At 67.1% G+C, this 457,622-nt stretch carries 396 protein-coding genes, 1 other RNA gene and 5 pseudogenes (2 of these 402 running past the window's edge); 180 read left to right on the top strand and 222 right to left on the bottom strand.

From position 1 onward, the window contains the following. From F0U60_RS15890 to F0U60_RS15875, 4 genes are all read left to right on the top strand, one after another. Window positions 1-454 carry the 3' portion of a hypothetical protein gene (locus tag F0U60_RS15890; protein WP_395820254.1) on the top strand. It extends 614 nt beyond the left edge of the window, so the window shows 454 of its 1,068 coding nt (coding positions 615-1,068); its start codon lies beyond the left edge, outside the window; its stop codon occupies window positions 452-454. A 95-nt stretch (window positions 455-549) separates the two neighbouring features. After that, on the top strand, window positions 550-1,038 hold the full coding sequence (locus tag F0U60_RS15885) for a hypothetical protein (protein WP_395820251.1): 489 nt from the start codon (window positions 550-552) through the stop codon (window positions 1,036-1,038). A 70-nt stretch (window positions 1,039-1,108) separates the two neighbouring features. Next, complete coding sequence (locus F0U60_RS15880) at window positions 1,109-2,221, top strand: isopenicillin N synthase family dioxygenase (RefSeq protein ID WP_395820248.1); 1,113 nt, start codon at window positions 1,109-1,111, stop codon at window positions 2,219-2,221. Window positions 2,222-2,285: 64 nt separating this feature from the next. Further along, window positions 2,286-3,476, top strand: coding sequence for a BMP family protein (locus tag F0U60_RS15875; RefSeq protein WP_395820245.1), 1,191 nt, complete (start codon window positions 2,286-2,288; stop codon window positions 3,474-3,476). Window positions 3,477-3,489: 13 nt separating this feature from the next. Here F0U60_RS15875 and F0U60_RS15870 read toward each other — a convergent pair whose 3' ends face one another. Then, the gene (locus tag F0U60_RS15870; RefSeq protein ID WP_395820242.1) at window positions 3,490-4,356 is read right to left on the bottom strand and encodes an SEL1-like repeat protein; all 867 of its coding nucleotides are present in this window, start codon (window positions 4,354-4,356) and stop codon (window positions 3,490-3,492) included. 83 nt (window positions 4,357-4,439) lie between these two features. Beyond that, the gene (locus F0U60_RS15865; protein WP_395820239.1) at window positions 4,440-4,934 is read right to left on the bottom strand and encodes a MarR family winged helix-turn-helix transcriptional regulator; all 495 of its coding nucleotides are present in this window, start codon (window positions 4,932-4,934) and stop codon (window positions 4,440-4,442) included. Between the two features lie 80 nt (window positions 4,935-5,014). Here F0U60_RS15865 and F0U60_RS15860 point away from each other — a divergent pair, with 80 nt between their 5' ends. Both F0U60_RS15860 and F0U60_RS15855 read left to right on the top strand, forming a co-directional pair. Further along, window positions 5,015-5,413 (top strand): nuclear transport factor 2 family protein, encoded by a 399-nt coding sequence (locus F0U60_RS15860; RefSeq protein ID WP_395820237.1) that lies wholly within the window; start codon window positions 5,015-5,017, stop codon window positions 5,411-5,413. Window positions 5,414-5,553: 140 nt separating this feature from the next. Further along, on the top strand, window positions 5,554-6,399 hold the full coding sequence (locus F0U60_RS15855) for a hypothetical protein (protein WP_395820234.1): 846 nt from the start codon (window positions 5,554-5,556) through the stop codon (window positions 6,397-6,399). Window positions 6,400-6,460: 61 nt separating this feature from the next. Here F0U60_RS15855 and F0U60_RS15850 read toward each other — a convergent pair whose 3' ends face one another. The 5 genes from F0U60_RS15850 to F0U60_RS15830 all read right to left on the bottom strand — a co-directional run bounded on the left by F0U60_RS15850 (window position 6,461) and on the right by F0U60_RS15830 (window position 11,578). Beyond that, entirely contained in the window at window positions 6,461-6,646 is a 186-nt protein-coding gene (locus F0U60_RS15850) for a YbdD/YjiX family protein (protein ID WP_395825267.1), read from the bottom strand. 19 nt (window positions 6,647-6,665) lie between these two features. Continuing rightward, window positions 6,666-8,729 carry a carbon starvation CstA family protein gene (locus F0U60_RS15845; RefSeq protein WP_395820232.1) on the bottom strand — a complete coding sequence of 688 codons (2,064 nt, stop codon included), beginning with the start codon at window positions 8,727-8,729 and terminating at the stop codon, window positions 6,666-6,668. 145 nt (window positions 8,730-8,874) lie between these two features. After that, window positions 8,875-10,116, bottom strand: a complete 1,242-nt coding sequence (locus F0U60_RS15840) for a type IV pilus twitching motility protein PilT (protein ID WP_395820229.1) — start codon at window positions 10,114-10,116, stop codon at window positions 8,875-8,877. Window positions 10,117-10,249: 133 nt separating this feature from the next. Further along, window positions 10,250-10,879 carry a DUF2267 domain-containing protein gene (locus tag F0U60_RS15835; protein WP_395820226.1) on the bottom strand — a complete coding sequence of 210 codons (630 nt, stop codon included), beginning with the start codon at window positions 10,877-10,879 and terminating at the stop codon, window positions 10,250-10,252. A gap of 87 nt (window positions 10,880-10,966) precedes the next feature. Further along, window positions 10,967-11,578: a TIGR02265 family protein gene (locus F0U60_RS15830; protein WP_395820224.1), complete on the bottom strand. Its 612-nt coding sequence runs from the start codon at window positions 11,576-11,578 to the stop codon at window positions 10,967-10,969. 243 nt (window positions 11,579-11,821) lie between these two features. Between F0U60_RS15830 and pheA the strand changes: the two genes are divergently transcribed. The 7 genes from pheA to F0U60_RS15795 all read left to right on the top strand — a co-directional run bounded on the left by pheA (window position 11,822) and on the right by F0U60_RS15795 (window position 21,053). Continuing rightward, a complete protein-coding gene (gene pheA, locus F0U60_RS15825) occupies window positions 11,822-12,691 on the top strand; it encodes a prephenate dehydratase (protein WP_395820221.1) in 870 nt (289 codons plus the stop codon). Next, the gene (locus F0U60_RS15820) at window positions 12,688-13,659 is read left to right on the top strand and encodes a pirin family protein (protein WP_395820218.1); all 972 of its coding nucleotides are present in this window, start codon (window positions 12,688-12,690) and stop codon (window positions 13,657-13,659) included. The genes pheA and F0U60_RS15820 overlap by 4 nt, the downstream gene beginning before the upstream one ends. Before the next feature lie 73 nt (window positions 13,660-13,732). Further along, window positions 13,733-15,325, top strand: a complete 1,593-nt coding sequence (locus F0U60_RS15815; RefSeq protein ID WP_395820216.1) for an LVIVD repeat-containing protein — start codon at window positions 13,733-13,735, stop codon at window positions 15,323-15,325. 146 nt (window positions 15,326-15,471) lie between these two features. After that, a complete protein-coding gene (locus tag F0U60_RS15810) occupies window positions 15,472-16,647 on the top strand; it encodes a glycerophosphodiester phosphodiesterase (protein WP_395820213.1) in 1,176 nt (391 codons plus the stop codon). A gap of 198 nt (window positions 16,648-16,845) precedes the next feature. After that, window positions 16,846-19,092, top strand: a complete 2,247-nt coding sequence (locus tag F0U60_RS15805) for a DUF1565 domain-containing protein (RefSeq protein WP_395820210.1) — start codon at window positions 16,846-16,848, stop codon at window positions 19,090-19,092. A 150-nt stretch (window positions 19,093-19,242) separates the two neighbouring features. After that, window positions 19,243-20,352 (top strand): BTAD domain-containing putative transcriptional regulator, encoded by a 1,110-nt coding sequence (locus F0U60_RS15800; RefSeq protein WP_395820207.1) that lies wholly within the window; start codon window positions 19,243-19,245, stop codon window positions 20,350-20,352. Window positions 20,353-20,396: 44 nt separating this feature from the next. After that, a complete protein-coding gene (locus tag F0U60_RS15795) occupies window positions 20,397-21,053 on the top strand; it encodes a hypothetical protein (RefSeq protein WP_395820204.1) in 657 nt (218 codons plus the stop codon). A gap of 76 nt (window positions 21,054-21,129) precedes the next feature. Here F0U60_RS15795 and F0U60_RS15790 read toward each other — a convergent pair. Beyond that, window positions 21,130-21,390: pseudogene (locus F0U60_RS15790) on the bottom strand (M24 family metallopeptidase); the annotation flags it as partial. Window positions 21,391-21,492: 102 nt separating this feature from the next. Between F0U60_RS15790 and F0U60_RS15785 the strand changes: the two are divergent. Beyond that, window positions 21,493-21,804: a LysR family transcriptional regulator gene (locus tag F0U60_RS15785; protein ID WP_395825264.1), complete on the top strand. Its 312-nt coding sequence runs from the start codon at window positions 21,493-21,495 to the stop codon at window positions 21,802-21,804. On the opposite strand, the gene F0U60_RS15780 is transcribed toward F0U60_RS15785, so the two are convergent. The 3 genes from F0U60_RS15780 to F0U60_RS15770 form a co-directional block, all read right to left on the bottom strand. Beyond that, window positions 21,769-23,964, bottom strand: coding sequence for a S41 family peptidase (locus F0U60_RS15780; protein WP_395820202.1), 2,196 nt, complete (start codon window positions 23,962-23,964; stop codon window positions 21,769-21,771). The two genes, F0U60_RS15785 and F0U60_RS15780, sit on opposite strands and share 36 nt — an antisense overlap. Before the next feature lie 99 nt (window positions 23,965-24,063). Next, window positions 24,064-26,304 (bottom strand): ATP-binding protein, encoded by a 2,241-nt coding sequence (locus F0U60_RS15775; RefSeq protein ID WP_395820199.1) that lies wholly within the window; start codon window positions 26,302-26,304, stop codon window positions 24,064-24,066. A gap of 193 nt (window positions 26,305-26,497) precedes the next feature. Further along, a complete protein-coding gene (locus F0U60_RS15770) occupies window positions 26,498-27,532 on the bottom strand; it encodes a prenyltransferase (protein ID WP_395820196.1) in 1,035 nt (344 codons plus the stop codon). A 365-nt stretch (window positions 27,533-27,897) separates the two neighbouring features. Between F0U60_RS15770 and F0U60_RS15765 the strand changes: the two genes are divergently transcribed. Then, on the top strand, window positions 27,898-29,169 hold the full coding sequence (locus F0U60_RS15765; protein WP_395820194.1) for an RNA polymerase sigma factor: 1,272 nt from the start codon (window positions 27,898-27,900) through the stop codon (window positions 29,167-29,169). Between the two features lie 73 nt (window positions 29,170-29,242). Continuing rightward, on the top strand, window positions 29,243-29,737 hold the full coding sequence (locus F0U60_RS15760) for a DUF1772 domain-containing protein (protein WP_395820191.1): 495 nt from the start codon (window positions 29,243-29,245) through the stop codon (window positions 29,735-29,737). 15 nt (window positions 29,738-29,752) lie between these two features. Here F0U60_RS15760 and F0U60_RS15755 read toward each other — a convergent pair whose 3' ends face one another. From F0U60_RS15755 to F0U60_RS15740, 4 genes are all read right to left on the bottom strand, one after another. Further along, window positions 29,753-30,004, bottom strand: a complete 252-nt coding sequence (locus F0U60_RS15755) for a hypothetical protein (protein WP_395820188.1) — start codon at window positions 30,002-30,004, stop codon at window positions 29,753-29,755. Between the two features lie 120 nt (window positions 30,005-30,124). Then, entirely contained in the window at window positions 30,125-30,970 is an 846-nt protein-coding gene (locus F0U60_RS15750; protein ID WP_395820186.1) for a hypothetical protein, read from the bottom strand. A gap of 42 nt (window positions 30,971-31,012) precedes the next feature. Beyond that, complete coding sequence (locus F0U60_RS15745) at window positions 31,013-32,725, bottom strand: serine/threonine-protein kinase (protein WP_395820183.1); 1,713 nt, start codon at window positions 32,723-32,725, stop codon at window positions 31,013-31,015. A gap of 85 nt (window positions 32,726-32,810) precedes the next feature. Further along, window positions 32,811-33,611 carry a CheR family methyltransferase gene (locus F0U60_RS15740; protein ID WP_395820180.1) on the bottom strand — a complete coding sequence of 267 codons (801 nt, stop codon included), beginning with the start codon at window positions 33,609-33,611 and terminating at the stop codon, window positions 32,811-32,813. A 136-nt stretch (window positions 33,612-33,747) separates the two neighbouring features. Between F0U60_RS15740 and F0U60_RS15735 the strand changes: the two genes are divergently transcribed. Next, window positions 33,748-33,924, top strand: coding sequence for a helix-turn-helix domain-containing protein (locus F0U60_RS15735; RefSeq protein ID WP_395820177.1), 177 nt, complete (start codon window positions 33,748-33,750; stop codon window positions 33,922-33,924). A 128-nt stretch (window positions 33,925-34,052) separates the two neighbouring features. Further along, window positions 34,053-35,069 carry a hypothetical protein gene (locus tag F0U60_RS15730; RefSeq protein WP_395820175.1) on the top strand — a complete coding sequence of 339 codons (1,017 nt, stop codon included), beginning with the start codon at window positions 34,053-34,055 and terminating at the stop codon, window positions 35,067-35,069. An 84-nt stretch (window positions 35,070-35,153) separates the two neighbouring features. Here F0U60_RS15730 and F0U60_RS15725 read toward each other — a convergent pair whose 3' ends face one another. Together F0U60_RS15725 and F0U60_RS15720 are read right to left on the bottom strand one after the other, a co-directional pair. Beyond that, window positions 35,154-35,924, bottom strand: coding sequence for a hypothetical protein (locus tag F0U60_RS15725; protein ID WP_395820172.1), 771 nt, complete (start codon window positions 35,922-35,924; stop codon window positions 35,154-35,156). Window positions 35,925-36,073: 149 nt separating this feature from the next. Beyond that, complete coding sequence (locus tag F0U60_RS15720) at window positions 36,074-36,325, bottom strand: hypothetical protein (protein ID WP_395820169.1); 252 nt, start codon at window positions 36,323-36,325, stop codon at window positions 36,074-36,076. 490 nt (window positions 36,326-36,815) lie between these two features. On the opposite strand from F0U60_RS15720, the gene F0U60_RS15715 reads away from it, so the two are divergent. Beyond that, window positions 36,816-37,634 carry a slipin family protein gene (locus tag F0U60_RS15715; protein WP_395820166.1) on the top strand — a complete coding sequence of 273 codons (819 nt, stop codon included), beginning with the start codon at window positions 36,816-36,818 and terminating at the stop codon, window positions 37,632-37,634. Between the two features lie 11 nt (window positions 37,635-37,645). Here the strand turns inward: F0U60_RS15715 and F0U60_RS15710 are convergent, their stop codons facing one another. From F0U60_RS15710 to F0U60_RS15690, 5 genes are all read right to left on the bottom strand, one after another. Beyond that, window positions 37,646-38,041: a hypothetical protein gene (locus F0U60_RS15710; protein WP_395820163.1), complete on the bottom strand. Its 396-nt coding sequence runs from the start codon at window positions 38,039-38,041 to the stop codon at window positions 37,646-37,648. A gap of 57 nt (window positions 38,042-38,098) precedes the next feature. Beyond that, window positions 38,099-39,127, bottom strand: a complete 1,029-nt coding sequence (locus F0U60_RS15705) for an Rpn family recombination-promoting nuclease/putative transposase (RefSeq protein WP_395820160.1) — start codon at window positions 39,125-39,127, stop codon at window positions 38,099-38,101. Between the two features lie 79 nt (window positions 39,128-39,206). Next, window positions 39,207-39,875: a hypothetical protein gene (locus tag F0U60_RS15700; protein WP_395820157.1), complete on the bottom strand. Its 669-nt coding sequence runs from the start codon at window positions 39,873-39,875 to the stop codon at window positions 39,207-39,209. A 66-nt stretch (window positions 39,876-39,941) separates the two neighbouring features. After that, the gene (locus F0U60_RS15695) at window positions 39,942-40,241 is read right to left on the bottom strand and encodes a hypothetical protein (protein ID WP_395820154.1); all 300 of its coding nucleotides are present in this window, start codon (window positions 40,239-40,241) and stop codon (window positions 39,942-39,944) included. A gap of 112 nt (window positions 40,242-40,353) precedes the next feature. Further along, window positions 40,354-41,358, bottom strand: a complete 1,005-nt coding sequence (locus F0U60_RS15690) for an AraC family transcriptional regulator (RefSeq protein WP_395820151.1) — start codon at window positions 41,356-41,358, stop codon at window positions 40,354-40,356. 232 nt (window positions 41,359-41,590) lie between these two features. Here F0U60_RS15690 and F0U60_RS15685 point away from each other — a divergent pair, with 232 nt between their 5' ends. Continuing rightward, the gene (locus F0U60_RS15685; RefSeq protein ID WP_395820148.1) at window positions 41,591-42,274 is read left to right on the top strand and encodes a hypothetical protein; all 684 of its coding nucleotides are present in this window, start codon (window positions 41,591-41,593) and stop codon (window positions 42,272-42,274) included. A gap of 35 nt (window positions 42,275-42,309) precedes the next feature. Here the strand turns inward: F0U60_RS15685 and F0U60_RS15680 are convergent, their stop codons facing one another. The 4 genes from F0U60_RS15680 to F0U60_RS15665 all read right to left on the bottom strand — a co-directional run bounded on the left by F0U60_RS15680 (window position 42,310) and on the right by F0U60_RS15665 (window position 46,900). Beyond that, entirely contained in the window at window positions 42,310-42,627 is a 318-nt protein-coding gene (locus tag F0U60_RS15680) for a DUF6959 family protein (protein ID WP_395820145.1), read from the bottom strand. 83 nt (window positions 42,628-42,710) lie between these two features. Next, window positions 42,711-45,095, bottom strand: a complete 2,385-nt coding sequence (locus tag F0U60_RS15675) for a glycosyl hydrolase family 18 protein (protein WP_395820142.1) — start codon at window positions 45,093-45,095, stop codon at window positions 42,711-42,713. Between the two features lie 177 nt (window positions 45,096-45,272). Then, complete coding sequence (locus F0U60_RS15670; protein ID WP_395820139.1) at window positions 45,273-46,775, bottom strand: multicopper oxidase family protein; 1,503 nt, start codon at window positions 46,773-46,775, stop codon at window positions 45,273-45,275. Beyond that, window positions 46,772-46,900, bottom strand: a complete 129-nt coding sequence (locus F0U60_RS15665) for a hypothetical protein (protein ID WP_395820135.1) — start codon at window positions 46,898-46,900, stop codon at window positions 46,772-46,774. The genes F0U60_RS15670 and F0U60_RS15665 overlap by 4 nt, the downstream gene beginning before the upstream one ends. 361 nt (window positions 46,901-47,261) lie before the next feature. On the opposite strand from F0U60_RS15665, the gene F0U60_RS15660 reads away from it, so the two are divergent. The 5 genes from F0U60_RS15660 to F0U60_RS15640 all read left to right on the top strand — a co-directional run bounded on the left by F0U60_RS15660 (window position 47,262) and on the right by F0U60_RS15640 (window position 55,269). Continuing rightward, on the top strand, window positions 47,262-48,239 hold the full coding sequence (locus tag F0U60_RS15660; RefSeq protein WP_395820132.1) for a lytic transglycosylase domain-containing protein: 978 nt from the start codon (window positions 47,262-47,264) through the stop codon (window positions 48,237-48,239). 181 nt (window positions 48,240-48,420) lie between these two features. After that, window positions 48,421-49,335, top strand: coding sequence for a glycoside hydrolase family 19 protein (locus F0U60_RS15655; RefSeq protein ID WP_395820129.1), 915 nt, complete (start codon window positions 48,421-48,423; stop codon window positions 49,333-49,335). Window positions 49,336-49,816: 481 nt separating this feature from the next. After that, window positions 49,817-50,953 (top strand): hypothetical protein, encoded by a 1,137-nt coding sequence (locus F0U60_RS15650; protein ID WP_395820126.1) that lies wholly within the window; start codon window positions 49,817-49,819, stop codon window positions 50,951-50,953. Window positions 50,954-51,191: 238 nt separating this feature from the next. Continuing rightward, window positions 51,192-54,329: a tetratricopeptide repeat protein gene (locus tag F0U60_RS15645; RefSeq protein WP_395820123.1), complete on the top strand. Its 3,138-nt coding sequence runs from the start codon at window positions 51,192-51,194 to the stop codon at window positions 54,327-54,329. Window positions 54,330-54,387: 58 nt separating this feature from the next. Continuing rightward, complete coding sequence (locus F0U60_RS15640; RefSeq protein WP_395820121.1) at window positions 54,388-55,269, top strand: sigma factor-like helix-turn-helix DNA-binding protein; 882 nt, start codon at window positions 54,388-54,390, stop codon at window positions 55,267-55,269. A gap of 41 nt (window positions 55,270-55,310) precedes the next feature. Here F0U60_RS15640 and F0U60_RS15635 read toward each other — a convergent pair whose 3' ends face one another. The 7 genes from F0U60_RS15635 to F0U60_RS15605 all read right to left on the bottom strand — a co-directional run bounded on the left by F0U60_RS15635 (window position 55,311) and on the right by F0U60_RS15605 (window position 61,081). Continuing rightward, window positions 55,311-57,992, bottom strand: coding sequence for a PQQ-dependent sugar dehydrogenase (locus F0U60_RS15635; RefSeq protein WP_395820118.1), 2,682 nt, complete (start codon window positions 57,990-57,992; stop codon window positions 55,311-55,313). 92 nt (window positions 57,993-58,084) lie between these two features. Continuing rightward, window positions 58,085-59,062, bottom strand: a complete 978-nt coding sequence (locus F0U60_RS15630) for an NAD(P)-dependent alcohol dehydrogenase (protein ID WP_395820115.1) — start codon at window positions 59,060-59,062, stop codon at window positions 58,085-58,087. Beyond that, a complete protein-coding gene (locus F0U60_RS15625; RefSeq protein ID WP_395820113.1) occupies window positions 59,059-59,292 on the bottom strand; it encodes a helix-turn-helix transcriptional regulator in 234 nt (77 codons plus the stop codon). The genes F0U60_RS15630 and F0U60_RS15625 overlap by 4 nt, the downstream gene beginning before the upstream one ends. Continuing rightward, window positions 59,286-59,714, bottom strand: a complete 429-nt coding sequence (locus F0U60_RS15620; protein WP_395820110.1) for a hypothetical protein — start codon at window positions 59,712-59,714, stop codon at window positions 59,286-59,288. The genes F0U60_RS15625 and F0U60_RS15620 overlap by 7 nt, the downstream gene beginning before the upstream one ends. A gap of 209 nt (window positions 59,715-59,923) precedes the next feature. Further along, on the bottom strand, window positions 59,924-60,352 hold the full coding sequence (locus tag F0U60_RS15615) for a hypothetical protein (RefSeq protein WP_395820107.1): 429 nt from the start codon (window positions 60,350-60,352) through the stop codon (window positions 59,924-59,926). Between the two features lie 95 nt (window positions 60,353-60,447). After that, complete coding sequence (locus F0U60_RS15610) at window positions 60,448-60,810, bottom strand: hypothetical protein (RefSeq protein WP_395820105.1); 363 nt, start codon at window positions 60,808-60,810, stop codon at window positions 60,448-60,450. 13 nt (window positions 60,811-60,823) lie between these two features. Beyond that, a complete protein-coding gene (locus F0U60_RS15605) occupies window positions 60,824-61,081 on the bottom strand; it encodes a hypothetical protein (RefSeq protein WP_395820102.1) in 258 nt (85 codons plus the stop codon). 177 nt (window positions 61,082-61,258) lie between these two features. On the opposite strand from F0U60_RS15605, the gene F0U60_RS15600 reads away from it, so the two are divergent. Next, window positions 61,259-62,230 carry an alpha/beta hydrolase gene (locus F0U60_RS15600; RefSeq protein ID WP_395820099.1) on the top strand — a complete coding sequence of 324 codons (972 nt, stop codon included), beginning with the start codon at window positions 61,259-61,261 and terminating at the stop codon, window positions 62,228-62,230. Between the two features lie 34 nt (window positions 62,231-62,264). On the opposite strand, the gene F0U60_RS15595 is transcribed toward F0U60_RS15600, so the two are convergent. Genes F0U60_RS15595 through F0U60_RS15585 form a run of 3 tightly spaced genes read right to left on the bottom strand, consistent with a single transcriptional unit; the run spans window position 62,265 to window position 64,634 of the window. Then, window positions 62,265-62,762: a hypothetical protein gene (locus tag F0U60_RS15595; RefSeq protein ID WP_395820097.1), complete on the bottom strand. Its 498-nt coding sequence runs from the start codon at window positions 62,760-62,762 to the stop codon at window positions 62,265-62,267. A 40-nt stretch (window positions 62,763-62,802) separates the two neighbouring features. After that, window positions 62,803-64,059: an MFS transporter gene (locus tag F0U60_RS15590; protein WP_395820095.1), complete on the bottom strand. Its 1,257-nt coding sequence runs from the start codon at window positions 64,057-64,059 to the stop codon at window positions 62,803-62,805. Then, window positions 64,056-64,634: a TetR/AcrR family transcriptional regulator gene (locus tag F0U60_RS15585; RefSeq protein WP_395820093.1), complete on the bottom strand. Its 579-nt coding sequence runs from the start codon at window positions 64,632-64,634 to the stop codon at window positions 64,056-64,058. The genes F0U60_RS15590 and F0U60_RS15585 overlap by 4 nt, the downstream gene beginning before the upstream one ends. 157 nt (window positions 64,635-64,791) lie before the next feature. Between F0U60_RS15585 and F0U60_RS15580 the strand changes: the two genes are divergently transcribed. Continuing rightward, window positions 64,792-65,835: an acyl-CoA desaturase gene (locus tag F0U60_RS15580; protein ID WP_395820089.1), complete on the top strand. Its 1,044-nt coding sequence runs from the start codon at window positions 64,792-64,794 to the stop codon at window positions 65,833-65,835. Between the two features lie 69 nt (window positions 65,836-65,904). Next, on the top strand, window positions 65,905-66,165 hold the full coding sequence (locus F0U60_RS15575; protein WP_395820086.1) for an amphi-Trp domain-containing protein: 261 nt from the start codon (window positions 65,905-65,907) through the stop codon (window positions 66,163-66,165). Window positions 66,166-66,213: 48 nt separating this feature from the next. Here the strand turns inward: F0U60_RS15575 and F0U60_RS15570 are convergent, their stop codons facing one another. Beyond that, window positions 66,214-69,093 (bottom strand): YncE family protein, encoded by a 2,880-nt coding sequence (locus tag F0U60_RS15570; RefSeq protein ID WP_395820083.1) that lies wholly within the window; start codon window positions 69,091-69,093, stop codon window positions 66,214-66,216. Between the two features lie 302 nt (window positions 69,094-69,395). Here F0U60_RS15570 and F0U60_RS15565 point away from each other — a divergent pair, with 302 nt between their 5' ends. Next, a complete protein-coding gene (locus F0U60_RS15565; RefSeq protein ID WP_395820080.1) occupies window positions 69,396-72,176 on the top strand; it encodes a LuxR C-terminal-related transcriptional regulator in 2,781 nt (926 codons plus the stop codon). A 121-nt stretch (window positions 72,177-72,297) separates the two neighbouring features. Here F0U60_RS15565 and F0U60_RS15560 read toward each other — a convergent pair whose 3' ends face one another. Further along, window positions 72,298-72,927, bottom strand: coding sequence for a hypothetical protein (locus F0U60_RS15560; protein WP_395820077.1), 630 nt, complete (start codon window positions 72,925-72,927; stop codon window positions 72,298-72,300). Between the two features lie 184 nt (window positions 72,928-73,111). Between F0U60_RS15560 and F0U60_RS15555 the strand changes: the two genes are divergently transcribed. From F0U60_RS15555 to F0U60_RS15545, 3 genes are all read left to right on the top strand, one after another. Further along, window positions 73,112-73,834: a glycoside hydrolase family 97 N-terminal domain-containing protein gene (locus tag F0U60_RS15555; RefSeq protein ID WP_395820074.1), complete on the top strand. Its 723-nt coding sequence runs from the start codon at window positions 73,112-73,114 to the stop codon at window positions 73,832-73,834. 138 nt (window positions 73,835-73,972) lie between these two features. Further along, window positions 73,973-74,323, top strand: coding sequence for a DUF1428 domain-containing protein (locus F0U60_RS15550; RefSeq protein ID WP_395820071.1), 351 nt, complete (start codon window positions 73,973-73,975; stop codon window positions 74,321-74,323). A 348-nt stretch (window positions 74,324-74,671) separates the two neighbouring features. Continuing rightward, the gene (locus tag F0U60_RS15545) at window positions 74,672-75,496 is read left to right on the top strand and encodes a helix-turn-helix domain-containing protein (RefSeq protein WP_395820068.1); all 825 of its coding nucleotides are present in this window, start codon (window positions 74,672-74,674) and stop codon (window positions 75,494-75,496) included. Here the strand turns inward: F0U60_RS15545 and F0U60_RS15540 are convergent. Further along, on the bottom strand, window positions 75,475-76,065 hold the full coding sequence (locus F0U60_RS15540; protein WP_395820065.1) for a LysE family translocator: 591 nt from the start codon (window positions 76,063-76,065) through the stop codon (window positions 75,475-75,477). The genes F0U60_RS15545 and F0U60_RS15540 overlap by 22 nt on opposite strands. A gap of 231 nt (window positions 76,066-76,296) precedes the next feature. Here F0U60_RS15540 and F0U60_RS15535 point away from each other — a divergent pair, with 231 nt between their 5' ends. Next, on the top strand, window positions 76,297-78,474 hold the full coding sequence (locus F0U60_RS15535) for a hypothetical protein (protein WP_395820062.1): 2,178 nt from the start codon (window positions 76,297-76,299) through the stop codon (window positions 78,472-78,474). Window positions 78,475-78,582: 108 nt separating this feature from the next. Further along, a complete protein-coding gene (locus F0U60_RS15530; protein ID WP_395820059.1) occupies window positions 78,583-78,891 on the top strand; it encodes a hypothetical protein in 309 nt (102 codons plus the stop codon). A 54-nt stretch (window positions 78,892-78,945) separates the two neighbouring features. Here the strand turns inward: F0U60_RS15530 and F0U60_RS15525 are convergent, their stop codons facing one another. The 5 genes from F0U60_RS15525 to F0U60_RS15505 all read right to left on the bottom strand — a co-directional run bounded on the left by F0U60_RS15525 (window position 78,946) and on the right by F0U60_RS15505 (window position 89,582). Then, window positions 78,946-80,847: a putative metal-binding motif-containing protein gene (locus tag F0U60_RS15525; RefSeq protein ID WP_395820056.1), complete on the bottom strand. Its 1,902-nt coding sequence runs from the start codon at window positions 80,845-80,847 to the stop codon at window positions 78,946-78,948. A 107-nt stretch (window positions 80,848-80,954) separates the two neighbouring features. Next, window positions 80,955-81,746 (bottom strand): hypothetical protein, encoded by a 792-nt coding sequence (locus F0U60_RS15520; protein WP_395820053.1) that lies wholly within the window; start codon window positions 81,744-81,746, stop codon window positions 80,955-80,957. 149 nt (window positions 81,747-81,895) lie between these two features. Continuing rightward, complete coding sequence (locus F0U60_RS15515) at window positions 81,896-85,366, bottom strand: hypothetical protein (RefSeq protein WP_395820051.1); 3,471 nt, start codon at window positions 85,364-85,366, stop codon at window positions 81,896-81,898. After that, window positions 85,360-85,899 carry a DUF1318 domain-containing protein gene (locus tag F0U60_RS15510; RefSeq protein ID WP_395820048.1) on the bottom strand — a complete coding sequence of 180 codons (540 nt, stop codon included), beginning with the start codon at window positions 85,897-85,899 and terminating at the stop codon, window positions 85,360-85,362. Before F0U60_RS15510 ends, F0U60_RS15515 begins: the two co-directional genes overlap by 7 nt. Further along, on the bottom strand, window positions 85,896-89,582 hold the full coding sequence (locus tag F0U60_RS15505) for a hypothetical protein (protein ID WP_395820045.1): 3,687 nt from the start codon (window positions 89,580-89,582) through the stop codon (window positions 85,896-85,898). The genes F0U60_RS15510 and F0U60_RS15505 overlap by 4 nt, the downstream gene beginning before the upstream one ends. Before the next feature lie 199 nt (window positions 89,583-89,781). Between F0U60_RS15505 and F0U60_RS15500 the strand changes: the two genes are divergently transcribed. The 5 genes from F0U60_RS15500 to F0U60_RS15480 all read left to right on the top strand — a co-directional run bounded on the left by F0U60_RS15500 (window position 89,782) and on the right by F0U60_RS15480 (window position 97,462). Beyond that, complete coding sequence (locus tag F0U60_RS15500; RefSeq protein ID WP_395820043.1) at window positions 89,782-90,363, top strand: hypothetical protein; 582 nt, start codon at window positions 89,782-89,784, stop codon at window positions 90,361-90,363. A 108-nt stretch (window positions 90,364-90,471) separates the two neighbouring features. Beyond that, window positions 90,472-91,908: an amidase gene (locus F0U60_RS15495; protein WP_395820040.1), complete on the top strand. Its 1,437-nt coding sequence runs from the start codon at window positions 90,472-90,474 to the stop codon at window positions 91,906-91,908. Window positions 91,909-92,119: 211 nt separating this feature from the next. Continuing rightward, a complete protein-coding gene (locus tag F0U60_RS15490; RefSeq protein WP_395820037.1) occupies window positions 92,120-93,859 on the top strand; it encodes a pyridoxal phosphate-dependent decarboxylase family protein in 1,740 nt (579 codons plus the stop codon). Between the two features lie 551 nt (window positions 93,860-94,410). Next, window positions 94,411-95,481, top strand: coding sequence for a glycoside hydrolase family 5 protein (locus F0U60_RS15485; protein ID WP_395820034.1), 1,071 nt, complete (start codon window positions 94,411-94,413; stop codon window positions 95,479-95,481). A 133-nt stretch (window positions 95,482-95,614) separates the two neighbouring features. After that, window positions 95,615-97,462, top strand: coding sequence for a DUF885 domain-containing protein (locus tag F0U60_RS15480; protein ID WP_395820032.1), 1,848 nt, complete (start codon window positions 95,615-95,617; stop codon window positions 97,460-97,462). A gap of 145 nt (window positions 97,463-97,607) precedes the next feature. Here F0U60_RS15480 and F0U60_RS15475 read toward each other — a convergent pair whose 3' ends face one another. Both F0U60_RS15475 and F0U60_RS15470 read right to left on the bottom strand, forming a co-directional pair. Continuing rightward, window positions 97,608-98,711 (bottom strand): hypothetical protein, encoded by a 1,104-nt coding sequence (locus F0U60_RS15475; RefSeq protein ID WP_395820029.1) that lies wholly within the window; start codon window positions 98,709-98,711, stop codon window positions 97,608-97,610. Window positions 98,712-98,726: 15 nt separating this feature from the next. Beyond that, on the bottom strand, window positions 98,727-99,662 hold the full coding sequence (locus tag F0U60_RS15470; protein WP_395820027.1) for a DUF2167 domain-containing protein: 936 nt from the start codon (window positions 99,660-99,662) through the stop codon (window positions 98,727-98,729). Between the two features lie 154 nt (window positions 99,663-99,816). Between F0U60_RS15470 and F0U60_RS15465 the strand changes: the two are divergent. Beyond that, window positions 99,817-100,047, top strand: a pseudogene (locus F0U60_RS15465) (IS66 family transposase); the annotation flags it as partial. Window positions 100,048-100,059: 12 nt separating this feature from the next. On the opposite strand, the gene F0U60_RS15460 reads toward F0U60_RS15465, so the two are convergent. The 5 genes from F0U60_RS15460 to F0U60_RS15440 form a co-directional block, all read right to left on the bottom strand. After that, window positions 100,060-102,447: an arylsulfatase gene (locus tag F0U60_RS15460; RefSeq protein ID WP_395820024.1), complete on the bottom strand. Its 2,388-nt coding sequence runs from the start codon at window positions 102,445-102,447 to the stop codon at window positions 100,060-100,062. Between the two features lie 259 nt (window positions 102,448-102,706). After that, complete coding sequence (locus tag F0U60_RS15455; protein WP_395820022.1) at window positions 102,707-104,188, bottom strand: kelch repeat-containing protein; 1,482 nt, start codon at window positions 104,186-104,188, stop codon at window positions 102,707-102,709. Between the two features lie 272 nt (window positions 104,189-104,460). Then, window positions 104,461-105,075, bottom strand: a complete 615-nt coding sequence (locus F0U60_RS15450) for a response regulator transcription factor (RefSeq protein WP_395820019.1) — start codon at window positions 105,073-105,075, stop codon at window positions 104,461-104,463. Then, window positions 105,072-106,982: an ATP-binding protein gene (locus F0U60_RS15445; protein WP_395820016.1), complete on the bottom strand. Its 1,911-nt coding sequence runs from the start codon at window positions 106,980-106,982 to the stop codon at window positions 105,072-105,074. The genes F0U60_RS15450 and F0U60_RS15445 overlap by 4 nt, the downstream gene beginning before the upstream one ends. 125 nt (window positions 106,983-107,107) lie before the next feature. Further along, entirely contained in the window at window positions 107,108-107,602 is a 495-nt protein-coding gene (locus F0U60_RS15440; RefSeq protein WP_395820013.1) for a MarR family winged helix-turn-helix transcriptional regulator, read from the bottom strand. 130 nt (window positions 107,603-107,732) lie between these two features. Between F0U60_RS15440 and F0U60_RS15435 the strand changes: the two genes are divergently transcribed. The 4 genes from F0U60_RS15435 to F0U60_RS15420 all read left to right on the top strand — a co-directional run bounded on the left by F0U60_RS15435 (window position 107,733) and on the right by F0U60_RS15420 (window position 111,711). Further along, window positions 107,733-108,653, top strand: a complete 921-nt coding sequence (locus F0U60_RS15435; RefSeq protein WP_395820010.1) for an alpha/beta fold hydrolase — start codon at window positions 107,733-107,735, stop codon at window positions 108,651-108,653. A 64-nt stretch (window positions 108,654-108,717) separates the two neighbouring features. Then, window positions 108,718-109,863, top strand: coding sequence for a DUF3089 domain-containing protein (locus F0U60_RS15430; RefSeq protein WP_395820006.1), 1,146 nt, complete (start codon window positions 108,718-108,720; stop codon window positions 109,861-109,863). A 306-nt stretch (window positions 109,864-110,169) separates the two neighbouring features. After that, window positions 110,170-110,937 carry a zinc-dependent metalloprotease gene (locus F0U60_RS15425; protein WP_395820003.1) on the top strand — a complete coding sequence of 256 codons (768 nt, stop codon included), beginning with the start codon at window positions 110,170-110,172 and terminating at the stop codon, window positions 110,935-110,937. A gap of 3 nt (window positions 110,938-110,940) precedes the next feature. Beyond that, window positions 110,941-111,711, top strand: coding sequence for a trypsin-like serine peptidase (locus tag F0U60_RS15420; RefSeq protein WP_395820000.1), 771 nt, complete (start codon window positions 110,941-110,943; stop codon window positions 111,709-111,711). Between the two features lie 51 nt (window positions 111,712-111,762). On the opposite strand, the gene F0U60_RS15415 is transcribed toward F0U60_RS15420, so the two are convergent. Then, window positions 111,763-113,097 carry a hypothetical protein gene (locus F0U60_RS15415; RefSeq protein WP_395819997.1) on the bottom strand — a complete coding sequence of 445 codons (1,335 nt, stop codon included), beginning with the start codon at window positions 113,095-113,097 and terminating at the stop codon, window positions 111,763-111,765. A gap of 454 nt (window positions 113,098-113,551) precedes the next feature. Next, window positions 113,552-113,797, bottom strand: coding sequence for a hypothetical protein (locus tag F0U60_RS15410; RefSeq protein ID WP_395819991.1), 246 nt, complete (start codon window positions 113,795-113,797; stop codon window positions 113,552-113,554). A 343-nt stretch (window positions 113,798-114,140) separates the two neighbouring features. On the opposite strand from F0U60_RS15410, the gene F0U60_RS15405 reads away from it, so the two are divergent. Continuing rightward, window positions 114,141-115,352, top strand: a complete 1,212-nt coding sequence (locus F0U60_RS15405; protein WP_395819988.1) for a JmjC domain-containing protein — start codon at window positions 114,141-114,143, stop codon at window positions 115,350-115,352. A gap of 16 nt (window positions 115,353-115,368) precedes the next feature. On the opposite strand, the gene F0U60_RS15400 is transcribed toward F0U60_RS15405, so the two are convergent. The 5 genes from F0U60_RS15400 to F0U60_RS15380 form a co-directional block, all read right to left on the bottom strand. After that, entirely contained in the window at window positions 115,369-117,105 is a 1,737-nt protein-coding gene (locus F0U60_RS15400) for a DUF4135 domain-containing protein (RefSeq protein WP_395819985.1), read from the bottom strand. 182 nt (window positions 117,106-117,287) lie between these two features. Continuing rightward, a complete protein-coding gene (locus F0U60_RS15395) occupies window positions 117,288-117,443 on the bottom strand; it encodes a hypothetical protein (RefSeq protein ID WP_395819982.1) in 156 nt (51 codons plus the stop codon). A gap of 77 nt (window positions 117,444-117,520) precedes the next feature. Further along, a complete protein-coding gene (locus F0U60_RS15390) occupies window positions 117,521-118,867 on the bottom strand; it encodes a JmjC domain-containing protein (protein ID WP_395819979.1) in 1,347 nt (448 codons plus the stop codon). A 3-nt stretch (window positions 118,868-118,870) separates the two neighbouring features. After that, complete coding sequence (locus F0U60_RS15385; RefSeq protein WP_395819976.1) at window positions 118,871-120,112, bottom strand: JmjC domain-containing protein; 1,242 nt, start codon at window positions 120,110-120,112, stop codon at window positions 118,871-118,873. Then, window positions 120,109-120,711: a DUF6624 domain-containing protein gene (locus F0U60_RS15380; protein ID WP_395819973.1), complete on the bottom strand. Its 603-nt coding sequence runs from the start codon at window positions 120,709-120,711 to the stop codon at window positions 120,109-120,111. Before F0U60_RS15380 ends, F0U60_RS15385 begins: the two co-directional genes overlap by 4 nt. A gap of 256 nt (window positions 120,712-120,967) precedes the next feature. On the opposite strand from F0U60_RS15380, the gene F0U60_RS15375 reads away from it, so the two are divergent. The 7 genes from F0U60_RS15375 (at window position 120,968) to F0U60_RS15345 (ending at window position 126,683) form a co-directional block, all read left to right on the top strand. Next, a complete protein-coding gene (locus F0U60_RS15375; RefSeq protein ID WP_395819970.1) occupies window positions 120,968-121,204 on the top strand; it encodes a bacterioferritin-associated ferredoxin in 237 nt (78 codons plus the stop codon). Continuing rightward, complete coding sequence (gene bfr / locus F0U60_RS15370) at window positions 121,201-121,677, top strand: bacterioferritin (protein WP_395819967.1); 477 nt, start codon at window positions 121,201-121,203, stop codon at window positions 121,675-121,677. The genes F0U60_RS15375 and bfr overlap by 4 nt, the downstream gene beginning before the upstream one ends. Window positions 121,678-121,999: 322 nt before the next feature. Further along, complete coding sequence (locus F0U60_RS15365) at window positions 122,000-122,815, top strand: siderophore-interacting protein (protein WP_395819964.1); 816 nt, start codon at window positions 122,000-122,002, stop codon at window positions 122,813-122,815. Window positions 122,816-122,905: 90 nt separating this feature from the next. Further along, complete coding sequence (locus tag F0U60_RS15360) at window positions 122,906-123,385, top strand: GNAT family N-acetyltransferase (protein WP_395819961.1); 480 nt, start codon at window positions 122,906-122,908, stop codon at window positions 123,383-123,385. A gap of 376 nt (window positions 123,386-123,761) precedes the next feature. Continuing rightward, window positions 123,762-124,520, top strand: a complete 759-nt coding sequence (locus tag F0U60_RS15355) for an SDR family NAD(P)-dependent oxidoreductase (RefSeq protein WP_395819958.1) — start codon at window positions 123,762-123,764, stop codon at window positions 124,518-124,520. Window positions 124,521-124,946: 426 nt separating this feature from the next. Then, a complete protein-coding gene (locus F0U60_RS15350; RefSeq protein ID WP_395819955.1) occupies window positions 124,947-125,117 on the top strand; it encodes a hypothetical protein in 171 nt (56 codons plus the stop codon). A gap of 357 nt (window positions 125,118-125,474) precedes the next feature. Continuing rightward, window positions 125,475-126,683, top strand: a complete 1,209-nt coding sequence (locus F0U60_RS15345; RefSeq protein WP_395819952.1) for a M57 family metalloprotease — start codon at window positions 125,475-125,477, stop codon at window positions 126,681-126,683. 49 nt (window positions 126,684-126,732) lie between these two features. On the opposite strand, the gene F0U60_RS15340 is transcribed toward F0U60_RS15345, so the two are convergent. The 6 genes from F0U60_RS15340 to F0U60_RS15315 all read right to left on the bottom strand — a co-directional run bounded on the left by F0U60_RS15340 (window position 126,733) and on the right by F0U60_RS15315 (window position 133,199). Further along, a complete protein-coding gene (locus tag F0U60_RS15340) occupies window positions 126,733-128,013 on the bottom strand; it encodes a HupE/UreJ family protein (RefSeq protein WP_395819949.1) in 1,281 nt (426 codons plus the stop codon). Further along, window positions 128,010-129,221 carry a DUF3500 domain-containing protein gene (locus F0U60_RS15335; RefSeq protein WP_395819946.1) on the bottom strand — a complete coding sequence of 404 codons (1,212 nt, stop codon included), beginning with the start codon at window positions 129,219-129,221 and terminating at the stop codon, window positions 128,010-128,012. The genes F0U60_RS15340 and F0U60_RS15335 overlap by 4 nt, the downstream gene beginning before the upstream one ends. A gap of 166 nt (window positions 129,222-129,387) precedes the next feature. Beyond that, window positions 129,388-131,256 (bottom strand): TolB family protein, encoded by a 1,869-nt coding sequence (locus F0U60_RS15330; protein ID WP_395819943.1) that lies wholly within the window; start codon window positions 131,254-131,256, stop codon window positions 129,388-129,390. Window positions 131,257-131,559: 303 nt separating this feature from the next. Further along, a complete protein-coding gene (locus F0U60_RS15325) occupies window positions 131,560-131,895 on the bottom strand; it encodes a DUF4180 domain-containing protein (RefSeq protein ID WP_395819940.1) in 336 nt (111 codons plus the stop codon). 120 nt (window positions 131,896-132,015) lie between these two features. Further along, window positions 132,016-132,663, bottom strand: coding sequence for a cupin domain-containing protein (locus tag F0U60_RS15320; RefSeq protein WP_395819937.1), 648 nt, complete (start codon window positions 132,661-132,663; stop codon window positions 132,016-132,018). Continuing rightward, a complete protein-coding gene (locus tag F0U60_RS15315) occupies window positions 132,660-133,199 on the bottom strand; it encodes an RNA polymerase sigma factor (protein ID WP_395819934.1) in 540 nt (179 codons plus the stop codon). The genes F0U60_RS15320 and F0U60_RS15315 overlap by 4 nt, the downstream gene beginning before the upstream one ends. 502 nt (window positions 133,200-133,701) lie before the next feature. Between F0U60_RS15315 and F0U60_RS15310 the strand changes: the two genes are divergently transcribed. Then, a complete protein-coding gene (locus tag F0U60_RS15310) occupies window positions 133,702-134,511 on the top strand; it encodes a hypothetical protein (RefSeq protein ID WP_395819932.1) in 810 nt (269 codons plus the stop codon). A gap of 61 nt (window positions 134,512-134,572) precedes the next feature. Here F0U60_RS15310 and F0U60_RS15305 read toward each other — a convergent pair whose 3' ends face one another. Then, window positions 134,573-135,793, bottom strand: coding sequence for an MFS transporter (locus F0U60_RS15305; RefSeq protein ID WP_395819929.1), 1,221 nt, complete (start codon window positions 135,791-135,793; stop codon window positions 134,573-134,575). Window positions 135,794-136,445: 652 nt separating this feature from the next. Between F0U60_RS15305 and F0U60_RS15300 the strand changes: the two genes are divergently transcribed. Continuing rightward, on the top strand, window positions 136,446-137,102 hold the full coding sequence (locus F0U60_RS15300; protein WP_395819927.1) for a DsbA family protein: 657 nt from the start codon (window positions 136,446-136,448) through the stop codon (window positions 137,100-137,102). A gap of 297 nt (window positions 137,103-137,399) precedes the next feature. Here the strand turns inward: F0U60_RS15300 and F0U60_RS15295 are convergent, their stop codons facing one another. Next, entirely contained in the window at window positions 137,400-138,059 is a 660-nt protein-coding gene (locus tag F0U60_RS15295) for a glutathione S-transferase family protein (protein WP_395819924.1), read from the bottom strand. A gap of 215 nt (window positions 138,060-138,274) precedes the next feature. Between F0U60_RS15295 and F0U60_RS15290 the strand changes: the two genes are divergently transcribed. The 4 genes from F0U60_RS15290 to F0U60_RS15275 all read left to right on the top strand — a co-directional run bounded on the left by F0U60_RS15290 (window position 138,275) and on the right by F0U60_RS15275 (window position 142,069). After that, on the top strand, window positions 138,275-138,733 hold the full coding sequence (locus tag F0U60_RS15290) for a carboxymuconolactone decarboxylase family protein (protein WP_395819921.1): 459 nt from the start codon (window positions 138,275-138,277) through the stop codon (window positions 138,731-138,733). Beyond that, complete coding sequence (locus F0U60_RS15285; RefSeq protein ID WP_395819918.1) at window positions 138,733-139,614, top strand: sigma-70 family RNA polymerase sigma factor; 882 nt, start codon at window positions 138,733-138,735, stop codon at window positions 139,612-139,614. Before F0U60_RS15290 ends, F0U60_RS15285 begins: the two co-directional genes overlap by 1 nt. 379 nt (window positions 139,615-139,993) lie before the next feature. Then, on the top strand, window positions 139,994-141,361 hold the full coding sequence (locus F0U60_RS15280) for a right-handed parallel beta-helix repeat-containing protein (RefSeq protein ID WP_395819915.1): 1,368 nt from the start codon (window positions 139,994-139,996) through the stop codon (window positions 141,359-141,361). Window positions 141,362-141,493: 132 nt separating this feature from the next. After that, a complete protein-coding gene (locus F0U60_RS15275; RefSeq protein WP_395819912.1) occupies window positions 141,494-142,069 on the top strand; it encodes a hypothetical protein in 576 nt (191 codons plus the stop codon). Window positions 142,070-142,451: 382 nt separating this feature from the next. Here the strand turns inward: F0U60_RS15275 and F0U60_RS15270 are convergent, their stop codons facing one another. From F0U60_RS15270 to F0U60_RS15240, 7 genes are all read right to left on the bottom strand, one after another. After that, complete coding sequence (locus F0U60_RS15270) at window positions 142,452-142,619, bottom strand: hypothetical protein (RefSeq protein ID WP_395819909.1); 168 nt, start codon at window positions 142,617-142,619, stop codon at window positions 142,452-142,454. 383 nt (window positions 142,620-143,002) lie between these two features. Further along, a complete protein-coding gene (istB, locus tag F0U60_RS15265; RefSeq protein WP_395817573.1) occupies window positions 143,003-143,830 on the bottom strand; it encodes an IS21-like element helper ATPase IstB in 828 nt (275 codons plus the stop codon). Beyond that, window positions 143,827-145,314 (bottom strand): IS21 family transposase, encoded by a 1,488-nt coding sequence (gene istA, locus F0U60_RS15260; protein ID WP_395804709.1) that lies wholly within the window; start codon window positions 145,312-145,314, stop codon window positions 143,827-143,829. Before istA (F0U60_RS15260) ends, istB (F0U60_RS15265) begins: the two co-directional genes overlap by 4 nt. Continuing rightward, the gene (locus tag F0U60_RS15255) at window positions 145,311-145,895 is read right to left on the bottom strand and encodes a hypothetical protein (protein WP_395819906.1); all 585 of its coding nucleotides are present in this window, start codon (window positions 145,893-145,895) and stop codon (window positions 145,311-145,313) included. Before F0U60_RS15255 ends, istA (F0U60_RS15260) begins: the two co-directional genes overlap by 4 nt. Window positions 145,896-145,899: 4 nt before the next feature. Then, window positions 145,900-146,346, bottom strand: a complete 447-nt coding sequence (locus F0U60_RS15250) for a hypothetical protein (protein WP_395819904.1) — start codon at window positions 146,344-146,346, stop codon at window positions 145,900-145,902. Window positions 146,347-146,951: 605 nt separating this feature from the next. Further along, on the bottom strand, window positions 146,952-147,149 hold the full coding sequence (locus F0U60_RS15245) for a hypothetical protein (protein WP_395819901.1): 198 nt from the start codon (window positions 147,147-147,149) through the stop codon (window positions 146,952-146,954). A 421-nt stretch (window positions 147,150-147,570) separates the two neighbouring features. Beyond that, the gene (locus F0U60_RS15240; RefSeq protein ID WP_395819898.1) at window positions 147,571-149,649 is read right to left on the bottom strand and encodes a sodium-translocating pyrophosphatase; all 2,079 of its coding nucleotides are present in this window, start codon (window positions 149,647-149,649) and stop codon (window positions 147,571-147,573) included. A 452-nt stretch (window positions 149,650-150,101) separates the two neighbouring features. On the opposite strand from F0U60_RS15240, the gene F0U60_RS15235 reads away from it, so the two are divergent. Beyond that, window positions 150,102-151,334, top strand: a complete 1,233-nt coding sequence (locus F0U60_RS15235; RefSeq protein WP_395819895.1) for a cytochrome P450 — start codon at window positions 150,102-150,104, stop codon at window positions 151,332-151,334. 29 nt (window positions 151,335-151,363) lie between these two features. Here the strand turns inward: F0U60_RS15235 and F0U60_RS15230 are convergent, their stop codons facing one another. Beyond that, window positions 151,364-152,743, bottom strand: a complete 1,380-nt coding sequence (locus F0U60_RS15230) for a cytochrome P450 (RefSeq protein WP_395819892.1) — start codon at window positions 152,741-152,743, stop codon at window positions 151,364-151,366. Between the two features lie 212 nt (window positions 152,744-152,955). Here F0U60_RS15230 and F0U60_RS15225 point away from each other — a divergent pair, with 212 nt between their 5' ends. From F0U60_RS15225 to F0U60_RS15195, 7 genes are all read left to right on the top strand, one after another. After that, window positions 152,956-155,418: an acylase gene (locus tag F0U60_RS15225; RefSeq protein WP_395819889.1), complete on the top strand. Its 2,463-nt coding sequence runs from the start codon at window positions 152,956-152,958 to the stop codon at window positions 155,416-155,418. A 205-nt stretch (window positions 155,419-155,623) separates the two neighbouring features. Beyond that, window positions 155,624-156,793, top strand: coding sequence for a hypothetical protein (locus F0U60_RS15220; protein ID WP_395819886.1), 1,170 nt, complete (start codon window positions 155,624-155,626; stop codon window positions 156,791-156,793). 101 nt (window positions 156,794-156,894) lie between these two features. Next, window positions 156,895-157,467, top strand: coding sequence for a hypothetical protein (locus F0U60_RS15215; protein WP_395819883.1), 573 nt, complete (start codon window positions 156,895-156,897; stop codon window positions 157,465-157,467). Further along, entirely contained in the window at window positions 157,464-158,513 is a 1,050-nt protein-coding gene (locus tag F0U60_RS15210; protein WP_395819880.1) for an AI-2E family transporter, read from the top strand. The genes F0U60_RS15215 and F0U60_RS15210 overlap by 4 nt, the downstream gene beginning before the upstream one ends. 313 nt (window positions 158,514-158,826) lie before the next feature. Then, entirely contained in the window at window positions 158,827-159,522 is a 696-nt protein-coding gene (locus F0U60_RS15205) for a dihydrofolate reductase family protein (RefSeq protein ID WP_395819877.1), read from the top strand. A 335-nt stretch (window positions 159,523-159,857) separates the two neighbouring features. Next, window positions 159,858-160,229, top strand: coding sequence for a hypothetical protein (locus F0U60_RS15200; protein ID WP_395819873.1), 372 nt, complete (start codon window positions 159,858-159,860; stop codon window positions 160,227-160,229). Beyond that, window positions 160,226-162,460, top strand: coding sequence for an IPT/TIG domain-containing protein (locus F0U60_RS15195; RefSeq protein ID WP_395819871.1), 2,235 nt, complete (start codon window positions 160,226-160,228; stop codon window positions 162,458-162,460). Before F0U60_RS15200 ends, F0U60_RS15195 begins: the two co-directional genes overlap by 4 nt. A 64-nt stretch (window positions 162,461-162,524) precedes the next feature. Here the strand turns inward: F0U60_RS15195 and F0U60_RS15190 are convergent, their stop codons facing one another. Beyond that, window positions 162,525-163,130, bottom strand: a complete 606-nt coding sequence (locus F0U60_RS15190) for a malonic semialdehyde reductase (RefSeq protein WP_395819868.1) — start codon at window positions 163,128-163,130, stop codon at window positions 162,525-162,527. 79 nt (window positions 163,131-163,209) lie between these two features. Here F0U60_RS15190 and F0U60_RS15185 point away from each other — a divergent pair, with 79 nt between their 5' ends. Beyond that, a complete protein-coding gene (locus F0U60_RS15185; protein WP_395819865.1) occupies window positions 163,210-164,118 on the top strand; it encodes a LysR family transcriptional regulator in 909 nt (302 codons plus the stop codon). Between the two features lie 120 nt (window positions 164,119-164,238). Here F0U60_RS15185 and F0U60_RS15180 read toward each other — a convergent pair whose 3' ends face one another. Genes F0U60_RS15180 through F0U60_RS15170 form a run of 3 tightly spaced genes read right to left on the bottom strand, consistent with a single transcriptional unit; the run spans window position 164,239 to window position 168,791 of the window. After that, window positions 164,239-165,831, bottom strand: a complete 1,593-nt coding sequence (locus F0U60_RS15180; protein ID WP_395819862.1) for a DUF1501 domain-containing protein — start codon at window positions 165,829-165,831, stop codon at window positions 164,239-164,241. Window positions 165,832-165,838: 7 nt separating this feature from the next. Next, window positions 165,839-166,858: a hypothetical protein gene (locus F0U60_RS15175; protein WP_395819859.1), complete on the bottom strand. Its 1,020-nt coding sequence runs from the start codon at window positions 166,856-166,858 to the stop codon at window positions 165,839-165,841. Window position 166,859: 1 nt separating this feature from the next. Next, window positions 166,860-168,791: a hypothetical protein gene (locus tag F0U60_RS15170; protein ID WP_395819856.1), complete on the bottom strand. Its 1,932-nt coding sequence runs from the start codon at window positions 168,789-168,791 to the stop codon at window positions 166,860-166,862. Between the two features lie 61 nt (window positions 168,792-168,852). Here F0U60_RS15170 and F0U60_RS15165 point away from each other — a divergent pair. The 4 genes and pseudogenes from F0U60_RS15165 to F0U60_RS15150 all read left to right on the top strand — a co-directional run. After that, window positions 168,853-169,488 (top strand): annotated as a pseudogene (locus F0U60_RS15165) (fibronectin type III domain-containing protein); the annotation flags it as partial. Window positions 169,489-171,693: 2,205 nt separating this feature from the next. Next, window positions 171,694-172,596, top strand: coding sequence for an RluA family pseudouridine synthase (locus F0U60_RS15160; RefSeq protein ID WP_395819852.1), 903 nt, complete (start codon window positions 171,694-171,696; stop codon window positions 172,594-172,596). Then, window positions 172,584-172,934: a hypothetical protein gene (locus F0U60_RS15155; protein WP_395819849.1), complete on the top strand. Its 351-nt coding sequence runs from the start codon at window positions 172,584-172,586 to the stop codon at window positions 172,932-172,934. The genes F0U60_RS15160 and F0U60_RS15155 overlap by 13 nt, the downstream gene beginning before the upstream one ends. A gap of 247 nt (window positions 172,935-173,181) precedes the next feature. Beyond that, window positions 173,182-173,943: a hypothetical protein gene (locus F0U60_RS15150; protein ID WP_395819846.1), complete on the top strand. Its 762-nt coding sequence runs from the start codon at window positions 173,182-173,184 to the stop codon at window positions 173,941-173,943. A gap of 315 nt (window positions 173,944-174,258) precedes the next feature. Here the strand turns inward: F0U60_RS15150 and F0U60_RS15145 are convergent, their stop codons facing one another. Then, a complete protein-coding gene (locus F0U60_RS15145; RefSeq protein ID WP_395819843.1) occupies window positions 174,259-174,897 on the bottom strand; it encodes a glutathione S-transferase family protein in 639 nt (212 codons plus the stop codon). Window positions 174,898-174,914: 17 nt separating this feature from the next. On the opposite strand from F0U60_RS15145, the gene F0U60_RS15140 reads away from it, so the two are divergent. Next, a complete protein-coding gene (locus F0U60_RS15140; RefSeq protein ID WP_395819840.1) occupies window positions 174,915-175,133 on the top strand; it encodes a hypothetical protein in 219 nt (72 codons plus the stop codon). A 52-nt stretch (window positions 175,134-175,185) separates the two neighbouring features. On the opposite strand, the gene F0U60_RS15135 is transcribed toward F0U60_RS15140, so the two are convergent. Further along, window positions 175,186-176,064, bottom strand: coding sequence for an RNA polymerase sigma factor (locus F0U60_RS15135; protein WP_395819838.1), 879 nt, complete (start codon window positions 176,062-176,064; stop codon window positions 175,186-175,188). Beyond that, the gene (locus tag F0U60_RS15130; protein ID WP_395819835.1) at window positions 176,061-176,810 is read right to left on the bottom strand and encodes an SDR family NAD(P)-dependent oxidoreductase; all 750 of its coding nucleotides are present in this window, start codon (window positions 176,808-176,810) and stop codon (window positions 176,061-176,063) included. Before F0U60_RS15130 ends, F0U60_RS15135 begins: the two co-directional genes overlap by 4 nt. Window positions 176,811-177,081: 271 nt before the next feature. On the opposite strand from F0U60_RS15130, the pseudogene F0U60_RS15125 reads away from it, so the two are divergent. Continuing rightward, window positions 177,082-178,234, top strand: a pseudogene (locus tag F0U60_RS15125) (IS4 family transposase). Between the two features lie 789 nt (window positions 178,235-179,023). Here F0U60_RS15125 and F0U60_RS15120 read toward each other — a convergent pair. Continuing rightward, a complete protein-coding gene (locus tag F0U60_RS15120) occupies window positions 179,024-179,818 on the bottom strand; it encodes a hypothetical protein (RefSeq protein WP_395819832.1) in 795 nt (264 codons plus the stop codon). Between the two features lie 310 nt (window positions 179,819-180,128). Between F0U60_RS15120 and istA (F0U60_RS15115) the strand changes: the two genes are divergently transcribed. The 3 genes and pseudogenes from istA (F0U60_RS15115) to F0U60_RS15105 all read left to right on the top strand — a co-directional run. Then, on the top strand, window positions 180,129-181,616 hold the full coding sequence (gene istA, locus F0U60_RS15115) for an IS21 family transposase (RefSeq protein ID WP_395804709.1): 1,488 nt from the start codon (window positions 180,129-180,131) through the stop codon (window positions 181,614-181,616). Window positions 181,617-181,764: 148 nt separating this feature from the next. Further along, window positions 181,765-182,439, top strand: coding sequence for an IS21-like element helper ATPase IstB (istB, locus tag F0U60_RS15110; RefSeq protein WP_395819829.1), 675 nt, complete (start codon window positions 181,765-181,767; stop codon window positions 182,437-182,439). 594 nt (window positions 182,440-183,033) lie between these two features. After that, window positions 183,034-183,195: pseudogene (locus F0U60_RS15105) on the top strand (SitI3 family protein); the annotation flags it as partial. Window positions 183,196-183,255: 60 nt separating this feature from the next. Here the strand turns inward: F0U60_RS15105 and F0U60_RS15100 are convergent. The 5 genes from F0U60_RS15100 to F0U60_RS15080 form a co-directional block, all read right to left on the bottom strand. Continuing rightward, entirely contained in the window at window positions 183,256-183,897 is a 642-nt protein-coding gene (locus F0U60_RS15100) for an RNA polymerase sigma factor (RefSeq protein WP_395819825.1), read from the bottom strand. 210 nt (window positions 183,898-184,107) lie between these two features. Further along, window positions 184,108-185,340, bottom strand: a complete 1,233-nt coding sequence (locus F0U60_RS15095; protein WP_395819822.1) for a Kelch repeat-containing protein — start codon at window positions 185,338-185,340, stop codon at window positions 184,108-184,110. Next, complete coding sequence (locus F0U60_RS15090; protein ID WP_395819819.1) at window positions 185,337-186,146, bottom strand: hypothetical protein; 810 nt, start codon at window positions 186,144-186,146, stop codon at window positions 185,337-185,339. The genes F0U60_RS15095 and F0U60_RS15090 overlap by 4 nt, the downstream gene beginning before the upstream one ends. Window positions 186,147-186,503: 357 nt before the next feature. After that, window positions 186,504-186,632 (bottom strand): hypothetical protein, encoded by a 129-nt coding sequence (locus tag F0U60_RS15085; RefSeq protein WP_395819817.1) that lies wholly within the window; start codon window positions 186,630-186,632, stop codon window positions 186,504-186,506. A gap of 385 nt (window positions 186,633-187,017) precedes the next feature. Continuing rightward, window positions 187,018-188,835 (bottom strand): protein kinase, encoded by a 1,818-nt coding sequence (locus tag F0U60_RS15080; RefSeq protein WP_395819813.1) that lies wholly within the window; start codon window positions 188,833-188,835, stop codon window positions 187,018-187,020. 680 nt (window positions 188,836-189,515) lie between these two features. On the opposite strand from F0U60_RS15080, the gene F0U60_RS15075 reads away from it, so the two are divergent. From F0U60_RS15075 to F0U60_RS15065, 3 genes are all read left to right on the top strand, one after another. After that, window positions 189,516-189,716 carry a hypothetical protein gene (locus F0U60_RS15075; RefSeq protein ID WP_395819811.1) on the top strand — a complete coding sequence of 67 codons (201 nt, stop codon included), beginning with the start codon at window positions 189,516-189,518 and terminating at the stop codon, window positions 189,714-189,716. Between the two features lie 180 nt (window positions 189,717-189,896). Next, window positions 189,897-191,264, top strand: a complete 1,368-nt coding sequence (locus F0U60_RS15070) for a hypothetical protein (RefSeq protein WP_395819807.1) — start codon at window positions 189,897-189,899, stop codon at window positions 191,262-191,264. A 9-nt stretch (window positions 191,265-191,273) separates the two neighbouring features. Continuing rightward, window positions 191,274-192,362: a peptidylprolyl isomerase gene (locus F0U60_RS15065; protein WP_395819804.1), complete on the top strand. Its 1,089-nt coding sequence runs from the start codon at window positions 191,274-191,276 to the stop codon at window positions 192,360-192,362. A 150-nt stretch (window positions 192,363-192,512) separates the two neighbouring features. Here the strand turns inward: F0U60_RS15065 and F0U60_RS15060 are convergent, their stop codons facing one another. Together F0U60_RS15060 and F0U60_RS15055 are read right to left on the bottom strand one after the other, a co-directional pair. Next, window positions 192,513-193,820, bottom strand: a complete 1,308-nt coding sequence (locus F0U60_RS15060; RefSeq protein WP_395819801.1) for a tetratricopeptide repeat protein — start codon at window positions 193,818-193,820, stop codon at window positions 192,513-192,515. A gap of 15 nt (window positions 193,821-193,835) precedes the next feature. Continuing rightward, window positions 193,836-194,279, bottom strand: a complete 444-nt coding sequence (locus tag F0U60_RS15055) for a hypothetical protein (RefSeq protein ID WP_395819797.1) — start codon at window positions 194,277-194,279, stop codon at window positions 193,836-193,838. Between the two features lie 292 nt (window positions 194,280-194,571). Between F0U60_RS15055 and F0U60_RS15050 the strand changes: the two genes are divergently transcribed. The 3 genes from F0U60_RS15050 to F0U60_RS15040 all read left to right on the top strand — a co-directional run bounded on the left by F0U60_RS15050 (window position 194,572) and on the right by F0U60_RS15040 (window position 197,453). Next, entirely contained in the window at window positions 194,572-195,447 is an 876-nt protein-coding gene (locus F0U60_RS15050; protein WP_395819794.1) for an HD domain-containing protein, read from the top strand. A gap of 363 nt (window positions 195,448-195,810) precedes the next feature. Beyond that, a complete protein-coding gene (locus tag F0U60_RS15045; protein ID WP_395819791.1) occupies window positions 195,811-196,683 on the top strand; it encodes a trypsin-like serine peptidase in 873 nt (290 codons plus the stop codon). Window positions 196,684-196,742: 59 nt separating this feature from the next. Further along, the gene (locus F0U60_RS15040) at window positions 196,743-197,453 is read left to right on the top strand and encodes a DUF4157 domain-containing protein (protein WP_395819789.1); all 711 of its coding nucleotides are present in this window, start codon (window positions 196,743-196,745) and stop codon (window positions 197,451-197,453) included. Between the two features lie 561 nt (window positions 197,454-198,014). On the opposite strand, the gene F0U60_RS15035 is transcribed toward F0U60_RS15040, so the two are convergent. Together F0U60_RS15035 and F0U60_RS15030 are read right to left on the bottom strand one after the other, a co-directional pair. After that, complete coding sequence (locus F0U60_RS15035; protein WP_395819787.1) at window positions 198,015-198,374, bottom strand: hypothetical protein; 360 nt, start codon at window positions 198,372-198,374, stop codon at window positions 198,015-198,017. Between the two features lie 301 nt (window positions 198,375-198,675). Continuing rightward, the gene (locus tag F0U60_RS15030; RefSeq protein WP_395819784.1) at window positions 198,676-199,755 is read right to left on the bottom strand and encodes an alcohol dehydrogenase catalytic domain-containing protein; all 1,080 of its coding nucleotides are present in this window, start codon (window positions 199,753-199,755) and stop codon (window positions 198,676-198,678) included. 113 nt (window positions 199,756-199,868) lie between these two features. Between F0U60_RS15030 and F0U60_RS15025 the strand changes: the two genes are divergently transcribed. Both F0U60_RS15025 and F0U60_RS15020 read left to right on the top strand, forming a co-directional pair. Further along, window positions 199,869-200,645: a helix-turn-helix transcriptional regulator gene (locus tag F0U60_RS15025; RefSeq protein ID WP_395819781.1), complete on the top strand. Its 777-nt coding sequence runs from the start codon at window positions 199,869-199,871 to the stop codon at window positions 200,643-200,645. A gap of 1,291 nt (window positions 200,646-201,936) precedes the next feature. Continuing rightward, entirely contained in the window at window positions 201,937-202,143 is a 207-nt protein-coding gene (locus F0U60_RS15020; RefSeq protein WP_395819778.1) for a hypothetical protein, read from the top strand. Window positions 202,144-202,248: 105 nt separating this feature from the next. On the opposite strand, the gene F0U60_RS15015 is transcribed toward F0U60_RS15020, so the two are convergent. Together F0U60_RS15015 and F0U60_RS15010 are read right to left on the bottom strand one after the other, a co-directional pair. Further along, window positions 202,249-202,782: a carbohydrate-binding protein gene (locus F0U60_RS15015; protein ID WP_395819775.1), complete on the bottom strand. Its 534-nt coding sequence runs from the start codon at window positions 202,780-202,782 to the stop codon at window positions 202,249-202,251. A 162-nt stretch (window positions 202,783-202,944) separates the two neighbouring features. Further along, entirely contained in the window at window positions 202,945-203,526 is a 582-nt protein-coding gene (locus F0U60_RS15010) for a TetR/AcrR family transcriptional regulator (RefSeq protein ID WP_395819772.1), read from the bottom strand. Between the two features lie 76 nt (window positions 203,527-203,602). Between F0U60_RS15010 and F0U60_RS15005 the strand changes: the two genes are divergently transcribed. Then, complete coding sequence (locus F0U60_RS15005) at window positions 203,603-204,586, top strand: aldo/keto reductase (RefSeq protein WP_395819769.1); 984 nt, start codon at window positions 203,603-203,605, stop codon at window positions 204,584-204,586. Further along, window positions 204,583-205,578 (top strand): quinone oxidoreductase family protein, encoded by a 996-nt coding sequence (locus F0U60_RS15000; RefSeq protein ID WP_395819766.1) that lies wholly within the window; start codon window positions 204,583-204,585, stop codon window positions 205,576-205,578. Before F0U60_RS15005 ends, F0U60_RS15000 begins: the two co-directional genes overlap by 4 nt. A 260-nt stretch (window positions 205,579-205,838) precedes the next feature. On the opposite strand, the gene F0U60_RS14995 is transcribed toward F0U60_RS15000, so the two are convergent. Beyond that, window positions 205,839-207,338 (bottom strand): IS1182 family transposase, encoded by a 1,500-nt coding sequence (locus F0U60_RS14995; RefSeq protein WP_395819763.1) that lies wholly within the window; start codon window positions 207,336-207,338, stop codon window positions 205,839-205,841. Window positions 207,339-207,885: 547 nt separating this feature from the next. Between F0U60_RS14995 and F0U60_RS14990 the strand changes: the two genes are divergently transcribed. After that, entirely contained in the window at window positions 207,886-209,772 is a 1,887-nt protein-coding gene (locus F0U60_RS14990) for a CHAT domain-containing protein (protein WP_395819760.1), read from the top strand. A gap of 486 nt (window positions 209,773-210,258) precedes the next feature. On the opposite strand, the gene F0U60_RS14985 is transcribed toward F0U60_RS14990, so the two are convergent. From F0U60_RS14985 to F0U60_RS14975, 3 genes are read right to left on the bottom strand one after another with little or no spacing between them, the layout of a single operon-like run. Next, window positions 210,259-212,175 (bottom strand): GrpB family protein, encoded by a 1,917-nt coding sequence (locus F0U60_RS14985; RefSeq protein ID WP_395819756.1) that lies wholly within the window; start codon window positions 212,173-212,175, stop codon window positions 210,259-210,261. Beyond that, window positions 212,172-217,328 (bottom strand): hypothetical protein, encoded by a 5,157-nt coding sequence (locus tag F0U60_RS14980; protein WP_395819753.1) that lies wholly within the window; start codon window positions 217,326-217,328, stop codon window positions 212,172-212,174. The genes F0U60_RS14985 and F0U60_RS14980 overlap by 4 nt, the downstream gene beginning before the upstream one ends. 12 nt (window positions 217,329-217,340) lie before the next feature. Beyond that, entirely contained in the window at window positions 217,341-219,431 is a 2,091-nt protein-coding gene (locus tag F0U60_RS14975) for a CHAT domain-containing protein (RefSeq protein WP_395819750.1), read from the bottom strand. A 103-nt stretch (window positions 219,432-219,534) separates the two neighbouring features. Between F0U60_RS14975 and F0U60_RS14970 the strand changes: the two genes are divergently transcribed. Further along, window positions 219,535-222,624 (top strand): CHAT domain-containing protein, encoded by a 3,090-nt coding sequence (locus F0U60_RS14970; protein WP_395819748.1) that lies wholly within the window; start codon window positions 219,535-219,537, stop codon window positions 222,622-222,624. Between the two features lie 4 nt (window positions 222,625-222,628). On the opposite strand, the gene F0U60_RS14965 is transcribed toward F0U60_RS14970, so the two are convergent. Then, entirely contained in the window at window positions 222,629-222,802 is a 174-nt protein-coding gene (locus tag F0U60_RS14965; RefSeq protein WP_395819746.1) for a hypothetical protein, read from the bottom strand. Between the two features lie 146 nt (window positions 222,803-222,948). On the opposite strand from F0U60_RS14965, the gene F0U60_RS14960 reads away from it, so the two are divergent. From F0U60_RS14960 to F0U60_RS14950, 3 genes are read left to right on the top strand one after another with little or no spacing between them, the layout of a single operon-like run. Continuing rightward, complete coding sequence (locus F0U60_RS14960; RefSeq protein ID WP_395819743.1) at window positions 222,949-223,500, top strand: helix-turn-helix domain-containing protein; 552 nt, start codon at window positions 222,949-222,951, stop codon at window positions 223,498-223,500. Then, window positions 223,392-224,000: an IS630 family transposase gene (locus tag F0U60_RS14955; protein ID WP_395819740.1), complete on the top strand. Its 609-nt coding sequence runs from the start codon at window positions 223,392-223,394 to the stop codon at window positions 223,998-224,000. The genes F0U60_RS14960 and F0U60_RS14955 overlap by 109 nt, the downstream gene beginning before the upstream one ends. A gap of 9 nt (window positions 224,001-224,009) precedes the next feature. Further along, on the top strand, window positions 224,010-226,334 hold the full coding sequence (locus F0U60_RS14950; RefSeq protein ID WP_395819737.1) for a tyrosine-type recombinase/integrase: 2,325 nt from the start codon (window positions 224,010-224,012) through the stop codon (window positions 226,332-226,334). A 351-nt stretch (window positions 226,335-226,685) separates the two neighbouring features. On the opposite strand, the gene F0U60_RS14945 is transcribed toward F0U60_RS14950, so the two are convergent. Continuing rightward, complete coding sequence (locus tag F0U60_RS14945) at window positions 226,686-228,911, bottom strand: S8 family peptidase (RefSeq protein WP_395819734.1); 2,226 nt, start codon at window positions 228,909-228,911, stop codon at window positions 226,686-226,688. Window positions 228,912-228,926: 15 nt separating this feature from the next. Further along, complete coding sequence (locus tag F0U60_RS14940) at window positions 228,927-230,024, bottom strand: AAA family ATPase (RefSeq protein ID WP_395825261.1); 1,098 nt, start codon at window positions 230,022-230,024, stop codon at window positions 228,927-228,929. A gap of 890 nt (window positions 230,025-230,914) precedes the next feature. Between F0U60_RS14940 and F0U60_RS14935 the strand changes: the two genes are divergently transcribed. The 6 genes from F0U60_RS14935 (at window position 230,915) to F0U60_RS14910 (ending at window position 235,540) form a co-directional block, all read left to right on the top strand. Then, window positions 230,915-231,859, top strand: a complete 945-nt coding sequence (locus F0U60_RS14935) for a DUF2169 domain-containing protein (protein WP_395819731.1) — start codon at window positions 230,915-230,917, stop codon at window positions 231,857-231,859. Then, complete coding sequence (locus F0U60_RS14930; RefSeq protein ID WP_395819729.1) at window positions 231,856-232,905, top strand: hypothetical protein; 1,050 nt, start codon at window positions 231,856-231,858, stop codon at window positions 232,903-232,905. Before F0U60_RS14935 ends, F0U60_RS14930 begins: the two co-directional genes overlap by 4 nt. Before the next feature lie 28 nt (window positions 232,906-232,933). After that, entirely contained in the window at window positions 232,934-234,088 is a 1,155-nt protein-coding gene (locus tag F0U60_RS14925; protein WP_395819726.1) for a PAAR-like domain-containing protein, read from the top strand. Further along, a complete protein-coding gene (locus F0U60_RS14920) occupies window positions 234,073-234,828 on the top strand; it encodes an SMI1/KNR4 family protein (RefSeq protein WP_395819723.1) in 756 nt (251 codons plus the stop codon). Before F0U60_RS14925 ends, F0U60_RS14920 begins: the two co-directional genes overlap by 16 nt. 27 nt (window positions 234,829-234,855) lie before the next feature. Next, window positions 234,856-235,110 carry a hypothetical protein gene (locus F0U60_RS14915; RefSeq protein WP_395819721.1) on the top strand — a complete coding sequence of 85 codons (255 nt, stop codon included), beginning with the start codon at window positions 234,856-234,858 and terminating at the stop codon, window positions 235,108-235,110. A gap of 193 nt (window positions 235,111-235,303) precedes the next feature. Next, a complete protein-coding gene (locus F0U60_RS14910) occupies window positions 235,304-235,540 on the top strand; it encodes a hypothetical protein (protein WP_395819718.1) in 237 nt (78 codons plus the stop codon). Between the two features lie 17 nt (window positions 235,541-235,557). Here F0U60_RS14910 and F0U60_RS14905 read toward each other — a convergent pair whose 3' ends face one another. The 12 genes from F0U60_RS14905 to ssrA form a co-directional block, all read right to left on the bottom strand. Beyond that, on the bottom strand, window positions 235,558-235,770 hold the full coding sequence (locus F0U60_RS14905) for a hypothetical protein (protein ID WP_395819716.1): 213 nt from the start codon (window positions 235,768-235,770) through the stop codon (window positions 235,558-235,560). 111 nt (window positions 235,771-235,881) lie between these two features. After that, complete coding sequence (locus F0U60_RS14900) at window positions 235,882-236,805, bottom strand: hypothetical protein (protein WP_395819713.1); 924 nt, start codon at window positions 236,803-236,805, stop codon at window positions 235,882-235,884. Beyond that, complete coding sequence (locus F0U60_RS14895; protein WP_203405130.1) at window positions 236,792-237,010, bottom strand: hypothetical protein; 219 nt, start codon at window positions 237,008-237,010, stop codon at window positions 236,792-236,794. The genes F0U60_RS14900 and F0U60_RS14895 overlap by 14 nt, the downstream gene beginning before the upstream one ends. A 328-nt stretch (window positions 237,011-237,338) precedes the next feature. Beyond that, a complete protein-coding gene (locus F0U60_RS14890) occupies window positions 237,339-238,508 on the bottom strand; it encodes a hypothetical protein (protein WP_395819709.1) in 1,170 nt (389 codons plus the stop codon). A gap of 87 nt (window positions 238,509-238,595) precedes the next feature. Beyond that, window positions 238,596-239,111, bottom strand: a complete 516-nt coding sequence (locus tag F0U60_RS14885) for a hypothetical protein (RefSeq protein WP_395819706.1) — start codon at window positions 239,109-239,111, stop codon at window positions 238,596-238,598. Beyond that, window positions 239,108-239,632 (bottom strand): hypothetical protein, encoded by a 525-nt coding sequence (locus tag F0U60_RS14880; protein WP_395819704.1) that lies wholly within the window; start codon window positions 239,630-239,632, stop codon window positions 239,108-239,110. The genes F0U60_RS14885 and F0U60_RS14880 overlap by 4 nt, the downstream gene beginning before the upstream one ends. A gap of 434 nt (window positions 239,633-240,066) precedes the next feature. After that, on the bottom strand, window positions 240,067-242,481 hold the full coding sequence (locus F0U60_RS14875; protein WP_395819701.1) for a bifunctional DNA primase/polymerase: 2,415 nt from the start codon (window positions 242,479-242,481) through the stop codon (window positions 240,067-240,069). Window positions 242,482-242,608: 127 nt separating this feature from the next. Beyond that, entirely contained in the window at window positions 242,609-242,860 is a 252-nt protein-coding gene (locus tag F0U60_RS14870; protein WP_203405135.1) for a hypothetical protein, read from the bottom strand. Next, the gene (locus F0U60_RS14865; protein WP_203405136.1) at window positions 242,857-243,048 is read right to left on the bottom strand and encodes an AlpA family transcriptional regulator; all 192 of its coding nucleotides are present in this window, start codon (window positions 243,046-243,048) and stop codon (window positions 242,857-242,859) included. Before F0U60_RS14865 ends, F0U60_RS14870 begins: the two co-directional genes overlap by 4 nt. A 93-nt stretch (window positions 243,049-243,141) precedes the next feature. After that, window positions 243,142-243,693 (bottom strand): hypothetical protein, encoded by a 552-nt coding sequence (locus F0U60_RS14860; protein ID WP_395819698.1) that lies wholly within the window; start codon window positions 243,691-243,693, stop codon window positions 243,142-243,144. Next, entirely contained in the window at window positions 243,690-244,943 is a 1,254-nt protein-coding gene (locus tag F0U60_RS14855) for a tyrosine-type recombinase/integrase (protein ID WP_395819695.1), read from the bottom strand. The genes F0U60_RS14860 and F0U60_RS14855 overlap by 4 nt, the downstream gene beginning before the upstream one ends. A gap of 171 nt (window positions 244,944-245,114) precedes the next feature. Beyond that, window positions 245,115-245,478, bottom strand: a transfer-messenger RNA (tmRNA) gene (gene ssrA / locus F0U60_RS14850). 203 nt (window positions 245,479-245,681) lie between these two features. On the opposite strand from ssrA, the gene F0U60_RS14845 reads away from it, so the two are divergent. The 6 genes from F0U60_RS14845 to F0U60_RS14820 all read left to right on the top strand — a co-directional run bounded on the left by F0U60_RS14845 (window position 245,682) and on the right by F0U60_RS14820 (window position 254,488). After that, window positions 245,682-247,040 (top strand): M16 family metallopeptidase, encoded by a 1,359-nt coding sequence (locus F0U60_RS14845; RefSeq protein WP_395819692.1) that lies wholly within the window; start codon window positions 245,682-245,684, stop codon window positions 247,038-247,040. Further along, on the top strand, window positions 247,040-248,662 hold the full coding sequence (locus F0U60_RS14840) for a M16 family metallopeptidase (RefSeq protein WP_395825258.1): 1,623 nt from the start codon (window positions 247,040-247,042) through the stop codon (window positions 248,660-248,662). The genes F0U60_RS14845 and F0U60_RS14840 overlap by 1 nt, the downstream gene beginning before the upstream one ends. A gap of 145 nt (window positions 248,663-248,807) precedes the next feature. Then, entirely contained in the window at window positions 248,808-250,577 is a 1,770-nt protein-coding gene (locus tag F0U60_RS14835; protein WP_395825255.1) for an OmpA family protein, read from the top strand. A 91-nt stretch (window positions 250,578-250,668) separates the two neighbouring features. Further along, window positions 250,669-251,991 (top strand): pyridoxal phosphate-dependent decarboxylase family protein, encoded by a 1,323-nt coding sequence (locus F0U60_RS14830; RefSeq protein ID WP_395819689.1) that lies wholly within the window; start codon window positions 250,669-250,671, stop codon window positions 251,989-251,991. Then, the gene (locus tag F0U60_RS14825; protein WP_395819686.1) at window positions 251,991-253,118 is read left to right on the top strand and encodes a DUF819 family protein; all 1,128 of its coding nucleotides are present in this window, start codon (window positions 251,991-251,993) and stop codon (window positions 253,116-253,118) included. The genes F0U60_RS14830 and F0U60_RS14825 overlap by 1 nt, the downstream gene beginning before the upstream one ends. A gap of 17 nt (window positions 253,119-253,135) precedes the next feature. Continuing rightward, the gene (locus F0U60_RS14820; RefSeq protein ID WP_395819684.1) at window positions 253,136-254,488 is read left to right on the top strand and encodes a BamA/TamA family outer membrane protein; all 1,353 of its coding nucleotides are present in this window, start codon (window positions 253,136-253,138) and stop codon (window positions 254,486-254,488) included. A gap of 7 nt (window positions 254,489-254,495) precedes the next feature. Here the strand turns inward: F0U60_RS14820 and F0U60_RS14815 are convergent, their stop codons facing one another. Both F0U60_RS14815 and F0U60_RS14810 read right to left on the bottom strand, forming a co-directional pair. Further along, window positions 254,496-255,110 (bottom strand): TlpA family protein disulfide reductase, encoded by a 615-nt coding sequence (locus F0U60_RS14815; RefSeq protein WP_395819681.1) that lies wholly within the window; start codon window positions 255,108-255,110, stop codon window positions 254,496-254,498. Then, on the bottom strand, window positions 255,107-256,129 hold the full coding sequence (locus F0U60_RS14810) for a CFI-box-CTERM domain-containing protein (RefSeq protein ID WP_395819679.1): 1,023 nt from the start codon (window positions 256,127-256,129) through the stop codon (window positions 255,107-255,109). Before F0U60_RS14810 ends, F0U60_RS14815 begins: the two co-directional genes overlap by 4 nt. Before the next feature lie 161 nt (window positions 256,130-256,290). Here F0U60_RS14810 and F0U60_RS14805 point away from each other — a divergent pair, with 161 nt between their 5' ends. The 3 genes from F0U60_RS14805 (at window position 256,291) to F0U60_RS14795 (ending at window position 258,338) form a co-directional block, all read left to right on the top strand. After that, window positions 256,291-256,620, top strand: coding sequence for a hypothetical protein (locus F0U60_RS14805; protein WP_395819676.1), 330 nt, complete (start codon window positions 256,291-256,293; stop codon window positions 256,618-256,620). 91 nt (window positions 256,621-256,711) lie between these two features. After that, a complete protein-coding gene (locus F0U60_RS14800; protein ID WP_395819673.1) occupies window positions 256,712-257,929 on the top strand; it encodes a S1C family serine protease in 1,218 nt (405 codons plus the stop codon). Between the two features lie 142 nt (window positions 257,930-258,071). After that, window positions 258,072-258,338 carry a vegetative protein gene (locus F0U60_RS14795; protein WP_395819670.1) on the top strand — a complete coding sequence of 89 codons (267 nt, stop codon included), beginning with the start codon at window positions 258,072-258,074 and terminating at the stop codon, window positions 258,336-258,338. Here F0U60_RS14795 and F0U60_RS14790 read toward each other — a convergent pair. Beyond that, entirely contained in the window at window positions 258,335-259,120 is a 786-nt protein-coding gene (locus tag F0U60_RS14790; RefSeq protein WP_395819668.1) for an RNA methyltransferase, read from the bottom strand. The two genes, F0U60_RS14795 and F0U60_RS14790, sit on opposite strands and share 4 nt — an antisense overlap. 51 nt (window positions 259,121-259,171) lie before the next feature. Between F0U60_RS14790 and F0U60_RS14785 the strand changes: the two genes are divergently transcribed. After that, window positions 259,172-259,759 (top strand): hypothetical protein, encoded by a 588-nt coding sequence (locus F0U60_RS14785; protein WP_395819665.1) that lies wholly within the window; start codon window positions 259,172-259,174, stop codon window positions 259,757-259,759. Window positions 259,760-259,805: 46 nt separating this feature from the next. Further along, complete coding sequence (locus tag F0U60_RS14780) at window positions 259,806-260,762, top strand: phosphoribosylaminoimidazolesuccinocarboxamide synthase (RefSeq protein ID WP_395819663.1); 957 nt, start codon at window positions 259,806-259,808, stop codon at window positions 260,760-260,762. A 131-nt stretch (window positions 260,763-260,893) separates the two neighbouring features. Here F0U60_RS14780 and purB read toward each other — a convergent pair whose 3' ends face one another. The 14 genes from purB to rimP form a co-directional block, all read right to left on the bottom strand. After that, a complete protein-coding gene (purB, locus tag F0U60_RS14775; RefSeq protein ID WP_395819661.1) occupies window positions 260,894-262,207 on the bottom strand; it encodes an adenylosuccinate lyase in 1,314 nt (437 codons plus the stop codon). Beyond that, window positions 262,204-263,148, bottom strand: a complete 945-nt coding sequence (locus F0U60_RS14770) for an ABC transporter substrate-binding protein (protein ID WP_395819658.1) — start codon at window positions 263,146-263,148, stop codon at window positions 262,204-262,206. Before F0U60_RS14770 ends, purB begins: the two co-directional genes overlap by 4 nt. Then, on the bottom strand, window positions 263,145-264,692 hold the full coding sequence (locus F0U60_RS14765; protein WP_395819656.1) for a serine/threonine protein kinase: 1,548 nt from the start codon (window positions 264,690-264,692) through the stop codon (window positions 263,145-263,147). The genes F0U60_RS14770 and F0U60_RS14765 overlap by 4 nt, the downstream gene beginning before the upstream one ends. A gap of 218 nt (window positions 264,693-264,910) precedes the next feature. Further along, the gene (gene dut / locus F0U60_RS14760; RefSeq protein WP_395819653.1) at window positions 264,911-265,366 is read right to left on the bottom strand and encodes a dUTP diphosphatase; all 456 of its coding nucleotides are present in this window, start codon (window positions 265,364-265,366) and stop codon (window positions 264,911-264,913) included. A gap of 156 nt (window positions 265,367-265,522) precedes the next feature. After that, the gene (gene pnp, locus F0U60_RS14755; protein ID WP_395819650.1) at window positions 265,523-267,703 is read right to left on the bottom strand and encodes a polyribonucleotide nucleotidyltransferase; all 2,181 of its coding nucleotides are present in this window, start codon (window positions 267,701-267,703) and stop codon (window positions 265,523-265,525) included. Window positions 267,704-268,091: 388 nt separating this feature from the next. After that, complete coding sequence (rpsO, locus tag F0U60_RS14750; RefSeq protein WP_043390443.1) at window positions 268,092-268,364, bottom strand: 30S ribosomal protein S15; 273 nt, start codon at window positions 268,362-268,364, stop codon at window positions 268,092-268,094. A gap of 133 nt (window positions 268,365-268,497) precedes the next feature. After that, a complete protein-coding gene (locus F0U60_RS14745) occupies window positions 268,498-268,818 on the bottom strand; it encodes a hypothetical protein (RefSeq protein ID WP_395819647.1) in 321 nt (106 codons plus the stop codon). A gap of 9 nt (window positions 268,819-268,827) precedes the next feature. Next, a complete protein-coding gene (gene truB / locus F0U60_RS14740) occupies window positions 268,828-269,697 on the bottom strand; it encodes a tRNA pseudouridine(55) synthase TruB (protein WP_395819644.1) in 870 nt (289 codons plus the stop codon). 5 nt (window positions 269,698-269,702) lie between these two features. Next, window positions 269,703-270,062 (bottom strand): 30S ribosome-binding factor RbfA, encoded by a 360-nt coding sequence (gene rbfA, locus F0U60_RS14735; protein ID WP_203402679.1) that lies wholly within the window; start codon window positions 270,060-270,062, stop codon window positions 269,703-269,705. Beyond that, window positions 270,059-270,661, bottom strand: a complete 603-nt coding sequence (locus F0U60_RS14730; protein ID WP_395819641.1) for a DUF503 domain-containing protein — start codon at window positions 270,659-270,661, stop codon at window positions 270,059-270,061. The genes rbfA and F0U60_RS14730 overlap by 4 nt, the downstream gene beginning before the upstream one ends. An 87-nt stretch (window positions 270,662-270,748) precedes the next feature. Then, window positions 270,749-274,051, bottom strand: a complete 3,303-nt coding sequence (infB, locus tag F0U60_RS14725) for a translation initiation factor IF-2 (RefSeq protein ID WP_395819639.1) — start codon at window positions 274,049-274,051, stop codon at window positions 270,749-270,751. A 71-nt stretch (window positions 274,052-274,122) separates the two neighbouring features. Next, on the bottom strand, window positions 274,123-274,464 hold the full coding sequence (locus F0U60_RS14720; protein WP_395819636.1) for a DUF448 domain-containing protein: 342 nt from the start codon (window positions 274,462-274,464) through the stop codon (window positions 274,123-274,125). A gap of 44 nt (window positions 274,465-274,508) precedes the next feature. Then, window positions 274,509-276,194 carry a transcription termination factor NusA gene (nusA, locus tag F0U60_RS14715; protein WP_395825252.1) on the bottom strand — a complete coding sequence of 562 codons (1,686 nt, stop codon included), beginning with the start codon at window positions 276,192-276,194 and terminating at the stop codon, window positions 274,509-274,511. Between the two features lie 61 nt (window positions 276,195-276,255). Continuing rightward, window positions 276,256-276,738, bottom strand: coding sequence for a ribosome maturation factor RimP (rimP, locus tag F0U60_RS14710; RefSeq protein ID WP_395819634.1), 483 nt, complete (start codon window positions 276,736-276,738; stop codon window positions 276,256-276,258). 215 nt (window positions 276,739-276,953) lie between these two features. Here rimP and F0U60_RS14705 point away from each other — a divergent pair, with 215 nt between their 5' ends. The 6 genes from F0U60_RS14705 to F0U60_RS14680 all read left to right on the top strand — a co-directional run bounded on the left by F0U60_RS14705 (window position 276,954) and on the right by F0U60_RS14680 (window position 283,093). Beyond that, complete coding sequence (locus F0U60_RS14705; protein ID WP_395819631.1) at window positions 276,954-277,757, top strand: carbon-nitrogen hydrolase family protein; 804 nt, start codon at window positions 276,954-276,956, stop codon at window positions 277,755-277,757. 97 nt (window positions 277,758-277,854) lie between these two features. Then, the gene (locus F0U60_RS14700; protein ID WP_395825249.1) at window positions 277,855-278,304 is read left to right on the top strand and encodes a FecR domain-containing protein; all 450 of its coding nucleotides are present in this window, start codon (window positions 277,855-277,857) and stop codon (window positions 278,302-278,304) included. Beyond that, on the top strand, window positions 278,301-279,188 hold the full coding sequence (locus tag F0U60_RS14695) for a LysM peptidoglycan-binding domain-containing protein (RefSeq protein WP_395819629.1): 888 nt from the start codon (window positions 278,301-278,303) through the stop codon (window positions 279,186-279,188). Before F0U60_RS14700 ends, F0U60_RS14695 begins: the two co-directional genes overlap by 4 nt. Before the next feature lie 18 nt (window positions 279,189-279,206). After that, window positions 279,207-280,907 carry an HD domain-containing phosphohydrolase gene (locus tag F0U60_RS14690; RefSeq protein ID WP_395819626.1) on the top strand — a complete coding sequence of 567 codons (1,701 nt, stop codon included), beginning with the start codon at window positions 279,207-279,209 and terminating at the stop codon, window positions 280,905-280,907. A gap of 82 nt (window positions 280,908-280,989) precedes the next feature. After that, the gene (locus tag F0U60_RS14685) at window positions 280,990-281,328 is read left to right on the top strand and encodes a DUF971 domain-containing protein (RefSeq protein ID WP_395819623.1); all 339 of its coding nucleotides are present in this window, start codon (window positions 280,990-280,992) and stop codon (window positions 281,326-281,328) included. 16 nt (window positions 281,329-281,344) lie between these two features. After that, the gene (locus tag F0U60_RS14680; protein WP_395819620.1) at window positions 281,345-283,093 is read left to right on the top strand and encodes a serine/threonine-protein kinase; all 1,749 of its coding nucleotides are present in this window, start codon (window positions 281,345-281,347) and stop codon (window positions 283,091-283,093) included. Window positions 283,094-283,111: 18 nt separating this feature from the next. Here F0U60_RS14680 and F0U60_RS14675 read toward each other — a convergent pair whose 3' ends face one another. The 5 genes from F0U60_RS14675 to F0U60_RS14655 all read right to left on the bottom strand — a co-directional run bounded on the left by F0U60_RS14675 (window position 283,112) and on the right by F0U60_RS14655 (window position 286,748). After that, window positions 283,112-283,648, bottom strand: a complete 537-nt coding sequence (locus tag F0U60_RS14675; protein WP_395819617.1) for a ClpXP protease specificity-enhancing factor SspB — start codon at window positions 283,646-283,648, stop codon at window positions 283,112-283,114. A 31-nt stretch (window positions 283,649-283,679) separates the two neighbouring features. Beyond that, a complete protein-coding gene (gene smpB / locus F0U60_RS14670; RefSeq protein WP_395819614.1) occupies window positions 283,680-284,162 on the bottom strand; it encodes an SsrA-binding protein SmpB in 483 nt (160 codons plus the stop codon). Between the two features lie 13 nt (window positions 284,163-284,175). After that, window positions 284,176-285,030, bottom strand: coding sequence for a pantoate--beta-alanine ligase (panC, locus tag F0U60_RS14665; RefSeq protein ID WP_395819611.1), 855 nt, complete (start codon window positions 285,028-285,030; stop codon window positions 284,176-284,178). A 3-nt stretch (window positions 285,031-285,033) separates the two neighbouring features. After that, window positions 285,034-285,936, bottom strand: coding sequence for a 3-methyl-2-oxobutanoate hydroxymethyltransferase (panB, locus tag F0U60_RS14660; protein WP_395819609.1), 903 nt, complete (start codon window positions 285,934-285,936; stop codon window positions 285,034-285,036). A gap of 167 nt (window positions 285,937-286,103) precedes the next feature. Further along, on the bottom strand, window positions 286,104-286,748 hold the full coding sequence (locus tag F0U60_RS14655; RefSeq protein ID WP_395819606.1) for a deoxynucleoside kinase: 645 nt from the start codon (window positions 286,746-286,748) through the stop codon (window positions 286,104-286,106). Between the two features lie 205 nt (window positions 286,749-286,953). On the opposite strand from F0U60_RS14655, the gene F0U60_RS14650 reads away from it, so the two are divergent. Next, entirely contained in the window at window positions 286,954-287,235 is a 282-nt protein-coding gene (locus F0U60_RS14650; protein ID WP_395819604.1) for a hypothetical protein, read from the top strand. Window positions 287,236-287,239: 4 nt separating this feature from the next. Here the strand turns inward: F0U60_RS14650 and F0U60_RS14645 are convergent, their stop codons facing one another. From F0U60_RS14645 to F0U60_RS14620, 6 genes are all read right to left on the bottom strand, one after another. Beyond that, window positions 287,240-287,638, bottom strand: a complete 399-nt coding sequence (locus tag F0U60_RS14645) for a hypothetical protein (protein WP_395819601.1) — start codon at window positions 287,636-287,638, stop codon at window positions 287,240-287,242. Window positions 287,639-287,697: 59 nt separating this feature from the next. Further along, the gene (gene rsmA, locus F0U60_RS14640; protein ID WP_395819598.1) at window positions 287,698-288,528 is read right to left on the bottom strand and encodes a 16S rRNA (adenine(1518)-N(6)/adenine(1519)-N(6))-dimethyltransferase RsmA; all 831 of its coding nucleotides are present in this window, start codon (window positions 288,526-288,528) and stop codon (window positions 287,698-287,700) included. Window positions 288,529-288,540: 12 nt separating this feature from the next. Continuing rightward, complete coding sequence (gene tsaD / locus F0U60_RS14635) at window positions 288,541-289,545, bottom strand: tRNA (adenosine(37)-N6)-threonylcarbamoyltransferase complex transferase subunit TsaD (protein WP_395819596.1); 1,005 nt, start codon at window positions 289,543-289,545, stop codon at window positions 288,541-288,543. A gap of 28 nt (window positions 289,546-289,573) precedes the next feature. Then, window positions 289,574-292,195 (bottom strand): DUF4388 domain-containing protein, encoded by a 2,622-nt coding sequence (locus F0U60_RS14630; protein ID WP_395819593.1) that lies wholly within the window; start codon window positions 292,193-292,195, stop codon window positions 289,574-289,576. Window positions 292,196-292,516: 321 nt separating this feature from the next. Beyond that, window positions 292,517-297,439, bottom strand: a complete 4,923-nt coding sequence (locus F0U60_RS14625) for a DnaJ domain-containing protein (RefSeq protein WP_395819590.1) — start codon at window positions 297,437-297,439, stop codon at window positions 292,517-292,519. Between the two features lie 33 nt (window positions 297,440-297,472). Then, on the bottom strand, window positions 297,473-297,976 hold the full coding sequence (locus F0U60_RS14620) for a tRNA (cytidine(34)-2'-O)-methyltransferase (RefSeq protein WP_395819587.1): 504 nt from the start codon (window positions 297,974-297,976) through the stop codon (window positions 297,473-297,475). 18 nt (window positions 297,977-297,994) lie between these two features. On the opposite strand from F0U60_RS14620, the gene F0U60_RS14615 reads away from it, so the two are divergent. Both F0U60_RS14615 and F0U60_RS14610 read left to right on the top strand, forming a co-directional pair. Continuing rightward, a complete protein-coding gene (locus tag F0U60_RS14615) occupies window positions 297,995-298,351 on the top strand; it encodes a DUF192 domain-containing protein (protein ID WP_395819584.1) in 357 nt (118 codons plus the stop codon). 125 nt (window positions 298,352-298,476) lie between these two features. Further along, window positions 298,477-299,241, top strand: coding sequence for a Stp1/IreP family PP2C-type Ser/Thr phosphatase (locus tag F0U60_RS14610; protein ID WP_395819581.1), 765 nt, complete (start codon window positions 298,477-298,479; stop codon window positions 299,239-299,241). A 3-nt stretch (window positions 299,242-299,244) separates the two neighbouring features. Here F0U60_RS14610 and F0U60_RS14605 read toward each other — a convergent pair whose 3' ends face one another. Together F0U60_RS14605 and F0U60_RS14600 are read right to left on the bottom strand one after the other, a co-directional pair. Beyond that, entirely contained in the window at window positions 299,245-300,273 is a 1,029-nt protein-coding gene (locus F0U60_RS14605) for a sugar phosphate nucleotidyltransferase (RefSeq protein ID WP_395819578.1), read from the bottom strand. A 22-nt stretch (window positions 300,274-300,295) separates the two neighbouring features. Next, on the bottom strand, window positions 300,296-301,333 hold the full coding sequence (locus F0U60_RS14600) for an aminoglycoside phosphotransferase family protein (RefSeq protein ID WP_395819575.1): 1,038 nt from the start codon (window positions 301,331-301,333) through the stop codon (window positions 300,296-300,298). A 302-nt stretch (window positions 301,334-301,635) separates the two neighbouring features. Here F0U60_RS14600 and F0U60_RS14595 point away from each other — a divergent pair, with 302 nt between their 5' ends. From F0U60_RS14595 to F0U60_RS14585, 3 genes are all read left to right on the top strand, one after another. Beyond that, window positions 301,636-303,000, top strand: a complete 1,365-nt coding sequence (locus F0U60_RS14595; protein WP_395819572.1) for a pyridoxal-phosphate dependent enzyme — start codon at window positions 301,636-301,638, stop codon at window positions 302,998-303,000. Between the two features lie 112 nt (window positions 303,001-303,112). Continuing rightward, the gene (locus F0U60_RS14590) at window positions 303,113-303,709 is read left to right on the top strand and encodes a manganese efflux pump MntP family protein (protein ID WP_395819570.1); all 597 of its coding nucleotides are present in this window, start codon (window positions 303,113-303,115) and stop codon (window positions 303,707-303,709) included. Window positions 303,710-303,842: 133 nt separating this feature from the next. Continuing rightward, the gene (locus F0U60_RS14585; RefSeq protein WP_395819567.1) at window positions 303,843-305,384 is read left to right on the top strand and encodes a DUF4403 family protein; all 1,542 of its coding nucleotides are present in this window, start codon (window positions 303,843-303,845) and stop codon (window positions 305,382-305,384) included. 10 nt (window positions 305,385-305,394) lie between these two features. Here F0U60_RS14585 and F0U60_RS14580 read toward each other — a convergent pair whose 3' ends face one another. The 4 genes from F0U60_RS14580 to F0U60_RS14565 form a co-directional block, all read right to left on the bottom strand. Then, on the bottom strand, window positions 305,395-306,954 hold the full coding sequence (locus F0U60_RS14580; RefSeq protein ID WP_395819564.1) for a CARDB domain-containing protein: 1,560 nt from the start codon (window positions 306,952-306,954) through the stop codon (window positions 305,395-305,397). A 250-nt stretch (window positions 306,955-307,204) separates the two neighbouring features. Further along, window positions 307,205-308,209: a hypothetical protein gene (locus tag F0U60_RS14575; RefSeq protein WP_395819561.1), complete on the bottom strand. Its 1,005-nt coding sequence runs from the start codon at window positions 308,207-308,209 to the stop codon at window positions 307,205-307,207. 57 nt (window positions 308,210-308,266) lie between these two features. Continuing rightward, window positions 308,267-308,722 (bottom strand): VOC family protein, encoded by a 456-nt coding sequence (locus tag F0U60_RS14570; RefSeq protein ID WP_395819558.1) that lies wholly within the window; start codon window positions 308,720-308,722, stop codon window positions 308,267-308,269. A 90-nt stretch (window positions 308,723-308,812) separates the two neighbouring features. Then, window positions 308,813-309,955, bottom strand: coding sequence for a cystathionine gamma-synthase (locus F0U60_RS14565; protein ID WP_395819555.1), 1,143 nt, complete (start codon window positions 309,953-309,955; stop codon window positions 308,813-308,815). 135 nt (window positions 309,956-310,090) lie between these two features. Here F0U60_RS14565 and F0U60_RS14560 point away from each other — a divergent pair, with 135 nt between their 5' ends. Continuing rightward, window positions 310,091-311,077, top strand: coding sequence for a class I SAM-dependent methyltransferase (locus F0U60_RS14560; protein WP_395819553.1), 987 nt, complete (start codon window positions 310,091-310,093; stop codon window positions 311,075-311,077). A 24-nt stretch (window positions 311,078-311,101) separates the two neighbouring features. Here the strand turns inward: F0U60_RS14560 and F0U60_RS14555 are convergent, their stop codons facing one another. Together F0U60_RS14555 and F0U60_RS14550 are read right to left on the bottom strand one after the other, a co-directional pair. Next, on the bottom strand, window positions 311,102-312,643 hold the full coding sequence (locus F0U60_RS14555) for an IMP dehydrogenase (RefSeq protein ID WP_395819549.1): 1,542 nt from the start codon (window positions 312,641-312,643) through the stop codon (window positions 311,102-311,104). Between the two features lie 65 nt (window positions 312,644-312,708). Then, window positions 312,709-313,692 (bottom strand): lysostaphin resistance A-like protein, encoded by a 984-nt coding sequence (locus tag F0U60_RS14550; protein WP_395819547.1) that lies wholly within the window; start codon window positions 313,690-313,692, stop codon window positions 312,709-312,711. 721 nt (window positions 313,693-314,413) lie between these two features. Between F0U60_RS14550 and F0U60_RS14545 the strand changes: the two genes are divergently transcribed. The 3 genes from F0U60_RS14545 (at window position 314,414) to F0U60_RS14535 (ending at window position 316,876) form a co-directional block, all read left to right on the top strand. Next, a complete protein-coding gene (locus F0U60_RS14545; RefSeq protein WP_395819544.1) occupies window positions 314,414-315,121 on the top strand; it encodes a hypothetical protein in 708 nt (235 codons plus the stop codon). 91 nt (window positions 315,122-315,212) lie between these two features. Beyond that, window positions 315,213-316,277, top strand: coding sequence for a GlxA family transcriptional regulator (locus tag F0U60_RS14540; protein WP_395819541.1), 1,065 nt, complete (start codon window positions 315,213-315,215; stop codon window positions 316,275-316,277). Further along, entirely contained in the window at window positions 316,274-316,876 is a 603-nt protein-coding gene (locus F0U60_RS14535) for a DJ-1/PfpI family protein (protein WP_395819539.1), read from the top strand. Before F0U60_RS14540 ends, F0U60_RS14535 begins: the two co-directional genes overlap by 4 nt. 2 nt (window positions 316,877-316,878) lie before the next feature. Here F0U60_RS14535 and F0U60_RS14530 read toward each other — a convergent pair whose 3' ends face one another. Then, window positions 316,879-317,379: an FxsA family protein gene (locus F0U60_RS14530; protein ID WP_395819535.1), complete on the bottom strand. Its 501-nt coding sequence runs from the start codon at window positions 317,377-317,379 to the stop codon at window positions 316,879-316,881. Between the two features lie 77 nt (window positions 317,380-317,456). After that, complete coding sequence (locus F0U60_RS14525) at window positions 317,457-317,897, bottom strand: hypothetical protein (protein ID WP_395819532.1); 441 nt, start codon at window positions 317,895-317,897, stop codon at window positions 317,457-317,459. Between the two features lie 100 nt (window positions 317,898-317,997). Between F0U60_RS14525 and F0U60_RS14520 the strand changes: the two genes are divergently transcribed. The 6 genes from F0U60_RS14520 to F0U60_RS14495 all read left to right on the top strand — a co-directional run bounded on the left by F0U60_RS14520 (window position 317,998) and on the right by F0U60_RS14495 (window position 323,275). Further along, window positions 317,998-319,287, top strand: a complete 1,290-nt coding sequence (locus tag F0U60_RS14520; RefSeq protein WP_395819529.1) for a class I SAM-dependent rRNA methyltransferase — start codon at window positions 317,998-318,000, stop codon at window positions 319,285-319,287. Between the two features lie 99 nt (window positions 319,288-319,386). Continuing rightward, complete coding sequence (locus F0U60_RS14515; protein ID WP_395819526.1) at window positions 319,387-319,869, top strand: YkgJ family cysteine cluster protein; 483 nt, start codon at window positions 319,387-319,389, stop codon at window positions 319,867-319,869. Next, a complete protein-coding gene (locus F0U60_RS14510; protein ID WP_395819523.1) occupies window positions 319,866-320,231 on the top strand; it encodes a hypothetical protein in 366 nt (121 codons plus the stop codon). The genes F0U60_RS14515 and F0U60_RS14510 overlap by 4 nt, the downstream gene beginning before the upstream one ends. Further along, window positions 320,228-321,328: a glycerate kinase gene (locus F0U60_RS14505; RefSeq protein WP_395819520.1), complete on the top strand. Its 1,101-nt coding sequence runs from the start codon at window positions 320,228-320,230 to the stop codon at window positions 321,326-321,328. The genes F0U60_RS14510 and F0U60_RS14505 overlap by 4 nt, the downstream gene beginning before the upstream one ends. Window positions 321,329-321,481: 153 nt before the next feature. Continuing rightward, the gene (locus F0U60_RS14500) at window positions 321,482-322,366 is read left to right on the top strand and encodes an alpha/beta hydrolase (protein WP_395819518.1); all 885 of its coding nucleotides are present in this window, start codon (window positions 321,482-321,484) and stop codon (window positions 322,364-322,366) included. A gap of 459 nt (window positions 322,367-322,825) precedes the next feature. After that, complete coding sequence (locus tag F0U60_RS14495; RefSeq protein WP_395819514.1) at window positions 322,826-323,275, top strand: hypothetical protein; 450 nt, start codon at window positions 322,826-322,828, stop codon at window positions 323,273-323,275. A gap of 95 nt (window positions 323,276-323,370) precedes the next feature. Here F0U60_RS14495 and F0U60_RS14490 read toward each other — a convergent pair whose 3' ends face one another. Further along, entirely contained in the window at window positions 323,371-324,621 is a 1,251-nt protein-coding gene (locus F0U60_RS14490; protein ID WP_395819512.1) for an NAD(P)/FAD-dependent oxidoreductase, read from the bottom strand. 219 nt (window positions 324,622-324,840) lie between these two features. Then, window positions 324,841-324,978, bottom strand: a complete 138-nt coding sequence (locus F0U60_RS14485; protein ID WP_395819509.1) for a hypothetical protein — start codon at window positions 324,976-324,978, stop codon at window positions 324,841-324,843. A 99-nt stretch (window positions 324,979-325,077) separates the two neighbouring features. Here F0U60_RS14485 and F0U60_RS14480 point away from each other — a divergent pair, with 99 nt between their 5' ends. Continuing rightward, a complete protein-coding gene (locus F0U60_RS14480; protein ID WP_395819506.1) occupies window positions 325,078-325,554 on the top strand; it encodes a DUF1801 domain-containing protein in 477 nt (158 codons plus the stop codon). 135 nt (window positions 325,555-325,689) lie between these two features. Here the strand turns inward: F0U60_RS14480 and F0U60_RS14475 are convergent, their stop codons facing one another. The 5 genes from F0U60_RS14475 to F0U60_RS14455 form a co-directional block, all read right to left on the bottom strand. Further along, window positions 325,690-326,070 carry a cytochrome P450 gene (locus F0U60_RS14475; protein WP_395819504.1) on the bottom strand — a complete coding sequence of 127 codons (381 nt, stop codon included), beginning with the start codon at window positions 326,068-326,070 and terminating at the stop codon, window positions 325,690-325,692. A gap of 148 nt (window positions 326,071-326,218) precedes the next feature. Further along, on the bottom strand, window positions 326,219-327,046 hold the full coding sequence (istB, locus tag F0U60_RS14470; protein ID WP_395817573.1) for an IS21-like element helper ATPase IstB: 828 nt from the start codon (window positions 327,044-327,046) through the stop codon (window positions 326,219-326,221). After that, window positions 327,043-328,530 carry an IS21 family transposase gene (istA, locus tag F0U60_RS14465; protein ID WP_395804709.1) on the bottom strand — a complete coding sequence of 496 codons (1,488 nt, stop codon included), beginning with the start codon at window positions 328,528-328,530 and terminating at the stop codon, window positions 327,043-327,045. The genes istB (F0U60_RS14470) and istA (F0U60_RS14465) overlap by 4 nt, the downstream gene beginning before the upstream one ends. After that, complete coding sequence (locus F0U60_RS14460; RefSeq protein WP_395819501.1) at window positions 328,527-329,510, bottom strand: cytochrome P450; 984 nt, start codon at window positions 329,508-329,510, stop codon at window positions 328,527-328,529. Before F0U60_RS14460 ends, istA (F0U60_RS14465) begins: the two co-directional genes overlap by 4 nt. A 174-nt stretch (window positions 329,511-329,684) precedes the next feature. Next, window positions 329,685-330,122 carry a hypothetical protein gene (locus F0U60_RS14455; RefSeq protein ID WP_395819498.1) on the bottom strand — a complete coding sequence of 146 codons (438 nt, stop codon included), beginning with the start codon at window positions 330,120-330,122 and terminating at the stop codon, window positions 329,685-329,687. 296 nt (window positions 330,123-330,418) lie between these two features. On the opposite strand from F0U60_RS14455, the gene F0U60_RS14450 reads away from it, so the two are divergent. Next, a complete protein-coding gene (locus tag F0U60_RS14450) occupies window positions 330,419-331,105 on the top strand; it encodes a Coq4 family protein (RefSeq protein WP_395819495.1) in 687 nt (228 codons plus the stop codon). Between the two features lie 52 nt (window positions 331,106-331,157). On the opposite strand, the gene F0U60_RS14445 is transcribed toward F0U60_RS14450, so the two are convergent. The 6 genes from F0U60_RS14445 to F0U60_RS14420 all read right to left on the bottom strand — a co-directional run bounded on the left by F0U60_RS14445 (window position 331,158) and on the right by F0U60_RS14420 (window position 337,405). Further along, window positions 331,158-331,586 carry an SAF domain-containing protein gene (locus F0U60_RS14445; RefSeq protein WP_395819492.1) on the bottom strand — a complete coding sequence of 143 codons (429 nt, stop codon included), beginning with the start codon at window positions 331,584-331,586 and terminating at the stop codon, window positions 331,158-331,160. A gap of 1 nt (window position 331,587) precedes the next feature. Next, a complete protein-coding gene (locus F0U60_RS14440; RefSeq protein ID WP_395819489.1) occupies window positions 331,588-332,403 on the bottom strand; it encodes an SAF domain-containing protein in 816 nt (271 codons plus the stop codon). Continuing rightward, the gene (locus F0U60_RS14435) at window positions 332,400-332,897 is read right to left on the bottom strand and encodes an SAF domain-containing protein (RefSeq protein ID WP_395819487.1); all 498 of its coding nucleotides are present in this window, start codon (window positions 332,895-332,897) and stop codon (window positions 332,400-332,402) included. Before F0U60_RS14435 ends, F0U60_RS14440 begins: the two co-directional genes overlap by 4 nt. A 111-nt stretch (window positions 332,898-333,008) precedes the next feature. Further along, window positions 333,009-333,923 carry a hypothetical protein gene (locus tag F0U60_RS14430; RefSeq protein ID WP_395819485.1) on the bottom strand — a complete coding sequence of 305 codons (915 nt, stop codon included), beginning with the start codon at window positions 333,921-333,923 and terminating at the stop codon, window positions 333,009-333,011. Window positions 333,924-333,926: 3 nt separating this feature from the next. Then, the gene (locus F0U60_RS14425) at window positions 333,927-336,584 is read right to left on the bottom strand and encodes a TonB family protein (RefSeq protein WP_395819481.1); all 2,658 of its coding nucleotides are present in this window, start codon (window positions 336,582-336,584) and stop codon (window positions 333,927-333,929) included. Between the two features lie 14 nt (window positions 336,585-336,598). After that, on the bottom strand, window positions 336,599-337,405 hold the full coding sequence (locus F0U60_RS14420) for a methylase (protein ID WP_395819479.1): 807 nt from the start codon (window positions 337,403-337,405) through the stop codon (window positions 336,599-336,601). Between the two features lie 31 nt (window positions 337,406-337,436). On the opposite strand from F0U60_RS14420, the gene F0U60_RS14415 reads away from it, so the two are divergent. From F0U60_RS14415 to F0U60_RS14400, 4 genes are all read left to right on the top strand, one after another. Then, on the top strand, window positions 337,437-338,261 hold the full coding sequence (locus F0U60_RS14415) for a helix-turn-helix domain-containing protein (protein WP_395819476.1): 825 nt from the start codon (window positions 337,437-337,439) through the stop codon (window positions 338,259-338,261). Then, on the top strand, window positions 338,258-339,325 hold the full coding sequence (locus tag F0U60_RS14410; RefSeq protein ID WP_395819473.1) for a C45 family autoproteolytic acyltransferase/hydolase: 1,068 nt from the start codon (window positions 338,258-338,260) through the stop codon (window positions 339,323-339,325). Before F0U60_RS14415 ends, F0U60_RS14410 begins: the two co-directional genes overlap by 4 nt. 203 nt (window positions 339,326-339,528) lie before the next feature. Beyond that, window positions 339,529-341,793, top strand: coding sequence for a type VI secretion system Vgr family protein (locus F0U60_RS14405; protein ID WP_395819471.1), 2,265 nt, complete (start codon window positions 339,529-339,531; stop codon window positions 341,791-341,793). 17 nt (window positions 341,794-341,810) lie between these two features. Next, the gene (locus F0U60_RS14400) at window positions 341,811-342,344 is read left to right on the top strand and encodes a DUF6484 domain-containing protein (protein ID WP_395819469.1); all 534 of its coding nucleotides are present in this window, start codon (window positions 341,811-341,813) and stop codon (window positions 342,342-342,344) included. On the opposite strand, the gene F0U60_RS14395 is transcribed toward F0U60_RS14400, so the two are convergent. The 3 genes from F0U60_RS14395 to F0U60_RS14385 are packed head-to-tail and all read right to left on the bottom strand — an operon-like array spanning window position 342,337 to window position 345,509. Then, entirely contained in the window at window positions 342,337-343,071 is a 735-nt protein-coding gene (locus F0U60_RS14395) for an NUDIX domain-containing protein (RefSeq protein WP_395819465.1), read from the bottom strand. The two genes, F0U60_RS14400 and F0U60_RS14395, sit on opposite strands and share 8 nt — an antisense overlap. Next, window positions 343,068-344,039, bottom strand: a complete 972-nt coding sequence (locus F0U60_RS14390) for a nicotinamidase (protein ID WP_395819462.1) — start codon at window positions 344,037-344,039, stop codon at window positions 343,068-343,070. The genes F0U60_RS14395 and F0U60_RS14390 overlap by 4 nt, the downstream gene beginning before the upstream one ends. An 18-nt stretch (window positions 344,040-344,057) precedes the next feature. Then, entirely contained in the window at window positions 344,058-345,509 is a 1,452-nt protein-coding gene (locus F0U60_RS14385; RefSeq protein ID WP_395819459.1) for a nicotinate phosphoribosyltransferase, read from the bottom strand. Window positions 345,510-345,613: 104 nt separating this feature from the next. Between F0U60_RS14385 and F0U60_RS14380 the strand changes: the two genes are divergently transcribed. Continuing rightward, entirely contained in the window at window positions 345,614-346,774 is a 1,161-nt protein-coding gene (locus F0U60_RS14380; RefSeq protein ID WP_395819457.1) for an energy transducer TonB, read from the top strand. On the opposite strand, the gene F0U60_RS14375 is transcribed toward F0U60_RS14380, so the two are convergent. Both F0U60_RS14375 and epmA read right to left on the bottom strand, forming a co-directional pair. Then, complete coding sequence (locus F0U60_RS14375; RefSeq protein WP_395819454.1) at window positions 346,771-347,436, bottom strand: inorganic pyrophosphatase; 666 nt, start codon at window positions 347,434-347,436, stop codon at window positions 346,771-346,773. The genes F0U60_RS14380 and F0U60_RS14375 overlap by 4 nt on opposite strands. Before the next feature lie 45 nt (window positions 347,437-347,481). Beyond that, the gene (epmA, locus tag F0U60_RS14370; protein WP_395819451.1) at window positions 347,482-348,468 is read right to left on the bottom strand and encodes an EF-P lysine aminoacylase EpmA; all 987 of its coding nucleotides are present in this window, start codon (window positions 348,466-348,468) and stop codon (window positions 347,482-347,484) included. 30 nt (window positions 348,469-348,498) lie between these two features. On the opposite strand from epmA, the gene F0U60_RS14365 reads away from it, so the two are divergent. Then, on the top strand, window positions 348,499-350,448 hold the full coding sequence (locus tag F0U60_RS14365) for a chromosome segregation protein SMC (RefSeq protein WP_395819448.1): 1,950 nt from the start codon (window positions 348,499-348,501) through the stop codon (window positions 350,446-350,448). A gap of 126 nt (window positions 350,449-350,574) precedes the next feature. Here F0U60_RS14365 and F0U60_RS14360 read toward each other — a convergent pair whose 3' ends face one another. The 4 genes from F0U60_RS14360 to F0U60_RS14345 form a co-directional block, all read right to left on the bottom strand. Then, a complete protein-coding gene (locus tag F0U60_RS14360) occupies window positions 350,575-351,630 on the bottom strand; it encodes an SPFH domain-containing protein (protein ID WP_395819446.1) in 1,056 nt (351 codons plus the stop codon). A gap of 186 nt (window positions 351,631-351,816) precedes the next feature. Further along, entirely contained in the window at window positions 351,817-352,617 is an 801-nt protein-coding gene (locus tag F0U60_RS14355; protein ID WP_395819442.1) for an ABC transporter permease subunit, read from the bottom strand. Window positions 352,618-352,619: 2 nt separating this feature from the next. Beyond that, on the bottom strand, window positions 352,620-353,537 hold the full coding sequence (locus F0U60_RS14350; protein ID WP_395819439.1) for an ABC transporter ATP-binding protein: 918 nt from the start codon (window positions 353,535-353,537) through the stop codon (window positions 352,620-352,622). After that, a complete protein-coding gene (locus F0U60_RS14345) occupies window positions 353,534-355,819 on the bottom strand; it encodes an ArnT family glycosyltransferase (protein WP_395825247.1) in 2,286 nt (761 codons plus the stop codon). The genes F0U60_RS14350 and F0U60_RS14345 overlap by 4 nt, the downstream gene beginning before the upstream one ends. 252 nt (window positions 355,820-356,071) lie before the next feature. On the opposite strand from F0U60_RS14345, the gene F0U60_RS14340 reads away from it, so the two are divergent. The 4 genes from F0U60_RS14340 to F0U60_RS14325 all read left to right on the top strand — a co-directional run bounded on the left by F0U60_RS14340 (window position 356,072) and on the right by F0U60_RS14325 (window position 360,947). Continuing rightward, complete coding sequence (locus tag F0U60_RS14340; protein WP_395819437.1) at window positions 356,072-357,313, top strand: hypothetical protein; 1,242 nt, start codon at window positions 356,072-356,074, stop codon at window positions 357,311-357,313. Window positions 357,314-357,324: 11 nt separating this feature from the next. Beyond that, window positions 357,325-358,197: a hypothetical protein gene (locus F0U60_RS14335; RefSeq protein WP_395819435.1), complete on the top strand. Its 873-nt coding sequence runs from the start codon at window positions 357,325-357,327 to the stop codon at window positions 358,195-358,197. 290 nt (window positions 358,198-358,487) lie between these two features. Beyond that, a complete protein-coding gene (locus F0U60_RS14330; RefSeq protein ID WP_395819432.1) occupies window positions 358,488-360,266 on the top strand; it encodes an FHA domain-containing protein in 1,779 nt (592 codons plus the stop codon). An 87-nt stretch (window positions 360,267-360,353) separates the two neighbouring features. Next, complete coding sequence (locus tag F0U60_RS14325; RefSeq protein ID WP_108074968.1) at window positions 360,354-360,947, top strand: response regulator; 594 nt, start codon at window positions 360,354-360,356, stop codon at window positions 360,945-360,947. A 21-nt stretch (window positions 360,948-360,968) separates the two neighbouring features. Here the strand turns inward: F0U60_RS14325 and F0U60_RS14320 are convergent, their stop codons facing one another. Genes F0U60_RS14320 through F0U60_RS14310 form a run of 3 tightly spaced genes read right to left on the bottom strand, consistent with a single transcriptional unit; the run spans window position 360,969 to window position 363,362 of the window. Next, complete coding sequence (locus F0U60_RS14320) at window positions 360,969-361,742, bottom strand: enoyl-CoA hydratase/isomerase family protein (protein ID WP_395819429.1); 774 nt, start codon at window positions 361,740-361,742, stop codon at window positions 360,969-360,971. Window positions 361,743-361,757: 15 nt separating this feature from the next. After that, window positions 361,758-361,970 carry a biotin/lipoyl-binding carrier protein gene (locus F0U60_RS14315; RefSeq protein WP_395819425.1) on the bottom strand — a complete coding sequence of 71 codons (213 nt, stop codon included), beginning with the start codon at window positions 361,968-361,970 and terminating at the stop codon, window positions 361,758-361,760. A 42-nt stretch (window positions 361,971-362,012) separates the two neighbouring features. Further along, window positions 362,013-363,362, bottom strand: a complete 1,350-nt coding sequence (locus F0U60_RS14310; RefSeq protein ID WP_395819423.1) for an acetyl/propionyl/methylcrotonyl-CoA carboxylase subunit alpha — start codon at window positions 363,360-363,362, stop codon at window positions 362,013-362,015. 125 nt (window positions 363,363-363,487) lie between these two features. On the opposite strand from F0U60_RS14310, the gene F0U60_RS14305 reads away from it, so the two are divergent. Next, window positions 363,488-363,865 carry a hypothetical protein gene (locus F0U60_RS14305; protein ID WP_395825244.1) on the top strand — a complete coding sequence of 126 codons (378 nt, stop codon included), beginning with the start codon at window positions 363,488-363,490 and terminating at the stop codon, window positions 363,863-363,865. 40 nt (window positions 363,866-363,905) lie between these two features. Here F0U60_RS14305 and ftsZ read toward each other — a convergent pair whose 3' ends face one another. Then, window positions 363,906-365,120 (bottom strand): cell division protein FtsZ, encoded by a 1,215-nt coding sequence (ftsZ, locus tag F0U60_RS14300; protein WP_395819420.1) that lies wholly within the window; start codon window positions 365,118-365,120, stop codon window positions 363,906-363,908. 280 nt (window positions 365,121-365,400) lie between these two features. After that, complete coding sequence (locus tag F0U60_RS14295; RefSeq protein WP_395819417.1) at window positions 365,401-366,714, bottom strand: xylosidase; 1,314 nt, start codon at window positions 366,712-366,714, stop codon at window positions 365,401-365,403. Window positions 366,715-366,966: 252 nt separating this feature from the next. Here F0U60_RS14295 and F0U60_RS14290 point away from each other — a divergent pair, with 252 nt between their 5' ends. After that, on the top strand, window positions 366,967-368,364 hold the full coding sequence (locus F0U60_RS14290; RefSeq protein WP_395819414.1) for an amidohydrolase family protein: 1,398 nt from the start codon (window positions 366,967-366,969) through the stop codon (window positions 368,362-368,364). On the opposite strand, the gene F0U60_RS14285 is transcribed toward F0U60_RS14290, so the two are convergent. Continuing rightward, complete coding sequence (locus F0U60_RS14285) at window positions 368,354-369,367, bottom strand: NAD(P)-dependent alcohol dehydrogenase (RefSeq protein ID WP_395819412.1); 1,014 nt, start codon at window positions 369,365-369,367, stop codon at window positions 368,354-368,356. The two genes, F0U60_RS14290 and F0U60_RS14285, sit on opposite strands and share 11 nt — an antisense overlap. Window positions 369,368-369,723: 356 nt before the next feature. Here F0U60_RS14285 and F0U60_RS14280 point away from each other — a divergent pair, with 356 nt between their 5' ends. Genes F0U60_RS14280 through F0U60_RS14270 form a run of 3 tightly spaced genes read left to right on the top strand, consistent with a single transcriptional unit; the run spans window position 369,724 to window position 373,752 of the window. Next, complete coding sequence (locus tag F0U60_RS14280; protein ID WP_395819409.1) at window positions 369,724-370,440, top strand: response regulator; 717 nt, start codon at window positions 369,724-369,726, stop codon at window positions 370,438-370,440. 5 nt (window positions 370,441-370,445) lie between these two features. Next, the gene (gene kaiC, locus F0U60_RS14275) at window positions 370,446-371,876 is read left to right on the top strand and encodes a circadian clock protein KaiC (RefSeq protein WP_395819406.1); all 1,431 of its coding nucleotides are present in this window, start codon (window positions 370,446-370,448) and stop codon (window positions 371,874-371,876) included. 52 nt (window positions 371,877-371,928) lie between these two features. After that, the gene (locus F0U60_RS14270; protein WP_395819403.1) at window positions 371,929-373,752 is read left to right on the top strand and encodes a bifunctional metallophosphatase/5'-nucleotidase; all 1,824 of its coding nucleotides are present in this window, start codon (window positions 371,929-371,931) and stop codon (window positions 373,750-373,752) included. A gap of 44 nt (window positions 373,753-373,796) precedes the next feature. Here F0U60_RS14270 and F0U60_RS14265 read toward each other — a convergent pair whose 3' ends face one another. The 4 genes from F0U60_RS14265 to F0U60_RS14250 form a co-directional block, all read right to left on the bottom strand. Beyond that, complete coding sequence (locus F0U60_RS14265) at window positions 373,797-374,354, bottom strand: hypothetical protein (protein WP_395819400.1); 558 nt, start codon at window positions 374,352-374,354, stop codon at window positions 373,797-373,799. A gap of 89 nt (window positions 374,355-374,443) precedes the next feature. After that, window positions 374,444-375,238 carry a ceramidase gene (locus F0U60_RS14260; protein WP_395819397.1) on the bottom strand — a complete coding sequence of 265 codons (795 nt, stop codon included), beginning with the start codon at window positions 375,236-375,238 and terminating at the stop codon, window positions 374,444-374,446. Between the two features lie 16 nt (window positions 375,239-375,254). Next, a complete protein-coding gene (locus F0U60_RS14255; RefSeq protein WP_395819394.1) occupies window positions 375,255-375,629 on the bottom strand; it encodes a hypothetical protein in 375 nt (124 codons plus the stop codon). Between the two features lie 183 nt (window positions 375,630-375,812). Beyond that, entirely contained in the window at window positions 375,813-377,147 is a 1,335-nt protein-coding gene (locus tag F0U60_RS14250) for a replication-associated recombination protein A (protein WP_395819391.1), read from the bottom strand. A gap of 135 nt (window positions 377,148-377,282) precedes the next feature. Between F0U60_RS14250 and F0U60_RS14245 the strand changes: the two genes are divergently transcribed. The 3 genes from F0U60_RS14245 to F0U60_RS14235 all read left to right on the top strand — a co-directional run bounded on the left by F0U60_RS14245 (window position 377,283) and on the right by F0U60_RS14235 (window position 379,655). After that, complete coding sequence (locus tag F0U60_RS14245) at window positions 377,283-378,335, top strand: serine hydrolase domain-containing protein (protein ID WP_395819388.1); 1,053 nt, start codon at window positions 377,283-377,285, stop codon at window positions 378,333-378,335. Continuing rightward, the gene (locus F0U60_RS14240) at window positions 378,332-378,958 is read left to right on the top strand and encodes a DUF1349 domain-containing protein (RefSeq protein ID WP_395819386.1); all 627 of its coding nucleotides are present in this window, start codon (window positions 378,332-378,334) and stop codon (window positions 378,956-378,958) included. The genes F0U60_RS14245 and F0U60_RS14240 overlap by 4 nt, the downstream gene beginning before the upstream one ends. Window positions 378,959-379,112: 154 nt before the next feature. Continuing rightward, window positions 379,113-379,655: a DUF2378 family protein gene (locus tag F0U60_RS14235; protein ID WP_395819384.1), complete on the top strand. Its 543-nt coding sequence runs from the start codon at window positions 379,113-379,115 to the stop codon at window positions 379,653-379,655. A 42-nt stretch (window positions 379,656-379,697) separates the two neighbouring features. Here the strand turns inward: F0U60_RS14235 and F0U60_RS14230 are convergent, their stop codons facing one another. From F0U60_RS14230 to F0U60_RS14220, 3 genes are all read right to left on the bottom strand, one after another. Continuing rightward, entirely contained in the window at window positions 379,698-380,174 is a 477-nt protein-coding gene (locus F0U60_RS14230) for a hemerythrin domain-containing protein (protein WP_395819381.1), read from the bottom strand. Between the two features lie 98 nt (window positions 380,175-380,272). Beyond that, window positions 380,273-380,734 (bottom strand): SRPBCC family protein, encoded by a 462-nt coding sequence (locus F0U60_RS14225; protein ID WP_395819378.1) that lies wholly within the window; start codon window positions 380,732-380,734, stop codon window positions 380,273-380,275. Next, window positions 380,721-381,038, bottom strand: a complete 318-nt coding sequence (locus F0U60_RS14220) for an ArsR/SmtB family transcription factor (protein ID WP_395819375.1) — start codon at window positions 381,036-381,038, stop codon at window positions 380,721-380,723. Before F0U60_RS14220 ends, F0U60_RS14225 begins: the two co-directional genes overlap by 14 nt. A gap of 171 nt (window positions 381,039-381,209) precedes the next feature. Between F0U60_RS14220 and F0U60_RS14215 the strand changes: the two genes are divergently transcribed. From F0U60_RS14215 to F0U60_RS14180, 8 genes are all read left to right on the top strand, one after another. Continuing rightward, complete coding sequence (locus F0U60_RS14215) at window positions 381,210-385,184, top strand: serine/threonine-protein kinase PknK (protein ID WP_395819372.1); 3,975 nt, start codon at window positions 381,210-381,212, stop codon at window positions 385,182-385,184. A gap of 632 nt (window positions 385,185-385,816) precedes the next feature. Continuing rightward, on the top strand, window positions 385,817-386,071 hold the full coding sequence (locus F0U60_RS14210; protein ID WP_395819369.1) for a hypothetical protein: 255 nt from the start codon (window positions 385,817-385,819) through the stop codon (window positions 386,069-386,071). Window positions 386,072-386,145: 74 nt separating this feature from the next. Further along, window positions 386,146-386,754 carry a Uma2 family endonuclease gene (locus F0U60_RS14205; protein WP_395819367.1) on the top strand — a complete coding sequence of 203 codons (609 nt, stop codon included), beginning with the start codon at window positions 386,146-386,148 and terminating at the stop codon, window positions 386,752-386,754. A gap of 379 nt (window positions 386,755-387,133) precedes the next feature. Then, window positions 387,134-387,778, top strand: a complete 645-nt coding sequence (locus F0U60_RS14200) for a hypothetical protein (RefSeq protein WP_395819364.1) — start codon at window positions 387,134-387,136, stop codon at window positions 387,776-387,778. Between the two features lie 66 nt (window positions 387,779-387,844). Then, window positions 387,845-389,083, top strand: a complete 1,239-nt coding sequence (locus F0U60_RS14195; protein WP_395819361.1) for a hypothetical protein — start codon at window positions 387,845-387,847, stop codon at window positions 389,081-389,083. Window positions 389,084-389,104: 21 nt separating this feature from the next. Further along, window positions 389,105-389,584: a hypothetical protein gene (locus tag F0U60_RS14190; protein ID WP_395819359.1), complete on the top strand. Its 480-nt coding sequence runs from the start codon at window positions 389,105-389,107 to the stop codon at window positions 389,582-389,584. A 14-nt stretch (window positions 389,585-389,598) separates the two neighbouring features. Continuing rightward, complete coding sequence (locus F0U60_RS14185) at window positions 389,599-389,997, top strand: hypothetical protein (RefSeq protein WP_395819355.1); 399 nt, start codon at window positions 389,599-389,601, stop codon at window positions 389,995-389,997. 85 nt (window positions 389,998-390,082) lie between these two features. After that, a complete protein-coding gene (locus F0U60_RS14180; protein WP_395819352.1) occupies window positions 390,083-391,090 on the top strand; it encodes a type VI immunity family protein in 1,008 nt (335 codons plus the stop codon). Window positions 391,091-391,475: 385 nt separating this feature from the next. Here F0U60_RS14180 and F0U60_RS14175 read toward each other — a convergent pair whose 3' ends face one another. Beyond that, on the bottom strand, window positions 391,476-392,276 hold the full coding sequence (locus F0U60_RS14175) for a hypothetical protein (protein WP_395819349.1): 801 nt from the start codon (window positions 392,274-392,276) through the stop codon (window positions 391,476-391,478). A gap of 773 nt (window positions 392,277-393,049) precedes the next feature. Between F0U60_RS14175 and F0U60_RS14170 the strand changes: the two genes are divergently transcribed. The 3 genes from F0U60_RS14170 to F0U60_RS14160 all read left to right on the top strand — a co-directional run bounded on the left by F0U60_RS14170 (window position 393,050) and on the right by F0U60_RS14160 (window position 401,056). Further along, the gene (locus F0U60_RS14170) at window positions 393,050-393,955 is read left to right on the top strand and encodes a hypothetical protein (RefSeq protein ID WP_395819346.1); all 906 of its coding nucleotides are present in this window, start codon (window positions 393,050-393,052) and stop codon (window positions 393,953-393,955) included. A 368-nt stretch (window positions 393,956-394,323) separates the two neighbouring features. Next, a complete protein-coding gene (locus tag F0U60_RS14165) occupies window positions 394,324-399,744 on the top strand; it encodes an AAA family ATPase (protein WP_395819343.1) in 5,421 nt (1,806 codons plus the stop codon). Between the two features lie 76 nt (window positions 399,745-399,820). Continuing rightward, complete coding sequence (locus F0U60_RS14160; RefSeq protein WP_395819340.1) at window positions 399,821-401,056, top strand: MFS transporter; 1,236 nt, start codon at window positions 399,821-399,823, stop codon at window positions 401,054-401,056. A gap of 119 nt (window positions 401,057-401,175) precedes the next feature. On the opposite strand, the gene ftsA is transcribed toward F0U60_RS14160, so the two are convergent. The 16 genes from ftsA to mraZ form a co-directional block, all read right to left on the bottom strand. Continuing rightward, window positions 401,176-402,408 (bottom strand): cell division protein FtsA, encoded by a 1,233-nt coding sequence (ftsA, locus tag F0U60_RS14155; protein ID WP_203402574.1) that lies wholly within the window; start codon window positions 402,406-402,408, stop codon window positions 401,176-401,178. 44 nt (window positions 402,409-402,452) lie between these two features. Continuing rightward, window positions 402,453-403,304, bottom strand: coding sequence for a cell division protein FtsQ/DivIB (locus F0U60_RS14150; RefSeq protein WP_395819336.1), 852 nt, complete (start codon window positions 403,302-403,304; stop codon window positions 402,453-402,455). A gap of 128 nt (window positions 403,305-403,432) precedes the next feature. Then, complete coding sequence (locus F0U60_RS14145) at window positions 403,433-404,377, bottom strand: D-alanine--D-alanine ligase (protein WP_395819333.1); 945 nt, start codon at window positions 404,375-404,377, stop codon at window positions 403,433-403,435. Next, window positions 404,374-405,306 (bottom strand): UDP-N-acetylmuramate dehydrogenase, encoded by a 933-nt coding sequence (gene murB, locus F0U60_RS14140; RefSeq protein WP_395819330.1) that lies wholly within the window; start codon window positions 405,304-405,306, stop codon window positions 404,374-404,376. The genes F0U60_RS14145 and murB overlap by 4 nt, the downstream gene beginning before the upstream one ends. 4 nt (window positions 405,307-405,310) lie before the next feature. Beyond that, window positions 405,311-406,741: a UDP-N-acetylmuramate--L-alanine ligase gene (gene murC, locus F0U60_RS14135; protein ID WP_395819325.1), complete on the bottom strand. Its 1,431-nt coding sequence runs from the start codon at window positions 406,739-406,741 to the stop codon at window positions 405,311-405,313. A 14-nt stretch (window positions 406,742-406,755) separates the two neighbouring features. Continuing rightward, a complete protein-coding gene (gene murG / locus F0U60_RS14130; RefSeq protein ID WP_395819323.1) occupies window positions 406,756-407,979 on the bottom strand; it encodes an undecaprenyldiphospho-muramoylpentapeptide beta-N-acetylglucosaminyltransferase in 1,224 nt (407 codons plus the stop codon). After that, the gene (gene ftsW, locus F0U60_RS14125; protein WP_395819321.1) at window positions 407,976-409,145 is read right to left on the bottom strand and encodes a putative lipid II flippase FtsW; all 1,170 of its coding nucleotides are present in this window, start codon (window positions 409,143-409,145) and stop codon (window positions 407,976-407,978) included. The genes murG and ftsW overlap by 4 nt, the downstream gene beginning before the upstream one ends. 4 nt (window positions 409,146-409,149) lie before the next feature. Continuing rightward, the gene (gene murD, locus F0U60_RS14120) at window positions 409,150-410,526 is read right to left on the bottom strand and encodes a UDP-N-acetylmuramoyl-L-alanine--D-glutamate ligase (protein WP_395819318.1); all 1,377 of its coding nucleotides are present in this window, start codon (window positions 410,524-410,526) and stop codon (window positions 409,150-409,152) included. 19 nt (window positions 410,527-410,545) lie between these two features. Then, on the bottom strand, window positions 410,546-411,727 hold the full coding sequence (gene mraY, locus F0U60_RS14115) for a phospho-N-acetylmuramoyl-pentapeptide-transferase (RefSeq protein WP_395819316.1): 1,182 nt from the start codon (window positions 411,725-411,727) through the stop codon (window positions 410,546-410,548). Continuing rightward, the gene (murF, locus tag F0U60_RS14110) at window positions 411,728-413,128 is read right to left on the bottom strand and encodes a UDP-N-acetylmuramoyl-tripeptide--D-alanyl-D-alanine ligase (RefSeq protein WP_395819313.1); all 1,401 of its coding nucleotides are present in this window, start codon (window positions 413,126-413,128) and stop codon (window positions 411,728-411,730) included. 20 nt (window positions 413,129-413,148) lie between these two features. Continuing rightward, on the bottom strand, window positions 413,149-414,666 hold the full coding sequence (locus tag F0U60_RS14105) for a UDP-N-acetylmuramoyl-L-alanyl-D-glutamate--2,6-diaminopimelate ligase (protein WP_395819310.1): 1,518 nt from the start codon (window positions 414,664-414,666) through the stop codon (window positions 413,149-413,151). A gap of 52 nt (window positions 414,667-414,718) precedes the next feature. After that, window positions 414,719-416,722, bottom strand: a complete 2,004-nt coding sequence (locus F0U60_RS14100; RefSeq protein ID WP_395819307.1) for a penicillin-binding protein — start codon at window positions 416,720-416,722, stop codon at window positions 414,719-414,721. A 12-nt stretch (window positions 416,723-416,734) separates the two neighbouring features. Beyond that, on the bottom strand, window positions 416,735-417,145 hold the full coding sequence (ftsL, locus tag F0U60_RS14095; RefSeq protein ID WP_395819305.1) for a cell division protein FtsL: 411 nt from the start codon (window positions 417,143-417,145) through the stop codon (window positions 416,735-416,737). Further along, complete coding sequence (gene rsmH, locus F0U60_RS14090) at window positions 417,142-418,050, bottom strand: 16S rRNA (cytosine(1402)-N(4))-methyltransferase RsmH (RefSeq protein WP_395819302.1); 909 nt, start codon at window positions 418,048-418,050, stop codon at window positions 417,142-417,144. Before rsmH ends, ftsL begins: the two co-directional genes overlap by 4 nt. Before the next feature lie 12 nt (window positions 418,051-418,062). Further along, the gene (locus F0U60_RS14085) at window positions 418,063-418,440 is read right to left on the bottom strand and encodes an STAS domain-containing protein (RefSeq protein ID WP_395819299.1); all 378 of its coding nucleotides are present in this window, start codon (window positions 418,438-418,440) and stop codon (window positions 418,063-418,065) included. Window positions 418,441-418,487: 47 nt separating this feature from the next. Further along, window positions 418,488-418,937 (bottom strand): division/cell wall cluster transcriptional repressor MraZ, encoded by a 450-nt coding sequence (gene mraZ / locus F0U60_RS14080; RefSeq protein WP_395819296.1) that lies wholly within the window; start codon window positions 418,935-418,937, stop codon window positions 418,488-418,490. Between the two features lie 312 nt (window positions 418,938-419,249). On the opposite strand from mraZ, the gene F0U60_RS14075 reads away from it, so the two are divergent. The 3 genes from F0U60_RS14075 to F0U60_RS14065 all read left to right on the top strand — a co-directional run bounded on the left by F0U60_RS14075 (window position 419,250) and on the right by F0U60_RS14065 (window position 421,151). After that, complete coding sequence (locus F0U60_RS14075) at window positions 419,250-419,852, top strand: hypothetical protein (protein ID WP_395819293.1); 603 nt, start codon at window positions 419,250-419,252, stop codon at window positions 419,850-419,852. Between the two features lie 108 nt (window positions 419,853-419,960). Next, complete coding sequence (locus F0U60_RS14070; RefSeq protein ID WP_395819289.1) at window positions 419,961-420,683, top strand: PilZ domain-containing protein; 723 nt, start codon at window positions 419,961-419,963, stop codon at window positions 420,681-420,683. Window positions 420,684-420,809: 126 nt separating this feature from the next. Then, window positions 420,810-421,151: a hypothetical protein gene (locus F0U60_RS14065; protein ID WP_395819287.1), complete on the top strand. Its 342-nt coding sequence runs from the start codon at window positions 420,810-420,812 to the stop codon at window positions 421,149-421,151. A 9-nt stretch (window positions 421,152-421,160) separates the two neighbouring features. Here F0U60_RS14065 and F0U60_RS14060 read toward each other — a convergent pair whose 3' ends face one another. Beyond that, a complete protein-coding gene (locus F0U60_RS14060; protein WP_395819284.1) occupies window positions 421,161-421,985 on the bottom strand; it encodes a hypothetical protein in 825 nt (274 codons plus the stop codon). A 234-nt stretch (window positions 421,986-422,219) separates the two neighbouring features. Here F0U60_RS14060 and F0U60_RS14055 point away from each other — a divergent pair, with 234 nt between their 5' ends. The 5 genes from F0U60_RS14055 (at window position 422,220) to F0U60_RS14035 (ending at window position 427,319) form a co-directional block, all read left to right on the top strand. After that, entirely contained in the window at window positions 422,220-423,254 is a 1,035-nt protein-coding gene (locus F0U60_RS14055) for a CarD family transcriptional regulator (protein WP_395819282.1), read from the top strand. A 25-nt stretch (window positions 423,255-423,279) separates the two neighbouring features. Next, window positions 423,280-423,792, top strand: a complete 513-nt coding sequence (locus tag F0U60_RS14050; RefSeq protein WP_395819279.1) for a hypothetical protein — start codon at window positions 423,280-423,282, stop codon at window positions 423,790-423,792. Continuing rightward, a complete protein-coding gene (locus tag F0U60_RS14045) occupies window positions 423,779-424,741 on the top strand; it encodes a hypothetical protein (RefSeq protein ID WP_395819277.1) in 963 nt (320 codons plus the stop codon). The genes F0U60_RS14050 and F0U60_RS14045 overlap by 14 nt, the downstream gene beginning before the upstream one ends. Further along, window positions 424,738-426,570 (top strand): ArnT family glycosyltransferase, encoded by a 1,833-nt coding sequence (locus tag F0U60_RS14040; RefSeq protein ID WP_395819274.1) that lies wholly within the window; start codon window positions 424,738-424,740, stop codon window positions 426,568-426,570. The genes F0U60_RS14045 and F0U60_RS14040 overlap by 4 nt, the downstream gene beginning before the upstream one ends. Before the next feature lie 131 nt (window positions 426,571-426,701). Beyond that, window positions 426,702-427,319, top strand: a complete 618-nt coding sequence (locus tag F0U60_RS14035; protein ID WP_395819271.1) for a hypothetical protein — start codon at window positions 426,702-426,704, stop codon at window positions 427,317-427,319. A gap of 75 nt (window positions 427,320-427,394) precedes the next feature. Here the strand turns inward: F0U60_RS14035 and F0U60_RS14030 are convergent, their stop codons facing one another. The 3 genes from F0U60_RS14030 to F0U60_RS14020 all read right to left on the bottom strand — a co-directional run bounded on the left by F0U60_RS14030 (window position 427,395) and on the right by F0U60_RS14020 (window position 432,400). Next, window positions 427,395-429,623 (bottom strand): ATP-binding protein, encoded by a 2,229-nt coding sequence (locus F0U60_RS14030; RefSeq protein ID WP_395819268.1) that lies wholly within the window; start codon window positions 429,621-429,623, stop codon window positions 427,395-427,397. 122 nt (window positions 429,624-429,745) lie between these two features. Then, entirely contained in the window at window positions 429,746-430,930 is a 1,185-nt protein-coding gene (locus F0U60_RS14025) for an iron-containing alcohol dehydrogenase (RefSeq protein WP_395819263.1), read from the bottom strand. A 9-nt stretch (window positions 430,931-430,939) separates the two neighbouring features. Further along, window positions 430,940-432,400 (bottom strand): glutamine synthetase family protein, encoded by a 1,461-nt coding sequence (locus F0U60_RS14020; RefSeq protein ID WP_395819259.1) that lies wholly within the window; start codon window positions 432,398-432,400, stop codon window positions 430,940-430,942. 244 nt (window positions 432,401-432,644) lie between these two features. Here F0U60_RS14020 and F0U60_RS14015 point away from each other — a divergent pair, with 244 nt between their 5' ends. The 3 genes from F0U60_RS14015 to F0U60_RS14005 are packed head-to-tail and all read left to right on the top strand — an operon-like array spanning window position 432,645 to window position 435,083. After that, the gene (locus tag F0U60_RS14015) at window positions 432,645-433,382 is read left to right on the top strand and encodes a glutamine amidotransferase (protein ID WP_395819256.1); all 738 of its coding nucleotides are present in this window, start codon (window positions 432,645-432,647) and stop codon (window positions 433,380-433,382) included. A gap of 25 nt (window positions 433,383-433,407) precedes the next feature. Continuing rightward, complete coding sequence (locus F0U60_RS14010; protein WP_395819253.1) at window positions 433,408-433,866, top strand: hypothetical protein; 459 nt, start codon at window positions 433,408-433,410, stop codon at window positions 433,864-433,866. Between the two features lie 32 nt (window positions 433,867-433,898). Next, window positions 433,899-435,083 (top strand): AI-2E family transporter, encoded by a 1,185-nt coding sequence (locus F0U60_RS14005; RefSeq protein ID WP_395819251.1) that lies wholly within the window; start codon window positions 433,899-433,901, stop codon window positions 435,081-435,083. Between the two features lie 24 nt (window positions 435,084-435,107). Here F0U60_RS14005 and F0U60_RS14000 read toward each other — a convergent pair whose 3' ends face one another. Further along, a complete protein-coding gene (locus tag F0U60_RS14000) occupies window positions 435,108-435,422 on the bottom strand; it encodes a hypothetical protein (protein ID WP_395819248.1) in 315 nt (104 codons plus the stop codon). A gap of 22 nt (window positions 435,423-435,444) precedes the next feature. Then, window positions 435,445-437,070: a transcription termination factor Rho gene (gene rho / locus F0U60_RS13995; protein ID WP_395819245.1), complete on the bottom strand. Its 1,626-nt coding sequence runs from the start codon at window positions 437,068-437,070 to the stop codon at window positions 435,445-435,447. 308 nt (window positions 437,071-437,378) lie between these two features. On the opposite strand from rho, the gene ligA reads away from it, so the two are divergent. From ligA to F0U60_RS13965, 6 genes are all read left to right on the top strand, one after another. Continuing rightward, window positions 437,379-439,406 (top strand): NAD-dependent DNA ligase LigA, encoded by a 2,028-nt coding sequence (ligA, locus tag F0U60_RS13990; RefSeq protein WP_395819242.1) that lies wholly within the window; start codon window positions 437,379-437,381, stop codon window positions 439,404-439,406. A gap of 16 nt (window positions 439,407-439,422) precedes the next feature. Then, window positions 439,423-439,707 carry an acylphosphatase gene (locus F0U60_RS13985; RefSeq protein ID WP_203402542.1) on the top strand — a complete coding sequence of 95 codons (285 nt, stop codon included), beginning with the start codon at window positions 439,423-439,425 and terminating at the stop codon, window positions 439,705-439,707. Next, window positions 439,704-440,153, top strand: a complete 450-nt coding sequence (locus F0U60_RS13980; RefSeq protein ID WP_203402541.1) for a DUF3052 family protein — start codon at window positions 439,704-439,706, stop codon at window positions 440,151-440,153. The genes F0U60_RS13985 and F0U60_RS13980 overlap by 4 nt, the downstream gene beginning before the upstream one ends. Before the next feature lie 542 nt (window positions 440,154-440,695). Further along, a complete protein-coding gene (locus tag F0U60_RS13975; protein ID WP_395819238.1) occupies window positions 440,696-443,380 on the top strand; it encodes an Rne/Rng family ribonuclease in 2,685 nt (894 codons plus the stop codon). 136 nt (window positions 443,381-443,516) lie between these two features. Then, the gene (locus F0U60_RS13970; protein ID WP_395819235.1) at window positions 443,517-444,935 is read left to right on the top strand and encodes a YhjD/YihY/BrkB family envelope integrity protein; all 1,419 of its coding nucleotides are present in this window, start codon (window positions 443,517-443,519) and stop codon (window positions 444,933-444,935) included. Window positions 444,936-445,059: 124 nt separating this feature from the next. After that, on the top strand, window positions 445,060-445,401 hold the full coding sequence (locus F0U60_RS13965; protein ID WP_203402539.1) for an HU family DNA-binding protein: 342 nt from the start codon (window positions 445,060-445,062) through the stop codon (window positions 445,399-445,401). 7 nt (window positions 445,402-445,408) lie between these two features. On the opposite strand, the gene sctV is transcribed toward F0U60_RS13965, so the two are convergent. The 11 genes from sctV to F0U60_RS13910 form a co-directional block, all read right to left on the bottom strand. Next, window positions 445,409-447,496 carry a type III secretion system export apparatus subunit SctV gene (gene sctV / locus F0U60_RS13960; RefSeq protein ID WP_395819232.1) on the bottom strand — a complete coding sequence of 696 codons (2,088 nt, stop codon included), beginning with the start codon at window positions 447,494-447,496 and terminating at the stop codon, window positions 445,409-445,411. Continuing rightward, the gene (locus F0U60_RS13955) at window positions 447,493-448,539 is read right to left on the bottom strand and encodes a flagellar biosynthesis protein FlhB (protein ID WP_395819228.1); all 1,047 of its coding nucleotides are present in this window, start codon (window positions 448,537-448,539) and stop codon (window positions 447,493-447,495) included. Before F0U60_RS13955 ends, sctV begins: the two co-directional genes overlap by 4 nt. Next, window positions 448,536-449,330 carry an EscT/YscT/HrcT family type III secretion system export apparatus protein gene (locus tag F0U60_RS13950; RefSeq protein WP_395819225.1) on the bottom strand — a complete coding sequence of 265 codons (795 nt, stop codon included), beginning with the start codon at window positions 449,328-449,330 and terminating at the stop codon, window positions 448,536-448,538. Before F0U60_RS13950 ends, F0U60_RS13955 begins: the two co-directional genes overlap by 4 nt. After that, the gene (locus F0U60_RS13945) at window positions 449,327-449,596 is read right to left on the bottom strand and encodes a flagellar biosynthetic protein FliQ (protein ID WP_395819222.1); all 270 of its coding nucleotides are present in this window, start codon (window positions 449,594-449,596) and stop codon (window positions 449,327-449,329) included. The genes F0U60_RS13950 and F0U60_RS13945 overlap by 4 nt, the downstream gene beginning before the upstream one ends. A 4-nt stretch (window positions 449,597-449,600) precedes the next feature. Continuing rightward, entirely contained in the window at window positions 449,601-450,326 is a 726-nt protein-coding gene (gene sctR, locus F0U60_RS13940; protein ID WP_395819220.1) for a type III secretion system export apparatus subunit SctR, read from the bottom strand. Continuing rightward, window positions 450,323-450,688 (bottom strand): flagellar biosynthetic protein FliO, encoded by a 366-nt coding sequence (locus F0U60_RS13935; RefSeq protein ID WP_395819217.1) that lies wholly within the window; start codon window positions 450,686-450,688, stop codon window positions 450,323-450,325. The genes sctR and F0U60_RS13935 overlap by 4 nt, the downstream gene beginning before the upstream one ends. 8 nt (window positions 450,689-450,696) lie before the next feature. Beyond that, window positions 450,697-451,851 (bottom strand): FliM/FliN family flagellar motor switch protein, encoded by a 1,155-nt coding sequence (locus F0U60_RS13930; RefSeq protein ID WP_395819215.1) that lies wholly within the window; start codon window positions 451,849-451,851, stop codon window positions 450,697-450,699. A gap of 112 nt (window positions 451,852-451,963) precedes the next feature. Further along, window positions 451,964-452,479 carry a hypothetical protein gene (locus F0U60_RS13925; RefSeq protein ID WP_395819212.1) on the bottom strand — a complete coding sequence of 172 codons (516 nt, stop codon included), beginning with the start codon at window positions 452,477-452,479 and terminating at the stop codon, window positions 451,964-451,966. Window positions 452,480-452,499: 20 nt separating this feature from the next. Beyond that, entirely contained in the window at window positions 452,500-453,294 is a 795-nt protein-coding gene (locus tag F0U60_RS13920) for a flagellar M-ring protein FliF (protein ID WP_395819209.1), read from the bottom strand. A gap of 10 nt (window positions 453,295-453,304) precedes the next feature. Then, a complete protein-coding gene (locus tag F0U60_RS13915) occupies window positions 453,305-453,802 on the bottom strand; it encodes an ATP-dependent helicase HrpB (RefSeq protein ID WP_395819206.1) in 498 nt (165 codons plus the stop codon). A 12-nt stretch (window positions 453,803-453,814) separates the two neighbouring features. Next, window positions 453,815-454,270, bottom strand: coding sequence for a hypothetical protein (locus F0U60_RS13910; RefSeq protein ID WP_395819204.1), 456 nt, complete (start codon window positions 454,268-454,270; stop codon window positions 453,815-453,817). A 231-nt stretch (window positions 454,271-454,501) separates the two neighbouring features. Here F0U60_RS13910 and F0U60_RS13905 point away from each other — a divergent pair, with 231 nt between their 5' ends. Then, on the top strand, window positions 454,502-454,828 hold the full coding sequence (locus F0U60_RS13905) for a PilZ domain-containing protein (protein ID WP_395819201.1): 327 nt from the start codon (window positions 454,502-454,504) through the stop codon (window positions 454,826-454,828). A 15-nt stretch (window positions 454,829-454,843) separates the two neighbouring features. Here F0U60_RS13905 and F0U60_RS13900 read toward each other — a convergent pair whose 3' ends face one another. Both F0U60_RS13900 and F0U60_RS13895 read right to left on the bottom strand, forming a co-directional pair. Continuing rightward, window positions 454,844-455,233 (bottom strand): response regulator, encoded by a 390-nt coding sequence (locus F0U60_RS13900; RefSeq protein WP_203402528.1) that lies wholly within the window; start codon window positions 455,231-455,233, stop codon window positions 454,844-454,846. An 11-nt stretch (window positions 455,234-455,244) separates the two neighbouring features. Then, window positions 455,245-455,589 carry a hypothetical protein gene (locus tag F0U60_RS13895; RefSeq protein WP_395819198.1) on the bottom strand — a complete coding sequence of 115 codons (345 nt, stop codon included), beginning with the start codon at window positions 455,587-455,589 and terminating at the stop codon, window positions 455,245-455,247. 99 nt (window positions 455,590-455,688) lie between these two features. On the opposite strand from F0U60_RS13895, the gene F0U60_RS13890 reads away from it, so the two are divergent. Beyond that, window positions 455,689-457,404, top strand: a complete 1,716-nt coding sequence (locus tag F0U60_RS13890; RefSeq protein ID WP_395819196.1) for a DUF885 domain-containing protein — start codon at window positions 455,689-455,691, stop codon at window positions 457,402-457,404. Here F0U60_RS13890 and F0U60_RS13885 read toward each other — a convergent pair. Next, on the bottom strand, window positions 457,385-457,622 hold the 3' portion of the coding sequence (locus F0U60_RS13885; RefSeq protein WP_395819194.1) for an inorganic diphosphatase. 167 nt of this gene lie beyond the right edge of the window; 238 of the gene's 405 nt are visible here — the last part of the coding sequence; the start codon falls outside the window, past its right edge — the gene reads right to left on this strand; its stop codon occupies window positions 457,385-457,387. The genes F0U60_RS13890 and F0U60_RS13885 overlap by 20 nt on opposite strands.

Genomic DNA, 457,622 nt, shown 5'->3' with positions numbered 1-457,622 from the left:
GGACGTGAAGGCGACCACCGAAAGCTCCGGCACCGGCGTCCTCGCACTCCGCAAGGAGCTGGGTGAACGCTCGAGCCGCACGTTGGATCCGCGCTTCGCGCCCGAGGAAATTGAAGACGATGCGGTGCTCGACCAGCTGTATGCGTTCACCCCGGAGCAACCTGACGGCGAGTGGGTCCGGCTCGAGCGCGGCGGCCACACACTGGCGCTCTGGGGCACGCCCTTCGGCGATGAGCTGCTGGCGACGGGCCTGCTCCGGCGGGTGGAGAAAGGCAGGGCGATGCCACTCCCCAGCCTCGCCTTCCGCGAAAACGACCTGGTCAGCATTCAATCCCGAGGGCCGTTCCTGCTCATCTCGCTCGCCGACTCTGGCGGGCATGCGCGCATGTACCGAGGCAGGAAGCTCGTCTGGAGCTCGGAGAGCGCACGAGCGGTGACGTTCTGGCCCAAGTGAAGAACCCTCTCGAATGAGAGGGCCTCCACTCGCGTATTCCCCAGGAAGCGCATGGCTCTGGAGGAGGGACCGAGCGCTTCTCGGAGGCCCTCCCCGTGGATAGATCAATCCAGGGAGCAGAGGCGGACATGCGCAAGAGCATCCAGACAGCCACGATCGCAGCGGTGGTATGGGGAGCGGCGGGGACGGCCAGTGCCCAGCTGGGCGACTATTACCTCGAGCAGCCGCCCCTCGGCAGCTATCAGCTCCAGCAACCGCCTCTTGGCAGCTATCAGCTTCAACAGCCGCCTCTTGGCAGCTATCAACTCCAGCAGCCGCCCCTCGGCAGCTATCAGCTTCAACAGCCGCCCCTTGGCAGCTATCAGCTTCAACGGCCACTCACTCGCCGCTACGACATCCTGACGGATCCTCCTCGCGGCTATTACTTCGAGCAGACGCCGCTCGGCGGCTACTACCTCCAGCAGTTGCCCTATCGCGGCTATTACTTCGAGCAGACGCCGCTCGGCGGCTACTACCTCCACCAGACGCCTCTGGGCAGCTATTACCTCCCGCATCCGCCCGGCGGATACGACTACCTCCGATAACCCAACAGGGGTGTTCTCCACTGACAGCGTATTCCTCGGAGGAACGAGGCGCGATACACCTGGGGTCTCCATGGCAGAGACTCCGATGAACATCCCCACCGTCGACCTCACCGACCTCTCGTCGAACGACCCGGCCCGCGTCGAGCGCGCAGCAGCGGCCCTCCGGGAGGCCTTTGGTGTCTTCGGCCTCGTGTACGTGAAGAACCACGGCGTCGATGCCCAGGCACTCGCCCGCTTCTACGACGCGTTCGGCGAGTTCGTTGCCCGTCCGACGGAGGCCAAGCGGCCCTACGGCCGAGCGGACATCTGGTACCAGCGCGGCTGGACGCCTCCGAACACCGAGGTGGCCGTGGCGAGCAACGGGCAACCGGACTTCAAGGAGTGCTACTTCGCCGCGCCCTACCCGTCCGATGAGAGCTCGGCGCTCGAGTTCCCGAAGCTCTACCCCGAGAACGTATGGCCCCCCGATGCCCCGCCTTACTTCCAGGAGGGCCTCCTCTCGCTCGGCCGGTCGCTCCATGAGGCGGGACTCGCGCTCCTGCGAGGTGCCGCGGTGGCGCTCGGGCTGTCGGAGAGCACGTTCACGGACGTCTGCCAGCGGGCCCCCCACGTCACGCGCGCGCTGCAGTACCTGCCGCTCAGTGCCTCGCAGGTGAACACGGGCATCCTCTGGGGTGAGGAGCACACGGACTTCAATCTGCTCACGCTCCTGCCCGGTGGACGGTTCTTGGATCCGAAGGGACAGCCGGCCCAGGGGCCCGATGACAAGAGCGGCCTCTACCTCCGCACCCGCGCGACGCCTGAGGAGCCCAAGGGGCGCCTGGTGCGTGGGACTGCGCCGGCGGGGTGCATCGTCGCGCAGGTGGGCCAGCAGCTGGAGATCCTCACGGGCGGCACGTTCCTCGCGACCCCGCACGTCATCACCGCTCCCGGCGTGCCCGGCTGGCAGCGTCAGTCCGCCGCCCACTTCATGCACGTGCACACGAGCACGGTGCTCTTCCCGCTCTCGAAGTTCCGCACACCCGAGGCCATCCAGAACTACGCGCCTCCGGTGCTCGCGGGCACGTATGACATCAAGACCCTGGTCGACATCGGCCTGGCCCCCCCGAGCGCGCTCGACCAGCTCGGCTACCGCCACTACGACCGGCTCAACCGCATGCGCGCGGGGAGCTCGGAAGCGTAGAGAGGCCAGGCGCGTCCGGCCGGGCGCATGACCAAACCAGTAGGGCCGTGCTAGGACTTGGAGTATGCGCCCGAGCCCCCTCTCCCTGCTCCTCGCTCTGTCCCTGCTGACTGCCTGCAAGAGCCACAAGGAAGAGCCCGCTGCCACGCCCGCTCCGTCCAACGCCCCGAAGACGAAGATTGGACTCGTCCTGGGACTCGGGGGACGCGGGGACCAGTCCTTCAACGACTCAGCCCTGCGCGGGCTGGAGGTGTGGGCCTCGGGCGTGAAGTACGAGGAAGGCGGGTACAAGGACGTTCCCGCCCGCGAGCGCCAGGCCTCCATCCAGGAGTCGCTCGGACAGGACATGGCGCGGAGGAACCTCCAGGTGACGCCGCTCGGCATCACCCCCGTCGTCCTGCAGAGCCGAGTGGCCGAGGACTACGAGCCCAACCTGCAACTGCTGGTGGACCAGGGCGTGTCCCTGTCGCTCGCTGTGGGCTTCATGCTGGAGAACGCGGTGGAGGCGGCGGCGAAGCGCAACCCGGGCATGCGCTTCCTCCTCGTCGACAGCCCGCTGCTGTCCGCCCAGAACGAGCCGTACTCGCTGCCCAACGTTCGCACCGTCGTCTTCCGCGAGGAGGAGGGCTGCTACCTGGTGGGCGCACTGGCCGGGCTCGTGACGAAGACGGGCAAGGTGGGCTTCGTGGGCGGCATGGAGATTCCGCTCGTGAAGCGGTACGAGGCCGGCTTCCGCGCGGGCGTGGCCGCCACCAACCCCAAGGCCACCGTGGTGGTCAACTACACCGGCGGCTTCACCAACTTCGCCCTCGGCAAGCAGGTGGGGCAGGATCTGCTGACGAAGGACGCGGATGTCCTCTTCGCCGCCGCCGGAGTGGACGGCCTGGGTGCCATCCAGGCGGTGAAGGAGGCCCGCGATGAGGGCAAGTCCGTCTACGTCATCGGCGTGGATTCGGACCCGTCCCATCTGGCGCCCAAGGCGGTGCTGTCCGCCGTGGTGAAGCGCGTGGACCTGGTGGTGTACGAGGCCATTCGCGACCAGGTCCAGGGCCGCTTCCAGGGAGGAAACCTCTCCCTGGGCCTGCGCGAGGGCGGCATCACCTACGCCCCGGTGCGACTGGACTTCCCCGGCAAGGACGAAGCGGTGCGCAAGCTGGAGGAGCTGAAGGCGAAGGTCATCTCCGGCGACATCAAGGTGCCCACCCACCCGGATCAGCTCCGGGCAGCGGGCGAGACCACCGGCACCACCCCTTGAGCCACGCCCCTGCTCAGGGAGCCTTGGGTGCGGTCCCGAGCGCCTGACAGGCGGGAGCGAGCCCGAGCCCACACGCCTTCTGGATGAGCTCCCGGGAGCGCTCGGGGTTCTTCGTCACCCCGTTCCCCTGCTTGTGGGCGATGCCGAGGTTGAGACAGCCCCCCGCCACGTTCGCGTCGCAGGCCTTCTCGAAGAGAGCAACGGCCCGCTTCATGTCCCGCGTCACGCCGTTGCCCGCCATATAGGACACGCCGACGCTGTTGCAGGAGGCCATGTTCCCAGCGTCGCAGGCCTGCGAGAGGAGCGTCGCGGCGCGTGCCGGATCCTTGTTCACCCCGTTGCCGTTCGCGTAGGCGATACCCAGGCTGAAGCAGCCATCGGCGTGACCCCGGCCGCAGGCCTTCTCGAAGGCGGTGACGGCCCGTGCCGGATCCTTCTCCACCCCAAGGCCCGACGCATAGGCCTGGCCGGCGTTGAAGCAGCCCTTCGCGTCATCCGCCTTGCAGCTCTTCTCGAAGAGGGTGAGGGCCTGCTTCGGATCCTTCTTCACCCCCACGCCTTGCGCGTAGGCGATGCCGAGGTTGTTGCAGGCATCCAGGTAATCCTTGTCGCACGCCTTCTTGAAGAAGGTGGCCGCGCGAGCTTCGTCCCTGGCCACGCCCACGCCCTGCGCGTAGGCCAGACCCAGGTTGAAGCACTCCATGGGGTTACCCTTCTTGCAGCCCGTCTCGTGGAGCTTGAATTGACGGACCAACTCCTCATGGCCGAAGAACGCCTCCGCCTTCTCAGCCTCCTTCGTCGGAGCCGCCTGCTTCGGCGCTTCATGCGCGACCCCCGGCGCTCCCAACAAGGTGAGGGATAGGACGAGCGAGCGAAACATGTGGAAGACCTCCCGGGCACGAAGGCCCATCATGGGAGGTGGGTATACCCAGGATCGCCACGCTCGCGAAGAGGCCAGGCGCCTCAGCGCGGCAACCGGACCTTCCGGGCCCGCACGGCCTCTGTGCCCCCCAGGGAGTCGAGCACATCCGCCAGGAGCTTGCGCGTCTCCTCCAACGCGCGGCTCCCATGGCTCCGCCTGAGGCGCTCCTCGAGCCCGGCCCGCACCGCGCGACTCTTGTCGACGGCAGCCTGTCCACGCGCGGAGAGCCGCACCCGCCGGACGCGCGCGTCATCGGACCGCGTCTCCTCCACGTAGCCCAGCCTCTCCAGCTCGGCGACCGTCTTCGATGCAGCCTGCTGCGTCACCTCGAGCAGCCCCGCCAGCTCGCTGATCGACCGAGGGCCGCCCAGCAGGTGCTGGAAGACAAACCCGTGCGCGTAGCGCAGGCCCGTGAAGCCCGCCGCATGAATCTCCTCCAGCACGACGTCGTTCACCCTCATCCCCACGAAGAGGGCGAGGTGTCCCAGGTCCAGGGACTCGGGCTGTACGGAGGTGTCTTCCTTCCGACGCGGCATCCAGGGAATCTTGCATCCACAACTCAGGTTGTGCAACATGAGTTGTACAACCGAGGTTGTGAATCAGACGGGAGCAAGCCATGTCCACGACGAATCTCGAGTTCGTGCGCCGTTACTTCCGAGCCATCGAAGAGGGAGCGACTGGAGAAGCGCTGCGCGCCTTCTTCCACCCTGAGGTGACGCAGCGGGAATACCCCAACCGGCTCGTCCCCTCCGGGGCAACGAGAGACTTGAAGGCCCTGCTCGAAGGCGCGGCGCGCGGCCAGAAGGTGATGTCCGCCCAACGCTATGACATACGGAACGCGGTGTCCGAGGGCGACCAGGTGGCGCTCGAGGTCGAATGGACCGGAACACTCGCAGTGGCGGTGGGCACACTCCCCGTAGGAGGCATGATGCGCGCCTCGTTCGGCGTGTTCCTCACCTTCCGCGACGGCCGCATCTTCTCTCAGCACAACTACGACTGCTTCGAACCGTTCTAGGCGGCTCCAACAATTGAAGCCTCAATCAGGCGCCTCCCGCGGCGAACGAATGCACGAAGCATTGTCATAATTCCACTTTCCACTTATATTGGTTGTACCTGGAATTCATTCCTCTCCCCACTTTCCAGGGCAACCTCATCATGTCTATTTCAGCTTCGCTTCGTTCCCGCCTGCTTCTCGCGGCGGTGTCCCTGGGCGTTTGTGCGCAGAGCCTCCCCACGACTGCGCACGCCGCCGCCTCTGAGGCGTGCACCAACGGAGGGTTCACCCTCACCCTGCCAGATGGCCGGGTGCTGTCCGGCCAGAGTGGCTACAAGATTTCCCGCTCGGCGCTGCAAGCCAACAGCCTGATCCACGTGAAGGGCCGCTACATCGAGTTCGACCTGAACGTGTCCACGTTCGCGGTCTACAACTACACGCTGACGGGCGCGGCCAACCCGCTGGACATCACGGGCGGGGTGCGCACGGTGCTCTTCACGCGCAAGGAGCCGGCGCTGGGCACTCAGACGTTGAACTCGGGTGATCTCGAGATTCAGCTCTCCGCGCCGGACCTGCAGTTCCGCCGCCAGGGCTCCACGCTCAAGATGAAGATCCAGGCCAAGGACTGCGCCCAGGGAGGCATCTTCCAGATGGAGCCTGAGACCGACAACGACGCGGATGTCGTCGTCACCCACACGCTGGCCTCGCCCGGCATCTTCTATTTCACCAACCCGTACACCGGGAAGGTGAACTTCGGGAACGCGAACTTCATCCGCGGCAAGGACAGCCCGCAGATGGCTGCGAAGCTCTTCCAGAGCGAGACCGAGACGGTGTGGACCGTCAAGTCCGGCGGCCGCATGGGTGGCGTGCTCGGAGAGGACGCAGTGGAGGACTCCCCCGCGGCCTCGGCGTGCGTCCAAGATTGCCAGGCGCAGAACCAGATCCGCGGCAGCGTGCCCGTGCTCGACCCGATTTATGAGGGCAGCGACGGCGGCGACGACGACTGAGTCGCCGCTCCCAGTGACTCCAGGAGGCGCGGTACAGGAGCGCCCTCCTGGAGTCAGCTGTTCAGCAGCAGCGCCCGCCGCCTCCGCGGTAGCGGGCCTGCATGCGCTCGTTGAAGAACTGCTCGTAGCTCATCACGGCCCGCTCCGGATGGTGCAGGCGCATGTGCGCGACGTAGGTGTCGTAGTCGGGCACGCCGATGAGCAGACGGGCGGTCTGCACCGCCCGGCTCCAGAACCGCTTCAGCATGTCGCTCCAGGCGTGCATGTCACTGGCTCACGGTTGCCACGGGAACATGGGGCGTCTCCTGTGCAGTCGGAGCCGCCGAGCGACGGGCTGCCAACGCAGCGCGGACGCCGAACGCGAGGGTCGCCACGACCAGCAGCATGAACAGGGCAGTGAGGGTGGCATCCACGTAGTCGTTGGTGATGACCCGCTGCATCTCCTCCAGGGACTTCGCCGGAGCCAGCACCTTGCCCTGCTCGGCCGCCGCCGTGAATGCGCGCGCGTGGGCGACGAAGCTGACCCGGACGTCGCTGCTGAACACCTTCTGCCAGCCGGCCGTCAGCGTGCAGATGACCAGCCACACCGTTGGAATCGCGGGGATCCACAGGTAGCGCTCGCGCTTCATCTTCACGAGCACCACGCAGGACAACGTCAGCGCGATGGCGGCCAGCATCTGGTTGGCGATGCCGAACAGCGGCCACAGCGTGTTGATACCGCCCAGCGGATCCACCACACCCTGGTAGAGGAAGTAGCCCCAGCCCGACACGCAGATGGCCGTCGCGATCAGGTTGGCACCCCAGGACTCGGTCTTCTTCAGCGGCGCGTACACCAGGCCGGCCAGCTCCTGAATCATGAAGCGGCCCACGCGCGTGCCCGCGTCCACCGTGGTGAGGATGAACAGCGCCTCGAACAGGATGGCGTAGTGGTACCAGAAGGCCATCATTCCCTCCCCGCCCACCAGGCCGTGGAGGATCTGCGCCATGCCCACCGCCAGGGTCGGCGCGCCACCGGCTCGCGACAGGATGGACGTCTCGCCAATCTCCCGGGCGGTCTGGGTGAGCACCTCGGGGGTGATCACAAAGCCCCACTCGCTGATCGTCCGCGCCGCCTGCTCGGCGGTGGTGCCAATCAGTCCCGGCGGGGAGTTCATGGCGAAGTACACGCCCGGATCCAGCACCGTGGCGGCAATCAGCGCCATGATGGCGACGAAGGATTCCATCAACATCGCGCCGTAGCCCACCATGAGGGCCTCGCGCTCGTTGGCCAGCATCTTCGGTGTGGTGCCGGAGGAAATCAGCGAGTGCCAGCCGGACACCGCTCCGCAAGCGATGGTGATGAACAGGAACGGGAACAGGTTGCCGGAGAACACCGGACCGGTGCCGTCGACGAACCGGGTCACCGCCGGCATCTTCAACTCCGGCGCGGCCAGGACGATGCCCACCGCCAGCACCACGATGGTGCCAATCTTCAAGAAGGTCGACAGGTAGTCGCGCGGCGCCAGCAGCAGCCACACGGGCAGCACCGAGGCGCAGAAGCCGTAGGCGATCAGCATCCAGGCCAGCGCCTTGCTGTCATAGGTGAACAGCGGCGCGAGCGACGGCATGTCGGCGACCTTGCCACCCATCCAGATCGACAGCATCAGCAGCACGAAGCCGAGGATGGACACCTCGAGCACGCGGCCGGGACGGATGTAGCGGAGGTAGAGCCCCATCAGCAGCGCGATGGGAATGGTCATGGCGACCGTGAAGGTGCCCCAGGGGCTGCCAGTCAGTGCCTTGACCACCACCAGGGCCAGCACCGCGAGGATGATCATCATGATCATCAGCACGCCAATCATCGCCACCACACCGGCGGCCGGGCCCATCTCCATGCGAACCATGTCGCCCAGGGACTTGCCGTCGCGGCGCACGGACAGGAAGAGGATCATGAAGTCCTGCACCGCGCCGCCCACCACCACGCCGAAGAGAATCCACATCGTGCCCGGCAGGTAACCCATCTGCGCCGCGAGCACCGGGCCCACCAGCGGACCGGCACCAGCGATGGCCGCGAAGTGGTGGCCGAACAGCACCCACTTGTCGGTGGGCACGTAGTCCAGGCCATCATTGCGGCGCTGCGCCGGCGAGGCGCGAGTCGGGTCCAACCTCAAGGCCTTGTCGGCGATGAACCGGCCGTAGAAGCGGTAGCCGATCATGTAGACGGCGACGGATGCCACCACCAGCCAGGTGGCGTTGATCGTCTCTCCTCTGTGCAGGGCCACCGTCCCCAGACAGAACGCACCGACGACGGCGAGCAGTGCCCACCCTAGCTTGCTGACAACATGACCCATGTACCCCTCCACTCGGCTGATCCCGGCAACGTTCGCGCCGAGGCCGGGCTGGGTCAATGCTCGCGAGCAGCCCCCTGTCTTCCACAACCCCAAGGAACCTCATGCACCGCTTAACTCCGCGCGGCCTCGCCCTCGCGCTGGCGTCCTACCCCTTGGTTCCGGGGCCACCGCGCTCGAGCTGGCGGAGGATGTCCGAGAGATCGTCCTGCTCTTCCTGGATGACGAAGACACCTTCCTCGGCGGGCGCGGGACTGGGCGGAGCGTCCTCCTGCGCGACACGCTTCGGCCTGGACGAAGGCGGCCGGGGAAGGGGCTCGGGTCTTGCCGGCGGGGGGACGCGGAGTGAAGGAACAGGTACGGGAGGAAGCTCGGCAGGAGCCTCCTCGTTGGGGGACGGCAGATGCCAGTCCGTCTTCCGGTTCAACCACTCCGCGTAGCGGGTGAACGTCCAGGAGCCATCGGCGGCGCCCGTCTCGATGGCGGAGGGGAGCTTGAAGAAGAACCCCTGCCGCACAAGGCTTCTCACGGGAGTGCTCGCCATGAGCACCTCGCATTCGGGCACGCGGATGCCCAGGTCCGGGCGGTGGCGCAACCGCTGGCACACCACCCCGACGAGGCAATCCGCGAGCTGGGCCCACACCGCGCCCTGGCTCTCCGGAGGAAAGGCGGACACCAGGCGCTGGAGTGCCTCGGTGGTGCTCGCGGAGTGCACGGTCGCAAACACGAGGTGCCCCGTCTCCGCGGCGTTCAGCGTCAGCCGCATCACCTCTGGATCACGCATCTCTCCCACCATGAGGACGTCCGGGTCCTCCCGGAGTGCATCCATGAGCGCTTGGGCAAACGAAGGTGTGTCTCGGCCCACCTCGCGCTGGCGGATGAAGGACTGGCGCGGCACCAACGCATATTCGATGGGGCTCTCCACCGTGATGATGTGCCGCGCCTCACTGAGGTTGATCTCCTGCAGCAACGCCGCGAGCGTGGACGTCTTGCCGGAGCCCGTGGGGCCACTCACCAGGACGAGCCCATTTCCCGGCTCAATCAGGCGGCGCAGGTCGGGGTGGAGGTTGAGCCGCTTCAGCGTGGCCTGCGTGGAGGCCAGGAGGCGGATGGCAAACCCCACGCCGCGCGCGCTCCGCAGGATGTTGATGCGACAACGCAGGCCCTCCACCGTGCGCGAGACATCATACGAGCAGCGCTCGATGAACCCGGACCAGTCGGCGTCGCCGATGACGTCGCGCGCCATCGCGGTGAGCGTCGAGGCCGGTATCGCCTCGCCAACGAGCCGCAGCGCTCCTCGCACCCGGAGCGCCATGGGCATCTCCCCTTCAAGGTGGATGTCACTCGCCCCCTGCTCCCGAGCGAGCCGGACGAAGGTCTCGATTCCCATGCGTTCCCCTCCTGCCAGGGGCCTCTCCAGCAACCGTCATGCCGCGACCCGCGCGAGGGTTCACGGAAGGCGAGAACCCCACGGGAGTGCCGAGATGTCCGGGCGTGCTCGGACCCCGCGACACATTGTCCGCTCAGCCTTCCCCTTCACTCAGGGGGCGACTCGAGCCCGGATGCCCGGCCGCGAGCGTGTCCTGCTCCCGCTCCTGGGTGAACCCGATGGAGCTCGAGAGCTTCGTGTCCTCGTGCGGGTTGTCCGCGCGCAGCACGGAGTGCGTGTGTGCCCGCTCGGGCCGGGCCTCCGACAAGGGGTGATAGCTTCCTGACCGCCCCTCCGCGAGCGTGCGACGATGGGGGTCGACGTGGACATGCTCGAAGGGCTCGTCGGGCTCTCGCGGCGTGAAGAGGACGCTCATCGGCTCGGGCAGGGCCTCGCGGAGCCGGTGCAACGAGCCAGGGGTCAGGGCCTCCGCGAGAACCTGGCAGACGACGCCCGTGTGCTCCACGGCGAGCCCGAGCCGAACCTGCGTCCGCTCCGCGACACGCGCGTGGAGCTCCGCGAGGTTGAAGACCTGGTTGGGAGTCACGTCGCGCAAGCTGGCGGCCAGTGGGCTGGGAAGGTCATCCACCAACGCCTGGATGACGGGCCAGCTCAACCGCTCGCCCAGGACCTCGAGCACCGCGCGAACGACACGCTCCGCTGCTTCCACACCGGGCAACCCGCCGCGCTCGGCGACGTGGGACAAGAGCTCTTCACGGGTCATCGTCGTCCTCCTCACCAGTCTTCTGAGGAGGAAGATGTGTGTCCGGCACGAGGGCGGCCACCGGACGGGCCGACCCCGATAGGGGCTTCACGACCAGGAGAAGTCGTACTCGCTGTCGAGCGATCCCAGCACCCGGCCCTGGACTCGTGGGAGCTGCGCGCCCAGCCGCGTGAGGATCTCCAGCATGGCGCCCTCGTGGTACGGCATGGGCAGGAAGCTGCGCCGCATGGTGAGGATGCCTCGCTTGGGGCCCAACCACTGCACCGAGCGCTCTCCGTAGTTGGACGTCACCTTGTAGATGGCCTGGATGCTGGAGGAGATGTGCTCGTCGCCCGTGCCCGTCCGCGTGTGCATCGCGGTGCCCACCGTGGAGGACATGAGGCCCACCGCCGCCTTCTGCCCCAGAAGGTGCAGCACCTGCTCCGGGCCTCCGTGCCGGGCACTCAATTCCCGCACCGCGGTGAGGGTCAACTGGATGAGCAGGGTGACGGGATAATTGACGAAGTCCAGGAGCCGTTGCTGGCCGAGCACCTCCTGACAGCGCTTCAGGGCCGCCTCGTCTCCGAGCGAGCGGACCGTCTCCAAGGTCCGGTTGAGGAACATCCCGCGCGCCGTGTCCTGAGGTGTCGCCAGTTCCATCAGGTGCTCCATTGCCCGCCCCCAATCCATCTGCATTGCGTTGTCCCAGCTCGTCCTCATGTCCTCCCTACCCACCCCTCCCGTCCCGTCTTCCTCTCTGACCATTTTCTGACAATAAGACCCCGTAACAAGGAATAGGGCCACACCCGGATTTCTCCGCCAGCCAGGACGAGTGACACCAGAACGGACCGTACGAGAGGTTCGTACGAGGAGTCCGGGCCCAAGGAGTCCGGTCCACGAATCCCCGCGGCTCCGGGTGATGCGCTACCTTGCCCTCTGGCGGAGAAGGAGCCGCGCCCACCCATGAAGACAATTGCCTATCTCGGTCCCCCCGGCACCTTCAGCGAGGAAGCCGCGCTCGGCTGGGGAGGCCCTGAGGATCAGCTCCTCCCACTCGCCAGCATCCCGGCCGTTGTCACGGCCGTGGAGACCGGCGCCGCGACTTTCGGTGTCCTCCCGCTCGAGAACTCACTGGAGGGCTCCGTTACCACCACGCTGGATCTGCTCATCCGGGAGACGTCCCTTCGGGTCAGCAGTGAGCTCGTCCTGCCCGTGCGCCACATGCTCGCGACCCGCCCGGGGCTGCAGCTCCACCAGGTGCAGGTGCTCCATGCCCACCCCCAGGCGCTCGGCCAGAGCCGCCGCTTCGTCGAACGCTGCCTGCCTGGCGCCGCCACCGTCGCGGCCCTCAGCAACTCCGCCGCCCTCACGGATGCACTGAGCGACTCGCGCCCCGCGGCCGCCATCACGACCCGTCGCGCCATCGAGCTCCAGTCCGCCGCCACCCTCGCCCACGACATCCAGGACCATCCCAACAACCAGACACGGTTCATCCTGCTCGGCGCCGAGGACGCAGCACCCACCGGCCAGGATCGCACCTCGCTGTGCTTCGCCATGCCCGAGAACCAGGCGGGCTCCCTGCTCAACGCCCTGCAGGTCCTCGCCCAGGCCCGCATCAACCTGACCCGGCTCGAGTCCCGCCCCGCCAAGGAGATGCTGGGCGACTACATCTTCCTGGCCGACATTGAAGGCCATCGCCTGGAGCCGCACGTGGCCGCTGCCCTCCAGCGGCTGCAAGAGCAGACCACCTTCTTCAAGGTCTTCGGCTCCTACCCACGCTACCGCCCGCCCACACCGGACGCACCGGCTCGACTATCATCCTCCCCCTCATGAGAACGACGACGCGTCGGCAGTTCCTGATCGACTCGATGCTGGCGACGGTGGCCGTGGCGGCGGGATGCCGCTCCGGGACCGAAGCCGCCTCGCAGGCTCCCGCGTACATCCCCACGTCCGACCGGAGCGTGGTGCGGACCTTGCCAGGCCTTCCGACGACGGACGGCGCGGGCGTGCGGCTGACGCGCGTCATCGGGCAGCCCACGCTGCGCAATCTCGATCCGTTCCTGATGCTCGATCGCTTCCACTCGGACGACCCGAACGCCTACATCGCCGGCTTCCCCTCCCATCCGCACCGCGGCTTCGAGACGGTGACGGTGATGCTCGACGGGTACATGCGGCATCGCGACAGCCGGGGGAACTCGGGACTCATCCGAGGTGGCGGCTCGCAATGGATGACCGCTGGACGCGGCATCATCCACTCCGAAATGCCGGAACAGGAAGCAGGGCTGATGTCTGGCTTCCAGCTGTGGATCAACCTGCCGGCGAAAGAAAAGATGTGCCCCGCGTACTACCAGGACCTGGGGCCGGAGCAGCTCGTCGAAGCGAAGCTCTCCTCCGCGGGGAGCAAGATGCGGGTCATCGCTGGTAGCCCGAACGATCTCGCGGGTCCCGTGCGCGAGCGTCCGACACAGCCGACCCTCCTGACCCTGACGCTGGAGGATGACCAGCCCTTCGAGCTCGAGCTGCCGGAGGCGCACACCGCCTTCGCGTTCGTCTACTCGGGAGAGGTCGACTTCGGTCCGGAGGCGAAGAGGAAGACGGTGCGAGCGGGAAACCTCGCCCTCCTCGGTACCGGCAAGCGGCTTCGCCTTCGTGCGACGAACCAACGAAGCGCAGTGCTCGTCGCCGCGGCGAAGCCTCTCGGAGAGCGCATCGTCCAGCATGGCCCGTTCGTGATGAACTCCGAGGCGGAGATTCATCAGGCCATCCAGGACTATCGCAACGGAGTGCTGGACAAGGCGTGAGCCTTGGCTGCCGATATGCCCAAAGCGCTCCGACGTTTCGCTGCCCAGAGCACATCCTTCCGAGGTGAAACGTATGCGGCACTGGCTGCGAGGCGCGGCTGGAGTGATTCTTGCGACAAGTCTGTCCCTGATGGGTTGTAACGAGCCGTTGGAGAAAGACGAGCGGAGCCCCGAGCCCGAGCCTCAATCCCTGAAGGAGGTAGGAGACTGGGAGCCGGGCCTGCTCGCGCAGTGCCCCATCATCACGGACGGCAGCTCCGAGGCCGAGTGCGGCACCCTGGAGTCCTTCGACCTGTCCGCCTGTGACGCCGAGAGCTTCGAGGCACTGGACGCGCAGGGCGCCTTCACGATGCATGTCGTCTCCAACGACGATCCCGATAACTTCAACGAGACCAGCACCCTCAAGTTCCTGCCAGATGGGCGCGTCGCCTACGGCACCAACTTCATCATGAAGGAGACCCGGGTGGATTCCCGGACCTTCTATCTCTCCACCTCGGGCACGATGCAGGACGGCCGCAAGGTGAGACAGACCCTGGTGGGCTGTAAGGCACAGGGCCCAAACCGGGTGACGGGGTGCCGCGTGACCTGCCTCGGCGGAAAACCCACCTACCAGCTCACCTTCGAAGCGGAAAAGGTGGTGCGGCGTCCCGGCGAGAGCGAATCCTCCGGGCTGTCGCTGATCGGCGAGGCTCGCGTGACGCACGGCGATGCCGTGGACGTCTACGTCACGAAGGGTCATGCCTTCGTCGTTGCGATCACCCATGTCACGGGCCCCGGCGGACTCTTCGTCTATGACCTGAGCGATCGCACCTCGCCCCGGCTCGTGAAGAGCATCACCTTCCCGGGAGACAGCTACTGGAACGGCGTGTGGGCCAAGGACGACGCCCTCTACGTGGCCAGCGCCGCCAAGGGTGTCATCGTCTTCGACATCTCCAACCCGGCGGACCCCCAGTTCCTCCACTCGCTGCCCGGCAACGGGGCCATCAACGTGCATACCGTCTTCGTGGATGGCAACCGGCTCTACGCCATGTCGCCCTCGCCCGGCACGGAGACGCTCATCTTCGATGTGACGAACGCGAAGCAGCCCGTGCTGCTCAATCGCTACCAGGTGCCCGGAGTCGACCCCAGCATCGCCACCTTCCCGCACGACGCCTTCGCGCAGGGGGACCGGCTCTACCTCAACCACTGGCGCTTCGGCTTCCTGATCCTCGACGTGAGCGACCCGACGAACGTGGTGAAGCTGGGCGAGTACACCTACCCACGCGCCACCAGCCACACCAACCGCGTGGGCCGGTTCGGAGACCGCGTCATCGCCTTCGAGGGCGGAGAGGATTGGGGTGCCCACCTGCGCGTGCTCGACATCACGAATCCGGCCCAGGTGAAGCTCATCGGTGAGTATCGCCTCCGTCCGGGCGCCTCCATCCACAACATGGAGCTCGCGGGAGACCGGCTCTACCTGGCGCATTACCAGGACGGCGTGCGGGTGCTGGACGTGTCCCGGCCCGAGCACCCACGGGAAGTGGCGTACTACAACACCTGGAGAGAAACGGATCCGTACCGAGGGCTCAGCTTCTTCGACGGTGCCATTGGCATCCGCCGGCCCGGTGACGGCTACCTCTACGCCATCGACCTCTCTCGCGGCCTGCTCATCTTCCCCGAGCCGTAGAGGTCGCCAGGCGACGCCCGAGCCGCGTCTCCTGGGAGCGCGGCTTGACGGCGTATTCCCGCTTTGTTCACCGTTCTGTCACCTGCTGGTGCTACGTCCGCCCGGTTTCTCAGAACGTACGCACCTCACAACCCCAGGAGACACACTTGCACCCGCACACCCCGCGTCGCCATCTGCTTCGCACCTCGCTTCGTCTGTCCGCCGTGCTGCCGTTCGCGGCGGCGTGCGCCCTCGCACTGACCGGCTGCCCGGACGATGGCGGCGACGGTGGCAATCCTCCGCCTCCCCCCGCCGCCACCAAGGCGCTCGTGGTCGGCCACCGTGGCGCCAGCGCGCTGCGGCCGGAGCACACGCTCGAGGCCTACCGCAAGGCGGTTGAGGACGGAGCGGACATCATCGAGCCGGATCTCGTGTCCACGAAGGATGGCGTGCTCGTGGCCCGTCACGAGAACGAGATCTCCGGCACCACGAACGTGTCGACCGTGGCCAGGTTCGCGGACCGGAAGACCACGAAGACGATCGACGGCGTGGAGCTCACCGGCTGGTTCACCGAGGACTTCACGCTGGACGAGCTCAAGGAGCTGCGTGCGCGTGAGCGGATTCCGCAGTTCCGCCCGGCCAATACGCAGTACGACGATAAGTACGAGGTCCCCACGCTCGCCGAGGTGATCGCCCTGGCCAAGAAGCTGTCGGCCGAGACCGGGCGCACCATCCACCTGTACCCGGAGACCAAGCACCCGACCTACTTCCAGTCCATTGGCCTCGCCATGGAGGATCGGCTGATCGCCGAGCTGAAGAAGGACGCGTTCACCGCGAGCACCGCCACGGTCTACATCCAGTCCTTCGAGGTGGCGAACCTGAAGGAGCTCCGCACGAAGCTCGGAACGTCGCAGCCGAACTGGAAGCTGGTGCAATTGATGGAGGAAGGGAACCGTCAGCCCTATGACTTCGTCAAGGCGGGCGACCCGCGCACCTACAACGACCTGATGACCGAGGCGGGCATGAAGGAGATCGCCACCTATGCCAACGGCGTCGGGCCCTACAAGCTGAGCATCATCAACGTGGACAGCGCGGGCAACTTCCAGGAGCCGAGCACGCTCGTGCGCAACGCCCACGCGGCGAACCTGGTGGTGTTCCCGTACACCTTCCGCCCGGAGAACAACTTCCTGCCCGCCCCGCTCAAGGCGGAGGGTGCTGCCAGCACGCGCAGCGAGGAGGGCTCCATCAAGGAGATCCACGCGTATCTCAAGGCCGGCATCGATGGCTTCTTCACCGACGACCCCGCGGTGGGCCGCAAGGCCGTGGAGTCCTACAAGCCTTGAGCTGAAGGCTGAGGCACCGTAGGACTCTCTTTCTTGAAAGAGAAGAAGCTCGCCCGGTCCATGTTTTTCCGGGCGAGCCTGTTCTTCCTGGAAGCCAGTCATCTTCCAGTCACGCTCCGAGTGCTACCCATTCACCGCCTCGAACATGAAGGCGCGATGCCATGGGAGCAGGTCATCCGTCTCTCGGAGTGGAACAAAATGAAAAGAATTGCCGCACTTCTGGCCTCGGTCGGAGTCCTGTCTGCTTGTGGCGTTCCAGCCGATACCGGCGCGAACGGAGCGGAAAACCCCCAAACTGACAGCCTCGCCCGGGAAGCCACCCAGACGGAGTCCTTCTACAAGGGAATCAACTTCGCCGGGGACGCGGTCACCCTCGAGGGAAAGGGGTTCACCTCCTTTGCCCAGGCGCAGACGCAGGGCTTGAGCATTCCTTCCGGCTACATGGAGGCCCACTCGAGCCTGACGCCCTCTCCGCAGGTGGATGCCGCGACGAGCGCGCTGCTCAACAACGGCATCTGGCAGGGCGGCACCCTGAAGCTCGCCCAGGCCCTGCCCTCCGCCCGCTACAACGTCTATCTCTACATCCTCGAGAACTACGACAACAACTACCGCTCGCTGACCCTCTCGCTGGAGGGCCAGCAGGTTGCCCAGGGATTGGGCGTGCTGCAGAAGGCCGCGTGGAAGAAGTATGGCCCCTACACCGTGCAGGTCGCTGACGGCACCCTCAACCTGGACCTGAGTGCCACGGCCGGCGATCCGCACCTGATGGGCCTGGCCCTCTACACGCTCGACTCCGTCACGCCGCCCTCAGGAGGCAACACCTACTACGTGAGCCTGAACGGCAACGACGCCACCGGGGATGGCTCGCAGGCGAAGCCCTTCCGCACGATCGCCAAGGCCGCCGCCGTGGTGCCCGCCAACGCGGGCCACACCATCCAGGTGGGCGCCGGAACGTTCGACGAGTCCGCGCAGATCCGCCTGAAGGAGAAGGTGAACCTCATCGGCGCGGGCGTGGATGCCACCCTCATCCGCGGCGGACGCTTCGAGTGGAACGCCCACGGCCTCATCCAGCTCGAGTCCCGCGTGTTGCACCCCAGCGGCGAGAAGATCCCCTCCTTCGTGCATACGGACGGCAAGACCTACGGGCCGTTCGACCGCTACGTCTCCGTCGATTCTCCGCAGGAGCTGGCCCACTTCTCGATGGAGGGCCAGAACCTGGCCTCTTCGGGCATCAAGATCATCAACCGCGACAACGTGAAGATCCACCACGTGAACATCAAGAACTACACGTGGGCCGGAATCCTCAGCGAGGCCGCGGGCTACGCCGAGGTGAAGAACCTCCAGATCTCCGACTTCTTCATCGCGGAGTCCTCGCAGGAAGACGCGAACGGCTCGTGGGGAAACATCACCCTGCGTGGCACGCACGAAGGGCTCCGCATCGAGAACGGACGCATCGAGCACCTGACCAACCCGACGCGTCCCGAGGGCTACCTCAAGGGCTCTGGCTATGGCATCAAGGCCTTCCGCTCCTGGGAGGACACCAACCGGAAGCAGGATGAGCTCCGCAACGCCAAGCTCCTCAACATCGTGCAGCGCGGCAAGGACAGCGCGCCCTGGAACAACTACGCGGCCCCCAACATCGGCTTCGAGTTCTGGAATATCGGCGCGGATGGGGTGGAGATTGCCCATTGCGACCTCAACGCCTCGCTGTCGCTCGAGTTCAACGCGCCGATCGACCAGCACCCCTACAGCTTCTATGTCCACCACAACCGCATGAAGGTTGGGAAGGCAGGCTTCGTGGAGCTGGCCGACAGCAACATCATCGTCGAGCACAACTCCTTCGACATGAGCGGCAACACCAACCCCTGGAACACGATGGGTGAGTTCAACAACGGCGTGCCTTCCACCCAGGGACCGGTCCTCAAGAACATCCGGGTGAACAACAACGTGTTCAACCTGGCCTCGTTCAGCCCCGCCATGTTCGTGTTCACCACGCGGGTTGAGAACTTCAAGTTCTACAACAACACGGTGATCAGCACGGGCACCCCGACCCTGTTCGAGTTCCGCCGCCCCAGCTCCCAGGGCAGCGGCGCGATCGAGCTCCGCAACAACATCTTCGAGACGGGCGCCTCGATGAAGCTGTTCACGTACACGGAGAACAACAATGGAACGGCGCCCTCGAGCGTGGCCTACACGAACAACCTGCACAAGGCGGCCCCCTCGAACCTGCCGGCGACCACCCTCCAGTCGGGCAACATCCTGGGCACCGCGCAGCTCACCCGCTCGGGAGCCATGCCCTTCCCCTACTTCGACGCCGCCAGCGCGAGCGCGAACGTCGTGGACCGGGGCGTGAACGTGGGCCTGCCGTTCGCGGGCTCCGCCCCAGACATCGGCGCCTCCGAGTACGGCCTGCCGGCCGGTATCATCGGCGTTCCGGCACTGTGATGAGCGCGGGGCCCCAAAGGCCCTGACGTGGCCAGCCACCCGCGTGAGGCGGGGACGTACACACCTCCTCACCGGGGTGCTGGAAGGCTGAGGCAGGAAGGCAACACCTGCCGCTGGACTCGGCTTGGACTCGTTGCTACTCGTTATCGCTTGGACGATTGGCGCATCGAGCTTCTGGGCGGTGCTCGGCTCAACAGCGGGCGCAATGGCTCACGGCCGCTGGAGCGGAAGACGGCGGCCTTGCTCGCCTATGTCGCGCTGGAAGGCGAGACAGCGCGAGGGAAACTGGCGGGCCTGCTCTGGCCAGAGTCCCGAGAAGCCACGGCACGCAACAACCTGTCTCAGCTGCTGCGACGCCTGCGCGAGCTGTTGGGCGAGTCCGCCGTGGAGGGCCGCGACACCGTGCGGCTTCGCGAGGACCTGGTGGTGGACGTGAGGGCGCTCGTACGCGGCGAGCCCACATGGATGGACAGCCCGGGTGGCGAGCTGCTCGCGGAGCTGAGCTACGACGGGTGCGAAGCACTGGAGGACTGGCTGCGCGCCACCCGCCTGCGGGTGATGGACCTGCAACAGAAGTCCCTGGAGGCGCGGCTCCAACTCGAGGAAGGCGAGGGGCGGCTGCCCACGGCTCTGGAGGCAGCGCAACGAATGCTCCAGCTGGAACCCACCTCCGAGGAGGCGTTTCAGCACCTCATGCGCCTTCATCACCAGCTCGGGAACCGGCGTGCCGCGTTGCAGGCCTGGTCCCAGTGTGAAGAAGTCCTGCAGCGGGAGCTGGGAACCCGGCCCTCGGCCGCGACACGCCAGCTCGCCAACGACATCCAGAAGGAGCCCATCCCGCATCCCAACAGCCCTCCGGCGCGGCGGGCGCTGCCGCTCGCCGTGGTGCGCCCTCCCCTCCTCGCGGGCCGCGAGCGCGAGTGGGCGCGGATGGAGGAGGCCTGGGCCGCGCGCCGACCGATGTTCGTGATGGGGCCACCGGGCGTGGGCAAGTCTCGGCTGCTCATGGACTTCGCCCGCTCCCGAGGCCGCTGGCTGCTGCTGACAGCGCGGCCAGGGGACTTCGACGTGCCCTACGCCACGCACGTGCGCGGCATGCGCGAGGTGTTGCGACGCAACCCGGGCCTGGTGCTGGAGGACTGGGTACGGCGCGAGCTGTCGCGGCTGCTCCCGGAGCTGAGCGGGGAAGCCCTGCCCCCCCACTCCATCCGGAGGAGAAGACCCTCTTCTTCGCCGCCGTCGCCCAACTGGCGAGCCTGACGCTGCGCGAGTTCGACATCATCGCCTTCGACGATGCCCAGTACATGGACAGAGGCAGCAGCGAGCTGAGCCTCTACCTCCTCGCGCAGCTCCAGGACGACATGTCCACCGGGCGTTCCCCGCTGATCATCCTCAGCCAGCGCACCGACGAGACCATCTGGAGTGGTGAGCGGATCCGCCAGGTGGCGGATGCCGGGCTGGGAGAGTTGATCCAACTCGATTCACTCGCGCCGCAGGAGGTGCGCACCCTGCTGCGGAGCATGGAGGTCCCCGCGCTGGAGCGGATGTCGGAAGACATCGCCCGCTACACCGGGGGCAATCCGCTGTTCGTCGTGGAGACGGCCAGACACCTCGTTGAGTCCAACACGCTCGAAGGGGAGTTCCCCGCGGGACTGCCCCCTCCCGGGCGGGCTCGCTCCATCATCCAGAAGCGATTGGCCCGCTTGTCCCCCGAAGCGTTCCGGCTGGCACAGGTGCTCGCGGTGGCCGGGGTGGACCTCTCTCTGGAGCAGGCGGCGGCGGTGTTGGAGACCTCCGCGGAGCGCCTGGTGTCGGCCTGGCGGGAGATGGAGGAGGCCGCGCTCGTTCGAGGCGCGTGGTTCAGCCATGACCTGGTGGGAGAGGCCCTTCTGGCCGAGCTGTCTCCCTCCATCCGGGGGCTGCTCTCCGCGCGGCTGGCCCGGCGCCCCACCCAGGCGTGAGCACCTCGAAGCCCTCACACGTCACCAGGATGGTGTGCTCGATCTGGCGGCCAATGCCATGTCCCCCGAACTGCGCGAGCCGCTCGCTCGCGCGGGGAATGCCGTGGCAGACCACGTGGTTGCGGCTGGTGCATACCGCCGCCGGAAAGTCGTGAGAGCCCAGTTGGCTTGGCGTGCCACCACGCCGCGCGGTGTCCTCCCGTACCCAGGCGTCGATGTCCGCCGTCGTGACTCCAGGCGCGAGCCGCGCCGCGACATAGGCCAGCGTTCCCGCCGCCGCCTGTCCCGCCAAACGCAGGCGCTCGACCTCGGTCCCCTTCAGCAGTGGAATTCCCATGGCGGGCAAGGTGGCACCCGCCCGAGCACAACGTCCAATGCTGTCTTGGTATGAGGACCGCCCGTGTACCAACCCCCGGCACTCGCGTTGACCTCTCCTCCCGTGAGCCTCACACACATCCAGTCCTTCGTCGCAGTGGCCGAGGAAGGCCACGTGGGCCGAGCCGCCCGCCGGCTCCACCTCACGCAGCCCCCGCGCAGCCGACACATCCTCGCACTCGAGGATGAGTTCGGCGCCCGGCTGTTCGAGCGCACGCCCCAGGGCATGCGCCTGCTCCCCGCGGGCGAGGCGTTCCTGCAACACGCCCGGCGCATCCTCGCCGAGGTGGATGCGGCGGTGCACACCGTGCGGAATGTCGGAGCGGCTCGCCCAGTGACGCTACCGGCCCGTGCTCAAGAACTGGATGGCGCGTAGCAGCTCCGGGTCCCGGTTCTCGGCGAGGTCCGCCGCGGTGGGCGCCACCTCGATGTCCGGGACAATGCCCACACCGTGGAAGCGTGAGCCGTCCGGGAAGAGCACCTCCATGCCGGTGAACATCACCTGCATGAGTCCCGGGAGAACGAGCCGCGTCACGTTGCCGTTGGTGCCCGCGCTGCGTCGGCCCACCACCGTCACCCGGTGCGCCCCCGTGAGCATCATGGAGAAGTTCTCCGCGGCGGACACCGCGCCGGGCCCTGTCAGCAACACAATGGGCCCCGCGTACGAGGGCTCCGACAGGGGCTCAAACGGGTACACGGACTCGTAGACATCGAACGCATCCGGCCCCGCCCAGCGCGGCACGCGGAAGATGGGAGAGAGGAAGTTCGTGGGAATGAGCCGCTGCGCGACCTCGTAATGGCTGATGCCCGGGTAGCCGCGCATGTCCAGGACGAGCCCTCTGGCGTCATTGGCCTCCGCAAGGGCCTGGTTGAAGGCCTCCAGCGACGTGAGCACCCGATCCGACAGGTTGATGTAGTAGAGCGAGGGCGCCCCCAGGTCCGCGAGCCATCCCGCCGGGCGCAGGGAAGGAGCCAGGCCCAACTGGTCGCGGACAGCAGCCGGCTGGGGCTGAACCTCCACGGAGCGCACCGAGCCGTCCACTCCTCGGAGCCCGAACACGGTAGGTCCGGTCAGGGGGATCAACCTCCGCGCGGCGACGTTGTGCAGGTACTCAGGCGTGGCCGCTGAGGCACGAGCGGACTCCTCCGCGAGCCACTCGCTCATGGGCCGGCCCGCGATGCTGATGAGCGTGTCTCCCGGGAGGACGCCAGGCGCAGCCGAGCGACGGACGACCGGCTCCAAAGCGACCTGCTCCAAGTAGACGGGGAAGACCCCGGCGGACGGCGCCTGAGGGCCCAGGAGGTTGACGAAACCGTGCCCGTCCCGGAGCACTTCATTGAACCGAAGGAGGAGTTGCTGCTGGCGCACCCGGTCCGTGACGGGGCTGGCATCCACCGACGCGAGCGTCTCCAGCAACCGCCCATCGATACCGTCTCCCACGACGGGGAAGTAGGAGAAGAACAACCGCGTGGCGCCATGGACAATGAGGAGATCCGCGCGAGCAATCCCATTGGAGGCACCGGCCGGCAGTGGCGGCGGATCCTGGCTGGGATCGCGAGGCTTCAGGACGGGGCGCTGAGCGGGAGTGCCCCGGTCCACGGGCGGAGGCCGGCCCAGGGAGGTGAGCCCCTGGAGCTTCCCCTCCTCCAGGTCAGCGGGGAGGAGGTCCGGCAGCACCCCTTGCGCATCCTCGAGCTGTGCGGTCCGCACCACCAGTCCTCGAGAGCCGATGGGCATCCACCGGGACTCCGCCACGGCGGTGGAGACGGGCGCACCGAGCAGCCACGCCCGCTGAGCCAGCCGCAGGTCCACGGCAAACCGGGCCGCCGCGGGCGCCAACGTGGGGCCTGTCAGGAGCGCGACGGGGAGCTCTGTCCGACCCGTGGGCGCGTAGGGAGGCTGCTCCCGCAGCTCGGCGTCATTCGAGTAGACGTTGTAGGGATTGAGCTCGTCCGTCATTCCCGTATGGACACGGACGCGCTGGGAGACGCGAGGGACAGGCGTGGCGCTGGCGACTCCAATGGCATTCGCCAGGGCCTGCTCCAGCCCGGGGGCCGCGGGAAGTCCTCTCAGGTCAATGACAACGACCCGGGTCGCGCGTGGCAGGGTGAGCTCGCCCGTGCCCGGGCGGACGAGAGCCACAGGGCCGAGCGAAACCACGCGGGCAACCGGTAGCCGCTGGGGAGTGACGTCCAGGGCACATACCGACTCGAGCTCCGCTGCATAGGCGAGCGCCGCCGCGTCCCAGTCCACGGTGGTGCCTTCCAGCGCCCTGGCCAGCGCCAGATCTCCCTCCGCGTAATGAGGGCCCGTGCCAAAGAAGCGCACCTGGGCGTGTGCCGCGGACAGAGCGAGCGCCCCCGAGCTGGCGCCTCTCGGCCCTGGAGCCACCCGATGGCACCAGTCATCGGCCTGCTGAGCAGCGGCTCCACCTGCCGTCAGGAAGAAGAAACAGGCCGCAGCCGAAGCCATACCTCGGGAGAAAGCGCCCCGCGGCTTCGTGCCGTACGGGAGCGCCTGGGCTCGAGTCGCCATCCGTGTGAACCTCCAGGTGTCGCCATGCGGAGACATGGCGGACACGGGAACGCACGGAAAGCAGGTGCATATCGATAAGGGCAGGCTGGGGGTTGCTGCTTACGCCGCCGCCTGGGCCGGGTGGTAGGGCAACTCCAGGGTGAACGTGGCTCCGCGCCCGAGCCCATCGCTGTGGACAGTCAAGGACCCACCCATCTCCTGAGCCGCTAAGGCACTGGAGTGCAACCCAAAGCCGTGCCCCTCCTCTCGGGTGGTAAAGCCATACTGGAAGATGCGGGTGAGCATCTCTGGCGCGATCCCCATCCCGTTGTCATGGATGTTGATGAAAACGCGGTCGGCGGCATGCTCCAGCTTCACCGTCAGGAGCCGTTCGCTCGGTGTCACCCCGTCCATGGCGTATTTGGCATTGCTGACCAGGTTGACGAGGATCATCAGCGTCTTGTGCTTGTCCGTCATCACGGGAGGCAGGGACGCCAGGTGCCGCACCACCTTCACCTGGTGCCGGGTGAGCCCGGCCGAGTTGATGCGAATGGCGTCCTCCACCAACTCCGACAATGAAACCTGCTCGTGCAACCGAGGCGTGCGGGCGTAGTTCTGCTGAACCTTGACGATGTCACCGATGTGCTCGGTATAGCGGCCCACGTCTTCCAGCAGCGAAATGATCTCCTCGCGATCCTCCACCAGGTTCTTCCCCAGCTTGTCCAGGAAGGGCATCAGGTGCCGCCCGCGCTCGTCCTGGGTGAGGAAGGTGGTGAGGTCCGGCTGGCGCTCCTCGAGCATGTGGGCTACCCGGCGCACGTGCTCCAAGCGCATCTCGCCCACCCGCTCCTTGGCGACCTGGGCCGAGGTGTAGACGCTGTTGAGCACATTGCCCACGTTGTGCAGCACGTTGGTGGCGATCTCCGCCATGCCCGCTCGCCGGGCCGTCTGCAGCCACTGCGCGTGGAGCTCCTTCAGCTCACGGGTGCGCTCCTCCACCCGGTGCTCCAACCCTTCATTGGCCAGGCGCAAGGCATCCTCGCGACGCTGAACCTCGTCAGCCATGAGCTGGAAGGCGCTGGCCAGTTGTCCCAACTCATCGTGGCGTGAGGTGTCCAACGCCACCTTGAAGTCACCCGCCGCCACCTTGTCGGTGGCCTGGGTCAGGGCCTCCAAGGGACGGGAGATCTGCTGTTGGAGCACCTGGTACATGATGGCCAGCTCCACCAGCAGCGACAGGATGCCCAGCAGCAAGACGTAGCGTGCCGCGACAAAGGCGGGCTGGGACACCACACTCTTGGGCAACACCGTGGCGAGGTACCAGCCGGGGCCCCGCAGTTGCGTCACGGCGACGAACTCACCGTACTCCGGGAGCTCCAGGACGGTGTCCGAGGGCTCGCGGTTCTTCACCCGATCAAAGATGCCGCGCAGATGGGCTGCGTTCTCCTTCGAACCGAGGCGACTGACCGCGAGGTCGGGCTGCTCGGCGGCGCTCAGGATGTTGTAGGGGGTGGTGGCGCCCTCCACCTTCAGTTCGGGATGGGCGATGACCTGGCCATCGTCGCGGAAGAGGATGTTGTAGGCACCGGGCAGGCGGTCGTTGATGGTGCGGCTCATCAACTCTCCGAGCAGGACATCGTGCCCGACCGACGCGACATAGCGGCCGTCCAGATCCAACGGCGTCGAGACCGAGACCATCCAGACATTCGAGACGGTCTCCAAGAAGATGCCGGTCCAGGTGGTCAGCCTTCGTGGGTTGTTCTCGGGCAGGCTGAGGGGATAGTCCTCGTAGGCGGCGATCGAGAAGCTCGCATCGAGCTGCTGGGTCCAGGTGGGAGCCCACGGCCAGAAGCCCACGATCGCCCCCTCTGCCAGGGTGATGTAGGTCGTCTTGAAGCGAAGATTGAGGACGGGCCCGTTCCAGGAGAGCACGTCATGCGCGGCCATGAACCGGGCAAGGAATCCGGCATCGAGGGCCACGTTCGGGGGAATGAAGCCCTGCACCTCCTTCGTCCCATCGAGGAGCTCAGGCCTGTTGCGAACCGTGCCATCAGGCAGCCGTACGAACAGGCGGTCGAAGCGGGCGCGGACGTCCTCCCGCTCGAGGGCTCGGATCCTCTCCGCCAGGGCCTTCTTGAGGAAGGCCTGGTTGTCCTCCGCCAACACGAAGATGGCCTGCTCCCGCTGGCTCCGCTCCGAGACATGATGCTGCAACTGCGAGAGCGCCTCTCCTCGCAGGGCGTAGAGCATGTGGAGGTAACTGAAGAGGGTGGACAGGGCGATGATGATCCCAATCCGCACTCCCATCTTCAGGAGGGTCGATCGGGCCAGCAGGGCTCGGGGACTGGAGGATGGAGGCATGGTGACTCGCGGATCAGGCCTCGCAGGTCATGGACAGCAGACCAACCACGACCTGCGAATACCGAAACACGACCGGCGAGAGACACGCTGTGTCGCGCAGAGACACGAACCCCGCGGTAAGAATTCCCTTCGATGAGCCTGCAAGGGATTGCCCGCCACATTGGAGGGAGGGCAGCCGGGTCTCCAGCCTCCATCAAGTCGTCATATCGAGAGGCGTGGCGCTGGCTTGCTTCCGCTTACGGCGGGCCAGCGTGCTCAGGAGGATGAAGCCTCCCAGATAGAGGTACAGAGGGAAGAGCTCGAGGGCGAACAACGAGAAGCCAGGCTTGAGAAGAATCATCCCAATCAGAGCGGCGGAGCCCCCCAACCCATTATGGGTGGAAGCCACGTAGGGGATGATCCACATCGTCTCCTTCTTCTTCCAAGCCCCCTGCTGGAGCTGCCAGGCGTAGCGCAACCCCATGAACGCCGTGGTGGCCACGGCGAGAAGGACGACCCCCGGTACACCCACCAGGTAGAGCGGAATGAGCGAGAGGTACGCCGCGACCATTCCGATTCCGTGAATCTTCACGGCGCGCTCGATTCCGATGCGCACCACCAGGGTCTTCTTCCAGGTCGTCGCGTCGCTCTCCCAGTCGGCCATGTTCATGACCATCATCCGGATGTACTCGATGATGCCGAGCGGGATGAGCACCAGCAGCAGGATGTGGGGTTGCAGCCCGCCGCTCTGGAGGCAATAGCCGAGCAACGGAACGAGGGTGTTGAGAACCAAGGTGACGGTGAACTCACCCAGGCCCAGGGCCTCTAGCTTGAGCGGCGGTGCACTGTACTCCCAGGAGAAGAAGATGGCGCCCAGGCAGAGGAGGCGGGCGCTCGGGGTTGGCATGAGCAGGGCGAGCACCAGGGACACCGCGGCCAGCCCGTACGCGATGCGCAGGGAGCTCCTCGGCTCCATCAGCCCTTTCACGAGGACTCGGCTACCGCCAGTCCAGGGCGAGGGCGAGGCGTTGGCCCGGTCTGGCTCCAGGTCGTAGTACTCATTGCAGTAATGCGTCATCAGGTGGGTGATCCACGTGAAGAGCACACCGTGAATGAAGCGAGAGGCGTCGATGGCGCCGCCCGACACGGTGGGGATGATGGCGCCCACTGTGTAGAGAATGGGGCTGTACAGCAGGAACTTGACGCGGCCGAGGGCCAGGAGGTGCTTGAACGGTGATGGTGTAGTCATGGCGTGCCCACATATAACACGCTGCGTCACACACGCATCGTGAAAACCATCATTCCTGGAAATCCTAGTACTTTCAGAAGCTTGGAAGCACCGCCCCCAAAAACGAGCCGACGTGTCGATCTCGTGAGCCCTCGTTCGACGTGAAGGTAGAGCCGGGATTCCGGCCTCCCACCCGAAGAAGAGACGGCGATGAAACTCATTGTGATGCTCAAGGCCGACAAGACGGAGGACGACTTCGATCCCGCGCACACTCCGAGCTCAGGGAGGCAGAGGAGCGCCTGCGCGCACAGGTGGCTGCGAAGCACGAGTCAGATGCCGAGCCTAGGCCTTGCACTGGGGACGGATGATGCGCTTGATCTGCCGCCGTGACGGCTTCCGCTACCCATCGCGCGATCCAAGCGGTCTGGAGAATCGAATCGGCCAGGCTCATCGCCGGCCTCACGCGGCTCGTGCGCGACGTCGGTCTTGCCGAGGAGCTCGCACAGGACGCGCTCGTCGCCGCGCTCGAGCAGTGGCCAGAGTCAGGGGTCCCAAACAACCCGGGTGCCTGGCTCATGGCCAGCGCCAAGCATCGTGCGATCGATCTCTTTCGCCGCAACAAGCGGCTCGAGCACAAGCACGAGGAGCTCGGTCACGAGCTCGAGGCCGAGCGGGAGAGTGCCATGCCGGATCTCGACGCGGCGATTGACAATGACGTGGGCGACGATCTCCTGCGCCTCATGCTCATCGCCTGCCATCCGGTTCTCTCCACCGAGGCGCGCGTTGCGCTCACACTCCGCCTGCTCGGAGGTCTGACGACCGAGGAGATCGCACGTGCGTTCCTCGTGGCGGAGCCGACCGTCGCCCAGCGCATCGTCCGGGCCAAGCGCACCCTCTCCGAGGCACGCGTCCCCTTCGAGGTTCCACGCGGGGACGAGCTCGTCGCTCGGCTGTCCTCTGTGCTGGAGGTCATCTACCTCATCTTCAACGAGGGCTACTCGGCGACCGCCGGTGACGACTGGGTCCGGCCCGGGCTCTGTGAGGACGCGCTTCGTCTGGGCCGCATCTTGGCCGAGCTCGTGCCCACGGAGCCAGAGGTCCACGGCCTCGTCGCGCTGATGGAGCTCCAGGCGTCACGGTTGAGAGCACGGGTCGGCCCCACGGGCGAGCCCATCCTGTTGCTCGATCAGAACCGCGCACTCTGGGATCGTGTCCTCATCCATCGGGGTCTCGCGGCGATCGAGCGCGCCAAGGCGCTCGGCGGCGAGCGAGGCCCCTACATGTTGCAGGCGGAGATCGCCGCCTGTCACGCACGAGCGCTGACGGCGGTGGAGACGGACTGGGCGCGAATCGCGGCGCTCTACGAGGAGCTCGCCCAGCTCACGCCCTCCCCTGTCGTCGAGCTGAACCGTGCAGTCGCACTCGCGATGGCCTTCGGTCCCGCTGCGGGCCTCGAGCTCGTCGATCAGCTCACCTCGGAACCCTCGCTCAAGAACTACCACCTGTTGCCGAGCGTGCGCGGCGACTTCCTGGCGAAGCTCGGACGCTTCAATGAAGCCCGTGCCGAGTTCGAGCGCGCGGCCTCACTCACGCGCAACGCGCGCGAGCAGCACCTGTTGCTCGAGCGCGCCGCGGAGTGCGCCCGCTCCGCGCGTTGACGCGGGGCAACGAGGTGGCTGGGTCCAGAAGCGCGGCATTGCGGGCCCCGCGCTCGCGAGGCATGTTGGGCGGATGCTCCAGGACAAGCTCTCCGCCCTGACCCTCCTCTCAGCGCTCGGCGCGGGCCTCGTGGCCGGCATCTTCTTCGCGTTCTCCGCGTTCGTGATGAAGGCCCTCGCCCGCCTCCCGCCAGCGCAGGGCATGCTCGCGATGCAGTCCATCAACATCACGGTGCTGACCCCCGCCTTTCTGGGAGTGTTCTTCGGAACGGCCGTGGCCGCGGTCGTCGCGGTGGGCGTCGCGCTGTTCTCGCGGGAGAGGCCTGGCGCGTTCTACCTGCTGCTGGGCAGCGCGCTCTATGTGTTCGGAGTCATCGGTGTCACCGGAGCGTTCAACGTTCCTCGGAACAACGCGCTCGCGGCCGTGGAACCGACCCATGCGGAAGCCGCCAGCCTGTGGGCGCGCTACGTGTCGGAATGGACGGTGTGGAATCACGTGCGAACGGCCGCCGCACTCGGGGCGGCGGTCTCGTTCATCCTCGCGCTCCGCGCATCCACCCAGCACTGACGTTACACGCGGAGCCTACTGCGCGGGGACATGCTCCGCGTTGTCGACGATGGAGCGGGCTCCTTCGGCGTGGGCGCAATGGGCACTGCAGTAGAAGGTACCGTTGGCCTCGATGCCATGGCCCACCACCTTGCAACCGCAGTGGTCGCAGATGGGCGCCAGCTTGTGAATGGCACACTCGAAGCTGTCGAAGGTGTGGGTGACGCCCGCGGTGATGACCTGGAAGGCCAGGTAGTACTCGTTGCCGCAAACCTCGCACTTGGCCATGGAATCCTCCTGGGGAAACAGTGGATCCTCACGCGCCACGAAGCGAGCCACGTGCCCCACGGTCCGAGCCGCTCGTGTCTGCTTCTGGCCCTCCCCCAGGCCTCCAGCCAAGCGCCTGCCCTACTTCGCCGGCGAGGGCTCCCATGGCAGGACGAAGCTCGTGGCGAACAGCGCGCCCGAAACTCCGGCGAAGACCCCCGAGAGCGCGAACCGGGTATTGGCACTGCTGCGGAGCCTCATCGCCTCCTCGTGGGTCCAGGCGGAGACACCCGGTGCCCGCTCCTCCTGAAGCCGCGAGGCCTGGACCAACCCCAGGACCAGGAAGGTGACGGCCGTCACGGCGGCAGCCCCAGCTCCTATCCGGGTGATGGTCACGGGCAGTGGCGTGGGCTGGGAGAACGCGGCCAGGTCAGAAGCCGGGTAGGCCGGGGGAGACAGGTTCGGCGCCCGGGGCGCATCCGACGAACGGAGCGCCTCCGCGATGGAGGTGTCCTCGCTCTCCGAAAGGGTCTTCGCGAGATCCTGGCTGGCACGCTGAAAGGCCGAATCCACCTCCATGGGCCGCAGGGCGGACGCGGTATAGCTGCGCTTGAAGAGGACCCGGCCCTCCTGCGTTTCCATCACGGTGATGCGCATGGGCAGGTCGTCGAAGACCTTGCTCGAGTCGATGGTCACCACCGCCGCCACCCCGAGCTCGCGCCCGAGCCTCGCGAAGCACTCGGGCTTTCCCTGACAGGACTCCGGCGTGCGCCGCTCACCGAGCCGGGAGAGCGCGTCGACGGGCTCCACCGCCACCGACAACCTCGCTTCCCACAGGGCTCTCGAGAGCCGATCCGCCAGGGCGACGGACTCGATGGGCGTGAGACCCTCGCTGCGGGACACCATCACCACCAGCCCCTTCGCATCGCTCCTTTCGGCGGGAACGGGGTTCTGCGCGACGAGCAACGCCAACACCAGGGAGAACATGGAGGCGCATGCTGGCACACGCCAGGCCCTGGGGCGAGGACGTCATTTCCCCAGGTACTGGCGTTCCCAAATGTCAAGGTTGAGATTCACTTGCTTGCGCTCGTCGGCGGTCGACGCGCGCTCCGCCCGGACACGCGCCTTGCGCAGCAGGCGGCGCGCGCTCTCCTTCTCGTCCGAGGACAGCGCGCTTGCGCGCAGCTTCCGCTCCAGGCGCTCAATGCGCGCGAGCAGGAGCGGCTTGCGGTCGGTGTTCACCTTGGACGGCTCGCTCGCGCGAGGCCCCCCAGCCTGGACAACAGCCGAAGCCGGAACGGGGTTGGCGGCCAGCTCGGGGGTGGGCGGAGGCGTAGGCGCGGGCGCGGTGACGGGCTCGGCCACGGGAGGCTTCGCCGGGGTCTCGGCCACGGGAACAGCGATGGGGGCGGCCACTGGTGGCGGAGCGGGCTTGCGCAGCCAGAACACCGCCACGCCCGAGGCGAGCAAGAGCAACCCGGCGGCCACGCCCATGGCCACGAGGGCGTGAGACCGCGGCAGCGTACCAGGCGGGCCAATGCTCACCGCGGGCGACGCTTCCTGCACAGGGGCTGGCGGCACCTCCGCGACGAGCATCGCGAGGCTCCGCATCTCCCGCGAGGGGCGAGGCCCTTCTGGGAGAGGGAGAGAATCCGCGACCTCCTGGAGCCCGGCACGCACCTCATCCGCGGAGGGGCGTGCCTCCGGCGCCTTCTCCAGCAGCTTCAGCACGAGCTGCGCGAGCGCGGGGGGAAGATCCGGCCGCAGCTCGAGCGGCGAGGGCGGCGCGTGCTCCAAGTGGTGGACCAGGTACTCCGCCGGGACCCGAGCCGAGAAGGGAAGCTGACCCGTCAGCAGTTGGAAGAGGATGATTCCGAACGCGTAGAGGTCCGTCCGGGCACTCACCGGATCTCCCCGCACCTGCTCGGGCGCCATGTACTCCGGCGTCCCGATGATGAGCCCGTTGAGCGTCTGCTGCGGGAGTGCCTGGCCGCTCGTCATCTGCTTGGCCAGCCCGAAGTCCAGCACCTTCACGTAGGAGCCGCCGCCGGGCTGCCGCACCAGGAAGATGTTGCTGGGCTTGAGATCTCGGTGAATGACGCCCGCCCGATGCGCGGCGGAGAGTGCGTCCAGCAGCTCATCGGCGAGTCGGAGGGCCTCCTGCACGGTGAGGGCCCCCTTGCGGCTGAGCCACGTGTCGAGCGGGGTACCCTCCAGGTACTCCATGACGAAGTACTGTCGACCATCCGGCATCTGGTCGAAGCTGAAGATGTCGATGATGCCCCGGTGGCGGATGGCGTTGACCGCGCGGGCCTCCGCCAGCAGCCGCTCCACGTACAGGGACTGATCGCCCACCTCCGGCCGCAGGACCTTGATGGCCACCTGCTTGCCAATCAGCGGCTGCTCGCCCCGGTAGACGATGCCCATGCCGCCGATGCCGATCTGCTCCTGGATGACGTACTCGCCCAGCTGCACCCCGATGAGCGGGTCCGTGGGAGGCGTGCCCCGAGCCGCTCCGGCTGCCTGGAGGGCCGCGATATTGTTGAGAGACGGACGTGTGGGCGCCTGGCTCTCCACCACGACCCCGGGCGGAGCGCCCACGGGGCCCGGCTGGGGCCTCAACTGCGGGCGCTTGGAGGCGTCGTCACCCCCGAGCACCGTGCCGTCGTGAGGGCACTTCTCGGTGCCCTGGGGAACGAGCAGTCCACAGGTGGGACACTCTGGAGAAGGGGGCGAGGCCATCGAAACAGGCCGGGACCTTACCAGAGAACCCACTCCGTGGCGGCGGAGACATGGGCCCTCCTGCCTGCCTGGCGACCTGCCTCCCTCAGCACCTGGGGCGTGACGGCGGGCAGCCTGCATCCACGCCCGCGTCCCGACTGCCTCCAGCATCGGATTGCCCGGATACATCGCAAAAGCCCCCGTCCCCGCAGACGTAAGGCTCTCCTCCGGGGCCTCGCAGCCCCGAGCACTCCTCATTCGTCGAGCAGGAGAAGGACTTGTCGGGAAGCTCGACGCAGTGCAGGGACGACAGCGCCCCCACGGTGAAGAGCAGCAAGGGCCTCCAGCGCCAGCGCACCATGAATTCGTTCCCCACGGGGACGAACCAGCGGGCCAGGCGCTCCTTGGAGACGTTCTCGAGCTGCTCGGCGGCGTAGATGCCGCGGCGAGCGGCGGAGATGGCGCCCTCGTCCACATCGGTGCCGAACACCTTCAGCTCTGGCCCGGGGTAGCCCGGCCCCAGGGCCTCCGCGGCGGCGATGGCGATGGAGTAGGCCTCCTCGCCTGTGGCGCAACCAGCGCTCCAGATGCGCACCTCCTGGTCGGGCCGCCGCCGCCGCACCAGCTCGCGTAGCACCCTCTCGAGCGCCTGCCATACCTCGATGTCGCGGAAGAAGGTGGTGAGCTTGATGAGCATGGAGGAGACGAGCGTGTTGACCTCGGTGGGGTCCCGCTCCAACAGCGCCAGGTACGCCGCGCGCGTGCGGCAGCGCGTGGCGGCCATGCGCCGCTCGATGCGCCGCTGCAGCGTGGCCCGCTTGTAGTTGCGGAAGTCGAAGTTCCGCACCTGCCGTACCTTCTCCAGGATGGCCTCGAGTTCGTGGTCGCGGGGGGCCTTGGTCGCCATATGCTCGGGCTGTAACCCAGCCGTCGCGACGCGGCAAGGTCGGCGGATCCATTAGGGGAGCCATCTGCCCTGCGGGGAGACACTGCCCCTCGCCCACTCCCCCAGCACGGGGAGCATCATCCGGGCCTGCAACCGCTTGCACTCCATCGAGGAGCGGTGCGCGCGCTGGCTGCTGATGACCCAGGATCGCGTGGGCGCCAGCGAGTTCCCCTTCACCCAACAATTCCTCTCACAGCTGCTGGGGGTGCGCCGCGCGGGCGTCTCAAGCCTCGACGCAAGGCGCGCACCTGAGCGCTCCGTCACGGATGTGTGACGGCATTTCCATCCTCCCGCATTTCAATCCTCCCATTGACGTAATCAGAGCAAGCCCACCGCCGGCTGGATCTGGTGTATGAGCCGCCTGCCGTTGCGGTAATCCCCCCCATACCGAGGAGTTCCCGGATGCGTCGTCTTGGCCAAGCCCTTCTCGCCGTAAGTCTGTTCGCCGGTTGCGGTGGTAGCGGAATCGAGCAGTCCTCTCCTTCCCTCGAGCAGCAGCAGGCACCGCTCACCACCACGAACGTGGACGTGGCACCGGAGTGCCAGGGCATCCTCCGCTTCGTGAACACGGCGTCGTTCCAGACGCTGGACAAGTACCTGCCGAGCGACGTCGCCACCAACCTCGTCACCCGGCGCACGACGTCGCAGTTCGTGTCCCTGGCGGATGTCTCCTCGGTCCGGCTGGTCGGTGAGACCCGGCTCAAGCAGATTGAGGGCGGCGCCCGGACCGAGGGCTTCATCGGCTCCACCTGCGTCGGCATCATGGACGGGCTCGCGGTTTCCACCGATGACGCCGCCGCGATCGTGTCGCTGGTGAACACCATCAGCGACTCCGAGCTGCATGACGTGCTGCCGAACGCGTGGAATGGCGCCACGAACCTCCTCAACCTGCGCCCGTTCACGTCGGCCCAGGCCATCGCCGATGTCGCGGGGATCAGCGACGTGAGCCTGCGCAACATCCGCAACGCGGCCACGCTGAGCCGGCCCCTCGAGGCGCTCATCAACGCGGTGAACACGGCGCAGGGCGGCGGAACCTACGGCGCGAGCATGGCCCGCCACTTCGACTGGTGGGAGGTCGTGACGACGTCCGGCCGGTACAACTACGGTGGGCTGGAGTGCTTCGGGCTCGAGCCGAGCAGCGTCCCGAATGATGCGACCGTCCGGCCGTACCTGGCCGACGCCGCCGAGGTGCGTGACGCGGTCGAGTACGCGGTGTCCGTCGCCAACCGGAACAATCAGCTCCCCAGCAGCGTGGTCTCCGCCGGCCTGGCGAACCTCGACGCGCTGACCGCGGGCCGCTCGTTCAAGGGTTGCACCTTCGGCTACGCGGACGACCCCTGGAGCGGGCACACCGTCCACATCTTCGTCGACACCGTGAACGGCTTCAGCGTGATGACCGACACCTACTGGGCGGAGTAAGCCCATCCCGCTCCGGGGCGAGGTGACCTCCCTCCCCCGGAGTCCGGTGGTCCGGAGTGAAGCACTGTCACTCCGGACAAAGCCTCACGGGTCGAGGGACTGGGGCAAGCGCGGCTTCGCGGACACCGGCAGGTAGCACTTGCCCTGGTACTCGGCCTGTTCCTTGTGGCACGGCGGACGGCGCTCGAGCGCGACCCAGCATCCACCGTTGATCACGACCTCGTCTCGCTCGGTGTCGCACGGGGGTCTGGCCTGGCCCTGGAGTGGCTTGTCTGGAAGACGATAGGCGATTCCCGCCGGGCCCCGCGTCCCCCCGGCGGTCAGGAACGAGGACTGGAGCCCCGCCTCCGCTGGGCTCGCAACGCCAGGAGCCGAAGGCGCCGGTGCTGAGGAATCCATCGGGCGGCTCGTGGAACCCCACCAGAAGCCCCCACCCAGCACGAGCAAGGCGACAGCCGCGGCGGCCAGTCCCCACAGGACAGACAACCTCCTGGGCCGATCCATTCGTTCGCGAGTCAGGTGGCCGCGCACCCGAGCGCTGTGCCCCACCGCATCGAGGCCCGCGAGCAACAGCAGCAGCATGTCGGTCAGCTCCGACAACCTGCCCGAGACAGGAGCCCGCTCCACCTCCAGTGCAACGAAGGGAGGCGTGGCCTGAACGTAGACACGCACCTGCCAGTCCCTCTTGAGCCGCCCCAAGGACCGCGATCCTGGCGTCAACACCAGCACCGGATCGCCCGTCCGAACATTGTGGGCCTCGTGAATGGGTCCCAGCTCCACCGCCGCGTGCTTGCATCTTCTGCCGAGTTGGAAGGGGCCGAACCGCCTGCTCTTCCTGCTCGTCGTGTCACTCATGCGCTGCCTCCTGCCGGGTTCGCCGCGACCTATACCACGGCACGCGTCATCTCACAGCAGGCAACTTGAGAGGTCAGGTCCGCGAGGCCGAGCACTCGAGCCGCGGGGTGTTCTTGCCGTGCCTGTGTCAGGCAGCGGCGCAAGCCCCCCTACTGCGAGCGGTCGACAAACACATCGGAGAGGGAAGTCGCGTTCAGGGCCCGATCGAACCAGAGGTCGAGGGCTGCCATATCCGTGCAAGTGAGGATGCGCAGTCGGGCCTCCTCGTCAACGTGTACGCCCCGCGCGGTGAGAATTCGCAGGATGTCCTCGGTACGTCCTCGGATCAGCCCCTCCTGCCGGCCCCGAGCCAGACCCTGTTGAAGTCCCTGCTCAATAAGTTGCTCGCCATAGCTGCGCATCAGCTCCTCCGCTCGTTGCCCATCCAGCACCAAGTGTAACACCCGCCTGGCCGCTTCACGGACGGTCTCGTCCCCTATCCACAACAGATAACGGATGACGACGACCAGATGCTCGGTGCCCTCGGGGCCCGCCTGCACCTGAGTCGAAGCGCGGTACCCAACAGCGCCCCAAGCATGCCGTGGGCCAGCGGGGTGTCCTAGCGCCCTAGCGCGGCTCCACCGCTGTGACGTGTCAGGCTGCCGGAACAGGCGCGTCCTGTGCGGTGGGAAGTCCTTTCAGCGCCCGCGGACATCGGTCCGGGGGTGTCCTGGAATCGAGGATTCCCCTTCCAGGTAGCCTTCATAGGCCGGGGTTCAAATCCCCTACGAAAGCTCCGGGAGCCAGCGCCCTCGAGGCGCACCGCGCGGAACGACCCTGAGGGTGAAAAACCCCCGTCGCGCCGCCGGGGCTCCCGGAGCTGACGTCTTTCGCTGAACGAGGTGGAGAACGGTGGACACGTTCCAATTCTTCTTGCTGCTGGGGATGGCACTCGCGTTGGGCGTGGTGGCCTACAGGCTGCTCGTGCACAAGGTGGTGGTCCCCGAGGGCTTCACTACTCTGCTCTACCGCCAAGGCCGCTTCGTGCGAGTACTGGCACCTGGAGCGCACTGGGTGTTGCGCCCGGGCTACGGGACGCAGCAGGTGGACATGCGCCAGCGCTATCTCACCGTGCCCGGCCAGGAGGTACTCAGCCAGGAGCAGGTGGGCCTCAAGGTGAGCCTCGCCGTGCGCTTCGCAGTAGCCGAGCCCGAGCCGGCCCTGCACCGCGTGCAGAACTACACGGAGGCGCTCTACCTGGCCGTGCAGCTCGTCCTGCGCGAAGAGGTGGGACGCCACCCACTGGAGGAGCTGGTGTCAGGGCGGATCAGCCTGGGCCAGCGGATGCGCGAGCGCGTGGCCGACGCGGTGCGCGCCTTTGGGCTTTCGGTGGAGGAGGTGGAGGTGAAGGACGTGATGCTGCCGCCGGAGCTGCGCCGGGCTTTCGCCGAGTCGCTCAAGGCGAAGAAAGAGGCGCAGGCCGCGCTGGAGAAGGCACGCGGCGAGTCGGCGGCCCTGCGCAACCTGGCCAATGCGTCGAGGCTGGTGGAGCAGCACCCCTCACTGCTCGACCTGCGCATGCTGCAGACGCTCAGCGGCGCGAGCACCACGCCCGGCAACACCTTCGTCCTGGGCGTGGGTGCGGAGCTGTCACCCCGCCTGCGCAAGCGCCCGGCCGCAGGTGGAGAGCCCATTCCTCCCTCCGAGGAGGACAAGCCAGAAACCACCTGAGCACCTCGAGCTCACGCACTCGGGCGTTGCTCAAGCGCGACCACGCCACGAATCGCGCCCGCTGCGTCAAGCACGAGCAGGCGGGCCGACACGGCGTGGCCATGCTGCTCCGGATTCAGCACGAGTCGCAGCGAGGGCATATCGGCGTCCCGCGGCTCGAGTGCGAACAGCTGTCTGCCGTCGCGCTCCTCGAGCAACGTGAGCGTCGCCTCGAACGTGAACGTGCCGATCCTCGTGCAGATCGTCGTGTCGCCGAAGGAATCGAGGCTGCAGCTGTTCGGATCCAGCGTCACCTGCGCCGCGCCCATGTCGGTGACAATCGAGATACGACGGGCAGAGTACCCGTTCGAGAGCTGAAGTGCTGTGACCTGGTACGGAGTCTCAAGATCCAGACGGGAATGGTTCATGGTGGAGTCCTTTCTGTATAGACAGACAGAAGGACCCAGCCGGAAATGTGATGCCCCCTACTGTGAGCGGTCGACAAACACATCGGAGAGGGAAGTCGCGTTCAGGGCCCGATCGAACCAGAGGTCGAGGGCTGCCATATCCGTGCAAGTGAGAATGCGCTGTTGGGCCTCCTCATCGACGTGTACGCCCCGCGCAGTGAGAATTCGCAGCACTCCCTCGGCACGTCCTCGGATCAGACCCTGTTGCAGCCCCTCTTCCCGGCCCCGCGCCAGGCCCTGTTGAAGTCCCTGCTCAATAAGTTGCTCGCCATAGCTGCGCATCAGCTCCTCCGCTCGTTGCCCATCCAGCACCGAGTGTAACACCCGCCTGGCCGCTTCACGGACGGTCTCGTCCCCTATCCACAACAGATAACGGATGACGATGACCAGATGCTCGATGCCCTCGGGGCCTGCCTGCACCTGAGCGAAGAGCCCCACCCAGTCCGGCAACTTCCGAGCCAGTTCTCCGGTGCGCCCATAACGCAGGATCAGCCAGGCCAGCCGCGCCAGAGGCGGGCCAGCGCGTGCACTCAGCGCCTCCTCCCGCCCGGCCGTCAAGTCATCGAGCAGGTACTCGAAGCGCGGTACCAACGCTCGCCAGCGCTCCCGCGGCTCCTCCCCTTCCGGCAAGTCGAAGAGCTCCTCCACCTGGCGCGGCGCCGTCCAGGAGCCGTCCGGCCCGTGATACATCACCAGCGGGATGATGAGCGGGAGCCGCTCGCCCTCCGGGTGCTCCTGACGCCAGCGCTCCACCTGACGCACCACGTAGCGCAGCATGCGCAGCGCCATCCACCGATCCACGGAGGACTGATGTTCCAGCAGCACATACAGCAGCAGCGGGTGGCCCGTGCGCAGCTGAGCCGTGAAGAGCAGGTCGCTCTCCGTCTCCCGCAGCTCTGGGTCCACCACGCTGCCGGGCTCTCGCCGCAGAGACGACCAATCCACCTCGGAGACGACATGCGCGGGCAGCACGGCGCGCAGCTCAGCGGCGGCCCGCTCGGGATAGCCGAAGGTGTAGCGGGCGAAGAGGTCATGCGGTCCAGACATGGCAACAGCGCCCCAAGCATGCCGCGGGCCAGGGGCGCATCGCCTGTCCTCCTCGTGCCCAGCGGAGTGCCTCCTCCGCTCACGCCACGGAGGGCGCGCCGGACTGGACACGAACCTGGCCGCTCGTGGCGCCCACCGGGGCCGCCATCACCACGAGATCCAGGAAGCTGTCGTTACTCAGACCATTGCCCGAGTTGTCGTTCATCACCAGGCTGGGATTGAAGATGATGGTCCAGGAGTAGCTGTCGCCCGTGGTGTCCTTGACGCTCGACAAGGACAGCGTGGAGTTGCCGGCATCAACCGAGATCGTCTGGACGTGGTGGTCCGTCCTCTTGCCGTAGTTGAGCTCGAAGCCCTTGATGAAGACCCAGGCGTTGTCCATGGGCACGGGCTGCTTGTCGATCGTCACCTTGACCTCGCTGTCGCCGGGCTTCCAGGTCTGCTGCTTGAATTGGCAGCCGTCGTCCTTCGTCCGGCCCATTCCCATGATGTAGAGCGTCCCACCGCCATTGTGGCCGCTGTCATCCGTGATGCTCACGGTGGCGGTGACCTCGAGCGTCGACGACGGAAGGTTGTTGTTCAGCGGGAAGTCCACCGCGGCCTTGAGGCTCTTCACCTCGTGGTCGTCACTTCCAAAGCTGGCGTCGAAGCCCGCCAGGACGGCATACCGCTCCATCACGTTCTGCTCGAAGTTGAGGGTGGTCTTCTGCCCGTTCTTTGCCTGCGAATTCGTGAAGATCAGCGACATGGTGATGGCTCCAGAAAGATTCGTTCGTCGAAGGGTTCGTGTTCTTGGACTCGACTGGACCGCGCCTCAGCCAAACTGAACCGGGAAGGCGGCCGTGAACGCGACACTCGCCTTGTTATTGGACGTGTCGATCATGCCCCCGGTCACCAGGCCCGAGCCCGTGGACCCGTTCTGCGAGATGCCCTTCACGTAGCCCTGCACGAACCGCACGTGGTGATCCTCGCCCTTGCCGAAGCTGGCGAAGAAAGAGCTCATCGCGGCCCCATAGGACTGGATACGGCCCTCGCTGGAAGAAAACGAGACCTTGGTCGTAACATCCTCGAAGCCGTTGCCGGTGGTGGTGGTGATCCTGACGTCGTTGCTCATGTGCGGGACTCCCTTGTGAGTTGTTCCCGCGCAAAGAAGTAGCCGCACTCGCTCGTCGCGACGGTATCCGCCCGCGCCAATTCGATTGACCGGGCGCGCCACCCCGAATGCCTTACGGCAAGGCTTGCCGGTACTCCCCAGGTGTCGAGCCCGTCCAACGCTTGAAGGCGCGGTGGAACGCGCTCACCTCGGAGAAGCCGAGGAGGAAGGCAACCTCGGCGATGGACTCCTTCGAATCACTCAGGTGGCGCAACGCCAGCTCGCGGCGGACCTCGTCGAGGAGCTGTTGCAGCGACGTGCCCTCCTGCTTGAGGCGGCGCTGCAGGGTTCGCTTGCTCAGGCGCAGGCGCTCGGACAGGGCCTCCAGCGAGGGCTCTCCGCGACGCAGCTCCTCCAGCAGCACACCGCGCACGCGCACCAGGAACGTCTCCTCGGGCGGAAGCTCCTGGAGCAGCCGGCGCAGATGGCGCTCCATGAACTCCGCCATCGAGGGATCCGCACCACGTTGAGGCAGCGCAAGGACGCGGCGCGACAGGACCAGCTCGGAGTGAGGCTGGCTAAACGCGAGCGCGTCACCAAAGGCACGGCTGTGCGCCGAGAGCTCCGCCGGAGCCGCATGCTGGAACGACACGGAGAGCGGCCAGACCGTCGCCCCGGTCAACTTGCGAGTGAAGCGCAGCACAGCGAAGAGCACGCATTCGACCGGGTGCCGCACCATGTCGGGCGGGATGTTCTCCTCGGTGAGGAAGCGGACCCGCACGAGGTCTCCCTCCTCGAGGAGCGCGAGCGTGGCGCGCTGATTCACGAGCCGGAAGAACGTGACCAGCCGGCGCAGCCCCTCTCCCAAGGTGGCGCTGCTGTGCATGGCATAGCCGAGCGCCCCATAGCTGCCTGCCTGGATGTGCTCCGCCGCCGCAATTCCGAAGGCGGGATCCGCGCACCGCTCGGCCGCGACGTGCCACAGACGGAGCGCGGACCAGGCCGGAACCCGCCCCTCGGGCGCCAGGAGCGCATGAGGCTCCAGCTCCGCCTCGGCCAAGAGCATGCCGGGAGACAGGCCGCGCGCGACCGCGGCGGCCAGGACGAGCCGAACGTTCTCGACTGCGGCAGTACCCATCGCGGGGCCGAGAGACTAGCGCACCCCTGAAACCAGGGGAGAGCCGTCCGCAGGCTTCACGTCGCGGAGTCGCGGCACCTACCAGGTCGCAGAATGTAGGCGCAACTCGGGCAACGGGGTGACCCACGCGGGTGGATCTTCCAGCGTCCTCGGGCCCCGCACCCGAGCCGGAGATGTCAGACCCGACCGGTAGTGTTGCTTCATGTCCAACACCGGCAAGGAAGGGGCTTCCGTGACTGACTCCCGCGAGAATCCGTGCGTCTCGGTCAACAAGCTGGGCCAGTACCTCACCGCGCGTCCTGCGCTGCGCAAGCGCATCATCCACGCCCAGAAGCACCCGTGTGATCCCAAGTACCTGCGCTACCCGGAGGCCGCCCAGGCCATTGTCGAGTACCTCTGCAACGGCCGAGACGAGGCCATCCTGCGCTACCACCAGCACCGGCTGCTCAACGCCATCCCCGAGTCGGACTTTGATGCTCACCGGCTGGCGCTGTGCGCCGAGGCCCTCCACCACTTCCTCCGGGCCTCGAACGAGCTGGCGCTGACCCACGCGGTGGCGAGCCCCATGGACGAGGAGCTGCCGCCGCTGGCGTTGTCGGGGGTGGCCATCAACGTGCGGCCGGAGCTCCTCCTGCGCAGCGTGGATCGCCACGGGGTGATGCGCTCGGGGCTGCTCAAGCTCTACTTCTCCAAGCACACGCCGCTGGACGAGGCCTCTGGGCAGTACATCGCCACGGTGCTCCAGCTGTTCGCCGAGCAGCACCTGAAGCAGCAGGGCGAGGTAGACCACCGGCTGGTGCGCGTCTTCGACGTGTTCGCCGGCAAGGTGTTCGTGGCGCCCAAGGCCCAGCAGCGACGGCTGGGAGATGTGCACCTGGCGTGTGAGGAGATCGCCGCGCGCTGGGACATGAACTGAGCGTCGGGGGGGTGCGCTGCCCTTGGGCGACCCCTTTACTCAGGCGCCTCTTCCTCCCCCGCTTCCGGCTCCGGGGGCGGCGGGCGGTTGAAGGGGAGAGAGATTCCCTCCGCATCGAGCACGTTCACGTAGTGCCGGAGCCGTCCGTCCAAGAGATCGAAAAGCTCTTGCGCCGTATCGCGCAGGTCCTCGTCAGGGTGCTCCCGGAGTCTGTTCCTCAAGTCATTCGCGAGCCCGCGCAGGATGCTGAGCGAATCGCCCTGGATGACAGAGCCGGGAAACCTCCTCCCAGGCATGCGAACGATGGCGACGTTGCTCGCTTCTGAGAACACCTCGAGTTCCTTCTTCTGCATCTCTCACTTCCGGCAAGGGCGATGAGCTACCAGGGGCACACCCCATTAGAGTGTGCCCCTGGTCAGCGCAGCAAGCGCGGTCGCTACTTGATGCTCTGGTTGAGCTGCGCGCACTCCGCGGCGGTCACGTTCTCACCGCAGACCGCAATCTGGTCCTGAGGCCTCGCGTCCGACTGGCTACTCACCAGCGCATTGCCGAGCACATGGTTGAGCGCGTTGAGGTTGTAGCCGTTGTCCTGCTCCATCTGCCACCCGAACACCCCGGCCAGGCCGTTGGCCTTCGCGTAGGAGGCCTTCAGCGCCACGGTGCGCGGCGTCTCGAGGGTGATGAACGAGCCGATCGGGTTGACCAGGTAGTCCGCGTTGGACGCCTTGTCCGTGTAGAGGCGGTAGCCGTTCTTGGGCTTCAGGTCCTTGTCGAGGAAGTTCTGGTAGAGATCATAGCCCTCCACCACACCGGCCTCCCACGAGCCCACGCCAGCAATACCCAGGACGAGCCCGACGCCGGTGGCGCTCAGGTTGCCGAAGGTGGAGCTCCCCTTCAGGCCGTTCGTGTACTCGGTGATGTCACTGAGGTTGATGGCCTTGGCGCGGTGGTAGTTGGCAATGCCAATCATGATCTTGTTCGCCGGCGCGCCCTCCGCCCTCAGCGTCCGGACCGCCGCGTCCACGGAGAAGGGCGCGGTGTTCCCCTGCGCATCCTTGAAGTTGGGGTTGGTGAGGAGCGGCGAGTGGTGGGTGAACGGGCGCTCCCAGGCACCGGAGAAGTCATACGTCATCAAGTACAGGCGGTTGAGGTACTTGCTCGCCTCGGCCCAGTTGATGAGCTGCAGCTTGCTCGGGACCGCCGAGATGGCGCTGGAGAGGCGGTACTGCTTCCCGGTCCTCTTGCTCAGCCAGTCCAGACCGGCGCGCAGGTCCTTCAGCAGCTGCAGGTAGTTCTGCGGGTCGTCCGGGCGGGACATGCCAGGCACCGCACCATCCGTGCCCGGGTACTCCCAGTCGATGTCGACGCCATCGAAGTCGAACTGCTCCAGGAAGCGGACCACCGAGTCCACGAACGCCTTGCGCCGCGTCGGGTCGTGCGCCATCCACGGGAAGCCCTCGCTCAGGGTCCACCCGCCGACCGACAGGTCCAGCTTCAGGTGCGGGTTCTCCTGACGCAGCTTGTAGAGGACGCCGAACACGCCCGCCACGTCCTTCGGGTCCAGGTCATACATGGGCTCGGTGCCAGTCACCTTGCCCCCGGTCTGGCCTGGCAGGACGCGCACGAAGGCCGCCTCGAAGTCCGCGACAGCCATCGCTCCGTCCGGCAGGTGGCTCTGCTTGCACGTCCGATTGACCGCCGCAGGCGCTGTGGTGGGGAAGCCTGGGTCCTGCGTGTCCTTCGCGGCCGGGTAGCAGATGCCCGCGAACCCGTAGACGAGCCGGTGCACGTTCTTCACCGGCAGCTTGTTGAAGTCGAAGCGGCGGCCATAGATGGCCCAGTCCCCGAGGTACTCGACAATCTCCTGCCCAGAGCTCAGCTGGTACACGTTGTGTTGGAGTGGCAGCGTCCCGGGAGGAAGCTTGGAGACGCGCCCGCCCGTGTCCGCGTCGAAGCCGGGGTGATTGCCTCCCGGGTCCTTCGAGGGATCAATACCGCCCCGAATGCCGCCACTCCCAGTGCCGGAGACCGGGTGGGCCGCACTGATGGGCCCTGAAGGCGAAGTGCTGCCCGCGCGCTCGTTGCCCGTCGCCACCGACGGCTGGCCATAGTCGATGGTGTTGGGAATGGACACCGGGCACAGGTTGGCGTCCGGAACGCCAACGTGCTCCCACATGTTGTAGACAGTGTCGTCAGGCCTGATTCCGTGCACGTCGGCCAGCGCGCGGTAGGCCTTGCTGTTGTATCCGACGACCTTCCCCTTCGAATAAATCTTGGTGGCCACCCACGCAGGTGCACAGAACGGCGTCGTGGGACCGCCACCTCCGCCCGTGTCGTTCGGCGCCACCTTCCACAGCGTGGGAGCACTGGACGGCTCCCAGCCTGGCGCAGAGGTGTGGGCGAAGATGCACTGGTACTTCACGCCATTGTAGGAGACGACGTCGCCCACCGCGTACTGCGTGTTGGCGGCCCAGGGCGCGGCCGTGCCGGTGCCAGCATCCGTCCCGCCATCCACACCTCCGTCGGAGCCGCCTCCACCGCCGTCGCAGCTCCCTCCTGGCTGCCAGAGTGAAGGCGTCGCCTGCGGGTTCCAATGGGTCCCGGGCAGTGCGGTGTGGGCCACCCGAGCGGTGTAGGTCGCTCCCAGGTAGGTCACCACCTGGCCAACCGTGTAGCTCGCCCCTTCGGCCCACTCGGTGCAGGCTGCGGCCAGCGAGCTCTTGCTCTCCGCCAGCAGGGGGGCGTCACGCTCACCGCAGGCAGCTCCGAAAAAGAGGACGGCCGCCACCGTGGCGGACAGCCCGTACGCACGACGTCGCATAACGCCTCCGAAATGCACGAGGAGCAGGGGACGGGAGGATTTCTCCACGTCCCCTGGATGTCTGGTCGAGCGGGCCTCACAGGCCAGGCCGCCAGGTTCATGCAGGCGTTATGGAGACCGGTGGCACATTTTTCGGGTCATCGTGCCATCGATCAACACAGCTCCAGAGGTTCCGAGTCAGTGCGTGTGGTGCCCCCCACCGCCATGGCCCATGTCACCCGGCAGCACGACCTCCATCGCCTCCATCATCCCGAAGTCTCCATGGTCCAGGATGTGGCAGTGGACCATGAACACCCCGATGTAGCGCTCGTAACGGGTGCACAGGTGCATGGTCTCACCGAGCTCCACGAAGATCGTATCCTTCCAGACGCGCTTCTTCTTCTCCCCGTCCATTCCTTTGAGCTTGATCGTGCACTGGAAGGGATTGACGTGGATATGGAAGGGATGGCCCTCCGGGGCGAAACGCGGGTCGTTGGGATGCGCTGGGGACGAGACCTCCCAGTGATCCACCCCGCCCAGCAAGAGCTTGCGTGGCGGAGCATTGGGATCGAACGTCTTGCCATTGATCAGGCCCACAGGAGGCACCGAGTCGATTCGGAGCTCGAACGCCGCCTTCTGATGCCCGGTGATTTCGCTGTCCTGGATGTCCGCGAGAGGGGCCAGGGGAGCCAGTTCCTTCTCCTTGGGCAACGCCATTGCGACGGCAGTGCCCTTCACCACGATGCGAGCCAGATCCCTGCTCACGGACTTCGTGTCCTGGGTCGCATCCACAAGCCAGTAGGTGCCCTCCGGCAGGGCCTTGCCCGCCTTGTCGGTCGCGCGCACCAGCACGTCCGCGCGGTACGCGGGGTGCATCTCGACCTCCGCCAACGCATCGAGGCTGCCCGTCGTGATCCCATCCAGCGCAATCAGATACTGAGGCAGGGTCTCCTCAACGCCCGTCTTGGGGTCGCGCCGCACCAGCTTGAGCTCGAGCTTCGCGCGGAAGCCCGCGTGGATGAACCGCCAACGCTGGACCTCTCCCGGCTTCATCTGAATGGTCGGCTGGACCTCGCCATTGAGGGTGAAGTACCGCTTCATCCTCTCCCAGATGCCGGGGACGAAGACGGGAACGCCTTCAAACAGGTCACCTGGCTCCACCTGGCCGAGCTTCGTCTGAGCGTTGATGACGTAAGGAATCTGCTGGATGACGAAGATCTTCTCCTGGGCAGCCTTGATGGCGGGAACCTTGTCGATGTCACCGCGGATGATCAAGGCACCGGCCATGCCGCTGGAGACCTGGATGGCAGTCGAGCCGTGGATGTGGGAGTGATACCAGTAGGTCCCCGCGGGATGATCCTTTGGGATTTTGATCTCGTAATGAAACTGCTGGCCGGGGACCAAACCGATCATCACGTTGTCCGAGTTGCCGACAGGTGAGACGTGCAACCCGTGAACGTGGAGGTTGGTGGTGTTGAAGCTGGGTGGCATGCCGTGGGGGTCCGTTCCCGGCGGCCGAGGCTCCACGGGGAGTTGGTTGTCCAGGAGGATGTTCAGCGTGTCACCCGGGCGGGCCTCAATGACGGGTCCCACCAGCTTCCCGTTGTAGGAGCGCAGCTTGACCGAGTCGAAATTCTGAGCCTTCCCATCTACCAGGACGCTGGGAATCTTGTTGATGGCGTACTTGACCTCCAACTTCACGTCCACCTCGCCCGGAACCGGGTGAGGATGTGCATGTTGATGCGGATGTTGATGCGGATGTTGGTGTGGATGTTTCGGGTGCTTGTCGTGCCCCGCATGCGGGGAGGCATTTGGAGACTGCGCACCCGTGCCGCTCTTCATCAATCCCATGGTTCTCTCCCTCGTGGCCCTGCCCTCGGAGGCCGAGCCTTTCTCCGCGCTCAGCCGTCCGTGGGAGAGAGAGAGACCTGGAGCGAAATGTGACGGTCGATCCTGAGGGCCTGGCGCAGCAGCCCTAGAGCCCCTGGTGACTGGAGTCACCAGTGAGAACTGCAGTCACCAGTCTCCCGGGTGTCGCCCGTCACGCGAATGAGGGGTGAACACCCCTCCCCTAGAGCCGTTTTCGAGGAAAAACAGCCCTTTTTGGGCACTCGGGGAGCCGAGGAGCCGTTGGCACGCTCCCTGCTCAAGTCATGGGCATCTCCACTGCCTCAATGGACCCCGACCATGACCTCGCCCATCTCCTCTCGTGACCTCGCCGTTCGCCTCCCCACCCAGGACATCTCCACCACCCGCGTGGGCGGCGTGCAGACAGCCAAGCAGCCCGTGGCCCCGACCGAGACCGGCGCCAAGCGCGCTGGCTCGCTGGACCTGCAGAAGGACAGCTTCAGTGCGGGTCCGGCGAACGGCGCGCAGTGGACCCAGTTCCTGCAAGGGCTGCAGGGCCTCGACCCGAGCAAGCAGCAGGAGCAGATCATCCAGGCCCATCAGCAGTTGGTGCAGGCCCAGGTGCAGCAGCAGCAGCAGCAGCTCCAGCAGATGATTCAGCAGCAGCAGCAGATGATCCAGGGCGCCGCCGGGGCCACCCCGCCGGCCGGCGGCATTCAGCCGACCGGTGGAGCCAGCGCCGCTCCCGCTGCTCCCGCTGCTCCGGCCGCTCCGCAGGCGCCCGTGGAGTCTCCCCCCTCCACCTCCAAGAGCTCCGCCTCCGTCAGCGCTTCGGGTGATGCCAAGCTGGGTTCCGGTTTTCCCCCGGCCCTGAACCAGTACAAGAACGCCATCGAGTCGGCCGCCGCCAAGGCCGGAGTGCCGGCGTCCATGTTGGCTGCGCAGATCTGGCAGGAGTCGCGCGGCAACCTCGCCGCCGTCACCATCAATGGAGGCAATGGCCTGACCGACACCGGCCTGATGCAGGTGAACCCCAACACCTACCAGGAGCTCCAGGCCAAGCACCCCGAGCTCCAGGGCAAGAACCTCGCGGACCCCGAGACCAACATCCTCGCGGGCGCCTTCTACATGAAGGACATGAAGGCGCAGTTCGGCAATTGGGACCTCGCGCTGCGCGCCTACAACTCGGGCCCCAACGGTGTCGATCGCAGCAACCCGGATGCCATCCCCGCTGGCACGGGTGACGCCACCTACGTCCAGAAGGTGAAGAAGTTCTGGGACACCATCTCCACCGGGAACGGCACCCTGCCCGCGTAGGCCCTCCAGGGCGCTGGGAAAGCGTCTCCAGGGGTTCGGGTCGAAAGCGCCATTAAACCCGAAAAAATAAGGGAGCTACTCCATAGGCGGCGTAGCTCCCTTATCGGGTTCAGGCAGACCCACCGTTCACCCGCCGTCCCGGGTGGCGCCCCAACACTCAGCGACAGAGGAGAGGCTGGACATGCGTCAGGGATTTAGTGCCATCTCGAAGAAGTTCTTGTTCGCAGCGCTGCTGTTCTCTTCCACGACGATGGTACTTGTTCCGCAGGCGGCGGAGGCGGCGTGTCGAGGCGCCTGGACCGAGGGAACGGCTTACAGCGCGGGCGATGTCGTCACCTACGGCGGTGCGAGCTATACGGCCCTCGTCGCTCATACCCCTTGCGCGGGCTGCGGCTGGAATCCCGTCGCGGCGCCCTCGCTGTGGTCGACGGGCGGTCACTGCGATGGCAGCGGCGGTGGCGGTGGCGCCAGCCCAGGAGTGGGTGGGGTCCTCAGCCCTGCCATGTTCTACAACATGTTCCCCAACCGGAACCTGTTCTACTCGTTCGAGTCTTTTTTCGCCGCGGCCTCGACCTTCCCCACGTTCGCCACCACGGGCGACGTCGACACCCGCAAGCGTGAGGTGGCAGCCTTCCTCGCCAACGTCGCGCACGAGACCGGCCACCTCGTTTACATCGAGGAGCTCAACCAGAGCGTCATGTGCGACCCCAGCTGGGGCCCCCCGGGCTGCGGCTGTGCGACGGGTAAGAAGTACTACGGACGGGGTCCCCTCCAGCTCTCGTGGAACGGCAACTACTGCGCCGCTGGCAACGCGCTCGGGTTGGATCTCATGAACGACCCGGACCTGCTCTCGCGGGATGCGGTCGCCGCCTGGCGCAGCGCCCTCTGGTTCTGGATGACGCAGACGGGCGCGGGCTCCAGGACGGGGCACGACGCCATCGTCAGCGGGGCCGGTTTTGGTGAGACCATTCGCACCATCAACGGGGCCCTGGAGTGCAACGGCCGCAACCCCGCCCAGGTGCAGAGCCGCGTGAACAACTACCTGAAGTTCACGAGCATGCTCGGCGTGAGCCCCGGCGCCAACACCGGCTGCTGAGCCGAAAAAAAAAGGCCCCAGGTTCCAGAGAACCTGGGGCCCTGCACAGGCAACGGATTTAGAGGAGGCCACTGAAACCACACTGCCGTGAGTGCAAGTGATTGACGGTACTTTGCAAGGTTTGTACGGTGACGGACAACCCCTTGGACATAGGAGTCAAACATGAAGCGCTCCCTGCTCGTCCTCGCAACGCTTGCCTTTTCCGTTATCGTGGGCTGTGGAGGAACGGAGCTCGAACAAGGTGAGGAGTCCCTGGCGCAAAGCGAGAGTGCCCTCTGCGCTCCGAGCGACTCGTGCTCGTATCTCCATGGGCAGGATTGCACGCAACCAGGCATCCAGCGAACCTGCTGTGTGAGTGATTCTTCCCAGGGGAAATGCACGTGCATCGCCTCCACGAGGAAGTGGGCGTGCCTCTAAGGGGCTGAGCGGCCCCGTACGAGCCTCTGGAAAGGAGCGCGCGCCGCGGACAGACTGCTCCGCGATGGAGACACCTACCCTGGAGAAGCTTCTGCGCGAGGCCGCCCGCGATGCGGCACTCTCCCCTTCCTCCCACAACGCTCAGCCCTGTGAGTTGGCGCTCCTCACGAGCGACGAAGCCCACCGTGCCCTCGCCGAAGCCGGTGCTCCGCTCGGCGAGGGCGTGTACGCAGCGGTGGCCCTGGACCCCGCTCGATGCCTGTGCGCGCTGCCGGCCCACCGCACCGAGATGCTGGTGAGCGGTGGCATCTACGTGGAAGCCCTCTCCATCGCCCTGGCGGCACGCGGCGTCCGGGCCGACCTCCGCTGGCGGCTCGGCGGTGTGCCTCCCGAGCTGGTGCGCCTGCTGGCCCCCTGGGAGCCGCTCGCGGTGCTGCACCTGACGCCCGCGCCAGCGGACACCGAGGCGAAGGCACTGCTGCCGCTGCTGGCGGCGCGCAGGACGAATCGCTCCCCCTACCGGTCCGAACCGCTCGACTCCACGGTCGTGGAGTCAGTCCGCGCGGCCAGGTCCCGGGCCTTTCCGGAGTCGAGCGAGGTATGTGGGCTCGTGACCCTCACGGAGCCGGACGTCCTGGCGCGGGCGGGCGACCTGGTGAGGCGGTACGGCGCCCTCGAGTTCACCCACGCAGCGGCGTGGCACGAGACATACGCCCACATGCGCTTCGGTCCCGAGGTCATCCGCCAGGCCGAGACCGGTCTGCCCATCACTCACCTCCTGGCGAAGCCGCTTCCCGGGTGGCAGCAGGCCCTGCTGCGGGCAGTGCTGTCGCCCCCGTCCATGCGGGTGCTCCGGCCGCTCGGGCTGGCGCGGTCCATGGCGCAGCAGTCCGGCACGCTCCTCGAGCGCTCGGGGATGCTGTTGTACCTCCACTTCCATGAGGAGAACCCCTCCGAGGCCATCCAGGTGGCGGCCGGTGGGCGGTTGCTGGCCCTGTGGCTCGCACTCGCGGCCCGCGGCGGGGGCTTGCATCCGGTGAGCGTCATGGTCCAGCACCCGGAGCCCCGCCAGCGGCTCATCACGGAGCTGGGACTGCCACCGGGCAGGGGCTTCTTCTTCGCTCGCGTCGGCGTGCCGACCGCGGAGCTGCCTCCCGCCCCCAGACGGCGCAATGCCGCGGAGCGCGTGCGCACGGTCTAAAGGCGGGCCCCGCCCAAAGCGAGACAACTGACAAAGCTCCCTTGCGTCTCCTTCAATACGGGGCGGCTTCTTTCCTTTCTTGCCACGACGCGCCAATCCCTAGCGGCGCGCGGCCTTGCTGAGCCCGGCAGCCGCCCTTCGCTGCCTCCTTGCACCCCCGCCGGCCCGCCTTCCGGATTTCAGCCGGGTCTTCCGGTGATGTATATTTACGGATTTATACGGCCTTGCGGTTGTTCTCATGACTCCATGTCCTGACGAGAACGAACTACTGGAGTGGGAGCAGGGGCGCCTGTCCGCGAACGCCGTGGCCCGGCTCGAGGCCCACCTGGATGGATGCGCGGCCTGCTGCGCGGTGGTGGCAGGACTCAAAGGAGAGGAGGCGCTGCCCGCGGAGAGCCGAGAGCCGCCGGCGCCGCTCGGGCTGGGCAGTACGCCGGGGCCCGGGGCACGCGTGGGGCGCTACGTGCTGCTGCGCCGCGTAGGCGAGGGAGGCATGGGGATCGTCTTCGCCGCGTATGATCCAAACCTGGACCGGGAGGTGGCGCTCAAGCTGCTCAAGCCCGGGGCAGTGGCGGACGCGGAGGCGCGTGGGCGGCTGATGCGCGAGGCCCAAGCGCTGGCCCGGCTGTCCCACCCGAACGTCGTCATCGTGCATGACGTGGGCCAGGATGACGACACCGTCTTCCTCGCCATGGAGCTGGTGCGGGGGCGAACGCTGCGCCACTGGCTGACGGAGGCGCCGCGGCCGTGGCGTGAGGTGCTCTCGCGCTTTCTTCAGGCAGGCCAGGGGCTGGCCGCAGCGCACGCGGTGGGGCTGGTGCACCGCGACTTCAAGCCGGACAACGTGCTGCTGGGGGACGACGGCCAGGTGCGCGTCACCGACTTCGGCCTCGCGCGCGCTGGGCCCTCGCCCCTGGCCCCCCCGGAGCTGTCGACCGGGGAGGATCCTGCCCAAGAGGCCCGCCCCCCGCCGCGGGGAGGCGACACCCGCACCGGCGTCCGGCTGGGCACGCCCGCCTACATGTCCCCGGAGCAGTGGCAGGGCCTGCGAGCGGACGCGCGCAGCGACCAGTTCAGCTTCTGCGTCGCGCTGTACGAGGCCCTCTTCGGCCAGCGCCCCTTCGCAGGTGGCACGGCGGAAGAGCGCAGCCAGGCCCTGCGCGAGGGACGGGTGACGCCGCCGCCCCGGAGCTCGCGCGTGCCCAGCGCCGTGCGTGATGCGGTGCTGCGGGGCCTGGCCACCGAGCCGGCCTCGCGCCACCCTTCCCTAGACGCGCTCCTCTCCCGGCTCGAGGCAGGCTCGCACGCGCGGCGCTGGCGCTGGACGGCGGCAGCACTGGCCACGGGAGTGGCGGTCAGCGCCGCCGCGGGCTTCGGCCTGGCATGGGGTGACGCCGCGCAGGTGTGCACCGGCTTCGAGGCACGGTTGGAGGGCACCTGGGACGCGGCGCGCCGGGCGCAGCTGGAGCAGCGCTTCCGTCAGGGCGCGCTGCCGGTCTCGGGGGACGCCTTCGAGTCCACCGCGCGGGCGCTGGACGCCTATGCCCAAGCGCTGGTGGCGCAGGAGCGGCAGTCCTGCGAGGACACGCGGGTGCGGCAAGCACAGTCCGAGCGGCTGATGGACCTGCGCGCCGCGTGCCTGGATGGCCGGCGCCAGGCGCTGCACGCCTTGGTGGAGCTGCTGGAGGGAGGCGAGCGGGAGACGCTCACGCGGGCGTCCGAAGCCGCGCGGCAGCTCCCCTCCCTGGCCGCGTGCGCGGATAGGGACGCGCTCGCCCGCGTGGACCCGCTGCCGGAAGCCCCAGAGGCCCGGCGGGAGCTGGCAGCGCTGCGCCGGGAGCTGGACGGGCTGCGCGTGCAGGGCTCGGCCGGATTCCATGCGCGCGTGCTGCCCCGGCTGGAAGAGGTGGTGGCGGCACTGCGGGGGTTGGGACACCGCCCCACGCTGGCGTGGGCTCTGCTCCTGTTAGGCGAGCTGCGGGGCACCGCCGGGAGCTTCGCCGAGGCGCGCGAGGTGCTGGAGGAGGCGGTGCGCGTAGCGGAGGCCGGGCACGACGACGAGACGGCCGCGCGCGCATGGAACCGCCTCCTTTATACGGAAGTCCAGGGCATGGGCATGGTGAAGGAAGCCCAGCGCACCGCGCGCATGGCGGAGGCGGCCCTGGAACGACTGGGGCCCGAGGCCTCCCTGGAGGTGGCCGCGGAGCTGCGCCGCGTCCGCAGCAGCCTCAGCTACCGGCAAGGCGAGTACGCGCGTGCACTCACGGACGCCAGCGAGGCCCTGTCTCTCCTAGAGCGGGCGCGCGGGCCCCAGGACGTGGCACTCGCGGATGTGCTGACCGGGATGGGCATGGCGCTCAACGCGCTGGGGCGCTACGCGGAGGCGGAGCGACACCATGCGCGCGCGCTGGCGCTGGTAGAGGCGGTGTACGGCCTTGAGCACCCGCTGTGCGCGGCACACCTCAACAACGTCGCCACCGCGCTGCGGCTCCAGGGAAAGGTGGCCGAGGCGGTGAAACGCTACGGCGAGGCGCTCGCGCTGGCCGAGCGCCACCTCGGGGCGGAGCACTCCAGCACCAGCATGATCCGGGTGAATCTGGGCGACGCGCTCTTGAGACAGGGCCAACTGACGGAGGCGCTACCCCATTACGAGCGAGCCCTGGCCAGCCTGCGCAAGGGAGGGGACGGCGAGCAGCTGCGGGTGGCCAACGTGCTGCTGAGCCTGGGCAATGTACGGGTGGACCTGGGACAGCTTCCGCAGGCGGAGGCGGCCTACCGCGAGGCGCTCGCGCTCCAGGAGGCGGAGCTCGGCCCCCGGCACCCGGACGTGGCCCTGTCGCGCAACAACCTGGGCTGGGTGGCAATGGACGCGGGCCGCCTGTACGACGCGCGCGCCCACTTCGAGGCGGCGCGTGCGCTGTGGGAGGCCACGCTCGGCCCCAAACACCCGAAGGTGGCCAGCGCCCTGTACAACCTGGGACATGTGGAGCTGCGCCTGCGCAGGGTGCGCCCGGCGCTCGTCCACCTGCGGCGGGCATTGGAGGTGCGCGAGCAGTCGCTCGGGGTGGAGCACCCCCGGGTGGCGCAAACGCTCGCACTGCTGGGCGAGGCGCTGGTGGAGGGCGGCCAGCTGCGCGAGGCCCGCGAGCCGCTGGAGCGAGCAGTGGCGCTCTCCAAGCGGGTAGAGCTGGCCCCCCCTGAGCTGGCCCGGGCGTACTTCGCGCTCGCCCGCGTCCTCTGGCAGTCGCACGAGGAGCGGCCTCGGGCGCTCGCCCTGGCACGGGAGGCCCAGGAGGCCTACGCACGGAGCGCCCCCGCCTACACGCCCCGTGCGCGCGAGGTGCAGTCCTGGTTGTCCACCCACGGCCCCTCCTGAGCCGGGGCGCAATGGCTCATTCCCGCCCGCGTGGCAGGCTTGTCGGTGGAGGTGATGCGTGACGTCCGAGCAGACCGAGTCCTTCCTGTCGCGGGCGCCGCACGCGCTCGTCCCTGCGCTGCGGGCGCTTCCCGGCCTGGCTGAAGCACTCGCGAGGCTGGTGCGGGAGGCGCGCGAGGCATGGCCGGAGGTGGGCATGGACGAGGGGGCCTTCCTGGCGCACGTGGCGGAACGGCTGCCCTCCACAGGCGAGGCCCGCGAGGTGCTTGAGAGCCTGCGCGCGGAGGATTTCTTCCTCGCCTTCGCCTGCGTGCGGGGGGAAGCGCGGGCGCTTGAGGCGCTCGACGCACACGTGCTGTCCCAGGTGGGGATGTGGCTGCCGCGCGAGCAGCCCGCCCTCGTAGACGAGCTGCGTCAACTGTTGCGTCAGCGGCTGCTGGTCCCGGCGGAGGGAGCACCGCCGAAGCTGGCCTCCTACTCCGGGCGCGGTCCACTGGGGCAGTGGGTGCGGGCGGTGGCGCTGCGGCTCCATATTGACCGGCAGCGCGCCGCGCCGCGCGAGCTGCCCATCGAGGAGGCCCCGGTGGCGCTGGCGGAGCGGCTGGGCGCGGACCCCGAGCTGGCCTTCATCCGCGAGCGGCACCAGGAGGACTTCCGCGTGGCCTTCCGCGCCGCGCTGGGCCGGCTGGAGGCCCGAGAGCGGAACCTGCTGCGGCTGCACCACGTGCACGGCCTGTCCATGGACGCGGTGAGCGCCACCTACCAGGCGCCCCGCTCCACCGTCGCGCGCTGGATTGCCCGCGCCCGCGAGCGGCTGCTGGCGCTCACCCGCGAGGAGCTGACGGTGCGGCTGGGGCTGACGCCCAACGAGCTGGACAGCCTGCTGCGCCTGGTGCGCAGCCAGCTCGACGTCAGCCTGCGCCAGCTCATGGCGGACTGATTTTTTCGGCTCTGCGTGGGACGCGCGCCACCTTTCCGGTCTCAGGGCGCCCGAGCCCCCTCGCGACGGCGGCGCAGCGCGAGCAGCGCAAGCCCCAGCCACGCGAGCGACCCCACCGGAGCCACGCCACAGCTGCACCCCCCCGCCTCTACGCCGCCATCGGGCACCACCGGGTCGCAGGGTCCCTCGCCCACGCACACCGCCACCTCGGCCTCGCCCGTCTGCCCCGCGGTATCCTCCACCACGAAGCGCACCACGTGCCGGCCCGGCGTCAGCCCCGTGGTGTCCCAGCGGCTGGGCTCACCACCGAAGAAGAAAGGGTTGTCCGAGCGCACGTCCGTGTACGCCAGCACCCCGTCCACGTAGAACAGCGCGCGCGTGCAGCCCACCTCGTCCACGCAGTCACCAAAGAACTCGGCCGTCGTCCCCGACACGCGCTCGCCTTCCGTGGGACGGGTGAGTACGGCCCGCGGCGGCGCGTCCTCCTTCACGGTGAGGAGGAAGTCCTGCCGTGCATCCGGCGTCACGCCATTGGCCACCTGCACGGCCACCTCCACCGTGCCCGGCGCCGACGGAGTCCAGGTCATGACGCCCGTAGCCGCATCGATGGCCATGCCCGGCACGGAGCTCAGCAGGGAGAACGTGGCCGCGGGCCGGGCACGGACCTCCACCTCGTACCGATAGGGCACGCCCACCACGGCCGAGGTCTCCGGCGAAGAGGTGATGAGGGGTGCCAGTGGCTCGTCGTCCCCTTCCGTCACCGTGACAGCGCGCGCGTCCAGACCCGGCGCGGCCACGGTGAAGGTGGCCGTGCCGTCCTCGCTGTCCGCGTCCTGCTCGGCCGCCAGCGTCACCGTCTGCGGCACGCTCCAGTTGGCCGGCGTGAAGGTGACCGAGGCCCCACTCGTAGCGACCAGGTCCGTGTCCCCCGCCGTGCGCGCCACCGTGACGATGACTGAGGAAGTGGGCCTCTGAGAGAGCGCCACGGTGAAGGTGCCACGGGAGCCCTCGGGCACGGACAACGTCGTCGTGGAGAGCACCAGCCGCGCGCCGTTGCTGTCGATGGTGGTAGCCGTGACGGCCTCCGAGCCCAGCCCCGACGAGGACACGGTGAAGGTGGCGCTGTCCGAGCTCGAGTCCGCGTCCGTCGCCGCCGCGAGCACCACCGCCCGCGGCACGCTCCAGTTCGTCGGCGTAAAGGTGAGCGAGTCCTCGCCCACGACAGTCAGGTCCATGTCACCCTCCGTGCGCGCCACGCGGACGGTGACGTCGGCCGTGGGGGCCTGGGCCAGGCGCACGGTGAAGGCGGCCTGCCCCCCCTCGAAGACGCGCACGTTGAGTCCGGACACCACCAGCTTCTGCCCGGTGGCCTGAGGGGTGATGCGGCGAAGCGTGCCGCCGGTGTGGCTCATGCTGTAGAGCGCACCATCCGGCCCCAGGGCCACGTCCACCGCGGAGACATACCCGGAGCCCCACGCGTCCACCGCCTCCACCGAGTTGTCCCCCGCCAGCCGCACCCGCGTCAGCTGGCCGGAGTTGAAGTCCCCGAAGATGAAGTTTCCGCGGTACTCGGGCGGGAAGAGCGTGGCGTCGTAGAAGGTGCCGCCGGTGATGGAGCCGCCCAGGGCCTGCGTCGTCGCCGAGCCCCCGCTCCGCGTCACGTCCGGGCCCGGAAGCGGAACCTCGAACACGGTGTCACTCACGACGCGCGAGACGTAGAAGCTGCCCTTGAAGCTCGGGTCGAGCACCCCCTCATCGTCGTGCACCCCGTCAAGGGTGAGCTTCTCCCCCTTGCGGAAGCCATGGTGTCGCGTCGTGGTGAACGTGGCCACGCCGCCCGCGCGCACCGCGCCGCGAGGGGCGATGGGGTGCGAGTCCGTGCCATTGGTGCGGTACTTCACGACCGGGCTGAGGAAGCCCGCCGGCTGGTTGTTCTCGTAGTTGTTGTAGCCACCGTGGTCGCCCTTGCGGATGACGAACACCTGCTCGTAGTTGTCGCCCACGGTGTTGCTCCACAGCAGCCCGGTGGCGGGCTGGAAGGTGAGCGAGAAGGGGTTGCGCAGCCCGCGTGCCCACACGTACTCGTTATTGGGCCCCACGCCATCGTAGAAGGGGTTGTCATTGGCGGGCGTGCCGTCCAGGTTGGCCCGCCCCACCTTGGCCGCCAGCGACGTGAGGTCCGCGTTCACGCCCGTGCCGTTGCCCAGGTCGCCGATGGACCAGTACAGCTTGCCGTCCGGCCCGAACCCGATGCCCCCGCCGTTATGGTTCGCCCCGCGCGTGGGCAGGCCCCGCACCAGTTCCGTGCGCGCCGTACCCGTGCTGCCCGTATCCGTGTAGCGGACAATGCGCTGCTCGGAGGCGGAGACGGTGACGAAGAAGTAGACGTAGCGGTTGAGCACGTAGTTCGGATCGAACGCGATGCCGATGAGCCCGCACTCGCTGGCGGTGACAGCGGGCTCCGTGGCGAAGAGCTGCGTCACCGGCTGCGTGGGCTTCCCCGGCTGTGTGGCGATGGCGCCGTTCTCCAGCCGCACCACGCGCACCTGGCCGTTCTTGAGGGTGATGAAGAGCCGGCCCGAGCCATCCGGCGCCCACGCCATGCCGGTGGCGGACGACAGCTCGCTCGACACATACACCGTGTCCTCGAAGCCGGCCGGGGGATCCGCCAGCACGGGTGACGCCAGAAACACCAGCAAGAGCGCAGTGAGGGATTCACGCATAGGCAGGCAAGACTACAGACATGCGCCCGCCAAGACAGGGCCTCGGATTTTTCCCATGCCAGTGCACGGGCCCCAGGCAACGAGCGCGCCTCTCACGCTGCCGCGCTGGTGACGACGATCTTCCCCCGTGCGCGACCTTCTTCGAGGTAACGCATGGCGCCACGGCCATCACTGAGCGGGAACGTCCTGTCGATGACCGGCATGACCTTGCCAGCCTCGATGAGTTCCTTCAGGACCTCCAGATCCTCCTTGCGAGTCACCGCGGCAAACATTCGAAGCCTGTGGCTCACGAACGGTGAGAGCATGGCCGCCCGGAGTTGACGGTCGATACCACCGAACCACCGTCCTCCACCCTCTCCGCCAACGATCACGAGGGTCCCTTTGGGAGTGAGCACACGCCGGAGGCGAGACACCTCCCGGTTCCCCGCGGTGTCGAGGATAAGGTCGTAGCGCTGCTCCAGCTCCACGAAGTCCTGGCGCGTGTAGTCAATGACGTCGTCCGCGCCAATCGAGCGGACCAGCTCCACCTTCGTGGTGCTGCACACGCCGGTGACGTGCGCTCCGAACGCCTTGGCCAACTGCACCGCGAACAAGCCCACGCCGCCGGCCGCCCCGATGATCAAGACCTTCTGCCCCGGTCGTACCTGCCCCTGGTCGCGCAGCGCCTGCAGGGCGGTGGCGGCGGAGGTGGGGACGGCCGAGGCCTGCTCGAACGTGAGGTTGGACGGCTTGTGCAGGAGCCTGTCTTCCCGAGCACACGCGTACTCGGCGAGAGCGCCGTCGCAGGTGCCGAACACCTCATCGCCCGGCTGGAACCGTGTCACGCCTTTGCCGACCGCCTCGACGCGCCCCGCGACGTCCATCCCGCGAACGGACGTTTTCGGGCCGCGCAGTCCAAAGCCGAGGCGCAGCAGGTACGGCATGCCGGTCATCAGGTGCCAGTCACCCATGTGGAGAGAGGTCGCGTGGACGCGCAGAAGCACCTGGCCCTCCCCGACCACGGGTTTGTCGATGTCTCGAAGGTGCAGGACATCAGACGAGCCATACGTGTCTTGGACGATTGCCTTCATGGTTCCTGCCCTTCACTGTCGGAGTACTGGAACACTTTTTCGAGCGGGACCTTGAAGACCCGCGCAATTTGGAACGCCATCTCGAGCGAAGGCGAGTAGCGACCTTGTTCGATGGCGATGATGGTCTGCCGGGTGACGCCGATGCGCTGCGCCAGGTCGGCCTGGGTCATCTCTCCGTTGGCGAATCGGAGCGCGCGGATGGCATTCGTGATGCGGGTTTGCTTCACCACGGATGAAATCCCAGGCGGTAGGCCACGATCTTCGTCGCGGACCCGAGGAGCGCTGACAGGACAAACGCCAGGTAGATCACATTGGCGATCCAAAAGTGATTCAGCTCGGCCATCGCCATGGCGAGTGCCACCACTCCGCCGATGATGACAAAGGATTGGCCGACGTACTCGCCGAACCGATTGATTTCCCTGTCGCGCTGGTCCTTCTGGCCCGCCTCCTTCGGGGAGACGATCGTGACCGCGATGTGAAGCACGATCGACGCCACGATCGCAGAGCCAATGCTCCACAGTAACGTCGAGACGTACGCGACCTCAGTGAGCGGAGTGTTCTCGGAGCGCCCCAAGATGATGAAGACGTAGGCCGAGTACGCAATAGGCGTGACCACCGCCATGACCCACGCGCGCTTCTCTTCGGATGTCATGCCCGCCCCCGTGCAGAAGAAATCCACTGGGCCAGCATGTAATGCATCCTTTACATGACGTCAAGAATCTTTGACTCAGACACGGGCAGGCTAGAGCGCGGTCCAGATCGCCGCGATGCCTTCGCTCTCGGTGGCTCCGCCCGCTCCGCACGCCTTAGAGCCGTGCATCTCCAACGCCACCAGCCGAAGCCAGGTGGTGCACAGGGCCGTCAACGGATGGTGATGTCGAAGCGCTTGGGAAGCTCGTTCTCATCGAGAACCTGTGCCCGTAGGAACTCGATAGAGATCCGTGCTCCCGGCTGCCAGTAGGGCTCGTCCTGCTCGTTCACCCATAGGCAGCCCTGCATCTTCTCGAGCTGGAGGAGCCGGAACTCAAGATGATCGTAGCCTTTGTCCGAGGTGAGGTTGCCGTCGATCTCCACGGAAAGCTCGGACTGATAGGGACCGAGGTAGACGGCTGTCAGCGTCCGGTTGGAGTAGATGGCGAAGAGCGATTCGCCCACCACCGCGGGACTCAGGTTGAACTGAAACTGCACGGAGGTGCGCCCTTTGTCACTCAGGACATACCGATGGAGCTGGTCGAACTGGGTGAGCGCCGCATCGAGCTGCTGCTGAGTGAGTTTCTGACATTGCATCATGTAGGAAGCCTCGAGTCCGTACTTGACCGCAAAAACTCCTGCCGCCGCGAGAGTGAACCCAACAGCCACGAACGAGTATTTGGGGAGCTTTGGCATCAGGAGGGCGACGATTTGGGGGTGAACACGTGCATGCCGGCGCTGAGACCCTCGGGCGTCTGTCCGGTGCTGGGGAGCTCGATACCGCCTGCCTTGCGCCAGAGCGCGTATCCACTCGTGCCTTCCCTGACAGCACCCGAAAAGAGTCCATCGGCAAGGCCGGGGTGCGGAAGGGCCTGGTGCTCGGGCGGAAGCTCGATCACCTGCCCCTCCTGTGTTTTGCGAGCTTCCTTCAACGCCTCGGAAATGGCGGAAGAGGTGCTCTTCTCTCGCAGCACGTTTCCATAAAAGCTCCGCCTGAGGAAGGCATGAACCTCGACCTTGTAATGGTCGGCCATCTTCTGGGCCAGACTGTTCTCCATGCCAGCTTCTGAATCACTGGAGAAGCTTTTCGAGCGAATGGAGATGGCGGTCCGGCTTGCCGCCCTCCATGCTCTCGGGGCGTGTGTTGATGAGCTTCACGATGTCGTCAGAGCTGACCAGTGAAGGCGAGAACCCGGCCAGATGGTCGAGCATCTTGTCTTCGAAGCTCCGCCTCGCCACTTCGCCCAATGCATCCAGCTGAGATTTGCGGATGATCAACACGTCGGGATTTCCATTCCAGCCTGATACGTAGGGGAAGGACGTGCTCACCTGTGCTCATCTGCCCGCGAACGCCTCCCCCTTCCGCCGCAGGCCGCGAAAGGCTAGGTGCTCGTCTCCTTGCTGTCCAGCCGTACGCCAGGTGCTCTCAGGCCACACCGATTGAGTGGGATGAAGCGTTGCTTTCCATGGAAGCCTGGCGAGCCCACACAAGCGAGGTTCATGACAATGAGCAACACGAAGACAGGACCAACGCCGCCCCCGTTCGAGCCCGAACTCGCCGCAATCCTTCCGGCGTTCGCCGCATTCGTCCCCATCAACATGACCGCCGAGCAGATCGAAAAATATCGCGCCATGCCCATGCCTTCGATCGCCGAGCAGATCGGCGACCAGCCGGTCCAGTGCGTCGACTTCACCATCCCCGGCTACCAGGGGGTGGACATGGTCGTCTCGGTGATCTCACGGAAGGACCATGCCAGGCCGGGGCCCGGCATCTATCACATCCACGGCGGCGGAATGGTCATGGCCAACCGTTTCGCAGGCGCCGTCGACCTGGTGGCATGGGCGATGAAGTTCGACGCTGTGTGCGTCACGGTCGAATACCGACGGGCCCCCGAGAGCCCCGATCCGATCCCGGTCGAGGACTGTTACGCGGGACTCGAGTGGATGGCCGCGCACGCGGAGGAGCTGTTGGTTGATCCGGAGCGGATCATCATCTTCGGCGGAAGCGCCGGGGGCGGCCTGTCCGCTGGCACCACCCTGTTGGCGCGCGACCGCAAGGGACCGAAGCTGTTCGGACAACTCCTCCAGTGCCCGATGATCGACGATCGGAACGAAACCGTCTCGTCGTACCAGATGCAGGGGATCGGCATCTGGGATCGCGTCAGCAACCAGACCGGCTGGACGGCCCTGCTCGGTGACCGGCGCGGAACGGACAACGTGTCGATCTATGCGGCCCCCGCTCGAGCGACCGATCTGAGTGGCCTGCCGCCCACTTTCATAGACGTGGGGTCGGCTGAAGTCTTCCGCGACGAAGCCGTTGCCTACGCGAGTGCCATCTGGGCGGCCGGTGGCGACGCGGAGCTCCACGTCTGGGGCGGCGCGTTCCACGGCTTCAACCAATTGGCACCGGATGCCGCCATCTCCCGAGCATCGAACGCGGCTCGCGAGGCCTGGCTCGAGCGGCTGCTGTCTCGATAACGGCCAGGCACCTTCTCGGTGCTTCTACCAAGCCCTACCGCCCCGGGTGCATACGCCGCCAGTGCTCCACCTGCGCCACCTGCTCAAGATCTCTCGGCCTGCCGCGCTCCCGTTTGAGCGCGAGCAGCGTGTCCAGGTCCATCACCGGCAGACCGTGACTCATCCGGGCCCCGGACACCAGAGCGCCCGGCTCCAGGGTGTCGTGTTCGTAGGTGCCATCGAGCACCAGGGGGCCCTTTCTCGCCCGGACATAGTACTTGCCACGAAGGGTCTCGAGGTTGAGGGGGACACCCAGGGGCTCGCTCCAGACGGTCAGGGCCCAGCCCTCCTCCACGAGGAGCGCCGCCCACCGCTGGAGGTTGTCGGCAGAGGGCTCGAGGAAGACATCGCAGTCCGGCACGGGCTCGCCCTCCAGCGCGTCCATGAGCAGGCGCAGCGCGAAGGAGCCAGAGAGGGCGAAGCCCACCCCTCGCGACTGGAGCCGGTGCAGCAGCTCCAGGTAGGCGAGGTGCTCAAAAGGCAGGGCGCTCATGCCGCCATCCTCGCAGAGGTTGCCATGGGCGAGGAGCGGCTCAGCCTTGGTGACCGCCAGCCGGGGCGCGTGCGGCCGACAGCACCCCCGACAGCACCAGCACGAGCGTGCCCGCGAACGGCACCACGAGGAGCCCTACGCGCAAGCCCACGGCGTCCGCGACGAGCCCGACGACAGGGGGCGACACGAGGAACCCAAGGCGCATCAGCCAGCTGAGGACGGTGAGGCCGGTACCGGCTCTCAGGCCGGGCAGCTCGTCGGCGCCGTGCATCGCGGCGGGCACCAGCGTCGCGACGCCGAAGCCGGCGAGTGCGAAGCCCGCGATGGTGCCCAGCACCGAGGGGAACAGCAGCGCCGCGGCCATCCCCGCTGCCGTGATCGCGCCTCCTGTCCGGGCGACCGCGCGCTGGCCGAACCTGTCGACGAAGCCGTCGCCGAGCAGCCGCCCTACAAACTGCGCGCCCACCAGCGCGATGTAGCCGAACGAGGCGATGGCGACGTCGGCACCGAGCGTGCCTGAAAGGTAGACGGCCGCCCAGGTACTGCCGGCGTCTTCGACGAGCGTGCCGCCAATGGCAATCAGCACAAGCGCTGCCATCATGAACACGATGCGAAGGCGGCCCGTCGACCCGCGTGGCGCCGGGGCACCGTCCGCCTGAGCGCCTCCTTCAGAACGCTCGCCGGGCTCGATGGGCTCTGGGCCGGGGAGCGTGTAGCGCAGTGCCGTCAGCGCGACGATCGCGAAGAGCAGGGCCGAGCTGCCCAGATGCACGCCACGTGGCAAATCGAGGCCCGCGGCAAAACCACCCATGAGGCCGCCGATCACCGCGCCGATGCTCCAGATGGCGTGGAACGAGTTGAGGATGGACCGGCGGTAGAGCCGCTGCACGCGCAAGCCGTGCGAGTTCTGCGCCACGTCGGTAATGGCGTCCATGCAGCCAGCGAAGAAGAGCGCCCCAGCGAGCACTCCCCATGAGGGAGCGAGCCCCGCGAGCAGCACGCCCATGCTCGTGAGCAGCGTGCCCGCGACGGCGACCCGTGACGACCGGAAGCGGCGGATGAGTGCTGCGGCGGCAAGCCCGGCCATCAGGGCTCCGCAGGGGAACGATGCGACGGCGAGTCCATACTCGGCATTGCTGAGCCCGAGGTCGGCTTTGATCTGCGGATAGCGCGGCAGCAGGTTGGCGAAGATCGCACCGTTCGTGAGGAACAGCGCCCCGACGGCGACGCGGGCCGCCCGGAGCTGGCGGGGCTCCAGGGAAGCATGCGTGGTGGTGGTAGTGGTGATGGTGGTCATGAGGGTCCGTTCAGAGAGAGGATGCGGCGCACGGCGTCACGCGTGACGTCGCGGCTGCGCGGGATCGGGTCGAGGCTGATGTGGATGAGCAGGCCCTCGATGAGGGCATCGAGCTCTTGCGCCGTCCTGGCGTCGACGAGTCGCTCGAGCGCATCGCGGCTCCGGCGCATCCAGTCGTGGGTGATCTGCCGGAAGACGGGCTGGCGTGCGGCGAGCGTATAGAGCTCGAGGGAGAGCACGAGGTCGTCTGGACCCGCCGTGAGGACATCGTGCACGAGGTGGACGATCGCCTCGACCAGGCCATCGAGGTCGGCCACCGCCTCGATGCGCGCGGCGAAGCGCTCACTGAGGCGCGTGGCGAAGCGGGTGAACGCCTCACGCAGCAACTCGTCCATGTTCGTGAAGTGGTAGGTCATCGATCCAAGCGGCACCCCGGCGCGGTCGGCGACACGACGGTGCGAGGTGCCAGCAACGCCGCCCTCGGCGATGACAGCGAGTGCTGCGTCGATGATGCGGTCGCGTCGATCAGGGTCGTGCCGGCGGGTCGCCACTCGCGTCTCCTGGTTCTCGGGCATGAGGGGGGCGCGCCCGTGAAACAAGTCTCGATGTGTACGAACGTACATATCATGTGTACGAACGTACATATCGCCTGAGGTCAGAGCAAGACCTTGTGCAGGTGCGGCGGTTGCTCGCTGCTGCGCCGGGCAGCCGACGCAGCATCAGGAGTGTCGCGTGGTGGTTCTCGGCTCCGACAAGCGCCCAGGCGTGCTCTCGCGGCAGGAAGCTGCGGGAGAGCCCCGCAACCGCCGCCACCTCTTCCGGTACTCCCGGGTGGAGGTGGTCATGTCTGGTGGAAACACGGTGCGCCCGGGCGACGGGCGAGTGCGGTGGAACGTGGGGAAATCGCTCTGGTTCGGGCTCGTGACGCTGGTGGCGTTGATGGGGGCGGTGCCCACTTTCACCCCGTCGGCCTTCGTGCTGTTCGCGGTGAGTACGACACTGACGCTGTGCGCGGGACACTCGGTGGGCATACACCGGGGCCTCATCCACCGCTCCTACCGGGTTCCCATGTGGCTCGAGTACACGCTCACCTACCTGGGCGTGCTGGTAGGGCTGGACGGGCCGCGCGCCCTGGTGCGCATGCACAACACGCGGGACTTCCAGCAGAACGAACCCACGTGTCACGACTACTTCGCGCACCGGCAGCCCGCCTGGCGCGACTACTTCTGGAACCTGCACTGCCGCTTCGAGTTCACCCTCCCCTTCGAGCCCCGACTGGACGCGCGGGTGGAGGCGGATGCCTTCTACGGCTTCCTCCAGCGCACCTGGATGTTGCAGCAGCTACCCTGGGCGGTGTTGTTCCTGATCCTGGGAGGACTGCCCTGGCTGGTGTGGGGCATCTTCGTGCGCGTGGCGGTCAGCACCACGGGCCACTGGTTCGTGGGCTACGTAGCGCACCGGCACGGCTACCGGGGCTGGCACAACGAGGGCGCGGCGGTGCAAGGCTTCAACAGCCTGCTCCTGGGCGCGCTGAGCATGGGCGAGGGATGGCACAACAACCATCACACATTTCCGCGCTCGGCTCGGCTGGGAATCCGCTGGTGGGAGCTGGACCTGGGGTGGGCGTTCCTCGCGCTGCTGCACTCGCTGGGGCTGGTCACCGACATCCTCCAGCCGGGTGAGCACTCGCGCGCCCACCACGCCCGGCCGATTCCCGCGGAGGCACCGGTGCCAGGACGACTCGGAGTGCACGAGGTGTCGCGACGAAGCCTTTGAAAGCTGTACCCCGAGCACGATTCCCGGCAGCCTCTGCTCCGCACCACGAACGAACCAGGTGGAGAGGAAATGCCAAAGCGCCCGAAGCGTGACATCGAGAAGCGTTATCCGAGGAAGGAGTTCGTCGCCAAGCTGAGGAGGTTGGCGGATGCCATCGAGGCCGGTGAGGCCTTCAGCATCCAGGTTGCCGGCGAGCGCTTGCGCATCCCCGCGGATGCGCTCTTCAACATCGAGCACGAACGCGAGGGGGGCGTGGATGAGCTCGAGTTCCAGTTGCGTTGGAAGCACTCGGGGGAGGCCGCATCACAGAAAAAACCCCGCCCCCGGTAGGACCGAGAGCGGGGCGTGACGGGCAGGGAGGCCTGCCTCACTCGCCGGCTACTGGCCGTCGAGCTTGCCGTCCAGGTTGCGGTCGATCGCGATGCGCACGCCAGAGCCCGGCGGAACCGCGGTGAAGGTCACCTCCTGGCCCGCCTTGCTCGCCAGCGCGCGCAGGGCCGTGGTGGTGATGTTCGCGCTGCCGTCGTCGGGCTTCCACGTCCCCGCGTTCCGGTCAAAGAGGAAGCCCTTCTGCTTGCCGCCCACGACCGCCTTCGCCACCAGGTCGGCCTCGTAGGTGGAGCCGCCCAGGATCTTCGACACGAACGGCGCCTTGGCGCGCGCGATGAGCAGGTCGATGCGCGAGCCGACAGCAGCGGCGTTCGTCGACGTGAGCGTCACCTGCTGGCCCACGATGGGCGCCAGGTCGCTGTCCACCGCCAACATGAAGGCCTCCACGTTGCGGCGGTCGTTGTCGCCCGGGAAGCCCACGAGCGGCCCACCGACGCTGGTGTTGGAGAACACGATGGCGCTGAAGAAGCGGAACAGCGTGTCCACCGCGCCGTCATGCGTGAAGCCGAAGCCGCGGATCTGGTCTCCCAGCTGCCCCGTCTCCGGGTGCTGGAAGAAGCTGCTGTCCGGGAAGCCGAACATACCGACCTTCGTGTACATGTTCCGCACGTGGGGAATCTTCATGATCTGGCTGATTCCCTCGAAGCTCGATTTGCCGTCGGTGCCGTAGAAGCCCTGCGAGGCGTCAATGGTGTGGCAGCCGTTGCAGTTGAAGCCGGTGTCCGAGCCAATCGCGAGGCCGTCCACGCGACGGCTGCCAAAGTAGAAGTCGCGGCCGGCCTTCTCGGCGGTGGTGAGCGAATTGTCCAACTTGCGGATGGGGTTCGGCGGCAGCTGCACCTGGAGCTGGAAGGCCGTGAACTTGTTCATCTCCTCCTCGGTCGGCATCGAGGCGCGGCCAAGCAGCCCCTCGTACGCCACGATGAAGTTCTTGAACGACACGTCCTCCGCGTCCGAGTTGATGCCGAAGAAGCCGTTCGAGCGGTCACCTCGCCAGTGCATGGCGCCCGAGTTCGCCATGCCGCGCAGGGTCTGCGTCGTCATGGGTCCCTTCATCGGGTGGAACTGGTTCTGGTCGCCGGTGCCGTTGATAGGCGAGCCCGGGTGACCGGTGAGCAGGTTGAACGCGCCAATCGCCAGATCGCTCGCGAGACGCTTGTCGATGGGGTTGGAGGACACCTCGTCGTCCGGGTTGCCCAGGTCCCAGGCGAGCTCGTCCTTGTCGCCGAAGATGTGGCAGCTGGCGCAGGACGCCTCGCCGTTGGCGGAGGAGAAGTTCGCGTCGTACAGGAAGGGACGGCCCTCCACGACGGTGGCGGGCTCCGGATTGTAGAGGGCAGCCGAGGACACCTGCTTCTTGGTGGCGAGGTCGATGACCTTCACCGCGTTGTCGAAGCGGGTCATCACGTAGAGGCGGTTGCGCGCCTCATCCAGCACCAGGCCGCTGGGGCCGCCACCGCTCACCGGGATGTAGTTGGCGCTCGCGGTCTTCGGGTTGAAGGTGTCGGCCTCCAGCGCCGCGGTATCGAAGACACCGACCTTGCTCGAGCTGAACGCGGCCACGTACAGCTTCGAGCCGTCGCTCGAGATCGCCATCTCCGTCGGGGTGGAGAGCGTGTGATTCTTGGCCGTGGGGTCGAACCCGGGGGAGTTCGCCAGCTTCGAGTAGTCGATGTGCTTGTTGAGGTGGCGGGGGTAGATCGAGCCCCCGGAGATGACGGTGATGCGCATCTTCGCGATGTTGCCCTGCACCGTGCTGCCGCCGAAGACGCCGGGGCCCTCGAAGCGCGTGAGGTTGTTGGCCTCGCTGTTGGACGCGTACACCACGCCCGTCTTCGGGTTGGTGGCCAGGTTGAAGATGGTCGTGCCCACGCCCGTGTAGAAGGCCTTCTCCTGCAGGCTGTCCGCGTCGATGGCGAAGACATCCTTGTCAGGCAGGTTCAGGCGCACACCGTTGTTCCAGTTGCGGCCGAGCGTGTCCTCCCACTGGCCGGTGGTGCTGTTCCACTTGACGATCAAGCCGGTCTCGGGAGCCTTCGCGCCCGCGACGTTCGTCCGCGGACCGGGCAGACCACCCGGAAGGAGGTTGTTCCCCCACGGCCACGTGTCGGGGAAGACGAGACACATGCTCGAATCAAATCCGTCGCACACGCTGTCCATGTTGACGGTCGTCGTCTGGTTGCCGGATTGGGCAATGGCCGCATAGACCGTCTTCTTGTCCGGGCTGACGGCGAGGCCACGCGGCGTGTCGCCGAAGAGCGTCACGATGCGCACGGGCGTGCCGCCCAGCGTCGTTCCCAGGGAGGCCGGGTTGAAGACCCAGACGTCCGCGCGGCCCACGCCAGGCGTGGTGAGCTGCGGGTCGCCCGCGCCGGGAACAGAGGCGATGGACGGATCCGTGCGGTGCTGGCCGCGGTGCGCGGTGGTGACGAACGCATAGCCGTTGGAGCCAGCGAACACGATGTCGCGCGGCTCATCGCCGACGAGCAGCGTGCGCACCACGCGCGGAGTCCCTTGCAGGCTCACCACGCTGATGCTGTCCGAGAGGTGGTTGACCACCCACACCTCGGAGTTGTTGCGCACGGCGACGGAGACCGGCTCGAGACCAACCGGCACCTCGGCGATGAGCGAGAGGCCGGAGGCGGTGACCGAGAAGACCTCCAGGCGATTGTCGGGCGTGTTGACTGCGAACAGCCGCGTCCCGTCTGGCGAGAGGGCCATCGGACGTACGTGCGCGCTATCGAACTCGATGAACGATGGCGTCTGGGCGGTGGCGTTGACCGAAACCAACATCGATACGGCGGCGCACAACGAAGCAACTCGAGCGCGCCATCGGCTCAGGCTCGCGCCCACTTGCTGGGTACCCATGGTTGGACCTCCTCGGCGGGGTAAGGCGTTGCAGTTCGAACCGCAACGGACGGGGAGTACCAAGCGAGGCCGCGACATCGCCCCCACCGAAGGGAGGGGAACACCCCCAACCGGCTCGCGAAAAACCGCATTGACGCAATGCGTCTTGGGCAGGACGACCCCTCGCGTGACGCATTACATCACGAGGGCTGTAAAACTCTATCTCCACGGAATAAACGCAAAAAGCAGGAATACGTGCTCTAATTGACCCTAAAATCAATCGGCGACAGGGGGATGTGCCAATGCCGAGCCTTCGAACCGCAATGAGAAGTCGTCGTGCGTCATCGCCTTTCCTGATGAACGTCGCGGAGCATGCGGCACCATTCGGCGAACATCTCTCGCATCTGCTGCCGACGAAGCTCTCTCCACCGCAGACGACCTCCGTGCTGGTGGCACGGAGCGCGCCGCTGCAGAAGCTGGACCGCGGTGCCGGTGGAAAGCTGGTGTTGGTGACCGCGCCGCTCGGCTGGGGCAAGACGACACTGCTGACGCAGTGGTACCGAGAGGCGTGCGCGCAGCGGCTGTTCGCGTGGCTGTCGCTCGACGAGCTGGACAACGCGCCCGAGCGGTTCTTCTCGTATCTGGTGGGGGCGATTCGCCGGGCCGCTCCAGACTTCGACGCGTACATCGCGAGCCAGCTCGACGCGCAGGTGGAGCTTCCGCTCGACCACGCCATGTCCGTCGTGCTGCGGAGCCTGTGGAAGCTGGGACGCGAGCTGGTGGTGGTGCTCGACGACTTCCACGTGCTGCGCGAGCCCGCGCTGGTGCGGGCCTTCTCATATCTGCTCGAGCACTCGCCGCCGCACGTCCACTGGGTCGTCTCGTCCCGCAACCTGCCGGAGCTGGACCTGGCGAAGCTGAAGCTCACCGATCAACTGGTGACGCTCGACAGCCGCGACCTGAGCCTGGATGGCGAGGCCATCCGCGAGCTGGGACAGCGCCTGTGTGACGCCGAGCTCGCCCCCGATGACGTCGAGTACCTGCGCTCCCGCACCGAGGGATGGGTCGCCGGCGTGAAGCTGGCGCTGCTGTCGGCGGGCGAGCACACGAACGTGGGTGATGCGCTGCGCAAGGCCATCGGCTCCAACCGCGACGTGGCGCGGTATCTCGCGGACGCGGTGCTGCGCGAGCAGACCCAGGAGGTGCAGGAGTTCCTGGTGCTGAGCTCGGTGGTGGACCAGCTCAACGGGGACCTCTGCAACGCACTCCTGGGCATCACCCATGGACCGGCGTTGCTGGCGAACCTCGAGCGGGCGCAGCTCTTCATCCAGCCGCTCGACCTCCAGCGTCAGTGGTACCGCTACCACGCCCTGTTCCTCGACTTCCTGAGGGCCCAGCTCGCGTGCGACTTCGGCGACCGCATCCCCTGGCTGCATCGGGCGGCGAGCGCGTGGTTCGCCGAGCACCAGCGGCCGGACGAGGCGCTGAAGCACGCGTTCGCCTCCGGAGACCGGAGCTGGTGCCTCGAGCTCACGGCGCGCTGCGCGGAGGCGTGGATGCGCGAGGGGGAGATCGCCTCCGTGCTCCACTGGACGGAGAAGCTGACGGCGGAGGAGATCATCCGCTCGCCGGCGATCTGCGTGGCGCACATCGCGTGCCTCATCCTGTCCCGGCGCTACGCGCAGGCCCTATCGGCGCTGCAGGATGCCCAGAACCGCCTCGCGACCGCGCACACCACGTCCGAGCCGGAGCGCGAGCGGCTGTTGAAGCAGCTCGAGCGCCTCACCCTGCTCCACTCCATCCTGTCCGGCTCGGCCCCGGGCTCCAGCATCGAGCTGGACACCTGGTCGAGCCATGAGGACCCGGACGTCTTCATGGCGAGCGTGCTGCTGGCGGCGAAGGCCTACCAGGCACTCCGGATGAACAGGTTCGATGCGATGCGCCGGCTGGCACTGAGCGCGCGAGAGACCCTGCAGGGGCTCAACAGCCCCTTCATCACCGGCTACACGGACGTCCTCATCGCGCTGGCGGACAAGGCGCAGGGGAACATGAAGGACGCGGCGGAGCGGTGCGAAGCGGCGTTCGCGCAGGCGAACCGCGGCCGGCGCAACCCGGTGTGGATGAACGCGGCGACGGCACTGGCCACCACCCGCTACGAGCAGAACCGGCTCGACGAGGCCGAGGCGCTCTGCACCGAGGTGCTGCCGCTGCTGCAGCATGCGCCCGCGTTCGAGACCTTCGCGATGGCCTACCTCGTGCTGGTCCGAATCAAGTCCATCCGCGGGAAGTACACGGAAGCCTGGCAGCTCCTGGACTACCTCCACAGCGTCTTCGAGTGCGGTCACCAGGCGCGCTTCCTCGCCCATGTCTGCGGCGAGAAGATCCGGCTCAGCCTGATGGAGCAGGCGCCGGAGCGCATGAGGGTGGTGGCGCAGGAGTTCAGCCTGGGCGAGCGCATGCGGCGCGGAGAGTGGAGCGAGCGGCGCTTCTACAACGAAACCTGGGAGCGACTCGGGCTCGCGCAGGCGTGGGTGCTGATAGCGCGCGGGCGGTACAGCAAGGCGCACGCGCTGCTGGAGACGCTGCGTGCCAGCGCCCATGATGTGGGCTACGTGTCCCGGGAGAGCGCGCTGCTCGCGGCGATCGCGGTGTGTCACTGGCGTGCCGGAGACTCAGCGGCGGCGTTCGCCGCGCTCAACCGCGGCATCGCGCTGGTGCAGCGGTTCGGCTTCAACCGCAGCGTGTTCGACGAGACGCCGGGGCTGCAGGAGGTCATCGCCGCGGCCGCCACCCAGCGGAAGCTGAGCCACGTGCTGCCCTCCCGGTACACCGAGCGGTTCCAGGATGTGCTCTCGGCGGGGAGGAGTGAGCCGCATGAGTTCGCGCCCCCCCCCTGCGCGCCGCTCGAGCCGCTCACCGAGAAAGAGCTCCAGATGCTCAAGCTGCTCGCGCAGGGGCTGAGCAATCAGGAGATCAGCGAGCGCTCCAACGTGGCGCTCTCCACCACGAAGTGGCACCTGCGCAACGTGTTCGCCAAGCTCGAGGTGACCACCCGCACGGCGGCCATCGTGAAGGCGCAGGAGCGGCTCCACCGGAACCTGTGAGGTGGCAGCGCCCTGCTGGCAGGGCGCTCATGCGCGGGTTGAGGCGGCCTGGAGACCTGGAGACCTGGCGAAGAACAGTTGGCAGGTCATGCGTCCCGGCGAGCGCAGGAGCTGGATGGATCTACGGACAGAGCTGGTTTACCAGCTCCTCTTTCGCCCGCGGACCCAGCAGTACCAATGCCGCGAGCTTCTGAATTCTACCTGCTTTGGAACAGTCATCCGGCTCAGTGAGCGCCTGGTCCAGCAGAGAATCAAGCTTGTCCGTGAGACCCTCCGCTTTCTTCTTGATGCAGCGGATCGAATCGCCGTTGTGGAAATAATAACGAACCTGCGTCGCACGGTCTCGGGTCGCTGGTTTCTCTGGAGTGCCGCCACTGATGAACGCCCAGGTCCTCATGTCATACAGAGCGAAGACGACCTCCCGTTGATCATAGAAGAACTGGTACGAGTCTTCGCCGTGCCCTGGTGGAATGAACTCTAGTTCTGCTTTTTGAACCGCCCCGTTCTTCTCGAACAGCCGGACCCTGCCGCGGCCCTCGCCACCTTTGCACGCCAGGTCGAATTCGCTCTTCTTCAGGCCCTGATCCGCCTGAACTTGTTGATACCTCGCGCGAATCCCCTCGATCCGCGGATCTTCCAGCGCGGTGTTCCCAGACCCAAGCGTTTTCGAGGGCGACTTGTCAGGTGATTGTTGACAACCCAAGCCCGCGAAGATCGCTAACATCACAGAGGCGCGCAGCACCTGGTGCATTGAGAATTCCTTCCTGGATGAACCCAACCGCACACTCATCTGTCCATGCCTTGCTCGTCAAGCCCTGCGATCGTGCGGAAACGCGTCCCTTGACACCTTCACAGCTCGACACCCAAGGAACTTCTCTCCAGGATCTCACGGCTTTTCCTGGAAATCTTACCGTCGAGCCTTGGAGAACAAGTTGATGACCGAGACGCGACTTGCCTTCGCGAACGCCAGCGGTGCGCGTCTGGATCTGCTCGTTCGGGTCTCCGCGGATGGAGTCGCCTACCGCTACGAGGTTCCCAACTCGACTGGTGTCACGGTGACGAGCGAGGCGTCCGCGTTCTCGGTGCCGGCCACCTCCACCGCGTGGCTCCTGCCCTACAACGCGCAGTACGAACAGGCCCGGCTCGAGAAGACGGCGGGCGCCGCGCCGGCCCGTGACTACGGCTACCCCTCCCTGTTCAAGGTCGGCGACAGCTTCGTGCTGCTCACCGAGGCCGATGTGGACGGCCGCTATGCCGGCAGCCGGCTCGTGCACAAGGGCTCCGGCGCCTACCAGGTCGTGCTGGCCGACGCGCAGGTCCACGCCTCGGGAGCGCTGCGCACCCCCTGGCGCACCGCAATCATCGGCGACCTGGCCACGGTGACCGAGTCGACCCTGGTGGATGACCTCGCCTCCCCCGCCCGGATCACCGACACCTTGACGGCGGGGTGCTGTACGACAGCGGCGTCATCCGGAGCAAAGGGCCCGCCAGGTCGAACTTCGACCGCGCCGACTGGGCGAACGCCCGGTTGTCGTGTGACGAGTCCTAGCTGGGCAAGCTCATGGGCCCCGAGGAGAGCCCCTACTTGCCGGCCGGGAGCTCAAGGCAACTCCCGAACCATTGCGGACGTAGGCCGCCAGACTGAAGGTATCGGTTGAATGACTCCGCTCTGATACCCCTGAGCTGGTGAGGCTCGAGGCGCTGTCGGAGGGACAGGCGGGCGAGGCATGGCTCGCTGGGCTCGCGGACGGCGCCGAAGAGGCGAGAAGTGGACCCAACGAAGAAGGAGAAACACCATGAGCTACATCGATGGATTCGTTGTCCCAGTGCCCGTCGCCAACAAGGATGCCTACCGAGCGATGGCCGCCAAGGCCCTGCCGCTGTTCAAGGAATATGGTGCGACCCGCGTCGTCGAGTGCTGGGGCGACGATGTGCCTGACGGAAAGGTCACCGATTTCAAGGGGGCGGTGAAGGCGCAAAACGGCGAGACGGTGGTCTTCTCGTGGATTGAATGGCCGTCAAAGGCCGCCCGCGACGAGGGCAACAAGAAGATGATGGAAGATCCACGCATGAAGGAGATGCAGGGCATGCCTTTCGACGGTCAGCGCATGATCTTCGGCGGATTCTCAGTCCTGCTCGACTCCTGAACCGAACCCCTCGAGTGGGGCCGGAGCCGAAGCCGCGACAAGCGAGCCAGCCGGCAGGGGCAGGGGTTGTACGACCTCTCCCCCCTTCGACCCCTCGGCTCCAGCCCCCCTCAACACGGCCCACGTCCCACCCACACGCCACCGACGGGACGTTCAACCGGCGGAGCCCTTCGATGTGTCTGTATTCGCGCTGCGCCGCGCTACACATTGGCCTTCATCCACGAGGATGACAGCCCCCTCGTTCCAGCTGCGTCAGGTCCATGCTCGACGTTGTTGTATACGCAGCCCATGCTTCCATGAAAAACGGGGCGCGGCTAAGCTTGAGAGCCACTGGAAAAGGAGTTTGTCATGGCTCTCACCAGCTCGTCGCGATTCTGGCGCGACCCACAATTGCCCTGGCTCGAAGCCCGGGTCGTGACCGATGGCCGCGACTTCTGCCACGCCGCCCATGCGCACGAGACTTTTTCGATTGGCGCCATCATGAGCGGGCGTAGCACCTACCGCAACGGGCGCTGGCAGGACGTGGTCGGGGCGGGTAGCACGGTCATCATGAACCCGGGCGACGTGCATGCCTGCAATCCCATTGGCGACGCCCCCTGGGCGTATCTGATGCTTTACATCGATGTGGCATGGCTTGGCGCCCGCCAGGCGGAGCTGGGACTGGGGGCCAATGATGACTTCCGCCCTTTCTCGGCGAAACAAAACCAGGCGCCCGAGCTGCACCGGCAGATCCTCGGCCTCTATCAGATACTGGCCAACGAAGCACAGGACCCACTGGCCAGGGAGCAGGCGATGGTCACGTTCGCCGGTCAATTGCACACGGCCCTGTCATCGGTGGGGGCCGAAGTGTCGGCCTGCGACCCCCGACTGCGGCGGGCCGAGCAGTACATCCGCGCTCATTGTCTGCAGCCGATTTCCCTCGACGACATCTGCACCGCGGCAGGGTTGTCGGCGTCGCACCTGATCCGCACATTCAAGCGCCGCTACGGGTTGACGCCGCACGAGTTCGTGGTCAATGGCCGCATCCAGTACGCCCGTCGTGAGCTGCGCCAGGGCAGACCGATCGCCGAAGTGGCCCAAGCCGCCGGGTTCGCGGATCAGGCCCATCTGCAACGCACCTTCAAGCGCTACCTGGCCGCGACTCCCGGGCACTACCAGGCCAGTAGCAGATAGAAGGCGCAGCCCGCGAGCAGCAGGGCCATGGCCCTGTTGAAACGGCGCAAATGCGCAGGGCTGTCGACCCAGTGCCGGATGGAGCTGCCCACTGCGGCCCAGCAGGCGATGGACAGGTAGCACACCACGAAGTAGATGGCGGCGAAGTACCCGATCAGCGCGACCTCCCCGCCCGCGGCAAAGGCGCCCATGCCGGCCACGCAGGCCAGCCAGGCCTTCGGATTGAGCCACTGCATCAAGGCCCCGCTCCAGTAGCCAGGCAAGGTGTCGTCGTCGGCGCCCCCCAGCTCGCCGTCGTCACACCAGAGCTTCCAGGTCAGGTACAGCAAGTAAACAACTCCCGCCAGGCGCAGGGTACTGACGAGCCACGGCCAGGCCATGAAAGCTTCGTGCAGGCCCAGGCCGATGGCCAGCAGCAAGAGGGTGAAGCCCAGGGTCGCACCGAACACATGGCGCAGGCTGACGCGCAAACCATGGCGGGCACCCGTGCTCAGAGCGACCACATTGACAGGTCCAGGGGAAATGGAAAGGGCCAGCGCGAATGCGGCCATGGACAGGGTCAGACTCATCTCGACCTTTGAAGACAGAGGTTTCGAAGGCAAGAATAGGGAGACGGGCAGGCCGGGGTATTGAACAAAATGCTCCTGCTGGAGCGGCCAGAAACTGCTAGATACATCTTCCAAAACCAGGCATCTCACAGCCCTTGGCTGCTTCTACGCAGCTATTCCCAGCAGGTTCAGAACATGTCCTATCAAGACCCAACACCATCTGTCGTGTTGCGTACGACCCTCCTTATATTCATGGCCCTGGCCACGAGTGCAGGGAGCCCTCCCGCACCGCTGGCCGACTCACCCGCCTCGTCGCTCGGAGTCACACTCCCCATCGAGGTCATCGGAGAGAACGGAACCGAGAGGTCCATCACCCTACCGCTCACGGAGCAGGATCGCCAATCCGTCCTCAAGCTCTGGCTCCAGGTCCACAGCCTGAGCTACGAAAACAAGGCGAGCATCCGCTTCAACAATGGAGCATGGATCGACCTCAACAACTCGACCGCCTTCGTCGAGGGGCTCGGGAGGAACTACGGTGGGATTGGTGGAGCCTTCGCCACGCTCCCATTGCGAATCGATGTTCCGGCCGGTGCCCTCGTGGCCGGGAACAACATCCTCCACTTCAAATTCAACCAATCCGATGGACGGTCCATCGGCTTCCGGGTGTTGAAGCTCAACTTCATCCGGCCCGATGGAAGCCGGGTCTTCGCGGATGGCCAATTCACGCAGGAGGATCCGAACACCTGGCAACCGCCCATCTCCACTGAGAACGCCATCGCGGAAGGTGAGTTGCTGTGGCGTAGCGGTGCCCTGATTCAATCCCAGAAGAACCCGGTCTCCATCCACGCGCACTGCATGGATTGTCACACCCAGGACGGCAGGGATCTCAAGTACTTCAACTATTCGAACCATGCCATCATCGAGCGTTCGAAGTTCCACGGGCTGACCGCGGAACAAGGCATGAAGATCGCGTCCTATATCCGAACCCTCTCAGGCGTTCCCAACCCCGGTCGGCCCTGGAATCCGCCGTACCAACCGGGCCCTCGCGTCGGACTCCAGCCCGTCGAACACTGGGCAGCGGGAGCGGGCATCGAGCAGGTCCTGGAGAAGGACCGGGACATCCTCCCGCACATCTTCCCCAGATTCCCCAACATCCAGCAGGGAGACGTGCTCACCACGGGCTCTCTCAATACCCGCACCACGCCCATCCCCCTGCAACTCCCGGATTGGAATCACTGGCTGCCCACCATCCACCCCAAGGACGCCTGGGGGAGCGACTTCACCCACAGCGACGCCTACAAGTGCTACAACGGAGAGAACGGGGGCTGCTCCACCATGGGCCCTGATTACAAGAGCATGCGCGCGCGGGCGGCGCTCGTCAAAGACAGCGCCTACACGAACTACTTCGAGAATCTGCATTACCAGAGCCAGTCGTGGAAGCGCGCTCTCTACGAGTTCCTCTGCCCGAGGTACCCCAGCGCGCAAAGATGCTACAAGTTCCCCGAAGGCAAGGAGAGGATCCCCGACGAGCTCATCGGCCATGACGAGGCGTACGCCCAGAAGCTCTACTCCACCACCCTCTGGGCCATGGTGAAGACGTGGGAGATCATGCAGGAGTTCGGTCTGGAGGGACACCAGAAGCAGCTGTACAAGAGCTCCCGGGAAGATTGGGGGTGGATGATTAATTACAGCTTCGACACGTCCCCCAACATGCTCCAGCTCCATCGGGACAGGACAGGAATCAACAACAACTCCCCCTTGATGTTCGTCTACTTCTCCGCGGCGTGGTACCAGCTCGCGTTCACCCTCTACAATGGCAACCACTCCGATGGGATGTATCGAGACGGACAGCGCCCCATCGACTGGCCCTACGCCTATGCCTTCATCGCGGAGCTCCAGAACAGCCCCACCCCGAACGTCCCCTTGAATGGCCTGCTGACCCTCTGGCTGCTGAAGGCAATGCAGGTGGCGGACAACACCATCGGGCCTGATTCACGGGTCAGCGGCTATCATAATCCTTCCCCTGGCTGGGCTCCGAGAACCGTCGCGGATCTCAGCAAGCTCGTAGCGCCAGGGTTCATGAAGGGATGGTCCGACATTACGGAGGAGGAGCGACAAGACATCCTGGAAGCCATGCTCTACGCGTGGTGGACGAAATCCAACGACTATGACAAAACTGTCTGGTGGAAGGATAGCGAAGTCGCCAGTACCACGGAAGTCATCAATGGTAACTACGAGGGCTCCGTGGGAAACAAGCTGTGGTATGTGCTTTCGCACTTCAAACACCACGGCGTCAGCCCGGGACTCGTGAATAGCGTAGCGACCTGGGCTCAGGGTATCTGGCCGCAGAGGGACTGGAGCGAAGTCACAAGGGCCAGCTGCCGCCCTCAACTGCATTATTACATCTGCGACACAGAATCCTTCCGCTAGTTCCTACTCCTCCAGCCCGATCCTCCCCACATTGGTTTCTCTGATGTGCAGGCGAGGCCACTCACTTACGCAGTGTCCTCGCCTGCACGCTCAATTGGCGGAGGTGACGTGGTCCACGCACGCCCAGCCATTGCCCACGGCCACCACGCGCAGGACGTGGCTGCCGGAGGACAGGCCCGTCTTCGTGAAGACAGCCTGCTGATACTTCTAGCCTTGGGCGTCGTAGAAGCTCACGCGACCCTGGAGCACGTCATCCAGATACACGTCGGCCTCGCCTCCCCAGGTGTGGCGGTCGGCGAAGAGTGTCACCGAGGTGCCGGTGCTGGGAGGGGTGGAGCGATGAGCATGAAGAGCCGGGTGGCGGTGCTCGCGCTGCGCCGGAAGGAGCCGGCCGGGACCGTGGATGCCGCGAGGTGACGAAGGCGGCCAATGGGCACGGCGGCCCACTGGCGGCACAGCGCGCGGGACTGCCTACAGCGGACAATTCTCGTTCGTCGCTGGGCTGATGACGCTGGCGTTGTTGATGGAGCAGGGCCTCACGGACCTCAGCCGGATGTGGCCCGCGGCTCCTCCGCCTCCTCCGCCGCTTCCCTTGGCACCGGAGACCGGAGTGCCATCGGAACCAGAGCCAGGCGTCGTACTCAGAGCCCCTCCGTTGCCGCCCTCTCCACCCGCCTGGGAATTCCCACTTCCGCCAGCAGCCTGACCCTCCGAATCCGTGGGGCCATCTGAACCCGCCTCGCCATTGGCCTGGGTGCTGGAGAGATAGCCGCTGCCCTCCCCACCACCTCCTCCATTCGCGGTCAGTCGGCTCGAACTGCCGAGATTCAGTTGGTGGGCCTCGAGCAACACCTGGCCACCACTGCCTCCTCCCCCGCCCCCTCCTACCTGACCACCGTTGGAAGTGCTGTACTTCCCTTCGCGCCCGCCACCTGCGCTAGCGGAGACTCGTTGGTTGACCGTGAGGGTGCCCGCTACGGACAGTTGCACGGCGCCGCCTCCCGATCCCCCCTGTCCTCCCTGGGCCTCATCTCCTCCGCCCCCTCCTCCGCTCCCTCCCGAACAACCTCCTACAAGAGGGACGAAGGACGACCCCCCCGCGCTCCCTCCATCGCCACGCACCGAGCCAGCCGCCGTCCCATTACCTCCAGGAGCGCCCGCGGTCTCCCCTCCAGCGCCTCCGCCACCGCTTCCCACCAAGTCACTGAACACGCCCCCCCTGCCACGTCGCTCCGTGCAGGCCGACGCCAGACTGCCACCCGCGCCGGGCACCGTGCCCTCCGCATCGGCGAAGATGCCGTGGTTCAGCGTGGCATCTCCGTATACAGCGAAGATGACGGGGCGCTCGCCCACCAGCCGCAGATTCCCGCCCAGATTCAGCTCCGACAAGGCGAACAGCACCATCCTGGTGCCTCCTTGCGTCAACTCGATGGGGGTGGGTGGCGGCTTGCTGAAACAGGCGGTGGAATTCCAACTCAGCGTCGTCGAGTCGAAGGTGACACCACACGTCGTGGTTGTGGTTAGCGACTGGAGGCTCTCCGTGGGGATGGCATCAGGATCGAAGTTGCTCGGAATGTAGGGGAAGCGGCTGCACTTGCCGTCGGAGGCACGGCACACCCCGGACCCGGCGCCACCCGCGAGCGTGCACGAGGCATTCACCTTGGCGGGGTCCGGCTCCTCGGTACAATTGTTGAGCGCCGCACAACCTCCCGTCACGAGGAAGCAGGTGCTGGAGGGAGTGCACGGGGTCGGGGTCCCCTGACAAACTTGCATTGCGCTACACGCATCGCCCAGGGTGCAGGCGTCGCCATCGTCACACAGCGTCTGCTGGCACTTGGAGTCCTGACAGCCCTTGAAGCCGTTGCAGTCGTAGTCCACCGCAACGCTGCACCGCTCGGCGGCCCCCGGAAACACCTCGGCGCTCTTGTCGTCGCAGTCCTGCCCCTCCACCCCCTCTTCGCGCGCGATGAAGGTGTCCCCGTCATCGTCCTTCGCCTGCAGCGTCATCTCAACGGAGGCGAAGTCCCCCAGGGGCACCGGGATGGGCTGCGAGAAACGCTGCTCCACCTGAGAACCGGAGCACCCCTCCTCCGTGGAGCCATCGAAGGAAGACACCTCCAGCGACAGTTCCCGCCCCCACTCGGGCTTGCGGAACACCGCGACGAGAATCTTCCTCGCGTCCGGATCCTTGAACTGGCTCTGGAGGATGTCCGTCTGGCCCTGTTGCCCCTGGGCGTCCCTGGCCACTACGCGCAGACACGCCGGTCGGTAGGAGCCGTAGTTCACCGTGACCCGCACGGCGCCTTCGGGAGGCCCCTTCTCGCTGCACGCAACGCACATCCACAGCAGTCCCACTATCCAGAGTCGACGCATGCCCTGAGTTTACCGCTCCTGGGCGCACGTGGTTCACCGAAGTGGACGGATTCCCGAGTGGTGCGTGCTGGGCTTCGGCGAGGGACGGACTGAAGCGTCGAAAGGGCCTAGTCAGTCTTCCGCTTCTTGGTCTGGGGCTCCTCCGCATCGGGCTTGGAATCGCCGTCCTTGAAGGTCTGCGGGCCCCACTTCTGGGTGGTCACGACGATGGCGTCCTTTCCGTAGCCCTCCGCGGTGCCAAAGCGAGCCTTGAAAGAATCCTCCTTGTCACCCACCCGGTACATGTCCATGGTCGGGTAGGTATTTCGAGCCGTGGCATCCGTGGTACCCGCCGTCTGCTCCGCGGTGATGGTCTGCTTCCCATCCTTGGCCACGACGGGCGCGAAGTGGAACGGTGACTGATTCTCGCCCGGCTCCTGCTGCCGGATGATTCCATAGGCCTCGCCAGGCTCTGGATTCGCGTGATGATTGACAGCACCTGGCTTCTTCTGCTTGGCGCTCTGGGACACCGCGATGTTGTCGTCGTTGGAATAGCCAAACACCTCACCCGTCACCTTCTCCTTGCTGGCGAGGGTGTACTCGTTGGGCTTGTGTTTGGTGGGCAGTGGCCCGCCGTGCAGGAACTCCTCGGCGTTGTGCACGCAGTCCTTCACGCCCTTCTGGAACTGATAGCGCTCGAAGGAATCCGTTCCGTGGGTGTAGGTCGTGGGGCTCTTGGCCTCATTCCCGAGACCCACGAATTTATCGTCCTTGACCTTGGTGTTGACGAAGAGCGAGGCCTGCGCCTCTTTGCCCAGCTTCTTGCCATCTACCTTGGCGTCCTCCGGATAAATGCCATACTTCTTGTTGTCCGTGAGCTTGACGATGGACGGCAAGGGCTTGCTGATGCCTTTGGGCATGGTCTTGTCTCGTTTTCTGGTCCCAGAAAGGCAACCGGTCGTTCTATCGAGAGGCGAGGATAGAGGGTCACACCTCGGAAGAAAACACTCGGAAGCCCAGGAGAAGACTCCCCCAAAAGAGGGAGGGAGCACGCCCCCTGCCATGCAAGTCAGGGCTGTGCGGGTAGCAGCAGTGCGTCCCGGACCTCTGCTGGCGGGTTCGCGCTGAGCGCCAGATAGATCTCGAACCACGCCAGATAGGAGCGCCAGGAAGGATCTCCCTGGTCGAGGAGGGAGCGTCGCGCCTGATTCAGACGCTTGGGCACGTCGAAAGGCACCTGCGTGTTCCCATCCGCGTGCAACTGCGCCGCGAACCAGAGCACGTCGAGCTGACCGACATCGACCGGTGCGTGGGTGCGCTCGATCAGGGTGTCGGCATGCTCGAGCGCCTTGCCCAACCAGCGGGCCGCCTGCGCCGTGTCTTGTCGATCCACGGCATTCTCGGCCAGCCGCATCTCCGCCAGCGTCACCGCGCGGATATCCTCATCGCGATCCGACTCGGCGAACTGTTCCAGGAACAGCGCGCGCCGCTGTTCGAGTGCGTGGGCGGCGGCGTCCAGGTGCCCGAGTCGGGTCTCCGCATTGGCGCGCAGTCCCGCGGCGATGATGCGATAGGAGCGCAGAACGTGCCGGGGTGTGGCGTGTGCCCAGTTCAGCGTCGCTTGCACGGCGGGGGTAGCCAGGTCGCGATCAACTCGGTCCAGGTCCTCCAATGCCCGCTGGGGCTGACCCGCCCCCAGCTCCGCGGCGCAGCGAGCCAGCCGCACCACCAACCGGTTGCGCAGGCCCTCCGCGTCGCTGGGGCCCGATTCCACGGTGGGCAGCTCGCGATCGTAGAGCGCCAACGCCCGCTCGAATCGACCCGCGGCAAGGTTGTAGAGCGCCGCACGATCCAGCGCCAGGGTGGCGAACCTGGCCAGCTTCGGTGTGGCGTCCACCATGGCCAAGGCCTGATCCGCCGCCTGCGCGGACTCTACGTCGCGGCCAACGTGCAAGAGCGCCCGGGCACGAGCAAGGGACACCGCCAGCCCCGCCGCGTTGTCCACGTAGGGCAACTTGTCTCGCTGCTCGAGGTAACCCAGGGCGATGTGGAAGTTGCCCACCTGGGTGTGCAGCATCCCCAACGCGCCGAGGATCATCGCCCGGTAGCGGACGTTGTTGCGCACCAGGTCCAGGGCGATCATGTAGTGCCGGTTGGCGCGCTCTGCGGCGGAAGGAGAGCGGCCCCGGAGGAAGTCCTCGTGATGAATGGCGCCATAGAGGGCATGCACCTCGCGCTGGTTCTTGAGCTCCTGCCACGATGCGCGCAGCTCCTTCACGGCCGCCGCCACCGCCTGGGCGTGGGCCTGGTCATCCTCCAGCTTGGGTAACTGGCGCGCCGTGAGGTAGGCCTTCACGAAGTGCGCGAGCGGCTTGGCCATCTTCGCGGAGGAGGTGGTGACTTCCTTTTCCACCACCTCGGGGCTGACGCCGGCACGCAACCGCAGGCTCATGGACTCGATGGCACTTTCCAGTGAGCCCGTCCGTTGAGTCACGAGGTCGAAGTCGGCACGGGCGTCGTCCAGGCGCTGCCTCCCCAACCGGCGATAGGCGCGGCCCATCATCGCGCGGCGAAACAACCGTTCGGCCCGGCGGCGTTCCTCGGTCCCGGGCGGGGCGTCGTCGACGTAGACCGTCGCCAATGCCTCCAGCACGCCGTCGGCGCCAAGACCCGCCGCGCGCTCGACGGCGTCTTGCACCAGGACGCGTCGGCGAAGGGGATCCTTTTGCTGGCGGTAGAAGGCGATCAACGCATCCCGGACAGGGCGAGGGGGACGCTCGTCGTGCAAAGCGTTGACGTGACGGCCCAGCTCCAAGGCAAACGCATACGCCGAGCCGGCGGGCGCCGATGCGAGTGCCTGAGCCATGGCGGCATCCGCCTCCTCATAGGGGCGCCCCCGGTACAGGGCACGGACGGCGGCGCGAGCGAAGTCGAGCTGGTCGTCGTCACGAAACACTTTGTTCATGGAGAGCCGACGGCCGGCTTCGACCAGGGCCTCCCGATCGTCGAGCTTGCGGTACAGCGCATCCGCTTGCTCGAAATAGGCTTCCAGCACCGCGCGCGGCGTGGTGTCGGTCACCTGGGCGGACTCCAGCTCCTGGCGCGCCAGCGTGAAGTCGCCAGCGGCTTCCGCCAGTTCACTGCGCACCACGTGTTGAAAGACGGCGGAGGGCGGGCTGGGCGCCGCGGCGGGATCCAACGCGGCCATGCGTTGCCGTTCGGCGTCGATCGGCTCGTCCACCATGCGGCCGCGCTCGCGCTCCTTCATGGCGCGCCGGTGGTCGATGAGGAGCAGCAGCGGCTCCGCCAGTCCCGCGGTGGCGGGATCGTTCACCGAACGCATGTGGCGGGCGTAGAACTCCGCTGCCTCGAAGTCCTCGAAAGCCAGGTGGAGCAGGCTCAGGCGCATCATCAGCAGACGGCGGGGTTTGGGCCGGGCTTCGAGCAGCAGACGTTGGCGATAGAGCAGGAGTTGATCCGCGCGCCTGCCGACCATTCTCAATTCCTCGTTGAGACGAGGAACGTCCCAGTTGCTGGGAACCTGGCCATCCAGCGGCAGCTGATACACATCCAGCGATTGCTCGCGCGAGCAGGTCGCGATGAGTGACGCGGCCGCGGGCGCCGGGTACTCGCAGCTCCAGGACACACTGGTGAGCTGGTCCGGACTGGAGGCGGCGGCCAACTCGGGCGCGTCCTCGCGCTCAGAAGCGAAAGGCACCCGGAACAGCACGCCTCTGTCGCTGGCGTCGATCACCCCGTCCGCATTGGAGTCGGTGAAGAACTGCACCACGTACAGCGAGCGCCCATCGAGCGCGAACACCGGCTGTCCGGTCTGTCCCGGAAGATCGAGCGCCAGCGGTACGGGGACAGCGCCGGGGCGATCCAGCCGGAGAGCCTCCAGATGGGGCGAGGCGCGCGCGGCGAAGCCGGGGCCCACCTGCTGCACGGAGCGCTCGACCGGGACGTACACCAGCCAGCGCCCATCGGGTGAGACGGTGGGACTGGTCAGATTGCGCTCGAGCAGGGGACGACTCACGCTCAACTCGCGCTCCACCACGACCCGCGACAATCGCAGATCACCCTGGATGGTCGCCCGGCTCACCAGCGCGATATGCGAGGCATCGATCCATTCCGCCTGCAGCGCGCTGGTCTCTTCCTCAAGGCAGCGGCGACCTTCCCCACCGGACAGCTCTCGCACACACAACTGGCCGCTGGCCTGGTTTCGGAACGAGATGTAGAGCAGGTGTTTGCCGTCGGGACTGATCCGCGGCCAGGTCACGTCGGCACCTTCGTCAAAGAGGCGGCGCTCGCGGCCCTGTTCCAGATCCTGAATGTAGATTTCGGTCGCGATGTTGCGATTGGACACGAAGATCAGCGTGTTCCCATCGGGCGCCAACTGCCCCAGGAATTGATCTCCCATGCCCACGGTGAGCAGTGAGGGCCTGCGCAAGCCTCCGTCGTTCTCATCGTCCTGTGCCCAGACGCTGCCCGCGATGAAAACAACCAGGGCCAGGAGGAACCGGCCAGGGAGCGTCAGCACTTCTTTTCTCCCCAGGTGCCGTCATCGGCTTCAACCCAGCCGCCGCAGATCACCCCCTCCGCGTGCACCTGTTTCCAGCTCCGGCGTAGCGACTCTTCGGGCACGCTGGGGCGGACCGTCCGCATCCATTGCCACAGCTGCCGCCGAGCCTGGTTCACCCGTTCCACCAGGGCGACGTCATCCGCGGACAAGCGTCCGGCCCGGCAGCGGCTCCGGGTGTCCACCAGCAACCCGTCCCGCCCTTCTCCCACACAGTGGCGCCGCAGCAACTCGTCGACACGGTCCGCGTGTGTCTTGCCGAGGTTCTCGACCAGCGGCGTAGGCTGGATGCCCAAGTCCTCCAGTTGGTTGGGCGTGAGCGGCACCGGCGTCGGACTCATGCCCGCGCGAGCGAGACGCCGTTCCACGTCCTTGAACGAACCCGAAGCCTGTTCCTCGAGCGCCGTCGCGCGATCGACCATGACGATCTCCGGGGCGCGAATGCATCCAGAGAAGGCGAAGGCGGCAAGAAGCAGCAACCCGCGGCGTTTCATGGCAGGGCCTCCGGAGGAGACAAGGAGTCAATAACCCGGTCGACGATGGGGCCCATGGGAATGCCCCGGATCTCGTCGATGCTGATCAGCCTGGCCAGGCCGCCCATGGTGATGCTCAGGCGACCGAAGCCGTGGTTGAAGCTCACCCGCACGTGCTCCGGGTAACCCAATCCCAACGCGTAGCGGACGCGGTTGGTGGCGGGATCCGTATGGTGCGGATCCTCGAGGTCGAGCAGATCAAGCAGGTGGCGGTTGCCGATGCGCAGGATCTCCGCGCGCCCAGTGACGCTGCGATCCTTGCCGGAGATGACGACGGCGGCATTTCCGTCAAAGGGCTCGCCCCGGGACGATTTCACGCCGGTCGCCCGCACGCGAGCCTCCAGGGTGGAGTGCTTTCCCCGCCAGTCCAACACGCACTGTCCGGTGATACGCCCACCGCGGACGCCCATCTCCAGCTGACTCAAGGAAACCATATTCTGGTTGATGGACAGGTTTCCGGCCAAGGGCGCGATAGAAATGAGAGGCGTGGTGATGCTGCCCACCGACACGAAGCCGTTGCGTGAAAGCAAGGGGTGTTGGTCGGCGAAGCGAAGCATCGAGTACGGGTTCACGTCGATGTCGCTCAGCAGCCGCATCTGTCCTTCGTAGAACGCCACGTTTTCGGTCAGCGGCACGTTGCCATCGAGCATTTCGATTGCAATCCCCGATTCGGGCAGCCGCAGGTTGACGTTCTGGAGGAGAAGGTCGGAGAGGGTTTGGAAGACCACCAGGTTGGGCGAAGCCACCCGGAAATCAACCGTGACCTTGCCGCTGCTCTCGAGGAAGCCTGGCCGCGCAAGTTTGGACAAGTCCTGCGCCAGCTCACCCCGGACCGACAGGCGGCGCCGGTCGTCGCTGAGCTCGAGCCGACCTTTGGCTTTCAGCTGGGTACTTGTCCCCCCATTGGACAGCTGCAGGTCGGGGATGTGAATGACACCATTGGGCTCACGGAGAGCGGAGAAAGACCATTCCAGCTCCTGAACCGGATAGGGCAGCGCGGGCCGCTGTTCGAGAGAGCGAACCTTCAAGTGTTGTTTCAGCTCGATTTCGCCCGCTTCCCTCTTCTCCGTGAAGGTGGCGGTGGTGTCGCTGGACACGTCGGCGAATGACAGCCGGCGATCGCTCATGCGCACGGCGAGTTTTTCCACCGTCAGATTGCTGTGGACGATTCGCCGTGGCCCATCAGCGAGCGACTCGAGCTGCCAATGCAGAGCGGGGAGGTTGATCGACTGGGCTTCCTGTCTCCAGCGGATGCCGCGCACGTCCACCACCGCCTTCCCGTCGAAGCTGGCAGTACGCAGAGGGGCGGGGGCCAGGCTCGGGGTTCCGTCGGAGGCGATGTTCGTGATCACCCCGAGCAGCGTGCCATGCAGCTCGACGTTCAGCGCGAGCTGCGAGGGATCCAGTTCCGCGGGCACCTGAGCCTTGGCCAAGAGAGGAGCCAGCGCACCGATGGGCGGAATATCGCCCTTCACATCACAGCGAAGCGCACGGGCTTTTCGGTCGAACGCCAGTGCGGCATCGAGTGCGATCTTCAGCCCTGCCTGGCTGGTGAGCCCCAACCGGAGCGACGGCTTTCGGCGATCAAGGTCCAGCGTCAAGGTCTGGTGCTGAGAACCCACGTCGTTTTCACCAACGCGCAGCCCTTCGATTTGAAGATCCACTTCGCCCTTGTGCCGCCAGGAATCTCCTCGCGAATGCATCACGACGGCGAGGTTGCTGGCCGACACGTCGTCCCATCCTGGCCGCTGAAGGCGCAGCTCCGTTCGGTGCTCCAGCCGTGGCGAGGAGGAAAAGAGCGCCGCCAGCTTGCCCGTGGAGGCCAGGTTCACGGCCAGGTGCTTCCAGGGAATGCGTGCGGCGACTGACTCGGGGATGAAAGGCCGAGCGGCGACCAGGTCCGGGGTCTGGACAGCCAAGGTGTACGCCACATCGTCGGTCCCTTTGGTGGCATCCATCGACGCGTGCATCGTGCCAACGTCGAGCTCCAGCCGAGCGCGGGCCCGGCTCAGCCGCGGCTCGTCCAACTGAGGGAACACCTCCGACGCGTTGAGCGTCATGTGCACGGGGCCATTCAGCACCTCGCGTCCATCCGCCGTAACCACCTGGAGCGCCCCCACGGGCACGTCCGCTTTCAGAGCGAAGGGCGGCTCACCCGCCAAGGGGGCATGGAGCTGAAAGCCCAAACGCTCAGCAGTCGCACGGGTTCCGGATGCACGGACGTCCAATGCATCCACCATTCCAGACAGGGCAGCATCCCCCGCGACCTTGATGGGCGATGAGGGGTCTGGCCGCAGCTGGTGCCCCTTCAGTTCGCCGGAGGCCTTCGGAACACGAAGCGTGGTGGGCCCCCTGACATCGAGTCCCTGGAGCGCAAATGCGAGCTGAGCGGTCAGCCCCTTTTGGGGATCAGGGGTCGCCACCAAGGAGACACGCCCACCGCCGAGCGCCACCCGAAGCTCGTCTTGAACGAGCTGGAGCGCCGCGACGTCGGCGTCCAACCCCAGTTTGCCTTGGGCTCCCAACTGCGGCATGGCGCTGAGCGTGACCTCTTGGGCGTCCAGATGCACCTTGCCGCGCTCGATGGAGAACGGACGCCAATCAGCGGGGACCTGTTGCAGCAGCCGTCCGAGCTCAACATCCGCCAGAGCCCGCGTCACGACTGGCGGAACATCCGCTGCATCTGGAAGCACCAACTGGGCTTGCACTTCGGCGCTGTCGGTCAGCTGGGTACGGTCCAGCTCGATGGCGATGTGCTGCTTCTCGCTATCAAACTTCGCAGAGGCCGAGCCGTGCAGCAGTGTGCGGACCGTGAACTGCGGATCGAACGTCTGTCGCGCGACATCGAGGTCCACCCGCGCGCGAGCGCCCGACGCCCCTGCCTCCGCCGAGAGAGTCAGTTCCAACCGGGCTGAGGCCGACGGAATGGCTGGGCCTTCACGGCTCAACTCCAGCGGAAGCGGCGTACCGGTCTGGCCGATTTCCGCGAAGACCTTCCATCCATCGTCTTGATGCTTCGTTTCGACCGCGGCGGCGAGCCCACGCAAGGACCAGTGCTCGAGCACTTCACCCTTCCGAACGCGGACGTAACCCAACAACACGCCCGACACGTCGACCTTCCCGACGGGAGGTGCGGAGGCCAGGAGGGCAGCGACCTGCTGAGAGGCCCCGAGCGGCGCTTCGATGGGCGGCGGTTCAGGGGCTTCCGGCCCCATCAATCCCGTGAGAGACGTGGGCCCAGCATCGTCGGCCACCAGGGTCAAGGCCACGTCACGCACCGCCACCCGCTCAACCAGGGTCGTCCCGCTTAGCAGGGAGCCGGGTGACCATTGCGCCTCCAGCGTGCCGACGCGAAGCAGCTCGGGCGCGACGCTTTGGAACGGCGACGGGGTACGAACCACCAGCCCTTCCAGTCGCAGCCCCGAGAGCAAGACGACCTGGACTGTTTGGTAGTCCAGCTGCAGGCCCGTGGCCGCTTCCACCCTGGAGACGATGCGCTGCTTCAGCCAGGGACGGTCGAGGAGGTGCAGAGCAGCCACCGCCGTGACCAGCACCAGCGCGAGGGTCGCAACGGGAAGCAGGAGCACGCCTGCGATGATTCGAGCCAACCGCCGACGAAGTCGTCCAGCTCCTGGGGATTCCATGATTTTCGGTCGGGAGCGAGCGGCCCCCTCCGTCCTACCATGCGACGGAAGGGGGTTTCAATCGCGCCGGAGCCCCGGAACATTGGCTGCATCCAAGGGAGGCGGCGGGGGAGGCTGACGGGAGCGTGTGCTCTGGCGAGGTGTGGCTGGGGGGAGGGGCAGCACGGGACCGGCAACTGACGTTCCAGGAAAGGTGTTCATGAAGAAGCTCCGCATTCCCATGAAGGACGTTGAAGCAGCAGCGCAGCTCAGCTCCATCGCCCTGATTCTGGGGTGGTCGCTGGAGTCGGTGACGGAGGCGACGTCCACCCGGCCCTACCAGATCATCTGGGTCACCGATGAAGACGAAGCGGGTAGCCGGAGCATCGTGCGCTTCATCGACGACTTCATGATTGAAGTGCCGTACATCTACATTGAGAGCGAGGCTCCCGAGCACCTTGCCCCCGGGCTCCCGGAGTTCGTGGACGTCTACACGAATGACGAAATCCGGAAACTGGCGGACTCGGCGGCGACGGCGGAGCAGCTCCATCTGGCCGTGCGCCTCATGGCGCTCATCGCTCCGCCCGAGTTCGACGCGTCTTTCTTCGAGTTCTTCCGCAAGAGCCTGACGTTCCCGGACCCCACGGTGCAGCGCAAGGCCATCCTCGCCATGGGATACGTGGGCTGGAAAGAACTCCTTCCCGTGCTGGAGCAGCTCGCCAAGGAGGCCCTCCTCGCCTCCTCCGCTCCAGCCCTCCCCCTCAACATGGCTTTTATCCCACCTATACGTCCTTTGCTGTAGGTGCGGCTTGTTTCGACCCCTTTGACAGAAACGTGCACCTTCACACATGCAGACTCTTTTCACATAGCGTGCGGGTCTCGGGTTCGAGACAATGGCGAGGGGGCAAACATGACCAATCCCATCGAGCTCAATGCCCATGAGCTGTCCGCGTTGATTCACCAACGCAAGGTCTCCTACCGGGAGGTCATGCAGGCCTGTTTGGAAAGAATCGCCGAGGTGAACCCGGCCCACAACGCCATTGTCAGCCTCCAAGACGCAGAGGAACTCTATCGCCAAGCGGATGAGAGGGACACCCAACTGGCTCGCGGCGAGTCGCTAGGCTGGATGCACGGAATTCCGCAGGCCATCAAGGATCTCAGCGCGACTCGGGGAATCCGTACCACGATGGGGTCACCCCTGTTGCGCGACAATGTCCCAACGCACGACTGCATCATGGTGGAACGAATGAAGGGTGCGGGCGCCCTCATCATCGGAAAAACCAATACCCCCGAATTTGGTCTTGGCTCACACACCTTCAACAATGTCTTTGGAATCACCGGCAATGCGTGGGAGGTCTCCCGCTGCGCGGGCGGCTCCAGCGGAGGCACGGCCGTGGCTCTTGCCTTGCGAATGCTGCCGGTCGCCGACGGCAGCGACATGATGGGATCCCTTCGTAATCCCGCCGCCTACAACAACATCTTCGGCCTTCGGCCGTCGCAGGGTCGTGTTCCCTATGGTCCGGCACGGGACCAGTACGTGGCCCAACTGGGGACGGAGGGGCCCATGGGTCGCTGCGTGCGTGATGTGGCGTTGCTGCTGTCGACCCAGGCGGGCTGGGACCCTCGTGTCCCGCTTTCAATCGCCCAGGACGGCTCCGTCTTTGCCGAGCCACTCGACACCGAGGTGGCGGGGCTCCGCATCGGCTGGCTGGGAGATCTCCAGGGATATCTCCCGATAGAGCCCGGCATCCTCGAGGTCTGCGGCCAGGGACTGATGCGACTGGAGTCCCTGGGGTGTGTCGTCGAACCCGCCGCGCTGGGCTATCCGCCGGAGCAGGTGTGGCAGACGTGGCTGAGTTGGCGACATTGGCTGGTGGCAGGCAACCTGGCCGCATTTTATGCGAACCCCTCCGACCGGGAGCAGCTCAAGCCTGAGGCGCAATGGGAGGTCGAACAGGGCCTGCGTCTGTCCGGTGGCGATACCCACGCGGCGAGCGAGGGCCGGACCGGGTTCTACCAGCATCTGCTCACGCTGTTCGGACGCTATGATTTCCTGGCCCTCCCCACCGCTCAGGTGTGGCCTTTCGATGCCCATCTGCACTGGCCCAAGGTGATCAACGGGCAGGAGATGGACACGTACCATCGCTGGATGGAGGTCACCATCTACGCCACGCTGGGCGGGCTGCCCGCCATCAGTGTGCCGGTCGGCTTCAATGAGGCGGGCCTTCCCATGGGCATGCAGTTGATCGGCCGTCCCCAAGACGACCTCTCTGTCCTGCGGATTGCAGCTGCCTATGAACAGACCATCAGCGACCTGCTGGCACGCCGGCCTCCTGTCTTGGAATGACTAGACCACTTTCTCAGACTTGCCTGTGTTGGTCTCACTGTCGATAACGCGAGGGGAAAAAATGAAAGCCCATGATTTTGCAAGATACGTGGATGTGGCGCGTCAACCCCGGACCGAGGCGCCGCGGTGGTTCAAGGTCCGCAGCGACATCAACTCCGCCTTCCCCTCACCCTTCCGTTCAGAGACGGAGGAGGATCCTCTCTCGCAAGGAATGAAACAGGCACTGAGCCTGCTCAACGCGCTCAAGCCCGAGCCGCAGGGCCCCGCCTACCTCGGCACGAACCCCGCGGTGCCGGACTACTCGGACAGTGCCAATGCTCAGCTCGGGCAGACCGGTCTGCCATTGGGAGACGTGGTCACCCAATCAGCAGGGCTCTTCGAGGGCATGCCGCATTGGAACCATCCGCAGACCATGCCCAACGTCATCCCTCCCGCCAACCTGGCGGGCATCATCTCCGCGATGATGACGCAAGTCTTCAGCCCCAACATCATCGAGGGCGAGTACTCCTGGAACGTGGAGCGCTCCGAGCTGGAGTCTGCCGCCATGCTGGCCCGGCTGATTGGCTGGGATAACCCAAACAACCTGGATGGTACGACCGAGCCAGCGCCGGGAGGGCTCTACACGTTTGGAGGCTCGGGCTGCTACTTCTATGGCATGAAGTACGCACTGACACGCGTCCTCGGCAAGGAATCTCGTTCCAGGGGAATCCGCACGGACGCGAAGATTCTCGTTTCACAACAGGGTCACTATTGTAAGGAGAACTCGAGCGACTGGACCGGCCTGGGCATGGACAACGTCGTGCAGATCCGGACGGATCCGCAGACCAATGCCATGGACCTGAATCACCTGGAACAGGTCATGCTCGCGCTCAACGAGGCGCAAGTTCCCATCGCCGCCGTCGTCTGCACCATGGGCACCACGGATGCCTTCGCCGTGGATGACGTGAAGGCGGTTCGGGCGCTGGTGGAGAAGTACCCCAACCCGGCCCCCTACGGTAAAACCTTCATTTACTGCGACGCGGTAATTGGCTGGGCCTGGTTGACCTTCAGCACCTATGACTTCAGTAGCAACCCCCTGGGCTTCTCTCCCGCGGTACTGGAGCAGGTCCGCAAGAACTACGAGGCGCTCCAGCACATGCGCGAGGCGGACGCCGTAGGCTGCGATTTCCACAAGGTGGGCTGGGCTCCCTACAACTGCAGCTTCATCGCCATGCGCGACTTCACGGAGTTCCAGAACCTGATGCGGCGAGGTGAGTCCGCCTACCTGCAAGCGAGGACGAGGTACAACCCGGGCCTGTATACCCTGGAGGTCTCACGTACGGGGGCCTATTCCATGGCGGGCTGGGCCACGCTGAGGTTCCTGGGACGGGAGGGCTTTCAGTCCATCCTCGGCGGCGTACTCGAGGTGCAGGAGGCGCTGCGCGGGCTGATCCAGGAGCACCCCGAGCTGGTGTGCGTCAACACGGCGGACACGGGCTTCGTGACCCTCTTCCGCGTCTATCCCCCAGGCACCAACGCCCAGCAGCAGTACGAACGCGAGCTCAACAATCCTGACGCCCTCCCGGAACTCAAGAGGCACAACGAGCTGCAAGAGAAGGTCACGGACAAGGTGTGGGAGTGGTTCCGGAGCGGGCAACTCCACGATGGCGCCTACGCTCCTTACATCAGCTACACAAGCGGTTTCCGGCCCACCGCATACAACCCTGATACGACGATGGATGGGGCCGTCATCTACGCCATCAAGTCCTACCCCATGAACCTCAACGTCGGCCTGGACTCCATGCAGGTGCTGCTCAAGATCGTGCTGGCGGCCCGGGACGAGGTACTGAGGGAGGAGGCGGCGGGCCACGCCCCCACCCCCAGGAAGCCGGTGGCTCGCCGGGCGATTCCGCGGTGGGGAACGGTGGAGGATTTGCTCAGCGGGGTCACGCGCCGCACGCACCGCGGGTAGGCACCACGAAGGGCCCCGTGAGCCCTTGTGCCGCGAGATGCAAGACTTCGACAGGAGCCGGGGCAATAAAACCGCCAGACGAGGGGCGTCAACGCACGCACTCGCGGCACCTTCCGGGCCTCGCGCGAGGCAACGAGCCACCCGTCCTCCAGAGGCTGCTCCACCTCCAGGAGGACGGGCCGCAGCTCCGGGTGGAGACTGGCCAGCGCGCAAGGTAGCGCCGCGTCGAAGCCCACCAACTCATGCCCCGCCAGGTCTTCCGGTGAGCGCGGAGGCGCGGCGCGCTCCAGGTAGCGTGAGCTGGCATAGAGCCGCCAGGCGAGCTGCCCCACCTTGGTCGGTAACGGGACTGCCGCGCCGAAGTGGCAGGTACCCGACGCGGTCAATCCCACCATAAACATTGAAAGAGGCTGGAACCAGGCTGGCTTGCACTTCTCTCCTCCCACCGCTTAGACTACATATCACTGATAGTACTGACTTTCTGAATTTGCTTGAACTCGTCTGAGATTGAGCACACATTGCCCATCCCACAATTTGGAGGAAAACCACATATGAAGAACACCCGACTGATGGGATGGCTCACCCTGGGGGCATTCCTCTGGGGTTGCGGTGGACCGCTCGAGGAGCAGTCCGGGACCCAGGAGCCGGAGACTCGCGCGAATGAGGTCACGCTGGCCGGACCCCTGCCGTACCGTGGGATCAACCTCGCAGGTGCCGAGTTCGGCTCGGCGATTCCGGGCACGCACGGCAAAGACTATGTCTATCCGGATCCCGCCTACGCGAACTACACCACGGCGGATTACTACATCACCAAGGGCATGACGACGTTCCGCCTGCCTTTCATGTGGGAGCGGCTGCAACGGACGCGGAATGCCGCGTTCGACGCCACGGAACTGAGCCGGTTGAAGACGACGGTGAACCGGCTCACCGGCAAGGGTGCGACCGTCATCCTGGATCCGCACAACTACGCTCGCTACAACGGTGCCCTCATCGGCTCGGGTATTCCCAACGCCGATTTCGCCGACTTCTGGACGCGGCTGGCCAACGAGTTCAAGGGCAATGCGAAGGTCGTCTTCGGCCTCATGAACGAGCCCCACAGCATGCCCACGGAGCAGTGGTTGGCGGCGGCCAACGCCGCCATCCAGGCCATTCGCAACACCGGAGCCACCCAGCTCATCCTCGTGCCGGGCAACGCGTGGACGGGTGCCCACTCGTGGACGAGCAACTGGTACGGCACGCCCAACGCCACGGTGATGCTGCAGGTCAAGGATCCCCGCAACAACTACGCCTTCGAGGTCCACCAGTACCTGGACAGCGACTCCTCGGGCACCCAGGCCTCCTGTGTGAGCACGACCATCGGCGCGCAGCGGATGCAGTCCTTCACGAACTGGCTGCGCGCGAATGGCAAGAAGGGCTTCCTGGGCGAGGTGGCCGGCGGAACGGACTCGGTCTGCCTGAGCGCCCTCGACAACATCCTGGACCACCTGGAGGCGAACTCGGATGTCTACCTCGGGTGGACGTACTGGGCCGGTGGACCCTGGTGGGGCAGCTACTTCTTCTCGCTCGAGCCGGCGAGCGGCGTGGACAAGCCCCAGATGAGCGCGCTGAGCAGCCACCTCTGACGGAGCCTCCCCCGCCGGACATCGTCCTGGCCTCTTCCATGAGCTGGATAGGCCACGAGCCTTCCTCGCGCGGTTTTCGCACCGCGCGCCGCGCGCTATAGACGGGCCCTTCCCTCCTCGCAAAGGAATGCCCGTGCCGTCCTCCCGATTTCTCGCGCCGCTGCTGCTCGTGCTGTCACTCGGTGCGTGCGCGACCCCTTCCGCCACGGTCTCGTCCCCGCCCCCCGCGTCGGACGCGAAGACCGGCGACAGCGATCAACGCCTGCTGGCCTTCCTGGACGCGGCCTACGAGGAGCGCCTCGCGCTCAGCCCCGAGGGCCTCACCTACCAGGGCTCGAAGCAGTCCTATGATCGGCTCGATGACTACACCGAGGCGGGGGCGCGCAAGCAGCAGGAGCTCGCCGAGCAGCAGCTCGCCCGGATGAAGCGGGAGTTCGATGAGCGCGCCTTGAGCCCCGCTTCGCGCCTGTCCTACCGGCTCTTCGAGGACCTGGTCGTCCGGGACCGGGGGCAGCTGCGGTGGTTCTCGCACGCCTTTCCCGTCACCAACAGCTCGAGCCCGACCGGGAACATCCCGGTGTTCCTCATCAACGCGCACAGGGTGGGCTCGGTGAGCGACGCCCAGGCGTACGTGTCGCGCCTGCGCGAAGTGCCGCGGGTCATGAAGGAGATCTCCGAGCGGATGCGGGCGCAGGCGGCCCGGGGAATCGTCCCGCCGAAGTTCGTCTTCGCACCGGTCGAGGCCGATGCCCGCCGGGTGATCTCCGGCGCGCCGTTCGACACGGGAGCGGACAGCGCGGTGTGGGCGGACTTCCAGAAGAAGGTGGGCGCGCTCGAGGCCCCCGCAGAGGTGAAGGCCCGGCTGCTCGATGAGGCGCGCGAGGCCCTGAAGGGTCCGTTCAAGAGCGGCTACGAGACCCTCCTCGCGACGATCGCCGAGGTGGACCGGCAGGCGAAGGGCAATCACGGAGCGTGGAGCCTGCCCGACGGCGCGGCCTACTACGCCGACCAGCTGCGCTTCTACACGACCACGGAGATGACGCCGGAGGAGATCCACGCGGCGGGGCTGGCGGAGGTGGAGCGCATCCACCGTGAGATGGAGGCCGTCCAGAAGCAGGTGGGCTTCCAGGGCTCGCTCCAGGACTTCTTCGCCCACGTGAAGGCGGATGCGCGCTCGCACTACCCGAACACCGAGGAGGGCAAGCAGGCCTATCTGGAGGACGCGCGGCGGTTCATCGCCCAGGCCATGAGGGAAGCACCCCGCCTGTTCCACCGTCTGCCCCGAGCGGCGCTCGAGGTGCGCGCGGTCGAGCCCTGGCGGCAGGAGACGGCGCCGGTGGCCTTCTACAACCTGCCGGCTCCGGATGGCTCCCGGCCCGGCATCTACTACGTCAACCTCGCGGACATGAATCAGGTGCTCAAGCCGCAGATCGAGGGCATCACCTACCATGAGGCGGCACCCGGCCATCACTTCCAGGTCGCCTTCGCGCAGGAGCTCGAGGGCCTGCCGAAGTTCCGTCGCTTCGGCTTCTACGGCGCCTATGTCGAGGGATGGGGCCTGTATGCCGAGAAGCTCGGGCGGGAGCTGGGCTTCTACGCGGATCCCTATTCCCGCTTCGGCCAGCTGTCGCTGGAGCTGTGGCGGGCGACCCGGCTCGTCACGGACTCCGGCATGCATGCCATGCGCTGGTCGCGCGAGCAGGCCATCGAGTACTTCAAGAAGAACACGCTGCTGAGCGACCGGGACATCGTCAAGGAAGTGGAGCGCTACCTCGTGTGGCCCGGGCAGGCAACGAGCTACAAGGTGGGCGAGCTGCGCATCCTGGCGTTGCGCGCCAGGGCCCAGGAGGCGCTCGGGCCAGGCTTCGACGTGCGGGACTTCCACCAGGTCGTCCTCGGCGACGGCTCGCTGCCGCTCGACGTCCTGAGCGAGCAGGTGGAGGCGTACATCGCGGCGAAGCGCGCCCCACCGGCCCACTGAGCCTCACGGCTGGCTTTACTCAGCCGCATGTGCGGAGTGGGCCCCCAAGAACCCATCATCAGAGCGTCTTCCACTGAAGTTCGTGCGCGCCTGGTGACGGCCGCCAGTGGGGCCCGGGCTCCGAGGCACACCCGGGGCCGACCCCTTATACCGGCCGATGGAGCACCAGCTCGACGCCGCAGTCCGAGCACTTCGCGAAGCCCGCGCGATACTCGGTGACACACAGGGGGCACCAGGCGGCGACCTCCTGAGAGTGCGGTGGAGCCAGCACCTCCCGCTCGCTCGTCCCGGCGGCCACCAGCAGCCGCTTCAACGCGTTCCGCCTCGCGTCCCAGAAGGGTGCGAGCCCCAGGTGCCGGGTGGCTTCGCGGCTCTCGTCCGTCCGCACCAGTTCCCGCCGGGCGTAGCGCAGGAAGTCGGCGCGGGGCAAGACCACCGCGGCCACGGCCAGCGGCTCGAAGCTGGCCAGCACGTCGCGCAGTGCGTGGATGCCCGCGCGCGCGGCGTACGGCGGGAAGATGAGCAGCGTGCCGAGCGCGGAGGTCATGTCCCCGGCGCTCGCGCCGGAGCGGGCCAGCGCCCATGCGGCGCCGGTGATGGCGTACAGGTGGCTCAACGCCAGCAGGGAGAACACCCGCTCCCAGCCCAGCACGTCGGCGCCGGGAAGGAAGGCCAGCGCGGGCACGGCGCCGAACAGAACGAGCGCCTCCACCGTGCCGAATGTCGCGGCGAAGAAGGCCGGCAGTCGCACGCGCTTCCAGCGGGCACGCGCCGCCTCCACGTCGCAGCGCGCCTCCAGCCAGCGCTTGATTTCAGCCTCGCGCGAGCCCTCGGCCACGCCCTGCAACACCGCGAGCTCCGCCGCGAGCGCACGTGCGGCCCTGGGCGAGCGCGCCCGGAACAGCACGCGGCTGCCGCCCTTCACCGCCATGGCCTCCGCCTGGACGGTGCCCAGCGAGGCCCACGGGATGAAGGAGACGGCGTCCGCGAGGATGACGGGCGGCGCGTGGCGCGCGTCGGGGTCGAAGACCCAGACCCCTTCGCGCGTGGGCAGGAAAGGCAGCTCATAGGCGATCAGCGCGGCCCCGAAGGGCAGTGCCCCCGCCAGGTGGAGCCCCGAGCTCAGGAGCTTGTACTGCTCGAGCCCGGTGCGGGCAAAGACGACCTGCCCGCGGCGCAGCTGCACGACGGCATCAAGGATGAAAAATGCAATCAGCCAGGGGAGGACATCCTCCAAGAGGGCAACCATCGCGACCGGATCCGTTTACGGCTGCTGAGGCCCGGAATCGGACTCCGAGGACTTGCCGCGGATGGAGCCCCACACCTTGCTGATGGCCGCGAAGATGGCCACCACACCGGCGACGAGCGCCTTGCCACCCTTGGCGAAGAGCTTGGCGAGGAAGCCGAAGAAGCCGAGCTTCGCCGCGGTGGCACCAGCGCCGGCGGCGACCAGGGCGGTCAGGCCGTACTCGGCCACCTTGTCGCCCTGCTGCCACTCCGAGTACATGCTGCCGGGCTTGAACGAGAACTTGTCCATCGCGGCATAGGCGAAGGGCTTCGACTTCGCGAGGAGCTCCGGGTCCTCGACGAGGACGGCGGACACGAGGCCGCGGCGGCCCAGCAGGCGCATGTTGTAGTTGACACTCTTGCCGCCCCCCTCGCTCTCCGCGATGGTGGCCCAGACGAGGTTGTTGGTGCGCTCGTCATAGCGCGGCGGCTCGGCCCAGCCGGTGACGTGCAGCGCGGGGATGTTGTTCTCCTTGCGCCAGCTGTTGCCGTCCTCGGTGGCCTCCTGGATGTTCTCCAGCAGGGCGTCGGCGTCGATCTTGTCCTTCTCGTCGTCCTTCACGTAGCCGACGGCCTGCCACGAGAAGACCATGAACCAGTCCTGGTCCTCGGCATTGGGGACGAGGAGGCCGAGCTCGCTGCCCGAGGGGCGGTTGCCCATGCTCCGGAGGATGTTGCGCGCGTCCTCGGGGCCCACGAAGGAGTAGCCCTCCGGGAGTTCGATCTGCGCGATGTCTCTGCCGAGCTCCACGTGCGCGGGGCCCCGGGTCCAGTTCACCTGGGGGCCCGTCTCTTCGGTTCCTGCATTGTGAGCCGCGGGGGCTTCGCCACCCGCTCCACTCTGTGCGAATGCGACCGGCGCCCCCAGCAGGAACGTCGTCAGCATCGCAGCAACCCAGGTCTGGATCTTCATTGATTCCCCCTCACAGCGCGAATCACGCGCATGAGGACGGACTTCTATTCCATCCACAGTCCCTTTCGCAATGCACCCCCGGGCTGCGGCGTGGCACCCCAGGCAGTGGTCAGCAGGGAGTCAGTGCCAGCGCTCTTGGCGAAACCGGTGACCGTGCTCTTGGCAAGCCCCTTCTGGCATCGCGGCGAAGATTCTCCAGCTCGAGGAGGCCATGTGGGCTTTCGTCCACGTGGAGCGGATTCTGACAGCCGTGACGACACTCGACCTGCAACAACGCAACGTGCTGGAGTACCTCGCCGAACGCCTCCGCGCGCATCGGCGAGGGCTGCCTCTGCCTTCCCTCCTCCCATTCACGACCAGAGCTCAGGCTGCGCTCTCTGCCTGAGCCGGTGAACGGTTACTCGATCGCCATCAGCGCGTGCACGCGCTGTTCGGGGCTCTTGACGCCGGGTGCTCCCGTTATCTTGATCTCCGCCCACTCCACCGTGCCGGTGAAGCGGTTGTTCCCTTCGAGGTCCTCGCACAAGGGGCCACCAGTCTTGTTGCCGACCATCAGGAAGGCGTCCACGTTGAAGACAACCGGATTCGTCTTTGGGATGACGCCCTGGCCGAGTTGGACGTCGCTCTCCCCGTCTTTTCGGAAGAGTTTCACCGTGCCGCCCTGACCGGTCTCCTCGCCGCCGTCGTACGTGAACTCCATGCGGACCTGGTACGTGCCCGACGGCAGCAAAGTCGCGTTATCATCCTGACGGACGTAGAAGATCTCGAGCCCCAGGTAGTTGTAGACGTAAGTGAGAATTCCATTTTTGGCATAGAGGCCAAAGCCGCCAAAATTGTTGCCACGGGCGAGGATCACGCCTTGCACTGGCCCAGATAGATCGGCTGGCACGCTGATCTCTGCGGTGATATTGAAAGAGCGGTTGAAGTTGTCGATCACGACCGGGTCGGCAACGAAACTACCGTCGACGTACCTTTGGCGGTGGACGCCATCCGCGGGGGGCAGGCGCTCTATCTTTCGGTCGTCGAGGGGGAAGACGTTGTAACGGGCCGCCTCGATCTGAAAAAGGTTCTTCAGCTCCTCTAGCTTGTCGGGGTAAATTGCGGCGAGGTCTTTTGCCTGGGTCCAGTCCTGCTTAGACACGTCCTCCGGCTTCTCGGCATACGTGAAGTAGAGCTCCCATTTATCGTCTGCGTAGTCCGGTAGGTTGTAGAAGTCCCAGGGCTTCGAGTGGAGGGTGACGGCAGTCCAGCCTTCATGGTAGATGCCACGATTGCCAAACATCTCGAAGTACTGGGTCCTGTGGCGCTCAACCGCGTGGATGTCATTGAACGTATAGAAGAAGCTCTGACCCTCGATGGGTTTCTGCAGCACTCCGTCGACGCTTAACGGCTCCGGCAGCCCGATCGCTTCGAGGATCGTCGGAAGCACATCGGTCACGTAAGTGAACTGTTGTCGCAAGCCGCGCCCCTTAATGACCTTTGGCCAATGGACGACCATGCCGTTGCGCGTGCCTCCGAAGTGGCTGGCGACTTGCTTGGTCCACTGATACGGCGTGCACATGGCCTGGGCCCAGCCGACGGCATAGTGATTATACGCTTTCTTGGTGCCGAAATCTTCTATGTGCTTATTGATGATATCTATCTGTTCCTGCTCCGTCATCTCGATGCCGTTGAAGCCGATCATCTCGTTGAAAGTGCCGAGAAACGTGCCTTCGGCGGACGCTCCGTTGTCGCCGAGGATGTAGATGATGAGCGTGTTCTCGAAGATCTTGAGGGTCTTGAGCGTCTCGATCATCCTGCCGATCTGGTAGTCGGTATGTTCGAGGAAGCCGGCGTAGATTTCCATCTCGCGCTTCAGGGAATCTTGGACCTCGGGCGCCATTGCGTCCCAGGCTGGAACATCTTCGTTGGGAGGTGTCAGTTTCGCGCCCGGCGGGATGACGTGCAGTTCTTTTTGGCGCTCGAACGTGGCCTCGCGCAGTTTGTCCCAGCCTTCGTCGAATTTTCCTCTGTACTTGTTACTCCACTCTTCCGGGACCTGGTGGGGGGCATGGGTCGCGCCTGGAGCGAAATACATGAAGAAGGGCTTGTCCGGCGCAAGGGAATTCTGAGTCTCAATCCACTTGATGGCCTGATCAGCTAAATCTGTGGTCAGGTGGTAGTTCCCACGTTCTGGCATTTCGATGTAAGTCGTTCCATCGTAGAGCGTAGGGTAGTACTGGTTGGTTTCGCCGCCCACAAAGCCATAGAACTTCTCGAACCCCATGTAGGTGGGCCAGTGGTCGAAGGGCCCCGTGGTGCCAGTTTCCCAGGTGGGCACCTCGTGGCACTTACCGAACTGAGCCGTCGAGTAGCCGTTGTACCTGAGTATCTTGGCGATCGAGGCGGCGCTGTTGGGGATCATCGAGGTGGCGCCGGGCGCCGAGGTCGCCATCTCGGTGATGCAACCCATGCCGACGGAGTGGGGGTTGCGGCCAGTCAGTAAGGCGGCGCGCGTCGGACTGCACAGGGCTGACGTATGGAAACGGTTGAACTTGATGCCCCCCTTGGCGAGCGCCGTGGCTGTCGGAGTCGCGATGGGCCCCCCGAAGGTTTCAGAGGCGCCGAACCCCACATCGTCGATCAGGATGACGATGACGTTGGGGGCGCCCTTGGGCGGGCGGATCGGTAAGAGGGGAGGAAATTCAGGCTGCGGGTCCGCGGCATTGTACTTCGTCGGGCCGACATAGGGACGGTCGGGGATCGGCAAGATTTCGCGTTTGGGAAGGTCTCGATCTAACGGCATTGATGACTCCTGATTTGGGCTCTACACTTGGCTTACAGCGTCTCAGCAAAGGCTCGCATTCACGTGCCGGAGTGAGCCTGCCCCTGTTTTGTGGCTCTCCCGCAGTTTGTGTCATCGACGCGCTCACGCGGCGAGCAGCACGCTCAAAAAGCTTGAGCTCTGGAGTACTGCCTTCTCGGATTTTCGATCCGGCCTCTGAAGGGCAGGCGATGAATCACTCGCCTGCGGGTTCGATGCAACCATCAGAGAGGCTTTGCGCTCAGGGCACGTACACTTCCGCCGTGGCAAGTGGGCGGGTGCCATCTTCGCCACCCACGACGAGAACCCTGCCTGAGGGAAGCAGCGTCGCGGTGTGAGCTCCGCGGGACGCGGCCATGGAGGCGGTTGCGGACCAGGAAGAGGTGGCTGGGTTGTACAACTCCGCGGTGTTGTAATAGCTGCTGCCGTCGCCCCCCGTGACGAGCACCTGGCCCGAAGCAAGCAGCGTGGCGGTGTGGCGGGAGCGGCCTTCGACCATGGAGCCAGCCGCCGACCAGCTGTTGGTGTCTGGATCATACAGCTCAGAGGAAGAGGGCTCGGTGAGCGATTGCCCCCCTGAGATGAGCACCTTGCCAGAGGAGAGAAGCGTGGCCGCGTGAAGGCTATGGCTCGTCACCATGGTGGCCGCTGGAGCCCACGAATCTGTGGCCGGGTCGTACACCTCGGCGCTGCTCAAGCTCCCGGAGCCATTGGACCCCCCTGAGACGAGGACCTTGCCCGAGGGGAGCAATGTGGCCGTGTGGTGGAAGCGGGCGGTGCTCATGGGGCTGGCCTTATCCCAGCGGTTGACGAGCGGATCGTACACCTCCGCGGTGGCCAAAGCGTTGGTGCCATCGGTGCCGCCGGTGACGAGCACGTTACCCGAGGGAAGCAACGTGATGGTGTGATCGTAGCGGCCCGTGAAGAAGTAACCGGCGTTGAACCAGGAGTCGGTCGCTTCATCGTACACCTCCGCAGCGCGCAGGGGGGTCGTCCCATCGGTCCCCCCGGTGACGAGCACGTACCCAAAGGGGAGCAATAGGGCGGCGTGACCGAAGCGGCCGTTAGCCATTGCACGGACTGGAGACCAGGAGTTGGTCGCTGGATCGTACGACTCCACACTGCTCAGGGTGGTCGTCCCATTGCGCCCCCCTGCGATGAGCACCCGGCCCGAGTCGGTCCGCGTGGCGGTGTGGTTGTAGCGGCTCGTGGAGATGGACCCTGAGGACGTCCACCCGGTGACGCTGAGTTGAGCCGTGCCGCTCACGTCACCCAGGGTGGCGGTGATGGTGACGGGCCCACCCCCGGCCACGCCGGTGCCCAGGCCCGTGCTGCTCACGGTGGCAATGGCGGTGTTGCTCGTCGTCCACGTCGCACTGCTCGTCACATCGGCCGTGGTGCCGTCGCTGTAGCTGCCTTGAGCGGTGAACTGCTGTGTCGAGCCCTGGAGCACCGAAGCCGTGGCGGGGGTGAGCGTGATGGAGGTGAGCACGGGCGGCGGAGGGGTGATCTCGAGGGTTGCCTCGCCCGAGGCTTCGTCCGCGTTGACTGTGATGAGGGCGCTACCGGGCTGGAGAGCCGTCACTTTGACGGTGCCGTCCGGTTGCGGTTCGACGGAGGCCACTTGAGGAGCGGACGATGTCCATTGCGGTGAATTGGAGGCGTCGAGGTCGACGACGCGGCCATCGTCATAGACCCGCTGGGCCTTCGCGGTGGTCTTCATCCCCGCGGAGATGCGGGTCTCCGCGAGGACGACACGGAGCGAGAAATCGTCTGATGGAGATGGAGAGCATTGGCAGCCAGTGACTGCCAGCGCCAAGCAGAAGGCAAGAAGGGAGAACGGTAGGTTTTTCATGCGAAGTGGCCCTGGGTTCATGGTGGGGAAAGGCCCAGACGGCCAGCGGCCTGAGGAGGTGCCGGGTCATGTCTGCACGACCACCTCTACTCAGAGTTTCAGGTCATGGATATTGGACCTAGTGCTTACACAGCGAGGGCTCAGCCCTGGCCCAGCCGGTCCACGAACCGCACCAGCTCCGCCACCGAGTCCACGTCCAGCTTCTGCATGACGCGGGCGCGGTGCACCTTGATGGTCTTCTCGGTGGTGCCCAGCCGCTGGGCGACCTCCTTGTTGGTCAGCCCCTGGGCCACCAGCGCGCATACCTCGCGCTCGCGGGGAGTGAGGACGGCATGATGGGCATGCAGCGCGGCTGTCTCGGCGCGGCCAGCGCGGGCCGCCGCGTCCTTGAGCAAGGCCTCGGAGATGGCTCCCAGCAGTTGTTGCTCATCAAAGGGCTTCAGGAGGAAGTCCACGGCGCCGGCCTTCATGGCCCTGACGCTGGCCGGCACATCCCCGTGGCCGGAGATGAAGATGACAGGCAGGTGGCAGTTCTTGGACTCCATGGCCTGCTGCAACTCCAGCCCGTTCAGCCCCGGCATCCGCAGGTCCAGCACGGCGCAGCCCGGCGTGTCCCCGGACAGCTGCGCGAGGAACTCGGAGGGCGAGGCGAAGGGCTTCGTGGCATAGCCGGCGGCCCGCAGCAGCCGCCCCAACCCCCGCAGCACGGACTCATCGTCGTCCACGAGGAAGATGGTGGCGGGGGCTTGTGTCATGGCGAGGACTCCGGGTGCGCCGCGGGAAGCACGCACCGTAACAGAGCCCCCTGCCCCGGAGGGCTCTCGGCTTGCAAGCGGCCGCCGTGCGCCTCGACGATGGAGCGGCTGATGGACAGCCCCATGCCCAGCCCCTGCTCCTTGGTGGAGTAGAAGGGCTCGAAGATGAGGGCCAGCCGCGACGGCTCGATCCCTCCTCCCGAGTCCTGCACGCTCAGCTCCACCTGCCCCGGGCCTGGCGAGGCGGTGCGGACCTGCAGCTGGCGCTGGCCCTCGGGGACATCGGCCATGGCATCCAGGGCGTTGATGAGCAGGTTGAGCACCACCTGTTGGAGCTGGATTCCGTCCCCCTGGACGGCGGGCAACGACGGGGCCAGCGCCAGCTGCAGGGTCGCGCCGCGCAGGTGCATGTCGTTGGCCAGCAGGCGCGCCACCTCGCGCACCAGGTCATTGAGCGAGTGGAGCTCCTGCCGGGGCTCCCCCCGCTTGAGCAGCGCGCGCATGCGGTGAATGACTTCGCCCGCGCGCTTGTCGTCGGAGATGATGTCTCCGAGGGCCTCGCGCACCTCGTCCAGCTCCGCGGGGTTGGCGTTCAACAGGCGGCGTGCGGCCTGGGCGTTGCTGAGGATGGCGGCCAGGGGCTGGTTGAGCTCATGAGCCAGTGAGGCGGCCAGCTCGCCCAGGGCGGCCACCCGGCTCACGTGGGCCAGCTGCTCCAGGGTTCGACGCGCCTCCATCTCCGCGAGCTTCTCCAGGCGTTGGCGCTCGAGGAGCTCGGCCTGGGCACGCATGCGGCGGCGGCGCTCCACCACGAGCCCTCCGGCCACCAGCGCCTGCAGGCCGCTGATCGTCAGGGCCCCCAGGACCCACCAGCGGTAGCGCTCCCAGAGCGTGGGCTCGTCGAAGGCGAGCCGCACCCCGGGAGGCACCCGATCGCGGGGGATGCCCCAGCGCCGCAGCGCGCGGGCATCGACCGTCAGCGTGTCCACGGGTGCCGGCTTCAGGGGCGCGAGGAATTCCTCCTGCTCTCCGCGCAACACGCGGGAGGTGAGCATGCCCAGCTGTTGGCCCACGGCCTCGTAGCTGACGAGCGCTCCGCCGACGAACCCCAGACCCAGGACGGCGTCGTGGAGGGCGAAGCAGGGCCGGTTGCTGGCGGAGAGCAACATGCGTGCGATCTCGCGCCCCACGAAGGGTCTCCCGCTGGAATCGGTCATGAAGGTGAAGGTGAGGACAGTGGTGTCGTCCGGCAGGGTCCTCGCGCGTTCGAGCAGCTCGGCCAGCGGCAGGTTGCTCAGGTCGATGAACTCCAGCCCCCGCTGCGCCAGCAGCGGTTGCAGCTCTCGCACCATCTGCTCCTGCTGAGCGCGCTCCCAGGGACTGGAGCCGTTGACGAGCGCCAGCCTCCGTGTGCTGGGCAGCAGCTGCAGGGCCAGCTCCGCGGTGGCCCGCATGTCATAATGCAGCCAGAGGCCCGCCACCCGCTCCGGACGAGGCTGCTGCTCCCAGAGCCGCTCGTCCTCGGAGAGGACGATGACCGGGATGTCCGGCCACAGCTCCTGGCGCAGGTCCAGGGTCAGCTGGATGGCGTCGGTGCGGAAGGTGATGAGTGCATCCGGCCGGCGCCCCCGGTACTTGGTCAGATACCAGGTACGCAGGGCTCGTGTGTGTTCAGGCCCGCTCGCCCAGCCCAGATCCAGGCTCTCGACATCCACGGTGATCGGACCGCCCCCGGTTTCCCACAAGGAAGAGCGGAGACTCGCGACGAGCATCGCCATGGCGGGCAGCGCCGTGTCCTCGGGGAGGAGCAGGAGCACGGACTTTCCAGCCGGACGCGCCTCCTGGGCCACTGCCTGGGGGGACAGCAGCGATAGGATGCAGAAGACAAAGACCATGCGCCAGGACATGGTGGACACGTTGAACCGCATGAGGGGTATCAGGAGACTCCAACGAAGGACGGCGAGGAGCGGTTCCTCGTGGGGGCGCGTTAGAGGGTGTTGAAAAGAGGTAAGCAGGCCGGCCCGAAGACGCCCTACTCCTCGGTCCCTGGAGCCTCCTCGCGCTCCAGTTGCTCCAAGGCCTCGAGCAGCTCGCCCAATGTCTCGTGCAACGCGCGCATGCGCTGTGCACCCACCTTGCGTGACAGCTCGGTCTCGAGCTGATGCAGCACCTCGAGCCCGTGGGCGATGGCCGCCATCCCCTTGGGGGTGAAGCGCACCCGCCGCGCCCGCTTGTCCTCGGGGTCGGGCGCCAGCTCCAGCGTCCCCTGCTGCACCAGCTCCTCCACGAGCTGCCCCACCGCCTGTTTCGTCACTCCTATGCGCCGAGCCAGCTCGGTGAGCCGCGTGCCCTCCACGTCAATGTGCGCCACCAGCCGCGTGTGCGCCGGCCTCAGCCGCGCCTGCGCTTCGCCCTCCTGGTTCACCCGCGCCACCGCCCGCTCATCCCACAACCGTGCGCACTTGAGCAGCAACTGCCCCACGCTGGCACGCTTGGCCGCCTCGAGCTGCTCCCAACCTTCCTTCACTCGTTTTCCCACCCACACCATTCTTCCCAAGACAATTGGTCAAGTCCACTTGACCAATTAGACAAGGGAGCTTTACTATTTGAAAGGGTGGAGGCGCACCTCGCCCTCCCCTTCTCGCAGGAGGTGCACCATGCAGGCCCTGACCGTCTCTTCCCCCGCAGCCCCGGGGACACTGGCTCCGCAGGCCGTCCCCTCGTGGCTGGACACCGTGAGCTACCCGTTCGCCCACCGGAACCTGGAGCTCCCACAGGGCCGCATGCATTACGTGGACGAGGGCCGAGGCCCCACGGTGCTGTTCATCCACGGCACCCCCACCTGGTCCTTCGAGTGGCGGCACCTGATCCGAGCGCTCTCCGCGACCCACCGGTGCATTGCCCCGGACCTGCTGGGGTTTGGGCTTTCCGAGCGGCCCGAGCATTTCGACTACAGCCCCGAAGCCCACGCCCAGGCGCTGGCGGCCTTCGTGGACAGGCTGGGGCTCGAGGACTTCACCCTGGTCGTGCATGACTATGGCGGCCCTATCGCGCTGCCGCTCGCCCTCGAGCACACCGAGCGGGTGCGACGGCTGGTCATCCTCAACTCGTGGATGTGGAGCTTCGAGCAGAACCCGGACATGGTGCGCCGGGCGCGGCTGGTGAGTGGCGCGCTGGGGCGCTTCCTCTACCGCCACCTCAACTTCTCACTGCGGGTGCTGATGCCTTCGGCCTACGGCGATCGGCGCAAGCTCACCCCGAGCATCCACCGCCAATACCTGGCGCCCTTTCAGGACAAGCACGCGCGCGGCCAGGTGCTCTGGGCGCTGGCGCGCGCGCTCACGGGCTCGAGTGCCTTCTACGCCAGCCAATGGGAGCGCCGGCGGCAACTCCAGGGCAAGCCCGCGCTCATCCTCTGGGGCATGAGGGACACCGCCTTCCAGCCCCCCATGCTCGAGCGCTGGAAGCAGGCCCTGCCCGAGGCTCGGGTGGTGAAGCTCGCGGACGCCGGTCACTGGCCGCACGAGGAGACTCCCGAGGCCGTGCTCCAAGCGCTGCGTGCCTTTCTCCAGGCATAGCGGGAGTTGTTGGAACAAGGTGGCTGCGTTGACAGGTTCCGCCCGGCCTCCCTATCGTCCCGCGATGCGGAACAAGCTCAGGCACATCACTGTCGCCACGCTCTTGGTGAGCACCCTGCTGGGGGTGCTGCTGGTGATGAACTTCGCGTCCATCTTCCTGTGGTCGGTCACCCCCAGGACTCCGTTCAGCAAGGCGCGTGCTCCCACTCCGCCCGACTACACCCAGCCCTCCGCCTGGAGCGCACTTCCCGAGCTCCACGACCTGGCGGACCAGGTGCCGCCGTCAAGCCCGGGCGTCGATCAATCCCAGGCGCCCGTGGATGTCTTCTACATCCACCCCACCACGTATGTCGGCGGCGAGTGGAATGGGCCTACCGATGACGCCGCCCTCAACGCGGCGACGGACCGGGTGGCGACACTCATTCAGGCGAGTGCCTTCAACGTCTGTTGCGCGATCTACGCGCCTCGCTACCGGCAGGCGAACCTGACCGCCTTCACCGGGCAGGATGAAGAGGGACTGGCCGCGGTGGACCTTGCCTACCAGGACATCGCCGCGGCGTTCCGCATCTGGCGAGAGAAATACAATCAAGGGCGGCCCTTCATCCTCGCGGCACACAGCCAGGGGACCGTGCATGCCAGACGTCTCCTGCGCGAAGCCGTGAGTGGGACTCCGGTCCGGCAGCAACTCGTCGCCGCGTATCTCATTGGGATTCCGATACCGGAGGAGACTCTCCGGCAAACCCTCCCCGACATTCCCATCTGCGCTTCGCCGGAGCAGACCGGGTGCATCCTCGGCTGGAACGCACGCGGCGCCGGCCATTCCGAGCGAATCCAGGTGCGAGAGCCCGTCATGGGCACGGCGCCCGCGTCAGGTCCCGCCCTCTGCGTGAACCCTCTGACCTGGAGGCACGACCTGGAACCGGCCCCGCGGGAACGCAACGAAGGCGCTGTGTTCCTCGAGGTGGTGCCACCTCAGGTGATTCCGGGCCTCACCGGTGCGCAATGCAAGGACGGAAAGCTAGAGGTCCTCGTCGACAGAGAGCTACCGCGCGACTTCATGAGCCGGCTCCTCGACCACACGCTCGGTGCGGGCAACTACCACCCCGTGGAGTTCCAGCTCTTCTACATGAACATCCGCCGCAATGCGGCCGAGCGGGTGGCTGCGTTCCTCCGCACGAGCGCCACCGCAGACACACGGAGTGAACCGTAATCGTCCAAGTGGGCCCGCTGTCCGATTGCTGAGCACACCGTCCGAGACTCGGACAATCCGGGTGTCGCGCGCGCAAATCGTTGAACCAACAAAGAATTCACCAGGGAACGTCAGGACTCTTTACAAGAAGTCCCAGGAAGGCGGGTGTACCCGTGCTCCAGGGCTCATGGGGGGTGATCGGCCAAGTCCCTGTTTTCCGATGTGCCCGGGTGTTGGCCCGAGGGTTGCTCAGGGGAAGGAGCGCGCCGTCGCGGCTGGACCCCCCAGGCGACAGCGTCTAACCCCCCGTCTAGAGGCAAAACGAACATGTTCAAGAAGACGGCAGTCCTCGTGGTGAGCTGTGGCGCGATGCTGGCTGGCTGCGGTACCGACCCTCAGGCCGAGAACCAGGAGATCGTCTCCAACCTGATCGAGGCCGGGTTCCCCGCCGACGACATCATGGTTGTTGAGGATGCCGTGTACGTGGGCCGCGACGCTCACGTGACCCTCGAGGCCTCCCGCGAGATGCTCCAGCACGGCCATGAGAGCGCGGAGCAGTACCGGACGACCAATCTCGTCGGCACCAGCGTGACGAAGATCTGCGTCAACCCCACCTCCTCGTTCAACAGCTACACCCGGCTCAGCCAGGGCCTCGATCAGGCAATTGCCAACTACAACAGCCTGGGGCTCCGCATCACCTTTGCGCGCGGCCCGACCACCGGCTGCACCGCGAACATCACCGCGACGACCATGTCCGGCGCTGGCGGCTCCGCTGGATTCCCCTCGGGCGGCAAGCCCTACGGGACCATCAACATCGGCACCGGGCTGAACAGCTACAGCCTTGATGTGAACGAGCACGTCATCACCCACGAGCTTGGCCACGCGATCGGTTTCCGCCACTCGGACTACTACAACCGGAACATCAGCTGCGGCAGCGGCGGCAACGAAGGAACCGCTGGCGTGGGCGCCATCCTCATCCCCGGGACGCCGAGCACGGCCACCGTGGGCGGATCGATCATGAACTCCTGCTTCCGGTCGACCGAGACCGGCGAGTGGACCAGCTCTGACAAGACCGCGCTGAACTACCTGTACTGAGAAATGAAGCGACAGCCCCCTGGTCCGTTCATGACTCTGTGGGGCCCGCTCCTCGCGGGCACCGTCCTCCTGGGCGTTACTGCCTGTGGAAAGGAGGTGCCCGCGGCTCCTCTGGTCTGCGAGGAGCCAAAGACGCCGGAGGTGAGCAGCCTCTGGCAGTGCGGTCCTACCCTCGACTTCACCCCCATCAACAGCTACCAGGGCGAGTTCGCGGACGTCGTCCAGGACAAGGAAGACGCTGTCGTCCTGATCGACGGGCGCTGCACTGGAACGCTGATTGAAGCGAGCGCGGGGCCGGTGGTGGTGACCGCGGGGCACTGTGTCGGGGTCGGGGACCGAGCGCTGCTGGTCTTCAACTTCGAGGACGAGGCCGACGGCGACCCGCTGATAACCGAAGGCACGGTCATCGAGCAATCGCTCGAACCCGACTACGCGCTCATCCAGCTTGACGTGCTTCCTGCGATCACGCCCGTCTTGCTGTCGACCCGAGCCAGCGAACGGTTGGCAATCATCCAGCATCCCCGGGGCCGGCCCAAGGTCATCGCCGAAGGCAGCTTCCTGGACTCATGTAACCAGCTTGTCTACTACACGGACCTGGACACCCTGGTCGGAAGCTCCGGCGCTGGCGTGCTCAATCGTCAAGGCCACTTGATGGGCATCCACACCGACGGCGATTGCGACGAAGATGGCCGCGGCGCCAACAGGGGTTGGACCGTGGAAGCGATTGTCGAGGCGTCCCCGTACCTGCAGAGCGCCGACATCGTCGAGCGCTGAGGCTTCCTGTCCAGCGGGTCGGAGTCAAATCTCATCTTCCATCCGGATGGCTCAGCTTCTCGCGCCACCTGCGTTGACACTCACCGCGCGCCCGAGCCGACGGCGCCGTATCCACGCCGATCGCGGCTCAGGTCGCGCATCGAGCTCGATCGGTTGGGGAGACACCTTCTTCTTTCTGGATGGGCAGCAGCCATTCTGGAGACAGGCCAACAGGTCGACCAGGCTGCTCCCCTGCAGGGTGGCGCCGATGTGCTGGAGTGTCTCTATCGACAGCTTGCTTTTGTTGGCCAGTTCCTGGAGCACCTTGAGGGACCGCTCGCTCCGGGCCTCCTGAAGACGGGCCTCCTCCGGGCTGAAGCCAGACGCGCCCGCGCGCTGGAGCTGCCGGTAGATCGCCCGCATGTCGATGGCCCCACGAATACCTACTTCCCGCGAATGGAGGATCTCCTCCCGCAGGTAGGTGATGAGGAGGGCCTGGTCCATCCAGTCGATGATGCGCGACAGGGGGTACAGGGTGCGCAGCGCCAGCCACCCAGGCTCCACCCGAGCCAGGTGCTGGATGTCGAAGACGCCCAGTTCCTCAAGCCGCTCGGCGACCTGCTCCGTGATGCCATCCACGTAGCTGAGCGGCAGGGGCTCGGTGCCGGGTGCATCCGGTGTGAGGGCCTGCCGGAGCCGCTGGTTGAGCGCCTTCATTCCCACAGAGGGAAACAACCCGAGGGAGAAATACAGGAAGGCCGCCGACACGCTCTCAGTCGGACGGAAGAAGCCGATGGAGCCCAGCACATAGCCCAGCACCATGAGGATGAGCGCCCGGAGGGCGGAGGACATGACGAACTCGGCGGAGAGGGCCGCCGTCCGGATGCGGAAGATGGCGAGCCCCAGGGTGTAGACGTAGATGCCGCAGCCGGCCAGCTCCAATCCCCGCAGTCCGTCCGGGTTCATGCCATCGATTCCCTTGGTGACCAACAGCAGGGCCAGGCAGAAGAAGGGCACGGCGAGCAGCAGCACCCCGAGGATGAACTGCCGGAGATAGCCCTGCTGCGCGAGCACCTCACCACTCAGCTCCCGGTTGAAGATGGGGGGCAAGGTGCCATTGGTCCGCTTTTCCGCATACGCGGACAGGAAGGACTGGTAACTCCTCACCTCCTCGCGCCGCACACCGAAGATGCGCTGGGCGCTCAGCAGCCGATAGCCCAGCAGGAGGAGGCTCGGCATCAGCGACCCCATGAGCGCCAGAACAAGGTGTCGCCCGTTCACCTCCATCTCCAGCCACAGCAACCCCAGAGCAAACACGATGGCCGCGCTCAACAGCAGCAGCAGCAACACACTCCAGCGATCGCTCGTTGTGCGTGACGAGCCCGGTGAAGGGTTCGCCCCAGCCACGACTGCAGGTTCCTGACGTCCTGTCTCACGTTGATGCCGCACGTTCGCCCCCTTCAGAGAGGAGAGCCGGCGTCATGCCGTTTGTGACACCTCTTCTGACCCTCCCGGGGCCTCACCCGTTCCAGCTGGCTTCCTCGCGAGCACACACAGGTCCACGGCCCTGCCGCGAACCTCTTGGGAGGGCAGCCTACCCCTCGGCTCCAGCCCTCGCCTCCAACCGTCCTCGCATTGGGTGTTTCTCTCTTAGGCTTCAACCCGAGGAGGCGCTCGTCTGCCCTTCCCCACAGCACCCTTTGGCATGAAGCCCACGAGAAGCTGGCTCGGTCGTGCTGCGCGTTGTCGCTGGAAGCTTCGCGCTGGGTGGCCCCTGGCGTCTCCTGCCACCAGGGGCCCCGCGCATGACGTCCCAGGTCACGGCGGCTCCCGAGCCCCCTTCATCCTCAGGGGCTCGGAATCACCATTCGACTCCGCACTCAAGGCAGAGCGTCAGGGTCGAACAATAGCCCGGAGTCAAATCGTAATCCTTGCAGAGCCGGTCGGCCCTCTCGCACTGGAACGGGGTCGGACAGCCCAGGGCCTCCGCGCTGGGAGTCGCCTCCACGTGCTGCGCCGGAGCCCCGTTTGCCGCCATGGCCGCGCCCGCGATCACGCCAGCCGCCAGGGCCAGAGACAGCGTTCCCATCTTCCAAAGCTTCTTCATCTTTCCTCCTGGAGTGATGTTCTTTCAAGCCAGCGGACTCCAACAGCTCCGCTGCTCCACCTGCGCGGGATTGCGAGGTGTTGTGAACTGTCTACCGGGCCAGCGTGATGAGAGCGTGACGGGCGAACAAGTGGGCATGGCCATCCAAACATGGGGAGAGCGACCTGCCCCTTCGCGCTCCCCTCGCCTTCAACCGTCCTCCCATTTTATGTTCCTCTCATATGCTCAAACCCTGGAGGCTCTGCTGATCCAACGGACCGCTTCGCATGCGACCCGCTTCGCTGTCTCGGAGACCTTCTGGGATGGCTATCTCCGCGCCCACCCGCTGAGCAGACCCGCGGTGGTGCGGCGTCCGTTTTCCGAGCCCCTCACGACACCGGAGGAGCTCTTCCAGGGCATCACCCTGGCCGCGACGGATGCACGCGCGGGGAGACCGAATGAGCTCCGGCTCTACCTCGGGGACCCGAAGATGGTCTATCGGCACACCGCCGAGTACCTGGGGGACAGGTATTGGGAGCTGCTGCCCCGGGCGGAGGATGGCTCGCTCGGAGGGTACGCCGAGCGGCTCCGCGCACGGCATGGCTACACCTGCTTCGCGCTGATGCTCAACAACTGCCAGACGGTTGTGCCGAGGCTCTGGTTCCGCCTGCGGGACTTCTACAGTGGCCTCTTCGAGCGCACCGGCTTCCTCCGGGGGGGCACAGACTGCAACCTGTTCGCGGGGAACTACCGAGCGACGCCGTTCGGTGCCCACACGGACGACCAGGATGTCTTCACGGTCATCATCGAAGGGCGAAAGAGGCTCCTGGCATGGCCGCCGAAGGTCTTCCAGGAGATGGAGCAGCCGCTGAGCGAGAACCCTCACGACTACCAGCGCTACCGCTCGCGCGCCCGTGTCCTGGAGGGGAAGGCGGGAGACCTCCTCTACTGGCCCCGAGAGTACGGCCACGTCGCGGAGTCGGTGGATGAGGGGCTGGTGACGACGCTCTCCCTGGGGCTGGACCGCGGCTCGACGGCAACCTCCTGGGTGGAGGCAGCCCTGTCCGAAGTCATCGGCGAGGCCCTGTCCGAGGAGAAACAGGCCGCACCGCTGCCCTTCCGGAAAAGCAATCGCCCCAGGGCCGCGCGATCGCTCCCACGCGACTTCACCGTGGCGCTCAAGGCGGCCCAGAGCCCCAAGGCGGCACCCCGGCTCGAGCGTGCGCTCCGCCTGCGCTGGCTGGGATGGGTGACGGGCCTGGGGCTGAAGCCGCCGCCTGAAGTTCCCGTCCCGAAGCTCGCGAAGAGCGACCATGTACAGGCGGACGCTGGCTACCCCATCCTCTGCGTCCCGTGGCGCGACGAGCTGCACATCGCCGCCAACGGGTTCTCGGTGGCATTCCCCGGCGCGAAGGGGCACGCAGCGCTGATCCGCGCACTGAACCGAGGCAAGCCGCTCACCGTGGGGAATGCGCTCGAGCAATTCTCGGAGCGCTCGACGCGCGCGAGCACGCGTCTGCTCCTGAGCAAGCTGATAGCCTTTCGCGCCCTCGAGAAGCTGACCGCCGAGAAATGAGCGCGCGAGCCGTCGCTCAATCCGTGGCGTGAGCCTCCAGCGGCTCCATGCTCACGCGGAGCGCCCGGCCGCGCCAGGAGTACGTCAGGCGCTGGCCCACCTCCCTCCAGTTGAAGGACACCGCTCCGCGCTGCGCGTCCCGCAGCTCCATGCGGACGCCCCTGCGCGAATCCTCCGCGACGCGCTGGCGAACATCGTGGAGGACAAAGGTGACAGCGTCGCGGACAGCCACGCCGAGGTTCCCCAGGGTGATCTGCCCCCCGTCCAGCACACGCCTCGATGGGGGAGGATGGGGCTCGAGGATCTGCTGCCGTCCCGCTCGCTTCTGCGCGAACGGCTCGGGAGGAGGTGCCAGGTGGAGCAAGGGCCCCCCCTGCGCCTGCCGGAAGAAATACGGCACGTCGAACCGGTGGAGTTGCTCCCACTCCTCTCGACTGAAAAGGCTCCGGCCTCGTGGACGCACAGCCGGCGAGTGCCGAGAAGACAGGAACAGCCGATCCAACGCCTCGACGTACAGGGCCGTAGGCTTGACCAGGACGCGGACGAAGCGCCGCTGTGAGGCACGCTTCAGGAACCGGACAACCTTCGACTGCTCGAGCAGCAGCAGCGTCCAGAGATCGAACATGCCGCGGAGGAATGGGAGGAGATAGGCGCCATAGCCAATGTTTCCCTCCGTATCGGCCACGACGGAGCGAGCCTCCTCACGGGCCCAGGGCTGTGTCCGTCGTTGCAGGCACAGCCCGCCATCAGGCGACGGGAAGAAGCACGCCAGCGGGCCTCCGACGGTGCACCACCGCGCCAGACGCTCGAACCCCACATGGTGGTTCCCACGCTCTCGCGCGTCTGAGATCAGCCCCGTCTCCGTGAGCCTGCCAATCGGAGCGAAGAAGAGCTCCATGTCCACCGGGTAGGGCAAAGGCTGCCGCGTCCCGCGCCGAGTGCCCACCAGAACGTTGCCCGCGAAGAGATCCGCGGCGCCCAAGGCGAAGCACGCGGCCGTGAGTGAGCCGGCGTGGTGCCAGAAGCGCTCGGCTTCGGGAGGCGTAAGCCGGCAGCCCTCGAGCCGAACGCTCCCGGACTGCCGGAGGACCCCCCACTGGCGGGGCCGGGGAATCCACTCCTGCCAGCTGTAGGCCGCTCGGTCGCGGCCCCGGCCCTCGAGGATGCACATCGTGGGAAGACGCACGGTGCCGGACGCAGCAGGCAGACGGTTGAGCCACTCGAAGAGCGAGCGCGCGACTCGACCCCGCCCTTCCTGCAGGAAGAGGGCTTCCCCGCCGGCGGGGCGAGGCTTGTAGGCCAGTGCGCCTCCCTTGCGAAAGCGCAGCTGCAACACGCTCTGCCGCCCGTTGTGCGTCTCCTCGGGATGAGCCCACAGGCCGACAATGGGCCCGTGGAAGCCTTCCTGACGAAACACTCCCGCGCGCTCGTCGCGGGCGAGCCGCTCGAGGAAGAGCGAGAAGAACGCCTGGAATCCCTCCAGCAACGTTCGCAGGCCCGGATGAGGACGGCCTTCGTCGGCCGCAGCGCACAAGGTGAAGGCGTCCGAGATCAGCGGACCAAACAGCGCCCCGTTGGTGATGGTGAGCAGGCGCGGAGCAAGGAGCTCCGGGTGCCGTCGCGCCGTGCTCCGACACCAGCCGCCAAGTTCCTCCAGGAACTCCTGCAGCGGACGAAAGCGGGGCAGTGCTAGCGCGGAGCGGAGGAGCCGGGCGTCCTCTTCACCCTGAAGGGGCCTCGCGGCTCGAAGCACACCCTCCGGACCGAGTTGGGCCACAGGAGGGAACAAGGAAGAAGCACGGCCCTTTCTCACAGCCTCCACCAGACGGCGGGATTGCGGAGGCAGAGAAGGGGCCGGCCCTGAATGCGACGTCGGAAGCTCCAGCAGCAGGTCAGCCTTCCGGGCTATCGCGCGGCGTGGAGCCAGAACCCGTGTCAGATGCAGTAGATCCGAGCGCAGGACCCACGGACGGTCTTGGACGAAGGCTGCTTCGTCGTCGTTTTCTCCAGATCGCGCATCATCGCAACGAGCTTCTGCTTGGCCTGCTTCGACGACCGGGTGGTCTTTACCTTCGCATGTGCCTTGGGCATGACGGCCTCCGCGAGACTGCAGGTTGGAGCACCAATCATGTTCCCCTGCGTACAACCCCGTCAAGCCGGGTAGGCCACTAAAGCAAGGAGCCCCGTCCGAGTCGGGTCAGCGCCCGAAACCCTTGAAGCCTCTCCAGCACGGCTCTCATGTCATCGCGTGTCGAAACTTTCACGCTCCCTGCTCCTCGTGCCCTCTCCGCACGAGAACGAAACGGGCGCAGAAGCTCTCCGACACGAACCTCGTGTCCCGAATTCAACATCTCGAACAGCCGCGCCACGGCCTTCGCGCTTCCCGCTCCGAGCAGCGCATGCCCATTCCCGGAGCAGATCCAATGCCTTGCATCCACCTGCTCGAAGAGGATCGGAAACCGCGGGTCCACACAGATGCGGTCCTCATCCGCCAGCCGCCCCCTGCGTGCTGGGGGCGGCACGGGCTCGAAGCCGCCTGCGGTGAGGCGCTTGAGCCAGGTGACCTGGATGTGCCTCAGCGTCTCCCGGCGTCGGCTCACGTCACGAAACGCGTCCACAGCCTCGAGGAGCGCGCGGGGCAACTCGGGAGAGAGGGGCCCTCTGCGTGTGAGCACGCCACGCGCCAGGGGCGAGGCGCTCACCGTCGCCAGGCGGGTGTTCCGCCACTCCTGCTCCGAAAGCGAGGGCTCATCGATGGTGCCACGCAGCAGGTCATCGACGTAGTAGACCGTGTGGTGCTCCGTGCGAGGGATTCCAACGTTCACGCTGGTGGCCACCTCCTCTCCCGCACTCTCCCCCACGTGGTAGTAGCTCGAGGGCCAATACAGGATGTCCCCGGGCTCCACCTCGGCGACGAACGACTCCTTCAGGTATGGCGCGTAGTCCAGGATCGTGCTCACCGGCTCGCTCCAGGGCTTCTTCGGCCAGAACCGCATCCGCTTGCGCCCCTTCAGCGCGAAGAGAAAGGTCGTGAAGCGGTCCAGGTGGACGCCCACCGGGCTGTGCTCATAGTTGCCGTGGAAGAGCGTTGTGATGGCACCGGACAGCGGCACGCCGACGCGCCGCCACAGCTCTGAGAAGAAGGCCCGCTCCTTGGACCAGAGGCTAAATCCAGAGGAGTACAGGCTCGCAATGATGAGGGCGTACTTGCGCGAGCCCAATCGCCCCAGGATGCGGGCCTCATAGGACTCCAGGGAGCCGTCAGACTCGTGCGGGAGCCATGGCTTGAGGAAGAGCTGCTGCTCCCGATCGATGGTGAACTGGAGGTTCGAGCGAGAATCCGTGGAGTAGCTCTGCTTCAAGTAGCTCCGGGTTGCACCGGCTGCCGCGTCGAAGACATCCGCAACCTCGAAAGGTGACGCGGACGTCCCCTTGTAGAGCACCGGGCGCTTGTTCCAGTAACGCCGCACGAAGGTATCCCAGTCGAACCTCTTCGCGACCTCGATCCGCGGCATCCGTCAGGCCCCTCTCTCGGACACAAGCTCGATCCCGCGCAGCGCGAGGAGCGTCTCCAGAAGCTCGCGGAGCTCTGTGCGCCGGGCCCCTCGCCGCGCCACCCGGCAGAGCTCACCTACCCGCAGCGCAGCTCCAGACTCCAGCGACTCGAGAACCTGGGCGGCCTCGGGGCTGTCCGAGCCGGGGAACACGTGGCCGTTGACGGCCCAGATCCATTGCCCTGAGCTGTCCAGCATCCGCACGATGTGGCTGCGCGGCGCTCCTCGAACGAGGGAGGAGTCGTCCAGGGGCAGGACCTCCCGGGGAGGCGGAGCCGGCTCGAGCCCACAGGCACTGACGCGCCGGGCCCAGATGATGCGCAGCGCTTGCTGAAGCTCTGGGCTCCGCGCCACCTCTTCGAACGCACCCGCCGCACGTACCAGAGGCTCGACAGGGGCACGGGCCCCCTTCCGGCGGCGCCCCGGGTATTCGAGATAGGGAACCGTGTGATCATGCGGGAGCCGGTGGTCCATGAACTTCGTGAGAAGCTCCTTGACCACATGGGTCGGGCGGCTGCCCTGCGCGGGAATCCACAGCCGCAAGGCCATGCACTGCTCCCTGCACTCCTCGAGGTGGAAGGAGCGCGAGGGCACGTACAGGATGTCTCCCGCCTGAGCCTCCAGCGTCGTCGCTTCGGAGAGGTGACGGTCGAAGTCGACGGTCTCGTTCGGCGGATCACCCCAGAGCTTCTTCCAAACATGGATCCGCATCCGACCGTGGAGGACCAGGATGAAGACCGAGTGATGGAGTCGCTTCGCGACGCCTTGCGGTGAGCGGGCGAAGTTGCCCACGAACAAGTCACTGACGATGGGGAGCACGGGGACACCGACGCGCTCCAGCAGGCCCCGAACAAAGCCCCGGACGTCATTCCAGAGGGAGAAGTCGAGCAGGAGCGACTGCTCGACGAGCAGCTGGAACCCCTTCTGCCCCAGCAGGGCGGAGGCTCGGCGGATGTAGCTGTCCACATCCCGCTCCCGGGCACCGGGGAGGAGCTTGCCAGGGGAGCGCAGCTGCGCGTTCTCGACGAAGAACCGCACGTCAGGCAGGGCCCTGAAACGCGTGCCGAACCGGAACGGCTCGCTCGCCGTGATGATGCTCTGGAAGGCCTGCGCTGGCGGGACGATGGGACGGCCGAAGGGGACGTGCGCGGGAGCCTTCTCCCAATGGCGCCGCACGAACTTCTCCCAATCGGGTCCGCTTCTCATCGCTGCCTCGTTGGCGATAGCAGGTAGGTGCGTTGAAGCCGGCGAGCGTAAGCGCGCAGAGGCTCGAGTTCCATCTGTTTGCGTCGCTCGTCGACCTCGGACTCCCTCTCAATGGGATACGGGACGAGCCTGCCCTTCTCCTTGCGGAACTTCGTCCCGAAGAGCTGCTTTCTCCCTGTCCGCATGCGCAGCACGTCGGTGAGATAGGCCACGTGCCGCAAGGGAACATCACCTCTCGCCGCGGCCTCCTTAAGCAGACGCAGACACCGTTGCTGGAAGGCCAGGGAGCAGTCGGCGTGCTGGATGAGCCGGCTCGCGGCATCCGCCGCTGCACTCCCCACCAGACCCCGCCCAGGCCACCCGTGGAGAGCGATCACCTCGCGCAGCCAGTCGATCGCCGTGGTGTTCAGCGCCACGAGCTTGCGCTCGAGCGCGCGATCCTTGAAGCCGGTCGCGACCCAGCGGGAACGGAGGACGCTGTCGATGCGGTCGAGCCGCAGCAACTGAGCACGCACCTCGCGGTTCAGTCCGCTGTCCTCCTTGCGTGGCGTCCTGGCACGTCCCGGCGTTCGGTGCCGTTTCGCTGCAGCGCTGCGCATCGGGTGGGACTCCTCTGTCATCACCGCTGAACCGGAGGAGGATAGCCTACGGGTCCCACCGCACGGTGCGACTTCCGCACACATGCACGGAAGGCCGCCTGCCCTCCAACCAGCCAGACCCCGCGAACTCCCCAGCTCGAAGCTCTCGCCCAGAGCCCTACCCGGGCGCACCTTGACCGGCGCGTTTTTGAAACTTATTATCATTCTCATTTGAATGACCGCCATGTGCCGCGGTCGGTCGTGAGTCGAGCCCTGTATGATCGTGTGCCTCTGCTATGTCGTGTCGGATAGGACCATTCGAGCCCGGATCTCCGAGGGCGTGGAGACGGTGGATGATCTGGGACGCGCCTGTGGAGCAGGGACCGGGTGTGGTGGGTGCAAAAGTCAACTGGCGCAGCTGCTTATGGAGGCCCGTCAGGGCACTTGTGGGCGATCCACCTCTCGCGAGGGTTGTACGGGTATCCCCCTGCCATTAGTGTCGGCCGCCCTATGAAGGGCCATCCCCAGATCATCGACCTTCTCAACGACATCCTGACCACCGAGCTGACGGCGATCAACGAGTACTTCCTGCACGCGCGCATCGCGAGCAACTGGGGGTATGAGCGGCTCGGAAAGAAGATCTACGAGGAGTCCATCGGCGAGATGAAGCACGCCGACCGGCTCGTCCACCGCATCCTGTTCCTCGAGGGCCTGCCAAACCTGCAGCGCCTGGGCAAGGTGAACGTGGGCGAGAACATCCCGGAGATGCTCCGCCTGGATCTGGACCTGGAGCTCGGCTCGCAGAAGCGCCTCAACGAGGGCATCGAGATGTGCCGCTCGCTGGCGGACAACGGCAGCCGCGAGGTGCTGGAGAGAATCCTCGAGGACACCGAGGAGCACATCGATTGGCTCGAAGCCCAGCTCGAGCTGATGAAGCAGGTGGGCGAGACGAACTACCTCGCCCAGCAGATCAAGAAGGAAAGCTGACGGGGTCGGTCTTTGAACGGGCGAGTCGTTCAATTCGACCGGCACGCCCGAGGCATGCCCTTTCAAACACCGCGTGGGTAGAGCGTGGCGGAATCGCCATAGCCCGGCGTTGATCCCCCCTGCTCTACCGCCTCATCAAATACCGGTCATGCGCCTCTGGGGACGTCGACGGAGTTGAAAGACAGAGGCTCGCCCCGAGCCAGGACAGGCGCAGAAGAAGAAGAAGAATGAAGAGGCCCTCGCAGCAAGACTCGGCGTCGCCATTCCGGCGAATGGCCGACAGCCAGCACCCGGCGATGCCGCTCAGTTAGATTCAGCCCCAATGACTACACGTGAACGCGTTGTGCGAAAGGGACCTTTCCCCATCAAGGTCCGTATCCTCGAAGTGCTCCGGACCACCCGCCTGACTCCAAACATGGTGCGGGTGACACTCGGAGGAAAAGACCTGGAGGGGTTCCGGAGCGAGGGCGCGGACGACCATGTCCGGTTGTTCTTCCCGGCCGAGGGTGAGCGGATGCCCGTCGTTCCAACTGGGATGGGGCCTCGGGGCCTGGAGTTTCCGCCGGACAAGCCGCGGCCGGCGCTGCGCGATTACACGCCCCGGCGACATGATCCGGCTGCGGGGGAACTGGACATCGACTTCGTCATCCACGGCTCGGGACCAGGCTCCACGTGGGCGGCCCAGGCGAAGCCGGGTGACATGCTGGGTGTCGCCGGTCCACGTGGCTCGATGGTGGTCACCTACGACTTCGACTGGTACCTCTTCTTCGGAGATGAGACCGCGCTTCCCGCCCTTGTCCGCCGACTCGAGGAGTTGCCCGCGGGGGCTCGTGCCATCGCCTTCGTTGAGGTCGCCGACGCCTCCGCGCGGGTGCCGATCCAGACCCAGGCCCACCTGGACTTGACCTGGCTGTACCGGGAGGGAGCTAAACCCGGCTCGACGAACCTCCTGGAGAAGGCCGTTCGTGAACTGTCCTTTCCTCCGGGGGACTACTTCGCCTGGGGCGCGGGGGAGTCCACCATCATGCGCACGTTGCGCCTGCACCTGCTCAACGAGCGGGGCCTGAACAAGGCGTGGATGAGCGTCACGGGGTACTGGAAGCGGGGCGTGTCGGACCACGATCACGACGAGGAGTGAGCACCCTACCGGCTCATCCGCAGCGTCCCTGAATTGAGCTGACGTCGCGAGCCTTCGTAAGCGCGCGACGTCAGCGTTAGGCTTCGCGTCATGAGACAGACCTCAGCCGCTATCGTCGTGCGTGACTACCGCCCCGAAGATGTGGACGCGCTGATGGACCTGTTCCGCACCGCTGTGCTCCAGGTGGCGCGGCGCGACTACACCGAAGCCCAGGTGCGGGCCTGGGCCGGGCGGATGGACCGGGAGCACTGGCTCAAGCGCCTGGCCGCCAAGCCCACCTTCATCGCCGAGGTGAGCGGACAGATCGCCGGCTTCAGCGACCTGGAGCCCGACGGCCACATCGATATGCTGTTCGTGCACGCGGACCATCAAGGTCGGGGCGTCGCCGCAGCGCTGTTCGACCACATCCTGGCCCGTGCGAAGGCGGCGGGCCTCGGGCGCCTCTACACCGAGGCCAGCCTCACCGCCCGGCCGTTCTTCGAGCGCCGTGGCTTCACGCTCATCGCGGCGCAGGACGTGCCCGTCGCCGGGGAGGTGCTGCGCAACTTCCGGATGGAGCTGGCTCTTTAGCCGCACGCGCTGAACACCTCGACACTCTCCCTTTTCGTGGTACGGACGAAGAGTCGGGTCCACCGGAGCGGATCCTGGCTTCTTCCTGTATCTGCCACGGCAACGGCACCGCTCGCGGGCACTGCAGGCCTTCGTCGAGCACCTGCTCCGCCGGTTTGGCCGGCGCTCCTAGCCTCGCCCGGTGGGCACTCGACCGTCCTGGGGCATGACGGGTCATTGAGAGGCTCCGACAGGCTGCCAGGCGGGACGCCCCCGGATTGTGCCTTCGTGGCTTAACAAGCCATCCGCATCGTGGCGCATTATCGCCACGGTGGCGGCGACTACCTTCCGATGCGAGGTCACGAATGAGCGTGACCGCCGTGAGGAAGGAAAAGCCATGACGCTCAACGCAAACCCCGTGAAGGAGTTGGAAGGCAAGGTCGCCATCGTCACCGGCGCTGCTGGTGGCATCGGCCGCGCGACCGCGATGCTGCTGCGCGAACGCGGTGCCCTCGTGGTCGCCGAGGACATCAAGCCCGAGGTGGAGCAGCTCGCGTCGCTGGACGGCATCGCTCCGTTGGTGGGCGACGTGTCGAAAGAAGAGACCGCCCGGCGCGCGGTGGCTCTCGCCATCGAACGCTTCGGCAAAGTCGACATCCTCGTGAACAACGCCGCTCGGATCCTGAACAAACTCGCGGTCGACATGACCGTCGAGGAGTGGGATTCGATCATGGCGGTCAACGCGCGTGGGATGTTCGTCCATGCGCGCGAGGCGCTGCGGGTGATGATCCCCAAGAGAGGCGGGTCGATCGTGAACGTCGGCTCCTACGCCTGCTACTACGCCCTGCCGACGATCGCCGCCTACGCGGCGTCGAAGGGCGCCGTCGCTCAACTGACCAAGGTACTCGCCATTGAAAATGCCACCCACGGCGTGCGGGTGAACGCGGTCGCGCCGGGCGACGTGGAGACCGGGATCTTGGACGACGTCCGGTCTGATGGCCGCCAGTTCCTGGTCGAGCATGGGAAAGGCGCGCCCATCGGCCGCGTCGCCCAGCCGGCGGAGATCGCCGAGGTGATCGCCTTCCTAGCCTCTGACCGGGCGAGCTTCGTCACAGGCTCCGTCGTGATGGCCGATGGCGGCTACACCGCGGTCTGAGTGGTACCGACCCTGGCGGGCCCCTTCCTGGGCCCGTCATCCTACAACCCATGCCCATGCGAACCACACAAGCCCGACGTGTGGTTTGTCTATTTAGTCACTGGCGTGCCAATAACTAACGTCCTTATCGACCCGAATGGCACGTACCGCAGCTTCTGAGTGTGCGGCAATGACAGTCGCATCTACGAGTGCCGGGACTCGGTCTGGTTCTTTATCAACACCCTCTGAAAAAAGTCCTCGGATGGGTCAAAAGGCGGCGCGGGATTCGACCTTGAGGTGAGGACTCGCTTCCACTCGCTGGCGTCAGACCAGCGCCTCGATAAGGGTTTCCACCAGGGTCATAACATACCCACAGACTGTGCGAACATGCGCGTGTTCGTGCTTTTTGTTGCGAAATCACCTGCGTTTTTGCTACTTCATCGAGCCATGACAGAGCATGCGCCGCTGAGGTTGCTCGTGGCCGGTCACCACCGGTCCGAGACGAGGGATGAGCCCGCGAAGATCGCCGCGAACGTGCGGGCGATGAATGAGGTCGCGCTCGACGTCTTCCGCGCGAAACACCTGCCGGTGACGGAGAGGCGCTGGCCCTTCCGTTGATCGAGCTCGGGGGGTTCGAGCTCCTCGGCACGGCACTGACGCATCTGACAACCGGGCCAGGCGTCCCCAAGGAGATGCCCCAGCCTTTCGTCGAGCTCAGCAGTCCTATCGTCCAGAGTGGGCGCCTCTACCCACGTCATCTCCACCGCGATAGCCAGTCCATCAACTCCGGCAACCCCTTTCATATTCTGCCCTGAATGGCGGAATGCCCTGTCCTGCCTGAATCACCGTTGCTGTAGCTTTCACCACCTCAACACCAACAGAGAAAACACACACATGCGTAAGCCTATGAATTCCGTGGCCAGGGGACCGGCCCGCGGTGAACAAACACGCTCAAACATGAAAGAGGATGGTTGGATGTTTTTCAAGATTACCAAAACATTGAACATTCCGAAGGCAGCACTCCTCGGGCTCCTGTCCCTCTCCCCTCTGGCTTGTGATGTCAACGGCCATGAGCAGAGCCAGGACCCGGAGCCGATCGGCCATTCCGAGCCGATGTCGTTCGAAGAGTTCCTCTCCGGCGTATACAAAGAGCCGTGGGAGGGCGGCGTCTATATTTATGACGGCGACACTCCCGCGCATTCGCTCGAGGAACTCAAGAAGGCCTACTCCCGAATGACCACCCAGCAGCAGGGGCTCGTGGTCAACCTGGAGAGCGGGATGGAAGACATTTGGACCACCGAGCAGAAGCGCAACCTTCGGTACTGCATCAGCGACACCTTCGGAACTCGCAAGTCCGCCGTGGTGAGCGCGCTGGAGGCAGCGACGTCTGAATGGGAGGCGTACGCGGACGTCAACTTCATCTACGCGGCCGATCAGGACAGCACCTGCACCACCACTAACAACAACGTCGTGTTCGACGTGCGTCCGGTGTCTGGGACGGGTTACGTGGCCCGGGCCTTCTTCCCCAGCTCCCCTCGGTCCAGCCGGAACATCCTCATCGACAGCTCGGCCTTCGTCTCCAGCGTTCCGCTGAGGGGCGTCCTGTTGCACGAGTTGGGTCACACGCTCGGCTTCCGGCACGAGCACACGCGCCCCGAGGCGGGACGGTGCTTCGAGGATAAGTCCTGGCGCGACCTGACCCCCTACGATCGCTCCTCAGTGATGCACTACCCGCAGTGCGGTGGCACCAACGACAACCTCGACTTCCTGTCCGACTACGACAAGGAAGGGGCCGCGGTGCTCTACGGCAGCAAGACTTTCGCCGCGCCCATTCCGCCTCCGGGATGCGGCTGGCTCCCTGTCGACTACGGCCTGCGCCTCGAAGACGAGCTGTACTCCTGCGACGGACGCTTCCGGCTCCGCATGCAAGGGGATGGCAACCTGGTGCTCTACCAGGGTGATACCGCGCTCTGGGCCTCGAACACCCGGGGAAAGCCCGCGTACGGCGCCTACATGCAGTGGGATGGCAACCTGGTGATCTATTCCGGCCTGCCTCGACCCATCTGGGGCTCGGAGACCGATGACCACCCCGGCGCACAGCTCGCGCTCCAGGATGACGGCAACGCGGTCATCTACACCCCCGATTTCCAACCTATCTGGGCGACGAATACCTGCTGCCACTGAGCTGAAGCACCCGCCCCCATCTTCCGCGATGGGGGCGGTACGCGGCAGGCTACCCGAGGGCCGCCCTCCGGCTGCGCCTGGACATCGTCAGCGCCACGCCCGCGAGGACGACGAGCCCCACCCAGGCATGCCCCGAGGCGGCCTCGACCCACGGCCCGAGCGGCGTGCTCACGTCCAGCGCTCGCTCAAGCACCCAGCCGCACGCGGCGGCGCCTCCCACGGCCGCGCCGCCGATGCGCAGCACGGTGAAGCCGGGCGCACGGCTCCACAACAGGAGCCAAGGCAGGACGAGCAGCACCACCGCGGCCTGCATGACCTCGATGCCCAGGTTGAAGCCCAGGATGCTCATCGCCAGAGCGCCTGAGTCGAACCCCATACCCGCGAGCACCGTGGCGAACGCGAGCCCATGCACGAGTCCGAACCCAACCGCCACGAGGTGCTCCCGGCCTGGGAAGAGCGGGCGCACCGCGTGCACGGCGGACACGAGGATGCTCACCGCGATGAGCACCTCCACGGGCTGGCTCGGCAAGCGCAGCACCCCCACGGCGGCGGCGGCCAACGTGAGCGAGTGGCCCACGGTAAAGGCCGTCACCACGCCGAGGACGCGCTTGAGGCTCGCGCCCAGCCGGTCCGGCTCCCGCCATCGGCCCCCGTGCGCGAGCAGCGGCGCGGGGAGTAGCAGCACAAGCAGGAACAGCAGGTGGTCCGTCCCCTCGGCGATGTGGTGCAGGCCGAGGCGGAAGACGGCCCGGAAGCCCGTCCACCACGACCCGTGCGTCCGGTCGATGAGGAGCGACGGCGTCTGCGCGCTCGCCGCCCCCACCATCTCCTGGCTCTCGCCGAAGAGGCCTGTGTGGAAGTCGCGCCGGACCGACACGAGGGCTCGGTGGTTCATCACCTGGTGCAGCACCAGCGTGTCGGTGAGCGTGAAGGCGCGCGCCGAGGCTCCCGGAGGCGCCCGCAGCGTGACGTGCGCCACGAGGCAGTCCCCATCCTCCACGCGCTGCACACCCACAGTGCCAACCTCGACCTCAAAGGGCCGGCCGTCGGGCGTGCTCGCCTTCAGGTGCTCCCGGACGTAGGCCGGAAGCTCCGCGGCCCGCTCGCGGATGACGTCGGCGGGCACCGCGTCGAACGACTGCGTCAGCGCGAGCGCGAGCTGGTCCAGGGGCATCTGGACCTCGGCCTCCACGGAGCGCTCCCCAATGTCGAGGAGCACGGCCGTGTTGCGCGCGAGGTGCGCGCGGGCGGACACCCCCGCCAGGAGCACGGCGAGGCCCAGCGCCCATGCCCTACCCTTCGTCGTCCTCTTGGCAGAGACGGTGCTCATGGGGTCAGCTGGTTCCCGTAGTCCGTCTGCTTGTCACGGTAGATGGTGTGGTAGTGCGTCTGGTCCCTGATGACGACGCCCTGCTGGCATGCGACTTCGATCCAGACGCGGGGCCCGTCGATGCGCATGTACGTGCCGTTGACGTCCACGTTGACGCCCGCGGACTTCGTACCGCCCCAGGCCACGTAGGTGTGGGCGTAGGCTTCCGGCGAGGTGTACGCCGCCACGAGCGGTTCGGAGACCGCGGGCGCGAAGTCGCTCACCCACTTCTTGATGGCCGCCGTCACCAGCGCCTGCTGGCTCTCCGAGAGCGTGGAGACAAGCACGCCGGCCTGGGCCGGGAAGACGACTTTCGAATAGCTGCCGGTCCCGAACTCCACGGGCCCGAGCACAACGTCGGAGAAGGTCCCCGGCAGGTAGGCGGCGTCGAGCTGCTCGGCGCTCAAGGATTTGTAGAGGGCAACCATCGCGTCGCCCTCGTCTGCGACCGGCGCGTAGGTGACGCCGTTGAGGGTGAAGGCCGACTTGGGCTCGGCGGCGATGTGGTTGGGCGTCGGGTAGCCCGTGCCGTTGAGGTACGTCACGTTGTAGGCCATGTGGTGGCCGCCAATCTGGAGCATCCAGCTCCCCGTCGTGGACGGCGCCCCGATGAACGCGATGATGTAATTGTCCGACGAGTAGTCGAGCACGATGCCGCCCATGCCCCCGTCACGAGGACCGCCCATGCCCCCGTCACTGCCAGGCGGAGGGCCGCCGAAGCCACCATCACCCCCGGTGCCACCGCCCAGCGAGTCGAGGTAGTCATCCGCCGCGAACACGCCCGTCATGTCCGCGTACCCCTCGGGGGTGAGGACCAAGGCGGCGAGCTTCAGCGCGGCCTCCTTGCTCTCGGCGCTCAGCGTGCCCCACTTCAGGCCATTGCGCGTGACGCCGGGCAGGTTGGACCAGTACGTCTTCGCCACCTGGTCCGTCCAGGCGTAGAGGACCGAGGCTTTCTGGGCCTCCGTCAGCGTGGCGAGGAAGGCATTGGACGCGCAGACCACCTGCTCGACGTGCGTCGTGGCGGTCGAGCAGTCCACCGTGGCGCTCCCTCCATCATCCGTGCCGGCATCCGTGGTGCCCGGGTCCGAGTCTCCGTTGCAGGCGCCGAGCGCCAGGATGGAGCAACTCACACCGAGACACAGCCATTTGATGGCAAATCGTTGCATTCACTACCCCTAGGGCAAAGTCTCTCAGGGTGCTTGTAGCTGTGAGATCTTAAGAGAGCCTGAAGACCGTGCGGCTCGAAAGCAGAGACTTCACGGGGGCCCGTCATTCACTCAATGGAGCCCCCGTTGTCCTTCGCTTGGGTAAGGCCTCAGCGAGCCGCTTCGCTCAGGGTGCCCTTGTCGGGAGGTAGAGCGGCATGGAGTCCTCCCAAAGGCTGTCGGTGATGATGCGCTTGCCGCTGCCGTCCGCGTTCATGATGAAGATCTGGCCATAGGGCTGGAAGGTATTGTCGTAGAGCGCGGCCTCGTCGCGGAAGCCGTACCTTCCGCTGCTCCACATGATCCTTCCGTCCGCGGTCCAGACGGCGTGGCCGTCATTCGCGCCATGCGTTGTGAGCTGCCGAAGGTCGGTTCCGTCCGGCCGGATCGTGAAGATGTCGAAGTTCACTGCATCCACCTTGCGCGTGAACACGATGCGGCGGCCATCGGGCGACCAGCCAGGCAGGTTGTCGTACTCGTTGGTCAGCACTCGAATGCTGCGGTCCTCGAGATTGAGGATACGCAGGCCCTTCTGGTCCTCGCCCCAAACACGGAACACGATCTGCTTGCCGTCGGCCGAGTAGCTTGGAAAACCCGAATGCGCCGTGCCGTCGGTGAGCGGCTCCCAGAACGTGCCGTCCCGGCGCACGCGCATCAGCGTCGCCTTGCCGTGACGGCGCTCCTGGAACCAGGTGCCGATGCCAAACGCGATCCACTGGCCGTCCGGCGACCAGGCAGGCTGGAAGGCGCCAGCGAGCCCCTTCCTCACCAGCTCTGGGTCGAGGCCCTTCCCTTCGACGTCGAACACGACCCGGCGGTTGGAGCCGTCCGGATTCATGATCACGATCGAGGAATTGCCGAGCTGCTTTTCGGTGATCGCCAACGTGCCGTCGCGCGAAAGGATCGGGAACACGTCGGTGTGGCGATAGTCCCAGTCCTTGTCCCAGCTGTAGAGCACTTTGTTCTGCGGACGCGCTGTGAAAATGACCTTCTCGTAGATGACCGTCGTGCCGTCCGGAGACCAGTTGGGCGACCGCAACGCGCGCTTAACGGCAGGTCTGCCGGACGTGTAGGCCAACCCCTCCTCTGGGCCGCCCTTGATGTGATAGCCGATCTCTTGCGTGCTCAGGAACTGCGGGAACAGTTTGAAACCGGGGCCCGTCGTGTGTTCGACCCGTTCGCCCGTCGCAACGTCAATCGAGACGATCTGCGATTCGACCCGGCCGATCCACTCGGGGCGATGCGCGCCCCACGTGCCTTCCGTGGTGATTTCGTAGAAGACGATCCGGCGACCGTCGGGTGACCATTTCGGTGAGCCCAGGCAGTATTCCGGCTTTGAAGCGACGCGGCGGAAACCCTCGCCATCGGCGCGAATCACGTAGATGCTGAGCTCCTGGGTGTGTTCCCAGCCACGGCCTTGGTCATGGCCGCGCCAGGGCGTGTTGCGGTCGCTGGAGAAGGCGAGCCATTTCCCGTCGGGAGACCAGGAGGGCCGGAAGAAGCCGTGCGGGCCATTCAAGTCGCCTTGGGTACTCTTGCCGCCCGTCAGATTGAGCATGCGCCCGGTCTTGAGATTCAGCACCCAGACATTCGCGAGGTAGCCATCGCGGGTCGAAACAAACGCCAGGCGGGTTCCGTCAGGCGAAAGCACCGCGGCATCGTCCACGGAAGCGCCGGTGACCCAAGGCTGGATGCCCGTCCCATCCGGGCGGCAGCGGAAGATGTCCGATTGGCCATCACCGTTGCGCTCGGAAGTGAAGAGCACCGATCTTCCATCCGGTGCCCAAGAGGCGTGATAGTCGAAGCTCGAAGTTTGCAGGAATTGGCGCTCGCCGGTTCCGTCGGCATTGGCGATGAAAAGCGCCGAGGCCGACGGGCCGATCCGGTTCATGAGCATGACGCCCTTCTTGCCGGTCGGGACTAGCGCGCCGGCGATTGCCTGACGGCCCAACAGGGCCGCTGCCGGGAGGGCGAAAAGAAACTCACGACGATTCATTACACACTCTCTCCTGGTTCGCGCCCTGCCGGATCCAACCGATCGGCTCTCGTATCGTGAAGCGACTGCCGACTTTAAAATGGGCCGGCATTGCTACGGATGAGGGGGCCACCTGTGCTCCGAGAGGGTGAGCTCAATCTAAGGAATCTGGGCATTCATAGGCAACCCGCACTTCGCCGTGAAACAAAAGAAAATAAAAGAAAATGAATGCGTAATACGCCTGGGAAGGCGTCAGACTCGACTTTCGCTGTTTTTAAATCTCCGAGACGAGATGATGTCGACCCCCTCTCCGGGATGAACGCGTCAAGTACGGAGCCAGGCTTCGGCTTCTGCCCGGGAAGGAACGAATCGCACCAGGGGGTGCGAGCGATGTTCGTAGGCAAGCTCCTTGAAGCGCTCTCCATGGACTTCCGGGTGGGGCACGACGATCGCCACGCGCAGCCGGTAGTTCACGAACTTCTGAAGAAACTCGCCTGCCAACCCACTGCGAAGGTTGAAGAACTCCGGAGCCAGGTCCTCCTCGGTGAAGAGGATTCCCTCCGCCCCGAAGCATGCGCCGATGGCATCAGTCACGTCCCGGACGGCTCGGATGGAGATGCCTGCTTCGGAGGCAACGAGGGCTCCGCGTTTTTCACTCATGATTTCTCCTCTCGGCCAAGGGCCTGGAGCAAGGACTGATATGGGAGGATGCTCCAAAAAGCGCTTCACGTCCAAGTGCTTCCCGAGAAGGTGTCAGCTCGAAACGTGCCGCTTCTGTTGTTACAACCCGCGCTCCATCACCCACTGGAGCATCCCTCGCCAGCCAGCCAGCCGAAGGCCCCGGCCCTCCAACCGCGACAGCGTCCAGCAGCCCTCGTGCGCATCCGCCCGCGCCTCGTGCTCCACGCCCGGGGACGTGTGGTCCCAATCACCGGCCTCCAACAACCGTCCGCCCAGGCGAACGCCTCCGGTCAGCACCAGCGAGTCCTCGTCTCCGAGGTGAACATGAAAGGGGAAGCGCCCGTCCGGAGGAAGATGCACCAGGAAGAGAGAGCTCCCGCTGGACTCGTCCCTCAGCAGGCGCGCCACACGGCAGCCTCCGCTGAACGTCGTCCGCCAGCGCCAGCTCCGCGGGGGAGGCAGGTCCGCCAGCAGGGCCGCTGGGAGAGGAATCCCCGCCACCGCCTCTGGCTGCCGTCGTGCCACCTGGACCCAGATGCGGTCCAGCAGGTCTGGAGGAGGAGTCTGCTCGGGCCAGGCCTCCAGCACCCGTCCTCCCGGGGCGCTCAGGCAAGCCACCTGCCGGGTGCAAACGGAGCAGTTGGACAGATGGGCTTCCATCATCAGACGCAGGGGCAGGTCCGCGTGACCAGTGGCATACGCCAGCAGTCGGCGTGCCTCGGGGTGGTAGGTGGGCGCGAGCATCATGTCTCTTCCCTCGTCAGCAGGAGGCGCATGCGGCCCAGCGCCTGGCGGATGCGCGACTTCAAGGTGCCCAGGGGAACATCGAGCATGGCCGCGGCCTCCTCGTGCGAGTAGCCTCGCAGGCAGGTCAGCTCCACCGCCCGCTGCTGGTCTGGGCTGAGTCCGGCCATCGAGTGCTCCAGGTCCAGTGCCAGCTCGGAGGGTGGCTGAGGGCCTTGCTCCGGCACCTGCTGCGCGGCTTCATCCACGCGCAACCGGCGGCGCCAATGGTCCACCAGTTTGTTGTGAGCAATCCTATATATCCAGGCCGCGGGTGCACCCTGCTCCGGCCGATAGGAAGAGGCCTTGAGCCAGACGGTCGTGAAGACTTCCTGCACCACGTCCTCGGCGAGCGACTGATCTCGCGTCACCTTGAGTGCGTAGCCCAGCAGCCGCCCGGCATACCGTTGATAGAGGCGCACAAAGGCATCCCGACTGCCACGAGCGACTTCTCCGATCAGGCTCGGGTCATCCCCACCTGGATTGACTTGCTCCTTCATCACTCCCCTCCAGCCTGGCCGCGCCATCCGCCTCAGGAGGTGGAAATCGAGCAGGCCGCGCTTGACCCGACCTGGCCTCGAAGAGAGAGAAGGGAGGACCTGGGAGTCACCGGTTGGATGGATCTCCCAGGGGAAGGATGTGACCAACCAAGAAGGTGGGCAGGCTGGTGGACTGGAGCGGCAGCTTCTGGGAGCGGCGTTACTCGGCCGAGCCAGTGCTGGACGACGCGGCGCTGGTGGGCCGGCTGCACTACGTGCTTGCCCATGGCGTGAAAGAGGGGCTCGTGGAGAAGAGCGCCGAGTGGCCGGGCCTCACGTGTCTGCCGCAGTTGCTGGGGCCTGCTCGGCGACTGTTCCAATGGTTCAATTGGACAAAACGCTGGAGCAAGAGGGGGAGCAAAGACATGGCAGGAGCGCCCTCTCGGCGACACCCTCTCGGATCTGTTCATGGCCAACAGTGGTGACATGACCCGCGGTGAGTGACTGCAAGATGATGCGATGCATGCGCATGTCCGCCCTGCTCGTGTCGGTGCTGTCCGTGTTGCTGCTGGGTGCACCGGCCCATGCCGAAGCATCTCCGCCGCAGGACGTCGAGGAGCTCTTCCTCACCGAGACCGCGGACTCCCAGGAGCAGTTCGAGCTGCAAGCAACGCTCGGCATCCAGGGAGCGCGGAGGAACACCTGGGAGACAATGGAGCTCTCGTTACTCACGGAGCTGGGTCTGACGGATCGGCTCCAGGTGGAGGCGAGCGTGCCCGTGCAGTGGGCCCTAGGTGGAAAGGGCCGCGGCCCTTCAGGGTCGAACCTCGAGACCGGGCTGCGCTATGCGCTCGTGTCCCGGGCGGACCTGGGACTGGTCGTCTCTCCCGGACTCGAGCTGGAGCTGCCGCTGCCCTTCTCGCGAGCCAATGAGCCGGGGCCAGGGCTGGAGCTCACCCCGTCCGTCAGCGTGGCGCAGGCGCTGGGAGCCGTACGTCTGCACCTGAACCTCGCGCTCGGGGTACAGGTTCCAGATGGGGAACAACGGGAGCTCGAGCTGGAGCCCGCCGTGAACGTCGCGATCACCGTGACGCGCGGCGCGCTGATCCCCTTGCTGGAGCTTGGGTTCACCAGGGAGGAGGAGGCACACGTGTGGCTCGCTCCAGGGCTCGTCTGGCGCGCCGCCTCCTGGTTCCAACTGGGCCTGGGAGTGCCCGCGCGCCTGGAGTCCGGAGGAGTGGCCGAGGTGAGGCCCACGCTGCTCCTCACCGGCGAGCTCGAACTGGCCGAAGAGGAGGAACCGGGCTCGAGAAGGGTGTCTGACGATTTGTAGGGACAAATCGGAGAGCGCGAAGTGTCGCAATGAATTCTTTGACACCTTCTCAGACACCTTCTCAGCGCGGCGCGGTGCGCCAGGCAACCCAGGCGCCGAGGGCGCTCAGGACCGAGCCGCAGAGGATGGTGATCCCCGCCCAGGCCGGGCTTCGGTTGCCACCGATCGCCCAGGCGTAGAGGGACGTGAAGACGAGCGGGGCGACGACGCTCGTCGCACTCGCGATCGAGGAGACGATGCCTTGCAGGCGCCCCTGCTTATCGGCGCCCACGGCCTCTGACATCAGGGTCTGCAGCGCCGGCCGGACGATGGCGCCCAGGACGGCGACGAGGGCTCCTGGCCAGAACAGGACGGTCACGGGCGCAAGCCCCATCGCCAGCATGCCGAAGCCTTGGGTCGTGGAGCCCAGGATGAGGGCCCAACGCTCGCCCAGACGGCGGGCGGCTGCGCCGGCGACGAAGCTCTGGACGAGGATTCCGAGCGCCGCCTCCACGGCCACGAAGACGCCGAACTGCATCGTGCTCCAGCCGTAGCGGTGGGCGGTGTAGAGCACAACCATGTTGTCGCTGCTCTGGAAGGAGAGCCACGACAGGAGCAGCACGACCGCCAGAGGGCGAAGGGCGGGGTGGGTTCCAAGCAGCCGAAACGCCTCCCCGAGCCTGGCCCGCGGCTCATGAGGCGACGTGCGATGCGCTCGGGCAAGCGGCTCGGGCAGGAGGCTCACCACGTAGAGCGCGCCCACGACGGCGACGGCGGCGCCGACATAGAACGGCGAGCGAAGGTCGGCCTCCGCCAGCCAGCCACCAAGCAGGGGGCCTGCGAGAATGCCAGCGTAGAGGGCGCCATTGACGAAGCCGTAAGAGCGGGCGCGCTCGTCTGGCGGCGCAGTGTCGGCCACGCCCGCCATGACCGCGGCCTGGGCTCCGAAGGAGAGGCCGCAGACGATCCGCCCCGCAAGCAGCCACCAGAGGTTCGGTGCCAGGGCGTCGAGGAGGAGTTCGAGCCCGATGCCTCCCATTGACAGAAGCATGAGCGGCCGGCGACCGAACCGGTCGGACAAGGCGCCCAGGAGCGGGGCCATGACAATCTGGGGCAGCGCCCAGGCCACCTCCAGCCAGCCGACCCAGAGGGCCGTCATGCCGGGATTGTTGTCGAGGAACGAGCCCACCAGGCGCGGAAGCACCGGGAAGCTCACCGATTGCGCCAGACCATCCAGGAAGATCAGCAGGGAGAGGCGCGCGACCATGCCCCGCGCGGTGGGCGTGTAGAGACGGGAATTCATCGGCAATTCGATCACAGTGGGCCGCAGGTGGTGGCCGCTTCAAGGGATCGGAGCAAGTCCGGATGGAGCACTGCGCGGAGGCCCGCGCGGGACGGACTTTAGGCTCGAGTCTTGCCGGTGCAGATCATGGGGCAAGCCTGGATACGACGCGGCCCATGGGCAAGCCGACGCGGAAACAACAAGCTCGGCCGTGGATTGACGGAGGAGGTTGGCGGCGTGCACGGCAGGAAGGTCCCCTTCGAGAGTTGGCGAGCATCACCCTGCACGCCCGGATGCGAAAGTTTGAGGTAAGGCTTCTCCAATCCCTTTCAGCCTAAGCCGAGCTCCTCCTGCAATGACGACAATGGGACGTGGGTGGACGTGGGCTCCAGCCAAAGCTACAGCCAGGATATCTGTGGCTCGACGGATCTTCGCGTGACGGTCACCTCGGCAGGCCTCTTCGCCACGGACGACATCCACCTCTGGGTGGATTGAATTATCCGCTCCAGCAGTACGCCCCCTGCCTGGTCCAATCGCGGCGTCCGCTTCGTGTGGACGGATCGCTGAAACTCGCGCGCGCCTCGTGTCACTCCTGAGGGCGCGGCGAGAATGGAGCCGCGCCGCCGGCTCCGTTCCTGGAGCGGCGACTCTCATTGCGCTCACGAGGTTCACCATGAAGTCGTTCCTGTCCGCTGGCGCGGCTGTCGTCGCGCTGCTGGGGATGTCCATGCATGCCGTCGCCAGCACGCCTCCCCCCACGAATCCTCCCGAAGACTGCAAGCGTCCGCGCGCGGAGGCCGTGGAGACGCAGGCGCTCGCCGCCACGCCGCGCACGGATGCCCCCGCAGTTGGACGCGCGGACGCGCCGGTAACGGTGGAGGTGTGGTCTGACTTCCAGTGCTCGTTCTGCGCTCGCGGGGCCGACACGGTCAAGGCCCTGCGCGAGAAGTACGGGCAGCAGGTGCGCATCGTCTTCCGGCAGAAGCCGCTGCCCTCTCACCCGAACGCACGGCTGGCGGCCATCGCCTCAATGGCCGCGCATGAGCAGGGCAAATTCTGGGAGTTCCACGATGCGCTCTTCGCCCATCAAGACGCGCTGGACCGGGCCTCGCTGGAGGCCCTTGCCGGCAAGCTAAACCTGGATGTGGAGCGCTTCCGGCGTGCGCTGGACTCGAGCACCTGGAACAACTACGTGGACATGGAGCTGGTGGAGAGCCAGCGTCGCAAGGTCAACGCCACCCCCACCTTTTTCGTCAACGGCCAGATCATCGCCGGGGCGCAGCCGCTGAACGTCTTCACGCGGACCATTGACGCGGCGCTCGCGCGCTGACAGGCACCGCACGAGGGCCGGGTCCCCCGCTCGGCCCCCGTGGCCCGAAAACACCTGACCGAAAAGCCTTACCTCACGAGCGGATGCAGGGCTTCGGCGCGACTGGATGAACATCGACTGGGAGCGTGGAGCCCGCGCACAGTGCTCACAGGGAGTCAGGCGGGAATAGAGGCTAAACAAACTACCGCGGGCGATGCTGCGCTTTGTGCCAGGCAGCACCATCACCCTTGATCGGTTCTACTTCGGCTTCAAGTTGCCGCAAGACGTACCTGGTCTTTGGGCGGGTCCGCTTTCGCCCTACTTCAACTGATCGAGCGCGAGCACATCGGGCCGGTTGCGGTGCTGATCGGCCCAGCGGGAGAGCTCCGGAGGCAGGCGCCAACCCAGCGAGACCATCTGCGCAAGCACGGGGAACTTGGGCGCACGCTGGGGCAACGTGGCGAGCCAGTGCTCCGCAGTGACGAGCCACATGTCCGCCGCCGACCAGCCGCTCCGGGCGACGGTGGGGCGCGAGAGCACCGACACGCGCTGGCCCAGTGCGTCCAGCGCGCGCTGGACGCGCTCCATCGCCTCCGTCTTCACGGCCCCCCAGGCCTCGGAGGAGTGAAGCGCGTAGTACCGGGCGCCAATATCCGCGACGGTGTTCAGGGCGACGTCAACGAGCGAGGCGATCTCGAAGACAGCGAGCGCATCATCGGGCTCCGACGGCCAGAGCTTCGGAGCCGAGGGGTAGGCCCGATCGAGGTAGTGGGAGATCGCGGTCGAGTCCCCGAGGACACGCCCATCCTCCTCGACGAGAACGGGGGTCGTCTTGAGCGGGGAGAGGCGGCGCGACTCCTCGAGAAACTCCGGGTGGGCACGCACGTTACGCAGCTCGACGGTGAGCCCTTTGTGCGCGAGTGCGAGGCGGGTACGGCGGGCGAAGGGTGAGGTCTGGATGTGGAAGAGGAGACGCATCGTCAGCGAACGGCGAGAGGGTCGACGGTGAAGGAGGGCTGCCGGTCGCAAGCATACGCGGCGAACAGCGGTTCGAGCGCGGCCAGAATGGGGAGGCCACTGCCCCCAACCCCCTGTAATTACAGAGGAGATACCTGGCCGGGCTTGCCCATGTCACATTCGGCGAGAGGCCTCGTCTTGAGCTCGGAAGTCATCCACTCACGAGGAAAACGCTCATGACCCCGAGACTGAACCCCTTCGCCGCCTCCAGCCTGATGAAGCCCCTGATCGACTTCGGGACCACGGTGGTCCAGAACGGCCTGGAGCCCAGCCTGATGGAGCTGGTGAAAATCCGCGCCTCGCAGCTCAACGGCTGCGCCATCTGCCTGCACATGCACACCCTGGAGGCCCGCAGGCAGGGTGAAACGGAGGAGCGCCTCTACCTGCTCGACGCATGGAGGGAGTCGCCGCTCTACAGCGAGCGTGAGCGCGCGGCGCTCGGCTGGACGGACGCCCTGACCCTGGTGGCCGAGACCCACGCGCCCGATGAGGCCTACCAGGCGCTCCAGGCGCAGTTCACAGAGGAAGAGCAGGTGAAGCTCACCTTGCTGATCACCGTCATCAACAGCTTCAATCGGATCGGCGTCGGCTTCCGCCTGAGCCATCCGGTTCGCGCCGAGAGGTCGGTGGCCTGATGACCCCCCCATCCGAAAAGGACGCCGCGGCCACCTTCGACCCCTTGCGGCCCAAGCTGGTCCGCATCGCCTATCGGATGCTGGGGTCGGTGGCAGACGCCGAGGATGTGGTGCAGGAGGCCTTCATCCGCTGGCTCGCGATCGATCGCAGCGCGGTGCGCGAGCCGGAAGGCTTCCTGTGCCGCGTCGTGACGCGGCTTTGCCTGGACCTCCTGAAGTCGGCTCGGAGGCAGCGGGAAACCTATGTTGGGCCGTGGCTGCCCGAACCGGTGGTCGAGGCGGATGGTCACGAGGAGATCGACGACGTCACCCTGCCGCTGATGATGGCGCTGGAACGTCTGTCGCCCTTGGAGCGCGCCGCCTTCCTCCTGCACGACGTGTTCGGCGTAGGCTTCGAAGAGCTCGCAGAGACCCTCGGGCGTGAACCAGCGGCCTGCCGCCAGCTCGCGAGCCGCGCCCGAACCCACGTGCACGCCGCGCGCCCGCGTTTCCAGATGCCCAAGGAGCAGGGCCTGGAGATCGCCTCGGCCTTCTTCGCGGCGTCGCGCAGCGGCGACCTGCGGACGCTGCAATCCCTGCTGGCCGCCGATGTGATCGTCCACGCGGACGGCGGCGGCAAGAAGCCAGCGGCGATGGCGCCGATCATCGGCATCGACAAGGTCATGGCCCTGCATGCCGAGCTCGCGCGCATCCTGGCGAAGCAAGGCTCACGGCTCGTGCGCTACGGCTACATCAACGGCCTGCCCGGGTTCGTCACCATCGAGCCCGGAGACACCCTGCAGACCACCGCCCTGCAGCTCGAGGACGGCAAGATCGCCGCGATCTTCGTGGTGCGCAATCCGGACAAGCTGCGCCACCTGGCCGGTGACGTCGTCCACTGACTGAGAGGGGCGCCTCCACCACGCCAGCTCGGAGCAGCTGGCGTGGTGTTGAGCGCCAGGCCGCAGTGGCCCACAAGCCCAAGAAAACACCCGGGGAGTGGGCACTCCGGCACCTGGCGCACAGACGCTGGACGTATTCGCCTGTTTGAGGTGTGGAGGCCGGCGGGGTGCGCTCTATTTCCTCATACTTCAGGAGCGGGGAAACCTTGACCCCATATACGCACTCATTACACGACTCCCCAGCCGAGCGCGCGTAAGCGTTCGGATTTGCTAGTGTCGGACAATACCGATTATGCAGACTACGCTTTCCTGTAAGGCTTTACCTCTTGCTCCACCTGGTCAGCCGTGATTCGATACCGTAAAAACAGGAGGTTTTTTGATGTATAATAAATTTATACACCACGCACTGTTCAGCCTGGTCATCGCGGGATGCGTCCTCGGGGGATGTGGGCCAGAGGAGTCTGAGACGCTCTCGCACAACGAGCCTGCGGCTTTGACAGAGATTCCGGCAGTCGACGCGGCGAGCCTGGGCATTGACAGCGATAGATCGGACGCTGCTTCGGCGTCGGCTACCACTGCGGTCGCGGCCAAGACCTATTATGTTTCGCCCACCGGAAAGTCGACCAATACCGGTGCCAGTTTCAACAGTGCCTGGGATTTCAAAACCGCTCTCGCCGCGGCCGTGGCCGGAGACACCATTTTGCTTCAGGGCGGGACGTACTCGATTCCCTATACTCCTGGAGCGAAGAACACGCTTGCGTTCACCAAGTCCGGGCAACCAGGCAAACCCATCACCGTTTCGTCTTACAACAACGCCCGAGCCGTGTTTGATTTCTCCTTTCCTGCCCAAGCCTGGGTCCAGGATTCCTACGGCTTTTACGTTACCGGCAGCTATTGGATCTTCAAGGGTATCGATATTACCCGAGCTGGGTACCAGGGCGCCTACGTTACCGGCTCCTACAACACTTTCGAGAACTGCCGCTTCTACGACAACCGCAACACCGGCCTGGAGATCAACAAGGGGGGCAACCATACCACGGTGCTCAACTGCGATGCTTTTCGGAACTACGACCCGAAGAAGCTCGGCAGCATGGCCGACGGCTTCGGACCCAAACAAACCATGGGTCCCGGGAACGTCTTCATCGGCTGCCGGGCCTGGGAAAACTCCGATGACGGCTACGACGCCTTCGATAGCCCTGAAAAGGTTATCTTCAAGGACTCTTGGGCCTTCCGAAATGGGGTCGACGTTTGGGGATACGGTGGCTTCACCGGCAATGGCAACGGCTTCAAGATCGGTGGCAACGCCAAGCAGGCCAATCACCAACTGACCAACTGCGTGGCCTTCGGCCAGCCCAAGAAAGGTTTCGACCAGAACAACAATTCCGGCGGGGTGACCATCTACAACTCGATCGCTTACAAAAACGGCACCAACTTCGGGCTCGGAAACCCGCTCAACGCGGGCCAGAAGCACATCCTCAAGAACAATATCTCGCTCGGTGCCTCGAACAGCATCGCCAATTCCACCGAGCAAAAGAACTCTTGGAACACTGGCTTCTCGGTGTCGTCGGCCGATTTCCAAAGCCTGGACACCAGCCTGGCAACTGTCGCCCGCAACCCAGACGGGAGCCTGCCTGCCACGACCCTGTTCCGCCTCAAGTCGACGAGTGCCCTCGTCAACGCTGGGGTTGACGTCGGTTTGCCCTACAACGGCTCGGCGCCCGACTTGGGAGCCTTCGAGACCCCGTAGTAGCATCAGCTCGACAGGCGCGGGGCTCCGCCCTACAAGCGGGCCGAGCCCAGCACATCTCGTCGAATAAGACTGTGCGTACCCTGGCTGCCTTGCAGGGTACAGTCGAAAGGGCTTCCCAGGAGAATCATCATGTTAAAGGGATTGATCCTCATTGTAAGTGCAGTGTTGCTGGCCGCTTGCGGCGGAACCGGAGATGAGCTGTCGCAAGTCGACGAGGAACTGCTCGCTCAGGCGGAGAATGCGCTCTGTAATACTTGCGGCGAGGGAACGCACATCCAGGGCTATTACTGCGATACCACCTGCGGTCAATGTACCGACACCACCCGCAACGCCGCCATCTGCGCGCCCAACACCGCCGAGGGGTACTGGCGGTGTGGAGGGACCCTCAGTGGAGGGTGCCCCGAGGGCTGGCATAGCACCGGCATGAAGTGCATCCACGACTGCTCGACGACTGGCGAGTGCGCCAGGAGTTGTTCGACTGATGGAACGTGCAAGTACACGGCCAACGCCATCCGCTGTGAGCCCAATACGGAGGGCTTCTGGCAATGCGCGCTCAACAACGGCTGCAAGTCAAGCCACTCCGCATGCAAAGTCCTCGCGACCAATTCGAACTACCCGGACTGCCCACCGCTGAGCTCGGTCGACTCGAGGAACGTGATTTACTGCGCGGTCCCCGGCACCACCTCGTGCCCCACGGCGCCGTGAGGTCTGTCTCAAAGGCATGCCGGTAGCCTCCTCCACGTTCGGAAGGAGCATCGTGGAGCCCCCCAGGACGAAGGGTGTTACCGAGCACGCTGGATGAGGGAGAAGTGGGCCCGGGTGAGCGAACTGGTTGATGGGCAGGCTCCCCGTGAGCAGGGGTAGCCCATCACCGAGGCTGGAAAGGGGAGGCACGTTGGCTGATGGGATGGCCGGGAGCCCGCGGGTTGGGCGAGCCACACCCTTCCCCGCCGGTCCGGGTACTCGGGGTGTGCCGGGAGTAGAGCGGCCAGCAGGAGAGCGGAGCCGAGCGGCAAGAGGCCACCTGGTGCTTCTGGGAAGAGGACGGGAAGAAGACGGCCCGTGACGTGCGGCAACACGCCACGGGCTACGAATAGGACAGCCGCGCCCTGCTCAGCCTCGTCCTCGTCGGCCTGCCCGAGCTCGAGGACCGGCTCTGCCTGAGCACGCACAAGTCGCTGCTCTCCAGGCTCCACACCCGCTTGCGCTTGGAGCCGGTGAGCGCCGACGACTCCGCCGACGCGTCAACACCCATCTTCACACTCGTGTCAATGTGCACGCCCGCCCCTGGGGTGGGCGATCGTGTTGCCTACACAGCCACGTTTTCAGGATCAGTCGCGAAGAGCGCATGAAAGAGCGTGGTATCAGGCGGCTCCAGTAGATCCACGATGAGCGGGATTCGAGTCTCGGCGATCTCGCGAGGAAGGGCCTCGGCCCCGTGCCCAGCGTCAATTACTTTTTCCCCTTGGCGACAATTACACTTCCCCATCGGGTTGATGCCCTGACTGCGTTCACTTCGTCGTCGCCGTAGTCGTCGTCACGTCCATCGAAGCCTCTGGGTCGGTCACCTCCTGTGCTGTGGGCAGGGCTGTGGATGAGGGGGGCCCGGGGGGAGACTCAAAACCTGTGGACAGGCTGTTACTCGTCCCCGGGCGCCTTGCGCGGGGCCTTGTCGGCCGTCTCCCGGCTCCTGGCCTTCTCGCTGCGGTAGCTCTCCCCGGTGAGCTCCAGAATCAGCGCGTGGTGCACCACCCGGTCAATCGCCGCCGCCGTCGTCATCGCGTCCTTGAAGATTCGGTCCCACTGCGAAAACACCAGGTTGCTCGTAATCAGGACGCTCCTGCGCTCGTAGCGCTGGGCCAGGAAGGTAAACAGCACCTCCATCTCCTCCCTGTCCTGCTGGATGTAGCCGATGTCGTCGATGATGACCGCGTCGTACCCGTCCAGCCGCCGCAGCTCCTTCTCCAGCAAGAGGCTCTTCTTGGCCGAGAGCAGTCGCTGCACCAGCAGCACCGCCGGGATGAAGAGCACCTCGTAACCGCGCTGCACCAGCTCGTGGCCTATGGCGCTCACCACGTGCGTCTTGCCGCGGCCCGGCAGCCCGAAGGCCAGCACGTTCTCCGCGCGCTCGACGAAGCCGCCCTCGCACAGGGCCGGTAGCTGGCGGCGCACCTTGGCCGGCAGCTTCTCCTGCTCGAGCGTGGCGAGCGTCTTGTCCGTGGACAGCCCCGAGGCCTTGAGCAGTCGCTCTATCCGCCGGCCCCGGCGCTCGCTCAGCTCCAGCTCCACCAGTTGGCGCAGGTAGTGCGGGCACGTCCATCCCTCCTGCCCGGCGCGCCTGGCCAGCTCCTCGTGGTGGGCTGCAAACGCAGGCAGCTTCAGCGCTCGCAGCAGCATGGCCAGCGTCTGCTGCTGCTCGTCGGCGGCGCTCGCCGCTGCTCGCAGGGACGTGGAGGTGGTGCTCATGAGGCCACCTCCCGCTGCGCCACCAGCAGCGCGTCATAGCTGCTCAGGTCCACCTCGGGCTGTGCCAGCTCGGGCACCTCGGGCCTGGCTGGCGCCACCAGCGCCTTCACCTGCTCGGCACCGCGCAGTCCGCCCTCGGCCAGCAGTCGCGTCAGCACCTGCTCCACCTGGGACTCCAGCGTGGAGGCCGAAAGGTGAAGAATCCGCAGGTACTCCACATCCGCGGCTCTCCCCTCGTGCACCCGCTGCAGCTCGTCATACGCCTGGCGGAATACCAGCGAGGGGAAGAGGTCCTCCCGGTAGCGGTACTGCGCGAAGGCCCCTGGCTTCTGCACCAGCGACCAGATGATGTGCCGGTAGTTGATGCGGTGTCCGTTGCGGCCCACCAGCCTGTCCACCACCAGCTGCGGCTTTCCCGCGTGCAGCACCTCCAGCCTGTCGTCGTACACGCGCACCCGCACGCGCTGGCCCACCAGCCGCGAGGGTACCGAGTACGTGTTGTGCTGCACCCGGATGGTGCTCCATGCCGTGACGACTACCTCCAGCTCGCTGTACTCCACCAGCCGCTGCACCGACAGCGGCCTCATCGCCGCGAGCTCCTCCTCCACCTTCGCGCCGCGCAGCCGGTTGGCCTTCTCCAGCACGCTCTGCACCCAGCTCTCGTACGCCGCGGCGCTCTCGAAATCCCGGCTGCCGCGCATCAGCAGGTGCTGCAATAGCCGGCGTTTGAGCGCGCCGTTGAGCGCCTCCACGTCCCCGTTCTGCTCCTTCTTCCCCACTTCAATGGTGCGCGGCTCCATGCCCAGGTGCTTCATGAGCGCGAGGTACTCGGCGTTGAAGCCCCGCTTGCCGTTGCGCAGGTCGTGCGTGGCGCTGGTGGAGTTGTCCGTCTGGTGGTAGCGCGGCACCTTCCCCAGCCGGAAGACGGCCGCCTGCACTCCTCGCTTGATGGCCGCCATGGACTCCGAGTGGCACACCGTCGCCCATTCCCAGTTGGAGTAGGGCAGCACCGGGTGGCACAGCAGGTGCGCGAAGGGCTCGCCTCCCACCGTCACCTCCAACTCCTTGGCCCAGGTGAAGTCCGTCTGCATCGCTTCCCCGGGCCGATGCTCCTGGGCGAAGAACACCTGCTTCTCCGGTCCCTGCTGCGCTCTCCACTGGCGCACTCGCCGCTGCAACGTGCGCAGCTGCCCCGGCTTGTAGCGGCCCGGCTCGCGAGCACACAGCTCCTCGAAGAGCGTCTTGGCCTCCAGCTCCGGCGCCTCCTTCAGCCGCTCGGCCAGGCTGTCCCACTGCTCCTCGAACGGGTCCTCCCGTGTCCTCCAGGTGCGCTCCTGCTTGAGCTCCGAGGGGAACTTCCCCTCCTTCACGTACTTGCGTGCCGTCTTGCGGTCCATCCCCGCCCGGGCCGACGCCAGCCCGAGGCGACCGTGCTTCGCCATCTCTTCCATCAGCTTCCTCACCTGGGCATCCGTCGTCCTCACCCGTCCATCCGAACCTCCGGAGTCACCGGGTTTCTACCGACGGCTGCCGTCACTCTGGATGGGGAGGTGTAATTGTCGTTGATGGGGAGGTGTAGTTGTCGCTGAGCAGCCCCGAACATCGCCTCGATCTTCCTGCCAACGACCTCCGCGAGCGCATGCATCTCGGGCGGAAGCGGATCGAAAAAGACCTTGGCGGCGATCACGTCTTTACCTTTGTAGTCGTACTGCAGGCCATATACTGTATAGATAGGCGCCAGGATGCTGAGGCATCCAACAACCCCCCAGCGGCGCTCCCGCAGCCCATCCTCATGACTCGCCTCCACGGGCTGCCGATCTGTAAACACAGTACAGCGGAAACAGGAAGAAGAGGTGGCCGTAGCATGTCCGATCTCGAATTGCGGAAGCGCCGCCCTGAGCTCGCGCATGAGCTCGCGCCATTGATCCAGCTTCCTGCGCTCTTGCTTCCACAAAGCCTGGAACCTCTTTAGCTCGGGGCTCCTTTCCAGCTTGCCATCGAACTCATGGTCCGAACGCCAGTATTTCCGAACGATAGAAAGCAACTCTTCCGCTGAAATTGGCATGGGCTTAGAAGTCAACTCGGATGGGCTTTGTTTCCTCTTCACACCAAGCTGTTACTCTTGAGCCAAGCACGGCGCGATTCAAAACGACGTTGAAGGTGCTCGTGAGTTGCCTAGAGACGAGGCCAGGAAGTGGAGATACCGGGGAGGCGATCACCTCCCTCAAAGCCTCGTTGGCACAATCGGCGGCGATTCGCTGAGCAAGCGGCTCGGACATCAATCCAAACTTTTCGGTCGCGATGGGCATTCCCACGCCGAACTTGCAGAAATAAGGTTCCAAGGTCGACTTATTTACTACGGTTGCATGGATACACGCGGCACGCCAGCCATCTGCTCCTGCTTCGGTTTTTTCGACAATGGTGGAGAATTGGAAGTGGCTGGGCTGGTACTGATTGATGCTGCATCCTGAGAGAGCTGGCAGAAATACCCTCAGCAACCGCAGGAGCGCGGACATCCGCGCGAGTTGCCTTGAAATGCCCACGGTACCGCCACAAACCTGGAAGTGCATGAGGAGAAAGTGGTGGCGCCTAAACTGCCTGTTTACCGGTCGAAGGCGAGGATTGGCCCGCCGAGCCAGGAGCTTGTCAAAGTATCGCCAAAAAACGACTCCTACATATCAACCGTAGCGGTGCGCTCAACTCGCACTACCCGATATGTAGTGGGGTCGTTGAGATATTTCGACAGGCACCGAGTGGAGGCGGCGGGACTCGAAGCCGCCGCCGGAGGCGTCCGGTGAGAGCGCTACAGAGCGGTCGAGAATGGGTTTCTTGGGACTTCCGGCCGCAGCACGGGCCTGCTGTAGACCTGACGGCACCCGACGGGGTGCTCGCCCTTCTGGAGTACCTGGCGCTGCCCTCGCAGCCTCCGAAGCGGCTCCCAGCGCAGGAGCCACTCCAGCGCGCGTGGTGTTGAGTCCAGCGCAACTGCCGGCTTCAGCCCCTCCCCTCCCCTGCCTGGAATGGTGGCCTGGGCCAAGGAGGGCCACCCAGGGTGCGTCCCGCCAGACACCGCTGCGTCGCCCCGACCCAACCCCCTCGCCTCGAAATGGCGAGAATCGAGTCAGAGGGACGGCTGCTCCCGCTGCATCAGGGCTTCCACCTGGCGCCTGAGGGCCTGCAACTGGTGGAGCTTCTCCCTGAGTTCCCCGCGCATCTCGTGCTGGTCGGTGTGGAGGACCTCGTCGTGCAGATCCTCAATGCTTTCGGCCAGGCAGCCGTGGAGGAGGTCGAACTGCTGCTGGGAGAGCTCCAGGACCATGGGACACCTCTCTGTCAGCGCAACAACAATTGCAGCGATAGCATTCCTCCCTCACACCCGAGGGAGCGGGTGCGAGCGCACGCGCGTCAGGCCCGCAGGGGCTGATGCTGCTGCTCCTGTTGCCTGGCGCACAGGCGGTCGCGGAACACAATGAAGCGTAACACGCGCTCGCCCACCGCGGAGGGGCCCGGTCCAAGATCTCCTGGCGAGGTGTTCGGTGTCCTACGTCAGCGGCTCGAGCTGCTGCCGGGGGATCGTGCGGCCGTCCGGCGCCTACCTCTACCGGACTGGTCCGTCCGACCCGCTCCCGTCTCCAACCGGTACTCCGAGGCACCGCGCGGCCTCCTGCGGAGGACGCATGGTGCGAGATGCCAATTGCGGTGCGGCGCCTCGACCTCAAGGCGCCGCACGGAAGCGCTGGCTACCTGAGCGCGATGAGGGACGCCACGAGCAGCGACACGACGCTCATGACCTTGATGAGGATGGCAACGCCCGGGCCCGAGGTGTCCTTGAACGGGTCACCCACCATGTCGCCGACGACGGCGGCCTTGTGGACGTGCGAGCCCTTCGCGTGGCCCGGCAGCTTGCCTTTCTCGATGTACTTCTTGGCGTTGTCCCACGCGCCGCCCGCGTTGGCCATGTAGAGCGCCATCGTGGCGCCGACGACGAGCGCGCCGGCCAGGAGGCCCGCCAGCGCCCCAGGCCCCAGCAGGAAGCCCACCAGCGGCGGGGCGACGACGGCGATGAGGCCCGGGAAGATCATCTCGCGCAGGGCGCTCTTGGTCGAGATGTCGACGATCTTCTTGGGGTCCGGATCGGCCTTGAGCTCCATCAGCCCCGGAATCTCGCGGAACTGGCGGCCGATCTCCTCGACGATAGCGCCCGCCGCGCGGCCCACGGCGAGCATCGTCGAGGCGCCCACCAGGAACGGGAGGATGGAGCCCAGCAGCAGGCCCACGATGACGTTCGGGTTGGTCAGCAGCAGGCTCATCTCCGGCATGCCGGCGGCGACGCGCGTGTGATTGACCTCGAGGTTGAACGCCGAGAAGAGCGCGATGACGGTCAGCGTCGCCGAGCCAATGGCGAAGCCCTTGCCGATGGCCGCCGTGGTGTTACCCACCGCGTCCAGCTCGTCGGTGATGGCGCGCACTTCGGGGCCGAGCCCCGACATCTCGGAGATGCCACCCGCGTTGTCCGAGATGGGGCCGTAGGCGTCCACCGTCATCACGACAGCCGTGCCACCCAGCATGCCCACGGCCGACAGCGCGATGCCGTACAGGCCGAGCGCCCGGTCCGCGATGTAGGCCACCAAGGCGATGGTGGCCATCGAGATGCCTACGCTCTCCATACCGACGGAGAGGCCGCGGATGAGGTTGGTGCCCGCCCCCGTGACGGAGGCCTCCGCGATGCGCTGCACCGGCGTGGACGAGGTGTAGTAGTCCGTGGCAAGGCCGATGATGGCACCGCCGAAGGCGCCCGCGGCCAGCGCCACCGTGATGGACTGGGAGAGGCCGAACAGCTGCATCATCACGAACGACAGCGCCACCAGGATGACAGGGGGCATGATGAGGGCACTGCGCAGGACCTGCGCGGGGTTCATGTGCTTGAAGGCGCGCGCGATGAAGATGCTCAGCACGCTGACCACCAGGCCCACCGCGGACAGCACGAGCGGGAGCACCACGCCCGCCACCTTCGCGCTCCCCGTCGCCGAGGCGTCCACCACGAGGCGGGAGAGCTCCGTCGCATTGGCGGTCAGCGCTATCGCCATCGCGGCGACGATGGCGGCCACCATGGACTCGTAGATGTCAGCGCCCATGCCGGCCACGTCGCCCACGTTGTCGCCCACGTTGTCGGCGATGACGCCGGGGTTGCGCGGGTCGTCCTCGGGGATGTTCTCGATGACCTTGCCGGCGATGTCGGAGCCTACGTCAGCGGCCTTGGTGTAAATGCCGCCGCCCACACGCGCGAAAAGCGCGATGGAGCTCGCCCCCACGGCAAAGGAGTGGAGGATGGGGGAGAGGTGCTCACTCCCCTTGAACGCGTAGTAGACGCCGCCCATCCCGATCAGGCCCAGGCCGGCGACGGCGAGCCCCATCACGGCGCCGCCGTCGAGGGCGACCAGGAGCGCGTTCGGCTTCGAGCCGGTGCGCGCGGCCTGCGCGGTGCGCACGTTCGCGTAGGTCGCGGCCTTCATGCCGATGTAGCCCGCGAGCAGCGAGAGGAACGCGCCCAGCACGAAGCTCGCGCTCGCCACCCAACCCAGCGCCAGGCCGATGAGCACCGCGATGACCACGCAGTACACCGCGAGCACCTTGTACTCGCGGACGAGGAACGCCATCGCGCCTTCGCGGATGTAGCCCGCGATGCGGTTCATCGTCGCGTCACCCTCTGGGAGCGACTTGACGCGGAAGTAGAAGAACGCTGCAAAGAGCAGCCCCACGGCGCCGATGACGCCCGGTGCGACTGCCCAGAAATTCGACTCGAGACTCGACAACTCCATCGATCCTCCAGAGCAGTACCGGGGACAAGCCCTCCGGGTCGCTCGTATGCCGCAAAATTTGTACGGAGGGCGTATACGGGATTTCAGAGCAAGAGCGTAGGAGGAACAGGCGGCCTTTTCGTGCACCTCCCCCGCAACTCGTTGCGAACCCGGCCGCACTCGGGGTATGAGCTGGGCGCCGCACGTCCCTTCCCCGTCTTCTCACCTCCGGGAGGGACTCCTCCGCTTGCGGTGGCCCCTGCGCGGAAGTGGCGACCCACCGAGCCCTACATGGCAGCGGCGCGGACGTGACCGCCGGAGTGGGGGAAAAGGGGCGATGGAGTACATCGGCGAGGAGGCCGCTCCTCCAGGCTGGATGCCCTGGAAGAAGGCTTTTGGGGAGAGAATCGGCAGGGCCCGCCGCTTCATCCAGAGGCGCCGGTGACTACTTGCACGAGGAACCCCTGATGGGCATGCCGATGGAAGTTGCCGACCCCTACGGGCTGCTGAGCCCCGAGCGAAGGCAGAACCCCTACCCCTTCTACGCCCGGCTGCAGCGTGAGGCGCCCGTGCACTTCAGCGAGCCGTGGGGGGCCTGGGTGGTGACGCGCTACGCCGATGTGAATGCGGGCTTCCGCGACATGCGCTTGTCATCGATCCGGACGGGCATGTTCTCCCAGGGGATGCCCGAGGAGGTCCTCCGGAAGCTGGAACCGATGAGCCGCAACATGGCCTCCTGGCTGCTCTTCCATGATGCGCCCTCGCACACACGCCTGCGCTCGCTCATCAACAAGGCCTTCACGCCGCGCATGATGGAGGCGCTGCGTCCTCGTATCCAGGCGCTGGTGGGGGAGCTGCTGGACGCGGTGAGGGGTAAGGCGCAGATGGAGGTCATCTCCGAGCTGGCCAACCCGCTGCCCGTCATCGTCATCGGCGAGATGTTGGGGCTGCCGCGGGAGGACCGGTACCGGCTCAAGCAGTGGTCGGACAAGCTGGCGACCCTCATCGGCACGGGCCGTCCGACGCTGGCGGAGGTGGAGGGGGCGTTGGGGGCCATCCTCGAATTCGAGGACTACTTCCGGCCGCTCCTCGCCCAGCGGCGCACCCAGCCGGGCAATGACCTGTTGAGCGCGCTGGTGCAGGCGGAGGAGCAGGGCAACCTGCTGAGTGAACAGGAGGTGCTGTCCACCTGCACCCTGGTGCTCTTCGCGGGGCATGAGACGACCACGAACCTGATTGGCAACGGGCTGCTGGCGCTGCTGCGCCACCCGGAGCAGTGGGAGCTGCTGCGGGGCGCGCCCGAGCTGCTGCCGGACGCGGTGGAGGAGCTGCTGCGCTACGACTCGCCGGTGCAGTTCACCAACCGCGTGGCGGCGGTGGACCTGGAGTTCGGAGGCCAGACCCTCCGAAAGGGGGACCGGGTGATTCTGATGATCGCGGCGGCGAACCGGGATCCGGCGCAGTTCTCGGAGCCGGACCGGCTGGACGTGCGGCGCAAGGAGGTGCGTCACCAGGGCTTCGGCATGGGCCCGCACTACTGCGTGGGCGCGGCGCTGGCACGAGTGGAGGCACAGGAGACCTTCGCCGCGCTGCTGCGCCGCTTCCCACGAATGCAGGTGGCGCCAGGGGCCTTGCCCGAGTGGGTGGACAACGTGGGCTTCCGCGGGCTCCAGTCGCTGCCGGTGGTCCTCGAGCCCACGGCCTGAGCGGGGACTGCACACCCGGGCGGAGGGCTTCAGCGCGCGGAGAGGGTGACGGGGAGCTCTCCCTTGGGACGCAGGGTGAGGAGGGTTTCGGGCGTGGGGGTGTAGCCCTCCACCATGCGAGGGCGGTGGCGCTGGGCGAGCGTGGCCAGGATGAGGGTGCCCTCCATCAGCGCGAAGTTGTTGCCGATGCACTGCCGGGGCCCGCCAAGAAAGGGGAAGTAGGCGTACCGGGGCCGCACGGCGACCTGCTCGGGGGTGAAGCGGTCCGGGTCGAAGCGCTCGGGGTCGGGCCAGAACTCGGGCAGGCGGTGCGTGGCGTAGGGGCTCAGATAGAGCGAGGAGCCCCCGCGCACCTGGTAGCCGCAGACCACGTCGTCCGCCACCACCTTGCGGGTGAGGGAGTAGATGGGGGGGTAGATGCGCAGCGTCTCGTCCAGCACCCTGCGCGTGTAGACGAGCTTCGGGACATCCTCCGCGGTGGGCAGGCGGCCCCCGAGCACCTCATCCAGCTCCGCGTGCAGCTTGCGCTCGGCGTCCGGGTTCTGGTGCAGCAGCACCCAGGTCCACGAGAGCAGGTTGGCGGTGGTCTCATGGCCCGCCAGCAACATGGTCAGCACCTCGTCGCGCAGCTGCTCATCATCCATCTGCTCGCCCGTCTCCTCGTCCTTGGCGAGCATGAACATGGAGAGCAGGTCGCCATGGTCCTCCAGGCGCTGGCGGCGCAGGCTGATGATGCGGGCCACCACCTCGTACAGGGTGCGCCTGGCCTCGCGGAAGGTCCGGTCATAGGCGGTGGGCAGGATGGGAGGCAGGAGGCGCAAGGTGCGAAAGCGCTCCACGGTCTGCTCGTTGAGGGTGTTGAAGGAGTCGGCCACGGCCCGGATCTCCTCGCGCATGTCGGTGCCAAGCAGGGCCTCTCCGACGATGCGCAGCGTGAGCGACATCATGTCGTTCACCGCGAGGCGGCGCTCCCCCGAGCGCTGGGCCGCGGCCCAGTGCTCCGACAGCTCGTCCGCCGCCTTCACCATCTGCGCCCCCATGGCGGAGATGCGCGCCCGGTGGAAGGCGGGCTGCGCGAGCCTGCGCTGGCGGAGCCACGTCGCGCCTTCACTCGTGAAGATGCCATTGCCGGCGATGCGGCGGATGATGGCGTAGCCGAAGTGGTCCTTCGTGTAGTTCTTCACGTGGTCCTGCAGCACGTGCTTGAGGCCATCCGGGTGCGTCACGAGGTAGGAGCGCAGGGGGCCGAAGCGGTACTGAACCACGGGCCCGTACTCCATCGCCGTCCGCAGGTTCCAGCCCAGCACATCCTTCTGGACGTCGAGCGCCACGCCGAGCAGGGGCAGCCCGCGAGGGCCTGGGGGGATGCGGGGCGGAGTGGAGGCGGGGACCGCGGTAGTGGCATCCATGAGGAGGCTCCAGGCTCGAATGGGTGCACGCGAGCATAAAGCCAGAGCTGGGCTCCTGGTGTGTGCCGCTCGGCCGACAATTTTCCGGCGTCCTCGCGGCGAAGTTCGGGAAGAGCCGCTCGACCTGGCGGTATGAGCGTGGACGCCACTGTCCCGCGTCAGGCCCATGGGCTATCAGAGCCATGGCCGTCCCCTCCACACTCTCATCGGACATGACCCCACTACTCGACTCCCAGCCCTTCCGCCTCTCCCTGAGACCCACCCTGCTGGCGCTCGCACTGGCCGCCACCGCCACCGGTTGCGATGAGCCGAAGCCGGAGCCGGATCCGGATCCGCCCCCCACGGCCCGCTACCAGGCCACCATCCGCCGCACCGGCTTCGGCGTGCCCCACATCACCGCCAAGGACCTGGGCTCCGCGGGCTATGGCCAGGGCTATGCCTTCGCCCAGGACAACGCCTGCACCCTGCTCGACCAGATCCTCAAGGTGCGTGGTGAGCGGGCCCGATACCTCGGCGCCGGTCCCAACAGTCTCAACGTGGCCACGGACTTCGCCTTCCGAGTGCTGGACCTGCCCCGGCGCGCCGAGGAGTCCTGGTCGCGCGAGCCCGCGGACGTGCGCGAGCTCATCTCCGGATACGTGGCCGGCTTCAATCACTTCCTCTCGCTGCCGCTCGCCGAGCGCCTGCCCTGCGCGGGCCAGCCGTGGGTGAAGCCCATCACCGAGGTGGACCTGACGGCCTACCACCGCGCGCTGGGGCTGCTGCTCAGCGGCAACCGACTGCTGGGCGCCATCGCCGCCGCGCAGCCTCCTGGCACGGGCGCGACCCTCCAGCCCGAGAACCTCCCGCTGCTGCGCGAGGTGGACGTGACGAAGATTGGGAGCAATGGCTGGGCCCTGGGCGCGGAGCGCTCGGAGAGCGGGCGCGGCATGCTGGTGGCCAACCCCCACTTCCCCTGGGAGGGTGAGCTCCGACTGTGGGAGAGCCACCTCACCGTGCCGGGCAAGCTCAACGTGTACGGCGTGGGCCTCCTCGGCGTCCCCGGCGTGCTCATCGGATTCAACGAGCACGTGGCGTGGACGCACACCGTGTCGATCGGCGCGCGCTTCACGGCCTACACGCTGCCGCTCGTGCCCGGCAAGCCCACCTCCTACTACTACGACGGCCAGGTGCGGGACATGACGGCGCGTCCCATCACCCTCCAGGTGCAGCAGCCGGACGGCTCGCTGAGCGAAGTGACGCGCACCTACTACAGCAGCCACCACGGCCCCATCATCTCGCTCGCGGGCATCGGCTGGAGCAACCAGCTCACCCTCAGCTACCGCGACGCCAACCTGGACAACGAGTCCCTCATCACCCAGTTCCTGGGGATGAGCCGGGCCAACAGCTTGGAGGAGTTCCAGCAGGTGTTCGCCAACGTGGGAGGCATCCCCTGGGTGCACACGATGGCGACGACGCCGGAGGGCAACGTCTGGTACGCGGACGCGGCGGCCACGCCCAACCTGCGCCCGGCGACGCTCCAGGCCTGGGCAACGGCGGTGGCCAACCCCGACTCGCCGCAGGCACGGCTGCTCAGGTCGAACGTCGTGCTGCTGGACGGCAGCACCTCCCGCGACGAGTGGTTGGAGGAGCCCGGCGCGCGCAGCCCGGGCCTGATTCCCTTCGCCCGAGCCCCGCAGCTCCAGCGCCGGGACTTCGTCTTCAACTCCAATGACAGCCACTGGCTGGCCAACCCGGCGCAGCCCCTGACGGGCTTCTCGCCCATCCATGGCCAGGAGGGCACGCCGCGCACGCCGCGCACGCGCATGAACGCCCAGCTGCTCACCGAGGTGCGCGCGGACGGTGCCTCCGGCGCGGACGGGCGCTTCTCGCTCGAGGAGCTGCAGAACGCCATCCTCTCCAACCGCAGCTCCACCGCCGAGCTGCTGCTCGCGGACGTGGTGCAGCGCTGCAAGGCTTCGCCCACGGGCACCGCCGAAGGGCAGACGGTGGACCTGACGCAGGCCTGCGACGTGCTGGCGGCCTGGAACGGACGCTACGACGTCGACAGCGTGGGCGCCGCCCTGTGGCGCCAGCTCATGAGCGCGTACACCTACAGCGCCCTCCTCAACGCCGGCCCCCTGTTCGCCACGCCCTTCTCGCCGAGCGCGCCGCTGACCACGCCCAACACCCTGAAGCCCCGCCCGGAGACGGGGGCGGATCCGCTGGCGGACAAGCTGGCCGCCGCCGTGCTGAAGCTGAAGGCCGCGGGCCTCGAGGTGAGCACCCCGCTGGGCCAGACCCAATACGCCCTGCGTGGCACCGAGCGCGTCGCCCTGCACGGCGGCGGCGACGTGGACGGCGTGACGAACATCTGCGGCTACGACGCCAGCAGCAACACCTCGCTGGAGCCGACCACCCCGCGCGGCACCGTGCTTGATAGCTCGACCGGGCTCACCCAGGACGGCTACGTCATCAACTCGGGCACCAGCTTCCTGATGGCGCTGGAGTACACCGACAACGGCCCCCGCGCCCGCGCCTTCCTCACCTACGGGCAGAGCGCGGACCCGGCGTCGGACCTGTACCGCAACCAGCTCAAGCGCTTCTCCGAGAAGCAGTGGCGTCCCATCGCCTTCGCGGAGCAGGACATCGCTGCGGATCCGTCGCTCGGGACGACGACGCTCGAGGGGAACTGACTCCATCGCGCGCCAAAGAAGGTGTCAAAGGACTCGTCTCGACATCCCGCCCCCTACGAGTCGTCTGCCCCCCTGTCTGCGCATGCGGCGGGGCAAGGGCGTCGGAACGACGAATCCTTTGACACCTTCCCGGTGAGGCGTCCCCCCTTCCCGGAGGGGGGCTTGTTCCGCGCCCGCCCTGTCCCATAAGCAACCGTCTCAAGCCATGCGCGCTCTCCTCCTCACCCTGACCCTGCTGCTCTCCGCTCCCGTCTCCTCCGCGCTCGCCGCCGAGGACTCCACCTGGAGCGCCACCTTCTCCGCCGAGTCCCTGGCCACCTGGCTCGACGCGCCCCCCGCCCGCTACCTGCTGGTGCCCGCGGGCGCCGAGTCCCCGGCACTCACCCAGGCAGAACAGGCGCTCGCGACGGCGCTGCGCGCCAGCGGCAAGGCGTCATTGGTGATGGATGCCCAGGCACTCGGCCCGGTGACGCGCTCGGATGATGCCACCATCGTCCAGCGCGGCGCGGGCTTCCCCGTGGACCGCGTCCTGGTGCTGCGGCTCTTCCCGGACGCCTCCGGCGAGCAGACCCAGGCCGTGGTGACCGTCTATGACACCACGGGCCAGACGCGCGGCGCCTTCTCCGCGACTCGGGGAACCGCGCTCGAGCCTAGGACCCAGGCAGCTCCCGAGCCCGCTCCCTCCAAGCCCGTTCCTTCCATGCCCACGCCCTCCAAGCCCGTGCCGCCTTCCGCTCCCTCGATGGACCCCGTGGAGCAGTACGAGCAGCAGTACATCGGCTTCGACGAGTTCATCGCGGTGAACGCCGGAACGCACGCCGTGGTGTCCCAGCACACCGTGCCGTACGAGGGCAAGTTCAAGAAACCGCTCCGGGGGGACACCTTCTACCAGAAGGTGGGCCGAGCGGACCTGGTGGAGGCCTACCAAGGCAAGATGACCCTCAAGACGGTCCTGGGAGTCGTGGGTGTGGGGGCCATCGCGGGAGGAATCGTCGCCGGCGTCACCGGCGCCAATGCCAACCAATCAGAGGACTGCTTCGCAGACCGCGGCTACTTCGAGGACACCAGCGCTTGCTTCGATCGCAACTGGGAGCGGGCGGATCGGCGACGGGAGGCGTTCCTGACAGGCTTCGGGATTTCCGCGGCGGGCATCGGCGTGCTGATAGCGGCCATCTTCATCAACCCCCACCCCGTGACGCCCAGTGAGGCACGCGAGCTGGCCGACGGATACAACAAGAAGCTCCGATCGGACCTGGGGCTCTCCGATGATGGCAAGCCCGTCACCCCCGCCAGGGCTCCCTCGTCCATCCAGGCCCGCTTCTCCCCCGTGTTCCGCGCCGACGGCGGCGGCCTGCTGCTCAGCGGCACGTTCTGAGTCCAAGCCCGAGCCCCCCTGCCGTGTTGGAAAGGACTGGGGAGGATCGGGCGAGCAGGCACGCGCTACCCATGGTGCGCCAGTGAACCCACCGTATGCGCATGTCGAAGGTTCCCTCCACCATTCGCAATCCGGCCCTCTCCCTCTGGCAGTCCTGTCTCCATCGGGTGCTCTCTCGGAAGTCGGAAGCGCATGAAGCGGGGGGCCTGGAGTCCTCCGTGGAGCACCCGGCCATGCAGGACGCGAGTGCCGCCGTGAGGGAGCATGGGGACTCGCACGAGGTGGAGCACCCTCCCTCCCCGCGCCAGCGAGCCAGCATCTGCGCGCGGCTATGCGCCCGTCTGGCCCTCGCTCGCTTCCACGGAGACCATGAGGAGGTGCAGCGGCTGACGAGCAAGCTGCGCTTCACCTCGTGCGACCCGCTCTGGGTGGAGTCGGTGCTGGAGTACGAGCACGCGCTCCTCCTCCACCGCGAGCCCTTCTACCGGCGCCATGCCTCCCTGGAGGACTTCATCCTGCCGGACCTCCCGGACGAGACCACGGTGGCCCTGCTCGCGGGCTGGGGCACTGGCATGCCGGATGCGCGGGCACTGCCGGGCTACTTCTGCCTGCGCAACCGGTACTGGCAGCTGCTCGGCATGGACACCGGCCTGCCCTCCTCGGGCTCGCCATGAGCCAGGCTCGCGGTGTTCCGCCGCTCAGTGACAGGACGGTGTGGAGGGTGGGCCTCAACACCGTGGCCCTGGTGTCGCTGGTGCTGCTGGTACGCGCGGCATGGCAGGTCATCACCTGGATACTGGTGGCCCTGTTCCTCGCGTTGGCGCTCGAGCCCCTGGTCTCCTGGCTCCAGCGGCGAGGGCTGCGACGCGGCCTGGCGGTGCTCACGGTCTGCCTCTCCTTTGTGGCACTGCTCGTGGTGCTGTTGCGGAGCGTCGTTCCGCTGTGCCTGCATCAGCTCCGCCTGCTCCTGGAAGAGGCCCCCCTCCTCTTCGGCAAGCTTCGCCGGACCGGCGCCTTCGCATGGCTGGACAGTCACCTCGAGTTGGGGGCGCTCATCCATGAGCGGCTGCGCCAGGGCGGCAGCGGCTCCCTGCACTCCATGGTGGAGTTGGCCCGGCGGGTGTTCATCGGAGTGGGCGCGGCGATCGCCGTCTCCTTCCTCTCACTCTTCATGCTGCTCTTCGGACGAGACGTGGTGGACTCTCTGCTGGGCTGGTTCGAGCCGGACAAGCGGGAGCGCCTCCTCGGGCTGGCACAGCGGATGAGCCACCGCGTGGGTGGCTACGTGGGAGGAGCCCTCCTGCTCGCCGCCATGGAGGGCACGGTGGTGGGAATCGTCCTGCTCTCCGTGGGAGTGCCCTATTTCCTTCCGCTCGCGCTGTTGGTGGCGTTGCTGGCCATCGTCCCCTTGATGGGGAGCGCCCTCTCCGCCGTCCTCCTCGGGGTCACCACGCTGGCCTCCACCGGCATGCACGCGGCGCTCGTGGTCCTGGGCGTCTACCTCGCCTACGCGCAGCTGGACGCCCATGTGCTGCGCCCACTCGTGCAGCGACACACCATCCAGATGAACCCGCTGCTCATCACCGTGGTGGTGCTCCTGGGCGCCGGGATCGCGGGCCTGCTCGGCACGCTGCTGGCTCTGCCCGTCGCCGCCGCCGTCCAGGTGCTGCTGCAGGACGTGCGGGCACGCCGTGAGGCCCTCCGACGCTCGAGCGCGTGAGCCGATGTCCCGCATCCAGGCACGACCCCGTCACGCATGGAGCTATTCCGTAACCCACTCTGCCATCTCATCCGCGCGCTCCCAGGCGAACAGGGGTCCCTACCCTCGAGCACTCGCATCCGGGCCCGGGGCAGCAATTGCTCGAGACGACGGCCGACTGCCTGAAGGCTCGACAACGACAAGGCCTGGGCTGTGCCTGGATGGTCAAGGACATCGGGCCCGGCGATGGACCACGAGAAAATCTTCGCGGCCATGTCGATCCCCGCCGGGACCATTCGTCGTAGGACTGAACCCCTTTCGAAGGAGCAGTTCCATGCGAAGAGTCGTGGCCGGAGTTTTCGTCAGTCTCGATGGCGTGATGCAGGCGCCGGGTGGTCCGGAGGAGGATCCAACAGGTGGCTTCAAGTTCGGCGGCTGGACGACGCCGTATTGGGATGACGCCATTGGTGCGTCGCTCGGCGAAGGCTTTTCGCAGCCCTTCGACCTTCTTCTCGGTCGGCGCACCTACGACATCTTCGCGGCGCATTGGCCCTACATCGAGACCGATTCCACGAAAAGTACCTTCGACGCGGTGAACGCGCAGGTCGCGGAGACGTTCAACCGCGCGACCAAGTACGTGGCCACCCACTCTCCCGAGACGTTCACCTGGAAGAACACGCAGTGGCTCGGCGAGGACGTCGCGGACGCGGTGCGCGCGCTCAAGAAGCAGGAGGGTCCGGTGTTGCTCGTTCAGGGCAGCAGCGAGCTGCTCCAGACGTTGCTCGCGAATCAGCTCGTCGATGAGCTGCGTCTCCTCATCTACCCGGTGCTGCTCGGCGGGGGGAAACGGCTGTTCGGGCCCGGCATCGCGCCCGGTGCCCTGAAGCTCACGAAGTCCGCTGTCTCACCGACTGGCGTCGTCATCGCGACGTACGAACGCGCCGGAGCGGTGAAGACCGGGTCGTTCGCGTTGGACAAGCCGACCGAAGCGGAGCTTGCTCGGCGCAAGAAGCTCGCTTCCGGCGGGTAGCGCGTCTGGCCGCGCCCGCAGCTCCATCGGCAGCGGGCACGTGAACAGCTCCCAGGCCAGAGGCATGCGCTGAAGGGGGCCGGCCGAGTGGTGCGCCAGGCCGGAGGAGAGGCAGCGCGGTCCCCGTGGGGTACACACCTGCCCAGGCAGCCGTCTCATGAGGTGCGCGGCAGGGCCCTGGGCCTCTTGTGGCTGGTGCCTCTGGCCGTAGGCGCGGAGCACCGTCGCCGCGATGTCCCCGGGAAAGGTCTCAGACTCGGATTTCGCCATGGAGGCCCGGGCGGGATGGCTGTCGGCTTGACTCTCGCACCGGGGGTCGTTGCAATACCCTGACCATGCTCACCATCCGTGATGCCCAGATTGCCACGTTCGAGGGAGCGGTCCACCAGCGCTTCATCGAGCAGCTCACCGAGATCATGGCGAGCGACTTCGCCGACCACGAGAGGGCGCTGGGCCGGCCCGCCTTCGAAACGGTCGTTCGCAATGCCATCGAGCAGGCGGAGGGCTTCGGCCTGCGGACTTCGGCCGAGATCACCGACTACGTCTGCACCGTGCTCTGCTGCGGCGAGCGCTTCCACGAGAAGTCCGAGCTCGCGTGGGCAGGCGCGCTGCTGCGCTCCAAGGACCCGGAGCGGGCGCGGAAGGTGTTGGATCAGGTGCTCGCCTCGCTGGGAGCGCGCGCGGCGCAGAACGGGCCGCGCTCGTGATCCCTCCCACGCTGGTCATTGGCTTCGCTGGTACCGCCATCGCGGTGACCGCTTCGACGCTCTATCTCTGCTGCACCCGCGCACGCGGGAGGGGCGCGCAGCTCAACAACGGCGCCGTGCAGAACTGCGCACCGCCCGTGGTGCCTCAGACGCTCGTACCGGCGAACAACCCGGTGGTGCTGCCCCAGGCTCCGCCACAGCAACTCGTGCAGCCCGTGGCCGTGGTGCAGCCCCCGCCGACCATCACCGCCATCCAGAACACCCAGGGAACCACCGGCGGTGGGACGCGGGTGATCATCACGGGCGTGAACTTCACCGCCAACGTGACGGTGCTCTTCGACAACGTCGCCGCCACCGTGGTCAACGCCACCGCCGTGCAGCTCGACGTCGACACACCGGTCCACGCCGCGGGCGCGGTCGACGTGCGGGTGACCAACAGCGATGGTCAATCCGCCACCACCGTGCGCGCGTTCACGTACATGAACCCCGAGGTGCAGGCGATCACGCCTCGGGAGGGGCCGCTCCTGGCCGGCAATCGGGTGCGGATCACCGGCAATTACTTCGGTCCCAACGTGAGCGTGCTGATCGCCGGACGGCAGGCCCTCAACGTGCAGCGAATCAACGAGCAGACGGTCGACGCCGACGTCCCGGCCCGCCAGGCGCCGACGCCAATTGGCCAGGGACTCAACGTCGACGTCGTGAACGGGCACGACCATGCCCGCGGCCGCTTCAACGCCGGCTACACCTATGAGCCGCTGCAACTCACCTCGGTGAACCCCAGCACCGACACCTCCGCGGGCGGCCTCCCGCTCACGCTCAAGGGCAAGGGCTTCGACGCCGGAACCACCGTCACCATCGGAGGATTCCCCGTCGGAAACCTCGTAGTCGTGTCCCCCACGCAGATCGACTGCACCGCGCCCGCGCTCCCGGCGCATGGCGGCGTCCTCTGCGACGTCGTGGCGGTGAGCGGAGGCGGCGGCGCCCAGACCGCCACGCTCGCGGACGGCTTCACGTACACCGCGCCCGTGACCCTCGTCGCGGTGGCGCCAGCGCGCGGAGACCGCAACGGCAACACGCAGGTGAGACTGCTCGGCATGGGCTTTTCCACCCAGTCGATGGTGGCCTTCTTCGGCGGCCAGCAGGTGAACACGGTGTTCGTGGACGAAACGGAGCGGCTCGTCCAGACGCCGAACGTGGTCCACCCCAACGGGAACGCCCATGCCTTGGACGTCATGGTGCGCGATCAGCAGAACAACACCTCGCAGCTCGCCAACGGTTACACCTACGAGGCCGCCGAACCGGCGATGCATGTGGTGCTCTACCCCGCCGGCCACGATTTCGACTCCATCCTGGCCAACGGAGGGAACGATCCGAACCTGGCTGGACAGCTCCGGCAGATGCACAACACCGGCGCGCTCGACGCGCGCGACGGCGGCGCCGCGGTACAGGTACCGAACCAGACGTACCACAACCACATCGCGGGAGGCGCAGGCGGGCTCCTGTTCTGCCGGCACACCCACCCGCCGCACACCATCTACCAGGTGCTGGACGTCACGCTGCACCGGCCCGACAACAACTACACGAGGAACCTGCTGGCGCACAACACGCCGAACGGAATGTGGCACCCCAACCGGGGCGCCGACCTCAAGACCATCGAGAAACACGACACCGCCATGGCGCAGAACTTCGCCAACGTCATCGCCGTGCAGACCGCGATCAACAACACCTTCACGCTGTTCGCCGTGGAGCCGAACACGGGAGCGCTCGCCAACTGCGATCAGGTCACCATCCGGGGGCGGAACATCCCAGACAACATCGCCGTGACCTTCGGCGGCGTGGCCGCGGTCTGCAACAGCGTCGACGACACCACGGTCACAGCCACGCCGCCCAACCATGCCGCGGGCGCGGTGGACGTGCGGATCACCGAGACGCTCCACGGCCGCAACATCTTCGTGGAGCTCCCGAACGCCTTCACCCACCAGAACTTCGCCCTGGCGGCGCTCACGCCCGCGATCGGCGCGCACGATGGCGGCAACAACGTAGTCATCACCGGCACGGGCTTCAACGCGACCGCGACCGTCTTCTTCGACGCCACCGCGGCGACCGACGTCACGGTCCACAGCTCCACCGTCATCTCCGCGCGCGCCCCCGCCCATGCGGCGGGCGTGGTGAACGTGACCGTCACCGTCAACGGCGCCGCACAGGTGCTCCCGTATCGGTACGTGCAGTGAGCGAAGAAAGTGTCAAAGAAATCGTTACAACCATCAAGGAGAGCCGTCGGCTTCCGCGCGGCGCTCAAACAATCGTGCAAACTTCCTCGAAAGACAGGCGCGGTCCCCGCGGGTAGAGCTTCGAACTGTCACCATACCCGATCGTGCAGATGAAGTTCGATTTGAGGTTCGTGCCCGCGAAGAAGACCTTGTCCACCTCCGCATTGTAAAAGCCTGACATGGGGCAGACATCCAAGCCCAGGGCGCGGGCCGCGAAAATCAAGTAGGCTCCCTGGAGGGAGCTGTTGCGAAAGGCCGTGTCGTAGCTGAACCTGGGATCATTGACAAAGAAATGCCTTGCATCATAGCTCGGAAAGAGCCGGGGCAGGTCTTCGTAGAACTTCTCATTGTAGGCAATGATTGCCGTCACGGGGGCCGATTTCACCTGCTCGATGTTGGACCCCATCAAGGCTGGATAGAGCCTGGCCTTCTCCGATTCACTCCGCACGAACACGATCCTCGCCGGTGCGGAGTTCACCGATGTGGGTCCCCACTTCATCAGCTCGTAGAGTTCCCGCAGGGTCTGCTCCGAGACGGGCTTGTTCTGCCAGAAATGATGGGTGCGGGCTTCTGTAAAGAGCTGCTGGATGGATTCCTTCGCAATGGTCCTGGTCATCGGGGTCTCGTTCATTTGATACCCCCATTCTTGGCCCGACAGACCACATTGAGAAGAGCGAAGAATCCCAATATATTTTCCGGATAGGCGAAAGATGAATCCGGACTTGAATGCAGCGATGATCTTCGTGAACGTGGTGAGGGCGGGAAGCTTCAGCAAGGCGGCTCGGAGCCTCGGTCTCTCCGTCTCCACCGTGAGTGACCGGGTGGTTGGCCTGGAAAAGGCCCTGGGGGTGAGCCTCCTGACCCGAACCACCCGGAAGTTGAAACTGACGGACGAGGGTGCCGCCTTTTTCAAGGAATCCGAAGCCGCGCTCCAGACCCTGCTGGGTGCCTTCGAAGGAGCCACGGCGGCCCGGCAGCAACCCACCGGTACCTTGAGGATCTCCGCGCCCGCGGATCTTCCGCCCTCGGAGATATCCGCTGCCGTCATCGAGTTTCGGGAGAAGTATCCTCAGGTCAAGGTGGAGACCCACATCAGCAATCGCTACGTAGACCTCATCACCGAGGGATTCGATATCGCCATCCGGGGAGGGAACCTGGAGGATTCCGGCCTGCGCTCCAAGCGCCTCGGGGTGGGAAACCTGGTCGTGGTGGCGAGCTCTCGCTATCTCCAGGGAGCCTCGGCCATTCAGCACCCACGAGACCTCACGGCGCATCCGTGCATCGGCTTTGTGAGCAAAGAGGGAAACAAGGGCAGCATGCTGTGGCACCTTCGCTCGGCGAGCGGAGAGGCCGTCCGGTTGAAGCCTGATTTCGTGGTCTCGTCTACGTCCTTCGCCTGGATCCTGAGCCTCGTGAGACGCGGGGCGGGATTGGCCCTGGTGCCCCAAGCGTTGCTGAAGGAAGACTTCGCCAGGAAGAGGCTCGTCCGGGTACTTCCGGATTGGGCCACGGAGTATGCGCCGGTGAACCTTGTCTACCCTCCTCAACGCCTTTCTTCGCCCAAGGTGAGGGAAATGATCCCCATCCTGGAGAGGCACTTGCGCGAACTGTTTGCGTAGAGCCGCTCGGCCGCCCTGCTGAGGTGGGGCGCGGCCTGCCTTGGTACGAGGAGCGGGACTTCGCCATGCTCCTGGAGTGCGGACGCGGGCGTCATGCGGACGCCCGCGTCACAACTTCGCTCAGGTCCTCACGACGCCATCGAAGACGCCGTAGCCCCCCGGGATGAAGAAGTCCTTGCCGGGCACCAGTCCATAGGCGCGCAGCACCGTCGCCGCGATGTCCTGCGAGTTCGGCGTCCGCGTGACGATGTCCCCGGACTCCTCGACGAGCCTCACCGGAATGCCCATGGGCGAGCCCTCCATCCTCTCGTCGTATCCGCCGATCATCTGGTTCCCCTGGATGCCGCCCCCCACCAGCAGCGCACACGTCGCGGGGTGGTGGTCGCTGCCCACCTTGGGAAACGTCCGCCCGAAGTCGCTGTAGACGTAGACGAGCGTCTCATCCAGCAGCGAGCGGGACGGGTCCGAGCGGCTCGGAGTCAGGCTCATCTCCAGGCACATGCGCCCCACCATCTCGAACGCGATGCGCAGGTACTGGGCATGCACGATCTGCCCGTTGACGAAGTGGGAGTCGAAGGTGAAGCCCTCGATGCTCGTCCCCCGCAGGGTGACGGTCGACACCAGGTCGGACTTCAGCAACTGGAGCGCGAACGCATAGTCCCCCATCGACTGCATCATGCCGCAGGCATCCGCATAGCCGGTGCAGGCCATCCAGTCCTCGGGATAGGCGGGGTCGGCCTTGAGCTTCTCCCAGGCGGGCGTCTTCTCGAGCACCGACAGCATGTCCCGGCGAATCGTGCGGCTGGCGCCCTTGTACGTGTCGTAGAGCTGCTCCAGGTACGCATCCGTGCCAGCGGTGGAGGTGCCGCGCTCGCGCCGCACTGCCTTGAGCAGGGCCGAGTCCACCGCCGTCGCGGGCACCGTGCCGGACATCGGCGTGCCATCGAAGGCGAGATTCGGCTCATCCTTGCGCGCTCGCAGGCCGTTCCACGTGCCGTCACGCCGGTCGGAAAGCGTGGGCTCCACCGTCGCGCTGGAGGAGAGCAGCGTCGGGTTCGCCAGCGCGGGCAGCCCGAGCGCCATCGGCAGTGGCCCACCCAGGGCGACATTGGGCAGGGCCCGGTCCGGGAAGCGTGACGCCATGGCGTTGGCGACAACGGCCTGCACCGACGGGGCCCGGAAGGTGGAGCCGGCGACACCGCACATGCTCGCGATGAGGCCGCTGGCGTGCGCGGCCGTCCCCTGGTCCGCCCCCACCAACAGCACCGCCTTCTCGTAGAGCTTGTACTTCGGGTTGGCCCACACGTACCCATCCGGGCGGTAGGTCTGGGCGTTGCCGACGACGGGATTGCGCCCGCTCCTGTCCGCCGGGTTGGCCCAGTTCCAGTAGACGGGCATGCGCAGCTTGCGCACGGGCCCGGGAGCCAGCAGGTCCACCGGAGAGCGGTCCAGGTGCTCCACCTGCTCGGGGTTGTACCCGTAGGCGTTTTCGTATCCCTGCGCGGGAGGAATGAACTTCTGGATGCCCGCGCGAGTCATCGGCGCGAAGAAGGACTCCCAATGGATTCCGCCCACCAGCCAGATGGCCAGCATCTTCGTGGGCCGGCCCGACGCCGACTGAGCCATCGTCGTCGGCAGCCCATACCGCGCCAGCAGCCCGACCTGCGCGGCCCCGAAGGCCGCTTGAAAGAGATTGCGACGAGAGAGTTTCATGGGGGCCTCAGTAGAAGATCCAGTGCGGGTGGCGGATGAAGTACGAGCAGACCCCCACGTAGGCGGGCTCGGTGTCGGTCGGAGTCGCGAGCGGCACGAAGACGTCCGCGTACAGCTCGTCCACTTGCGCGTCGGTGAAGCGCTCCCCCAGGAAGTGGAGGGACCAGCGCTTCAGCGTGGCCTTGACGTCGGCCGGGTTCGCCGTGCGCGCCGCGCCCTTCGGGAACAGCGCCGTGTTGTCCGGCTTGGCGAGGGCCCGCCGGCACCAGCGCTGGGAGACCTGCGTCAGCGTCAGGGCGAAGGTGGGCGCGGGGGTCCGGTCCGCGGAGACCTGGTTCATCACCGAGCCTCCGCCCAGCCCGTGGTAGCGCTCGCCGGAGATGTACTGCCGGGGTGCGGGGATGGCGTCCGGCGACTGGAGCGGGAGGTGGTCCTCGCCCCGGGACTCCGCCATGTCGAAACCGAACTCCTTGGCATTGACGAAGAAGTCGTCGTACCCCAGCCCGAGCTGCTGGTAGAGCGCGCGCTGAACCTGGTCGGCGCTCATGCGGGTGATGCGCGGGGCGTCGGGGTTCGGCCGGGAATCGCGCTGCTGCGCGCCGAGCCCCTGAATCCATGCGCGCACCGCCTGCACGGAGAGCGTCGCGGAGCCTTCCGAGACGAGCTGCGCGTAGGATTTCTGGCCGATGGGCATCTGCTTGAAGGCGCCGGTGCCCCGGCCCTCCAGGAGCCTCACCAGCTCGCTGTCATCGGGGCTGCCCGCCTTCACCAGCCGGGAGTCCGAGACGAGCAGGCTCTGGAAGGCCGCCACCGAGGCGAAGTAGCCGCGCGTGCCCTGCGCGTGACACCCCTCGCAGTGCGGCTTGAGGCCCTCCATGACGCGCTGGGTTTCGGTGGTGGCGGGCGTGCCGCAGGTGGTGGGCGGGGGCTGGGACTGGGGGGACCGGGACTGGGGTGAGATCGCGGTGCCCTCGCAGCCGGACAGGAGCACCAGGGGGAGGACGAGGAGGAATGCGAAGCGGTTCATGTCAGAGCCCCCTCTGGAACAAGCTCGACTGGGTGAGTGATTTGACGAAGGGCCGGACCTTGCGTCCTCCCTCGATGAAGCGCGCCACCTGGTCCTCCAGGTAGCCCGCCTCCTTCGCCGGGTCGATGTCCCGCCCCATCACCTGCGCGTGCAGGTGGCGCACGACACACCGGTCGAACGAGCCCGAGGCGACGATGAGCTTGGCGAAGCCCAGCGGCCCCACCGTCCCGTCACTCACCTGGCCCAGCAGGTTCTGCTCCGGCGGGAGGAAGTCGATGAAGACGGCCTCCGGGTTCGCCTCGGCCTGGGCCTGCGTGATGGGCGTCAGGAGCGTGTCGGGCATGTACCAGCGGTTCCAATGGATGAACGGGTCGGTGTGATAGGGGTACTCGCTGGTGCGCCACCGCGCGGGCCAGTGCCACACCGTGCCCACGCCCGGCATCGGGTAGGTCGCGCCATGGCCCTCGAACCCGTGCCCTATCTTCGCGTAGCGCTTGAAGTGGATGGCCGCCGGATCCACCCGGCGGTGGCAGTGCTGGCAGGGCCCCTCCGTCCCCGGGTCTCTCCGGTACTCGTTGAACTCCTGTCCCTGCGGCGGGGAGAGCTCCTCGCACGCCAGCATCTCCAGCGCCCGCGCGCCGCGCACGCGCTCGCGGGTGAAGGCGCTGAGGAAGCCGAGGCTGGTGAGCATGCCCGCGGCGGGGATGCCCCTCATGGCCGTGGACTGCGTGCGCGGGTCGTACCGGTAGTCTCGCTCCTCCAGGAAGAAGGGGTTGCGCGCCGGGACGGAGTACTCGCGCCAGGCGGTCGGATCACCCTGGGAGTGCTCGGGGTCGACCGGCGCGTTGGCGAAGCGCGACGGCCTCCACCAGGAATCGTCGTCGAGCAGGTACGTCAACTCGCCGGCGAGCCCCTGCATCACGTAGGCGGCCTGCAGGCGCGTGGGCCCCACGGAGTAGCTGCCGAGGATGAGGTCCGTCATCGGCCGGTCGTGCCAGCCGAGGTGCGCGAACAGCCGGGCGGGTTCCTCGGCGACGAGCCGCCGCTGCCCCTGCGGGTTGTGGAGCCCGTAATCCTCCCAGCCCGGATAGCTTCCCGTGTCGGCGTGGCAGCGCACGGCAGCGGGCCCGCAGCCACAGTTCGCGATCGGGCCCGCGGTGGCGCAGGTCACCGTCACCGGGAAGCCGCTCGCGTCGTAGGTCTGCCCCGTGGCCGCCACGCTCGCCGCGTAACCGACCAGCACCGCCGTCGTGCCCGGCGCCCACCAGGGCTCGAGGGAGCGCTCCTCCGCGGGCGTTCCATCCGGCTTCTGGCCCTGACAGGCCTTCTCGTCGCCGCGGAAGTACTTCCAGGCCCCGGCCTTCGGGGTGCCGTCCGCGCACCGGACAATGGAGCGCTGCTGCTGCAAGCCATACTCCGGCGGATCCGCTGACGGCCCCACGGGCGGAATGTTGAACCAGTCGCGCGCCGTCTCGAACAGCGTCCGGTAGAACGCGGGCTGCTGGAGCGTCTGGTCCACGAAGGCCGAGACGTAGGCGCGCTGCGCGGCCTCGTCCCCGGCGGCCTCCTGCGCGGCGTACTCCTCGTCCGTCGGAGGCGTTCCCCTCAGCGCCAGCGCGGCGCGCCGCAACTGGCGGCTGGGGGAGAGCACGTCGGCCGGCACACCCGCGTCGGAGCCGCCCTCGGACGGGGGCTCGACGCAGCCGGCGTCCTGGCCACCGGGATTGTCATGGGGGGCCGTAGTGCTGCCGGTGGAGCATCCCAGCCAGAACAGCACGGGAAGGACCCACAGCAGGGAGTGCGCGCATCGCGCGGCTGCCAGCCATGGAGGGGGGAGCTTTCGGTTGGAGATGGAAGAAGTTGAGTAACCGCTCATGGGTTCCCGGCACAGCATCCCCAGGATGGCGAACTGGCACGTGTTCTCTCTGGCCACGGTGACCTCCTGTCCCTTATATATCAGTCTGATACAAATGAGCCAAGAGGGATGACACCCCATGGAGCCACCCGGTTGTTGCGCGAGGCAGGCACTGGCTGGCGTTGCAGGCCTGTGCATGCTCCACAGGTCGCAGCGGGCGCCTGATGACCGCCGTACTACAGAAGTCACACTGAGACTGCAGATGACCCACGAAAACAGAGACGCTCGCTCACGAAAACTATCGAGGATGGAAGAGAGCACCGTAGGACTGCACACGCGCATGCTGCTTCGACCGCTCGTTCGAACCCTTGTCGTCAGTGTGTTGGTTCTGGCCTCAGCCGGCTGCACCGGCTCGGACAATGGAACAGATGACGGCGGAGTTGTCGGGCGAGCTGACGCAGGGGCTGATGCGGGAGCCGACGCCGGCGCTGACGCGGGGTTCGACGCTGGTGTCAGTGCGTGCGATCCGAAGCCGGCGCGCCCCGCCTCGCCGACGAAGCTCGCCGCGGCAAGCGTCTCCTCCTTCGAAGTCTCACTGGCGTGGGAGCCGTCGCCGGATGCCTCGGTCAAGCGCTACCGCGTGCTGCTGGGCGCGGCGCAGGTCGGACAGGTCGATCGGTCGTCCTTCACCCACCGCCCGGCCGTCCCGGGCGAGACGTACACGTACACCGTCACCGCGCTCACCGACGACGGGGGAGAGAGTGCCCCGTCGAACCCGGTGACGGTGACCATCCCGAATCCCCAGCCGGATGCACTCTCCGGGCTGGCGGCGGGACACTGGTACGAGTTCCCGGCTTCGAACCTGCGGGCCGCGGCCCTGAAGCCGACGCCCGATAAGTATCCGTGGCTCGCCTGGGGCGAGGGCATCAGCGGAATCATGAACGACTGGTCGAGCGGTGCCTTGGACACCCAGCGCGACCGGCTCTACATCACCGGCGGCGGCCACAACGGCTACTTCGGCAACGAAATCTACGGCTTTGATCTGCGCACGGGCGCGTGGCTGCGCCTGACCGACCCGGACCCCGTCAAAGAGGGAGATGAGTGTCCCTCCCGGTCGTTGGGGGTCAACTGCGCCACCCACACCTACGATGGGCTCGAGTACCTGCCTCTGCCCTTCGACCGGTTCCTCGCGGTCGGCTGGGAGGGCTGGCCGCAGACGGCGCTCAACCTCGACACGAACCGCTGGGAGAATCACCCCGACCTTCCCCAGCTCGGAATGCGCACCGGCGCCAACTGTGCCTACGATCCCGGCACCCGCGTCCTCTGGTACCACGCCGGCGGAGGGGCGATGTCGTTCTGGGACCCGGCCACCGGCAAGTGGACCCTCCGCGGTGAGACGGATAACTTTGGCTATTACCGGAACGCGGTCGTCGACCCCCGGCGCAAGCTGTACGTCGCGGTGGGTCAGGGCTTCACCGAGACCTGGAGCATCGACGCGCTGGGGAAGTTCGTTCCGAAGCACGTGCGGCTCGCGACGACGGGCGCCAGGGAGATTGAAGACGGTGGCAATCCCGGCGTCGACTACGACCCGGTGAGCGATCGCATCGTGGCGTGGAAGGGAGGCGGGGACATCTACACGCTGGACATCGACACCCGCGTCTGGACGAAGCATCCGGCACGGGGCACGGTGGTGCCCGGACCGGCCAACATGAACGGGACCTTCGGGCGGTTCCGCTACGTGCCAGGTCTGAACGTCTTCGTGGTGGTCAATACCGTCGACACGAATGTCTTCGTCTACCGGCTCGATTCGAGACCCCCTCGCCTGTTGCGGCGCATCGACGTGAAGACGCCCAAGGCCTCGGTCGAGACGAACACGACCGGCAAGCTGCAGGTGACGGCGGTGTTCCAGGACGGAAGCTCGTTCGTCGCCACGTCGGGGGTCACGTTCAGCTCGCTCGACCCGGAGGTGGCGACCGTGGACGAGGGTGGCACCTTCCGGGCCATCAACCCGGGCCGGGCCCGGCTGCAGGCGAGCTACACCGACCCGCTCACCCGGCGCGGGCTGGTCGGAGCCCTGGAGCTCGAAGTGGTGCCGATGGCCGGTGACGTCGTCCTCGACGCGCTGAAGATTCAGCCAGCAACGGCGCTCAAGGCGCTCCGCGGAATGCCGGCGCGCTACACGGCCGTCGGCTCCTTCCACCGCGGCGCCGACGTCTTCACCCGCGACGTCACCTGCGAGGCCACCTGGAGCTCCGACAGTCCGTCCATTGCCACGGTGACCAACGGCACGGTGCAGGGACTCTCGGAGGGAGGCACGACGCTCCACGCGAAGATCGGGCAGGTTGACGCCCAGGCAGCCCTCGAGGTCATTCCGAACGCGACCCGGGAGCTCTTCGCCCTGAACTTCCAGCCTCCGGGACCGCCGGCGGTGGCGGGCTGGGCGGTGGCCGACGACTCCGCCTTCGACGCGGCCCGTGGTTGGGGCTGGCAGGGCACGGCCGGTCTTCTGACCCGAGGCGACCGCAACGGCACCAAGGATCCGCGCCTCGCCAGCTTCGTGCAGACGACCGGAGGGAAGTTCCGGCTCCAGGTTCCCGATGGCCGGTACCACGTGGCGGCGTCCGTGGGAGACAACACCTTCGGCGTGGGCCTCGCGAGCGTGGAGCTCGCGGGCGCAGGCATCGTCTACGGCGTCGGCACGGGCAACACGGCGGGAGCAGGCATTGTCGAAGCCACCGGAGGCAAGGGCCTCGTCTTCGACGTCGTGGGGCCCATCAACTGGCTCGCGGTGATGCCGGTCAACGGCCTGGATTTCGACCAGGCGCTCGCCGCGGCGAAGACCTGGTAGAGGGCAAGCGCTTCCACGGAGTGAGCTCGAAAGAGACGTTCAGACCTGGGTCCATGAGCGACATCACGCACGGTCCGCGCGAGAAGCGCGTCCCTCGGGAGTTCTTCCCCCTCTTCGAGGGGGCGTAGCGGCATGGCACTCAACACGGGCTATGCCTACCGCGAACAGCTGGGCGTCCGGGCACGAGGACAGAGCACGCTCTCCTATCTGGTCGCCGCCTACCGGCACTCCCCGATGGAGGTGTGGCGGGAGCGGCTCTCCCGGGGAGAGGTCCTGTTGGATGGCATCCCCGCGACGGGCGAGGAGCGTCTGAAATCCGGCCAGTGGCTCGTCTGGAACCGGCCCCCCTGGGAGGAGAAGGAGACGCCGCGCGACTACTCGCTCGTGCACGAGGACGAGGCGCTCCTGGCGGTCATCAAGCCGGGCGGCCTGCCCACGACGCCGGGTGGAGGCTTCCTCGTGAACACCCTGCTCCACCTCGTGCGGGAGCGCTTTCCAGAGGCGAGTCCCCTGCATCGGCTGGGACGTGGCACCTCGGGCCTGGTGCTCTTCGCGCGCACGCACGACGCGGCGGCGAAGCTGTCCCGCGCCTGGCGCGAGCACGAGGTGGAGAAGCGTTACCGGGCCCTGTCGAGTGGCGTGGCCACCCAGGATCGCTACGACATCACCGCGCCCATCGGCGAGGCGATGCATCCGAGCATGGGGATGGTCCCCATGGCGATGCCTGGCGGGAAGGCGTCCCGGAGCCTGGCGCGCGTGCTCCAGCGGCGCGCGGCGAGCACCCTCTTCGAGGTGGATATCCAGACGGGCCGCTCCCAGCAGATCCGCATCCATCTGGCCTTCATCGGGCATCCGCTCGAGGAAGATCCCGTCTACGCGGTGGGAGGCGTGCCGCGCGCCGAGCATCCGGGACTGCTCGGGGATACCGGCTACCTGCTGCACGCGGAGCGGCTGTGCTTTGTGCATCCGCTCACGGGCGAGCGCCTGGAACTCCACGCCTCCATTCCGCGCGAACTCGAGGTGTGGTCGAGCTGATCAAACGCCTTGCGGCACTGACCATCGGTCAACCCCTGACGGAGCCCACGCCCGCGGTGGTTTCCGCGGCGGCGCTCCAGGCGCTCGTCTGGCGCCATCGCAGCGGGGACGCCTTGCGCACGATTCGCCTGCAGGACGGTCACCTCTACAGCGTGCTCGGGGAGGGGCCGCCCGGCCTCATCCAGCCCCTGTCCCCGACGGAGCTCTTCTTCCCGGACAACTCCGACCTGCACCTGCGCTTCACCCTGGAGGCCGGACGGGCCGTCGCCGTCACGCGTCTGTCGGATGGGGGCTCGCCACAGGTCATCCTCCGTGAGCCTGCGGAGTCGACGCCGTAGGCCTGGAGGCCAGGGGGAGCCCTCCAAGCATCATCCGCCGAATCGTTTGACACTTTTTTGGGTCGGTATGAGCACTCTTGCTGCATGGGCTCGAGCCCGTTCACAGTCACGAAAAGCCTGTTCACTGCACCGAAGGAGCGACTCACGGAATGCCTCCTGTGTGCGCTCGTGCCGCGCTGTACTGTGGTGTGACGCCCCTTGCGGAGCGTTTGTTCCAAGCGCAGAGGGGAAAAGACAGGTAATGCACATGCGAAATCATATTGCTTCCGCGGTATTGAGCCTCGGCTTGATGGCAGGGTTTGGTTGTGGCCCCCTGGAGATGGAGCCCACGGAGCCCTCGGCGGACGCCGTTCTGTCTGGAGCAGAGGCCGTCATGGATGAGGCCGCTCCGAAGCAGGGAGCGGACGTCTCCGCCCTGGCCTCGCGGCCGTACCTCATTACCTGGAGTGATTTCTCCCGGACGGCGCCGGTCCATCAGATCTGCACCTCGTACCACTTCATGAGCTGCCGGGATTGTTACTTGTACAATAACAACGCATACTATCTATCCCGTTGCGTCTCTCCGACTGATATCTATCCGTTCGGCTGTAGTTACTGCAATAGTTACGCGACAACGGATCGTGTTCTGCTCCCCGATGGAGATTTGATTGACGTGTCCATCGAGCACAACGCCACTTCCGTGGAGGGCATCGAGTTCCGGCTGGAGTCCGCCCCCAATGTGAGGTGGTGGAAGCAGGTGGCGCTCACCGGTGTGGCGGATAACTGGACCGTGTGGAACGAGAACGGCCAATCCTGGTGCAACTGGCCCCAGCCGCGGACGGCTGGATGCAATACCAACTCGCAGTGGACCGAAACCACGCTGAACCCGGGCTCGATGTTCATCTTCTCCAAGGTCCAGCCCTTCGGGAATCGCACCGAATCGTACGTGCTCTATAATCTCGCCGAGCGGCTCACCGGTGGAGATCGCGTGACCTTCCGCTGGGTGGAGGACGTGTGGGATCAGAACTAAGCCAGTTCGAGTAGGTCTTGTGGGGGGGTTCTGCCCGGATTTTCCCTGCTGTGGTGAAATGGAATATGAGAAATACATTCGGGCTGAAGCACCTCGACCGGCCAACGAGATGCGGACCCGCCCCGCGGTCTTCTTCCCGGAGGGTGGGATCATCGCCTGGGGCGAGGGTTCCGGCACCGTGGGCTTGTGGGGCGTGATGGCCGCTGTACAGGGACACGCACCACGTCAGCAGCCGCGCCGCACGCGACGCGGCGTTGATGTTCGAATGACGGAAAAAAAGGAAAGCCCCCAACCAGGTCGTCAGCCGGCTGGTGGCTAGCCGGCGTTAATCGCCAATTGGGCGGCGAACGCCCGCTTGTATGCGGGCCGCGCTTCGCCGCGGGCGACATAGGCAGCCAGCTTCGGGAATTCGTCCAGAATGCCCGATGATTTCAGCCTGAGCAGCACCGACACCATCATCAGGTCGCCCGCGCTGAACGCACCATCGAGCCAGTCGGCATCGCCCAGGCGAGCAGAAAGTTGGCCCAGCCGATTGCGGACGCGCTCCTCGACCAGAGGCAGGCGCTCCTTACTCCAGGGCTTATCGCCCTCCAGAATCGTGGCGGTTGCGAGTTCAAGGATCGCCGGCTCCACGGTGTTGAGCGCGGCAAACATCCAGGTGATCGCACGCGCCCGGGCATTGGCATCGTCCGGCAACAGCCCCGCATGGCGCGCGGCGATATGGAAGACGATCGCGCCTGTCTCGAACAGGGCGAGATCGCCTTCCTCATAGGTTGGAATCTGGCCGAACGGATGAAGGCGCAGATGCGCGGGTTCCTTCATCGCACGGAACGAAACAAGGCGAACCTCGTAGGGTTGGCCCACTTCTTCAAGCGCCCAGCGAACGCGCATATCACGCGCTAGTCCCTTGCCGCCATCGGGCGACCGTTCAAAGGCGGTAATGATGATGGTCATCGTGAGGCTGGCTCCTCTTGGCGAAAATCACCGGCTGTGGGGCTGGCAAGCTGTATAGCCATAGTCGACAGTACCGGCTGGCCAAGGACATGCTCAATTCCTTCATCGGGAAATTGTTCAAGCACGAGCGGGGCGGCGGGCTGCTAAGCGCCCGGACATTAATTCTGTACACCTGCGGCGTGGCGCTGCTGCAATTCGCCCTACGCCGTATCCACCAAGGGCTGCGGCGTAGGTGATCAACATCTATGTCCGGGCGCTTAGCGAGGCGACCTGGTTGCGGTACTCGGTTCAGATGCTGAAGAACGTGCGGAGGGTGTCGTTGCGGAGGATTTCGTCGACCACCTTCGAGCGGCTGACCTGGAGCGGGTGCTCCAGGAAGACCCGCTGGTGGAGCTGCTCGACGGTGTCGATGACCTCCGACGACCCGCTGCGCGTGAGGGCCTCGATCCTGTCGACGTAGTCGGTGTTGAACACGAGGTGCTTCGGGTCCACCGCGCCGCTGCGCACATAGCCCCGGGTCTTCTTGTCGCACCGACACGGGTTGGCCGCGTTGACGAGCCCGCAGCGCTGGTTCATCCAGCTGTACAGGTCCTTGCGCGCCCGGGAGAGCCGAACGCGGAAATTCCCCGGAGAGATCTCCAGCAGCTCGCCGCCGAGCTGATGGTCCACCCCGAAAAGCTCGCCGAGCACGTAGGTGATTCGCTGCTCACGGTCCAGGCACATCAACATGCCCGTCGTGCACCGAATCCGCAGCTCTTCGACCGTACCGGCGGCGTCCCGCAGCTCCTGTGGAGTCATCGCCTCGTCCGGAACCGCTGCGATCCGGGCGAAGTAGGTCTGGAAGTCGTCGACCAGCACCTCCATCCCGCGCCGGCGGCTCTTGAGGAGGTGATTGACGGTGAGCCGGTAGAGCCAGGTCCGGAACGCACTCTCCGCCCGGAAGGTGCGCAGAGAGGTGATGACCTTCACGAAGACCTCCTGGGTGAGGTCCTCGGCGTCCTCCCGCCGCCCGCACATCTTCAGCGACAGGTTGTAGACGAAGGGCTGGTGCCGGGCGACGAGCTCGCGCAGCGCGTCCTTGCTGCCGTCGACCGCGCGCGCCACGAGGCCGTGGTCGCCGTCGGTGTCGTAGCCGGGGTGGAAGGGATTCTCTTCAAGCGACGTCATACCTGGCGCAGGCCTCCGTCGACCGCGAGCTCCGTGCCCGTGACATACGACGAATCCGGTGCCGCGAGGAACAGCACGGCGCGGGCAATCTCCTCGGGGCGGCCCCAGCGCTTCACCGGAATCTGCGCGGTGATGCTCGCCCCCGCGGCCTCGAGCTGCTCGGCGGGGAGTCCCAGCTTCCCCCACAGCGGGGTCTCGATGGCGCCGGGGCACACCGCGTTGACGCGAATCCCTCGCGGTGCCAGCTCGGCGGCGGCCACGCGGACGAGCGAACGGAGCGCCGCCTTCGTCATGCTCAGCACGCTCGAACCCTCGAAGCCGATGCGGTTGAGCCACGACGTCGTCACCACCACCGACGCGCCGTCATTCAGGTGTGGGATGGCCTGCCGCAGCGTATTGAACGTCCCCTTCATGTTCACCGTGACGAGCTCGTCGAACAGCGCCTCGGTGGTGTCGGCCAGGGGCATCAGCTTCACCACCGCCGCGTTCGCGAACAGGATGTCGATTCCGCCGAAGCGCTGGCGCGTCTCCTGGAACAGGCGCTCCAGGTCGGCCCCGCGCGTCACATCCCCCCGCACCGCATGTGCGTTCGGGCCGAGCGACTTCACCGTCTCCGCCAGGTCCTCCTCCGAGCGCGCGAAGACAACGACCTTCGCCCCTTCCTCCGCGAGCAGCCGCGCAGTGGCGAGTCCGATTCCGCTGGTGCCCCCGGTGATGACCGCGACCTTCTGAGCGAACCCCTTCATGTGCAACCTCCCGTGTTCGAGTTGGAGGTTGGACCCACGGGCCGCCAGGGTGTTACAGCCGGAGGAGTTGGCGGCCCACGCGCTTCGAAGAATCGTGAGTGAATCCAGGCACTTCAAGTCCAGCGAGGCGTGCGGGACTGGCACCTGCCGCCACTTGGACCTTGGATTTGAGAGCGCGGCCCTGAGGCATCCCCTCATTTAGCAAGCTGGCGAGGAGGGGGTCGGTAGGCTGTTTAGTTCGAGCAGTAGGGTCATGGACGTTACCGGAGAAGTGGGTACTTCAGCTATCAACGAGCAGCAGGTCCATGAATTCCTCTCCAGCCTCTTCGCCGAGGACGTCCACGCCAAGCGGGTGCTGTCACTGTCGCTGGCGACGCTGGGGGTCATCCACGCCGCGAGTTTGTCGGTGTACGCCATCGGGCAGGCCGTGGCGGTGGCGCGAGGCACCAAGGGCAAGCACGGGGTGAAGCAGGTAGACAGGTTGCTGTCCAATGCGGGCTTGAACGTGTGGCACCTGTTCAGTCTGTGGGTGCCGTACATGCTGGCCCAGCGCACCGAGGCCGTCATCGCCTTGGACTGGACGGACTTCGACGATGATGACCACACCACCCTGGTGGCTTCGCTGCTGACGAAGCACGGCCGCCCTACGCCCCTGGTGTGGCTGACAGTGCACAAGTCCACCCTCAAGGGCCAGCGCAACGACGTGGAGGACACCGTCCTGCTACGCCTGCGCGAACTGATTCCGGGCGAGGTGAAGGTGACGGTACTGGCCGACCGGGGCTTCGCTGATCAGGCACTGTATGCGCTGCTGGCGCAGTTGGGCTTCTCGTACGTGGTGCGCTTCCGCAAATCCATCACGGTGACGAACACAGACGGGGAGCGCAAACCCGCGGGGGAGTGGGTGCCGAAGTCGGGCCACCTGCGCACGCTCAAAGGAGCGCGAGTCACGGCGGACGAGACAGAAGTGGCTGCCGTGGTGTGCCTGAAGAAGAAGGGCATGAAGGATGCCTGGTGTCTGGCCACCAACCTGGTGGATGCCTCCGGTGCCGAGGTCGTCGCGCTCTACCGCCGCCGTTTCACCATCGAAGAGGGTTTCAGGGATGTGAAGGACTTGCGCTTCGGTATGGGCCTGTCTTCGGTGCGCATCGCCGAGACGGACAGGCGAGACAGGTTGCTGCTGGTCAGTGCCCTGGCGTGCGCGCTGCTGACGCTGCTGGGGGCCGCGGGCGAGAGTCTCGGCATGGAGCGCTACCTCAAGGCCAACACCTCCAAGAAGCGCACCTACTCCCTCTTCCGTCAGGGATGGTATGTACTACAAGGCCCTGCCCATGATGCGAGAAGCCGAGTTGCGTCCGCTCATGGAGCGCTTCGCCCAACTCGTCCGTGAGCAGCTCGTTTTCCGCGAAGCTTTCGGTCTCATCTAAAATGAGGGGATGGCTCAGGGATGCCTGGCATTCCAGGCAGGGGTCAGCAAGGAGTCGAAGAAGGAGAGGACGCCACGAGTGGACTGGGCGGAGTTGCTGAGGAGAACGTTCGCGTGGGACGTGTTCGTCTGCGTGAGGTGTGGAGGCAGGCGTCGGGTGCTGGCGTACGTGAAGGGAGGGGGTGGAGTGCGAGCGATTCTAGAGCACCTGGGCCTGGCCACGGCAGGTGCGGGGCTGGCCCCGGCGCGAGGGCCCCCACAAACCCCGTGGTGTTGAGGCTCAAGCCGCCCCAGCCAAGAGAGCCAGTCCCCTGCCGCGCACCTCATGGGAAGGCGGCCTGGGCCGACGTGTATCCCAAGGGGCTGCGCGGCTTCTCCACCCGCCTGGCGTACTGCTCCGGCGGCCCCGTCAGCGGCCCTCCTCGGCTCCTGCGCTCCTGCCCTCACCCTCAACATGGCCTCTATCCCGCCTATACGCCTCATTGCATGTATTGACAGTCACGGGAGACATTCCGGACGGGGGCATGGGGCGGACGTGAACCAGGGATGCCTTAACGGTGTTCGACATGACGCATTCCTCCTTCAAGAGAGACTGTGTGGGATTGGGATGTATTTATTTTCGTGCCTGCACTCAAAGAGTTGCATGCACTCGCTGCTTTTTATTTGAAGCAAGACAACAACCCCAGAAGACCGACCTGTCTTTCAATGGGGTTCGTGCGGCAGCACCGTCACATGCGACCGCCTGGCACGACCAGAACGAGTCCGAGGCGGCCTCGCATCCAGTTCGGGACTACGAGCCGTAGACCTGGTCGAACGGCTGGCGCTTGGGCAGGTACGGGTCGGCGAACGAGTGAAGCCCCGGGATGAAGCTGCTGAAGGCGAGGACCTTCGCGCCTCGACCCGGCTGCGCCCCGGACGGAGTGAGGCCCTGTGCCTGAAGGCCCGCTCCCCTGACAATGGGGTCAAGCAAGTTCACGTAGTGGACGTACTTGGGACCATCCGGGTAGCTCTGCGCCGCGCCACCGAACGTCTCCACCTTGACTCGAGAGAGCGCCTTCTCCGCGTCGGCCTCCTTCAGGCCATCCTTGATGAGGCGGTCTCGGACCTCACTCAGGGCGTTGGACGTGATGAGGGCCCCCTGGCTATGGGCCACCACATGCGGGCTTCGCCCGGCCTGGAGCTCCTTGTAGAGCCCACTGGCCAGCGTCTTCGTCGTGGGGTTGTCCTTCGCACCCAGCTTGTCCCTGCTCACCTGGGAGAGATCCTCGACGGTACCATCCGAGGCGTTGTAGATACCCACCACCTCGGAGCCCGTCCGATTGGCCAGACTCTGAAGACTCGCACGATGGTCCGCGACGGTGTTCCACACACCATTGACGAAGTACAGCTTCCCCTCCTTGCCGTAGGTTCGGGGATCCACGTTGGTCGGAGGCTTCGCTCCCGGCTGCGGCAGAGTCCCCTTGACGTCATTCAGGGTGGTGCCTCCCCCGTGGACCCGCCCATCCCCGCCGAAAATCTTTCCATCGAACGGGTGCTGGCTCTTCGCTCGCGGGGGCAGGGAGTCCGACAGGCTGGGAGAACGCATGGGCCTCGGCTGAGGCTGCCCCGCCTGCTGGGTGGGCCGCGTGTAGGAGCTCTGGGACGCCAGCGGGGGCGCCGGCGGGGGCGCCTGGGGCGAGGGCGAAGACGTGGGCCGCGAGTCGGCGCCCGAAGGCGCCTGGGGCGCGGGCGAAGGCGTAGGCACGACACCACCGGGCGTACGGGGAGCCACGCCGGAGCCGCTCAGCTGCTCAGCGACAACTACACCTCCCCATCAACGACAATTACACCTCCCCATCCAGAGTGACGGCAGCCGTCGGTAGAAACCCGGTGACTCCGGAGGTTCGGATGGACGGGTGAGGACGACGGATGCCCAGGTGAGGAAGCTGATGGAAGAGATGGCGAAGCACGGTCGCCTCGGGCTGGCGTCGGCCCGGGCGGGGATGGACCGCAAGACGGCACGCAAGTACGTGAAGGAGGGGAAGTTCCCCTCGGAGCTCAAGCAGGAGCGCACCTGGAGGACACGGGAGGACCCGTTCGAGGAGCAGTGGGACAGCCTGGCCGAGCGGCTGAAGGAGGCGCCGGAGCTGGAGGCCAAGACGCTCTTCGAGGAGCTGTGTGCTCGCGAGCCGGGCCGCTACAAGCCGGGGCAGCTGCGCACGTTGCAGCGGCGAGTGCGCCAGTGGAGAGCGCAGCAGGGACCGGAGAAGCAGGTGTTCTTCGCCCAGGAGCATCGGCCCGGGGAAGCGATGCAGACGGACTTCACCTGGGCCAAGGAGTTGGAGGTGACGGTGGGAGGCGAGCCCTTCGCGCACCTGCTGTGCCACCCGGTGCTGCCCTACTCCAACTGGGAATGGGCGACGGTGTGCCACTCGGAGTCCATGGCGGCCATCAAGCGAGGAGTGCAGGCGGCCGTCTTCCGGCTGGGGAAGGTGCCGCGCTACCACCAGACGGACAACTCCACCAGCGCCACGCACGACCTGCGCAACGGCAAGCGGGGCTTCAACGCCGAGTACCTCGCGCTCATGAAGCACCTGGGCATGGAGCCGCGCACCATTGAAGTGGGGAAGAAGGAGCAGAACGGGGACGTGGAGGCGCTCAACGGCGCGCTCAAACGCCGGCTATTGCAGCACCTGCTGATGCGCGGCAGCCGGGATTTCGAGAGCGCCGCGGCGTACGAGAGCTGGGTGCAGAGCGTGCTGGAGAAGGCCAACCGGCTGCGCGGCGCGAAGGTGGAGGAGGAGCTCGCGGCGATGAGGCCGCTGTCGGTGCAGCGGCTGGTGGAGTACAGCGAGCTGGAGGTAGTCGTCACGGCATGGAGCACCATCCGGGTGCAGCACAACACGTACTCGGTACCCTCGCGGCTGGTGGGCCAGCGCGTGCGGGTGCGCGTGTACGACGACAGGCTGGAGGTGCTGCACGCGGGAAAGCCGCAGCTGGTGGTGGACAGGCTGGTGGGCCGCAACGGACACCGCATCAACTACCGGCACATCATCTGGTCGCTGGTGCAGAAGCCAGGGGCCTTCGCGCAGTACCGCTACCGGGAGGACCTCTTCCCCTCGCTGGTATTCCGCCAGGCGTATGACGAGCTGCAGCGGGTGCACGAGGGGAGAGCCGCGGATGTGGAGTACCTGCGGATTCTTCACCTTTCGGCCTCCACGCTGGAGTCCCAGGTGGAGCAGGTGCTGACGCGACTGCTGGCCGAGGGCGGACTGCGCGGTGCCGAGCAGGTGAAGGCGCTGGTGGCGCCAGCCAGGCCCGAGGTGCCCGAGCTGGCACAGCCCGAGGTGGACCTGAGCAGCTATGACGCGCTGCTGGTGGCGCAGCGGGAGGTGGCCTCATGAGCACCACCTCCACGTCCCTGCGAGCAGCGGCGAGCGCCGCCGACGAGCAGCAGCAGACGCTGGCCATGCTGCTGCGAGCGCTGAAGCTGCCTGCGTTTGCAGCCCACCACGAGGAGCTGGCCAGGCGCGCCGGGCAGGAGGGATGGACGTGCCCGCACTACCTGCGCCAACTGGTGGAGCTGGAGCTGAGCGAGCGCCGGGGCCGGCGGATAGAGCGACTGCTCAAGGCCTCGGGCTGTCCACGGACAAGACGCTCGCCACGCTCGAGCAGGAGAAGCTGCCGGCCAAGGTGCGCCGCCAGCTACCGGCCCTGTGCGAGGGCGGCTTCGTCGAGCGCGCGGAGAACGTGCTGGCCTTCGGGCTGCCGGGCCGCGGCAAGACGCACGTGGTGAGCGCCATAGGCCACGAGCTGGTGCAGCGCGGTTACGAGGTGCTCTTCATCCCGGCGGTGCTGCTGGTGCAGCGACTGCTCTCGGCCAAGAAGAGCCTCTTGCTGGAGAAGGAGCTGCGGCGGCTGGACGGGTACGACGCGGTCATCATCGACGACATCGGCTACATCCAGCAGGACAGGGAGGAGATGGAGGTGCTGTTTACCTTCCTGGCCCAGCGCTACGAGCGCAGGAGCGTCCTGATTACGAGCAACCTGGTGTTTTCGCAGTGGGACCGAATCTTCAAGGACGCGATGACGACGGCGGCGGCGATTGACCGGGTGGTGCACCACGCGCTGATTCTGGAGCTCACCGGGGAGAGCTACCGCAGCGAGAAGGCCAGGAGCCGGGAGACGGCCGACAAGGCCCCGCGCAAGGCGCCCGGGGACGAGTAACAGCCTGTCCACAGGTTTTGAGTCTCCCCCCGGGCCCCCCTCATCCACAGCCCTGCCCACAGCACAGGAGGTGACCGACCCAGAGGCTTCGATGGACGTGACGACGACTACGGCGACGACGAAGTGAACGCAGTCAGGGCATCAACCCGATGGGGAAGTGTAATTGTCGCCAAGGGGAAAAAGTAATTGACGCTGGGCAGCTCAGCCGCGAGTAATCGCGCGCTGGGGGTTGGAAGGCGTCCCGGTGGTGCTGCGAGGCGGGAGGAGCCGCGGTGTTGGGAGCCGGCGCATTCTGCGCGGACGGCTGCGGCGACGGCTTCGGCGACGGCTTCGGCGTTGGGGGCGTCACTCGGGCGGGGCTGGAGGATGGGGGCTGAACAAGTGCCATGGTCGATACTCCGGGAGATGTGTGATTGTGACTCCCCCCGTACGCCCCAAAGCCTCCAGTGGTTACATGCGGCTACATTTTCCGATGATCGTGCTCGGAGTGACGCGGGCACGGACGCCTCGGAGTGACGCGGGTACGGACGCCTCGGACGGAGGCGGGGGCGGCGGCACGGGAGGTGCGCCGGCCGGCATGGCCGAGGCGTTCGGCTGGACTACAACAGTGAGCTGCTGTTCGAGGAAGCACGGCAGCTCATGCTTCGAGCAGCCATGTTGCTCCTTGAGAATGGGCGGGACGGCGTCCTGCTCCGCAATGGGGAGGGCATCATCCCGCAGCGGCTCGGGGGCAGGTTGACGCTCAATGCCGACCTCCGCTGGTGGATGGGTGAACCCCGCCTCGAGCAGGCAATCACGCCTCCCACGAGCCCCCTGCTATCGGTCCTCCAGCCAGCTGGAGCGGAGCTCGTCCTCGTCTCGCGACATCGTCAACAACTCGCGCAGCCGCACATAACCCCGGTGGGCCCGGACCTTCACCGCGCCCTCCGTGAGGCCCATGGCCATGGCGATTTCCGCGAAGCTGAGCCCCTGGAAGCGGTGCATGACAATGGGAACGCGCTGCCCTTCCGGAAGCTTCGCCAGGGCTTCCTGAACCCTTCGCTTCATGCCCAGGTGATGTGTCGGCGAGTCTTCCAACTCCGCCACCCGCGGCAGACTCTCCGTGAGCGCCTCCTGCCTCCGCTGACGCCGTATCCAGTTCCGGGCCACATTGGTTCCAATGGCATACAGCCAGGGTTTGAAGCGCGCGTCCGCCCGGAATCGTCCTCGGGCTCGCACCACGGAGAGAAACGTGAGCTGGACCAGGTCATCGGCCGCGCTGGCCTGTCCTGAGAGCCGGAGGAGATACGCCCTCATGGCCCGCGCATAGCGCTGGAAAAGGGTGTTGAAGGCTGTCGTGTCCCCTTGGATGAACAGCAGCATCAGCTCTTCGTCGGACAGACCGGCCGTGGCCACTGGGCCTGCCAGTCCTTCCTCCTTCGAGAGCAAAGCGGACAGGGTCGGAAGCGTGAGAACCATGGACATCCCCAAGGTGTGCTCTACACTTCCTTTATCCGACATTCGTCCACAGAGTTGCGTGGGCCATTTCTGGCGCATTTGCCGGATCCATGCAGCGCAACACGGCGCTGCCCCGGAAGAGCCGGCCGTGCATACGGCCGTCCTGGCCCCTTCGAGGCCACCGTCCCTCCACCATGGATGGGATTTCACGGTGGAGGGACCTGGGCTGTGTTACGGGATGTAGACCTCGACAGTGTTCGTAGGGGAGCCATTGCTCAGGCCGCCCGTGATCAGGACTTCGCCCGACTTCAGAGGGGTTGCAACGTGGTAGGCCCGAGCGCGCCGCATGGGGGGAGCGGCTTCCCATTTGTCTGTTCCCGGGTCATACACCTCGGCTACGGATAGAGACGGCCCTGACGGCGAGCTCGAGCCCGCCACCAGCACCTTCCCCGAAGGCAGAAGCGCGGCAATGTGACCCGCGTGGTCATTGAGCATGGGGTTGGCCGAAGCCCATGACCGGGTGCTCGGGTCATAGATGTCGACGCTATTTCCCGGGGCTTCGTTCCTGCTCGTGCCCGCGACGAGGATGCGGCCCGAGGGAAGCAACGTGGCCGTGTGGTCTTCTCGGGGCGTCGGTGATTGCTTCCCGGAGGTGGTCCAATGCCCCGTGGACTCACTGTATTCCTCCACCGTGAACACAGGCCCACTCAGTTTGAAGCCCCCAATGACAACCACCGTGCCTCCATCCAGCCAGGTGGCCGTAGGTGCATTGTGGGCCACGGGCATGCTCTCCGCCTCACTCCATGTCCCAGAACCCGGGTCATACAGCTCCGCGGAGTTAAGTCCGCCATCGCCATCGATTCCTCCCCCCACCACCAGCACCTTCCCCGATGACAACAAGACAGCCGCATGGACGGCCCGCGCGCCCGTCATCGGACCCACATACGTCCAGGTCCCAGAACCCGGGTCATACAGCTCGGAGGTGGCGGTGGCCTCATCGTTCGCGTTCCGCCCGCCCGCCACGAGCACCGTGCCATCGCGCAGGAGTGTCGCCGTGTGGTCGGCACGCACCTGCTTCATGGAGCCCACCAACGTCCAGGTGTTCTTCTCCGGGTCGTACACCTCGGCTGTCGCCACGACCGTGGACTGGTTGAATCCACCCGCGACCAATACCTTTCCGTCAGAAAGCAGCGTGGCGGTGTGCCCCTTCCTGGCCGAGTGCATCAGGTCGCGCTCTTCCCATCGTCCGGGTTCTGGCTCCGGCTGTCCTCCGTCCGTCCCGCTGTCCGGCTTCCCGCCATCACCTGTCCCGCCCGTATCCCCTCCATCAGACTGCTCGCCACAGAGGGGGGGGTTCCTCTTGCAAACGTTCCCCACTTCCGTGGGGAAGTCGATGCATCCGGCCACACAGGCCGCCAGCCCCAGCATCATGGAGACCAGGACGAAACGAACCGGCGTTCTCATGGCCACCTCCCGGACACGAAGGCGGACGTTCCATCCGTGCCCAGCCGCAGGGACATGGACTCGCCTGGCGCACCGAGCAGGTACATCCCCGTGGCGACGCCCAGGCCCACCACGCCCGCGGCCAACATTCCCACGCCCAACGTCTGGTACGTCCTCCCGCGCGAGGCCACCTCATCCACCTCCTCACGCGAACGGAAGGGGCTGTCAGGGTCGCGCAGCTTCGACTTCTGGCCGTGTGCCAGAGCCCACGAGACGCCGCCCGCTACCACGAGCGCGCCCCCCGAGATGGCGGGAATGAGGGCTCGGCTGCGCAGGCCGACGCCACGAGACGACACCTCGGTCGCGGGCTGAGCGAGGAGCGGCTGCGCGGGGCTCTGCGGCGACGGCGCCACCGTCGACGGAACAACCCTGGATGTCGGAGGCTCCTCCTTGTTCTTCTCGGTCAGCTCACGCTGGACCTGCTTGCGCACCTGTTCGAAGCGTCTCTTCAGCTTCGGGGACACCTGGAGTGGCAGTGTGGCATCGGGATCGAGGAAGAGCGCTGCCTTGAAGGCGGCGTTGGACTCATCCTGCTTGCCTCGGCCGAGCTCCGCGAGCACGATGCCCTCATAGAGCGACAGGGCCACGTCATCATCCGGCCCTTGCGCCACCTTCTTCGCGCGGTTGATTTGCTCGAGCGCTCGCTCGTACTCGAGGTCTTCGATCAACCGGCTCGTGGAGAGGAGGTATGTCCGGACGCTCTTGGAAATCTCTCCGCGCGCTGTCGCGGGGAGGATGAGGACGAGCCCCAGCAGCACCGCTTTCATTCCTCGGATGATCGTTTCATCCAGTGTGCCTGGACTCAATGATACTCCGAGTCCTGGCCTGGCCATTTCCTCGGATCGTACAAGCATGTCGGATGACATCCTGATGTGCATGAACTCCTCCCCGGACCGAATCCATGAGTGATTTCGAGGACTGACACAAGAAGGAAACCCGCTCTTCCCGGAAGGCCCCCGCGACCCCTGGCCAGGCCAGTGTGCGCCCTGCTGCGATGCGGAGCTCGTCGACTCCTGCGTGACCGATGCGGTCTCGCTCCGCAATGGCCCAGAGCCCCAGGGCGAGCCGTAGCCGCCGCTCGAGCTCGAGCCGGGTGGACGCATCCTTCAGCCAGCCCTCGAACGCTAGTCGTTGGCAGCCCGGTACGTTCCTTCCCTCACGCTCTTGATGCGACCGTTGCCAGCCTGGCGGAGGTTCTCGAGCCCCTTCGGCGCCTCCTCGTCACCGGGCAGCGGAGTCTTGACGTTCGTCATCCTTGTGCCGGGGGAGTCCGGCTCCAGGCGGCGTCTTCGCGTTGGTGGCGCCAGCGATTGCGGACCCGAAGGAGTCCTTCGGGGGGTCGTCGACGGGTTCGGCACCATATGGGCTCCAGTGGGCACATGTGGCGAGAAAAGACCCCACCACACACAGCATTATCCATTTACCCACCTCAAAGTTTCGTCCTGGGCCACATTTGCCGACATTTCGCACATCCTCCACATGTGCAGGGCGTGTGCTGGCAAGGCCGATGCGTGGAGTCCGACGCATCCGGCCCAGGCGCTCGAGCCTTCGCCAGGCACTCCTCAAAGCGTTCGAAGCAGTCTCACCGCCGCGAGGAGCCCGTCCTCAACGAGGTTCCGGATTCCGCCTGTCGATTCATCACTCCGCGCGCAGGTTGTACTTGAAGACGAAGGTTTCGCCGGCCCGAACCTCGATCTGCTGTGTGACGTTCTTTCCAAGCTCCTCGTTGAGGAGCTTCACCGTGTGTCTTCCCGCGGAAAGATCGACGGGGGCGAGCGGCGTCTCCCCCAGGCGCTTCCCATCGAGCCACACCGTGGCATAGGGCCAGATGCGGAACTCCACGGTGCCCATACGCACGGATGTCTCCGGAGGCGTGGCGCGGGCCCTCGAACCTCGCGAAGGCTTCGGACGCTCGGGCGCTGAGGCTTCCGGAGACATCTGCGCGACCACCGGAGGTTCCGAGGACTCCGGCACGGGAGTCTTGTCAGTGGGCTCGGGCGGTGGCTCGTCCCGAGCAGGCGCGGGAGACTCGGAGGGCGCGGGCCCTCCCACCTCCTTGGGAACCGGAGCCTCCGAGAGCGGAACCGGCGTGGTCGGACCGGTCACCTCGGGCCTCGCGTTCGCGGGGGCTTCGTCGCGCATGACGATACCTACTGCGAGGGCGATCAGTACCGCGGCGCCCACTCCCGCGGCGATGCGGCCCGTCCAGGACCCACGCCTCCCGGTTTGTGCATTCCCTACCGGACGGATCTCGAGCGTGGGCTTCGCGGGGCGCGCGGGGGTCGTCGTCTCCGGTATTGCCGTCTCCGGGGTCGTCGTCTCCGGGGTCGTCCTCTCCGGTATTGCCGTCTCCGGGGTCGTCGTCTCCGGGGTCGTCCTCTCCGGTATTGCCGTCTCCGGGGTCGTCGTCTCCGGGGTCGTCCTCTCCGGTATTGCCGTCTCCGGAGTCTTCCTCGCGGGTGTTGTCTTCTCCGGAGTCTTCCTCGCGGGTGTTGTCTTCTCCGGCTCGTTTGCGGAGACGAGCTTTGCCTCCGGGCTCGCGGAGGTCGCCATCACACGCGCCACGAGCTGCGCGAGGTTCCATGCGCCGACGGGCTCGCCGGCCGACAGGATGAAGCCCTCGAGATCTGCCTGGAGGGTCCGGCAGTCTGGGTAGCGTTGCTCACGATCCTTGGCCAAGGCCCGCTCCAGGATGCGCCCCATCGCCGCAGGGAGATCCGGCCGCCGCTCCACGGCGGGAACGAACGGCTCATGGAGGATGGCATGTACGATGCTGGCCTCGGAGGTGGTGTCGAACGGCTTGTATCCCGTGAGCAGCTCGTAGAGCACGATACCGAGCGCATACACGTCGACCCGGCGATCCAGCGCCATGTTCCGGAGTTGCTCCGGAGTCATGTAGGCGATCTTCCCCTTGAGGACGCCCGACTCGGTCCTGTGCCCCTGGCCCGCGGCCTTGGCGATGCCGAAGTCCACCACCTTCACCGCGCCCTGGCGCGACAGGAGGATGTTGTCCGGGCTGATGTCGCGGTGGATGAGCCCCAGCGGTGCGCCCGTGATGGCGTCCTTGCTGTCGTGCGCGAAGGCCAGACCATCGCACGCATGGGCGATGATTCTCGCGCAGTACGAGGGAGGCAGGAGCATGCCCGTGATCTTCGCGTGCCGCGCCAGGACGCGCAGGTTCAGCCCGTCGATGAACTCCATCGCCAGGTACCAGGTGCCGTCCACCTCCCCGAAGTCGAAGATTTGAACGATGTGGGGATGGTCGAGCTGCGCGGCGAGCCGGGCCTCGGAGATGAACATCTCCACGAACTGGGGGTCCTCCGCCAGGTGCGGCAGGATGCGCTTGACCACCAGGGACTTCGCGAAGCCCATGGGGCCCTCGGCCCTGGCGAGATACACCTCCGCCATGCCTCCGGAGGCGAGCTTGCTGACCAGCTGATACTTGCCGAGCATCATCGAGACAGAACCCCTGCAGCGCGCTCATGTGCTCTCGCCGCGTGTTCCGGCCATCGTACCCTCGCGCTTCCATCACCTGGAAGAAGAGCGTGGGGGGCTACTGCCGCTCGCCTGGCTTCGGGGACCCTCTCGACCATCAGCGTTGGCTCGCCTTTGTACGTGCCACGTGTGAACTCGCCGGACCCGCACTCGTGCGGCCAGACCTGCTTTCCGACCACCTCCGCCTCAAGCAGGGGTGGAGGAGGGGCCGGAGGAGGAGGGGCAGTCCTTGGCCGCGATGGTGGAGGAGCCGAGGAAAGGGAGCAGGCCTCAGCTGGGAGCAGAGCCGAAGTCTGAAGAAGCGAGCGGGCAGGCGTGGCAGCAGCGTGGGAGGAGCCGACGAAGGAGCGCACGCCGCGAGTGGGTTGGACCGGGCTGCCGCGCCATACTTTCGCGCTGGACGAGGCCTCGTGGTCCTCGGACAACCGCAGTTCCGCGTATGGCGGGATGGGGGCCCTGTTGAGGGATCGGCCGCAAGCTCTCCGGTGAGCTGTCTCGGGCTGAGATCTCGACCACGCTGGGCCTGACGGAGGACCCCTCCCGCGCCGAGTCCGCGGCCCGGAAGTTGGATCGGCTCCGCACGAAAGAAGAAGCCTGGTTCGCCAAGGCCTTGGGGCGCCCTCCACCGTGTCTCTTTTGTGATGGGGGATGCTCCACTGCGCGAGCGCATGGGACTGAGGGCACGCGAGGTGGCCCGGGAGCACGGCTGGGCGCAGATGGCCGCCCAGCGCATGACCCGCTCGAGCACGTCGCGCACTCGCCCGGCCAGCACCGCGTCGTTCGTGTTCAGCAAGCTGTCGGAGTGGGCGGGTGTTCCGGTGAGGGAGCCCTCTTCGAGTTGAGGTTGTCCGATCGGACCCTGAAAGGGCCCGGTGAGCCCGCAGGACGCGGCTGCTGGACAAACCCAGGTGTGGGACAAGTCAAGAAATGTGGATGTCGAGGCGCAACTGTGTGGCTGGGCCTTTCGAGAATCATGTGTGTCGAGGGAGTTTTTCCCGCGACACACGCCCACAGGAGCACATATGGACCCCTATCGTATTTCGAACCAGCAGAAGCCGCCCCCGCCCCCGCCCCCCGCCCAGGCCAAGCAGAAGAAGCAGGCCCCGGCCACCGGCCAGAACACGTCCCCCGGCATGCAGGCGCCGAAGAAGAACCAGACGACGACCCAGTTGCAGCCGGTGGACACCTTCGGGCCCCGGGCGCCGGGTGCGAGCACGCAGGGCCCTGCGGCCCCCGGCACCGGCGGCGCCAACGGCACGAAGAAGCAGATGGGGCCCTACGTCCCCGGGCACGAGCCCAAGATCGAGGTCCAGAACCCGGGGACGCAGCCGGCATCGGCGGGACAGCAGCCCGCGCAGACCGGGAAGGAGGAGGAGAAGGAGAAGGAGAAGGAGAACCCGCTCACGAAGGGCCTGGATACGTCGGTGACCGTCAACCAGAACTACCAGGACGGCAAGGAGCGGGCCGCGACCTGGAAGGCCAACCGCGAGGCCGGCAACAGCCGCACCAAGAGCCTGGGCCTGGGCATCAAGGACAACTTCACCCAGTCCATCGCGGACGGGAAGAACCCCAAGGACCTGGACACCCGCATGGGGTGGGCGGGCAAGGTCAACAACCTCATCAAGCTCGGGACGGGCGTGTCGGGCCTCGCCATGGGCAAGGAGGGGGTCGGGGATGGGAAGCTTGCCAAGGCCTGGGATGCGGCCACGGGTGGCCTGACCAACGGAACCGCGGAGGAGCGGAACGCGGCGCTGAATGATCTGGGCGACTTCGGCAAGACCGTAACGGAGACCGCCAAGGCCGGGCTCGAGACCGGGCGTGACCTCCAGAAGTACGCGAGTGCATACCGGGCCGCCAGCAATTCCCTCAAGGCCGATGCCCCCGGCCTGAACGACACGGGACGGCGTAGTCTTGCCCACAACATCGCCAAGACAACCTTCAACAAGGTGGATGCGGGGGACGAGCTCAATGGCAAGAAATTCAATGACCTCTACCTGGAGAACCGAACCGCCGCGAAGAACATTGGCTCCACGGCGCATCAGCATAGCGCCAACCAGACCAGGAAAGTGCTCGGCATGGGGGCCGACAAGGGATTCAAGGCCGCCGACAATGCGCTGAAGGCTGGCATCCATGCTGGTGCCAAGGCCGCGGGCTCCGGTCTCGCCAAGGCCGCGGGACGCTTCGTGCCCGGCGCGAACGTGGCCATCGCCGCCTTCGACACCGCCAAGGCCATCTCGACGTGGAACAGTAAGAGCTCCAACCCGGGCGAGATAATCACCGCGGGGATTACCGCCCTCGGGTCCATCGCCGCGGCCACGAACATCCCCGTGGTGAGCCAGGTCGGCGCGGCCGTCTCTTCCGTCTCGGACTTCGTTGGCAGCTTCTTCTAGGAGGAACCCATGCACTCCCCTACCGACACTGAGAACAAGGGCCCGCCACTCTCGATGGGGGAGCTGCAGGGCATGGGGCTCCTGTACAGGGCGCCGGGGGCGCTGGCCTTCCGCGACATGGCCCCCCCCCGGCTCCCCACCCTCCGCGAGGCGCCCTCGCTGGAGGGGCTCCAGGTGAAGATGCCGGCGCTCCCGGCCATCTCGCCCGAGGCCCTCATCGAGCGCTTCGATGCGCTGTGCCGCGCGGCGGCGCCTCGTAGGGAGCGCGAGCCGGGCGAGGCCGTAGCGCCAGGAGATGACGTGCTCCTGGACGTCATCGGCTTCGCGAACGGAAGGCTCATTCCGTTCTCCGCCCGCGCGGACTGGTGGACGGAGGCCACGCCGGACCCGCTGTTCCCCGGCTTCTTCGAGTCCCTGGTGGGAGTCCGGGTGGGCGAGGGCGTCGCGGTGAACCTCGTCCTTCCCGACGACTACGCGGTGGAGTCACTCCGGGGCGTCCCCGTGCGGTTCGGCGTGGAGCTCAAGGCGGCCCGCGAGGTGACGCCGCTGGGCGAGGAGTCTCCGGAGCTCTTCGAAGCGCTCGGCCGGGGCTCCACGCTCGACGAGGTGATGGAGCACATCGCCGGGGAGCTCGTCGCCGAGCGGAACGCGGCGTACGAGTTGGACTTCCAGACGCGCGTGCTGAAGGAGGTGGCGCGGCGCACACGGGTGGACGTGCCCCGGAGCCTCGTGGACGAGGAGATTCGCCAGCGCTGGGCGGAGGGTGAGCATCCGGTGCTGGTCCAGCTGGGAGTTCCTCCCGAGCGGCTCCGGGAGGCGCTCGATGGCTGGCTGGCGGATGTCTCCACCCGGCTCGAGGTGGAGTACCGGCTGCGGCTCGCCCTGGGGCTCCGGGCCATCGCCGAGAAGGCCCGCATCCAGCCCGAGCGCGAGGAGGTGGAGGCGCTGTTCGACAGCCTCGCGGAGGGGATGGGCATGGACCGCGAGGTCCTGGGACGGCAGCTCCGGGTCGACAAGGCGCTGGGACGGAAGTTCGAAACCCTGGCGGTGCACGTGGCCGTCGTCAGCCACGTCCTGTCGAAGGCCACCGCCGCTTGAATGGCCATGACGGCCTTCCCTGATACCCATCAGCAGGCACGCCCGGTTCGCCAGCTGTGCGTTCAATTCGTGCAGCTGGCGTGGATGGTGCTCTGGATACGAATCGTCTGACACCCTTCCGGGTGGTATGTCCACAAAATCAGGTCAGGCTCACAACGCAGAGAGAGGCTGAAGCCCTCCCGCCTGCTCCAGGCGCGTCAGACGATACGTCAGCCCATCGGAGCCGATTCCGTAGGGATTGCCCGCCTGCATCCCCTGGAGTTGGATCCGATGGATGAAGGGAAGCCCAGAGACCATTCCCTGGAGATGAAGCAGTTGCTGCCGTGGCTCGAAGGCCCAGTGACCGCTGAAGCCCACCTGGAGATTCCAGGGAGGGGCCTGATACGTCCCCTGCATCGTCCCTCCGGCGAGGAGCCTGACGTACAGGGTACGCCCGGTCGAGCTCTGGATGAGCCAGCTTCCCACGGGTTGGAAGACGGGAAGCTCCCGGGAAGTGTGGCGTGACGTCAGCAGGAGCTCACATTGATGAACCCAGTCGCTCCGGCCAAGCTGAGCGAACATGCCACGCGCGCTGCGCACCAGATCTGGATCCACCCACTCCCCCCTGGTCGCCATGAGGAATTGGGCCTGCGCCAGCTGAAAGCGGTCACGGTCGTTGCGCGGAGGATCCAACAAGCGCTGCACCCGGGTCAGCAAGCTGACGACCTCTGGTGAATCCTCGTCCAGATCCTCGAGCACCTGGGCCAGGTGGAGCAGCACCTCGGTGTTCGTTGGCTCCAGCCGGTTGGCTTCTCGGAGGAGCGCCTCGGCCTCCCGGTACCTGGCTCGGGACTTCGAGCGGTAGGCCTCCAGATCGAATCCCTCCATGAAGTCGGCGAGATCCACCTCGGTCCTCCCTCCCTGCACGTCCGCTCTCCGCTTGAGCTGCTCGATCTTGTCCTTCTGCTTCGAGAGGTGCTCGAAAAACATCTCCCACGCCTCATCCTTGGCGAGGATCGCCTGCTTCACCAGCAGCTCGACGCGCGAGACCTCGACCGGACCAGCCTGGATCCTCTCCACCTGGATTCCCCTCGCCTCGGCGGCGTGGACACGATCCAGGATGCTCCGCATGTCCTCCTCCACCCGAGCCAGGCGCTCCTCGTCAATGGGCGAGAGACCCTTCCCCTTGGAGGATCTCGGCTTCACCTCGGTTGGGAGATGCTGCATCCAGGCGAAACGCTCGAGCACCTCGGGCGATGGGTCGTTGAGCTGGATCACATTGCCCTGCACGACCATCACGCTTCCCTGGAGATGGCCGACCTCGAGACCCGTCACCTTGCCCTTCTCGACATAACCGACACGTTGGTCGATGGTGACTCGCGCACCGGTTGTCCGCGGGATCTCCGCAGGCACGCTCTTGCACACGGGACAACGCTCCGCACCGGCCGGCAGCTCGTGTCCGCAGTTCCAGCACTTCATCTCCACGCCCCCCGCTCAACCGATCCGATCGATCTTCGCTCCGATCAATTTCGTCCCTCTGCGGACGTCCTGCTCGATGCCGATCCTCCCCGAGCGCAACTCGCGGGACTCCAAGCCGGTGCCATCCTCGAGCTCCTCCGCCTTCATCAAGATCTGGAGCGAGGGCCCCAGCTCCTCGACCATCTGGCGCAGTTCCCCGGCGAGCGAGCCGTCTTGTGACAGCTTCTCCCCCAGGACATCTTGCAGCACCAGCTGATAGCGATCCGGCTTGTGCTGGAAACCTTCCAGCGCTCGCGACGCTTCCTGGTCACCCGTCCACCTGTCCTTGAGCTTCGCGAAGATCGACTTCGCCTTGGAATAGGCCACCTCCCCCGCAGTACTGATGAAGTCGCTAGCGGTCTTCGACACGTAGGGCATCAGAATACCGATGATGCTGGTGGCAAGGCTGGACGGATCCATGAGCTCCCTCCCGAGTTCATCAGGCGGAGTCAAGGCGCGGGAACTGTGACGTGAGGGTTGTCTCCCGCGCAGCCGGCCGACGTTGAGGACGGGGCATTGAGCGAGTAGCCCCCGTGCCTGCGTCTGGCGCGGCATCCAGCCGCCCGTCTCCCCCGGGAGCATGAGCGCGCCGGGATGGTATCCAGGATGGCGTCAGACGGGGTGAGCTGGCTGGAATTGATGCCGGTTCGTCCGTCCCGGTGCGCCGACGGGCGGCAGCATGGGGGCATTCCTCTCACAGAAGGGAAACCCCATGCACAAGGAAGTCGCCGGCGTCCGCATCCCCGACAGCAAGCTCGCGCGTGAGGCGACGGAGCTGGTACGGGACGTCTCCAGCCCGCTCGTCTACCACCATGCGCTGCGCTCCTATGTCTTCGCGGAGCTCATCGGCCGCGCCCGAGGGCTCACGTACGACTCGGAAGTGCTGTACCTGGGCACGGTGCTGCACGACCTCGGCCTCACCGAGCGCTTCGAGGGGGCCCTGCGCTTCGAGGTGGACGGCGCCAATGCCGCACGGGACTTCCTCGTCCAGCGCGGTGCCCCACGGCAGACGGTCTCCCGGGTGTGGGATGCCGTCGCGCTCCACACCTCGGTGGGCATCGCGGAGCACAAGGAGCCAGAGGTCGCGCTGACCCACCTGGGCATCAGCGTCAACGTGGTGGGCAAGGGCGCCGAGCTCGTCGGACACGAGCGCCTCGCGGGCGTCGTCGCGGCCTTCCCGCGCCTGGCTTTCAAGCGGGACTTCGTCCAGGTGCTCTGCGGCCTCATCCAGCGCAAGCCCACACCACCTTCGGCAACTTCCTCTCCGACGTCGGCCAGCGTCACCTCCCCGGCTTCCGCCCCCTGGACTTCTGCGAAGCGCTCGAAGGGGCCCCCTTCACGGAGTGACGGTACTCCGCGGGACCGGTGCCGTGCTGCCGGACCATGGCGCCTGCAGCGAGGGGCCTCCCGGCGTGTCCACTCGAGCACCTCGGAGTCCTTGATGACCGGGGGGATGCCGGGACTGCCGGCGATGAGCAGGGTGTCCATCCTCCCGAGGTCCTCCGAGATGACACCCGCGGGATGCAGCGCCATGTTCGAAACGGTCGGGATGGGCCCGGGCTTCGTGCCAAGGAGCACGAGCTCATAGCCACCCCGGAGAGCCGGGCCGAGGCAGCGAAGACCTCCGCCGGGCCGGTGACATCGAGGGCCGCGACTCCGGGATAGGCGAGAAGGGCGACGCGCATGACTCCCTTGCACTGTGCGACCCACTCCCGCTCCTGTCGAGGGGAACCGCCGCGTGCGAGCGCCGCCATCGCTTGGAATGCGGAGACGAATGGCCGCAGTTTCGCGCCTGGAGCGCAGACGCCGTGAAACCTCGTGAGGTTTGCCCAAGACGGAGGCACCAGGGACGCCACACGCCGCGCTGCTGGACGACGCGAACATCCCCGCGCCCCTGATTTCACGGCAGGGACCTCCCACGCGTCTGTAGGAGCGAGAAACGGGAGGTCTCATGCCCTTCTATGGCACCACCGGCCCCATCGGGTTCGGCCAGCTGCAAGACATCGTCAGGGATACGAGCGGTCTGTACAGCCGCTGGCAGGACTCGGTCGGAATCGTCGTCAACGCCCGGGCCCAGCTCACCGGCCCCTCCGGTGGACTCAAGCTGCGGAGCTTCGAGTACTATGGGGAGGCCGGCTACTACGGCCACGTCCCGGCCTTCTGCGAGGGATTGGGCGCCGAGCCCTCGCTGATGGTCACCGGCACCGCCTTCGTGGTCGACAGCCGCACCGTCGCCACCGCCGCCCACGTCATCGATGGCGTGCTGGAAGAGGTGAACGGCGGCACGCTGGCCGACCTGCGCATCGCCTTCGGCTACCGGTTCAAGCCCTCGGGCACCATCGGGCTGCCCGATCCGAAGGCGGACATCTATCGGGTCAAGCGCGTCTACCGCAACACCGCGGAGGACTGGGCCCTGCTCGAGGTCGACGGCAGTCTCGGCCGGACCTCGCTGCCGCTGGCCACGGGCCTGGAGTTGGGCGGCCTGCGCGTCGGCAACCCGCTGTACATGATTGGCCATCCGCTCGGGATGCCCCTCAAGTACACCACCGGCGGACAGGTCTTCGCCCTCCCCGGCGGCACCCGGTTCCACACCCAGCTCGACGGCCTGGCCGGTAACTCCGGCTCGCCTGTGTTCTCCGGCAGGTTGGACAAGGTGGTGGGCATGTTCGTCAGCTCGACGGTCACCGCTGACGTGGCGAAGCACCCCGACCACGACTGCACCTGGTTCCACCGAGTCGACCCTGCCTCCGGTGAGCACGACGAAGCGGTGCTCATCAACCTCATCGACAGGAGCCGGGGGAGCCGCACGGACGTCAGCGATTGAGGACGCCGGGGCGCCGTCACCCGAAGGCATACGTTTCAGGAGGAACCATGGTTCTCAGGATGAAAGCGTCACAGGGTCTCACCCGGGCCGAAAGGCCGCACGTGCACCGGGGTCCGCGGTCGGGCCAATCACTGCCGGAGGAGGTCCTCCGGGGGGCCGAGGAGCTGTTCGGAGAGGACTTCTCGGACGTTCGCGTCTACGTGAGCGCGGAGGCGCGACGGCGGGGCGTGCGCGCGTTCACCATCGGCTCCGACATCTATTTCGCGCCGGGCCAGTACGAGCCGACCTCGGAGCAGGGTCTGCGCCTGCTGGGCCACGAGCTGGCGCACGTGGTGCAACAACGGGCCGGCAAGGCGCACAACCCCTATGGCTATGGGCTCGCGGCGGTGCGGGACCCGGCCCTGGAGCAGCAGGCGGACCGGATGGGAGGACGGATGGTGATGCAGCTCGCCGTCGCGCAGCCCTCCAGCAGCAGCGAGCGCAAGGCCATCGAGGAGGAGATCTCCGAGCAGGGGATCAAGGCGCCCGAATCGAAGACCTACTTCGAGCTGAGGGAGCGTGGCTTCTCGCGGGGCCAGATCGACTGGGCGGGGTCCGGCACGGCGAATGCGGACTTCTACGCGGCGGACGGGACGCGCATCTGGATCGTCGAGGTGAAGGGACAGAACAACTGGATGAGCATCTCCAACATCCAGAAGTCGGGCAACGTCCCGGCGAAGCAGCTGGGAGCTCCCTCAAGCAGGTGCGGAGGAGGCAAGCGCGAGGCTTGAGGTAGCGGCCAGGAAGGAGCCGATGAAGGAGAAGTCGCCGCGAGTGGACTGGGCAGAGTTGCTCAAGAGGACGTTCGACTTCGACGTGTTGAAGACGCAAACGACAAAAACCCCATCCGCTTCTCGCTCCACCGCCGGGTCCTCAGGCCGTCCAGGCGCCCGTCGGCTTCGCGCGTAGCCAATCCGCCAGGCGACCCCAGCCCTCATCGGCAGAGGGCGTCAGGCGAGGTGGATGGGCAAGCGTGTTTGGAGAGAGTCGGACCTCCCGGCCACCAACGCTCGGCGGAACGAGGGGTGGGGAGCGGTCCGTCCACTCGAGCGGCAGCCTCATATACTGTCCGGGAGGGTGCTCCACATCAACGTAGCGCCTGCCGTCCTGGCTGCGGATGAACCGAGCGATTGGCAGTTCCCTGCCCTTGAGAGGATGAACCGGCAGCGTGACGGTCACGCTCTCAATCAAGGGTGGAGGACCTGTGGCAGTGTGTCGATGTCGTCGTGAAGGGAGGGGAAGGGCCTTGAACACACTCGAAGGACTCGCACCTTCCAAGATGGGCCCAAACATCACTCCGCCCTCCCGAATATCACCACGACCTGCCCGCTACCTTCATTCACGGTTTCCACTCGTGGGAAACCAAGCTCTTGCGCCAGGGTTCCCGGTCGCCATGAAGCCAGGCGCGAGGCGCTCCCGCTCTTGTCTCCATCGACGGTCCACACCAGGAACGCCTTGCCGGGGTAGCGCTGCGCGAGCGCATCGGCGAGGCCCGCGTTATCGAGCGGGCGGGGCTGGAAGTCGTCGAGGGGAGAGCGCCGGAGCAGGTGGCCGTTGCCGATGATGACGAGCGCGCGCCGTCCCTGGGAGAGCACCTCCTTGTCGAGCAGCCGGAACGTTTCCGGACGAGCATCTGGGTCGTGTCGCGCCACGCGAGCCGCAGTTCCTCGGCCGGGACGGACTCACCGGCGAGGTAGCGATCCATGACGCCCTGGTCCTCATGGACGGTGGAAGGCTTCTCGGCGGGCTTCTCCGGCGGCGCCGACAGCAGGACACCGAGCGCGAAGGTCATCGCGGTGAGCATGGAAGCTCCAGAGCAACGAAGGTGGAAGGGTCAGCTTGTCCGAGTCGAGCCGCATGGAGGCGGTGAGCCGGACATTTCCGGTAGAAGCCAACAGTCTACCCCCGCGAGCAGGTGCCCGGTATCAGCGCCGGGTGAGCGGACGTGACTGCTCACGGCCGCAGCACCGTCAGCTTGAAGGGGCCGCCGTGGGCGGCCGCGTGCGTGACGGCCTCGTTCGCGTCGTCCAGGGCGAAGGTCGTGACGTCGAACTCCTCCAGCCGCAGGAGCCCGGAGCGGACGAGGCTGGCCATGCGGAGGACGGCCTCGGGTGGGCACATCCACTGCCCGTGGAGGGTGATGCAGTTGCGCATGATCCACGGGTAGGGCAGCTCCAGGCCCGCCCCCCCCAGCATCCCCACGCCCCCCATGAGCACGGCCCGTCCGTAGGGCCGCACCGTCATGAGGGCAGCGCGCACCGGAAGGGTGCTGGCCGAGGGGGGCAGCAGATCCATCACGCAGTCGATCGGGCCGGGTGCCGCCCGCCGCATCCGCTCCCGGTCCTCCTCCTCCTGGCCCCCGAGCTTCACGGTTCGGACGCGAGGCCCGAAACGGCGCTTCAAGTCCTCGAGCACCGTCTCGTTGCGGCCCGGCGCGATGACGCAGCCCGCGCCCATCGCCAGGGCGACCGCGACGGCCGCGCTGCCGAAGTTCCCCGTGGCGCCACTGATGAGGACCGTCTCCCCCGCCCGGAGCTCCGCCTTGAGGAAACCGCCATACGGCACGAGCAGCGTGACCAGGGCGCACCACCGCGCCGCCTCCGCGTCGTCCAGCGGGCCCAATGCAAAGGCGTTCTCCGTCGGGACCCGGATGCGCTCGGCGAAGGAGCCATGGTGGAAATGCTTCTGCAGGCGCTGGCCCCCCTCGCCCCGGGCGCTCCAGCCCTGGAGCGTGATGTCGGGAGACAGCCCCCCGTCACGCGACCGCACGGTGGGATCGCAGAAGACCCAGTCCCCGGGGGCGAGCCGGGTCGCGTCCGGTCCGACGGCGCGCACGCGGCCCACCGCCCCGCACCCCGGCGCCACCGGCAGCGGCAGCAGATACCGCCGCTCGCCACTGAAGACCTCGTTCGCGTAGGGCAGCACCGGGGCCGCCACGACATCCACGATCACCTCTCCGGTCCCCAGGAGGGGCTCGGGAAGTGTCTCGATGGCCAGAGGGGCTCCAAAGGACTTCAGGATCGCGGCTTTCATGGTGGGTCCTTCCTCGGGGAATGGACCTCTACTATTCGAGGGCCTCGCGCTCGCGAGAAGGCCTGGCGCCATCCTAGGATTGGCGAGTACCTCCCTCACGGAAAGCGAAGGCCATGGCGGGCTCGAGCCGAACCGAACTCGGCGACTTCCTCCGATCGCGACGAGAACGATTGCACCCCGAGACCGTGGGTCTGCCCGGGGGGCGCAAGCGCCGCACGCCGGGCTTGAAACGGGAGGAGGTCGCCCAGCTCGCGGGCATCAGCATCGACTGGTACGTCCGGCTGGAACAGGGCCGGACCGTCAGTCCCTCTGTCGCCACGATCGATGCGCTGGCCCGCGCGTTGCGCCTCGACAAGGCCGAGCACGCCCACTTGAGGGAGTTGGCGCGCAACGCCGACCACCGCGCGTTCTCCCGAGAGACCGTCCCCGACGTCATCCACCGCATGATCCAGGGACTCGAGCATCCCGCCTACGTCACCGGCCGCCGGTGGGACGTCCTGGCGTGGAATGCCGCCGCGGCCGACCTCTTCATGGACTTCGGCCGGCTGGCCGAGGCGGATCGCAACGTCCTCGTCTACGTGCTGACCGATCCGGGCGCCCGGCGCATCTTCGGCGCGTCCTGGGCCGACGAGGCGAAGCGCATGGTGGCCCAATTCCGGGCGACGCATGACCTCTGGGCCGACGATCCCGCGTTCCTCGAGCTGCTGGAGCGTCTGCGGAGCAAGAGCCCCGAGTTCGCGCTCTGGTGGGAGGCACACGACATCCGCCAGGTCGCGGCCGGCCAGAAGCTGCTGAACCATCCCCAGAAGGGCGCGCTGCGCTTCGAGTACGCGAGCTTTCAATCCAATGACAATCCCGCACTGAAGCTGGTCATCTACACGCCGGGGTGAGGCGGCTGTGCGCCGCCTCGGCCCCACCGCGCCCGGTGTCCGCCCCTGCAGAAGTGCCCCCAAGCTGGAGCGAAGGAGACAAACGTGTTCGCCTGCTCCCGGACAGCTCGAACACACACGTCAACCAGGATGGAGGCGGCGGGAATCAAAGCCGCCAAGGGCGGATCCGCCTCCACTCGGGACCAGAGACACATCACTGACCAAGACGCCGGGGACGGTTCTCGAACGGCCACGGCTAGGCAAGGTGTCAGAGGAGTCGTAGGAGACGATGTGCTGGGCGCACGGGCTGATGGGGGGTGGACCATGATCGATAACTCACCAGGGGCACAGTGGATAGGCCTGCTGCTCGCCACGGCCCTGCTGTCCACCAGTTGTGCATCGCTGACGTCACCGCCCAGCCATGGGATGAATTCGCGCCACATGACACACGAGGTCGCGGTGCCTCCTTTGCCCCAAAGGCCGAACGAGGAGTTTCCACTCGCCCGCTCCTCTCCCCCACCCTCCCTTCGCGAGCCCAAGGCACCGGCGCGGCTGCAACGTCGCCAGGACTCACGAGAAGCCATGGCGGCGGCGGGCCCTGGCAGCGTACATGGCAGAGCGCCCTCGCGGCCCATCTGGCCTTTCGCAGTGCCGTCGGCGACGTGTCCGGCTCCACACGTCGGCTCTCCGGCGAACTCTCCAGACTCGAGGCCAGCACCCCTGGCATCGCCGGCAGGGCCTCCGGCCTCTTCGTCCGCTACGTGGACCATGGTGTCCTGCAACTGCGCTGGATGGATGCCGAACTCGCATTCGCGGCGACGCGTGAGGCCATGCGCGCGGGGGCGGAGAAGCTCCAGAAGATTCTGGTTCTCAAGGAGTCCATCGAAGCGATCACCCTGCTCTCGGCGTTGAAGTTCTCGCTGCCCTCTCTTCCACCGTCCGCTCCCGCCCTGCTCGGCATGAGTCTGACAGTGGGTGGCGACGGCGTGATGATGGGCACTCGCCTCGTCGTGTCCGCCGAGTGGGTGGAGATGATGCGCCACTTGGTGCCCGGAGATGGTGTCAAAGGATTCGAAACAAGGGGCCTGAGCGAGAACGAGCTCCCCCAAGCGGGAGCGGAGGAGGCGAGCGTGGAGCCCCAGGCAGCGGCCAGCAAGGAGCCGATGAAGGAGAAGTCGCCGCGAGTGGACTGGGCAGAGTTGCTCAAGAGGACGTTCGACTTCGACGTGTTCGTCTGCGTGAGGTGTGGAGGCAGGCGTCGGGTGCTGGCGTACGTGAAGGGAGGGGGCGGGAGAGTCCCTCGCGGGCCATCGTGCTCGCCCCCGAGGAAGAGGTGCCCTCGCAGGCCGCGCGGCTGCGCTGTGAGTGCGGTGCCAGTGGCGCGGCCGGGCCCCACCCTCCTCGCACCGAGGAGCTCATCCTGGGCGAGCAGCCCCTCGTCGTGGCGAAGTGGACGTGCGTCCGGTGTGGCCGCGCACGCCATGCCTACTTCGCGAAGCCGGGCTCGCGCGCGGCCTGAGCCCTGCGTCCGCCCGGCTCCTCCAACTCCGGGGCGATGTGCTGCTCGCCCCGAGCGGGTATGGCCGCGTCGTCGAGGCGCCTACGAAAGCCTCGGTTACTTCCATCAAATCTTGGTGATGCGGAACCAGTTGAAGTTCCAGCCACCCGCCTGGGCGTAGATGCCAACGTTGTAGGAGCCAGCCGTCACGGTGACGGTATGGGAGATGGTGGTCCAGTTCTGCCAGTCACCCATCGCCGGAATGTCCAGCGTCCCGAGGACCGTGGCGCCCGCGTTCAGGTCCAGAGACATCTGCCCTCCGGACGGGCTGGCGACGCGGTACTCGACTCTGTACGTGCCCGAGGACGGGAACTGGATGCCGTTGTACGCCATCCAGTCCGCCGTATCGATGTAGCTCACGTTCGTGCCCCTGTCCGAGTCGGAGTTGGCCTCGGTGCTGACGCCACTCATCGTGCTGTAGTTCTCCGCCTGGATGAGGTTCCCGGGAGTGGACGTCCCCGACGCGCTCACGATGAGAGAGGACACCCGGTCGTTCCAACCGTCGTCGACGAACGACGCATCGTCCGCCGTCTTGGCGCCACGTGCATCAACCAGCCGCACGCCGTCCCCTCGCTGCACGAGGGCAAGCGCGGCACACACGACCTCGCGCTCATGACCGACTTGACCATCTTCTGCCCGCTCGGCCGCTTCGACGCGGAGCGTGTGGGGATGCTGGTGCATGTGCTCGAGCACGCGACCGAGGAGCAGCGCCGCGCGTGGGGGCTGGCGTGAGCTGGGTGCTCCTGCTCATCGGCGAAGAGGTCATTTCGCGGCGGCGAGCCCGCGCAGCAGCGTCTGCAGCACCCGCTTGAGTTCGGGCTCGCGATTCTTCTCTGCGGTCTCGAGGATCAAGCGCGGATGGAAGAACCCCGCCGTGCCGTCGAGGAGCACTTCGGCGTGGCGCTGCGGTGATGGGTCTCCGGCTTCCTCGAGCAGACCGACGAGCTGCCTGGTCCGCTGCTCGAGGTACGCCTGCACGAACGGCTTCTTCACCGCGGTGGCCGTCTCGAACGCTGCATAGGTCTCGCGATCGTTCAGCGCCCGGTCTCGCTTCATCGCGTACTGGGCGACGAACCACTGTTCGAGCTTCTGCGACGCCTTTCGATTCGACGCGCAGACCTTCTCGAGCTCAGAGGTCGTCTCCCCCAGCCACCGCTCGAGCACCGCGTCGAGGAGCGCCTCCTTGCTCTCGAAGTACGCGTAGAGCGCGACGTGACTGATCCCCAGCTCGCGGGCGATGTCGGTCAGCCGAACCTTCTCGAACCCCTGGGTGCGGATGCGCTCGAGCGCGACGTCGATGGCGCGGGTCTTGAGCTCAGCGGGGGACGATCCGGTTCGAGGCATGGAGCTGCGATTCCCTTGACGATGGCGTGGTTACAGCTTACAAATATTGTAATCAGTAACAGCGAGGATACCATCGATGGCGGATTCGAGAAAGCTGGGCAACGGCGGACCGGTGGTCTTTCCCATCGCGCTCGGCTCGGAGGCGCTCGCCCACGGTGACGGCGTGCGGGTGCTCCACGAGGCGATCGAGCGCGGAGTCGAGCTGCTCGACACCGCCGATTTCTACGGCGCGGGGGGTGACGAGCAGCTGATCGGCAGGGCGATCGAGGGCCGTCGCGACAAGGTGAAGCTGTCGGTGAAGTTCGGGGGGCTTCGGTCTCCCGACGGGACGTTCGTCGGTCTCGATGCGCGGCCGACGTCGGTGAAGAACTTCCTCTCGTATTCACTCAAGCGGCTGGGCGTCGATCACATCGACGTCTATCGCCCGGCTCGGCTCGATCCGGTGGTGCCCATCGAAGACACCATCGGTGCCATCGCCGACCTGGTGAAGGCCGGGTACGTGCGGCACATCGGACTGTCCGAGATGGGCGCGGACACCATCCGCCGTGCGCACGCCGTGCATCCGATCAGCGACCTGCAGATCGAATACTCGCTGTTCAGTCGCAAGCCCGAGCAGAGCGTCTTTCCCGTGTTGAGCGAGCTCGGCATCGGGGTGACGGCGTACGGCGTGCTCGCGCACGGCCTCCTGAGCGGCAAGGCGAGACCAGCGGACCGGACAGGGCATCGAGCGCACCTGCCGTGGTTCCACCCGGGGAACTTCGAGCAGAACGTGAAGCTCGTCGACGCGCTGGCGAGGATCGCGGCCGAGAAGGCGGTCGCCACGTCGCAGCTGGCGATCGCCTGGGCGCTGGCGCGGCGGAAGGACCTGGTGCCAGTCGTCGGCGCGCGGACCGTGGCCCAGCTCTCGGAGACCCTGGCGGCGCTGAGCATCGAGCTCAGTGCGGAAGACCTTGCGAGGATTGAGGCCGCCGTTCCGCAAGAGGCAGTCGCCGGAACGCGGTACCTGCCACGGTTGATGGAGCTGCTCGACAGCGAACGTGAGCCGCGAGGTCTCCGATGAAGGCGATCCGAGTGGAGACCAACGGTGGCCCGGAAGTCCTCACGCTGAGATCGATCGACCTGCCTTCGGAGCCCGGTCCCGGCCAGGTTCTGGTGCGGGTCGTGGTGGCCGGAGTCAACTTCATGGACGTCGGGCAGCGGCGCGGGACCTCCCCTCGCGTCGTGCCGTTCACGCCCGGGGTCGAGGGTTCGGGAGTCGTCGAGGCGGTGGGAGAGGGCGTCACCCACCTGGAGGTGAAAGACCGGGTCGCGTTCGTCGCGTTCACGAGCCAGCCGGGCGCCTACTCTGAGTACACCGTCGTCGATGCGAGCCGAGTCATCCCTCTTCCCGATGACTTCACTTTCGAGCAGGGAGCGGCGTTTCCGCTTCAGGGAATCACCGCCCAATACCTCATCAACGAATTCCGCCAGCCGACGCGTGGCGACTTCGTTCTCGTTCATGCGGCGGCCGGCGGTGTGGGGGCGCTCCTCGTGCAGTGGGCCAGGCACCTGGGCGCCACGGTCATCGGAACGGTGTCGAGCCGGGCGAAGGCGCAGGAGGCGCGAGCGCTCGGTGCTCACCACGTCATCCTCTACACCGAGCACGACTTCGCCGCGGAGACGAAGGAGCTCACCGGCGGACATGGCGCGGATCTCGTCCTCGACGGCGTCGGTGGGACCACCTGCATGGGCAACCTCGATGCGGTCGCCGTCCGCGGGTCCATCGTCTACTTCGGAGCCTCGAGCGGCCTTCCGAAACCGATCGACGTCTTCCCACTTCTCGTGCAGCGATCGATCTCCGTCAGCGGCGCCAGCCTGGCGCAACTGCGTACGTCCGAGGAGCTTCACCGCCGCGCGAACGAGGTCATCGCGGGACTTCGTGAGGGCTGGCTCGAGCTGACCGTCGGAGGCGTCTTCCCACTCGCGCAGTCGGAGCAGGCACATCGGGCGATCGAGAGCCGAACGTCGACAGGGAAGCTGCTGTTGGCGGTGGCCGAGCAGTCATCGCGGTAGGCGCTGGGTGCCCGCGCCGGGCCCTGATGTGACAGCCACCCACCGGTGCGGATAGCGGCGGCAGCGCGCTGGGCGGTGGTGGCGGCGCTCTTCGCAGCGGCGGCCCCGGGGGAGGAGGAGGAACCAGCTTCAGATGAGGCATCCCAAGGGGCTGCTTGTCGGCGAATCGGCCAGAGGTGCGGTAGCGCGTAGCGGGCGTCATATGGCGCCACGGGCTCCGATGCCGTGGAGCCGTGGCGGCCTCGCTGAGACCTTCTCCGCTACGCCGCCTGCGCGGCCAGGCTGGGAAGCTCCCAACCCAGCTTCCACAACTTCTTGAGGTTGTGGACGGCACACGCCAGCGAGAATTCCCCTTGCACCTTGGTGAGGCCCCGCAACGAGAAGCGCGGCAGCACTCCGTTCTTCACCTGCCCAATCACCGGCTCGGCTGTCACCTTGCGGCGCGCGTACGCCTTGCGTCCCCGCTTCGTCAAAAGCTTGCGCTTCATGCTCTGCTTGAAGCTCAGTCCAGCCGGCGGGCGTCCTCGAGGCGCTGGCGGAGCCTCCTCCCCGTGCTTGCTGCGCCCGGTGGCCACAAAGCACTCCACCCCCTTGTCCTCCACCTTCTCGATGTCTTCCTCGCACAGGTAGCCCGAGTCCGCGCTCAGCTCCCTGGGCACCAGTCCCGTGTTGGTTTCCACCTGCTCCACCATGGGGGCCAGCTGGCGTGCATCGCTGGCGCTCTGCCCCACCTCTTGGGCCACTATCAGTTGCGTGTCCGCGTCCGCCGCCACCTGCGCGTTGTAGGACTGCTGGAAGGTGCCTGCCCGGGGCATGAGTCTCGATTCCGGGTCGGTGAAATTGCGCTGCGCCTTCTCCGAGGGCTTCGCCTCCTCGGGGTTTTCGCCCCTGGCCTCGGCCTTCTCCCTGGCCTCCTTCTCCAGGTCTTCCTTGGCCTTTTGAATCTTCTCCCGGCGCTTCTCCTTCTCCACCGCCAGCTCCAACTTCTTCTCCGCCTCCAGCTGGCGTGCCGCCTCCCGCAGTCGCTCGGCGCGCTTCTTTGGATTCTTCAGCTCCTCGGGCAGCTCATCCCCGCGCCGGCCCTTGCCGTAGCGCTTGTCCTCCTCGGCATCCAGTGCCGCGGCCTCTTCCAGCAGCTTGTCAATCTGCTCGTCCAACTTCTTCATGGACTCCTCCATGCGTCCGTAGCTCATGGCCTTGTGCTTGCTGGCGTTGGCCTTCCATTTCGAGCCGTCCACCGCCAGGTGCCCCAGCTTCTTGAGCCCCGAGCTGCGCGCCAGCCTCAGCGTGTCCACGAAGAGCGCTCGGAATGCTTCCAGGTGCCTCACCCGGAAGGTGCACACCGTGTCGTGGTCCGGCCTCTCGCCTCCCGTCAGGTAACGGAAGGCGATGTCCGTCTCACACCGCCTCTCAATCTCCCGGCTGCTCGTAATGCCTCTCGCGTACGCGTACATGAGCAGCAGCGCCATCATCACCGGGTGGTAGGGCGGCTGCCCGCACTCCTTCGTGTACGCACCCAGTATGGGGCTGAAGTCGAGCGCCTTGTGCAGGTCGACGAAGAAACTCGCCAGGTGCCCCTCTCCCAACACCTCTCGGGCGTACTGCGGCAGCAACTGCCCCTGCTCCGGCTCCCACTCCCGGAACGGCCTTGGCGAGGTGAAGCGGGCCGAGCTCTTCGCCTCCTCCCGCTCTGGCTTCTCGCTGGCGGCTACTTCCAACAGGGCGGCCTGCTCCGGCTTCTTCGTCGAGGTGGTGCTCATTCTCCACCTTCAACCAGAACTCTCCTCCCCTCTGAAGGACCACCTGGGGCGTCTCCCCTCTGGCCCACCCTCTACGGTGGGGTTCTCCGACAAGCTCCTAGCGTCGGTGGACGCTGTCCTTTCCGCACCGGGTGTGGTGTGGGCTTGCCCCAGTTACGTGGCTCCCCCACAGTTTGTGTGAACCCTGCGCTCATGCAACTGGATGAACGAGGGAAGCTCGCCTGCCCGCCACTGCGGAACCACATAAAGTGCGGGAGAGCCACGAAACCGGGGCAGGCGCACCTCACCACTCTTGGCCAGAATGCACACTTGGCTCTCCCCCCTTGTGCACGTCGATGCCGATGTAGTCCTTCGCCTACATCCCCACTCCGGCGGTCACGTCCGCGCCGCCGCAATATAAGGCTCGGTGGGCCTCTACGTCCGTGGCTACCCGGCCGCTTCATCACCCTAGGCGTAGCGGCCCATTGTCTTTCCTATGCACTTCTAGGTAAGTCAGGCTGCACCGGGCGGTGGCCGATGGGGGCAACGCAGTCAAGTTGAGGCGTCCATGCACGTTGTTGACGTTGAATCCATGGAGGCGGACCGGCTCATCGACCTGCTACTCAATGGCGGGGCGCTGCATGAGCTCGTGGGCGAGCACGGCGCTGCATGCTTCGCGCTGCCAGGCCCGCTTCATGCTCAGGCGTTCTACGAGGCGCTGATTGAGCACTCTGCGGACATCGACGCAACAACGAGGCAGCACGTCGCCTTCATCCTCTTCTACGGGAAAGCCTCCACCCGCGTTCGCGATAGGAGGTACGGGTACACCCTGATGCGGGGGCTGTCGACTTCGACGAACTCAACCGAGATGCCGCCGAGGGGGTGGAGGACGCCGGAGGAGGTCTTCCCCGAGAGCCTTGGAGATCACTTCCGCTACCGGCCTCAGGACATCGACAGAGTTCAGTTCCGCCAGGAGATGACGAGCTGCACTCGGGCACTCCTCGACCGCTTTACCCTCCCCCACAGCGTAGAGCCCTGCGTCCTGTTCGTTAACCCTGTTTTTCCCGAGAGGCACTTCACCGTCGCGCTCGACAAGCGAGATCCCGTGCGGTCGCTTTTCGAGGACCTTCTCAATCCTCTGTCGGATGCGTTCCGACTGCTGTCCTCGCGGGTCCTTCGAGAGCATGAGGAGGCAAGCAGGCTGGTAGAACAGCGGGCGAAGCTCGTTTCTGAGATTCGGCAGTTGGAACTCCGCGTAGCCCACGTTGAGGATGATGCTCGGTCGGCCACATGGACCGCGCTGCGTGAGGCCTTCCGCGGTGACTGGAAGAACGCTGACCACGTGCTCAGCGTCACTGGCATCGAAGGGCTGGTGAGTGGTGACGAGGTGCGGGCGCTCAAAGAATCTCGACAACGCTGCGCTGAGTTGACCCATAAGCTGGAGGCTCTCTCCGCAGAGGATGGCTCCGACGCTCTAGATGAGGAACGTCGCAGTCTGCGGTCCGCCATCGCCAAATCGGCCAACTGGAGAGTCAACAAGCTTGCTGTACTTCGCGCAAAGCTCCAGAGGCGCCCTGAGTTTGACGAGGGATGCCGGCGAGCGGTACACGCACACCTCGCGCGGGCGCGGGGCGAACTCCCGAAGAAAGAGGAAGATGCCCGAAGGGCAGAGGAGCGCCTTGTGAAACTTGAGGCCTCCAGGCTTGAGATGCAGGAACCGGTCGACATCCAGCGGTCGAAACTGCAGAGGCTCGGGCTCCGCCCAGACATGCTTCAGGTCGACGGTCCCCAAGCATTCTACGTTGTCAAGGCCATGCAGAGCGCCGGAAGCATTGGGGCGAAGGCGCGGATTGAACAGGGAGGACACATGGTCAGCGTTCTCGTCTTGGCGGCGAACCCGCATGTCTACGAGCGCCCGCTCGACCTTGAGCGTGAGCTTCGGGACTTGAAAGAGGTCCTTCACGGAGTGCGGTATCGAGATGCCGTCACCGTTGAGGTAGGCCACGCAGTGCGGGTGGACGACCTGGTTCATCTACTTCGGGAACACAAGCCGGATATCGTCCACTTCTGCGGCCACGGATCACCCAATGGGGTGCAGCTACGCGCAGAGGATGGTCGAGACGCCACGGAGGTATCTGGAGACTCCCTCGCCCGCGTGTTCCAAGACCGCGGCGTGACGCTGCTTGTCCTCAATGCATGCTTCAGCGGCCACCAAGCATCGGTCCTCAGCAAGGTCGTTCAATGCGTGGTTGGGACGACGGATGCGGTGGGCGACGATGACTCCCGACGCTTCTCCAAGACCTTCTTCAAAACTCTGGGAAACGGACACACGGTGGAAGAGGCGTTTCGGGATGGGCGTGACGTCGTGGACGCCTCTGGTGGCATCGACGTCTTCCGCTCCTTCGGTAACCTCGACCGAGTCCTCTTCGGTCCGAGCGTGGCGCGAAGTGGCTGAGCCACATGGATTGGACAGTGGCTGTTGAGCCGGAGTGTTTCAAGCCCGAGGTGTGGTGAAAAGGAGCGCCCCAGGCGCGCCACCTGTTTACGGAAAACGACGCTGGACGAGTTCGCCTGCTTGAGGCGTGGAGGCAGACAGCGAATCCTGGCTTACGTGAAGGAAGCGGGAGGGGGGCGCGCGATTTTGGAACACCTGGGAGTGTCTACGGCATGTGCGAGCCTGTCCCCGACACGAGGGCCAGCTCAGGCCGCGTGGTGTTGAGGCTCAAGACAGCCAAGAGGCCCAGGCCCCTGCCGCGCACCTCATGGGAGGGCGGCTTGGGCAGGCGTGTACCCCAAGGGGGCTGCGCGGCCTCGCCACCGGCCGGGCGCACAGCTCGGGTGGCCCCCGTCAGCGGCCCTCCTCGGCCCCTCCGCTCCGGCCCTCACCGCCCCCTGACACAGGGGGTCACCATCAATCGGCCTCCCATCTTTCTTATGCTTTCTACCGGGAGCCCTTCAGGATGCGCTCGATGACCGTGCCCTTCGCCTCCGCGTAATCCCCGCTGTTGGTGATGCCCTGGGCGAGGAGTTCCCGTTTGCGCGCCACATAGGCCTCGCGCTTCGCCGGGTCCCCTCGCAGCTGGTCGCGGAAGCGGCGCTGGGTCTCCACCTCCGGCGAGTCCGCAGGAATCACGTGCACGTGCAGGTTGTAGCGCGTGCCCTCGTGCTCCAGGCTGCCCTGGCGCATCGGCCGGTCCTCGGGCCATGGCTCGTGCCCCGCCGGCGGCACCTGCTTCTGGAAGCCGAGCGCGTCCAGCACCGCCTTCACCGGCTCCAGTTGCCCGGGCATCACGGGAATCATCAGGTCCACCACGCCCTTGCCCTCGCAGCCCTGTACCGAGGTGCTGCCGATGTGCTCCACCGTGACGCCGGGCAGGTGGTGACGCACGGCCTCGCCCACGCGCCGCGCGACCTCCGCCGAGCGCGGGTCGTGCGGACGGCAGACCACGGGCTCGTGCACGTAGGGACCGATGCGGAGCGTGAGCCATCCGAAGAGCCGCGCCCCCGCCTCGCGGTCCGCGGCTTCCAGCGCCTTTGCCTCCTTCGCTCCCGCGCCCGTGGGGCTGTTGCGCGGTCCGCTCTCACGGTCCTTCTCGATCTTCTGGAGGACCAGCGCCTCGACCCCCCCCGCCACATAAGCCCCCGGGTCCTTCTCATAGGCCAGCCGGGCCGCCGCGAGGAGGACCCGGACGTTGCTCGAGCCAGGCTTCTCCGCACGCAGCAACCGGGTCACCTCCGACGCGGCATTCCGCTGGTCCACAGCGGAGAAGCACAGGACATCACACAGGGAGACTTTTCCAAGCTCGGGGATGGGCCCCGTCAGCAGCGCGTCCACCACCCGGGGGATGTCCTCCTCGAACTCCTGTCCCATGGCGTGCCGGGGGTAGAGGGCGAGCCACTCCTTCCGGTACGCGTCGGCCTTCTCCTGGAACCCCATCACCTCCAGGACGCGCAGGCCGAGCAGGATGCGCAGGAAGTCGGTCGGGTAGTCCCCCCAGCCGGAGGAGTCCGGGCGCTGCGCCATGATGTCCTGCGGGTCCATGGCCAGGAAGTCCATGAGCGCGCCAACGAACGCGGGGCCAAGCGACAGGCAGCCATAGACGTCCGCGAAGACCTCTCCGAGCCAGGAGGCCCACGCGGCGTGGCGCTCGCCGGGCACTCCGGCCGTCCCCAACAGTTGATGGAGCGTGGAGGTGAGGCCGAAGTCGTGCTCGACGACGTGGCCGGCCTCGTGGGCGAGCAGGAGCGTGTCCGACAGGTGCCGGGCCTGGAACCAGGGCACCCCGATGACGGGGATGGGAAGGGACTTGATGAGGGGGAGGTGCTGCGCTTTGACCGCCCACCGCCTGCGGTTCTCGTCCGGCTCCTCATACGGGATGAACCGGGAGCGGGCATACGGCGTCGACCACGCGTCGAAGAAGACCAGCGGCGGCTCCTTGAGCTGCTGGGCCTGGGCACTCGCCGCGTGGGCCCTGCTCCGGGCGGGCTCGTAGCATTTCCAGGCGAGCTCATCCGCGGGAACCAGGTAGCACGCGTAGAACGGCACCGCCCGCAGGGCGAGCTTGGCGCGGAAGAAATCCCAGACGCTGTGCAGATCCAGGATGCACACCTCCAGATCACGGCAGAAGGCCAGGAGCGTGCCCATCCGGGCGTGATGCTGGATGGCCTTCCGGATGGCGTCCTGGGCCCCCTCGAGCTGGGAAGAGATGCGCCGGAGCTGCGAGTGGTGCTTCTCGAAGGGCTTCGGCTCCTCGGGGGGCTTCGAAGCCTCACTCAGGTCGCGCCATTTCTGGAGCTCGCTCACGAGGCTGTCCAGCTTGCGCTCCAGCTCGATGGCCTTGCGCTGTTCCAGGGTCATGAGCCCCTCCTCATTTCGCTGACTTTCTTCGCTGACTTTCTCGCCCGCGGGGGCAGAGGCACCCAGTCCGGGTCATCGGTGAAGAGCGCCGTCCCGAGCGGACCGATGACCTCCAGGAGCGTCAGACCACGCAGCACGTCGTAGGGCGACCGGCCTTCCCTGCCGAAGCGAGCCAGCAGCGTGCTCCTCAACCGGCGAGCCATCTCGCCAACACTCGCACCTTCCAGAAGCGCCTGGATCAACGCGCTGTCGAGCCCATCCTGGAACTGCTCGAGCCCCGTGCCGAGCACGGCCGCCACGCTCCCCAGGGAGAACAGCTCCGCGGCGAAGGCATTGCGTAGAAAGAGTTGAGTGGCCCGCTCCGTCTCGCCCGGGCGGCTCACCACGTCGAGCACCACGAGCACCGGATGAGGTGGCTGATGGAACCGCTTCAACATCCGATCGAGCCTCGACGGAGTGAGCAGGTGAGAAGTTCCGAAGTTGAAGAAGATCCCACCGACAGAGGGCGACTCCTCGAGGTCCGCGCGGATGTGGAGCACCGCGGGGAGACTGTCCAGCTCGTCCAGACCTCCCTCGAAGACCACCGGCCTGAAACCGTTGCTCGCGTAGGCCATGCTCAATTCCCGAAGGCTCAGACCCAGGTGGTCCCGCGTGGAATTTCCGCCCACGAGGAGCACCTCCATCTCGGCATCGGCATCCCTCTTCCTCGGACCAGGCCGTGAGCGCGGTGGAGCCTGATGCGAAGAAGGGGCCAGAGGGCCGCGATAGAAGAAATGGGTCCAGTCCGAGAGACTCAGCAGGTGCCGCGCCCCACCGGATGCCACCAGGAACTCCCAGGGCACGGGAGCCAGTCCGAGCTCCTCCACTTCCATCCGGACATCGCGCACCTCGGACGCCCGCTCCAACGCGCGGACACTCGCCCGCGGCAGCAGCGCGGCTCCGAGCTGCTCTCCCATCTGGCACCAGTCCGATACGAACCGCTTCAGGAGCGCGTAGGAGAACACCCGTCCCCTCGACTCGAGCTGCTCCCTCAGCTCGGGTACCTCCGGATCCATGGCCCGCGGTCCATCCTCAAGCTCGTCCCCGGTCCTGACCAGCAGGCGTCTCTCGTGCCTGCCCTCCCACGGCTCTTCGACCTCGAGCTTGATACCAAAGACGTTCCGGCGCTCCGAACCGCCGCGGGGCTCGTCCGGCACGGAGTCGCTCTCCAGGTTCTCGCCAGGAGGGAGCGAATCATCAGGCCGGGACATGGTGCGCAACGAGGGCTCCAACCGGAGCAACCACTTGGGCGGCACATCCCTGAGGTGCCGCAGCCGCTTGTTGGCCTCACTCCACAACCAGGAGGGCTCGAGGATCTCGGAACGCATCCCGAGGAAACGCTTCCCCCTCCCGCTGGTGATCATGCCCACCCGTTCGGACTGTTCGAGCAGCAAGGCCGCGCAGAGCGTCGGGTAGTTTCCGTGCTCCTGGAGGAATGGGTCGATCTCCCGCAGAATCTCGAATGGCGCCCCGGCCCTCCACCCGAGCCGATCCTCGGCCAGCAACACCTCACGCAGCGCGAAGCGTCTGCCAGCGGTCATCCAACCGATCCCCGTCTCACGAAGGAGCGACTCCGCCTGCTCTTCCAATCCGCAGAGCCGAAGGATCTCCACCCGCATCGAGTCTTGCAGCAGCGTATCCAGGTACGGCTGGGACGCGGCGGCCTCCGAGCCCTCCGGCGCCACCAGGTCCACCCACCGTTTCGAGAGCGGGCGCTCCAGGGAGATGTCCCGCAGCGGCTCGAGCAGCGCGAGCCGGGCCGCCACGGTGGGGATGCGCTCGAGCTGGCGCCTCAACTCATCGGTGAAGTCATTGGCCATGGTCCTCGGCACATGCTTCAGTGCGAGCCCCTGGAGCAGAATCCTCACAATGACAGCCGGTGGCCAGGTGGGCTCACGTGCCAGCAGCGAGTTGACAATCTCGCGTGCGTGCCCTCGGCGCCCCAGTCTGTCCTCCAACTCGGCTTCGACCAGCCTCAGCGCGAGCCAACCCTCCCCCTGTACACCCGAGTCCGAGCGTGACACCTCCCGGAAGTGCTGCTGAACGGCGCGCTCGTCATCGAGCTCCACGAGTTGGAGATGGGCGGAGCGGGCCCGGCACCGGAGCACCCCATCCATTTCCCCCAGGCCCCTCCACTCCTCCTCCGCCGCGAACAACTCCTCGATGGCCTCGACGGGTTCCAGGAGCGCCACCAGCGCATCCGCACGAAGCTCCCGCGCCATCGCCACCATCTCGGTGCGCTTGGATGCCTCCATTCTCCGGGTGGACAGGCGCACCCCCTGTACGAACCGCTGGAGCTCCGTCCCCATCCCTACCGCGTCAGCCGGGGACCGCAGCGCGAGGTGCGCGCGCCCTCTCAGCAACATCGCTTGCGCCTGGAAGTCCCAGGACGCCCATTCCACCCCCTCGTTCGCCTCGAATATCTGGAGTGCCTTCGCCGGTTCTCCCGCTTGCAGGCCGAGCTCGACGAGCTGGAGGATCATCCGTTGATCGGCCTCTCCCCACACAGACTCGCGCGCCATCGAGCGGCCGTCCCCGAGCACTTCCGTGGCCTCCTGGAACCGGCCAGCGCGCGCGGCGACCCGGGCGAAACGTTCCTGCACCTCAACGAGGGCGCGACGCTCCTCGGGCTCCACTCTGGACAACAGCGGCAGGATGACCCGGTAGTGCTCCAGGGCCTCCTCCAAGCGCTGGGACTCCGCGAGCACGTCCGCCAGGTGCAACTCCGCATCGAGCCGCTCCTCAGCGGAGAGAGCGGAGCGCTTGGCCTCCGCGAGGAGCCGGATCGCCTCCTCGGGAGAGCTCCGGACGGCCAGAACACCTCGGAGCGCCTGCACCCGCGACTTCGAGACGAACGACATACCGTCCGCCCTGGCCTGGAGCCGCTCCACCGTGTCGAGATAGCGCCTGCTCTGGTCCAACAGGCGCTCGCGCTCCTGGCGAGAAGCGCTCCTGGCGAGCCCAATGCCAGCACGCGCCAGCTCGTAGTTCGCCAGGACGAGCGTCTCCTGCGAAAGCATGGGTGACCCATCGTCGCGAAGCCGGGGACGGCGGTCCTCGTCCAGATAGTCGGAACCGAGAACCTCATCCGCCACTTCCTGGACCCACCCCAGGTGGCCCGAGGCCCGGGCGCGCTCCAGCACCGTCCGCCAGTAGTTTCCAGCAAGCGCCCCCTCCAGCTGGAAGCGGTGGTAGAGCGCTTCGCGGATGAAGACCGCCCAGCGCTCCGGCTCCTGCTCCGCCCTGCGCTCGAAGTACGCGACCGCGTCCCGATGCAGCAGATAGAAGACATTCTGCCGCTGCAGCAGGCGGCGCATCGGGTGGAGGACGTCCCCGTGGAAGACCAGGGTCTGCTCACCGGCCGGGTACACCCAGGAGAACGGGCTGGCGTACCGGTTGAGTTCCACCCATAGCGCCCGGAAGTCCACCGTCTCCTCGGGAGAGCGGAGCAGGTTCGTCGGAAAGACCTCGCCCCGCTCCACCGGCAGCGCATCCTTCACGGGCTCGTCGAGCGTCGAGGCTCCGGACATGGCCGCGAGCAAATGCCGGGCCATCACCTCCTCGAGGAACGGGTACGTCAGCCGGCGCGGCACCACCCCGTAGCGCAGCAGCCACCGGACCCGCCGGTCGTCGATGCGATCCACCACCCGCTCGATGAGGTAGAGCAGGTCCACCTCGGGCCACGAGGCGATCTCCTCTCGCGACAGGTGCGGGCTCGACTGGAGCAGATCCGCGAAGAGCGCCAGCTTGAAGGGCGAGCCCTGGGACTTCTCGACGACGACCTCCAGGCGCGGATCCCTACCCAGCCCGCGTTTCTCGCTCAGGTAGGCGCGTGCCTCGTCCTCCGTGAAGGGAAGAATGCGCTGGACGTCCATCCGCGGACCCAGCTTCCTGGCGAGCGCTGGCAATCGCTCCGTCAGGTCATAGCGTCCCGCGAGAATCAATCGGAGCTGCGAATAGAGCCGGAACATCGGCATGAACAGCCTGACGATGCGCTCGAGATCGGCGCCCGGACGCAGCAGGGCCTCCTCCACCGTGTCGAGGATGAGCAGGACCGGGCCCACATGCCGCGTCTCCCGCAGGACGGAGATGAAGCGGTCCTGTGCTTCCTCGCCCGTCAACCGCCCCAGATGCCCGGCCCGGGACGAGCCCGCCTCCACGGTTTCCAGCGCGCCCTCGAAATTGATGCGGCTGGAGGAGACATAGTCCGTGAGCCAGCCGATGAACCCCTGGAAGGGGGCGCCCTGGAGCTGGACATCGAGCTGCCGCGCGAGTTCCAGCAGGATCAGCCACGGCTGACGGGTGCTGGTCACCGGGTCCAGGACATCGAAGTCGATCCGGGCACAGGGGATGTGGGACGGGACACACCATCGGGCAATCGCCCACCGCAGGAACATGCTCTTGCCCATGCCCCCCGGTGCATGCAGGTGAAGGATCCAGTGCGGCCCACCCCGCAACTGGGCCTCCACATCCATCATGGCCTCCAGACGTGACCGCAGGTGCTGGCGCTCGTAGAAGCGCGCTGTCCGTGTGTACTCGTCCGCCCAGAAGCTGCGCGTCCGCAGATGGCGCCGCCACTCCTCCCTCCGCGTCCGGAGCTCTGGCTCCAATACAGCCTCGCGCTCATCCAAGATGGCGAGCAGATCCTGGCACCGTGCTAGATCGAAGCTCCGATTGGCGTTCTCCCAGAAGAACGCGGCCTGGATTCTCGTCTCCAGCGGCGGGCCACCCACCAGCGAGTGGTAGAGCCCCTCCAGCTCCCAGCCCTCGCCCTTGCCCTGGAAGTAGCTGGCCAGGGCGGCGTTGAGGGCGCGGAAGTCCGCCTCCCTCTTGCTCCACGCGCTCAGGAGATGGTTCCGCTCCGCCTCACGCAGCCGGTAGCGCCCCTCGGACCGGGGGACACGCTCCACCATGGGGTTGCGCACTAGGCGCTCGAACGGCACCCGGCCCTCCGGGTCCAGCACCACCGACACCAGATCCCGATCGAAGCCGTGGACCAGCGCGCACCGTTGGAGCAACTCCTGCTCTTCCGCCAGAAGACGGGACCAGAGCAGCTCGGCCGGGTCCTCGCCCTTCTCGAGCCGCTGAATGAGTTCCTGGATCGACGTCGTCATCACACCCCCCGGTTACGCCTCGATGAGGGAAAGCAAGGTCTTCAGGAGGCTGGGCTTCCAGACATACTGACCCTGTCCCCTGAATTTCATCTTGTGGAGCGTCCGGACGATCACTTCCCGCTCCTGTGCGTCCGGATAACGACGCCGGAGGAAGTCCGAAACGAACTTGTGGAAGTCCCCGCTCGAGAAGGGGGACAACGTGACACGCCGGTGGGGCGGCAGGGGTTTCATGGGGGGCAGCACGCGCTCCCCCAACCCCAGCTCCGGGGCCTCCGTGTCCCGGACCGCGAGCACCAACCGGATTGGCGCCAGCTCTCCCCGGGCGATGGGGTCGATCAACCACGGGCGGAGGTAGCGCTTGAAGTCCTCCACGAAGACGCCCCGGAGGTTGTCGAGAACCAGGACCAGGGGTGGCCGTTGCCCGGCGTCCTTCAGCGCGGCCCGGAAGGACTCGAAGATGCGCCGGGGGGCGTTCTCGGGCACGTTGTCCGCCTTGAACGGCAGCCCCTCGTCCTCCACGTGCCCCTCGGGTTTCGTGTCCGGCGGCTGCTGGCCCCGGAGCAGGAAGTTGAGGTCCCGGTTGAACGTGGAGAACGCCTCGGGCGGAAGCGGCTGCTTGATGGGGGAGGGGTCTCCCGGGTCCCCATCCCGGATGGCCCGCAGCACCTCCAGGAAGCCCGTGGTCACGCCGCCCTTGAGGTCCACATAGGCCAGGCGCCGCTCGTGGTGCGCGCAGCCCTCCAGGCCCCAGTAGATGAGCGCCGTCTTGCCCACCTCACTGGGCCCGGTGACGACCAGCAGATGGGAGGCGGAGATCGACGGGATGACGGCGGCGGGCTCCACGGAGCCCATGACCTGCCGCCGCTCCTGTTTGCGATCCACGAAGTCGGAGAGGAGGAAGTGCTTGTACTCGTCCGACTCGCGGAACTCCGTGAGCAGCCTGGAGCCGCTGACCAGGGAAGGGAACACCTCCTCGGGCAGCACTCCGAACCAGGCGGCCGGAAGGGCCCAGTCCCGTTTGCCGGGTCCGGGCTGGACGCTCGTCTCGGTGCGCGCCTTCTGCACGGCCCTGTCGAGCGTGGCCCCCGCCGCCAGGGCCTTGTACAGCTCCGCCGAGAAGGTGGCGGCGGCGGGGCCCGGAACCTCGCCGCGCATCCCCACCACCGCGGCCGTTCCGAACTGGCGGAAGGCCTGGGCCAGGGACCAGAGCCGCTCGGCCTCCGGCATGTCCGCGGAGTAGCACGCGTTGAGGATCGCCAGACGCGGGGGCGCCTGCGACAGGTCGGTCGTGATGAGGTCCACGGTCCACGGCGGCTCCCCCTTCAGCAGGTGCAGGCCGATCCGTCCCGTCCCCACATCCTCGAGCCCATGGCCGATGAAATGGAAGACGTGGGGGCGATAGCCCTCATAGGCCTTCCGGAGCGCCGTGCGGGACGGGGTGTGCAGCACCTCGTGGTCCACCATGTGCCGCATCTCGTGGAAGGCCGCCTCGAGGGCCTCCAGCTCCCAGCTGGCCTCGATGCGCTTGTCACCAGCCTCGTCCCCCACGACGACCAGCACGCGCAGCGGCCACTCCGGCTTCGGGGCCGGCCCGCGCCGTGACGGGTCCACGGACCCGCGCACCGCGACGAGCGTGGGGTCCAGGAAGAGCCTCCGGGGCCCATCCCCCGTCAGCAGTTCCCACGGCAACTGCTCGAGCTCCCGGGAGCGGATGTCCAGGATGAGCCGCAGCCCCTCGCTGTGCGGTGGATCCTCGCGGGGATACGCCGCCCGCAGCCGGTTCCATTCCGCCAGCACCTGGCCCTGGAACATCAGGTGGAAGAGGTACTGGCCGATCACCTCCAGCGTGGGGGACTCATCCTCGAGCGCCAGGAGGCGCTCCAGGGCCAGCCGCCCGGTCAGCGGCTCGCCCGAGTCCGGGTCCTTGAAGAACCCGCTGGACCCCGGATCCACCAGGGGCGCCGTGAAGTCCGGGTGCTCAGCAATGACAGCCTCCGCCCGGGGCGTCTCGAACCACCTCGGATCTGTTCCTTCGTTCACGAAGAGGGCTACCGGATGGCCGGCCTCCCTCTTCGGCCCGATGTGGAGGATGAGTGTCTTCATGCCCGCTCCATCCATAACCCACCACCCCCCGCACACTCCAATTGAAGACTCCGGGCCAGCATGCTCTCGTCACCTCACAACGCTGACGGACAGGGGGAACGAGATGGCCGAGCCCATGCGGGATATCGTCGTCGTGCTGCCGGGCATCATGGGCAGTGTGCTCGAGCGCAATGGGAAGGAAGTCTGGGCACTCTCGGTGGGAGCGCTCGCCCGGGCCGTGACCAGCCTCGGCGGCAGTGTCGAGAAGCTCGCACTGACGGAGGACTCGGGGGCCCTGGACGCGGCGGGGGACGGAGTCGTCGCCACGAAGCTCCTGCCCGACACGCGCATCATCCCCGGCTTCTGGAAGGTGGACGGCTATTCCCGCATCGTCGAGGAGCTGAAGCGCCGATTCGACCTCAAGGACGGCAAGAACTTCTTCACCTTCCCCTATGACTGGCGCCGCGACAACCGCCTCCACGCCCGCCGGCTCCAGCAGCAGAGCGCCCAATGGCTCGCGAGCTGGCGTCAGGAGTCGGGCAACAAGGACGCGAAGCTCATCCTCATCGCCCACTCCATGGGCGGGCTCGTCTCGCGCTACTTCACCGAGGTGCTCGAGGGCTGGAAGGACACCCGGGTCCTCATCACCATCGCCACGCCCCACCGCGGCTCGCCCCAAGCGCTCGGCACGCTCGCCCATGGCGTCTCCAAGAAGCTCGGGCCCCTCACCATGTTCGACATCTCGGAGGCCGTCCGCACCTTCCCCTCGCTGTACCAGTTGCTGCCCATCTACCCGTGTTGTGATCTCGGCCAGGGCACCCTGGCGCGCGTCACCGAGGTGCCCGGCATCCGCAACCTCGCCCTCCCCCAGGCCACCCGCGCGCTCGAGTTCCACCTGGAAATCGAGCGCGCCGTGACCCACCACCTCAACGACGACGCCTACCGCGACTCGGGCTACCAACTCTTCCCCGTGGTGGGCATCCACCAGCCCAGCTTCCAGTCCGCGCGCGTCGTCAACGGCCTGGTGGAGTTGCTGCAGGAGTACCAGGGGCGGGATTTGAGCGGAGATGGGACCGTCCCCCGCTTCTCCGCCACGCCCGTGGAGCTCAGCGACGAGCACCGCGAGGTGTACGTGGCCCAGCGCCACGCCTCGCTGCAGAACCTGGACACCGTGTTGGATCAGCTCGAGGGCGTGCTCACCGGGCTCGACCTGGATCTGCGGCGCTTCCGCGGGGTGCGCCCGGTGCGGCTGGGGCTGGACCTCGAGGATGCGTACCTCACCGAGGAGCCCGTGCTCGTCCGGGCCCGTCCCGAGCGCGAGCCCGTCCAGCTCCAGGCCATCATCCACAACCTCGACACGGGCAAGGAGCAGAGCCGCGGGGCCCTGCGCCCGCGCAGCGATGGCTGGCACACCCATGCCTTCAAGCCCCTGCCGCCGGGCGTGTACCGGCTGACGGTGTCGGGCCAGCGGGCAGGGATGGTGAGTCCCATCTCGGATGTCTTCATGGTGCCGGCCGCTCCCGCCCCCTCCGTGTCCCTGGGCACCCCGGTGAGCGACTCCCCGCTCCGCTCGGGGATGCGGAGCGGCGTGCGCGGAGCCCGCGATGACTCGAGAACGCCGCTCGACATCCCGCTCCCGTTCGGCGCTCCCCTGTCCGCCCCCCCCACGGCAAACACGCCCAAGGAGCAGGCCATCTACTACCCCACCATCGAGGGCCAGGGAGAGGTGGCGCCCCGCGCGGAGCTGAAGCTCACCATCGACCTGCTGCTCCAGCCCCATGCCGAGACCCAGTCGGAGCCCTTCCTGCTGCGCAACCTGCCCGCCGACTGGACGCGGGAGGAGGTCGAGGTCCAACTCGCCTCGGTGGACCTAGAGATCCCCAAGGATGCGCAAGGCAACGAGCAGGACCAAGGAGTCATCGTCCTCCATCGGGGCCAGCCCTCGGAGCCGTTCACGGTGACGTGTACCGTATCGCCCCAAGCCCAGCCCCAGCACGGGGTGGAAGTGGTGGCCACGTTCTTCCACCAGCGCCGCTTCTGCGGCAGCGCGCGGCGGACCTTCTTCGCGCCTTCCTCCGCCCAACCGATGCCAACCGGGCCCGCCGAGCCAGCAGAACCCAGGACCCAGGGCGGTTTCGCCCTCGAGGTGGGCGCGGAGGCTCCGACGCTGACGGTGCAGATCCATCAACCTCCGGGGGTGGGCCCGGGTGCCCTGTACTGGGTCCTCAAGCCCGCCCGCCGCGACCTACCGGGCATGCCCTCGCGCCTCAATGGGACGAGCAACATCGGCGTGCATCCCTTCGAGTTCGTCCAGGGACTGTTCTCCGCTTGCTCCGTCCGCACGCGGGGCCGGCACATGACCCTGCTGGAGGGCATTGGCGATCGGCTCTTCCAGCAGACCCCCAGCAGCTTCCAGGACACGTACTGGGCCTTGCGCGAGAAGTACGGCCCCCACTTCCCCATCCAGTTCATCGTCGACGAGCCCTACATCCCCTGGGAACTCATGCGTCCCTCGACGCGAACGGGGACAACGGCGAAGCTGCTCGCAGTGGACCACCCCGTGGCCCGCTGGTCGCTCAACTACGAGGGATCCATGTCGAGCCAGCTTCCCCGGGGGAACCTGGTGGCCATGGCGCCGCGTTATGATAGCCGCACCGATGTGGACCCCCTGCGTTACGCCCAGGACGAGTTGAAGATGCTCGTCAACACCTTCGGCGCCACGGCCGTGGAGGGCACTCGCGTCAGCCTCCTATCGCTCCTGGAGGACAGGGGACGCATGCCCATCGGCATCTTCCACTTCGCAGGGCACGGCCAGTTCAAGACGAACGCCGATCTGTCCTGCATCCTGCTCGACCGCGAGCAGGATGACGTGGTGGCGGCCGAGGTCTCCCGCCGTGAGACGATGCTCGGCGAGCGCTACCGGACGCTGGTGGTGATGAATGCCTGCGAGGTCGGCGCCACCGGCACCGTGCTCGGCTCGATTGGCGGCTGGGCCGAGGCCTTCATGAACCGGCGGTTCGGCGGCTTCGTCGCCCCGTTGTGGGCGGTGTTCGACAGCGACGCGCACCGGGTCATCACCGAGTTCTACCAGTTCATCCAAGGGGGCGTCCGCGTGGCGGACGCGCTCCAGACCATCCGCAAGCAGTACGGCCAGGACTCCCCCACGTTCCTCTCGTACCTGTTCTACGGGGACGTGATGGCGAGGTTCGTGTGACGGACTACGGCTCCGGCTGGATGTTGCTTCGGCGGAAGATGTTCATGGCGCAGCCCAGCCGCTTACCGGGGAAAGGATTGCCCACCAGCACCGGAGACAGCACCACCACAGAGTCCGCGCCCACCAAGTCGTACTCGGCGAAGGCGTTGCCGGAGAGGAACGCGACGCGATTCCCCACCAGCCTTGGAAGCCCGAGCCGAGCGACTCCACCACGCCCCAGCCCTCATGGCCCGGAGCGCCCGGGGCCATAAGGTACTTGAACTACTCGCGGCCTTCCCAAGTGGGCAGGTGGTGGCCCCACGAGCCCCTGGCATTTTTGACCTCATGGTGCAATCGCGCAGCTACCACTTGTTGTACACCTCCGGCATGGAGCCGCTGGAGGTAGATGAGGAGGGGCGTGCGCGGCTGAGGGAACTGGGCCGCGCACCTACAGCGAGCTGGTGGGTGCGCGACAGGGTAGAGATGGTGCTGCTGGCCGCAGAGGGCTGGAGCGCACCGCGCATCGCCCAGCATCTGGAAGTGAGTGCCTCGACGGTGCGCCGGGTCGTGCGGGCCTTTCGCCAGCACGGCACGGATGCTCTCGAGCGCAAGCTGCCGGGGCCACCGCCCGACTTGCAGCACCAACGGCGGGTGCAACATGCCCTGGCCGCGCTGCTAGAGCAGCCACGCACCTGGACCTCCAGCCAGTTGTCACAGGCACTGGCTGAACATGGCCTCCAGCTCGGACCCCGGCAAGTGCGCCGCTACCTCAACGCCATGGGTGCGAGTTGGCGGCGCACCAAGATGAGCCTGACGCACAGGCAGCATGCCGACGCGGTGACGCACGCCAGGCGTCGGCTGGCCACACTCAAAAAAAGGCCCGTGCGTCGAGGATAGACCTCTTCTTCCTGGACGAGTGTGGCTTCTCCCCAACTCAGCCCACCGGCTACAGCTGGAGCCCTCACGGTCAACGTCGACTCGTTGCCTATGAAGCGCCCAAAGGTCGACGCGTCAATGCTATCGCGGCCTACCGGCCTTCAGGCGACGCGCCTACGCTGCGCTTCCAGGTGTACCCACGCACTCTGACTTCTGGTGACGTCGTTGCCTTCCTCGCGACGCTCCCATCCGGCGAACGCCCGTGCGTTGTCGTCCTCGATAATGCCGGCATCCACATCAGCAAGCAGGTGCGCCGAGCACTGCCCTCGCTTCATCGCCTCGGGCTCTCGCTCTTCTACCTGCCCGCCTACGCACCTGAACTCAACGATGTGGAGGCGGTTTTTGGCGTCATCAAGGGCTACGAGTTGCCCGAGCGCAGCTATGTCACTCTTCAAGGATTGTTGGTGGCGGTACGGCACGCCTTCCTCCGCTACCGCCGCCGACTCAACCGAAAGAGGTGATCAACATCTATGTCCGGGGGCTTAGAGGACCGGCTCGCCGCCAACGTGGAGTTCGGAGAGCCCGAGAAAGGCCCAATCACCCTGGCCCGCTACACCCAGCGCTGGCTGGAACAGCGCAAGGGTCTCATCGCGGACTTGAGGACGGATGAGTCTCGCCTCCGGCTCCATGTCCTCCCGTACATCGGAGAGATGGCGCTGGAGGACATCCGCCCCCGGCACCTCGTCGAGCTCTTCCGCCAGCTCCGGGTCCAGGGCTCCATCGCGCCGAAGACCGTCCACAACATCTACGGGGTGCTCAAGGCGCTCTTCCGCGATGCTCACCTCGCGGACCTCGTGACGACCTCGCCCTGCATCCTCACCCGGCACCAGCTCGGCGAGAACGTGGACAAGGACCCGACCTGGCGCGCCACTGCGGTCTTCACCCGCGACGAGCTGGAAATGCTCATCTCCGATTCGCGAGTCCCGCCCGACCGGCAGGTGCTCTACGCCCTCCAGGGCATCGCGGCGCTCCGGCACGGGGAGGCCGCCGGTCTTCGCTGGAAGCACTACGATCCGAACACCCCCATGCTGGGGCGGCTCGTCATCGCCACCTCCTACGACAAGGGGCACACCAAGACGAAGCGGACGCGGTACATGCCCGTGCATCCGACGCTGGCGGCCCTGCTGGCGGAGTGGAAGCTCAGGGGGTGGCCCGAGATGATGGGCCGCGCACCGACGCCCGAAGACCTCGTGGTGCCCATGCCCCGGCCAACCAACCGAGGCCCACGCGTGGAGTTCGGCGGAATGCGGACGGACCACCACTCCTACAAGCGGCTGGTGAAGGACATGGAGGCTCTCGGCCTGCGGCACCGGCGGGGCCACGATCTGCGCCGGACCATGATCTCCCTGGCCCGCTCGGATGGCGCCCGGAAGGACATCCTCGAGCTCTGCACGCACACCCGGCGCAAGAGCGGCAACACCATCGACCTCTACACCACGTTCCCGTGGGAGGCCCTCTGCGCCGAGGTGGCGAAGCTCAAGGTCCAGGGCCACGAGCGCGGCCAGCTCGCCCGGCTGGCGCTGGCGGCTTCGGCGGAAAAAGAAAACCCCGGCTCGCCTGAGGGCGACCGGGGCGTTGCTACATCCCTTGCTACAGCTTCCCGGAAAGCTGAGTCCTTTCCGGGAGATACAGAGTGGAGGCGGCGGGAATCGAACCGGAGAAATTCCGCCATGATTCCAGGCACTTCGGAAGCATCATCCCACCCACCGCGAGCCGGATACCCCTTCCGTACCCCCACAGCGTCTCAGTGGACGATCCTCGGCGCCACGCTGCACCCCACCCGCTGCACTGGAGGCACCACCATGTTCCATCCCCCGAAGCGCGCCCTCGTGGCGCTCGTGCTGTCGTCCCTCACTGGTTGCGGCACCCTCCCAGCTCCAGATTATTTCGGCGCAACCCCGACGCGCACCATGCTGGAGGTACCCCGCCCCCGGTTCGCCATCACAGCTGCAGGCCCTGGGGACATCTTCGCCCAGACCGTGGACGCCGTTGTCCTGCCGGCGCTGAAGCTGGTGGACGCGGTAACGGCGAACACGGAGCCCGAGCTCAAAGGCGATGTCGCGGAGTGGCGCACGGTGCCCGGCGCGTCGGAGGCATTCCTCTACCGCCTCGTCGTGGAGAACGTGTCGGGGGACTGGAGCGGAGCCGCTCTCTTCGGGACGCCGGTGAAGCCCGCCCAGTCCTGGCGGTATCGATTGGAGGCGAAGCCGAAGATGCGCGGAGACGATGCCTTCCGCGTCGTGCTCTCCGGCACCCGTGAGACGCCCGAGGGTGACGATGCGGCGGAGCAGGGCACCGGCACATTGCGCGTGGACTGGCGCGCGGCCTGCGAATGGCTCGACGCCGCGACCTGCAAGGAGCTACCGCGCGGGGCCTCAGCAGACGTGCGCTTCTCCTTGGACGTGGATCAGAACTCGTTGGATGCGGACGTTGAGGAGGTGACGCACACCCCCGCTGGGGAGATCCACCGGTTCCTGTCGGTGAGCGGCGCCATGGGCGCGAGCGGTGCGGGCACTCTCCAGATTTCGCAGCGCCACGAGTTCCCCACCCCCAGCATCTGGAACACCTCCAGCACGCAGACCATGGTGTGGGTGTCCTCGGGTGCTGGACGGAACGAATACACAGCGCCCTGGAGCAGCTCCGATGGCACGTCGGGCGTAGCGCTGGGCGTGACGTGCTGGGGAGCGGACGCGCTCACCACCTACTCTCGCGAGGACGGCGGTCCGGGAGGTCCCCAGGAGACAGGCAGCCGCGCAGCGTGCCCCGCCGACGTCGTCATCACGTCCCTGCCCTGACGCGCCACCACACGTCTGCCGCGGGGAAAGAGTAGCCCCAGTGGATGATGCACGAGGGCCCACGGCACAGCGCATCGTGCCGGGGCCCCTGCTCGTTACAGGTAAGTGCAGATCTTCGTGCAGCTGTAGCCGATTCGAACGCCGTGCACCTGCAGGCCGCCCCTCGCGCCCCTCAGGGGAGCGGCCTGTGCCCGCGTGAGCCCAAGGGGGCTGCACGGCCTCTCCACCGGCCCGGTGCACAGCCCCAGCGGCCCTCCTCGGCCCCTCTGCACCTGCCCACCACCCTCAGCAGGGCCCTCATCCCTCTCCTACACCGTGCATGGCGAGGCCCCCACCGCACTCACGTCTTTGCTACGTCCGCACGGGGACCTGAACGGTGACAGGCGTGAGCGCCTGAAGCTGACCGCGGTAGCGCTGGACGATGAGGTCGTAGAGGTTCGGCAGGTCGACGCACCGGATGGTTACGACGAGCGCGTACGGCAAGGAGCCTGCGGTCGTCGTGGCCTGGCCCGCGGCTCGCGCGTTGTAGTGGACGTCGAAGACCGGGTCGAGGAGGTCCGCCTGCCGGAAGCGCCGCACGGCGTGGCGGGTCGTATCCCACTTGTGCGACTCGAGGAGCTCCTGCTCGGTCTTGTAGACCTTCGGCTTCTTGAAAAAGCCGTCGGTCTCCGCCTCCTGGGCATCGGGCCGGTCCGCGCTCCGACCGTCCTTGTTGGGACGGAAGTAGATGTCGAGGCCGGCTCGCGTGTACGCCAGCGGATCCTGCGGGTCGGTGAGCGTCGCGAAGCAGAACGTCGCCGACAGCTCGACCTTGCCCTGCAGCCCCGCCGCGGGAATGGGAATCGGGAGGCGCATGTACCCCCCCGGCTCAAGGTGCCCCTGGAAGAGCACACGCGCCTCGCCAGGACCGGACGTCAGCAGCTGCTCCATCTCCGTCTCGAAGCGCCCCCAGCCGACCTCGGCCACGTCGCGCCGCCCGAGCTCCGCGCAGTGCACCATGAGCGCCTTGAGCGCCAGGGGCTGGAGAACGTCGCCAAGCGTCGCTCGCATCCCCAGTGCCACCCGAAGGGCGTACGGCGCCGCGAAGCTCGTCCCGGTGGTCCCGGAGGCCATCCCCGGCTTCATCGAGGAGACGAGGAACGGGTCCTGGTCGGTCCCCCCGAAGATGACGCCGTCCGGCTTGATGATGCCAGGGGTCCGCCCGGGACCGAACGAGCTGTACGGAGCGCGGGCCCACTTCTTGGAGTTGTCGCAGGCCCCCACCGTGAGTGCATTCACGCAGTCGGCGGGCGGCTGGACGCGAGCGTTCCCCGACTCCACGTCCCCCTCCCCACCATTGCCCGAAGCCACCGTGGCCAGCACGGTGCCCGAGGCGAGCAACTCGTCGATGGTGGCCGTCCACGCATCCACCACCTCGTCGATGACGGGCGTCTCCGGCCCCAGGCTCAGGTTGACAAATCGGTAGTCCGGGCGCTGCTGGAGCACGGTGCGGATCCGATCGAGCACGCCGTAAACGTCCTGGTCAGCGAGCGCCTTCTGGTCGAACACGCCGTAGTGGTCCACCGCGGCGTACGGCAGGGGCGCCATCGCGCCCGCTGTGAGCGGCCCGAAAAGCACGGCGGAGCTCACCTCGAGCCCGTGCTTCACCCAGTTCGGGTGCAACGGTCCGCTGACGCCCGGGACCTTGATGTCGTTGACCCACGGGGTGAGCGGCGACTTCGCCGGAAGTCCGCCGTCGAAGACGGCGACCTTCAGCAGCGGGTCCACAGGCCCCCCCGTGGGGAGCTGAAACGGAACCTGGACCGCCTTGGAGGTCTTCCCCTTGGGCCACGCTTGCCGCAGCTGCGGCATCGGTCGCACCGCGCGCAGGAAGGAATAGCCGGCAATGTTCGTCACGAGCTTGCGCGCGGCACGCAGGGCCACGTAGGTGAGGCCGCCGACCTGCACCTTGCGGCCGAGCTCGAACTTCATCTCCAGTGCCTTCAGGTACTTCGCGAAGCCGTCGACCACCCCCGGGTTCGTAGCGGAGCTCCCGTGCAGCACCACCTCCATGAGGATGTCGCCCTGGAGGTCGTCGGTGAAGTGGCGGACCTTGTCGGCCAGCCCCGGCAAGCGGATGTTCTCGATGCGCTCCAGCTCCGCCTGTCCGCGCGCGCCTCCCCACCCGGGCAGCGCTGCCGCCCAACGAAGGAAGACCTCACGCGGAGCCGCTACGTACAGCTCGGAGGTGACCAGTTCCTTGGACGTCGCGCGCTTGGGGAGCACTTCCGGCTTCGTCACGGCGGGTTTGCTGCCCACGAGCTGGAGGTTGACCTCACGCAAGAGCCCACCCGGAAAGTACGACTTGGCCAAGAAGGTGGGGTGCAGCGTGAGCAGGGCGACCGCTTGGTCATTGGGGAATGCGTCCTCCGGCATGTCCGAGAGCTCCTGCGCCACGCGCGCCACGCGGGGGCTCAGGCGTGTCTTCGCCCTCAGGAAGTCGTACGGCTTCCACTTCGGACCACCACCATGCGGCGGGCTCACCTCGACCTGCAGGCGCTCGCCATACCCCAGCAGGAAGTTTCTCTTCTCGGCCATGCTCACCTCCAATCGTTAGTTCTTCACCGCGCCCTTGCGCTGGACCTTCCGCAAGGTGTCCCGACTCATCCCGGTCCACTCGTGGACCTGCCGCTGCGACAGCCCCATCTGCACGAGCGCGAGGCCGACTTGGCGTCGCTGCTCGAGCCTCAGCTCCCCCACGCGCTCGCGGACCATTCCCATGAGCGCCTCCTCCACCCTCTGCCCGTTGACCAGCGCAATCCGGCGCGCGCGCATCAGGTCGCGGGTGATGACCGCGTGAGACTGTCCGCGCATCACCGCAGTCAACACGGCGAGCAAGGCGTTGTCCGTGGCCAGTTCCTCACCGAGCAACTGCCGGAGAAGTTGGGCAACGACAGCATCATCGGGGAGGGGAAACTCGACCACCGCGTCGAAACGCCTCCACACCGCCGGGTCGAGTAGGTCCGGATGGTTCGTCGCCGCCAGGAGCAAACCCGTCTGCGGCCAGTCGTCAATCTCCTGCAGCAACACCGTGACCAGCCGCTTGAGCTCGCCGATCTCCCCCATGTCGTCCCGACGCTTGGCGATGGCGTCGAGCTCGTCCAGCAGCAGAACGCTCTGGACGCCCTTCGCGTAGTCGAGCACGTGGCGGACGTTCGTCCCCGTCTTGCCGAGATAGCTGCTCATCACCGCCGAGAGGTCCAGGGTGAGAAGGGGCCATCCGAGCTGCTGCGCGAGCCATCGCGCGGCAAGCGTCTTCCCCACCCCAGGCGCTCCGGTGAAGAGCATCGAGCGCGTCGGGGCTACCCCCATCTCGCGCAACTCGTCCGCACGGCGGCGCTCGGCAACAACCTGCTCAAGAGGGGCGCGGATGGCCTCCGACCAAGTGGGAGCCGAATCCAGCATCACAGGCCACTCCTGCCGAAGCAGGCTGAGTCGCGAGTCGGCATCAACCGGCACCGCCGCCACCGATGCGCTCCGCAGAGGCATGGCCTGCGAGGGCGACTCCCGCAGGAGTTCGGCGAGCTTGGCCGAGGCAGCCGGGTCCTCCTTGTGGAGCAGGCGCTCGAGCTTGCGGATGTACGTGAGGATGTCCTGCCTCCGGCCCGCGAGGGCCAGCCGCGCAAGCTGGACAATCCACTCCGATTTCATCTCCACCTAGTCCACCCTTGACCGCCATAACCCAGCGGAATTACTGGGAACAAGATCGACGGTGGACTAGTTTTATTCCCTTCTTCAAATTTAGTCCACCCCTTTCGCCCCGAAAGGGTGAACACCCGACCAGTGCCCGTCGCGCCCACCTGGAGGGCGTAGTCCGACGGACGATGCACGAGGGCCCACGGCACAGCGCATCGTGCCGGGGCCCCTGCTCGTTACAGGTAAGTGCAGATCTTCGTGCAGCTGTAGCCGATTCGAACGCCGTGCACCTGCAGGCCGCAGCCTACGTGCTGAAGACGCGGGGCCTGCGGGTGCGGCCGGGGAGGAGCCCGGGGTGCGGCGCAGCAATCCATCCGGTGGGAGGGGGCGTGGTGCTGCACGGGCACGGCAAGAGAAGCCGGCAGGTGCTGGGCCCGAGGAGCCAGGGGGTACCCCCAGGCAGCAGGAGGTGCAGGTGCGGCGCTACCGCTGCCAGGCGTGCGGGGCCACGTGCACGGTGGCGCCGCAGCTGCGCTCGGCGGCCGAGGCAGGCCCAGAGGACGTCGCGGGCGCCGTCGCCAGAGGTGTTCGGCGAGGTGGCCAAGCCCGGCCGAAGCTCAAGCCGGGCCATCGGATGGCGCTGCGGGCGGTGAAGCTGGACGAGACGACCCCACGGGAAGTGCTCAACCTGCTGGCGAAGCTGCAGCGCGAGCTGCAGAAGGCGGAGGGTTTCCGGACGTGCCGCATTGGGTCTCGCTCGTGCTCGCGTGAGGTCTCGTTTGGGGGAGCGCGACCTCTCTGTTTGACACATTCGTCTGGAGTTTCTTAACGTTGAGCAAATGTGGGGGCTGAGGAACCGCACGGCTTACGCTGCGGAACGAAACTGGACGCGCGACAAAGACGGGGTGCACTGGTGGCTCGTCGCGGTCAGGGCAACGTTCGACATCGCTCCCGGGGGACGGCTCATCCTGGCGGACGAGCAACTACCCCCGGTGCTGGCGCCAGAGTATTTCGGCGAACCAGGCCGGTCGAGCTTGCGCTGCGACTCCGATCTCCTCGCGGCGAAGCCTGGCACGGACGTGCTGGTTCTCGCGCACGCGCATGCGCCCCATGGGAAGCCCGCTCCGACAGTGCCGGTCTCGCTCCGCATCGAACGGCTCCACAAGGAACTGCTCATACACGGGGAACGCCTCTATGACTCGGGGTGGCGAGGTGTGACGGTGACCCGGCCGCAGCCGTTCACTACACGCCCGATTCGATACGAATTCGCCTTCGGTGGCAGCGATCTGTCCGACCCTGATTCCCAGAAGCATCGTATCGATGAGCGGAACCCGATCGGGCGCGGCTTCGCGCGGCGGGCTGCTCACGTCGTTGGAAAGCTGGCCCACACCATCGAGTATCCAAGTGGCGCTCCAGCGGAGATGGGGCCGGCGGGGTTCGGCCCGATCGATTCTTCATGGATGCCTCGGCGTAGGCTCGCCGGAACATACGACGCGCGGTGGGAGCAATCGAAGAAGCCGTTGCTGCCAGATGACTACGAGCCCGCCTTCGCACTGAGTGCCCCCACGGACCAGCGGACAGAGAAGCCCCTCGTCGGCGGAGAGCGTGTCGAGCTCCTGAACATGACCCCCGAGGGTGTCCTGCGCTTCGAGCTCCCGCGCATCTCTCTCGGATTCACCACGCGCATCGGCACACGGCGCGAGCAGCACGGCGCATGCCTGGTGACGGTGCTCGTGGAGCCTGAAGAAAAGCGCCTGTCCTTGGTATGGCAGAGCGTGCTGCGCGTTCGAGCCACCGAGGCGGACTATCTCGACGAGACGGAAATCGTCGAACGAGGGAGCACGACGTGAACGCCCAGGTCGAGGTGGTGGCTGTCGCCGCGCGGACCCCTATTGGCCTCACCGCCGAGAGCAGCGCGGCCTCCGTGCGCGCGGGCATCTGCCGGTACGCCGAGTATCCCTTCATCGACCCACGCGGCGAACCGGTCGTGGTCTCCGCCGACCGGCTGCTCGAGCCCAAGCTTGAGGGACGAGACCGTATGGTGCCCCTGGCCGAGAGTGTTCTCGAGGAGATCGAGGCGAAAATCGATCAAAAGATCCTCTACGGGGGCAAGCTCAGCGTGTTGCTCGCGCTTCCGGAAACCCGCCCGGGGTTCTCCGAAGAAGACGCAGCCTGGGTGGCGGAATCCCTGGCTGCGCGCTTCCGAGCGAAGACGTCCAGCGCGCGCGTCGAGATTGCCGGACGTGGACACGCCGGGGCGATTCGGGCAGTCGAGCAGGTGAAGCGGGAGTGCTCCGAAAGCAGGGACAATCTCTTCCTGGTGGTTGGCGTTGACAGCTACCACCACGCGAACACGTTCATGTGGTTGGAGCGAAGCCGCCGGTTCGCGCAGCCGGGGATTCGCAGCGGGTTCATCCCGGGCGAGGGAGCTGGATGCCTCGCACTGATGAGTGCGGGACTGCGCCGTCGCCTGCGCCTCCCCCAACTGGCTGTCGTGCGAGGGGCATGCACGGCTCAGGAGCGGCTCCTTCGCGACAGTGACACAGGCTCGTTCGGTGTTGGAATGACGCAGGCCGTGCAAGGCACCGTCGCCGGGCCCGACCTTCCGCGCGAGAGCGTCGATGATCTGTACACGGATATCAATGGCGAGCGTTACCGCAGCGAGGAGTGGGGCTTCGTCGCGCTGCGGGCGCCGTCGGTCTGGAGATCAGCCAAGTACAAGGCCCCGAGCGACTGCTGGGGGGACGTGGGCGCCGCGTTTGGGGCCCTCGGGGGAGTGCTGGCGGTCCGGGCCTTCGCGAGGGGCTACGCGCGAGGCCCGCGGGCGCTGGTGATGGCAGGCTCTGATTCCGGGCTGCGGGGTGCGATGCTCCTGCAGGCTCCGCAGATTCCATGAGAGGGAAGTCCCAATGGGGAAAGTATCAGTGAATACACCAAAGACCCCGGTGACCGAGGGGAGCAACGGGGTTGCCGCGGCGACGTTACCCAACGTGTGCAAGATGCCGGGGCCGCCGGCGCCGTTCGTTCCGACGCCGTTGCCCAACATCGGTAAGAGCGGAACGGACCCGAAGGGCTACTCCAAGAGCGTCACGATTGAAGGGAAAAAGGTGGCGATCCGGGGGGCCACCTTCGGCTCCATGGGCGACGTGGCCAGCAAGGGGACAGGCGGCGGAATCGTCTCCGCCAACGTGGAGGGCCCGACGAGCTTCGTGGGCCCCGGGTCCATGAACGTGAAGATCGAGGGGAAGAGCGTCCAGCTGCTCGGCGACCCGATGCTCAACAACTGCGGACCGAGCGGGAGCCCGGCCAACGCGGCGACGATGCTGGGCGTAATCCAGGTGAGTGGATACGTCACGGTCGTCGACGGAAAGGACGCGTGCCCCATCTGCAGGAAGACCCATGGCGCACTGGAAGAGACCCCCACGACGACCCTCGACGCCGCGCAACTGGCGCGGAAGCTCGAACAGAAGGTGCGGGACAGTGGCTACAAGTTCCCTTCGACCATGCTCGGCGTGGTTCAGTGCAAGTGCGGCAAGAAACAGAAGTACGCCGACCAGTCGGGCGGTACGCACTGGCCGCTCTACGACAGTGTGAAGGAACTCGGCTGGGGCGCACCTGACAAGGATTCCGTGATCGATCCCGTGACTGAAAAGCCTGCAAAGAGCCAGAAGGACCGGGTTCTCAATTTTTTCCTGGAACGGCACAGGAGCCAGGAGAAGGTGGTGCGGAACGCATGGGCCAAGGCCAAGGTGCGCTTCGAGAAATACAACAAGGGCGTCGTGTCGAACGCCTCCTATCCTCCGGGTGTCTGTGCCGCCCCCAAGGCGCTCGTGCTCGTGTTACAGGACAATGCCCATCCCGGGGCCATCACCGAGCGATGGTTCCACCCCGAGAAGCTGCAAACAGGCGGGAAGGACCCGAACGAGGGGAAGATCAAGTATTTGGATGCGAAGAGCGATAAGACGAACGAGCGGAAGTTTGCCCATGGGGAGACCGTCCCCCCGTGTGGAGCGTGCGAACTCATCATTCCCCTGATGCTCTGTCCTGGAGATGAGAAAGAGCAATGTCAGCACAAGTGAACGAGTCCGAGCTGGAAACGCTGCTCCTGAGGATCGTGCCTGGACTCGCCGAGCAGTGGAAGGGCGCCACGCCCGACGAAATCGCGCGAATCGAGCGGATTGCGGGCCGCCCCCTGCCTCCGTTCTATCGGTGGTTCCTGAGCTGCATGGGGCAGAGCATGGGGCGCTTGGCATATCCGGCCCTGGACTTCTCGGCGCAGCGGGTGCTCGCCTATCATGCGGAGAAGCTGGTTGCGCCCGAGCCACGGTTCCTCCTCATCGGGTACAGCTCCGACGAGGTGATGCCCCTGCATGCCTTCTATGACCTCGAGGCGCCAGCGCGCGCGGATGCGCTGGTGACGGCACGGGACGCTCTGGGCAATGAGCAGCACGATAGATTCGAGACCCTGCGCGAGATGCTGGCGTGGGGCGCCTTCCTGCAGTTCCGGGTCGGCATCATGCCGCAACAGTGTGAAGGCATGATCACCGGAGAGCCCTCTGGGCTCCTCTCGCGGCTCGACCCCGTGATGAGCCGCCTCGGCTTCACGCAGCCGGTGCCCACCGGGCCCTATTGCAGGCTGTATGAGCGGCCTGATGCCGCCATGGTCTGCAGCAGCCCCCCGAGCGCGGACTTCGAGGGAAACCAGGTCTTCACGCTCGGCGGCGGCGATGCGGGGGCGCTCCGGAGGATCCTGGGCGAGATAGCCACCGAGTCCTCTCTGGAGGTCGAAGTCGACGAATGGACGCCGCCGCTCCAGTGATTCCTGGAAGCGAGGATTCGGTGCCACATGCGGGGCTTCGGGGAGCAGCTGGCCTCGGACCTGAGCCCCTTACTGGATTTCGAGGCTCAGCCGGTGATGCACCAGGAGGCGGGCTTCCCCCAGTCGTTCTCGGGCTTCACGGGAGCGGGGGCGGAGCCGAAGCAGCAAGAGGCGAGCCCGCCGCCTGAGGCTCAGCCAGAACGGAACACGCGTGACAACAACTCAACCAGCCACGACTTCACGGCCTGGACCAACAGCGTCGGATCGAGGCCACCTGCCTGACGTGCCCACCACCACGCACAGGGACCATGACGTGCTCGGGGTCGCCCGGCAGCAACTCGGCAGCACGCACGGAAGCGCAGTCGGCCCCGCGTAGCTGCGCACCGCTTGGCGGCATAGAGTTCGTCTCAAGACTGCTGCACGAGGGGGGCGACAACTTTCGGCGTCAGGCCCCTCTCGCATCCAGGTGTCCAGCGTGACATACGGGCGGGCGCTGCGCATCGTGTGGCTGCCCTCGGGTGCCTGGCGGAACGACTACACGACTCCCTGGAGAAGCTGCGATGGCACGTCCAGCGTAGTGCTGGGCGTGACGTGCTGGGGAGCGGACGCGAGCACCACCTACTCCCGCGAGGACGGCGGTCCGGGAGGTCCCCAAGAGACAGGCAACGCGGCTATGTGCCCCGCCGACGTAGCGCTCTCATCCCTGCCCTGACGCGCCTACCTGGAGAGCTACGCCTTCGCTGTGGGCACGAATTCGACGTCCTCCCAGAGGAAGCACGTCGTAGCGCATGGAGCGTCAGGGAAGACCACAGTCAACGCCCAGCTACCGTCGGCGTATCGCTGCCGGTCGAGCACGGTGCCGACTTCACCCGGCTCCGCGAACACGCGATCTTCATCGATGATTTGTTCGGTGGCTCGGACACTGCTGAGATAGGTCGTCATGTTCTATGCCTCGTGGGAGTACAGCGACAAAGTGTTGGGTGGTAATGCTGTGCACGAGGAGCCCAGTGCAGGAAGGTGTCGGGCCCCTCTCGCTTCCAGGGGGGTCGCAGGTCACACGGATGGGCGCACTGCGGTCATGGTGTAGCCCACGCGGACACCGCGCACCTGGAGACCGGCTCCCGCACCGTTGATGCTCGGGGGCAACGTCAACGCGACGTGCAGGTAGCCGCTCGTAGGCATGATGAACGGGCCCGGTGCCAGGGGCATCTGGTACCACGCGAACCCCGAGCTGCCCGCGACCGTGAACGTGGAGCCCGGGGAACCCGACAGGTGAATCTGCGCCTGGGTCTCGGTGTTCGTTGCCACGCTCTGGCTCACCAACCAGCCGTTGGGATAGACCGTCTGCGTCTGCGTGCCGCTCATGGACGCGATGTGCCAGCGGATCTCGGTAATGGTCGCGCCTTCCGGCAGGCGAACCACGGTGGCGATCTCCGCGGACGTCGAGTCACCAGCTCGCCAGTACGGCCGGCCGTTGCCGGAGTTGATGACCATCACCGGGCCACCCGTCGCGCCGGTGGAGACCGTGCACGCGAACGCCGTTGCAGGCGTGTAGATCGCGTGCGCCTTAGCCGTCGAGAAGCCGTAATCCTCCCCGGTCCCGGTGATGCGCGGGCCCTTCGCGAACGACGCGCTTCCGCCCGCGGTGAACGCGCCATCCACCTGGAGATCGTTCTCCGCCAGAACCTTCCCCGAGAAGTCGGCACCGCCCTGGACGGTGATGCCTTTCGCGAAGGTTTGCAGCTCCGCCCAGGTGTTCGCAGTGGCGAGGCGCCCAAACAGCACCTTCAGCGCCTGGAGCAACTGCGTGTTGTCGTTCTTGTCGAGCGGGATTCCCGCAGCCTCGATGGGGCTGATGATCTCCTCTTGAAAAGCATTCAAGTGGTCCGGGCTGATGACCGTGGCGGGGGTGGGCGTGATGGGATCCCCGCCATAGTACATCCCATTGACGTTATCGGGTGCGTCAGTCCTGAACATCGTTCACCTCTTCGGTCTGCGCGGTGTGCTGCGCAGGGCTCGAGCCATCCAGGAAGTCACCCGCGCGGAACCCGACGCGGAGAATGCCTTTCACCAGCGGGTGAATCGGCCTTCCAACCTGGCCGACACTCCCGGTTCGCGGGCGCGGCTGATCGGCGTTGGCAGTCGTCTCGGTTGCTTCGGTCGTCTTGGTCTGAGAGGTCATATGCATCCCTGCCGAAAGAAAAGGTGTGGCGGCGCCTCCATCCCTGATGCACCTGGGGAGCAATCCAGGCCGGGGACGGGATAGAAGGCTCGAAAGGGCGCCGCCACGCGCCCCCTACGGAGTGTCCCCGCTCGAAAATCATTGGAGCCCGCCAGGGGTTCGCGGGCTCTTGGGGCTCAGCTCGCCGAGCCCGAGAGGAGGACCGCGCCAGTGGGTGCGGCGCTCGCCGCCGCCTGGATCGCCCAGCCGATCCGGGCGTTGCTTCTGGTCACGGCCCCAGCTGCGTCACGGATTGCCCGGGTTCTTGCTTGAGGCGTGCCGCCGTAAGTCAGGCGCCCGCATTCGTGACAGCGGCGCGGTGGTCAATGAAGGCGACACCATAATCCAGGACGACGCGCCAGCTGATGCCGTCGACCTCGAAGCCCTTCCGCATGTCGAGCCGCGGTTCCGAGCCGCTCTCCTCCAGGAATGCGACCTCGATTGCCGCGGCGATGTTCGGATCCGCGAACAGGTAGCGGCGCGTGCCCTCTAGGCGCGGCGTGTCGACGATGTCGCGGAACAGACCGCGAACACTGTTGGGCTTCTGGAACGTGTTCGCGGTCGTGTCGTACTGCGCGTCATTGATGACGCGGGCATCACCCCCCAGACCGATGGGGATCACGAGAACGGCGGGGCGCAGGTCGATGAACTCGTTCCCGCTCGGGTCCTTCTGCTGTGCCATCACCACGCGATCCGCGTTGATGCCGGCCACGCTCAGCCCGGAGCTCGTCGCGTTGATGTTGCTCCTGGAGGCATGAAAGAACGGGTTCCCATCGGGCTGCGTCGGGCCCAACCCGCTGTTCTTCCGCAGCTCCCTGTAGACGTGCTCCTCGATGGTCAGCGCGGCGGCGCGGCCGAACTTCGTTGCCAGGTCCTGAAAGACGCCCATGTCGTCGTTGATGAGAGCGACGCGCGAGATCGAAATGATGTTGCCCTTCGTGCCGATGCTGATCTCGACCTTCTCGCCGTCGGGAATCGCCTTGTTCTTGATCTCGCCGCTCTCTCCGACGTCGTCCAGCACGCCGAACGATCCCGTGCGGTAGCGGCCGGACGCGCGGAAGTCCTTGACGGTGCCCTGCCGACAGAACCGTTTCCAGGTGTCCGCAGTCAGCGCGTACGCACCGAGGAGCAGCTTGTGCAGCGCGTTCTCCAGGACGAGCGCGAAGTCGCTGGACGTCTGGTAGCCGGTACGAAGGTTGAGAGCCCGACTGAACAGCTCGGACCTTTGCATCCGGCGGGCGTCGACGCCGCGCCGCTCGAGGCACTCGCGCGCCAGGTCGGCCAGCGTCATGCCACGGAACTCACCGGGATCGAGCTCGATTCCCGCGGACCCGTAGGCGCCCAGCTTCGCGGCGCGCTCGACCTCGGAAGCGTGCCCGGAACGGCGAATGAGCCATGCGCCCGTTCCGCGGATGAACTTATCCTGCGCGTCGTCGGTTACTTCGATATGCGAATACATGCTTGTGCCTCGCGTGCTGTTTGACTGTGACTGCCGTTCTCGCACGGTCCCCCTAATGACACGCAAGTAGGGGGACGATGACACTGGCTACGGTTGTCGGCTCAGGATACGAAGCAGCTGCCGCCGGCCGGGCAGACGCCCATTCGGGCCAAAACTGATAGCCTCGTGCACCAGCAGCCCGACGCGGTTCGTGGCATCGGGCTGTCGGCCATTCCTCTGCGCTGAGAGCTCGGCGTGAATGCGGAGCATCTTCGCCCAGGTCGTTCCGCCCGCAGCCTCAGCGGCCTCGACCAGCAGGAGATCCCGGGCCCTGAAGCGCTCGGGCGGAGTGGCACGGCTGATGACGAACGAGAGCAGTGCACCTCCGAAATCGCGACTGATTCCTCCCGAGGCCATCATGTCCCGGAGCTGCATCACGGTCGTGATGAAGTCCACCGGACCAGGGGACAGCCCCGCATGGGGAACACTATTACCCGTGACAGCCTCTCGCGGCGGCGGGCGTAGTTCCTGCAGGGCATTGCGAATCAGCCGGTCCAGCAGCGCGGCTCGGTCCCGGGCAATTTCCGCTTCGACACGGGCAAACTCTGCTTCAAGGTCACTCACTTCACACCTCCTTTTATTCCCATAGGGTTTGTGCTCGCCCGTTCCCCGGCCAATTCCTCTAATGCTTCTCGCACCAGGTTCTCAAGCGTGCCCACATCCTTCGCCGTGAGGTGCGGCAAGACTTGCCGCGCGCGGGTGGGGATTCCAAGAAGCCTTATTCGGCACCGCGTGATCATGTCCTGAATCTCCGCAGCGACACCGACCACCTCGACCAGCTCACCCTTTCGCTCCTGGAGCTCGAGTTCTTTCAAGTCTGCGTCAGCAATCGCTCGCCGACGCAGAGCCTCCGCTCGGCTCTCGCCTTCGGGGGCCTCCAACGCGGCTCTGCGTTCCGCCAAGGGAGCAGGGCCATACTCGGAGCGGGTGTTCCGAATCCATTCCGCTCGCGCGGTCTCGACATCAGCGATTTTGCCGTCGGGGGTCGTCGTCACCCGCCCACTGGCGATTGCTGCTTGGAGCGAGGATAGCGAGACACCGAGCTGTCGCGCCACGCTCCGTAGCGACGGGGGTTTCGTATTCATACAGCACGACCTTTCAAGCATGACCTAATATTTTTGGACCTTTGTCTGGTTGAACGTCGCGATCTGCGCACCCTCACGCACCCCTCCCTCCCGGAAGGACCCACACGCGGGGGGGGGGGCATGTAGGACACTGACCAGCCCTCACAGGTCGCTCTCGAGCAGCTCACCAGCGAGCCGATCGATGCGAGCGGCCGTTCTGGAGACCAGGGCTCCAATCCGGTCAGGGGGCACGCACCCCGTGTCTCGCGCCTGGCGCAGTTGAAGTAGGAGACCCACCTCTGCCGTGAATTCAGCCTGCACAACCTTTCGGCTCCGAGTGCGACGGGTAGCGGTTACTGCGGTATCTGCGGTTGATTTCTGCCCGTTGTTTTTCGATGACACCTTCATTTGACCCTTTCTCCGAGAATGACCCTCTTTAGAAAAAACTTTGATCGCTACAGTCTGCGTTCAGAATCAACCGCACTAACCGCATCAACCGCAGTTCCGTGCCGTTCAACCCACCACCGTGCCGCGTGACCGTGGGCATCCGCCTCCCCTTCCAGACGAAAGCCGGCGACGATCCGTCCCTTGTGTCGGGACAGCCATTTGCCGAAGGTGCGCGCATCCGGACGCCCCCGATTACTGGCCACCGCCAGGACGGCTTCCTTGAGTGCCGGGAACGTGTCCGCAGCGTCGAACCCCTCGGCGATGCGCAGCACGTCGGCGGCAGTCCTCGCCGTCGCGCGTCCCGTTCCGAAGTGAGACGCCCAGCTGCCGAGCGCCGCGCGCAGCAAGGCCATCAGCGGGTCTTCAGCCCGGGCAGCCTCCATGGTGGCGACCGGGTCCGCGCAGCCCAGCCAGATCAACGAGCTCCGGACGGTGTCGCTCCACCCCTCGAAGCTCGCGAGCCTCGGTGCCCGGCCCGGACTCCCGGCGGCCACGAAGGCGCGTACCACTGTCAGAGCAGCGGCCACGTACCGCCCGCGGTCGGCGAGCACCGTGGCGACCGGGTTGCTCTTGAACTGCCGGAGCTCGGGGCGCTCCATGTTCGCATCTAGCCGGACGAGCAGGACACGGCGGGTCGCGTCGCCGAGGATCTGCAGGTTGTTCCCCGTGACGAAGACGGTCGCCCGAGACTCCACGCGGGCGAGCTCAGAGCGACCGAGAATCCGCACGTCCACGACGGGGCGCTCTATAACCTGGCAGAAGGCATCGCCACCGATTCCGCCGTTCACGTTGTCGAGAGCGACGACGGGCTGCCCGGCTATGACCGCCGCCCCCAGCCGCTTCTCGGACTCCTCCTCGGTGCGTCCGGCCGCCATGACGGGCATCGGCTGGCCGGTGCAGATCGCCGCCGAGGTGTCCCACAGGAAGCTCTTGCCGGTGCCCGGCGTGCTGGCGCTGGCAGCGTGCCCCGGCGCGACGGAGAACGCGCCGCGGACCACAGGGGTGATCAGCCCGCTCAGGGCAACACTCCGGCACGCGTCGTCGACGAACGGGAACTCCTCCAGGAGCGCCGACAGGAGCCTGAGCGCCTGCTCTGCGTCTCGACGGGTTGGGGCGTTCGGGATCGCGGGCATCGGGGGCGGCGCCATCAGGACGAGCCGCGTGGCAGGGTCGAACCCCGGCTGGTCGAGGATCGTCCCGTCCGGCCGCATCGTCTGCGTGGTGATGACCCCCGCGAGCGGGTGGAACCGCCACTCGCCGACGCGCGAGAGAATGGTCTGCGCGACGACCTGCGGCGGATCGGCCGTGAGCCACTCGCCCGACTTCGCGTTGAACCGCTGGAAGCAGACATGCCGCGACAGCAGATCGCACGTGTACGTCGCATCAAGCTTCGCCAGGCGCGCGACCTTGGTGCGCCGACCATGGGCCGCGTCCACCTCTTCCACCACGGGGCGCACGAGAGCTCCGCCGCGCGAGAACACCGGAACGCCCGCGCCGACCAGGGCCAGCTCCGCTTGCGTAGCGATCTCTGAGAGCTTGCCGGCCACCAGATTGATTGCGGGCTTGCGCCGGCAGCCGTACTCCGCCTTGCCGTACTTGCCCCCGCCCCGGAGCTTCGCGCGTAGGTCCGTCTCGTCCCACGGCGGGACGCACGTCTCGTTCCACTCGAACAGAAGCGGCCAGGCTTCGTCGTCCGTGAGAGCGAAGTCGTGCGTCAGGATTGCCGCGGCCATGAACGTATGCGTGTCGCCCCCCTGGCCCACGATGGCCGGGCCGTGCTGCGCCAGGGCCTCGCGGGCCTGCTCGAGCACTTCGGGCGAAGCGGGCGGGAAGTAGCCGCGCCGGAGGTCAGCGTCTGGAGCTTGAGCCGGGGCCATGCGCCGTAGTCGCTCGAGCAACCAGACCGGAGCGTCGGCCGGCGGCGTCTCCCATGGCGGGCGCACCCACCGGTAGCGCCCCGCCGTCGTCTGCGAGGGCGCGACGACGAACTGTCCGCCCTCGGCGCGGATGTCCAGGCCGGGGCCCAGCTTGCCCGCGCTGTTCGTGAGGCCCGGGACGGCCTTGAACACGTAGTGGAAACCGCCCGAGGGCGTCGCCTGTAGTGCAGTAAGCGGCAGAGGCCCATGCTCCGCTTCGAGCGCGGCGAGCGACTCGCGCCCGCCGCTGCGGGGGTCCACATCCAGGACAAAGACTCCCGACTGCGAGCCGGTCACCACACCCACGTTGGCGTCAGGCCATATCCGCCACCACGCAGCGATCTGCTCGGGGTCCGTCGTGGCCTCTGTCGTCCAGTCCTTCAGGCGCGGATGCTTGCCGGCGCTCCGGCAGTCGTCCCCCTTGGGGCAGGAGCACGCGCCACCAGATTGCACGAAGTGCAGCGGCACGACGCGCCAACCGAGCTTGCTTGCGTAGATGACTGCCACGCGCCCGAGCTTGGAAATGGCGGTTGCGTTTGCGTCTGGGTTTGCGGTAGATTGGTGTTGCATTCGTTGACCGGGAATCGCGAGTGCAAGAGGGCGCTGCTCCATCGGGGTCGGCGCCCTTCGTTATTCAGAGCTCGATGTCTGCGATCGAGCCGCCAGCGCGCCGCTGCCGCTTCGGAACGCTCGGGGCTCCGGAAGCAGCCGGCACCTCTCCGCGGCGCGCAAGCTCCTCGAGCTGCTCGCGGGGGATGTACTGCCGCCCCAGGATGGTGACCGGTCGCAGGAGGCCCCGGCGGCTCAGCTCGAGGAGTGCCTTGTTCCGTCCCAGGCCGATCGTCCGGGCGGCTTCTCTGAATCTGCAGAGAAGCGGGCCACTCATGACTGGCCCTCACAGGCCTTCAGATAGCGTTCGAGTTCCTCGCGGGAGACGAAGGACCGGCGACCATCCTTCGTAAGCCTGATCAGCCCCTTCTGGACACGATCGTAGAAGGTCGAGCGGCTGTACCCGAAAACACGACAGGCTGCGGGAACCGAGTAGCGGGCTGGTTCGGGGAGTTGGTCTTTCATGGGCGTCTCCAAGCGTTGACACCCACTGTTGTACAGCTCGCCACGATGACGGTCAGGTGGCGCAAATCCACGCGTCGCGCTGAATTACGCCACCTAGCGGCGAGTGAGAGCAGAGATCACCGCCAGGTGCACGTCTTCAACGGGTGCCCCAAGGAACCGGAGCAGCATTTCGATGGTGCGCTCGAAGTGCCCGTCCCGCGTCTTCTTCCGGTGCTCGGCGGGGTAGGCGTTCCAGACGACCGTGATCAGCTCGTCACGCCACGCCTGTTTACGCGGGCGACCGCGGCGCCTAGCCGGTTGCTGCTTGGCCCAGAACGTGGCGCTCTTGTGGAGATCCGCCAGCATGGCGTCGAACTTCCCCCACCCGAAGGTCTCCACTCCATCGTCATCTTCCCCCATAAATGGGCGTGCCTTGTCGAGCGCGGCTTGTAGTGCCTTCGCGGCGCGCGCCACCCTGGCCATGTCGCGCCGCTCATCGTCCAAGTGCACCTCGACAAAACCCACCGACGGCAACTGTTCCTCGATGGCAACCATCAGCGGACGAATCTCCGCGAGTTGCAGCCCATCGCTCAAGTGCTCCATCAGCTCCTTGCGCTGATGCGGCCCCAGCCCTCTCGCCTTCGGCCGCTTCGGTTCGCGCCTCACAGCCCCCTCCGCTCTGCCTTCAACAACTGGTCGTCCCACCAGTTCGCCAGCTTGAGCCGCCCCTCAAGCCGCTCGCCGCGGTCGTAGGCGCGCACGACCTCGTTGTCGTGGATGTGATCGAGTGCGAGCTCAACCACATCCCGCTCGAAGCCTCCTTCCCGAGCGAGCGTGGAGAACGCCGCGCGCCAGCCATGAGGCGAGTGCTTGTCCTTGAGGCCCAGCGTCACCCGGTATGCCTTCTCGATGGACTCGTGTGTGATGTGCTGACCGCCTCCCGACACCGAGGGGAACAGGTAGCCTTTGGAGCCCATCTGCGAACGCCACGTGCGGAGCTCACCCGCGATGGAGGGCCCGAGAATGATCTTGTGGTCGTGGTGCCGGTCCTGCGCTTTCATCTTCGCTCGCGGGATGACCCACAGGGGGACTTCGGCGTCCAGGTCGAACTCGGACCACTCCGCCCGGATGATGTTCCCCATGCGCGCCGCAGTAAACGCGCAGAGCCGATGCGCCATCCGGACTGCAGGCGACAGCCGCGCCACGTTGGCCTGGCGCAGAACGTCGCCGAGTTGGGACCACTCAAGGAACGCGGGCCGCCTCCCGGCCTGCTTCTTCCGGGGAAGCACCTCACGCACTGGCACTGCAGGGTTCTCGCGACACAGACCCCGGGCCTGCGCGAGCCGGAAGATGCTCTCGACGTTCCAGAGCACCTTGCCCGCGGTGTCGATGGCCTCACGCGGCGGTTTGAAGATCTCCTCGATCACCTTCGCGACCATGGCCGGAGTGATGTCGGCAACGGGAAGAGGCCCCAGGAGGGGGAGCACGTCCCGCTCAATGGCCCGGCTCGTCGTGTCGAAGTGGATCTGGCTCCAGCCCTGGCGCTTCTTCTCAAGCCAATCCCGAGCGACGATCGCGAAGGTGTTGCCCGAAGACGCGACGACCGCTGCTCGGTTCAGCTTGCGCGCCTGCACCGGGTCACTACCCGCCCGCAGGCGGTCCTTCACGGCCGCGCGTTCTGCCCGTGCCGCCTTGAGTCCGATCTCTGGGTACGAGCCGACAGCGAAGAGGCGCTCTTTCCCCCCAAGCCGGTACTTCACTCGCCAGACCGGCGTGCCAGCTGGGGTGCGCATCAAGAACAGCCCACCGCCGTCGGAGAGCTTCTTCGTCGCTGCGTTCGAGCCGGCCTTGAGCCAGGCCTTGATCTCCAGGTCGGTGAGCCTGTCCGTCCCTCGGGCGGCGATACCCCCAGCCATGCATGCGTCTCCGGTTCGATTTGGGCGGAAAACCCCAATCGTACCCCCACCGTAACCGGATGCAGCCGGACAGGACAAGATGCCCCCGGACGCCTAAACCCCTGAAATAAAAAGAAAACGGCACCCTTGCGGATGCCGTTGTATACTGCGGGACGCCCGTGGACGTCCTTCATGTGGAGGCGGCGGGAATCGAACCCGCGTCCGAAAGCCTTCCGTCCTTTGACCCTACGTGCGTAGTCCGCGGTTTGTTACGTCCCCCAGACTCCCACGGACGGGATTCTGTGAGCCGGTCCTGGATGATCTCACCGCCGAGAGTCCAGGCACCCTCGACGGCCAGCCCGCATTATGACGGTCCTACCCCACCCCACGGGCCGAGAGCGGGAGGACCGCGCACTAGGAAACTGCTAGTTAGGCAGCCAGCGCGAGCTCAACGTTGTCGTTGGCTTTTGTGTCTTTGTCGGCGGTTTTACGAGCAACCAACAAGCTCGGCACGCGTCTCGAACTTCCATGCCCCCGTCGAAACCAGGTCGCCCCCTTCGGGCACTTCTACTTCGCTCACTTCCTCGTTACTTCATCCACCATAACCGCTGACGACGCCCGGTCAATCCTTCTGACACTTCGGGGCGTCGTCCCCCAACACCCCCGCCACAACGCCCGCCTGCTCGTGGGAATAGCAGGTAGCTTGCGTGGTTCTCGCGCCCCCCACCTCGTGGGTGCTTCAGCGACATGAGGACACGCATGCAACGAAGGTTCATCCCCCTCCTGCTCCTCCTGCTGGGAGCGGCCCTCCCCGCGGCAGCCGCCGAGCAGGCCGCCTCCCCCTTCTTCCCCTACCCCATGAAGGTCGATCGCCTGCCCAACGGGCTCACGGTCTTCCGCGTGCCCTTCAACTCGCCGGGCCTCATCGCCTACCAGACCGTGGTGCGCGTGGGCTCGCGCAACGAGGTGGAGCCGGGCAAGACGGGCTTCGCCCACTTCTTCGAGCACATGATGTTCAAGGGCACGAAGAACTTCCCCGAGGGTGAGCGCGAGAAGGTCATCAGCACCTACGGCTACGACGACAACGCCTTCACCTCCGACGACGTCACCGTCTACCACTCGTACGGCCCCACCGCCGGCCTGGAGAAGCTGGTGGAGATTGAGGCCGACCGCTTCCGCAACCTCGAGTACTCGGAGCCCTCGTTCCAGACCGAGGCCCTCGCCGTGCTCGGCGAGTACCACAAGAACGCCGCCCAGCCCTTCCTGAAGATCGAGGAGGAGCTCGCCCGCACCGTCTTCACGAAGCACACGTACGGGCACACCACGCTCGGCTACTACGACGACATCAAGGCCATGCCCCAGGCCTACCAGTACAGCCGCACCTTCTTCGAGCGCTGGTACACCCCCGACAACGTCCTCCTCGTCATCGTCGGCGACTTCAACGACGACACGCTGATGCAGGCCGTGCGCAAGCACTACGGCCCGTGGAGCAGCAAGAGCGCCACCGTCAACGTGCCCACCGAGCCGCCCCAGAAGCAGGAGCGCTCCGTCCACATCGACTGGCCCCAGAGCACCCAGCCCCGCCACATCTACGCCTGGCGCACTCCGGCCGCGCGGCTCGACACCGCCAACGCCGCCATCCAAGCCGTGCTCGCCGACTACCTCGTCGGCACCACCAGTCCGCTCTACAAGCAGCTCGTGCTGGACAAGCAGTTCGCGCAGGAGATCTACAGCGACTTCACCATCCACCGCGACCCGCACCTCTTCAGCCTCGTCGCCGTCCTCCAGGAGGAGGGTCATCGCGACGCCGTCCGCTCCGCCTTCAACGCCGCCGTGCGGGAGCTCGCCACCGGCAAGGTGGACGCCGCCCGCGTCGAGGCCATCAAGAGCAACACCCGCTACGGGCTCCTCATGGGCATGGAGACCGCCAAGTCCGTGGCCACCCAGCTCTCCTGGTACGCCGGCATCTACGGCACGCCGGACGCGCTCGCCCAGCACTACCAGAAGGTCTCCGAGGTGAAGCCGGCCGATCTGATCGCCTTCACCCGCAAGTACCTCACCGCCGCCAACCGCACCCAGCTCTCCCTCACTCCCAAGAAGGCCGGAGGTCAGAAGTGATGCGCTCCTTCGTGTCCCGCTCCCTCGCCCTCTCCGCCGCGCTGTGCCTCGGCGGCTGCGCCACCACCTCCCAGACCGCCCCCGCGCCTGCGCCCGAGCAGCCCACGCCCCAGGCCGAACAGCAGGCGCAGGCTCCCGCTCCCGCCGAGCCCCAGGCTCCGACCACCGTGCCCGCGGTGCCCCTGAAGCGGCCCGCGCCCATGCAGGTCGTCGTCCAGGCCAACCCGGCCAGCCCGATCGTCAGCTTCCGGCTCGTGTTCCACTCGGGCTCGGTGGATGACCCGAAGGGCAAGGAGGGCATCACCGCCCTCGCGGCCGATCTCCTGTCCGAGGGAGGCACGCGGAGCCTCACCTCCGCCCAGCTCCTCGAGGCCCTCTTCCCCATGGCCGCCGAGCTGAGCGCCTCCACCGACAAGGAGTTCACCGTCTTCTCCGGCCGCGTCCACAAGGACTTCCTGCCGCGCTTCCTCGACATCTTCACCGACGTGCTCCTCGCGCCCCGCCTATCGCCGCAGGAGTTCGAGCGGCTGCGCGCCCGCGCCCTCAGTGACGTGCGCAACGGGCTGCGCAGCGAGAACGATGAGCTGCTCGGCAAGGTCGCGCTCGATGCGCTCCTCTACGAGGGCCACCCCTACGCGCACTTCGTGGGCGGCACCGAGAAGGGGCTCGAGTCCATCACCCTTGAGGATGTGAAGGCCCATGCCGCTCGCATCTTCACGCAGGACCGGCTCGTCATCGGCCTGGCCGGCCCCGTGGATGACGCGCTCCGGAAGACCGTCGTCTCGCGCCTATCCGCGCTCCCCGCCACCGGCGCCCCGCGCGTGGAGCTGCCGCCCGTGCCCGCCACCGGGGGCCGTGCGCTCGTGGTGCAGAAGCCCACCCTCTCCACTGCCGTCTCCCTGGGCTACGTCACGCCGATGCGCCGGGGGGACCCGGACTTCTTCCCCGTGGCCTTCGCCCTCTCGTACCTCGGCGAGCACCGTCAGTCCTCTGGCGTCCTCTTCACCGAGCTGCGCGAGAAGCGAGGCCTCAACTACGGCGACTACGCCTACGCCGAGCACTTCATCGAGCAGCCGGGTTCCACCTACAACCGCACCAACGTGGCGCGCACCCAGCAGGACATCACCCTCTGGATTCGCCCCGTGGTGCCCGTCAACGGGATGTTCGCCACCCGCGGCACCCTCTACTTCCTCGACCGGCTGGTGAAGCAGGGGATTCCTCAGGACAAGTTCGAGCTCAGCCGCGGCTTCCTCCTGGGCTACACCCGCCTGTGGGAGCAGACGGATCAGCGCCGGCTCGGGTACGCCATCGACTCGCTCTTCTACGGCACGCCCAACTTCCTGGAGCAGTACCGCACCGCGCTCGCGAAGATGACCCCCGAGTCCGTGCACGCCGCCATCCGCCGGCAGCTGCGCCCCGAGGCCCTCAACTTCGCCTTTGTTACCCAGGAGGCCCAGGAGCTCGCGAAGATGCTCGAGGAGCAGCCGCCCTCGCCCATCTCCTACGCCTCGCCCAAGTCGGCCGAGCTTCTGGAGGAGGACAAGGCCATCATCTCCCAGCCTCTGCCCATCCGGCCTGACGCCATTCAGATCGTTCCCGCTCAGTCATTCATGGAGAAGTAGCGCACGGCTGTAGCGGGCGGACACTTCCGTAGGGGTTTTCTTCCACCCCTCGGAAGTGGATGGTATGGACCCAGCCCAAGGCCCGAATTTCCGGGCCTCTCCCTGGGAGCGGTCCTTGCGAAGCGCAGCAACCCGACTCGCAGTGATGTGCCTGCTGCTGGCCGGCGCCGCTGCGTCAGCACAGCCGGACGCCTTCACGCGCGGCTTTGATGCCGTGCCCCTGAAGGCCACCCCTTCCTTGAAGAGTGGTATCGCCCTCGAGGGCGCCTCGCCGGAGCCCGCCGGAAGTTTCCGGGGGGCGCTGCTCTTCGACTACAACCAAGGCATCCTCGCCCTCAAGCTCGGTGACGAGAAGCTGGGCGACCTCATCCCCTACCGGCTCGATGCCCACGCGCTCTTCGCCTGGCAGCTCCACCGCCGGCTGGAGCTCGCCGCGGACGTGCCCTTCACCCTCGTGCAGGGGGACCGGTTCCAGCTCTTGCGTGACGCGCTCGCGGCCCCGGACTTCCCCGGCGCTGCCGGCGTGAGCGCCCAGGGCTTCGGCGACGTGCGGCTCCAGCCTCGCGTCTTCCTCCTGCTGCCCGAGGAGTTCCCCGTGGGCGTCGCGCTCTCCGCCGAGGTGCGCCTGCCCACCGGTGATGGCAACAGCTTCCTCGGCGAGCGGGGTGTGCTCGTGGCCCCGCGGCTCGCTGTGGAGCGCGCCTTCGGTCCGGTGCGCGTGCTCGGCAACGTGGGCCTGCGCCTGCGCCCCCAGCCCGGTCAGTACCTCAACCTCTACGTGGGCAACGAGGTGACCTTCGGTGGCGGCGCGGTGGTGGACCTGCCCAACATTGGCCGCCTCACCGACGTGCAGGCCATCGCGGAAATGCACCTGGCCACGCCCACCACCGCCCCCTTCAACTTCAGCCAGGCCGACTCCCTCAAGACGCCCTGGGAGGTGCTCGGTGGCGTGCGTGCCCGCATCTTCGGGGGCTGGGGCCTGGAGCTGGACGTGGGCCGGGGCGTGACGCTCGGCAGCGGCTACGGCCGCGAGGCGCTGCGCGTCATGCTCGCCCTGCGCTACGACGAGACGTTCCTCGACTCGGATGGCGATGGTGTCCGCGACTCGCTCGACAAGTGCCCCACCGAGGCCGAGGACTCGGACGGATTCATGGACTCCGACGGCTGCCCCGAGCCGGACAACGATGGCGATGGCGTCGTCGATGGCGAGGACAAGTGCCCCAACTCCGTGGGCGACAAGTCCCAGGGTGGCTGTGGTGACTCCGATGGCGACGGCGTGCCCGATGGGCAGGACCTGTGCCCTGACCAGCCCGGACCCGCGGGTTATGACGGCTGCCCGGACAGTGACGGCGACGAGGTGCCCGACAACGTCGACAAGTGCCCCGACCAGTCCGGCGCCGCCGAGGCCGATGGCTGCCCCATCGACAACCCGCCGCTCGTGGTCATCGAGTCCGACCGCATCCGCATCAAGGGCAACATCCTCTTCGAGACGGGCTCCGCCACCATCCAGAAGCAGTCCCTGAAGCTGCTCGACGAAGTGGCCATCGTGCTCGAGCGCAACCCCGAGCTCGGGCCCGTCCTCATCGAGGGTCACACCGACAACGTCGGCTCCGAGTCGCTCAACCTCAACCTGTCCCAGCGGCGGGCCCAGTCCGTGTTGGACTATCTCGTCTCCAAGAACATCGAGGCCCACCGCCTGCGCGCCAAGGGCTTCGGTGAGTCCAGTCCCATCGCGACCAACGCCACCCCGCTCGGACGCGCCAAGAATCGTCGCGTCGACTTCCGCCTCATCAAGTCCGAGATTGAGACGCCCGCGCGCACCGTTCCGGCGGAGAAGAAGGGCAACGGCGACAGCAAGGGTAACGGCGACAGCAAGAGCAACGGCGACAACAAGGGCGGCAACGGGAAGAAGTGAGGCGTCCCAAGGAGTGACAGGCCCCCCTGGAGCGGACGCCGGGGGCTTTCACCTATAGTGCCGGGAGCAACCTTCTGCTCCCGGAGATGAGATGTCGAAGAGCCCCCGCCTGTCTTCCCAGGGTCTGAGCCACCAGGACGTGCTCGCGAGGATGCGCGAGATGCGCACCGAGGATGCACACTGGAAGGAGGGGCGCACGTGGAGCCTCGTCTACAACGCGGGCGAAGATGTGCGCCGCGTCGCCGCCGAGGCCTACACCGAGTTCATGTCGGAGAACGGCCTCAGTCCCCTGGCCTTCCCCAGCTTGAGGCGCTTCGAGTCCGAGGTGCTCGCCATCGGGGCGGAGCTCTTCCACGGCGACACCGCCACCGGCACGATGACGTCCGGAGGCACCGAGTCCATCCTCATGGCCGTCAAGACGGCCCGCGACTTCGCGCTCGCCGAGCGGGGCATCTCCGAGCCGGAGATGGTGATGCCCGCCTCCGTCCACCCGGCCTTCCAGAAGGCCGCCCACTACTTCGGGGTGAAGCCCATCAACGTCCCCGTCGGGCCGGACTTCCGCGCGGACGTAGCGGCCATGCGCGCCGCCATCAACCCTCGCACGGTGCTCGTCGTCGGCTCGGCGCCCTCCTACCCGCAGGGGGTGATTGATCCCATCTCCGAGCTCGCCGCGCAGGCCCAGGAGAAGGGCGTCCTCTTCCACGTGGATGCCTGCCTCGGTGGGTTCCTCCTGCCCTTCGCGAAGCGGCTCGGTTACGACATCCCCGACTTCGACTTCGCCGTGCCCGGCGTCACCAGCCTTTCGGCGGACCTCCACAAGTACGGCTACGCCGCCAAGGGCGCCTCCCTCATCCTCTACCGCTCGCCCGAGCTGCGCCGGTACCAGTTCTTCACCTATACGGGCTGGAGCGGCGGCATCTACGCCTCGCCCTCCATGGCGGGCACCCGTCCTGGTGGGGCCATCGCCGCGGCCTGGGCCGTCCTCAAGTACCTTGGCGAGGAGGGCTACCTGCGACTGGCCCGCGCCGTGCTCGACACCGCGAAGCTGCTGCGCGAGGGCATCGCCGCCATCCCCGGACTCAAGCTCCTGGGCAAACCGTCGCTCAGCGTCTTCGCCTTCTCCTCGGACACCCTGGACATCTACGCGCTGGGCGATGCCATGGAGGCACGTGGCTGGAAGTTGGATCGGCAGATGATGCCCCCCGCGCTGCACCTGATGGTGACGCCCGCCCACGCGGCGGTGGTGGAGCCCTTCCTCGCGGATCTGCGCGCGTGCGCCGCCAGCCTCGCCTCCGGAGAGCCCGCCCCGGATGGGAGCGCGGCCATGTACGGCATGCTGGGCGCCCTCCCCGACCCGAAGGAGGCCGAGGGCTTCATCCTCCAGTTCATGGACTCCCTGTACGGAAACGAGTGATGGGGCTGCTCCAGGTCCTCCTCCTGGTGGGCTTCCCAGGGCTCGCCCTGCTCGCCGCGCGGCACCTCAAGCCGGTGGCGGTGGTGGGCCCCGTGGTCGTCTGCTACGCCGTCGGCATCCTCCTGGGCAACGTGCCGGGACTGGCTCCGCCGGAGCGGCTGAGCCTCTCGGTGAGCGAGGTTGCCGTGCCCCTCGCCATTCCCCTGCTCCTCTTCACCACGGACGTGCCCCGGTGGTTGAGGTTGGCCCGGCCCACGCTGCTGTCCTTCGTCCTCGCGTGTCTGTCCGCCATGGTGAGCGCCGCCGTCGTAGGCCTGGCTTGTGCGGACCGCTCGGACGAGTGGTGGAAGATGTCCGGCATGTTGGTGGGCGTCTACACGGGCGGCACCGCCAACATGAACGCCATTGGGCTGGCGCTCCGGGTGCGCGAGGAGACGCTCATCCTCCTCAACACCGCGGACATCGTCGTTGGCGCCGTCTATCTCCTCTTCTTGGTGACGGTGGCGCAGCGGCTCGCGCTCCTCTTCCTTCCGCGCTTCCCGAATCCCACTGTTTGGGACGAGGCGGAGGGTGAGACGGCGCGCAACGCTCCCGTCCTCACCTGGAGCCGGACACGGGGCATGGCGCTGGCCTTCCTCCTGGCCGCGCTCATCGTCGGCGTGTCCGTGGGAGGTAGCCACCTGGTGTTCGGCGGACTGGAGCCGCCGGTGGTGCTGCTGCTCATCACCTCGCTGAGCCTGGCCGCGTCCTTCCTGCCCGCCGTGCGCGGCCTGCCAGGAAGCTATGCGATGGGGGACTACGCGCTGCTCGTCTTCTGCGTGGCGGTCGGCACGCTCGCGGACGCGAGCCGCCTGCGTGAGACGGGCCTCTTCGTCTTCGCCTTCTGCGCCGGCGTGGTGGTGCTCTCCGTGGGCCTCCACTTCGCCCTCGCCGCCCTCTTCCGCATCGACGCGGACACCGCCCTCATCACCTCCACCGCCACCATCTTCGGCCCGCCCTTCATCGGCCCGGTGGCGCGCGCGCTGCGCAACCGCGAGCTCATGGTGTCCGGGCTCACCACCGGCATCATGGGGTACGCCGTAGGCACCTACCTGGGACTGGCCGTGGCCTGGCTGCTGCGACCCTGAAGCACCTGGAGGATTCCATGCATCCGATTCGGACGACGTGGGCAGTGGTGCTGACCGCCGTGCTGACCTCGGCTCCGGGGTGGGCGGAGCAGCCCCCATCCGAGGCCCTCGAGCCACCCGCGGCCCACGTGACGCCACCGCCCACCGAAGCGCCTCGGACGGGATGGCGCGTGATGGGCCTGCCTCTGGTCAGCTTCAACAGCGACGAGGGCTTTGGCTACGGCGCGCGGCTCATGTTGGTGGACGCGGGCGATGGCACCCAGCGGCCCTACCGGCACTCCGTGGTGGCGCAGTTCTTCCAGACGACGAACGGAGTGGCCCAGCACCGCCTCATCCTGGATGCGCCTCGCTTCCTCTCGTCGGAGTGGCGCCTGGGCATCAACCTGGGCCTGCTCAATGATCGCTTCTCGCCCTACTTCGGGCTGGGAGGCCTGGCGACCTACGAGCCGGCCTTCGCCGGGTGCGAGGATCGCGAGGCGCTGAAGTCGGACCCCAATGCCTGTCCGGGCAACCCGGACTTCCGAGGCCTGCGCTACTACACCTTCGATCAGCGCACCCTCCCGAGCGTGGTGCTGAACATGCGCCGGCCGCTGAGCGGACCCTGGCAGGTGGCGCTGGGCTACCGCTTCCGCCTCACCTCGGTGCGCACGCGTTACGGAACGGAAGAGCTGGGACAGGCGAGGGACTCGCGGCTGGAGGAGGATGCCCGGGCGGGGTTGATCTCGGGGCTGAACGGGAGCGCGGACGGAGCGGCCACCTTCCGCACGGCGGAGGTGACAGCAAGCCTGCTGCTGGACACGCGCGACAATGAGCCTGCACCGGTGCGCGGCATGTTCCACGAGCTCGCGCTGCGCGGAGCCGCCGCCCCGACGGGAAGCGCCTCCAACTACTGGGGGGTGACGGCCAACCTGCGCTTCTACCAACCGCTCTTCAGCGAGCGGCTGGTGGTGGCCGCGCGGCTCTTCGTCGATCTGATGGGCGGAGACGTGCCCGTCTTCCTGCTCACCTCGTTCGGCGGCGTGGAGTGGCTCGAGGGTTGGAGCGGAATCGGCGGCGTGTACACCGCGCGCGGCATCCTGAAGAACCGGCTACAGGGGCAGGCGAAAGCCCTGGCCAATGGCGAGGTGCGGTGGAAGTTCCTCTCGGTATCCCCGTGGCAGCAACACCTGGACTTCACCCTCGTCGCCTTCCTCGACGCGGGACAGGCCTGGACGGACCTCCGCTTCGCGGATGGGGGAGCTCCCCGCTACGGCGTCGGGGGCGGGCTGCGCATCGCGTGGGAGAACGACTTCATCCTCCGCGTCGACTACGGCCTCAGCCCTCGCGACGGCACCACGGGCTTCTACCTGGACTTCGGCCACCTGTTCTGACCGCGCCTCACTGCTCGAGAGCGCGTTCAATCCGACGGCGCAGCGCGTCCTCCGTCAGCATGCCCCGCTGCGCGTCCACCACCCGGCCCTCCCGGTCCAGGAAGTAGAGCGTCGGCAGCGCCGTCACCTGGAACACCGCCGCCACTTCGTCCGGGGCGTACACCACGTACGGCCCCAGGTCCGGCATGCGGCTCACCACGAACTCCTGCACGAACAGGGGCGCGTCCGGCATCTCGTCGCGGCTCGCCGCCACGAACACCAGCCCCTTCCCCTCGTACTCCTTCGCCAGTTTGATGAGCGAGGGCATCTCCGCCTGGCACGGCGGGCACCACGTCGCCCAGAAGTCCAGCATCACCACCTTGCCCTTGAGGTCCGCCAGCGACAGCGTCCCGCCCTCGTACTTCTCCATCTTCACCGAGGGCGCCGCCATCCCATCCGCGGCCAGCCGCTGGCGCAGCGCCTCCTGCACGCCCAGGTACCCCAGCCCCGCCATGCCCAGCAGGCCCGTCACCACCAGCACCACCTTGCTCCACCCGTAGCGCGCCGGCGGCTGTCCCCCACCCGCGCCCTCCTGCCCCGCTCCCGGCTGCTGCCCGTCGTCCGCGTTCCGCTGCTCCGTCACGTGCTTCCACCCCTCGTCGTCTTCAACACCCGGTGCACCTGCTTCAGCACCCCTCGGACGCCCCGCCTCACCCCTGGCCTCACCACCACCCAACGCGCAACCCCTGGCCCATACCGATAGTAGACCCGGATGAATTCCCGTCCCCACCCGTGGCGGCGCAGCACCTCGTCCCGGAACTCCCGGAACGCCACCAGCTCCGGCGCGCCCTCTCCGAACGCCGCCGTCACCACGAAGCACGAGCTGGCCGGCGAAATCCACATCAGCCGGTTGTTCGTCAGGTTCACCACCGCCTTCAGCTCGCGCGCCTCGGTGTACAGGAAGACCAGCAGATCCCTGCGTGCCACCGGGAACTCCTCGCCGCTCGCCTCCTCGAACTCGATGCGCGAGCTGCCCGAGCCCCGCACCTCATCCACCGTGAAGAAGAAGCGCTTGGAGCTGCTCTTGTGCTCGATCTCCAGCCCGCGCAGCTCGCCGAAGTACGCCAGGAAGGGCGTGTTGCAGGCCGGACACACGTAGCGGCGCGTCCCCGGCCCCGGCACGTACCCGAAGTCATTGATGCGCTTGCAGCCCGTGTTGGGGCAGATGAGCTTCACCTGCGCCACCGGCTCCTGCCTCGGGTCGTACCGCGAGGCCCCCGACGTCCGGTCATACACCGGCGGGGCCACCGACTCCTTCGTCCCGAGCGCCCGCGTGGGATGCGCCGCGCGCTCCAGTTCCAGCGCCCGCCGCCACGCCTCCTCCGCCAACACCAGCCGCCCGTCCGCCGTATGGCACAGCGCCTCGCCATGCGCCCGCAGCGCCGCGAGGATGCGCTCCGTGGCCTCCCACCGCCCCGCGTCCCGCTCCACCGCCAGCCCCAGGGCCAGCACCTTCTCCAGCTCTGGCAGCAGCGACTCCGCCGCCTTGCGCGCCGGATCCTCCGCCCGGTGGTACACGGGCGGCTCCGGAATCTTCGCGAACAACGCCAGCGCCTGGGCGCGCAGCTGCTCCTGCGCCTCCTGCGCTCGCGGAACGGACATCGACTCCGCCCTCTGCCGGGCGGCCTGGAAGAGCTCGTCGGGCTGCAAGGCCGCGCACATTAGAGGGCGCCCCGCCCGCTGTCAGCGACCAACCCCGCCCTCCGCCAGAAACTGGCCGACCCCCCTTCCTTGGTGTATGAGGTGGTAGGAGGATGTGAACAATGGACTTCCTGAAGTTCCTGGTGTGGACGGGTTGCGCGGTGGGACTCGGGGTCTTCCTGGCGACCGGCAACATCGATGGGCGGACGCCGCTCGAGTACGTGCAGCGGCAGTGGAAGCGCCACGTGCAGCCCTCCGAGGTGGACCGCCAGGTGGACCGGATGAAGGACGGCGTGCGCGACGCGATCGACGAAGCCAAGGACGCCGTCAACCGGACGACGAAGCAAACCTCGAAACAGACCCCGAAGCAGCCCGCCGCGGCGGCGCCTCGTGAGCGCATCACCAATGAGGATCGGGCGGAGATCGACCGCATCATCGCCCAGAAGAAGTAGCCTTCCCCACCCTCACTGATCGCCCCGCTTCCCCTCCGGACTCCGCCTCCCTAGTTTCTCCCGAGGTGGGCTGGGTGGGAGGCGCGGGACGATGATTGGTGGACGGTGGTGGGGGAGTGTCTCGCTGGCAACGCTGCTGTGCACCCTGGGCGCACCCGCCTGGGGAGCTCGGCATGGGGGAGAGCAGCCAGGACGACTGTGGGTAGAGGCGACGCAGCGCTCCGTGCGCGAGCAGCGCTCCGCCCTCAGTCAGGTGGCGCAGGCATCCCTTCCGGCCGTGGTGTCCATCACCACACGGCAGGCGAGCACCAGCGCCGACGCGGGGGGCGAGCCCCAGAAGGGCATCGGCTCGGGGCTCATCATCCGTTCGGACGGCTACATCCTCACCAGTGCCCACGTCATCGAGGGCGCCGAGGACATCACCATCTCCGTGCTCTCCGAGAGCGGCTATCCGGAGGAGTACCCCGCTGAGGTGGTGGGCGAGGACGAGCGCACGGACTTCGCGCTGCTGAAGATCAACGCCCCCCGGAAGCTGCCTGTGCTGAAGCTGTCTTCGGCCTCGCGGGTGGAGGTGGGGGACTTCGTGGTGGTGATCGGCAACCCCTTCGGGCTGACGCACTCGGTGACGGCGGGCGTGGTGAGCGCCAAGGGCCGCACGGACGTGACGCCCAACGGGCGCGACGGCGACTTCGACTACATGCAGGTGGACGCCTCTATCAACCCGGGCAACTCGGGCGGGCCCGTGCTGGACGTGCACGGGGACGTGGTGGCCATCGCCAACGCAGTCAACGTGGCGGGCCAGGGCATCGGCTTCGCCATCCCGGTGGACATCGCCAAGGCGGTGCTGCCGCACCTCCAGAAGTACGGGCGCGTGCGGCGCGGGTGGATGGGCGTGTCCGTGCAGGACTGCTCCCCTGACGTCATCGAGGCCTATGGGCTGGCGAACCCCAAGGGCGTGGTGGTGTCGGAGGTGATGGACGGCGGCCCCGCCTCGCGCGCCGGGCTGCAGGTGGGGGACGTCATCGAGGGCCTGGACTCCGCCCGCGTGGAGCGCGCCCACAAGCTGCGCTGGCAGGTGGCGTCTCGGGGTGTAGGCCGCAGTGTGGTGCTCCGGGTCCGGCGCGGCGAGCGGCCCCTCAAGCTGAAGATCAAGCTTGAGGACATCCCGAGCGATACGGCGCCTGTCGCGCCGATCCTGGCCGGCCCTGCCCCGGCGGCCCACCCAGACGAAGAGCCGGCCACGGGGGGCAGCGGCCTTCCAGGGGAAGCGGACGGGCAGGCGTCCGGCAAGCGCGTCCCCTCTCCCTGAGCCTGGAAACGGGGGCTGCGCCCGCATCCCCGCCTGCCTCCTTGCGTTCCGGTACGGCCAGCGCTACAGACAGCGCCTTTGCACGCCCCGCGGGTCACACCCATGGTGACGCGAGGCACCGTTACGCAACAGGAGCATTTCCATGGCTGAAGCACAGAAGACGACCCTCAAGCACTGGCCGCGCGTGGCCAAGGGCGGTGGCAAGAAGGCCTGCAGCGTCGAGGGCTGCAAGCGTCCCTACCGCGCCAAGAGCTACTGCTTCTTCCACTTCAAGAAGTGGCGGCAGGGCGAGCTCCCGCACTCCCGTTACCGCACCTGCTCCAAGCCGGACTGCCGCGTGAAGACGGCCAAGGCCGGCCTGTGCGAGAAGCACTACGGCGAGGTCTACAAGAAGGCCGAGGCGGCCTAGTCTTTCGGGTCGGGACCTCGCGAGGGCGCTCCCTTCCCGGGAGTGCCCTTGCTCCCGCCCATCGCTCGTCCCAGGTGCTTGAAGGCCGTGAGCCATAGCTCCGCCTCGCGCTGGGTGAGCTCCGCACGCAACAGACTCCGCTCCAGCTCACGCAGGATGTGATCCGGCGCCTGTGGGTTGAGAAACTGCGCCTCCAGCATCACCTGGCGCATTCGATCGCCCAGCGCGCGCACCGTCCCCATCTTCGCGCCCTGCTGCTCCGGCTCGAGCGACGGTGCCACCTCGGCGGGCTTCCGGCCCTCGCGCGAGCACAGGTAGAGCAGCACCGCCGCCGCCTGCGCCAGGTTCATCGACGGCTGCACCTCGCTCGTGGGGATGACGAGAAAATCCGTGCAGAACGCCAGCTCCTCGTTGGACAGGCCCCGCTGTTCACCGCCGAGCACCAGCGCCACCCTCCCCCGCCGGCTCTGCTCGGCCAGCCGCGCCACCGCCTCCTCCGGGGTGAGGGCCGTGCGCCCTTCAATCTGGGTGCGAGAAGTGGTGCCAACCGCGTACACGCAGTCCTTGAGGGCCTCGGGGAGGCTCTGGGCCACGGCCATGGCCTCCAACACGGCGTCCCCTTTGACGGCCAGCCGCTCGGCTCCTCGGAAGTTGTAGGTCCTAGGATCTGAGAGGATGAGTCGCGAAAAGCCGAAATTGGCCATCACCCGGGCCACCGAGCCGAGGTTCTCGGGTGATCGTGTCTGGTGGAGGATGACGGTCATGTTTCCGGCCGTGAGCATGCCTCCGAGTTTAGCTTTCCGTGTCAGACCCGCACCGGTATATTCCCCGTGATGCGTCGCTGGGTCGCTGGCCTGCTCCTCTCTCTCGTTACCCTGACCGGTTGTGGCGTCGGGGGTGCCCCCGTGCGCGCGTCTCCGGGCGCGAGACAGGCACTCACCAGTCCACCCGAGCTGCTCGAGTTCGAGAATCCTTCCACCCGCCTGGAGCTGTTCCGCGAGGTGGCTCGCATCTCCGAAACGGAGGCGGGCCAGGCCGCGCAGGCGCCGGTTCTGTTCCCCATCACACAGAATGGAGAGCTGGTGGCAGCGCCGGGGGTCGAGGCGCGCACGGATCTGCTCCAGTCGCCGGACGCGGGAGCGCAGCTGCAGCTGAGCTTCGACGGGCGGGTGGGCGAGCGCTGGCCGGAGGATCGCCGCGAGAGCCTGCAAGGCCTGTCCGAGCGTGAGGCGGCCGAACTGGTGGCCCGGACGCTGCTCGACCATTGGAAGATCAATCCATCGGGTGTCGTGCAGGTGGATCGGGCCTCGGGCGCGCCGTACGCGGCGGCCTACGTGGACGGCATGCTGCGCATCAATCCCGCGTTCCTGTACATGGCGGCGGCCCAAGGTCCCGCTTCCCTGCCGGGCGCGGTCCAGTAGAGTCGCGCCTCCTTTACGCCCCGTGTCGGGGCCCGAGGCGCCTCTCGTGAACACCTCCGCACTCCACGCGCAGCTTCCGCATACGCTCCGGCAGGTGAACCTGCCGACCCTGGGCCAGCACTACCAGGGCAAGGTCCGTGACACCTACCGACAGGGAGACCGGCTCATCCTGGTCACCTCGGACAGGTTGTCGGCCTTTGATCATGTGCTGACCACCATCCCCTTCAAGGGCGAGGTGCTCAACCGGCTGACGACGTTCTGGTTTGAGCGCACCAAGCACATCATCCCCAACCACGTGCTGGACGTACCGGACGCGAACGTGACGGTGGCGAGGGCCTGCCAGCCCTTCGCGGTAGAGGTGGTGGTCCGCGGGTACCTGACGGGCAGCCTGTGGCGCGACTACCAGAAGGGCACGCACACCGCCTATGGGGTGCCCTTCCCGGACGGGATGCGCAAGGACGAGGCCTTCCCCGCGCCCATCATCACCCCGTCCACCAAGGAGCAGTACGGCAAGCACGACGAGCCCATCTCCGAGAAGGAGATTCTGGCGAGGAACCTGGCGAGCGCGCGCGACTGGGCGCGCATCACCGAGGCGGCCAAGGGACTGTTCCTCGAGGGCCAGAAGTGGGCGCGTACGCGCGGGCTGATCCTCGTGGATACGAAGTACGAGTTCGGCAAGGTGGGCGACGAGCTGTACGTGATCGATGAGATCCACACGCCGGACTCGAGCCGCTACTGGGTGGCGGACGAGTACGAGGCGCGCTTCACGAAGGGCGAGGATCAGCGGATGCTGGACAAGGAGAACATCCGCCAGTGGCTGATCCGCGAGCGGGGCTTCCAGGGCCATGGCACGCCGCCGGCGATTCCGGACGACGTGCGCGTGTCGCTGGCGGAGAAGTACCTCGCGGCCTACGAGCAGATCACGGGCACGCCGCTGACGCTGGACGTAGGAGACGTGCACGCGCGCATCGAGAAGAACCTGAAGGCGCGCGGCTATCTCTAAAAGAGAAAACCCCTCGCCCCTCTCTCTCGAGTAGCACGGAGAGAAACCAGGTAAGTCCCTCTCCCTCTGGGAGAGGGTCGGGGTGAGGGTATGGGGAGAACCCGGGTTCCCCCCGTTGCACCTCCGAGCCGCTACTCGCTGCGGCCAAACACGCGCTGGAAGATGTCGTCCACGTGTTTGATGTGGTAGCCGGCCGAGAAGCAGTCCTCGATTTCCGCGGGCGTCATCACCTTGAGCAAGTCAGAGTCCTCGAGCAGCGACTTCCGGAAGGACACGCCCTGCTCGAACATGCGCATGGCGTTGCGCTGGACGATGACGTAGGCGGCCTGACGGTCCATGCCCTTGCGAGCCAGCTCCAGCAGGAGGCGCTGCGAGTTCACCACGCCGCCCAGCAGGTCCAGGTTCTTCTGCATCTGCTCGGGGTAGACGCGCAGGTTCTCCATCAGCCCGGAGAAGCGGTGGAGCATGAAGTCGGCGACGATGGTGGCATCCGGACCAATCACCCGCTCCACCGAGGAGTGAGAGATATCCCGCTCGTGCCAGAGTGCCACGTCCTCCAGAGCGCTCACCGCGTAGCCGCGCAGGAGCCGCGCCAGGCCCGTCAGGTTCTCCGAGAGGATGGGGTTGCGCTTGTGAGGCATCGCGCTCGAGCCCTTCTGGCCGGCGGTGAAGGGCTCCTCGGCCTCGCGCACCTCGGTGCGCTGCAGGTGGCGGATCTCCACGGCGAACTTCTCGATGCTCGCGCCCAGCAGCGCCAGCGCGGAGAAGAACTCGGCGTGCCGGTCGCGCTGGACGATCTGGCTGGAGGCGGGCGCAGGCGTGAGGCCCAGCTTCTTGCACGCGAACACCTCCACCGCCGGAGGCAGGTGCGCGAACGTGCCCACGGCGCCGGAGATCTTGCCCACGGCAATCACCTCGCGAGCGCGGAGGATACGGGCCTCAGCGCGGCGCAGCTCGTCGTACCAGATGGCCAGCTTGTGCCCGAAGGTGATGGGCTCGGCGTGGATGCCGTGGCTGCGGCCCATCATCACGGTGCGCTTGTGCTCGAAGGCGCGCTTCTCCACCGCGGCCATGGCGCGGCCCACGCCCTGGAGGATGAGGTCCGCCGCGTCGCGCAGCGACATGCCGAGCGAGGTATCCAGCACGTCCGAGGACGTCATGCCCAGGTGCAGCCAGCGCGCGCTGGGCCCGATGCGCTCCTCCATGAAGGTGAGGAACGCGATGACGTCGTGCTTGGTGGTGCGCTCGATCTCCTCGATGCGGGCGGCATCGGCCTCGGAGAAGTCACCTGCGCGGGAGAGGCAGTCCTGCAGTGCCTCGCGCGGCGCGATGCCGTGCTCCACCATGCCCTCCAGCGCGGCCAGCTCCACGTCGCGCCAGCGGCGCAGACGGGCCACGTCGGTCCAGAGGGAAGACATCTCCTTGCGGCTATAACGGGGAATCACTCGAAGACCCTCACGGGGAAGTCCCGCTTCGCCGCGAACCGGAGCAGCTCCAGCACCACGTCCCTGGAGCCTCCCAGCTTGCCGGCGGCGGAGAGATTGACGGCCAGATCCAACCCCTCGGGCTGCGCGACGGCCAGCGCTCCGGGGTCGACCTTCTCGTGGATGATGCGGTTGGCCAGCCGTCCCGCCTGCTGCCCGATGGCGGTGGGGCTGGGAGCGAGGGCGAGCGTGGCGCCCTCCTTCACCTGACTGGGGGTGAGGCCCACCAGCGGCAGGCGTTGAGTGGTGGCGAAGGAGATGAGCTCCTGGACGACGGAGGCATTGCCCACCGTCTTGTCGGCCACCATCAAGAGCGCGTCCACCTTGTCCTTGGAGCCGGCGAGCACCTTGTCCGCCTTGCCCTGCGACTCCGCCGCGAGCGGCACGATGGACAGGCCGAGCGGACCCGCGGCCGACTGCGCCGCCTCCACGAGGCCTTTGGAGAAGCGCGGGTCATGCAGGATGCCCACGCGTTTGGCGGAAGGAGCCAGGGACTGGAGAGCAGCGAGCTCGGGACGGAAGTCACTGGTGAGCGCGATACCGGTGATGTTGGGGCCCTCGAGCCCGTACTTCTCGTAATAGGGCACCATGGCGAAGAGGACGGGGACGTCCTTGCTCAAGGTACGGCGGGCGGTGTTGGCGGCCAGGGGCCCGATGGCCAGCACCAGGGCTGGCTTCTGAGCGGCGATGCGCTGGAAGGCCCGGGTGGCCGCCTGGGTGTTGTCCTCCAGCAGCACCTCCACCACCTCGGCGCGGACCTCGGCGCTGAAGCCGGCCACCACCGCCGCGTAGGGCGCGAGCCCGGCGGACTTCACCACCACCACACGCGGGCGCGCCGGCTGTGAGGCGGCGACCAGCGGCACCCACAGCGCCAGCAGGACGAGCCACCCCCACCGCCTCATCGCTTCACTCCCTTGGACCCTGGGACCAAACCCGAGGAGCTCTGACTGGAGGCTTGACGCATCTTCAGCAACCCATAACCCCCCGCAGCGCCCAGGGCGAGCCCCGCGAGCGCCAGCAGTACCAGCCGCACGTTGGAGGAGCTCGAGCGAGGCGCCTTCAGCACCGGCATGGGTGCGCTCCGGGGAGCTGCCTTGCCAGGAGGGGGCATCGAGGACCGGGGCTCGGCCCGAGCGACCGGAGCAGGAGCTGGCGCGGGAGCGGCAACAGGAGCGGGAGCGGGCGCGAAACGAGGCTTGGGGGCGGGAGCCGAAACGGCGGGCTTGGCGCTCCCCATGATGGCGGCGAGCGTCGCCGAGTCGAGCGGCTGAGTCGCATCCGGAGGCGTCTGCTCCTCCTTCGCCTTCGCGGCCAACCGCTGCGAGATGCTCTCGGCGGACAGGGGCTCGGTGGGACCACCCGAGGCGTTGGGAATCTCCAGGGTGGGCGAGTTCCAGGTCGGGACCTCCAGGAGGGTTGCCTTGGAGGACTCAGGAGGAGGACCCCCCTGCACGACGGGGACCTGGATGGTGGGGGCGCCCAGGCTCGGCAGTTCCGACGTCGGCACGGGCGGCGGCAGCATGTCCGAGCGCGGAGGGAACGCCGTCGCCAGCTCGGCCGTGAGACTGAAGGGCACCGGCTTCGGGCGAGGACGGGAAGGCGCGGGCGTCTGGGCTCCCGCCGAGGGCTTCGACGAGGCAGCGCGAGGACGCGCCAGGGCCGCGGTGAATTCGGCGAGGAACTCGCCCGCTGTCTTCGGCCGCGCGAGCGGATTGGCGTTGGTGGTGCGCCGGTAGAGGGCCTCCAGGCCGGGTGGCAGGTCAGGGTCGTAGGCCAGCAGCTCCGGCACCTGCCCCTCTTCGGGCGTCTGACCGGTGAGCAGCTCGCCCACGATGACCCCCAGTGAGTAGAGGTCCATCCGGGTATCCAGCTCACCGCCCTCGGCGTACTCGGGGGCGACGTAGCAGGCCACGCGACCGACCTTCTGGGCCTGGACGAAGGGCAGACGCGGAATCCCCAGCGCCAGCCCGTAGTCCGTCACCTTCAGCATGTCCGGCAGGACGATGATGTTCTCCGGCTTGAGGTCCGAGTGCGGCCCGTACTTGTGGGCGCTGTCCAGGGCCTCGGCGAGCTGCGCCAGGAGGGGCTCCACCTCCTTGGGGGTGAAGCGCTGCCCCTGCGCCGAGCGCTGCTCGATCATCCGCCGCAGCGTCATGCCCTCCAGCAGCTGCGTGGTGAAGAAGGGCCGGTTGCGATCCTCGCCCTCCTCGTAGACGCGCACGTGGTGGGGGTGGGTGAGCTTCTTGCCCGCGCGCAGCGACAGGGAGAACTGGGTGCGCTCCTCGGGCATCTGCACCAGGCGAGGGTTGATGATCTTCAGCGCAACCTCGACGTCCATCTCCTGGTCGAGCGCGCGGAAGACATGACCCACGGGGCCCGGTCCGATCACCTCGCGGATGGCGTAGCGTTTGGCGAAGACGTCCCCGGGCTTATAGGGAGCCTCCACGGTCGCCCCGCGACGACGAGGCCCAGCCCCTGCCGCCGCCCCGGTGAGCTTCAGCCCACAGGTGCCGCAGGAGTCATTGGCATCGGGAACATGGCTGCCGCAGCGGTAGCAGAGCAAAGCGGTCGGACTCCCGGAGGTGGGGGGCAATTGCGGGGCCTCCAGAAGGCACCCGCGGCCGTCTTACCGCGCCGCGCTGACAATCGGCAAGGAACGCCCGGTCAACGCCCCGTCGAGCCGAAGCCACCCTCTCCGCGCTCAGTGGTTTCCAGGAGCTCCAGCTCCAAGAGGGACACCCGTGACACGGGAGACACCACGAGTTGGGCAATACGCTCGCCGCGGCGAAGCGTGAAAGGCTCCTGGGAGAGATTCACGAGGAGCACCTTGACCTCTCCGCGGTAGTCCGCGTCCACCGTCCCTGGCGAGTTCAGCAGGGTGATGCCGTGACGCAGCGCCAGTCCCGAGCGGGGCCGGAGCTGGGCCTCGTAATCGGGAGGCAGAGCCAGCGCCAGGCCGGTGGGAACCGCCGCGCGCTCCATGGGCCCGAGGGTGAGCTCTCCATCGATGTCCGCCCGCAGGTCCATCCCCGCGGCGAGGGCGGTCTCATAACGAGGCAGGGGCAGCGGCTCCGGGTGGGTGCGCACGCGGCGGACCCTCACGGTGACAGGTAAGACCATGTCCGACAAAGTAGCACCGCATCACAGACAGGCGAGCTTTTGGCGGAGCCAAGCAAAACGCCCTCCCCCGCCGAAGCGGAGAGAGGGCGTTCCGTGAGCCCACCCCTCTCCCTCTGGGAGAGGGAAAGGGTGAGGGTATCCGTCACCGTGTTGAAATCAGGCCTTGGCGCCGGGCTGGGTGGCCTCGGGGGAGGCGGCGGCGGGGGCGGCCTCGGCGGCGGGAGCGGTGCCCTGCTGAGCGGCGGCGCGCTCGGCCATGGCCTCCTTGCGCGACAGACGAATCTTGCCCGTCTTGTCGATGCTGACGACCTTCACCAGCACCTCATCGCCCTCCTTCAGCACATCCGACACGCTCTTCACGCGCTTATCGGACAGCTCGGAGATGTGGATGAGGCCGTCGGTGCCCGGGAACAGCTCCACGAAGGCGCCGAACTCGGCGATCTTCCGCACGGTACCCGTGTAGATCTTCCCGATCTCCGCCTCGCGCGTGAGCGCCTGGATCATCGCGATGGCCGACTTCACCGAGTCCACGTTGGAGCTTGCGATGTCCACGCGGCCCGAGTCGTCGATGTTAATGACGGCACCCGTGCGAGCGATGATGTCCTTGATCACCTTGCCGCCCGGCCCGATGACGTTCTTGATGAACTCGGGGCGGATCTGGATGGTGGTGATGCGCGGCGCGTAGGCGCTGATCTCCTTGCGCGGCTCGGCCATCGTCTTGAGCATCTCGCCCAGGATATGCAGACGGCCCTGACGCGCCTGCTCCAGCGCGCGGCTCATGATCTCCGTGGTGAGGCCGGTGATCTTGATGTCCATCTGGATGGAGGTGATGCCCTTCGAGGTGCCGCACACCTTGAAGTCCATGTCGCCCAGGTGATCCTCATCACCGAGGATGTCCGAGAGGATGGCGATCTGCTCGCCCTCCTTCACCAGACCCATGGCGATGCCAGCCACGGGAGCCTTGATGGGCACGCCCGCGTCCATCAGCGACAGCGTGCCGCCGCACACGGAGGCCATGGACGAGGAGCCGTTGGACTCGAGGATGTCCGAGACGAGCCGCACCGTGTACGGGAACTTCTCGCTCGCGGGCAGCATGTTGCGCAGCGCGCGCTCGGCCAGGGCGCCGTGACCCACCTCACGCCGGCCGGGGCCGCGCAGGGGCTTGGTCTCGTTCACGCTGAACGGGGGGAAGTTGTAGTGCAGCATGAACTTCTTGAAGGACTGGCCGCTGAGCAGCTCCAACCGCTGCTCGTCCTCGGAGGTACCCAGCGTCGTCACCACGAGCGCCTGCGTCTCGCCACGGGTGAAGATGGCGCTGCCGTGGGTGCGCGGGAGCACGCTCACCTCGCAGGTGATGTTGCGCACCTCGGCGTGCCCGCGGCCACCGATGCGGCCACCGTTCACCGTCAGCGTGCGCATGTGCTCGTACTTCAGGTCCTCCACCACCTGCTTGGCGTGCTTCTCCACCTGAGCGGTGTAGCCCTCGCCGAGCTGCTCCTTGAGCTTCGACAGGGCCTCCTTCTTGGCCTTGGAGAGCGCCTCGTAGCGAGCCGCCTTCTCCTTGATGGTGTAGCCGTGGACGATGCCGTCCCAGGCCAGCTCACGCACCTTGGCCTTCAGGTCCTCGGCCACCGCGGGGATGCGGTCGTAGTTGCGCACCGTCTTGTTCAGCGCGCGCCGCAGCTCGTCCTGCAGGTCCAGGGCCGGCAGCGCCGCCTGCTTGCCGAACTCGAGCGCGGCCACCATCTCCGCCTCGCTCACCTCCTCGGCACCGCCCTCCACCATGACGATGGCGTCGCGGCTCACGGCCATGACGAGGTCGATGTCCGACAGCTCGCGCTGCTTGAGCGTGGGGTTGGCAATGAGCTTGCCGTCCACGCGACCCACGCGGATGCCCGCGATGGGGCCGTTGAAGGGGATGTCCGAAACCCACAGCGCCGCCGAGGCGCCGGTAATCCCGTGGATGTCACCCTCGTGCTCCGGGTCCGCGGAGATGACGCTCGCGATGACCTGGGTCTCGTAGGCGTAGCCATCCGGGAAGAGCGGGCGGCAGGAGCGGTCCACGATACGGCTGGCCAGCGTCTCCTTCTCCGTCAGGCGCCCCTCGCGCTTGAAATAGCTGCCGGGGATGCGGCCGGCCGAGTACAGCTTCTCCTGGTACTCCACCGTGAGCGGGAGGAAGTCCACGTCCTTCTTCTCGCGCGCGCTCACCGCGGTGACGAGCAGCATGGTGTCGCCGTAGCGAACCACCACCGAGCCGTCCGCCTGCTTGGCCATGTGGCCGGTCTCAATGGTCAGCTCGGTGTCGCCAATCTTGACGCTCTTCTTCAAGTGCATATCCGTCTTGCCTCGTACTTCCTGGGTAGCCCCGCGGACGCGTGCCCTGCCTTTTCCAAAAGGTGAGGGCCCACGCGCCTCAATGCGAGGCCTGTGGGGTTGATGCGGTCACCGGGCCTGGAACAGGCAGATACGGGCAACCGCGACTTGACTGCGGTGGGGGCGCTTCGGAAGCGCCGGCAGGGATGCGTCGGAGCTTTGATCCCTGATCGCGCGGGCCGACCCGGCTGCACCACCGGTCGGCCCGTCCGAACGGAAACCAAAACCTCCGTCCACATCACGCCCTTGCCTCCTCCCTCGCCCCTCCTCTTTGCGTGAACTGGGTCCTACGACTGCCTGGAACGACTCGGGGCGCTGACCTGAGCCAGCGCCCCGGTTTGCTGCGGGCCTACTTGCGGATGCCGAGGCCCTCGATGAGCTTCTTGTAGCGGTTGGCGTCCTTGCTCTTCAGGTAGTCGAGCAGGCGGCGACGCTGACCCACCAGCTTGAGCAGACCGCGGCGAGAGTGGTGGTCCTTCTTGTGCGTCTTGAAGTGCTCCGTGAGCATGGTGATGCGCTCGGAGAGCAGCGCCACCTGGACCTCGGGGGAACCGGTGTCCGACTCGTGGGTGCGGTACTTCGCGACGACCTCTGCCTTACGGTCCTGATGCAATGCCGACATGTTCTTCCTTGGCTTCTATCCCGCTCCGGGGTGGGGTACTGCGGTTGCCACGGTCCGCGGAGGGGTACAGACCGGGCTTCCTCCTACTAACGAATCGGTGGCTTATAAGCATCGCCTCTGCGGGCGGTCAACCTTAAGCGCCCGGCCGTACGCCTGGAGACGGACGGGAGAGACTGAAGAGGATGAGACGCCCTCCAGTCGACAATCCCGTGCCCCCGGAGGACAGGTCTTCCAGCGAGGGCTCGTCCAGCGCCACCTGCACGAAGAGGCCTCCGGTGACGGGCTGATCTCCCGCGAAGTGCTGGCGCAGCAGGGGGTAGAGACGCAGAAGCGTTTCCAGGATCTCCCCCACCGTGGTGTTGGCGGGCACGCCGAGGGTGATCTCGCGTCGCCCCTCGAAGAGAGCCCTCAAGGAAGGAGGCACCACCACGGTGACGTCGAGAGCCCGGGGCACGGTGGGGATTCAGACGAGCACTCGCAGGTAACGCAGTCGGCCACGCACCACCTCGGCCACGGCGAGCAGCGCGCCCGAAGGGTCCACCACGCGCACGCGGCCTGGATGGGCGGGGGCCTCCACGGGGACGCCGTGGGACACCCGTACAGCGTCCTCCGCGCTCACCCGCACCGCGGGCAGGTCGGTCAGGGCCTCGGACACCGGCAGCAACCGCTTTGCCAGGGCCTCGGGCTCCCGAGCCAGCGCAGCCAAATCCGCCAGCGGTAGAGAATGGGCCAGGGTGAAGGGGCCGCTCGTGGTACGCCGCAGCGCCTCCAGATGGGCCCCACAACCGAGCGCCCGGCCGATGTCGTAGGCGAGCGTCCGGACGAAAAAGCCCTTGGAGCAGCGCACGGACAACCGAAGCTGGTTGGCGTTGAAGTCGCGCAGCACCAGCTCGTACACCGTCACCTGGCGGCTGGCACGCTCCACCTCCTCGCCGGCACGGGCGAGCTCGTACAACCGCTTCCCGCCCACCTTCACCGCCGAGTACATGGGCGGCACCTGCTCGAAGGAGCCACGGAAGCGCCCCAACACCTCCTCGAGCACCGCCGAGGTGAGCGGAGGTACCGGCGCCTCGGCGACCACCTTGCCCTCGGCGTCCTGGGTGTCCGTCTCCGCGCCTAGACGCACGACGGCGTCATAGGCCTTGTCGCCCTCGGTGATGAAGCCGGCCACCTTCGTCGCCTCGCCCAGACACAGGGGCAACACCCCCGTGGCCATGGGATCCAGCGTGCCGGTATGGCCCACCTTCTTCACCTTGAGCAGACCCCGGACCTGCCGCACCACGTCAAATGAGGTGGGCCCCTTGGGCTTATCGATGACCAGGACGCCGTCCATGCTCGCTACCAGCCCTCCTTCTCCTTCACCTCACGCAACAGCCGCTCGATGCGGTCACCCCGCTCCAGCGACTCGTCGAAGGTGAAGAAGACTTCTGGCGACACGCGCAGGTTCACCGCCTCGGTGATCTCCCGACGGATGTAGCCCTTGGCGGCCTCGAGCCCCTTCTGGGTCTCCTTGCGCTCCTGCTCGGTGCCCATCATCGAGTAGTAAACGCGCGCCGTCTTCAGGTCCGGCGACACCTTCACGCCGGTAATGGTGATGAAGCCGATCCGCGGATCCTTCAGTTCGCCCCGGGTGAGCATCCTCCCGAGGGCCACTTGGATCTCCTGCCCCACGCGCTCCGGCCGATTGCTGGTACTCATTTCTTCTCCCAATCCCTCGGGTTGCGCAGGCTGCGAGCACGAGCCCGGGCCTCCTCCAGCGACACCGACCCCTTCGAGTCCGAGCCCCTGGCCGGCCGACTGCTCTCCCGCCCTCCGTGCCGCCGCTCCCAGTCTGCCATCCCCTCGGCTTCGGCCATGGAGCGATCTCCACGACCCATCCCGGCGATGAGTTCCTCCAGGTCCGCCTCCGGCCCCGCCTCCTCGCCGTCCTCCCCACCATCCTCGTCGACCTCTTCCGACTCCTCATCCCGCTCGGCCGCAAGGGGACGTCCGGGCGTGTAGAGCGAATCCCCGAAGGCCATGATCTCGGTCTGTCGGGAGATGAGCGGCGCCACGTACATCTCCTCCACGAAGTGGATGATCTTCTCCATCTGCTCGTCGACATGACGACGGTCGTTGCCCACCACCGCCAGCGCGAGCGTGGCCTTCTGCCAGAGATCCTGATCATCCACCTCGGCCACCGCCACGTTGAAACGGGCCTTCACCCGGTCCGTTATCCGGCGGAGAACCTGCCGTTTGGCCTTGAGGGAACCGCTCTCCGGAATCTGCAGGGTCAGACGCGCGACACAGACGAACATGACACAAAACCCTCGTCCCGGTGACCGCGCCTGGAAGGCGGGCCACCGGGAGAATTCCGGTGGTGGAAGACAGCGGCCGGAGAGGGACTAGCTCAGGCTCGGCCGCGTCTCCTCGATCTCGTAAGCCTCGATGATGTCGCCCGGCTTGAGATCGCTGTAGTTCTCGATGCCGATACCGCACTCGAAGCCCTGGGCGACTTCCTTCACGTCGTCCTTGAAGCGTCGGAGCGAGGCCATGCGGCCGGAGAACAGCTGCTTGCTGTCGCGCAGCAGGCGGACGAAGGCACCACGCTTCATCACACCGTCGAGCACCGCCGCACCGGCGATGGTGCCCAGCTTCGGCACGTTGAAGGTGTTGCGAACCTCCGCACGACCCAGCTTGCGCTCGGTGCGGATGGGCTCCAGGAGGTCCTCCATGGACTTCCGCACGCCGTCGATGAGCTCGTAGATGATGCTGTACGTCTGCAGCGTCACCTCCTGAGCCTTGGCGGCGGCCTCCGTGCCGGACTCGGGCTTGACGTTGAAGCCCACGACCATGCCCTTGGAGGCGGCCGCACGCATCACGTCGCCCTCGGTCATGGCGCCCACGCCCGAGTGGATGACCTCCACGCGAACCTTGTGGGTGGAGAGCTTCTGGACAGCCTCCTTGACGGCCTCGGCCGAGCCCTGCACGTCCGCCTTGATGACGAGCCGCAGCTCCTTGGGACCACCGCCCGCCTTGGTCTTGGCGAACAGCTGCTCGAGCGTCTCGCGGTTGCTGGCCTTGCCCAGCTCCGTCTCGCGGTCCTTCATGGCGCGGTGAGCGGCGATCTCCTTGGCGGCCTTCTCATCGGCCACCGCGTTGAGCGAGTCACCCGCGGTGGGCACACCGGACAGACCGATGAGCTCGGCGGAGTAGCCCGGGAGCACTTCCTTCACGGACTCGCCACGGCTGTTGTTCATGGCGCGCACGCGGCCGAAGTGAGTACCGGTGACGACGGCATCGCCCACCCTGAGCGTGCCCTCCTGCACCAGCACCGTGGCCACGGGACCGCGGCCCTTCTCCAGCTTGGCCTCGATGATGGCGCCCACCGCCGGACGGCTCGGGTTGGACGTGAGCTCGAGCACCTCGGCCTGCAGCGCGATGTTCTCCAGCAGCAGGTCGATGCCCATCTTCTGCTTGGCGGACACGGGAACCATGATGGTCTCGCCGCCCCACTCCTCGGGCACGAGCTCGTGGTTGGCCAGGTCCTTCTTCACGCGGTCCGGGTTGGCGCCGGGCACGTCCATCTTGTTGATGGCGACGACGATGGGCACCTCGGCGGCCTTGGCCTGCTTGATGGACTCCACCGTCTGCGGCATCACGCCGTCGTCGGCGGCCACCACCAGCACCACGATGTCCGTCACGTTGGCGCCGCGGGCGCGCATGGACGTGAAGGCCTCGTGACCCGGGGTATCCAGGAAGGTGATGTCACCGCGCGACGTCTTCACCGAGTAGGCGCCGATGTGCTGGGTGATGCCACCGGCCTCGCCGGCCGCCACGTTGGCGGCGCGGATGGCGTCGAGCAGGCTCGTCTTGCCGTGGTCGACGTGACCCATGACCGTGACCACCGGCGGACGGGCGCGCTCGTCCTCGGGACGCGCCTCCACCTCGGGCAGGAAGTCCTCGACCTCGAAGCCGGCCTTCTCCACGCGCCAGCCGTAGTCGGTGGCGAGCAGCTCGGTGGTCTCCGAGTCGATGATCTGGTTGGCCGTGGCCATCTTGCCCAGGCCCATCAGCTTCTTGATGAGCTCGGCGGTGCGCACACCCATGCGCTGGCCCAGGTCGGACACGGAGATGCCCTCCTGGATCTTGATGACCTTCTTCTCCTCGGCCATCTGGGTGATCTGCGTCTTGGCGCCCTTCTTGGTGGGCTTCTTCTTCTTGCCGCGCACCGGGATGGTGACGCGACCCCACACCAGGTCGGAGATCTCCTGCTTGGAAGGACCGCCCTCGGCGGCCGAGGTCCCGCGCTTGCCGCGCCCGGCCTTCTCCTTCTCCTTGTTCTTGGAGACGTCGACGAGCTCACGGCCGCGACCCAGGTGATCCGGGACGACCTTGTACTCGCGCTTCTCGCCGATGGCGCTCTTGCCCGGCGCCATGGGGTACTGCTTGCCCTGGCCACCGGTGGGCGTCACCCGGCGGACCTGGATGAGCGGACGCGAAATGACGACGGCCTGGGTGGCCGTGGGACGCAGCGAGCGAGGATCCTGCGCGACCTGCTGGTGGGGCACGCCGCCCACCATCACCTGCTGACCCGTCGCACCTGGAGTGGCGCTGGCCTGCGCACCACCCGGCGTGGCACCCGGACCGGAAGGACGCACCGGACCCGTGGACGGGCCGCTGCGCTGGTACTGGCTGGGGGCACCCCGCTGGTACTGGCTGGGACCACCGCGACCCTGCTGACCGGGACCACCCGGACGACCCTGCTGACCGGGGCCACCGCGACCCTGCTGACCGGGACCACCCGGACGACCCTGCTGGCCGGGGCCACCTGGACGGCCGGAACCCATGCCGGGCCCCGAAGAGGAACCTCGGTGAGAACCAGAAGAGGGATGCGAAGGCGTCCGGACAGAAGGTGGAACCGCCGAAGGCGGGCGGGTAGACAAGCTGGGTGACTCCTTGACAGAGGGAGGCGGCTGAACAGGGGCCGCCGGAGGCGGGGTGACGGCCCGCGGGGGTTCCGCGGCCCGAGGCACCTCGGGGGTGACAGGGGTGGTGGGCTGCTGCGCGGCAGGGCGCGAGGGCTCCGCAGCGGCAGCGGGCTTGGCCTCGGCACGAGGTGCCTCGGCGGCAGGGGTGGCAACAGGAGGCGGCGTCGGCGCAGTGCGCGGCGGCTCCACGACGGCAGCAGGCTGGGCGGGCTGAGCCTCGGCACGAGGAGCCTCGACCGGGGCGGCCGGCGGGGCGGCCACGGCGGCCGGAGCCTCCGGGGCAGCAGGAGGCGGCGTCGGCGCAGCAGCACGCGGCTCCTCGACAGGAGCAGCAGGAGGCGGCGCCACGGCAGCCGGAGCCTCCGGGGCAGCAGGAGGCGGCGTCGGCGCAGCAGCACGCGGCTCCTCGGCGGCCACCGGCTGTGCGGAGGCGGACGAGATCTCCTCGCCGGACTCACCGGCCGAAGGCGTGCTCGAGGGGGCCTTGCGGCGCACCACGAAGCCCTTCGCCGCAACCGGCGGCGCGGCCTGCTTGGGCTTGCGCTTGTCCAGGATCTTCTGAACGGCGGCAGTGGCCTGGTCGTCCTCGAGCGAGGACGAGTGGCTCTTGACGTCGTAGCCGAGCCCGACGAGCTCGGTCACGACCTCTTTGTTATCGAGCTCGACCCCGTGGTCCTTGAGCTCCTTGGCAATTTCGTGAACGCGCTTCTTCGACATACCTTGCTTGGCCTTTTGCTCCGCCGGCTACCGGGCGCAGCACCCTAATCCAAAAATGTGTGCGAGTGGTGCTAACACCCACTCCCCCCGGCCGCTCCACCCTGTGCCGGGCCCGACTCCAACGCCTGTCCCAAGGCCGACGGGTCAACCGCCCCCGCCTTCCCCCGGAAGGCTCTGGCAAAGGCCTTCCGCTTCACTGCCGCCGCCAGGCAACCGGCGCCACAGAGGTATGCACCCCGTCCGGGGAGCTGCCTCTTCCTGTCCACCACCACCACGCCCCCTGGGCCCACCACCAACCGAGTGAGCTCTTCCTGGACCCGCCTCCCGCCGCAGCCGATGCAGCTTCGCACCGGTCCGGCGTTTGCCGGGAGTTCTTCTTTTCTTCTAGTACCGGAACGAGCCTTCAGGCGCATCCCCCCTACCGTCCAAGCAAGCTTACGATCTCTCTCCGACTCAATTAAGCCCCTGCCGGCTCGGCGGCCTGGGAGGACGAAGCCCCACGCTCCGCGTTGAGCTCCGCCCGGAGCCGTGCCTCTTCCACCAGATAATTCTCCGCTGCGCTCTTGAGCTGGCGGGCCTTCTTGATACCCACGCCCGGCACATCCCCCAGCTTCGCCAGGTCCTTCTCGTTGGCGAGGTCCTCCACCGTCTTGTACCCGGCCAGGGTCAGCTGCTCGATGGTCTTCTCGCCCATGCCCCTGACGCGGGCCAGGCGCTCCGTCTGACTGAGCTCGTCCGGATGACGGCGGGCCTCGGCCTGCCGGGCCTGCTCGCGCTCACGCTCCATGCGCGACAGCTCCGCGGCGTCCAGCGACATCTGCTTGCGGGCCTCTTCCTGCATCGCAGGGATGCGCGAGGGGTCCATGCCCGGAATCTGACCCAGCATCTCCGGATTCGCCTCGGCGATGTCCTTGGCCTGACGGAAGCCATGGGCGTACAGCGTCTCGACCAACATCTCGTTGACACCCGGAAGGGCGCCCAGCGAACGGTTGGCGAACTCGCGCATCTCGCGCACCCGGCTCTCGCTGTTGATGTCCAGCTTCCAACCGGTCAGCTGCGCCGCCAGCCGCACGTTCTGCCCGCGACGGCCGATGGCCAGCGACAGCTGGTCATCCGGAACGATGAGCTCCATGGCGTGGTTGGCCTCGTCGATGATGACGCGGCTCACCTCGGCCGGGGCCAGCGCGGCGCACACGAAGCGCGCCGGATCCTCGTCGTAGGGGACGATGTCGATCTTCTCGCCGCGCAGCTCCTGCACCACCGCCTGCACGCGGCTGCCCTTCATACCGACGCAGGCACCCACCGGATCCACGTCCGCGTCCCGGCTGGAGACGGCGATCTTCGCACGCCCACCCGGCTCACGCGCCGCGGCCTCGATGACCACGATGCCCTCGGCGATCTCCGGCACTTCCATCTCGAACAGCTTCGTCAGCAGGTTGACGGAGGCGCGGCTGAGGACAATCTGAGGACCCTTGGACTCGCGCAGCACGTCCAGCACGTAGGCCTGGACGCGGTCGCCAGCACGGTACGTCTCGCGCGGCACCTGCTCGCGCACCGGCAGCACCGCCTCGGCGCGTCCCAGGTCCACGATGATGTTGCCGCGCTCGAAGCGCCGGGCAATGCCCGTGACGATCTCGTTCTTGCGGTCCCGGTACTCGTTGAAGACGTTCTCACGCTCGGCGTCGCGGGTGCGCTGGAGGATGACCTGCTTGGCCGTCTGGGCCGCGATGCGTCCGAAGCCGCGCCGGAACGTCTTCAGCCGGAGGATGTCCCCGTACTGATCGTCCTGCGCCTTGGCCTCCGCCGCGTCCTCATCACGGTAGAAGATCTGGAACACGAGCTCGTCGCCCGGCTCCACCTCCATGCCCTTCTTGTGTGCCTCGTCGAGGGAGATCTGATTCACCGCCTGCACGGGATCGGTGATGGCCTCCACCACGGTGATGGCCTGGAAGAGCTCCACTACACCCTTCTCCGGGTCGTACTTGGCCTCGAGGTTGCGCTCCTGGCCAAAGTGCTTCTTGGCCGCGGTCGTCATCGCGTCCTCGAGCGTGGAGATGAGCACGCTCCGGTCGATGCCCTTGTCCTTGGCCACCTGGTCCAGGACGAGGTTGAGGTTGATGTTGGGGTTGGCTGGCGTGGGCATCATCTTCTCCAAAAGGATCCACGGGCGCGCCCGCGCGAGGGCGCACCCTGTATGTGGACTGCTAGAACTCGAACTCCAAGTTGGCCTTGGCGATGTCCTTGAAGGGAATGCGGAAGCTGCCCGCACCTTCCACGTCCACGGAGATGGCGTCGGCCCCCACCTCGGTGAGCGTCCCGGAGAAATTCTTGCGCGGCGGCTCCCCGATGGGGCCAAAGGTCTTCACCTTGACCTTCTGACCCTTCACCCGCTCGTAGTGCGCGGGCTTCTTCAGGGGACGATTCACACCGGGGCTGGAGACCTCCAGGTTGTACTCGTGGGGAACGATGTCCTCCACGTCCAGCACCGTGTCCACCGCACGCGAGACCTGCGAGCACTCGTCCAGACCTACCCGCCCACCCGGCTTGTCGATGAACAGGCGGAGGACCCAGCCCTCGCGCTCGCGGACGAACTCCACCTCGAGGAGCTCCAGCCCCTCGCCCGCAACGAGGGGCTCGAGCAGCTCCTGTGCCCTTGCCTCCACCGATTGCTTGATGTTCTCCGCCATAGGCCGCTTGAAAACTCCGGACTCCAAAAACGCGAAAAGCGGGCACGACGGCCCACTTTTCGAGGAACTGCGTCGAAAAATGTTCGGCGGCGTCCGTAGCACACGCCACCTCGGGGTGTAAAGGATGACGCACCCCTTGTCCTGCCATCCAACAGTCCTCCCGGGGGTAGGGATTCCCAGGGTTTCCGCGAACGGGGACCGGTTATAACGCCCCCATGCACCTCATTGCCGCAGCCCAGATGGTGTCCACCGCGGACAAGGCTCACAACCTGGAATCGGCCACCCGGCTCGTCCGGCGTGCAGCCGACCTCGGAGCGCGCCTGATCGGCTTGCCCGAGAACTTCAGCTGGATGGGACCGGAGTCCGAGCGCTCGGGGGCGGCCGAGACGCTCGAGGGGCCCACGCTCTCCCGCATGGCGGAGCTGGCCCGCGAGCGCCGCGTCACCCTGCTGGCCGGCTCCATCCTGGAGCAGGGCGCGCCCGGCGGTCGCCTCTACAACACCACCGTCCTCTTCGGGCCGGACGGCTCGCGCCAGGCCGTGTACCGGAAGATGCACCTCTTCGACGTGGACGTGGGGGATGGCACCCCCTACCGCGAGTCCGAGGCCGTGGCCCCGGGCACCGATGTGGTGGTGGCGGACACGGAGCTGGGCCGGCTGGGCCTCTCCATCTGCTACGACTTGCGCTTCCCCGAGCTGTACCGGCGCCTGGCGAAGGAAGGGGCCACCCTGCTCGCCGTGCCCGCCGCCTTCACCCTGATGACGGGTAAGGATCACTGGGAGGTGCTGCTGCGCGCACGCGCCATCGAGAACCAGTGCTACCTCTTCGCCCCGGCGCAGGGCGGGCGACACTCGCCCCAGCGCGTCACCTGGGGCCACGCCATGGTGGTGGACCCCTGGGGGCTGGTGACGGCCCGAGCGTCAGAAGGCGAAGGACTCGCCGTGGCGCCGGTGGACCCCGAGCTGCTCGCCCGCATCCGAAAGAATCTGCCCTGCCTGCAACATCGACGACTGGACTGAACCGGCCGAGCACATGTGACCGGGCCCCTGGGTCCCGGGTCCAATCCCCGGTACACTGCGGACCGGAACTCATCTCGTGAACAGTCGCTGGTCCTCTATGGTGTTCGTCCTCTCGCTCGGGGTGCTCTCTGTGGGCTGCCCCGCCGACGAGAAGCCTACGGCCCCGGTGCATGCGCCGGCCGTGCCTCCGCCGGTGCGCCGCGCCCAACTCAAGGGGCTGCAGGGGGACGTGAAGGTGAAACGCGCGGCGGGGGATGAATGGCTCCCCGCCCAGGAGGGCATGCCCCTCTTCGAGAACGACAAGGTGCGGACCGTGGCGGGCGCAGGAGCACAAGTCGTCTTCGCCAACGGCAGTATGGTGAACCTGGGCGAGGACGCGTTGATTGGTATCGCGGAGACACGGCGCAAGCCTGGGCAGGAGCGCACGGACCTGACCGTTCTGCGCGGACGGGTGGACGCCGAGTTGGAAGATCCAGCGCGCCAGTCACTGTCCGTCACCACGCCAGCGGCCACTGTCCGGGCCGGAAGGGAGATTGTGTTCCAATGAAGAGTTCCCTCCTGCTCGCCTTGCTGACGCTGGCGCCTACCGAGGTGGTGGTGCGCGATGGAGAATCACTCGCCCAGGTGGCCCAGCGCGCGCTGGGGGACCGCGGCGGGGCCAGCGAGTTGAAGGCCCTCAATGGTCTGAAGGACGACACGGTCGCGCCGGGCACGAAGCTGAAGCTGCCAGGTGCGGACCGGTCTCGTGCACAGAGCGTGCTGGAGACGGCGCGCAACGCGGTGAAGCACGCGGACGCCAAGATGGCTCGACGCGAGGAGGCCGCGGCCAAGCTGAAGGAGGCCGAGACGCACTTCCAGAACGCCCGCTATCAGGATGCCGCGAAGGCGGCCGACGGGGCCTGGAAGCTGCTGTCGGAGAGTGCCGCGCAGCCCACCGCCTTCACGGTGGCCGTGGACGACACGGGCGCCACCACGGTGAAGTCCGTCTCCGGGCAGCCAGTGCGCGTGGAGGCCGAGGGCGTCACGCGTCCGGTGCTCGTGGGAGAGAGCGTGCGCGTGGAGAAGGGCCAACCGCCCCCCGCCCCCCGCGCTCCGCTGGGCGTGCCCCACCCGACGCAGCCCGCGGACAGGCTGAAGCTGAGCGTCCAGTTCGCCAAGAGCGGCCTGGGCCCCATCACCCTGGCATGGCAGGCCGTGGAAGGCGCCGAGGGCTACGAGGTGGAGCTGATGCCCCAGCAGGGTGAGAAGCGCGTCCTGACGGCCAACGCGACACAGCTCAAGGTGGCGCTGCCCGCGGGGACTTACCGCTGGAGCGTGCGCGCCCTCGCCCGAGATCACCGCTCCGAGGCCTCGACCGAGCAGGGCTTCGAGGTGGCGGAGGCCCCGGCCAAGCCCATCAACCTCCAGGTGCAACCCTCGAAGTGGAAGTAGCGCGGGAGGAGCGTCCCCATGCGGCTCTTCAAGACCATCCTCTTGTTGATGCTGTTGGCCAGCCTCGTGCCCACGGTGATGGTGGGCCTGCTGTCCGTGTCCGATACGCGGGAGCTGCTGGTGCGCGATGCCCAGGAGCTGGCGCAGGAGCGCGCCAAGCAGCTCAAGCTGAAGGCGGAGGGCTTCCTGGCCGAGCCCACGCGCGCGGTGCTGAGCATGGCGCGCGTGCCCCACTTCTTCACCCTGCCGCTGGAGCAGCAGCAGACGTACCTCAGCGCGTTGCTCAACCAGCGCCGGGAGATTCAGGCCCTCACCCTCTTCGGTCCGGATGGCAAGCGGCTGCCCAAGCTGCAGGCCTTCGCCGTCAATGACGTCCCCCCCACGGCCCTGGCCGAGCACGAGGCCCGCGCCATGGCGCTGCTGGAGGGAATCGGCGGCCTGCGCTTCGCGGACGTCGCCTGGCGTCCCAGCGGCGAGGCCGTGGTGACGTTCGCCGTCCCCGTGGGCGAGCCCGTCAAGGGCTACATCGCCGCGGACGTGTCGCTGGCGGAGCTGCAGGCCATGCTCGCCCAGGAGCGCGTGGGCAGCACCGGCTTCGTCTACCTCGCCGATGCCAAGGGCCGGGTGCTCGCCGGCGGTGGCGGACTGGAGGCCAATCAGGACGTGTCGCAGCGGCCCGTGGTGGTGCACCTGCTCCAGGGCTTGGCGCGCACCCCGGACACCGACATCCTCCACGTGGGCAACTTCGGCGAGGGCGACGAGGCCGTGGTCGCCGCCTATGCCACGCTGGCAGACCCGCACTGGGCCATCGTCTCCGAGCAGCCGGTGGCGCTCGCCTACAAACAGGTGGAGACGATGGAGCGGCGGCTGCTGCTCACCGTCCTGGCCGCCACGCTGGTGGCCCTGGTGCTCGCCGCCTTCTTCTCGCGCAGCGTCACCCGCCCCCTCAAGGGCTTCATCCAGGGCGCCCTGGAGCTGGCCCAGGGCAAGTTCGGCCTCGAGGTCAACGTCCCCCAGAAGAACGAGCTGGGCGAGCTGGCCCGGACGTTCAACTACATGAGCAAGCAGTTGCTCGCGTACGACCACGAGAACCGCGGCCTCTACGAGAGCCTCGAGCAGGGCTACTTGGAGACCATCGTCGCGCTGGCCAACTCCATCGACTCCAAGGACTCCTATACGCGCGGCCACAGCCAGCGCGTGGGCGACGTGGCGGTGGAGATCGGCCGTGAGATGGCCCTCTCCGAGCGCGAGCTCAAGCAGCTGCAGTTCGGCGGCATCCTCCACGACATCGGGAAGATCGGCATCGTCGAGTCCATCCTCTGCAAGCAGTCGCGGCTCACAGATGAGGAGATGACCATCATGCGCGAGCACCCGGCCATCGGCGACTCCATCATCAAGCCCATCAGCTTCCTGCAAGCCATGCGCGCCTGCGTGCGCAGCCACCACGAGCGATGGGACGGCACCGGCTACCCGGATGGGCTCAAGGGAGAGGACATCCCCCTGCTGGCCCGCATCGTGGCGTGCGCGGACACCTTCGACGCCTGCACCTCCACCCGCCCCTACCAGAAGGCCATGCCCCTGGAGAAGGCCGTGGAGATCCTCGAGAACCTCAGCGGCAAGCAGCTCGACCCGGCAGTGGTGTCGGCGCTGCGCCGGGTGCTGGAGAAGAAGGGCGTGCGCGTCGAGGGCCACCGACTCCCTGTGAAGCTGGCCTCGTGAATCTCCCGCCTTCCTCTCCCCTACCAGGCGCACCGGATGGTAAGCAGCCCCCAGACTGTTCTGGCCCTGAAAGGGGAACCTTTTGAGCTTCTGGGATCGCATCAAGCCCACCACGCGCCCCGTGTCCGCCACGGAGGCGGCGCTGTCTCCGGATGGCACCCGGTTGGATCTCACCTGGGAGGATGGGGTGAAGACGAGCGCCAGCGCGCAGCTGCTGCGCCAGCAGTGCCCGTGCGCCGGGTGCGTGGACGAGTGGACCAACAAGCGCACGCTGGACCCGGCCCGGGTGCCCGCGGATCTGCGCATCACCCAGGTACAGCCGGTGGGCAACTACGCCCTCTCCTTCGTCTTCAGCGACGGACACGGCACCGGCATCTACCCGTGGAAGCTGCTGCGCGACCTCACCCCGGCCCAGGGTTGAAGTCCCGGAGGAACCTGTGAACGAGTCCCGCTACCGTCTGGTGCGCCCCCTGGCCACGGGAGGAATGGCGGAACTGTTCCTGGGCGTGGCGCGCGGCGCGGAGGGCTTCGAGAAGACCGTAGCCATCAAACGCGTGCTGCCGCACCTGGCGAGCGAGCCCACCATCGCGCAGATGTTCCTCGCCGAGGCGCGGCTGGCCACCCACCTGCAGCACCAGAACATCGCCACCGTCTACGACGTGGGGAGAAGCCCCGAGGGCCTCTTCCTCGTGATGGAGTTGGTGGACGGATGGGACCTAGGGACGCTGCTGAGACACACCGCCCGCCGCGACCACCGCTTCCCTCCCCACCTGGTGGCCTTCATCGGCGCCCAGGTGCTCGCGGGCCTCGTCCACGCCTACCGCCGCGTGCACAACGGCCGCCCCGTGCTCACCGCCCACCGGGACGTCTCGCCCTCCAACATCCTCATCTCGCGCGAGGGTGAGGTGAAGGTGACGGACTTCGGCATCGCCCGCATCGAGGGCGTGTCTATCGGCACGCAACCCGGCACCTTCAAGGGCAAGCTCCCCTACTCCGCTCCCGAGGCACTGCAGGGTCAGCCGGCGACCGCCCAGAGTGATCAGTTCTCACTCGGCATCGTCCTCTACGAGCTGCTCGCCGGACAGCACCCCTTCGGCGAAGGCTCGGAGGAGCCCATGGCCTTCGCCATGGCCATCACACAGCGAGAGCCCGCGCCACTCACGGATGTCCCCGCGCCCCTGGCAGCGGTGGTGAACCGCGCCCTGGCCAAAACGCCCGAGGCCCGTTTTCCCCGGCCCGAGGACATGGCCGAGGCGCTGGCCCGCTATCTGGCCCAGACCGGCGAGCCCGCCAGCTCGCCGTCCCTGGCCACGTTCATCGCCAGCCTCAACCCGCCCCTCACCCGCGTCCAGCAGACGGAGGCTTCCGAGCAGCAGCGCAACCTTGAGCCGACGGTCCGGCGGCCCTCGTTGCCCACCACCCTGGCCGTGAATCCCTCCTTCGCGCTGCAGATGACAGAGGACTGGAGCGAGCAGTCCGGAGGGCCCGCGCTCAGCGCGAGCGGACGGCTCATCGTGCCCACGGTCCCTGCTCCGGAGCCCGTCCCGGCTCCCGTCACGGCCCAGGTGCCTATCCCCACCCCAGCCCCCGCCGCCGCGCCTCTCCGAGCCCAAGAGCCCCACTGTCCCCAGTGCAACGCGCGCCTGCCCTCGGCTCACGCCTCGTGCAACCGCTGCGCACGGAAGCTGGCCCCGGGACTCTCCACGCTCGCCGAGGACCTCGTACCAGCCGAGCCACGAGCTCGCCCTGGAGCCGTCCCCCCGCCCTCGGTGCTGGACATGCGGGAAGAGGAGCTGGAGCTGGCCAAGCGGAGCCCCAAGAAGGGGACTCATTACGTGCCGCCCAAGCGCCGCCTCCCATGGGGCTCCGCGGTGGCGACCGTCGCCACGCTGCTGCTGCTGTCAGGCGCGGCCGTGCTGGGGATGCCCTACCTCCGGCCTCTCCTGACTCGGCTCCGCGACTCGACGAACCCGAAGCAGATGCCCCTGCTCTCCATCCAGAGCGAGCCTTCCGGAGCCCTCGTCATCGTCGACGGCGTGGAGTTGGGCACCACGCCCTTGGTCATCGACAACACCTACCCCGAGCAGGACATCCCCGTGAAGCTGACCCTCAAGGGCTACAAGTCCTGGAAGTCCAAGTTCACCGGCGGTCAGCCCGTGGCCCTGGAAGTGAAGCTCAAGCGCTGAGCGCTCGAGGCTCCGCCCTCACTTCACCAGGCGCAGGTGCCCACGCCTCGGAGAGGGCGGCTCGTCCTTGGGAGGACCCTCGGACTCGACGGGGGTCGCGACGGGCGGCTCCTCATGGGGCTCCTGCCGCGCCACCTCGCGCAGCACGGCCCGGGGCCGCTGCTCCGCTGGCGGGGCCGCCTGCTGCGCCACAGGCTCCGGCATCGGCGCCTTCGTCGTCACCATCGTCTGCTGGATGAGCTCGGGCGGCATGTCGTCCGGGTACATCCAAAATTCCTTCGTCACGTGACTGGTGATGGCGAAGAGCGCTGACCAGGGCACCGCCACCGTGAAGCGGCTCCCCGAGAAACTCAGGGTGCAGCGCACGCCCCACTCGCCCACCGTCAAATCCGGTGGATCAAACCGGTAGGACAGGTTGAGGCGCAGGTGCGCCTCGTTGCGCAGCGAGGACGGGACGAGCACCCCTGGACGACGCGCGTCCAGGTGAATCATCACCATGCCCTTATCCAGTGCGGCCAACAGCCGCGCCTTTTTCTCAGGACCTTTCTTGTCCATCGACGTGCGCAGAGCGAGTGAGGGGGGCGTTTCAGCGACGGCGCATCGCCCGGTCCATCTCCCGCTTCGTCTCCCGTTCCTTGATGTCCTGCCGTCGGTCCTCGTGCGTCTTACCCCGACACAACCCCAGCTCCACCTTCGCCCGGCCGTTCTTGAAGTACAGCAAGAGCGGGATGATGGAGTAACCCCGCTCCCGAACCTTCGTAGTCCACCGATCGATTTCCTCGCGGTGCATCAGCAGCTTGCGACCGCGGAGGGGCTCGTGGGTGAAGAAGCTGGAAGGATTGTAGACGCCGATGTGGGCATTGAGCAGATACAACTCACTCCCCTTCGGCAAGGCATAGGCGTCCGAGAGGTTGGCCGTCCCGGCACGCAACGCCTTCACCTCGCTCCCGGAGAGTTGAAGGCCGGCCTCGACCTTCTCGTCCACGGTGTAGGTGGCACGCGCCTTGCGGTTCTCCGTGATGATTTTGATGCCGGGATCCGTCCCGCCCTTGCCCTTTCCTCCCGCCATACGCTCGCTTCCTCTAGCCTCCGATGGGCTGGTTGTCGATCAGCCGTGTGGTACCGACGAAGGCCGCAACCAGCATCCGAGCCGGTTGGCCCGGGGTCACGGCCGCTAGCGGGGTCAGCGAGGTGGCATCCACCAGTTCCACATAATCCTCGCGCAGGCCCGCCGCCTCCAATTCCCGACGTACCACGCCCACCAAAGCTGAAGTCTCGCGGGTTCCCTGCCGATAAAGGGCCTGGGCGGCAGCCAGGCCACGCGACAGGGCGAGCGCCCGCTTCCTGTCTTCCGGCGACAAGTAGGCATTGCGCGAGCTCATGGCCAGCCCATCCGGCTCACGCACGGTAGGCATGCCGAGGATCTCCACCCCCAGGTGCAGGTCGCGCTCGAGGGCGCGGATGACCTGGAGCTGCTGGTAGTCCTTCTCACCAAAGAGGGCGAGGTGGGGCCTGAAGAGGCACAGCAGCTTCGTCACCACCGTGGCCACGCCCTTGAAGTGGCCGGGCCGGCGCGCGCCGCACAGGCCCTGGCTCACCTGCGTCACCTCCACGTACGTCTGGAAGCCCGGCGGGTACACCTCGGCGGGCACGGGGGCGAAGACGGCCTCCACCCCCGCGCTGGCGCACTTGGCCAGGTCCCCCTCCATGTCCCGCGGGTAGCGCGACAGGTCCTCGTTGGGACCGAACTGGGTGGGGTTGACGAAGATGGAGGCCGCGACGACGTCGGCACGGGCACGCCCCTCGCGCATCAGCGAGATGTGTCCGTCATGCAGGAAGCCCATGGTGGGCACCAGGGCCAGTCGGCGGCCCGAGCGGCGGATGGACTCCGCCCACGCGGCGGTCTCGGCAACAGTGCGAAGGACGAGGGGTGCCATGGGTCAGACCGGAGCTCCGTACACGGGACCCATCTTCTCAGCGCCCTCGCCAGGTGCCTCCGTCGTGGGCTCCGGAGGAGCGGTCACGAGGCGGATGGGCTTGGACTTGAAGGAGTGCTCCTCGTCCGGGAACGTGCCCGCGCGGACCTCGGAGAAGTAGGCGCCTACGGCCTCGGTGATGGAGCCGTGGAGGTTGGCGTAGCGCTTCACGAACTTGGGCTTGAAGTCCGGGTTCATCCCCAACAGGTCGTAACAAACGAGCACCTGGCCGTCACAGTACTTGCCCGCGCCAATGCCGATGGTGGGGATGGAGAGGCGCTGCGTAATCTGCCGCCCCAGTTCCAGCGGCACGCCCTCGAGCACCAGAGAGAAACAGCCGGCGCGCTCCAGCGCGAGGGCGTCCTCGAGAATCTTGTTCGCGGCGTCCTCGTCGCGGCCCTGCACCACGTAACCGCCCATCTTGTGCACCGACTGCGGCGTGAGGCCCAGGTGGCCCATGACGGGAATGCTGGCACGGACGATGGCGGAGATGACGTCGGCGAACTCGGCGCCGCCCTCCAGCTTCACCGCTCCCGCCTTGCCCTCCGCCACCAGACGGCCGGCATTGCGGACCGCCTCCTCCACCGACACCTGGTAGCTCATAAAGGGCATGTCGGTCACCACCAACGCCCGCTTCGTCCCGCGGTTGACCGCGAGCGAGTGGTACACCATCTGGTCCATCGTGACCGGGAGGGTGGAGTCGTGGCCCTGGATGACCATGCCCAACGAGTCCCCCACGAGCAGCACGTCCGCCCCGGCTTCATCGAAGACGTGGGCAAAGGTGGCATCGTAGGCCGTGACCATGGTGATCTTCTGGCCGCTCTGCTTCAGGCGCTTCAGCGTATGGATGGTGACCTTGTCCTTCACGGTTCACCTCCTCTGAGGGTGAGGGTTCAATGTCCTGCCGTACATGCATGGCCGCCCCTCGCCGTCCCCGGAGGGATCGCCGGAAGCAGCCATCGGAGACACTCTAACGCCCTCGAAGCGTTGCGGGGGCTTCTCTTTGAGGGCAGGCAGGCAATCGAGCCCCCCTCTCAGGGCCGCTTACCACCCGTAGGCAGGTAGTGCTGAGTGCCCTGACGCGCCCGGTCGATGGCGCCCAGCAGCCCCTTCAGGTCCCCCTCGTCATGGACAAAGTCGATGTCCGACGTGTCCACCACCAGCAGCGGCGTCTCCGTGTAGTGCGAGAAGAACTCGTTGTACGAGTGCACGAGCTCTTCCAGGTAGCCGGCATCGAACTGCCGCTCGAACTCGCGGCCACGCTTCTTGATGCGGTGGAGCAGCACGTCCAGCCGCGCCTGCAGGTAGATGACGAGATCCGGCCGTGTGACGCGAGGACTGAGCGCCTCGAAGACACGCTCGTAGAGCGCCAGCTCGTGCGAGTCCAGCGTCAGGCACGCGAAGATGCGATCCTTGGCGAACAGGTAGTCGCTGACCGTCACCGAGTTGAACAGGTCCGGCTGGAACAGCTCCTGCTGCTGCTTGAAGCGCGAGAGCAGGAAGAAGATCTGCGTCTGGAAGGCGTACTTCTGCCGATCCGCGTAGAAATTGGCGAGGAAGGGGTTCTCCTCGACGATCTCGAAAATGCGCCGAGCCGCAAAGCGCTCGGCGAGGATGTTGGAGAGGCTCGTCTTACCGACGCCGATGGGCCCCTCGACCACGATGTAGCGGTTGTCCATCCGCTTCGAGACCTCCGACTGCAACGAAAACCACGCGCCCCCTCTTCCACCGGCGGGCAGCGGGGCGCGGAATAGAACACGGGAGTGGCGACCGGGCAATGATCGCGCTCTCCAGCGCATCGCCACGCTTGACGGCCTGATGGGCGTCCACTACCAGGGACCCACGCGCGGTGAGGGAGACGCGGACGCGTAGGGACAGAGGGAGATGAATCGACGGCAGCGCGCGAAGACAGTCATCGAGCTGGAGCCACGCCGGACCACGGCCACCGAGACGGCCCGGTCCCCCGAGAAGACGGTGGAGCCCGATCCGCTCTACGGTGTGGTCCTCCTGAAGACGGCCCTGGAGCTCAAACGCCGGAGGGACGGCTCGCCCGAGGAGATCCTCCGCAGCGTGCTGGCACGTATGCGGCTGCCCGAGGACGAGTTCCGCGCCTGGCTCTCGCAACAAGGCGAGCTGTCCAAGGTGCTCGGCGGCGGCGAGTCCTGAGCCCCTAGCGCTCGGCCACCCACCCCTGCAGCGCGTTATCCACCGCGCTGCCGAGCGACTTGCAGAACGCGTACTCGGTCCGCAACCGCTCCACCGGCGTGGCCGCCTCGAAGCGCCGCGTCTCGAAGAAGAGCGCGTATACCACCTTGTCGCCTACCTTCGAGCGGATGCCCAGGTACTCGCCCTGGACGTCCATCTGCGGCAACAGCATCCGCTCCAGCGAGCGGTAGACCTGAGCCATGTCCCGGGTGGCACCGACGAAGGTGCTCTCGTCGAGCATGGGAATCGGACTGGGATCGCCCCAACGCAGCAGCACCACCCCGTCGGGGCGAGCAAATACCGCGTACACCACACCGAACCGGTGCAGCACCGGCTCCAGTGCCTCCAGGGGCAGGGGCTTCATCAATCCTCTCCGAGCCCCTCTTTCGTTAACACCAGAGCGCGCCGGACGCCAACTCGTGGCTACCCGGAGATGGGACCGAGCGCGCGCTCGATGGCGGCGAACTCCTCGGACGAGAGCGTCTCCGCGCGCCGCATGGGATCAATGCCCGCAGTCTCCAGGGCCTGATGGAGTTGCTCCGTCGTGCCCAGAGACTTGTCCGACTTCAGCGAGTTGAAGAGCGTCTTGCGGCGCTGCGCGAACCCCGCCTTCACCAGGCGGATGAAGCGTGCACCGTCCACCACGGGGGCGAGGGGCTCGGGGCGACGGATGAGCCGCAGCACCGCCGAGTCCACCTTGGGCGGCGGATGGAAGCGGCGAGCGTCGATGTCGAAGAGGTTCTCCGCGGTGAAGTAGAGGCCCAGGATGGCGGTGAGCAGGCCGTAGTCGCGCCCGCCCGGCTCAGCCGCGAGCCGATCCACCACCTCCTTCTGCAAGGTGAAGACGGCGCGCGTCACGTGCTCGCGCTGCTCCAGCACCTGGAAGAGGATGGAGCTCGTCAGGTGGTACGGAAGGTTGCCCGCCACCTTCACCTCGGGCGCCCCCGCCACCTCGGCGAAGTCCACCGTGGCCGCGTTGCCGTCCACCACGCGCACGCCGGAGATGGCCTCCTTCTCCAGCACGGAGATCATGTCCCGGTCCTTCTCGACCGCCGTGACGCGCGCGCCCGTGGCGGCGAGGAAGCGCGTCAGGTGCCCCAGGCCCGGGCCCAGCTCCACCACCGGCTCGCCTTCGCGCAGCTCCAGCGCGTCGGCGATAGCCTCCAAGATGTCCGGGTCGCCCAGGAAGTTCTGACCCCAGCTGTGCTTGGCCCTCAGGCCATGACGCTGGAGGATGTCACGAGGTGTATCCACGAGGGTGTCCCTTCACATGCGCCAGGCCGGGTCCGCGGACAGGTTGAAGTCGCCACGAAGACCCCGACGCCAGGCCTCGTAGCCGGCCACGGCGATCATCGCGCCATTGTCCGTGCACAACCGCACCGGCGGGAGATAGAGCTGCAGGTTGCGCTCCTCGGCGCGCTCCTGGCACAGCGAGCGCAGCCGCGAGTTGGCCGCCACGCCTCCGCACACCACCAGGCGCTTGAGGCCCAGCCGACGCGCGGCGGCGACGAACTTCTTCGACAGCGCGTCCGCCACGGCCTCCTGGAAAGAGGCGCACAGGTCCGCCAGTTCCTGCCCCTCGGGGACGCCGTGCTTGCGCACGTGGTGCAGCACCGCCGTCTTCAGCCCAGAGAAGGACCAGTCAAAATTCTCCGAGCCGGGCAGCGCGCGAGGGAACCGAATGGCCTCCGGGTTCCCCTTCTGCGCGAGCTGATCAATCGGCAACCCACCCGGGTACGGCAGGCCGAGGATGCGCGCCGTCTTGTCATAGGCCTCGCCGGCGGCGTCGTCGCGGGTGCTGCCCACCAGCCGATAGCGGCCGTAGTCCTGCACCTCGTAGAGGCTGGTGTGGCCACCGGACACGACGAGTCCCAGGAAGGGAGGCTCCGGCGCGTCCTCAAGCAGCCGGATGGCGAGCAGGTGCCCCTCGAGGTGGTTCGCCCCAACGAAGGGCTTGCCCGTGGCGAGGCTCAGCGACTTGGCCACCTGCACGCCCACCAGGAGGGCCCCGATGAGGCCGGGTCCCGAGGTGACGGCGATGAGGTCCACATCGTCGAGCGTCTTGCCAGCCCGGGTGAGGGCCTCGTGCAGGACAGGCATCACCTGCACCACGTGGTTGCGGCTGGCGAGTTCCGGCACCACCCCACCCCAGCGACGGTGGATGTCCACCTGGGTGGAGACGACGTCGGCGAGCACGCGCCGGCCGTCCTCTACGAGGGCGGCGGCGGTCTCATCACAGGAGGTTTCGATTCCGAGTACGAGCAAGGGCATCCTCTCTACCAGGAGCCCGCCGCCTCGCCTACTGTCCGAGCGACTTGAGCGCGGCGCGCACGTCGTTGGCGTACTGGCCGGAGGGCTCCAACAAGAGATAGCGCTTGTAGGCGTCGATCGCCTTCTTGTCCTGCTGGACCATCTGCCGGCCCATGCCCAGGCACAGCCAGGCGTGGGCGTTGTTGGGCTGCTCCTTCAGCGCGTCCTCCAGCAGCTTGACGGCCTCGCGGTAGCTCGAGTCGCTGCGCACCAGGGAGATGCCCAGGCCCGCCTTCGCCTCGGCGGAGTCCGGCTTGAGGCCAAGCGCCTTGCGGTAGGCGAAAGCCGCGGCCTTGTAGCGACCGGTCGCCTGGAGCTTCTTGGCCCGGCGCGCCAGCTCGGCGTACTGCGCCTCGGGGCTCAACTTCTGCGTCTCGGCCTGCTCGGGCTCGTCGCCCTTGTCGTCCTCCTCCGAAGGCGGGGTGCCATTCGCGGCGACGGCCGGCTGCTCAGTGGCCTGGGACGGAGTTCCCGCATCGGGCGTCTGGGCCGCGGTGGCCGGCTGCTCCGGCTGGGCCGGCGTCTCGGGCGGCTTCGTCTCCGGTGCCTTCGCCTCGGGCGCCTTGTTCTCGGGCTCCGGCGCCTTCACCTGCTCGGTAGGCGCGGGCTTCGGCTGCGGCGGAGGCGTGGGCGTTCCATCCGACTGGCCGAACACCACCACCGCGGCGGCCACGGCGATCGCCACGACTCCCAACCCGACGTAGAGGCCCGTGCGCTTCGGCTTCGGCAGCTGCACATCGTCATCAGCCACCGGCGCCTTCTTGGGCGCCTGCGAAGGCCTGGGCGTCGGCCGCGGCTTGGGCTCCTCCACGGGCTTGCTGGCCACCGCCGGAGCGGGCTTGGGCTGCTCCGCGGGTTTGGACGCGGCGGCGGGCTCGGAGGGCGCGGGCGCGCCATGACCCGGGTACGGAGGAAGTGCGAGCTGCTGGGGCTTCTCGGCCGGCTTCTCAACCGGCGTCTCCGCAGGCTGCACGGCGGCAACGGGCGCGGGAGTGGAAGCCGGAGGCGGGGTCTCCTGCGCTGGAGCCTCGGGCTTCAGACCCGTCACCAACGTCACCTCCTGGGCCGGAGTCGCGGGCTCCGGAGGAGGCACGGGCGGCAACGGATTGGGGGCCACGGCGGCGCCACCAAAGATAGGGCCACGCGACGAGGACTCCGCCGGCGGCTCCGCGGGAGCCGGGGGCACGACGGGCAAAGGCGCGGGCGTGGTCGCAGGCGCGGGCGCACTGGCAGACGCCGGAGCGCGAGGCGCCGGAGACCAACCCGGACCCCAACCTCCCGCCGAGCCCAGGCCATCCACGTCCACCCGGTTCCAGTCGAGCAGCAAGCTCCGCCGCTCAATCTCCTTGGCGCGGTGGGCCGGCGCGGGATCCACGAGGAACGCGGAGCCCTCGGCCGTGCGCGGAGGCGCGATGATGTCCGTCTCCGGAACGTTCGACGGGCGCTTCCTCGCCTCGAAGACGACGACGTTGGCGAGCTGCGGTTGCGACTCCAGCGTGGCCTGCGGCTGCAGCTCCTCCGTGGCCTGCGGCTCCGGCGCGCTCACGGGCTGGGCCACCACGGGCGCGGCCACTGGGGCCACCGGCGGTACGGGAGCCACGGGCGGCGCCACCACGGGCGCCACCGGCTCCGGCGCTGGCTCGGCGGGAGCACTCGGCGCCGGCGCGTTGTGGAGCCACTCCTCGATGCCAGGCTTGCCGCTCTGCACGGGCTCCTGCGAGACGCTGCCCAGCTCGCGAATGAGGCCCTCGAAGTACAGCTTGCTGATGATGCCCAGCGCCGCCAGGTCGTCGAAGTCCGAGTCCTCCACCACCCGGCTCAGGCTGCGCTTGCCGTCAAAGAGGCGCAGCAGCCCGTTCACCTCGTCCGGAATCTCCGAGAGGCGATCGGCCAGCTGGTGGTAGTCGATCTCGAACACCGTCTCCAGCGGCGGGAGCTGCTCGAGCATGCGGCCCCACTCGTCCAGCCGGCGCATGCCCTCCATGAGCAGGCCCTGGGTGGAGACCTCGATGCGCTCGGGCCGATCCAGCGCGGTGAATTGAACTTCGAACTCACCCTCGGTGGCGTTGAGCAGACGGTAGAACGCGTTCTCGCCCTTGAGCCGCCCCATCTCCGCGTCGATGACGCGGCCTTCCTTGAAGTAGATGGTGGCGACCCGGTCTCCCTTGATGGAGATGGTACCCGTCTTGCGGCCGATCTCGAACGTCTGGACCAGGTCCACCACGCCCATGTCGGCCAGGTTGCCCGCGAACCCGCCCTTGGTCGTCTCGCGCCGCTCGATCCTCTCCTTGTCCGCCTTCTGGAGGATCATCGTCACGCGCGTGACGATCTCTTTGATGTAGATGGGCTTGGTCAGGTAGTCGTCGCCACCGAGCTCCAAGCCCTTCACCTTCGCCTCCACCGCCTTCTGGTTGGTGAGGAAGACGAAGGGGATGTGCTTGTAGCGCTCGTCCGACTTGAGCGTCTTGCACAGCTCGAAGCCGTCCATCTCCGGCATCTTCGTGTCGGCGAGCACGAGGTCCGGCGGGCTGATCTGCACCTTCTCGAGCGCGTCCTTGCCGTGAATCGCGGTCGTGACGGAGAAGCCGGCCTTCTTCAGGCTGACTTCCATGACACGGAGACTCTTCGGGTCACCATCGACCAGGAGCAGGTGCTGCTTGGCCACGTTCGAATGCCTTTCGCTGCGGACGGCCGAGTGAGGGCGCCCGGCGCGGAGAATGTCGGATGATCATGCCCGCTCTCCAGGCATGTCAATAATGGTCAAGGGGACTGGGAACCCGCCCTGCATGCAAGGGAACGAGCACCTGTAGCAGCAGGCTCGGCGCCCCCGCCCGAGACCCTGCCGAGCGAGCGCAATTGCCAGGAAAGTCCCAACCTGTCCACCCCGCGATACTTGGAGCGGCAAGGGAGGAAGCATCCGAGAACCCGGACCTCAGCCGAAGAGGCCGCCCTTCTTGTTCGGAGGCGGATTCTTCTTGCGCATCTCGATGAGGCGCAGCTCCTGGTTGGCCTCGAGGTGCTTGGGGTTGGCGCGCACCGCCTCGCGGAAGTGGCGCTCGGCACGCCCCATGTCGCCCTCGACGCGCGCAATCACCCCGAGCTGGTAGTGGGCGCGATCGCACTTGGGGTCCAGCTTGAGCGCCTCGGCCATCATCTGCTTCGTCTTGGGGAGCTCCGCCTTGCGCTGGGGGTCCATGTAGATGGCCCACGCCCGGGCAGCGAGGTACACCGCCTTGGGCTGCGCGTTGAAGGCCCGCTCGAAGTGTTCGGCCGCGGCCACGAAGTCCCGCTTGCGGAAGAACACCTCGCCCATCTTGAAGAGCTCGTTCGGGTCCGTCCCCGAGGACGAAGCACTCCCCTGCTGCGAGCCCTTGGAGCGCAGCTCCTGGAGGTAGGCCGCGCGCTTCGTGTCGTCGTAGAGGACCTCGTAGGCCTCGCGGATGGCCTCGAAGACGGTGGTCATCTTGGGCGCGAGCTCGGAGAGCGACGGAGGCAGGCGATCCGGGTGGAAGCGCTTGGCGAGCCCGAGGAACGCGGTCTTCACCTGCTCCCGCTTCACGTCCGGGCTGATGGGGAGCTCCAACGTGGTGAAGTAGTCCCGCTTGTCCTGCACGTCCGCGTAGCGCTTCTCGATGAGCCGAGCGAGCTCCTGCTCGGGGCTGAGCGGAGCCGGCGCACCGGGAGACGGAGGAGGCGGCGCGGGAACAGCCGGAACCGCCACGGGGCCGGTGAGCTCCATGGCGCGCTGGAGCAGGCGCTGACGGCGGACCTTCGAATCCTCGTCGGAGGCCTCCTCCTCCAGGTCCTCCTCGCTGAAGGACAGCTCGTCCCACGCCTCGGGTTCCTGGGGATCGCCGCTCTGGACCGAGGCGGCCACGGAGACAGGAGCAGGCGCGGGAGCCACGGGTTGGGGAGCAGTCCCGGTGGAGGGCGCGGAGCTGGCCGCCGCCGGCGATGGGGCCGGGGCACCTGCCTCCTTTGGAACCTCCGTGAGGACGAGCGACTCCAAGTGCGCGTCGACCTGCTGCAGCGCGGCCTCGAAGGAAGCGTTGATGTCGCCAGGGGCCTCGCCGGAGTTGGCGTTGTCGAAGGTGACGATCCGCCAGAGGTCGTCATCGCCCGTGGGCCGAGGAGCATCCGGCCCCAGCCGAAGCGGCTGCATGGGAGGGGGAGGCGCACTGCTGCGGGCGAACAGGTTCGGGGGAACAGCAGCCGCAGGAGCCGGTGCGCTGGGAACGGGCATCGGCGCGCCGGCGGCAGGCTTTGGCGCGCCGGCGGCGGGCTTCGGTGCACTGGCGGCGGGCTTTGGCGCGCCGGCAGCGGGCTTCGGCGCGCCGGCAGCGGGCTTCGGCGCGCCGGCGGGCGAACGGAGACCCGGGGGAACCGGGAGCTGCATACTGTTGGCGGGCGAACGAAGCCCAGGGGGAACAGCGACCCGAGGAGGTGCCGCAGGCTGCGGTCGCGCGGCCTGAGGAGGCGCGATGGGCGCGGGAGCAACAGGCGCGGGAGCAGCGGGCGCGGCCACAACAGGAGCAGCGGCAACCCGCGAGGGAGAGGGAGCCGGCTCCTCGGTGAGCCACGCCTCGGGAGGAGCGGACCCGGCTCGCCGCATGGCCTCCTGCATGTCCCGCATCAATGCGGCATTGGCCTGCTCGCGCGCGAGACGAAGTGCGGCCGAGTCCTCCGTCTCAGGCAGTTCCGCGCCACCTGGGCTCTTGGCCAGTTCCAGCTCACCCGACCCGATTGCCGGCTCGGCATCGCTCGGGAACGCGTCGAACCAAGCCTCGGATGAAGGCACCACCTGGGCGAGGGAGTCCTCGACCTGCGCACCGGGCGTCCCCGCCGTGGCGGATGCATCGGAGAGCAGACTGAGGTCAAACGAATGCGTGGGCTCCTGAGACTCGCTTGGCGATGCAGTGAGGATCAACTCGCCATCCTGCAACTCGGCCGCTTCGGCGATGCGCGCCACGTCCGACAGCTGGGAGACCTCGGAGAGGCGCAGATGCTCCGCAAGACGCTGTGCCTCCGCTCGACGCTTCTCCTCCGCGATGCGCGCGGCCTCGGCACGCCGAGCCGCCTCAGCCCGACGAACCTCTTCGGCGATACGTTCGGCCTCGGCACGCCGAGCTTCCTCTGCGCGGCGCGCCTCTTCCGCCAACCGAGCTTCTTCGGCGCGACGAGCCTCTTCGGCGCGACGAGCCTCTTCGGCGCGACGAGCTTCCTCCGCGATGCGTGCAGCCTCGGCACGCCGAGCTTCCTCTGCACGGCGCGCCTCTTCCGCCAACCGAGCATCTTCGGCGCGACGAGCTTCTTCAGCGCGACGAGCCTCTTCGGCGCGGCGGGCTTCCTCCGCGATGCGTGCAGCCTCGGCACGCTGAGCTTCCTCTGCGCGGCGCGCCTCTTCTGCGAGACGAGCCTCCTCGGCTAGGCGAGCCTCTTCCTCTGCCCTAAGCCGCGCCTCTTCCGCCAGGCGAGCCTCTTCGGCCAGCCTGGCCTCTTCCGCGAGGCGAGCCTCTTCCTCTGCCCTAAGCCGCGCCTCTTCGGCCAGCCTGGCCTCTTCCGCGAGGCGAGCCTCTTCCGCGAGTCTGGCCTCCTCTGCCAGCCTGGCCTCCTCCGCCCGACGTCGCGCCTCTTCAGCCAGCCGTGCTTCTTCCGCGAGACGCGCCTCTTCCGCGAGACGAGCCTCCTCGGCCAGCCTGGCCTCCTCCGCCCGACGTCGCGCCTCTTCGGCAAGGCGCGCCTCTTCGGCGAGACGAGCCTCTTCTTCAGCCCGAAGCCGCGCCTCTTCCGCGAGTCGTGCCTCTTCGGCAAGGCGCGCCTCTTCCGCGAGACGAGCCTCTTCTTCAGCCCGAAGCCGCGCCTCTTCCGCGAGTCGTGCCTCTTCGGCCAGTCGCGCCTCTTCCGCGAGTCGTGCCTCTTCGGCCAGTCGCACCTCTTCCGCGAGGCGAGCCTCCTCGGCTAGGCGAGCCTCTTCAGCCAGTCGAGCCTCTTCCTCCGCCCGAAGCCGCGCCTCTTCCGCGAGTCTGGCTTCCTCCGCGAGACGTGCCTCTTCGGCCAGTCGCGCCTCTTCCGCGAGTCGTGCCTCTTCGGCTAGGCGAGCCTCTTCGGCCAGTCGCGCCTCTTCCTCCGCGCGAAGCCACGCCTCTTCCGCGAGACGTGCCTCTTCGGCTAGCCGTGCCTCTTCCGCGAGTCTGGCTTCTTCCGCGAGGCGAGCCTCTTCAGCCAGTCGCGCCTCTTCCTCCGCCCGAAGCCGCGCCTCTTCCGCGAGTCGTGCCTCTTCGGCCAACCGGGCCTCTTCCGCGCGGCGAGCCTCTTCCTCGAGTCTGGCTTCCTCCGCGAGGCGAGCCTCTTCGGCCAGTCGCGCCTCTTCCTCCGCCCGAAGCCGCGCTTCTTCCGCGAGCCGTGCCTCTTCGGCTAGCCGTGCTTCTTCCGCGCGGCGAGCCTCTTCCTCGAGTCTGGCTTCCTCCGCGAGTCGTGCCTCTTCGGCCAGTCGCGCCTCTTCGGCCAGTCGCGCCTCTTCCTCCGCCCGAAGCCGCGCCTCTTCGGCCAGTCGCGCCTCTTCGGCCAGTCGCGCCTCTTCCTCCGCCCGAAGCCGCGCCTCTTCAGCCAGTCGCGCCTCTTCGGCCAGCCGAGCCTCTTCCGCGAGTCGTGCCTCTTCGGCCAGTCGCGCCTCTTCGGCCAACCGCGCCTCTTCCGCGCGACGTGCCTCCTCCGCGAGTCTGGCCTCTTCAGCCAGTCGCGCCTCTTCCTCCGCCCGAAGCCGTGCCTCCTCCGCGAGACGCGCCTCTTCGGCCAACCGCGCCTCTTCCGCGCGACGCGCCTCTTCCGCGAGTCTGGCCTCCTCTGCGAGACGCGCCTCTTCAGCCAGTCGCGCCTCTTCCTCCGCCCGAAGCCGTGCCTCCTCTACGAGACGCGCCTCTTCGGCCAACCGCGCCTCTTCCGCGCGACGTGCCTCTTCCGCGAGTCTGGCCTCCTCTGCGAGACGCGCCTCTTCGGCCAACCGGGCCTCTTCCGCGAGGCGTGCCTCCTCAGCCAGTCGCGCCTCTTCCTCCGCCCGACGTCGCGCCTCTTCGGCCAGCCGAGCCTCTTCCGCGAGTCTGGCTTCCTCCGCGAGGCGCGCCTCCTCGGCCAGTCGGGCCTCTTCCTCCGCCCGACGTCGCGCCTCTTCGGCGAGCCGTGCCTCCTCCTCGCGTCGCGCCTCTTCTTCTCGCCGGGCCTGCTCGCGAGCCTCCCAGGCCTCGATGGACAGTGACTCGACGAGCCCCTCGCGCTCGAGAACGTGGAGCAGCACCTCCTGGGCAGGCGTCAGTCCCTCCAGGCGCTGAAAGTCCGCCAGCGTCAGGAGCAGAGCCATCTCCTGCGCACTGGCCACCCACGGGGCACACGCCCCCGGCTCCGCGCAGCGGTACATGCGCGGCTCGGGAGCCTCGGCGCCCGCGGGCTCGAGGGCCGCCCGGACGACGCGAGTCCCCGCGATGGGGTGGAACATCTCCTCCACCCCACCCTCCTCGAAAGCGGCGCGCTCGGCGAGCTGACTCAGCCTCCGCACCTCGCAGAGCACCTGCTGCTCCGCCACGGCCTGTGGCGCCAACCCGAGCTCCTCCAGCAGCTCCTCGTCCGGAGAGCCCGCGCTCTGCCGGGCCCACAGCGCATCCAGCAGCTCGGCGTGGATACGCCCGGCCTGCATCAGCGACTGCACCGGGGTCTGGTACCCGAAGCCGAGCCGCGTCCCCACCAGGTCTCCACCCTGGAGGAACAGGAGCGCCTCACGCCCACCGGCGTGCAGCGTGAGCCGGCCGGTGGCGCGGGACTTGTGGGCGGAGTACAGCGTTTCGGCGACCAGCGAGGGGGGCATGCGGCCTCCAGTGTAGTCCGTCCGCCTCTCCTCTCAACTCGGCGTGCCTGCCCGCCCGGCCGCCGCGCCAAATTGCACCTGCCGCAGGGCCTCGTAGGCGGCGATGCCCACGGCGGTGGACAGGTTCAGGCTGCGGCGCTCGGGCAGCATGGGGATGGTGACGGCCGTCCCCGAGCCCCCGGCGATGATGTCTCGGGGCAGCCCCTGTGTCTCCGAGCCGAAAACCAGGTGGTCTCCCTCCTCGAAGCCGGCGGCATACAGGGATGTAGCGGCACGAGCGGAGAAGAGCCACCGCCTGGCCGAGGGCCACTCGGCCAGGTAGGCGTCGTAGTCCGGGTAGAGCTTCAGGAAGACCTTGTCCCAGTAGTCGAGCCCGGCCCGCTTGAGGTGCCGATCATCGATCGAGAACCCCAGGGGCTCCACGAGGATGAGGCGGCAGCCGGTGACGGCGCACAACCGGGCGACATTGCCGGTGTTGGGGGGAATCTGGGGGGAGACGAGGACGAGGTGGAAGGGGCGCGCCAGGGGCTGGAGCATTGGAGTAGAAAGCGCGACATGCGCCTGAGGGTGAACAATGTGACACGAGACCGCCTGCTCGCGGACCGCGCCGAGCGGGCCCAGTCGTTTATGGACCGCTTCGTCGGGTTGATGGGCCGGCGCTCGCTGGCCTTTGGGGAGGGGCTGCACATCGTGCCGTGCAACTCCATCCACACCTTCTTCATGCGCATTCCCATCGACGTAGCCTTCCTCGACGCCAACGGGGTCATCGTCAAGCAGTTCCTGGCGCTGCCCCCCTGGAGGGCGACCTCGGTGTACTTCCAGGCGAAATCCGTGCTGGAGCTGCCCGCGGGAACGCTCCAGGCGAGTGGCACCCTGGAGGGCGACCGACTCTCATTTGATCAGGAGACGTGAGGCCTGAATGGGAGTGAAGAGGCCAACCTTCCAGGCGCCTAGGGTTTTGACCCCCTTCGTGGCGCTTTGTTAACCTGCCCCTCCGTCCAAGGCACCTCCCTGGACACGTTGGAGATCCCCCGAGCATGCGCATCGAGGTTGCTGGCAACACCCACGTCGGGATGAAGCGGAACCACAATGAGGACAACTACCTCATTTTGACCGACGAGAACCTGTGCTGTGTCGCTGATGGGATGGGCGGACACTCCTCTGGGGAGATCGCCTCGAAGATCGCCGTGGAAGAGCTGGCCGAGTTCTTCCGGATGACGTCGCGCGACCAGGACGCCACCTGGCCGTTCAAGATGGAGAAGACGCGCAACTACGACGAGAACCGGCTGGCCACGGGCATCAAGCTGGCCAACAAGAGCATCTTCGAGAAGGCCTGCTCGGACACGAAGTACAAGGGCATGGGGACGACGATCGTCTCGGTGCACTTCACGCAGGGCTCGGCGTACGTGGGGCACGTGGGCGACAGCCGCGTGTACTTCTTCCGCCAGGGCGTGCTGACGCAGGTGACCGAGGACCACTCCCTGCTCAACGACTACCTCAAGGCGAAGAAGCTCACGCCGGAGGAGATTGAGAACTTCCCGCACAAGAACGTCATCGTCCGCGCGCTGGGCATGAAGGAGACGGTGGTAGTGGACGTGGCGAAGGTGGAGCCGCAGCAGGGCGACATCTTCCTGCTGTGCTCGGACGGCCTGTCCGGCATGGTGACGGATCCGCAGATGCAGGAAGTGCTCGCGCGCACGACAGAGCTGGACAAGGCGTGCTCGCAGCTCATCGACCTGGCGAACGCGGCGGGTGGCAACGACAACGTCACCTGCGTGCTGGCGCGCTTCCACGCCAACTGAAGCTCACGGGGTGAGCGGCGCGGGCACGCGGTGTGCCCCCCAGGCCACCACCTCGACCAGCTCCTCGCCGGGAGCCACCTCGGTCCCTTCCAGGATGGCGCAGCGCTCGAGCCGGGCTCCCGCGCCCACGCGGACGTGCGAGCCCACGGAGACAGAGGCCCCGACGCGAACCCCTTCCGCCAAGGAGCACCCTCCATCGAAGTAGGCCGGCCCCGTCACCTGGGCCTCGCCCACGCGAGCAGAGGGATTCACCCAGTAGTTCCCCTGTCCACGAGGCGCCGAGGCGAAGGGCGAGTCCGCGCCCAACCCCTCCAGCGACACCTGTCCGGACAGCACATCGCGCACGGTGGACAGGTAGCGCGAGGGCGTGCCCAGGTCAGACCAGTATGAGCGAACCACCTCGCCGCGCACGGTGAGACCCGCCTCCATCATCCGCACGTAGACATCGCGGTTGATGTCCTCGGGGCCCTCGGGGGACATGAAGTCGAAGGCGCGCGGGGAGATGATGTGTACGCCCGTGAAGTGCCAGGGCGAGAGCCCCTCGCCCCCGGGCCCGAACTTCGCGATGCGGCGCACGTTCTGCCGCGCGTCCATCTCCACCGCGGCGTACTTCTCATTCTCGGGCATGGGCAGCAGCACCATGGTGGCCGCCGCGCCCGAGGCCCGATGCGCCGCCACCACGGGGCGCAGGTCCACCGGAAAGAGGATGTCGCCGTTGAAGACGATGAAGTCGTCTCCCTCGAGGAAGGGCCGCAGGCCCCGAATGCCGCCGCCGGTGCCCTGGATGACGGGCTCATGCACCACGTGCAGCGGCACGCCCACGCGGTCGCACTCGGCGCGCGCGGTGGAGGTCATGACGTCCGGCAGGTGGTGCGTGTTGATGCCCACCTCCCGCACGCCCGCGGCTCGCAGCACCGCCAGGTGGTAGCGAAAGAGGGGTTGCCCGAGGAACGGCATGGCCGGCTTGGGCCAGCGCTCGGTGAACGGACGCAGGCGCGTACCCAGCCCCGCGCAGAGGACCATGGCCTTCATGTGCAACCCCTCCCCTCTCCTGTCAGCCCAGCTCGGGGACGTACTTCGCCACCAGCTTCTGCAGCCCGCTCAGCTCCGGCCGCAGCTTGAACGCATCGCGCACGTAGCGCAGCGACGCGGGGATGGACACCAGGAAGCCCGGGTTGCCCTTCACGCGGTTGATGAACTCGAAGCGACCCGCGTCCTTCAGCTTGCGCTGGATGGTGAGCAGATCGAAGAAGGCCTTGAAGGACTTCGGCTCGATGCGCTCGCCCGTGAGATCCGCGAAGGTGGCGATGTAGCGGTCGAGCATCGTGTCCACGAAGCCCCGGTCCAGCTCCACGTAGCTGTCGCGCAGCAGGGCCACCAGATCGTACTGGCGCGGACCCTGGAGGGCGTCCTGGAAGTCGATGACCACCAGCTCGCCGTCCTTCATCATGATGTTGCGGCTCTGGTAGTCGCGGTGCGTGAAGCCACGCGGCGCGGCGGCCAGCTGCTTCGCGATGTCGCGGAAGATGCGGTCCAGCTCGGCGCGCTCGGAGTCGGTGGGCTTCTTGCCGCTCCACACCTCGAGGCCCCACTCGCGGAAGTGGTGGAGCTCCCAGTCGTAGAGGTCCTCGTCGAAGGCGCGGGTGAAGGCGAGGCAGTCCGGATCCTGATGGCGCTCGGCCTGGGCGCGCATGCGGGCCAGCAGATCCACCGCGCGGGTGTAGAGGGCCTGGTTGTTCTTGCCGCCCTCGAGCGCCGCCTCGAAGGTGATGTCGCTCAGGTCCTCCAGCACCATCATCCCCGCGGGCTCGTCGAAGCGCAGAATCCGCGGCACGCGGATGCCCAGCTTCTCCAGGTAGCGGTGGACGTTGACGAAGGGCAGCTCCTTGGGCGGCTCACCCTTGGAGGCCTCCTCACTCTTCTTCGAGGCATCCAGGGGCATCACCATCACCACCCAGCTCTCGGGAGCGGTGCCCACGCGGTAGTACGAGCGATTGCTCGCATCACCTTTGAGCTTCTTGATGGGAGCCTGAGACACGGGGCGGCCGATGGCCTTCCCCACCTGGTCGCGCAGTGCGGCCTCGATTTCCATAAGTCGACGCTTCTCCTGGATGTGTGTGTGGAGGAGGCGCGCGAGTATGGGAGTGCCACGCAGCGGGGTCAAAGCTCCTGTGAGGGAGAATTCACGACCGGTCGTATCCCCGACATGCGAGACCAGGGCCCGGGTGGTTGCCCGCTCATTGGACCGTGCTTTTCGCCGCACCGTGTCGGAAAGACCCGAGGCGAGGTGCCTGTTACACACAGAGAGGGGGCAGGCAACCAACCAGGGTCGACCGGCATCAGCCGGGCAGCTATAAGAACGCGCCGATTACCCCACCCCAAGCGAGCCTTCCGATGGAAATCCACGACACCATTCTCTCCGCGATCGGCCACACGCCGCTGGTCAAGCTCAACCGTCTGGTCGGGCCCAATGACGCGACCGTGCTGGTCAAGTGCGAGTTCATGAACCCGGGCGCGTCCATCAAGGACCGCATGGCGCTCTACATCATCGAGAAGGCCGAGCGGGAGGGGAAGCTCAAGCCGGGCGGGACAATCGTGGAGAACACGTCCGGCAACACGGGCATGGGCGTGGCGCTGGCGGCGGCGGTGAAGGGCTACAAGTGCATCTTCACGATGCCGGACAAGATGTCGCTGGAGAAGATCAACCGCCTGAAGGCGCTGGGCGCGCAGGTGGTGGTGACGCCGACGAACGTGCCGGCGGAGGATCCGCGCAGCTACTACGAGACGGCCAAGCGCATCCACCGGGAGACCCCGGGCGCATTCATGCTCAACCAGTACCACAACCCGGACAACATCGAGGCGCACTACAAGGTGACCGGTCCGGAGATCTACGAGCAGACGGACGGGAAGATCGACTACTTCGTGTCGGGCCTGGGCACGGGCGGCACGATGAGCGGCGCGGGCAAGTTCCTGAAGGAGAAGATTCCGGGCCTGAAGAACGTGGGCGTGGACCCGGAGGGCTCGGTGTACGAGGGCTACTTCAAGACGGGCAAGCTGACGGAGCCGCACGTCTACAAGGTCGAGGGCATCGGCGAGGACATGCTGTGCGGTGCCATGGACTTCAAGGTGGTGGACGACATCCGGCAGGTGGATGACCGTCAGAGCTTCGTGGCGGCGCGGCGGCTGGCGCGTGAGGAGGGCATCTTCGCGGGCGGCTCGGCGGGCGCGGCGGTGCACGTGGCGGTGCAGCTGGCGAAGGAAGTCGGCAAGGGCAAGACGATCGTCGTCATCCTGCCGGACACCGGCATGAGCTACATCAGCAAGTTCCACTCGGACGAGTGGATGCGCGACAACGGCTTCCTGGAGGAGAAGGGCGCTGGCACGGTGCGCGACCTGCTCAACGGCAAGCGTGACGTCATCACGGCGCGCAAGGGCCAGCGGGTGGACCAGGTGGTGGAGACGATGCGCAACCGGGGCATCAGCCAGATGCCGGTGCTGAGCGAGGACGGGCGCGCGGTGGGGATGATCCACGAGTACGACCTGCTCAACGCGCTGGTGGCGAACAAGGTGAAGTTCGCGGACACCATCGACGCCATCGTGGCGCCGATGCAGGGCGTGGTGTCGCCGGAGACGAGCCTCAACCGGCTGCGCGAGGTGTTCAACCAGGACAAGGTCGCGGTGGTGAAGGAAGGCGAGAAGGTGCTCGCCATCGTGACGAAGATCGACCTGATCGAGCACATGCACCGCACCACGGCCTGATCCCCGCCCACTACCCCTCTCCCTCTGGGAGAGGGACGGGGTGAGGGTATCGAGGACCGCGGGTTCAAGAAGAAGCTTCCGCGAGTCCCGGGTATCAGGCAAAAGGGCGCACATGTCGGTGCTGACCCTTTTGCTGCTCGCGCTGGGCCTGGCCATGGATGCAACGGCCGTCTCCATCGCGAGCGCCCTCGCGGCCCCGCGAGTCCGTGCGCGCGATGCGCTCCTGCTCGCGTTCCTGTTCGGTCTCTTCCAGGCGCTCATGCCGGTCATTGGCTGGGCGCTGGGCTCCCAGTTCGCGAAGGTCATCTCCGCGTGGGACCACTGGCTCGCCTTCGTGCTGCTCGGAGGAATCGGGGCCAAGATGATCCACGAGGCCATCACGCATCATCACCCAGGAGTCCCCGACGCGCCGAAGCAGGGCGAGCCGCCGCCGGAGCGCAACCCATTCGCGACGGGGCGCCTGACGCTGATGGCATTCGCCACCAGCATCGACGCGCTCGCCGCTGGAGTAACACTTCCCGTGCTCGAGGTCCGCCTGGTCACAGCGGCAGCGGTCATCGGTGGAATCACCTTCGTCCTGTGCCTGCTGGGCGTGAGCCTCGGGCGCCGGTTCGGCGAGAAGCTCGAGGGCAAGCTCGACATCTTCGGAGGCCTCGTCCTCATCGGCATTGGGGTCAAGACCCTCATCGAGCACCTCTCCGCCGCCTGAGAGCGACCGCCCCGAGAGCCCACACCAGGGGTGAAGGCGCCACGACGGGGTGAGCGCGCATCGGGCTTGGGCCAATGGGCCCTGTTGACGGAGAATGCGCCCCGCCGCCGTCCTTTCGGCGGCTCGGTCTCCCATGCCTTCCTCGCGCTCCCGTCCGTTCTCCGCGCTCCTCGCGTCCCTGGCCCTCCTGTCCTGCAGCGGCCCTCGCATCGAGTCGCAGACGCTGCAGCCGCCACCACCCGCCACCAACGGTGGCCGCCCGGTGTCGGATCCTCCGCCCTCGCGCATCGTCATCCACACCACCATCTTCCGGGAGGCGCTCACCAAGAAGATGGCGGAGAGCCTGCCCCGCTCGGGCGAGGGCAACGCCCAGCTCTTCGGTGGCCAGACACTCCACTACACCTGGACGCGCGAGCCGGTGACGCTCAAGTTCGACCGCGGCCGCGTGGTGGTGGGCGTCACGGTGCATGGCCGCTTCAACATGCTCGGCGAGCGGGAGCTGCCCATCACCATCACCATCGCCGGCGAGCCCGTCATGACGGCGGACTTCAAGGCGCTCCTGCAGTCCACCGAGGTGCAGGTGGTGGCCTCGGGGCCGGTGGACGCCGTCAACCGCGCCATCGAGGGCAAGCTGAAGGAGCTGGTCGGCAAGACGCTCGACGAGTTCCGCTTCGACGTGCGCCCGCTGGTGGCCAGCGCCTTCGCCCGGCTCGCTCGCCCCATTGAGATTCCCGTGGGAGACCAGATCGCCTGCGCTGAGCTCAAGGTGACCAACCTGGAGGCCGCGCCCACCATGCTCGCGGATGGGCTCGAGAAGGACCTGGGCATCGTCGTACTGCCCTCGGTGACGCTGCCCTGCACCCCGGTGGCCAGCCTCGCCGCTGGCGCTACGAGCGGCGATGGAGGCACCCCGAGCACCGACGGGGGTCTCCAGCAGGCCAACCTCGATGCCGGCACCCCGGGCGTGAGCGGGAACACCCAGTTCGCCAGCTACACCCAGGGCAGCGCGAGCACGGACGGTGGCACCAGCGTGGACGCCGGCACTCCGGGCACGCAGGTGGCCACGCAGGTGACGATGCCCCTGCTGCAGAACGTCTCCACCCTGCCCTCCGGCCCCTTCAAGGTCGTCATCCCCGTGGCCGCTCGGTACGAGGAGCTGTCCAAGGCGCTCGAGTCCTCCATGAAGGGACGCCTCTACTTCTCCGCGTCCCATCCCGAGCTCTACATGGAGAACCCCCAGGTCTATCCCTCGGATGACACGGTGGTCATCAAGATGAACCTGGGTGGCAAGGCCAAGGTGGGCAGCTACTCCATCGGGGTGGGCGGGGAGCTCTTCTTCGCCGGCCATCCACACGTCATCGACAACCAGCTCTCCGTCCCGGACCTGGAGATCACCCCGGGCACGGCCAGCGAGCTGGTGAAGCTCAAGTTCGCCCTGGACTACCAGTCCATCCGCGAGCAGGCCCGGCAGGCGCTCCGGGTGGACGTCTCCGAGCGGCTCGCGATGGTGAAGGACAAGATGTCCACCGAGCTGTCCTTCGCGGAAGACCTGGGCTGCGCGCGCGGGCAGGTGCTCCGCACCGAGGTGAAGGGCGTCTATCCGCACCCGACCTTCCTGCGCATCTACGTGGAAGTCGACGCGCAGCTCGGCCTGTACCTGCCCTGCAAAAAGTAGCCGGGCGCGGCTACTCGAGCACCAGAGCGGAGCTCGTCCGGGAGTTATTGCTCTCGACGAGCTCCCACTGAGCGGAGGTCCGGTCAGCGACGGCCATCAGGTGCCAGGGCGCGTAGAAGTGCGCATTCGTGGGCCAGGCTCCGACGAAGAGTTCCTGCGAGGCGCACTGGCCGGGCTCGAGGTAGCCGGTGAAGAGCGCTCCGACAGCCATGAACTCGGAGGGCTGGTCATCCGGGCCCGTCACCAGGAACAGCCCAGCATCGGTAGCGCCCGCGAGGGTGCCCTGGTTGCACACGGTGACGGAGGCAGGAAACCTCGCGTCCCACGACACGCTCGGCGGCACCGAGAGCTGCGAGATGACGAAGTCCGGCCCGGAGCCCACGGCGATGGGGCCCGTGGCGCGCGTGTTGTTGTTCGCGTTGAGTTCTTGCGTGTACCCGTCGCCAGCGATGGCGCCGAGGTACGAGGCCGACTCGGAGCCGCCGAGCGAGGCCTGCACCGCGACGTCCTGGGTGGCGCACTGCCCGGGCTCCAGAGGGCCCACGTTCCCGGCGGCGAGCAACGTATCCATCTCGGAGATCTCCGAGTCCGAGGAGAGCACGAGGCGGAAGGCGCCCTCGGCCCCTTGAGTCCCCTGGTTGCACAGCGTCACCCTGGACGTGAAGGAGGCATCGGACAACGAGCTGGAAGGAGCCGTCACCTCGGAGATGACGAGGTCCGGCCCGTCTCCCACGCCGCGAGGGCCGGCGTCATACACATTGTTCGCCTCGGAGAACTCCTCCCAGGAGGAGAGCCGGTTCACGACAGCCACCAGATGAACGGGGGTGTCGTGAGCCTCGGGGACGTTCAAGAACGCGTCCTGGGTGACGCACGTCCCGGGCCAGACCTCGACGCCCGGCATGGCACCAATGTGCCGTGCCCCCGCCAATGAGGCCGGGTCCGGGCTCAGCAGGAGCTCCACGGACAACTGGCCCCACTCCGTCCCCTGGTTGCAGACGGTGACGGCGGCGGTGGTGAACTCCCACGGACGCAGGGAGGCCGGCGCGTCCACCGCGGTGACGACGAAGTCGGGCTTGTAACCCACACCGAGCAACGGTCCGGCACGGAGGTTGTTACTCCCATCGCTCTCGGGGAGGAGCCCCTTCGACTCAACGACGGCTACCACGCGGTGGAGCGCCGCCCATTCATCCGGCGCGGTGAATTGAACGCTCTGGGTGGAGCACCGTCCCGCGTGAAGCGGCATGAGCCAGCCATCCCCCACCCACGTGTCATCCGCGGAGAGCACCTCATCCGCGGAGAGATAGAAGTGCACCTGGGCCTCACCCCACTCGGTGCCCTGGTTGCACACCCGCGCCGAGGCGGTGACGTCATCGCCCGGCCGCGCGCTCGGCGGTGTCTCCACCGCGGTCACGACCAGATCCGGCTGGCGCTCCTCGTCCAGGGAGTGGCCCGCGCTCGGCACGCGATTCTCCGTGGGCGCCACCTCGACATCACCACAACCCGCCACCAGCGCCGCGCTGAGCCACACCGCCGGCCACATGTTCCTCAACAGCGCCAACTCCATCCGCATGACTCCCCCTCACTTCGCGCCGCGCCGACGAGAGGCAACACAGGGGGTACGGAGGTCGATGGCCTCCCTCGGCACGACTTGGATTGTCCCTGTATGACGGCGGCCCAAAGCAGCCGACGTGCCAGAGCATCCAGACAGCCAAGCGCTCGGAATCAGGAAGCGCCTGGCTGGCTTCAGGGCCAGAGGTGACGTTTTTCGTTCACGGCGGTGACGAATCGCGGCCATGAAGCTCCCGCGCTGGAGCGAACGCTCAGCGCCAGGACATCTGCCCGGCACTGCTGATGCGGCTGAGGCTCGAGTCAGAGCCCGCCTCGGGGTCACGCAGCCAGTACGAAGAGTGGGTCGTCAGCTCCAACATCGTCCCGCTCGAGGGCACGATGGCCACGGACTTGTAGGACGCCGTCTCGAAGGCGCCGTAGGCCACCACCGCGATCCACGCCCCATCCGGGGACCACACCGGGTAGCTCTCCTGCTTGGTGCCGGTCGTCACCTGACGCAGCGCCGAACCGTCGAGGCCCATCACCCAGAGGTGGCCGCTGAGCACGAATGCCACCTGCTTGCCGTCGGGGCTGACGCTGGGCTGCAGCGCCACAGGATCGTTGAGCCGCGGGTCGATGCGCCGGGTCGTGGTGAGCGTGGCATCGGAGAGGTAGAGGCCCGCGGCATTCGGCGTGATCACAGTCGTGGCGATACTTCTCGGGGAGCTCCACGACCCCGACATCAGCAGGCGCCCATCCGGGAGCCAGGTGGGGCTGAAGAGGCCGGGAAAGGCAGCCCTCCGCGTGCCATCGCGCGTGTAGACGAACGTCCCCTTCTGATTCGTTGCCGAGTTGCCACCGAAGGTGAAGGCCACGAGCTTGCCGTCGGGCGAGGCGCGCGGCTCGAAGAGGGAGTAGAGCTCGGAGGAGCCCACGAGGTACGTGCGCTGCTGCGTGCCTCCGGCGGCCGCGAGATACAGATTCCGGAAGTCGTCGTCTACGACGAGCGTCTCTCCCGAGGCCAACCGGTCCGGATGCCCACCGGCGAAGATCCTCGTATGACGCCGCGCACCCAGGTCGAACTCATACACGCCGCCCGCGTTCTCGTAGACGAGCCTGCCGGAGAGGGAGTTCTCCGGCCCGCTTCCCCCTCCCCCATCCGGAGCCCCTTCGGGGGGGAGAACCGGCTCCTCTCCAGGGCCAGGGCAGCCGGAGAGGAGCGTCAGAAGAAGCAACGAGGAGAAGAGCGTACGAGCACGAAAAGAAATCGTGGACATGCCGCGCAATCTACGAGGCAAGTCGCACCGGTGTGGAGTCACAAAAAGGGAGGAGCTCTACCCCCCCATCTTCTCCATGCGGCGCTGCATCTCCTCAGGTGACACGTCCTCGACGTGCTGCGCGAGCGTCCACTTGTAGCCCTCGGGGTCCTCGAACTGGCCGCTGCGGTCGCCGTAGAACTGGTTCTCCAGCGGCCGGATGACCTTGCCACCGGCCTTCACGAAGCGCTCGGCGAGCGCCTCGACGTTCTCGGTGTAGATGCACAGCCCCACCGGCGAGCCGCCGTAGTTCTTCGCGCTCTTGTTGCCCCACTCGGGCATCGCGTCCGACACCATGAGCCGGGAGTCGCCGATCTGCAGCTCCGCGTGGCCAATCTTCCCACCCGGCATGGGGAGCCGGTACAGCTCGGTCGCGCCGAGCGCCGCCTTGTAGAACTCGATCGCCTTGGCAGCATCGTTCAGCGCGATGTACGGCGTCAGGGAGTGGTATCCGTCGGGAATCGCCTTGGGCATGTGTGCTCCTGAGAGAAGCCCCGCACAATACGGGGAAGGTGAGCCTGCGCGGGACCACCTCTCAGGTCAAGCCCCCCTCCGGGGCACAGCTCAGGCCGCGTCGAGCGCGCTCTTCAGGTCATCGATGAGATCCTGCGCGTCCTCGATACCCACGGACAGCCGGATGAACCCGTCGGAGATGCCCAGCATCTCACGCGTCTCCTTCGGCACCGAGGCGTGCGTCATGATGGCCGGGTGCTCGATGAGCGACTCGACGCCGCCGAGCGACTCGGCGCAGGCGAAGATCTTCACCGTCTTGAGGAACTTGCGCGCCGACTCCAGGCCGCCCTTGATGTCGAAGGTCATCATGCCGCCGAAGCCCTTCATCTGCTTGCGGGCGAGCGCGTGCTGCGGGTGGCTCTCCAGGCCCGGGTAGGTGACCTTGTTCACCTTGGGGTGCGAGGACAGGTACTGGGCCACCTTCATGGCGTTCTGCGCGTGGCGCTCCATGCGCACGCCGAGCGTCTTCACGCCGCGCAGCACCAGGAAGCAATCCATGGGGCCAGGCACGCCGCCCACGGCGTTCTGCAGGAAGTACATCTTCTGCGCGAGCTCCTCGTTGCTGGTGCACACGAAGCCGCCCACCACGTCGCTGTGGCCGTTGATGTACTTGGTGGTGGAGTGCGTCACCACGTCGAAGCCCAGCTCCAGCGGACGCTGGAAGTACGGGGACATGAAGGTGTTGTCGCAGACCGAGAGGATGCCCCGCTTCTTCGCCGTCTCCGCGATGCGCGACAGGTCGATGAGCTTGAGCATCGGGTTGGTGGGAGACTCCACCCACACCATCTTCGTCTTCGGGGTGATGGCCTTCTCGAAGCTGTCCGGGTTGGACAGGTCCACCCAGGAGAAGCTCAGGCCATGGCGCTTGAAGACCTTGTCGAAGATGCGGAAGGTGCCGCCGTACACGTCATCGGACACGACGACGTGGTCCCCCGCCTCCAGCAGGTGCATCAGCATGTCCGTGCCGGCCAGACCCGAGGCGAAGGCGAGGCCATGCTTCGCGCCCTCGAGGGCCGCCAGGCAGTCCTGGAGCGCGTTGCGGGTGGGGTTCTGGGTCCGGCTGTACTCGAAGCCCTTGTGCTCCCCAGGGCCTGCCTGGACGTAGGTAGAGGTCAGGTAGACCGGCGTCATGATGGCGCCAGTGGTGGGATCCGGCTCCTGGCCGGCATGGATGGCGAGGGTGTCGAAGCGCATGGGCGGGGGCCTATCACACTCCCCTTCCCCCCGGGAGTGTCGGCGGGTTCGAGTGCCACGTGCGGAATGCTTGCCGGGCGGCGGGGACTCGGAGAAGAGGGGGCGGCGGTTTGTACGGGAGAGGACAAGGCAGCCATGACAACAGCGGACCAGGGCTCCGGAGCGGCGGTGGGGATGTTCGAGAACCGCCTGCGCAAGAACGTGCGGCACTTCCGCAAGTGGGCCAAGGCCCGCGGGCTCACCGCCTTCCGCGTGTACGACCGGGACGTGCCCGAGTACTCCTACGCGGTGGACCTCTACGCGGACCGGGTGCACCTGGTGGAGTACCCGCGCCGGCGGGCGCTGAAGAGCCTGGAGGAGCAGCGGGCCGAGGTGCTGGCGGCGGTGACGGCCGTGCTGGAGGTGCCGCCGGAGCGCATCCACGTGAAGACGCACCTGCCCCAGCCGTGGGGCCGCTCGCAATACGGCCGGGTGGGCGAGGGCACCGAGCGCATCGTGGTGGAGGAGCAGGGGCTGAAGTTCTGGGTGAACCTCGGCGACTACCTGGACACCGGCCTCTTCATGGACCACCGGCTGACGCGCGCCCGGGTGCGTGACGAGGCCAAGGGGAAGAGCTTCCTCAACCTCTTCTGCTACACGGGCGCCTTCACCGTGTACGCCGCCGCGGGTGGGGCCTCGCGCACGCTCAGCGTGGACCTGTCCAACACCTACCTCGACTGGGCCGAGGACAACCTCGCCCTCAACGGGCTGTCGGACCCGCGCCACACCCTGCTGCGCGCGGATGCCATGGCCTGGGTGCAGGATCAACGCACCGCGCCAGAAGAGACCTTCGACCTCGTCGTGTGCGATCCGCCGTCCTTCTCCACCTCGAAGCGGATGCAGGGCAGCTTCAACGTGCAGCGCGACCACGTGCGGATGCTGGAGGGCATCCGGGAGCTGCTGTCCCCCGGCGGCGTCCTCTACTTCTCCACCAACTTCCTGGACTTCGAGCTGAAGGACTCCGCCGTGCGCGGCTACGAGGGGGTGGAGGAGCTCACGCCCGACTCCATCCCCGAGGACTTCCAGCGCAAGGAGATCCACCGCTGCTGGCGCATGGTGGCACCTCGCGCCGCCCGCCGCTGAGTCACGCGGCGGGACGGTGGTGGCTCAGGTCTCGCTCGGGACGCTGCGCATGTCCCGGGGGATGACGTCGTGCACGCCACCCTCGTGGATGCTCACGGACGACGCCACCGTGAGCCGCGCACGCTGGTAGAGCTCGCGCAGGTTGAGCGAGCCGCAGTTGCACATCGTGCTGCGCACCTTGGCGAGCGTGACGTCCAGGTTGTCCTTGAGCTTGCCGGCGTACGGGACGTAGCTGTCCACGCCCTCCTCGAACTCCAGCTGCGACTTGCCGCTGCCGCCGTGGTCGTAGCGCTGCCAGTTGCGAGCGCGGTTGCTGCCCTCGCCCCAGTACTCCTTCATGGTCTGGTTGTTGATGCGCACCTTGCGGCCGGGCGCCTCGTCGAAGCGGGCGAAGTAGCGGCCCATCATCACGAAGTCCGCGCCCATCGCGAGCGCCAGCGTCACGTGGTAGTCCTGGCTGATTCCGCCGTCCGAGCAGATGGGCACGTAGTGCCCCGTCTTCCGGAAGTACTCGTCGCGCGCGCGCGCCACCTCGATGACGGCCGAGGCCTGGCCGCGCCCGATGCCCTTCTGCTCACGCGTGATGCAGATGGAGCCGCCGCCGATGCCCACCTTGACGAAGTCCGCCCCGGACTCCACCAGGTAGAGGAAGCCCTCACGGTCCACCACGTTGCCGGCGCCCACCAGGCCCCTGGAGCCGTAGCGGGACTTCACGAACTCGATGGTGTCGCGCTGCCACTCGGAGTAGCCGTCGGACGAGTCGATGCAGAGCACGTCCGCGCCCGCCTCCATGAGCGCGGGCACCCGCTCCGTGAAGTCGCGGGAGTTGATGCCGGCGCCGATGACCAGGCGCTTCTCCTTGTCCACGTTCTCCAGCGGGTGCTCCTGGTGCGCGTCGTGGTCCTTGCGGAACACGAGGTAGACCAGGCGCTGCTGCGCGTCGATGATGGGCAGGCAGTTGAGCTTGTGCTTCCAGATAAGCTCGTTGGCCTGCTGGAGCGTAATGCCCGCCCGCCCGCTGTGGATGGCCTCGAAGGGCGTCATCAGGTCGCGCACCGCGGTGTCGAGCGGCGTGTGCCCGATGCGGTAGTCCCGGCTGGTGAGGATGCCCTGGAGCCTGCCAGTGGGCGTGCCGTCGTCAGTGATGGCCACCGTCGAGTGCCCGGTGCGACGGGTCAGCGCGAGGGCGTCCGCGAGCCTGGCGTCGGGGCGCAGGTTCGAGTCGCTCACCACGAAGCCGGCCTTGTAGTTCTTCACCTGGCGGACCATCTCCGCCTCGGACTCAATGGACTGCGAGCCGAAGATGAAGCTCAGCCCGCCCACTCGCGCCAACGCGATGCCGAGCTCCGCGCCCGACACCGACTGCATCATCGCGCTCGTGATGGGAACGTTGATGGTGAGCGGGGACTTCCGAGGATCCGGGGGGAACTCACCGGGGTCCGCCTTGAAACGGGCCACGGGAGCCAGGAGGTCCACGTTCGCCGGGGTGCACTGCTTCGTCGTCAGGTTCGGGATGAGCAGGTACTCACCGAAGGTCCTGCTCGGCTCGTCGTAGATCAGCGCCATGGCCGCAACTATTTCGGCGGCCTCGACTTGTCAAATCTTGTTTCAACGTCCCCCTGGACGCCTGCCTACACCCCGGGGAGGGGCTGTGTGACGGGCGCGCGCATCCACCGCCGGAAGAACCACACCGAGAGCAGCCCGTTGAGCACGAGGCCGAAGACGCCCTCGCCATTGAAAATCCACACCTCGCCGCCGAAGAGGCCGGGGTGCCCCGAGTACACGTCGCCGAGCAGCATGGGGTTGAAGATGTTCCAGCTCAGGTGGAACAGCGCGCAGGGCCAGACCGAGCGGCTGGCCATGTACAGCGCGGCGAACACCACCGAGGCCACGGCGATGGAGGCGAGGAAGGAGATGTTCTGGAGCACGTGCCCGCGCTGGGTGGAGGAGAAGATGACGGGCAGGTGGAAGGCAGCCCACACCGGCATGGTGATGGCAGCGGCCACCGCGGGGCGATCCATCCACCGGCGGACGAGGTAGCCGCGCCAACCCATCTCCTCGCCCAGCTCGCCGGGCAGCCCGCCCAGGTAGAACGTGGGCACCCACAGGGAGAGGTTGAAGAAATGAGGAACCACGCGCCAGTCCTTGGGAAGGCGCGCGCGCACGCGGTCCGGCCAGCCCCGGCTGTACGCCACCGCCACCAGGAGCCAGGTCAGCGATCCCGCCACCAGAAGTCCCAACATGGCGGGCACCACCACCAGGCCGCGCAGCTCAAAGGGGCCCTTCAAGGACTCGGGCTGGAAGGTGATGAAGTCCGGCCGCCCCGACACAAAGCGCACCACGTACGCCAGCGTCACCTCCACCGCCGCGTACCCCAGGGGCAATAGCAGCCCCAGGGCCCAGTATCCCCACCCCGGGAATTGCAGACCCATCGCGCGCGGTGTCTCACGCCGGAAGACCCACGCGCAGATCATCGCCACCACCGCGGGCACGCACATCAGCACCCGGAGGAGGAATATGAGCCGCACCTCGTCCAGCAGCCACAGCCAACCGATGAACCAGCTGACCAGCAGCGTGATGCAGATGAACCACAGGGTGTCTTTACGGCTGTCCATGGCGAAGCGGCGCTCCCGTGCGACAAGGCGCGGAGCGTATCACTTCGGGAGAGGCCTCGCGGCCGTCGCGCGAGCACCGTTTGCAGGGGCAACGCGAGGAAGGGACGACTTCGGGCGGTAATCCCTCACAGCCCCGAGGTCGTCCCTCATTCTCAGCTCAAAGAGAGGGCTGGCTGATTACTGGCACCACTCATCACCAGCGTCGTTGTGATAGACACGCTGGCCGGACGGACAACAATACACAACACGCGTCGAGTTCGGATACTGCACGCACTGGTGCGCGCCACTAACAGAATATCCCCGGCAGTCCAGGCCGGAGCCACAGAGCGGAATAGCCTGCTGAGAGACATCGCTCGATTCCACCGCCGGAGCCTGAGTCTCGGTGCTCTCCCCCTCCATGGAGCCACCACAGCCAAACATCAGGGCCATACCCGACGCAAGAAACAGCCTCATCAGAGTCTTTTGCATTTGAACCCCCGTGCCCTTCGTAAGGAAGGGTTCTGAAACCATAGCTCTATTCTTGATATGTAAAGGCAAAGGATTTACCAAACTATCCAGAATAAGTCGTTTTACATGGAAGCACATTTATGCCGGGATTGGAGCCGGCAACCCCAGTGGCGCCTGGCCGGCCTCCATGCACGCAACCGGGAGCACCCGGAAGCCGAGCTGCTCAGCTCGTCAAGAAAAGGGGCGCCCAGGCCACCCGTGATAGACCGGGGCCATGCTCTCCGCCCTCTCCGTCGTCGCCCTGCTGCTCGCCGCGGATGGGACTCCGGCCCAGAAGGAGTCTCCGGTCGAGGTCACCGCGCTCGCCGTGGACGTGGACTTCGTCTGCCGCGCCCGAACCACCCAGAGCCTCATCCTCACCCCAAAGGCCCAGGGACAGCTGGAGGTGCCCAAGGACTGCCCCGATGCCGGGGCCAACTGGCGCCTCACGCTCGACTGCTCTTCCAACGAGCGCTGCACTGGCTACATCCGCACGCCCCAGGGCGCTATCGCCTTCATCGAGGGCACCCGGAAACAACCCAGCCTGAAGCCCATCGCCAAGGAGCACCCGGCCACCCTGGACTTCATGAGCCTGAACATCACCGGCCAGCACACGCTGCAGCTCAAGACGGCCGAGGAGCACCAGCGACCGGTGCAGCTGCTCCTCCAGCTCCCCGCCGTGACCGGGGTCTACACGCTCGCGCCACCGGAGCACACCCCGGTGGACTTCGAGCACCAGGGCAAGCGCCTGATGCTGCGTGCCCAGGTCTCCTGGACGGACGACGAGCACGTCCACCTGAAGCTCTGGAACATCAAGCGCGAGCCACTCATGGATGAGACGCTGAAGCTGAACGAGATTCGTGAGCTCGACTGCCAGCGTCTGAATGACATCTGCACGGGCAAGCTGAAGGTCTTCGTGCGCGAGAATCAGCGCATCCTCTGAGCCTCACGGGTTCAACCCGGTTGGCGAGGTGGCCGAAAGTGTGGGCCCCTTGTCCTTGCGGCCAAACCGCTCGGAGCGCACAGTCAGGGGCATGCAGCAACGGTCCCCACGCACGCAACAGAGCGCACCCGCGCTCCGGCCAGCGCCCCATGCGCCCCTGCGCGTCGCCCTCCTGGCGTTCGATGACGCCCAGGTGCTCGATGTCACAGGACCGCTGGAGGTCTTCGGTCGCACGTCGCGCTGGCTCCTCGAGCACGGCGAGGCCACCCGCGAGCGATACGTGCTTGAAGTCATCAGCGCGAACGGGCGCGAGGTGCGAACCTCGTCCGGCCTGCGCCTCGTGGCGGATCGGACGCTCTCCAGCAAGGGACGCACGGCCCCCATCGACACGCTGCTCATCGCGGGAGGCAGGGGCGTCAGGCAGGCCGCCCAGGATGGGCGGGTGCTCGCGTGGGTGCGCGCTCAGGCACCCCGTGTGCGGCGGCTCGCATCCGTGTGCACGGGCGCGTTTGTGCTCGCCGCGGCGGGGCTGCTCGACGGCCGACGTGCCGTCACCCATTGGAGCGAGTGCGAGCAGCTCGCGCGCCTGTACCCACGCATCACCGTGGAGAAGGATCCCATCTTCATCCGCGACGGAGCGCTCTACACGTCCGCGGGTGTGACAGCGGGCATGGACCTGGCGCTCGCGCTGGTGGAGGAGGACTGCGGGCGCGACGTGGCCCTGGCGGTGGCACGTGAGCTGGTGCTCTTCCTTCGCCGGCCCGGCGGCCAGTCGCAGTTCAGCGCGCAACTCGCCGCGCAAACCGCCGAGCGCCAACCTCTGCGCGAATTGCAGGCGTGGGTGATGGACCATCCCGGAGAGGACCTGCGCATCCCTGCGCTCGCGCGCCGTGCCGCCATGAGCGAGCGCAACTTCCGCCGCGCCTTCACCGCCGAGGTGGGCTGCGCCCCTGCCCGCTTCATCGAGCGCATCCGCGTGGAGGCCGCGCGCCGAGCCCTGGAGGACACCTCCGACGGCGTGGACGCCATCGCCACCCGAGTGGGCTTCGGCACCGCCGAGTCCATGCGCCGCGCCTTCACCCGTGCCCTGAACATCAGCCCTACCACCTACCGCGAGCGCTTCCGCGCCGCCCCCACCAGGAGAACCCGGACATGACCCGAATTGGCATTGTGTTGTTTGACGGCGTGGAGGAGCTCGACTTCGTCGGCCCCTGGGAGGTCTTCACCATGGCCGCGAAGCTCAAGCCCGACGCCGGCATCGAGGTCCGCACCGTCTCCAAGGAGGGCGGCCCCGTACGCTGCGCCAAGGGGCTGCGCGTCACGCCGGACGGTGGTTTCTCCGATGCGCCGCGCTTCGACATCCTCCTCGTCCCCGGTGGAGATGGCCGCAAGCGTGAGATGAACGACGAGCGCATGCTGTCCTGGCTACGCGCCCGTAGCGCCGAGGCCACCTGGAACACGAGTGTCTGCACCGGCGCCTTCTTGCTGCACGGCGCGGGACTACTCGCGGGGCGCCGCGCCACGACCCACTGGAGCGCGGTGGAGGAGCTGCGCACCCGCGCTGGCAAGGAGCTCACCGTCGTCGAGGACGTCCGCTTCGTCCGGGACGGCAACGTGGTGACGGCCTCTGGTGTGTCCGCTGGCATCGACATGGCGCTGTGGCTGGTGGGCCAGGTGTGGGACCCAGCCTTCGCGCGCCAGGTGCAACGGCACATGGAGTACAACCCCGCGCCGCCCTACACGGCGGAGGCGTAGGGTCAGCGCCCGTCTTCCTCGGTGAACTCGGCGTCGACCTCGTCTCCCGGCCGGCGCTCGATGCGTTGCTGAGGAGGCGTCCCGAAAGGTCCTCCCGGGAACGGCCCCGACTGGAAGGTCGTGACACGCAACGTTCCCGCCGCCATGCGGCGCTCGAGCCTCCGGCGCACAATGGCGGCCACGACTTTGCGCGTCGGGGGGAACAGCAGCAGGAGGCCCACGACATCGGTGAGGACGCCCGGCGCCACCAGCAGCACCCCGCCTACCAGGACGAGCACTCCGCCCAGAATGCCCTCCTCGGGCATGCGGCCCTGCGCGAGTGACTCCTGCCAGCGGCGGACAACCCGAACGCCCTCCCCCTTGGCGAGCAAGGCACCAACGAAGCCCGTGAGCAGCACCATGCCCACCGTGGGCCAGAAGCCGACCTCACGGCCGATGGCCAGCAGCAGGTACAGCTCGATGAACGGCACGACCGTGAACGCGAGGAAGAGGTACTTGAACACCTCCCCAACTTAACGCCTCAGGACCGTCCGTACCTGGATGAACTCGTGGATACGCACCGTGCTGAAGCCCAGCGAACTCAACCCCCGAGCTGGTCGCTCATCCAGTTGACCAGCAGGTACAGCAGGGTGAAGAAGCCCAGGACTCCGAGCACGAACTTCGTTGTGGGCTGAAAGCCCTCGCTCTCGGTGGTGCTGATGGGCATGGCCGAGGCCACCCCGAGCATCTCCCCCGCGTAGCGCGCGGTGCGCTCGTATTGGTCCGCCACCACGCCGTCCGAGTGGGCGGAGAGTTCGCGCCCAAGCTGCGGATCGAAGAAACGGACCTCGGCCTCTTTCGCCACCTCTGCCACCCTGGCCACCACCTCACGGACCAGCTCGGTCCGGTCCGACAGGGGCACCCGCACCTCCGTGGCTACCCACTGGCCCCCCTCTTTCAGGGGGTGGATCTCCACCGAGCCGTGCTCGAGCTGCCAGGTGTGCCCACCGCCTGGTAGCACCTTCGCCCCCCGGGCTTCCAAGAGGGCCTCGACCCGGGCGCTGTCAAAAGGCGTCCCGGGGACCATGGATTGAAGGAGCAGGTCGTATCTCACGCGGGTTGGAGTATACGCCGCCAAAGCCATGCCCAAGCCAACGCCAGGACCCCGTCACGACCGCCGCCCCGGACCCCCCGCCGGCCGCAAGCGCCCCCAGCACCGCCCCGAGGCGCCCGCCCCGGACCGGACCACCCCGGACATCGGTCCGGACGGACTGCCCCAGGTCTCCCTCATCCGCCGGGGCGTCGAGCGCTGGCAGGCCGGCCACCCGTGGATCTACCGCGCCGACCTCAACGGCGACCCCGCCCTCCAGGGGGGCGAGGTGGTGCGCGTCACGGACGCCCGCGGCTGGTTCCTGGGCAAGGCCTTCTATTCGAAGCACTCGAAGATCTCCCTGCGTTGGCTCTCCTACGAGGACGTAGCGGTCGACACGGACTTCTTCCGCCAGCGCCTCGCCCTGGCCGACGCCATGCGTCGGCGAGCCCTGCCCGGAGAGACCACCTACCGCGTGGTGCACGGCGAGGCGGACCTGCTGCCCGGCCTCGTGGTGGACCGCTACGGCGACTGCCTGAGCGTGCAGTTCCTCATCCCCGGTACCGAGCAGCGCAAGCAGCTCCTCGTGGACCTGCTGGTGGAGCTGTACAAGCCGCGCGCCATCATCAACCGCTCGGACGTGGGCGTGCGCGCGCTGGAGGGACTGCCCCAGGAGAAGGGCGTGCTGTACGGCACCCAGCCTGGGCCCGTGGCCTACGACGAGGGCCTGGTGCGCGTTCGTGCGGACCTGCTGGAGGGACAGAAGACGGGCGCGTTCCTGGACCAGCGGGAGAACCACATCATGGCCTCGCAGTACGCCTTCGGCGAGGCCCTGGACTGCTTCTCGTACGTGGGCGGCTTCGCGCTGCAGCTCGCCACCCGAGCCCAGAAGGTCACCGCGGTGGAGATCTCCGACCAGGCGGCAGCACAGCTGCGCGAGAACGCGGCGTCCAACAAGCTCACCAACGTGGACGTGGTGGTGGCCAACGCCTTCGACTTCCTGCGCGACTCAGTGGACGAGGGCCGGCGCTTCGACACCATCGTGCTGGACCCGCCGTCGTTCGCGAAGAACAAGGACGCCATCGAGGGAGCGCTGCGCGGCTACAAGGAGATCAACCTGCGCGCCATCCAGCTCCTGCGTCCAGGCGGCTACCTCATCTCCGCGAGCTGCACGTACCACATCGACGAGCAGGCCTTCGAGGACATGCTGGCCTCGGCGGCGGCGGACGCGAAGCGGCGGGTGCAGATCATCGAGAAGCGTGGCGCGGGCAAGGACCACCCGGTGCTGTTGAACCTGCGCGAGACGCGCTACCTGAAGTGCTTCGTGCTCCGCGTGCTCTAATGCGAGACTGCGTCCATCCCCTCTCCCTCTGGGAGAGGGCCAGGGTGAGGGTCGTCCTCCCCAGGCGCGAGCGAACCGAGCGCGGGAGCCCATGAACCCATGCACCACTGGGACGACGACATCGACGAAGCCCCCACGGCTGCGAGCGCGCGCGAGGAAACGCGAGCCCTCCAAGAGCTGCGCGCCATCTACCGGCAGGCGGACGCGGCCTACACGCCCTTCTCGTGTCCGGCGAGCGGCGAGTGCTGTCAGCTCTCGAAGACGAAGCGTCAACCGTGGCTGTGGTACCCCGAGTGGCTGCTGCTCGCGCGCAACCACCCACTACCTCCTCCAAGAGAGGACGGGGGCTGCCCCTACCTGGACGCGGCGGGAAAGCGCTGCACCGTGTACGCGGAGCGCCCCTTCGGCTGCCGGACCTTCTTCTGCGAGCGCATCCGCGGCCCGGCCCGCCAGCCGGCGGACACGGTGAGCGCCCTCTTGATTCGCCTGGAGCGCGTCTCCCAGCGCATACTGCCGTCACTCACAGGCCCCCGGCCCATTCTCGAGTGGCACGCGGAAGCCTCAACCCAGGAACAACCATGAGCCCGATGCCGTGGCGCAGTGCCTTGATGGCGGTGGTCCTCGCCCTGTGCGGATGTGCCGGTGCGGCCGGGGACGCGGTGATCAACACCGCGTTCGCGTTCGGGGCGTCCGCGGCCTCGCGCGCCAGCGGTGGCTGCTATGCCGCGTGTCCCGTAGGTACCACGTGTAACAAGACCACGGGCCTGTGCGATCAGCTCCCCTGTCGGGGAGAGTGCGATCCCTTCGAGATGTGCGTCGAGGAGCGGCTGACCTACCGGTGTGTCGCCCGAGGCACGGGGAACGGCCCCCTCATCGTCAACCCCGCCCCAACTCCCTCTGAGCAGACCACTCCCGAGCAGAAGCCCGCCGAGCCGCAGCCGTGAGCCGCTGGCTCGTCGCGCCGCAGGAGTTCAAGGGGACGCTCACGGCTGCCGAGGCTGCCTCCGCGCTGGCCGAGGGGCTGCGACAAGGCGCGCCCGGAGTGGAGCTGGACCTGGCGCCGCTCGCGGATGGCGGACCCGGCACAGTGGACGCACTGCTCGCGGGGCTGGGCGGCGAGCGGGTGACGCACACCGTGCAGGGCCCACTCGGCGCGCCCGTGCGGGCCACCTATGGACTGCTGGACGCGGGGCGCACGGCGGTCATCGAGATGGCCGCGGCCTCCGGCCTGTCCCTGCTCACTCCGGACCAGCGAGACCCCCGGCGCACCACCACCCTCGGCACCGGCGAGCTGATTCGCCAGGCATTGGACCGGGGCTGCGAACGGCTCATCCTCGGGCTCGGCGGCAGCGCCACGAATGACGGGGGAACGGGGGCACTCACGGCGCTCGGGTTCCAGTTCCTCGACGCACACGGTGCGCCGCTGCCTCCAGGCGGGGCCGCATTGAAGCGACTCGCGCGGGTGGAGACGAGCGGACGGCACCCACGACTCACCGAGGTGGAGGTGCTGGTCGCCACGGATGTCACCGCGCCGCTGCTGGGACCGGATGGGGCCTCGCGCCTCTTCGGTCCCCAGAAGGGCGCGGACGAGGACACCGTGGCCGAGCTGGACTCGGCCCTGGCCAGGCTCGCTGAAGTCGTCGCGCCCGGACCCGCCCAGCTTCCTGGTGCGGGTGCAGCCGGAGGCTTCGGCTACGGGCTCGCGGCCCTGGCAGGGGGAAGAATCGTCTCCGGGTACGAGCTGGTCGCCCGGACGCTCCGGCTGTCCGAACGCCTCGCCGCCGCCGAGGCCGTGCTCACCGGTGAGGGCCGCTTCGACCGGCAGACGGCGCTCGGCAAGGGCCCCGGCTCCTTGGCGCGGGAGGCACGGGCACTCGGCAAGCGCACGGTGATGTTCGCGGGGATCGTCGCGCCCGATGCGGACGCAGGCGCTTCGCCCTTCGACGACGTGGTCGAGGTGTCCACGCTCGCCCCGCCCGGCCTCTCCCACGCGGAGGCGCTACGTCACGCCGGCGCCTGGTGGGCCTCCCAACACAGGTAGGGACAAAGCCGACATGGAGCCCCGCTTCCGCGGCATGCCCACCAGTCAACCTCTGGAGAAGAGGCATGGCGGAGCAGGCTCGAGGTGCCTTGACTGAGGACTGTGGGGGGAGCACTAGGCGGGCACCCCCTATCCCGTCGAGAATGGAAGCCCATGACTCAAGAGACCGACCGAGAGGCTTCACGAAAGAATGGGCAGCCGACCTACGTGTTCGTTCACGGAGCCGGCAGCAACTCGTTCAGCTGGGCACCGCTGCTTCGCGAGCTGGCCCTGCTCGGGCATCGCACACTCGCTGTTGATCTGCCGGGACACGGCTTCGACGCGCAGTTTCCCATCTCGTACCAGGCCCCTCAGGACCTGGAGGCGTTCGCCACCGAGCCGTCGGCGATGGCGCGCATCACCCTCCAGGACAGCGTGAATCACGTTGTCGACATCGTCCGGCGAGTCGCCGTCCACGGGCCTGTCATCCTGGTCGGTGCCAGCATGGGCGGGGTGATCATCAGCGGCGTCGGCAACGCCATCCCCGAGCTGCTCAGCCGGATCGTCTACATCTCCGCCTGGTGCTGCGTCGACCTGCCCAGCATCGCGGAGTACAGCCAGACGCCGGAGAACAACGAGAGTCTGCTGCCCAGCCTGGCGGGAGTGGCCGTAGGTAATCCCACGCAGATCGGCGTGGGCAGGACCAACTACCGCTCGGCGGATCCAGCCTTCCTGTCGAACGCGAAGGCCGCCCTGATGGCCGATGCCACCGACGACCAGTTCCGGGCGTTCCTCAACACCCTGCAGCCCGACGAGTCGCTCTCGATGATGGTGGCGGATGCGCGAGTCGACGCGAAGACCTGGGGGCGGATTCCCCATACCTATATTCGCCTCACGCGGGACCGGTCGATTCCTCCCTCCATGCAGGACAGGATGATCGCCGAGGCCGATGCGCTGACTCCGAACAACCGGTTCGACGTGCGGACCGTCGAGGCCAGCCACGTCGGGTTCGTCCTGAAGGCCCGGGAGGTCGCCGGGATCCTCGCCAGCCTCGCGTAGGTGGGCACGAGCCGCTGACAGGAGGGGCGCATGTTCGATTGTAACGACCTGCGCTCTTCCTCGCGGTGCAGCAAGCGGTAAACCCCTCGGCGGCGAGCCAGCTCCAGGTGAGCCAGACCATCGTAGGCCGCCGATTGGAGGCCCGGCACCTGGTCAGCAGGGAATCTCTCTTCCCTCCAGAGGGAAAAGTCATCCCCTCTATCGGTAGCGGCTTTCCCACGGCGTACCAGCCATTTTCCTCAGACCGACCGGGGGACAACCCCCGTGCACAGGACCTCATGTCCGTTCGCGTTCTGGAGGGATAGCAAGATTTCCTTGAATGACAGCTCCTCCGGCTTTGCGTTTGCAATCTCGCGGGCTCGGCGGGAACACGGGCGCCGCCGAAACGTGGACGCTCGGCGAACCCGCCTTTCGCAACCAACCACTCCCCGTACCACTCCCGTAACAGGAGGTAGGAAAATGATTGTGAACTCCTTGCCGAAGTTCCTGGTCGCTGGTGCGTTCGCTGCGGTGTCGACCTTCGCGCTTGATGCGCACGCGCAGAACCCCCACTTCATCGGAGAGCCCACGGCGCGGTGTCGCGGAGCCAATCTCGAAGTGTCATTCAAGGTTGCCGGGCTCGGCCAGGGCGAGTTCGTCACGGTGGCCGCGACGGGCGATGCGACCGCGCAGTGCGTGAACCGAGGGGACAACATCCCTCCGGGACAGACAGAGACCGTGAGCGCCTCTGGGACTTTTGGCCCGGCGAGCAAGAGCGGCAACGTCGTCGGCGCGCTCCTCTTGTCGCCCCAAGCGCAGTGCCCCGGCGGCCAGACGCTCCGCGTGACGTACACCGACATCACGCTCGTGCTCCCTGGCACCGGCGAAACAGTCCCGCTCGAAGGCACCTTCGTCTGCAGCGCACGCTAGGAGAAACCACCCGCTCACCGCCTTGGGCCCAGGCGAGCCCAAGGTAGCGGCCCACGCGGCCTGTGACGCTGCCTGCCTTGAGGCGCACGCCGCCATTACCCCACGCGAGGCAGTGCGAGTGGAAGGAGCGCGGAGGGTGGGTCCACCATGTGGAGCACGCGCATCGCGCGCTGATGCGCATCGGGATCGAAGGTGGCCCGCAGCATCACCCTATCCCCCAGGGCGCTATTGAGCGCCATGGTCAGACGCTCCACAACGCTCACGTTCTCTAGGGAGCACCCGGGGACGCGCAGGTCCTCGCCGGCCGCGGTGAGCCAGGGGCCCGCGACGAGCTCGTTGAACCGCTTCTGTGAGGTCCTCCCCCCCTGAGCCATCTGCCGCCCGAGCTCGAGCGCCGACAGCAGGCTCACCGTCATTCCCTGCCCGTAGACGGGATTCAAGGCACACAGCGCATCGCCTATCGTCACGAGGTTGTCGGCCTCGAACGCGGGCCGCAGCACGCGCGTGCCCGCCATCCTGCGGAAGCAGCGGATGGGCCCCACGAACTCGGCCTCGGACAGCACCTGGGCCAGGCAGGGATCGCGCAGGGAGCGGGCGTACTCCATGAAGCCCTCCTTGTCTCCCGGAGGCACCTCGTGGCCGGCGCCAATCATCATCGCCAGGTGGAGCCCACCCTCGATGGGATTGATGCAACCTCCGCGAAGATGATGGGGCGCACACACCTGCACGTAAGCCTGCTTGAATGGCAGACGCTCCGCGTGGGGGATACGCACCACGCACGTGGCATAACTCGCCCGCGCATCCACCTTCTCGAGCACCGCCTGCGAGCGGAAGGGGCCATTGCGCCCCGAGGCATCCACAAACAGAGAGGCCTCCAACTCCCGCCCATCACTCGCTTTCACAGCCAGGATGCGGCGCTGCGAAGAGTCCCACCGGAAGGTCTCCGCCTGGAAATGTTCGACGAGCTCGATTTTTGGGTTGCTCTTCAGACGTGCGCGGATCGTCTTCTCCAGGAGACCGCGGCTGCACAAGCGCGAGGTGATGTTCGTGGGGGGACGCGGGAAGGCCCCGAAGCGCCCCACCCAGTAGCAGTTCGTGCCCCAGTCGACCTCCGCGGCCCCGGCCTGGATGAGCTCCTCGCCAATGCCCGGGAAAAGCTCATTGAAAGCCAACCAACCGCGTCGCATCAGCACATGGAGGTGATCGACCTGCGGCACGCCCTGGCGCTCGTGAGCCACGTCCTGCCCATCCCTATCCACGAGCAGGACGCGCGCAAAGTGCTGGGACAGAACATGCGCCGCAGACAGCCCCGCGATACCACCACCAATCACAACCGCTTTCGACATGAGAAGGCTCCTTGGGCGCTGTCGGGCTCGAAGCTCACTTCGAACCAGCGAGCACTGGACCGGAAGGGAGCATCGGGCTAATATTTTTTGAGAAATCTTTAGCCCACTGCTCCACAGCGACCGGCATTGTGACTGTGAATTCTGTCGCGGCCGCATCGCTCGCGTCATCACCCAAGAGGGGGAGACCGCCCTCCCCGCCCGCGGGAGCCTCCCAGAACGTCACTCTTCAGTGGCCTCGGAGAACGCCGCCGCCACGCTCGCGATGTATCGCGCCGTGCTCCTCGCGAGCACCCTGGAGGCCGCGTCCGTCGCGCCGTTCTGATCCGCCACTGTCGCTTGAAAGCGCAGTCCAGTCATTTCAGGCACTTGGACGCGCAGAAAAAAGTGCGGTGGCGTGTCGATCTCGTGAGCCTTCGTTCGACGTAGAAGGAGCACACACCAGAGAGAACCCACCCGATGGCAACTGCAAAGAAGACCGCCCCCAAGAAGACGGCCGCCAAGAAGACAGCACCGAAGAAGGCCACCGCCGTGGCGAAGCCGGCGCGCGCCGCACCCAAGGAATCACCGATGAAGGGCTCTACGATTGACGCGTACGTCGGCGCGCTGGAGACGTGGCAGCAGGAAATCGCGCGCCCCTTCGCCGCCCTGATCGCAAAGGTGGCGCCCAACTCCTCGGCGTACATCAAGTGGGGGCATCCGGTGTGGGACCACGGAGGGCCCTTCGCGCTGCTGAAGCCAGCGAAGGCGCATGTGACCCTCGGGTTCTGGCGTGGCGGGCAGATGAAGGACGCGGAGGGCCTCCTCGAAGGCGACGGCGATGGGATGCGGTATGTGAAGATCAAATCGGGCCAGCAGCTCCCCTCGTCCCTCGCGGAGCTGGTACGCGAGGCCGTGGCGCTCAACACGCAGCACGGCGACCCCTTGAAGCGCTGATGTTGCCCGCTTGCCGGGCGCACCTCGCCCAGTTCGGCCATGAACTGCTCCCACATGGCCGGACCTCCTCGTGGTTTCGGCTGGGACGGTGGCTGACTTCTGGCGCTCGGCCTACGAAGCGCTCCAGGCCTAGACTCAACCTGGCAGCACGGTGAGCGGCAGCACCGTGGGACCGCGGACGACGATCGACGCGTGCCACTGCACGGGTGTGGCGTCGCGAACCAGGCCGCCGCACCGGTCGAGCAGCGCATTCAGAGCGAGCCGCGCCTCCATACGGGCCAGGGGGGCGCCGAGGCAGAAGTGAATGCCGTGGCCAAAGGGCATGTTCGACGGTCCCTCACGATCGAGGTCGAAGCGCTCGCTGTTGGGGAACTGCGCCTCATCGCGGCAGGCGGAGCCCAGCAGCAGCATCACGTGCGAGCCGGCTGGCAGACGGACGCCGCAGAGCTCCGTCTCAGCGGTGGTGTGCCCAGCGTCAATTACTTTTTCCCCTTGGCGACAATTACACTTCCCCATCGGGTTGATGCCCTGACTGCGTTCACTTCGTCGTCGCCGTAGTCGTCGTCACGTCCATCGAAGCCTCTGGGTCGGTCACCTCCTGTGCTGTGGGCAGGGCTGTGGATGAGGGGGCCCGGGGGGAGACTCAAAACCTGTGGACAGGCTGTTACTCGTCCCCGGGCGCCTTGCGCGGGGCCTTGTCGGCCGTCTCCCGGCTCCTGGCCTTCTCGCTGCGGTAGCTCTCCCCGGTGAGCTCCAGAATCAGCGCGTGGTGCACCACCCGGTCAATCGCCGCCGCCGTCGTCATCGCGTCCTTGAAGATTCGGTCCCACTGCGAAAACACCAGGTTGCTCGTAATCAGGACGCTCCTGCGCTCGTAGCGCTGGGCCAGGAAGGTAAACAGCACCTCCATCTCCTCCCTGTCCTGCTGGATGTAGCCGATGTCGTCGATGATGACCGCGTCGTACCCGTCCAGCCGCCGCAGCTCCTTCTCCAGCAAGAGGCTCTTCTTGGCCGAGAGCAGTCGCTGCACCAGCAGCACCGCCGGGATGAAGAGCACCTCGTAACCGCGCTGCACCAGCTCGTGGCCTATGGCGCTCACCACGTGCGTCTTGCCGCGGCCCGGCAGCCCGAAGGCCAGCACGTTCTCCGCGCGCTCGACGAAGCCGCCCTCGCACAGGGCCGGTAGCTGGCGGCGCACCTTGGCCGGCAGCTTCTCCTGCTCGAGCGTGGCGAGCGTCTTGTCCGTGGACAGCCCCGAGGCCTTGAGCAGTCGCTCTATCCGCCGGCCCCGGCGCTCGCTCAGCTCCAGCTCCACCAGTTGGCGCAGGTAGTGCGGGCACGTCCATCCCTCCTGCCCGGCGCGCCTGGCCAGCTCCTCGTGGTGGGCTGCAAACGCAGGCAGCTTCAGCGCTCGCAGCAGCATGGCCAGCGTCTGCTGCTGCTCGTCGGCGGCGCTCGCCGCTGCTCGCAGGGACGTGGAGGTGGTGCTCATGAGGCCACCTCCCGCTGCGCCACCAGCAGCGCGTCATAGCTGCTCAGGTCCACCTCGGGCTGTGCCAGCTCGGGCACCTCGGGCCTGGCTGGCGCCACCAGCGCCTTCACCTGCTCGGCACCGCGCAGTCCGCCCTCGGCCAGCAGTCGCGTCAGCACCTGCTCCACCTGGGACTCCAGCGTGGAGGCCGAAAGGTGAAGAATCCGCAGGTACTCCACATCCGCGGCTCTCCCCTCGTGCACCCGCTGCAGCTCGTCATACGCCTGGCGGAATACCAGCGAGGGGAAGAGGTCCTCCCGGTAGCGGTACTGCGCGAAGGCCCCTGGCTTCTGCACCAGCGACCAGATGATGTGCCGGTAGTTGATGCGGTGTCCGTTGCGGCCCACCAGCCTGTCCACCACCAGCTGCGGCTTTCCCGCGTGCAGCACCTCCAGCCTGTCGTCGTACACGCGCACCCGCACGCGCTGGCCCACCAGCCGCGAGGGTACCGAGTACGTGTTGTGCTGCACCCGGATGGTGCTCCATGCCGTGACGACTACCTCCAGCTCGCTGTACTCCACCAGCCGCTGCACCGACAGCGGCCTCATCGCCGCGAGCTCCTCCTCCACCTTCGCGCCGCGCAGCCGGTTGGCCTTCTCCAGCACGCTCTGCACCCAGCTCTCGTACGCCGCGGCGCTCTCGAAATCCCGGCTGCCGCGCATCAGCAGGTGCTGCAATAGCCGGCGTTTGAGCGCGCCGTTGAGCGCCTCCACGTCCCCGTTCTGCTCCTTCTTCCCCACTTCAATGGTGCGCGGCTCCATGCCCAGGTGCTTCATGAGCGCGAGGTACTCGGCGTTGAAGCCCCGCTTGCCGTTGCGCAGGTCGTGCGTGGCGCTGGTGGAGTTGTCCGTCTGGTGGTAGCGCGGCACCTTCCCCAGCCGGAAGACGGCCGCCTGCACTCCTCGCTTGATGGCCGCCATGGACTCCGAGTGGCACACCGTCGCCCATTCCCAGTTGGAGTAGGGCAGCACCGGGTGGCACAGCAGGTGCGCGAAGGGCTCGCCTCCCACCGTCACCTCCAACTCCTTGGCCCAGGTGAAGTCCGTCTGCATCGCTTCCCCGGGCCGATGCTCCTGGGCGAAGAACACCTGCTTCTCCGGTCCCTGCTGCGCTCTCCACTGGCGCACTCGCCGCTGCAACGTGCGCAGCTGCCCCGGCTTGTAGCGGCCCGGCTCGCGAGCACACAGCTCCTCGAAGAGCGTCTTGGCCTCCAGCTCCGGCGCCTCCTTCAGCCGCTCGGCCAGGCTGTCCCACTGCTCCTCGAACGGGTCCTCCCGTGTCCTCCAGGTGCGCTCCTGCTTGAGCTCCGAGGGGAACTTCCCCTCCTTCACGTACTTGCGTGCCGTCTTGCGGTCCATCCCCGCCCGGGCCGACGCCAGCCCGAGGCGACCGTGCTTCGCCATCTCTTCCATCAGCTTCCTCACCTGGGCATCCGTCGTCCTCACCCGTCCATCCGAACCTCCGGAGTCACCGGGTTTCTACCGACGGCTGCCGTCACTCTGGATGGGGAGGTGTAATTGTCGTTGATGGGGAGGTGTAGTTGTCGCTGAGCAGTGGTGAGACGCATCAGCGTCTGGGCCACGGGCTCGTAGCGCAGCACCTCCTCGATGAACCGGGGAACCAGCGAGCGGTCCGCGCGCACGCGCGCGAACACATCCGGGCGCTCGGCGAGCACCAGGGCAGAGTGGCCCAACAGGTGGATGGTGGTCTCCAAGCCGGCGACGAGCAGCAGGAAGAGGAAGCCCAGCAACTCCGCGTCCGTGAGGGCCTCGCCCTCGATGCGGGCGGCGAGCAGATCACTCACCATGTCCTCGCGGGGGGAGCGGCGGCGTTCCGCGATGACCTCCTTCAGGTACTGCTCCATCTCCGCGTAGGTGCCCCGAATCTGGGCGTGCCACGCATGCGCATCCGGGGGCGTGGAGGTGGTGTTGTTGATGTCATCCGCCCAGCGCTTGAAGCGCGGGTGCAGCGAGGCATCCAGGCCGAGCAGCTCGCCAATGACGGACGCAGGCACGCGCAGGGCGAAGGCTTCCACGAAGTCCACAGGGCGGCCGAGGGTCAGCTCGGCGGCGGCCTGCTCGGCGTAGGCGCGGATGCGCGGCTCCATCCGGCTCAAGGCGGTGGGGCCGAAGGCGCGGTTGACGAGCGCCCGGAGGCGGGTGTGCTGGGGCGGATCCTGCATGACCATGGAGTCCGCGAACGGGTTGCTGCGCCCCAGCCACTCGGGCTCCGCGGGCCCGCGGTGGCCGGTGGAGGAGAAGAGCTGGGGATTCTTCAAGACGTGCAGGACGTCGGCGTAGCGGGAGACGGCCCAGAAGCCGAGCGGGTCCACCTGGGCGAGCGTGGGCTGGCGCCGCAGCTCGGCGAAGAACGGATAGGGGTTCGCGCGGAACTCGGGCGCGAAGAGATTCAGACGAACGGTCATGTGGAGAGCTCCCCCCCGGGGATGCGTTGATGAGGTGTCCGGATGCTACCTCATTTGAAGGGCCCACTCAGCCGCACCTCGGGGAGCGTGCGAGCCAGTGACTCCAGCGAGGCATGGAGCTGGGGGCCTGTCACCCCCCCGGCAGTGACAGGCCCATGGGGAACCACGGAACCCCTACAGCTTGTACCAGAGCGCCGAGGCGGTGCAGCTCAAGGGGTAGTCCGAGCCGATCGGGTCCACCCAGAGGATCTTGGTCTGGCCCTTCGCGAGCGGGCCCGCGAGGGTGCGCTTGACGGCCGCGTGGTAGCCGTACTTCACCGTGGCCGTGATGGTGGCGTCGGCCGGCACGCTGACGGTGGTGGAGGTGTTGGTGATCTCCAACCCCACGAAGGGGTAGTTCGCCACGCACTTCAGCGAGAGCGTGATGGGCTCCTCGTCATCGCCTGGGCCCGGGCAGCCATCAATGGGGCAGGCCTGGGCGGACACGGTCCCCTCGGAGGGCACAGCGTCCTCGCCCGGCAGGGACTCGTCCGTGGGCGCGCCGCCGCAGCCAACCGAGAAACCAAAACCCACAGCGAGGAGAGAGAGGCACTTCAGCGTCTTCAGGTTCATGGTGAGCGACCTTTCTGAGTCGTTCGGGTGATGCTCAGGGCTAGAGCAACCCGTGTGCCGACGTCCTTCGACTCAGCCGCGCGCGTCTCCCCCTCGGAGAAGGCCTCCGGGACGCGTGGATGGCACCGGAGGAGGGCTGTGCCAGCCGTGCCAGCGCCTGTGCCAGCCATGTGCCTGGTGTCCGAATCCAAGCTTCAACAGTTCTGGCCGCATCCCCGTGCCGCGACGTTGACAGGATGGTTTGCTTCGCACACCGTTTACGAAACAAACGAATCCAACCCTGTGAGCCAACCCCTATGAGCTATACCCAGACCCTGTCCCTGCCCGACAACGCGTCCCTGTTCACCCGCCTGCGCGTGGCGCGCCGGTGCCTGAAGGAGCTCAGGAATGACGCAACGAATCCCACCTACGGTCAGACGTTCAACCTGAGCCTCAATGCCAACGTCTACGCATCGCTCGCCCAGCAGTTCCAGCGCAGCGAAGAGGGGCGCCGCATGCTGTCCAAACGCCCTTCCCTGGAGGCCCGGGAACTGGATCTGGCCGCGTTCGAGCGCCTGCCCGAGGGAACGCTCGGCCATGAGTTCGCGCGCTACTACCGCGACAACAAGATCTCGCCCTTTGCAACGACGCTCGAGCTCAAGAGCGACATCGACTTCCTCTCCAAGCGCTACCGCGAGACGCATGATCTGTTGCACGTGCTGACGGGCTACGGCACGGACGTGGTGGGCGAGATGGAGCTACAGGCGTACGTCCTGGGCAACCTGGGGCTCCGGACCACGATGCTCGTCCTGCTGAACGGCACGATTGGACAGCTCAAGGCTCCGCAGTCCGGCGTCGAGCGGTCCGAGTACCTGCGGCGGCTGTGGGCCGCGTACCGCCGTGGCCGCGCGTCCCCGCGGTTCCTCGACTTCTGGTTCGAGGAGCACTGGGAGACCCCCGTGGCCACGCTGCGCGCGCGGCTGTGCGCCCCCGCCCATGCGTAGGGAGCGATGAAAAGAGACCGAGCAGCCCCCGGTCTCGCCCAGCCCCGTGCCGTCAGTGCCCCGGCGAGGACTCTTCCCGCGGGCGCTCGACGAGGGTCTGCCTCGCCCTCGAGACCTGTTCGGCCGCCGTCGCCGGCTGGCCCGTCGCGCTGGCGCAGCGCTCACGGAGCGTGGTGTCGGACGTGGTCTCGAACAGGTTCCAGGAGAGCAGGTCTCCCTTCATGACGGGCAGGAGCACGCGCTGCCCGATGATGTACTGGCGAGAGTCCCACTGGACGAACGACGAGGTGACCCACTCCTTGGAGACCTGGATGTTGGCGACGTCCGCCTCGGTCACGCGCTCGCCCGTCGCGAGATCCCGCATCGCGACGATTACGGAGACCCGCTCGGGAGTCGGAGCCCGCCGGGCTCCCTTCTCGGGCCGCGCGCCCAGCAGGATCACGAGCAGCGGCACGAACAGCAGCAGATGATGTGGACGCATCTCAGTGACCCTCCGTGGCAACACCGAAGAACGCCTCGGCCCGCGCCCTGGCTACGGCAGCGCGCTCCTTGTCGCTCGCCGCGCCGGCCTGCATCACGCATGCGCCCGTGGAGCGCGGCTGGTCCGGGTCATCCAGGAACTGCCAGCGCAGCGCATCTCCCGGCTGCATCCCCACCACCGCCAGGGCCCCCACCACGGACTCCAAGGCGTCCCCAGGCACCACGCTCGGCGTCACCAGCGCCCGAGGCATCTTCCGGATCTCCAGTGCCGACGCGGGAATCCGGCTTCCCTCCGCCACTTCCTGCGTCACCACGACGACCGGGGTCTGCCCCTTCGCGTCGAACTTGAAGGCGGGCACTGGCGGCGGGGGGCTTGTGGGCGGAGGGCCACTGCGCTGCGTGAAGGCCTGGATGGCCGCATCCCGCGCTCGCTCACCGGCCTCCTTGAAGGCGGTGCGCCCGTCGGCGATGCAAGCCCGCACCTGCTCTTGGGATTGCTGTTGGGCAAACACCGACCAGGCCAGGACGTCTCCCTTCACCATCCCCAGGGTGAGGGCCTTCCCAACCACCGCTCGCCGATCCTTGGGCTGGATGAACGACTCCGGGACGAACTGCTCTGGGAAGGCGACTTCCGCAAGGTCCTCGTCCTTGAGCACCTCTCCCGCCTCGACATCCCTCACGAGGGTGAGGGTGGGCTTCAGCGCCCAGCCATAGCGGGCATCCTGCATCCGCTTCGGAATGGTGAGAGCCGCGAGCAGGCCCATCACCGCGCAGCTCACGACGAGGCCGATCAGCGCGCCCAGGAGGAAGGACCTCATCGCGAACCTCCCCCGACCAGCCGTTCACGGATCTTCCCCGCGGTCTGATCCGGCCTGGAGCGGTTCGGTTGCAGGTCGAGCGCACGCTGGCACTCATCGGAGAGCAGGCGCTCCGAGGGCTCGAGCTTTTCCGTGGCCGCAGCGAAGAACGCCCAGCGCAGCGGCTCGCCCGCCTGCACGGGAACGGTGAGCGCCTGGCCAACCACGTAGGTCGCCGAATCCGGACGAACCATGGAGGACGTAACGAGCTGCTCGGGAGCGGAGCGCTGCGCCAACTCATCGAGCGTCAACACCTCACCGGGCGCGAAGTCACGCTGTGGGACGATGACCGGGACGAGCGTCCAACCCGCGCGCGCCTCCTTCTCCGCCTTCTTGACGAGGGTGTACGCGAGAACCCCCGCGCCAAGCCCGAAGGCGACCAGGCCCACGCCCAGTCCCACGACGACGCCGCCGACGAGCATGCCCTTGTGCAGCGGTTTCCGAGGGGCGCTCATGACCGCCCCCTCATGAACCCGCGTCCAACCCGGAAGAATCGCATGCGCGCACGGTAGCCCGGTGCAAGTCCCGGGCACCACGGCCAGCAGGTGCGGCCCAACGCCTGCGGCTCACGGCGTGTACTTCACCGTCCGCGTCACCCAGGACATGCCACCGCGTCCGTCACGCACCACCACCCAGAAGCGAACCTCCTGGGCCTGCGCGTTCGACGGGGGCTGCCACTCCACGTTGTGCCGCTCCTCACCACCGCCCAGGTCAGCCCCACCCGTGTTGTTGGGCGAGATGGTCCCCAACGTGCTCAGCCAACTGAGCTCCCAGGACTCCTCGAGGTGCACGGGCTTGAGCTCGAAGGAGGGCACCACGTACGACTCCTCGAACGAGGAGAAGTCCTGCGGCTCCAGCTTGAAAGGACCCGGGCCGGACAGCTCACGCGCCACCTCCGCCTCCCATGGCTGGCCTTCCAGCAACAGGCCCGGCAGCGCTGGCTGCTCGTTGGGCTTCATCTCCGGGAAGAAGCGGCAGCCGTACACCATCAGCTTCTGCGCGTAGACCTGCTCGTCACCGCCGCGTACCCACAGCACCAGGGGAAGGCGCACGCCGCCCAAGCCCCGGTACGTGTCCTCCGCGAGCACCTTCTGCGCGACCAACGTGCCATCTTCCAGCCGCGCCGCGCCCGGACCCGGGGTGAGGTCGATGACCAGCTCGCCCCCCTGGGTGACGCCACGGGCCACCTCCACGCGCTCGCCCTGGCAGGTCTCATCCCCCGGGTCGACACAAGCCCACAGGGTGTAGTCGAGGTCGCGACCATTCCCAGCCGGATCCGGAAGGAGCGCGGTGACGCGCACCGGGCGCACGAGCGTGCCGATGAGCGCAGCAGGGTCCGTGGAGCACGTGTCGGAGAACAACTCCGGAGGATCCATCCGGATGGCGAGCACGCGCAGGTCCTTCACATTCGACGGGTTGTCCTCGGACCCCACGCAGGCGGAGCACAGCAGCAGGCCGAGGACGACAGACAGGTAGCGCATGACTCAGAAGCTCCCCTTGACGCCGAGGACCGGGAGGATCGGGATGCCAGGCACCTCGAAGAGCTCGCGGTAGCGGTAGTCGGTGAAGGTCGCCTCCACGTTGGAGGCGTTGTAGACGTTCTGCACATCGATGTAGGCGGAGAGCGTCCAGCGCTGGAAGAGCCAGCTCTTCTCCAGCCGCACGTCCAGCTGGTGGAAGGGCGTGAAGCGGATGGAGTTGGCCTCGCCGTACGTGCCCTCGAAGCCGTTGCGATCCACGTCGTAGACGTCGAAGACGTGCTGCAGCGGCGTGGTGGGCCTGCCGGTGACGTAGCGCATGCGCGCGCCCACCTCAAAGCCATACGGCAGCCGGTAGCTGGCCACCGCGGTGAGGATGTGCGTCTGGTCAAACGTGGTCAGGCGGTAGTCGTTGCCCCCGATACGCCGCTGCTCGGAGCGGTTGAGGGTGTAGGCCAGCCAGCCGAAGAAGTTGCGCGTCACCGCGTGCCGCAGCATCACCTCCATGCCGTAGGCGCGCCCCAGGCCCCGGTTGCCGTACTGGTAGCGCGTCTGCGTGCCGTCCGCGTTCACCACCGCCTCACCCGGAGAGACGACCAGGTCATAGCGCCGGTTGTAGTAGCCCGTGACGTCCACGCTGAGGGCGTCCGTGAGCTGATGCTCCACGCCCAGGCTCGTCTGGAAGGCCCGCTCGTGGTTGAGGTTCGGGTTGCCCAGCGGCGCGGGCTCCAGGTTGAACGCCTGGGGCGGCTGGCTGTAGAGGCCCACGCTGCCCTTGAGGGCCGTCTTCTCCGTGGGCTGATAGCGCGCCCACAGCCGCGGGTCGAAGACGACGCGCTGTTGGCCATAGATGCGGGCATAGGTGGCGCGCACGCCGGGCGTCAGCGACACCGGCCCCCACTTGAGGTCCAGCTCTCCGTAGAGCGCGCCATCGAAGGCGTTGACCGTCCGCTTGAGCTGCTGCAGCTCCGCCTTGGGCTCGGCGCCGGGGAAGGCCGGGTACTGGACGCCACCCAGGACGGGCAGTTGGCCCTCGGCCACCGTGTGCTCGAAGCGCGTGTCCGCGCCGACGCGAGCGGTGAGCCAGGAGTTGAGCTCCAGCGAGAGGTCCTCGCGCCCGCCAATCGACCAGATGTTCGCGTCGAGGTTCGTCTCGCCGAAGCCGAGGCTGGCCAGGTCATAGCCCGCGTACGGGGTGAACACGGAGGTGAGGTTGCCGAGGCGATACGTCCAGTTGCCCGTGACGCGGTGGAAGAGCGTGTGCGCGTCCACGGTGACGTCGCGGTTGCGTCCGCCGCCAGTGGCCACCACGTTCAGGAGGTCGTCCGAGCCGAAGGCCATCACGTACCCGCTGTGGCGTCCGGCGGCTGCGGGCTCGCCCCCGCGCTTCCCTCCGAAGTCCATGCGCACCTGGTAGTCCCAGTAGCGCGGCAGCACGAGCAGCGTTCCCCCCTCGGGGTCCTCGGGCAGAACGAAGGGCAGGAGCGCGTCCACGTACGAACGCCGTGCGGCGGCGGCGACGGAGATGCCGTCGGTGACAGGGGCCTCGACGAAGAAGCCCGAGTCCAGCAGGTCGATCTTCACCGAGCCGTGCAGCGTGTCGCTGGCCCCCTTGCGCGTGGCCACGTCCACCGCGCCGCCCACCGCCCGGCCGTAGCGAGAGCCGAAGCCGCCCGGGTAGAAGTCCACGCGATCGATGAACTCGGCGTTGAGCACCGAGGGTCCGCCGCCCAGGTGATAGAGGAGCGGCACCTGCACGCCGTCGAAGAAGGTGAGCGTCTGGTCCGGCGCCGCGCCACGCACGATGAGCTGCCCGGAGATGAGGGGCGCGCGCGCCACGCCAGGCAGGTTCTGCACCACGCGGATGGGGTCTCCGAAGGTGCCCGGTACCTTCTGCAGCTCCTGGCGCTCCAGGGTGCGGCGCACCACCTCCTTCTTCTCGCGCACGCCGCGCACCACCGTCTCGAAGCCCGGGGCCTTGGGCAGCAGGTAGAAGATGACCTCCGTCGTCTCGTTCGGAGCGAGCGTCTCCTTCGTGGTGAAGAGATGGTAGTCGTTGGCCACCACGCGCACATCACACTCGCCGGGCGCCACCCGCAGGGTGAAGCGGCCCTCCTCGTCTGAGAGGGCCTCGGGGGCCTCCGGCTCATCCCCGCAGCGCACCGTGGCTCCACCCACGCGCGAGCGGCTGCCCCGCTCCAGCAGTTGCCCGGTGAGGGTCGCCTGCGGAGGAGGCGGAGGCGGAGCGGACTCCTCCGGCTTCGGCGGCTGGAGGACGAAGTTGTAGACGTACTGAATTTGAATGGGGGCCGGCACACCATCGACCTCGGCCGGGGAGAACTGGAACTGCCGCACCGCCGCGAGCGCCGCCTCGTCGAAGCCATCACCGACGGGCGTCACCACCTGCGCGTCGGACACCGCGCCCTTCTCGTCAATGGTGACGAGCATCTCCACGGAGGCCGTCTTGCCAATCGCCGCAGCCTCCGGCGGGTAGACGGCTTCCACGAAGTGGAGGAGCTCGGGTGCCTTCGTCAGCACCGGGGTATGGACGCCAGCGTCCACCTCTTCCCTGCGCGCGCCGTCGTAGGACTGGGCCCACGCCTGCACGGAGGAGAGGGAGAGAACAGCGAGGAGCAACCAGAGGGCGGAGCGGATCGGAGCCACGGTGGGGGCGCATGCTAGCGGAAAACGCCCCCGGGCGGCTTCCAGAGTAGATAGCCCCGAGCGAGCAGCCACGCGTCCGTGACAAGGCCCTCCATGCGCGTCGCCAGCCGGAGGACGGAGTGGTGGAAGGCCTCGGGAGGCTCCAGCGGGCCCGCCTCGCGAGCCTGCTGCCAGGCCTCCATCCACTGGGCGAAGAAGGCGTGGATGGGCTCTCCGGGCTTCACCCGGCGGCGAAAGTCCCGGGGCAGCCAGTCGCGGAAGAGGACGGGCGCGAAGCCGCGGCTGAAGTCGGTATGGAACAGCAGGGCCTCGCGCGAGAGCCCCTCTGGGACACGCCGGAGCAGGTGCGCCACCAGCACAGCCCCGGACGTGTCCGTGCTGCCCTCGACGAGGAGCCCTCCCTCCAGCAGCGCCCCGCCCAGCGTCTGGTGAATGCCGGACACCTCCTCGGGGCGGTACCCGCGCAGCAGGTTCATGGCGCGGATGAGGCGGACGGTCTCCCCAGGCCGCAGGGGCAGGTCAAAGCCACCCTGTCGAAAGTCGGTGAGCGCGTCGGCATGTTCTTGGGCGGACTCCACGCGCTGGGGCTCCAGTTCCACGCCCACCACGGGAAGCCCCGGGTTGAGCTCGCGGAAGGCCTGAGCGCTCTCCAGCGTGGTCCATGGGTGCTCGCCGAAACCGAGGTCCACGAAGGCGGCCCGCGCCCACGAGCCCTCGCTCCGGGTCAGCAACTCGCGCTCCTGGTAGAGCAGGTACGCGTCGAGTGATTGAAGGCGCCCGTGAGAGGTACGTCCTCGAGTCTTCCTATCCAGGGAGGTCATGAGCAGGCCCCGGGTTTATATTTTCCCGGCCATGCCCGCCACGACCCAGCCCATCCGGTGGACACAGCAGCAGCCCGCCCCCGCCGCCCTGGCGGAGCGGGTGGAGTTCCTGCTGTGGGTGCCGCCCAAAGCCTCCATCACGTGGGAGCATGAGGTCATCCCCGACGCCAACGTGGACCTGCTCCTCGAGCTGTCGGACGAGCGCTGTCGGGCCTTCCTCTACGGGCCCCTCACACGCTCCATCCATGTCCCGACACAGGCTGGATACGGCTACTTCGTTGTGCACTTTCATCCGGGGGCGATGCCCCGCCTCGTGGACGCCAGCCCCGCCGAGCTGGTCAACGGCGCAGTGGAGCTGAAGGAGATTGGAGGCATCTCCCTGGACACGCTCGGGGAGCGGATGCTGGCCGCCGGTTCACTGGAGCCGATGTGCCAGGTGCTCACTCCCCTCCTGCAGCGGGTGCCCTACCCACCGGGTGACAGCTTCGACCGGGCCTTGCGACACATGCTCGCCCGGCCGGAGACCTTGCGCCCGGGCGCTCTGGCAGATGCACTCCACCTCAGCACGCGGACGTTGCAGCGGGCCTTCAAGGAGCGCGTGGGCTTCTCCCCGGGGACCTATGCCCGCATCACTCGGCTCCAGGAGGCCCTGTCGGCCCTGCGCGAGCACCCCACCCGCTCCATCTCCGAAGTGGCGCATCGGGTTGGCTACGCTGACCACGCGCACATGACACGGGAGTTCCGCGAGCTGACGGGCCGAACCCCGAGCGACTTCCGCCAGCCAGCCTCAGCCCCCACACCTGTCGCATTCGTTCAAGCGCCAGGGGAGGTCCGCCACGTAACTTCCGGACCATGACGACACACACCCTTCGGGTCACCGAGTGCCATGGGACGCCGCGCCAGATCGGCCAGCAATGGGGAGAGGCGTGTCGCGAGAGCCTGCGCGCCTCGGTCGAGAACCTCTTCCTCGCCTTGTCCGCGAGCCCCTTGAGCGCCTCACGGGAGGACGCGGTGCGCACGGCGCTGAAGCTGGAGGCCAACGTCCGCGCCTTCGCGCCAGAGGCGCTCGAGCTCATCCGGGGACAGGCCGAGGGCGCCGGGCTCCCCTATGAGGAGGCCTTCGCGCTCCAGTGCATGTTGGAGCTGGCCATCCATTACGCGCAGCTTGGCAGCATGTGCACCTCGCTGGCCCTCACCGGCGAAGCCACCGCAGACGGCCAGGCGATCCTCGGGCAGACGATCGACTGGAACCCCCAGGCCCGGATGGACCTGCTCCGCATCCGCCACGCGGACGGACGCGAGCAGCTCTCGCTGTGCCTGGACGGCTCGCCGTACTACCACCTGAACAGCGATGGGGTGGGCAACTGCGCCAACCTCACCCTCGTGGCGCCCAGGCCCTGCCCTTCGCTGGTGCCATTGAGCGTGTACGTCCCCAAGGCAATGCGTCAGCCGAGCCTCTCGGCCGCCCTGGAGGTGCTCGTCACAGCGGCGCGGGGCTTCGGCTACTACCACCTCGCAGACGCGCACGGACGCGTGGTGGGCATCGAGAGCACATACGACGACCACGTCCTGCTCCAGCCGGAGCGCGGGGTCATCGTCCATGCGAACCACTACCAGTCCGAGCGCTTCCGCGAGCAGGACGTCACCCACCAGTTCGTGCCCTGCACCTTCAAGCGCAAGGAGCGCATCGCGGAGCTGGTGGACGCCGGGCACGGCAAGCACACGCCCGAATCGGTGATGCGGATGCTCGCGGACCACGGCACCCCCGAGGGTTGCATCTGCCTGCACGACACGCCCCCCTCGGCCGGGGCCATGCCGCGGGAGACGAAGGCCACGGTGGTGATGGCACCGGCGCGCCGCACCCTGTGGGTGGCGTCGGGGCCCGCCTGCCGCGAGCCCTTCACCGAGTTCCGCCTTTGAGCGCCTGCGGAGACCGGCGCTCCGCTCGCTTGCCTGGACGCGAAGATTTCGTGCCTCTCGGGTCTTTCCCAGCGGGGCTTGTACGGACCCGGCGTACAGCTGCCGATTCATCTCCCGAGAAGAAGCACTGCGAAGAAGCACTGCGAATGGGGTCGGAGACAGGATACACTCCTGGGATTCAAGTTACCCAAAGGGGGGACTCCGTGATCGCGACCGCTGCGCTCCAGGCCAATCAGCCCGAGTTCGAGTTCCAGATCGGCCCCCACGCCATGGGCGAGCTGGCCGTCGTGGGCTTCGAGGCCGACGAGACGGTCTCTCAACCGTACTCCGTCGAGGTCACCCTGGCGGCGCCTCCGGACGTGGACGTGGACGAGAAGGCGCTGCTGGGCCAGAACGCGCTGCTGATGGTGCAGCTCGGTGATGGGACGGCGCGCTTCTTCAACGGCATCGCGTCTCGCGTGGTGCGCTGGGACGCCAACCGAGGACCGGAGCGCCAGCGCTACCGCGTCACGGTGGTGCCCCGCCTGTGGACGCTCCGGCACACCCGGAAGAGCCGCATCTTCCAGGAGATGACCGTCCCGGACATCGTCCACAAGGTCCTCAATGAGGGCATGGTGGAGCACGAGCTGAAGCTCAATGGCTCCTACGCCAAGCGCGACTACTGCGTGCAGTACCGCGAGTCCGACCTCGACTTCGTGTCCCGGCTGCTCGAGGAGGAGGGCATCTTCTACTCCTTCGAGCACACCGAGGACGGGCACAAGATGGTGCTCAACGACGCCTCGCTCACGTGCTCGGCCATGGCCGGCGAGGCGAAGCTCCTCTTCCGCGAGCGCAGCAAGATGGTGGCGGAGCAGGAGTCCATTCACGAGTTCGCCGCGCGGCTGGAGATTCAGCCCGGCGCCGTCACCCTGCGCGACTTCGACTTCACCCGGCCCGCGCTGGACCTCACCACCGACAACGCAGCCGACGACGGTGAGGCCGCGCTGGAGATCTACGACTACCCGGCCCGCTACGAGGATGCCGGCGTGGGCAAGGCGCTCGCCAAGGTGCGCATGGAGGAGCTGCGCGCGCGCACGAAGATGGTGACGGGTGCCAGCAACTGCCGGCGCCTGCTGGCGGGCCACACCTTCGAGCTGGCCGACCACCCGATGGCCGCGCTCAACAGCAGCTACCTGCTCATCTCCGTGAGGCACTCGGGCAGCCAGCCGGAGGTGCTCACCCACGGGCAGGCGGCGTATGAGAAGCAGGAGGGCTACCGCAACGAGTTCGTGTGCATCCCCGCGTCGGTGCCCTACCGCCCGCCACGCGCCACGCCCCGTCCGACCATCGCGGGCGCCCAGACGGCCATCGTCGTGGGTCCCTCGGGCGAGGAGATTCACACCGACGAGCACGGCCGCATCAAGGTCCAGTTCCACTGGGACCGCGAGGGCAAGAACAACGACAAGAGCTCGTGCTGGATCCGCGTGAGCCAGGCTTGGGCGGGACCGGGCTGGGGCGCGCTGTACCTGCCCCGCATCGGCCATGAAGTGGTGGTGGAGTTCCTCGAGGGCGACCCGGACCGGCCCATCGTCACCGGCAGCGTCTACAACGGGCAGAACCCGACCTCCATCTCGCTGCCCGACAACAAGACGCAGAGCACCCTGCGCTCCAGCTCCAGCCCCGGCGGCAACGGCTTCAACGAGCTGCGCATCGAGGACGCGGCGGGCGAGGAGGAGATCTACCTTCACGCTCAGAAGGACTTCAACATCGTCGTCGAGAACGACAAGACGCAGATGGTGGGCGGCAACGAGACACTGCTCGTCAAGAAGGACCGCAGCCGCACCATCGAGGGCAACCAGTCGCTCGAGGTGAAGAAGAACGACGACACCGTCATCGGCGGCAACCAGACCCTCGAGGTCGTCAAGGATCGCTCGACGACGGTGACGGGCAACCACACCGAGTCCGTGGTGGGAGACCAGTCCATCTCCGTGAGTGGCAACCAGAGCGTGACGGTGGCGATGGCCTCCGCGGAGACGGTGGGCCTGGGGAAGATGCTGAACGTCGGCGGCGCCTACGCCGTCACGGTGGGCGGAGCGCTCAACCAGTTGGTGGGCGGCCTCAAGTCCGAGCAGGTGGGCGGTGCCAAGGTGGAGGTGGTGGGCGCGAAGAAGTCCGAGACGGTCAAGGGCTCGCGCACGCTGCAGGTCGGTGGAGATCTCTCCGAGCAGGTCGACAAGAACCGCACCCTGAAGGTGGAGAAGGATCTGCTGGTGAGCGTGGGCGGCAAACACAACCACGCCGTCAAGGACAGCTACACGCTGTCCGCCAAGGAGATCTCCCTGGTGGCGCAGGATCAGTTCACCCTGAAGGTGGGCTCGGCGACGTTGCAGGTGAAGAAGAACGGCGACGTGGTCATCAAGGGCGCGAAGATCGAGGTCACCGCCAGCGGTGACGTCGTCATCAAGGGCTCGAAGATCTCCGAGAACTAGCAGGGAGCCGGAAGACCATGACGTCACCCACGAATCCATCGGCGGCGAGGAACCCGGAGTCCGCGGAGCAGCAGGAGCCCATCTGGGGGACCCGGTTGGGCTGGCTCATCGGCAGCGATGCCGACGGCCACTTCCTGGTGGACTACGACGGCAACCGCGCGGGCCCGCTGGTGGCGCGGAGAACCATCACGCTCGAGCCGGCGGAGCTGAAGGACGCCATCGCGACGCGCCGGAAAGCGGTGCTGCTCTTCGAGAACGGGGACCCGCGCCTGCCGCTCGTGGTGGGCATGGAGCAGGTACAGAGCCCCACGCCGCTGACGGACGCGGTGCTGGAAGCCTCGCTGCCCGCTCCGGTGGCCCAGCAGCCGCTCGAAGCCCACGTGGACGGCAAGCGGGTCGTCATCGAGGGCAAGGACGAGATCGTCCTCCAGTGCGGCCAGGCCAGCATCACCCTGCGCCGCAACGGCAAGGTCGTCATCAAGGGGACCTACGTCGAGTCCCACGCGTCAGGCACCCAGCGCATCAAGGGTGGCTCGGTGCAGATCAACTGACGGAGCGCGCGGAGGGGGGACGGAACCGGTAGAGCGCGGCGGGCTTCGAGGCCGTCCGCCGCACTCCCGGCGCCTTCTCCAGCACCCCATCCTCGATGAGCCGCGCCACCTTGCGACGGAAGTTGCCTGGATCCTGCGGCTCGCCCTTCACCGCGGAGAACACCGTGCGCAGCTCCGGAATGGTGAAGGTCTCCGGCACCAGCGAGAACGCCAGCGCCGACGTGTCCAGCTTCTCCCGCATCCGCTCCAACGCCACCCGGAGGATGTCCTCGTGGTCGAAGGCCAGCGCACCCGCGCTCAGCCCCGCTACCGGCTCCCAGCACGTCGCCGCCGCGTCTCCGCCCGCTCGCACCCGCTGCGCCAGCTCCGGCCTCACCAGCGCGTAGTACGCCACCGAGAGCACCCGCATACGGGGATCCCTCCCCGGCCTGCCGAACGTGGCGAACTGCTCCAGCAACACGTCCGCCGCCCCCAGCCCCGTCTCCTCCTCCAGCTCGCGTGCCGCCGCTACGTCCAGGTCCTCGCCCTGGTCCTCCACCCCATCGCCCACCCGCAGGAAACCACCCGGCAGCGCCAGCTTCCCCTCGAAGGGAGGCTCGCCCCGGCGCACCAGCAGCACGTTCAACGCGCAGTCCACCAACGTCAGGATGACCAGGTCCACCGCCACCGCCGGGCGCGCGTACGCCCCCAGCGCCCTGCGGGCCTGGAGCACTTCCGGAGATCTCACATGTCCAACGGGTCGGTGGTCCGCACCACCTTCATCCCCGCCTCCCGGAACGTCCGCATCGCCTCGTTGGCAACGCGCGGGAAGTCCAGCCCCGGCGGCAACGGGTCCAACGGCGGCGCCGGCACCGGGCTCATCGCGTCCTCGAGGATGTGGATGCGCCCCATCTTCGAGCGATCCGTCGCCTCGATGTGCTGCTTCAGGTCCAGCAGCGTCGACAGCACGCAGTGCGACTTCGCCTGCCCGAAGACGTACACCCGATCGAACGTGAGCAGATGGTCGAAGAGGTCCTGGTTGAACTCGCCCACCTTGCGCCCCGACACCTCCGTCACCTCGGGCGCCAGCACCGAGTAGTTCTCCGTCAGCGGCTCCTCGCCCTTCTGCTCGAAGCGCGTCTGCGTGTCGCGAGCCACCGAGTGGAAGAGGCTCGCTTCCATCACCGACGGCAGCAGTGCGTGGCTCAGCCCTCCGAGCAATGCGTGGTACGGCCACACCGTCAGCACGTACTTCCCCGTGGCCTCCAGGCGCTCGCAGTAGGCCAGGCTCTCCTCGGGGTGGCGCGTGGCCCGCCACTTCCCCGCGCGAATGTCCGCCGCCAGGATGGGCGTCATCGGCGCCGGCGGCCGGCCCTCCGCGTCCTGCCACCACGCCGGGTGGAAGATCTGGAAGACGCGGTGCGTGTCCAGCGAGAACACCAGCCCGGTGATGCGGTCCAGGTGCGCGTACAGCCAGCGCAGCGTGCGCTGCGTGTCCTCCACCGCGCCCGGGACGAAGAGGCTCGCCTCGGGCTGGCAGAACGCCACCTGCACGTCGATACCGAAGGCGGCGATGCGCACGCGATCCTCTCGCGCCGGCTTCACCTTGTGCGTCACCGCGAAGCGTCGGGCCTCCTCGGTCACCTGCGCGGCTCGCTCCAGGAACAGCGAACCCACGCGCTTGTCGTCATGGAATTCGGGAAGGGGCAACGGCATGGCGTCCTCCAGGGGACTTCAAGAATGGTGCGCGGCGCTCTTTGGGAAGTGCCGGTGGCGCAGCTCGTCCACCAGGGCCTGCGTGGCCGGCGTGTACGCGACACGGAGCTCCCCGGTAGCGGGCGCGGGAATGGCAGCGGCGGCCTCGGGCGTGGCGCCGGAGAGCAGCTCATAGCCTTCGGGCACCGGCTCGCCCTCCTGCCCGATGAGCCCGATGGGCCCCGAGCCACTCCGGCGCCGGAACACCACCGGCACGCCCGGGATGCTCTGCTTGCCCTCGGCCAGCTCGTTGCCGAACTTCATCGTCGGCTGGTGGCCCGTGCGCGCCAGCTTGTACACCGCCGCCACCCGATCCCTCGTGTAGGGACACACCATGGTCCGCGCCACGATGAAGCCGCCGTAGCCGTAGAACTGCTTCGAGGGCTCCCAGCCGTACTGGTGACGCAGCGCCTCGAACTCGCGCGTGGCCTGCGCGTCCAGTCCGTCTTCCAGGATGAGCACCGGCTTGATGCCCTCCTCCTTCGCCCGCGACACCGCCAGCGTGTACTGCTTCTTCTTGTCTCCCGAATCGAAGCGGATGGAGTCCCCCGCGTGAGGGTCTTCGTGGACGAGCCGGAAGGCCGACGGCAGGCCCGAGCTCAGCGTGTCATAGGTGTCCAGCAGGTAGCTGGAGCGCTCCGGCCGCCGCTCGCGGATGGCGCGGAAGGCCGCCTCGTCCGAGCCGTAGCGCTGCACGTGCTCGTGCCCCATGGTGCCCACCGGAATCATCCCCAGCTTCTGCGCCAGCAGCACGTTGCTGGTGCGCATCACGCCGGCGTCCTTGCAGGCCCTCAGAGCGATTTCATGCTGCTCCAGGCACGTGGCCGCGCGCAGGCCCACCTCGAAGATGCGGCTCGGGTCCTTCACCGCCTCCACCAGCTCGCGCACCACCGCCATCACCCGCGCGTAGTAGCCCTCGGCGTCCACGGTGATGGGCACCGGCTTCACCCCCACCGCGTCCAGCGTCTCCAGGGCGATGCGCTTCTCTTCCTCGCACGACAGCACCGCGAGCGCCTTCGCCAAAGCCTCACGGTCCGCCAGCGCCTGCGTGGCAATCTGGATGCGGAAGTTGAGTTGCAGGAGCAGCGGCTCCAACCACGACACCATCGCCGAGGGTCCCGTCACCGAGAACACCGGCTCCCGCGCGTAGAAGCGCGTGCCCTTGGGCAGGGCCCGGATGACCAGCTTCTGCTTCTGCTGGATGGCCGCCTTGAAGCCCGCGCCCATCTCGTAGCTGTTGCGAGCCAGGTAGGCGTAGTCGCTCTCGGCCGGCTCCGGGAGCAGGCCCCGCACGTAGGACTCGAGGTCCAACGGCACGACCTGCTGCCCGCCCTTGCGGTGTGAGTAGTAGAACGTCTCCCTGCGCAGCGGCCAGCCAGCCTCCGCCATGCTGAACTTGTAGCCGTCCGTCGCGAGCAGCGAACTCCCCATGGTGTGCCTCCCGCCGAGCAATCTAACGAGCGAAGAAAGAGTCGGCAACACTCTTTCTGACATGGGAGTCAGGTAAAGAGGCGAAGGGTGCTTGAATCGGCGCCGTGAAGCCGGACTCCCGCCGACTGCTGCTCTTCCTCGTCCTCAGCCTCGGGCTGCATGCCGGGCTGTGGCTGTGGATGGAGACACGGCACACCCCGCTTGAGGAAAAAGGGACCGCTCCGGCACCCGCCCAGGCCACACTCCAGTTCGTTGAGGTGGACGTGGCGCCCCCACCCGAGCCTCCGAAGTCCGAGCCTCCGAAAGCCCCACCCCCGAAGCCACCCCGGGCCTCGCCGCCACCTGAACTCGCACAGGCGCCGAAGAGCCCCCCACCCGCGCGAGGCGAAACGAGGCCTCCACCCGCCTCGCCGCCCACACCCGCCGAGGTCCCCACCTCCACCGCGGGTGACATGCCCCTCGCGGACGCGCCCCGTGCCGAGGGCCTCCGACTGGGCCCTTCGCGGCTCCTCCCCTCCCCCTCACTGTCGTGGAGCCCCGACAAGGGCGTCGACGTGCCGGACGCGGGCGTGCCCGTCCCCTCCACGCCGGAGGAGAAGGTGGCGGACATGGTCATGGAGGGCGTGCGCCGCGGGAAGGTGGATCGCGGCCTGGTGCACCCCTACTTCTCCGACCTGGGCAAGTCCCTGCTGAAGCACTGGGACGCCGAGCGCGCCGTCTCCGCCAAGGGCCTCCAGGGCTTCCTCGACCAGACCCGCGGCAATTCGAAGGAGTGGATGCGCGTCTGGTCGGATCGCGCCGCGGCCTACGCCAACACGGGCTCACCGCTCGACACGGACACTCCGGAGGCCAATGACCGGCTGCCGCCTGGAGGAGACCCTTCGCTCGAGGCCCGCCGCTCCCTGCGCCGGCAGATGAAGGAGCAATTCCGAGCCACCCGCCGCGCCACCGTGCGCGTGGTGCAGGACACCGAGGGCCGACTGCTCAACGTGGAGCTCGTCACCCCCAGCAACGACGCCCAGGTGGACCGCGAGGCGATCGCCGACATTCGTGCCGCCGCCCAGCGCCTTCCCGTTCCTCCTCCCGAGGCCCTCCAGGGCCGCACGCGGCTCGTGAGCCTGTGGCAGATCGAGCTCATCGTCTCCATCAGTCCGCCCGTCCCCACACTCAGCGTTGAATTCGACGCCGAGATGAAGCTCACGGACATGCGGATGCCGCTCGACCGCCGGCTCTACAAGCGCGTGCGACTGCTCGAGGTGCGCTAGCCCTTGCGGCCGCGGGACTTGCGCGCCGGGGCCTGCCCGTACACGCGCTGGTAGTCCTTCATGCTGCGCTTGATGACCTCGTGCGCCTCGGAGCGATCGTACATCTCGACGATCTCCACCGCGCGCTTCGCCTCACTGGGAATCTGCTTGTAGGTGAGGAAGTAGTGCTTGAGGCGCTCCACGAGCGTGGTCGGCAGCTGCGCCACGTGCTGCAGCGCCCCGAAGACAAGGTCCGACTCCAGCACGGCGATGATCTTGTCGTCGGCCTCGTCGCCGTCGACCATGCGGAAGCCGCCCACCGGCACCGCGCGCACCAGCAGCCCGCCGGCCGGAATCACCTTCTCCGTCAGCACGCAGATGTCGAGCGGATCCCCATCGCCCTTGATGTCCCGGTTGCCGGTGCGCTCGGCGCAGCGCTTCGCCACCAGCTCGTCGCAGAACGTCTGGGGGATGAACCCGTAGAGCGTGGGGCACTGGCTGGAGAACCGCTGCGGGCGATCGATACGGAGGAGGCCCGACTCCTTGTCCAGCTCGTACTTCACCGTGTCGGTGGGGACGATCTCGATGTACGTGGTGACGACCTCGGGGGTCTCGTCGCCGGGGGCAATGCCGTGCCAGGGGTGTGCCTGGCAACTGTGGATCTGTGGCTTCTTGGTGGCCATGTCACTTCACATCCCAAGCGCCATGCGCGCCCAGGGTCCTTCACTTCAAACGAATTCGTGCGCCGGAAAGAGGAGGACATCCGAAATGGCCTCCACACCCAGCAACAACATCAAGATACGGTCCAACCCCACGGCGATCCCCGCCGAAGGCGGCATGCGCCCTACCGCGTCAAGGAACCGCTCGTCCAGTGGGTAGACGGATCTGCCCGTCATACGCCGGAATTCCTGTTCTTCAAGCAACCGAGCTCGCTGTTCCACCGGGTCCGTCAGCTCCGAGAAGCCGTTGGCCAGCTCCAACCCCTTGGCGTACAGCTCCGTGCGCTCGGCCACCGAGGGGTCTCCCGGCTTGAGCCGCGCCAGCGAGGCCATCGAGGCGGGGTACTCCGTCAGGTAGGTCGGTCGCTCCCAACCCAATGTCCCTTCCACCTTCTGCAGGAACAGGTGGAAGAACACATCATCGAAGCTGGTGGCGTCCCCGGTGCGCACCCCGGCTGCCTCCGCCGCCCGCTTCAGGGAGGGGCCGTCCGCACAGGCCCTCAAGTCGATGCCCGTCGTCCGGAGCACCGCGTCCCGCACCGACAGCCGCTCGTAGGGCGTGCGGGTGAAGAAGCCATCGCCCCCCACCGTCCGGTCCGCCTCCGCCAGCGCCCCCTCCAGGTCCGCCATGATGGCGTGGTAGTCCGCCTGGGGCCGGTAGAACTCCAGCATCGTGAACTCGGGGTTGTGGGTCCTCGAGACCTCCCCGTTTCTGAATACCTTGCAAATCTGGAAGAGGGGGCCTGAGCCATCCGCGAGCAACCGCTTCATGGCGTACTCGGGGCTGGTGTGCAGGTAGAGGGTGCGGCGCTGGCCCACGTCCGTCTCGGGCACGAAGGGTGACTCGAAGGCGGTGATGTGGGGCTCCATCCCTGGCGTGGGGACGAGCAGCGGCGTGTCCACCTCCAGGTAGCCAAGTTGGGTGAAGAAACGGCGGAGGGCTCCGTAGAGTGCCTGCCGGGCGGCGGCCGAGCGCCACTGGAGTTGATTGGGCATGAGCGGCGCGGAAGTTACATTGCGCGTCCCATGCGCCCAAGGCTTCCCGCACTCGTCCTTCTCCTCGGTCTCAGCTCCCTCGGCGGGTGCGCCACGACCAGGTCCGCCTCTCCCCCGCTCACGGAGGAGCAGAAACTGGCCGCCGAGGTGGCCCGGCTCGCCGCGGAAGCCGAGGACCTCCTCAAGTCGCAAGATCTGCTGGTGTGGCGCTTCTGGGCCGAAGGGGCCCGGGCCGACATGGCCTCCACATATGTCGGCAAGGAGGCGCTGTTCAGCCTCGACAACATCCGGAAGATCGATCGGCTGCGCCAGCGCACCACGGACGCGCGCGAGCTGCGCGCCCTCACCGCGCTCCAGTCGCACTTCGCGGGCGAGTACCTGTCGCAGCAGCTCGCCGAGGTGAACGACGCCATCGCCAACCTGGAGGCGTCCCTGACCTTCCAGGTGGACGGCCGCGAGGTGCGTTGGCGAGACCTGGAGCGGCTGCTGGCCAACGAGCGCAGTGCACCCAGGCGCAAGGCCCTCTACGTCGCGGCGACACCCGCGCTGGAGCGACTCAACCCGCTCATCCACCGCCGGGAGCAGCGGACGGAGGAGCTGGTGCGCGAGCTGGGCTACGCCTCGTACGAGGCCTTCGGCGGCGAGCTGCGTCAGGCGGACCTGGGACGGCTGGGCCTGCTCGCCGAGGAGGTGCTTCAGGCCACCGAAAAGCCCTACAAGGAAGTGATGGAGCGGCTCGCCCAGCGCGAGCTGGGGATGCCCTTCACGAGCCTCACTCGGGCGGACCTCCCTCGGCTGTTCCGCCCGCGCGAGGTGGATGGCTTCTTCCCCAAGAGCGAGCTGCTGCTGCGCGCGCACGGCACTCTGTCGGGGATGGGCATCGACCTGGGCGAAATGAAGAACGTGCGCATCGACGCGCGCGACGATGTGAAGCGCAAGAACCCGCGCCCGCTGACGCTGGGCATCGAAGTGCCCAAGGACGTGCGGCTGTCGGTGCGGCCCATCGAGGGAGCACTGGAGCAGGCTCGGCTGCTGCACGAGTTCGGCCACGCGCTGCACTATGCCTTCACGAAGGAGGCCCGCTTCGAGCTGGCCAAGCTGGGCAACCCCACCGTCACCGAGGCCTATGCGGCCCTCTTCGAGGACCTGTCGGAGGACCCGGTGTGGCTGGAGGAGCACGCGGGGCTGTCGGGCAAGGACCGCGCCTCGTACCTGGCGGCGACGAGCGCCCACAAGCTGTTCCTCATCCGCCGCGCCGCGGGCAAGCTGCTGTACCAGCTCGCGCTGCACCGGCAGCAGGAGGAGGTGGACCCCCGCGAGCTGTACAGGACCCTCCTCGAGCGCGTGGATGAAATGCCGGCGACGGACGATGACGTCGCTCGCTACCTGGTGGACCAGGAGGACTTCTTCCAGTCCGCGGACAACTTCCGCGCGTGGTTCCTCGCGGGCCAGCTCCAGGGGCAGCTCAAGGCGCGCTTCGGCCCGTCCTGGTGGCACGAGCCGGATGCCGGCAAGTTCCTCAAGGAGCTGTGGGCCCACGGCAATGCGCTCTCCGCCCGCGAAGTGGCCGAGGCCATGGGCGAGAAGGGCATCTCCCCGGATGTGCTGCTGCTGCGGCTCGGCGCCACGCTGGGCGTGCCCATCAAGCTGGATGCCCGTGAAGACAACGGGACCTCGAAGCCCACCGCCCCGGCCTCCCCGGAGAACACCCCGGTGGCCCCCGAAGCCCCGGCACAGGAGTCCGCTCCGGCGGAGGAGGCCCCCGTGACTCCTGCCCCCGAGCCCACTCCCGCCACGCCGGCTCCGGCTCCGACACCTGCTCCGGCGGCTCCGTCCTCGGCGTCCAGGACCTCGAAGGTCTCGAAGCTTCGCAAGCCCCAGACCCGGCACGCTCGCTCCGCGAAGGTCACGAGCCCCAGGAAGAAAGAGGGCTCTCGTCCGCAACACGGACAGAAGACTCGGGGCAAGAGGACCCACTGACTCCACTCAGTCGGGCGCGCTGATACACGAAGGCCCCCGCCCTGAACACGGACGGAGGCCTCGGGGTACGGCGTTTGAACTCTCTACCCTCACCCCGTCCCTCTCCCAGAGGGAGAGGGGGTGGGGCTACAGCAACTTCATCAGCTCAGCGCGCTTGGCGTTGTACTCGTCGTCCGAGAGCACTCCCGCGTCCTTCAGCTCCTTGAGCTCCTTCAGCCGCTGCGCCGGGCTGCGCGTGTCCGCCGGGGCCGCCGCCTGCGGAGGAGGCTGTTGCTGCTGCTGGTAGTTCTGCTGATTCTGCTGCTGCTGGTTGGCGAACATCTGGGCCATGCCGAAGCCCATTCCCATCCCCATGCCCTGCAGCGCGCCATCCGAGCCGCCACCGCCCTTGGCCATGCCCTCGGACGCACCCAGCATCGCCTGACCCTGTGCGTACTGCTGGAAACCGCCCGCCAGACGCGAGTACGCCACGTCCTTCGACAGCTTCTTCAGCGTCGCCTCGTCCTCCTCCTTGATGCTGACGTGGAAGTTACCCATCCGCACCACGGTGAGGCCGTAGGTGTCCACGTGAGGCTTGAGACCCGCGATCACCTCGGTCTCGATCTCCTCCGTGTACGCGCCGCTCGTCACGTCCAGCAGCGGCCAGCGCTTCTTCACCAGCAGCTCGGCGATGCGATCCCGCGTCACCTTGAGCACCTGGCCCTTGAACCAGCCCAGGAAGTCCGCGTTGCTCGTGCGGCCCATGCCCACCAGGCCCACCACCAGCTTCTCCGGCTCCGTCACCCGGATGGAGAAGTCGCCGTACACCATCGTGCCAATGCCCAGCCCCGTCTCCGGGTCGCGCACGTCACCGATGGGGCCACCGAACTTCACGCCCGTGAACTCGCGCGTGGAGACGAAGAACACCTCGGCGATGAACAGGTTGCCGCCGGTGAACCCCTCCAACAGGCGCGACAGGAACGGGATGTTACTGGTGTCCAGCTGGTGCCGCCCCGGCCCCAGCTTGCCCTCCACCTTCCCGTCCTTCACGAAGAGCGCGACTTCGTCGGCATCAACGGTGAGCTGGGTGAGCATCCGGATGTTCTTCTCCGGATACTTGTAGACAATCTCGCCCTTCGCCTCATCGGCGCGCGCGATGAAGTTGCGCTTCGCCTCGTCCTTGATTCCACCGAAGAATCCCATCGTGCTTTCGTCGCCTCCTAGAGACCGCGTCGACACCGGGAGCCCAACGCCGCCTATCCCTCTAACGCATAGCGACCGGGCCCATTGCATGCCCGCCGATCGCACTGCCCCCGGCCTGCTCCCCGGGAACATGCCAGAGGTTCCGCACCCTTGGCCAGTCAACCCGGCATGGGGTTGTCCGCTTGGCTACCCCCAGCGGCTGATAAGGCGCTCGCGCTCCAGTAGCCGGACGCTGGCCCAGAGAAGCACCGCGTCAAGCAGCAGCACCACCGCGCCCTGGAGGGCATAGTAGGCCAGCCCGGCGTTCAGGAACCCGGCCACCTGGCCCGCCACCAGCCCCACGAGCGGCAGCACCACCAGGGCGGAGAGCTGCTGGGCCGTGCGCGCATCGGCCACGCGCGCGGAGATGAGCACCGCCACGCCGTTGCCGAAGAAGGCGAACAGCGGCGCCAGCACAATCACCCCGAAGAGCCACAGCGCGTTGGGCATGATCAGGCCCTGGCCCAACGGCCACGCCACCACGTCCACCCCCACGCACAGCAGCGCGAAGGCCACCCAGGTAATCAGCACCGCGGGCACCAGCGAGGCCAGGCTCTTGCCCGCCACCAGCTCCACCGCCGTCACCGGCGAGGCCAGCAGCGGCTCCAGCGTGCGCCGCTCCTTCTCCCCCGCCACGCTCTGCGAGGAGATGAGGATGGGGACGAACACCGGCATCACCAGGAACATGCCGAACCAGTCCAGCAGGGTGCGCTCCACCAGGAAGCGCCCCGCGTTGGCGTTCAGGGGCAGGCTCGGGTCGTAGAAGAGGGCGAGCACCCGCAGGTTGGTGTCGTCCGGATCCTGCACGTAGGTCCAGACGACGATCATCGGCACCACCACGAGCACCATGGGCAGCGCCGCCATGGCGAGCAGCAGCGGCAGGTTCCTGCGCAGGTCCAGGAAGTCCTTCCAGAAGACGGCCAGCGCACGCCGGGGATGGAACGCCATGCTCACACCCTCCCCTCGCGGATGAGCTCCAGGTAGACCTCTTCGAGAGGACGCTGGGCCGGCACCGCGCTGTGCACGCGCGCCCCCGCGCCCACCAGACACGCCACCACGTCCGGGGCGTGCGACTCGTCCGCGAGCATCACCCGCAGCCGCGCGCCCTCAGCGAGCACGTTGGGCGCGAACGGCAACGCGGCCAGCGCCGTGACGAAGCGCTCGGCCTCACCCTCGACCTTCACGTCCAGCGCGCTGCCCGCGCGGCGCAGCTCGTTCAACGGGGCCATCGCCAGCAACCGTCCCTTCACCACCGCCACCCGCGTGCACAACCGCTCCACCTCGGCCAGGTTGTGCGAGCACAGCACGATGGTGCGCCCCTCCGCCGCCAGCTCCGCCACCGCGTCACGCACGGTGCGCGCCGACTCCGGGTCCAACCCGCTCGTGGGCTCGTCCAGGAAGATGACCTTGGGGTCGTGCACCAGCGTGCGCACGATGGCCAGCTTCTGCCGCATGCCCTTGGAGAAGCTTCCGCAGGGATCGTTCTCCCGGCCCGCCAGCCCGAAGCGCTCCAGATAGGCGAGGGCACGCGGCCAGACCGCGCGCTCGTCCAGCTCGTGCAGCTTCATGAAGAAGCGCAGGTTGTCGCGCGCGCTGAGCCGCTCATAGAGCCCGGGTTGCTCAGTGAGCAGACCCACCACGCGGCGCAGCGACTCGCCATCCGTGCGCACCGAGTGGCCCCAGACGTGCGCCTCGCCCTCCGAGGGCTGGAGGAGCCCGGTGAGCATGCGCACCGTGGTCGTCTTCCCCGCGCCGTTGGGCCCGAGCAGGCCGAACACCTCGCCCGGGCGGACGTCGAACGTCAGCCCCTCCACCGCGGTGCGCGCGCCGAAGCGCTTGGCGACCCCCTGGACGGAGATGCCGCTCAATCGATGCTCACCAGGATGAACTTGTTGTTGATGTCGCGATCGATGACGGTGATGACCTTGTCGGAGCCCGCGGCCTGCCGCAGTACGCCGAGCCGGTTGTGCTCCACCAGGGCCCACTCGCGGCCGGGCTGCGCCACGAAGGGCTTGAGCTTGGCCGGCTCGCGGATCTGCTTCACCTGGTTGCGCGAGTAGAAGGTCTCTCCGCGCCAGTTCATCATGAAGGCGGTGATGGGCTCGTCCGGCTTGCGCTGGGCGTAGTAGCGCCAGAACAGGTCGCGCTGCGTCCAGTGGTGGGACAGGTCCACCCAGTGGCCCCAGTTGAACCAGAGGGCGAAGCCGGCCGCGAGCGCCCAGAAGGTGCCGTACAGCATCACCCGGGCACGCTGCAGCGCCGCTACCACCGCCAGGCCACCGGCCACCGTGAAGACAAAGCCCAGGGCCATCTTCACGTTGACGGGCGAGGACAGGGACTTGAGGAGCGAGTCACTCGCGGCCGGGACGCGGAAGCCGCGCACCGCGGACATCGCGCCCACCAGCAGCAGGGCCGAGGCGAAGAGCCACAACGACGTGCGCGCGTCCACCGACGCCCGAGAGGCCTGCCACGCCACCCAGGCGCCCACGAGGAACAGGGCCACACCCATCACCGGCGTGGCGGGCACGTCGCGCATGGCCATGGGCACGAAGAAGGCCGCGCCCACCGCCAGGCACAGCAGCGCCACCGCGCGCGAGTGCACCGAGGCGCCGGACTTCGTCTGGAACACGCCCACCGCGAGGTAGGCTCCCACGGAGAGCAGCACCAGCGTCATCAGGTCGCCCACCCACAGCGGGCGGGAGGCGAACATGGCAATGGGCTTGGTGACGAGCTCGGAGGGGTACGGCCGGTCGTAGTTGTAGACGAAGAGGTCGGTGAAGTTCTTCGGGTTGTTGGCCAGGTCATGGCCCACGAGGATGAAGAGGACGAGCCCGAAGACGAGGCTCATCACGTGGGCGGAGATGCCCTCCTCCCACAGCTTGTTCACGAAGAGGGCGATGAGGACGGCCAGGCCCGGCAGCACCGGGAAGACGTAGTGGTGGAACTTGGTGGCCGAGGAGGCCAGCAGGGTGAAGGAGAAGGCCACCCACAGCGCGGCGATGAGCGCCAGGTGGTCCGCCTTGTCGCTCGAGCGAGGCCGCAGCTGGGACACCAGCGCGAAGGCCCCCGGCAGCAGCGCCACCCAGGGGAAGATGCCGAAGCCACCCTGCTCGATGAAGTAGATGAAGGTGCCGCCCGGCGTGGTGGTGTGCACGCCCGCGCTCAGGCGATTGAGGTGGTCGTGGATGAAGAAGCGGTACCAGAAGAGCTTGCCCTCGTCGTCCACGCCATTGAAGAGGCTCAGCACCAGGTACCAGGGCACGGCCACCGCGAAGAACACGAGGATGCCGGTGCCCAGCTTCATCTTGTACATCTGCCCCCACAGCACGGGCATGGGCTGCTTGCCCTCGCGGACCTCGGCACGGAAGGAGCCCTCCAGCAGCCAGCGCAGGTGCGCGTTGAGGCTCGCCGCGTCGTAGGGGATGACGGCGAAGAGCGCGTAGAGGACGAGGATGACGGCCGGCAGGCCCACGCCCAGCAGACCCTTGGCCAGGGTGGACAGGCCCGCGAAGACGTAGAAGGCGTACCACCAGCCGGCGCGGTGCTTCGTGGTGTCGTCGAGCTGGCCGATGATCGCGCACGCCATGGCGCACACCAGCGTGGTGACAAAGGGCGTGTCCGTCACCGTCTGCCGGGTGAGCAGGAAGTAGAGCGGCATGGTGGCCAGCACGAAGCCCGTGGCCAGGCCCGCGCGCCGGTTCACCACACGCGCCACCGCCAGCGACAACAGTGATACCGCCGCGATGCTCAGCAGCGCGAAGGGCATCCGCATGCCCCACTCGGTGTAGAGGCCCAGCGCGCCCTCGGTGCGCATCGAGCCCACCACCTGCATCCCCAGCGCCTGCATCCACATGGTGAGCGGCGGCTTGGAGAAGAACCACGCGTTCTCCCAGTAGGGGAACACGTAGTCACGGCGCTGGATCATCTCGCGGCCCACTTCGCCGTAGTGCGGCTCCCAGCAGTCCCACAGGCCCACCGCCCCCAGGTAGGGGATGAAGAGCAGCGCCGCGAAGGCGGCCGTCGCCAACGCCACGCGCAACGATGGATCCAACGCCATCCAGCGCTTCGCCCACGACTCCTGGTGGATGCCCTTGCCGAGGATGGCCTCGGTGAAGGTCTGCGGCTCCTGCTCAGCTCCGTTGCTCGACACGGGGAAACACGCCTCCGTCCGCATGGGCCCACGCTCCTGGCGTGGGTCGCGGCCTTATATCCCTGCCTCCCGCTCCGGTCGACCTCCGCCAGAGCCTGACGCCGTGCAGTCTGCCGCGCATCGTGCCCGGAACTGCACACCTGTCTGCACACCGACTCCCTGCTGGCTCGGTCTCCAAGCGAGGGCATGTGTCTTGAACCCAGCGGGCCCAACCCTCCCCGCACACAGCGGGGCCCCTGGGAGGCCCAGCACATGATGACTGCCGCGCTCCTCGTTCTCCTGCTCTCCCAGACCGGAGACCCCGAGGCACCGGGAGAGGTCCAGCCAGCCCCCACGCAGGACACTGCGGCGCTCGCTGCCCCGGAGTCCCCCCTGCCCGTCATGCGCCAGGGGGAGCACGCCGTCTGTGCCTCACTCAACCCCACTCCCCAGGTGCCCTCGGGCCAGTACCGGGTGCAGTGCGATGCGATGACCCGACGCTGTCTCGCCGCCCCCACGCATGAACTGGATGCAGATGGCTCGGAGAGCAACCGACCCCTCGAGCGCGTCTCGTCCTGCCATGAGAGCCCCGAGTACATCCACGAGCGTGTGGCGGAGGGCTACACCTTCGTACCCGCCATCGCCGAGACGCCTCCCGGCTGGTACCGCGACGAGCGCGGCCGGGTGATGCAGTTCAACTTCGACCTGCACCGGCGCGTCTGGCTGGGTGGAGCGTGGGCGCCCCTATGGCGCGAGGGCGAAGAGCGCACCCTGTCACGAGGCCGAGTGGACTTCGGCATCGTCAATGAGTTCCCTCGGGGCGAGAAGCGACTGCACCGCCTCACCTGGCTCGACACGGAGCTGATCCTCGGACAGCAGTCGTCGCTCGAGGCCACGCTGCTGCGCTACGACAACAACGTCTGGCAGGACTCACCGCTCATCCGGGTGACCACCTTCCTCGGCGAGCCCCGCCGCCATGACTTCACCTTCGACATGGGCACGTGGCTGGAGGTGCTTCGCCTGGAGACGATCCGCCGCGCGGGCACGGAGGCCGTCTTCTACACCTTCATCGCCGGGCACCTGACGTTGGACCTGTGGCACTCGAGGGAGCTCTCCTCGTATGTGCGCGTGCGCGCGGGTCCCTCGGTGGAGTACGACCGCACCCACCACTTCTTCATGCTCGTCCCCGGCGCCGCCTTCGAGGGCGACTTCACCCTCGATGCAAACGGCTTCCACCACCTCACCTTCAGCGCCGAGGCGGAGAAGCTCTTCCTCGGCCATGAGGTGGACGGACGCCCACCCGAGCCGGAGCGGCTGCGAGTGCGCGCTGGCTACGAGCTCATCCTCCTGGCCATCAACGACCAACCCTTGAGCCTCGTGCTCGATGGGCGTGGCCAGTGGCGGAGTGACCTCGTGGACGTGCCTCCCGTCTGGGAGTGGTCCGTCCACACGGGACTGCGCTTCTCGCTGTGGGCACCCGCCCGCCGCTCCGCGCCTGTGGCGACCTCTCGCTAAGGAGGGCCGGGATGCTCGCACTCGCACTCGCCCTGCTGCTCGCCAGTGCCCCCGCGGAGGAGGAGGCGGCGGAGGCGTGCACCCGCTGGGACGAGGCCGGTGAGCCCTTTCCCATCTGCTTCGATCCGGGCAATGGGCTGCTCGTCGGTGTGGGGGGACTCCTTCAAGGCGGAGAGGCCGCGCCCGAGTTCCGTGTCGGCATCCTGCTGCGCACTTCGCGGACCAGCCGCAGCAAAGGCACGCCCTGGCTCAACACCCACCGACTGCTCACCACGGAAGCCCGGAGTGGCACCCCTCGACGCAGTCTCACCACCACCCTCTACGAGGGCACCCTGCGCCGCCACCTGGAGGAGGGCTTCATCCTCGTTCCTGCCACGCGTCCCGTGCGCATCCCCTTCCCCTTCGACCTCTCGCTCGCGCTGCGCCTGGGCCACTACGAACGACGCGTCTGGGAGGGGCCGGGATGGACGCTGGAGACGGGGCGTGCCGCGCTGTTGTTGGACCCCGTGCGCTCTCCGACGACGCGGGTGTGGCTCGGCCTGGGGCCCGCGGCGAGCCACACGCTGCGACACTCGCGCGAAGGGATGGTGCACGAGCTGTCCCCCTTCACCACGCTCCTGCTCGATGCGGGCTACGAGACGGAGGACGGACACTGGGTGACACGCGCCACGGTCCTCGCCGGATGGACGTTGGGCTTCGATGGCGAGATGCGCCTGCGGGCCCGCGAGGAGGCAAGCGTCGAGCGACTCCTGATCGCGGTCAACGCTCAACCGGTGTGGCTGAGGCTCTCCGGGGCGTACGTGCACGCGGATGCGGGCATCGCCCAGAAGGACGACTGGAGCCTCAGCCTGGGGCTCACGCTGAGGGCCGGGAGCGCGCGGTAAGCCCCTCCGGGGAGCGACCCGGCGCATCACCGCTCGCCTGGTGCGCACTTCATCCCACGCCTTCTGGTACCACCCTGCTTCTGGTACCACCCTGGAGGTGGGCAGCATCACTCCGCCCCCGTCAGGTCCTCCTTATATGCGGGGGTCCTGCTCGGGCTCGCGGCCATCTGTCCGATAGACAACCGACCCCCCCAGGCTCCTTCCTGCGGGAAAAGCCCTGTCATTTGGGGTGGATGCCCTTCTTGAGATGCTCGGGGGCGTTCTGCTATAGCTGTAAGGGGACCCAACCCGTGCTGAAGCTCATCATCGAAGACGACGAAGGGCGAAAGACTGTCGTCCCCTTCGTGCGGGACGAGATCACGATCGGTCGTCAGGAGGGAAACACCATCCGCCTGACCGAGCGAAACGTGTCGCGTCGCCATGCACGCCTGGTACGCCAGAACGGGCACGTGCTGGTGGAGGACCTGGGCAGCTACAACGGGGTGCGCATCAACGGTGAGCGCATCCAGGGGCAGGCCCAGATCGCAGACGGAGACCTCATCCAGATCGGCGACTACGATCTGGCCGTGCAGCGCGAGGCCGCCGCCCAGCCCCCACCCCAGCCGCCGCCTCAACCTCAGCCCCAGGTGGGCGCGCCCACCATCCGGCTGCCCGCGGCTGCCCTCCAGGCCGCCCTGGACGAGCTCCAGGCCAAGCCCTCCCCGACGGAGACGGACCTCCCCGCCCAGCATCATGAGGAGGAGGACGAGGACGAGGACGAGGCGCCCACACCTACCCCGGCGGATCTGCGCCGCAACTCCACCGCGGTGATCCGGATGGATCAGGTGGAGATGAACCGGCCCCGCAAGGTGTCGCCTGTGGACGCGTCGGAGGCCCCCCATCTGTTGGTGGTGAGCGCCGAGCTCAAGGGGCAGGAGTTCGCCTGCCTCCGCACAGAGGTGCGGATCGGTCGCACCGACGACAACGACATCACCATCGACCACCGCTCGCTGTCGCGCACGCACGCCAAGATCGTCCGCGAGGAATCCGGCGAGTGGCGCATCATCGACATGCAGTCGGCCAACGGCATGGCCGTCAACGGTGAGAGCTACGCGCAGGCGCCGCTCTCGCACGGAGACCTCATCGAGCTGGGCCACGTGAAGCTGCGCTTCATCGCCCCGGGCCAGAGCGCCGAGGGGCTGACGCACGAGGGGACCGCCAAGGGCTCGAAGAAGGGGCTCATGTTGACCCTCGTGGCCTGCGTCCTGCTCGGTGTGGGCGGAGGCGCTGCCTGGTTCCTGTTTGGCCAGACCCCCGCGGCCCCTGTCCCGCCCCAGCCAGTCGCGGTGAACAAGCCGTCCAACCCGGCACAGGCGCAAACGCCCGGCACGGAGAAGCAGCCCTCCCAGCCCACCCTCTCGCTCGAGGAGAAGCTCCAGAGCGCCCGGGCTGCCATCGACGCGCGTGACTTCGACACGGCGGTGGACACGCTCGAGTCCATCCAGGACGCCAAGGGCCAGCGCCCCACCGAGGCCGAGGAGTTGCTGAAGCAGGCCCAGGCCGAGCAGGAGTCGAAGCACAACCTCGACCTGGCGCAGAAGGAGTTCGACGCGAACCGGCTCCAAGAGGCCCAGAAGTACCTCGAGGCCGCCGAGGGTACGCTCGCCTTCGCGGATGAGCACACCGCCCTCAAGGAGAAGGTGGAGGCCGCGCTGGATTCGTCGGAGAAGCCCGGCACCAGCAAGCCTCCCGCGAGTGGCACGGGCACCACGGGGACCGCCACGGCGCGCCGCCCCTCGGCGGAGCAGCAGGCCAAGCAGCTCTACGACGACGGCGTCACGCTGGTGCGCAAGCAGCAGCTCCCCGAGGCCGAGTCCGTCCTGAAGAAGTGCATCACCATCGAGCCCACCTACGCCCCCTGCTACCTCGCACTGGGCGCGACGGTGGCCCGGCGCAAGCGTCCGGACGAAGGCGCGCAGTACTACCGCGAGTTCCTACGGCTTGCGCCCGACCATGAGATGGCCCCTGGCGTCAAGAAGCTGGTTGCCGACTACGAGAAGAGTCAGAAACAACCGGGAGGTGGCAAGTAGCCCGGAAGAGTGCCGCGGACGTCACCCCCATGGCGTGCGCGGTTTCCCAGGCTGCTGGCCTCCACCCCTCACACGAGGAGAAGATTCGTGCAGATTCGTATCCTGGTGGTCGACGATGAGCAGGACAACTGCGACTACCTGAAGCTCGTCCTCATGCGCGAGGGCTATGACGTCGTCACCACGACGGACCCCACGAAGACGGTGGAGATCCTCCGCAGCGCCGACTTCCACCTCGTCATCCTGGACATGATGATGCCGGTGATGTCCGGCACCGAGGTCCTGGAGCAGATCCGCAAGTACGACACGGACGTCGCCGTCATCGTGGCCACCGCCTACCCAACGGTGGACACGGCCGTGGCCTCGCTGAAGAACCAGGCCAGCGACTACGTGAAGAAGCCCATGGAGCCGGACCAGTTCCTCGGCGCCGTGCGCAACGCGCTGGCCAAGAAGGGCCTGTCGCAGGATCCCGAGGCGGACCTGCACCGCGCCATCGGCCGCACCATCCGCGACGCGCGCAAGACGCAGGACCTCACCCTCAAGCAGCTCGCGCGCCGCACCGGCCTGTCCGTGTCGCTGCTGTCGCAGATCGAGCGCGCCGAGTCCTCGGCCTCCATCTCGTCGCTGTACAAGATCGCCTCCGCCCTGCAGCTGCGGATGGGCGAGCTCTTCGGCGACACCTGAGCCGTCAGGGGGCGGCCCGTCTCACTGGCCGCGGAACCGGGGCGTGCGTTTCTCCAGGAACGCCGCCCTGCCCTCTCGGGCGTCCTCGCTGGCGAAGGCCCGGGCCCGCACCTCTCGCAGGTGCGCCCGCTCCGCGTCGGACAGCGCCGCCCGCGTGAGCAACCGGAAGGTCTCCTTCATCCCCGCCACCGCCAACGGAGCCTGTGCGGCGAGCGTCCGGCACAGCTCCAGGGCGCGCGTCTCGGCGTCCGCAGCCGGGAGGCACTCGTCCAACAGGCCCCAGGCCAGCGCCTCCTCGCCGTCCAGTCGCCGTGCGGTGAGGAAGAGGTTCTTCGCGCGGGCCACGCCCACCAGCCGGGCCGCACGCGTCAGCCCGTCCGGCGAGTAGACGATGCCCAGCCGCGCCGGGGGCATGCTGAAGACGACGTCTTCCGCGCCCACCCGGAAGTCACACGCGGCCGCCAAATCGAAGCCTGCTCCAAAGGCCCACCCCTGCACCAGCGCGACGCTGGGCAGCGGGAGTGACTCCAGCCGAGAGAAGCACGCCATCAGCGCGTCATCCGGCAGGCGGTCCTCGGTGGGCGCCGCCAGCAGGTTCAGGTCATAACCCGAGCAGAAGGTCCCTCCCGCTCCCCGGATGAGCACAGCGCGCACCTTGCCGGGAGCCGAGGCCAGCGCCTCGTCCAGCCGGGCCACCTGGCTGTCGTCGAGCGCGTTGCGCCGCGCCGGGTTGGACAGGGTGAGGACCCGGACACCGTCGTCCCGGTCCTCGACGAGCAGGGAGGAAGGCTGCACTGCGCGCGTCCCGCTCTACCCGAGCACCACGAGGACGTCGCCCTCGTTCACCGGCTGGGACTCCTTGCAGCGGATCTCCTTCACCGTGCCGCCTTCAGGCGCCTCGACCGGCATCTCCATCTTCATGGATTCGAGGATGACGAGCGTGTCCCCCGCGGAGACCGCCTGTCCAACCTGCACCTCGATCTTCCACACCGTCCCGGTGATGTGCGCCGCCACGTCCGCCATCGCTGTGCTCCTCCTGGAATGCTGCGTGTTGTGCGTCCCCCACTACGGCTTCGCGTGGTGCTCCAGGAAGCGCGTGTTCAGGTCTCCCGCGCGGAAGACCGGATCCTGCAGGATGCGCAGGTGCAGGGGGATGTTCGTCTTGATGCCCTCGACGCGGAAGCTTTGGAGCGCCTGGATGGAGCGCTCGATGGCCTCGGCGCGCGTGGCGCCCGAGACGATGAGCTTGGCAATCATCGGGTCGTAGTTCGGCGTGACGGTGTTGCCCTCGGCGTAGCCCGAGTCCAGGCGCACGCCCTCACCCGTGGGCGGCTGGTACACCTTGAGTGGGCCCGGCGAGGGGAAGAACTTCACGGGATCTTCCGCATAGATGCGGAACTCGAGCGCCGCCCCACGCCGCTTCACGTCCTCCTGCTTCACGGTGAGCTTCTCGCCAGCGGCGATGCGCAGCTGCCAGCCGATGAGATCCAACCCCGTGGTCAGCTCCGTCACCGGGTGCTCCACCTGGAGCCGGGCGTTCATCTCGATGAAGTAGATGTCGCCGTCCGAGTAGAGGAACTCCACCGTACCGGCATTGGCGTAGCCGAAGGCCTTGGCCGCAGCGATGGCCGCCGTGAAGAGCTTCTGAGACAGCTCCGCGTTGCGCCCGTCGGCGAACAGCGGAGAGGGAGCCTCCTCCACCACCTTCTGGTGCCGGCGCTGGATGGAGCACTCGCGCTCCAGGCAGTGGATGAGGTGGCCGTGGTGGTCACCGAGAATCTGCACCTCGATGTGACGCGGGGCCGGGAAGTAGCGCTCGATGTACACGCCCTCGCGGCCGAAGGCGGCCTTCGCCCGGTCCGTGCACTGGCGGAAGACCTTCTCCAGCTCGGCGGCGTCCTTCGCCGCGGCCATGCCAATGCCACCACCACCACCCGCGGCCTTGCAGAGCACCGGGTAGCCAATGCGCTCGGCGGCGGCCAGCGCGGAGGCCACGTCCGGGAGCACATCCTCGGTGCCAGGGACGATGGGCACGCCAGCAGCGGCCACCAGCTTGCGCGCCTGGCTCTTGTCCTTCATCCGCAGCATGGCCTCGGGCGGCGGACCCACGAAGGTGATGCCGGCGGCCTTGCAGGCTGTGGCGAACTCCGCGTTCTCCGACACGAAGCCGTAGCCGGGGTGCACCGCATCCGCGCCGGTGGACTTCGCCGCCTCGAGGATGGCGGAGATGTTGAGGTAGCTGTCCTTGGCGGCGGCGGGCCCGATGCGCACCGCCTCGTCCGCTTCGCGAACGAAGGGCAGCTCCGCATCCGCATCCGAGTACACGGCCACGGTGGAGATTCCCATCCCCTTGGCCACGGTGTTGATCCGCCGGGAAATCTCACCCCGGTTGGCAATGAGCAGCTTCTTGAACATGGCCCGCAACCCCTCCGCTGTGAGGCGGGCGAACCTAAACCCCCACCTGCGACCTGACAAGGAGACAACGTGCCTCCGGCCGGGAAGTTGCGGGCATGTAGGTAAATGGCGTAGCGTCCTTGGCCGTGAAGCCCTCCACGACAGGAACAGTGGTGGATCTCCAGGGCGCGCGCCATGAGCGGCGACTGGAGATGTACCGGGCGCGAGTCACCGAGCGCCTTCGCACCAACCGCACGGCAGTCGAGGCCCTCTACCAAGGAGGAAACCTCTTCTCGCCCCAGGGGACCCGCACCGGCCGGGCCCTGCTCCGAGCCCATCAGCTCCTGCAACGCGCGAGCGCCCTGCTGGAGCAGCTCTCCGGCGACGGCGTAGTTCCTGCCCCGCGACTGCCCGAGCGCATCGACGAGGTCTACCGCGAGCTGGACACGCTGATGTCGCGCAGTGATGCCCTCTCCGGGCGCCACCACCGGGCGGCGAGCGTGGCCCGCCTCCCCGGGCGCTAATTCGGCAAGACCCCAGCCCTTCCGGACCGGGGCCCTCGCCTCACGGCATCTCCGTCTGCCCCTGGCGACGCAGGAAGGTGGGGATGTCGAACTGATCCTCGTCCAAAGGGAGCGCCGCGTCCTTCACCACCGCGGTGCGGTTGGACAGCGAGCGGCTCTCCACCGTGGCCATGGATCGAACACCAGCCTTGGCGGGCACCAGACTGGCCACTTCCTCGCGCGCCACATTCAGCGACACGGGCGGGGGCCGGGTGACGACCGGCACCTGCACCACCGGGGCCGGCTGACGCACCTTCGCATCGCGCGACACGAAGCCCGTGGCGATGATGGTGATCTTCACCTCGTCCTGGATGTTGTCGTCGATGAGCGAGCCGAAGATGATCTCCGCGTCCGGATCGGCCGCGTCGTGCACCAGCGTGAGCGCCTCGTTGACCTCCTGGAGGGTCATGTCGCGGCCGCCCGTGATGTTGATGAGCAGGCCGGTGGCGCCGTCGATGGAGATGTCCTCGAGCAGCGGGCTGGAGATGGCCTGCTGCATGGCGTTGAGCGCGCGCTTGTCGCCGGAGGACTGACCGGTGCCCATGAGCGCCAGGCCCTTGTCGCTCATGATGGTCTTCACGTCGGCGAAGTCCACGTTGATGTAGCCGTGGTACTGGATGAGGTCGGAGATGCCCTGAACGGCGTTGAGGAGCACCTCGTCGGCGCGCTTGAAGGTCTCCAGCAGCGGCATGGGCGCGTTGCTGAGCGTGAGCAGCCGCTGGTTGGGGATGGTGATGAGGGTGTCCACCGCGGCCTTGAGCTCCACGAGGCCCTGCTCCGCCTGCTTGCGGCGCTTGTTGCCCTCGAAGAGGAAGGGCTTGGTGACCACGCCCACCGTGAGGCAGCCCAGGCTCTTGGCGATGTCCGCGATGATGGGAGCCGCGCCCGTCCCGGTGCCACCACCCATGCCGGCGGTCACGAAGACCATGTCCGCGCCCTCGAGCATGGAGGCGATCTGATCGCGCGACTCGAGCGCGGCCTCGCGGCCCATCTCCGGGTTGGCGCCGGCGCCCAGGCCCTTGGTCAGGGTCTGACCGATCTGCAACCGCACGGGAGCCTTACTCGCCGCCAAGGCCTGAACATCCGTATTGGCGGCGATGAAGTCGACCCGCTCAAGCTTCGCCATGATCATCGTGTTGACCGCGTTACAGCCAGCGCCACCGACGCCGACGACACGAATCTTTGCGGCCTGCTTGTTCTGGTCGAACTGGTCCATGTGGTTCCTTCTTTCAGCGCAGGTCACGCGTGCCCGCGCGCGCACCTGCAACCGCCATCTTCAGCAAGTCGCGATCTTTGGCAAGTTCTCAGCTACGAACATGTAGCGCTACGTCGCGACGCCAAGTCGTCACAGGCACTTACGCGGAAGCCACCACTGCGCTTCCGTGCGGTGCGGTGGGTGCATCACACCTCTTGACTCGCGCGATGAGGTCTCTTCGCGCGACCTCACGCACGCTTCGTGCCACAGCAACGACCTCATGGCCAGTGCGCAGAGTGCTTCAGGCCGCCTCGATGATTCGGGGCGCGCCTCGCGAGGCCTGCCGGTCCTCGACGACGAACGGCTCACACGGGAGGCCCTGCTCGTCACGGAAGGACAGATGGAAGCGCAGCACCTTCCGCGCCTCGCCGTGGGCGCAGTAGTCGGTCCCGTTCCGCCACGCATGGAGATAGAGGGCGTACAGACCCTCGCCCTCCTTCACCAACGAGGGGTGTCCCGGACCGTTCCACGCCCCGCCCAACGCGGGGCTCTCGCTGTCCATTAGCAGACGCTCGTCCCGGACCTGGCCGTGCAGGACATCATCGAGCTTGCCCACGTAGGTGCGGTACTCGTGATTGCCGAAGAAGCCCGCGCTGTAGATGACGTAGCGCTGCCCGTTCTCCTGGACGAAGAACTGTCCCTCGACAAGCCCGCCGTGCTGGGGTCCATCGGTGAGGAGGGTGTTCGACGCGCCGACGAACTGGAGCGTCCCGTCCGGGCCAAGCGTGAACTCCCGCGCGACCAGCGGCGTCGGGACGGCGCGCGGCTGGCCCGTGATCGGATCCACCCAGCGCAGAGCGTTGCCGTCCACCTTGACCACCAGGGCCAGACGCTCACGCCCGGTGCCGTCCTCGATGCGCACCAGGGTCCCGTCGATGGTGCCCAGCACCGGGTTCTCCCCGGCGGGCCCGCCCGGGTAGTCGGGGACGAGCTCCTTCACACGCGGGTTGACGTCCAGAGGCCCATGGTCCGTCCAGGGGCCCTCGATGGAGCGGCTCGTGGCGTAGGCACTGCGCAGCACGCCCTGTCGGTCGCGCGCGGTGTAGAAGAGGACCAGCAGCTCTCCAATCTCGAAGATCTCCGGCGCCCAGCGTGCGAGCAGGAGATCCTCGGGAAGGTCCGGCTCGGTCGGTACCGGCTCACCCTGGTTCCACCACGCGGGGAGCTGCCCCTCGTTGAACACGGCCAGGTGACGCCCTTCCTTGATGACGGCCTCGAAACGCGCCCGCTCCCCATGCCACCGGTAGAGACGGAAGGCATAGGGGCGATTGCTCGAGGTGGCGATGAGCCACAACCCCTGTGTCTCCGGCCCTCCCGGGCTCGTGTCCGACAGCCGCAGGACGTACGGGTCCGGCATGTTGTCAGCAAGGAGTGACTCGGGCACCAGGGCCGGCCGCGCGAGGAGCGCACCGAGCGTTACACCCGTACCAGGGGCGTCGACCTCGAAGGGCGCCGGCAAGGCCGACGCGAGCGTGTTGTGCTTCTGGGGGAGAGCAGGCAACCGAGGGGCAGAAGGAACAGGAGCGGGCTTCTGCTCGAAAGAGTCGGGCGGCATCGGATCCAGGGCAGAGATGACGGCAGCGGAAACCGGATGTGCCTCCGGGCCCATTCCTCAGAGGACCCGGCAGCGTTGAAGCCCGTACGCAGGGAGGGGGAGCAGCCGCGTGTGCCGCTTCGTCAGGGGAGCCGCTCGTACTCCACCGAGAAAGTCCTCCTGCCGCGTGCTCCGCGGACCCACTCGCGCATTGCGCGCTCAGGGCGAGGCGCACATCCTGGGCCGTCACTCTCAACCCGGAGGCTCGCCCCCATGAAACCGCGCTTTGCTCCCTTCGTGCACACCCTCGCGGCGCTCGTCTTCTGCGCCGCTCTTGGCTGCGCGCATGCGCCGAGCCCGACCCCATCTCCGCCCGTGGTGGTCCTGGAGGGCGCACGCGTGTTCGACGGCGAGGCCGTGAGCGGCCCGATGACGGTCGTGCTCGAGGGCGAACGCATCCGCGCCGTGGGCCCTCGTGGCTCACTTCAGGTCCCGGCCGGGGCGCGCGTGGTCGACTACTCCGGCAAGACGATCATCCCGGGGCTGATCGCTGCGCACTCCCACGTCGGCAATGTCTCGGGTGTGGACACGGGGCGGCGCTTCTATACCCGCGAGAACATCACCCGGCAGCTGGCCCGGTACGTCGAGTACGGCGTAACGACCGTCAACTCGCTGGGCCTGAACCCGCCGCTGTTCTACTCACTGCGACGAGAGCTGAACGCCCACGCAGGTGGCGCGGACCTCTACGGCGCGGGACCGGGAATCGGAGCGCCCCTGGGCACGCCGCCGGCACGAGGCATGGGCCTCGAGGATGACCAGGTCGCACGCCCCGAAACGCCCGAGGCCGCGCGCGCCGCGGTCCAGGACATGGCCAGGCAGGGCGCTGACATGGTGAAGCTGTGGGTCGACAGCCTGGGCGGCTCGGTCCCCAAGCTGAGCCCTGACATCTACCGCGCCGCCATCGACGAAGCCCACCGACAGGGCCTGCGGGTCTTCGCGCACATCCACGATCTGGAGGATGCCAGGGCGCTGGTCGACGCGGGGGTTGATGTGCTCGGCCATGGAGTGAGGAATGCACCGGTGGACGACGCCTTCGTCCAGGCCATGAAGGCGCGCGGCGTCTGGTACATCGCCACCATCAACCTGGACGAGGCGAACTACGTCTACGCCGAGCACCCGTCCTGGATGGACGAGCCCTTCTTCCGCGCCGCGGTGGATCCAGCCCTACAACGCCGTTTCGATGACTCCACGTGGCAGCGCGAGACACTCGCCGGCCCGGGCGCCGAAAAAGCGCGGAAGGCGGTGAAGCTCAACCTGGAGAACCTGCGCACCCTGCACCAGGCCGGCGTGAGGATCGGCTTCGGCACCGACTCGGGTGCCATGCCCCAACGCATCCCCGGTTTCGCCGAGCACCGCGAGCTTGAGCTGATGACCCAGGCCGGCCTGACGCCCGCTCAGGCCCTGCGTGCGGCGACACGCGACTCGGCCGAGCTGCTGGGCTTGAAGGACCGCGGTGCCGTCGCGCCGGGCCTGGTGGCGGATCTCGTGGTGCTGGACGCGGACCCGACCCAGGACATCCGCAACACCCGGCGCATCCATGCCGTCTGGCGGCGCGGCGTTCAGGTGACTCGCCTCGCCGAGCCGCTCGACGGACAGACCGTCAGACCTTGATGACGACCTTGCCGAAGTGGGCGCCCTCTTTGAGGTAGCGCAAGGCCTCACGCGCTTCCTCGAAGGGGAAGGTCCGGTCAATGACGGGCTTCATCCGGTGCTGGAGGATGAGCCGGTTCATGTCCTCGAACATGACGCGGCTGCCCACGAAGATGTTCTCGATCTGGAGCTTCTTCGGCTCAGCCTCGGAGGGGTCGGGCTTGCCGAAGCTCCCGCTGAGCAGACCGATGAGGGCGATGTGCCCACCGGAGCGTGAGGCGCGAATGGACTTCGGGAGCGTCTGCTCACCCCCCACTTCGATGACGTGGTCCACGCCCTTCCCTCCCGTCAGCTCCAGGACCTTCTCCTCCCAGTCGGGATTCTTCTTGTAGTTGACCGTCCCCTCCGCGCCGAGTGCCCGGGCGCGCTCCAGCTTCTCGTCCTGGCTGGAGGTGATGATGACGCGCGCTCCCAACAGGCGAGCCAACTGGAGCGCGAAAATGGAGACACCACCCGTGCCCTGGGCCAGCACCGTCTGACCCGCCTGGAGTCGGCCCTGTGGCACCAGCGCGTTCCACGCCGTGACCGCGGCGCAGGGCAACGTGGCTCCGTCCTCGAAGGAGAAGTGCTCCGGCAGGTGCACGAGCCCCTCGGCATCCAGGACGACATACTCCGCCAGCACTCCGTCGGTGTTCCCCGCCCCGAGCGCCTTGTTCCGCAGATCCGCCGTGGGCTCACCGCTCGTCCAGGTCTGGAAGAAGGTAGGGGCCACGCGGTCACCGGGCTTCACACGGGTAACGCCCGCCCCCACCGCGACCACCTCACCGGCTCCGTCTGACACGGGGATGATGGGACGCGAGGGGGGCCCCAGGTAGCGTCCCTCCGCGAGGAGCAGGTCCCGGTAGTTCAGGGACACCGCCCGGATACGAACCAGGGCCTGGCCCGGACCGGGCTTGGGCTCGGGCCGCTCCACCTTCACCCATGCGTCGATGCCACTCGTCTTCTGAAGCTCATACGCCTTCATGCGCAACACTCCTGTCGCGTGAACGAGGTGCCGCGCTGATTAGCGGGGGCGCTCAAGCACCGCCACAGAATCCCCTCGCCCAGGCGTGGCGGTTCCCCACGACAGGGGCCTACCCAACAAGAGCGTGACGGGACCGACCACTGGATGAGCATGACCTCCAGTAAAAATGAAGGGGTGCCAACGGCTTGACGCATGCCCACTCACTCGGCTGGCGCCTTCCGGGTTTGGGCCAACAGCTCCCCAGAACTCTGGTATGCCAACCTCGCTGGCTCGATCGTTGAGGCCTGCGCGGTGCCATTTCCCCCTTGGCGGATAGGCTGGCGCCAGTACCGCCATGGCACCTGGAGGAAGATCGCGTGGCGTCTTTGGGCTTACGAGTGATGTACGTCGAGGATGACCCGGACATCCGCGAGGCACTGCAGGAGGTGCTCGAGGCGGCCGGCTACCACGTCACCGTCGCGGCGACGGCGGGCGAAGGGCTCGAGACGCTTCGCCGCGAGCAATTCCACCTCGTCATCACCGACTACAACCTCCCGGACTTCGACGGGGCCCGCATGCTGGCCCAGGCCGCCGAGAGCGGCCTGCTCAATTGCGAGTCCCTCGTCCTCACAGGGGCTTCCCACCTCGACGGCACGGCGGGCTACCGCGTCATCCGCAAGCCCATCGATGTGGACAAGTTCCTCTTCAGGATCCACGAGATCCTCGCTCCGGTGCGCGACCGGGAGCTGGTTCGCACCAAGGAGAACCTGCAGCGCACCCAACAGAAGGAAGAGGGTGTCCGGGGCGTGAGGGTCGAACTCACGCTCTACATCAGCGAGGCCTCTCCCGCCTCGCTGCGAGCACTCCGCAACCTCGAGAAGCTGCTCGCGGGCTATGAACGGTCGCAGGTCCGCCTCGCCGTCGTGGACCTCTCCAAGGAGCGCCCCCCCTCGTTCGACGAGGACCGGATCGCCTTTACCCCCACGCTCGTCAAACGCTTTCCCGCGCCACGGGCCTATTACCTGGGAACCCTGGACCAGTTCCAGGCAGTCACCGACCTGCTCAACGACGCACAGGTCACACGGAAGAGATGAACACGATGCAGAAGGTGCCAACAGGCGTACCCGGGCTCGACATCATCACGAACGGCGGCCTTCCCCGAGGACGAACCACCCTCCTGACAGGAAAGAGCGGTGCCGCGAAGAGCATCCTCGCCCTCCAGCTCGCCAGTCAGTTCGCCCGTTCGGGAATCAAGACGATGGTGTTCTCCGTCGAGGAGACTCCGGCGGATCTCACCGACACCGGAAATGGGCTCGGCTTCGGCACCTCGGAGCTCGTAACGGAGGGCAAGCTCCGCTTCACCGACCTCACCCTCCCGCTCGACGCGAGCACCATCGTCACGGGGGACTACGACATCGTGGCCCTGGTGCACCGCATCGAGGCCGCGGTCAGTGAGTTCGGTGCGCAGGCCATCATCTTGGACTCCGCCACCGCGCTGTTCAGCCCGAGGCCTCCCGAGGATCGGCTCCGGCACCAGTTCTTCGAGCTGATCCGCACCTTCCGGCGGCTCGGGCTGACGGCGCTCGTGACGGCGGAAGCACCGGACGACTACGGCCCCCGAACGACGCTCGGTGTCGAGGACTTCCTGTGTGACGTGGTGCTCGTCCTGCGCAACCTGGTGGACGACGAGCGGCGGCGAAGGACCCTCGAGGTCCACAAGTACCGGCGCAGCGCCCACCAGAAGGGGGAGTACCCTTTCACCATCACTGACAAGGGGCTGATGGTGTTCCCGTTCGGAGTACAGGGCCCCTATGAGGTCCCTCCGGCCGAGAGCCGCTTCTCGAGCGGCTTCGCGGGGCTGGACACGATGATGAACGGGGGCTGGATCCGGGACTCCATCACGCTGGTGCGAGGCCCCTCCGGCAGCGGAAAGACGACGCTGTCCGGCATGTACGCGAAGGCCGGTGCGTCCCGCGGCGAGCGCGTGGCCTACTACGGCTTCGAGGAGACCCGGGGCATCCTCCTGCGCAACTTCGCGAGCCTCGGGCTCCCCCTGGACGAGTTCGTGAAGAAGGGGAACCTGCGCATCGAGTGCAGCTACCCCGAGGCCACCAGCCCCGAGGATCTCCTGGTGGAGCTGCGCAGGAGCCTCGATGAGTTCAAGCCGTCCCTCATCGTCCTCGACAGCATCTCCTCCATCGCGCACTCGACGTCCGCGCGAGGCTTCCGGCAGTTCATGGTCGGCTTCGCGGCCCTCGTCCGAGAACACAGCCGCAGCGCGCTCCTCTCCCAGACCCTCACGATCCACGAAGACGACACGGCGGCCCCGTTCCTCTCCACCATCCCCGACGCCATCATCTCGCTCGACTACGAGCGGCATCAGCGAAAGCTCACCCGCACCATCAGCGTGGTGAAGATGCGAGGCTCGGCGCACGCGGAGGACGCCTACACGATGCACATCCGTCCCGGCGGATTGACCGTGGATGCGCCCCGTGACTCCAAGGCAGAGGAAGAGAGCCGGGCCCGCTGACAGCTACCCTCCCCTCTTCCCTACGAGCTCTTCAACACCCGAGGTCCTCTCCATGAATCCACGTTCCACCCTCACCCTGTTGGGCGCTTGTGCCCTGCTGCAGCTCACCGCCTGTGACGATCCCGACAAACCACAGGTCGATCCGCCGGTAGACACCTCGCCGCGAACGCTGCGGCTGCTGCAGACCAGTGACCTGCACACCAACCTCTTCCCCTGGGACTACTTCACGGGAAAGCCGGATGCCAAACGTGGCCTGTCCAAGGTGGCCACGCTCATCAATCAGGCGCGGGCGGAGAACCCCCACTGCAACCTGCTCATCGACACGGGTGACACGATCCAGGGCACGCCGCTGGGCACCTACTACGCCCTGGTGGACAACAGTCCACAGCACCCCATGGCGGTGGCGATGAACGAGCTGCGCTACGACGCCATGGCGCTCGGCAACCACGAGTTCAACTACGGCCTCGGCGTGCTCTCCAAGTTCAAGAGCGAGGTGAACTTCCCCCTGCTCGGCGCCAACATCCGCCAGAGCGCCGATGGGAACGAGGCCTTCAAGCCCTACCTGCTCAAGGACGTGTGCGGGGTGAAGGTGGGCATTCTCGGCCTGGTGACGCCGGGCGTGACGACGTGGGAGCGCCCGGAGAACATCCCCGGCCTGCGCTTCGATGATCCGCTGGAGACGGCGCGCGCCTACGTGCCAAGGATGCGGCAGGAGGGTGCGGACGTGGTCGTGGTGGCCATCCACAGTGGCCCGGACAAGCAGCCCACCGGCTCGGCGAATGACCCGGCGTCCTGGCTGACCGACTACTCCGATGCCTCGAAGTGGGCTGACCGCGGAAACATCCCAGGGGAGAACCAGGCGGTGCAGATCGCCCAGCAAGTGGAAGGCATCGACGTGCTGCTCACGGGCCATACCCACCAGCCCATCCCGAAGATGCTGCTGAAGAACACCCAGGGCCAGGACGTGCTGCTCATCCAGCCCAACCGCTGGGGGAGCCACCTGGGCCAGGTGGACCTCTCGCTCGTCCACGAGGGCGGCCACTGGAAGGTGGATGGCAAGGACTCCAGGCTGCACGAGGTGAACGACACGGTGGCGCAGGACACCCAGGTGACGCGGCTCGTCCAGAGCTACCACGACCAGACGCTGACCTATGTGGGCGCGAAGCTCGGCACGACCCGCGCGGCCTTCCCCGGTGGCTACGCCGCCCGCTACGTGGACAGCGCCCTGGCCGATCTCATCAACACAGTGCAGGAAGAGGCCGCCGAGGAGAACGGCTTCCCGGTGGACTTCTCGCTGGCCGCGCTCTTCACGGATGACGGCATGCTGCCCGCTGGCGACATCACCCTGCGGGATGCCTACAGCATCTACATCTACGACAACACGCTGTACGTCATGGAGATCAACGGCTCCATCCTGCGCCGTGCGCTGGAGCTGAACGCCGGGTACTTCGCCCAGTGGAACCCCGCCTCCCCGCCCGACGCCTCCAAGCCGGAAGCGGCCAAGGTGGGCAGCGTGCAGAACTTCAATTGGGATCTCTACTCGCGCATCGAGTACGGGTTCGATCTCACGAAGCCCGCGGGCTCGCGCCTCACGCACCTGCGCTTCAACGGTGTGGACGTCCGCGATGAGCAGCTCTTCCGCATCGCCATCAACAACTACCGGGCCAGCGGAGGGGGCGGCTACTCCATGTACAAGGAGGGCAAGGTGCTCTGGACCTCAGCGGACGGGGTGCGCGACTACATCGCCCGCTACATCCAGAACCACCCCGACCTGGACCCCAACGACGTGAACACGTGCAACTTCTCGCTCACGCCGGACCTCTACGCCCACTTCTTCCGGTCCTCGCAGGGACCGGCGAAGTGCTCGGCGCCGTAGCCCGTCCTGGGGGAGGCCTCCGACGACCTCCCCCCGGTGCTGCCTCAGAAGTAGCCGCCCAGGGTGGTGTCGATGCTGATCGACACGCCGCTAGCGTCCCCAGCAGCGAAGTTCACCCGGGGACCCGCGCCGATGAAGAAGTGGGGCACCACGTGGAAGAGCACGGGGGCGAAGATATCGGCCACGAACGCCGTGCTCGAAAAGCTTCCGGCAATCGAGTGCTGGAAGCCCACGCTCAAGCGAGGCCACAACGACACCTGCTCGCTCAGGGCGTGGTTGTAACCGACGCGCAGGCTCAGCCCCAGCCCGGTCAGGTCAGGACCGTCCGCGAAGCTCCTCGACAAGAGCACCGCGGCTCCGATCGAGAGGTTCTGCTGCAGGAAGTAGTCGACCGACGGGTTCAGGTTGATGAAGAACGCGTCAGCGCCAGCCGTGGAGAACCCAATGTTCGCCGAAGCGTCCGAGCTGATGGTGATCTGCCCCGCCGCACCGAATCCACTCCCCACGGTGGGGGTGGTCTCCGCCCGCTGCGCCGCCGCCACGGACGGAACCACGAGCCCCACCATCACGGCCCAGCCCTTCCAACCCAGTGCTCGATTCATGATGAACCTCCTCTATGTCGCGCCCCGGTCAGACTCCTGGAGCGCCGGGCGGTTTATAGAGGAAGCACTCGGAGAAGTGGCGCTCTTCTTCAAGTCTCTCGATGGGAGGACCCACGCACGAGCGGAATCACCCCAGCGGCGAAGCGCAGCTGCGGGGTCTGTCCGAGCGTCTTCAGCCGATCATGGGCGATGACGATCAGCAGCGCGTAGAACCCACAGGACACGAAGAAGTGCCACCACGCATGGAACTGGGGATTGGGGATTCCATACGAGGGAAGCGTCTCATTGAGCGTGGAGCAGAACTGGATGTCACTCAGCCACAGCACGATCGCAAACGCGTAGGCACCGATGCCGAGCTGGAAGATGCGTCTCGCCATCACGTCCTGGCTGCGGCGATGGATGAGGTAGACGCGAGCGAGCGCGAAGAACTCGAGCGTCGCGAAGCTCGCCTGGAAGAGGAAGAACTGGAGGCGCCCTCGCGTGAAGGCCGAGAGATAGGTTGAGAGCACCGCGTAGGCGAACAAGGCCAGTGGGAAACCAATCCCAAACCGTCGCTCGGGGCGATTCTCCACCAGGATGTAGACCATCAGCAGAGCGAGGTAGAGCATCGGGAGCTCATCCAGCATCTGATGCTGGAAGAGGAGGGTCGCGTGGAACGCGATGCTTCCCAGCCCCACCACCGACACCATGGCGAACGCGAGCAGAAGGCGGAGCTCCAGGACGCGGCGATGCAGGGCGATACCGAGGACGCCCGCGAACACCATCGCCAGACTGGAGGCCGAATTGAACAGCTCGCAGACGTAGTGAAGGTGCTCGTAGTTCGTCTCGCACCAGTCCACCGTCGCGGTGTTCGCGCCCCAGAACCCCATCTTGGGTACCGACATAGAGATGCAGAATGCCCTAGATGTCCGTGTCGGGTGGAGCCTCGCCCGTCACCTTGCCGATGATGTCGATGCGCTCGGCCACGCCCGTTCCATCGCGACGGAGCTCGTAGACCAGGCGGACCTTCCGTCCCGGCTTGACCGCACGGAGGTCAACCTCGGCGCCGTTCTCGAGAACACTTGTCTCGGGCGGCACCCAGACCCGCACCTTCTTCTCCCAGGGCGCCATGGGGTCGAACACCCACGCATTCCCCTCTTTGCCTATCTTGGTGAAGACGCCGGTCTCCACCATTGGCTCGCCCACGAACACGCCCGCCGCCTGCCTCCGGTTCACCCCGCAGGCCATCCCCAGGGTCGCAGTCAGCACCGTGACGACCAGCACTCGTTTCCTCATGGTTCTTCCTCCTGCCGGATACGCGCGTCCGAATCAGCCTTGAAAGAGAAGCTGGCGTGGACTCGAGAAGACGGCCACCGCCACCGTTGAACCCGGGACGGAAGTGCCTCCTGGCGAACAAGCCTCTCCCGGCCTGATAGCTTGGGTACATCGTACCTGCTCAGAGGTCAGCGAAACGCAGCCTCACTCCCCCCGAGACGCCTTGTCCTCGCGCCACCAGTGACTCATCCGCTCGTGGATCTCCGCCTCGTGGCCTTCCTTGCTTGGCCGGTAGAAGACGGAGCGCTCCAGCGGCTCGGGGAGGTAGGTCTGCCCGGGCGCGTAGTGGTCCTTGAAGTTCCACGGCGGCTGATAGCCCTGCTTGTACCCCAGCTCCTTCATGAGCTCCGTGGGCGCATTGCGCAGGTGGAGCGGTGGGGCCGCGTTGGGGTGAGCCTCCACGGCTGCCAGCGCGGCATCCATCGCCAGATAAGCGCGGTTGCTCTTCTTCGCCGTGGCCAGCGTGAGGGTCGCATGGGCGACGAAGATCCGCCCCTCCGGCATTCCTATGGAGTGGAAGCTCTCCTCGCATGAGCGCACGATGTTGATGGCCTCGGGCATCGCCAGCCCCACGTCCTCCACGGCGATCACCTTGAGCCTTCGCCACAGCGCCGCGTAGTCCCCCGTCTGGAGCAGCCGCGCCGCCCAGAAGATGGCCCCCTGCGCGTTGGAGCCCCTGCACGACTTCTGGAGGGCGCTCAGGAGATCGAAGTGCGTGTCCCCGTCCTTGTCGTGCCGCGACAGTCTCGTGCCGGTCGCCTGGACGGCGATCTCCCGGGAGATCTCCGCGCCCTCGGAGGTGAGCTGAGCCGCGAGCTCCAGCGCGCCCAACGCCTTGCGCACGTCGCCCCCGCTGCCCTCCGCCAGCACGGTGAGCGCCTCGTCACTGGCCGTCAGCCGCCGGGCCCCGAGCCCTCGCTTCTCGTCGGAGAGCGCACGCACGAGCGCCGTCCGGATGTCCGCGAGGGTGAGCTCGCGCAACTGGAAGACGCGGCACCGGCTGACGAGCGCGGGCCTCACCTCGAAGCTGATGTTCTCGGTCGTCGCCCCGAGCAGGATGAGCAGGCCGCTCTCCACGTGCGGCAGGGCCTGCTCCTGGACGTTCTTCGCCCAGCGGTGGATCTCATCCACGAAGACGACGGTCCGCCGGTGGTACTGGTTGCGCAGGCGCTCGGCCTCGGCCACCACTTCGCGGATGCGGGGGATGCCATCGGAGACAGCCGAGAGGATGACGAACTCCGCGTCGACGCTCGCCGCCAGCATGCGCGCGAGCGTGGTCTTCCCCACGCCCGGAGGCCCCCAGAACAGGGAGGAGACGATCGCCTTGCGCTCGATGAGCTGGCGCAGGGGAGCGCCAGGGCCGAGCAGGTGGGACTGCCCGATGAACTCATCGGGCGAGCGCGGGCGCATCCGCTCGGCCAGCGGCGCGAAGCGGTTCACATCAACAGAGACGGAGAACAGGTCGGGTCCTGCGGTCATCGGGGCGCGTGTCGGCTTCGGGCGAGCCGAGCCAGAGGGGAAGAAGCGGAGGGACCCTAACAAACGCCCGGTCCTCGGGCGATGGTCGCGGATCCGTTCTACTCCTTCGCTCCCGGATGGCCCAGAATGTGCCGCATGTCTCCCTGGGTAGCCGACGCGGTCCTCCACGCCACCCGGCGCTATCTGCGCGCGTATCCCTCGGCATCTCTGTGCGTGGGCATCACGCACCGCGGAGAGCACCATGTGCAGGCACTCCGCCGCGAGGGGCCGCTCCCCGCCACGAACTCCCTGTACGAGCTGGGCTTCCTCACCCAGCTCTTCACTGGCACCCTCCTCGCGCTGTTGGTGGACCGGGGCGAGGCAAGGCTCGACACGCCGCTGAAGGACTTGCTCCCCCAGCCGCTCCTGCCGGATGAGCTCGCCGGCCGCATCACGCTCGAGCAACTGGCGACACACACCTCCGGCATGCCGTACGACCCGCCGAACCTGCGAACGCCGCAGCAGAACCCGGCGGACCCGTACGGCCACTACAGCGCGGAGCTGTTCGGGGCCTTCCTGCGCAGCTACCACCCCCAGCATCCACCGCCGCAGAAGTACGTCGAGTCCATCATCGGCATGGGCGTGCTCGGTCACGTCCTCTCCCGCCGCCTGCGGCTCAACTACGGCCATGCCGTGCGGGACTTCCTCTGCACGCCCCTGCAGCTCGGCGACACCACCTTCCGCCCTTCCGAGGAACAAGAGCGGCGCCTGCTTCCCGGCCACTCCGCACGAGGCAAGACGGTGCCAGGCTGGAGCTTCCCGGCACTGCCCGGAGCAGGGGCGCTCCGCTCCACAGTGCCCGACCTGCTGCGCTTCCTCGACGCCAACCTCGGTCATCACGATGCCGGGCTCGGGCGGGCCATGCGGCTCGCACACAGCCCCCGTGTGGAGACGCGAGGCGCGCGCATGGGCCTCGGGTGGAAGCTCTCCGAGGTCGATGGAAAACCCCTGGTGTGGCGCTCCGCGGTGACGGGCGGCTACGCCGGCTTCATCGGCTTCTCGGCGGAGTCGGACACGGGAGTCGTCCTCCTGTCGGACCACGCGTGGTCCTTCTTCTCCTCACTCCGCCAGCGAGTGCCCGTCGAGGAACCCGGGTTCGCACTCCTCACCCACTCCCTTCGTCAGCACGCCCTTCCTTCGCAACCATGACCTCCTCCTTCCAGCCCCTTCGCGAGTCCTTCACGACCCCCACCCTCGAGCCGCGCCTGCGCTGGTTCCACGAGCCGAAGCAATGGTCCGTGCAGCCGGGACAGCCGGGGCTTGTGCTCACGCCTGACGCCTCAACGGACTTCTGGCAGCGCACGCACTATGGCTTCCAAGTCGACAACGGGCACTTCCTCCACGCGCAGGTGGCAGGGGACTTCGTGCTCGCCACGCGAGTCCGCTTCCAGCCCGTGCACCAGTACGATCAGGCGGGACTGATGGTGCGCTTCTCTCCGGACTGCTGGCTGAAGACCTCCGTGGAGTTCGAGCCGCATGGCCCCAACCGTCTGGGCTCGGTGGTGACGAACCAGGGTTACTCGGACTGGGCCACCCAGGACCTGCCCCAGGAGGTGAACGAGGTGTCCTTCCGCATCCGCCGGGAGGGCGCGGACTACCTCGTCGAGACGTCCCTGGATGGCACTCGCTGGTCGCAGATCCGCATGGCACACCTGCACGAGGACAGAGCGCAGGCGATGGCCGCCGCGGGGCTATACGCTTGCAGCCCCAAGGGCACCGGCTACATCGCACGGTTCCACTTCCTGAGCCTGGAGCCCGGCCGACTCGGGTGAGCGGTTCGCGGGAAGAGACACACCCCCGCCCCCTGTGCGTGTCAGTGAATCGGCTGGTGTACTTCCGCACGGAGCCGAGCATGTGTCCAGGTGTGTGGCCTGTTCGGGAAGGACGGGGTCCTGTATACGGACTCGTGCCTTCGGCACGCGCACCATGCAGGACTCCTTTTCCGGCCGCGCCACGCAAGGCAGCTTCTTCGAGGGACTGTTCATCCGCTCGCTCCAGGCGACTGGGGCCTTCGCGGATGCACTGCGGGACTGCGGCTTCGACCCGCGCAAGCCCAAGGCCCTCTATCCCATCGAGGTCTGGAACGCGGCGCTGGAAGTCGCCTGGCGCTACTGCTACCCCGGGAAGGATCGCGAGTCCGCCTACCACGAGATGGGCCGCCTGCTCGGAGCGGGCTTCCTACAGACGTGGATGGGCAAGGTGGTGGACATGGGACTGCCCATGCTCGGCCCGGATCGCTTCTTCGCTCGCATCCCCAGCCTCCTGGCGCTCGACACCTTCCGCTACGACGTGAAGGTGCTGCCGCTCGGCTGGCACCACTACCGCGTCTCCTTCCGAAACGATCCGGACGCCAAGCCGGATCTCATGGCCGGAGTCCTGGAGGCAGTCCTGCGCAGGACGGGCGTCAACCCCACCGCCACGGTGACGATGCGGCGCGAGCGGGACTTCGACCTCGAAGTGACCTGGTGACTGAGCTGCCATGCCCGGGCGTCGAGCAGGCAGGGATCCGAGCTAGTGTGCCCCCAAATGAGGCTCGGACGGGACGGAAGGAAGCGCACCCGGCTGGGTCAGCTCGTCCATTCCCCGCACCAGCTCGTCGCCCAGCCGCTCGAGGATCTCCGCGGAGAGGAGCCGTCGCACCTGGGGAAAGAGCATGGACCGCTCCTCGGCCACGTGTGCTTCGACAGAGGTGCGGAGGCGAATCAAGGCGGGCTCGAATTGCATGTCGCTGACCTCGAGGTGAAGCATCTGCGAGATCAACGCCTTGGCCTCGGCATGGTCATCATAGGAGTGCTGAACCAGATCACTGGTCTCCGCCAACTTCACCGCCGGGTAGAAGAACCGCTCTTCCAACTGGGTATGAAGGGTGAGCAGCCAGGCGAGACGGCGGAACAGGACGGTCCGCTCGTGTCCGCTCACCACGGCCACCTGCTGAAAAAGTTGCTCCGCTTCTTCATGCTGCTGCGTCAAAAGTTCGATCGGGTCCATGCGGGGACGCTCCGCATTGGCGCGCCCACGGACAAGCCGCACATCCCTGAATGCCGGGCAGCCGGGCACCCTCGAAGAGTGTCACGGCATGTGACGCGTCACTGACGCTGGCCCGCCCAGCGCCTCGTCGTCATGGCGAGCGGCTGACCCGTCTCCATCAACGACTTGAGACTCGACAGGATCGCCGGCCACCCCTGCGAGATGCTCTCGAGCATCTTGCCGTCCTCAGCGAGCTCGTCGTGCATCACCGTCAAGCGCACCGCGTTCATGAACGGCTCGATGAGGAACGTAACCTTGGATGGCGTCCCGCTGCCGGGGTTCCCCCAGGAGACCACCAGCTTCTTCGGAGGCTCGGCCTCCAAGACCTTCCCTTCGAGATGCACCTCGCCAGTTTCATAGTCCTGATGTGTCCAACTGGAGCCGACCTTCCAGTCCGAGACGTTCTTGTGCATGCCCCAATACTGCTTCGTCATCTCGGGGTCCTGCAGGGCGGCCCAGACCTTCTCCGGCGTCGTCTGGATGTACGTGACGTAGACGAACTGCGGCTTACGGGTCGTCATCTCCTTCGAGTCCTTTCTTGAGATCGTGCAGTGCGCGCAGGCGCTGACGTTCGAACTTGCCGATCCACCGCTCGTAGATTTCATGCAGCGGCACGGGATTCAGGTAGTGCAGCTTCTCTCGGCCTCGCCACACGATGACGACGAGGTTGGCTTCTTCGAGCACGGCCAGGTGCTTCGTGACGGCCTGGCGAGACATGTCCAGGTGCTCGCAGAGCTCGCCGAGCGTCCGTCCGTTCTCCAGGTGCAAGAGATCCAGGAGTTGGCGACGGCTCTCATCGGCGAGCGCCTTGAACACGAGATCCATGCTCATCTACCTCAAGCAATATGCAACCAGGAGGTTGCATGTCAAGCGCCAGGGGAGGCCGCTCCATGACCAGGCGCGCGGGTGGGTAGCAATTGAAACAGCTGGGCAACGCAGGCATGTCGCCGCCCTGTCCGGCTCCCCGTGGGCCTGGGGTATTGTCGACGCTCCCGCATGGCCTCCGACAGCACGTTCACATCTCCTCCTGCCGCCCCTCCAGCCAACGGCGGAGGGCGCTCTCCCCTTCCCCGGGGAACCGTCATCGCGGGCCGCTTCCGCATCGAGGGCCTGGCAGGTCGTGGCGGCATGGGGTTCGTCTTCCGCGCCACCGACCTGCACGCCGGCAAGACCGTGGCCCTCAAGCGACTGCATGCCATCACCTCTCCAGAGGCAGCTTACCGTTTCAACCGCGAAGCCGTGCTGCTCGCAGAGCTGCGCCACCCCGCCATCGTCTCCTACGTGGCCCATGGCGTCTCCGAGGAAGGTCAGCCCTTCCTCGCCATGGAGTGGCTCGAGGGCGAGGACCTCGCCCACCGTCTGCTGCGCCAGCCTCTGACTCAATCCGAGTCCCTGGCCCTGCTGCGCCGCGCCGCCGAGGGCCTCGCCACCGCGCACCGCCAGGGCATCGTCCACCGCGACATCAAGCCTTCCAACCTCTTCCTGCGCGGCGGCCGCCCCGAGGACGTGGTGCTCCTGGACTTCGGCCTGGCCCGCCATGTCGAGCCCAGCCTGCAGGGGGTGACGCGCTCCGGTGTGGTGATCGGCACGCTGGGCTACATGGCGCCCGAGCTGGCCTCCAGCCAGACGGAGATTCCTCCCAGCGCGGACATCTTCTCCCTGGGCTGCGTGCTGTACGAGTGCCTCTCCGGCCAGGCCCCCTTCAGAGCCCCGCACTTCGCCGCTTCACTGGCCAAGATTCTCTACGCAGAGCCAGAGCCGCTGCGAACCTTGCGCGCGAACCTGCCCTCCGACCTACAAGTGTTGGTGGACCGGATGCTGGTCAAGGCTCCCGAGCAGCGGCTGCCGGATGCCACCCACCTGCTGAATGCCCTCTCGGAGCTCGGCGCGGATCTGGACCCACGGTCGTCACCCACTGAGGAGATAACGCTCCCCTCCCGCTCCGCCGGAGCCGAGCAGCAGCTCGTCAGCGTGCTGTTGGTGTCCCATCCTCCCGAGGCCGGGAGCGAGCAGGGAATGGACACGACGCGAGAGCACGTGTTCCGCGAATCGTTGCATACGACGCTCGCCCCCTATGGGGCTCGGGTCGCGTTGCTGGCGGAGGGCTCTTGGGTGGCCACGCTGATGCCAGAACGGGGGGCCGCGACCGATCAGGCGGCGCTGGCGGCCCGCTGTGCCCTCGCCATCAAGGAGCAAGTCGCCGGAGCCGGGGTGGTGTTGGCCACCGGGCTCGGGATCCTCAATAAACGCCTGCCGGTGGGCGAGGCCATGGACAGGGCAGGCCGGCTGTTGCGGCAACTCGAGGACATGCCCACCCGCTCCGTCGTGATGATGGACGAGGTCACCGCCGGACTGCTCGGGGCCAGTTTCCAATTTTCCCGCTCCGGCTCGGGGAGCTTCCTGCTGCAAGGAGAGCAACTCAGCGCTGACGCGGCCCGCCCACTGCTGGGCAAGCCCACGCCGTGTGTGGGCCGAGAGCAGGAGCTGGCCCTGCTCGAGTTCACCCTCTCCTCCTGCATCGAGGAGCAGACAACCCAGGCCCTGCTGGTGACAGCGCCCCCGGGCACGGGCAAGTCACGCCTGCGCCACGAGTTCCTGCGCCGCATCGAGCGCCGGGAGCAGTCGGTGCTCGTCCTCCTGGGACGTGGGGATCCGATGAGCGCGGGCGCCTCGTCCAGCCTGCTGGGCCAGGCGCTGCGGCGGCTCTGTGAGATCGTTGAAGGCGAGGACTTGGAGGAGCGCCGCGCCCGGCTGTCCCGGCGCGTGGCCCTGCACCTGCCCCCGGACTCGACCCAGGAGACCCTCGAGTTCCTGGGGGAGCTGTGTGCCATCCCCTTCCCGGACGAGGACAGCTCCCGCTTGCGCACGGCGCGAGGAGATCCACGGTTGATGAGGGCCCAGGTCAGCCGAGCCCTGACGGCCTTCCTGAAAGCAGAATGCGCCCACCATCCGGTGCTGCTCGTCCTGGAGGATCTCCACTGGTGCGATGCGTTCACCGTCAAGCTGGTAGACGATCTGCTGCGCGCACTGGCCGAGCAGCCCTTCATGGTGTTGGCGCTGGCGCGACCGGAAGTGAAGACACACTTCCCCAACCTGTGGTCACGGTGCCTGCAGGAACTGGCGCTGAAGGGCTTGAGCCGAAAGGCCAGCGCCCAACTGGTGCGCGAGGTCCTGGGGACCCAGGTACCTGACGCCGTCATCCAGCAAGTCGTGGAGCAATCCGATGGCAATGCGCTCTTCCTCGAGGAGCTCATCCGCATGCTGGCCGAGGGGCGCGGAGAAGCCGCGCCGGAGACGGTGCTGGCGGTGCTCCAGGCCCGTCTGATGCGGATGAAGCCAGGGGCCCGTCAGACGCTGATGGCCGCCAGCATCTTCGGCCGCACCTTCTGGTCTGGCGGGGTGAAGGAGGTGTTGCTCCGACAAGGCTCGAGCGAGCCCGTGGACGAGCACCTGCAGCAGCTCATGGAGCAGGAGGTCATCGAACCGCAGCCCGACAGCCACTTTCCCACCGAGGCGGAGTACCGCTTCCGCCACGCCCTGGTGCGCGATGCCGCCTACGGCCTCGTTCCCGACAACCACCGGCCCATGAGCCACCGGTGGGCGGGCGCCTGGCTGGAGGGGATGGACGAACCCGATCCACTGGTGCTCGCCACGCACTACCATCGCGGCGAGCATCCGATACGGGCCGTCCATTTCTACATCCAGGCCGCTGAGCGGCTCCTCGAGCGGCATGATCTGCCGGGAGCGCTGCAACAATGTGTGGAGGCGGCCCTGGCCTGCAATGTGACGGGCCCCCAGCGCGTCCGGCTGCGCGCGCTCCAGTCCGTGGTGGCCTTCTGGCTGTACGACTTCTCGAAGATTCTGGAGTTCGACAGCACGGTGTTGGACGAGCTGGGGGTGGGGAGCCGGCTGTGGTGCTGGCTGGTGGGCGGGCTGATGGTCGCCGACGTCTACTCGGGCGCGCAGCAGGGACAGACAGCTCGGCTGACCCGACTCGTGCTGAGCACCACCCCGGAACCCGAAGCGGGCCTGGCCTACGCCTGGGCCGTCTCCTGTATCGGCCTCTCGGCTGTCCTGGCCGGCGCGCGCGAGGAAGCGCAGGCCGTGCTCGAACCGATGTGGTCGATGGGCACCGGCGGCATGGCGCGAGGCTGGGCGAACTACATCCAGGGCTTTTACGATCACCGCTTCGAAGCCAGACCCTGGCAGGCCTTCCTGCATGCCGAGCAGGGCATCCAAGACTTCCGCGAGCTCGACATGGAGAGGGACGTCCTCATCCTGACAACGCTTTCAGGGATGACCCTGGCCGCGCTGGGGGACGTGCCCGGCGCAGCGGAGCGACTGCGTTGGGTCTTGAGGGTTGGCCAGCAAGCGGGAGAACACTTCGCGGTGAGCGCGGCCCAGCACTTCATGTATCAGGTGCTGGCCAACAGCCCCGACCCGGAGCACCGGCGAGAGGCCTATGCCCGGACACTCGAGTGGTTGGGCCAGGCCAATGCCTACACCTATGCCTTTGGAGCGGGGATGGGTCACGCCATCGTGGCGAAGGTGATGGCGGCCCATGGAGCGCCGCTCAAGGCCGAGCCGCATGCGCGCAAGGCCTGTGAGCTTCTGGCCACGTACCAGACCGAATGGCTCTACGCCCACACCACCCTGAGTGCCGTGCTGCTCGCCCAGGGACGCCACGAGGAGGCCCGGCAGGAGGCGGAGCTCGGCGTGCAGCGGTTGGAGCAGCTGGGCAACGCGGGCGTGCACGCGGTGTCCACACGACTGGTGCTGGCGGAGGCCTGCTTCGCGCAGGCGGACACCGGCGCGGGAGAGGTCGCCCTGCGCAAGGCCCTCGAGTGCGTTCAGGAGCGGGCCAGCGACATCCCCGACCCCGCCCTGCGCGAGCGCTTCCTGACACAGGTGCCCGAGAACGCACGCACCCTCGAGCTGGCCCGCCAGTGCTGGGGCGCGCTCCCGGACTAGGAGGATGTGACTCGAAAGAGAAGGTGCCACCTACTGACTTCCGAGGTAGAACAGGGGTAGGAGGCAACCCATGGCGGACGCGTCACACCTGAAGGGCGGAAGAGTGGGGCCCTTCCAGATCGACAGGAGGTACAGGAGTAAGGAGCAGGACGATCTCGGAACGGACCTCGGGAGGATGTACGAGGCGCACAACGTCCATACAGGGGCACCCGCCCTGGTGGTGGTAGCCGACCCGGTCGTGGGCTGGGAGCCCGAGGAGTCCTGGCAGGTACGTGCCTACTCGAACTCGACGCCCGCCTATGTGGCCCTGGAGGTAGAGCACGCGCCGGCCTCGGGCCAACTGCCGAACCTGGCCGAGATGCTCAACCTGCTCACCTGCGCCGTCGAGCGCCTGGAGCACCGTGAGGAAGCGCGTGCCCACCTGACACGTGACCCCAAGGGACGGCAGAAGCACTGGGCAGGACGATGGCGCCGGTTCCTGCGCTCCTGCCGCCGCGGGCTCGCCGTCACGGCCATCACCGTGCTCGGTCTGGGTCTGGCCTTCTGGCTGGGCCTACCGGGAGACCCTCGTGGCGCCCAGGACGAATGGCACGCAGCCCTGGGTGTGGCCGAGGAGTCCCCTGCCCCGTCGAATGCGACCACCCTTGGTCCAGACGGGCGACTCGAGCGCCGCGGACATCACCTATCCGCTTCCGGCGAAGCCTTTCGGCAATCAGGCCAAGGCCCCCTGCAAGCCCAAGAAGGGCGAGGTGGAAATCAATGGCGGATGCTGGGTGGAGCTGGCGAAGCGCCCGCCCTGCTACGACGACCAAGCCGAGTACCAAGGCAAGTGCTACCTGCCCGTCGCCGAGCGCCGCCCTCCCGAGCCAACCGTCATCCAACCGTGAGCCTCCGCGGTCGGCGTGCAGGGATAGCAACCCCGGCACTGAACGACGCGAGGGCCATGCTGAGTCCTTCCCTCATGGCTACCCGTCGCCCTCCTCCCGAGTCGGAGTCCACCGAGAGCAACGCCCCATCCATCGAGGCGGCCTTCCAAACGGCTCCGACGGAGATGGTTGCGGAGATCCTCGATGGAGAGTTGCACCTCAGCCCTCACCCTGCACGTCCCCACACCAACGCGGCATCCCGATTGGGCATGCTCATCGGAAGTCTCTTCATGCTCGGCAAGGGTGGACCGGGTGGATGGGTTGTTCTCGATAAGCCGGAGATTCACTTCGGCCCTCGACCAGACAAGCTCGTACCAGACCTCGCCGGCTGGAGGCGCGAGCGCCTGCCGGACGCCCTTGGAGGGGACGAGGCTCCAGCACACTACGACATTGCCCCGGACTGGGTGTGCGAAGTGCTCTCCGAGCGCACGCGGCACATGGACAAGGGCCCAAAGCTGCGCATCTACGCGCGGGAAGGGGTCCGGCACCTGTGGCATGTGGACCCGCTGGCCCGCACGCTCGATGTGTTCCGACTCGAGGGGAACCACTGGATCCTGGTCGACGCCTTCGCCGGAGAGCAACGAATCCGAGCCGAGCCATTCGAGGCCATCGAACTCGAGCTGGCTCTGCTCTGGGCCAGATGAGTCCTGCAGGCAGTACGTCATCCATTGGAGCGGGGATTCCGACGCGGGCGTTTCTTCGGCTTCTGGATGATGATGTCGTATTGGGTTTCCCGATTGGGGGAGCGAACAAGCTCGGCACCATTCGTCGCCAGGAACTCATCCAGGAGACGGATGATTGATTCGAGCGTGCGATCCAGGTCGCACGCATTTGCTTCGTGGACTTGCTGGCCCCACCAGGTGGAAAGATGCCTCCACTTCGGGTGGCGACTGAAGACGCTTCATTATTCGCTCACAGTCAACCCCGTGGGTCCAGACATAGAGTCGTAGAAGATCATAGGTTGCAGAGCGGCAGAGGTAGAGGCGAATGACGATGGTCCCATTGCCAGGACTTGAGCGGCTGTTGGAAGCAATCAGGAAGTACGAACTCCACGTAAGGACAAGTCCTCCGGCAGCGTGTGCTCAGCGTGCCGGAGAGCCACTCCTGGGCCGCCCCTTCGATCCGATGCTGGCCGCCTTCTACAACCGACTGGGAGGACTCTCGTTCCACCTGGATCTCTACATCGCCACCAGTGATGGACAGATGGATGAACTCCTCCTGGAGAACGAGGGCGTGCAGCCCTATTGGCCCGAACCGTTCCGCACCCTCCTCGTCTTCGGAGGTCAGGAGGCGTTGGCCTATCGCTACGCGACGGTCCCGAACATGGCGGATGCACAGGGCTTCCAACCGGTGGTCGAGGTCGATCCCTACGAGGACATCTACGCGCTCCCCATTGCATCCAACGTGGACCGCTTCTTCGACGCCTACACCCGATATCTGGAGTTCATCTACGAAACACCCGAGCTCCGGGATGACCCCGATGCACGTCCCACCTTTCCCCGCGGCGTGCCGGAGATCATCGCCGCCGACCGAACACTGCTGGGAATGCTAGCGGAAGGGCGCTTCGACCCCCTGATGTTCCAGCCTGAAATCCAGACCGAAGAGACGCTCGAGTATCTCCGGGGGTGGGTGGCAAAGCTCCGGGCCGCCTCACAGAAGGCAGGATAGTGAGAACTTGCACACCATCCCCTGGGAACACATCGCGAACCCGTGGGCCCGGCTATGCTCGGGCACATGACACGAGACCTCTGGTTTCACAGTCGCGCCTGGCGACTGCCGCGCCCCCTGTGCTGTGCCCTGCTCGTCCTCGCACTCGGGCCGCTGGACCTCCAAGCGCGGGCTGCCTCCGAACCGTCAGAGGTCTCAGCCCCGTCCCGCTCGCCTTTTGTCCGCGCCTGCGCCGCACTCGAAGCCGGAAACCTGGACAGTGCGGCGAGCGACATCCTCGCGCTGCGCCAGTTCCTTCCCGAGAGCCCCGAGCCGCGCCTGCTGCAAGCACTCCTCGACCTCAGGCGCACCCGGCCCGAGCTCGGCTGGCGCGACGCCTTCATCCAGGCCTGGAATGACATCGGCCGACCCGACTTCAGGGACTCGCCCCTGCTCGAGGAGGACCCGGAACCCGCCGCCACGGGCCCCAGCCCCGAGCAGGTCTGGCGGCGAGAGCTCTCGGCCGAGCAGCGCTTCGTGCTCGCCCTCTCCATGAGTCCCGAGGCGGAGCGAGCCCGTGCCCTCTTCCAGCAGATCCCCGAGTCCGCGCCCCCCGAGCTGCTCGTCGCCGCCGTCGATTACCTCGAGCGCGACAAGCTGCCCGCCCCGCTGCGCGCCCGTTCCCGAATCGCCCTGCGCGCCCGCCTCGCCGCGCTCTCCGCCCAGCACCCGGAGTCCATGCTGCTTCGTGCCCTGCTCCTGCTGGAGGGGACCGACGCCAAGGCTCCCTTCACGCCCCGGGAGCTCCAGGAACTCGAGGCCCTCTCCCAGCTCCCCGACTGGCGCCAGACCGGGTTCCTCTCGCTCTACCGGTACGCGCTCGGCCACCTGGAGGCCACGGGGGTCTCCCTCCCGAAGAACCACGCGTACACGCTCGCCGTCATGTCGCTGGTCAGCCCCGTGCCCGTGCTGCTCCAGCGCCGCACCGAGGCCTCGCGCGACGCGCTCACTCCCGCCGAGCGCCAACGCCTGGCCGAAGCGCTTTGGCGCATCGGCTCGCGCATCTCCGAAGAGTCCTCCATCGTCGAGCGATTCGTGGGCCTCTCGCTCATGAAGAAGGCCGCCACCGAGCTGGGGGACGACGCCCGTCTCCTGCAGGCCACGGAGGTGCTCGACGAGGGGCGAGCCGCCTACGCAGCCTTGGAGAGCGCGGCCACCACGCGCTGGCCCCTGCCCTCCCTGCGGCAAGCGATGATCGACTCCTCCATGAGCAACGAGGTGGCCCACATGCACGCCTTCCGCTCCCCCAAGGCTGGCGCACAATAGGTCGGCAGAGGGAATCGAGTGATGAGACTAGCCACCGTTCAGCTCGAGTTGTTATCGCTACTAATGACCGTAGCAATAGCTGGCGTTGGATGCGTCCACACACAAGCACCAGAGCGCAAAATCTACGTCATCTCCGAGGATTCAGTCGGAATCGGCGGCTCTGGCACCTACGATTGCGACGCAGAGTTCAAGCAGTGCATGAAAAGATGTTGGGACAACCGATATCCCTGGCCTCACAACAAAAAACAGGGCGCCTGGTACTACGAGCGCTGCGAGCAGGACTGCAACAGAGAATACAACGAGTGTGAAAAGGAGAAGGAGAAAGAGGAAGCAGAGAGACGAAATAAACTGACATTCTCGCGCATGGATGAGGCGATTGACTGGCCCAGAAACCACAAGGCCGAGGTCGCACTTGGAACTGTCGTCGTCGTCGCAGGCGTTGCCTTCATCATTACAACTGGCGGTTCTGGCGCGCTGATTCTCGCTCCTCTTGCTCTCTAACCCGGTTTCCAAAAATGAAATACGACCCCAACTTCGACGTCGACAACATTCTCGACACCCTGCGCACTGTTAACGAAAAGTACCAAGAAGGCTCACCAGAAGACGAAGCAATCCGAATCGCAGCAGTGGCGCTGTTTTACGTCCGTGAGAGCCAAAAGCTAGATGACTATCGCGAGTTCTTTCGGAAGTTCTACACACCCGCTGTTGATTACATAGTACCCTCCCAAACGTTTTTGACGAGAGCCGATGCAGACGAATGGCTCTCCAGCGGTAAGGCAAAAGACGGAGATCTCGTCAAAATCGCTGGAGAGGGTTTTCGTGTCATCCCCCAGCGAAACGGGCAGGGGTTGAGATTTCGCCCGACCCCTCTTCCAGAAGAACTTATGAAAATGAAGCATCCCGATTCAAAGTAGGCGCGGAAGGAGAACTACGACTCCGAACGCAATTGCATTCCCGCTGTTGTCAGCCGAGCCACCTCTATTGTCCCGGCCCCCTCCGATGCCCCTGCCCTATCCTCGAATTCGCCCCTACGGCATCTACCCTCCCAAGAAGGAAGCCGGTGAACGCCTCCTGGCAAGGGAGGTGATTCATTTCGCCTTCTACATGCCGCATGATCACCCGGACCTTGCAGCCGGAGTGTCCCACGCACTCGACTGCTATATGAATGCGGTTGGCGAAGGACCAGACACCATCAACTCCTGCACTTTCGGGTCCCACGCTCAAAGCCCTTTATCCGACGAGCGGTGGAAACGCATTCGCCAACTGCTGCGACCTGACCGTCCTTTCCGCTACGCTGAGGATTGTACCGACCCGTACCGCCTCCGAGAAATGGAGAAGAGCGGAAACGAGACGTGGATCCACCTGAGCAACGAGCACGACAGGCTATCGGGATTCAAACTCACCTACTCGTCCCGTATCCCGTCCCGTGACAGGAGCCCTTCCGACTACGACGTGAGCTACCTTGAAGGCACGCTACCGACCGAGTACCTTGAGGAACGTGGGCCCGCTGCGGTGAGAGAGCTGATACTCGACTTGGCATCGCGCCTTCTCTTCGCCAGTGGCCATGCAGGGCTGAGCTTCGATTCACTCATTGGGGACATGTTCTTCACACCCCGAATCCGCACCGAACTCCTTCGCCACCCGGGGATCAGTCTCAACCACGGCTCCCCTCCAGCCTGGATGGGCACACGCGTGGACGGGGTGCATTGGCTCAACTTCCAGGGACCACCCGTCCTCCAGAAGTTGGGCGGCGTACCCGCACTTCGTTCCCGCTTGCACTCACCAGAGACGACGGTGCAGGCCCTCGACGGAGAGCGAGCCGTCGTAACACTCGGGAATTGGCCAGAAGCGGGCGATCTCACTCGAGGCGACACGCTCCCTGCCTACCGCGAGTTCGGCCGCGTGCTGGAGCCATGGCTCGACAAGCCCTTCAATGACCCCAGGTTTCACGTAGAAGGCTTCACCCAGGAAGAAGCCATGAGGTGGGCCCGACGCTTCCTCGACTGACCCCGCAGTCGAGTCCTTTGACGCCTTCCCCCCTCTTCTGGATCACGCTGCTTGCAAACTCCGGGATTTATAGAGCGCACTTGAGCATTGATTCCCTCATCGGGGACATGTTCTTCACTTCCCGAATCCGCACCGAACTCCTTCGCCACCCAGGGCTCAGTCTCAACTACGGCTCTACCCCCGCTTGGATGAGCACACGCGTGGACGACGCCACGTTCGAGTTCTCTGACACCTTCTCTGGGGCGAGCGGGGCGCAAAGGAAGCTCGGGCCCATTTCCGGAGCCGTGAGTATTTACGAAACCTCTTCCCCGGTAGTTGACGCGGGCGCAGGAGGAGGGGCGCCTTCCCATCCTCCTGCGCCGCGCTCACTTCCCAGGTGGGCGACTCAGAGCGTCTTACAGAGCGCGTGGCCCATGCCGCGGGAGTCCCAGTCGCGGACGTTGCAGCCGTAAGCCGGGCCATCCATGGAGCCTCCCCCCGCAAGCCGGGCGATATCCCAGTCGCCCAGCTTGGCGCAGACCTCGCTCAGGCTGGCGCGTGCCTCCTGCGGCGCCAGCAGTGTCTTGCCGGGGCCGCACGGGCTGTCACCCGTCACCTTGAGGAATTCATACTGGGCGCAGACGGTGTGGCCCAGGGTTCGGCTGTCGGAGGCGTGGACGTTGCAGCCGTAGCCGGGGCCCTCGATGGAGCCCATGTTGAGCAGCCGGGCGATGTCCCAGGTGCCGAGCTGGTTGCAAATGGCCTCCTGATTGGCACGGGCGACCAGCCGGCTGGCCACGGTGTAGGTGTTCGGGCAGGAGCCATCTCCCGGGGAGACAGTGAACTGGAGGACCTTCTTGCAGAGGCTATGCCCCAGGTTGCGGTTATCGGAGATGCTGATGGTGCAGCCATAGCCGCTCCCGGCCATGGAGCCACCGTTCTCCAGGCGGGCGATGTCCCAGGGGTCGAGCAGAGCGCAGAGGGCATTCGTGTTGGCGTTGGCCTCCTTCGGGTTCACCTGGGTGTAACCGGAGGGGCAAGGCATGTCCCCCGTGACGGCGACCACCTCGTCAGCGAGGGCGCTGGCGTTCTGGGCGAATTCCTCCTTGGAGATCTCCTTGGACGCCTGGGAAGCGCCACAGCCTACCAGCGAGATACTTGCGACACTGACGCCCAACAGCAGGGACTTGGAAATGGGCTTCTTCATGGGATGGCTCCGGTGTGAACAACGGGTGAGAGACGGCGAGTCAGGGGCCAGCTCCACCGGCGCCCTGACATGAAGCAGAGTGCCGCGAGGGGCCCCAAAACGCTGTGACCCCCATCACGCCGAACCTGTGAGGCGCGTCATGTTTCACCCGTGGCTCGGACGCGCAGCGCGTACCAACCCGCGTCCGCTCCCTCTCAGGTGCGCGTGCACCGAACCATGTAGAACACCGATTCCGGAGCGCTCCTGCGTACCTCCCGGTCGCTCCAGCGGGAGTCGACGGCGAAGTGCAGCAGTCGCTGGTGCCAGGCCATCAATGGAGAGCGAGCGGTCCCAACCTCGGGAATTGACCAGAAGCGGGAGATCTCACCCGAGGCGATACGCTCGCTGCCTACCCGAGTTCGGCCGCGTACTTGAACCCTGGCTCGACAAGCCCTTCTATGGCCCAGGTTCCACGTCGAAGGTTTCACCCGGGAAGGGGCGATGAGATGGACCCGGCGATTCCTCAACTGACGTCACGATCGAATCCTTTGACACCTTCCCCGCTCCATGAATTTAGAGGCTTGCGGCCTTACCTTGGAAGTTGGCACCTCAACCCTACTACCCACATAACCGGGGCAAGCCCCATTCAAGGTTGATGTCCATCTAGGTTAGAGTGAAGACCAGCATTCCTGTTTGATACCCGGTAGCCCCACTATTGGTCGGTGTGCTCTTGTAACGGGGGTCGTATGTTCTCCATCCGCTACATCCATATCTTGCTGAAGAGTCTATTGCTCGTGAGTTCCAACTCGTGGGCTACCAGTCCCGCCATGGAGAAGCAGGACCTCACAACATTGCCCCTCTCCTGCAACAACCACACTCGCCTTGTTCTGAGCCACTCCGTCTCTGCCGGCGTCAACCCGCTCGGCGCCGAGTACCTCACCCGAGCCGGGTACCGGCTGCGCCTGGGTCAGGGCGAAAAGGCCCTCGAATGGAAGCGGTTCCTCTCGCTCGGCGGACAGGTGCGCCTCAGCACCAACTACGCCGCCGGGGGGCCCCTGGTGGAGTGGCAGCCCCTCGCCGCATTCAACCTCCGCGCCGTGGTGGAGGGCGTTGGCGTCTTCGGCACCTTCGGTCAACTCCAGTCCTACCGCTCCCCCCTGGACGAGTACTCTGACGCGCTACGCAAGGCGAACGCCGCCTCCGCCTATGCAACCACCGGCTGGCATGCCCTGCTGCAACCCACCCTTCAGGCCCGGGTGGGGCGGGTGGCCGTGCAGAGCGTCACCAGCCTCGACTACCGAGAGCTGAGTCTGCGCGACGGGGACTCCGTCTGGTACGAGGCCGGCCCGGACAGCCTGGTGCCCGCTCGCGGCTGGACGCTCACCGAGAACATCACCCTCTCCTATCTCGCCGGCCCGCTGAGGCTCGGCACCGCCCTGCGCTACTTCCTCCCGCTCTACGCGCCGGAGCACCTGCGCGCCGGGGAGCAGGCCTCCGTGGGGCTCAACTCCAACCTGCGCCTGGGCCTACTGGCCACCTACGATCTCCCCGAGGACGGCGGTTCCCTCATCCATAAACCTCGAGTGAGCCTGCGGGCCCAGTGGTACCTGATCCACCGCTACCGCACCGGCGCCGAGGTGTCCCAGGCCATGCCCAGCGTGGGGCTCAGCTTTTCCTTTCAGCAGGACTTCGTCCTGTAGATCGAAGCTTTGGACCATGCTCCACTCGGTTTGCCCCGGCTACGTGGACAGTAGGGTTGAGGTGCCAACTTCTGCTGTAAGGCTGCAGGCCAAAAATTCATGAGGCTGACGTAGCCCAGTGGTCGCTCTTTCATGTCCATCGCGGTCGTCTCCTTCGCGACCATGGACATGCTCACCTCTCCCCGCGCTCGTCACGACGGGCTCGGGCGAGGACTTACGATGCACCCGTGTCCACCCCCAGCGTATTGGTCCGTTCGCGTGGCACCTGAAACACCGCTACCAAACCGTCACGCTGTCTCTTTCCTGGGGTCGCACCTGAGGAGGGAATGATTGGAGTATAGTCGAGGACCGCGAACAGAGATTGGACCATGGCACACTGGCCAGGCTACGCCCTCCATCAGACGCTCCACGAGAGCTCACGATCCACGATCATCAGAGCCACTCGCATCAAGGACGGCTGCCCTGTCGTCCTCAAGCTTCCCCCCAGCGATAGCGTCGAGCGGCGTCGTGACCTCGAGTTACACCGTGAGTATGCCATCACCCGCCGCGTCGAAGGAGAAGGCATCCTCCGTGCCCTGGGACTCGAGGAGTTGCCTGGCGCGCGGGTAGCGCTCGTCCTGGAGGACTTTGGTGGTACATCCATGCGCCACCTGTTGGATGAGCGCGGACCGCTGGACGTGAACACCTTCCTGGATTTCGCCTCGTGCATCAGCGCGGCGTTGGGACACATTCACGGCCAACGTGTCATCCACAAGGACATCAAGCCGCACAATCTCATCGTAAATCCCAGCACTGGCGTGGTGAAGATCGCCGACTTCTCTCTCTCCTCATCGCTCAGCCTGGAGACAGCCACGCCCGAGAGTCCCTCCCGCCTGGTGGGCTCGCTGGCCTACATGGCTCCAGAGCAGACGGGGCGAATGAACCGGGGGGTGGATTACCGAGCGGACTTTCATGCGCTGGGGGCCACCTTCTTCGAGATGCTCACGGGCCAGCGTGCATTTCCCGCGAACACCCCTCTGGAGTTGCTCCACTCGCACCTGGCCCAGTTACCTCCGTCGCCGCGCGACCTCGTGCCAGACCTGCCAGAGCCGCTGGCGGGCCTCGTACTCAAGCTGCTCTCCAAGGATCCCGATGCCCGCTACCAAAGCACCCGAGGGCTCATCGCGGACCTGGACGAATGTCGGCGCCAACTACGGGAGCGGGGCCGCATCAATCCCTTTCCTCTGGGCACAGCAGATCGAACCCATGCATTCCGTCTTCCCCAGGGGCTATACGGGCGTGCCACGGATGTGAGCGCGTTGATGGATGCGTACGCGCGGGCTGCCGCCGGCCGCCATCAACTGTTGCTCGTCACCGGCTCGGCGGGTATTGGCAAGTCCTCACTCGTGAATGAACTGCATCGGGCGAGCGCCTCCAGCAAGGGTCGGTTCGCTGCGGGCAAGTGCGACCAGCTCCACCGGGACATTCCGTTCGACGCGGTTCAGCAGGCGCTGCGCCAGTTGGTGCACCAGACCCAGGCCGAAGGTGATGGGGCGAGCGTCGAAGTCCGCCAGCGCCTCCTGGGCGGTGTGGGAGGCAATGCCCCCGTGCTGGCCGAGACAGTCCCAGAAATGCGACCGCTGCTGGGCGAACAGCCTCCGTCCCTTCCGCTCCCACCCGACCAGTCCAAGAATCGTCTCATCCAGACACTCCTCCGAGCGCTTCAGGCGTTCGCAACTCCTGGACGCCCGCTCTGCCTCTTCCTCGATGACCTGCAATGGGCCGATGGCGGCACACTTTCGTTGGTGCAGGCACTCGCCCATGACCCCAAGGACATCCCGCTGTTGCTGGTGGGAGCCTACCGCGACGCCGAAGTGTCCAAGACGCATCCCCTGACACTCGCGCTCGACGAGCTGCGCACCACGGGTACCCCCTTGACCCGGCTTCACCTCAGCCCTCTAGGCGCCACGGAGGTCGCGCGGATGGTAGGCGAAGCCACCGCTGTGGCCGCCGAGCAGGCGCTCGAACTCGGCCAGTTCATTCATTCCAGGACGAGGGGCAACCCATTCGCCATCAAGGAGTTCCTCCGTTTCCTGCACGAGAAGGGGCTGCTGCACTTCGACACGCGCAGTGGGCAATGGGGGTGGGACCTGGAGCGGCTCAAGGCCGCGGATATTCCCGACGATGTGGCCGACCTGATGGCACAGGAGCTTCAGCAACTGCCCGGGGACACGAGGGCCCTGCTACAGGTCGCCGCCTGTCTGGGAGTTGCGTTCAAATTCCGTGAGCTGAGCGTGGCGTGGGGAGCCCCAGCCACGAAAACGGCACGTGCGCTCTGGAGCCCCATCGCACGGGGGCTGGTGGTGCCGCTCAGTAGGGATTACTTGCTGTTGGATCCCCAGGGAGCAGGCGTCCCCGAGGAGCTCGAAGTGCCACTGCGCTTCCTGCACGACAAGGTCCGTCAAGCGGCCTACGCGCGCATTCCCCAGGACGAGCGCGCGCAGTGCCATGTGCGGACGGGGCTGCGCCTGCTCGAGGATGCGCGAGCCAGGGGAACGCTGGAGGAGCGAATGCTCTCCATTCTTCCGCACCTGGGTCAGGCCCCCCACCTGATTGCTTCCGCCTCGCTGCGGCTCGAGCTGGCCGATCTCCACCTAAAGGCCGGCCGCCGGGCGAAGAGTTCGGGGGCGTACCGCATGGCCTGCGAGCTCTTCCGGACGGGCGGCGTGCTCCTCCCACCGGATGCATGGGAGAGCGAGCACGAGCGAGCCTTCGCACTCCAAATGGAGCTTGCCGAGACCAGCTACCTGGCGGGGGAGTTCGATGAGGCGCAATCCCTCTTCTCCGTACTGATTGCTCAAGCACGAACCCCAGAGCAGCGAGCGGGCGTCTACTCCATGCAGGCTACTTTGATGGCCTTGTCCGGCCAGCACGAAAGGGCACTGGAGAGCGGCCTCGCGGGACTGCATCTCCTGGGATTGGAGCTACCCCGCTCGCCAACCCGGATGATGATTGCCGCGGAGTTCCAGGCTGTGGCCGCCCAACTCGGTGGCCGCCATGCGGCCGACCTCCTCGACCTGCCTTGGACGCAGGAGCCGGGCATGCAATTGGCCACAACCCTGCTCGCCAACATGCTGACCGCTGCCTACCAACGAGATCAGGGACTCTACGCGCTGCTCGTGGTTCGTGGCGTCAGGCTTTCGTTGGAACACGGCAATAGCCGGTTCTCTGCTTTCGCCTATGTCGGCTATGGAGCTCTACTGGTGACCGTCTTCGATGATCCACAGACGGGCTGGGAGTTCGGCCAACTCGCCACCGAACTGGCCAGGCGTCTTCAGGATCCCCTGCTGCATGCCCGGGTCCGCTGGGGGTGCTCGAACGTCATCGACCACTGGACGCACAGCGTGCATGCCGCCAATGCAGCTCTCAACGAGGCGCTTGTGAGCTCATTGGAGTTGGGAGACTGGTTCATGGCGGGGCAGTGCATGAATACCCAGCTCTGGCGGAGTTACTCTATTGGAATCCCGCTGGTGGAAATCCAGAAGATGAGCCTCAGGGCCATGGAGTTGCATAGGAAGGCCAGGAACAAGGCGTTCTTCTCCACCTGTAGCTTCCTTCATCGGTGGGTGCAGATGCTACTCGGCTCCGAGACACAGGAGCCAACCGATGAGTTCGAGCAGGAGCCGGAGAATCAGACACAGATGGAGCGGATGAGCCGTCACGTCGTCAGGGCCGAACAGCACTATCTCCTCGGCCAGACCGAGCAAGCGCTGGATGAGGCCGAGAAGGCCGTTCAATTCCAATCATCCCACTCTGGATTCTTCCGCCGGACCACACATGCCTTCTTTCACGCATTGAGCACGGCCGCGGTATTCCCGGGTGCCAGCGATGCGAAGAAGCAAGAGTTGCTGACGGTCATGGAGCAGCACCGGGCATTCCTCGAGAAATGCGCTCGCCGTGTTCCAGAGAACTTTGCGCCCTATCTCCTGCTGGTCAGCGCGGAGATTGCCCGGGTGAAGGGACAGGAATCCGTGGCAGTCACCGGGGAGTATGAGCGAGCAATTGCCGCGGCCCGCACCAGCGGATTCCTCAACGTGGAAGCGATGTCCAACGAAAGCGCATTCCGGTTCCACGCGGAACAGGGCCACCGCACCAAGGCGCTCGCATACCTGGTTGATGCGCTCGACGCCTATGAGAGGTGGGGCGCGTACACCAAGGTTCGCATGCTGGCAGCGGAGCAGGCATCCCTGCTCGGCGCCTGGAGCAACTCGCTCAGGCGCTGGAGTGCCCGAGCCCAGCCGGCCACTCCCGCCCAGCGGGGTTCCGGGGTGGAGTGGCCGGCGGCCTCATCCTCATCCCCGTCCAGTTCGGAATCGCTTTCAGAGGGGCTCGACATGGACTCGGTGTTGAAGGCCTCGCAAGTCATCTCCAGCGAGTTGCTCCTTCCCCAGCTCCTCGGCACCCTCATCCAGATCGCCATGGAGAGCGCCGGAGCGCAACGTGGCGCATTGGTGCTCAAGCGCGGTGAGGATTTCATCGTCGAAGCCGTGGGCGAGGTGGGTAACATCAATGGCCTCCAGCACCCCGCCCAGCCGCTGGTCCAGAGCCGTGCACTCTGCCTCGCCGTGGCCCAACAGGTGATGAGGACTGGCACCCACGTGCTCCTTGATGACTCCTGTTCCGAAGAGGCCTTCCTCGCGGACCCCTACATCCAGGACCGGAACATCCGTTCCCTGCTCTGCGTTCCCATCCTGCATCGACAGGTAGTCGCTGGCCTCTTCTATCTGGAGAACAATCTCACCCCCAGCGCATTCAATACCAGCAGGCTCAAGGTGCTCGGCATGCTCTCGGCTCAAGCCGCCATCTCCATCGAGAACGCCCTGCTCTATCGCAAACTCGAAGAGCACAGCCATACCCTCGAGCAGAGGGTCCACGAGCGCACCGATGAACTCCACCAGAAGAACGCCAAGCTGCGCAGTACCCTCGAGTTCCTCGAGTCCATGCAGCAGCGGATCATCTCACAGGAGAAGCTCGCGTCACTGGGGGCGCTCACGGCGGGTATTGCCCACGAGTTGAGGAACCCGCTGAACTTCGTGAACAACTTCTCCGAGCTCTCGCTGGAACTCCTGCGGGAGCTACACGAAACGCTCAGTGCTCCGCAGGCCTCCCCGGAGCAAAGGGAGAGTCTCAGGAGCGCCCTGGAGGAGCTGGTACAAAACGCCTCGAAAATACGCGAGCACGGACTGCGTGCCAGCAACATCATTGATGGAATGCTGCGGCACGCACGCAACCAACGCGGGGAAGCCCAGCTCCTCCACCTTCGCCCGCTGGTAGAAGAAGTCATACGTTTCGTCCACCACGATCTGCAGACCAAGGGCCCTCCGGTCCAGGTCCCCATCGAAACGTCTTTCGACCCTTCCACCCCTCCGCTGTTGCTGGTGCCCGAGGACATGCGCCGCGTCATCCTCAACCTGGTGGACAACGCCTGCTACGCGGCCCACAAAAAAGCCCAGCGACTCGGGCCATCCGCCAGGCCCCAGGTGAAGGTGTCCACGTGCTGTATGGAGGATTCAGTGGAGCTTCGCGTCCGTGACAACGGGGATGGCGTGCCAAAGAGGGACCGTGATAGGATATTCTCGCCTTTCTTCACCACCAAGCCGCCAGGAGAGGGCACCGGGCTGGGTCTGTCCATCAGCCATGACATCGTCCTCTCACTCGGCGGTGAGTTGCGACTGGAATCCGAGGAGGGGCTGTTCGCGGAGTTCATCGTCTCCCTCCCCAGATCCGCTCCGCGCCAGCAGGTGGATTGACTCCACCAGGCCCGGCATACCCCAAGGAAGGAACACCGTGACTCCCTACCAGAAGCGGTTGCTCGCGTTTCTCTCCGTGGCGACGTTCTTCGAAGGCTACGAGGTCTTCGCGCTTTCTCAGCTGCTTCCGCAGATCCGAGCGGAGTTCGGGCTCGAAGGATGGCAGGGTGCGGTGCTCCTTGGGATCGTCAACATCGGCACCGTGAGCTCCTGGGCCGTGGTTCGCGCGGCGGACCTGTTCGGCCGCCGTCGCGTGCTCGGGATCACCATCATCGGCTACACCGTCACCTCGCTATTCACCGCGCTCGCCCCGAGCGTGGAGCTCTTCGCCCTCTCACAATTGATGGCACGCATCTTCCTTCTTGGCGAGTGGGCCACTGCCCTGGTCATCGCCGCAGAGGAATATCCAGCTCAGCGCCGGGGCTTCGTCATCGGCATCATGCAGGCCAGTACAGGCCTTGGACTGATCGCTTGTGCGGCAACCGTACCGTGGCTGATCAAGACGCCACTGGGCTGGCGAAGCGTGTTCCTGGTTGGAATCGTGCCTCTCCTGCTGATTGCGTATGCGCGCCGCGATCTGCGTGAGACCACCCGGTTCCAGAAGGCCGTGCAAGAAACGAAACCCACGAAGCACATCATGGCAGGCCCGTACCGGAACCGGGTACTCGAGCTCGCACTGGTGTGGGCTCTGACCTACGCATGCACACAACCTGCGGGTGTCTTCTGGAAAGAGTTCGCGCTCTCCGAGCGAGGGTGGAGTGATGCGGGGGTCAGCGCCGTGATGACGTTCTCGGCAGTGATTACGCTGCCGCTCGTCTTCAAGTTTGGAACATTGCTCGATCGGCTCGGGCGTCGAAGGGGGGCCCTCCTGGCCTACGGTTGCACGATCCTCGGAGCGCTCGGGGCGTATACGTTCGAGGATCCACGAGCATTGACCCTGAGCTTCGTACTCGGCGTCTTTGGCTTCAATACGGTCATACCGGTGCTGAGCGCGTACACGACGGAGAGGTTCCCCACCGGGTTGCGCGCGGATGCATTCGCGTGGTCCAACAATCTACTCGGCCGCTCCGCGTTCATCCTCGCGCCTCTCATGATTGCCTTTGGTACCAGGAACTGGGGCTGGGGGTGGGGGACCGCAGTGCCCATGATGGCGGCCGGTCCGCTGTTGGCGCTCGCCCTCATCATGAGGCGGCTACCGGAGACACGAGGTCTCGAGCTCGAGGAGACCGCCGCGCTGGAGTTGAAAGCAGGCGAGCCACTGCCCTCGAGCGCGGCGGCAGAGGGCTCCAAAGACATGCCGAATGCGAAGTAAACCCTTACCTTCGACGTGCCGGTTTCTCCGAATCAAACACCCGAGTTTCACGAAAAAAACCGGGGCCGCTGGGAGGAGAGCGGCCCCGGTGGGGTACAGCAAGACTGTGGAGAGACTGACTAGAAGATCTCCTCGAGCCACTCGCGCATGCGGCCCTTGACCTTCTTGTAGACGTTCTCCTCGCGGATGCGGAACATCCGCCGGTCCAGGTGCTTGGCCCCGTACACCACCAGGCCCACGCCCGTCGCGTACATCGGGCTCTTCACCACGTCCACCAGCCCGCCAATCCCTCGCGGCATGCCCCGGCGCACTGGCAGTCCAATCACTTCCTCGGCCAGCTCCGGCATTCCCGCCAGCAGCGTCGAGCCACCTGTAATCACCACGCCCGAGGCCAGCAGGTCCTCGTAGCCGCACTTCTGAATCTCCCGGTGCACGAGCTGGAAGATCTCCTCCACGCGCGGCTCCAGAATCTCACACAGGATCTGCCGCCCCAGCACCCGCGGCTGCCGGCCGCCCACGCTCGGCACCTCAATGGTCTCGTCCTTGTTCACCATGGACGCCAGCGCGCAGCCGAACTTCTGCTTGATGCGCTCGGCCTCGTGCGCCGGGGTGCGCAGGCCAATCGCGATGTCGCTCGTCAGGTTGTTACCGCCCAGCGCAATCACCGCCGTGTGCACAATGGAGCCGCCCGAGAAGATGGCGATGTCCGTCGTGCCTCCGCCGATGTCCACCAGGCACACGCCCAGCTCCTTCTCGTCCTCTCCCAGCACCGCCTCGGCCGACGCGAGCGGCTGCAGCACGATGTCCGCCACGTTCAGGCCCGTGCGGTTGGCGCACTTCACGATGTTCTGCGCGCTCGACACCGCCCCCGTCACGATGTGCACCTTCGCCTCCAGGCGCACGCCCGCCATCCCCAGGGGCTCCTTGATGCCGCCCTGGTCGTCGATGATGAACTCCTGCGGCAGGACGTGGATGACCTCCCGGTCCAGCGGAATCGCCACCGCCTTCGCGGCGTCGATGACGCGGGCAATGTCCGCCTCGCGCACCTCCTTGTCCTTCACCGCCACAATTCCCTGCGAATTGAAGCCCTTGATGTGGCCACCGGCGATGCCGGTGTACACGTGGGAGATCTCCGCACCGGCCATCAGCTCGGCCTCCTCCACCGCTCGGCGGATGGAGGACACGGTCGCCTCGATGTTGACCACCACGCCCTTGCGGAGGCCCTTCGATGGGTGCGTACCGATGCCGATGATGTCGATCCCGCTGTCGGTCAGCTCCCCGACGATGGCGCAGATCTTCGTCGTGCCAATGTCGAGGCCGACGATGATCTCCCCGGACTTCTGCTTCGCCATGACAACCCTCCCAGGCCCCCCACTCTCGTGAAAGGGGCGCGTTCCTACTGCGAGGCCCCGTTCCTCTCGGAGACAGGGCTCGAAAGCTTCACCGCCACCCAGCCGGGCCGAGCCCGGTTCTCCAGGTGGATGACCTCCGCGGACAAACCGCGGGAACGCAGCTCCTCGCGCACGCGCGAGAGCCGCTGAAGTTTGGCGTCCGTCTCCCCCTCCCCCATCCGCACCTCCATCCCGTCCGCCAGCACCAGCACCATCCCCTCCGCCACCATCCGCACCTCGCTCAGCCGCTCGCGCTTGCCGGGCTGCGTGGCCGCGTAGGCATGCGCCACCGCGATCGCCTGGCGGTAGCGCTCGCGCGTCTCCGCCTCGTCCGCGATGTAGTCCTCCCGGTCCACCCCCGTGACGAGCGGCAGATCCAACGTGTCCCCGGGCTGCAGCCGCTTGAAGGGCTCGCCGTCCTCGTCCAGCAGGTACAGGTCCCCCAGCACCCCCAGCGCCGCCGGCACGTGCTCCACCACCTCCACGGACACGCTGGCGGGGAAGTGCCGCCGCACATACACCTCGCGCACCCACGGGTGGGTGGACATGGCGCGCTCGAGCGCCCCCACGTCCAGCGCCCACAGGTTCTGCCCCACCGTCAGCCCGGACAGCTTGAGCAGCTCGCCCGGCGTGGCCCGCTGCAGCCCGCTGAAGGTCGTCTCCTTCAGGAGGAAGGTCGGCGAGCTCAGCGCCCAGCGCCGCAGCTCGATGCCGCCCCACACCAAGGCGATTGTCAGACCCGTCAGTAGGATGGCCTTGAGCAGGCCGGGTCCGTGCGTGCGCACGGCTCCCGTCACCGCCTCTTTCGTCTGGGCGGCGTCCTGGCGACGACGGTTCTTGGACTTACCGAATGCCATGGTGTGCGTCGGCGCATGCTGCGCGCGGTTGGATCTCCACGCCAGTTTTTCGCTACAGCCACGTCGCTGTAGCGCCCGAGTCCCTCTGAAGGGACCGGCAAGCCCTCATGATCCTTCAGGAGGTTTTCTCAAGCTTTGAGAGTAGCCCCTAGCAGGAGGCGCTCACAGAGGCCAGGGAAGTCAATGCCCCGGCCCGCGGCGATCTTCGGCAGCAGGCTGGTCTCGGTCATTCCCGGCAGCGTGTTGATCTCCAGCAGGAAGATGTCCCCGGACGGCGTCAGGATGACGTCCGAGCGGGAGCCTCCACTGCACCCGAGCGCACGATGAGCGGCAAGGCAGACCTGGTTCACGCGCTCATACTGATCCTGCGGGAGGGGTGCGGGGAAGAGGTACTGGGTGGTTCCACCGGACTGGTACTTGGCCTGGTAGTCGTAGAACTCACGCGCGGCCACCACCTCGATGACGCCCAGGGCCTCGTTCTCGAGGACGCCGCCCTGCACCTCGCGGCCCTTGATGTACTGCTCCACGAGGATGGAGCCAGCGAGCTTGGAGGCAGCGTCCACGGCGGCGAGGTACTCGTCACGCGTCTTGCAGATGGCGACGCCCACGCTGCTGCCCTCGCGAGAGGGCTTGACGACGGCGGGGAGGCCGAAGGGCAGCGAGTCCACGGCGGCGCGGGCCTCGTCCGCGCTCTGGAAGGCGCGGTAGGGCGGAGTGGGAATGCCGTGGGCGACGAAGACCTGCTTGGCGAAGACCTTGTCCATGCCCAGCGACGAGGCCATGACGCCGCTGCCCGTGTAGGGGATGAACATGCACTCGAGCAGACCCTGGATGCAGCCGTCCTCGCCGTAGCGGCCGTGGAGGGCGATGAAGGCCACCTCCACCTTCTCGGCCACGAGGCGCGCGGGCAGGTCCTTGCCTACGTCAATCTCCACCACGTCGTAGCCGAGTCCCCTCAGGGCCTTGGCCACGGCGGCGCCGGTGCGCAGGGACACCTCGCGCTCGGAGGACAGGCCCCCGAGCAGCACGCCCACCTTCTTCCGCTTCAGCTCGTCCTGAGAGAATCCGCTCATGGCTGGAAGACCCCTACACGCTTGACTTCGGGTTGGAGCTCGACACCCCGCTCCTCCCGCACTCGCGACTGCATGAGGGTGAGGAGGGAGAGGACATCTCGGGCGGAGGCTCCGCCCAGGTTGACGATCCAGTTGGCGTGCAGGGTGGACACCTGCGCGCGACCAATAATGTGGCCCTTGAGGCCCACGCTCTCGATGAGGCGCCCGGCGAAGTCGCCCGGCGGGTTGGTGAAGACACTGCCGAAGTTGGGCTGGCTGAGCGGCTGGCTGCGCTTGCGGTAGGCGAGGTCCTCGTCCATGACCTTCTTGGAGGCCTCGATATCGCCCTTGCGCAGCAGGAAGCGCACGCGCGTCACCACGCCGCCCGGGGGCAGCTCCGAGTGCCGGTAGCGGTGGGGAATCTCCGCCTTGGAGAGCCACCCGAGCCCGTCCGCGGTGGCCACCTCCACGGCCTCCACCACGCGGAAGCACTCGCCGTTCTTGGTGCCCGCGTTCATGGTGACGGCGCCGCCCAGGGTGCCGGGAATGCCGGCGAGGAACTCGGCGCCCACCAGCCCGTGGGAGCGCATCTGGTTGCAGAGCCGAACGATGGCCGCGCCCGCGCCGAGGGTGAGTCTCCCCTCCTCCGCGCCCACGTCGGCCAGCTCGGGGAACAGGTCTCCGGGCAGCTTCAGGGTGACGCCCGGAATGCCGCCATCGCCCACCAGGGTGTTGGCTCCACCACCGAGCACCGTGAGGGGCACGCCCTCCTCGCGCACGAAGCGCAGCAGGGACACCAGGGCGTCCGCGGAGCGGGGACGCACGAGCGCCTCGGCCGGGCCGCCCACGCGCACACTGGTGAGGGGCGCGAGCGGCGCACCCGCCGTCACGTCAATACCGGCCAGGCGCCCCAGCCGCTCGGGCAAGGACGATGTGAGGACCGCCGCCATGCCCCTAGTCGCCCTTCACCGTGCCGTGCTGCTTGAGCAGCTCGACGAGCTCGGGGCCTACCTGGGTGATGTCGCCGGCGCCCAGGGTGACGACAATGTCGCCCTCGCGCAGCCGGGGCAGCAGCGTCTTGGCAATGTCCGTGCGCTTCTCCACGAAGGTGACGTCGCGGTGGCCGTGCGCGCGGACGGCCTCCACCAGCGCGTCGCCGGTGGCGCCGGGGATGGGCTCCTCGCCCGCGGCGTAGACGCTGGTGATGAAGACAATGTCCGCGTCGTTGAAGGAGGTAGCGAACTCCTTCAGCAGATCATGCGTGCGCGTGTAGCGGTGGGGCTGGAAGGCCACCACGAGCCGCTTGCCGAAGGCGCGCCGAGCGCCCGCGAGCGTGGCCTGCACCTCGGTGGGGTGGTGCCCGTAGTCGTCCACCACGGTGACGCCGGCTACCTCGCCGCGCACGGTGAAGCGCCGCTGCACACCGCCGAACTCGGACAGCGAGCTGCGCACCACGTCCAGGGGGATGTCCATCTCCTCGGCCACGGCGATGACGGCCAGGGCGTTGAGGGCGTTGTGCGCGCCCACCATGCGGACGCGGAACTCACCGAGCGGCTCGTCGCGCCGGAAGGCCTCGAAGCGGGTGGTGAAGCCCTCCAGCCGCACGCCCTCCAGCCGGTAGTCCGCCATGTGCGAGCTGCCGTAGGTGACGAAGCGCTTCTCCAGGCCTGGCAGCAGCGACTGCACGTTGGGGTTGTCCAGGCACAGGACGTTGAGGCCGTAGAAGGGCACGCGGTTGCAGAAGGCCGTGAAGGCCTCCTTCAGCTTGTCCAGCGTGCCGTAGTGGTCCATGTGCTCCGGGTCGATGTTGGTGACCACGGAGATGGACGGGTGCAGGTGCAGGAAGCTGCCGTCGCTCTCGTCGGCCTCCACCACCATCAGCTCGCTCTTGCCCAGCTTGGCGTTGGAGTCGAGCACGTTCACCTTGCCGCCCACCACGGCCGTGGGGTCCAGGCCCGCGGCGGAGAGCACGGTGGCCACCATGGAGGTGGTGGTCGTCTTGCCGTGGCTACCCGCGACGGCGACGGCGTACTTGAGCCGCATCAGCTCGGCGAGCATCTCCGCGCGGGGGATGACGGGAATCTTCCGCTGGCGCGCGGTGACGACCTCGGGGTTGTCCTTGCGCACCGCCGAGGAGATGACGACCACGTCCGCCTGCACGAGGTTCTCCGCGCGGTGGCCCTCGAAGATGGTGGCGCCCAGCTTCTGCAGGCGGCGGGTGATGTCGCTGGCCTTGAGGTCCGAGCCGGACACCCGGTAGCCCTGGTTGAGCAGCACCTCGGCGATGCCACTCATGCCGATGCCGCCGATGCCCACGAAGTGGACCTGGGCGGCATGGCGCGTCTTGAAGAGGCTCGCGGGCCTGGCGGGGCGGGTGTTCGTCACGGGTGTCGTTCTCCTCAGACCTGCTTCTCGCTGCTACCACCGGCCTGCGTCTCGCCGCTGCCGCCGGGCTTCTTCTCGCCGTCGTTGGACTTCTTCGGCTTCTTCGGGTTGGGGTCCTCGCCGCGGGCCTCGGCCCGGCCGTAGGGCCCGTACGTCTTCACCATCAGGTCCACCAGCACGTCCGCCAGCTCCTTGGCGGCCTCGGGGCGACCCAGCAGGCCCGCCTTCTTCTCCATCTGGCGGCGCGCCTCCGGATTCTCCTTGAGGCGGCGGATCTCCGATGCCAGCTTCTCTCCGGTCAGCTCCGACTCGCGGAACATGAGCGCCGCGCCGGCCTTCACCAGCGCCTGGGCATTCACCTCCTGGTGGTTGTCCGTGGCGAAGGGGAAGGGAATGAGGATGCTGGCCTTCTTGGCCACCGTCAGCTCGGAGAGCGTGGTGGCGCCCGCCCGGCAGACGACGAGCTCCGCCTTGGCGTACGCGCTGGACATGTCCTCGATGAACTCCACCACCTGGGCCTGCTCGGCGAAGCCCTTGTCCGCGTAGCCCTTGCGCACCGTCTCGAGGTCGTTCTTCCCCGTCTGGTGGACGATGTGGAGCTGGTCCTTGATGTCCTGGAGGTGGTCCAGCGCGTCAATCATCCGCTGGTTGATGCCGCGCGCGCCGAGGCTGCCGCCGAAGACGAGCAGGGAGAACTTCTCGTGCGCCATGCGCGAGCGCAGGAAGTTCTCCATCAGCTTGCGGCGGATGGGGTTGCCCACGAGCTGCACCTTGCGCGCGGGAAAGAAGGCGCCCGCCTCCTCGAAGGCGGTGAAGACGACGCGCACGAACTTGCCGAGCACCTTGTTGGTGAGGCCCGGCAGCGCGTTCTGCTCCTGCACCGCCGTGGGGATGCCCATCAGCGCCGCCGCGAGGACCACGGGCCCACTGGCGTAGCCGCCCACGCCCACCACCACGTCCGGCTTGTGGCGCTGGAGGATGCGGATGGAGGCGATGAAGGCCATGGGCAGCGCGAGCAAGCCCTTGATGAGGCCCATCAGGCCCTTCCCCTTGAGGCCCTGCGCCTGGATGAGCTCCAGGGGGTAGCCCTCGCGGGGAACCACGCGGGACTCCAGGCCCCGCTCCGTGCCCACGAACACCACCTGGTTGGCGTGGTGGCGCGTGACGACCTCTTCGGCCAGGGCGATACCCGGGTACAGATGTCCGCCCGTACCGCCTCCCGCGATGAGCACCTTCACGCCGCCACCTCCCTCATGTCACCGCCGGAGCGCAGGGTCCGGTTGCCAGCGGTTTCCGCGCTGGCACTGAGCGAGAGCAATACACCGGCCGCCCCCATCAACACCACCAGTGAGGTGCCTCCGTAGGAAACGAAGGGAAGCGTCAGTCCTTTAGTCGGCAACAGCCCCATCGCCACGCACATGTTGACAGTGGCCTGGAAGGCGATGATGGACGTGAGGCCCAGCCCCAAGTAGGTGCCGAACGTCTCCGGCGCCGCGAGGCTCGCGCGGATGCCGCGCCAGATGACGATGGCGTAGAGCGCCACCAGCAGCACCACCCCGACCAGGCCCAGCTCCTCGCCGATGATGGCGAAGATGAAGTCCGTGTGGGCCTCGGGGAGGAAGAAGAGCTTCTGCCGCCCGTCGCCCAGCCCCAGCCCGGTGAGGCCGCCCGAGCCGATGGACATGAGGGACTCGGCCACCTGGTAGCCGATGTCATGCCGGTGGGCCCACGGGTCCAGGAAGGCCAGCACGCGCTTCATGCGGTAAGGGCTGCTCGCGATGGCCGCGTACGCCAGGGGCAGCGCCAGCAGCACCGAGCCCACCAGGTAGCTCACCTTGGTGCCCGCGGCGAACAGCAGCGCGAAGAGCAGGAACACCAACAACACCGAGCTGCCGAAGTCCGGCTGGAGCATACAAAGGCCCACCAGCAGGCCGCACAGCAGCAGGTGCGGGAGGAAGCCCACGGAGAAGGTGGCCACCTTCTCGCGCTTCTTGGCCAGCGAGTAGGACAGGTAGACGACCCAGGCGACCTTGGCCACCTCGGCCGGCTGCAGGCCGAAGCCCGGGAAGCGGATCCACCGCCGCGCGCCGCCCGCCGTGGTGCCAATGCCCGGGATGAGCACCAGCACCAGCAGAACCAGCGTCACCAGCAGCAGCGGGTACGCGAGCCGCGCCAGTCGGCGCCAGCCCACCTTCATCCCCACCGCCATCGCCACCACCCCCATCCCGGCCGCCATGAGCTGCCGGTAGAGGAAGTAGAGGCTGTCACCCAGCTTGTCCTGCGCCATGACGGCGCTCGCCGAGTACACCATCACCAGGCCGAGCGACACGAGCGACAGCACGGCGCACAGGAGCAGCGGATCGAACCGGACCGGCGCTGCGGAGGGAGCGGTGGTGGCCTTCATGGGCTCAGAGTTCCCTCACGAGGCGTTTGAACGTGTCGCCCCGGTGCTCGAAGTTCTGGAACTGATCGTAGGACGCACATGCTGGCGACAAAAGGACGGTGTCGCCAGCTTTCGCCAGGGCCCTGGCCCGCTGTACGGCCTCGGCGAGCGTTCCACAGGCGTACACGGGAGCGCTCCCCTCGTAGGCCCGGGCGATCATCTCCGCGTCCTGTCCGATGGTGAGCACACCCTTCACCTTGCCGCGGCCCTCGTCGACCATGGGCGCGTAGGGAGCGCCCTTGCCCTTGCCACCGGCGATGAGGAGCACGTCCTTCGGGAAGGCGCGCAGAGCCACCAGCACGGAGTCCACGTTGGTGGCCTTGGAATCGTTCACCCACTCCACACCGTCCAGCACACGCACGCTCTCCAGCCGGTGGGGAAGACCCGGGTAGCTGTCCAACCCGGCCTGCACGGCCTCGTGCGGCACACCGGCCAACCGCGCCAGCAGCGCCGCCGCCATCGCGTTCTGCGCGTTGTGGCCTCCCCGCAGCGCACGGTTGGAGAGGGTGAAGGACTCGCCCTTCTCCCCTGCCCCCTCGAAGCGGAAGCCGCCCGGCTGCGCCACCGCCATGCCGGCCAGCTTGGGAGCCGCGGCCACCGGACGCCCGGTGAGGCTGAAGCCGTAGACGGGCACCTTCGCGGCCTCGGCCAGCCGCATCACGTCCGCGTCGTCCGCGTTCACCACAGTGAAGTCGCCCTGCGCCTGGTTGCGGAAGATGCGGGCCTTGGCCGCGCCATAGGCCGCGTGGCTCTCGTACCGGTCGATGTGGTCCGGCGTGAGGTTGAGGATGGTGGAGCCGAGCGGCTTCAGCGTGTCGATGCCCTCGAGCTGGAAGCTGGAGAGCTCCACCACCAGCGCCTCCCACTCACCGGGAGACAGGGCCGCCTCGGCCAGCGGACGCCCGAGGTTTCCGCCCACGAAGGTGCGCTTGCCGCTGCTCGAGAACAGCTCCCCGGTGAGCGCCGTGGTGGTGCTCTTGCCGTTGGTGCCGGTGATGCCGATGAGCGGCAGGTGCGAGAGGTAGCGCCAGGCCAGCTCCACCTCGCCCCAGACGGGCACGCCCGCGGCGCGCGCCTTCTGAATCTCCGGCAGCGCCAGCGGCACGCCCGGGCTCACCACCACGAGCTGCTGCGACTCCAGCAGCGCCGGCGGCGTGGGCCCGGAGACGAGCGTCACGCCCAGGGCCTTCAGCTCGCGCGCCGTCTCGCCCAGCGCCTCCTCGGTGCGGGCGTCCAGCGCCGTCACCCGCGCGCCCTTCGCCCTCAACAGGCGGATGGCGGCCAGCCCGCTCTTCGCGAGCCCGTACACCACTACCTTCCAGTCCTTCAGGTCGGGCGTCATGCGCACCACCCTCCACGGCCTACCGCAGCTTGAGCGACAGCAGCGCCACGCCTCCACAGAGGATGGCGACGATCCAGAAGCGAACGATGATCTTCGGCTCGGCCATGCCCTTGAGCTCGAAGTGGTGGTGCACCGGCGCCATCTTGAAGACGCGCTTGCCTGTGAGCTTGAAGGACGTCACCTGAATCATCACGCTGAGGATCTCCGCGAAGAAGACCCCGTGGATGATGGCGGACACCACCTCGTTCTTGGACAGCATCGCCAGTCCACCGAGCGCGCCGCCCAGCGCGAGCGAGCCGATGTCGCCCATGAAGACGGAGGCCGGGTAGGCGTTGAACCAGAGGAAGGAGATGCCCGCGCCCACGATGCTGGCGCAGAAGACGGCCAGCTCCGAGCCACCAGGCACCTCGGGAACGCCCAGGTAGCTCCACAGGGGCTCGCCCACCACCCGAGCCACCCCCTCCACCGTCTCCACCGTGGCGATGCGCGTCGCCGAGCCCGCCGCGTAGCAGAGGATGGCGAACGTGCTGGCCGCGATGATGGTGGGCATGATGGCCAGGCCATCCAGGCCGTCCGTGAGGTTGACGGCGTTGGAAGTACCCACCACCACCACCCACGCGAACACCACGTAGAACCAGCCGAAGTCCGGGTTGAACCGGTGCGTGGGCACGAAGGGCAGCGTCAGCTTCGTGTCGATGAGCAGGTGCGGCCCGGTGAAGGACCCATCCGGCCCCGTCCACGTGCACATGAGCCCGAAGACGGCCAGCAGGTAGAAGACCGTCTGGAGAATCATCTTGTACCGGCCAGCCAGTCCCTTGGAGTTGCGCTTGGACAGCTTCAGCCAGTCATCCAGGAAGCCGATGAAGCCGTAGCCCAGGGTGAGCAGCAGCGCCGCCCACACCGCGCGGCTCTTCAGGTCCGCGAAGACGAAGGTGCCCACCGCGATGCACATGAGGATGAGCGCGCCTCCCATCGTGGGCGTGCCCTTCTTCTTCTGGTGGGTGTCCGGCGTGTCCTCACGCACGTTGCTCTGCCCGTGCTGCTTGAGGCGCAGCCGCGCGATGAGCTTCGGGCCGATGAACATTCCCAGCAGCAGCGAGGCCACCGCCGCCGCGACGATCCGGAAGGTGGGATAGCGCAGGAAGTTCAGCAGCCGTCCCGCTTCCGTGTCCTTGATCCACTCGTAGATGAGGAGCAGCACCTAGTGGCTTCCTCCAGGCGCGGCGGCACCGGTGAGGCCCGCCACGACCCGCTCGAGCCGCATGCCACGGCTCGCCTTGACCAACACCACGTCCCCAGCCTTCAACTGCGGCATCAGCCAGGCCAGCAGCGGCTCCACCTCGGTGAAGTGCGCCGCGTTGCTGCCCAGCCCTGCTGCCTCGTACCCCTTGCGCGAACGAGGCCCAAAGAACGCCACGAGCTGCGCCTTGCCGCCAGCAAGCGTGCCGAGCTGCGCATGCTCCTCCAGCTCGCCAGGCCCCAGCTCCAGCATGTCCCCGAGCACCGCCACCGCCCGGCCACCGGGCTGCACCAGCGAGCGCAGCGTGTCCAGCGCAGCGCCCATGGAGGCGGGGTTCGCGTTGTAGCAATCGTCCACCACGGTGGTGCCGTGCAGGCCATCCACCACGTTGAGCCGGCGCGCGTACGGCCTCGCCGCCTCCAAACCCTTCACGCACTCCTCGGGGGAGTACCCGAGCGCCACCGCCAGCGCGAAGGCGCCCGTGGCGTTGAGGGCGTTGTGCTCGCCGATGAAGGACAGCTTCACCGGCCAGTCCCTGCCCTCATGGTGCACGGTGATGAGCAGCCCTTCCCTGCCCCGCGGCGTCACCTGCGCGAGCCGCACGTCCGCGCTCGCGGAGCGACCGAAGGTGAGCTTCTTCGCCCTGCTGCGCGCGGCCTGCCCGGGGATGAGCGCGTCATCCACGTTCACCACCGCCACGGCCTCGGGAGGAAGCTCGCGGAACATCTCTCCCTCGGCCTCGGCCACACCCTCGATGCTGCCCAGCCCTTCCAGGTGCTCGGGCTGCACCACGGTGATGATGCCCGCGTCCGGACGGACCACCCGGGTGAGCCGGGTGATCTCTCCAGGCTGGTTCATCCCCGTCTCGATGACGGCCGCCACGTGCGACGACTCCAGGCGGAAGAGCGTGAGGGGAACGCCCACCTCGTTGTTGAGGTTGCCCTCCGTCTTCAGCGCGGGGCCGCGCGTGGCGAGGATGGCACCCACCATCTCCTTGGTGGTCGTCTTCCCGTTGGAGCCACCCACGGCCCCCACCGGAATCCGGAAGCGCTCGCGGTGCGCGTGCCCCAGGGCGCCGAGCGCCGCCAGGGTGTCCTCCACCTCGTAGAGGGCCAGGCCCTCGGGGAGCTGGGGGAGCGCCCGGCCCTTCTTCACCACCGCCCCGGCCGCACCACCGCTGGCGGCCTGGGCGAGGAAGTCGTGCGCGTCGAAGCGCTCACCCTGGAGCGCCACGAAGAGACACCCGGGCACCAGGGCCCGGGTATCGGTGCAGACGGCCGGAAACTCCGCCGCTGGCTTGCCGCCGCGCCGGGTCGCCCCGGTCGCCTGCACCACCTGCTCGTCCGTGAATCGTGCGGCCATGGAGAGGCTCAGCGGTTCTCTCAGGTGCGGATGGCGAGCGCCCGGGCCGCGACCTCGCGGTCATCGAAGGCGCGCTTCTCGGTACCGATGATCTGGTACGTCTCGTGCCCCTTGCCGGCGATGAGGACCACGTCGTCCTCCTTGGCCAGCGAGATGGCCGACTCAATGGCGGCCTTGCGCTCCACATCCACGAGGTAGCCCTTCTCACCGCTCTTCGCCTTGCCGGCGGAGATGCGGCGCAGGCCGCCCTTCTCCAGGCCCGGGGTCACCTGGGAGATGATCTCCTCAGGGTCCTCGGTGCGCGGGTTGTCGCTCGTCACCACGGCGAGATCCGCGAGCTCGGCCGCCGCGCTGCCCATGAGCGGACGCTTGCCCGCATCACGCTCGCCGCCGCAGCCGAACACCACGATGACACGGCCCTTGGCCATGGCCCGAGCCGCCTCGAGCGCGCGCTTGAGCGCGTCGTCGGTGTGCGCGTAGTCCACGAACACCGCGGGCGCCTGCGCGGGCCCGTGGTTCTCCACCCGCTCCATGCGGCCGGGCACGCCACCCATGCGCTCGATGCCGAGCTGCACGTCCTTGCGACGAGCGAAGCCCGCGCCCAGCGCCAGACCGGCCGCCGCGAGGATGTTCTCCAGGTTGTGCGCCCCCAGAAGGCGGCTCTTCACCGGGATGTCGCCGGCAGGCGTCTTCAACACGCCCTTGATGCCCTGCAAGGAGAAGGACACGTCCGCGGCGGAGATCTCCCCGTTGCCCTGGCGGCTGAACTTCCACGCCATGCGCTTCTGACCACGCAGCTCGTTGTAGATGCGGGTGGCGTAGGTGTCGTCACCGTTGACCACCGCCACGCCGCCCTGGGAGAGGTTCTCCACGAAGAGCTTGCGCTTGGCCTGGAAGTACTCCTCCAGGTCCTTGTGGTAGTCGAGGTGATCCCTCGTCAGGTTGGTAAAGGCAGCGGCCTTGAAGGTGATGCCGTGCACACGCTCCTGCAGCAGCGCGTGGCTGGACACCTCCATCACCACCGTCTCCACCCCCGCGTCCACCATCTCCTTGAGGATGCGGTGCAGCTCCAGCGGCTCCGGCGTGGTGTGGGCCGTGGGGTGGAACTGGCCGCCCACCTTGTAGCCCAGCGTGCCGATAACACCCGTGGAGGAATAGGCCGCGGTGGCCATTGCCTCGAGCAGGTAGGTGGTGGTCGTCTTGCCGTTGGTCCCAGTGACTCCCAGCAGGGTGAGCTTGTCGGCGGGCCGGCCATAGAAGTTGGCCGCAATGAGCGCCAGCGCCTTCCGGGCATTGGACACCTTGAAGAAGGGCACCTGTGAGGACAGGGACTTCTCCGACACCACCGCCACAGCACCCCGGGAGACAGCCTCGCCCACGAACTGGGCGCCATCCTCCTTCGTGCCCGGCACGGCGACGAACAAGTCGCCCGGCTTCACCTTACGCGAGTCCTGCGACACCCCCGTCACGTCGACCGGGGTCCGGCCGCCCGAGGTCTGCTCGGCACCACACCCTGCGAGGACATCCGTCAGCTTCATCGTTTCCCCTTCACATGCTTCCGCAAGCGCGAGGCCGAGCTCCGGTGCGGCCTCATTGCCGCGTTGCCAGCTCGAGCGTCACCCGCGCACCCTTCTCCACCAGCGAACCGGCGGCGGGACTCTGCGATACGACGCGTCCACTACCCAACAATTGAGGCTCCAAGGCCGCGGAGAGCAGCTTCGTCACCGCCTCGCGACCTGCCTGACCCACGACATCCGGAACGCGGACGGAGCCAGGCTCCACGTTCTCGGTAATAGCTTCCTCGACCACGGACCGGGCAGGCTCCGCCTTCGCGGGGGGCTGGGCCGCCGCCACCGGCAGAGCGGTGGACGGCAGCGGAACCTCACGCGAGGGTGGCACGGCCAGGTGGGCCATGGCGGCGGTAGCGATTTCCTTGAAGGCGGGAGCGGCCACCAATCCCCCGTACACGTCCGTCTTGGGCTCGTCCACAATCACGAGAATGACGGCGCGGGGATTTTCGGCTGGCAACACGCCCACGAAGGAGGCGAGCCGCTTATCGGAGTACCCCCGGGCCACGGGGTCCGCCTTCTGGGCGGTGCCCGTCTTGCCGGCCACCCGGTAGTCCTCCATGGCGGCCTTGGGGGCGGTCCCCCCCTTGGCCACCACGCTTTCGAGCATGGAGACGACCTTCCGGGCCGTCGCAGCGGAGACAACCTGGCGCACCTCGGTAGGCCGGTTCTCCAGCAGCACCACCCCATCCGGGTCCACCACCTTGGAGACGAGGTAGGGGCGCATCAAGACGCCGCCATTGGCCAGCGCCCCCCAAGCGGCGGCCATCTGCACCGCGGTGGCCGTCATGCCCTGGCCAAAGGACTGCGTGGCCAGCGACACCTCCGCCTTGGGGAAGGGAATGGAGCCCCGGGCCTCGCCGGGCAGCGCCAGCCCGGTGCGCTCGCCGAAGCCGAAGTCATGGTAGGCCTTCACCAGCCGCTCGCGTCCCAGTTGCTGGGCAATCTTGGCCGAGCAGATGTTGGAGGACACCTGCAGCACGCCCTGCGTGCTGAGCCAGCCGTACTTGTGGGTGTCGTGGATGGTGTGCCTGCCGACGACCCACGCGCCGTTCTCGCAGAAGAAGGTGTCCTCGGGCTTGATGGCCTTGTGCTCCAGCGCGGCGGCCACGACGAAGGCCTTCATCGTCGAGCCGGGCTCGAAGGAGTCGAGCGCAGCGCGGTTGCGCATGCTGGCCCGCGCCTCCTTCTCCGGCGTGTTGGGGTTGAAGCGCGGGTAGTTGGCGATGGCCAGCAGCTCCCCCGTCTTCGGGTCCAACACCACGGCCATGCCCGCCACGCCCTTGGCCTCCTCCACCGCGCGGCTCAGGGCCTTCTCGGAGACGTACTGGAGGTGCCGGTCGATGGTGAGGGAGACGGAGGCACCCTGGCGCTCCAGGGTGTCCGGGGCCCCGGTGACGAGCAGCTTGCGGCCCTTCGCGTCACGGAAGCCGGACAGGCGCGAGTTCTGCCCGGACAGCTCGTCCTGGAAGGCCAGCTCCAGGCCCTCCAGGCCGTGCCCGTCCAGCCCCACCATGCCCACCACGTGAGCGCCCAGCTCCTTCTGCGGATAGAAGCGCTTGGGCTCCTTGGTGAAACCGAACCCCGGCAGCCCCAGGGCCTTCACCGCCTCCACCTCACGGGGCGTCACCTGGCGCTTCACCCAGGCAAAGCGCTTCGCGCGCGTGAGCCGAGCCTGCAGGTCCTCCACGTCCAGCTTCAGCGCCCGAGCCAGCGCCCGCGACGCCTGCTTCACGTCCGGCAGCATCGACGGGTCCACCCAGATGGAGTCCACCTCCACGCTCTGGGCCAACGGCGTGCCGCGGCGGTCGAAGATGTCACCGCGCCGAGCGGGGATTTCAATCTGACGGACGTACTGGTCCTGGGCGAGCCCACGCAGCTTGTCCCGCTCGAACACCTGCAGGAACACCGCGCGGCCCAAGGCGGCCAGCAACAGGGCGACAAAGAAGCAGGCCAGCAGCTTCACCCTCAGCCGCAACCACTTCCCATTGGGCTCCGGGGCCCGCGCCGTCTTGAAATCCCTCACCGCGCCCCCTCCTCAGCGAGATCCGCCGCGCTCAGCCACGCGCACGGCACGCGAGTCGCGGGCCTCGGCACGAGCGTTGCGCTTGGCACCCGGCAGCTGCGGCGGCAGGGCGATGACGACGGGCCCCGAGGGCATGGCCATGCCGAGCTTCTCGCGCGCCAGCTTCTCCAGCCGCGCCGGGCTCTTGAGCGTGGCGAGCTCCAGCTTCAGCCTGTCGTTCTCCCGGATGAGGGCACGCTCCTCGGCCTCGGCCTTGGAGAGGCGGTAGCCCATGTCCACCACCAGCACGCGGCTCGTCACGTGGAGGATGCCCACGGCGGCGAAGAGGGCGAAGAGGAACACCGCGGGGAGCAGGTGCAGCAGCACCCGGCCCACCGACACGCCACCCCCACTGCTGCGAACGATTGACTTGCTGCGGTTCATCGGAATTTCTCCACCACGCGCAGGTGCGCGCTGCGAGCACGGGGGTTGGCGGCGATCTCCTCGTCCGAGGCCGCGATGGCCTTGCGCGTCACCAGGGTGAAATCCCCCTGGCCGCCACAGGCACACACCGGAAGCCCGGGAGGGCACTTGCAGGAACCCGCCAGGTCCCGGAAGGTCTCCTTCACCCTCCGGTCCTCGAGCGAGTGGAACGAGATGACAGCGGCGCGGCCCCCCACCTTCAGCAGCCGGGGCAGCGCGGCGAGCAGCGACTCCAGGGACTCCAGCTCCTGGTTCACCGCCATGCGCAGGGCCTGGAAGGTGCGGGTGGCCACGTGAATCTTGTTCGGCCAGGCCTTGCGAGGCACGGCGCGCTTGACGACCTCGGCGGCCTCCAGGGTGCGCGTGGGCAGCGAGCGCTTGAGCTCACGGACGATGGACTTCGCGAAGGGCTCCTCGCCGTACTCCTTGAGGATGCGGATGAGCTCCGCCTCGTCCTCCTGGGCGATGAGCTCGGCGGCGGTGCGGCCCGTGTCGCCCATGCGCATGTCCAGGGGCCCGTCCTTCTGGAAGGAGAAGCCGCGCTCGGCCACATCGAGCTGGGGTGAGGACACGCCCAGGTCCACCAGCACCCCATCCACCGGCAGCAGGTCCGCGGCCACCTCGAGCAGGTCCCCGAAGTTGCCCTGCCGAGCGCTGAAGGACGGGTAGCCGGCGAGCCGGGCACGAGCGGCCTCGAGGGCCACCGGATCCCGGTCCACGCCGAGCACGGTCGCACCCCGGGCGAGGAGCGCCTGCGTGTGGCCACCGCCACCCAGTGTGCCGTCGATGATCACCTTCCCCGCTCCCGGTCGAAGGACGTCCACCGTTTCGTCGAGGAGGACGGTCTGGTGGCTGAAGTCAGCCAAGGGGCGCCCACATCAAACGAAGGGAGCCCGCGCGAGCGCGAAGGCGGCCCGGGCATCGTTCATATGGGGGTAGAGCTCAAAGACGTCGTGAGCACCCGCGGCCCGGAAGATGGCGGCCAGGTAGGGAGACAGCCCGGACAGCTTGATGTCCCCACCGGCCTTGCGGAAGGCCTCGGCGCGGGCCACCAGGGGCTTCACTCCGCGGTAGTCCAGGTGGCTCACCTCGCTGAAGTCCAGCACCACGTTGCGCAGGCCCCGCTGCATGCGGCTCACGAGTTCCTCGCAGACCTGGGTGAGGTCCTTCTCCAGAAGCTCCCCCTCCAGCATGAGGGTCTCCACGCGCCCACTGGATACCGCGCGAATGCCCTGTGCTTCGGCTGTCTGGTTCATGTCGCCACCTTCCCGGCTTTCCTGCTTCGCGTCGAAATTTCGGACTGCTACTGGCGCAACTCGGTGAGCACGCGCATGACATCCGCGCTGGAGGCTTCCTTACGGGCCTCCTCTTGGGCCTTCGCCCACCCGTCACGGCTCCACAGCTCGATCACCTTCACCATCCCCGCCCACACCACGTCCTTGTCCAACCCCGCGTGGGCGCGCAGCGACGGCGGAATCAGCACGCGCCCCAGCTTGTCCAACGGACACTCCTGCGCGCTCGCCACGTAAAGCCGCATGAGCGTCTTCACCCCCGGCTCCATGGGGTTGCGCTTGGCGAGAGCGGCCTCGAGCTGCTCCCACTCGCGCACCGGGTAGGCGTGGAGACAGGGATCCAACGCCGTCGTGATGATGAGCCGCTCGTCATACGAACCCACGAGCGTTTCGCGCAGCCGTACCGGGAGGCTGGTGCGCCCCTTCGCGTCAATCTGGTGCTCATAGACGCCTCGGAACACGCGGAGAGGTCCACCCTGTCAGCCCGGCCGATCCACATTACGCCACCCCTTCCCACTCCGATCCACTTGGGCGGCGGAAAATACGCGTGGCCTCCTACCCGGTCAAGAAATGCAACAGGCGCGTACAGGCTCGTGTCGCGCAGCGGGAACATGGGCCTGGGGCGGAGGTGGGAAGAAGTGGAACGCCGGACGTGGCATTGACCCCGGAGGAGGGCCTCGGCATAACTCCGCCGCCGAGCGCCCCAGCGGGGCCTCTCACGCCTCGCGTCATGGCCGGTGGGCGAGGTACTTCCTGGAATTAGAGGTGTACGAATGAACCGCTTCACTCGTCTGACGATCCTCTCCGCGATGACCCTGGGCCTGGCGGCCTGTGGAGGCGCGAAGCTCGGTGGAGGCAAGGAGGGCGCGGCCCAGGCGGCCTTCCAGGCCTCGCAGCCCGCGGGCCGTGGCAGCAAGACCGGGCAGTCCCTGGTGGAGAAGGCCCTGGCCAGCGGCGCCACCAGCCTCACCCTCACCGCCGACTGCGCCCAGGGTGGCTCGGCGAGCCTGAAGCTGGACGCGAGCGCCACCCGGCTGGACGGACTGGTGAGCTACAGCATCACCTACGACGCCTGTAACGAGGACGGGCAGAACGAGTACAACGGCACCATGGCGACCGCCCTGGGCTTCACCCTCGACCCGCGGTACCCCGCCGGCGCGTTCACCATCTCCATGGAGGGCAGGCTGACCATCGACGGGGAGATCTCCGACTTCATCGACGTCGACGCGAAGCTGAACATGGACTTCGCCGCCACCTCGCTCCACACCGGCAACGTAAAGCTGGTGGTGGACGGCACCATCGAGACCTCGGAGGGCAAGTTCACCTACTCCCACGAGACGGTGGCCATCGCCGCTGGCGAGCTGCCCAAGGCCTAGTCGCCCGCCCGCTCCGTATTTTCGAGGCCGGACTTCCAGTTTGGAGGCCCGGCCTTGCTTTTGGCTTATGATCCATCCGCCGAGTCCATCCAGGGGAGCACCACAGCCATGAGCCAGACCGCCACGAACCGAGCCCAGGGCGAGGTTCGCCTCAAGGTGGCCTACAAGAAGCCCGAGGCGCTGCTGAGCGAGTACACGCGCAGCATCGGCCGCGGAGGCGTGACGCTGCAGACGCGCAAGAGCATGCCGGTGGGCACGCGCTTCGTGTTCGAGCTGCACAACCCCGGAGTGTCCACGCCCGTGGAGGTGGTGGGCGAGGTGGTGCGGGTGACGCCGCAGCCCGACGGGCGCTTCATGATCACCGTGAAGTACGACCCAGGCCAGGACCGGGGCGGACTGGACGCGGTGCTGCAGCGCGTCTTCGACATGCAGGCGTTCGAGAAGCTGCGCCGCTACCCGCGCATCCCGCTGCACCTGCCGGCCATGGAGGAGGACACGCCCTTCGCGCCGCCCTTCTTCGTACGCGACCTGTCGCGGGGAGGCGTGGGCCTGGAGGTGGAGGCGCCCGCGCTGCCGGCCTCGGTGAAGGTGGGCATGCCCTTCCTCCTGGAGATGGAGCTGACGCTGGGGACGCTCATGCTGCACGGCGATGTGGCGTGGACGTCCGCCGGTGGACCCGAGGTGCTGCCCACCTTCGGCGTCAACTTCGGCACCCTGCGCCCGGACACGGTGGAGCGGCTGGAGAAGCTGCTCTCGCTGGAGTCCATGCCTCCCCCACCCTGGCGCGCCCGCATCTGCTTCGGCATGGACGCGGTGATGCGGATGCCCTGAGCCCGCTCCACGGCCTCCAGAGTTGTACCACCGCACCGAGCAGGATATGGCGCGGTGCACCAGGGCGGCGGTCGCGACAGGCCCGCCCCATCTCAACCGAGTCGGACTCGCGGAGGACGTGACGACATGAAGCTGAGCTGGAACGTGCTGGGAGTGGTGGTACTGGGACTGGGGCTCGTGGGCTGTGGCTCGACGGTGGGCGACGCCTGCACCACGGACGGGGACTGTGGCGACAAGGGCATCTGCATCAACCGAGATGTCACCCCGGGCGGCTACTGCTCGCAGGCCTGTGTGCCCGGTAAGGATGAGACCTGTCCCACGGGCAGCACCTGCGTGAGCGAGGGAGCCTCCAACGACGTATCGGCCTGCTTCCTCAAGTGCACGTCGACGGACGACTGCCGGAGCGGCTACCGCTGCGTGGGCGGCGTCAAGGGCAACCCCAACTCCATCTGCATCGTCGAGGGCTGAACCCTCGCCCTATCGGCCCGTCGGTGCTCCGGCCACGGCGGGAGCCCGGGGGGTCGGGTAGACGAAGCAGAGCGTCTCGAAGAGAGGCTCGCCGGGCGCCACGTACACCCCGCTGAGCGCCCGCGCGGCCTGGGCCAGCTCCATGCCAAAGGACGGCACAAGGCAGATGTCCTCGGACGTGGTGAAGCGCCCCTTCAGCTTCCCAAGCCCCGTGCGCAGGGTGGCGATGTCCTGTTTTCCACCTCGCACGGGAACGGAAGGACCGTTGGCATCAGGCCCCGGCAGCTTCCCCACGCTGGTGGTGAGCTCGAAGCCATCCTGGCGCTGAATGATGCGCAGCTTGCCGGGGGCCACCTCGGCGAGCCAGGCCTGGAAGCCCTGTTCATCGCGCAGCACCAGCGCGTAGGCGACCGGCGCATCCGGGTGTAACAGCCAGACCTCGCTCGCGGACTCGCGCAGGACGGCGAGCAACTCGGACGTCTGCGCGAGGAACGTGTCCGCGTCGGGCACGAGCAGCACCGCCTGCCCCTTCACGCGCTCGCGCAGCCGGGCCTGGTCCTCGGGGCGCGAGGGCGCGAACCGCTCCTCGCCGAGCCGCACGGACTCTCCCGCCAGCCCCACCCGCAGGGCCTTTGCGGGCACGGGCTCGCCGTACACCTCGGCCGGAGCCACCTGGAAGCGCGCATCCTCCGGTGAGCCATCACCACTCGCCGCCGCGACGAGCTTCGGGAGCGGCGGAGGCGTGAGCGACGAGAGCGGCTCGACCGGTGTGTCCTCCTTCTTACAACCGACGAACAGCACCGCGGCCGCCAGCAGGCTCCGTTTCGTTCTCATGCGCATCGAGGGCGAATGATACCCGTGCAAAGCGGCACCCGGGACTTCTGGCGGCACGGACCTGTTACGTCCTGTAGCGGAAACACGCCCTCTGTTCCCCCTCCAGCCCCCGAAGGGCACGCCTGGTTGGATGCTTGATTCCCTGGAGACCCGACATCCACCGTTGGTAAGTCGTGGCATCCGAAGAGGGTTGATGCTACGACCCTCTCTGCTCTCGCGTTCACTGAGGGGGACATGCCAGAAGGCTCCGCGTCACTTCAGCTCGCGGTTGGCGACCGGGTGGTCTACCCCAACCAGGGCGTCTGCCGCGTCTCTGCCATCGACGTCAAGGAGGTGGCTGGACAGAAGCTCACCTTCGTCACCATGCGCCGGGAAGAGGATGGGGCGGTGGTGATGGTGCCCCAGGCCAAGGTGGTATCCATCGGCGTCCGCAAGGTGGCGGGCCCCGCGGATGTCACCCAGGTCTTCGACTTCCTGCGCTCTGACAGCGACAAGGCGGACCTGGATTGGAAGCTGCGCGCTCGGACCAACCAGGACCGCATGGCGCAAGGCGGACTGTTGGGCCTGGCCGAGGTAGTCAAGGGACTCCAGGTGCTCAGCGAGCTGCGCCCGCTGCCCACCAAGGAGCGCGAGTTGTACGACAACGCGCGCCACCTGCTCGTGTCCGAGATCGCCGCCGCGCTCGGTGTCTCCGAGTGCAACGCCGAGGACAGCATTGACCTGGTCCTCTTCCCGCCCGGCCGCGAGCGCCCCAAGCGCACCGCCGCCGAGTTCAAGACCCGCGAGGAGGGCGACGAGGATCTCGGGCTGGATGCCGACCTCATCGGGCTCGATACCGAGCTGGACCTGCCTCCGGACGAGGAGGAGGCGCCCCCCGAGGAAGAGGAGAACGCCGAGGAGGCGGGTGACGAGGAGGGCGAAGAGGGCGAGGAGCCCAAGGCTCGCAAGAAGGCCGCGGCCATGCCCGCCGAGGGAGGTGGCGACGCCGCGCCCAAGAAGCGGGGCCGTCCGCCCAAGCCCAAGCCCGAGGGTGCCGAGGCCGCTCCCGCTGCGCCCAAGAAGCGGGGCCGTCCGCCCAAGCCCAAGCCCGAGGGCGCCGAGGCCGCTGCACCCAAGAAGCGGGGCCGTCCGCCCAAGCCCAAGCCCGAGGGTGCCGAGGCCGCTGCACCCAAGAAGCGCGGTCGCCCGCCGAAGGCGAAGCCTCCCGAGACCGAGGCGGCCGAGAGGGATGATGCCGACCTCGATGAAGACATCGAGGCCGATGAGTGACACCCGCCTTTTGAGGTGACGCACCGTGATTCGCGTCGTGACGCTGGATTCCTTCGACGAAAAGCAGCTCGCGAAGCTCTGCCAGACCCTCTACACAGCGTTCGGCGTGGGCAGCGAGCACTCCGGCCAGGTGGAGGTGCCCGCGGGCATGTCCGAGCCGCTGGATGCCGAGAAGCTGCTCTCGGACATCAAGGGCGTGAGGGCCTACGAGGACGACAAGGTCCTCTTCATTACCTCGCGCAAGCTCAAGGAGCGCGAGCTGGGCGGCGGCAAGGGCCCCACCACCGGCTACGCCCTGTACAACAAGGACCGGGCCATCATCAGCACCCACGGGTACAAGGACCTCGAAGCGTCCTTCAAGCCCGTGGCCCGCAACGCGCTGCAGCAGATTGGCCACCTGTGGGGCCTGCACCACTGCTTGGATCCGCGCTGCTCGATGTATCCACCCTGGACGCCGTCGTTCGCCCAGGGTGAGCCCACCTTCTGCACCTTCTGCCGCGAGAAGAGCGAGCAGAAGCTCCGCCTTGCGAAGTCCTAGAACCCTGCTGCGCGCCCTCCCCCTGGTGGAGCTGGGGGGATTGGTGCTCGTCGCGCTCGCCTGCCTCGTCTTCCAGCTCCGACTCCCCGGCCGCTTCCCGTCCGACGCGGACTACCGCACGGTGGTGGAGCGGCTGCGCGCCGAGGCCCGTCCTGGCGACGCGGTGCTCCTCTTCCCGTGGTGGACGGAGAAGGCCCGGCTCCACATTCCGCCGGAGCTGCCAGTGTACGGCTACCTGGGCTCGGACCAGGACGACCTGAGCGCGCACCCCCGGGTATGGGTGCTGGGTCAGCCGGAGCTGCCGCGCGCGGATGAAGTGGGCTTCCGGGCCGCCTTCCTCCCCAAGCGCACCGCCGTGGGAGCCCCGCTCCGCGCGGGCAACCTGGAGCTGACGCTGTACGAGAACGGCCGCTTCCGGCCTCGGCGCTTCGTGGCCTCGGAAGCGTACGCGAAGGCCCGCGTGTACCTGGAGTCGCCGGAGGGCACACGCAACGACTGCCCCTTCGACGGGCGCGTGCACCGCTGCCCTGGGCCGCCGTACCTGTACGTGGCCCCTGAGTGGAGGGAGATCCACTTCCAGCCTCGCCGCTGCCTGTGGATGCACCCGCCGGGAGGAAAGCAGCGGCTGGTGGCCGAGTTCGACGGAGTGCCCGCGGGCACGGAGCTGCGGCTCGAAGGTGGCATCATCTTCGAGCACGCCTGGTCGCACGCACCGCACCTGAGCACCGCGCGCTTCGGCGTGGAGGACGCAGCCAGCCACGCGCCCCTGCTGGAGATCGCCCAACCTCCAGGCCTGGAAGGCGTGTTGAAGGCCTCGCGCGTGCTGCCGCCAGGTGAAGCGCGCACCGTGAAGGTGTGGGTGCAGGCGGACAACGCGGACTCGCGGCAGGTGTGCCTGGACGTCTTCGCGCTCGGAGACGGAGCCGTCGTCTCGAGGGAGGGAACATGACGACGGGCCGGGCCGCGACGCGCGACGAGCGCTGGCTGGCGCTGGGGCTGTGGGTTCTGGCCTTCGGAGCGTTGTGGGCCACCGAGGCCGCGGTGGGCTTCACGCGCGACGAGAGCGTCTACTTCCACGCGGGCGAGAGCTACGCACGCTGGTTCCAGCAGCTCTTCCGAGACCCAGCGCGAGCCTTGACTGACACGGCCATCGTCCGCGCCTGGGACTTCAACCACGAGCACCCGGTGCTGATGAAGGTGCTCTTCGGGCTGTCCCACCTGCTCTTCCACGACACGCTGGGGTGGATGCGCTCGGCGGCGGCCTTCCGGCTGCCGGCCTTCGCCATGGCGGCGCTGGTGCCCGCCCTCACCTTCTTGATGGGCAGCGCGGTGTATGGCCGCACCGTGGGCCTCTTCGCCGCCCTCTCCTTCCTGCTGGTGCCGCGTCACTACTTCAACGCGGAGCTGGCCTGCTTCGACATGCCCATCGCGGCCATGTGGCTGCTGGTGGTGTACGCCTTCTGGCGCGCGCTCGAGGACAGGAACTGGGGCGTGCTGTGCGGCATCTTCTTCGGCCTGGCGCTGTGCACGAAGCACAACGCGCTCTTCCTCCCCTTCGTCCTCGCCCCCTTCGCGCTGTGGCGCGCGTGGGACACCAGTGAGGGCCGGCCGGAAGTCCGGGCCAGCCTGTGGCGCGTGCTGGGGCTCTTCGCTGCCGTGGCGGTGCTGTACGGCCTGTTGGTGGTGAGCCTTGGGCCCGAGGGCTTCCAGCGGAAGTTCTTCCTGCTCAGCCCGCACACGCTGCTCTTCGTGATTCTGGCGGTGGGCTCGCTGGGGATGCTGCACGTGCTGAACCAGGTGCATGCACCCACGGCGCTCGCCCTGCTGCCGATGGCGACCATGGCGGTGTGCGGGCCCATCCTCTTCTACCTGCACTGGCCCTATCTCTGGCACGCGCCGGTGGAGCGGACGGCCTGGTACCTGAACTTCCACGCCACCCACAACCACTACGCCTGGTTCTACCTGGGCAAGTTGCTGCGCGAGCCGCCCTTCCCCCTGGCGTACGTGGTGGTGAAGACGGCGCTCACCGTTCCCACCAGCCTCTTCGTTCCGATGGTGACGGGCTGGGGAGTGCTCGCCGGACGCACGGTGCTGAGCCTCTTCGAGCGCACGCGCCCGCTCGTGCGCGCGCCGTCGATGGCCGAGGTGCTGGTGGGCGTGCACGCGGTGGCCTCCATCCTCATCATCAGCCACCCCAACGTGCCGCACTTCGGCGGGGTGAAGCACTGGCTGCCCTCGATGCCGTTCCTGGGAATCCTCGCGGGAGTGGCGGTGACGCGGGGCTGCGAGGCGCTCGTGGAGCGGCTGCGCACCCGCTGGCCCGGGCTGTCCCTGGCGGCGGTGGCGGCCCCCGTCTTCGCGCTGCTGATGCTGCCGGCGCTCATCGGCCTGGTGCGCGTGTTCCCGTACGGGACGAGCTTCTACTCGGAGCTGGCGGGAGGCGTGCCGGGCGCGGCGTCGCTGGGGATGCAGCGCCAGTTCTGGTCGAGCAACGTGACGGCGGTGCTGCCGTGGATCAACGAGCACGCACCGCGCAACGCACGCGTCTTCCTGCACGAGGTGAACGGGTACTCGTTCCGCGACTACCAGCGCAACGGGATGCTGCGGAGCGACCTGCGGCCAGGCGGACTCTTCGACTCAGACGTGGCGGCGTACCAGTACCACCAGGAGTTCCGTGAGTACGAATTCGAGCTCTGGCAGGCGTACGGGACGAGGACGCCCGTGACGGGGCTCTACCTGGACGAGACGCCGCAGGTGGTCGTCTACCAGCGACGCTGAGTCATGCCGCAGTGCGTAGTAAAGCAGGAGACTGTTCAAGCGGAGACGACGAGGGGCCCCCCGGGGTGGGAATCCCGGATTCCGGGCTAGGCTGGGGAGACGACCGTGGTTGACGTCTCCAGGAGGGACACATGACTCGGTGGCTATGTGCCGTGACGGTGGTCGCGATGGGAGCGATGGGCTGTCAGGAGGAGCAGAAGTCCGCGGTGCCAACACGCGCGGAGCTCAAGACGGTGAGCGGCTCCACGGTGGAGTTCATCCCGAAGGACGGGCAGCTCCCCTACTGCCTGCTCTTCACGGTGTCGGAGAAGGGCGTCATCCGGCAGCTGACGATGACGCGCGAGAACCGGTCCATCAAATGCGACGCGGGCAAGCGCATCTACAACTCGAGCTTCCGCGTGCCGATTGAGGAGGGGAAGGTCCGGGCGTACATCCTCTTCTCGGACCAGCGCATCCAGGCGGGCTCGGTGGCGCAGCAGCTGTATGACCTGAGGGACAAGCAGCGGCTGACGGCGATGGACTTCCGGCTGCCGGGCGCGGTGGCGGTGGAGATGCTCGAGTTCACGCCGAAACCGGGAGGCGAGCCGGTGACGGGCGCGGTGGTGGGCACGACGGACATCACCGAGGGAGGACAGGCGGAGGAGTCGGAGGCCGAGGTGGAGGAGCCTGGGCAGGACGTAGCGGCGCCGAAGGAAGCCCCGCCGCCGAGCGGAAGCGGCACGACGCCGGCCGAGCCCCCCACGAAGTAACCAACCCCCTCTCCCTCCGGGAGAGGGCTGGGGTGAGGGTATCCGAGGACTCGAGTTCACCCAGCGAACTCGAGTTCACCCAGCAGACGAAGTGGACCCCCGCCCCCTGCCCCGGGGAAGAACCACCGTAAACGTCGAGCCCTCTCCGGGAGCGCTCTCGACGAAGATGGAGCCCCCATGGGCCTCCACGATCTGTCGAGCAATGAAGAGCCCGAGCCCGAGCCCGCCATAGTGACGCTCGGAGACAGCCCGCTCGAACTTCTCGAAGATCCGAGCCGTGGCTTCACGTGGCAACCCGATGCCCTGGTCCCGCACGACGAGCCGCACCTTGTCGTCCGGCCCGGGCTCGACCCGGACCTCCAGCGGCTTTCCCTGGCCGAACTTGATGGCATTACCAAGAAGGTTGGAGACCACCTGTTCCAGCCGGAGCCGATCCCACCACCCGAGGGCGGGGCACTCGACCCGAAGCTCCAGCTGGGAACCGCTGCGCGACAGTTGCTCGCGCGAGTCCTCCACCACTTCCTGGACCACCTGGCAGAGATCGACCTCCTCACACGCCAACTCGAGACGCCCCGCGCCGAGGTGTGAGACGTCGAGGAGCTGCTCGATGAGCGCACGGAGCCGATCGGCCTGGGCCTCGATGCGAGGCAATTCGCAAAGGAGGACCTCGGTGCGCCCCCCCTGCTCCGGAGAAGAGTCGACCCTCCGGTGAAGGCTCGCGAGGCGGAGCTTCAAGGACGTCAGGGGCGTGCGGAGCTCGTGGGCAGCCACCAGAAGGAAGGCATCCCGGATACGAATGGCCTCCTGGGCTTGCTGATACAGCCTGGCATTGTCGTAGGCGATGGAGGCGCGGCGAGCCACCTCCTGCGCCAGCTCAAGCTCCGTCTCCCCATAACGCCTTCGAGCGGGGCCTGAGACCAGACTGAGCACCCCGAGCATGTGTCCTCGTGAGATGAGCGGCACCATGATGGCGCTCCGGGTTCCGAGCGAGAGCAGGAGCCGGGCATGCTCCTCGTCCTCCGTGGTGGCACGAATGCCGGCCTCCGACAACTCGGGGAAGAGGAGCGGCTGGTGGGTCCGAAGCACCTCGCTGGCGGGTAAGCGGCTTCCCACCCGGAGCGGGTAGCGCTCGGTGAGTGTGTCGAGCAGAGGCCGCTTCGTGGGGTCGACATGAGCCCCGGCGAGCCTGACGAGCCGATCATCCTTCACCAGGTCAATGAGGCACCAGTCGGCGAGGCGGCTCACACACAGCTCCCCCAGGCGGGAGAGCGTCACGCTGTAATCGAGCGTCTCGGAGAGGATGCCGCTCGCCTCCGCGAGGAACGTGACGTTCCGATGCGCTTCCGCGAGGTCGGCGGTTCGCGCTCGCACCTGCCGCTTCAGCGCGCTGTTCCAGGTGATGATCGTCCCAACGACCAGTGCCACGCCCAAGGTCAGCAGCGCCAGGATCCGCCAGAAGAGGGGCTCGGCGTAGAACGGTGGCTCCCACGAGTAGACCCAACGTCGCCAGATGCTCTTCCTTTCCTGCTCGGAGACCTGGTCCAGGCCCTTCTGGAGGATGTCGCGCAGGATCGGCTCGTCGCGCCGGACGGCCATCGCCAGCGAATAGTCGAAGGGGATTCTTCCCGCCACATGGAGGTTCGCCAGGTTCGCCTGGGTCATCAGGAAGGAGGCGGTGGCGGCATCGGAGATCACCGCATCGACCTCGCCGGTCGACAGGCGCATCAGGGCTTCGAGATCATCTGGAACGGGGACGAGCAGGAGCTCGGGATGCTCTTGATTCAGGTAGTCATGGACCCCGAAGTTCCTGCCAACCGCGATCCGCAACCCCTTCATCTCCTCCAGCGAGAGCGTCTTCCAGGTTCCCCGGCGCACGAGGATGAGGGTCGGGATGCGAACGTAGGGCTCGGTGAAGAGGAGGTATTCCGAGCGCGCGGGGGTAGCGGTCAGCCCGCCCGAGACATCCACCTGCCCCGCGCGCATGTTCTGGAGCAGCGTGTCGATGCTCGCGGGAGGGGCCATGCGGAACCTGAAGCCGAGCTTCTCTTCCATCAGCCGGGCGTAGTCCGCGGCAATCCCGCTGAACTCCCCCTGCTCGTCGATGAAGGAGAGCGGAGGGGAAGTGGTGTAGGGCCCGAACACGATGCTGTCGGCATGGCTCGAGAGCCACGCCCGCTCCTCTTCGGTGAGCGACGCCAGGCTGCGCTCCTCGAGGAAGATGCTCCCGAGAACCAGGGTCCCTCCCGCCAGGACAACCAACCCGGCGAGGAGAAGAAGCCAATGTTCTACCCGAACCCGGCGCATAGGAGAGCGTCACCTCTCCACCAACAGCTCGACTGCCAGCCGATTGGATCGCCACGCCATGACAAGCCTCCACCCTTCATGGCGTAACGTCCGCACCCCATCGGCCACTTCCCCGAGGGAACTCAGAACGACTCGCGGAGCATTGCGAGCAGCTCCTCCAAGGAGCACGGCCGCGGATTGCCGCGGTGCGAGGCATCCTGGAAGGCCTTCTCCGCGATGCGCTGCAGGTCCTTCTCCTGCACGCCCGCGTCACGGAGGCGTGAGGGAATGCCGATGGTGGCGTTCAGCTTGCGCACCCGGTCGATGGCATTGCCCGCGAGCACCTCTTCACGTGCGTTCGAGCTATCACCCATGGCCAGGGCCACGCGCGCCAGACGCGCGGTGCTGACGGGGCGGTTGAACTCCATCACCACGGGCAGGACGATGGCGTTGGCCAGACCGTGGTGCACGTTGGAGATAGGCGTGAGCGCGTGCGCCAGCGCGTGGCAAGCCCCGAGCCCCTTCTGGAAGGCCATGGCGCCCTGCATGGCGGCGACCATCATGTCGGTGCGGGCCACCAGGTCGCGCCCATCCGCCACAACCTTGGGCAGCGAGCGCGCCACGCGGGCGATGCCGTCGATGGCCACGGCATCCGCGAGCGGGTGGAAGCCGTTGGACAGGTAGGCCTCCAGGCAGTGCGTGAAGGCATCCATGCCCGTGGCCGCGGTGGGCCCCGGGGGCAGCCCCAACGTCAGCTCGGGGTCGCAGATGGCCGCCTTGGGCATGAGGAACGGGCTGAAGATGACCGTCTTGCGCCCCGTATCCGAGAGCGTCGCCACGCCCGAGCGGCTCACCTCCGAGCCCGTGCCCGCGGTGGTGGGGATGGCGATCAGCGGCGGCATGTTGTCGCGCACGTACTGGTCTCCGCCCGTCGCGTCGTCGTAGCGCGACAGCGGGGGCTCGTGCGTGGTGAGCACCTGCACCAGCTTCGCCGCGTCCAGTGGACTGCCGCCGCCAAGCGCGATGATGCCGTCGCACTTGTTCGCCCGGTAGGCATCCAGTCCCGCGAAGGCATCGCGCTCAGTGGGGTCCGGCTTCACCTCCTCGAAGGTCGCGAAGGAGACGCCGGCCTCCTTCAGCACGGCGTACAGGCGCTGGGCCAGTCCGGCCTTCACCACGCCGGCGTCCGTCACCACCAGCGGGCGCTTCATGTTCAGCCGCGCCACCTGGGCGGGGAGCCGCTGCAGGGCACCAGCTCCGAGGACGATCTTCGTGGGCCAGGACATCTCGGTGATGCGTGGCTCGCTCGGCATATCGAACGGTTTCATCGGTGCCTCCTAAATGAGCTCCATGTAGCGCTCGAGCTCCCAGCTCGTCACAGCACGCTCGTACTGCCGGGCTTCCCAGTCGCGCGTGCGCACGTAGTGGTCCACGAACTCCTCGCCCAGAATCAGCTTCGCCCGCTTCGAGCCACTCAGGAGCGTCACCGCCTCCTTCAGCGAGCGCGGCAGCGGCGGCGCATCGGCCGAGTACCCGTTGCCTGCAACAGGCGCGGGGGGCTCCACCTCGTGCTCAATGCCCCACAAGCCCGCGGCGAGGCTCGCCGCCATGCCGATGTACGCGTTCATGTCCGCGCCCGTCTGGCGGTACTCGATGCGCATCGACTTGGGGCTGTCCCCGATGACCCGCACCGCCGTGGTGCGGTTCTCCCGGCCCCACGTGGCCGTCACGGGCGCCCACGTGTTCTCCACGCTGCGCTTATAGCTGTTCACCGTGGGCCAGTAGAGCGCCGTGAGCTCCGGCATCAGCGCCATCACGCCGCCGATGTAGTGCCGCATCGTCTGGCTCATGCCGTCGCGGGACTCGGGATCGTAGAAGGCGTTCTCGTGGCTCTTGAGCGACCACAGCGACTGGTGGATGTGCCCCGAGCACCCCGGCAGCTTCTCGTTCACCTTGGCCATGAAGCAGGCCGTGAGTCCGTGCCGCGAGCAGATCTCCTTCACCACCGTCTTGAAGAGCGCCGCCTTGTCCGCGGCCCTCTCCAAGTCGTCATAGCGGATGGCGGCCTCGAAGACGCCCGGGCCCGTCTCGGTGTGGAAGCCCTCCAGCTCCAGCCCGAAGTCCCGGCACCCGTCGATGATGGCGTGCACCAGCGGCGCGTTGAGCGACGTGCGCAGCCACGAGTAGCCGAACATTCCCGGCGTCAGCGGCGTCAGGCGCTCGTAGCCCTTCTCCTTCAGCGACTGGGGTGTCTCCTTGAAGATGAAGAACTCGTACTCGGCACCGAACTTGGGCAGGAAGCCCATCTCCCGCGCCCGAGCGCCAACCTTCTGCAGGAGCTGACGGGGGCTCGGCTCGAAGGGCGAGCCGTCCGGGTTGACGAAGTCCAGGAGGAAGGCCGCCGTGTCCGGCTCCCAGGGGATGATGCGCCCCGTGGACATATCCACCCGGGCCTGCCCGTCCGGGTAGCCGGTATGCCAGCCCGTCACGCGCGTGTTGTCGAGCAGCTCGTCCTTGATGTCCCAGCCGAACACCACATCACAGAAGCCGAGCCCGCCCTTGCACGCGGAGAGGAACTTCTCCACGGACACGTACTTGCCGCGCCAGACGCCGTCCACGTCCACCCCGCCGATCTTCACCTGGCGGACCCCCTTCTCATCGAGCCACTTGTGCAGCACATCCACGTCCGAGGGCTCGCGCAGCGGCCGGACATTGCCGCGATCCCTCTCCTTCGCACGCGAGCGCCTGCCCGCGGGCGCCGGTAGGGTGATGACCTTCGCCTTGGAACGGTTCGCCATTGGCCTCCTCCTCCTCCTTCGCCTGACACCCATGACCGCGCCTGGCCTTTCCTCAGGGGTCCACAGGCCGGCCATCGATGAACAACTTGAGCGCCGGCAGTTGGGAAGAGAGCAAGCGAGCGTCGGTCATGAAGACACCTCGGAAACCGCGGACGTGCCCCGGACGTGCGGGCGTCAACATGAAGCGGCAGCCGAAGCTAGGGACCGGTATTCGCTGCGGCAACCCGACCCACCGAGAGGAGCAATGAAGAACGTTCTGCTGTTGAAAGCTGGTGACGCGGCCCCCTCCGTGAAACTGAGCGTCGGTGATTACGAGCACTGGTTCGTCGAGTCGCTGGGGCCGGACGGCTGCCGGTTCGACATCCTCCACGTGCACCGGGGTGCTCAGCTACCGGCCAACGCCGCGGGCTACGACGCGGTGATGATGACCGGCTCCCCCGCCTCGGTGACGCAGTGGGAGCCGTGGATGGAGCACGCCGCGGACTTCATGCTGGGCGCAGCGGCCCAGGGCGTGCCGGTGCTCGGGGTGTGCTTCGGGCACCAACTGCTCGCGCATGCCCACGGCGCCCGTGTGGTGCGCAACACACAGGGGCGGGAGATCGGCACCGTCCAGGTCTCCTTGAGCGAGGCGGGACGTGAGGATCCGCTCTTCCATGGATTGCCCGAGCGCTTCACCGTCCAGGCCACCCACGAGGACAGCGTCCTGGAGCCCCCGCCCCATGCGACCGTGCTCGCGGGCAACGCGCACTCCTCCGTGCAGGCCCTCGCCTTCGGGCCCCACATCCGGGGTGTGCAGTTCCACCCCGAGGTCCACCCGGCCGCCATGCGCGCCCTCATTCTCGCCCGAGCCGAAAAGTTGGAGGACGAAGCAATCCACCGGGGCCACGCACCCGGAGAGCGGGTGCCCCGGCTCCTGGCGGGGATTGCTCCCTCGCCCGCCGGGCAACGCATCCTGCGGAACTTCGTGGAGCGTTTCACCTGAGGCGAGGCTGGGGTAGGTAGTCACCATGGCCTCGCGTTGGGACTACCTCTTCGAGACGAAGCCCGTCCCGCTCATGGATCACCTCCTCGAGGAGGTGGCGAAGCTGCTGGCGAAGGATCTCCAGCAGTGGCCGCCGCCCGTGCAGGAGCTCGATCTCGAGGTAGGAGGGCAGTATGCCGCCCTCTTCACCGAGCCGACCCCGCGCCCGGCCCGCGCCGTGTATGACGAGGCGCTGCGGCTGTCGCGCTGGGAGCTGGCCCGGGAGCACGACGCCTACGACGACTACATGCGCAACAAGCGCTACCTGGAGCGGGGCCTGGCGCCGACCGACCGGCTCACCCTGCTCTTCCTGAACCGGTGGATCGTCGACCAGATGCTGGGCCTCGGTGAGTCCACGGACGGTCGCGTCAACCGCCGACTCATGCTGCAATGCCTCGACCGCCTGGAGGCCCGTATGCGGGTGGTCCAGACGCCCATCTCTTGAGACCGAACGGTCCCTCTGCCATAAGCCGCGCCATGCTCCAGCCCCACGAGCTCGAAATTCCGGCGGAACAACGCCGCAAGCGTCTCTACATCCTCGCGGGGTTGTGGCTGACCGTCGCCGTCATCCTGGCCCTGTTCCACTCGGTGCTGCTGCCCTTCGCGAGCGCCGCGCTGATCGCCTACCTGGTGCACCCGCTGGTGACGCGCCTCACCCGCGTCCAGGTGCGAGGCCGGTACCTGCCGCGCTGGGTGGGCATCCTGCTCATCTACGCCCTCTTCTTCCTGGCGGTGTACCTGTTCTTCATCGCCATGGTGCCGCAGCTCTACAGCGAGATGGCCCGCATCAGCCGGGATGGGGTGACGTTCCTCAACTCGCTCACGCCCGAGCGCGTGCACGTGCTCGCCGACCGCGCCGAAGACTGGCTGCGCGCCAACGGCATCCCGGTGGCCATCGCCACGCCCGAGGACATCCGCAACGGCGTGCCCACCTCGGGCCTGTCGTTGAATCTGGAGAAGACGATCCAGGACATCGCCGCGAGCCTGACGTCCCTCACGCGCGATCACATGGGCGACATCGTCACCGTGTCGCGCAACATCATCACGTCGGTGGTTGCCGGCGTGTTCATGATGTTCTTCATCCTGATGGTGGCGGCGTTCTTCTCCATCGATGCGCACGCCATCGTGCGCTACTTCACCAGCCTGGTGCCGGTGGAGTACGGCAACGACGCGCAGCTGCTGCTCGAGCGCATTGACCGCTCGCTGTCTGGCGTGGTGCGCGGACAGGTGACGATCTGCGTCGTCAACGGCGCGCTCACGCTCCTGGGGCTGCTGCTGTTCGGAGTGAAGTTCGCCTTCCTGCTGGCCACGGTGGCCACGGTCTTCAGCCTCATCCCCATCTTCGGCACCATCCTCAGCTCGGTGCCCATCGTGCTCATCGCGCTGGCGGACGGCTTCCAGAAGGGCTTCGCCATCCTGCTGTGGATCATCGGCATCCACGCGCTGGAGGCGTACTTCCTCAACCCGAAGATCATGGGCTCGGCGGCGCGCATCCACCCGGTCATCGTGGCCTTCAGCCTGATTGCCGGAGAGAAGATGTTTGGCCTGGTGGGCGCGCTCTTCGCGGTGCCGGTGGCCTCCATCGTGGTGGCCTGCTTCGACTACGCCCGCATCAAGGCCCAGCCCTCGTTGAGCGAGGTGAAGCTGGAGCAGCCGAAGTAGGCCGCCGACGGAGAAGGCGCGAGCTCAGCCCTGGCAGGCGGCCTCGCAGCGCGAGTCCCGGCAGAAGACGTAGCAGCGCCCGCAGTCGATGCGATCCACCGGGCAGTCCCCCGTACACCGCACGCCGCTGCAGTTGGGTCCGTCCAGCACGTGGGTGGGGTTGGTGCCCAGGCCGCAGCAGGCGTTGCCCGTGCAATCCGCGTCCGTGTAGCAGATGCGGTTGGACAACGGTGCCGGGCTGTCACCGAAGTCCTGTTCGACCGGGCCGCACCCGGTGGTCATCGCGAGCACCGCCCCCAACACGAGGGCGGCGAAGGAAACAGAGCGGGTGCGGCGCATATGTCGTACTCCCCTACCGGTCCTACCGGTTCATCGAGCCGAGGAATTCGGCGTTCGACGCGGTCGGACGCATATGCTTGAGCACGAATTCCATCGCGTCGATCGGCGTGAAGGGGTGCAGTACCTGACGAAGCGCGGTGATGCGGATGAGGTCCGCGGGCGTGAGGAGCAGCTCCTCCTTGCGCGTACCGGACTTGTTGATGTCCAGCGTCGGGAAGATGCGCTTCTCCATCAGCTTGCGGTCCAGGACGATTTCCGAGTTACCGGTGCCCTTGAACTCCTCGAAGATGACCTCGTCCATGCGGCTGCCGGTGTCGATGAGCGCGGTGCCGATGATGGTGAGGCTGCCGCCCTCCTCGATGTTGCGCGCGGCGCCGAAGAAGCGCTTGGGCTTGTGCAGCGCGTTGGCGTCCACACCACCGGACAGAATCTTGCCCGAGGCCGGTACCACCGTGTTGTAGGCGCGGGCCAGACGGGTGATGGAGTCCAGGAGGATGCACACGTCGTACTTCTGCTCGACCAGGCGCTTGGCCTTGTCGATGACCATCTCCGCCACCTGCACGTGACGCGTGGCCGGCTCGTCGAAGGTGGAGCTCACCACCTCGCCGCGCACGTTGCGCTCCATGTCCGTCACTTCCTCGGGGCGCTCGTCCACGAGCAGCACGATGAGGTAGACGTCCGGGTGGTTCTTCGAGATGGCGTGCGCGATGTTCTGCAGCAGCACCGTCTTACCGGCCTTCGGAGGCGCGACAATCAGGCAGCGCTGGCCCAGGCCGATGGGGCAGAACAGGTCGATGATGCGCGTCGTCATCTCCGAGCCCTCGTGCTCCAGCTTGAGCTTGCGGGTCGGATAGAGCGGCGTGAGGTTGTCGAAGAGGATGCGCTCGCGCGTGGCCTCGGACAGGGGGTCCGCGAAGTTGACCTTGTCCACCTTCTGCAGCGCGAAGAAGCGCTCGCCCTCGCGCGGCTGACGGATGGGGCCCGTCACCGTGTCGCCCGGGCGCAGGTTGAAGCGGCGCACCTGCGACGGCGATACGTAGATGTCGTCCGGGCTCGGCTGGTAGTCGCTGTCCGCGCTGCGCAGGAAGCCGAAGCCGTCGCTGAGCAGCTCCATCACGCCTTCTGCGTGCACCTCAAACTTCTTATCCGCGATGCCCGACAGCAGCGAGAAGATGAGGTCCTGCTTCTTCAGGCCCTGGTAGCCCTCGACGCCGAAGTCGTGGGCCATCTTCGCCAGGTCGGTGATCTTCATCCGCTTCAGGTCATTGAGCTTGATGACCTGCATGGGCGCGCCATCACGCGTCACCTCGGTGACCACGGGCGCCTCGGTGGGCTCGGGAGCCGCGGGCTGCGCGGAGGGCTCTTCCTCGTGAGCCTCATGCGCCTCGTGCGCGCGGACCTCCTGGTACTCTTCATCTCTCACGGGATGAGAGGGGATCGGCGTCAGCACCGGGCGCGGCGTCTCGGCAACGGATAGGGACTCAGACTCGGTGTCCTCTTCCCGACGGCTCGTCGTCCGGCGGCGCGACGGCTTCTCGGTGTCGTCCCGGTCCACGACCTTGGCCCGCGTCGTCCGACGCTTGGGCTTCTCTTCAACTTCTACGACTGAATCCAGGAGCTTCTCTTTGGGGGAACGGGCTTTAGCCATGATTGAAGGAGGGGGAGTGCTAGCTGGCGCCGGGGGGGCGCGCACAGAATGTCGTGGGAGATATCCGTGGGGTACGCGGGACGCGAACCACCCTCAGGGCGACACCCGGGATCCCTTCTTGCCGGGACCTCGCGGGTGGTGGAACCTTGTGCTGGGAAGAGATGGCGCGTGAGGGTGCGACAACGGCCCTCATGAGCCGATGCAAGAGGTTATTGACCACCTCCTGAGCTGTCAAGGCATCCTCGCTACCTGCCCAGCCAGGCAACCGACGCCCCGATTTTTTCAGTCCAGCCGCCGAGCCCGTACCCGTGAACGCCTCGAAGACCGCCGACGCCACCCGAATCGAGCAGCTCCGCAAGGAGCTAGCCCACCACAACTACCGCTACTACGTGCTCGACTCGCCGGAGGTAAGCGACGCGGAATACGACCGACTCATGCGGGAGCTGCAAGAGTTGGAGTCCCGCCACCCGGACCTCATCACCGTGGACTCGCCGACCCAGCGAGTGGGCGGTGCCGCGGCTGAGAAGTTCGAGAAGGTGGTCCACCGCGTCCCGATGCTCTCGTTGGCAAACGTCTTCAACGACGAAGAGCTTTCCGATTTCGACGAGCGGATCCGCCGCCAGACGGGTCTCGCGCAGGTCGCCTATGTGTGCGAGCCCAAGCTCGACGGCCTGGCCATCACCCTGCACTTCGAGCACGGCCGCTTCGCCCGGGGCGCCACCCGCGGTGACGGCACCGAGGGCGAGGACGTCAGCGCCAACCTGCGCACCATCCGCAGCCTTCCCATGGAGCTGCTCCCCCAGGACGGGGTGAAGGTGCCCGGCGGCCTCGAGGTGCGAGGCGAGGTCTTCATTTCCAAGAAAGACTTCAAGAAGCTCAACGACAAGCGCGAGGAGGAGGGCGAGCCGCTCTTCGCCAACCCGCGCAACGCCGCTGCCGGCAGCCTGCGGCAGTTGGATCCTCGCATCACCGCCTCGCGCCCGCTCTCCCTCTACCTGTACGAGTGCGTACCGGGCGAGGGCGTGCCTGCCTTCCGCTCGCACACGGAGAAGCTCGAGTACCTGAAGTCGCTCGGGCTGCCGGTGAACCGGTACGTGCGCGTGGAGAGCGTGGAGGGGGTGCGCGAGCAGTACCGCCAGTCCGTCGAGGGCCGCCACGCCCTGCCCTTCGAGGTGGACGGCATGGTGGTGAAGGTGGACGAGGAGGACCTGCGCCAGCGGCTGGGGCAGATTTCGAAGAGCCCGCGCTGGGCGGTGGCCTACAAGTTCCCGCCCGAGGAGGAGGCGACGCTCGTCGAGGACATCCAGGTGTACGTGGGCCGCACGGGCGCGCTCACCCCGGTGGCGCACCTCAAGCCGGTGAAGGTGGGCGGCGTCACCGTGAGCCGCGCCACCCTGCACAATGAGGACGAGCTGCGCCGCAAGGACGTGCGCAAGGGCGACACCGTCTTCATCCGCCGTGCCGGTGACGTCATCCCGGAGATTGTGAAGGTGGTGGAGTCCAAGCGGCCCGCGGACACCCAGCCCTTCGTCTTCCCCACCGAGTGTCCCGTCTGCCACGCGGCCGCCGTGAAGGACGACGAGGGAGCCATCATCCGCTGCACCGGCGCCACCTGCCCCGCGCAGATGGTGGAGAAGGTGCGCCACTTCGCCTCGCGCACGGCCATGGACATCGACGGCCTGGGCGAGAAGCTGGCCGGTCAGCTGGTGGAGACGGGGCTGGTGAAGACCTTCGCGGACCTCTACCACCTCACCCGGGGCAAGCTCCTGGAGCTGGAGCGCATGGGCGAGAAGAGCGCCGACAACCTGCTCGCCAACATCGAGCGCTCCAAGCAGACCACCCAGCCCCGCTTCCTCTACGCACTCGGCATCCGCCACGTGGGCGAGGCCACCGCCAAGACGCTCGCCGAGGCCTTCCCGGACGTGCGCCAGCTCTACGCGGCCAGCCTCGAGGACATCACCCGCGTCAAGGACGTGGGCCCCACCATGGCCCAGGTCATCCACGCCTTCTTCCACGAGCCGCAGAACCGCGACGCCATTGACGCGCTGCTCGCCGCGGGAGTCGCACCAGCCGCGCCCCGCGTGGTGAAGACGGGCGTCTTCGCCGGCAAGACGGTGGTGCTCACGGGAGGCATGAGCGGCATGAGCCGCGACCAGGCGAAGGAGGAAATTGAACGCCGGGGGGGCAAGGTGTCTGGAAGTGTCTCGCGGAAAACGGACATGGTGGTGGCGGGCGAGGACGCCGGTAGCAAGCTGAAGAAGGCCCAGGAACTCGGAGTAAGAATCCTGGACGAGCAGGCCTTCCTGCAGCTGCTCCAGACGGACGCCAGAGGGTAAGGGGACGACACGCACCATGGACAGGCGGCGAGCAAGCCTCCGGATTCGAGGCAAGGTGCAAGGGGTGTTCTACAGGGAGAGCGCCCGCACCGAGGCCCTGCGTCTCGGACTGACGGGATGGGTGCGCAACCTCTCGGATGGTTCCGTGGAGGCGGTGGCGGAGGGTACGGCGGAGGCCCTGGACGCATTCGTGGCCTGGTGCCACCGGGGTCCCACCCAGGCCCGGGTAACGGAAGTGGAGCGCGCCGACTCAGAGGCGCGCGGGGAGTTCAGCACCTTTACCGTGGAGCGCAGCTCATGACTCCCTACGCGCTGGCTTCTCTGCCGGCCATGCTCGGCATCAAGACCGGCAGCAAGGTCTCGGTCATCAACCCACCCCGAGGCTTCGTCCAGCGGCTCAACCCCCTGCCTGACGGGGTGGAGTTCCTCATCACCGCCCAGACGGGGCTGGACGTCATCCTCTTCTTCACCCAGGACGCCCACGAGCTCGTCCAGCGCCTGCCGGCCCTCTCGCGCGCCATGGCCCTCACGGGGGGCATCTGGGTGTGCTGGCCCAGCGGCGAGGGCATCAAGACGGCCCTCTCCGAGGACTTCATCCGCCAGGCCGCGCTCGACATCGGGCTGGTGGACAACAAGATCTGCATCATCGACAGCACGTGGACCGGCCTGCGCCTGGTGCGCCGCCCAAGGGGCGGCCGGCTGGACAAACCGGAGAACCGGAAACGCGCGCCAACGGCCCAAGCCTAGGCCCTCCAGGCTGACAGACGGCCGACATTTTCCATGTCTCGCCTTTACAGGTCGTATCAGGCGTGAAAACCTTTTGCTGTTTTCAGGGCTCGGGACGTTCCACCAGGGGTGGGGCGTTTGGGGTCCATGGATTCTAGATTTTGAGACGGGTGCGTTCCCGGCATACCAGGGCGCGCCGGCTGCACCGGGCCTCTGTCGCCCCCCCAAGGCGCCCGCGGATGGGCTCCGACCGGGTGTGGAAGGAAGAGGCCGGGCGGTACGAGCGCCAGGGCGGCCTCGAACGCTCGATTGGAAGTAAGTCCCCGCCCGGCAGGGTGCCGGACCATCGCGGGGCGACATGAACTCGGAGGAGCAGGTCGTGGTCCCCTCAACCCTCACCCGCGCGGAGACACCCGGCCCCTTCGGTCATGGGCCGTCCTCCACCCGTGTGCGCGGAAGAGACGGGGCCGCCTCTCCCCTCGCAGCGCGCTCGGAAGCGGGAGACGCCGTCGCCTCCCGTCCGCCGGAGCTCACGCATCCGCGCGCGCGCCCAGGATTCGTCAATGAGCAGCATCCTCGTCATCAACGCGGCGGGCCGGGAGACCCGCGTGGCCCTGGTCGAAGGCGGCCACATTGCGGAGTTCTACCTCGAGCGTAAGAAGGACAAGGGGATTGTCGGAAACATCTACAAGGGTCGCGTCGTCCGGGTCCTCCCGGGCATGCAGGCGGCCTTTGTGGACATTGGACTCGAGAAGGCCGCGTTCCTCTACGTCAGTGACGTCGTCTACGACCCGGACTTTGCGCGCGCTCAGTTCGAGCTGACCGAAGGTGAGCACGACGAGGACACCCCGGACGTTCCCGAGGAGTCCGAGGCCGTGGCTGCCGAGGCCGCCCATGAGGCCGGCGGTGCCGAAGTGGAGGCCGAGGTCCACGAGCAGCAGGCCTCCGGAGGCAGCGCGGTTCCCCACCCCGCCGAGGAGCCCGCGCCCCGCGTCGAGGAGCCCCGGGCCGAACAGCCGGAGGCTCGTGCCGAGGAGCCCGCCCCCCGAGCCGAACAGCCGGAGGTTCGCGCAGAGGAGCCTGCCCCTGCCTCTGCTCCCACCAGCGCGGCCGAGCCGGTGGCCGTGTCCGCTCCCGCTGAGGCGGTGAGCGTGCCGGTGGAGCCCGTGGAGTCCGCACCCGTGAGTGTGACGGCCCAGGCGGCTCCGGAAGCCTCCGCGGCGCTGCCCACCACTGAGGGCTCCGTGGCACTGGCGCTCCCGCCCGAGCCGGCTCCGGCCACGCCGAGTGAGCCGGCCGCCATGGCGCCCCCCGCCCAGGCCGAGGCCGCCCCCCAGCAGCGTCCCGAGACGGCCGCTGGCGAGCGCCGCGCCCCGCGTGAGAACCGCGAGGCCGCGCGTGAGGCCCGCGAGGCCCGCCGCGACCAGAAGGACCGGGAGCGCGAGAAGGACCGGGAGAAGGACAAGGCCCGCAAGCCGCGCGAGGAGCAGCAGCGCAAGCGCGACGAAGAGAAGTCCAAGCCGCGCAAGACGGCCAAGATTGAGGAGCTGCTGAAGGTGGGCCAGGAGGTCGTGGTTCAGATCTCCAAGGACCCTATCGGCACCAAGGGCGCGCGCCTCACCTCGCACATCTCCATTCCGGGCCGCCACTTGGTGTTCATGCCCACCGTGGACCACGTGGGCATCAGCCGCCGCATCTCCAACGAGAAGGAGCGCAAGCGCCTGCGGGAGATCGTCGACCGGCTGCGCCCGCCCGGGACGGGCTTCATCGTGCGCACGGTGGCCGAGAACGTGCCGCAGGAGAAGCTCGAGAGCGACATCCGCTTCCTCATCGAGGTGTGGAACCAGGTGGTGCGCCGCAACGAGAAGCGCGGTGGCTCCGGCCTGCTGCACCCGGACCTGGACCTCATCCTGCGCGCCACGCGCGACCTCTTCGCCCACGACGTGGAGAAGTTGGTCGTGGATGACCGCGAGGAGTACGAGCGCATCCTCGGCTTCGTGAACGCGCAGGACCCGGCGCTCAAGGACCGGGTGGTGCTGCACGACTCCGACGAGCCCATCTTCGACGCCTACGGGATTGAGCACGAGCTGCAGCGCGCCACCCAGCGCAAGGTGTGGCTCAAGAGCGGCGGCTACCTCATCATCGACCAGGCCGAGGCGCTCACCGCCATCGACGTCAACTCGGGCCGCTACGTCGGCAAGAAGAGCCTCGAGGAGACAATCACCAAGATCAACGTCGAGGCGGCCAAGGAGATCGTCTACCAGCTGCGGCTGCGCAACATCGGCGGCATCATCATCTGCGACTTCATCGACATGGAGAAGCCGCAGAACCGGGACAAGGTCTTCAAGGCGCTGCAGGAGGCGCTGGGCCGGGACAAGGCCAAGACGAACGTCCTGAAGATCTCCGAGCTGGGCCTGGTGGAGATGACGCGCAAGCGCGTGCGCGAGTCCATCGGCCGCATCCTCCACGAGGACTGCCCGTACTGCGACGGCAAGGGCTTCGTGAAGACGGCGACCACGGTGGCCTACGAGATCTTCGGGGAGATCCGCCGCGAGGCGCCGGGCTACAAGGACCCCACGCTGGTCATCAACTGCAACGCCGAGGTGGCGCGGCTGCTCCAGGGCGAGGAGCGCCAGGAGCTGCGGCACCTGATGGACCGCTACAACAAGTCCATCCAGGTGAAGGCGCAGCAGAACTACCACCGCGAGCAGTACGACATCTACGGACGCAGCGCGCAGGGCGGAGACCACAAGGTGGCCTCGTCGCCGGGCTCGGGAGATGGAGAGCTGTCGATGCAGCGCCGGCCCGAGAGTGGCGGTGGCGAGCGCGGCTTCCGCTCCGAGGGTGGCGGCCGCGACCGAGGCGGAGAGCGGGGAGACCGGGGTGGCCGTGACCGCGACCGGGGCGGCGAGCGGGGAGACCGTGGCGGCCGTGACCGCGACCGGGGGGGCGAGCGAAGCGATCGGGGCGGCCGTGACCGCGACCGAGGCGGCGAGCGGGGCGAGCGAAGCGACCGGGGCGAGAGAAGCGACCGGGGCGAGAGAAGCGACCGGGGCGAGCGAGGTGACCGGGGTGGCCGAGACCGGGACCGCGACCGCAACCGGGGAGAGCAGCGCCGGCCCGAGCAGCGCGAGGGGCGTGGACAGCAAGGGCAGCAACAGCAGGCACCTACGGGTGAGCAGCCCACGTCGGGAGGCACGCCTCCGACGTCGTCCGGAGGCAACAACGAGCCCGGCGGCAACACCTGAGCCCACTCTCCCCTCTCCCTCTGGGAGAGGGACGGGGTGAGGGTATTCGACCCGATGTGGACATCCCGTCGGGTCACGAGTCCCCGCCCCCTCTGGCCGAGGCGCCCAGGCATTGATTAGCCTTGGCGCCCTCCGGATGCGCACTCTGTCCCCCCTCTTCCTCCAGCGACTGCGCGCTCGCGCACTCCAATGGGCCAGGCGCACCTGGGCTCCGCTGGAGCGCACCCAAGCAGGCCGCTTCGCGGCGGATACAGTGCTGGCGGTGCGCAGCTTGGCGAGAGGCTTCCTGGGCGAGAACATCCGTCTGAGGGCCGCGGCGCTCACCTACATCAGCGTCTTCTCCCTGGTTCCACTGCTGACGGTGGTGCTGGCGCTGCTGGGTGCCTACCACCAACAGACGGTCCAGCAGCGCCTGAGGGAGATCATCTTCGCGGTGCTGGCCCCGGGCGTGCGTGAGGAGTCAGCGGCCTTCCTCGAGCGGTTCCTGGAACCGGGAAACACGACGGCTATCGGGAGCGCGGGCTTCCTCGGGTTGCTCATCTCGGCGGGCTCACTGCTGCAGAACATCGATGTCTCGCTGAACGAAATCTGGGGCGTGAAGAACCATCGACCGTGGGTGGTCCGCGCGCTCATCTACGCGGGGCTGCTGCTGTTGGGGCCCCTGATGCTGGCCATCTCATTCGCGGGAACGAGCGTGGTGCGCTCCTTCCTCGAGGCCACCCACACGCCGCTCTTCCTGGGCCTCTTCGAGTTGCTGTTCAGCGCCCTCTCTCCCCTCACAGCGGTAGCGGGGCTCACCCTGCTCTACTACGTGACGCCCAACACCCACCTGCGCTTCCGGTCGGCACTGGCGGGCGGGCTGGTGGCGGGGGTGGCCTGGAGCGTGGCGCGGCACGTGTACACGGAGGCCGCCGCGTACAGCTTTCGCAACAACCCGCTCTACGCTTCACTGGGCGCCCTGCCCATGTTCCTCGCATGGCTGTATGTGGACTGGCTCCTCATCCTCATTGGCGCCCGCCTCTCCTACGCGGTGGAGCACGCAACCTTCCGGGACTCGCTGTGGGCCTTCGGTGCCCACCCACGGGCGCGGGAGCTGGTGGCCGCCCGAGTGGCCCAGGAAACCACGCTGGTCTGGTTCGACGGAGGGACGCCGCCCTTGCCCCGGGACCTGGCGCTGCGCCTCCGGGTCACCGAGTCGCTCGTCCACGAGGTGGTGGACGACATGGAGCAAGCGGGGTTGATCCAACGGCACCGCCGGGGAGGCCTCCTACCGGCCCGCCCCCCGGCAGAGCTGACCCTGGCCGACCTGACGCTCGCCGTCCACGGCGTCTACAACCCCGTCGAGCCCAGTGCTCGAAAGAGCCCGCGTGCCCTCGGTTTTGAAACCCTGGACGCCTTCTTCCGAGAGTCGGACAGGGCCGGGCTCGATGTGCTGCGCCAGACCCGGTGGCTGGACCTGGCCATCCTGGTGCGCCCCGGGCTCGCGGAGGCGCAGGCGACGCCTGCCTCCGCGCCAAGCACGACCCAGGCGGCGACTGGAAGCGGAAATCCGTAAGGTTTCCAGGAGGTTGGAAGGCCTCGGGGCTTGCACGCGGGATTCGTTCTGTTATCGTTTCGGGATTCGACCACGGGCCATGCGCCCTGTTTCCGAGGGGTTACGCGGTTTGCGGGAGCGTGCGATGCTCAAGTCCGATCTGATCAACGTCCTCGTCGCCAAGAAGGGGATGACGCAGAAACAGGCCGAGGCCACGGTCGAGACGATCTTCGAGTCCATGAGGGATGCGCTGTGCCGCGGGGAGAACATTGAGATCCGCGGGCTGGGCGCCTTCCACGTGAAGAACTACCAGGGCTACCAGGGGCGCAATCCGAAGACGGGGCAGATCATCCCCGTAAAGCCCAAGCGGGGCCTGCTCTTCCGGACGGGCAAGGAGCTGCGCGACCGGGTCAACCGGCCAGCGCCCCAGACTCCGCAGTCCGACATCTCCTTCGACCCCAAGAGCGGCAGCGGTTCCAACTACTAGCCTCCGCTCAGTGCCCCAGGGCCACGGGCGATAGCCGCCCCAGCGGGCGGATTTGCAGGTTCATGTCCAGCTCGCCGTAGGTGAGCACCGCGACGTCCGGAAAGGCCCCCTCGCACAGCTTGCGCAGGGTCCGCCGGACGTCCGGAGCCGTGAGCAGCACGGTCTGCCCTCCTGTGGCGATGCGCTTCACCCCTTCCAGGATCTCCGCTACGCGCTCGGGCGCAGGTGCTGGCCCGCGAGGTCCCGCGGAGCGCAGCGTCTCCTCGATGTCCGGATCAACCAAGTAGGCAAAGAGCGGTCCGGACGGGGCGAACTTGTGGCTGAGGTAGCGGTACAGCGCCTGACGGCAGCGCTCAGCCAGAGCCGAGGCATCACCCTCAGTGGTGGGAGCCACCAGCGCCTCGAGGATGGCGCGCATGTTCCGGATGCTCACCTGCTCCTCCACGAGCTTGCGCAACACCTCGGTGAGCAGCGGCAACGGGACCTTCTGGAGCGCTTCCTTCACCAACGTGGGGGCTTGGGCCTCGAGTCCGTCCAGCAGCCCCTGCACCTCCTGAATGCCCAGGAACCCCGCCACGCGGGCTCGGATGACGCTCCGCAGGTGCTCGGCGATGAGCTCCCCAGCGCTCCGGAGCGGGACCTGAGCCATCTCCAGGCGCGCACGAGCCTCCACCGATACGCGGCTGATGGGCTTACCGGTGGACGGGTCCACCACGGGCTCCGCCTTCAACTCTAAGAAGGCCAGCTCCTCCGGCTGTGCCAATGCGTAGAGCGCACCAGGCACGACCTGTCCCATCCCTGCGGGCACCTCGTCGATAAGGATGCGATAGGTACCTGCTGGCAGGTACGCAGCATCCGTCCGCACCCGCATGCCGGGCACGCGCACGCCGAGTTCGTAGAAGACCTCGTCCCGGATCCGGTTGAGGATTTGGTGCACGAACGCGCCGCCCTGCTCCTTTGCCAGTGGGGTGAGGTCTGGCGCGAGATCCACCGTCAGAGGGGCGACCCCTACCGGAGCCACCGCGCTCTCCGGAGGCGCACCCGGCTCCCCCTGCGTCGCCGCTCCAGTTTCGGCTTTACCTTCGACTCCGGCACCAGCGGCATCCTCCTCCGGCGCGGCGGCCTTCACACGGGACAGGGAGTACGCAAGCGCCCCCAGTGCCGCTCCCAGTCCGAGGAACGTCAGATGCGGCATCCCCGGCATCGCGGCGAGGGCCACGCAGAGCGCAGCCACCACCCAGAGCGCCTTCGCCTCGCCGAAGAGCTGCGCGCCAATCTCCGCACCGAGCGAATCATCCTCCTTCTCCGAGGCCACGCGCGTGACGACGAGGCCCGCCGCCACAGCGATGCACAGCGACGGAATCTGCGACACCAGACCGTCGCCAATGGCGATGAGCGCGTAGGTGGCGGCCGCGTCGGCCAGTGTCATCCCGTTCTGCAAGATGCCGATACAGATGCCGCCCAGGAGGTTCACCGCGACGATGACCAGACCGGCGATGACGTCTCCCTTCACGAACTTCATCGCGCCATCCATGGCGCCGAACATCTGGGACTCGCGCTCCAGGTCGCGCCTCCTGCGACGAGCCTGCGCCTGGTCGATAGCCCCCGCTCGCAGGTCTGCGTCGATGGACATCTGCTTGCCCGGCATCGCGTCCAGGGTGAAACGAGCGGAGACCTCAGCCACGCGCTCGGCGCCCTTGGCCACCACGAGGAATTGCACCAGCGTGAGGATGGCGAAGATGACCGCTCCGACGACGTAATCGCCCCGTACCACAAACTCACCAAACGCCTGGATGACCTCTCCCGCATGTCCCTCCGCGAGCGCCAGCCGCGTGGATGACACGTTGAGCGCGAGCCGAAAGAGCGTGGTGAACAGGAGCAGCGTCGGGAAGGACGTCACCTTCAACGCGTCCCGGGCATAGAGCGCCGCCACCAACAACGCCACCGCCGCCGCCAGGTTGATGGCCAACCCGAGGTCCAACAGCCAAGGCGGCAGGGGAATGATGAGCGCACCCAGCACCGCGCCCATCGCCACGGCAAGCACAACGTCCGAGGACTTGCGTGCCCTCGAGAGAATCTTCGCCAGTCTGTTCATGACATCTGCCTCCGTGGACGAGCGTCCACGTCCTGCGACTCCTGCGCCGCTCGGAGGACCGCCGCGGCGGCCTGATACAGTTCCTCGGGGATTTCCTCCCCAACGTCGTAGTGGATGAGGCCACGAGCCAGCGGCACGTCCCGGACCACGGGAATTCCAAGCCGCTCGGCCTCGCGTCTCAGCGCGAGAGCGTCCGCCTCGCGCCCCTTGGCGACGAGGTAGGGCGCTCCACACTCTTCCGTGGCGTAGCGGAGCGCGACTGCGATGTGCGTAGGGTTGACGACCACGACGCTCGCCTTCTGCACTCCACGTGCCGCGCCTCCCGCCGCGAGCTGGCGGTGCAGCGCCTTGCGTTGGCCCTTGTGGTGGGGGTCGCCCTCGCTCTCCTTGTGCTCACGCTTCACCTCCTCGCGCGTCATCATCAGGTCCTTCACATGCCGTCGGCGCGCGAGCGCGTAGTCCCCCACCCCCAGCGCCACGAGGATGCACGCGAGCCGGATGGCGAGCGGCCCGAGCCGGCCCAGGATGTGCTCCAATCCCCGTGTCCCCTCCAGCCAGGCCGTACGGAGCATGTCCGGACCCTCCTCCACGGCCGCGCTCCAAACGAGCCACACCACCACCGCGGACACGAGCAGCGCCTTTCCCATCTCGATGAGCGGCCTCACGCTGAAGAGCTTCTTCAGGCCCGCCGCCGGGCTGATGCGCTCGAGCTTCGGCGTCACGTGTTCCGCATTCAGCTCGAAGCCCACCGTGCCCACAGACACCGCGAGGGACGCCAGCAGCGCGCCCCCGAGCGGGGGCCCCACCAGGAGAACCATCACCCAACCCGCTTCCCGCAACGCTCCCGTGGGCTCCTGGTGCAGCATCAGTCGGGCTGTCCAATCCTTCAGCCGCGCGAAGCCCTCGGGTGCTGACAGGGAGAGGCCCAACAGCCCCCCGAGCGTCACAACACTGGAAGACAGCAGGCGGCTGCGCGGAATCTGCCCCTTACGGCGTGCCTCGCGCAGGCGTTTCGACGAGGGTTGCTCCGTCTTCTCACTCACCGCGCGACCTCCCCGAGTCGGAACAGCGCGTCCTCTACAGAAAGGAAGCCCGCGAGCAGCCGCTCACAGAGGAGGCCCACGCCGAGCCACAGCAATGCGCCTCCCGCGAGGATGCGCAGCGGCGCGCCCATCTCCTGAAGGTTCACCTGGGGCGCGGCGCGCGACACCATTCCCAACAGGCAGTCCACGGCCATCACCGCAGCTGCGACAGGCGCTCCCACTGCGAGCCCCGTGGCCATCGCGCCCCCTGCGAGCCCCACCACGTGCATCGCCGCCGCCTCGGTGGGCACATAGGCGCCAAGCCGCACCCATCCGAAGCCACGCACCAACCCCGAGAGGACGACGGGCATGAGCCCTCCCGTCACCACCAATCCAACGAGAAGCTGATAGAGCGCATCCCCGGTGGCTGACTCGCGCGTTCCTGCCACGGGCAGGCTCGCCTCTGCCGAAGTGCCCCGGAAGAGGTCGATGAAGCGCCCGCCCATCCGTGCCGCGTCGAAGGGCAGCGCAGCCACCAGCCCCACAGACGTGCCGTAAGTGAGCTCCTTCATCGCCAACGCAGCCAGTTGCATCGGCGTCTCCACCGGCGCCAGCAGCGACACTCCCGCCACCTGGTGCAAGAAGAGCGCGAGGCTCAGCACCAGGGCGAGCTTCACCGTCGTCGGAGCCGCCTGGCCCCCCAACAGGGGGCACAGGAAGGCCACCGGCAGCAGACGCGCGGCGCACAACGCCACCGCCACCATGCTCGGCCCCAACAAGTCGAGCTGGGCACGAAGAAGCTCGAGGTTCACCCGCCCACCTCCGCAATGACAGTCAGGACCTGATGTGCGAAGAGGGTGAGCTGGCCAGAGATCCACGGCCCGGCAACCACCAGCGCCAGCACCGCCGCGCACAGCTTGGGCACCACCGTGAGGGTGCTCTCCTGGAGCTGTGTGGTGGCCTGGAAGAGGCTCATCAGGAACCCCACCACCAGGCTCGCCCCAATGGGGGGCAGGGACGCAAGGACCATCAGAAGCAACGCCTCGCGACCGAGCGTAAGCAGGACGTCCTGGCTCATGGCATCACCGGTAGCCAAGGATGAGGCCGCGCGCGAGCAGCGCCCAGCCATCCACGGCCACGAAGAGGAGAATCTTAAAGGGCAGGCTCACCTGGCTCGGTGACAGGGATTGCATCCCGAGTGCGAGCAACACATTGGCGATGACCATGTCCAACACGAGAAACGGGAGGAAGACGAGGAAGCCAATCTGGAAGGCCTCCTTCAGCTCGGTGATGACGAAGGCTGGAATGACCACGAAGAGATCTTCCTCGTGGACCTGCTCGGCTTCCTCGAGTGGCCGCAGCTCGCGCGCCAGCTCTAAGAAGCGAGCCCTCTCCTCCGGGCTGCCATGCTTCACCAGGAAGACACGCAGCGGCTCAGTCACCTTGCCCGCTGCGCTGAGGATCTGCGCACCAGAGCCGACGTCTTGGTAGACGGCCTGCCCGGCGTCGTACATGCGCTCCATCACTGGAGCCATGATGTGGCCCGTCAGCACCGCGGCGAGCCCGGTGAGGACAATGGTGGGCGGCGCCTGCTGTGTTCCCATCGCCGAGCGTGCCAGCGACAGCACCACGGCGATCTTCGAGAAGCTGGTCAGCATCAGCACCGCAAAGGGCAGCAGAGACATCACCGCCAGCATCCCCATCATCGACAGCGGGCTGCCCGCGAAGGACATCTGCGAGAACGACATCTCCGCCGCCGACGCCAGCCCCGGAACAAGGACTCCCAGCACGAGCAACGCGCGGCTCATGACCCGGTCTCCTTCTCGACGCGCACAGGTCCGTGCGTCCTGCGGATCTCCGCGAAGGAGTCTCCGAAGGCCACGAGGTACCGGGTTCCATCCACCTCCACCAGCGCCAGCCCACAGCGCGGCGAGAGACCTGTCCGGGACACCACCCGCATGCGCTCGGTGAGCGAAAAACGGGACTCGGCCTGGCCACGGCGCATGAGCCACCAGCCCAGGCCCCCTAGGGCCACGGCGCCCAGAAGCCCCCGCGCCACCGAGGTTGCCGATGCCCCTCCCAACGGGGCCAGCATCGCCAGCCCGAGGATGAGCGTGAGAGCCAGAAGCATCCGGGCCCGCGGAGATACAGAGTCGAAGAGGGTCTTCATCGGAGCACTCACGGCACGAGAGTGAGGATGCGAGCCCCCACCTCTCCCTCGATGTCCACGAGCTCCGCCCGCGCCACCACCCGGTCTCCGACTCGCAGCAGCACCGGCTCACTCGCGTTGATGCGCAACGGCAGCAGCGCTCCCGGCTTGAGCGCCGCCAGCTCGGACAGCGGGAGCATCAGCCGCGTCAGCTCGATTTCCACATCCACTGGCAGCGGGGGCATCCCCTCGCTCCGCTCGACCACGGTCACCATGTCCGACTCCTGGAGAAGTCCGCGCCTGTGTGCGCGGTTCAGCGAGAAACCCTCGGGGGTGAAGTCACCCGTCAGCTCGAAACCGCGCATGACCAGCCGTCCAGAGCCCAGCGGCTGCGTGCCCCCCCAGCGCAGCCCCTCGAACAGAACAACGTCCCCCTGCCCAAGCGACGCCAGCGCCTCGCGCGACAGCGACGTGCACCCCATGAAGCAGCGGGCCCTCAGCCGCGCTGCCAGCACCTCGGGAGCGAGCTCCGCGTCACGCTCCACGGGTAGCCCCTTCAGCGCCCCTTCGAGCACTACCGAGGGGAGCATCAGCCGCCCGCCCGCGGTCGTCTGCCCCACCGTCACCGTCAGCTCCACGCAGAGGTGGCGCTGCCGAGCATCGAGACGCGCCAGCACCTCCGTGCGATTCATCGTCACTCCGGTGAGGCGCGGGCCCAACCGCCGCTGCAGCTCCTGCTGGTCACGCAGTGCGTACAGCGCCGACAGGCCCAGAAAGGCAAAGGAGGCTTCCTCCAAACGTGTCAGGTCCGTGATGGGACCCGGCTTCGTCCCCGCCCCCGCCAAGCGCTCCAGCGCGGCGAAGAGCAACGGCGGCTCCAGCTCCAGCACGGCCGTCCCGCCTCTCGCCGACAGGTCCAACAGAGCGAAGGCCGCCGTATGCGCCAACCCCGTCGCCGGCATCACCACCGCCTCCAGCAATCGGGCTTCCGCCCGGACAACACACCCCAGCTCCCGGCTCAGTGCTTCACACACCAACGCGAGCGCCTGCTTCGCGAGCCGCACCGCCTGGGGACGCTCGCTCAGCGTCACATGGGCTCGAGACAACCGGCGGGTACCGAGCCGGCGCAGCCTCATCGGCTTCAACATCGTGGACTGGGTAGAATCTCCGAGAGGATTCTGCATGGTTGCTCCGTGGCGCGGACGCACCGCTCCTGTTCACGGCCAATGCCAACGGCCGCGCATGCGAAAACGAGGGGTTGAAGGTCAGGGACAGTCCCGAATCGGAACAGGGGTCTCAGCGCGTGGCTTCGCGGATGAGCCGCTCGGCCAGCGCACACACCGCCGGGGTGGCCGCCGCGTCAGGTGGCTCCAACTGACGCTCCGGAAAGAGGCTGCGGTGGTAAGGCGGTAGCCTCCGGAAGATCTCCCGCCGCAGTACCTCCGAAGCCGCCTCCATGACGCCCCGAAGCCGTGCCGCGGCATCCGGCCTCACTCCGAACTCCACCGCGACCCGAGCCTGACGCCGCGCCGACGAGAGCGCGGCGAACCCGGCCAGGTGATTCTTCGCCTGCCGGGCCTCGGGTCCGTTCAAACCGTCGAGCAGTGCTTCCGCCCGCTCCCGCCCGAAGACCTGCGCCACCAACGCGAGCCGCTCCAAGGGGAGCAAAGCCGGAGGCGGAGACTTCACCGGCGCCGTTCCTAGGGGCTTCTTCCAGGGCTCAGGCGGCGGATTCCTGGGTACCCGACCCACCACTGTCTGCTCGGGTCCCGGAGCCTTTGCACCAGGACGCTCGATACGCGTCGCCTCCATGGCTCACCCTTCTCTGAGGCTCACGCCACCTTGCGCGCGGCCCCAGGCGTCACCACGGGTCGCGCGGGGGCGGGTGGAACGGCAAGCTTCGCTTCCGCCCTGGCGCGATGGTGCCGCAAGCGCAGCGTCACCAGGATCAGCCCCACGGACAGCCCTGTGACGGCCAGGGACAGCACCGCCAGCAACACCCGCAGCCGTGTCAGCGGAGAGACCCCCTGCGTGGGCGCCACGACACGCGTAGACACCTCGTCCACCATGAGCGACACCCCCTCGGGAGAGAGCCCCTCCACGCCTCCAGCAATGAGCGAGCGCAGCATCTCCCGGGTGCCCTTGAGGGTGTCCGCGTAGCCGGGTGCTACGCGCAGCATCGCTGAGGCCTTCGCCGGTACCGGCTGCTGCCCAGGCCTCGGCGGTGGTGGCACCACCAAGTGCACGCGCGCGAGGATGACCCCCTCTACCGTCTGCAGTGTCTTCTCCAGGCCCTGCTCCATCACCCGTACGCGGCAGAGCTGCTCTTCCACCGGCGTCCGCACCAGCCCGCCCCCACCGAAGACGTCACAGCCCACGTCCTGCACAGGGCGAGGCAGCCCCAGCTCGGCAAGAATCCGCACTGCGTCCGACGCCTGCTCCTCGGTCACCTCAATGGCCCACGTGGGCTTCTTGCCCGTCTCGGGCACCTTGCGCGCATCGAGCCCTCGCTCGACGAGCACCGTTTGCAGCTCGTTGGCCTGGCGCTCGTCCAGGCCGTGCTGGATGCGCTCCCGGCACCCCGTGGCGCACAAGAGCAGCAGGAAGAGACAGCGTCTGAAGAACATGGGGAACTCCTCACACCTGGGTCTGCAGTACCTGCTTGACGCCGCCGGTCGCCTTCTCGACGACCTTGCCGGCGAGATCGAGCTCCTGGCTCGCCCGGTACACGTGGGCCTGGAGGGCGATCAGCTCGGTCGGCGAGAACGACCTGCCGGACTCGGCCAGCGCCAGGACCTGATCCAACCGCTTCTGTGCCTCACTCACTCGGTCCAGCATCTGCACCGCCTGCTGCGACCGCGCGGCCTGCACCGAATCCACCCGCCCCCCGGCCTGGACCTCTGAGGTCCCCGCCGTGGCCTTTCCTACCCCCTCCACCGTGCACGTCCCGCGCGAGGCCTCCGTCCGCTCTGTGGCAGCCGCTCGCGGAGCGCCCTCGGTCGCCACCTGGGGCCCCGGCTGCCTCGCCGGCCCCTTCACCCCCTCCAGCACCTTGCTGAAATCCGCCTTCCTCGAAGGCTCCAGCGCGGGCGTCGCTCCCGCCCCGCCAATCGCCCCCACCTTGTCGATGGCCATTGGCGCGCCCCCCTAGCGGATGTTGTTGATGGCCGCCTTCGCGGAGTCGTGACGGACCTTCATGATGTTGGAGATGGCGTTGTGCGCCCGGCTCTCCTTCTGCATGTCGTTCTGCAGCTCCATGTAGGCCAGGTTCATCTTCGCCCCCTCGGCCTGCAGCTCCTTCTGGGCCGCGAGCAGATCCCACTGCTCCCCCTTCCCCGTGGTGCCCGCCGTGCCACTCGCGCCCCCAGCCGTCGGCACGGTGCTCCGGAGCGACGAGGCCGACGTCGCCACCACCGAGCTGACGCTCGCCACCGCGGCGCTCACCATCGGCGAGCCCGGCACCAGCGCCGCCACCACTCCCGCTCCTGTCCTCACCACCTCCTGCGCCGTGTGCGCGAGCACCGTGCCGAAATCGTTCCGCGGCGTCTGCCGCGCCACGGTGGGGGTGATGGACAGATTGCTAATCCGATTGCCGTTCTCCACGTGATGCCTCCTGCGCTTGAGATGTGCAGGGGCTTCTTCAGCCGGCGTGCCAACCGGCGTGTGGCGTCATCTCGGGCACATGGCGGCGTCCCCTCCCAGGGAACCCTCCACACCGTGGAGCGCGCATCCACGCGCGTGGACGGCTGGGTGGGCGGGTTCGGGACGAAAAGTTGCGCCTTCCGAGAGCTGCTCCAGACTCGTAGCCCCCTGTTGCACCCCGAGGAGCTTCCTATGACGCCGTCCACCGGCCCCCTCCGCGTCCAAGAGCGCTACCACCCGCGCGTGGAGGCCAATTGGATGGTCAAGGTGCACATCGGCGAGCGCACCGTGCTCGCCAAGGCACGCGACCTGTCCATGGCCGGCCTGTTCCTGCTCGGCCACCCCGCGGACACCACCCGGCAGCTCACCCTCACGCTCCCGCTGCCCGGCGTCGGGGACATCACCACCGTGTGCAACATCGTCCGCCGCGAGGCACACGGCGTGGCGCTCGAGTTCATGGACCTGGACTGGGACCACTTCCTGCTGCTGGCGCGCTACCTCCACCCGCGCCTGCCCTGAGCCCGCCGCGGCCTCTCAGGCCGCCGTGCGCAGCCGATCCACCAGCGCCATCAACTCCGCGCCCTTGAAGGGCTTCTGGATGTAGCCGTCCGCTCCCGCCAGCGTGGCGCTCTCCATGTCCGACTTCTTGGACTTGGCCGTGAGCATGTAGACCGGCACCTTCGAGGTGACCGGATCGCTCTTGAGCATCCGGCACACCGAGATGCCGTCCAGCTGCGGCAGTACCACGTCCATCAGCACGAGCTGGAAGGGGCGGCTCTTGGCCAGCTTCAGGCCCTCGATGCCATTGGCGGCGCACACCACCTCCACGGCCCCGTCGCTCAACATGGAACGCACGAGCTCCCGGATGACGGGCTCGTCCTCGACCAGGAGGATGTGGAAGGGATTCTGCAGGTTGGCAGCCATGGAACTCACTCTTAGGCGAGCGCCCCCACCCCGTTCAAGGCGGCGGCACGATGCGCAGGATACAGCCCGGACAGGATGGCGCACAGGGTGGATGCAACTCCCCTGGCTGCCGCCAGACGGGCGGGGAAGATGTAGGGGAAGCTCCACCCCGTGGACGGACCCCCCACCTCATCGGTGATGAGGACGCCCCTCCACGGGCCCACCCGCGCCTCGATGAGCCCTCCTGACAGCCCGATGAAGGCTGCCTCCCCTCCGACGGGGGAGAGGAAGACGTCGTCCAGGGGAACGGGCCGACCGTATCGCTCGAAAATTTCGGGATGGTGTCTCAGGGAGACACGCCGGAGCAGCGCGAGCATGACTTGTTCACCTTATCCGCTCCCCGGTGTCCTGGGGGGCTTGGATGAAGGGCAAGCAGGCACTCGGGGCCCACCCACGATGACTAACCTCAGAGGGTCATGAGCAAGGCCTCCTCGCCCGCCCTCGACGCCTTCGTCCGGCTCCGCGCCTCGTTCTTCGAGCGCTACCTCCAGAGCCAGCCCGAGGAGGCCACCACCCTCGGACTCCATCACCTGGACGACCGGCTCAAGGACCTCTCTTCGTCCGCGCTGGCCGACGAGTACGCCCTGCACCGCGACACCCTCACGCAGCTCGAGCGGCTCGCACCCGAGGGGCTCCCCCCGGACGCCTGGCTCGACCGACTGGCGATGCTCAGCGTCACCCGCTTCCACGTCCACGCCCACGAGGACCTGCGCGGACTCCGGAGCAATGTCGAGCTGTCGACCTATCCACACACGATGCTCCAGTACCAGATCGGCCAGGCCGAGACGGCCGAGGACTGGTCCGCCATCGCCAGCCGGGCCGCGCGCATCCCCACCTTCCTCCGGCAGCAGGAGCAGCTGCTCGCCGAGGGGCTCGCCTCGGGCGAGGTGCCGGACGTGCACATCGTCCAGGAGTTCGTCGAGGACCAGCTCCCCGTCATCGTCCGGTACTTCGAGCACCTCCCGGCCCTGCCCGAAGCCCACCAGGTGACACTCTCCGGCGCCGAGCTCCGAGCGCTCCAGGACGCGGCCCGTGAAGCCCGCGAGGCCTTCGCCGCCCACCATCGCTTCCTGCGCGAGCGCGTGCAGCCCCATGCGCACTCCGGCGTGGTCCTCGGCGAGGAGGAGTACCGGTGGCGGCTGCGACACATGTTCGGCCTCACCGCCTCTCCCGACGAGCTGGTGCAGCAGGCCGAGGAGGTGCTGGCTCGGGCTCAGCACGCCATCGTCCAGCTCGCCGGCCAGCTCGCCACGGAAGTGCCCGGAGCGCCCTCCACTCTCTCCAACCTGGCGGAGGCCCGGGCGCTACTCGTGCGGCTCGAGCTGGAGCACCCCGCCCGCGACGAGGACGTGATTCCCCTCTACCGAGAGCTCATCGCGCAAGCCGAGTCCTTCATCCACGAGCAGGGGCTGTTCAACGTCCCCGAGGGCTGCCGGCTGGGCCTCAAGCCCCTTCCCCCAGGCATGGTGGACGTGCGAGGCACCAACTGGCCCGCGCCGCTGTTGGATCCCCGCAAGGTGGGCTGGTTCGTGCTGGCCCCCATGGCCATCGCGCACCCCACCGTGTGGGCCACGCTGCTGGCCGTGCACGAGGGCATCCCCGGCCACTTCCTGCAGAGCGTCGCCTGGCAACGGGCCTTCTCCCATCACCCCGCCCCCGTCCGCTTCCTCCTCGTGACGGACCACGTGGCCATGGCGCGCGGCCACTTCGGCCCCATGCTCAACATCGAGGGCTACGCCACCTACGCCGAAGAGCGGATGCGGCGCGCAGGCTTCTACTCCGCCCCCGAGGCCCTCACGGCGCTGGTGGCCCGAGCCCTGCGCGCCGTGCGCGTGGTGGTGGACATCGGACTGCACACCCGGCGCATGGATGATGAGGCCGCGGTGCGCTACCTCATGCACTCCGCCTGCATGCCCGAGCCCAACGCGCGGCGGGAGATCCTCCGCTACAAGCGCCTGCCCATGCAGTCCATGACCTACCTGCTTGGCGCACTCGAGTTCGAGAAACTGGAGGAGGACTGCCGCCGCGAGCGAGGAAGCCGCTTCGACGAAGCCCGCTTCCACGACGAGCTCTTCTCGTTCGGCCCGGTGCCTCCCGCGCTCCTGCGGCGCTTCATGCTGAGCGCCCCTTGACGTCCGCGAGCCAGCCCACGAAACGTGTATCCCCTCCCCGCTTGCCCCGCACGCGGTGCAGCACCCGCTTGAAGAGGGCGTAGACGCGGAAGAAGGTCTCGAGACCCGCACGGTCCGCCGGGCTCAAGGGCCGAGCACTGCAGATGACCTTGGGGTCGGCGCACCCCGCGTCGAGGAAGCCAATCACCCCCACCACCGGCACCCGCAGACGCTCGCCC

Origin of the sequence: Archangium minus (assembly GCF_044360475.1) — a bacterium.
Classification (GTDB): Bacteria; Myxococcota; Myxococcia; order Myxococcales; family Myxococcaceae; genus Archangium; species Archangium minus.
The sequence above is the reverse complement of the archived record's forward strand: the minus strand, read 5'-3'. Positions and strand labels throughout refer to the sequence as shown.

What these genes read in the sequence shown, in the direction of transcription:
- F0U60_RS15880 (WP_395820248.1), top strand. Translation starts at nt 1,109, where the DNA reads ATGGCAGAGACTCCGATGAACATCCCCACCGTCGACCTCACCGACCTC.
- F0U60_RS15875 (WP_395820245.1), top strand. Translation starts at nt 2,286, where the DNA reads ATGCGCCCGAGCCCCCTCTCCCTGCTCCTCGCTCTGTCCCTGCTGACT.
- F0U60_RS15870 (WP_395820242.1), bottom strand. Translation starts at nt 4,356, where the DNA reads ATGTTTCGCTCGCTCGTCCTATCCCTCACCTTGTTGGGAGCGCCGGGG.
- F0U60_RS15865 (WP_395820239.1), bottom strand. Translation starts at nt 4,934, where the DNA reads ATGCCGCGTCGGAAGGAAGACACCTCCGTACAGCCCGAGTCCCTGGAC.
- F0U60_RS15860 (WP_395820237.1), top strand. Translation starts at nt 5,015, where the DNA reads ATGTCCACGACGAATCTCGAGTTCGTGCGCCGTTACTTCCGAGCCATC.
- F0U60_RS15855 (WP_395820234.1), top strand. Translation starts at nt 5,554, where the DNA reads ATGTCTATTTCAGCTTCGCTTCGTTCCCGCCTGCTTCTCGCGGCGGTG.
- F0U60_RS15850 (WP_395825267.1), bottom strand. Translation starts at nt 6,646, where the DNA reads ATGCTGAAGCGGTTCTGGAGCCGGGCGGTGCAGACCGCCCGTCTGCTC.
- F0U60_RS15845 (WP_395820232.1), bottom strand. Translation starts at nt 8,729, where the DNA reads ATGGGTCATGTTGTCAGCAAGCTAGGGTGGGCACTGCTCGCCGTCGTC.
- F0U60_RS15840 (WP_395820229.1), bottom strand. Translation starts at nt 10,116, where the DNA reads ATGGGAATCGAGACCTTCGTCCGGCTCGCTCGGGAGCAGGGGGCGAGT.
- F0U60_RS15835 (WP_395820226.1), bottom strand. Translation starts at nt 10,879, where the DNA reads ATGACCCGTGAAGAGCTCTTGTCCCACGTCGCCGAGCGCGGCGGGTTG.
- F0U60_RS15830 (WP_395820224.1), bottom strand. Translation starts at nt 11,578, where the DNA reads ATGAGGACGAGCTGGGACAACGCAATGCAGATGGATTGGGGGCGGGCA.
- pheA (WP_395820221.1), top strand. Translation starts at nt 11,822, where the DNA reads ATGAAGACAATTGCCTATCTCGGTCCCCCCGGCACCTTCAGCGAGGAA.
- F0U60_RS15820 (WP_395820218.1), top strand. Translation starts at nt 12,688, where the DNA reads ATGAGAACGACGACGCGTCGGCAGTTCCTGATCGACTCGATGCTGGCG.
- F0U60_RS15815 (WP_395820216.1), top strand. Translation starts at nt 13,733, where the DNA reads ATGCGGCACTGGCTGCGAGGCGCGGCTGGAGTGATTCTTGCGACAAGT.
- F0U60_RS15805 (WP_395820210.1), top strand. Translation starts at nt 16,846, where the DNA reads ATGAAAAGAATTGCCGCACTTCTGGCCTCGGTCGGAGTCCTGTCTGCT.
- F0U60_RS15795 (WP_395820204.1), top strand. Translation starts at nt 20,397, where the DNA reads ATGGACAGAGGCAGCAGCGAGCTGAGCCTCTACCTCCTCGCGCAGCTC.
- F0U60_RS15780 (WP_395820202.1), bottom strand. Translation starts at nt 23,964, where the DNA reads ATGGCGACTCGAGCCCAGGCGCTCCCGTACGGCACGAAGCCGCGGGGC.
- F0U60_RS15775 (WP_395820199.1), bottom strand. Translation starts at nt 26,304, where the DNA reads ATGCCTCCATCCTCCAGTCCCCGAGCCCTGCTGGCCCGATCGACCCTC.
- F0U60_RS15770 (WP_395820196.1), bottom strand. Translation starts at nt 27,532, where the DNA reads ATGACTACACCATCACCGTTCAAGCACCTCCTGGCCCTCGGCCGCGTC.
- F0U60_RS15760 (WP_395820191.1), top strand. Translation starts at nt 29,243, where the DNA reads ATGCTCCAGGACAAGCTCTCCGCCCTGACCCTCCTCTCAGCGCTCGGC.
- F0U60_RS15755 (WP_395820188.1), bottom strand. Translation starts at nt 30,004, where the DNA reads ATGGCCAAGTGCGAGGTTTGCGGCAACGAGTACTACCTGGCCTTCCAG.
- F0U60_RS15750 (WP_395820186.1), bottom strand. Translation starts at nt 30,970, where the DNA reads ATGTTCTCCCTGGTGTTGGCGTTGCTCGTCGCGCAGAACCCCGTTCCC.
- F0U60_RS15745 (WP_395820183.1), bottom strand. Translation starts at nt 32,725, where the DNA reads ATGGCCTCGCCCCCTTCTCCAGAGTGTCCCACCTGTGGACTGCTCGTT.
- F0U60_RS15740 (WP_395820180.1), bottom strand. Translation starts at nt 33,611, where the DNA reads ATGGCGACCAAGGCCCCCCGCGACCACGAACTCGAGGCCATCCTGGAG.
- F0U60_RS15730 (WP_395820175.1), top strand. Translation starts at nt 34,053, where the DNA reads ATGCGTCGTCTTGGCCAAGCCCTTCTCGCCGTAAGTCTGTTCGCCGGT.
- F0U60_RS15725 (WP_395820172.1), bottom strand. Translation starts at nt 35,924, where the DNA reads ATGAGTGACACGACGAGCAGGAAGAGCAGGCGGTTCGGCCCCTTCCAA.
- F0U60_RS15720 (WP_395820169.1), bottom strand. Translation starts at nt 36,325, where the DNA reads ATGCGCAGCTATGGCGAGCAACTTATTGAGCAGGGACTTCAACAGGGT.
- F0U60_RS15710 (WP_395820163.1), bottom strand. Translation starts at nt 38,041, where the DNA reads ATGAACCATTCCCGTCTGGATCTTGAGACTCCGTACCAGGTCACAGCA.
- F0U60_RS15705 (WP_395820160.1), bottom strand. Translation starts at nt 39,127, where the DNA reads ATGTCTGGACCGCATGACCTCTTCGCCCGCTACACCTTCGGCTATCCC.
- F0U60_RS15700 (WP_395820157.1), bottom strand. Translation starts at nt 39,875, where the DNA reads ATGTCGCTGATCTTCACGAATTCGCAGGCAAAGAACGGGCAGAAGACC.
- F0U60_RS15695 (WP_395820154.1), bottom strand. Translation starts at nt 40,241, where the DNA reads ATGAGCAACGACGTCAGGATCACCACCACCACCGGCAACGGCTTCGAG.
- F0U60_RS15690 (WP_395820151.1), bottom strand. Translation starts at nt 41,358, where the DNA reads ATGGGTACTGCCGCAGTCGAGAACGTTCGGCTCGTCCTGGCCGCCGCG.
- F0U60_RS15680 (WP_395820145.1), bottom strand. Translation starts at nt 42,627, where the DNA reads ATGCAGAAGAAGGAACTCGAGGTGTTCTCAGAAGCGAGCAACGTCGCC.
- F0U60_RS15675 (WP_395820142.1), bottom strand. Translation starts at nt 45,095, where the DNA reads ATGCGACGTCGTGCGTACGGGCTGTCCGCCACGGTGGCGGCCGTCCTC.
- F0U60_RS15660 (WP_395820132.1), top strand. Translation starts at nt 47,262, where the DNA reads ATGACCTCGCCCATCTCCTCTCGTGACCTCGCCGTTCGCCTCCCCACC.
- F0U60_RS15655 (WP_395820129.1), top strand. Translation starts at nt 48,421, where the DNA reads ATGCGTCAGGGATTTAGTGCCATCTCGAAGAAGTTCTTGTTCGCAGCG.
- F0U60_RS15650 (WP_395820126.1), top strand. Translation starts at nt 49,817, where the DNA reads ATGGAGACACCTACCCTGGAGAAGCTTCTGCGCGAGGCCGCCCGCGAT.
- F0U60_RS15645 (WP_395820123.1), top strand. Translation starts at nt 51,192, where the DNA reads ATGACTCCATGTCCTGACGAGAACGAACTACTGGAGTGGGAGCAGGGG.
- F0U60_RS15635 (WP_395820118.1), bottom strand. Translation starts at nt 57,992, where the DNA reads ATGCGTGAATCCCTCACTGCGCTCTTGCTGGTGTTTCTGGCGTCACCC.
- F0U60_RS15630 (WP_395820115.1), bottom strand. Translation starts at nt 59,062, where the DNA reads ATGAAGGCAATCGTCCAAGACACGTATGGCTCGTCTGATGTCCTGCAC.
- F0U60_RS15620 (WP_395820110.1), bottom strand. Translation starts at nt 59,714, where the DNA reads ATGACATCCGAAGAGAAGCGCGCGTGGGTCATGGCGGTGGTCACGCCT.
- F0U60_RS15615 (WP_395820107.1), bottom strand. Translation starts at nt 60,352, where the DNA reads ATGATGCAATGTCAGAAACTCACTCAGCAGCAGCTCGATGCGGCGCTC.
- F0U60_RS15610 (WP_395820105.1), bottom strand. Translation starts at nt 60,810, where the DNA reads ATGGAGAACAGTCTGGCCCAGAAGATGGCCGACCATTACAAGGTCGAG.
- F0U60_RS15600 (WP_395820099.1), top strand. Translation starts at nt 61,259, where the DNA reads ATGAGCAACACGAAGACAGGACCAACGCCGCCCCCGTTCGAGCCCGAA.
- F0U60_RS15595 (WP_395820097.1), bottom strand. Translation starts at nt 62,762, where the DNA reads ATGAGCGCCCTGCCTTTTGAGCACCTCGCCTACCTGGAGCTGCTGCAC.
- F0U60_RS15590 (WP_395820095.1), bottom strand. Translation starts at nt 64,059, where the DNA reads ATGACCACCATCACCACTACCACCACCACGCATGCTTCCCTGGAGCCC.
- F0U60_RS15585 (WP_395820093.1), bottom strand. Translation starts at nt 64,634, where the DNA reads ATGCCCGAGAACCAGGAGACGCGAGTGGCGACCCGCCGGCACGACCCT.
- F0U60_RS15575 (WP_395820086.1), top strand. Translation starts at nt 65,905, where the DNA reads ATGCCAAAGCGCCCGAAGCGTGACATCGAGAAGCGTTATCCGAGGAAG.
- F0U60_RS15570 (WP_395820083.1), bottom strand. Translation starts at nt 69,093, where the DNA reads ATGGGTACCCAGCAAGTGGGCGCGAGCCTGAGCCGATGGCGCGCTCGA.
- F0U60_RS15565 (WP_395820080.1), top strand. Translation starts at nt 69,396, where the DNA reads ATGAGAAGTCGTCGTGCGTCATCGCCTTTCCTGATGAACGTCGCGGAG.
- F0U60_RS15560 (WP_395820077.1), bottom strand. Translation starts at nt 72,927, where the DNA reads ATGCACCAGGTGCTGCGCGCCTCTGTGATGTTAGCGATCTTCGCGGGC.
- F0U60_RS15555 (WP_395820074.1), top strand. Translation starts at nt 73,112, where the DNA reads ATGACCGAGACGCGACTTGCCTTCGCGAACGCCAGCGGTGCGCGTCTG.
- F0U60_RS15550 (WP_395820071.1), top strand. Translation starts at nt 73,973, where the DNA reads ATGAGCTACATCGATGGATTCGTTGTCCCAGTGCCCGTCGCCAACAAG.
- F0U60_RS15545 (WP_395820068.1), top strand. Translation starts at nt 74,672, where the DNA reads ATGGCTCTCACCAGCTCGTCGCGATTCTGGCGCGACCCACAATTGCCC.
- F0U60_RS15540 (WP_395820065.1), bottom strand. Translation starts at nt 76,065, where the DNA reads ATGAGTCTGACCCTGTCCATGGCCGCATTCGCGCTGGCCCTTTCCATT.
- F0U60_RS15535 (WP_395820062.1), top strand. Translation starts at nt 76,297, where the DNA reads ATGGCCCTGGCCACGAGTGCAGGGAGCCCTCCCGCACCGCTGGCCGAC.
- F0U60_RS15525 (WP_395820056.1), bottom strand. Translation starts at nt 80,847, where the DNA reads ATGCGTCGACTCTGGATAGTGGGACTGCTGTGGATGTGCGTTGCGTGC.
- F0U60_RS15520 (WP_395820053.1), bottom strand. Translation starts at nt 81,746, where the DNA reads ATGCCCAAAGGCATCAGCAAGCCCTTGCCGTCCATCGTCAAGCTCACG.
- F0U60_RS15510 (WP_395820048.1), bottom strand. Translation starts at nt 85,899, where the DNA reads ATGAAACGCCGCGGGTTGCTGCTTCTTGCCGCCTTCGCCTTCTCTGGA.
- F0U60_RS15505 (WP_395820045.1), bottom strand. Translation starts at nt 89,582, where the DNA reads ATGGAATCCCCAGGAGCTGGACGACTTCGTCGGCGGTTGGCTCGAATC.
- F0U60_RS15500 (WP_395820043.1), top strand. Translation starts at nt 89,782, where the DNA reads ATGAAGAAGCTCCGCATTCCCATGAAGGACGTTGAAGCAGCAGCGCAG.
- F0U60_RS15495 (WP_395820040.1), top strand. Translation starts at nt 90,472, where the DNA reads ATGACCAATCCCATCGAGCTCAATGCCCATGAGCTGTCCGCGTTGATT.
- F0U60_RS15490 (WP_395820037.1), top strand. Translation starts at nt 92,120, where the DNA reads ATGAAACAGGCACTGAGCCTGCTCAACGCGCTCAAGCCCGAGCCGCAG.
- F0U60_RS15485 (WP_395820034.1), top strand. Translation starts at nt 94,411, where the DNA reads ATGAAGAACACCCGACTGATGGGATGGCTCACCCTGGGGGCATTCCTC.
- F0U60_RS15475 (WP_395820029.1), bottom strand. Translation starts at nt 98,711, where the DNA reads ATGGTTGCCCTCTTGGAGGATGTCCTCCCCTGGCTGATTGCATTTTTC.
- F0U60_RS15470 (WP_395820027.1), bottom strand. Translation starts at nt 99,662, where the DNA reads ATGAAGATCCAGACCTGGGTTGCTGCGATGCTGACGACGTTCCTGCTG.
- F0U60_RS15460 (WP_395820024.1), bottom strand. Translation starts at nt 102,447, where the DNA reads ATGCCGTTAGATCGAGACCTTCCCAAACGCGAAATCTTGCCGATCCCC.
- F0U60_RS15455 (WP_395820022.1), bottom strand. Translation starts at nt 104,188, where the DNA reads ATGAAGACCACCGCGAAGGCCCAGCGGGTCTATGACGATGGCCGCGTC.
- F0U60_RS15450 (WP_395820019.1), bottom strand. Translation starts at nt 105,075, where the DNA reads ATGACACAAGCCCCCGCCACCATCTTCCTCGTGGACGACGATGAGTCC.
- F0U60_RS15445 (WP_395820016.1), bottom strand. Translation starts at nt 106,982, where the DNA reads ATGTCCTGGCGCATGGTCTTTGTCTTCTGCATCCTATCGCTGCTGTCC.
- F0U60_RS15435 (WP_395820010.1), top strand. Translation starts at nt 107,733, where the DNA reads ATGCAGGCCCTGACCGTCTCTTCCCCCGCAGCCCCGGGGACACTGGCT.
- F0U60_RS15430 (WP_395820006.1), top strand. Translation starts at nt 108,718, where the DNA reads ATGCGGAACAAGCTCAGGCACATCACTGTCGCCACGCTCTTGGTGAGC.
- F0U60_RS15425 (WP_395820003.1), top strand. Translation starts at nt 110,170, where the DNA reads ATGTTCAAGAAGACGGCAGTCCTCGTGGTGAGCTGTGGCGCGATGCTG.
- F0U60_RS15420 (WP_395820000.1), top strand. Translation starts at nt 110,941, where the DNA reads ATGAAGCGACAGCCCCCTGGTCCGTTCATGACTCTGTGGGGCCCGCTC.
- F0U60_RS15410 (WP_395819991.1), bottom strand. Translation starts at nt 113,797, where the DNA reads ATGAAGAAGCTTTGGAAGATGGGAACGCTGTCTCTGGCCCTGGCGGCT.
- F0U60_RS15395 (WP_395819982.1), bottom strand. Translation starts at nt 117,443, where the DNA reads ATGCCCAAGGCACATGCGAAGGTAAAGACCACCCGGTCGTCGAAGCAG.
- F0U60_RS15390 (WP_395819979.1), bottom strand. Translation starts at nt 118,867, where the DNA reads ATGCCGCGGATCGAGGTCGCGAAGAGGTTCGACTGGGATACCTTCGTG.
- F0U60_RS15385 (WP_395819976.1), bottom strand. Translation starts at nt 120,112, where the DNA reads ATGAGAAGCGGACCCGATTGGGAGAAGTTCGTGCGGCGCCATTGGGAG.
- F0U60_RS15380 (WP_395819973.1), bottom strand. Translation starts at nt 120,711, where the DNA reads ATGCGCAGCGCTGCAGCGAAACGGCACCGAACGCCGGGACGTGCCAGG.
- F0U60_RS15375 (WP_395819970.1), top strand. Translation starts at nt 120,968, where the DNA reads ATGATCGTGTGCCTCTGCTATGTCGTGTCGGATAGGACCATTCGAGCC.
- bfr (WP_395819967.1), top strand. Translation starts at nt 121,201, where the DNA reads ATGAAGGGCCATCCCCAGATCATCGACCTTCTCAACGACATCCTGACC.
- F0U60_RS15365 (WP_395819964.1), top strand. Translation starts at nt 122,000, where the DNA reads ATGACTACACGTGAACGCGTTGTGCGAAAGGGACCTTTCCCCATCAAG.
- F0U60_RS15360 (WP_395819961.1), top strand. Translation starts at nt 122,906, where the DNA reads ATGAGACAGACCTCAGCCGCTATCGTCGTGCGTGACTACCGCCCCGAA.
- F0U60_RS15355 (WP_395819958.1), top strand. Translation starts at nt 123,762, where the DNA reads ATGACGCTCAACGCAAACCCCGTGAAGGAGTTGGAAGGCAAGGTCGCC.
- F0U60_RS15350 (WP_395819955.1), top strand. Translation starts at nt 124,947, where the DNA reads ATGACAGAGCATGCGCCGCTGAGGTTGCTCGTGGCCGGTCACCACCGG.
- F0U60_RS15345 (WP_395819952.1), top strand. Translation starts at nt 125,475, where the DNA reads ATGTTTTTCAAGATTACCAAAACATTGAACATTCCGAAGGCAGCACTC.
- F0U60_RS15340 (WP_395819949.1), bottom strand. Translation starts at nt 128,013, where the DNA reads ATGAGCACCGTCTCTGCCAAGAGGACGACGAAGGGTAGGGCATGGGCG.
- F0U60_RS15335 (WP_395819946.1), bottom strand. Translation starts at nt 129,221, where the DNA reads ATGCAACGATTTGCCATCAAATGGCTGTGTCTCGGTGTGAGTTGCTCC.
- F0U60_RS15330 (WP_395819943.1), bottom strand. Translation starts at nt 131,256, where the DNA reads ATGAATCGTCGTGAGTTTCTTTTCGCCCTCCCGGCAGCGGCCCTGTTG.
- F0U60_RS15325 (WP_395819940.1), bottom strand. Translation starts at nt 131,895, where the DNA reads ATGAGTGAAAAACGCGGAGCCCTCGTTGCCTCCGAAGCAGGCATCTCC.
- F0U60_RS15320 (WP_395819937.1), bottom strand. Translation starts at nt 132,663, where the DNA reads ATGATGCTCGCGCCCACCTACCACCCCGAGGCACGCCGACTGCTGGCG.
- F0U60_RS15315 (WP_395819934.1), bottom strand. Translation starts at nt 133,199, where the DNA reads ATGAAGGAGCAAGTCAATCCAGGTGGGGATGACCCGAGCCTGATCGGA.
- F0U60_RS15310 (WP_395819932.1), top strand. Translation starts at nt 133,702, where the DNA reads ATGCGCATGTCCGCCCTGCTCGTGTCGGTGCTGTCCGTGTTGCTGCTG.
- F0U60_RS15305 (WP_395819929.1), bottom strand. Translation starts at nt 135,793, where the DNA reads ATGAATTCCCGTCTCTACACGCCCACCGCGCGGGGCATGGTCGCGCGC.
- F0U60_RS15300 (WP_395819927.1), top strand. Translation starts at nt 136,446, where the DNA reads ATGAAGTCGTTCCTGTCCGCTGGCGCGGCTGTCGTCGCGCTGCTGGGG.
- F0U60_RS15295 (WP_395819924.1), bottom strand. Translation starts at nt 138,059, where the DNA reads ATGCGTCTCCTCTTCCACATCCAGACCTCACCCTTCGCCCGCCGTACC.
- F0U60_RS15290 (WP_395819921.1), top strand. Translation starts at nt 138,275, where the DNA reads ATGACCCCGAGACTGAACCCCTTCGCCGCCTCCAGCCTGATGAAGCCC.
- F0U60_RS15285 (WP_395819918.1), top strand. Translation starts at nt 138,733, where the DNA reads ATGACCCCCCCATCCGAAAAGGACGCCGCGGCCACCTTCGACCCCTTG.
- F0U60_RS15280 (WP_395819915.1), top strand. Translation starts at nt 139,994, where the DNA reads ATGTATAATAAATTTATACACCACGCACTGTTCAGCCTGGTCATCGCG.
- F0U60_RS15275 (WP_395819912.1), top strand. Translation starts at nt 141,494, where the DNA reads ATGTTAAAGGGATTGATCCTCATTGTAAGTGCAGTGTTGCTGGCCGCT.
- F0U60_RS15270 (WP_395819909.1), bottom strand. Translation starts at nt 142,619, where the DNA reads ATGGGTGTTGACGCGTCGGCGGAGTCGTCGGCGCTCACCGGCTCCAAG.
- istB (WP_395817573.1), bottom strand. Translation starts at nt 143,830, where the DNA reads ATGAGCACCACCTCCACGTCCCTGCGAGCAGCGGCGAGCGCCGCCGAC.
- F0U60_RS15255 (WP_395819906.1), bottom strand. Translation starts at nt 145,895, where the DNA reads ATGCCAATTTCAGCGGAAGAGTTGCTTTCTATCGTTCGGAAATACTGG.
- F0U60_RS15250 (WP_395819904.1), bottom strand. Translation starts at nt 146,346, where the DNA reads ATGTCCGCGCTCCTGCGGTTGCTGAGGGTATTTCTGCCAGCTCTCTCA.
- F0U60_RS15245 (WP_395819901.1), bottom strand. Translation starts at nt 147,149, where the DNA reads ATGGTCCTGGAGCTCTCCCAGCAGCAGTTCGACCTCCTCCACGGCTGC.
- F0U60_RS15240 (WP_395819898.1), bottom strand. Translation starts at nt 149,649, where the DNA reads ATGGAGTTGTCGAGTCTCGAGTCGAATTTCTGGGCAGTCGCACCGGGC.
- F0U60_RS15235 (WP_395819895.1), top strand. Translation starts at nt 150,102, where the DNA reads ATGCCGATGGAAGTTGCCGACCCCTACGGGCTGCTGAGCCCCGAGCGA.
- F0U60_RS15230 (WP_395819892.1), bottom strand. Translation starts at nt 152,743, where the DNA reads ATGGATGCCACTACCGCGGTCCCCGCCTCCACTCCGCCCCGCATCCCC.
- F0U60_RS15225 (WP_395819889.1), top strand. Translation starts at nt 152,956, where the DNA reads ATGACCCCACTACTCGACTCCCAGCCCTTCCGCCTCTCCCTGAGACCC.
- F0U60_RS15220 (WP_395819886.1), top strand. Translation starts at nt 155,624, where the DNA reads ATGCGCGCTCTCCTCCTCACCCTGACCCTGCTGCTCTCCGCTCCCGTC.
- F0U60_RS15215 (WP_395819883.1), top strand. Translation starts at nt 156,895, where the DNA reads ATGTCGAAGGTTCCCTCCACCATTCGCAATCCGGCCCTCTCCCTCTGG.
- F0U60_RS15210 (WP_395819880.1), top strand. Translation starts at nt 157,464, where the DNA reads ATGAGCCAGGCTCGCGGTGTTCCGCCGCTCAGTGACAGGACGGTGTGG.
- F0U60_RS15205 (WP_395819877.1), top strand. Translation starts at nt 158,827, where the DNA reads ATGCGAAGAGTCGTGGCCGGAGTTTTCGTCAGTCTCGATGGCGTGATG.
- F0U60_RS15200 (WP_395819873.1), top strand. Translation starts at nt 159,858, where the DNA reads ATGCTCACCATCCGTGATGCCCAGATTGCCACGTTCGAGGGAGCGGTC.
- F0U60_RS15190 (WP_395819868.1), bottom strand. Translation starts at nt 163,130, where the DNA reads ATGAACGAGACCCCGATGACCAGGACCATTGCGAAGGAATCCATCCAG.
- F0U60_RS15185 (WP_395819865.1), top strand. Translation starts at nt 163,210, where the DNA reads ATGAATCCGGACTTGAATGCAGCGATGATCTTCGTGAACGTGGTGAGG.
- F0U60_RS15180 (WP_395819862.1), bottom strand. Translation starts at nt 165,831, where the DNA reads ATGAAACTCTCTCGTCGCAATCTCTTTCAAGCGGCCTTCGGGGCCGCG.
- F0U60_RS15175 (WP_395819859.1), bottom strand. Translation starts at nt 166,858, where the DNA reads ATGAACCGCTTCGCATTCCTCCTCGTCCTCCCCCTGGTGCTCCTGTCC.
- F0U60_RS15160 (WP_395819852.1), top strand. Translation starts at nt 171,694, where the DNA reads ATGGCACTCAACACGGGCTATGCCTACCGCGAACAGCTGGGCGTCCGG.
- F0U60_RS15150 (WP_395819846.1), top strand. Translation starts at nt 173,182, where the DNA reads ATGCGAAATCATATTGCTTCCGCGGTATTGAGCCTCGGCTTGATGGCA.
- F0U60_RS15145 (WP_395819843.1), bottom strand. Translation starts at nt 174,897, where the DNA reads ATGACCATCATCATTACCGCCTTTGAACGGTCGCCCGATGGCGGCAAG.
- F0U60_RS15135 (WP_395819838.1), bottom strand. Translation starts at nt 176,064, where the DNA reads ATGACGTCGCTTGAAGAGAATCCCTTCCACCCCGGCTACGACACCGAC.
- F0U60_RS15130 (WP_395819835.1), bottom strand. Translation starts at nt 176,810, where the DNA reads ATGAAGGGGTTCGCTCAGAAGGTCGCGGTCATCACCGGGGGCACCAGC.
- F0U60_RS15120 (WP_395819832.1), bottom strand. Translation starts at nt 179,818, where the DNA reads ATGCGTTCTCCCAGCCTGTCGGACTCCCTGCCCCCGCGAGCGAAGAGC.
- F0U60_RS15100 (WP_395819825.1), bottom strand. Translation starts at nt 183,897, where the DNA reads ATGGTTCTCACGCTTCCGACCCTGTCCGCTTTGCTCTCGAAGGAGGAA.
- F0U60_RS15095 (WP_395819822.1), bottom strand. Translation starts at nt 185,340, where the DNA reads ATGAGAACGCCGGTTCGTTTCGTCCTGGTCTCCATGATGCTGGGGCTG.
- F0U60_RS15090 (WP_395819819.1), bottom strand. Translation starts at nt 186,146, where the DNA reads ATGAAAGCGGTGCTGCTGGGGCTCGTCCTCATCCTCCCCGCGACAGCG.
- F0U60_RS15085 (WP_395819817.1), bottom strand. Translation starts at nt 186,632, where the DNA reads ATGACGAACGTCAAGACTCCGCTGCCCGGTGACGAGGAGGCGCCGAAG.
- F0U60_RS15080 (WP_395819813.1), bottom strand. Translation starts at nt 188,835, where the DNA reads ATGATGCTCGGCAAGTATCAGCTGGTCAGCAAGCTCGCCTCCGGAGGC.
- F0U60_RS15075 (WP_395819811.1), top strand. Translation starts at nt 189,516, where the DNA reads ATGGGGGATGCTCCACTGCGCGAGCGCATGGGACTGAGGGCACGCGAG.
- F0U60_RS15070 (WP_395819807.1), top strand. Translation starts at nt 189,897, where the DNA reads ATGGACCCCTATCGTATTTCGAACCAGCAGAAGCCGCCCCCGCCCCCG.
- F0U60_RS15065 (WP_395819804.1), top strand. Translation starts at nt 191,274, where the DNA reads ATGCACTCCCCTACCGACACTGAGAACAAGGGCCCGCCACTCTCGATG.
- F0U60_RS15060 (WP_395819801.1), bottom strand. Translation starts at nt 193,820, where the DNA reads ATGAAGTGCTGGAACTGCGGACACGAGCTGCCGGCCGGTGCGGAGCGT.
- F0U60_RS15055 (WP_395819797.1), bottom strand. Translation starts at nt 194,279, where the DNA reads ATGGATCCGTCCAGCCTTGCCACCAGCATCATCGGTATTCTGATGCCC.
- F0U60_RS15050 (WP_395819794.1), top strand. Translation starts at nt 194,572, where the DNA reads ATGCACAAGGAAGTCGCCGGCGTCCGCATCCCCGACAGCAAGCTCGCG.
- F0U60_RS15045 (WP_395819791.1), top strand. Translation starts at nt 195,811, where the DNA reads ATGCCCTTCTATGGCACCACCGGCCCCATCGGGTTCGGCCAGCTGCAA.
- F0U60_RS15040 (WP_395819789.1), top strand. Translation starts at nt 196,743, where the DNA reads ATGAAAGCGTCACAGGGTCTCACCCGGGCCGAAAGGCCGCACGTGCAC.
- F0U60_RS15030 (WP_395819784.1), bottom strand. Translation starts at nt 199,755, where the DNA reads ATGAAAGCCGCGATCCTGAAGTCCTTTGGAGCCCCTCTGGCCATCGAG.
- F0U60_RS15025 (WP_395819781.1), top strand. Translation starts at nt 199,869, where the DNA reads ATGGCGGGCTCGAGCCGAACCGAACTCGGCGACTTCCTCCGATCGCGA.
- F0U60_RS15010 (WP_395819772.1), bottom strand. Translation starts at nt 203,526, where the DNA reads ATGCCTCGAACCGGATCGTCCCCCGCTGAGCTCAAGACCCGCGCCATC.
- F0U60_RS15005 (WP_395819769.1), top strand. Translation starts at nt 203,603, where the DNA reads ATGGCGGATTCGAGAAAGCTGGGCAACGGCGGACCGGTGGTCTTTCCC.
- F0U60_RS15000 (WP_395819766.1), top strand. Translation starts at nt 204,583, where the DNA reads ATGAAGGCGATCCGAGTGGAGACCAACGGTGGCCCGGAAGTCCTCACG.
- F0U60_RS14995 (WP_395819763.1), bottom strand. Translation starts at nt 207,338, where the DNA reads ATGAGCACCACCTCGACGAAGAAGCCGGAGCAGGCCGCCCTGTTGGAA.
- F0U60_RS14990 (WP_395819760.1), top strand. Translation starts at nt 207,886, where the DNA reads ATGCACGTTGTTGACGTTGAATCCATGGAGGCGGACCGGCTCATCGAC.
- F0U60_RS14985 (WP_395819756.1), bottom strand. Translation starts at nt 212,175, where the DNA reads ATGACCCTGGAACAGCGCAAGGCCATCGAGCTGGAGCGCAAGCTGGAC.
- F0U60_RS14980 (WP_395819753.1), bottom strand. Translation starts at nt 217,328, where the DNA reads ATGACGACGTCGATCCAGGAACTCATTCAGCGGCTCGAGAAGGGCGAG.
- F0U60_RS14975 (WP_395819750.1), bottom strand. Translation starts at nt 219,431, where the DNA reads ATGAAGACACTCATCCTCCACATCGGGCCGAAGAGGGAGGCCGGCCAT.
- F0U60_RS14970 (WP_395819748.1), top strand. Translation starts at nt 219,535, where the DNA reads ATGGCCGAGCCCATGCGGGATATCGTCGTCGTGCTGCCGGGCATCATG.
- F0U60_RS14960 (WP_395819743.1), top strand. Translation starts at nt 222,949, where the DNA reads ATGGTGCAATCGCGCAGCTACCACTTGTTGTACACCTCCGGCATGGAG.
- F0U60_RS14950 (WP_395819737.1), top strand. Translation starts at nt 224,010, where the DNA reads ATGTCCGGGGGCTTAGAGGACCGGCTCGCCGCCAACGTGGAGTTCGGA.
- F0U60_RS14945 (WP_395819734.1), bottom strand. Translation starts at nt 228,911, where the DNA reads ATGGCCGAGAAGAGAAACTTCCTGCTGGGGTATGGCGAGCGCCTGCAG.
- F0U60_RS14940 (WP_395825261.1), bottom strand. Translation starts at nt 230,024, where the DNA reads ATGAAATCGGAGTGGATTGTCCAGCTTGCGCGGCTGGCCCTCGCGGGC.
- F0U60_RS14920 (WP_395819723.1), top strand. Translation starts at nt 234,073, where the DNA reads ATGTCAGCACAAGTGAACGAGTCCGAGCTGGAAACGCTGCTCCTGAGG.
- F0U60_RS14915 (WP_395819721.1), top strand. Translation starts at nt 234,856, where the DNA reads ATGCGGGGCTTCGGGGAGCAGCTGGCCTCGGACCTGAGCCCCTTACTG.
- F0U60_RS14905 (WP_395819716.1), bottom strand. Translation starts at nt 235,770, where the DNA reads ATGACGACCTATCTCAGCAGTGTCCGAGCCACCGAACAAATCATCGAT.
- F0U60_RS14900 (WP_395819713.1), bottom strand. Translation starts at nt 236,805, where the DNA reads ATGTTCAGGACTGACGCACCCGATAACGTCAATGGGATGTACTATGGC.
- F0U60_RS14895 (WP_203405130.1), bottom strand. Translation starts at nt 237,010, where the DNA reads ATGACCTCTCAGACCAAGACGACCGAAGCAACCGAGACGACTGCCAAC.
- F0U60_RS14890 (WP_395819709.1), bottom strand. Translation starts at nt 238,508, where the DNA reads ATGTATTCGCATATCGAAGTAACCGACGACGCGCAGGATAAGTTCATC.
- F0U60_RS14880 (WP_395819704.1), bottom strand. Translation starts at nt 239,632, where the DNA reads ATGAATACGAAACCCCCGTCGCTACGGAGCGTGGCGCGACAGCTCGGT.
- F0U60_RS14870 (WP_203405135.1), bottom strand. Translation starts at nt 242,860, where the DNA reads ATGAGTGGCCCGCTTCTCTGCAGATTCAGAGAAGCCGCCCGGACGATC.
- F0U60_RS14865 (WP_203405136.1), bottom strand. Translation starts at nt 243,048, where the DNA reads ATGAAAGACCAACTCCCCGAACCAGCCCGCTACTCGGTTCCCGCAGCC.
- F0U60_RS14855 (WP_395819695.1), bottom strand. Translation starts at nt 244,943, where the DNA reads ATGGCTGGGGGTATCGCCGCCCGAGGGACGGACAGGCTCACCGACCTG.
- F0U60_RS14845 (WP_395819692.1), top strand. Translation starts at nt 245,682, where the DNA reads ATGCAACGAAGGTTCATCCCCCTCCTGCTCCTCCTGCTGGGAGCGGCC.
- F0U60_RS14840 (WP_395825258.1), top strand. Translation starts at nt 247,040, where the DNA reads ATGCGCTCCTTCGTGTCCCGCTCCCTCGCCCTCTCCGCCGCGCTGTGC.
- F0U60_RS14835 (WP_395825255.1), top strand. Translation starts at nt 248,808, where the DNA reads ATGTGCCTGCTGCTGGCCGGCGCCGCTGCGTCAGCACAGCCGGACGCC.
- F0U60_RS14830 (WP_395819689.1), top strand. Translation starts at nt 250,669, where the DNA reads ATGTCGAAGAGCCCCCGCCTGTCTTCCCAGGGTCTGAGCCACCAGGAC.
- F0U60_RS14825 (WP_395819686.1), top strand. Translation starts at nt 251,991, where the DNA reads ATGGGGCTGCTCCAGGTCCTCCTCCTGGTGGGCTTCCCAGGGCTCGCC.
- F0U60_RS14820 (WP_395819684.1), top strand. Translation starts at nt 253,136, where the DNA reads ATGCATCCGATTCGGACGACGTGGGCAGTGGTGCTGACCGCCGTGCTG.
- F0U60_RS14810 (WP_395819679.1), bottom strand. Translation starts at nt 256,129, where the DNA reads ATGTCCGTTCCGCGAGCGCAGGAGGCGCAGGAGCAGCTGCGCGCCCAG.
- F0U60_RS14805 (WP_395819676.1), top strand. Translation starts at nt 256,291, where the DNA reads ATGGACTTCCTGAAGTTCCTGGTGTGGACGGGTTGCGCGGTGGGACTC.
- F0U60_RS14800 (WP_395819673.1), top strand. Translation starts at nt 256,712, where the DNA reads ATGATTGGTGGACGGTGGTGGGGGAGTGTCTCGCTGGCAACGCTGCTG.
- F0U60_RS14795 (WP_395819670.1), top strand. Translation starts at nt 258,072, where the DNA reads ATGGCTGAAGCACAGAAGACGACCCTCAAGCACTGGCCGCGCGTGGCC.
- F0U60_RS14790 (WP_395819668.1), bottom strand. Translation starts at nt 259,120, where the DNA reads ATGCTCACGGCCGGAAACATGACCGTCATCCTCCACCAGACACGATCA.
- F0U60_RS14785 (WP_395819665.1), top strand. Translation starts at nt 259,172, where the DNA reads ATGCGTCGCTGGGTCGCTGGCCTGCTCCTCTCTCTCGTTACCCTGACC.
- F0U60_RS14770 (WP_395819658.1), bottom strand. Translation starts at nt 263,148, where the DNA reads ATGAGGCGGTGGGGGTGGCTCGTCCTGCTGGCGCTGTGGGTGCCGCTG.
- dut (WP_395819653.1), bottom strand. Translation starts at nt 265,366, where the DNA reads ATGGTCTTACCTGTCACCGTGAGGGTCCGCCGCGTGCGCACCCACCCG.
- pnp (WP_395819650.1), bottom strand. Translation starts at nt 267,703, where the DNA reads ATGCACTTGAAGAAGAGCGTCAAGATTGGCGACACCGAGCTGACCATT.
- rpsO (WP_043390443.1), bottom strand. Translation starts at nt 268,364, where the DNA reads ATGTCGGCATTGCATCAGGACCGTAAGGCAGAGGTCGTCGCGAAGTAC.
- truB (WP_395819644.1), bottom strand. Translation starts at nt 269,697, where the DNA reads ATGGACGGCGTCCTGGTCATCGATAAGCCCAAGGGGCCCACCTCATTT.
- rbfA (WP_203402679.1), bottom strand. Translation starts at nt 270,062, where the DNA reads ATGAGTACCAGCAATCGGCCGGAGCGCGTGGGGCAGGAGATCCAAGTG.
- F0U60_RS14730 (WP_395819641.1), bottom strand. Translation starts at nt 270,661, where the DNA reads ATGTTCGTCTGTGTCGCGCGTCTGACCCTGCAGATTCCGGAGAGCGGT.
- infB (WP_395819639.1), bottom strand. Translation starts at nt 274,051, where the DNA reads ATGTCGAAGAAGCGCGTTCACGAAATTGCCAAGGAGCTCAAGGACCAC.
- F0U60_RS14720 (WP_395819636.1), bottom strand. Translation starts at nt 274,464, where the DNA reads ATGCGCCTGAAGGCTCGTTCCGGTACTAGAAGAAAAGAAGAACTCCCG.
- nusA (WP_395825252.1), bottom strand. Translation starts at nt 276,194, where the DNA reads ATGCCCACGCCAGCCAACCCCAACATCAACCTCAACCTCGTCCTGGAC.
- rimP (WP_395819634.1), bottom strand. Translation starts at nt 276,738, where the DNA reads ATGGCGGAGAACATCAAGCAATCGGTGGAGGCAAGGGCACAGGAGCTG.
- F0U60_RS14705 (WP_395819631.1), top strand. Translation starts at nt 276,954, where the DNA reads ATGCACCTCATTGCCGCAGCCCAGATGGTGTCCACCGCGGACAAGGCT.
- F0U60_RS14700 (WP_395825249.1), top strand. Translation starts at nt 277,855, where the DNA reads ATGGTGTTCGTCCTCTCGCTCGGGGTGCTCTCTGTGGGCTGCCCCGCC.
- F0U60_RS14695 (WP_395819629.1), top strand. Translation starts at nt 278,301, where the DNA reads ATGAAGAGTTCCCTCCTGCTCGCCTTGCTGACGCTGGCGCCTACCGAG.
- F0U60_RS14690 (WP_395819626.1), top strand. Translation starts at nt 279,207, where the DNA reads ATGCGGCTCTTCAAGACCATCCTCTTGTTGATGCTGTTGGCCAGCCTC.
- F0U60_RS14675 (WP_395819617.1), bottom strand. Translation starts at nt 283,648, where the DNA reads ATGGACAAGAAAGGTCCTGAGAAAAAGGCGCGGCTGTTGGCCGCACTG.
- smpB (WP_395819614.1), bottom strand. Translation starts at nt 284,162, where the DNA reads ATGGCGGGAGGAAAGGGCAAGGGCGGGACGGATCCCGGCATCAAAATC.
- panC (WP_395819611.1), bottom strand. Translation starts at nt 285,030, where the DNA reads ATGGCACCCCTCGTCCTTCGCACTGTTGCCGAGACCGCCGCGTGGGCG.
- F0U60_RS14655 (WP_395819606.1), bottom strand. Translation starts at nt 286,748, where the DNA reads ATGGACAACCGCTACATCGTGGTCGAGGGGCCCATCGGCGTCGGTAAG.
- F0U60_RS14650 (WP_395819604.1), top strand. Translation starts at nt 286,954, where the DNA reads ATGAATCGACGGCAGCGCGCGAAGACAGTCATCGAGCTGGAGCCACGC.
- F0U60_RS14645 (WP_395819601.1), bottom strand. Translation starts at nt 287,638, where the DNA reads ATGAAGCCCCTGCCCCTGGAGGCACTGGAGCCGGTGCTGCACCGGTTC.
- tsaD (WP_395819596.1), bottom strand. Translation starts at nt 289,545, where the DNA reads ATGCCCTTGCTCGTACTCGGAATCGAAACCTCCTGTGATGAGACCGCC.
- F0U60_RS14630 (WP_395819593.1), bottom strand. Translation starts at nt 292,195, where the DNA reads ATGGAAGTCAGCCTGAAGAAGGCCGGCTTCTCCGTCACGACCGCGATT.
- F0U60_RS14625 (WP_395819590.1), bottom strand. Translation starts at nt 297,439, where the DNA reads ATGCCCCCCTCGCTGGTCGCCGAAACGCTGTACTCCGCCCACAAGTCC.
- F0U60_RS14620 (WP_395819587.1), bottom strand. Translation starts at nt 297,976, where the DNA reads ATGCTCCAGCCCCTGGCGCGCCCCTTCCACCTCGTCCTCGTCTCCCCC.
- F0U60_RS14615 (WP_395819584.1), top strand. Translation starts at nt 297,995, where the DNA reads ATGCGCCTGAGGGTGAACAATGTGACACGAGACCGCCTGCTCGCGGAC.
- F0U60_RS14610 (WP_395819581.1), top strand. Translation starts at nt 298,477, where the DNA reads ATGCGCATCGAGGTTGCTGGCAACACCCACGTCGGGATGAAGCGGAAC.
- F0U60_RS14605 (WP_395819578.1), bottom strand. Translation starts at nt 300,273, where the DNA reads ATGAAGGCCATGGTCCTCTGCGCGGGGCTGGGTACGCGCCTGCGTCCG.
- F0U60_RS14600 (WP_395819575.1), bottom strand. Translation starts at nt 301,333, where the DNA reads ATGGAAATCGAGGCCGCACTGCGCGACCAGGTGGGGAAGGCCATCGGC.
- F0U60_RS14595 (WP_395819572.1), top strand. Translation starts at nt 301,636, where the DNA reads ATGGAAATCCACGACACCATTCTCTCCGCGATCGGCCACACGCCGCTG.
- F0U60_RS14590 (WP_395819570.1), top strand. Translation starts at nt 303,113, where the DNA reads ATGTCGGTGCTGACCCTTTTGCTGCTCGCGCTGGGCCTGGCCATGGAT.
- F0U60_RS14585 (WP_395819567.1), top strand. Translation starts at nt 303,843, where the DNA reads ATGCCTTCCTCGCGCTCCCGTCCGTTCTCCGCGCTCCTCGCGTCCCTG.
- F0U60_RS14580 (WP_395819564.1), bottom strand. Translation starts at nt 306,954, where the DNA reads ATGCGGATGGAGTTGGCGCTGTTGAGGAACATGTGGCCGGCGGTGTGG.
- F0U60_RS14575 (WP_395819561.1), bottom strand. Translation starts at nt 308,209, where the DNA reads ATGTCCACGATTTCTTTTCGTGCTCGTACGCTCTTCTCCTCGTTGCTT.
- F0U60_RS14570 (WP_395819558.1), bottom strand. Translation starts at nt 308,722, where the DNA reads ATGCCCAAGGCGATTCCCGACGGATACCACTCCCTGACGCCGTACATC.
- F0U60_RS14565 (WP_395819555.1), bottom strand. Translation starts at nt 309,955, where the DNA reads ATGCGCTTCGACACCCTCGCCATCCATGCCGGCCAGGAGCCGGATCCC.
- F0U60_RS14560 (WP_395819553.1), top strand. Translation starts at nt 310,091, where the DNA reads ATGACAACAGCGGACCAGGGCTCCGGAGCGGCGGTGGGGATGTTCGAG.
- F0U60_RS14555 (WP_395819549.1), bottom strand. Translation starts at nt 312,643, where the DNA reads ATGGCGCTGATCTACGACGAGCCGAGCAGGACCTTCGGTGAGTACCTG.
- F0U60_RS14550 (WP_395819547.1), bottom strand. Translation starts at nt 313,692, where the DNA reads ATGGACAGCCGTAAAGACACCCTGTGGTTCATCTGCATCACGCTGCTG.
- F0U60_RS14545 (WP_395819544.1), top strand. Translation starts at nt 314,414, where the DNA reads ATGCTCTCCGCCCTCTCCGTCGTCGCCCTGCTGCTCGCCGCGGATGGG.
- F0U60_RS14540 (WP_395819541.1), top strand. Translation starts at nt 315,213, where the DNA reads ATGCAGCAACGGTCCCCACGCACGCAACAGAGCGCACCCGCGCTCCGG.
- F0U60_RS14535 (WP_395819539.1), top strand. Translation starts at nt 316,274, where the DNA reads ATGACCCGAATTGGCATTGTGTTGTTTGACGGCGTGGAGGAGCTCGAC.
- F0U60_RS14520 (WP_395819529.1), top strand. Translation starts at nt 317,998, where the DNA reads ATGCCCAAGCCAACGCCAGGACCCCGTCACGACCGCCGCCCCGGACCC.
- F0U60_RS14515 (WP_395819526.1), top strand. Translation starts at nt 319,387, where the DNA reads ATGCACCACTGGGACGACGACATCGACGAAGCCCCCACGGCTGCGAGC.
- F0U60_RS14510 (WP_395819523.1), top strand. Translation starts at nt 319,866, where the DNA reads ATGAGCCCGATGCCGTGGCGCAGTGCCTTGATGGCGGTGGTCCTCGCC.
- F0U60_RS14500 (WP_395819518.1), top strand. Translation starts at nt 321,482, where the DNA reads ATGACTCAAGAGACCGACCGAGAGGCTTCACGAAAGAATGGGCAGCCG.
- F0U60_RS14495 (WP_395819514.1), top strand. Translation starts at nt 322,826, where the DNA reads ATGATTGTGAACTCCTTGCCGAAGTTCCTGGTCGCTGGTGCGTTCGCT.
- F0U60_RS14490 (WP_395819512.1), bottom strand. Translation starts at nt 324,621, where the DNA reads ATGTCGAAAGCGGTTGTGATTGGTGGTGGTATCGCGGGGCTGTCTGCG.
- F0U60_RS14485 (WP_395819509.1), bottom strand. Translation starts at nt 324,978, where the DNA reads ATGACTGGACTGCGCTTTCAAGCGACAGTGGCGGATCAGAACGGCGCG.
- F0U60_RS14480 (WP_395819506.1), top strand. Translation starts at nt 325,078, where the DNA reads ATGGCAACTGCAAAGAAGACCGCCCCCAAGAAGACGGCCGCCAAGAAG.
- F0U60_RS14475 (WP_395819504.1), bottom strand. Translation starts at nt 326,070, where the DNA reads ATGGGGAAGTGTAATTGTCGCCAAGGGGAAAAAGTAATTGACGCTGGG.
- istB (WP_395817573.1), bottom strand. Translation starts at nt 327,046, where the DNA reads ATGAGCACCACCTCCACGTCCCTGCGAGCAGCGGCGAGCGCCGCCGAC.
- F0U60_RS14460 (WP_395819501.1), bottom strand. Translation starts at nt 329,510, where the DNA reads ATGACCGTTCGTCTGAATCTCTTCGCGCCCGAGTTCCGCGCGAACCCC.
- F0U60_RS14455 (WP_395819498.1), bottom strand. Translation starts at nt 330,122, where the DNA reads ATGAACCTGAAGACGCTGAAGTGCCTCTCTCTCCTCGCTGTGGGTTTT.
- F0U60_RS14450 (WP_395819495.1), top strand. Translation starts at nt 330,419, where the DNA reads ATGAGCTATACCCAGACCCTGTCCCTGCCCGACAACGCGTCCCTGTTC.
- F0U60_RS14445 (WP_395819492.1), bottom strand. Translation starts at nt 331,586, where the DNA reads ATGCGTCCACATCATCTGCTGCTGTTCGTGCCGCTGCTCGTGATCCTG.
- F0U60_RS14440 (WP_395819489.1), bottom strand. Translation starts at nt 332,403, where the DNA reads ATGAGGTCCTTCCTCCTGGGCGCGCTGATCGGCCTCGTCGTGAGCTGC.
- F0U60_RS14435 (WP_395819487.1), bottom strand. Translation starts at nt 332,897, where the DNA reads ATGAGCGCCCCTCGGAAACCGCTGCACAAGGGCATGCTCGTCGGCGGC.
- F0U60_RS14430 (WP_395819485.1), bottom strand. Translation starts at nt 333,923, where the DNA reads ATGCGCTACCTGTCTGTCGTCCTCGGCCTGCTGCTGTGCTCCGCCTGC.
- F0U60_RS14420 (WP_395819479.1), bottom strand. Translation starts at nt 337,405, where the DNA reads ATGACCTCCCTGGATAGGAAGACTCGAGGACGTACCTCTCACGGGCGC.
- F0U60_RS14415 (WP_395819476.1), top strand. Translation starts at nt 337,437, where the DNA reads ATGCCCGCCACGACCCAGCCCATCCGGTGGACACAGCAGCAGCCCGCC.
- F0U60_RS14410 (WP_395819473.1), top strand. Translation starts at nt 338,258, where the DNA reads ATGACGACACACACCCTTCGGGTCACCGAGTGCCATGGGACGCCGCGC.
- F0U60_RS14400 (WP_395819469.1), top strand. Translation starts at nt 341,811, where the DNA reads ATGACGTCACCCACGAATCCATCGGCGGCGAGGAACCCGGAGTCCGCG.
- F0U60_RS14390 (WP_395819462.1), bottom strand. Translation starts at nt 344,039, where the DNA reads ATGCCGTTGCCCCTTCCCGAATTCCATGACGACAAGCGCGTGGGTTCG.
- F0U60_RS14385 (WP_395819459.1), bottom strand. Translation starts at nt 345,509, where the DNA reads ATGGGGAGTTCGCTGCTCGCGACGGACGGCTACAAGTTCAGCATGGCG.
- F0U60_RS14375 (WP_395819454.1), bottom strand. Translation starts at nt 347,436, where the DNA reads ATGGCCACCAAGAAGCCACAGATCCACAGTTGCCAGGCACACCCCTGG.
- epmA (WP_395819451.1), bottom strand. Translation starts at nt 348,468, where the DNA reads ATGCCCAATCAACTCCAGTGGCGCTCGGCCGCCGCCCGGCAGGCACTC.
- F0U60_RS14365 (WP_395819448.1), top strand. Translation starts at nt 348,499, where the DNA reads ATGCGCCCAAGGCTTCCCGCACTCGTCCTTCTCCTCGGTCTCAGCTCC.
- F0U60_RS14360 (WP_395819446.1), bottom strand. Translation starts at nt 351,630, where the DNA reads ATGGGATTCTTCGGTGGAATCAAGGACGAGGCGAAGCGCAACTTCATC.
- F0U60_RS14355 (WP_395819442.1), bottom strand. Translation starts at nt 352,617, where the DNA reads ATGGCGTTCCATCCCCGGCGTGCGCTGGCCGTCTTCTGGAAGGACTTC.
- F0U60_RS14340 (WP_395819437.1), top strand. Translation starts at nt 356,072, where the DNA reads ATGATGACTGCCGCGCTCCTCGTTCTCCTGCTCTCCCAGACCGGAGAC.
- F0U60_RS14335 (WP_395819435.1), top strand. Translation starts at nt 357,325, where the DNA reads ATGCTCGCACTCGCACTCGCCCTGCTGCTCGCCAGTGCCCCCGCGGAG.
- F0U60_RS14315 (WP_395819425.1), bottom strand. Translation starts at nt 361,970, where the DNA reads ATGGCGGACGTGGCGGCGCACATCACCGGGACGGTGTGGAAGATCGAG.
- F0U60_RS14310 (WP_395819423.1), bottom strand. Translation starts at nt 363,362, where the DNA reads ATGTTCAAGAAGCTGCTCATTGCCAACCGGGGTGAGATTTCCCGGCGG.
- ftsZ (WP_395819420.1), bottom strand. Translation starts at nt 365,120, where the DNA reads ATGGACCAGTTCGACCAGAACAAGCAGGCCGCAAAGATTCGTGTCGTC.
- F0U60_RS14295 (WP_395819417.1), bottom strand. Translation starts at nt 366,714, where the DNA reads ATGCCGCCCGACTCTTTCGAGCAGAAGCCCGCTCCTGTTCCTTCTGCC.
- F0U60_RS14290 (WP_395819414.1), top strand. Translation starts at nt 366,967, where the DNA reads ATGAAACCGCGCTTTGCTCCCTTCGTGCACACCCTCGCGGCGCTCGTC.
- F0U60_RS14285 (WP_395819412.1), bottom strand. Translation starts at nt 369,367, where the DNA reads ATGAAGGCGTATGAGCTTCAGAAGACGAGTGGCATCGACGCATGGGTG.
- kaiC (WP_395819406.1), top strand. Translation starts at nt 370,446, where the DNA reads ATGCAGAAGGTGCCAACAGGCGTACCCGGGCTCGACATCATCACGAAC.
- F0U60_RS14270 (WP_395819403.1), top strand. Translation starts at nt 371,929, where the DNA reads ATGAATCCACGTTCCACCCTCACCCTGTTGGGCGCTTGTGCCCTGCTG.
- F0U60_RS14265 (WP_395819400.1), bottom strand. Translation starts at nt 374,354, where the DNA reads ATGAATCGAGCACTGGGTTGGAAGGGCTGGGCCGTGATGGTGGGGCTC.
- F0U60_RS14260 (WP_395819397.1), bottom strand. Translation starts at nt 375,238, where the DNA reads ATGTCGGTACCCAAGATGGGGTTCTGGGGCGCGAACACCGCGACGGTG.
- F0U60_RS14255 (WP_395819394.1), bottom strand. Translation starts at nt 375,629, where the DNA reads ATGAGGAAACGAGTGCTGGTCGTCACGGTGCTGACTGCGACCCTGGGG.
- F0U60_RS14250 (WP_395819391.1), bottom strand. Translation starts at nt 377,147, where the DNA reads ATGACCGCAGGACCCGACCTGTTCTCCGTCTCTGTTGATGTGAACCGC.
- F0U60_RS14245 (WP_395819388.1), top strand. Translation starts at nt 377,283, where the DNA reads ATGTCTCCCTGGGTAGCCGACGCGGTCCTCCACGCCACCCGGCGCTAT.
- F0U60_RS14240 (WP_395819386.1), top strand. Translation starts at nt 378,332, where the DNA reads ATGACCTCCTCCTTCCAGCCCCTTCGCGAGTCCTTCACGACCCCCACC.
- F0U60_RS14235 (WP_395819384.1), top strand. Translation starts at nt 379,113, where the DNA reads ATGCAGGACTCCTTTTCCGGCCGCGCCACGCAAGGCAGCTTCTTCGAG.
- F0U60_RS14230 (WP_395819381.1), bottom strand. Translation starts at nt 380,174, where the DNA reads ATGGACCCGATCGAACTTTTGACGCAGCAGCATGAAGAAGCGGAGCAA.
- F0U60_RS14225 (WP_395819378.1), bottom strand. Translation starts at nt 380,734, where the DNA reads ATGACGACCCGTAAGCCGCAGTTCGTCTACGTCACGTACATCCAGACG.
- F0U60_RS14220 (WP_395819375.1), bottom strand. Translation starts at nt 381,038, where the DNA reads ATGGATCTCGTGTTCAAGGCGCTCGCCGATGAGAGCCGTCGCCAACTC.
- F0U60_RS14215 (WP_395819372.1), top strand. Translation starts at nt 381,210, where the DNA reads ATGGCCTCCGACAGCACGTTCACATCTCCTCCTGCCGCCCCTCCAGCC.
- F0U60_RS14210 (WP_395819369.1), top strand. Translation starts at nt 385,817, where the DNA reads ATGCGACCACCCTTGGTCCAGACGGGCGACTCGAGCGCCGCGGACATC.
- F0U60_RS14205 (WP_395819367.1), top strand. Translation starts at nt 386,146, where the DNA reads ATGGCTACCCGTCGCCCTCCTCCCGAGTCGGAGTCCACCGAGAGCAAC.
- F0U60_RS14195 (WP_395819361.1), top strand. Translation starts at nt 387,845, where the DNA reads ATGACACGAGACCTCTGGTTTCACAGTCGCGCCTGGCGACTGCCGCGC.
- F0U60_RS14190 (WP_395819359.1), top strand. Translation starts at nt 389,105, where the DNA reads ATGAGACTAGCCACCGTTCAGCTCGAGTTGTTATCGCTACTAATGACC.
- F0U60_RS14185 (WP_395819355.1), top strand. Translation starts at nt 389,599, where the DNA reads ATGAAATACGACCCCAACTTCGACGTCGACAACATTCTCGACACCCTG.
- F0U60_RS14180 (WP_395819352.1), top strand. Translation starts at nt 390,083, where the DNA reads ATGCCCCTGCCCTATCCTCGAATTCGCCCCTACGGCATCTACCCTCCC.
- F0U60_RS14175 (WP_395819349.1), bottom strand. Translation starts at nt 392,276, where the DNA reads ATGAAGAAGCCCATTTCCAAGTCCCTGCTGTTGGGCGTCAGTGTCGCA.
- F0U60_RS14165 (WP_395819343.1), top strand. Translation starts at nt 394,324, where the DNA reads ATGGCACACTGGCCAGGCTACGCCCTCCATCAGACGCTCCACGAGAGC.
- ftsA (WP_203402574.1), bottom strand. Translation starts at nt 402,408, where the DNA reads ATGGCGAAGCAGAAGTCCGGGGAGATCATCGTCGGCCTCGACATTGGC.
- F0U60_RS14150 (WP_395819336.1), bottom strand. Translation starts at nt 403,304, where the DNA reads ATGGCATTCGGTAAGTCCAAGAACCGTCGTCGCCAGGACGCCGCCCAG.
- F0U60_RS14145 (WP_395819333.1), bottom strand. Translation starts at nt 404,377, where the DNA reads ATGAGCGGATTCTCTCAGGACGAGCTGAAGCGGAAGAAGGTGGGCGTG.
- murB (WP_395819330.1), bottom strand. Translation starts at nt 405,306, where the DNA reads ATGGCGGCGGTCCTCACATCGTCCTTGCCCGAGCGGCTGGGGCGCCTG.
- ftsW (WP_395819321.1), bottom strand. Translation starts at nt 409,145, where the DNA reads ATGAAGGCCACCACCGCTCCCTCCGCAGCGCCGGTCCGGTTCGATCCG.
- murD (WP_395819318.1), bottom strand. Translation starts at nt 410,526, where the DNA reads ATGACGCCCGACCTGAAGGACTGGAAGGTAGTGGTGTACGGGCTCGCG.
- murF (WP_395819313.1), bottom strand. Translation starts at nt 413,128, where the DNA reads ATGGCCGCACGATTCACGGACGAGCAGGTGGTGCAGGCGACCGGGGCG.
- F0U60_RS14105 (WP_395819310.1), bottom strand. Translation starts at nt 414,666, where the DNA reads ATGAAGCTGACGGATGTCCTCGCAGGGTGTGGTGCCGAGCAGACCTCG.
- ftsL (WP_395819305.1), bottom strand. Translation starts at nt 417,145, where the DNA reads ATGAACCGCAGCAAGTCAATCGTTCGCAGCAGTGGGGGTGGCGTGTCG.
- F0U60_RS14085 (WP_395819299.1), bottom strand. Translation starts at nt 418,440, where the DNA reads ATGAACCAGACAGCCGAAGCACAGGGCATTCGCGCGGTATCCAGTGGG.
- F0U60_RS14075 (WP_395819293.1), top strand. Translation starts at nt 419,250, where the DNA reads ATGAACCGCTTCACTCGTCTGACGATCCTCTCCGCGATGACCCTGGGC.
- F0U60_RS14070 (WP_395819289.1), top strand. Translation starts at nt 419,961, where the DNA reads ATGAGCCAGACCGCCACGAACCGAGCCCAGGGCGAGGTTCGCCTCAAG.
- F0U60_RS14065 (WP_395819287.1), top strand. Translation starts at nt 420,810, where the DNA reads ATGAAGCTGAGCTGGAACGTGCTGGGAGTGGTGGTACTGGGACTGGGG.
- F0U60_RS14060 (WP_395819284.1), bottom strand. Translation starts at nt 421,985, where the DNA reads ATGAGAACGAAACGGAGCCTGCTGGCGGCCGCGGTGCTGTTCGTCGGT.
- F0U60_RS14055 (WP_395819282.1), top strand. Translation starts at nt 422,220, where the DNA reads ATGCCAGAAGGCTCCGCGTCACTTCAGCTCGCGGTTGGCGACCGGGTG.
- F0U60_RS14040 (WP_395819274.1), top strand. Translation starts at nt 424,738, where the DNA reads ATGACGACGGGCCGGGCCGCGACGCGCGACGAGCGCTGGCTGGCGCTG.
- F0U60_RS14035 (WP_395819271.1), top strand. Translation starts at nt 426,702, where the DNA reads ATGACTCGGTGGCTATGTGCCGTGACGGTGGTCGCGATGGGAGCGATG.
- F0U60_RS14030 (WP_395819268.1), bottom strand. Translation starts at nt 429,623, where the DNA reads ATGCGCCGGGTTCGGGTAGAACATTGGCTTCTTCTCCTCGCCGGGTTG.
- F0U60_RS14025 (WP_395819263.1), bottom strand. Translation starts at nt 430,930, where the DNA reads ATGAAACCGTTCGATATGCCGAGCGAGCCACGCATCACCGAGATGTCC.
- F0U60_RS14020 (WP_395819259.1), bottom strand. Translation starts at nt 432,400, where the DNA reads ATGGCGAACCGTTCCAAGGCGAAGGTCATCACCCTACCGGCGCCCGCG.
- F0U60_RS14015 (WP_395819256.1), top strand. Translation starts at nt 432,645, where the DNA reads ATGAAGAACGTTCTGCTGTTGAAAGCTGGTGACGCGGCCCCCTCCGTG.
- F0U60_RS14010 (WP_395819253.1), top strand. Translation starts at nt 433,408, where the DNA reads ATGGCCTCGCGTTGGGACTACCTCTTCGAGACGAAGCCCGTCCCGCTC.
- F0U60_RS14005 (WP_395819251.1), top strand. Translation starts at nt 433,899, where the DNA reads ATGCTCCAGCCCCACGAGCTCGAAATTCCGGCGGAACAACGCCGCAAG.
- F0U60_RS14000 (WP_395819248.1), bottom strand. Translation starts at nt 435,422, where the DNA reads ATGCGCCGCACCCGCTCTGTTTCCTTCGCCGCCCTCGTGTTGGGGGCG.
- rho (WP_395819245.1), bottom strand. Translation starts at nt 437,070, where the DNA reads ATGGCTAAAGCCCGTTCCCCCAAAGAGAAGCTCCTGGATTCAGTCGTA.
- F0U60_RS13985 (WP_203402542.1), top strand. Translation starts at nt 439,423, where the DNA reads ATGGACAGGCGGCGAGCAAGCCTCCGGATTCGAGGCAAGGTGCAAGGG.
- F0U60_RS13980 (WP_203402541.1), top strand. Translation starts at nt 439,704, where the DNA reads ATGACTCCCTACGCGCTGGCTTCTCTGCCGGCCATGCTCGGCATCAAG.
- F0U60_RS13975 (WP_395819238.1), top strand. Translation starts at nt 440,696, where the DNA reads ATGAGCAGCATCCTCGTCATCAACGCGGCGGGCCGGGAGACCCGCGTG.
- F0U60_RS13970 (WP_395819235.1), top strand. Translation starts at nt 443,517, where the DNA reads ATGCGCACTCTGTCCCCCCTCTTCCTCCAGCGACTGCGCGCTCGCGCA.
- F0U60_RS13965 (WP_203402539.1), top strand. Translation starts at nt 445,060, where the DNA reads ATGCTCAAGTCCGATCTGATCAACGTCCTCGTCGCCAAGAAGGGGATG.
- sctV (WP_395819232.1), bottom strand. Translation starts at nt 447,496, where the DNA reads ATGAACAGACTGGCGAAGATTCTCTCGAGGGCACGCAAGTCCTCGGAC.
- F0U60_RS13945 (WP_395819222.1), bottom strand. Translation starts at nt 449,596, where the DNA reads ATGAGCCAGGACGTCCTGCTTACGCTCGGTCGCGAGGCGTTGCTTCTG.
- sctR (WP_395819220.1), bottom strand. Translation starts at nt 450,326, where the DNA reads ATGAGCCGCGCGTTGCTCGTGCTGGGAGTCCTTGTTCCGGGGCTGGCG.
- F0U60_RS13935 (WP_395819217.1), bottom strand. Translation starts at nt 450,688, where the DNA reads ATGAAGACCCTCTTCGACTCTGTATCTCCGCGGGCCCGGATGCTTCTG.
- F0U60_RS13930 (WP_395819215.1), bottom strand. Translation starts at nt 451,851, where the DNA reads ATGCAGAATCCTCTCGGAGATTCTACCCAGTCCACGATGTTGAAGCCG.
- F0U60_RS13925 (WP_395819212.1), bottom strand. Translation starts at nt 452,479, where the DNA reads ATGGAGGCGACGCGTATCGAGCGTCCTGGTGCAAAGGCTCCGGGACCC.
- F0U60_RS13920 (WP_395819209.1), bottom strand. Translation starts at nt 453,294, where the DNA reads ATGTTCTTCAGACGCTGTCTCTTCCTGCTGCTCTTGTGCGCCACGGGG.
- F0U60_RS13915 (WP_395819206.1), bottom strand. Translation starts at nt 453,802, where the DNA reads ATGGCCATCGACAAGGTGGGGGCGATTGGCGGGGCGGGAGCGACGCCC.
- F0U60_RS13905 (WP_395819201.1), top strand. Translation starts at nt 454,502, where the DNA reads ATGACGCCGTCCACCGGCCCCCTCCGCGTCCAAGAGCGCTACCACCCG.
- F0U60_RS13900 (WP_203402528.1), bottom strand. Translation starts at nt 455,233, where the DNA reads ATGGCTGCCAACCTGCAGAATCCCTTCCACATCCTCCTGGTCGAGGAC.
- F0U60_RS13895 (WP_395819198.1), bottom strand. Translation starts at nt 455,589, where the DNA reads ATGCTCGCGCTGCTCCGGCGTGTCTCCCTGAGACACCATCCCGAAATT.
- F0U60_RS13890 (WP_395819196.1), top strand. Translation starts at nt 455,689, where the DNA reads ATGAGCAAGGCCTCCTCGCCCGCCCTCGACGCCTTCGTCCGGCTCCGC.